The sequence below is a fragment of the Acinetobacter sp. SWBY1 genome (genome assembly GCF_002946595.1).
GTDB lineage: Bacteria > Pseudomonadota > Gammaproteobacteria > Pseudomonadales > Moraxellaceae > Acinetobacter > Acinetobacter towneri.
On the sequence record NZ_CP026616.1, the window covers coordinates 576,090 to 1,037,462 of the forward strand.

The 461,373-nt window shown below is 40.5% G+C and carries 433 protein-coding genes, 2 tRNA genes and 11 pseudogenes (2 of these 446 running past the window's edge); 191 read left to right on the top strand and 255 right to left on the bottom strand.

The features are described 5' to 3' along the window. The 36 genes and pseudogenes from C3Y93_RS02840 to C3Y93_RS03020 all read right to left on the bottom strand — a co-directional run. A protein-coding gene (locus C3Y93_RS02840) for a hypothetical protein (protein ID WP_104852008.1) crosses the window boundary here: on the bottom strand, positions 1-1,776 show its 5' portion. The gene continues 195 nt to the left of window position 1, outside the view; only the first 1,776 of its 1,971 coding nucleotides appear in the window; it begins with the start codon at positions 1,774-1,776; the stop codon falls past the left edge of the window. After that, positions 1,776-2,177, bottom strand: coding sequence for a hypothetical protein (locus C3Y93_RS02845; RefSeq protein ID WP_104852009.1), 402 nt, complete (start codon positions 2,175-2,177; stop codon positions 1,776-1,778). The genes C3Y93_RS02840 and C3Y93_RS02845 overlap by 1 nt, the downstream gene beginning before the upstream one ends. Next, positions 2,177-5,047, bottom strand: a complete 2,871-nt coding sequence (locus tag C3Y93_RS02850; RefSeq protein WP_104852010.1) for a tape measure protein — start codon at positions 5,045-5,047, stop codon at positions 2,177-2,179. Before C3Y93_RS02850 ends, C3Y93_RS02845 begins: the two co-directional genes overlap by 1 nt. Positions 5,048-5,130: 83 nt before the next feature. Beyond that, complete coding sequence (locus C3Y93_RS02855) at positions 5,131-5,739, bottom strand: hypothetical protein (RefSeq protein WP_228153778.1); 609 nt, start codon at positions 5,737-5,739, stop codon at positions 5,131-5,133. Between the two features lie 359 nt (positions 5,740-6,098). After that, the gene (locus C3Y93_RS02865; protein ID WP_104852012.1) at positions 6,099-6,668 is read right to left on the bottom strand and encodes a hypothetical protein; all 570 of its coding nucleotides are present in this window, start codon (positions 6,666-6,668) and stop codon (positions 6,099-6,101) included. Between the two features lie 75 nt (positions 6,669-6,743). Further along, the gene (locus C3Y93_RS02870; protein WP_104853230.1) at positions 6,744-7,274 is read right to left on the bottom strand and encodes an antA/AntB antirepressor family protein; all 531 of its coding nucleotides are present in this window, start codon (positions 7,272-7,274) and stop codon (positions 6,744-6,746) included. 269 nt (positions 7,275-7,543) lie between these two features. Continuing rightward, on the bottom strand, positions 7,544-8,302 hold the full coding sequence (locus tag C3Y93_RS02875) for a hypothetical protein (protein WP_104852013.1): 759 nt from the start codon (positions 8,300-8,302) through the stop codon (positions 7,544-7,546). Further along, a complete protein-coding gene (locus C3Y93_RS14335; protein ID WP_171287378.1) occupies positions 8,302-8,466 on the bottom strand; it encodes a hypothetical protein in 165 nt (54 codons plus the stop codon). Before C3Y93_RS14335 ends, C3Y93_RS02875 begins: the two co-directional genes overlap by 1 nt. Before the next feature lie 9 nt (positions 8,467-8,475). Next, entirely contained in the window at positions 8,476-8,898 is a 423-nt protein-coding gene (locus C3Y93_RS02880; RefSeq protein ID WP_104852014.1) for a hypothetical protein, read from the bottom strand. Further along, complete coding sequence (locus tag C3Y93_RS02885) at positions 8,873-9,367, bottom strand: phage virion morphogenesis protein (RefSeq protein ID WP_104852015.1); 495 nt, start codon at positions 9,365-9,367, stop codon at positions 8,873-8,875. The genes C3Y93_RS02880 and C3Y93_RS02885 overlap by 26 nt, the downstream gene beginning before the upstream one ends. Positions 9,368-9,374: 7 nt before the next feature. Continuing rightward, positions 9,375-9,818: a gp436 family protein gene (locus tag C3Y93_RS02890; protein WP_104852016.1), complete on the bottom strand. Its 444-nt coding sequence runs from the start codon at positions 9,816-9,818 to the stop codon at positions 9,375-9,377. A 7-nt stretch (positions 9,819-9,825) separates the two neighbouring features. After that, positions 9,826-10,185, bottom strand: coding sequence for a hypothetical protein (locus C3Y93_RS02895; protein WP_104852017.1), 360 nt, complete (start codon positions 10,183-10,185; stop codon positions 9,826-9,828). A gap of 10 nt (positions 10,186-10,195) precedes the next feature. Then, positions 10,196-11,269 (bottom strand): major capsid protein, encoded by a 1,074-nt coding sequence (locus C3Y93_RS02900; RefSeq protein ID WP_104852018.1) that lies wholly within the window; start codon positions 11,267-11,269, stop codon positions 10,196-10,198. A 3-nt stretch (positions 11,270-11,272) separates the two neighbouring features. Further along, positions 11,273-11,659, bottom strand: coding sequence for a hypothetical protein (locus tag C3Y93_RS02905; protein ID WP_104852019.1), 387 nt, complete (start codon positions 11,657-11,659; stop codon positions 11,273-11,275). After that, a complete protein-coding gene (locus C3Y93_RS02910; protein WP_104852020.1) occupies positions 11,656-12,624 on the bottom strand; it encodes a hypothetical protein in 969 nt (322 codons plus the stop codon). Before C3Y93_RS02910 ends, C3Y93_RS02905 begins: the two co-directional genes overlap by 4 nt. A gap of 55 nt (positions 12,625-12,679) precedes the next feature. Continuing rightward, a pseudogene (locus C3Y93_RS02915) lies at positions 12,680-13,429 on the bottom strand (phage head morphogenesis protein); the annotation flags it as partial. A gap of 951 nt (positions 13,430-14,380) precedes the next feature. Then, positions 14,381-14,839, bottom strand: a pseudogene (locus C3Y93_RS02920) (phage minor head protein); the annotation flags it as partial. Next, positions 14,817-15,098 carry a hypothetical protein gene (locus tag C3Y93_RS02925; RefSeq protein ID WP_104852021.1) on the bottom strand — a complete coding sequence of 94 codons (282 nt, stop codon included), beginning with the start codon at positions 15,096-15,098 and terminating at the stop codon, positions 14,817-14,819. The gene C3Y93_RS02925 and the pseudogene C3Y93_RS02920, both read right to left, overlap by 23 nt. Continuing rightward, positions 15,098-16,585, bottom strand: coding sequence for a phage portal protein family protein (locus C3Y93_RS02930; RefSeq protein WP_104852022.1), 1,488 nt, complete (start codon positions 16,583-16,585; stop codon positions 15,098-15,100). The genes C3Y93_RS02925 and C3Y93_RS02930 overlap by 1 nt, the downstream gene beginning before the upstream one ends. A 10-nt stretch (positions 16,586-16,595) precedes the next feature. Beyond that, positions 16,596-18,158, bottom strand: a complete 1,563-nt coding sequence (gene terL, locus C3Y93_RS02935) for a phage terminase large subunit (RefSeq protein WP_104852023.1) — start codon at positions 18,156-18,158, stop codon at positions 16,596-16,598. Then, positions 18,136-18,612, bottom strand: a complete 477-nt coding sequence (locus C3Y93_RS02940) for a DUF2280 domain-containing protein (protein ID WP_104852024.1) — start codon at positions 18,610-18,612, stop codon at positions 18,136-18,138. The genes terL (C3Y93_RS02935) and C3Y93_RS02940 overlap by 23 nt, the downstream gene beginning before the upstream one ends. A gap of 46 nt (positions 18,613-18,658) precedes the next feature. Next, on the bottom strand, positions 18,659-19,288 hold the full coding sequence (locus C3Y93_RS02945) for a putative metallopeptidase (protein WP_416224607.1): 630 nt from the start codon (positions 19,286-19,288) through the stop codon (positions 18,659-18,661). Between the two features lie 664 nt (positions 19,289-19,952). Next, complete coding sequence (locus C3Y93_RS02950; protein ID WP_104852026.1) at positions 19,953-20,468, bottom strand: hypothetical protein; 516 nt, start codon at positions 20,466-20,468, stop codon at positions 19,953-19,955. Continuing rightward, positions 20,468-20,869, bottom strand: a complete 402-nt coding sequence (locus C3Y93_RS02955) for a DUF559 domain-containing protein (RefSeq protein WP_104853231.1) — start codon at positions 20,867-20,869, stop codon at positions 20,468-20,470. The genes C3Y93_RS02950 and C3Y93_RS02955 overlap by 1 nt, the downstream gene beginning before the upstream one ends. A gap of 86 nt (positions 20,870-20,955) precedes the next feature. Further along, the gene (locus C3Y93_RS02960) at positions 20,956-21,222 is read right to left on the bottom strand and encodes a hypothetical protein (RefSeq protein ID WP_228153779.1); all 267 of its coding nucleotides are present in this window, start codon (positions 21,220-21,222) and stop codon (positions 20,956-20,958) included. Between the two features lie 2 nt (positions 21,223-21,224). Further along, the gene (locus C3Y93_RS02965) at positions 21,225-21,476 is read right to left on the bottom strand and encodes a hypothetical protein (RefSeq protein ID WP_104852027.1); all 252 of its coding nucleotides are present in this window, start codon (positions 21,474-21,476) and stop codon (positions 21,225-21,227) included. Beyond that, positions 21,473-21,709, bottom strand: coding sequence for a helix-turn-helix domain-containing protein (locus C3Y93_RS02970; RefSeq protein WP_104852028.1), 237 nt, complete (start codon positions 21,707-21,709; stop codon positions 21,473-21,475). The genes C3Y93_RS02965 and C3Y93_RS02970 overlap by 4 nt, the downstream gene beginning before the upstream one ends. Continuing rightward, a complete protein-coding gene (locus C3Y93_RS02975; protein WP_104852029.1) occupies positions 21,706-22,152 on the bottom strand; it encodes a hypothetical protein in 447 nt (148 codons plus the stop codon). Before C3Y93_RS02975 ends, C3Y93_RS02970 begins: the two co-directional genes overlap by 4 nt. Then, complete coding sequence (locus tag C3Y93_RS02980) at positions 22,149-22,334, bottom strand: hypothetical protein (RefSeq protein WP_104852030.1); 186 nt, start codon at positions 22,332-22,334, stop codon at positions 22,149-22,151. The genes C3Y93_RS02975 and C3Y93_RS02980 overlap by 4 nt, the downstream gene beginning before the upstream one ends. Next, complete coding sequence (locus tag C3Y93_RS02985) at positions 22,331-22,588, bottom strand: hypothetical protein (protein WP_104852031.1); 258 nt, start codon at positions 22,586-22,588, stop codon at positions 22,331-22,333. Before C3Y93_RS02985 ends, C3Y93_RS02980 begins: the two co-directional genes overlap by 4 nt. Further along, positions 22,585-22,809, bottom strand: a complete 225-nt coding sequence (locus C3Y93_RS02990; protein ID WP_104852032.1) for a hypothetical protein — start codon at positions 22,807-22,809, stop codon at positions 22,585-22,587. The genes C3Y93_RS02985 and C3Y93_RS02990 overlap by 4 nt, the downstream gene beginning before the upstream one ends. Then, positions 22,806-23,648 carry a hypothetical protein gene (locus C3Y93_RS02995; RefSeq protein ID WP_104852033.1) on the bottom strand — a complete coding sequence of 281 codons (843 nt, stop codon included), beginning with the start codon at positions 23,646-23,648 and terminating at the stop codon, positions 22,806-22,808. Before C3Y93_RS02995 ends, C3Y93_RS02990 begins: the two co-directional genes overlap by 4 nt. After that, a complete protein-coding gene (locus tag C3Y93_RS03000; protein WP_104852034.1) occupies positions 23,641-24,510 on the bottom strand; it encodes a YdaU family protein in 870 nt (289 codons plus the stop codon). Before C3Y93_RS03000 ends, C3Y93_RS02995 begins: the two co-directional genes overlap by 8 nt. A 2-nt stretch (positions 24,511-24,512) precedes the next feature. Next, complete coding sequence (locus C3Y93_RS03005; protein WP_104852035.1) at positions 24,513-24,803, bottom strand: hypothetical protein; 291 nt, start codon at positions 24,801-24,803, stop codon at positions 24,513-24,515. Between the two features lie 3 nt (positions 24,804-24,806). Next, positions 24,807-25,721 (bottom strand): ORF6N domain-containing protein, encoded by a 915-nt coding sequence (locus C3Y93_RS03010; protein ID WP_228153780.1) that lies wholly within the window; start codon positions 25,719-25,721, stop codon positions 24,807-24,809. A 201-nt stretch (positions 25,722-25,922) separates the two neighbouring features. Continuing rightward, entirely contained in the window at positions 25,923-26,123 is a 201-nt protein-coding gene (locus C3Y93_RS03020) for a helix-turn-helix domain-containing protein (protein ID WP_104852037.1), read from the bottom strand. 111 nt (positions 26,124-26,234) lie between these two features. Between C3Y93_RS03020 and C3Y93_RS03025 the strand changes: the two genes are divergently transcribed. Both C3Y93_RS03025 and C3Y93_RS03030 read left to right on the top strand, forming a co-directional pair. Further along, positions 26,235-26,894 carry a LexA family protein gene (locus C3Y93_RS03025; RefSeq protein WP_104852038.1) on the top strand — a complete coding sequence of 220 codons (660 nt, stop codon included), beginning with the start codon at positions 26,235-26,237 and terminating at the stop codon, positions 26,892-26,894. A gap of 49 nt (positions 26,895-26,943) precedes the next feature. After that, the gene (locus tag C3Y93_RS03030) at positions 26,944-27,192 is read left to right on the top strand and encodes a hypothetical protein (RefSeq protein WP_228153781.1); all 249 of its coding nucleotides are present in this window, start codon (positions 26,944-26,946) and stop codon (positions 27,190-27,192) included. Here the strand turns inward: C3Y93_RS03030 and C3Y93_RS03035 are convergent. Further along, positions 27,182-27,361 carry a hypothetical protein gene (locus tag C3Y93_RS03035; protein WP_104852040.1) on the bottom strand — a complete coding sequence of 60 codons (180 nt, stop codon included), beginning with the start codon at positions 27,359-27,361 and terminating at the stop codon, positions 27,182-27,184. The genes C3Y93_RS03030 and C3Y93_RS03035 overlap by 11 nt on opposite strands. A gap of 212 nt (positions 27,362-27,573) precedes the next feature. Here C3Y93_RS03035 and C3Y93_RS03040 point away from each other — a divergent pair, with 212 nt between their 5' ends. The 12 genes from C3Y93_RS03040 (at position 27,574) to C3Y93_RS03100 (ending at position 32,929) form a co-directional block, all read left to right on the top strand. Beyond that, the gene (locus C3Y93_RS03040) at positions 27,574-28,005 is read left to right on the top strand and encodes a hypothetical protein (RefSeq protein WP_104852041.1); all 432 of its coding nucleotides are present in this window, start codon (positions 27,574-27,576) and stop codon (positions 28,003-28,005) included. Continuing rightward, positions 27,995-28,225 carry a hypothetical protein gene (locus tag C3Y93_RS03045; protein ID WP_104852042.1) on the top strand — a complete coding sequence of 77 codons (231 nt, stop codon included), beginning with the start codon at positions 27,995-27,997 and terminating at the stop codon, positions 28,223-28,225. Before C3Y93_RS03040 ends, C3Y93_RS03045 begins: the two co-directional genes overlap by 11 nt. Before the next feature lie 172 nt (positions 28,226-28,397). Next, complete coding sequence (locus C3Y93_RS03055; RefSeq protein ID WP_104852044.1) at positions 28,398-28,718, top strand: hypothetical protein; 321 nt, start codon at positions 28,398-28,400, stop codon at positions 28,716-28,718. A 4-nt stretch (positions 28,719-28,722) separates the two neighbouring features. Further along, entirely contained in the window at positions 28,723-29,745 is a 1,023-nt protein-coding gene (locus tag C3Y93_RS03060; RefSeq protein ID WP_104852045.1) for a hypothetical protein, read from the top strand. A gap of 10 nt (positions 29,746-29,755) precedes the next feature. Continuing rightward, the gene (locus tag C3Y93_RS03065) at positions 29,756-30,622 is read left to right on the top strand and encodes an AAA family ATPase (RefSeq protein ID WP_104852046.1); all 867 of its coding nucleotides are present in this window, start codon (positions 29,756-29,758) and stop codon (positions 30,620-30,622) included. Continuing rightward, positions 30,619-31,047 carry a hypothetical protein gene (locus C3Y93_RS03070; RefSeq protein ID WP_104852047.1) on the top strand — a complete coding sequence of 143 codons (429 nt, stop codon included), beginning with the start codon at positions 30,619-30,621 and terminating at the stop codon, positions 31,045-31,047. The genes C3Y93_RS03065 and C3Y93_RS03070 overlap by 4 nt, the downstream gene beginning before the upstream one ends. Positions 31,048-31,063: 16 nt before the next feature. Next, complete coding sequence (locus C3Y93_RS03075) at positions 31,064-31,435, top strand: hypothetical protein (protein ID WP_104852048.1); 372 nt, start codon at positions 31,064-31,066, stop codon at positions 31,433-31,435. Between the two features lie 16 nt (positions 31,436-31,451). Then, positions 31,452-31,649, top strand: coding sequence for a hypothetical protein (locus C3Y93_RS03080; protein WP_104852049.1), 198 nt, complete (start codon positions 31,452-31,454; stop codon positions 31,647-31,649). Between the two features lie 78 nt (positions 31,650-31,727). Then, the gene (locus tag C3Y93_RS03085; RefSeq protein ID WP_104852050.1) at positions 31,728-32,057 is read left to right on the top strand and encodes a hypothetical protein; all 330 of its coding nucleotides are present in this window, start codon (positions 31,728-31,730) and stop codon (positions 32,055-32,057) included. After that, positions 32,054-32,353 carry a hypothetical protein gene (locus C3Y93_RS03090; RefSeq protein ID WP_104852051.1) on the top strand — a complete coding sequence of 100 codons (300 nt, stop codon included), beginning with the start codon at positions 32,054-32,056 and terminating at the stop codon, positions 32,351-32,353. Before C3Y93_RS03085 ends, C3Y93_RS03090 begins: the two co-directional genes overlap by 4 nt. After that, positions 32,346-32,663, top strand: coding sequence for a hypothetical protein (locus C3Y93_RS03095; RefSeq protein WP_104852052.1), 318 nt, complete (start codon positions 32,346-32,348; stop codon positions 32,661-32,663). The genes C3Y93_RS03090 and C3Y93_RS03095 overlap by 8 nt, the downstream gene beginning before the upstream one ends. Beyond that, positions 32,663-32,929 (top strand): helix-turn-helix domain-containing protein, encoded by a 267-nt coding sequence (locus C3Y93_RS03100; RefSeq protein ID WP_104852053.1) that lies wholly within the window; start codon positions 32,663-32,665, stop codon positions 32,927-32,929. The genes C3Y93_RS03095 and C3Y93_RS03100 overlap by 1 nt, the downstream gene beginning before the upstream one ends. 7 nt (positions 32,930-32,936) lie before the next feature. On the opposite strand, the gene C3Y93_RS03105 is transcribed toward C3Y93_RS03100, so the two are convergent. From C3Y93_RS03105 to C3Y93_RS03115, 3 genes and pseudogenes are all read right to left on the bottom strand, one after another. Continuing rightward, positions 32,937-34,199: an integrase family protein gene (locus tag C3Y93_RS03105; protein WP_104852054.1), complete on the bottom strand. Its 1,263-nt coding sequence runs from the start codon at positions 34,197-34,199 to the stop codon at positions 32,937-32,939. A 399-nt stretch (positions 34,200-34,598) separates the two neighbouring features. After that, positions 34,599-34,799, bottom strand: a pseudogene (locus C3Y93_RS03110) (I78 family peptidase inhibitor); the annotation flags it as partial. Between the two features lie 237 nt (positions 34,800-35,036). Next, entirely contained in the window at positions 35,037-35,342 is a 306-nt protein-coding gene (locus C3Y93_RS03115) for a DUF4298 domain-containing protein (RefSeq protein WP_104852056.1), read from the bottom strand. Positions 35,343-35,607: 265 nt separating this feature from the next. Here C3Y93_RS03115 and C3Y93_RS03120 point away from each other — a divergent pair, with 265 nt between their 5' ends. The 4 genes from C3Y93_RS03120 to C3Y93_RS14255 are packed head-to-tail and all read left to right on the top strand — an operon-like array spanning position 35,608 to position 37,013. Further along, a complete protein-coding gene (locus tag C3Y93_RS03120; RefSeq protein WP_004973479.1) occupies positions 35,608-35,961 on the top strand; it encodes a hypothetical protein in 354 nt (117 codons plus the stop codon). Positions 35,962-35,966: 5 nt separating this feature from the next. Beyond that, positions 35,967-36,386, top strand: a complete 420-nt coding sequence (locus tag C3Y93_RS03125) for a hypothetical protein (RefSeq protein WP_104852057.1) — start codon at positions 35,967-35,969, stop codon at positions 36,384-36,386. Further along, positions 36,383-36,832, top strand: a complete 450-nt coding sequence (locus tag C3Y93_RS03130) for a hypothetical protein (RefSeq protein ID WP_096901592.1) — start codon at positions 36,383-36,385, stop codon at positions 36,830-36,832. The genes C3Y93_RS03125 and C3Y93_RS03130 overlap by 4 nt, the downstream gene beginning before the upstream one ends. A gap of 43 nt (positions 36,833-36,875) precedes the next feature. Next, on the top strand, positions 36,876-37,013 hold the full coding sequence (locus C3Y93_RS14255; RefSeq protein ID WP_158660382.1) for a hypothetical protein: 138 nt from the start codon (positions 36,876-36,878) through the stop codon (positions 37,011-37,013). Positions 37,014-37,502: 489 nt separating this feature from the next. Here the strand turns inward: C3Y93_RS14255 and C3Y93_RS14260 are convergent, their stop codons facing one another. Both C3Y93_RS14260 and C3Y93_RS03135 read right to left on the bottom strand, forming a co-directional pair. After that, a complete protein-coding gene (locus C3Y93_RS14260; protein WP_004973471.1) occupies positions 37,503-37,664 on the bottom strand; it encodes a hypothetical protein in 162 nt (53 codons plus the stop codon). Positions 37,665-38,194: 530 nt separating this feature from the next. Beyond that, entirely contained in the window at positions 38,195-38,425 is a 231-nt protein-coding gene (locus C3Y93_RS03135) for a hypothetical protein (RefSeq protein WP_026438431.1), read from the bottom strand. A 212-nt stretch (positions 38,426-38,637) separates the two neighbouring features. Between C3Y93_RS03135 and C3Y93_RS03140 the strand changes: the two genes are divergently transcribed. After that, positions 38,638-39,132: a CinA family protein gene (locus tag C3Y93_RS03140; protein ID WP_096901591.1), complete on the top strand. Its 495-nt coding sequence runs from the start codon at positions 38,638-38,640 to the stop codon at positions 39,130-39,132. A 7-nt stretch (positions 39,133-39,139) separates the two neighbouring features. Here C3Y93_RS03140 and C3Y93_RS03145 read toward each other — a convergent pair whose 3' ends face one another. The 4 genes from C3Y93_RS03145 to prpB form a co-directional block, all read right to left on the bottom strand. Then, complete coding sequence (locus tag C3Y93_RS03145; protein ID WP_104852058.1) at positions 39,140-39,415, bottom strand: type II toxin-antitoxin system RelE/ParE family toxin; 276 nt, start codon at positions 39,413-39,415, stop codon at positions 39,140-39,142. Beyond that, positions 39,412-39,627 carry a TA system antitoxin ParD family protein gene (locus C3Y93_RS03150; RefSeq protein ID WP_104852059.1) on the bottom strand — a complete coding sequence of 72 codons (216 nt, stop codon included), beginning with the start codon at positions 39,625-39,627 and terminating at the stop codon, positions 39,412-39,414. Before C3Y93_RS03150 ends, C3Y93_RS03145 begins: the two co-directional genes overlap by 4 nt. 298 nt (positions 39,628-39,925) lie before the next feature. Next, the gene (gene prpC, locus C3Y93_RS03155; protein ID WP_004973461.1) at positions 39,926-41,062 is read right to left on the bottom strand and encodes a 2-methylcitrate synthase; all 1,137 of its coding nucleotides are present in this window, start codon (positions 41,060-41,062) and stop codon (positions 39,926-39,928) included. Between the two features lie 4 nt (positions 41,063-41,066). Then, positions 41,067-41,951, bottom strand: coding sequence for a methylisocitrate lyase (gene prpB, locus C3Y93_RS03160; protein WP_004973459.1), 885 nt, complete (start codon positions 41,949-41,951; stop codon positions 41,067-41,069). Positions 41,952-42,288: 337 nt separating this feature from the next. Between prpB and C3Y93_RS03165 the strand changes: the two genes are divergently transcribed. The 3 genes from C3Y93_RS03165 (at position 42,289) to C3Y93_RS03175 (ending at position 44,608) form a co-directional block, all read left to right on the top strand. Beyond that, positions 42,289-42,939 carry a TetR/AcrR family transcriptional regulator gene (locus C3Y93_RS03165; protein ID WP_096901590.1) on the top strand — a complete coding sequence of 217 codons (651 nt, stop codon included), beginning with the start codon at positions 42,289-42,291 and terminating at the stop codon, positions 42,937-42,939. Positions 42,940-43,050: 111 nt separating this feature from the next. Then, positions 43,051-43,971, top strand: a complete 921-nt coding sequence (argF, locus tag C3Y93_RS03170; protein WP_004973455.1) for an ornithine carbamoyltransferase — start codon at positions 43,051-43,053, stop codon at positions 43,969-43,971. A 139-nt stretch (positions 43,972-44,110) separates the two neighbouring features. Continuing rightward, positions 44,111-44,608, top strand: coding sequence for a hypothetical protein (locus C3Y93_RS03175; RefSeq protein WP_104852060.1), 498 nt, complete (start codon positions 44,111-44,113; stop codon positions 44,606-44,608). 75 nt (positions 44,609-44,683) lie between these two features. On the opposite strand, the gene C3Y93_RS03180 is transcribed toward C3Y93_RS03175, so the two are convergent. The 7 genes from C3Y93_RS03180 to rpiA all read right to left on the bottom strand — a co-directional run bounded on the left by C3Y93_RS03180 (position 44,684) and on the right by rpiA (position 51,413). Continuing rightward, positions 44,684-45,037 (bottom strand): YnfA family protein, encoded by a 354-nt coding sequence (locus C3Y93_RS03180; RefSeq protein ID WP_004973443.1) that lies wholly within the window; start codon positions 45,035-45,037, stop codon positions 44,684-44,686. A gap of 115 nt (positions 45,038-45,152) precedes the next feature. Then, a complete protein-coding gene (gene clpA, locus C3Y93_RS03185) occupies positions 45,153-47,429 on the bottom strand; it encodes an ATP-dependent Clp protease ATP-binding subunit ClpA (protein ID WP_004973441.1) in 2,277 nt (758 codons plus the stop codon). A 9-nt stretch (positions 47,430-47,438) separates the two neighbouring features. Beyond that, entirely contained in the window at positions 47,439-47,855 is a 417-nt protein-coding gene (gene clpS / locus C3Y93_RS03190; RefSeq protein ID WP_004973438.1) for an ATP-dependent Clp protease adapter ClpS, read from the bottom strand. Positions 47,856-47,874: 19 nt separating this feature from the next. Beyond that, entirely contained in the window at positions 47,875-48,648 is a 774-nt protein-coding gene (locus C3Y93_RS03195; RefSeq protein ID WP_096901621.1) for a DUF6776 family protein, read from the bottom strand. A gap of 79 nt (positions 48,649-48,727) precedes the next feature. Further along, the gene (gene argC / locus C3Y93_RS03200) at positions 48,728-49,783 is read right to left on the bottom strand and encodes an N-acetyl-gamma-glutamyl-phosphate reductase (protein WP_171287379.1); all 1,056 of its coding nucleotides are present in this window, start codon (positions 49,781-49,783) and stop codon (positions 48,728-48,730) included. A 187-nt stretch (positions 49,784-49,970) separates the two neighbouring features. Beyond that, positions 49,971-50,651, bottom strand: coding sequence for a M48 family metallopeptidase (locus C3Y93_RS03205; RefSeq protein WP_104852061.1), 681 nt, complete (start codon positions 50,649-50,651; stop codon positions 49,971-49,973). Positions 50,652-50,741: 90 nt separating this feature from the next. Then, positions 50,742-51,413, bottom strand: coding sequence for a ribose-5-phosphate isomerase RpiA (gene rpiA, locus C3Y93_RS03210; RefSeq protein ID WP_004973429.1), 672 nt, complete (start codon positions 51,411-51,413; stop codon positions 50,742-50,744). Positions 51,414-51,519: 106 nt separating this feature from the next. On the opposite strand from rpiA, the gene ilvA reads away from it, so the two are divergent. From ilvA to C3Y93_RS03225, 3 genes are all read left to right on the top strand, one after another. Further along, positions 51,520-53,058: a threonine ammonia-lyase, biosynthetic gene (ilvA, locus tag C3Y93_RS03215; protein WP_019837302.1), complete on the top strand. Its 1,539-nt coding sequence runs from the start codon at positions 51,520-51,522 to the stop codon at positions 53,056-53,058. A gap of 129 nt (positions 53,059-53,187) precedes the next feature. Next, the gene (locus C3Y93_RS03220) at positions 53,188-53,844 is read left to right on the top strand and encodes a potassium channel family protein (RefSeq protein ID WP_004973425.1); all 657 of its coding nucleotides are present in this window, start codon (positions 53,188-53,190) and stop codon (positions 53,842-53,844) included. Beyond that, positions 53,841-55,181 carry a TrkH family potassium uptake protein gene (locus C3Y93_RS03225; RefSeq protein ID WP_104852062.1) on the top strand — a complete coding sequence of 447 codons (1,341 nt, stop codon included), beginning with the start codon at positions 53,841-53,843 and terminating at the stop codon, positions 55,179-55,181. Before C3Y93_RS03220 ends, C3Y93_RS03225 begins: the two co-directional genes overlap by 4 nt. Positions 55,182-55,277: 96 nt before the next feature. Here C3Y93_RS03225 and C3Y93_RS03230 read toward each other — a convergent pair whose 3' ends face one another. From C3Y93_RS03230 to C3Y93_RS03240, 3 genes are all read right to left on the bottom strand, one after another. Then, entirely contained in the window at positions 55,278-56,426 is a 1,149-nt protein-coding gene (locus C3Y93_RS03230) for a phospholipase A (protein WP_104852063.1), read from the bottom strand. Positions 56,427-56,460: 34 nt separating this feature from the next. After that, a complete protein-coding gene (locus tag C3Y93_RS03235; protein ID WP_104852064.1) occupies positions 56,461-59,400 on the bottom strand; it encodes an insulinase family protein in 2,940 nt (979 codons plus the stop codon). 149 nt (positions 59,401-59,549) lie between these two features. Further along, complete coding sequence (locus C3Y93_RS03240) at positions 59,550-59,999, bottom strand: GNAT family N-acetyltransferase (protein WP_004973417.1); 450 nt, start codon at positions 59,997-59,999, stop codon at positions 59,550-59,552. 139 nt (positions 60,000-60,138) lie between these two features. Between C3Y93_RS03240 and C3Y93_RS03245 the strand changes: the two genes are divergently transcribed. From C3Y93_RS03245 to C3Y93_RS03280, 8 genes are all read left to right on the top strand, one after another. After that, complete coding sequence (locus C3Y93_RS03245; protein ID WP_004973415.1) at positions 60,139-61,143, top strand: adenosine kinase; 1,005 nt, start codon at positions 60,139-60,141, stop codon at positions 61,141-61,143. A gap of 14 nt (positions 61,144-61,157) precedes the next feature. After that, the gene (locus tag C3Y93_RS03250; RefSeq protein ID WP_171287411.1) at positions 61,158-61,469 is read left to right on the top strand and encodes a Rieske (2Fe-2S) protein; all 312 of its coding nucleotides are present in this window, start codon (positions 61,158-61,160) and stop codon (positions 61,467-61,469) included. A gap of 152 nt (positions 61,470-61,621) precedes the next feature. Further along, complete coding sequence (locus C3Y93_RS03255) at positions 61,622-62,230, top strand: OB-fold-containig protein (RefSeq protein ID WP_096900848.1); 609 nt, start codon at positions 61,622-61,624, stop codon at positions 62,228-62,230. Between the two features lie 553 nt (positions 62,231-62,783). Then, positions 62,784-62,975, top strand: coding sequence for a cytochrome oxidase putative small subunit CydP (gene cydP / locus C3Y93_RS03260; protein ID WP_070155611.1), 192 nt, complete (start codon positions 62,784-62,786; stop codon positions 62,973-62,975). Continuing rightward, positions 62,975-64,555 carry a cytochrome ubiquinol oxidase subunit I gene (locus tag C3Y93_RS03265; RefSeq protein ID WP_096900849.1) on the top strand — a complete coding sequence of 527 codons (1,581 nt, stop codon included), beginning with the start codon at positions 62,975-62,977 and terminating at the stop codon, positions 64,553-64,555. Before cydP ends, C3Y93_RS03265 begins: the two co-directional genes overlap by 1 nt. Before the next feature lie 2 nt (positions 64,556-64,557). Continuing rightward, positions 64,558-65,703 (top strand): cytochrome d ubiquinol oxidase subunit II, encoded by a 1,146-nt coding sequence (cydB, locus tag C3Y93_RS03270; RefSeq protein WP_104852065.1) that lies wholly within the window; start codon positions 64,558-64,560, stop codon positions 65,701-65,703. 24 nt (positions 65,704-65,727) lie between these two features. Further along, a complete protein-coding gene (gene cydX, locus C3Y93_RS03275; RefSeq protein ID WP_004860610.1) occupies positions 65,728-65,829 on the top strand; it encodes a cytochrome bd-I oxidase subunit CydX in 102 nt (33 codons plus the stop codon). A 4-nt stretch (positions 65,830-65,833) separates the two neighbouring features. Beyond that, positions 65,834-66,133 (top strand): cyd operon YbgE family protein, encoded by a 300-nt coding sequence (locus C3Y93_RS03280; RefSeq protein WP_004973403.1) that lies wholly within the window; start codon positions 65,834-65,836, stop codon positions 66,131-66,133. 252 nt (positions 66,134-66,385) lie between these two features. Here the strand turns inward: C3Y93_RS03280 and aroC are convergent, their stop codons facing one another. From aroC to C3Y93_RS03295, 3 genes are all read right to left on the bottom strand, one after another. Beyond that, positions 66,386-67,480 carry a chorismate synthase gene (aroC, locus tag C3Y93_RS03285; protein ID WP_104852066.1) on the bottom strand — a complete coding sequence of 365 codons (1,095 nt, stop codon included), beginning with the start codon at positions 67,478-67,480 and terminating at the stop codon, positions 66,386-66,388. Positions 67,481-67,493: 13 nt separating this feature from the next. Continuing rightward, complete coding sequence (prmB, locus tag C3Y93_RS03290; protein WP_104852067.1) at positions 67,494-68,504, bottom strand: 50S ribosomal protein L3 N(5)-glutamine methyltransferase; 1,011 nt, start codon at positions 68,502-68,504, stop codon at positions 67,494-67,496. Positions 68,505-68,610: 106 nt separating this feature from the next. Then, positions 68,611-68,991: a DUF1311 domain-containing protein gene (locus C3Y93_RS03295; protein ID WP_104852068.1), complete on the bottom strand. Its 381-nt coding sequence runs from the start codon at positions 68,989-68,991 to the stop codon at positions 68,611-68,613. Between the two features lie 230 nt (positions 68,992-69,221). Between C3Y93_RS03295 and C3Y93_RS03300 the strand changes: the two genes are divergently transcribed. From C3Y93_RS03300 to C3Y93_RS03315, 4 genes are all read left to right on the top strand, one after another. Beyond that, positions 69,222-69,527, top strand: coding sequence for a hypothetical protein (locus C3Y93_RS03300; RefSeq protein WP_104852069.1), 306 nt, complete (start codon positions 69,222-69,224; stop codon positions 69,525-69,527). 143 nt (positions 69,528-69,670) lie between these two features. After that, positions 69,671-71,044 (top strand): ABC1 kinase family protein, encoded by a 1,374-nt coding sequence (locus C3Y93_RS03305; protein WP_004973390.1) that lies wholly within the window; start codon positions 69,671-69,673, stop codon positions 71,042-71,044. A 269-nt stretch (positions 71,045-71,313) separates the two neighbouring features. Next, entirely contained in the window at positions 71,314-72,624 is a 1,311-nt protein-coding gene (locus tag C3Y93_RS03310; RefSeq protein WP_104852070.1) for an acyl-CoA dehydrogenase family protein, read from the top strand. Between the two features lie 51 nt (positions 72,625-72,675). Next, on the top strand, positions 72,676-73,875 hold the full coding sequence (locus tag C3Y93_RS03315) for an acyl-CoA dehydrogenase family protein (protein WP_104852071.1): 1,200 nt from the start codon (positions 72,676-72,678) through the stop codon (positions 73,873-73,875). Positions 73,876-73,964: 89 nt separating this feature from the next. Here C3Y93_RS03315 and C3Y93_RS03320 read toward each other — a convergent pair whose 3' ends face one another. From C3Y93_RS03320 to C3Y93_RS03330, 3 genes are all read right to left on the bottom strand, one after another. Then, positions 73,965-74,300 (bottom strand): type II toxin-antitoxin system PemK/MazF family toxin, encoded by a 336-nt coding sequence (locus C3Y93_RS03320; RefSeq protein WP_096900853.1) that lies wholly within the window; start codon positions 74,298-74,300, stop codon positions 73,965-73,967. Further along, positions 74,300-74,548, bottom strand: a complete 249-nt coding sequence (locus C3Y93_RS03325) for an AbrB/MazE/SpoVT family DNA-binding domain-containing protein (protein WP_004973383.1) — start codon at positions 74,546-74,548, stop codon at positions 74,300-74,302. The genes C3Y93_RS03320 and C3Y93_RS03325 overlap by 1 nt, the downstream gene beginning before the upstream one ends. Positions 74,549-74,724: 176 nt before the next feature. Further along, positions 74,725-75,930 carry an alkane 1-monooxygenase gene (locus tag C3Y93_RS03330; RefSeq protein WP_104852072.1) on the bottom strand — a complete coding sequence of 402 codons (1,206 nt, stop codon included), beginning with the start codon at positions 75,928-75,930 and terminating at the stop codon, positions 74,725-74,727. Positions 75,931-76,096: 166 nt separating this feature from the next. Between C3Y93_RS03330 and C3Y93_RS03335 the strand changes: the two genes are divergently transcribed. Continuing rightward, entirely contained in the window at positions 76,097-77,050 is a 954-nt protein-coding gene (locus C3Y93_RS03335; RefSeq protein ID WP_096900855.1) for an AraC family transcriptional regulator, read from the top strand. Positions 77,051-77,055: 5 nt separating this feature from the next. Here C3Y93_RS03335 and lpxB read toward each other — a convergent pair whose 3' ends face one another. Then, positions 77,056-78,231 carry a lipid-A-disaccharide synthase gene (gene lpxB, locus C3Y93_RS03340; protein WP_104852073.1) on the bottom strand — a complete coding sequence of 392 codons (1,176 nt, stop codon included), beginning with the start codon at positions 78,229-78,231 and terminating at the stop codon, positions 77,056-77,058. 226 nt (positions 78,232-78,457) lie between these two features. Here lpxB and C3Y93_RS03345 point away from each other — a divergent pair, with 226 nt between their 5' ends. The 3 genes from C3Y93_RS03345 to C3Y93_RS03355 all read left to right on the top strand — a co-directional run bounded on the left by C3Y93_RS03345 (position 78,458) and on the right by C3Y93_RS03355 (position 81,190). Further along, complete coding sequence (locus tag C3Y93_RS03345; protein WP_104852074.1) at positions 78,458-79,345, top strand: sulfite exporter TauE/SafE family protein; 888 nt, start codon at positions 78,458-78,460, stop codon at positions 79,343-79,345. 170 nt (positions 79,346-79,515) lie between these two features. Continuing rightward, positions 79,516-80,607 (top strand): 3-deoxy-7-phosphoheptulonate synthase, encoded by a 1,092-nt coding sequence (locus C3Y93_RS03350; protein WP_042068745.1) that lies wholly within the window; start codon positions 79,516-79,518, stop codon positions 80,605-80,607. Between the two features lie 61 nt (positions 80,608-80,668). Further along, positions 80,669-81,190, top strand: coding sequence for a protein tyrosine phosphatase family protein (locus C3Y93_RS03355; RefSeq protein ID WP_104852075.1), 522 nt, complete (start codon positions 80,669-80,671; stop codon positions 81,188-81,190). Between the two features lie 33 nt (positions 81,191-81,223). Here C3Y93_RS03355 and ispF read toward each other — a convergent pair whose 3' ends face one another. Beyond that, positions 81,224-81,712 (bottom strand): 2-C-methyl-D-erythritol 2,4-cyclodiphosphate synthase, encoded by a 489-nt coding sequence (gene ispF / locus C3Y93_RS03360; protein ID WP_104852076.1) that lies wholly within the window; start codon positions 81,710-81,712, stop codon positions 81,224-81,226. Between the two features lie 98 nt (positions 81,713-81,810). On the opposite strand from ispF, the gene C3Y93_RS03365 reads away from it, so the two are divergent. Further along, positions 81,811-82,461, top strand: coding sequence for a hypothetical protein (locus C3Y93_RS03365; RefSeq protein ID WP_004973366.1), 651 nt, complete (start codon positions 81,811-81,813; stop codon positions 82,459-82,461). A 28-nt stretch (positions 82,462-82,489) separates the two neighbouring features. Here the strand turns inward: C3Y93_RS03365 and C3Y93_RS03370 are convergent, their stop codons facing one another. The 7 genes from C3Y93_RS03370 to C3Y93_RS03400 all read right to left on the bottom strand — a co-directional run bounded on the left by C3Y93_RS03370 (position 82,490) and on the right by C3Y93_RS03400 (position 89,854). Further along, on the bottom strand, positions 82,490-83,398 hold the full coding sequence (locus tag C3Y93_RS03370) for an AEC family transporter (protein ID WP_104852077.1): 909 nt from the start codon (positions 83,396-83,398) through the stop codon (positions 82,490-82,492). A 193-nt stretch (positions 83,399-83,591) separates the two neighbouring features. Continuing rightward, positions 83,592-84,728 (bottom strand): rod shape-determining protein RodA, encoded by a 1,137-nt coding sequence (gene rodA, locus C3Y93_RS03375; RefSeq protein ID WP_096900860.1) that lies wholly within the window; start codon positions 84,726-84,728, stop codon positions 83,592-83,594. Positions 84,729-84,855: 127 nt separating this feature from the next. Further along, entirely contained in the window at positions 84,856-85,587 is a 732-nt protein-coding gene (gene ispD, locus C3Y93_RS03380) for a 2-C-methyl-D-erythritol 4-phosphate cytidylyltransferase (protein WP_104852078.1), read from the bottom strand. Then, complete coding sequence (locus C3Y93_RS03385; RefSeq protein WP_004973349.1) at positions 85,544-85,948, bottom strand: septum formation initiator family protein; 405 nt, start codon at positions 85,946-85,948, stop codon at positions 85,544-85,546. The genes ispD and C3Y93_RS03385 overlap by 44 nt, the downstream gene beginning before the upstream one ends. Before the next feature lie 13 nt (positions 85,949-85,961). Then, positions 85,962-87,251, bottom strand: coding sequence for a phosphopyruvate hydratase (gene eno, locus C3Y93_RS03390; protein WP_004973347.1), 1,290 nt, complete (start codon positions 87,249-87,251; stop codon positions 85,962-85,964). A gap of 73 nt (positions 87,252-87,324) precedes the next feature. Further along, positions 87,325-88,182, bottom strand: coding sequence for a 3-deoxy-8-phosphooctulonate synthase (kdsA, locus tag C3Y93_RS03395; RefSeq protein ID WP_004973345.1), 858 nt, complete (start codon positions 88,180-88,182; stop codon positions 87,325-87,327). 31 nt (positions 88,183-88,213) lie between these two features. After that, positions 88,214-89,854: a CTP synthase gene (locus C3Y93_RS03400; protein ID WP_104852079.1), complete on the bottom strand. Its 1,641-nt coding sequence runs from the start codon at positions 89,852-89,854 to the stop codon at positions 88,214-88,216. 226 nt (positions 89,855-90,080) lie between these two features. Between C3Y93_RS03400 and C3Y93_RS03405 the strand changes: the two genes are divergently transcribed. Next, positions 90,081-90,500 carry an internalin gene (locus tag C3Y93_RS03405; protein ID WP_104852080.1) on the top strand — a complete coding sequence of 140 codons (420 nt, stop codon included), beginning with the start codon at positions 90,081-90,083 and terminating at the stop codon, positions 90,498-90,500. Positions 90,501-90,697: 197 nt separating this feature from the next. On the opposite strand, the gene C3Y93_RS03410 is transcribed toward C3Y93_RS03405, so the two are convergent. From C3Y93_RS03410 to C3Y93_RS03420, 3 genes are all read right to left on the bottom strand, one after another. Beyond that, on the bottom strand, positions 90,698-91,804 hold the full coding sequence (locus tag C3Y93_RS03410; RefSeq protein ID WP_104852081.1) for a YheT family hydrolase: 1,107 nt from the start codon (positions 91,802-91,804) through the stop codon (positions 90,698-90,700). A gap of 90 nt (positions 91,805-91,894) precedes the next feature. Continuing rightward, entirely contained in the window at positions 91,895-92,308 is a 414-nt protein-coding gene (locus C3Y93_RS03415; protein WP_004973337.1) for a nuclear transport factor 2 family protein, read from the bottom strand. Positions 92,309-92,448: 140 nt separating this feature from the next. Beyond that, entirely contained in the window at positions 92,449-94,473 is a 2,025-nt protein-coding gene (locus C3Y93_RS03420; RefSeq protein ID WP_004973335.1) for an NADPH-dependent 2,4-dienoyl-CoA reductase, read from the bottom strand. 134 nt (positions 94,474-94,607) lie between these two features. Between C3Y93_RS03420 and C3Y93_RS03425 the strand changes: the two genes are divergently transcribed. Together C3Y93_RS03425 and C3Y93_RS03430 are read left to right on the top strand one after the other, a co-directional pair. Next, complete coding sequence (locus tag C3Y93_RS03425; RefSeq protein WP_004973333.1) at positions 94,608-95,159, top strand: PadR family transcriptional regulator; 552 nt, start codon at positions 94,608-94,610, stop codon at positions 95,157-95,159. A gap of 125 nt (positions 95,160-95,284) precedes the next feature. Next, a complete protein-coding gene (locus C3Y93_RS03430; protein WP_096900864.1) occupies positions 95,285-96,193 on the top strand; it encodes an alpha/beta fold hydrolase in 909 nt (302 codons plus the stop codon). 78 nt (positions 96,194-96,271) lie between these two features. On the opposite strand, the gene C3Y93_RS03435 is transcribed toward C3Y93_RS03430, so the two are convergent. Further along, positions 96,272-97,513: an acyl-CoA dehydrogenase gene (locus C3Y93_RS03435; protein ID WP_104852082.1), complete on the bottom strand. Its 1,242-nt coding sequence runs from the start codon at positions 97,511-97,513 to the stop codon at positions 96,272-96,274. A 264-nt stretch (positions 97,514-97,777) separates the two neighbouring features. Here C3Y93_RS03435 and C3Y93_RS03440 point away from each other — a divergent pair, with 264 nt between their 5' ends. From C3Y93_RS03440 to C3Y93_RS03455, 4 genes are all read left to right on the top strand, one after another. Beyond that, the gene (locus C3Y93_RS03440; protein ID WP_104852083.1) at positions 97,778-98,479 is read left to right on the top strand and encodes an SIR2 family NAD-dependent protein deacylase; all 702 of its coding nucleotides are present in this window, start codon (positions 97,778-97,780) and stop codon (positions 98,477-98,479) included. 162 nt (positions 98,480-98,641) lie between these two features. Beyond that, positions 98,642-99,724 (top strand): tRNA (uridine(54)-C5)-methyltransferase TrmA, encoded by a 1,083-nt coding sequence (gene trmA, locus C3Y93_RS03445; RefSeq protein WP_104852084.1) that lies wholly within the window; start codon positions 98,642-98,644, stop codon positions 99,722-99,724. Positions 99,725-99,965: 241 nt separating this feature from the next. Beyond that, positions 99,966-100,190 (top strand): hypothetical protein, encoded by a 225-nt coding sequence (locus C3Y93_RS03450; RefSeq protein WP_104852085.1) that lies wholly within the window; start codon positions 99,966-99,968, stop codon positions 100,188-100,190. Between the two features lie 231 nt (positions 100,191-100,421). Then, a complete protein-coding gene (locus tag C3Y93_RS03455) occupies positions 100,422-100,670 on the top strand; it encodes a hypothetical protein (protein WP_004973320.1) in 249 nt (82 codons plus the stop codon). A 30-nt stretch (positions 100,671-100,700) separates the two neighbouring features. Here C3Y93_RS03455 and C3Y93_RS03460 read toward each other — a convergent pair whose 3' ends face one another. Further along, positions 100,701-101,453 carry a phosphodiester glycosidase family protein gene (locus C3Y93_RS03460; protein WP_228153782.1) on the bottom strand — a complete coding sequence of 251 codons (753 nt, stop codon included), beginning with the start codon at positions 101,451-101,453 and terminating at the stop codon, positions 100,701-100,703. A 135-nt stretch (positions 101,454-101,588) separates the two neighbouring features. On the opposite strand from C3Y93_RS03460, the gene C3Y93_RS03465 reads away from it, so the two are divergent. Continuing rightward, positions 101,589-102,122 carry a lecithin retinol acyltransferase family protein gene (locus tag C3Y93_RS03465; RefSeq protein ID WP_096900868.1) on the top strand — a complete coding sequence of 178 codons (534 nt, stop codon included), beginning with the start codon at positions 101,589-101,591 and terminating at the stop codon, positions 102,120-102,122. A gap of 130 nt (positions 102,123-102,252) precedes the next feature. On the opposite strand, the gene C3Y93_RS03470 is transcribed toward C3Y93_RS03465, so the two are convergent. Then, positions 102,253-103,977 (bottom strand): glutamine--tRNA ligase/YqeY domain fusion protein, encoded by a 1,725-nt coding sequence (locus C3Y93_RS03470; RefSeq protein ID WP_104852086.1) that lies wholly within the window; start codon positions 103,975-103,977, stop codon positions 102,253-102,255. A gap of 206 nt (positions 103,978-104,183) precedes the next feature. On the opposite strand from C3Y93_RS03470, the gene C3Y93_RS03475 reads away from it, so the two are divergent. Continuing rightward, positions 104,184-104,693, top strand: coding sequence for a peptidylprolyl isomerase (locus C3Y93_RS03475; protein ID WP_004973310.1), 510 nt, complete (start codon positions 104,184-104,186; stop codon positions 104,691-104,693). A gap of 117 nt (positions 104,694-104,810) precedes the next feature. Continuing rightward, positions 104,811-105,530, top strand: a complete 720-nt coding sequence (locus C3Y93_RS03480) for a UDP-2,3-diacylglucosamine diphosphatase (RefSeq protein ID WP_104852087.1) — start codon at positions 104,811-104,813, stop codon at positions 105,528-105,530. A 102-nt stretch (positions 105,531-105,632) separates the two neighbouring features. Here the strand turns inward: C3Y93_RS03480 and hpaI are convergent, their stop codons facing one another. Then, complete coding sequence (hpaI, locus tag C3Y93_RS03485; protein WP_096900940.1) at positions 105,633-106,427, bottom strand: 4-hydroxy-2-oxoheptanedioate aldolase; 795 nt, start codon at positions 106,425-106,427, stop codon at positions 105,633-105,635. A 241-nt stretch (positions 106,428-106,668) separates the two neighbouring features. On the opposite strand from hpaI, the gene nfsB reads away from it, so the two are divergent. Then, a complete protein-coding gene (gene nfsB / locus C3Y93_RS03490) occupies positions 106,669-107,322 on the top strand; it encodes an oxygen-insensitive NAD(P)H nitroreductase (RefSeq protein ID WP_004973304.1) in 654 nt (217 codons plus the stop codon). Positions 107,323-107,438: 116 nt separating this feature from the next. Then, positions 107,439-107,660, top strand: a complete 222-nt coding sequence (locus C3Y93_RS03495) for a hypothetical protein (protein ID WP_081402487.1) — start codon at positions 107,439-107,441, stop codon at positions 107,658-107,660. On the opposite strand, the gene C3Y93_RS03500 is transcribed toward C3Y93_RS03495, so the two are convergent. From C3Y93_RS03500 to C3Y93_RS03515, 4 genes are all read right to left on the bottom strand, one after another. After that, complete coding sequence (locus C3Y93_RS03500) at positions 107,623-108,483, bottom strand: DMT family transporter (protein WP_104852088.1); 861 nt, start codon at positions 108,481-108,483, stop codon at positions 107,623-107,625. The two genes, C3Y93_RS03495 and C3Y93_RS03500, sit on opposite strands and share 38 nt — an antisense overlap. A 386-nt stretch (positions 108,484-108,869) precedes the next feature. Further along, a complete protein-coding gene (gene fba, locus C3Y93_RS03505) occupies positions 108,870-109,907 on the bottom strand; it encodes a class II fructose-bisphosphate aldolase (RefSeq protein ID WP_004973298.1) in 1,038 nt (345 codons plus the stop codon). 137 nt (positions 109,908-110,044) lie between these two features. Beyond that, complete coding sequence (locus C3Y93_RS03510) at positions 110,045-110,317, bottom strand: hypothetical protein (RefSeq protein WP_104852089.1); 273 nt, start codon at positions 110,315-110,317, stop codon at positions 110,045-110,047. Positions 110,318-110,457: 140 nt separating this feature from the next. After that, complete coding sequence (locus tag C3Y93_RS03515; RefSeq protein ID WP_104852090.1) at positions 110,458-111,645, bottom strand: phosphoglycerate kinase; 1,188 nt, start codon at positions 111,643-111,645, stop codon at positions 110,458-110,460. Positions 111,646-111,784: 139 nt separating this feature from the next. On the opposite strand from C3Y93_RS03515, the gene C3Y93_RS03520 reads away from it, so the two are divergent. The 3 genes from C3Y93_RS03520 (at position 111,785) to C3Y93_RS03530 (ending at position 114,056) form a co-directional block, all read left to right on the top strand. Then, positions 111,785-112,168: a DUF2237 family protein gene (locus tag C3Y93_RS03520; RefSeq protein WP_104852091.1), complete on the top strand. Its 384-nt coding sequence runs from the start codon at positions 111,785-111,787 to the stop codon at positions 112,166-112,168. Positions 112,169-112,175: 7 nt separating this feature from the next. After that, complete coding sequence (locus tag C3Y93_RS03525; protein WP_104853236.1) at positions 112,176-112,769, top strand: Maf family protein; 594 nt, start codon at positions 112,176-112,178, stop codon at positions 112,767-112,769. A gap of 120 nt (positions 112,770-112,889) precedes the next feature. Next, entirely contained in the window at positions 112,890-114,056 is a 1,167-nt protein-coding gene (locus C3Y93_RS03530) for a cupin domain-containing protein (RefSeq protein WP_104852092.1), read from the top strand. Between the two features lie 33 nt (positions 114,057-114,089). On the opposite strand, the gene C3Y93_RS03535 is transcribed toward C3Y93_RS03530, so the two are convergent. The 6 genes from C3Y93_RS03535 to C3Y93_RS03560 form a co-directional block, all read right to left on the bottom strand. Then, positions 114,090-116,000 (bottom strand): ATP-binding protein, encoded by a 1,911-nt coding sequence (locus tag C3Y93_RS03535; RefSeq protein WP_104852093.1) that lies wholly within the window; start codon positions 115,998-116,000, stop codon positions 114,090-114,092. Beyond that, positions 115,997-116,701, bottom strand: coding sequence for a LuxR C-terminal-related transcriptional regulator (locus C3Y93_RS03540; protein WP_104852094.1), 705 nt, complete (start codon positions 116,699-116,701; stop codon positions 115,997-115,999). The genes C3Y93_RS03535 and C3Y93_RS03540 overlap by 4 nt, the downstream gene beginning before the upstream one ends. 276 nt (positions 116,702-116,977) lie before the next feature. Continuing rightward, positions 116,978-118,021, bottom strand: coding sequence for an alpha/beta hydrolase (locus C3Y93_RS03545; protein WP_096900878.1), 1,044 nt, complete (start codon positions 118,019-118,021; stop codon positions 116,978-116,980). Next, on the bottom strand, positions 118,021-119,148 hold the full coding sequence (locus C3Y93_RS03550) for a YdcF family protein (RefSeq protein ID WP_104852095.1): 1,128 nt from the start codon (positions 119,146-119,148) through the stop codon (positions 118,021-118,023). Before C3Y93_RS03550 ends, C3Y93_RS03545 begins: the two co-directional genes overlap by 1 nt. A gap of 6 nt (positions 119,149-119,154) precedes the next feature. Beyond that, the gene (gene murB, locus C3Y93_RS03555; protein ID WP_104852096.1) at positions 119,155-120,195 is read right to left on the bottom strand and encodes a UDP-N-acetylmuramate dehydrogenase; all 1,041 of its coding nucleotides are present in this window, start codon (positions 120,193-120,195) and stop codon (positions 119,155-119,157) included. 3 nt (positions 120,196-120,198) lie between these two features. Continuing rightward, the gene (locus C3Y93_RS03560; RefSeq protein ID WP_004973278.1) at positions 120,199-120,708 is read right to left on the bottom strand and encodes a low molecular weight protein-tyrosine-phosphatase; all 510 of its coding nucleotides are present in this window, start codon (positions 120,706-120,708) and stop codon (positions 120,199-120,201) included. Between the two features lie 119 nt (positions 120,709-120,827). Between C3Y93_RS03560 and C3Y93_RS03565 the strand changes: the two genes are divergently transcribed. Together C3Y93_RS03565 and C3Y93_RS03570 are read left to right on the top strand one after the other, a co-directional pair. Then, positions 120,828-121,988 (top strand): iron-containing alcohol dehydrogenase, encoded by a 1,161-nt coding sequence (locus tag C3Y93_RS03565; RefSeq protein ID WP_104852097.1) that lies wholly within the window; start codon positions 120,828-120,830, stop codon positions 121,986-121,988. Positions 121,989-122,089: 101 nt separating this feature from the next. Further along, positions 122,090-122,539, top strand: coding sequence for an acyl-CoA thioesterase (locus tag C3Y93_RS03570; RefSeq protein ID WP_004973275.1), 450 nt, complete (start codon positions 122,090-122,092; stop codon positions 122,537-122,539). Positions 122,540-122,599: 60 nt separating this feature from the next. Here C3Y93_RS03570 and dnaX read toward each other — a convergent pair whose 3' ends face one another. The 4 genes from dnaX to C3Y93_RS03590 all read right to left on the bottom strand — a co-directional run bounded on the left by dnaX (position 122,600) and on the right by C3Y93_RS03590 (position 128,685). After that, positions 122,600-124,855: a DNA polymerase III subunit gamma/tau gene (gene dnaX / locus C3Y93_RS03575; protein ID WP_104852098.1), complete on the bottom strand. Its 2,256-nt coding sequence runs from the start codon at positions 124,853-124,855 to the stop codon at positions 122,600-122,602. A gap of 65 nt (positions 124,856-124,920) precedes the next feature. Further along, positions 124,921-126,207 carry a serine hydrolase domain-containing protein gene (locus C3Y93_RS03580; RefSeq protein ID WP_104852099.1) on the bottom strand — a complete coding sequence of 429 codons (1,287 nt, stop codon included), beginning with the start codon at positions 126,205-126,207 and terminating at the stop codon, positions 124,921-124,923. 89 nt (positions 126,208-126,296) lie between these two features. Then, positions 126,297-127,151: a MaoC family dehydratase gene (locus C3Y93_RS03585; RefSeq protein ID WP_104852100.1), complete on the bottom strand. Its 855-nt coding sequence runs from the start codon at positions 127,149-127,151 to the stop codon at positions 126,297-126,299. A gap of 142 nt (positions 127,152-127,293) precedes the next feature. Then, entirely contained in the window at positions 127,294-128,685 is a 1,392-nt protein-coding gene (locus C3Y93_RS03590; RefSeq protein ID WP_104852101.1) for a 3-oxoacyl-ACP reductase, read from the bottom strand. Positions 128,686-128,924: 239 nt separating this feature from the next. On the opposite strand from C3Y93_RS03590, the gene C3Y93_RS03595 reads away from it, so the two are divergent. Next, the gene (locus C3Y93_RS03595; RefSeq protein ID WP_104852102.1) at positions 128,925-130,436 is read left to right on the top strand and encodes an acetyl-CoA C-acetyltransferase; all 1,512 of its coding nucleotides are present in this window, start codon (positions 128,925-128,927) and stop codon (positions 130,434-130,436) included. A gap of 109 nt (positions 130,437-130,545) precedes the next feature. Here the strand turns inward: C3Y93_RS03595 and aceI are convergent, their stop codons facing one another. Further along, entirely contained in the window at positions 130,546-130,977 is a 432-nt protein-coding gene (gene aceI, locus C3Y93_RS03600) for a chlorhexidine efflux PACE transporter AceI (protein WP_104852103.1), read from the bottom strand. A gap of 107 nt (positions 130,978-131,084) precedes the next feature. On the opposite strand from aceI, the gene C3Y93_RS03605 reads away from it, so the two are divergent. The 4 genes from C3Y93_RS03605 (at position 131,085) to C3Y93_RS03620 (ending at position 135,069) form a co-directional block, all read left to right on the top strand. Next, positions 131,085-131,975, top strand: a complete 891-nt coding sequence (locus C3Y93_RS03605) for a LysR family transcriptional regulator (RefSeq protein WP_104852104.1) — start codon at positions 131,085-131,087, stop codon at positions 131,973-131,975. An 89-nt stretch (positions 131,976-132,064) separates the two neighbouring features. Beyond that, positions 132,065-133,051 carry a transaldolase gene (tal, locus tag C3Y93_RS03610; protein WP_104852105.1) on the top strand — a complete coding sequence of 329 codons (987 nt, stop codon included), beginning with the start codon at positions 132,065-132,067 and terminating at the stop codon, positions 133,049-133,051. A 96-nt stretch (positions 133,052-133,147) separates the two neighbouring features. After that, positions 133,148-133,810: a leucine efflux protein LeuE gene (leuE, locus tag C3Y93_RS03615; protein WP_104852106.1), complete on the top strand. Its 663-nt coding sequence runs from the start codon at positions 133,148-133,150 to the stop codon at positions 133,808-133,810. 83 nt (positions 133,811-133,893) lie between these two features. Then, the gene (locus C3Y93_RS03620; protein ID WP_104852107.1) at positions 133,894-135,069 is read left to right on the top strand and encodes a benzoate/H(+) symporter BenE family transporter; all 1,176 of its coding nucleotides are present in this window, start codon (positions 133,894-133,896) and stop codon (positions 135,067-135,069) included. Positions 135,070-135,116: 47 nt separating this feature from the next. Here C3Y93_RS03620 and C3Y93_RS03625 read toward each other — a convergent pair whose 3' ends face one another. Further along, on the bottom strand, positions 135,117-136,088 hold the full coding sequence (locus C3Y93_RS03625) for an alpha/beta hydrolase (RefSeq protein ID WP_104852108.1): 972 nt from the start codon (positions 136,086-136,088) through the stop codon (positions 135,117-135,119). 315 nt (positions 136,089-136,403) lie between these two features. Between C3Y93_RS03625 and C3Y93_RS03630 the strand changes: the two genes are divergently transcribed. Next, complete coding sequence (locus tag C3Y93_RS03630) at positions 136,404-136,853, top strand: universal stress protein (RefSeq protein WP_004973248.1); 450 nt, start codon at positions 136,404-136,406, stop codon at positions 136,851-136,853. A 50-nt stretch (positions 136,854-136,903) separates the two neighbouring features. Continuing rightward, positions 136,904-137,350 (top strand): universal stress protein, encoded by a 447-nt coding sequence (locus C3Y93_RS03635; protein ID WP_004973247.1) that lies wholly within the window; start codon positions 136,904-136,906, stop codon positions 137,348-137,350. Positions 137,351-137,509: 159 nt separating this feature from the next. Here the strand turns inward: C3Y93_RS03635 and C3Y93_RS03640 are convergent, their stop codons facing one another. From C3Y93_RS03640 to pepN, 3 genes are all read right to left on the bottom strand, one after another. Then, positions 137,510-137,728 (bottom strand): hypothetical protein, encoded by a 219-nt coding sequence (locus C3Y93_RS03640; protein ID WP_004973244.1) that lies wholly within the window; start codon positions 137,726-137,728, stop codon positions 137,510-137,512. A gap of 489 nt (positions 137,729-138,217) precedes the next feature. Continuing rightward, entirely contained in the window at positions 138,218-139,570 is a 1,353-nt protein-coding gene (gene gorA, locus C3Y93_RS03645) for a glutathione-disulfide reductase (RefSeq protein WP_104852109.1), read from the bottom strand. A 657-nt stretch (positions 139,571-140,227) separates the two neighbouring features. After that, on the bottom strand, positions 140,228-142,837 hold the full coding sequence (gene pepN, locus C3Y93_RS03650; RefSeq protein WP_104852110.1) for an aminopeptidase N: 2,610 nt from the start codon (positions 142,835-142,837) through the stop codon (positions 140,228-140,230). Positions 142,838-143,208: 371 nt separating this feature from the next. Between pepN and C3Y93_RS03655 the strand changes: the two genes are divergently transcribed. Beyond that, on the top strand, positions 143,209-144,366 hold the full coding sequence (locus C3Y93_RS03655) for a hypothetical protein (protein WP_004973232.1): 1,158 nt from the start codon (positions 143,209-143,211) through the stop codon (positions 144,364-144,366). Positions 144,367-144,480: 114 nt separating this feature from the next. On the opposite strand, the gene C3Y93_RS03660 is transcribed toward C3Y93_RS03655, so the two are convergent. From C3Y93_RS03660 to C3Y93_RS03685, 6 genes are all read right to left on the bottom strand, one after another. Then, the gene (locus C3Y93_RS03660) at positions 144,481-145,212 is read right to left on the bottom strand and encodes a hypothetical protein (protein ID WP_004973230.1); all 732 of its coding nucleotides are present in this window, start codon (positions 145,210-145,212) and stop codon (positions 144,481-144,483) included. 506 nt (positions 145,213-145,718) lie between these two features. Then, a complete protein-coding gene (locus C3Y93_RS03665; protein ID WP_096900892.1) occupies positions 145,719-148,358 on the bottom strand; it encodes a bifunctional aconitate hydratase 2/2-methylisocitrate dehydratase in 2,640 nt (879 codons plus the stop codon). A gap of 296 nt (positions 148,359-148,654) precedes the next feature. Further along, positions 148,655-148,924: a hypothetical protein gene (locus tag C3Y93_RS03670; protein ID WP_004973220.1), complete on the bottom strand. Its 270-nt coding sequence runs from the start codon at positions 148,922-148,924 to the stop codon at positions 148,655-148,657. 200 nt (positions 148,925-149,124) lie between these two features. Then, positions 149,125-149,484 (bottom strand): hypothetical protein, encoded by a 360-nt coding sequence (locus tag C3Y93_RS03675; protein WP_104852111.1) that lies wholly within the window; start codon positions 149,482-149,484, stop codon positions 149,125-149,127. Positions 149,485-149,598: 114 nt separating this feature from the next. Further along, positions 149,599-154,110, bottom strand: a complete 4,512-nt coding sequence (locus C3Y93_RS03680; protein ID WP_104852112.1) for a translocation/assembly module TamB domain-containing protein — start codon at positions 154,108-154,110, stop codon at positions 149,599-149,601. A gap of 21 nt (positions 154,111-154,131) precedes the next feature. Beyond that, positions 154,132-156,933 (bottom strand): autotransporter assembly complex protein TamA, encoded by a 2,802-nt coding sequence (locus tag C3Y93_RS03685; protein WP_104852113.1) that lies wholly within the window; start codon positions 156,931-156,933, stop codon positions 154,132-154,134. 175 nt (positions 156,934-157,108) lie between these two features. Between C3Y93_RS03685 and C3Y93_RS03690 the strand changes: the two genes are divergently transcribed. Both C3Y93_RS03690 and coq7 read left to right on the top strand, forming a co-directional pair. Continuing rightward, the gene (locus tag C3Y93_RS03690) at positions 157,109-158,428 is read left to right on the top strand and encodes an MFS transporter (RefSeq protein ID WP_104852114.1); all 1,320 of its coding nucleotides are present in this window, start codon (positions 157,109-157,111) and stop codon (positions 158,426-158,428) included. 4 nt (positions 158,429-158,432) lie between these two features. Then, on the top strand, positions 158,433-159,068 hold the full coding sequence (gene coq7 / locus C3Y93_RS03695; RefSeq protein WP_004973212.1) for a 2-polyprenyl-3-methyl-6-methoxy-1,4-benzoquinone monooxygenase: 636 nt from the start codon (positions 158,433-158,435) through the stop codon (positions 159,066-159,068). A gap of 313 nt (positions 159,069-159,381) precedes the next feature. Here the strand turns inward: coq7 and C3Y93_RS03700 are convergent, their stop codons facing one another. From C3Y93_RS03700 to C3Y93_RS03735, 8 genes are all read right to left on the bottom strand, one after another. Then, positions 159,382-159,819 carry a 2-amino-4-hydroxy-6-hydroxymethyldihydropteridine diphosphokinase gene (locus C3Y93_RS03700; RefSeq protein ID WP_004973211.1) on the bottom strand — a complete coding sequence of 146 codons (438 nt, stop codon included), beginning with the start codon at positions 159,817-159,819 and terminating at the stop codon, positions 159,382-159,384. Continuing rightward, complete coding sequence (gene folB, locus C3Y93_RS03705) at positions 159,776-160,156, bottom strand: dihydroneopterin aldolase (protein ID WP_004973210.1); 381 nt, start codon at positions 160,154-160,156, stop codon at positions 159,776-159,778. The genes C3Y93_RS03700 and folB overlap by 44 nt, the downstream gene beginning before the upstream one ends. A gap of 152 nt (positions 160,157-160,308) precedes the next feature. Continuing rightward, positions 160,309-161,607 (bottom strand): ABC1 kinase family protein, encoded by a 1,299-nt coding sequence (locus C3Y93_RS03710; RefSeq protein WP_026438367.1) that lies wholly within the window; start codon positions 161,605-161,607, stop codon positions 160,309-160,311. Between the two features lie 58 nt (positions 161,608-161,665). Beyond that, positions 161,666-162,394: a HesA/MoeB/ThiF family protein gene (locus C3Y93_RS03715; protein WP_104853237.1), complete on the bottom strand. Its 729-nt coding sequence runs from the start codon at positions 162,392-162,394 to the stop codon at positions 161,666-161,668. A gap of 164 nt (positions 162,395-162,558) precedes the next feature. After that, entirely contained in the window at positions 162,559-163,269 is a 711-nt protein-coding gene (locus C3Y93_RS03720) for a hypothetical protein (RefSeq protein WP_158660383.1), read from the bottom strand. Between the two features lie 253 nt (positions 163,270-163,522). Then, positions 163,523-165,169: an AMP-binding protein gene (locus C3Y93_RS03725; RefSeq protein ID WP_104852116.1), complete on the bottom strand. Its 1,647-nt coding sequence runs from the start codon at positions 165,167-165,169 to the stop codon at positions 163,523-163,525. A 276-nt stretch (positions 165,170-165,445) separates the two neighbouring features. Next, on the bottom strand, positions 165,446-166,582 hold the full coding sequence (locus tag C3Y93_RS03730; RefSeq protein WP_004973203.1) for an acyl-CoA dehydrogenase family protein: 1,137 nt from the start codon (positions 166,580-166,582) through the stop codon (positions 165,446-165,448). A gap of 148 nt (positions 166,583-166,730) precedes the next feature. Next, positions 166,731-167,501: a 3-hydroxyacyl-CoA dehydrogenase gene (locus C3Y93_RS03735; protein ID WP_104852117.1), complete on the bottom strand. Its 771-nt coding sequence runs from the start codon at positions 167,499-167,501 to the stop codon at positions 166,731-166,733. A 142-nt stretch (positions 167,502-167,643) separates the two neighbouring features. Here C3Y93_RS03735 and C3Y93_RS03740 point away from each other — a divergent pair, with 142 nt between their 5' ends. The 3 genes from C3Y93_RS03740 to C3Y93_RS03750 all read left to right on the top strand — a co-directional run bounded on the left by C3Y93_RS03740 (position 167,644) and on the right by C3Y93_RS03750 (position 170,395). Beyond that, a complete protein-coding gene (locus C3Y93_RS03740) occupies positions 167,644-168,669 on the top strand; it encodes an AraC family transcriptional regulator (protein WP_213064882.1) in 1,026 nt (341 codons plus the stop codon). Positions 168,670-168,929: 260 nt separating this feature from the next. Beyond that, positions 168,930-169,280 (top strand): hypothetical protein, encoded by a 351-nt coding sequence (locus C3Y93_RS03745; RefSeq protein ID WP_104852119.1) that lies wholly within the window; start codon positions 168,930-168,932, stop codon positions 169,278-169,280. Positions 169,281-169,483: 203 nt separating this feature from the next. After that, a complete protein-coding gene (locus C3Y93_RS03750; RefSeq protein ID WP_004973196.1) occupies positions 169,484-170,395 on the top strand; it encodes a bestrophin family protein in 912 nt (303 codons plus the stop codon). 114 nt (positions 170,396-170,509) lie between these two features. Here C3Y93_RS03750 and prmC read toward each other — a convergent pair whose 3' ends face one another. Both prmC and prfA read right to left on the bottom strand, forming a co-directional pair. Then, on the bottom strand, positions 170,510-171,340 hold the full coding sequence (gene prmC, locus C3Y93_RS03755) for a peptide chain release factor N(5)-glutamine methyltransferase (protein ID WP_104852120.1): 831 nt from the start codon (positions 171,338-171,340) through the stop codon (positions 170,510-170,512). Beyond that, positions 171,340-172,428, bottom strand: a complete 1,089-nt coding sequence (prfA, locus tag C3Y93_RS03760) for a peptide chain release factor 1 (protein ID WP_004973192.1) — start codon at positions 172,426-172,428, stop codon at positions 171,340-171,342. Before prfA ends, prmC begins: the two co-directional genes overlap by 1 nt. A 386-nt stretch (positions 172,429-172,814) precedes the next feature. On the opposite strand from prfA, the gene C3Y93_RS03765 reads away from it, so the two are divergent. From C3Y93_RS03765 to C3Y93_RS03780, 4 genes are all read left to right on the top strand, one after another. Then, on the top strand, positions 172,815-173,240 hold the full coding sequence (locus tag C3Y93_RS03765; protein ID WP_004973189.1) for a glycine zipper 2TM domain-containing protein: 426 nt from the start codon (positions 172,815-172,817) through the stop codon (positions 173,238-173,240). 245 nt (positions 173,241-173,485) lie between these two features. After that, positions 173,486-174,010 carry a hypothetical protein gene (locus C3Y93_RS03770; RefSeq protein ID WP_104852121.1) on the top strand — a complete coding sequence of 175 codons (525 nt, stop codon included), beginning with the start codon at positions 173,486-173,488 and terminating at the stop codon, positions 174,008-174,010. Positions 174,011-174,233: 223 nt separating this feature from the next. Further along, complete coding sequence (locus tag C3Y93_RS03775; protein WP_104852122.1) at positions 174,234-175,238, top strand: LLM class flavin-dependent oxidoreductase; 1,005 nt, start codon at positions 174,234-174,236, stop codon at positions 175,236-175,238. 244 nt (positions 175,239-175,482) lie between these two features. Further along, complete coding sequence (locus tag C3Y93_RS03780) at positions 175,483-176,037, top strand: hypothetical protein (protein WP_004973179.1); 555 nt, start codon at positions 175,483-175,485, stop codon at positions 176,035-176,037. Between the two features lie 114 nt (positions 176,038-176,151). Here C3Y93_RS03780 and C3Y93_RS03785 read toward each other — a convergent pair whose 3' ends face one another. Beyond that, positions 176,152-176,988: a pyruvate, water dikinase regulatory protein gene (locus tag C3Y93_RS03785; RefSeq protein WP_004973178.1), complete on the bottom strand. Its 837-nt coding sequence runs from the start codon at positions 176,986-176,988 to the stop codon at positions 176,152-176,154. A gap of 155 nt (positions 176,989-177,143) precedes the next feature. On the opposite strand from C3Y93_RS03785, the gene ppsA reads away from it, so the two are divergent. From ppsA to dnaB, 11 genes are all read left to right on the top strand, one after another. Then, on the top strand, positions 177,144-179,522 hold the full coding sequence (gene ppsA / locus C3Y93_RS03790; protein ID WP_004973175.1) for a phosphoenolpyruvate synthase: 2,379 nt from the start codon (positions 177,144-177,146) through the stop codon (positions 179,520-179,522). Between the two features lie 74 nt (positions 179,523-179,596). After that, a complete protein-coding gene (locus C3Y93_RS03795; protein ID WP_004973172.1) occupies positions 179,597-180,394 on the top strand; it encodes an RDD family protein in 798 nt (265 codons plus the stop codon). A 302-nt stretch (positions 180,395-180,696) separates the two neighbouring features. After that, the gene (gene cyoA, locus C3Y93_RS03800; protein WP_004973169.1) at positions 180,697-181,770 is read left to right on the top strand and encodes a ubiquinol oxidase subunit II; all 1,074 of its coding nucleotides are present in this window, start codon (positions 180,697-180,699) and stop codon (positions 181,768-181,770) included. A gap of 3 nt (positions 181,771-181,773) precedes the next feature. Continuing rightward, on the top strand, positions 181,774-183,762 hold the full coding sequence (cyoB, locus tag C3Y93_RS03805) for a cytochrome o ubiquinol oxidase subunit I (RefSeq protein WP_096900904.1): 1,989 nt from the start codon (positions 181,774-181,776) through the stop codon (positions 183,760-183,762). A gap of 3 nt (positions 183,763-183,765) precedes the next feature. Then, positions 183,766-184,383 carry a cytochrome o ubiquinol oxidase subunit III gene (cyoC, locus tag C3Y93_RS03810; RefSeq protein WP_004973159.1) on the top strand — a complete coding sequence of 206 codons (618 nt, stop codon included), beginning with the start codon at positions 183,766-183,768 and terminating at the stop codon, positions 184,381-184,383. Beyond that, complete coding sequence (locus C3Y93_RS03815; RefSeq protein WP_004973158.1) at positions 184,383-184,709, top strand: cytochrome o ubiquinol oxidase subunit IV; 327 nt, start codon at positions 184,383-184,385, stop codon at positions 184,707-184,709. The genes cyoC and C3Y93_RS03815 overlap by 1 nt, the downstream gene beginning before the upstream one ends. Before the next feature lie 10 nt (positions 184,710-184,719). Continuing rightward, positions 184,720-185,598, top strand: coding sequence for a heme o synthase (gene cyoE, locus C3Y93_RS03820; protein ID WP_104852123.1), 879 nt, complete (start codon positions 184,720-184,722; stop codon positions 185,596-185,598). Positions 185,599-185,952: 354 nt separating this feature from the next. Continuing rightward, positions 185,953-186,342, top strand: a complete 390-nt coding sequence (gene rpsF, locus C3Y93_RS03825; RefSeq protein ID WP_004973153.1) for a 30S ribosomal protein S6 — start codon at positions 185,953-185,955, stop codon at positions 186,340-186,342. Between the two features lie 11 nt (positions 186,343-186,353). Continuing rightward, a complete protein-coding gene (rpsR, locus tag C3Y93_RS03830) occupies positions 186,354-186,581 on the top strand; it encodes a 30S ribosomal protein S18 (protein ID WP_004719336.1) in 228 nt (75 codons plus the stop codon). Positions 186,582-186,590: 9 nt separating this feature from the next. Then, positions 186,591-187,037 carry a 50S ribosomal protein L9 gene (gene rplI, locus C3Y93_RS03835; RefSeq protein ID WP_004973150.1) on the top strand — a complete coding sequence of 149 codons (447 nt, stop codon included), beginning with the start codon at positions 186,591-186,593 and terminating at the stop codon, positions 187,035-187,037. Between the two features lie 232 nt (positions 187,038-187,269). Next, positions 187,270-188,715, top strand: a complete 1,446-nt coding sequence (gene dnaB / locus C3Y93_RS03840; RefSeq protein ID WP_004973149.1) for a replicative DNA helicase — start codon at positions 187,270-187,272, stop codon at positions 188,713-188,715. Between the two features lie 21 nt (positions 188,716-188,736). Here dnaB and C3Y93_RS03845 read toward each other — a convergent pair whose 3' ends face one another. Next, positions 188,737-189,303, bottom strand: a complete 567-nt coding sequence (locus C3Y93_RS03845) for a hypothetical protein (protein WP_026438364.1) — start codon at positions 189,301-189,303, stop codon at positions 188,737-188,739. Between the two features lie 466 nt (positions 189,304-189,769). Between C3Y93_RS03845 and alr the strand changes: the two genes are divergently transcribed. The 5 genes from alr (at position 189,770) to C3Y93_RS03870 (ending at position 195,678) form a co-directional block, all read left to right on the top strand. After that, on the top strand, positions 189,770-190,846 hold the full coding sequence (gene alr / locus C3Y93_RS03850; protein WP_104852124.1) for an alanine racemase: 1,077 nt from the start codon (positions 189,770-189,772) through the stop codon (positions 190,844-190,846). A gap of 530 nt (positions 190,847-191,376) precedes the next feature. Next, positions 191,377-192,123 (top strand): beta-ketoacyl-ACP reductase, encoded by a 747-nt coding sequence (locus C3Y93_RS03855; protein WP_104852125.1) that lies wholly within the window; start codon positions 191,377-191,379, stop codon positions 192,121-192,123. Positions 192,124-192,174: 51 nt separating this feature from the next. Further along, positions 192,175-192,519: a phasin family protein gene (locus C3Y93_RS03860; RefSeq protein WP_004973142.1), complete on the top strand. Its 345-nt coding sequence runs from the start codon at positions 192,175-192,177 to the stop codon at positions 192,517-192,519. Positions 192,520-192,644: 125 nt separating this feature from the next. After that, on the top strand, positions 192,645-194,417 hold the full coding sequence (locus tag C3Y93_RS03865) for a class I poly(R)-hydroxyalkanoic acid synthase (RefSeq protein WP_104852126.1): 1,773 nt from the start codon (positions 192,645-192,647) through the stop codon (positions 194,415-194,417). Positions 194,418-194,499: 82 nt separating this feature from the next. Beyond that, a complete protein-coding gene (locus C3Y93_RS03870) occupies positions 194,500-195,678 on the top strand; it encodes an acetyl-CoA C-acetyltransferase (RefSeq protein WP_104852127.1) in 1,179 nt (392 codons plus the stop codon). A 167-nt stretch (positions 195,679-195,845) separates the two neighbouring features. Here C3Y93_RS03870 and C3Y93_RS03875 read toward each other — a convergent pair whose 3' ends face one another. Further along, positions 195,846-196,445, bottom strand: coding sequence for a hypothetical protein (locus C3Y93_RS03875; protein WP_004973138.1), 600 nt, complete (start codon positions 196,443-196,445; stop codon positions 195,846-195,848). A gap of 398 nt (positions 196,446-196,843) precedes the next feature. Here C3Y93_RS03875 and C3Y93_RS14400 point away from each other — a divergent pair, with 398 nt between their 5' ends. Continuing rightward, a complete protein-coding gene (locus C3Y93_RS14400; protein ID WP_004973137.1) occupies positions 196,844-197,842 on the top strand; it encodes a helix-turn-helix transcriptional regulator in 999 nt (332 codons plus the stop codon). A gap of 347 nt (positions 197,843-198,189) precedes the next feature. Here the strand turns inward: C3Y93_RS14400 and mnmG are convergent, their stop codons facing one another. Next, positions 198,190-200,070: a tRNA uridine-5-carboxymethylaminomethyl(34) synthesis enzyme MnmG gene (gene mnmG / locus C3Y93_RS03885; protein WP_104852128.1), complete on the bottom strand. Its 1,881-nt coding sequence runs from the start codon at positions 200,068-200,070 to the stop codon at positions 198,190-198,192. Positions 200,071-200,312: 242 nt separating this feature from the next. Between mnmG and C3Y93_RS03890 the strand changes: the two genes are divergently transcribed. The 16 genes from C3Y93_RS03890 (at position 200,313) to C3Y93_RS03965 (ending at position 220,649) form a co-directional block, all read left to right on the top strand. Continuing rightward, the gene (locus C3Y93_RS03890; RefSeq protein WP_004973135.1) at positions 200,313-200,669 is read left to right on the top strand and encodes a hypothetical protein; all 357 of its coding nucleotides are present in this window, start codon (positions 200,313-200,315) and stop codon (positions 200,667-200,669) included. A 187-nt stretch (positions 200,670-200,856) separates the two neighbouring features. After that, complete coding sequence (locus C3Y93_RS03895) at positions 200,857-201,768, top strand: bile acid:sodium symporter family protein (protein WP_004973134.1); 912 nt, start codon at positions 200,857-200,859, stop codon at positions 201,766-201,768. Positions 201,769-201,851: 83 nt separating this feature from the next. Next, on the top strand, positions 201,852-202,733 hold the full coding sequence (locus C3Y93_RS03900) for a bile acid:sodium symporter family protein (RefSeq protein WP_096900912.1): 882 nt from the start codon (positions 201,852-201,854) through the stop codon (positions 202,731-202,733). Positions 202,734-202,988: 255 nt separating this feature from the next. Further along, positions 202,989-203,891 (top strand): 50S ribosomal protein L11 methyltransferase, encoded by a 903-nt coding sequence (gene prmA, locus C3Y93_RS03905; RefSeq protein ID WP_004973131.1) that lies wholly within the window; start codon positions 202,989-202,991, stop codon positions 203,889-203,891. 16 nt (positions 203,892-203,907) lie between these two features. Continuing rightward, entirely contained in the window at positions 203,908-204,762 is an 855-nt protein-coding gene (locus C3Y93_RS03910; protein ID WP_004973129.1) for a DUF3426 domain-containing protein, read from the top strand. 388 nt (positions 204,763-205,150) lie between these two features. Continuing rightward, positions 205,151-205,420, top strand: coding sequence for a DNA-binding transcriptional regulator Fis (gene fis, locus C3Y93_RS03915; protein ID WP_001086304.1), 270 nt, complete (start codon positions 205,151-205,153; stop codon positions 205,418-205,420). Between the two features lie 92 nt (positions 205,421-205,512). Further along, complete coding sequence (purH, locus tag C3Y93_RS03920) at positions 205,513-207,087, top strand: bifunctional phosphoribosylaminoimidazolecarboxamide formyltransferase/IMP cyclohydrolase (RefSeq protein ID WP_004973127.1); 1,575 nt, start codon at positions 205,513-205,515, stop codon at positions 207,085-207,087. A gap of 171 nt (positions 207,088-207,258) precedes the next feature. Further along, positions 207,259-208,542, top strand: a complete 1,284-nt coding sequence (purD, locus tag C3Y93_RS03925; RefSeq protein ID WP_004973125.1) for a phosphoribosylamine--glycine ligase — start codon at positions 207,259-207,261, stop codon at positions 208,540-208,542. Between the two features lie 786 nt (positions 208,543-209,328). Beyond that, a complete protein-coding gene (locus C3Y93_RS03930; RefSeq protein WP_104852129.1) occupies positions 209,329-210,201 on the top strand; it encodes a MetQ/NlpA family ABC transporter substrate-binding protein in 873 nt (290 codons plus the stop codon). A 74-nt stretch (positions 210,202-210,275) separates the two neighbouring features. Then, on the top strand, positions 210,276-211,301 hold the full coding sequence (locus C3Y93_RS03935; RefSeq protein ID WP_104852130.1) for a methionine ABC transporter ATP-binding protein: 1,026 nt from the start codon (positions 210,276-210,278) through the stop codon (positions 211,299-211,301). After that, positions 211,298-211,993 carry a methionine ABC transporter permease gene (locus C3Y93_RS03940; RefSeq protein WP_004973122.1) on the top strand — a complete coding sequence of 232 codons (696 nt, stop codon included), beginning with the start codon at positions 211,298-211,300 and terminating at the stop codon, positions 211,991-211,993. Before C3Y93_RS03935 ends, C3Y93_RS03940 begins: the two co-directional genes overlap by 4 nt. A gap of 244 nt (positions 211,994-212,237) precedes the next feature. Next, the gene (gene dnaE / locus C3Y93_RS03945; protein WP_104852131.1) at positions 212,238-215,801 is read left to right on the top strand and encodes a DNA polymerase III subunit alpha; all 3,564 of its coding nucleotides are present in this window, start codon (positions 212,238-212,240) and stop codon (positions 215,799-215,801) included. Between the two features lie 28 nt (positions 215,802-215,829). Beyond that, a complete protein-coding gene (locus C3Y93_RS03950) occupies positions 215,830-216,678 on the top strand; it encodes an RNA methyltransferase (protein WP_104852132.1) in 849 nt (282 codons plus the stop codon). Beyond that, the gene (gene cysE / locus C3Y93_RS03955; protein ID WP_019838001.1) at positions 216,671-217,480 is read left to right on the top strand and encodes a serine O-acetyltransferase; all 810 of its coding nucleotides are present in this window, start codon (positions 216,671-216,673) and stop codon (positions 217,478-217,480) included. Before C3Y93_RS03950 ends, cysE begins: the two co-directional genes overlap by 8 nt. Positions 217,481-217,623: 143 nt before the next feature. After that, complete coding sequence (locus C3Y93_RS03960) at positions 217,624-218,526, top strand: ABUW_2363 family tetratricopeptide repeat lipoprotein (protein ID WP_104852133.1); 903 nt, start codon at positions 217,624-217,626, stop codon at positions 218,524-218,526. Between the two features lie 128 nt (positions 218,527-218,654). Continuing rightward, positions 218,655-220,649 (top strand): esterase/lipase family protein, encoded by a 1,995-nt coding sequence (locus C3Y93_RS03965; RefSeq protein ID WP_104852134.1) that lies wholly within the window; start codon positions 218,655-218,657, stop codon positions 220,647-220,649. Between the two features lie 74 nt (positions 220,650-220,723). Here the strand turns inward: C3Y93_RS03965 and C3Y93_RS03970 are convergent. The 3 genes and pseudogenes from C3Y93_RS03970 to C3Y93_RS03980 form a co-directional block, all read right to left on the bottom strand. Then, a pseudogene (locus C3Y93_RS03970) lies at positions 220,724-221,789 on the bottom strand (maleylacetate reductase). A 237-nt stretch (positions 221,790-222,026) separates the two neighbouring features. Then, positions 222,027-222,206: a hypothetical protein gene (locus C3Y93_RS03975; RefSeq protein ID WP_096900920.1), complete on the bottom strand. Its 180-nt coding sequence runs from the start codon at positions 222,204-222,206 to the stop codon at positions 222,027-222,029. 161 nt (positions 222,207-222,367) lie between these two features. Next, positions 222,368-222,724 carry a rhodanese-like domain-containing protein gene (locus C3Y93_RS03980; protein WP_104852135.1) on the bottom strand — a complete coding sequence of 119 codons (357 nt, stop codon included), beginning with the start codon at positions 222,722-222,724 and terminating at the stop codon, positions 222,368-222,370. A gap of 187 nt (positions 222,725-222,911) precedes the next feature. On the opposite strand from C3Y93_RS03980, the gene C3Y93_RS03985 reads away from it, so the two are divergent. The 4 genes from C3Y93_RS03985 to C3Y93_RS04000 all read left to right on the top strand — a co-directional run bounded on the left by C3Y93_RS03985 (position 222,912) and on the right by C3Y93_RS04000 (position 225,876). After that, positions 222,912-223,319 carry a rhodanese-like domain-containing protein gene (locus tag C3Y93_RS03985; protein ID WP_004973106.1) on the top strand — a complete coding sequence of 136 codons (408 nt, stop codon included), beginning with the start codon at positions 222,912-222,914 and terminating at the stop codon, positions 223,317-223,319. Positions 223,320-223,483: 164 nt separating this feature from the next. Continuing rightward, positions 223,484-223,978: a DUF2946 domain-containing protein gene (locus C3Y93_RS03990; protein ID WP_171287380.1), complete on the top strand. Its 495-nt coding sequence runs from the start codon at positions 223,484-223,486 to the stop codon at positions 223,976-223,978. A 145-nt stretch (positions 223,979-224,123) separates the two neighbouring features. Next, positions 224,124-224,381 (top strand): helix-turn-helix domain-containing protein, encoded by a 258-nt coding sequence (locus C3Y93_RS03995; RefSeq protein WP_004973099.1) that lies wholly within the window; start codon positions 224,124-224,126, stop codon positions 224,379-224,381. Between the two features lie 235 nt (positions 224,382-224,616). Continuing rightward, on the top strand, positions 224,617-225,876 hold the full coding sequence (locus tag C3Y93_RS04000) for an OmpP1/FadL family transporter (protein WP_104852137.1): 1,260 nt from the start codon (positions 224,617-224,619) through the stop codon (positions 225,874-225,876). Positions 225,877-226,568: 692 nt separating this feature from the next. On the opposite strand, the gene C3Y93_RS04005 is transcribed toward C3Y93_RS04000, so the two are convergent. The 11 genes and pseudogenes from C3Y93_RS04005 to C3Y93_RS04050 form a co-directional block, all read right to left on the bottom strand. Continuing rightward, positions 226,569-228,569, bottom strand: a complete 2,001-nt coding sequence (locus C3Y93_RS04005) for a DUF262 domain-containing protein (RefSeq protein ID WP_104852138.1) — start codon at positions 228,567-228,569, stop codon at positions 226,569-226,571. A 2-nt stretch (positions 228,570-228,571) separates the two neighbouring features. Next, positions 228,572-230,005, bottom strand: coding sequence for a DUF262 domain-containing protein (locus C3Y93_RS04010; RefSeq protein ID WP_104852139.1), 1,434 nt, complete (start codon positions 230,003-230,005; stop codon positions 228,572-228,574). Then, positions 230,002-230,568 (bottom strand): macro domain-containing protein, encoded by a 567-nt coding sequence (locus C3Y93_RS04015; RefSeq protein ID WP_104852140.1) that lies wholly within the window; start codon positions 230,566-230,568, stop codon positions 230,002-230,004. Before C3Y93_RS04015 ends, C3Y93_RS04010 begins: the two co-directional genes overlap by 4 nt. A gap of 59 nt (positions 230,569-230,627) precedes the next feature. Next, positions 230,628-233,504 carry a type I restriction endonuclease subunit R gene (locus tag C3Y93_RS04020; RefSeq protein ID WP_104852141.1) on the bottom strand — a complete coding sequence of 959 codons (2,877 nt, stop codon included), beginning with the start codon at positions 233,502-233,504 and terminating at the stop codon, positions 230,628-230,630. A gap of 81 nt (positions 233,505-233,585) precedes the next feature. Beyond that, complete coding sequence (locus tag C3Y93_RS04025) at positions 233,586-235,238, bottom strand: RNA-binding domain-containing protein (RefSeq protein ID WP_104852142.1); 1,653 nt, start codon at positions 235,236-235,238, stop codon at positions 233,586-233,588. Positions 235,239-235,251: 13 nt separating this feature from the next. After that, positions 235,252-235,977 (bottom strand): annotated as a pseudogene (locus C3Y93_RS14565) (restriction endonuclease subunit S); the annotation flags it as partial. Beyond that, a pseudogene (locus C3Y93_RS14570) lies at positions 235,966-236,460 on the bottom strand (restriction endonuclease subunit S); the annotation flags it as partial. The pseudogenes C3Y93_RS14565 and C3Y93_RS14570, both read right to left, overlap by 12 nt. Then, positions 236,460-238,028 (bottom strand): type I restriction-modification system subunit M, encoded by a 1,569-nt coding sequence (locus tag C3Y93_RS04035; protein ID WP_104852144.1) that lies wholly within the window; start codon positions 238,026-238,028, stop codon positions 236,460-236,462. The gene C3Y93_RS04035 and the pseudogene C3Y93_RS14570, both read right to left, overlap by 1 nt. Positions 238,029-238,217: 189 nt before the next feature. Then, positions 238,218-239,222 carry a hypothetical protein gene (locus tag C3Y93_RS04040; protein WP_104852145.1) on the bottom strand — a complete coding sequence of 335 codons (1,005 nt, stop codon included), beginning with the start codon at positions 239,220-239,222 and terminating at the stop codon, positions 238,218-238,220. Positions 239,223-239,301: 79 nt separating this feature from the next. Beyond that, positions 239,302-240,339: a YagK/YfjJ domain-containing protein gene (locus C3Y93_RS04045; RefSeq protein WP_104852146.1), complete on the bottom strand. Its 1,038-nt coding sequence runs from the start codon at positions 240,337-240,339 to the stop codon at positions 239,302-239,304. A gap of 228 nt (positions 240,340-240,567) precedes the next feature. Further along, the gene (locus C3Y93_RS04050) at positions 240,568-240,774 is read right to left on the bottom strand and encodes a helix-turn-helix transcriptional regulator (protein WP_104852147.1); all 207 of its coding nucleotides are present in this window, start codon (positions 240,772-240,774) and stop codon (positions 240,568-240,570) included. A gap of 87 nt (positions 240,775-240,861) precedes the next feature. Between C3Y93_RS04050 and C3Y93_RS04055 the strand changes: the two genes are divergently transcribed. Then, complete coding sequence (locus tag C3Y93_RS04055; protein ID WP_158660384.1) at positions 240,862-241,521, top strand: hypothetical protein; 660 nt, start codon at positions 240,862-240,864, stop codon at positions 241,519-241,521. Here C3Y93_RS04055 and tnpC (C3Y93_RS04060) read toward each other — a convergent pair. The 3 genes from tnpC (C3Y93_RS04060) to C3Y93_RS04070 all read right to left on the bottom strand — a co-directional run bounded on the left by tnpC (C3Y93_RS04060) (position 241,518) and on the right by C3Y93_RS04070 (position 243,954). Beyond that, the gene (gene tnpC / locus C3Y93_RS04060) at positions 241,518-243,164 is read right to left on the bottom strand and encodes an IS66 family transposase (protein ID WP_104851838.1); all 1,647 of its coding nucleotides are present in this window, start codon (positions 243,162-243,164) and stop codon (positions 241,518-241,520) included. The genes C3Y93_RS04055 and tnpC (C3Y93_RS04060) overlap by 4 nt on opposite strands. 74 nt (positions 243,165-243,238) lie before the next feature. After that, positions 243,239-243,574: an IS66 family insertion sequence element accessory protein TnpB gene (gene tnpB, locus C3Y93_RS04065; RefSeq protein ID WP_000618091.1), complete on the bottom strand. Its 336-nt coding sequence runs from the start codon at positions 243,572-243,574 to the stop codon at positions 243,239-243,241. Then, on the bottom strand, positions 243,571-243,954 hold the full coding sequence (locus C3Y93_RS04070) for a transposase (RefSeq protein WP_001055589.1): 384 nt from the start codon (positions 243,952-243,954) through the stop codon (positions 243,571-243,573). The genes tnpB (C3Y93_RS04065) and C3Y93_RS04070 overlap by 4 nt, the downstream gene beginning before the upstream one ends. Before the next feature lie 120 nt (positions 243,955-244,074). Here C3Y93_RS04070 and C3Y93_RS04075 point away from each other — a divergent pair, with 120 nt between their 5' ends. The 5 genes from C3Y93_RS04075 (at position 244,075) to C3Y93_RS04090 (ending at position 248,408) form a co-directional block, all read left to right on the top strand. Next, positions 244,075-244,710 (top strand): hypothetical protein, encoded by a 636-nt coding sequence (locus C3Y93_RS04075; protein ID WP_158660385.1) that lies wholly within the window; start codon positions 244,075-244,077, stop codon positions 244,708-244,710. An 89-nt stretch (positions 244,711-244,799) separates the two neighbouring features. Beyond that, the gene (locus tag C3Y93_RS14265) at positions 244,800-245,087 is read left to right on the top strand and encodes a hypothetical protein (RefSeq protein ID WP_158660386.1); all 288 of its coding nucleotides are present in this window, start codon (positions 244,800-244,802) and stop codon (positions 245,085-245,087) included. A 17-nt stretch (positions 245,088-245,104) separates the two neighbouring features. Beyond that, positions 245,105-246,139, top strand: a complete 1,035-nt coding sequence (locus C3Y93_RS04080; RefSeq protein ID WP_104852150.1) for a DUF932 domain-containing protein — start codon at positions 245,105-245,107, stop codon at positions 246,137-246,139. A gap of 149 nt (positions 246,140-246,288) precedes the next feature. After that, the gene (locus tag C3Y93_RS04085; protein ID WP_104852151.1) at positions 246,289-247,353 is read left to right on the top strand and encodes a YqaJ viral recombinase family protein; all 1,065 of its coding nucleotides are present in this window, start codon (positions 246,289-246,291) and stop codon (positions 247,351-247,353) included. A 176-nt stretch (positions 247,354-247,529) separates the two neighbouring features. Then, positions 247,530-248,408 carry a hydrolase or metal-binding protein gene (locus tag C3Y93_RS04090; RefSeq protein WP_104852152.1) on the top strand — a complete coding sequence of 293 codons (879 nt, stop codon included), beginning with the start codon at positions 247,530-247,532 and terminating at the stop codon, positions 248,406-248,408. Between the two features lie 47 nt (positions 248,409-248,455). Here C3Y93_RS04090 and C3Y93_RS04095 read toward each other — a convergent pair whose 3' ends face one another. Next, positions 248,456-249,442, bottom strand: a complete 987-nt coding sequence (locus tag C3Y93_RS04095; protein WP_104852153.1) for a hypothetical protein — start codon at positions 249,440-249,442, stop codon at positions 248,456-248,458. Between the two features lie 53 nt (positions 249,443-249,495). Here C3Y93_RS04095 and C3Y93_RS04100 point away from each other — a divergent pair, with 53 nt between their 5' ends. After that, positions 249,496-249,909, top strand: a complete 414-nt coding sequence (locus C3Y93_RS04100) for a hypothetical protein (protein WP_104852154.1) — start codon at positions 249,496-249,498, stop codon at positions 249,907-249,909. A gap of 41 nt (positions 249,910-249,950) precedes the next feature. Here C3Y93_RS04100 and C3Y93_RS04105 read toward each other — a convergent pair whose 3' ends face one another. After that, on the bottom strand, positions 249,951-251,288 hold the full coding sequence (locus C3Y93_RS04105; protein ID WP_104852155.1) for a tyrosine-type recombinase/integrase: 1,338 nt from the start codon (positions 251,286-251,288) through the stop codon (positions 249,951-249,953). A 232-nt stretch (positions 251,289-251,520) separates the two neighbouring features. Between C3Y93_RS04105 and mutS the strand changes: the two genes are divergently transcribed. The 4 genes from mutS (at position 251,521) to C3Y93_RS04125 (ending at position 256,376) form a co-directional block, all read left to right on the top strand. Beyond that, positions 251,521-254,160: a DNA mismatch repair protein MutS gene (gene mutS / locus C3Y93_RS04110; protein ID WP_104852156.1), complete on the top strand. Its 2,640-nt coding sequence runs from the start codon at positions 251,521-251,523 to the stop codon at positions 254,158-254,160. Between the two features lie 213 nt (positions 254,161-254,373). Beyond that, positions 254,374-254,697, top strand: a complete 324-nt coding sequence (fdxA, locus tag C3Y93_RS04115; RefSeq protein WP_004973093.1) for a ferredoxin FdxA — start codon at positions 254,374-254,376, stop codon at positions 254,695-254,697. A 142-nt stretch (positions 254,698-254,839) separates the two neighbouring features. Further along, positions 254,840-255,559, top strand: a complete 720-nt coding sequence (locus tag C3Y93_RS04120) for a D-Ala-D-Ala carboxypeptidase family metallohydrolase (protein ID WP_004973092.1) — start codon at positions 254,840-254,842, stop codon at positions 255,557-255,559. Positions 255,560-255,710: 151 nt separating this feature from the next. Continuing rightward, entirely contained in the window at positions 255,711-256,376 is a 666-nt protein-coding gene (locus C3Y93_RS04125) for an O-methyltransferase (protein WP_004973089.1), read from the top strand. A 180-nt stretch (positions 256,377-256,556) separates the two neighbouring features. Here the strand turns inward: C3Y93_RS04125 and C3Y93_RS04130 are convergent, their stop codons facing one another. The 12 genes from C3Y93_RS04130 to C3Y93_RS04185 form a co-directional block, all read right to left on the bottom strand. After that, the gene (locus C3Y93_RS04130) at positions 256,557-257,399 is read right to left on the bottom strand and encodes a universal stress protein (RefSeq protein ID WP_096900923.1); all 843 of its coding nucleotides are present in this window, start codon (positions 257,397-257,399) and stop codon (positions 256,557-256,559) included. A gap of 126 nt (positions 257,400-257,525) precedes the next feature. Continuing rightward, positions 257,526-258,152, bottom strand: a complete 627-nt coding sequence (locus tag C3Y93_RS04135) for an acyltransferase (protein WP_096900924.1) — start codon at positions 258,150-258,152, stop codon at positions 257,526-257,528. After that, positions 258,145-258,744, bottom strand: a complete 600-nt coding sequence (locus C3Y93_RS04140; protein ID WP_104852157.1) for an IMPACT family protein — start codon at positions 258,742-258,744, stop codon at positions 258,145-258,147. Before C3Y93_RS04140 ends, C3Y93_RS04135 begins: the two co-directional genes overlap by 8 nt. Before the next feature lie 169 nt (positions 258,745-258,913). Further along, entirely contained in the window at positions 258,914-259,681 is a 768-nt protein-coding gene (gene lptB / locus C3Y93_RS04145; protein WP_104852158.1) for an LPS export ABC transporter ATP-binding protein, read from the bottom strand. Continuing rightward, positions 259,681-260,247, bottom strand: coding sequence for a lipopolysaccharide transport periplasmic protein LptA (lptA, locus tag C3Y93_RS04150; protein ID WP_104852159.1), 567 nt, complete (start codon positions 260,245-260,247; stop codon positions 259,681-259,683). Before lptA ends, lptB begins: the two co-directional genes overlap by 1 nt. Then, positions 260,237-260,779, bottom strand: a complete 543-nt coding sequence (gene lptC, locus C3Y93_RS04155) for an LPS export ABC transporter periplasmic protein LptC (RefSeq protein WP_104852160.1) — start codon at positions 260,777-260,779, stop codon at positions 260,237-260,239. The genes lptA and lptC overlap by 11 nt, the downstream gene beginning before the upstream one ends. A gap of 40 nt (positions 260,780-260,819) precedes the next feature. After that, positions 260,820-261,359 (bottom strand): KdsC family phosphatase, encoded by a 540-nt coding sequence (locus C3Y93_RS04160; RefSeq protein WP_104852161.1) that lies wholly within the window; start codon positions 261,357-261,359, stop codon positions 260,820-260,822. Positions 261,360-261,362: 3 nt separating this feature from the next. Beyond that, complete coding sequence (locus tag C3Y93_RS04165) at positions 261,363-262,340, bottom strand: KpsF/GutQ family sugar-phosphate isomerase (RefSeq protein WP_004973067.1); 978 nt, start codon at positions 262,338-262,340, stop codon at positions 261,363-261,365. A gap of 410 nt (positions 262,341-262,750) precedes the next feature. Further along, positions 262,751-262,826, bottom strand: a tRNA-Gly gene (locus C3Y93_RS04170). 65 nt (positions 262,827-262,891) lie between these two features. Continuing rightward, complete coding sequence (gene cysS / locus C3Y93_RS04175; protein ID WP_104852162.1) at positions 262,892-264,313, bottom strand: cysteine--tRNA ligase; 1,422 nt, start codon at positions 264,311-264,313, stop codon at positions 262,892-262,894. Positions 264,314-264,512: 199 nt separating this feature from the next. After that, the gene (locus C3Y93_RS04180; protein WP_104852163.1) at positions 264,513-265,625 is read right to left on the bottom strand and encodes a beta-ketoacyl-ACP synthase III; all 1,113 of its coding nucleotides are present in this window, start codon (positions 265,623-265,625) and stop codon (positions 264,513-264,515) included. Between the two features lie 30 nt (positions 265,626-265,655). Continuing rightward, complete coding sequence (locus C3Y93_RS04185) at positions 265,656-269,615, bottom strand: DUF3418 domain-containing protein (RefSeq protein WP_104852164.1); 3,960 nt, start codon at positions 269,613-269,615, stop codon at positions 265,656-265,658. Between the two features lie 375 nt (positions 269,616-269,990). Here C3Y93_RS04185 and ahpC point away from each other — a divergent pair, with 375 nt between their 5' ends. The 3 genes from ahpC (at position 269,991) to C3Y93_RS04200 (ending at position 271,635) form a co-directional block, all read left to right on the top strand. Next, entirely contained in the window at positions 269,991-270,554 is a 564-nt protein-coding gene (gene ahpC / locus C3Y93_RS04190) for an alkyl hydroperoxide reductase subunit C (RefSeq protein ID WP_104852165.1), read from the top strand. A gap of 239 nt (positions 270,555-270,793) precedes the next feature. Beyond that, positions 270,794-271,228: a right-handed parallel beta-helix repeat-containing protein gene (locus tag C3Y93_RS04195; protein WP_228153784.1), complete on the top strand. Its 435-nt coding sequence runs from the start codon at positions 270,794-270,796 to the stop codon at positions 271,226-271,228. A 200-nt stretch (positions 271,229-271,428) separates the two neighbouring features. Next, positions 271,429-271,635, top strand: coding sequence for a KTSC domain-containing protein (locus C3Y93_RS04200; protein ID WP_104852167.1), 207 nt, complete (start codon positions 271,429-271,431; stop codon positions 271,633-271,635). An 87-nt stretch (positions 271,636-271,722) separates the two neighbouring features. On the opposite strand, the gene C3Y93_RS04205 is transcribed toward C3Y93_RS04200, so the two are convergent. Next, entirely contained in the window at positions 271,723-271,941 is a 219-nt protein-coding gene (locus C3Y93_RS04205) for a DUF1653 domain-containing protein (RefSeq protein WP_004973051.1), read from the bottom strand. A 257-nt stretch (positions 271,942-272,198) separates the two neighbouring features. On the opposite strand from C3Y93_RS04205, the gene C3Y93_RS04210 reads away from it, so the two are divergent. After that, a complete protein-coding gene (locus C3Y93_RS04210) occupies positions 272,199-272,543 on the top strand; it encodes a hypothetical protein (RefSeq protein ID WP_104852168.1) in 345 nt (114 codons plus the stop codon). A 140-nt stretch (positions 272,544-272,683) separates the two neighbouring features. On the opposite strand, the gene C3Y93_RS04215 is transcribed toward C3Y93_RS04210, so the two are convergent. Beyond that, positions 272,684-273,196, bottom strand: a complete 513-nt coding sequence (locus C3Y93_RS04215) for a hypothetical protein (protein ID WP_104852169.1) — start codon at positions 273,194-273,196, stop codon at positions 272,684-272,686. 194 nt (positions 273,197-273,390) lie between these two features. Between C3Y93_RS04215 and C3Y93_RS04220 the strand changes: the two genes are divergently transcribed. Beyond that, entirely contained in the window at positions 273,391-274,437 is a 1,047-nt protein-coding gene (locus C3Y93_RS04220) for an NAD(P)H-dependent flavin oxidoreductase (protein WP_104852170.1), read from the top strand. Positions 274,438-274,486: 49 nt separating this feature from the next. On the opposite strand, the gene dusB is transcribed toward C3Y93_RS04220, so the two are convergent. After that, positions 274,487-275,512 carry a tRNA dihydrouridine synthase DusB gene (gene dusB, locus C3Y93_RS04225; RefSeq protein ID WP_104852171.1) on the bottom strand — a complete coding sequence of 342 codons (1,026 nt, stop codon included), beginning with the start codon at positions 275,510-275,512 and terminating at the stop codon, positions 274,487-274,489. Between the two features lie 83 nt (positions 275,513-275,595). Between dusB and C3Y93_RS04230 the strand changes: the two genes are divergently transcribed. Both C3Y93_RS04230 and C3Y93_RS04235 read left to right on the top strand, forming a co-directional pair. After that, positions 275,596-276,801 carry a DUF1615 family protein gene (locus C3Y93_RS04230; protein ID WP_104852172.1) on the top strand — a complete coding sequence of 402 codons (1,206 nt, stop codon included), beginning with the start codon at positions 275,596-275,598 and terminating at the stop codon, positions 276,799-276,801. Next, on the top strand, positions 276,768-277,415 hold the full coding sequence (locus C3Y93_RS04235; RefSeq protein WP_104852173.1) for an HAD-IB family phosphatase: 648 nt from the start codon (positions 276,768-276,770) through the stop codon (positions 277,413-277,415). The genes C3Y93_RS04230 and C3Y93_RS04235 overlap by 34 nt, the downstream gene beginning before the upstream one ends. A 292-nt stretch (positions 277,416-277,707) precedes the next feature. On the opposite strand, the gene C3Y93_RS04240 is transcribed toward C3Y93_RS04235, so the two are convergent. Beyond that, complete coding sequence (locus tag C3Y93_RS04240; protein WP_096900933.1) at positions 277,708-278,802, bottom strand: fatty acid desaturase family protein; 1,095 nt, start codon at positions 278,800-278,802, stop codon at positions 277,708-277,710. Positions 278,803-278,815: 13 nt separating this feature from the next. Then, positions 278,816-279,886: a ferredoxin reductase gene (locus C3Y93_RS04245; protein WP_104852174.1), complete on the bottom strand. Its 1,071-nt coding sequence runs from the start codon at positions 279,884-279,886 to the stop codon at positions 278,816-278,818. A gap of 154 nt (positions 279,887-280,040) precedes the next feature. Here C3Y93_RS04245 and fabR point away from each other — a divergent pair, with 154 nt between their 5' ends. Next, positions 280,041-280,721, top strand: a complete 681-nt coding sequence (fabR, locus tag C3Y93_RS04250) for an HTH-type transcriptional repressor FabR (RefSeq protein WP_171287383.1) — start codon at positions 280,041-280,043, stop codon at positions 280,719-280,721. A 77-nt stretch (positions 280,722-280,798) separates the two neighbouring features. On the opposite strand, the gene C3Y93_RS04255 is transcribed toward fabR, so the two are convergent. The 6 genes from C3Y93_RS04255 to C3Y93_RS04280 all read right to left on the bottom strand — a co-directional run bounded on the left by C3Y93_RS04255 (position 280,799) and on the right by C3Y93_RS04280 (position 289,137). Beyond that, positions 280,799-281,608 carry an alpha/beta fold hydrolase gene (locus tag C3Y93_RS04255; RefSeq protein WP_104852176.1) on the bottom strand — a complete coding sequence of 270 codons (810 nt, stop codon included), beginning with the start codon at positions 281,606-281,608 and terminating at the stop codon, positions 280,799-280,801. A gap of 411 nt (positions 281,609-282,019) precedes the next feature. After that, complete coding sequence (gene rapA / locus C3Y93_RS04260) at positions 282,020-284,857, bottom strand: RNA polymerase-associated protein RapA (RefSeq protein WP_104852177.1); 2,838 nt, start codon at positions 284,855-284,857, stop codon at positions 282,020-282,022. A gap of 147 nt (positions 284,858-285,004) precedes the next feature. Next, the gene (locus tag C3Y93_RS04265; RefSeq protein ID WP_004973024.1) at positions 285,005-285,649 is read right to left on the bottom strand and encodes an RluA family pseudouridine synthase; all 645 of its coding nucleotides are present in this window, start codon (positions 285,647-285,649) and stop codon (positions 285,005-285,007) included. Positions 285,650-286,135: 486 nt separating this feature from the next. After that, positions 286,136-287,437, bottom strand: a complete 1,302-nt coding sequence (hemL, locus tag C3Y93_RS04270; protein ID WP_104852178.1) for a glutamate-1-semialdehyde 2,1-aminomutase — start codon at positions 287,435-287,437, stop codon at positions 286,136-286,138. Between the two features lie 46 nt (positions 287,438-287,483). Beyond that, on the bottom strand, positions 287,484-288,104 hold the full coding sequence (gene thiE, locus C3Y93_RS04275) for a thiamine phosphate synthase (protein ID WP_096900945.1): 621 nt from the start codon (positions 288,102-288,104) through the stop codon (positions 287,484-287,486). A 643-nt stretch (positions 288,105-288,747) separates the two neighbouring features. Continuing rightward, positions 288,748-289,137, bottom strand: coding sequence for an Mpo1-like protein (locus C3Y93_RS04280; RefSeq protein ID WP_373682974.1), 390 nt, complete (start codon positions 289,135-289,137; stop codon positions 288,748-288,750). A 503-nt stretch (positions 289,138-289,640) separates the two neighbouring features. Between C3Y93_RS04280 and C3Y93_RS04290 the strand changes: the two genes are divergently transcribed. Together C3Y93_RS04290 and C3Y93_RS04295 are read left to right on the top strand one after the other, a co-directional pair. Then, positions 289,641-291,107 (top strand): CYTH domain-containing protein, encoded by a 1,467-nt coding sequence (locus C3Y93_RS04290; protein ID WP_104852181.1) that lies wholly within the window; start codon positions 289,641-289,643, stop codon positions 291,105-291,107. Between the two features lie 204 nt (positions 291,108-291,311). Next, positions 291,312-292,778: a CHAD domain-containing protein gene (locus C3Y93_RS04295; RefSeq protein ID WP_104852182.1), complete on the top strand. Its 1,467-nt coding sequence runs from the start codon at positions 291,312-291,314 to the stop codon at positions 292,776-292,778. Between the two features lie 105 nt (positions 292,779-292,883). Here the strand turns inward: C3Y93_RS04295 and C3Y93_RS04300 are convergent, their stop codons facing one another. Continuing rightward, the gene (locus C3Y93_RS04300) at positions 292,884-293,516 is read right to left on the bottom strand and encodes a hypothetical protein (RefSeq protein WP_104852183.1); all 633 of its coding nucleotides are present in this window, start codon (positions 293,514-293,516) and stop codon (positions 292,884-292,886) included. 108 nt (positions 293,517-293,624) lie between these two features. On the opposite strand from C3Y93_RS04300, the gene C3Y93_RS04305 reads away from it, so the two are divergent. Together C3Y93_RS04305 and C3Y93_RS04310 are read left to right on the top strand one after the other, a co-directional pair. Next, positions 293,625-294,026 carry a DUF3144 domain-containing protein gene (locus C3Y93_RS04305; protein ID WP_004973007.1) on the top strand — a complete coding sequence of 134 codons (402 nt, stop codon included), beginning with the start codon at positions 293,625-293,627 and terminating at the stop codon, positions 294,024-294,026. 141 nt (positions 294,027-294,167) lie between these two features. After that, entirely contained in the window at positions 294,168-295,229 is a 1,062-nt protein-coding gene (locus C3Y93_RS04310; protein ID WP_104852184.1) for an amidohydrolase family protein, read from the top strand. Between the two features lie 96 nt (positions 295,230-295,325). Here C3Y93_RS04310 and C3Y93_RS04315 read toward each other — a convergent pair whose 3' ends face one another. Beyond that, positions 295,326-298,142 (bottom strand): M16 family metallopeptidase, encoded by a 2,817-nt coding sequence (locus C3Y93_RS04315; protein ID WP_104853238.1) that lies wholly within the window; start codon positions 298,140-298,142, stop codon positions 295,326-295,328. 183 nt (positions 298,143-298,325) lie between these two features. After that, entirely contained in the window at positions 298,326-299,147 is an 822-nt protein-coding gene (locus C3Y93_RS04320) for a PhzF family phenazine biosynthesis protein (protein WP_096901874.1), read from the bottom strand. Between the two features lie 436 nt (positions 299,148-299,583). On the opposite strand from C3Y93_RS04320, the gene C3Y93_RS04325 reads away from it, so the two are divergent. Next, on the top strand, positions 299,584-300,369 hold the full coding sequence (locus C3Y93_RS04325; protein WP_096901872.1) for an rRNA large subunit pseudouridine synthase E: 786 nt from the start codon (positions 299,584-299,586) through the stop codon (positions 300,367-300,369). A gap of 95 nt (positions 300,370-300,464) precedes the next feature. Here the strand turns inward: C3Y93_RS04325 and C3Y93_RS04330 are convergent, their stop codons facing one another. After that, positions 300,465-302,168, bottom strand: a complete 1,704-nt coding sequence (locus tag C3Y93_RS04330) for a M61 family metallopeptidase (RefSeq protein WP_104852185.1) — start codon at positions 302,166-302,168, stop codon at positions 300,465-300,467. A 204-nt stretch (positions 302,169-302,372) separates the two neighbouring features. On the opposite strand from C3Y93_RS04330, the gene C3Y93_RS04335 reads away from it, so the two are divergent. From C3Y93_RS04335 to C3Y93_RS04345, 3 genes are all read left to right on the top strand, one after another. Then, positions 302,373-303,683, top strand: a complete 1,311-nt coding sequence (locus C3Y93_RS04335; protein WP_104852186.1) for a D-alanyl-D-alanine carboxypeptidase family protein — start codon at positions 302,373-302,375, stop codon at positions 303,681-303,683. Between the two features lie 283 nt (positions 303,684-303,966). Then, positions 303,967-304,449, top strand: a complete 483-nt coding sequence (gene slyD, locus C3Y93_RS04340; protein ID WP_096901865.1) for a peptidylprolyl isomerase — start codon at positions 303,967-303,969, stop codon at positions 304,447-304,449. 253 nt (positions 304,450-304,702) lie between these two features. Next, positions 304,703-306,151 carry a cryptochrome/photolyase family protein gene (locus C3Y93_RS04345; protein ID WP_104852187.1) on the top strand — a complete coding sequence of 483 codons (1,449 nt, stop codon included), beginning with the start codon at positions 304,703-304,705 and terminating at the stop codon, positions 306,149-306,151. Positions 306,152-306,236: 85 nt separating this feature from the next. Here C3Y93_RS04345 and yaaA read toward each other — a convergent pair whose 3' ends face one another. The 6 genes from yaaA to C3Y93_RS04380 form a co-directional block, all read right to left on the bottom strand. Beyond that, the gene (gene yaaA / locus C3Y93_RS04350; protein WP_104852188.1) at positions 306,237-307,016 is read right to left on the bottom strand and encodes a peroxide stress protein YaaA; all 780 of its coding nucleotides are present in this window, start codon (positions 307,014-307,016) and stop codon (positions 306,237-306,239) included. 424 nt (positions 307,017-307,440) lie between these two features. Continuing rightward, a complete protein-coding gene (locus C3Y93_RS04355) occupies positions 307,441-307,806 on the bottom strand; it encodes a hypothetical protein (protein WP_004972981.1) in 366 nt (121 codons plus the stop codon). A 135-nt stretch (positions 307,807-307,941) separates the two neighbouring features. Beyond that, the gene (locus C3Y93_RS04360; RefSeq protein ID WP_104852189.1) at positions 307,942-310,188 is read right to left on the bottom strand and encodes a bifunctional prephenate dehydrogenase/3-phosphoshikimate 1-carboxyvinyltransferase; all 2,247 of its coding nucleotides are present in this window, start codon (positions 310,186-310,188) and stop codon (positions 307,942-307,944) included. Positions 310,189-310,191: 3 nt separating this feature from the next. Beyond that, a complete protein-coding gene (gene hisC / locus C3Y93_RS04365; RefSeq protein WP_004972978.1) occupies positions 310,192-311,283 on the bottom strand; it encodes a histidinol-phosphate transaminase in 1,092 nt (363 codons plus the stop codon). 73 nt (positions 311,284-311,356) lie between these two features. Beyond that, positions 311,357-312,466 carry a prephenate dehydratase gene (gene pheA, locus C3Y93_RS04370; protein ID WP_004972976.1) on the bottom strand — a complete coding sequence of 370 codons (1,110 nt, stop codon included), beginning with the start codon at positions 312,464-312,466 and terminating at the stop codon, positions 311,357-311,359. A 351-nt stretch (positions 312,467-312,817) separates the two neighbouring features. Then, entirely contained in the window at positions 312,818-313,960 is a 1,143-nt protein-coding gene (locus tag C3Y93_RS04380; RefSeq protein WP_096901859.1) for an acyl-CoA dehydrogenase family protein, read from the bottom strand. Between the two features lie 240 nt (positions 313,961-314,200). On the opposite strand from C3Y93_RS04380, the gene C3Y93_RS04385 reads away from it, so the two are divergent. Beyond that, positions 314,201-315,211, top strand: a complete 1,011-nt coding sequence (locus tag C3Y93_RS04385) for a glycosyl transferase family protein (protein ID WP_104852191.1) — start codon at positions 314,201-314,203, stop codon at positions 315,209-315,211. A gap of 84 nt (positions 315,212-315,295) precedes the next feature. Here C3Y93_RS04385 and C3Y93_RS04390 read toward each other — a convergent pair whose 3' ends face one another. Together C3Y93_RS04390 and C3Y93_RS04395 are read right to left on the bottom strand one after the other, a co-directional pair. Further along, entirely contained in the window at positions 315,296-315,565 is a 270-nt protein-coding gene (locus C3Y93_RS04390; RefSeq protein ID WP_004972971.1) for a YeaC family protein, read from the bottom strand. Further along, positions 315,565-316,482, bottom strand: a complete 918-nt coding sequence (locus C3Y93_RS04395) for an NAD(+) kinase (RefSeq protein WP_207973958.1) — start codon at positions 316,480-316,482, stop codon at positions 315,565-315,567. The genes C3Y93_RS04390 and C3Y93_RS04395 overlap by 1 nt, the downstream gene beginning before the upstream one ends. Before the next feature lie 179 nt (positions 316,483-316,661). Here C3Y93_RS04395 and mrcB point away from each other — a divergent pair, with 179 nt between their 5' ends. Beyond that, a complete protein-coding gene (gene mrcB / locus C3Y93_RS04400; RefSeq protein ID WP_104852193.1) occupies positions 316,662-319,055 on the top strand; it encodes a penicillin-binding protein 1B in 2,394 nt (797 codons plus the stop codon). A gap of 72 nt (positions 319,056-319,127) precedes the next feature. Next, positions 319,128-319,646 (top strand): hypothetical protein, encoded by a 519-nt coding sequence (locus C3Y93_RS04405; RefSeq protein WP_096901888.1) that lies wholly within the window; start codon positions 319,128-319,130, stop codon positions 319,644-319,646. Between the two features lie 78 nt (positions 319,647-319,724). Here the strand turns inward: C3Y93_RS04405 and C3Y93_RS04410 are convergent, their stop codons facing one another. Then, positions 319,725-320,624 (bottom strand): NUDIX domain-containing protein, encoded by a 900-nt coding sequence (locus C3Y93_RS04410; RefSeq protein WP_096901851.1) that lies wholly within the window; start codon positions 320,622-320,624, stop codon positions 319,725-319,727. 138 nt (positions 320,625-320,762) lie between these two features. On the opposite strand from C3Y93_RS04410, the gene hemP reads away from it, so the two are divergent. Continuing rightward, the gene (gene hemP / locus C3Y93_RS04415) at positions 320,763-320,933 is read left to right on the top strand and encodes a hemin uptake protein HemP (protein ID WP_004972965.1); all 171 of its coding nucleotides are present in this window, start codon (positions 320,763-320,765) and stop codon (positions 320,931-320,933) included. A 111-nt stretch (positions 320,934-321,044) separates the two neighbouring features. Here the strand turns inward: hemP and C3Y93_RS04420 are convergent, their stop codons facing one another. From C3Y93_RS04420 to C3Y93_RS04435, 4 genes are all read right to left on the bottom strand, one after another. Beyond that, a complete protein-coding gene (locus C3Y93_RS04420; RefSeq protein WP_104852194.1) occupies positions 321,045-322,394 on the bottom strand; it encodes a sensor histidine kinase in 1,350 nt (449 codons plus the stop codon). Positions 322,395-322,411: 17 nt separating this feature from the next. Continuing rightward, on the bottom strand, positions 322,412-323,074 hold the full coding sequence (locus tag C3Y93_RS04425; RefSeq protein ID WP_104852195.1) for a response regulator transcription factor: 663 nt from the start codon (positions 323,072-323,074) through the stop codon (positions 322,412-322,414). Between the two features lie 131 nt (positions 323,075-323,205). Continuing rightward, complete coding sequence (locus C3Y93_RS04430; protein ID WP_104852196.1) at positions 323,206-323,562, bottom strand: NirD/YgiW/YdeI family stress tolerance protein; 357 nt, start codon at positions 323,560-323,562, stop codon at positions 323,206-323,208. Positions 323,563-323,673: 111 nt separating this feature from the next. Then, entirely contained in the window at positions 323,674-325,431 is a 1,758-nt protein-coding gene (locus C3Y93_RS04435; protein WP_004972956.1) for a GspE/PulE family protein, read from the bottom strand. A 191-nt stretch (positions 325,432-325,622) separates the two neighbouring features. On the opposite strand from C3Y93_RS04435, the gene C3Y93_RS04440 reads away from it, so the two are divergent. Further along, entirely contained in the window at positions 325,623-326,882 is a 1,260-nt protein-coding gene (locus tag C3Y93_RS04440) for an MgtC/SapB family protein (protein ID WP_416224608.1), read from the top strand. On the opposite strand, the gene tsaA is transcribed toward C3Y93_RS04440, so the two are convergent. Next, positions 326,879-327,616: a tRNA (N6-threonylcarbamoyladenosine(37)-N6)-methyltransferase TrmO gene (gene tsaA, locus C3Y93_RS04445; RefSeq protein WP_213064883.1), complete on the bottom strand. Its 738-nt coding sequence runs from the start codon at positions 327,614-327,616 to the stop codon at positions 326,879-326,881. The genes C3Y93_RS04440 and tsaA overlap by 4 nt on opposite strands. Before the next feature lie 120 nt (positions 327,617-327,736). Here tsaA and C3Y93_RS04450 point away from each other — a divergent pair, with 120 nt between their 5' ends. Further along, positions 327,737-328,516 carry a ferredoxin--NADP reductase gene (locus C3Y93_RS04450; protein ID WP_004972950.1) on the top strand — a complete coding sequence of 260 codons (780 nt, stop codon included), beginning with the start codon at positions 327,737-327,739 and terminating at the stop codon, positions 328,514-328,516. Between the two features lie 59 nt (positions 328,517-328,575). Here the strand turns inward: C3Y93_RS04450 and C3Y93_RS04455 are convergent, their stop codons facing one another. The 3 genes from C3Y93_RS04455 to C3Y93_RS04465 form a co-directional block, all read right to left on the bottom strand. Next, positions 328,576-328,761 carry a hypothetical protein gene (locus C3Y93_RS04455; protein WP_004972947.1) on the bottom strand — a complete coding sequence of 62 codons (186 nt, stop codon included), beginning with the start codon at positions 328,759-328,761 and terminating at the stop codon, positions 328,576-328,578. 20 nt (positions 328,762-328,781) lie between these two features. Further along, complete coding sequence (locus C3Y93_RS04460) at positions 328,782-329,036, bottom strand: hypothetical protein (protein WP_004972946.1); 255 nt, start codon at positions 329,034-329,036, stop codon at positions 328,782-328,784. 226 nt (positions 329,037-329,262) lie between these two features. Continuing rightward, positions 329,263-329,883: a cation transporter gene (locus C3Y93_RS04465; RefSeq protein WP_096901843.1), complete on the bottom strand. Its 621-nt coding sequence runs from the start codon at positions 329,881-329,883 to the stop codon at positions 329,263-329,265. 75 nt (positions 329,884-329,958) lie between these two features. On the opposite strand from C3Y93_RS04465, the gene cadR reads away from it, so the two are divergent. Further along, positions 329,959-330,360: a Cd(II)/Pb(II)-responsive transcriptional regulator gene (gene cadR / locus C3Y93_RS04470; RefSeq protein ID WP_004972941.1), complete on the top strand. Its 402-nt coding sequence runs from the start codon at positions 329,959-329,961 to the stop codon at positions 330,358-330,360. Between the two features lie 49 nt (positions 330,361-330,409). On the opposite strand, the gene arsH is transcribed toward cadR, so the two are convergent. The 3 genes from arsH to C3Y93_RS04485 all read right to left on the bottom strand — a co-directional run bounded on the left by arsH (position 330,410) and on the right by C3Y93_RS04485 (position 332,567). Next, positions 330,410-331,114, bottom strand: a complete 705-nt coding sequence (arsH, locus tag C3Y93_RS04475) for an arsenical resistance protein ArsH (RefSeq protein WP_104852198.1) — start codon at positions 331,112-331,114, stop codon at positions 330,410-330,412. Positions 331,115-331,186: 72 nt separating this feature from the next. Beyond that, positions 331,187-332,245, bottom strand: coding sequence for an ACR3 family arsenite efflux transporter (arsB, locus tag C3Y93_RS04480; RefSeq protein WP_104852199.1), 1,059 nt, complete (start codon positions 332,243-332,245; stop codon positions 331,187-331,189). 4 nt (positions 332,246-332,249) lie between these two features. Next, positions 332,250-332,567, bottom strand: a complete 318-nt coding sequence (locus C3Y93_RS04485) for an ArsR/SmtB family transcription factor (RefSeq protein ID WP_004972936.1) — start codon at positions 332,565-332,567, stop codon at positions 332,250-332,252. A 98-nt stretch (positions 332,568-332,665) separates the two neighbouring features. On the opposite strand from C3Y93_RS04485, the gene arsC reads away from it, so the two are divergent. The 3 genes from arsC (at position 332,666) to C3Y93_RS04500 (ending at position 334,998) form a co-directional block, all read left to right on the top strand. After that, entirely contained in the window at positions 332,666-333,094 is a 429-nt protein-coding gene (gene arsC / locus C3Y93_RS04490) for an arsenate reductase (glutaredoxin) (protein ID WP_104852200.1), read from the top strand. A 224-nt stretch (positions 333,095-333,318) separates the two neighbouring features. Further along, a complete protein-coding gene (gene yegQ / locus C3Y93_RS04495) occupies positions 333,319-334,701 on the top strand; it encodes a tRNA 5-hydroxyuridine modification protein YegQ (protein WP_104852201.1) in 1,383 nt (460 codons plus the stop codon). Between the two features lie 27 nt (positions 334,702-334,728). Further along, positions 334,729-334,998 (top strand): YfhL family 4Fe-4S dicluster ferredoxin, encoded by a 270-nt coding sequence (locus C3Y93_RS04500; RefSeq protein WP_004972931.1) that lies wholly within the window; start codon positions 334,729-334,731, stop codon positions 334,996-334,998. Between the two features lie 235 nt (positions 334,999-335,233). Here C3Y93_RS04500 and ahpF read toward each other — a convergent pair whose 3' ends face one another. The 7 genes from ahpF to C3Y93_RS04535 form a co-directional block, all read right to left on the bottom strand. Next, positions 335,234-336,799: an alkyl hydroperoxide reductase subunit F gene (gene ahpF / locus C3Y93_RS04505; protein ID WP_104852202.1), complete on the bottom strand. Its 1,566-nt coding sequence runs from the start codon at positions 336,797-336,799 to the stop codon at positions 335,234-335,236. Positions 336,800-337,015: 216 nt separating this feature from the next. Next, positions 337,016-337,933 (bottom strand): hypothetical protein, encoded by a 918-nt coding sequence (locus tag C3Y93_RS04510; protein WP_104852203.1) that lies wholly within the window; start codon positions 337,931-337,933, stop codon positions 337,016-337,018. 56 nt (positions 337,934-337,989) lie between these two features. Then, on the bottom strand, positions 337,990-339,117 hold the full coding sequence (locus C3Y93_RS04515; protein ID WP_104852204.1) for a toxic anion resistance protein: 1,128 nt from the start codon (positions 339,115-339,117) through the stop codon (positions 337,990-337,992). Between the two features lie 30 nt (positions 339,118-339,147). Beyond that, positions 339,148-339,939, bottom strand: coding sequence for a tellurium resistance protein (locus C3Y93_RS04520; protein ID WP_104852205.1), 792 nt, complete (start codon positions 339,937-339,939; stop codon positions 339,148-339,150). Positions 339,940-340,152: 213 nt separating this feature from the next. Beyond that, on the bottom strand, positions 340,153-340,557 hold the full coding sequence (rnk, locus tag C3Y93_RS04525; RefSeq protein WP_004972920.1) for a nucleoside diphosphate kinase regulator: 405 nt from the start codon (positions 340,555-340,557) through the stop codon (positions 340,153-340,155). A 163-nt stretch (positions 340,558-340,720) separates the two neighbouring features. Continuing rightward, positions 340,721-341,974, bottom strand: a complete 1,254-nt coding sequence (gene glyA, locus C3Y93_RS04530) for a serine hydroxymethyltransferase (RefSeq protein WP_019836649.1) — start codon at positions 341,972-341,974, stop codon at positions 340,721-340,723. A gap of 177 nt (positions 341,975-342,151) precedes the next feature. After that, positions 342,152-343,414: an alpha/beta hydrolase gene (locus C3Y93_RS04535; protein WP_104852206.1), complete on the bottom strand. Its 1,263-nt coding sequence runs from the start codon at positions 343,412-343,414 to the stop codon at positions 342,152-342,154. Positions 343,415-343,665: 251 nt separating this feature from the next. On the opposite strand from C3Y93_RS04535, the gene C3Y93_RS04540 reads away from it, so the two are divergent. The 3 genes from C3Y93_RS04540 to C3Y93_RS04550 all read left to right on the top strand — a co-directional run bounded on the left by C3Y93_RS04540 (position 343,666) and on the right by C3Y93_RS04550 (position 345,788). After that, positions 343,666-344,364 (top strand): exonuclease domain-containing protein, encoded by a 699-nt coding sequence (locus C3Y93_RS04540; protein WP_096902516.1) that lies wholly within the window; start codon positions 343,666-343,668, stop codon positions 344,362-344,364. 109 nt (positions 344,365-344,473) lie between these two features. Next, positions 344,474-345,190 (top strand): hypothetical protein, encoded by a 717-nt coding sequence (locus C3Y93_RS04545; protein WP_104852207.1) that lies wholly within the window; start codon positions 344,474-344,476, stop codon positions 345,188-345,190. Between the two features lie 229 nt (positions 345,191-345,419). Further along, entirely contained in the window at positions 345,420-345,788 is a 369-nt protein-coding gene (locus C3Y93_RS04550; protein WP_371971679.1) for a hypothetical protein, read from the top strand. Positions 345,789-345,902: 114 nt separating this feature from the next. Here the strand turns inward: C3Y93_RS04550 and C3Y93_RS04555 are convergent, their stop codons facing one another. Both C3Y93_RS04555 and C3Y93_RS04560 read right to left on the bottom strand, forming a co-directional pair. Next, a complete protein-coding gene (locus C3Y93_RS04555) occupies positions 345,903-346,121 on the bottom strand; it encodes a hypothetical protein (RefSeq protein WP_004972907.1) in 219 nt (72 codons plus the stop codon). A gap of 532 nt (positions 346,122-346,653) precedes the next feature. Further along, entirely contained in the window at positions 346,654-346,851 is a 198-nt protein-coding gene (locus C3Y93_RS04560; protein WP_004972905.1) for a hypothetical protein, read from the bottom strand. Positions 346,852-347,344: 493 nt separating this feature from the next. On the opposite strand from C3Y93_RS04560, the gene C3Y93_RS04565 reads away from it, so the two are divergent. The 4 genes and pseudogenes from C3Y93_RS04565 to C3Y93_RS04580 form a co-directional block, all read left to right on the top strand. Continuing rightward, positions 347,345-348,076 (top strand): Fic family protein, encoded by a 732-nt coding sequence (locus C3Y93_RS04565; protein WP_104852208.1) that lies wholly within the window; start codon positions 347,345-347,347, stop codon positions 348,074-348,076. Between the two features lie 402 nt (positions 348,077-348,478). Beyond that, the gene (tnpA, locus tag C3Y93_RS04570; RefSeq protein ID WP_104852209.1) at positions 348,479-348,907 is read left to right on the top strand and encodes an IS66-like element accessory protein TnpA; all 429 of its coding nucleotides are present in this window, start codon (positions 348,479-348,481) and stop codon (positions 348,905-348,907) included. Next, complete coding sequence (gene tnpB / locus C3Y93_RS04575; protein WP_158660387.1) at positions 348,904-349,239, top strand: IS66 family insertion sequence element accessory protein TnpB; 336 nt, start codon at positions 348,904-348,906, stop codon at positions 349,237-349,239. Before tnpA ends, tnpB (C3Y93_RS04575) begins: the two co-directional genes overlap by 4 nt. A gap of 73 nt (positions 349,240-349,312) precedes the next feature. Continuing rightward, positions 349,313-350,196 (top strand): annotated as a pseudogene (locus tag C3Y93_RS04580) (IS66 family transposase); the annotation flags it as partial. A gap of 60 nt (positions 350,197-350,256) precedes the next feature. On the opposite strand, the gene istB reads toward C3Y93_RS04580, so the two are convergent. Both istB and istA read right to left on the bottom strand, forming a co-directional pair. After that, positions 350,257-351,030: an IS21-like element ISEc57 family helper ATPase IstB gene (istB, locus tag C3Y93_RS04585; RefSeq protein WP_104852211.1), complete on the bottom strand. Its 774-nt coding sequence runs from the start codon at positions 351,028-351,030 to the stop codon at positions 350,257-350,259. Beyond that, positions 351,030-352,055, bottom strand: a complete 1,026-nt coding sequence (gene istA, locus C3Y93_RS04590) for an IS21-like element ISEc57 family transposase (RefSeq protein WP_104852212.1) — start codon at positions 352,053-352,055, stop codon at positions 351,030-351,032. The genes istB and istA overlap by 1 nt, the downstream gene beginning before the upstream one ends. Positions 352,056-352,136: 81 nt before the next feature. On the opposite strand from istA, the pseudogene tnpC (C3Y93_RS04595) reads away from it, so the two are divergent. Together tnpC (C3Y93_RS04595) and C3Y93_RS04600 are read left to right on the top strand one after the other, a co-directional pair. After that, positions 352,137-352,943, top strand: a pseudogene (gene tnpC, locus C3Y93_RS04595) (IS66 family transposase); the annotation flags it as partial. 32 nt (positions 352,944-352,975) lie between these two features. After that, positions 352,976-353,398 (top strand): annotated as a pseudogene (locus C3Y93_RS04600) (IS982 family transposase); the annotation flags it as partial. Positions 353,399-353,528: 130 nt separating this feature from the next. Here the strand turns inward: C3Y93_RS04600 and C3Y93_RS04605 are convergent. The 3 genes and pseudogenes from C3Y93_RS04605 to C3Y93_RS04615 form a co-directional block, all read right to left on the bottom strand. Further along, the gene (locus tag C3Y93_RS04605) at positions 353,529-365,315 is read right to left on the bottom strand and encodes a filamentous hemagglutinin N-terminal domain-containing protein (protein WP_104852213.1); all 11,787 of its coding nucleotides are present in this window, start codon (positions 365,313-365,315) and stop codon (positions 353,529-353,531) included. Between the two features lie 52 nt (positions 365,316-365,367). Continuing rightward, positions 365,368-366,969: a ShlB/FhaC/HecB family hemolysin secretion/activation protein gene (locus C3Y93_RS04610; RefSeq protein WP_104852214.1), complete on the bottom strand. Its 1,602-nt coding sequence runs from the start codon at positions 366,967-366,969 to the stop codon at positions 365,368-365,370. A 332-nt stretch (positions 366,970-367,301) separates the two neighbouring features. After that, positions 367,302-367,555 (bottom strand): annotated as a pseudogene (locus tag C3Y93_RS04615) (IS4 family transposase); the annotation flags it as partial. A gap of 71 nt (positions 367,556-367,626) precedes the next feature. Between C3Y93_RS04615 and C3Y93_RS04620 the strand changes: the two are divergent. After that, positions 367,627-368,702 (top strand): IS3 family transposase gene (locus C3Y93_RS04620; protein ID WP_104852215.1). Its coding sequence is split into 2 segments (ribosomal slippage): positions 367,627-367,879 and positions 367,879-368,702, totalling 1,077 coding nucleotides; the frame shifts between segments, so codons are not numbered across the junction. 161 nt (positions 368,703-368,863) lie between these two features. On the opposite strand, the gene pglZ is transcribed toward C3Y93_RS04620, so the two are convergent. From pglZ to C3Y93_RS04690, 14 genes and pseudogenes are all read right to left on the bottom strand, one after another. Further along, positions 368,864-371,593 carry a BREX-1 system phosphatase PglZ type A gene (gene pglZ / locus C3Y93_RS04625; RefSeq protein ID WP_104852216.1) on the bottom strand — a complete coding sequence of 910 codons (2,730 nt, stop codon included), beginning with the start codon at positions 371,591-371,593 and terminating at the stop codon, positions 368,864-368,866. Beyond that, a complete protein-coding gene (pglX, locus tag C3Y93_RS04630) occupies positions 371,590-375,354 on the bottom strand; it encodes a BREX-1 system adenine-specific DNA-methyltransferase PglX (protein WP_228153785.1) in 3,765 nt (1,254 codons plus the stop codon). Before pglX ends, pglZ begins: the two co-directional genes overlap by 4 nt. Positions 375,355-375,474: 120 nt before the next feature. Then, on the bottom strand, positions 375,475-379,218 hold the full coding sequence (gene brxC, locus C3Y93_RS04635; RefSeq protein ID WP_104852217.1) for a BREX system P-loop protein BrxC: 3,744 nt from the start codon (positions 379,216-379,218) through the stop codon (positions 375,475-375,477). 79 nt (positions 379,219-379,297) lie between these two features. After that, positions 379,298-379,909, bottom strand: a complete 612-nt coding sequence (locus C3Y93_RS04640; RefSeq protein WP_104852218.1) for a DUF1788 domain-containing protein — start codon at positions 379,907-379,909, stop codon at positions 379,298-379,300. Then, positions 379,906-380,502, bottom strand: coding sequence for a BrxA family protein (locus C3Y93_RS04645; RefSeq protein ID WP_104852219.1), 597 nt, complete (start codon positions 380,500-380,502; stop codon positions 379,906-379,908). The genes C3Y93_RS04640 and C3Y93_RS04645 overlap by 4 nt, the downstream gene beginning before the upstream one ends. Before the next feature lie 163 nt (positions 380,503-380,665). Beyond that, complete coding sequence (locus tag C3Y93_RS04650; RefSeq protein ID WP_104852220.1) at positions 380,666-381,673, bottom strand: HNH endonuclease domain-containing protein; 1,008 nt, start codon at positions 381,671-381,673, stop codon at positions 380,666-380,668. After that, on the bottom strand, positions 381,666-382,250 hold the full coding sequence (locus C3Y93_RS04655; RefSeq protein ID WP_104852221.1) for a class I SAM-dependent methyltransferase: 585 nt from the start codon (positions 382,248-382,250) through the stop codon (positions 381,666-381,668). Before C3Y93_RS04655 ends, C3Y93_RS04650 begins: the two co-directional genes overlap by 8 nt. 72 nt (positions 382,251-382,322) lie before the next feature. Further along, positions 382,323-382,553 carry a helix-turn-helix transcriptional regulator gene (locus C3Y93_RS04660; RefSeq protein WP_045796130.1) on the bottom strand — a complete coding sequence of 77 codons (231 nt, stop codon included), beginning with the start codon at positions 382,551-382,553 and terminating at the stop codon, positions 382,323-382,325. 95 nt (positions 382,554-382,648) lie between these two features. Then, entirely contained in the window at positions 382,649-383,548 is a 900-nt protein-coding gene (locus tag C3Y93_RS04665) for a hydrolase or metal-binding protein (RefSeq protein ID WP_104852222.1), read from the bottom strand. A 171-nt stretch (positions 383,549-383,719) separates the two neighbouring features. After that, entirely contained in the window at positions 383,720-384,724 is a 1,005-nt protein-coding gene (locus C3Y93_RS04670; RefSeq protein WP_416224610.1) for a YqaJ viral recombinase family protein, read from the bottom strand. Positions 384,725-384,932: 208 nt separating this feature from the next. Beyond that, positions 384,933-385,967, bottom strand: a complete 1,035-nt coding sequence (locus tag C3Y93_RS04675) for a DUF932 domain-containing protein (protein WP_104852224.1) — start codon at positions 385,965-385,967, stop codon at positions 384,933-384,935. Positions 385,968-386,416: 449 nt separating this feature from the next. Then, positions 386,417-387,304 carry a YagK/YfjJ domain-containing protein gene (locus C3Y93_RS04680; protein WP_158660388.1) on the bottom strand — a complete coding sequence of 296 codons (888 nt, stop codon included), beginning with the start codon at positions 387,302-387,304 and terminating at the stop codon, positions 386,417-386,419. Between the two features lie 358 nt (positions 387,305-387,662). Next, positions 387,663-387,797 (bottom strand): annotated as a pseudogene (locus C3Y93_RS04685) (transposase domain-containing protein); the annotation flags it as partial. 718 nt (positions 387,798-388,515) lie between these two features. Beyond that, positions 388,516-388,899 (bottom strand): transposase, encoded by a 384-nt coding sequence (locus tag C3Y93_RS04690; protein WP_104852227.1) that lies wholly within the window; start codon positions 388,897-388,899, stop codon positions 388,516-388,518. A gap of 293 nt (positions 388,900-389,192) precedes the next feature. On the opposite strand from C3Y93_RS04690, the gene C3Y93_RS04695 reads away from it, so the two are divergent. After that, positions 389,193-390,038, top strand: coding sequence for a hypothetical protein (locus C3Y93_RS04695; RefSeq protein WP_104852228.1), 846 nt, complete (start codon positions 389,193-389,195; stop codon positions 390,036-390,038). On the opposite strand, the gene C3Y93_RS04700 is transcribed toward C3Y93_RS04695, so the two are convergent. The 32 genes from C3Y93_RS04700 to C3Y93_RS04850 all read right to left on the bottom strand — a co-directional run bounded on the left by C3Y93_RS04700 (position 390,032) and on the right by C3Y93_RS04850 (position 421,869). Then, a complete protein-coding gene (locus tag C3Y93_RS04700) occupies positions 390,032-391,171 on the bottom strand; it encodes a tyrosine-type recombinase/integrase (protein ID WP_104853241.1) in 1,140 nt (379 codons plus the stop codon). The two genes, C3Y93_RS04695 and C3Y93_RS04700, sit on opposite strands and share 7 nt — an antisense overlap. Positions 391,172-391,412: 241 nt before the next feature. Further along, on the bottom strand, positions 391,413-392,639 hold the full coding sequence (locus tag C3Y93_RS04705) for a tyrosine-type recombinase/integrase (protein WP_104852229.1): 1,227 nt from the start codon (positions 392,637-392,639) through the stop codon (positions 391,413-391,415). A 419-nt stretch (positions 392,640-393,058) separates the two neighbouring features. Next, positions 393,059-393,574, bottom strand: coding sequence for a glycoside hydrolase family 108 protein (locus C3Y93_RS04710; protein WP_104853242.1), 516 nt, complete (start codon positions 393,572-393,574; stop codon positions 393,059-393,061). A gap of 248 nt (positions 393,575-393,822) precedes the next feature. Further along, positions 393,823-394,140: a hypothetical protein gene (locus tag C3Y93_RS04715; protein WP_104852230.1), complete on the bottom strand. Its 318-nt coding sequence runs from the start codon at positions 394,138-394,140 to the stop codon at positions 393,823-393,825. Between the two features lie 75 nt (positions 394,141-394,215). Next, entirely contained in the window at positions 394,216-396,006 is a 1,791-nt protein-coding gene (locus C3Y93_RS04720; protein ID WP_104853243.1) for an acyltransferase family protein, read from the bottom strand. A 102-nt stretch (positions 396,007-396,108) separates the two neighbouring features. Continuing rightward, entirely contained in the window at positions 396,109-398,547 is a 2,439-nt protein-coding gene (locus C3Y93_RS14405) for a hypothetical protein (protein WP_213064884.1), read from the bottom strand. Between the two features lie 8 nt (positions 398,548-398,555). Beyond that, the gene (terL, locus tag C3Y93_RS04730) at positions 398,556-400,208 is read right to left on the bottom strand and encodes a phage terminase large subunit (protein ID WP_104852231.1); all 1,653 of its coding nucleotides are present in this window, start codon (positions 400,206-400,208) and stop codon (positions 398,556-398,558) included. 3 nt (positions 400,209-400,211) lie between these two features. Beyond that, on the bottom strand, positions 400,212-400,547 hold the full coding sequence (locus C3Y93_RS04735) for a hypothetical protein (protein WP_104852232.1): 336 nt from the start codon (positions 400,545-400,547) through the stop codon (positions 400,212-400,214). A gap of 64 nt (positions 400,548-400,611) precedes the next feature. Continuing rightward, positions 400,612-404,139 (bottom strand): hypothetical protein, encoded by a 3,528-nt coding sequence (locus tag C3Y93_RS04740; protein ID WP_104852233.1) that lies wholly within the window; start codon positions 404,137-404,139, stop codon positions 400,612-400,614. A gap of 67 nt (positions 404,140-404,206) precedes the next feature. Next, entirely contained in the window at positions 404,207-404,431 is a 225-nt protein-coding gene (locus tag C3Y93_RS04745; protein ID WP_104852234.1) for a hypothetical protein, read from the bottom strand. Between the two features lie 41 nt (positions 404,432-404,472). Next, a complete protein-coding gene (locus tag C3Y93_RS04750; protein WP_104852235.1) occupies positions 404,473-407,316 on the bottom strand; it encodes a transglycosylase in 2,844 nt (947 codons plus the stop codon). Further along, positions 407,316-409,379: a methyl-coenzyme M reductase gene (locus C3Y93_RS04755; RefSeq protein ID WP_104852236.1), complete on the bottom strand. Its 2,064-nt coding sequence runs from the start codon at positions 409,377-409,379 to the stop codon at positions 407,316-407,318. The genes C3Y93_RS04750 and C3Y93_RS04755 overlap by 1 nt, the downstream gene beginning before the upstream one ends. Continuing rightward, entirely contained in the window at positions 409,379-409,813 is a 435-nt protein-coding gene (locus tag C3Y93_RS04760; protein WP_104852237.1) for a hypothetical protein, read from the bottom strand. Before C3Y93_RS04760 ends, C3Y93_RS04755 begins: the two co-directional genes overlap by 1 nt. Beyond that, positions 409,813-410,298, bottom strand: a complete 486-nt coding sequence (locus C3Y93_RS04765) for a hypothetical protein (protein WP_104852238.1) — start codon at positions 410,296-410,298, stop codon at positions 409,813-409,815. The genes C3Y93_RS04760 and C3Y93_RS04765 overlap by 1 nt, the downstream gene beginning before the upstream one ends. A gap of 2 nt (positions 410,299-410,300) precedes the next feature. After that, entirely contained in the window at positions 410,301-410,750 is a 450-nt protein-coding gene (locus tag C3Y93_RS04770) for a GNAT family N-acetyltransferase (RefSeq protein WP_104852239.1), read from the bottom strand. Position 410,751: 1 nt separating this feature from the next. After that, positions 410,752-412,827, bottom strand: coding sequence for a carbohydrate-binding protein (locus C3Y93_RS04775; RefSeq protein WP_104852240.1), 2,076 nt, complete (start codon positions 412,825-412,827; stop codon positions 410,752-410,754). Continuing rightward, on the bottom strand, positions 412,827-413,390 hold the full coding sequence (locus C3Y93_RS04780; RefSeq protein WP_104852241.1) for a hypothetical protein: 564 nt from the start codon (positions 413,388-413,390) through the stop codon (positions 412,827-412,829). The genes C3Y93_RS04775 and C3Y93_RS04780 overlap by 1 nt, the downstream gene beginning before the upstream one ends. Positions 413,391-413,463: 73 nt before the next feature. Next, positions 413,464-413,736, bottom strand: coding sequence for a hypothetical protein (locus C3Y93_RS04785; RefSeq protein ID WP_104852242.1), 273 nt, complete (start codon positions 413,734-413,736; stop codon positions 413,464-413,466). Between the two features lie 119 nt (positions 413,737-413,855). Next, on the bottom strand, positions 413,856-414,752 hold the full coding sequence (locus tag C3Y93_RS04790; RefSeq protein WP_104853244.1) for a phage capsid protein: 897 nt from the start codon (positions 414,750-414,752) through the stop codon (positions 413,856-413,858). Between the two features lie 16 nt (positions 414,753-414,768). After that, a complete protein-coding gene (locus C3Y93_RS04795) occupies positions 414,769-415,428 on the bottom strand; it encodes a hypothetical protein (RefSeq protein WP_104852243.1) in 660 nt (219 codons plus the stop codon). Then, entirely contained in the window at positions 415,421-415,852 is a 432-nt protein-coding gene (locus C3Y93_RS04800; RefSeq protein ID WP_104852244.1) for a hypothetical protein, read from the bottom strand. The genes C3Y93_RS04795 and C3Y93_RS04800 overlap by 8 nt, the downstream gene beginning before the upstream one ends. Further along, positions 415,849-417,492 (bottom strand): portal protein, encoded by a 1,644-nt coding sequence (locus C3Y93_RS04805; RefSeq protein ID WP_104852245.1) that lies wholly within the window; start codon positions 417,490-417,492, stop codon positions 415,849-415,851. Before C3Y93_RS04805 ends, C3Y93_RS04800 begins: the two co-directional genes overlap by 4 nt. Then, positions 417,492-417,725 carry a hypothetical protein gene (locus tag C3Y93_RS04810; protein WP_104852246.1) on the bottom strand — a complete coding sequence of 78 codons (234 nt, stop codon included), beginning with the start codon at positions 417,723-417,725 and terminating at the stop codon, positions 417,492-417,494. Before C3Y93_RS04810 ends, C3Y93_RS04805 begins: the two co-directional genes overlap by 1 nt. Before the next feature lie 2 nt (positions 417,726-417,727). Continuing rightward, positions 417,728-418,021, bottom strand: coding sequence for a hypothetical protein (locus C3Y93_RS04815; RefSeq protein ID WP_104852247.1), 294 nt, complete (start codon positions 418,019-418,021; stop codon positions 417,728-417,730). Between the two features lie 217 nt (positions 418,022-418,238). Further along, positions 418,239-418,664, bottom strand: coding sequence for a hypothetical protein (locus C3Y93_RS04820; RefSeq protein ID WP_104852248.1), 426 nt, complete (start codon positions 418,662-418,664; stop codon positions 418,239-418,241). 2 nt (positions 418,665-418,666) lie between these two features. After that, entirely contained in the window at positions 418,667-419,182 is a 516-nt protein-coding gene (locus tag C3Y93_RS04825; RefSeq protein ID WP_104852249.1) for a RusA family crossover junction endodeoxyribonuclease, read from the bottom strand. Next, on the bottom strand, positions 419,175-419,327 hold the full coding sequence (locus C3Y93_RS14270; RefSeq protein ID WP_158660389.1) for a hypothetical protein: 153 nt from the start codon (positions 419,325-419,327) through the stop codon (positions 419,175-419,177). Before C3Y93_RS14270 ends, C3Y93_RS04825 begins: the two co-directional genes overlap by 8 nt. Then, the gene (locus C3Y93_RS04830) at positions 419,324-419,698 is read right to left on the bottom strand and encodes a hypothetical protein (RefSeq protein WP_104852250.1); all 375 of its coding nucleotides are present in this window, start codon (positions 419,696-419,698) and stop codon (positions 419,324-419,326) included. Before C3Y93_RS04830 ends, C3Y93_RS14270 begins: the two co-directional genes overlap by 4 nt. Beyond that, positions 419,695-420,294, bottom strand: coding sequence for a restriction endonuclease (locus C3Y93_RS04835; protein WP_104852251.1), 600 nt, complete (start codon positions 420,292-420,294; stop codon positions 419,695-419,697). Before C3Y93_RS04835 ends, C3Y93_RS04830 begins: the two co-directional genes overlap by 4 nt. Further along, a complete protein-coding gene (locus tag C3Y93_RS04840; protein ID WP_104852252.1) occupies positions 420,287-421,237 on the bottom strand; it encodes a hypothetical protein in 951 nt (316 codons plus the stop codon). The genes C3Y93_RS04835 and C3Y93_RS04840 overlap by 8 nt, the downstream gene beginning before the upstream one ends. A 54-nt stretch (positions 421,238-421,291) precedes the next feature. Continuing rightward, positions 421,292-421,609 (bottom strand): hypothetical protein, encoded by a 318-nt coding sequence (locus C3Y93_RS04845; protein WP_104852253.1) that lies wholly within the window; start codon positions 421,607-421,609, stop codon positions 421,292-421,294. Positions 421,610-421,623: 14 nt separating this feature from the next. After that, entirely contained in the window at positions 421,624-421,869 is a 246-nt protein-coding gene (locus tag C3Y93_RS04850; protein WP_104852254.1) for a hypothetical protein, read from the bottom strand. A gap of 115 nt (positions 421,870-421,984) precedes the next feature. On the opposite strand from C3Y93_RS04850, the gene C3Y93_RS04855 reads away from it, so the two are divergent. The 10 genes from C3Y93_RS04855 (at position 421,985) to C3Y93_RS04900 (ending at position 427,312) form a co-directional block, all read left to right on the top strand. Further along, complete coding sequence (locus C3Y93_RS04855) at positions 421,985-422,683, top strand: LexA family protein (protein ID WP_171287384.1); 699 nt, start codon at positions 421,985-421,987, stop codon at positions 422,681-422,683. A gap of 2 nt (positions 422,684-422,685) precedes the next feature. Beyond that, positions 422,686-423,021 carry a hypothetical protein gene (locus C3Y93_RS04860; protein WP_104852255.1) on the top strand — a complete coding sequence of 112 codons (336 nt, stop codon included), beginning with the start codon at positions 422,686-422,688 and terminating at the stop codon, positions 423,019-423,021. 207 nt (positions 423,022-423,228) lie between these two features. Further along, a complete protein-coding gene (locus tag C3Y93_RS04865; RefSeq protein ID WP_104852256.1) occupies positions 423,229-423,480 on the top strand; it encodes a hypothetical protein in 252 nt (83 codons plus the stop codon). Beyond that, complete coding sequence (locus tag C3Y93_RS04870) at positions 423,477-424,358, top strand: PD-(D/E)XK nuclease-like domain-containing protein (RefSeq protein WP_104852257.1); 882 nt, start codon at positions 423,477-423,479, stop codon at positions 424,356-424,358. Before C3Y93_RS04865 ends, C3Y93_RS04870 begins: the two co-directional genes overlap by 4 nt. A gap of 19 nt (positions 424,359-424,377) precedes the next feature. Then, positions 424,378-425,850 carry a recombinase RecT gene (locus tag C3Y93_RS04875; RefSeq protein ID WP_104852258.1) on the top strand — a complete coding sequence of 491 codons (1,473 nt, stop codon included), beginning with the start codon at positions 424,378-424,380 and terminating at the stop codon, positions 425,848-425,850. A 50-nt stretch (positions 425,851-425,900) separates the two neighbouring features. Then, a complete protein-coding gene (locus C3Y93_RS04880; protein ID WP_104852259.1) occupies positions 425,901-426,137 on the top strand; it encodes a hypothetical protein in 237 nt (78 codons plus the stop codon). Further along, positions 426,137-426,364: a hypothetical protein gene (locus C3Y93_RS04885; protein ID WP_104852260.1), complete on the top strand. Its 228-nt coding sequence runs from the start codon at positions 426,137-426,139 to the stop codon at positions 426,362-426,364. The genes C3Y93_RS04880 and C3Y93_RS04885 overlap by 1 nt, the downstream gene beginning before the upstream one ends. A 9-nt stretch (positions 426,365-426,373) precedes the next feature. Beyond that, a complete protein-coding gene (locus tag C3Y93_RS04890) occupies positions 426,374-426,649 on the top strand; it encodes a hypothetical protein (RefSeq protein ID WP_104852261.1) in 276 nt (91 codons plus the stop codon). Next, a complete protein-coding gene (locus tag C3Y93_RS04895) occupies positions 426,642-427,016 on the top strand; it encodes a hypothetical protein (protein ID WP_104852262.1) in 375 nt (124 codons plus the stop codon). The genes C3Y93_RS04890 and C3Y93_RS04895 overlap by 8 nt, the downstream gene beginning before the upstream one ends. 86 nt (positions 427,017-427,102) lie before the next feature. Next, positions 427,103-427,312, top strand: coding sequence for an AlpA family phage regulatory protein (locus tag C3Y93_RS04900; RefSeq protein WP_104852263.1), 210 nt, complete (start codon positions 427,103-427,105; stop codon positions 427,310-427,312). Here C3Y93_RS04900 and C3Y93_RS04905 read toward each other — a convergent pair. Then, positions 427,307-428,587, bottom strand: a complete 1,281-nt coding sequence (locus C3Y93_RS04905) for a tyrosine-type recombinase/integrase (RefSeq protein WP_104852264.1) — start codon at positions 428,585-428,587, stop codon at positions 427,307-427,309. The genes C3Y93_RS04900 and C3Y93_RS04905 overlap by 6 nt on opposite strands. A 168-nt stretch (positions 428,588-428,755) precedes the next feature. After that, positions 428,756-428,831: transfer RNA gene (locus tag C3Y93_RS04910), tRNA-Arg, on the bottom strand. Between the two features lie 179 nt (positions 428,832-429,010). Between C3Y93_RS04910 and C3Y93_RS04915 the strand changes: the two genes are divergently transcribed. The 7 genes from C3Y93_RS04915 (at position 429,011) to C3Y93_RS04945 (ending at position 435,161) form a co-directional block, all read left to right on the top strand. After that, positions 429,011-429,946, top strand: coding sequence for an ABC transporter ATP-binding protein (locus C3Y93_RS04915; RefSeq protein WP_004972815.1), 936 nt, complete (start codon positions 429,011-429,013; stop codon positions 429,944-429,946). Further along, entirely contained in the window at positions 429,943-430,716 is a 774-nt protein-coding gene (locus tag C3Y93_RS04920; RefSeq protein ID WP_096902393.1) for an ABC transporter permease, read from the top strand. Before C3Y93_RS04915 ends, C3Y93_RS04920 begins: the two co-directional genes overlap by 4 nt. Continuing rightward, entirely contained in the window at positions 430,716-431,531 is an 816-nt protein-coding gene (gene queF / locus C3Y93_RS04925) for an NADPH-dependent 7-cyano-7-deazaguanine reductase QueF (RefSeq protein WP_004972810.1), read from the top strand. Before C3Y93_RS04920 ends, queF begins: the two co-directional genes overlap by 1 nt. Before the next feature lie 18 nt (positions 431,532-431,549). Further along, on the top strand, positions 431,550-432,200 hold the full coding sequence (locus tag C3Y93_RS04930) for a hypothetical protein (RefSeq protein ID WP_070152374.1): 651 nt from the start codon (positions 431,550-431,552) through the stop codon (positions 432,198-432,200). 369 nt (positions 432,201-432,569) lie between these two features. Further along, complete coding sequence (mltB, locus tag C3Y93_RS04935) at positions 432,570-433,571, top strand: lytic murein transglycosylase B (RefSeq protein WP_104852265.1); 1,002 nt, start codon at positions 432,570-432,572, stop codon at positions 433,569-433,571. Positions 433,572-433,865: 294 nt separating this feature from the next. Further along, the gene (locus tag C3Y93_RS04940; protein WP_004972798.1) at positions 433,866-434,474 is read left to right on the top strand and encodes a septal ring lytic transglycosylase RlpA family protein; all 609 of its coding nucleotides are present in this window, start codon (positions 433,866-433,868) and stop codon (positions 434,472-434,474) included. A 231-nt stretch (positions 434,475-434,705) separates the two neighbouring features. After that, positions 434,706-435,161 (top strand): DUF962 domain-containing protein, encoded by a 456-nt coding sequence (locus tag C3Y93_RS04945; RefSeq protein WP_004972797.1) that lies wholly within the window; start codon positions 434,706-434,708, stop codon positions 435,159-435,161. 34 nt (positions 435,162-435,195) lie between these two features. On the opposite strand, the gene C3Y93_RS04950 is transcribed toward C3Y93_RS04945, so the two are convergent. The 3 genes from C3Y93_RS04950 to rpsB form a co-directional block, all read right to left on the bottom strand. Continuing rightward, on the bottom strand, positions 435,196-435,717 hold the full coding sequence (locus tag C3Y93_RS04950; protein WP_104852266.1) for a DUF3465 domain-containing protein: 522 nt from the start codon (positions 435,715-435,717) through the stop codon (positions 435,196-435,198). Positions 435,718-435,910: 193 nt separating this feature from the next. Then, positions 435,911-436,786, bottom strand: a complete 876-nt coding sequence (tsf, locus tag C3Y93_RS04955) for a translation elongation factor Ts (protein WP_104852267.1) — start codon at positions 436,784-436,786, stop codon at positions 435,911-435,913. A 143-nt stretch (positions 436,787-436,929) separates the two neighbouring features. Beyond that, positions 436,930-437,676, bottom strand: a complete 747-nt coding sequence (gene rpsB, locus C3Y93_RS04960; RefSeq protein ID WP_004972791.1) for a 30S ribosomal protein S2 — start codon at positions 437,674-437,676, stop codon at positions 436,930-436,932. Between the two features lie 208 nt (positions 437,677-437,884). Here rpsB and map point away from each other — a divergent pair, with 208 nt between their 5' ends. From map to C3Y93_RS04980, 4 genes are all read left to right on the top strand, one after another. After that, positions 437,885-438,712, top strand: a complete 828-nt coding sequence (gene map / locus C3Y93_RS04965; protein ID WP_004972787.1) for a type I methionyl aminopeptidase — start codon at positions 437,885-437,887, stop codon at positions 438,710-438,712. Positions 438,713-439,053: 341 nt separating this feature from the next. Next, positions 439,054-440,106 carry an OmpW/AlkL family protein gene (locus tag C3Y93_RS04970; protein ID WP_104852268.1) on the top strand — a complete coding sequence of 351 codons (1,053 nt, stop codon included), beginning with the start codon at positions 439,054-439,056 and terminating at the stop codon, positions 440,104-440,106. A gap of 193 nt (positions 440,107-440,299) precedes the next feature. Beyond that, on the top strand, positions 440,300-441,511 hold the full coding sequence (locus tag C3Y93_RS04975; RefSeq protein WP_104852269.1) for an MFS transporter: 1,212 nt from the start codon (positions 440,300-440,302) through the stop codon (positions 441,509-441,511). A 194-nt stretch (positions 441,512-441,705) separates the two neighbouring features. Next, positions 441,706-442,131, top strand: a complete 426-nt coding sequence (locus tag C3Y93_RS04980) for a VOC family protein (RefSeq protein ID WP_104852270.1) — start codon at positions 441,706-441,708, stop codon at positions 442,129-442,131. A gap of 129 nt (positions 442,132-442,260) precedes the next feature. Here C3Y93_RS04980 and sthA read toward each other — a convergent pair whose 3' ends face one another. Then, the gene (sthA, locus tag C3Y93_RS04985) at positions 442,261-443,676 is read right to left on the bottom strand and encodes a Si-specific NAD(P)(+) transhydrogenase (RefSeq protein ID WP_042068765.1); all 1,416 of its coding nucleotides are present in this window, start codon (positions 443,674-443,676) and stop codon (positions 442,261-442,263) included. Between the two features lie 287 nt (positions 443,677-443,963). On the opposite strand from sthA, the gene lipA reads away from it, so the two are divergent. Beyond that, positions 443,964-444,977 (top strand): lipoyl synthase, encoded by a 1,014-nt coding sequence (lipA, locus tag C3Y93_RS04990; protein ID WP_096902386.1) that lies wholly within the window; start codon positions 443,964-443,966, stop codon positions 444,975-444,977. Positions 444,978-445,188: 211 nt separating this feature from the next. After that, positions 445,189-445,575, top strand: a complete 387-nt coding sequence (locus C3Y93_RS04995) for a carboxymuconolactone decarboxylase family protein (RefSeq protein WP_104852271.1) — start codon at positions 445,189-445,191, stop codon at positions 445,573-445,575. Positions 445,576-445,652: 77 nt separating this feature from the next. Here C3Y93_RS04995 and C3Y93_RS05000 read toward each other — a convergent pair whose 3' ends face one another. Further along, positions 445,653-445,913, bottom strand: a complete 261-nt coding sequence (locus C3Y93_RS05000) for a hypothetical protein (protein ID WP_104852272.1) — start codon at positions 445,911-445,913, stop codon at positions 445,653-445,655. Positions 445,914-446,120: 207 nt separating this feature from the next. Here C3Y93_RS05000 and C3Y93_RS05005 point away from each other — a divergent pair, with 207 nt between their 5' ends. Continuing rightward, positions 446,121-446,642 carry a tetratricopeptide repeat protein gene (locus C3Y93_RS05005; RefSeq protein ID WP_104852273.1) on the top strand — a complete coding sequence of 174 codons (522 nt, stop codon included), beginning with the start codon at positions 446,121-446,123 and terminating at the stop codon, positions 446,640-446,642. Positions 446,643-446,701: 59 nt separating this feature from the next. Here the strand turns inward: C3Y93_RS05005 and C3Y93_RS05010 are convergent, their stop codons facing one another. The 4 genes from C3Y93_RS05010 to C3Y93_RS05025 form a co-directional block, all read right to left on the bottom strand. Next, the gene (locus C3Y93_RS05010; protein WP_104852274.1) at positions 446,702-447,340 is read right to left on the bottom strand and encodes a DUF3592 domain-containing protein; all 639 of its coding nucleotides are present in this window, start codon (positions 447,338-447,340) and stop codon (positions 446,702-446,704) included. A gap of 102 nt (positions 447,341-447,442) precedes the next feature. Then, positions 447,443-448,024: a hypothetical protein gene (locus C3Y93_RS05015; RefSeq protein WP_104852275.1), complete on the bottom strand. Its 582-nt coding sequence runs from the start codon at positions 448,022-448,024 to the stop codon at positions 447,443-447,445. Positions 448,025-448,064: 40 nt separating this feature from the next. Further along, positions 448,065-448,664: a DUF3592 domain-containing protein gene (locus C3Y93_RS05020; RefSeq protein ID WP_104852276.1), complete on the bottom strand. Its 600-nt coding sequence runs from the start codon at positions 448,662-448,664 to the stop codon at positions 448,065-448,067. Positions 448,665-448,958: 294 nt separating this feature from the next. Then, positions 448,959-449,885 carry a DUF4424 family protein gene (locus tag C3Y93_RS05025; RefSeq protein ID WP_167846472.1) on the bottom strand — a complete coding sequence of 309 codons (927 nt, stop codon included), beginning with the start codon at positions 449,883-449,885 and terminating at the stop codon, positions 448,959-448,961. Between the two features lie 456 nt (positions 449,886-450,341). Here C3Y93_RS05025 and ahcY point away from each other — a divergent pair, with 456 nt between their 5' ends. The 6 genes from ahcY (at position 450,342) to C3Y93_RS05055 (ending at position 460,310) form a co-directional block, all read left to right on the top strand. After that, a complete protein-coding gene (gene ahcY, locus C3Y93_RS05030; protein ID WP_104852278.1) occupies positions 450,342-451,724 on the top strand; it encodes an adenosylhomocysteinase in 1,383 nt (460 codons plus the stop codon). 183 nt (positions 451,725-451,907) lie between these two features. Then, positions 451,908-452,744: a methylenetetrahydrofolate reductase [NAD(P)H] gene (gene metF / locus C3Y93_RS05035; protein WP_104852279.1), complete on the top strand. Its 837-nt coding sequence runs from the start codon at positions 451,908-451,910 to the stop codon at positions 452,742-452,744. A 41-nt stretch (positions 452,745-452,785) separates the two neighbouring features. Further along, positions 452,786-453,502 (top strand): 16S rRNA (uracil(1498)-N(3))-methyltransferase, encoded by a 717-nt coding sequence (locus C3Y93_RS05040; protein ID WP_004972758.1) that lies wholly within the window; start codon positions 452,786-452,788, stop codon positions 453,500-453,502. A 186-nt stretch (positions 453,503-453,688) separates the two neighbouring features. Continuing rightward, entirely contained in the window at positions 453,689-456,565 is a 2,877-nt protein-coding gene (locus C3Y93_RS05045; RefSeq protein WP_104852280.1) for a putative bifunctional diguanylate cyclase/phosphodiesterase, read from the top strand. Positions 456,566-456,704: 139 nt separating this feature from the next. Beyond that, entirely contained in the window at positions 456,705-458,984 is a 2,280-nt protein-coding gene (locus C3Y93_RS05050) for an NADP-dependent malic enzyme (protein WP_104852281.1), read from the top strand. Between the two features lie 90 nt (positions 458,985-459,074). Continuing rightward, on the top strand, positions 459,075-460,310 hold the full coding sequence (locus C3Y93_RS05055) for a multifunctional CCA addition/repair protein (protein ID WP_104852282.1): 1,236 nt from the start codon (positions 459,075-459,077) through the stop codon (positions 460,308-460,310). 170 nt (positions 460,311-460,480) lie between these two features. Here C3Y93_RS05055 and epmA read toward each other — a convergent pair whose 3' ends face one another. After that, positions 460,481-461,373: the 3' portion of an EF-P lysine aminoacylase EpmA gene (gene epmA / locus C3Y93_RS05060; protein ID WP_104852283.1), read on the bottom strand. 88 nt of this gene lie beyond the right edge of the window; only the last 893 of its 981 coding nucleotides appear in the window; the start codon falls outside the window, past its right edge; the stop codon is at positions 460,481-460,483.

Here is a 461,373-nt window from a genome sequence, read left to right on the forward strand (position 1 = left end):
ACCTGATTGATCTGTCACAGGAATATCTAAAGCAACACTACTCGGCTGAATACTTGAACCTGTACCAATGGTAAACGTCAGTTGTTGGTTGGCATCAGGTATCGCTGACTTTGATTGGCTGAGCTGTGGACCATAGTTATAAGTGATGTTGAATTGCGTATTTTTCTGCGGCAATTTGTTTGGGATAATCCGACCTGTGCCTGCAGCGTAATTGACGTATCCAGTGGCATCACCTGTAAACAAACCTTTTGCATTGCTAGATGCGGTTTTAGTTGCACCTTCTAGTACCCAAGTCACAGTAATGCCTGTGGCAATACCTGTTTGCCCAAGATCAAAATCAAAGCCCGCTTTATCTACAGGCAACCCTGCTCGCACAAAAGTTGCAATCGGTGTGCCCCAATTTGCCAAAATTGGCGTATCCACATCAGGCAAAGCGCCTGTGGTTAGCAAGAATGAGCCTGTTTCATAGTTAATCATGCCTGAGCCAAAGGAGCTGTGAACGCCTTTCAACTGCCCTGAGCCATCGTCTTTTAGCTCATAAAACTTGCCTTGCGACATATAAGACAGCGACAAACTACCAGGCGCAGGGATTGGAATTAATACGCCTGTCCAGTTGGTGCTTTGGTTGTTCTGTGTCACAGGGATAGCATAGCTTTGAAAATACTGTCTTGGTGCAGCAGCAGGTTTAAATGTAATGGCTAATGTGGTCGAGCCAGCACCTGCAGCAGAAGTCCATTGAATCAAGCCACGCTGATAATCAATCGTGCCGACTTGTGTGCCTTGACTGTTTTTAAGCAAGCCACCTTGATCGCTAACAGACTGACCAAACAACGTAAATGCAATGCTTGACGGCATGACGCTTGAGCCTAAATACAAGTTTTGACTGACGCCTACAGTAGTTGGGAAATTCGCAGTAATGGTACCGTCGTTACCAGGCACCAAAATAATGCTCTCACCCGCAGCATTCACATCAATAATCGGGGTTTCAGTCTGTGCAGATGGAATCAACTGCGTAAACATGCTAGATGCATTCACAGTGAACTCACCAACTTGCGCATCCGATGCGAGTTTTACCGATGCACAATATTCGCCTGTATCTGCTACCAATGATTCACGAATAATGGTTTTAGACTGTGTGCTGCCAGCGTACCACTGCCGCGCTGTCAATCCGACAAAATCACGCTCTAACGGATCGTTGATGGTGTACGTGGCAATCTTGTATTCCACGTTTTTATTATCAACCACCATGATTGCAATACGTGTCTCAACCTTGGTGATACGCACATATTGCTCAAACTCAAGCGCCTTGCCCTCATCGCTCACTAAAACAATGGTGTCACCCACACTTGACTCGGTTTCTTGTGGAAACATGGCGACTTGCAACTGCTTCATGCCCTGCCAATGTGTATCTAACGGCGTGCCTGCAATCTGCCCACCTTTGGCTAAGTAATTCTCTACTCGGTTTTGGGCACTACGGCGTTCATCTGTCCAGTTTTTTGTACTGAACAGTAAAGCCGATACATTTGGGTCTTGCGGATTTTCAGAGATGAATACCGTTGCCCCCATCAATGCGTCTGTATCTTCAGTGATGACCGCTGGAAAGATTTTACGCATGGATACATCACCCATCGTTCTATCCATCTCCGACACGTCATTGAACAAGTTATTACTTTGACCATCAACGATGACTTTACCTGAATATTTACCGCCACCATCGTCTGTATCAGTTAAGCGCTCCGATTTATAGAGCACCAAGTCTTTTGTTTCTATCGCCATTATTCGCTCCAAAATCTTAGCGTTAAACGCATCATTTCATCTGAACTGGTCGCAGGTGAACCCCACACGCTGACCGCTTCCAGTGCTGTATCTTGATGATTAAAAATCACATCAAATTGCCGTGTGTCATGTGGCCATTCAAATTGCAGTCTGAATTTCTCACTTAAAGCCGACCATTCCTGCAGCTTGCGCACGTCACTTAACTTTGCCCAACCTCGGTTGCTGTCGGGCGTTAAAGTGATGGGTCGAGCGCCAACTTTGATGCCTTCCTGAATAATGGCCGCACCACTAATGGCACGTTCCACTGTTTGCTCTTTAGGCTTCCATTCAAATTCATCAGACCATAAAAAACCGTCTTCTAATGAGACGGTTTCGGATGTTGTTAAGCGTATTAATTTCATTACATCGCCTTTTTCAGCATTTCAAATTCACGCAAGATGCTTTCCATTGTATCGCCATCTTCTTGTGAGCCGAGCATTTCAAAGCGTTTACCGCCTGAAACAAACTCAAAGCGCACGTTTTTGGTTGGTGCATCATTCTGCAGATCGCGGACTTTCGGCTCAGAAATAGAAGGCGCATAATCATTGACCTTTGTGCTGCCTGTACTTCTCACATCAAGATTACGCAGTAATTCATTAATCTTGTTTGTACCGTGCTGTGTCGTTAAGCCTTTCGCTGCAGCGTTATTAAATTCTTGTTCGATGAGTTTATTCATCGCCAAGTTGCCGCCTTTGCCGTATGCAGAAAATTTGGCATCACGATCAGTTTCCATTGCTTGTGACCAGATCGACCCTGCCAATTTCTTAGCCTGATCTTCACTGTATCCCATGCTTTTAATCTGAGAAATCACATCGTTCTTGCTCATGGATTGATAGCCTGAGATAGCCGCGCTCAAACCTTTGGACTGGCGCTTCATTTCAGCGTCCCATTTCTGAGCCGCTTCCTGAGATGCCTTATTCCATGCGATTTGTGCTGCATTGGCTTCTTCACGTGCAATCTGCCCCGCTTCACGATAACCATCGCCAATACTGCGTGCTGATTCACGTACACGGTGGTTGGCTTCGGTCAAGTCATCCATAGCTTTAACAGAGGCTTTGCCTGTTTCGTCTATTTCGACGCGTAGACCTAGTGATGCTGCTTTTGCTTGTGTTGCAGCGATAACAGCTTGATCACCCGATGCAGCTGCAGCCTGCATAGCTCGATCGTATGCTTGCTTAATTCCCTCGGCGGTTGCCTGACCAGAGGCTTGTATCGTATTGAAATCTGCTAAGGCTGATTGTGCAGCAAGTTTTAACTGCTCTTTGGTTTTAATGCCCAATCGCTCAAAAGCTTGCTCAACAGGATCTAAGTCTGCAGGTAATCCCTGTACGACGCTTCGCACAGCAAGCATACCCATTTCAACTTGCTTCGTTGAAAGTTGCCCTGTTCTACCAAACTCCTGAAGTTTCAACATTGCCATATCGACTTCATTTTGGCTTTTTGCAGTCTCCAACCACTTTAGCCAAGCTTGGTAAATTACTTCACCTGCTGCTTTACCCTTAAAGCCAAGTTCTTCAACACCAGCGGCAAAGTTATCTACATCTTTAGCACCTGTGTTAAAGGCCTCAGTTATTCCATTCTTCAGCTCATATAAATCAAGCTTTAAAGCTTCTGCTGCCTTTCTTGCTTTTACCGATGCATCTGCATTTCTTTCAGCACCTTCAGCAGCCGCATCCCATGCTTCGACACTGACCTTGCCAGCATCATTCATGGTGACGATATAGCCTTTCGTCATCAGATCGGCTTGCATGGTGCCGTCCATGACACCGCCATTGGCTTTAATGGCGGCTTCGGCGTAATCCTGAACGGCTTTTAGCTTTTCTTGCTCGGTTGCTTTCTTGCCATCAGCTTCGGCAGTCTGATCTGCTAAAATTTTCTCAAGCTTGGCTTTAGATGACGCAACCGACTCAGCATCTTTTTCTTTTTGAGTTTTGCTAATATCATTTACAGCTTCAATGCCTTTGGATTTAAATTCCATAGCACCGTTTGAAGCTTTTGTGTAGTACTCCTGAGCCTTAGCTGCAAGTTCTTTATATTCTTTTAATGCCTGATCTTTAGCATCACCAAGTAAAAGCTTAGATTTCCAGTATGTAAATGCAGATGCAACATCATAAATTGCGCCAGTAAGTAGGTTTACACCAATACCAATTGCCGAAAAGCCATCACTAATAAATCCAATAACAACATTCAGCGCTTGTAATAATTTGGTGAGGCCACTCGTTTTATCAGATGCGGTTTCAAGACCGCTATTGAAGTTGAATATTTGAGATAGGGTGGTATTTAAGATGTCAAATGTTGCTTCAAAAGCTACTCCAACTGTAGAGCCAAGCTCCTTGATTGTGTCATAAGCACTTACCAATGCTGTTTTTAAGGCTTCAATTGTTTGCGGATCAATCTTTTTAAGTTGATCACCAACCCAGACAAAACCTTCGCCAATATCATTCAAGACAACATCAAGATCTGCAATATTATCTGCAAGCACCACAAGCCAATCTGCAACGGTTGACGATGCACCATGCGCCTGATCCATTTCACCAATCAGTATTTGCCAAGATGTAGCAATTTTTTGTAAAGCATTGCCAATAGTGGTGGGGAATTGGTCATATTCCGCCTGAATAGCAGCCGATTGTCCCTGCAATGCTTTAATGACTTTCTCTGCAGACAGCTCGCCATTTTCAGCCATTTTTCGGAGTTCGCCAGTCGTAACACCTAGCGAAGCAGCCAATGCCTTAGAAATGCCAGGGGCTTGCTCCATAATTGAGTTAAATTCGTCACCGCGCAATACGCCTGACTGCAATGCTTGCGTAAACTGAGTGATTGCCGCTTCACTGGCTTGAGCAGACCCTCCGCCTGTCTGAATAGCCATATTGATGGTTTTAACTAAATCTAGGCTTTGCTGCTGGGTCATCCCCATCTGCTTACCTACATCATTCACTTTCGTGAATAAACCTGCTGTAGCTTCTAAATTTGAATTGGTAGCCAACGCAACTTGATGCACGCCAGCCATAGCTTGCTCAAAATTTCCATGCTCGGCTGTAGCGATCTTTATGCGTGCTGAGAGATTAGTATATGAGTCTGCGACTTCTGCCAACTCACGTACACCAAGCCCAACACCTAAAGCAGCCATAGCACCAACAAGCGCATTGACCGCAAACTTAGCGCCATCTAAGCCTTTAACAAAATCTTTGTTGTCAGCGCCCAAAATAAGTTTAAAAATTAAATCCCTTGCCATACCGACCTCAAATTTTAAGCATTAAAAAACCCACCGAAGTGGGTTTGTAAACAACAATGTGGCATTCTAGCTACTGCATTTAATCAGCAGTAATCAATTAAGGTGTTCGCATTCTGCTGATAACTCTTACTCAAAGACATAAACCCACTCGATAGAACTTCGTTTTTGTGCATGAAATTCAAAAATCCATCAATCGCAAAATCATAGGATTTCAATAACTCTTTTTTTAATCTATCTTCACAGTACGTCATGGTTTGTTTTTCAGAAAGCTTTCTGCGGATTTCCTGCAGGTCCTTAACTGGCTGAGATAAAGCTATACGGGATGTGGCTCCTGCTACATTTAAAGCATCCACCCATCTTGCAGCTAAGTCTGCGTAAAACTCCCTGTCTTTCTGTGACATTTTTTCTGATTCTACAATTTGTTTTGCATCCAAATAGTCCATTGAATACTTTTCTTGCAGCCCCTTAATCAATAAATCGGTTTCAGCTTTTTTTAATTTAGCCTGCTGCTCTTTAATAATCTCAGCTTTTTCAGCATCAACTTTCTGCTGATGCGCAATTTCAGCCTGTTTTAGACGCTCTGCATCTGCTTTATTACTTTGGTGCATAACATAAAAGGCAAGAGCTATAACAGCTATCGCGGCTAATATACCGTATTTCATTGCCCCACCATACTTCCACAATGCTTGCATTTACGCGCATCAAATCTAATTAATTCCATGCAATCAGGGCAATTTACTTGCTTCACATCAGTAATACTATGCGTAGGCTGTAGAGAGTTTTCTTGTACTAGCTTAGTGCGTTTACCACTAAACGGAACAACTGCTGAGCTAGAGCAATTTTTACAAACCCCTATACCACCACGTCGCCAAACCATATAAATAATGCCTGGTATCATTGCAAAGAACCAAAACAAGACAAAGGAAATTAAGGTGCTTCCCCTTAATTGTGATTGCCCAACACTTCCACAGCTTTTACATTCAACAATCTGCGTACCCATAAAACACCCTCTAAATTTATATATTTTTCAGGCATTTTAACAATTGGTTAATCAATCAACAACCTTTAAATCTTCCATAAGTTTTTTAAATTCACGGTTTTGAGCATGTTGTGCCGAGCGCATTAAATTGACCTGTGACCGCATTTTTCTTAGCTCATTGCGCTGTGCGGCTTTTAAATACTGCAAATATGCACCGTATGACATATTCAAAATATCATCGTGACGATGCCCTGATTCAATCAAATACTGAAACGAATCAAACCAAGTGACTTTTTCATTGCTTTGCTTAGCACCACGCTTCGGCTTTTCAGGCTTGAAATATGCTGTATTCACAGTTAAGACTGCTCGTAGCATATCTAAAAACAAAGCCTGATCTTTTGCTATCTCAAAAATACGATCTGCAGTTAAATTACTGGTCATCACACATGTGTGGATTACTTCAACCGTATGCGCTTTAAATAACTCAATCAAAATTGCATCTGAATAATCTTTGTCCTTTAAATATTCTTTGACCGTTTCAGCATGTTGGCAGAATAAATCAAGTGACTTTACTTGAATCTGCTTCACTTCAATTTCGCCAAGTTGCAATGTGCGGTTAGCTGCTAAGAAAAAATCATTCATGATGGAATCTCAAAAAAGCCACCCGAAGGTGGCGTTAGCTCTCCCTTTCAGATTTAAAATCCAGAAGGGTTTTATTTACTCATCATCTTTAAAATCTAGTGATGGTTGCGCTTCTTTAATTAGTTCATCTAGCTCTTTAAGCATGGCTGGTTTTGTCTGCTTGCCATTTACTGATAAAAACCGCCCCGCTTCCGATAAGCACTGTGTAATCAATTCAACTTGTGCTGAAAGCTTACCAATGCGCACCTGCAAACCATCTTTTAGATGACGTGCCAATTCTTCTTGCTCGATGTAGTATTTTCGGATTTCATGACCTTTCTTATTGCGCTCCATCATCCCAAGGTGTTTGGTCATATCTACTGAGATGATGTATTCGTTTAAGTATTTTGCACCTGACACCTGCTCCTCTTTTTTGAGGACAAGGGTGTAATCAAAATTTTCTTCAAAGCCACATTGCTTAATGCGTCGCTTAATCCAATCCGAAAAGTCCGTCTTAACCTCTAGCATCTTATGCAAATCTCGTGCATTCACACCAAGCTGAACTTTTCCATTTAATTCAACTTCGATAAATGGAGTTTGTTTTTCATGGTTTACCATCATGTTCATAAGATTTCCTCTTATATGCTCATGTTCAAAAAAAAGAAGCTGGCAGGCACGTTGAACATGGAAACGTGCTTTTCGAGCCGTCGCTCTAGCCAGCGGTTTGCCTGAAAACAGGCATAAAAAAACCGCCCTTTCGGACGGTTTAGTTAAGTGGTGGGAGTTAATCTCTTTCGTTTTCATTAATCACTTAATGCAAATGAAAGAAATTTAAAAAAACAGGCACAAAAAAAGACGCTTATGCGTCGTGGAGTTTTCTTGTGCCTGTGTTGGTTTTAAGGTTGAACCGCAGGAATTGTCACGATGTGACCGTACAAACCAAGCGTTGCATCATTTTGTTTTGTGACATCTGATAATGCCTGACCTGAAATAGAGTATTGCCCTAATTCTTCATGAATTAATGGAAATGTGGTTTCAGGCGACTTTTTAGTACGCCATAAGCGAACCGCCATGTGCTCATTGGTAGCCGTGTTAATACCTTTGAAAAACAGCTCGTATTCTGTTTCAAAGTCTGCTGCCAAAGTGGTATGTGTTACTGCGCCAGTGGTGTAACTCGCCAAAAGTGGCATTGTGAGGTCTGAAACATCCTTAAACGTCACTGTGCCAAACTTAGCATCGAGCGTGTAGTTATCAGCTAAAACGGTTTTAGCTGTGCCAGTGGTTGAGTCTTTAAACGTCACGGTAGACAAGTTATAACCATCGAGCTTGATCTCTTGACCCGCCACCACAGTGCCAAGATTTACATCGGTAACTGTTTTAGTAATCACTTCTGTGGTTTCACCTGAAACAATGTATTTCAGGTTTTCTTTATCCACTTTTTCAAGCTGACCTGAGAAGTTGACCGATGTAGTTTGAACCATCGTAAAGTCGGTTGTACGCTTACCTGTCATGGATTCAACATGCTCTAAAACTTCAGCGCCAATCTCCAATTCAAACTCTGGTACGTTGCCCAAATGACGCATTGCACCTGCTACACCATTGGTGATTTTAGATAAATAAAACTCACCTTGTAGCGAAATATATTGAGTGCTCATTATTTAGCATCCCCTGTAATTTTCTTTGTGACTGCTGCGGTTTTCACTTCTTGAATGACACCACCAGCAACTAATTTTTCGATCTGACCTTTATTCAGACCACCGACCAATTCGCCAACCTGAAAGCGACCTACAGGCTTTAAGGCTTTGTATTGCTTCGCCATGAAAGGCTCCTAAATAAACTTTTCAGATTCAAAGATGATCGTGATATACGCAAAGCTTGAGCTATACCCATCACGTACAGATAAAAACCGCAATGGAATACGTGAAGATGATGGCTTCCATCCCGCCAAAAGCTGAATGACTTTTTCAGCCAATGCGCCAGCTTCATCTGCTACAGCACCACCATCATTTAGTTGTGATTGAGCATTGCGACATGCAATAGATACCGCCCATTGCTGCCCGATCTGATTCAACTTGCTGTTGCCTTTGGAGTCTTTCAGGTCGATACGCACAAAATTGACGTGGGCAGATGGTGTGACCTGTGACATTTCTGTCACGCTGACCGAGTTAAGGGGTGTGTAAATTTTCCGAAAGTCTGAAATTTCTTTTAGCTTTTCGGCAATTTCGTCACGCACCGCGAAGAATGTCATCAATAAAACTCCCAACAATGTCCAAAACCATTTCCTCGTCATCTGCATTTATGCCAAGTTGTGTACGTGGTGGCAGAACAGATTGCTTTACCTTGCGATATTGACCTGCTACTGCAAACGTAATGTACTGCCCATTCTTTGGCAGGATTGTCGCGCCATAGTGAAGATACGGCGCATACTCAACATTGGTGCCAACTTCCAAACCATTAGACAAAACATTGTGTGTGTAGGAGTTCATTAAACGCCCTGTGTCGCGCAGCGTTTGACCGCCTTGCAACCTTGCACGCCATGACATATGCCACGGATTGCCATCCACATCACGCCCTGTAAAGAAACGATCTTGCACACTAGAAACAAGCCCTGCGCCGATTTCATCAAACATCTCTGACTTATCAGCATCGAACTGATTTAAGCGAGTCAAAATCGCTTCAATGGGTGAGCTGTCTGCCTTGATTGTTATTGCAAAAGCCATGCACACCTCACTTGATGGTAGGCATCAGGTCTAAAGTGGAATCACCAAACACGCCACCCGTGTAGCTGGTACCGATTGGCATGGTAGATGGCTTGTTCTTTGGTTGGTCTTCCACGATTTGGTTGCTTACCGCATCCTGAATCTGCAAATGTGCTTTGTTGTTGGCCACCATCTTTAAAAATGAAATAGCGTCTTCATAACGCTGTCGCACTTCCTCAGTCGGCTGCTGAAAATAGAGGCGATAACGTGCAATATCACACGCCATGCGCTCTAAATTACTTGGCACATTTGGCAACGGCAAAGCATAACGGCCACCGATATAGCCGTTAATTTCTTCCGTTGCATCCTGAATGGCATCTTGAACCGCAGTCGATGCACTTGCATGCATCAATTTCAGTTCTTCGATTTCCTGACCAAATCGTGCAACCAAATTTGCTTCAGTTGCATACATAGATCACCTACTTGGCATCGTCAGCTGGTTTTGAGTCTGCTTTAGGTTTTGCAGCAGACTTCACCTTTTCCAGTTCAGCCACCTTGGCTTTGAGCTCAGCAATTTCTTGCTCGGCTTTAGCCTTGTCCGCAACTGCTGTCTGATTGTCTTTAGTTAAGGCTTCATTGGCTGCTGTTAGCTCAACATTGGCTTTTTCAAGTTCAGTTAAACGTGCAGCGGTACCATCTGCCTTAGGTTCTTCCGGCTCTTGATATTCTTCAATAGCCCCAGATGCCAAAAGGGCTTGAAGTTGTTTAGCTTCAAGCCCTTCTATTTCCTGACTTGGACGAAAGTGTCCGATCGATTGTTTTGCAATGTACTTTGGCATTTTGATCTCCTTATACAAATCCACGTCCACCGACTAAACCGTTCTTGTTATTCGGAACAGCAAGTGGAGATGATTCAGCTAGTAGTTGAATGCTTGAAGGATTCTTTTCCTGCCATTGGCTTAAGTAGAACTCTATAGCTTGGCCAAATGCTTCAACGTTTTGTAATGCACAGTGAGCAATCCAACCATTAGCATCAGAAACCAGCCCAAAGAAATCTTCTGGAATGAAACGCTCAACACTACCATTCATGCTGTGTTTAGCATCATAGGTCCAGATTTCTATGTTATCGATGGTACCGCGGAATTGAGGTTTATCAGACTGATCAAAGGTTGGAGTAAGTGGAACACTTACACCTGCATAAGGAGCAATGAACTTTTCCTTAAACTCAGGATCTTTAATCAGCGTGTTATACACTTTTGACGTAGTTAAGGCCATGATTGGTGATGTACCAGCATGCTCAACAGAAAGATCAATCATCGCTTGAATATCTTTGACTGGAGTAGCACCCGCTTGGCCCCATTTGATCAACGGCGTAAAGTTACATGCTGCATTACGTTCATAATCCACTTCATACATCGGGAAATCTGCAGAAGCAAAAGTGGTTTTACCGTAGAGAAGCACATCACGAGCAATTAATAGCTTTCGGTTTTCGATTGACTGTCGCAGATACAATGCTTTTTGAGCCTGATCGATTAACAGCAGATCTGCATCAGACAAGCGATTAGAGCCAGTCGCAATCACACCAAACTGACGTAAGCGTGCGATCAGAGCAGTGTTTTGCACTTCACTTGGCATCACCGTCATCATTGGTTTCAGATAAGCTGGCTTAACGAATTTCACGTTACCAGATTCACCTACTTTAATCTGACGTCCAGCTGCAGTCGGAGTAACAAACGGTGCAAGTGGAGTCGCAGTATTCAGCTCACCTACTGGAACTTCTTTTTTAGTGTAGGAAACACGCTGAGGGAAAAAGCGGTCCATTAACCAAGTATCTACCTTTTGAGTGGTATCAGTCAGTAGTACCAGCTGTGGCACATCCAGTAATTCCACTGGTGCATTTTGAAATGTAAAAGTTTGACTCATGTCTTAGTTCCCCACAACTTTACGAAGTTCGATTTTGTTTTTTAATGCCTGTGCACGTACCGCATCATATTGAGCAGTAGTCAAAGGTGTTCCATTCACCGTAACCACTGCAAGATCAAATGGGCCTTGCACGTAGATTGGCATTTCAAGATTATTAGCCGCATGGTAAGTAGATTGAGCTGTGGTGAAATCCGAAACAGCTATTGCATTCCATTCACCTACTACACCTCCAGTGACAACAGGATGATCAGCAACGTTATCGGCACCCACGTTAAGTAAATCGCCACGCTTATATGCTGTAGCAGTTTTTACTTTGGCATTTTCTGTACGTACACCGTCACCGACCACTAGCTGTTTATTTTCAATAGTGCCTGTTAATACTTGGCTCATGATTTAGCTCCTTGTTGCTGCGCTGCCATAAACTGATTGAATGCCTGATCTAGGGTCGAACCTTGCTGTTGTTGATGACCACCCTGCCCACCGTTTGCTTGATGAGTGAATAAGTGCGCAAATGCTGGATTTGCTAACGGTGCTTGCTGCTGTTGTTGACCAGCTGGTGGTTGTTGCTGAGTCGATGCAGCAAATTGTTTAAGAGTTCCCGCCATCAAATCAAATGCATCATCAGGCATAGCCGCAAACTTGGTTTTTTCTTCAGCCGTAAATTCCTTGCCTAAATCTTTTCCTAAAGATTCAATGGCTGAATTACGCTTATCTGCAGCAAACTTATTAAGTTGATCCTGCAAACCCGAAATGGTTTTTTCCTGCTCTTGGATTTTCGCTTTCGCTTGTTCTAAGTCCACGTCTGTGTCCTCTTTGCTAGATTGTGTTGGGTTATGGCTCGCTGCCACGGCGTTTGTGTTGTCATCTGCACCCAAAGCACAGAAAGACACTTCACGAATACGACCACCACGAAATACCGTGATTGGTCCTTGGTGAACTTTTCCATTGACCGTGACAGATGCATCAGCCTGAATTTCTTCGACTGATGACGGCTCAATACGAACCGACATTTGCCACGGAAAACCATCGTCAGAGTCCTGAGCAACTTCGGTACCGAACTCGTTACTCATTAAGTCGCCAGAAACGACTAAACCTTGTTGATGATTAATGCTGTGTTCATTGATGACACCTGCACGCTGGCGTGGTGAGTGATCGAGTAATGCAGGAATACGCCCTTTAATTTGCATAGAATCCAAATCAAAAATAATGCGGTCCCAATACCAATGGTCTGTAATCACTTCACCGCTATATGCCACGCCTGTGAATGTGCGCTTTTTCTTGCCTTCTTCGGCTTGATTGACGTTCAGATCACCAAGCCGAAAGCAGTATTTATCCTGTGTTTCCTCTACTGGCATTTTCATGCTCCATAAAAAAACCGCCCCAAACGGAGCGGTCATATGCATATTTAATTCAGTTCAGCAAAGGCTTAAGCGTATAAATCAGTTTGCCTTTGATTGTTTCAATCGACACCACTTCAAACGACAAGCCAAACGGAATCAAAACCCCTTGCCCTGCATTCAGTTTTCCCAGATCAATACCCAAACCTTTGGCGTTTTGAATCTGAATTACGATGTCACCTGTAGAATCAACCATGAGCAACGGCGCATTAAATTGAACTGTCTGCCCAACTTGATACGCTGCCACTTGCTGAAGTGTTGCAGTACCCACCACAGTTGAAGCCGTATTGCTTGCCACAGCTTGAATTGCTGCCATGTCAGCACTTAACCACCGTTTCAGCACATCATCAGCCAGTGAAGCAGCAGACGCATTTAGATACGTGGTCAATGCAGTATCATTGCCCTGCACATAATCAAGAAAAGTCCGAATTGCTGTGGGTCTGATCTTTGGGTCAAGCGGGATGACTGTATCTGCAATCGTGTTGAACAAATCCCGACTCTTATCATCCATTGGTGCAAACAGGCTTGTCAGCTTTTTGGATGCAGTCCATTCCGCTTGAATGACTTGCTTTTGCTCAAGCAAAAACTCTTTATCCAGTGATGAATCAGCAATCTTTTTATCGACCAGTGATTCAAGCTCACCAAACTGCAAAGGATGCGAAGACCAGTCCAAAGCCTCAGCAACATCAGGCAACTTGTCATCTGGGGTAATGCCATATTTCAAGGCCTGTTTTTCGGTTAAGGCGATTACGGTGCAGCGGCAGTTATGTGTTATAATTCCATCCGCAGATAATAAACCACTATCACTTTGGAAATCATAAACATGGCCGCTGAAAAAGTCCTCGATAACATTGACCACTGGATCGACTGCTACATGGCTGGCATGAGCATCAGCCAAATATCCAAACAGACCGGAATCGTCAGACACTCCGTGACTAGACAATTCATCAAAAAGGGCGTTGTCTTGAGAACTCGAAGCCAAGCCGAAGCGCTCAAGTGGAAGATTATCAAACAGACTCCAGGCGGAATTGAGCGTCAATGCTCGGCTGCCTGGGATGCCAGCAGAAACTCCAATAGAGAGCTGGAGTTGGCTGCAATTCGCCTCTACAAGACTCAAAATCTTGGAAAAAGATTGATTGCCGAAGAGCTTGGAACATCCCTGAGTAATGTTGATAGGATTTTCAGAAAACACAATATTTTGAATAGTATGCCTGCCGCTAGACGAGCTGTTAGCTTCAGTAAACTCAAAACAGGTTCCATCATTTCTAATCATGAACATTCTTTGTTTGATATTTTGACCGCTTCCGGAGTTAATCTTGATCGACAAACCGTCATCAAGGACGTCAATGTGGATTTCACCATCAAGGGTGAAAAGATCGCCATCGAACTTGAAAGAAGAAGCTTCTCCGACAGCAAGAGCATGACCAACGAACGTCTTGAAAAGATCTTCAGCAGTGGGTACAAACTCATTGTTGTATACCTCCCGCATCAAACCGTTAGCATTAAGACTTTCGACTGGTCTATCGTAAGCAATCAAATTGTCACCTTGCTTAATGAGCTCAGCCACAACCCAACCACGACTCGTAAGTATTGGGTGATTAGCCGTGACCCTCAACTTGCGGCCAGACTTGGTGACAAGCTCTACGATCTTCCCGCTGTAAAATCTCTTAATGGCGCCATGTGAAGCACCATCAATTTTTGTATCTGGCAAGAAGCAGCGGAAACCCAATGGCGGGTAATGTGTCAGCCAAAATGGATGGTCAAACGGTAAAACGATCTTATCTAAAGCCAAATGGCTTGGACGCACCCGACTGTCATTGATAGCCGAGTACATCAAGTAAGGACGTTTAGCCTTATTTCGGTTTTGCTGGATCCATCGCCCATGACCGTAAGCATTTTGGATATTGGTACGAAATACGTTGTCCAGATAATGCTTAGGCAACTCGATACCTTCTTTTTCAACCAACTTTTGAAAGTCCCGAAAGGTTGAACCTTCAGCAATGGCTTTATTGACTGCCTTAATGACCGTTTCAATCTGCTCGAGGCTCGACAAAAAGCTAACCGTAGTTGCCATCTGCCGAGTTTTTAAGTCCAGTGAGTAAAAATCATCAGGCAATACAATCTTGCGCTGCCGTGCATATTGCAAGGCTTCAAGAAAGGTAACTGGCTGCATACAAGCACCCCACAATACCAACCATCAAACCAAGTACGAAATACAAGCAAGCTCGATATTTCCAAGAGTACACAATGAATAGTGAATGATCGGAAATAATTAACGGCGCTGGAGCGGGTACAAATTTAGGTTTTGCAGGTGTCATATCAATGTCTGGCCCGTCAATAATTGTTGGCTGTTTGCATGAACACGGCATATACCCATTACAATTCTGCCCATTAAAGCCTTTACGACATGATTCACATTTATGATTAGTCATCACTTACCCTCACTCGCAGCCATATACCCTAAAATATCCGCAGCATACAAAGCCTGATCTAACTTGGCTGTAAACTCGGTTTTAGTGGCTTTCGGAATAAGCTGTGCAAGATTGAATACCAAAGACTCTGGACTATCCGATTCACTTAACAATTGCTGAATTTCAGACATGCTCAACAGTGTTAAATCATCCTGCCCATCTGTCAGTTCTTCAACTTCCTGCTGAGCATCTGACAACTTGTTCGGCTTAGCTTTAAAGTTGAATACCTGCTTAGGTACGTGTGTGAATTGATTAAAGCCAGTTTGAGATTGCTCAATCACATCACCATCTTCCAGACCATATTCACGCTTAAAGTATTGTGGTGTTAATACTGCACCAGCATTTTTAAGCTTCACATCACGTTCCGCCTTTTCAGGTTCAAGTGACTTTTCCTCGCCAAGAATAATCTGTCTGCGCTTCCAACCGTTCAGATCGCACAATGCATTAATAATCGCCTGCACTGTTGGGGTAATCATCCGAATGTCTGCACGGTATTTCGCATTTTGAACTTCCAAATGCACATCACCCAATGCACGGCTGCCTGCGCCATCTGTACCACTGGTGAGCGTCTGACCTAAAACCACCTTTTGAATACGGCGTTCCAAATTCTTGTCAAATGTTTCATACGCTTGCGAGCCATTACCTACAGCCGATGCACTATGCAGTTCTACAGCGTCCATACTCGAAATCGCTAGAACAGAAGTTGCATGTGCCTTTAACAACGCATCCCGCATATCTTGATTGTGGCCAGTGGATGACTTGCCTACCAATAATGGCATACCGTACTTTTCCACAAATTTTGACCAGAACTTAAAGCCATTCGTTTTAAAGAACCAAACCCAGTACAAACGACTAAGCAATGCCTCTCCATAAGGATTTTCAAATGTAGATTTACAACGTGTTAAGAAATGCTTAAAACGCTGATCTACTTCCTGATCCTGATGTGTGTGGTTGTAGTTCTTTAAAAGAAGCAAACTTCCATTACTCTTTGGCTCATACCATTGCAGAGGCTTTTCACCAATCCATTCAAAGCCTATGAAAGGTGTAACAGTATCACCTTGAATATGAAGCTTTGGGTTTTCAGGTCTGGAGTAAATTCCCTCAAGCACAGAATATCCGTACCATCGCGCGTTTTGTGCACCTAAAATGATTTCACACCACCATTCACGAAGATGTGCGTACAGAATTTCAGTTTCTATACCTTCTGCTGGCTCTAGCCGCCATGGAGCACCTTCCAGTTTATCCTGTCGCTTCTCAATAGCCTGATATACTTCATCGTCATACATCATGACTTTTAAGCGATGTCGGGTAATACCTGCTTTACGCAGTACCTCATCCACATCAGGCATTTTAGTCAAATAATTGAGTAGCGCTTGTTCAGCCTCATGCACACTTAAGTTACCCGACACAGGCTTTTGACTTTCGGGATTGCGTTTTTTCTTAGCCATATTTAAAACCTTATGCCGCTGGTGGGCTGTAATTCAACATCACGACTGAATCTTCAATCGCATCAATTAAGGTATCGACTTGGTCGTCGTGATCATGGGTCATTTGGGCGTTAAATGCCTCACACTCATCTAGGAAGGATTGCTTCCAAGTTGCATTACGTGGAAGCATGACAAACCTATTTTGATTTTCTGGATAGACATCAAAGTTGTTTTCCAAGTGTGGTGCTACATCCATAAAGCGGGTCAATTTGTCCTTTTCACGTTGAACAGGAATAATTGGAATACCGCCATATTTTTGCCATGACTGCACCAGTTGGGTTCCATGCGCCTTATCCTCAACTTTCATGTATCGAACAGGCTTGGTTCTAAGGTCATACACCTTGTGTTTATCGATAAATGCTTTCGCTTTCTTATTCATCTCTGGCGCTTCCCATTTGCCGCGCAAAAGATCAATCAAATAAAGCTTGCCATCTACCCCCATACCAACCAAAAGAAAGACAGTGAAGTCATTTTCTTCTTTGACCTTTTGAGCGGTATCCACATATACAGCACGCCAAACCAGTTCAGGTAATTCGTGATATTCACCAAACCACTCGCCCTTGATTAGATCACCACCTAATTTCTTAGGTCGCTGCATGTATTGGCTGCTGAACGTGTAACGTGAAACTGTTGCGCCATCTTTGTCTTGGCCGCCTTTCTCCAACTGCAGCAAAGACTGCAATGATTCTTTCAATGGCCAATAGCTTTGACGCCCTTTTTCGTCTCGCTCAACGTCACGTGGTACCTTCTTTTGAATATGCTCAGGCAGTGACTGAATGTAATCATCATCAATCAAGGCAGGGATTGAAATTTGATGCCATTCGCCTGGTACGTTGCCAGTCATCACAAAGTTAGTCGGATCCTCAACGTGCAAACGCTGCATGATCAAAATAATCGGTGTAGATGACTTGGCTTTACGTGAGTTCACCGTGTTTAGAATTTTACGGTTTGCTTTGTTACGTGCTGTCTTACTGAATGCATCTTCTGGTTTAAGTGGGTCATCAAGAATGATAGCCCCTGTGAACCCAAGATCAGCTAAGGTACCAGCACGACGCCCCGTAACCTGACCACCCATCGAGGCGCTATACACATGCCCCGCTTCATAGCCATCTACAGTGGTTTTCCATGATGCTTTTGCATCGGTACTGGTTGAAATTTTGACTGGCCATAAGGCTTGAAAGTCTGGTGACTTCACGATATTTCGAGCTGTGGCCGAAACATCCTCAACCAAAGACTGTGAAAATGATAAATACAGAAAGCGTGAACGCTGGTTACGCCCAATCCCCCGTGCAATCAGGTTGGTAAGTAATTCAGTTTTACCACTGCCTGGTGGTACGTTAATCACAAGGTTGGGAATTTCACCACTGATAACTTTATCAATCGCGTCAGCAATATATTCATGGTGCCAATTCACCAAGAATTTAAACCCCATACGTGGCAGGAAAAATGCCCGAGTAAAAAACAAATGCTCATCTTCACATTTGATTCTTTTTGCTTTTAATTTGACTGGGTCAATATTCGCTCTCGAGTTCATTTATCGCCTGCCTTACCTGCTCATCAGTGGCAGTAACAACTACTGTATTTTCGTTCTGAATCGGTCCACCACCTGCGCCTGTGATTTCTTGTTTATTTGTAAACTGCCCACCGCAGTCTTTTGCCGCCTGCTCAAGAATCTTGAGTGACATCACTGTGTTCTTTGCATTGCGTTCTAGCTGCTTCTGATATTGCTTTAAGCGGTAATGTTTGTTGGCAATTGGAATGTCAATTAAGCCAGCATCAAAATCGGCGCGTGTCTTGTGGAATAAATCGACAAATTTCTTACTTAGATTTTTACCAGCCGCTTTGGTTGGATCGTAAAGTTGGCATTGCTTTCTATCAATCTTTACACCAAATTCTTGCAAGACCTGATCTGCCACCTCTTGAGGGGTATCACGGCATGCAAGAGCTTGAACTATAAATATTTTTACAGGCTCTTTTAATGCTGCCATAAACACCCCTTTGTCTAGCTACGTCTAGCAAAACAGGCAAAAAAATTTAAGCCAACTTCAATAAACACGTACCACATGCATGAGCAATTTTTGCCTTGCCGATTGTAGGACCATCATTTACAAGCTCCACCATTTTCTGGACATCTGGTGATGCACCGTAACGCTGAACAACCCCGTGGAATTCTTCAACATCATGTGGTCTTAGGTAATACTTGTACTCACCAGTGGATTGACTCACCAAATAATTGCCATCCTCATCGCGCTTGGCACCAATGTGATAAAGCTCATGTTCGATCAACGCACAAAAATCAGTATCACTGGCATTGTGTGCAAACCATGCATCAATCGTGATGATGAAATTCGGTACACAACCAAACCAGTCAATCATCTGTTTCTCTTGACGCAACTTTCGCCATCCGCCCGCCATCGGTGCAAACTTTTCAGTCTGACCTAAAACAATTTTTTCAGACTTTTTAAATCCACTTGATGCCCATAGCACCATGAATAAATCATCATCCCATGGCGATATGTGCATGTGATCAGAGTTGTGTAGCTCACCATCCTCATCAATGAATGTTTCTAAAATCCATTCCTTTAGCTCATGTGCAGGCTCAAACCCCACAGGTTCTTCAGGGTCAAGATCTAGCAGGCTTTGAGGCGGCATTGGTCGTTTCACAGCAATACATTCCGTAAGTTTCTAATACGATCTTTCAAGCGGCGCATGATGCCGTCTATCGCTAGCATCTCAACACGCGTCAATCCCGATCTACTGAGATTTTGATACTTAGACAGCTCAGCACTGCAAAATTCTAAGTCTTGTTTCGCCTGTACTTTGTCTGTCATGTAACCACCAATAAAAAGAAAACCCCACTCAGCTATTTAATTGAGTAGGGTTATGTGCCGTAATACGTTCGGCAAATGCCACTGGAGTTGTGGCGAGGGTTACTTTGTTTTACCGCACTTTCTACATTCAACTTGAATAAAAATATCCGACTCGTAGTCGTAATCGTGAATGCAGAACAATCGTTTTAAAAATTGGAGCATGTTTTCTCCACGCATAAAAAAACCCACATTTGGGGAAATGCGGGTATAAAACTAAGAACTACAGAGCGCTCTAAATAAAGTGTATGACACTGTTTAACCAAAATATATACCGTTCATCGAAATGACGGCAATTCAATTTAAACCACTACGAATAAAAGAAAGCCGTCACAAAAAAAGCCCACATTTCTATGAGCCTTTACTACCAGTCTTTCCTGATCGTCATTTGCTTTCGTGATTAAGTGCGTATACATGACTTTGACCACTTAACACAAATATAGCATCTGCCTTGCGCAAGGTCAATTTTTTTCATACCTAATAAAACCATAGCGAACATGCAGTGCGGCTAAACCACACTTAACATCCTGCTTGGCGTCATGCTCAGTACGATATGGAGTTCGCATTTCAGACCAGCTATTAAAATAAAAATATCTCTCTATGATTGCATTCAGCCAATCATCCAAAATATCCGATCTGCCTTGCATATCTAAAATTAGGCGCTGCACTGCACGCGCTTCATCATCACTGATCTGGCAAACAATGTCTTTTGGGGTTTGTTTTTTTGTTGGCAGAAAATCAAGGTCGCTACACATTGCATCCGCAATAATTTGACGTTTTTTCTTAACGCCCATTTTTAGCTTTTTCCGTTTGCTTACGGCTTGATCCATTGCAACAGCAATAGGGTTTAATGACTTCCCGCAGGTGCCTTTGACACTGTCTTTCCATGCTCCAAATTGATACAACCACCCCTCTAAATCAAAACGTGACCAATCAACCGCCTGCAAAATATGTTTCTGTTTAACTGCTGCATTCATCACTTCACCAACCCTTCAATCTGTTTAATCGCAAATCCGCTTGTCACTTGCTCTGTACCGAACCGTAAAACCTGATAACCCATCATTGTTGCTGCGTTGTATTTTTCCATGTCCCCTATGTACCCCTTGCCCCGTGTATGCCTGCCACCTGACCAGATACCCCCTTCAACTTCGATCAGCAGCTTCGTATTCTTGATATGAAAATCTGCCCGCCATTTTCTTGTTGTGTGAAATTGAAATTCCTGCACAAATTCAATTTTTAATGCTCTCAGCTGCTGGATTAATGCTGCCTCACCCACACTTTCCACCTTTGCGCCTTTAACCTTTTTCTTACGCTTAGTGGCAGTGTTACGACCACCACCATAAAGTTTTCTGTATTCAGCAAGCGAGATGCTAGTCACTGGCACCTCGCAATGCATACATCACACGACTTGGCACCCAGCCACAGTACCCACAAACCAAACCGCCTTTTAAGCGGCCACAGAATTTACACATGTTCACTTACCCGTTCTATGACTGTTTGAATGGCTTTCAATGTCATATCCTTATCAGTGGAATCACGTAAAAGATCAGCAATCATTAAAACTTTTCGCTTATATTTCTCAGCAACTTTTTCCGCAGCTTTCTGCTTACGATCCTGCACAGTGTTGAATGCGATTAGCTCATTGTGTTCTTGCTTGAGCTGGATATAGCACTGCTCCATGTTGTTAAGCTGGGCTTTTAGGTCGTCAGTGCTAAACTCATTCGCTTTCATACTCAATCCCCCTGCACAATCGTCATCGGCGATATGTGGTTGCGAATATCACTTACATAATCTGTGTTTGCATCAATGCGGTGGCCAGTTGCTATTTCTTCTGGTGTGGCGGGTCTAAACCAATCCATTGGATATGCATAGTGCTCACCATCGAAAATCAAGTGAATTCTCCCACCATTGAGATAGTCTCTAAAATTAAAAATCCTGCTGTCACCATTTTTGGCTACAACCTTGTCACCTACTTTAAAACTCATCCCTGTACTCCAAATAACTGTTTGGTTTTGTCTGTGGCTTTGTAGCCGCGCGGAACACATCCATCGCTTTCCAAATAACCCAATGCCTCAAGATCAACCAAATAACGCTGTGCTGATCTCTTGTGCAACCCTATGATGTCTGCGCAATCCTGTGTAGAAATGCGACCTGTGCGTGTGGCTGCTGCTTTAAGCAGTGTAATGTTGCTCTCAATGACTTGCAGTCTTGTTTTCATGCCACACCCCCAACTTCCCATTCCATTTCCGCATCTTCAATGTCTTTCAAAACTGCTCTAATTTGCGCGTATTCGCGTTTTGTGAGTTGATTGGTAGAGTTAGGCGTCAAACATGCAAAAACCCTGCTCTTGCTCAATCCTGTGCGCTCTGCAATAGCACTGCGTCTTGATCTGCGCGGATTTCCTTTTTTGCACCACTCAAAAAGCGAATTAAACTGGCTTCTAGTGATAAAATGGCTTTCCTCAGCAATTGAACGCGGCGGCAACGGTTTAATCTCAGTGCCTTTGAGCGTAGTAATCTGCCCACCATTTGCTAAAAACTTTTCAAGTTCACTTTCAATCTCATTGCGCAGATTTTCTTTTTCAACTAATACGGCAGTTGATTTACGTGCCGCACTTTCTGCTCTGACTAAGCCTAAAAATTCAGATTTTGAAATTGTCATTGCTTCTGCTCCACGTAATACGCCAAATCCTGCATGTGCTTTAAAAACGCAGGCGGCTTCTCATTCAGCACATCCCAATCCATAAATGCTTTTTTCATTGCAGCCAGTGCTGCCTGTGCAACTTCAATCGGCATGGTTACTTCTAACCAGTCTTGAGTTTTGTTGTCGTTTGGGTCTTTCATGATTCATCCCCTGCGCCCTGACAAGCATCAAGCAATTTGTTGTACTGGGCTTTCTTGATTCGTGAATTTTCAAGCCAAACATCCCATGCAAACTTAACCTTTGAAATGCGCACAAATTCAGGATGGTTTTTGTATTGCTTGGAGCTGGTTATATTGAAATCCTTATCAAAATTGATCTCATAAACCCCGTGATTGGAAAGCATCATTTTTTTAAATTCTGATACCTCATCAAGCATGATTAGATTTTTATTCACACCCCACCCCCTAACACCGCACCAAATTCACCGATCAATTCGATTTGCTCTTCACACCACTTTTTACGAAACGCAATATCGTCCGCCTTTAAGTCGCTGTTGTTGTGGTCAAAGATAGAAGCCCAACTTGAGCCATGTGTTGGTAGTGGAATCTCGCATGTGTTTAATTCAGGACTGAGCACTGCATTGCTGAACTGTGATAAATATTCGAGTCTGGTCATGCTGCACCGCCTTTTTCATTTAAAAAACGCACCGCTTGCGGCAATGGCTTTTGTTCAGCCTGCAAAGCCGCTTTGTATTCTTCAAAGTTGTCAAACGGGTCAATGTGCTGCATTTCCATAGATTCCCACGGCTGCGTTTCTTTCACTTCCTCGGTCATCTTGTTCACATTGCGCTTGATGTGTGGTGCAAGCTTCGCAAGCGCCTGACGTGCAATTTCTTGAAAGTTTTTAGCATCAGCCTCTTGTTGCTGCTCGGTTTGTTTGTGTTCAAGCAAGGCATGGGCTTCTGGTGCTTTTAAAAATCCATCGGCTTCGGCTTGTTTGATTGCAGCAACCGCTTGATCTTTGTTCGTTCCCAGCGAAGTCACATAAATCGGCTTCAAACCCTGATCTTTAGCTTGAGTCACAAGGCGGTCATAAGCATCACAAAATATTTTCTTAGCTTCTGCACGTTGGTATTTATCGCCAGTCTTAATCAGGTCTTCACAACGACTGAATGCTTGAGCCATTTGTTCAGTCCAAATCACTGTTAATTCTTGCCCATCAAAGCCAATCGACTTTTCGGCAATCGCCCATGCTTCGTGTGAGCCTAGCCAGTCGTCAGTCTTTGGTTCACACCATGCGCGAAATTCAGGAATTGTTGGCGGCCATTGTTCTTGCTTCATGCGATTCACACCGCGAGCAAAGTCTTCAACTGTTAAACCTTGGTATGCCTCGACCATGGCTTGCTGTAGTTCTTCAACATCAACGCCCGCCCACTGATCCGCGAACTTCTTGCCGTAGTTGATACGCATTTTTGAGATTAGACGCATAGCATCATCTTTGGTGAACTCACGCATGACCCACCTCTTCAATCAGTACCGACTTTTTTGGTGTGACATCTCGCTCACCAAAGGCCTGTTGCTCAGCCTGTCTCCAGCGATCCATTTCAGATGCAGTACGTTGTTGTGATGTTTGGTATGTTGCGACTGGCTGCTGCTTAGCCATGCGGTTTTGATACCAGTCGGCTCTAAATGACCCCCACTCTTGTTTTGCAGCAAACTCGATTGCTTGCACAAAATTCAGATTTACAGCCTCAGCCTGAAGTTTGATTTCCTCTATCGCTAATTCTGTGAACTCAGACCCTTTGCGTTTTTCAATTACAGCTTCTGCAAATTTTTCACCCACACCCATTTCAACAAGAGCGTTAATAGCTTTCTGTTTTTTAGTGATGCGTTTCGGCTTCGGATTTTTTGCAGATTCATCTGCCGTAATATTTATATTGGTTACTGGTTCTTGGTTATTGGTTAATGGTTTATGGTTAAGGTTTTTTTGGGTTTCTGAAATTAACCCATCGGAAACCGAACTAAAACCATGATGGTTTTTTAAGTCGTTGTTTTTCTTAGGTCTGCCACCTAATTTTCCGTTTTCTCTATTTGCTTCGGCTTTGCTTCGGAATTTTTCAATTTCTAATTCACATCTTGAGTGCACAAAACCCGAGGCTGTTTTTTTGAAGAAATCCGATAGCACAGTGCTGACAGCTTGCTTGTCAGTTTTTGTGTTTGCGCGTAGATATCGGTGCACTTGATTAAGCTCAAGTGGTAGCGGTTTTTCATTCACGTAGTACCAGTCGATTGCGCGACGATAGAAACATTCCTCAACTGGCGACAGGTGCGCAGTATCACGCATGAAATCACCGATGTGATGTTGGTAGTAATTCATGCTCAATCCTCCAAAATCGCTTCAAGGATTTCGTGAACCCATTGCTCAACAACTTCTAATGGCGCACCATTTTTAATTGCATCCAAAGCCATGATTGCGCTATCACCAACGGATGCAAGGCGGAAGCTTGAGTCCAATTCGGCACGCTCCAGTTTGTCGTGCGCTGTTGCAATTTCACCAACAAGAAGAAGCATGTCGTGCTTATCCATTGCTTCAAAATCATCAGCATTTGGATCAGTCAGGGCGCGAGATAAAGCAGATAATTGGCAAATTGTTTTAGATGGTAATTTCATGCTTTATGCTCCGCGAATTGAAGAAAGATTGATGTTGTAAACCGCTAACCATGCGTCCTTGTGATATGAGTTCACGCTGCCATAGTTGGCATCTTCGGCTTTTTGGATTTCTAGGCGATTGGTTTTGCTGTAGCGGCGGAGTTCGTATGTGTCATACGTGCCACCAGTAAGTGCTTGAACCTTTTTGATGGTTGCAAAGCTTTGCGATTCATCCACCAGTGCTTCTAGTTTTTCAGCCTTGCGCTTGTACTTGGATGCTGTAGCCATTGCAGATGCTTCACGACGACTACCGATTTCTGATTTTGTTGCGATAGCGTGATCACGCTCTTGAATGGCAAGTTGCTTTGCCTTGTACTCATTCGCCCATGCTATTGCTGCTTCGGCTGGATCGGCGAAGTTCGGTAATGCTGGAAGGTATGATTTTTCCTTTACTGAGAAATAAACTTCTTCCAATTGCTCGAAAATATCCCAAGCTTGATCCGTGTCGAGAATCTTGGCGTGACGTGCTGCACCTTTTTCAGTCCAGAGGGTTAAAGATCGAGTATTTGGACTGAGTACCTCAAAGTCACTCAGTGAGTTTTTTAAGGTGCGAAGCTCATCACCTTCAACTTTGAAGAAATGCTTGCCATCAATAAAGCGTTCTGCATTACGCATATGGTTTTTGCGAATGTTTACTGGATCGGTTCCATAAAAACCTGCCATTTGCTCAGTGGTCATCACTGGCAATGATTTGTACTGGATAACCGATGTTTGTTTATCGGCAACTTGGATTGTTTGTGTTAATATTGGCATGTTCATATTGGGTAGCTCCTTAATGAACGTTTGGCTCATCTGTTCCAGCAGATGGGCTTTCTTTTTGGTGTACCAAAGTGCCCGCAGTACACTTTGACCGATTACGCGCTCTTGCCATACGCTCATACTTAGCATCCTCAGCTAGTAGGGCTTTCGCTATGACTTCACGCATCCAGCTACACGTATCTTGCTCGTTGGTTTCACTGGCAACAGCGATTGCATCAAGCATTTCATGTGTAAGTTTGATAGTTTTTGGAACGGTGTATTTCCCGCCCAAGTACCCTTTTTCGATTGCTTCTTTCAAATCATCGACTCCCATGTTTCCACCTATGCCGCAGGACTGTGTGAGCAGTGTTTTTTCCACAGGCGCTCTAAGCTTTTGCCCAAGTCATACCCGATCCGTTTTCCACATAAGCCGTTTTCAAGGTTGCTTACATAGTTTTGCGAACATTTAATTTCACTGGCGATCTGGGTTTGAGTGAGACCCTTTTCTTTTAAATCCACAATCATGGATTGCCATTGATTCATATCAACCTCCGATATTTTTAACCAATATATAGTTTTTCCGATATTTATACAATAGCCAAACCGATTGGTTTTTGTATCACAATTCCGATAATGGTTATAAAGGAGAAGCACATGGCTACTCTTGGCGAAAATTTAAGAAAGATACGCAAAGCTAAAAAGATGACTCAGGCTGTCTTGGCGCAAAAATCAGGCGTAAAGCAGTCTGTAATTTCAGACCTTGAAACTGGTAATGCTAGAAATACAGGCTTTGTGGTTGAGCTTGCTACTGCGCTCGGTGTCACTGCGGAAGAATTAAAGAAAGGTGTGGATACAGCTGATCTTATTACAAGTAATGTCGCCGCAATTAAGCCAAACATGGCTCCTGTTCTTTCTTGGGTGCAGGCAGGCGTATTCACCAATGTTCAGGCTGTAGATATGTCGCAGGTCGAAGAATGGCTTCCGCTTCCAGATGACTGTGAGGATTGTTTTTATTTAAAGGTTCAAGGTTTAAGCAACTACCCTACTTTCCATGAGGGCGACTACATCCTTGTTGATCCGCATGTGCAATATTGTGATATGCAGTCTGGTGATCTGGTTGTTGTTAGAAAACACGATGATGCAACATTTAAAAGATTGGTAATCGAAACTGACGGCTCACGCTACTTACAAGCACTTAATCCTGACTTTAAACCAAACATTATTCCACTTGATGAGGAGTGTGTATTTGTTGGTGAAGTGGTGGATTGCATTCGCTTCGTTTACCGAGCCAAGAAAAAACCGCGCAAGAATTAAAAATAAAAGCCGCATACCCGAGCGGCTCTTGGATCGGGTGGAGAAAATAGTGAAGTTTAGAGATGATATGCCTGAAAAGTATAAGTCTAAGATTATTAATGTTGGGTATCTTGGTGAAAGCCCTGAGCATAAATGTCGCCTTGAGATAGACTTTGAAAATGGCATGAAATTGACAATTTATGATGTTTCAGAGCAAGTTTACCGAGAAATGAATTCTTGCAAGTATGGATGGGAGTATTATTTTGCCAAAAGCATTTACCCAAACTACAACAACCAAATAGAGATGATTAAGAACTAGAGTTAAGCCATGCTAGAGCATCTTTTAGTTGTTTAATTTCCTCATCTGGATTTATTCGACCCACCTTTTGGTGGTTTTCAGACCACTCTAAAATAAAAGATTTGAGTTTCATTGACTCAAGTTTTGATATTGCTGATTCAATAGCTGAAATAGCCTTGCCTTTATCCATAACAAACCCCAAACAACCCATCCCTGTGATGGGTTTTCTTTTGTCTATTAAAACATAAAGTATAACTCAAAAATAAAAATTATCGGTTTTTCTATAATTTTATCGGTTTGCCTATTGACTAATAATATCGGTAATGCGATATTTAGCCCCGTAAACAACAAAAAGCCCGCAGACGTTCAAATCAGGCGGGCTTGCATATAGCGAGGTCAATTATGAATACAAAAGTTAATGAAGGCAAGTTGATTAGCGGTTTAGATATTCCGCGGTTGGTAAGAGAGGAAGTTGGATTTCAATTTAGAACCCCTCCTAATGGTAGCTACCAAGGTGGTAGTTGGGTTGATTTTCGTCTTGATGAACATGAAGAGGAGTTCACGATTGGAGATCTTATTAATCCTCGTTATGAATTCCGCCTCAAGCCTCGCACCATCACCCTAAACGGAATTGAAGTGCCTGCATCAGCAGAAGATAAGGATTATCGCCATCAAGGTATTTGGATTCTTAATAGCTTGGAGCCTAAAGAATATGGCTATGTAGTTTTGGATATTACTGACGAGCTGCCTAGATACTGGTGGCGCACCGAAGAAGAAATAAAGCAAGTCGTTGCTGCCCTTCGCCAAGTATTCGGAGGCAGCCATGACAACTGAATCGAACACTTCTCAAAACAAGCTAGTCGAAACGCTAATTAAGCGCCAAGACAAAAAACGCTTCGTTTCTAAGCTTAAAAGCTTTGCTTCAAATGCTGCCGCATCTGCGCTGATTGCAGTAAGTACATTCATCTTTTTTGGTGTTGGTTTAAAGGCTTGTGAGGCTGAACAAGTTTCACAGGTGAAAGCAGCTAAGGCGCATCAGGAGGCTATGCGATGAGCATCCAGGCACCTACGTGCGGATGTGGTCGCACTGCAAGTAAACCACATCAATTTCACGGCAAGCCAAACGTGCTGATCTGGGTTTGCAGTGAAGGTCACTCAACACGCATTACCTACTGTTCTGAAAACACCTTGAAAGCAATCAAGGAAATGTTTAACGAGGTGGCAGCATGAACGCATCTGTTGAAACGCTGATCTTGCCGTTGCTTAACAGCTTCGGCACAGAGCTTGAGAAAGTCTGCATCACTGGCGACCTGCTCAAGCGTTTAAAGCATCAGCAGCAAGGTTTTTGCCGTGAATACAAGTCGGCAAGCTATGTAACAGACAACAAGACAAATCTTAATTTCGTAGTCACAGAAAATGAAATAAAGCTCACTTGTCAGTTTGTTGAGTTTCGCGGGCCATCACTGCCAAAAATTGAAAAACCAAAATACGTTGTACCAGTGCATCTGTCGGATATGTACCCATCGCATCGACGTGCGGGAGATTAAAAAAATGAAAAATGAATTACAAGTAATTGAGCAAAATGCAATTGCTCAAGCGTATGCAAAGCGTGGCGGCACAGATGAATTGTTTGATCGAATCGCGCAAGAAGCTCGCTCATTTGTACCAGATGTGACTACTAAGAAAGGTCGTGATGCGATTGGCTCACTTGCTATGAAGATCAGTAAATCAAAAACGCTGATTGAGAAATACGGCAAAGAGCTTGTTGCTGAGCAAAAAGCGCAAATCAAGTTAATTGATGATGACCGAATTTCAGTTGTTAAAAAATTTGATGAACTTCGCAATGAAATTCTTGCACCGCGTGATGCTTGGGAGCAAGCGGAAAAAGATCGCGTGGCGAAGCATGAGCATCACATTGCAACTATCCGCATGGTCTCTGCCTTAGCAACCGCGGCTGATAGCGAGTGGACTGCATCAACAATTAAAGAAGCTATTGAAACGCTTGAAAACAGAGTGATCGACTCATTATTTGAGGAATTCGAGCAAGAGGCAAAAATTGCGAAACTTGAAACACTGGAAGCATTACGCACTGCCCTTGCCAACCGTCAAAAATACGAAGCTGAACAAGCAGAATTGGAGCGCCTTCGCATCGCAGAACAGCAACGCATTCAGCAAGAACGTGAAGCACAAATTGCTCGTGAAGCTGCTGAAAAAGCTACTCGCGAAGCAGAAGAAAAAGCACGTTTTGAAGCTGAGCGTGTGGAGCGTGAAAAGCTTGAAGCAGAACAGCGCGAAGCTCTATTAAAAGCTGAAAAAGAAGCTGCGGAATTACGTGCACAGCAAGCTGCTGAAAATGAACGTAAGCGCATTGAAGCAGAGCAATTTGCTCAAGCTGAGGCAGCGCGAAAAGCAGAAGAAGCTCGATTAGCTGATGTTGAGCATCGTCGCCATATTAATCGTGAGGCGCTGGAAGCGATTAAAGGTATTTGCCCTGATCTAACTGAGTCCCAACTTAGAGAACTTGTTGGCGCAATTATTAGCGGCTTGATTCCGCATGTTTCAATCAAATATTGAGGTTAGAAAAATGAGCGAAATATTTGTATTTACAAAAGCAGAGCGAAAAAAAGCAAAGCTAAAACTCAACCTAAATGGGCCATCAGGCAGTGGAAAAACCTACAGCGCACTTCAAATGGCTGCTGGTCTTGGTGAAAAGATTGCTGTTATTGATACAGAAAATGAATCTGCATCTTTGTACGCATCGGAGTTTAAATTTGACACCTTGCCTTTGCGCCCGCCCTACTCTCCAGAGCGTTTTGTTGGTGCTATCCAAGCTGCATATAACATGGGTTATGAGGTGCTGATTATTGACAGTGCATCGCATGAGTGGATCGGTACTGGCGGGTGTTTGGAAATAAACGATAAGGCAGCTGTACGCTTTAAAGGTAATACTTGGTCAGCATGGTCTGAAACCACACCTAAGCACCGTAAGTTCATTGATGCAATGTTGCAGACTGATATGCACATCATCACAACAACACGTGCCAAAACAGAAACTGTGCAAGGTGAAGGTAAAAAGATTCTAAAACTTGGCATGAAAGCTGAGCAACGCGACGGATATGAGTATGAATTAACTGTGGCGCTAGATGTTCTGCATGAAAACCATGTAGCGGTACCTACAAAAGATCGTACGAAGCTATTTAATCCTGAGGGTGAAGTTATTACCCGCGAAACAGGTAAGCGAATTTTGGCTTGGCTGAATGATGGTCGCTCACAAGAAGAAGCTTTGCTTGAAGCATACCAAGAAGCTGTTGAGCGCATCGGCAATACTAAAGATATTGCAGAACTCGGGATTATCTACACGCAATTCAGGGGTACTGAATACGAGCAACAGGTTGCAGATCAATGCAGAGGTAAGAAAGCGGAATTGGTCGCAGTGGGTGGCACAGCATGACCGAGCATATCAATACAATTTCTCGCTTACCGAATGAGCTATGCCCTGCATTTATGGAGTGGTGTGTTCGTGGTGGGCATGAAATCAAAATTAAAAAAGACCGTGTTGTTATCCGAAAAGGTGCGAAAACTGGTGAGATATTTGCAAAGCGCGGTCAGATTCAACCGAGTTATGTAATGAGTGACTACATGATCGAGCGCTTTAAGTTGTTCAGCATGCAGTGGCTCAAATACGGCAAATCTTTTGTGAATGATCTGGACAATTCGATGATGTCTAAATTTGTGGAAGTGCATCGTCAGATTAACTTGGCGAAGGTGAAAGTACTTTTGAAGGCAAATGCGACTTGCATGGACTTACTGAGTTCAAAGCCTGTCAATCTGGCAAACATCACTGTGTTAAATACTGTCAACGTACTAGCCAATTAAGAAAGGAGGCTTAAAAATGTCTGCACATTTACCAGGACAATCCGTTTCTATTCACGATGATGAATGGGGAACATTTTGCTACACACACCACGATATTAAGGCTACTCACCGTATTTGTTCAGAAGCCGATAGCTTTGGTGCTGAATATTACAACATGTGTGATCAATGCTGGAATGAGCATCAAGCAGCGATTCAAGCCAAAAAAGAAGATCCTGAGCAATGGGAATGCTGTAGGAAATGCGGAAATCATGTTCCTTATTTGAGTTCATATCGTGATCCCGATGAGGGCATGTGTGGGCCAGTTTATGAAGCTTGCCCTGATTGTGTTTCAAAGTTTTATCAGAGCTATGAAGATGAATGTGAATGGCTTGATGACGAATATTATTAAAGGTTGAGGTGGCGTGATGGAAGTGCATGAAAAGCGAAAACTTTTAGAAGCGATTGATATTTTGATAAAGCGCCCTGCTCAAGCTGATGAAACAACATTAGGTAATGCAATAGGCTACTTCACAAAGCTTGTGGAAGATTTAACTCAAGGTCAAATAACCTTACTTCCAGTGCAAAAACAGCAATTAAAAAACGCTATTGAAGAAATAGCTTAATAAATATTTCGAGCAATTATTTGCGCAATTTCAACCATAAATCAGGGTTTTGCGCAGATGTTTGCTCAGGAGAGTTTGATGGAAATTCAAAACGAAAAAGAGGCGTTTGAAGCGTGGTTTGAATCACGCTATGACGCCCATTTTATGCAGTTTGCGCTCGATCTAGACTTTTATGTTGATAAGCACACTCAAACCTGTTGGGAAGCATGGCAAGCAGCCAAAGCCCAAGCCATTCCAGATGGGTTTGTTTTAGTGCCTAAAGAGCCGACGGATAAAACGATTGCCCGCATGATCAACACACCCATTGAGGTTAATTTGCTTTGCGATCATGCAGATATTTTTCTTTCTGAAGGTGAGGCTTATATAGCTTACCAAGCCATGATCGAAGCACAGGAGCCAGCCAAATGAAAATGAATGCACCAATTAAAATTGAAATGAAGGTTTATGCGATTGAAGAAGAGTCTGGGCAGCAAGCAGTTGTCACCATGTCACTTCCTTTGGGCCAATATCCTACTCGAACAACATTAGAGTCTATCTTTAAGCAAGCTCAAGATGCTTTACCTGAAGGCTTTCGCGTGATGGATAAATCTGAATTCTTTAATGCTTATCTTCAGGAAGAATATGGAGTAACCGAAAAGTTTGCAACTCCTGGATCTCGTGAATTCACAGATGAAGTTATTGAGATGGAGCCAACCAATGACTGAAATCCAACAAACAAATATTGCAGTAGCAAATTTCATCATCGGCGAACTACACAAAGAGAAGCCGTTTAATTTGGTGTTAGATGCAGGTGAAACAGGCGCTCTTTATGAAATAGCGGTTGATATGCGTCATTTAAATTCTGATTTTGTTGAATGGGTTATCAAGGTCACAAAGAGTAGAAAGGTTGATGGTACTGGAATCATTATCCGTGTGCAAAAACACTTTGTGCATCCACTCTACAACATGCTTGCTTTATATATTAACAAGCATGACCAGTATGGTGTGGTTAAAGCTTTGGGAGAGGTGTCGTGATGGCATTAAAAAACTTGGATTCAGTTGCTGAATGTAAAAAACAGCAATTACTTGAAAGTTTTATAGCTGCTCCAAATGATCAAAATTTTGGTCAAGAAGTGGTGGCGCTATATTTGGGTTGCTCCCCTTGGACACTGGCACGAATGCGCTGCGATGGTTCTGAGTTGCCCTATACGAAAATTGGACGACGCATCGCCTATAAAAAACGTGATGTGCTCGCCTACGAAAAAAGCCGCACAACAACGTGCACGGCTCAGTATGTATAAGGCAGGTCTATCCTGCCTTAATTTGTTTTAATCGCTCATCCCAGACACTTTCATAATTAAAACAGTCAATTTTGCCCTGATAAACAGCTTCAACCATGTTCATTGAAGCCCTGAGTTCTTCCATTGGAATTTGCACATATCCACCAGTCACATCAACACGTGGCCTAGCAGTATGATTCAATAATCGCTTGGTCACGTAAATATTGAATCGAAGTAAATTGCAAATCGTGGCAAAAGTACGTCTAAAATCGTGCATTGAAACATAGAAATCCACCTGATCACCTATGACTCTTAGAATCCGATCAACACAGGTGGCATGGATGTTTGCTGACGTTGGTATTTTTGTCGCAGGAAAAACCCAATCGTTCTCGCGTAATAAGTAACGGTCTTTCAGGATTGATAATAGATGGTCACCTATGGGAAACCAATGGTCAGCGCCATTTTTTGTATCCCTAAACACAACAGTTCCATCTTTAAAATTGATGTCAGTCCATTTCAGCTTACAAACTTCCTGACGACGGCAACCCGTATACATTGTGAATAAAAGTATATCTCGATGTGTGTTAGATCGAGCAGTATTTTCTAAATTCAGTTCATCCTGGTAATTCAGAACGGCATTGTAATATTTGTGAATAACCTCTTTATCTAAGTGCCTTTCACGACGCTCAATTTTATTCCAGCCCTTGGTTACAGCAATAACATCAACAGGATTTGTGCGCAGGATTGGATCCTCATCACTTGAGTACAGCACATGCATATATTTCCACAACGTACCCAGTAGCGATACAGCACCATTGGCAGATGAAGGGCTCAACTTAGTTACTTCAATAAATTTATCCAGGACTTCACTTTTGGTGATTTCAAATAATTTTCTATTCGACCAGCGCAAATACAAATTGAAGTACTTATTATATTGTTTGACTGTTTTTGGCTTGAAGTCATTTTTGCTTAGATAAATATCCAATGCTTCTTGCACTGTAATATCAAGTGGGTTATTAACAACTTGTTTTTTAGATGGCTTTACATACTCACCATTGGCAATTTTAGCCAAAATGGTTTGTGCTTTTGCACGAGCGGACAAGGTAGAAATCTCATTAGTTTTACCTAGTACTACCCTGTACAGTTCCCCTGCATTTCGTCTTTCAATGATATAGGATTTTGATTTGGTGGTAGCCCGAACAGCAAAGCCAATTAACTCACTATCCCGATAAATTTTTTGACCTGATGTCGTCAATGGAATAGCATCAACATTGGACTTGTTGAGTTTCATATTTAATACCAGATACCTTGAACAGTACTGATTTAAGCATGTTTCTCAACAGTCTACAAATAATCTACAAGTAAAAAAGTGACACTATAAAACCTGCAAAATACCAACATAACAATTTGTTTTTATTAGACTTATAAAAATAAACTCTCCACAATGGTTCTATAGAAAAAGTAGAATCCACCTAAGCGTGTCGATATATTCAAGGCTTGCATCAATGTATATTTCCTTGATTTTTCAAACACATAAATAAGTGCATTTCTAACCTGATCTAAAATTTTATGACAACCGATATATTAACACTGTAGTCCTTTAATTTTGAGTGATTGGCTGATTAAAACGCAAAACCCTGAAAATCAGAGCAAATTTTCAGGGTAATATTGAGAAAATTTCTTAAAATTTTTAGCCGCAAGAAGCTTGTATAATAATTTTAGTTTTCGGATCGACCACCACAGTGACTCGATTCATACGATAATCCATTGTTACAGGCTGACCTGGTGCAACCATTCTCACAATTTCAGCTCGGGTAAGCGCTTTAATTTGTGTTTCAGTCAAACCTGTTTTACCAACTAACTGCGCAGCAGATTCTAGGACACAATTTTGCATGGTCTGTGGCACCTGAGTTTGTTCATTGATAGGCTGATTACTACACGCAGCTAAAGTTGCCACACTTAAAACAGCCAAAACACTATATAACTTTTTCATGTTGATACTCGTTTTTAATTTCTTCAAACCAACTCAAAATAACATAACTGATTAAATATGCAGTAAATTTACTGAATAAAACTGTGATGATAGTTTTATTGATCAAAATAAATTAGATGTAAGTTTGGATTAAGTTTAATTCTCAATCACACTTAAACTCAGTTTCATCCAATCAATTGCCTGTTGGCGACGCTCTTCTAAAGCATTCCATAGCGTATCTTGCGATAATATAGAATATTCCCCTTCGCGGCAGCTAAGTTCAGGCGCATTTTCATAGTCCTCAAGCCATTGTTCACTTTGATAATAGGCCTGTAATTTTTGCCAGAGCTTTTCTGCAGCTTGCCATTTTTGCTGCGCTTCTCGCATCTGTCGATGTAAATCATGCCATTGCTCATATTGTTGCTGTAAAACCTGAGCATCGTACATTTTATTTTTACTCATAGCTGAAATTCAAAAATTAAGATGACATGAGCGTACAATAATTCAAGATCAAGGAATGTGAGTGTATGTAGGTTTTATTTAAAGAAACATATATTGCTATATTTTTTTGCATTAATTTTTAAAAAAGACAATTCCTGATTTATTTAGTCAACTTTAGCTTCATTACTTTCAGTAAAATTTAGTATAAAAGTGTAATTCCATCTTTTTATCAAAAGTTAAAGTCATTAGTATAAGTTTGCTTCAATTTTTTAGAAAAGGTACAAAAATGAAATATATTTTAGGGGCAACATTACTTGCATTCGGTTTAATGGGATGTAACTCAAATTTAAATAATGAAGTGAGCCAAGAAAAAGTACAAAGTAATGCACCTGCAGAAACACAAGTTATTTATTTTAATGGCCCACAAGATTTAACCATTGAATTAAAATCTTCAGATAATTTTGAAACTGCAGAAATGGTAGATAATTCAGACACAGTTTATCATTTAAAACGTGCTGTATCTGGTAGCGGTATTTTACTGAGCAATGATGATGGTGTATCTATTCACTTTAAAGGTGGTGAAGGAGTACTTGAGTTAGTCAAAGATCAGCCTATTAATATTACTGAATTTAAAAAATAGATTTTTTGCTGATTTTAGGCATACATAAGGACGAAAGTAATAATACTATTGGTAATTACATAGTCGAAGGCACCAAGCCATCAACTAAAGATAAAGTTATTAATGTTGAAACACAATATTATGAAAATCCAGGACATCATGACTTGAAAGATGGAAATATGCCTTATAACTCTACTAAAGCAATAATTCCTGACAATCATGTAAAATTATGGGAAAACAGTGTAAAAATTGATAGTGATCCAAAAAATAGATGGGCAATTGAAAATAAAGATGGGAAGGTCATTTATCATAGGTTTCAAAATGATGGTAATGGCAATTTCCATTGGAATGGTTCGACAAAAGGTATTACGTCCTCAGGAAAGGAACGAAATATCAAGATTTCTGATGTCCCTTCTGACTTGATAAAAATGGTAGATAGCAAATGAATAGAATTGGAAACGATCAAGTTTTTATAGAGTTTGATGGAAATTATCAGAATAGTAATTTCATCCCATTGCGTTTATGTATTGAGGGGGAGTATCTAGGAACTTTAGACTCTCCTACTTATGTGACTAGCTTTATAAATTCACTAAAAAACTTACTAAATGATAATTACTATTATAGCAATGTGATAAATGATGAAAATTGTAAAAAATTTTTCTATCCTAAAGGTTTATTATCTGAGAATTACAGAATCACTTTAGAAGAAACCTTTGATGATTTCAGTAAAAGGGCAGCAAGGAATAATAATACTATTTATTTTACTTGGTTTTTATATGAAGATCATTTTTTTGAATACAAAGATAACATTGTAAATAAGGTAATTTTTTCTAAATGTAAAAGTCTAGATTTACTCAATTTAATAGATGATTTTCTTGAAGTAATTAATTAAGGGGCTGTAGTCGATAAGGCTAAATACCCACCAAAATTAGGAGATGACAACAGCACTCAATGGTCTTTCAGCAGCGATTAGTACAGGGATGGTAACGGTTGCGAAGAAAGGTGGTGGTATTGTTATTGATACTGCTAAAAGTACTAAACGTATTTTAGAGCCTGTAAATTATTTTGTGTAAGTTCGATTTTTTAATCGATCATCGAACGTAATCGTAAATCAGTTCATCGCTAAATGATATAAGTAGCGCTGTTGTGCAATACTGGCATTTGAATACTTTTTATGAGGTTCATTCTTCTTGTAATTCTATTACTGAATAAACCCTAAGTGGCCGACTTGGAATAGGAATGAGTGGTAGGGAACGAATAGGAATAGGTGGTAGGTTTATGCAGGAATATGCACCTTATTTTGATCTTTATAATAAAGGTCACTTTTGTACATAAAAATAATGACTTATCTTAATAAATACTGCGCTAGTCTAAATTTTAGACAAAAAAAATCCCACATGGGAATGTGGGAAAACTAAGAAACTACAGCTATGTTTCGTTCATTTATTTTATCGTCATCTGACCGACAAACAGTGGCATAAAATTACTTTTTTAAGTCTATTTTTCACCTTTAACATATCCCATTGGATCCGCATCGAAGTATACGATTTACACCTAGATTATTATTTCCGATCTAACTCTACTAGACCCTGTCTTGCTTCTGTAATGATCAGCTGAATTTCTTCATTTTGCTTTCTCTTTTGTTCAAAATACACATAAATGCCTAGAGAAAATCCCACAGCTAAAATGATCAGCGTCATCATGATAATTGCATTATGATTCATTATATTTAGCCCCTTTAAACTTCCTCACTATTGTGAGATGCAAGGACTATACACAGCAATAACAAAAATGCTCAATTCTAATAAAGAAAATACACTGTTTTTTAATTTTATCTAAGAAAAACACTTTATTATTTAACAATATAATAAAAAATAAAATGTAAGACATATTCAAAAAATACGTTAAAATTCAATTATATTTTGTTCTATCTGTCATGATTATATTTTTAAGATATTTTAATTAATTTTCTCTCTATCTCAATTATCAGTCTGTTAAAATAAAAATTGATCTAAAAAACATAAGCTTATTTAAGCCATTACAGCCCGTTTGAAAAATGCTAATCTACAAAAATACCAACACAAATATGTGACGTAGTTAGCATTTTTAATCAATTCTTCAATTTTTTCTTGTAATGTGAAATACAATTTTTTGCATCCAGTGACTAAAAAAACACCAACTTCGATACGCTCCACTGATGCTCAATCATTCTGCTGTTATATTGAAGCTCTGACTAATCTAGATTGAAATGACTTTAAATCACCAAAACTCTGACAATGATGGTTTGATGTTCTTCATTTTCCTCAATCAACTGTAAACGCTTTTGTTCTTTACTCACCACTTTAAAGCGCAAGTTTTGATATTCAATAATGCTTGGAATTTGGTCAAAATATTGTGCATCAGCATCAATTTCATCCTCAAATAATGATGTACCAAGTTGATAGTCCAAACTTTTTAAAACGATATATTTCACCGTTGTTTTCATCACAGCATCCTTTTTATTACTTTTTGCTTTACTTTTATTTGTATCACCGTTCATGCCACGATTAAACCTATAATTGTAAATTTTGCTGTATTTATAGGCAGTTAAATCGTGAACATTCTTATTTTAGCATTTCACTTTTTGATGTTTTTTCGCACAAGTCGACAAAATTCAGTACACTTGAGCAACTTATTCTATTCACTTGCAGATTTATCATGCTCAAACAATGCTGTGCCATACTTGAACAACGCCAACAGACTGTGGCTTTTATTGAAAGTGCCAGCTCAGGTTACTTATGTAGTCAGTTTTCTATTTATAAAAATAGCGGTGCCAATATTTTACTTGGTGGATTAGTCAGTTACGACCCAAGCATTAAACGTGAGATTTTGCATGTGAATAGTGACTTAATTGCCACCTATACCGCTGAATCTGCAGAAGTCACACAAGCCATGGCAGTTCAAGGCAAAAAACTATTTCAACATGCAGATTTTATTGTGGCATGCACAGGGTTACTGAAACCAGGCGGCAGTGCCACACCAGAAAAACCTGTAGGGACATTTTTTATCGCCATTCATTATCAGCAGCAAACTTTTCAGTACAAATATTTTTTAGATGGCAATCCATTACAACGACTAGAACAGCTCACTCTGTTAGTCGCTCAAGACCTGATTGATCTAATGCAAGATACAAACACTTGTACTGCACCCTGAAGTAAACCTATCTTTTTAAGTCTCTATCAAAATTCTCATGACTGCCCAATTTTAAAAGATAGAGTGTCATGATTTCGTCATCACTCACAGAGTAAGCCAGTAGCACAAGCTGTTTGTCCATTTTAAATTTATAAACAAATACTCCTGCTAAATCCCCCACTTTAGCTTCTCCGATATCAGGATTATTCCAAACGGTTATTACGGCATTATCAACATCTTTTTTCTGCTGCTTGGTTAGTTTTTTCACTGTCCGTTCAAATAAGGGAGTTTGTTGTATATTCATTTATATGGTGTTGTATTCCCTGCTTTGACATGCGCCATACTAAGCAACAAATCTGCTATATCTTGAAAAGTTAAATCGGGATTGTCTTGTGCGATTTTTCCAATTTTAGCCCAGTACTCAATTTGTTTAGTTGCACTTCTACTTTCAGCCATCCCGTAAATCTTTGCTGATTCAACAATATCGCTGTCGATTTTAACTGCTACATGTGACATTGCTTTTTCCTCATATTAATTATGGAATAAATTTTAGCCAATCATGCAACCATTTACAACCTTAAGAAACAAAATACAACAACCTTCTTTTATGATCAAATATTTAAAAATGCGCTATCGTACGCCCGATCTTTTTTAATTCTCTAACGCTTCAATAATTACTCATTGTATTTTTGACTACCCTCATCCAAACCTCAAAAAAAATAAGGTTCCATTGCTTAACAATGAAACCTTATCTTCAGCCTAAACTGCTGCATCACATGATGTTCATGCACGGTACAGCTTTTTAGACAACCAATTAAGCAGCCGAACGCTCTGCAATTGGTACAACTTTACGCAATTCTGGGCCTGTATAATCTGCACTTGGGCGGATAATACGGTTATCAGCACGCTGTTCCATCACGTGTGCTGCCCAACCTGTTACACGGCTCATCACAAAGATTGGTGTAAATAGTTTGGTCGCAATACCCATAAAGTGATACGCAGACGCATGGAAGAAGTCAGCATTACAGAATAATTTCTTCTCACGCCACATCACTTCTTCACAACGCACCGATACAGGATAAAGTACTGTATCACCTACATCTTGCGCTAAACGCTCAGACCAGATTTTGATGATGCCGTTACGTGGATCATTGTCTTTATAAATCGCATGACCAAAGCCCATGATCTTTTCTTTACGTTCCAACTTGCCTAGCATTTCACGTTCAGCTTCTTCTGGCGATGTCCAATTTTCAATCATTTCCATCGCTGCTTCATTCGCGCCACCGTGTAATGGGCCACGTAATGAACCAATCGCGCCTGTAATACATGAATGCATGTCAGACAAAGTTGATGCGCAAACACGTGCTGTAAATGTTGATGCGTTGAACTCATGCTCTGCATACAAAATTAATGACACATTCATGACTTGTTCATGCAATTCATTTGGTTTTTCACCACGTAATAAATGCAGGAATTGTGCGCCAATTGAATCATCATCCGTATTTTCTTCAATACGCACGCCATCGTGGCTATAACGATACCAGTAGCAAATAATAGCTGGCAAAGTCGCCAAGATGCGGTCTGCTACATCTTGTTGCTGTTCAAATGACTGTTCGGTTTCTAAGTTACCTAGCATTGAAACACCTGTACGCATCACATCCATTGGGTGTGAATCTGCAGGAATACGCTCAAGCACTTCTTTGAGTGCTTGAGGCAATGCACGTAAAGATTTCAATTTTGCTTTATAGGCAGCCAATTGCTCTGAAGTCGGCAATTCACCAAAGAAAATCAAGTATGCAACTTCTTCAAACTGACAGTTTTCTGCCAAGTCTTGCACATCATAACCACGGTAAGTTAAGCCTGCGCCACTTTTACCAACAGTTGAGAGTGAGGTTTTACCTGCCACTTGTCCACGCAATCCTGCGCCTGTGAGTACTTTTCCTTCAGCCATTTTTTTAATTCTCCTGTTTGAACAGCTTGTCTAATGTATTTTCAAAAGTATGATAATCAAGGAATTCGTATAATTCTTTACGTTGTTGCATTTTGTCTAAGACATTCACTTGCGTGCCATCTTTACGAATGGATTGCATCACTTCAAGTGCTGCTTTTTGCATAGCACGAGTTGGTGAAAGTGGATACAACACCATGCGAATGCCCTGCTCAGCCAATTCTTCAGTGGTGTAATAAGGGGTATCACCAAACTCTGTAATGTTTGCTAATACAGGTACACCTACGGCATCACATACAGTTTTATACATGGTAATATCAGTCATAGCTTCTGCAAAAATTGCATCTGCACCCGCTTCCACACATGCGCAAGCACGGTCAATAACCGCCTGTAAACCTTCTTTTTGCAAGGCATCAGTACGTGCCATGACTACAAAGTTTGAATCGGTTTTCGCATCAACAGCAGCTTTAATACGATCAACCATTTCTTGCTGGGTTACAATTTCTTTGTTTGGACGATGTCCACAACGCTTTTGTGCAACCTGATCTTCAATATGAACTGCAGCAGCACCCGCAGCAATCATTTGTTTAATACTGCGGGCAATATTGAATGCACCGCCCCAACCTGTGTCAATATCCACCAATAATGGTGTATCAACACGCTCAGTAATACGACGTACATCTTCCAAGACGTTGTCTAAACTGGTCATGCCCAAGTCAGGTAAACCGTAAGAATAGTTGGCAACACCTGCACCAGATAAATAAATGGCTTTATAGCCCACTTGTTTTGCCATCATGGCAGCATAAGCATTTACCGTGCCGATAATTTGTAATGGCTTTTCGACTTCCAAGGCTTGTCTGAATCTTAAGCCCGCAGATGTTTGTTCTGTCATCTTCCTTTCCGCTTTTCTTACTATATTTTTCGAAATTCGAGTATATCGAGAATGCGAGATCACGCCATGGCTTTTTAGAATCTATACTCTAAAACTTTAGTCAAATAATTTTCAAATTTATTGCACAATAAATTTTCGTGATGTTGGTTATTCTTTATTTTTGATAAACACAGCTTTTTAGTACACTAAATAAGCAAAATTTAAACTATTTTCTAAAAATATGGCTTTTTCAGCTCAAATCATGCCATGTGCAAGTACACTTCGACACAGCACGCTGTACATATATTTGTTATAATGACAATCTCCCTTCTATTTAATTGATGATTTTTTACTCAATATGCACGAACTCGCCCATTTCGCTCCTTTAGGTAAAGATATACCACCAACCAAGCGTGGTCATGAGCGATGTGTAGCGTTATTAGTCAGTGCAACTGAGCTATTTTTAGAGCGTGGTTACGATGCCGTATCCTTAGATGATATTGTGCAACACGCAGGCGGTTCTAAAGCGTCGATCTATAAATACTTTGGCAATAAAGAAGGGTTATTCAAAGCTATTTGTGATTATCGCCGTGATAAATTTTTTCAGGATATTCACATTCCCTTTGAACAAATTGATTCAAATTTACGTGGTTATTTGATTCAAACCTTATTGAATTTTTATCATCATATTTTGGAACCAGAAAATGCAGCCTTTATGCGTCTGGTATTAGAGCAAAGTCAGCGCAATCCTGATATTGCCTTACACATACATGAGCGCGGCCCTTTGCATGTGCAACTTTGTATTGCCAAAGTATTGGAACATGCCAGTCAGCAAGGTTTAATTTGCTGTGAACAGCCTATTTATTCTGCACAACTGTATTTCGGTATTTTAAGAAATTTTGAATGGCGTATCATCATGGGTATTCCAAAACAAGAAACAGAACAAGAAACAACCAATTATGTAAGTTATTGTGTAGATCGCTTTCTAGACGCTCATCAAAAAGCTTAGTTTTTTGCAATTTCTGCATCCTATAGTATATTAGCCGATTCCCTTTTTCACTTAACCAACCAACAACTAATTGTTGTTTTTTCTCATTCAGCAATTATTGTGGAGTAACGAATGGCTCTACGTCACTTTCTAACATTACGCGATTTATCGACTTTAGAACTGAATCAAATTTTGCAACGCGCCATTGAGCTTAAGCGTAAACAGCATAACAATGAAGTTTTCCAGCCTTTTCCTGGCAAAGTCATGGGTATGATTTTTGAAAAATCCAGCACCCGAACCCGTGTATCGTTTGAAGCTGGCATGAGTCAGTTTGGTGGTAGCGCGATCTTCTTATCATCACGTGACACACAATTAGGTCGCGGTGAGCCAATTGAAGATTCTGCACGCGTCATTTCAAGTATGCTTGACATTGTGATGATTCGTACCTTTGGTCACGACATTGTAGAACGCTTTGCTTCTTACTCTAAAGTTCCTGTGATCAATGCCTTAACTGACGATCATCACCCATGCCAACTCCTTGCAGACATGCAAACCTATGTTGAACACCGTGGTTCAATTGAAGGTAAAACTGTGGCGTGGATTGGTGATGGCAACAATATGTGTAACTCATATATTGAAGCAGCACACATGTGGGGCTTTAATTTAAAAATTGCGACACCGAAAGGTTATGAGCCAGAACAGCGCTTCCTGTCTGAATTTGCACACTGCGTAGAATTGGTCGATTCTGCTGAGGATGCAGCAGTGAATGCTGATCTGATTGTGACCGATGTTTGGGCAAGCATGGGACAGGAAGAAGAACAAAAAATTCGTGAAAAAGCGTTTGCAGACTATCAAGTGAATGAACGCCTGATGGATTTAGCACATCCTGATTGTTTATTTATGCACTGCTTACCTGCGCACCGTGGTGAAGAAATTTCTGAAAATATGCTCGATCACAAAAATGCTGTAGTGTGGGATGAAGCAGAAAATCGCTTACATGCTCAAAAAGCATTGGTTGAGTTTTTATTGAATGAAAATCTTAAAAAAGACTAAGCTTTAAAACCCGTCTTAAATATTCGCAAAACTTTGATGAGTTTTGTTACAAACAGCACCAAAAGGTGCTGTTTTTTTATTTGGCTCGCTATAATCTTGAGTTATGGTCTATTTTTCTAAAATTTCTAAAAGAGCCTAGATGAACAATATGATTGATAAAACACTTGCCACAATTACGCTGTGCACTACTACACTGATCGCGAGTGCTTCACTCTATGCCAAAGCCAGTGAATTAGATCAATATTTAGTCCAACAAAAGATTCTAAGTGCAGATTATAAAATTCAAAATATCGTCGCTTTAAATGAAATTTTAGATGTCATTAGTGATGAAGATTCTCGTACTATGCCTTATCAGGTCGATCAAAATACAGTGATTGAACAAAGTACGGCGACAGACAAACAAATCAATATTCGTGGCATGATTATTTCACCTGACTTCACGCAGTTTGTAGAAAGTACGGGTTATAACAATGTCAAAAATATGCTTAAACAAAACTTAATTCATAATTGTGAATCTATTTTTGAGCATCAGTTCCAACGGGTAAATCCCTATGTATTGAACTTAAAACTCAGTGCAGAAAAAACCCAGTTTAATGTGCAATTGGCAAATAGCGAGTGCCAATTTAAAGCAGACTGAACTGTATTTAAAACTAAAACAACCTCAGCTTTAAGATTTAATGCCTAAGGTTTAATGCGTAAACCCAAATATAACCTAACGTATTAAACCTTGCGGTTGTAAAATAATGATCAATGCGCCTAAAACTACTATCATTCCACCGAACATATCCCAACGTGTTAAATTGACTTGATCTACATACTTTAACCAAATCAAGGCTGTACAAATATAAATACCACCATAAGCCGCATAAATTCGCCCCGATGCCGCAGGATGTAGAGTCAATAACCACACAAAAGCCGCTAAGGCTAAAATTGTTGGCAGCCATAACCACTGTGATTTCCCCTGATTTAAAATCAAATAAGGAAAATAACAGCCTAATATTTCCATAACTGCCGTAACAAAAAACAAGAACGTTGTGCTGGCAATTTTAGTGATCTGAAAATCCATAAATCCTGTGTGGTCTCTCTTTTAGCAGTAACGATTCAAGTTCACGCATCTGCGAATTCATAAAAAATAACCCATGTTCAACATGGGTTATTTTCAAAATTCAAATAAGGATTGATTAGGCTGGTTCAGCCGTTTGATCTTCAAAGACTTCAAGTTTCAAACCGACTGCCTTACCGTTCTCTTTCTTCACAGAAACAGCCACATTACCGCCCTGTTCTGCAAGTTCACCAAACAGAATCATTTCTGCCAATGGCTTTTTCAAGTGTTCCTGAATCAGACGTTGCATTGGACGTGCGCCCATTAAGCGATCATATCCATGCTCAGCCATCCATTCACGCGCATCTTGATCAACCTCAAGAATGACTTTTTTATCATCCAACTGCGCTTGTAATTCAGTCAAGAATTTATCAACTACATTTTCAATTACTGTAGTAGGTAAAGCTTTAAATTGAATGACCCCATCCAAACGGTTACGGAACTCAGGTGAGAAGGCTTTTTTCATCGCTTCTTGGTTGTCATTACTGTTGTCTTGATCCATGAAACCAATGCTCACGCGGGAAATACTTTCCGCACCAATATTAGTGGTCAGAACCAAAATCACATTACGGAAGTCTGATTTACGACCATTATTATCGGTCAATGAACCATGATCCATAATTTGCAGCAATAGGTTAAATACATCAGGATGCGCTTTTTCAATTTCATCCAACAACAACACACAATGCGGATTTTTATGAATCGCATCGGTGAGTAAGCCACCCTGATCAAAACCGACATAGCCTGGAGGTGCACCAATTAAACGTGAAACGGCATGGCGCTCCATGTACTCAGACATATCAAAGCGAACCAATTCCACACCCAACAGTTTTGCCAACTGCTTGGTAACTTCGGTTTTACCAACGCCTGTCGGGCCAGCAAATACAAAACTACCCACTGGTTTGTCTGGTGTTTTTAAACCAGCACGTGACAGTTTAATTGCTGATGCTAACGCTTCAATAGCTTCATCTTGACCAAAGACCACACGTTTTAAATCACGCTCAAGATGTTCAAGTACAGTCTTGTCATCTTTCGATACGGTTTTAGGTGGAATACGTGCAATTTTAGAGACGATATCTTCAATGTTTTCCACTGTGATTAAAGTATCATCTTGCTCGGCTCTTAAACGACGCTGCGCACCCGCTTCATCAATCACATCAATGGCTTTGTCTGGCAAGAAACGGTCATTGATAAATTTGGCCGATAACTCTACCGCAGACACCAATGCTTTATCATCATATTTAACATGGTGAAATTCTTCAAATTTCGATTTTAAACCACGTAAAATATCAATCGTTTCTGAAATTGAAGGCTCATTCACATCAATTTTTTGGAAACGGCGTGAAAGTGCATGGTCTTTTTCAAATACCTGACGATATTCTTGGAATGTCGTCGAGCCAATGCAACGCAAAGTACCATTTGCCAACGCAGGTTTAATTAAATTTGATGCATCCATAGTGCTACCCATGCTTGAGCCTGCACCAATAATCATGTGGATTTCGTCAATAAATAAAATGGCATCAGGTTTCTTTTTCAAGGCATTTAACAGTTGTTTTAAACGCTTTTCAAAGTCACCACGGTATTTTGTACCCGCTACCAACGCACCGATATCCAAACTATATACTTCGGCATTTTCGAGTGGTTTTGGCGCTTTACCATTCACAATCAGCCACGCCAGACCTTCGGCAATAGAGGTTTTACCCACGCCTGGATCACCCACCAACAATGGGTTGTTCTTACGACGACGGCATAGAATTTGTGCAGCACGCTCAATTTCTTTTTCACGCCCAATTAACGGATCGGTTTTACCCTTTTGCGCTTCAGTATTCAAATTTAGCGTGTAAAGCTCTAACGGGCCAGCATTGGCAGAGCTTGAACTTTCGCTATCTAATTCTTCAACCTCTTCTTCCGCTTGCGTTTCGTCTTTACGTGTACCGTGCGATAAGTATTGCGTTAAGGTCAAACGGTTAATTTGATGACGCTTGAGTAGATACACGGCAAATGAATCACGTTCAGAGTACATTGCCACTAAAATATCTGCGCCTTCAACCGTACGGTCACCACCGCTAGATTGCACATGGAAAATACCACGCTGCAAAATGCGGTCAAAACTTTCGGTCGGGTGCGGCGCCTGATCGTTATTTTCAGCAAGTTTAGGGGTATGTTGTTCCACATATTCTTCGAGTTCTTTACGCAGCACAATAACATCTGCACCACACGCCTTGAGTGCATTGACTGCCGAATCATTGTCTAATAAAGCCAATAATAAATGTTCAACCGTTAGAAACTCGTGTCTCTTTTGACGAGCCATGCTAACAGCCAAACGTAGTGATACTTCTAATTGACGACTGAGCATGTAACCCCCTTAATCTTTAGGCTCAATCTGACAAAGTAATGGATGACCTTGTGATCGAGCGTAATTATTGACTTGGTTCGCTTTCGTTTCCGCAATATCCCGCGGATAGACCCCTGCGACACCTTTTCCTTCATAGTGTACAGTTAGCATTACTTGAGTCGCTTGGTCAAGATTCATTGCAAAGTATTGTTGTAAAATTTCAATTACAAAGTCCATTGGGGTGTAATCATCGTTCATTAAAACGACAACATATAAAGGTGGGCGTTTTAATTGTGGCGGCGCAGTTTGTACCGCAATATCACCATCATCTTCATGTCCTGCATCATCCACACTTAAACGCGGGGTTAAATGCCAATCGACATAGCCAGATTGATGAAAAGTGGTTTTAATTTCATTTAAACAGATGGATCTTTTTTGGGTTCGCATAAGTTTTACATATCACACATTATTGAGCGCTAGCTTCTGCTTGTGGAATTTCAGAAATAAAGGCAGAATCTGCCTCCACGGCTTTGCCTTTGCTCCAACTGAAGCGTTTAATCACAGGAGTTGCGCCATTTAAACGGACTTCAATAAAGTCTGGATTAAAGCCTTTAGGCATGCTCCAGCGCCCTGTTAAACGCTCATAATTATCAAAATTAAAATTGCTGTCTTCCATCGGAACAACCAGCACTTCTGTGCCTTGAATTAAACGCAGTTCTACCGTACCACTTGCACGTCGCTTGTTTGGACTCACTTGTACCAAATCGACCTGATATTCATAAGCATTGTCTGGTAATGGTTTCACCCCAAGATTTTGCACGGTCAGGCTTAAACCACCACGTTGACGCAAAACTTCACGATAAATCGCACTCATGCCTTCAGTACGTTGCTTATCTTCAGTTGCTTGAGTGAAAGCTTGATACAAATCATTGGAGTTACTGACCGCAACATCGCGTTCTTGAACCGCAGCATTTAAGCTCTTATTCAGACTTTCCAAACGCGTTTTTTGTTCTTGCACCACTTCAACCAGTTGTTCTGCATCGGCATCGTAACCAACCACAGTTAAGCCCTGACGATGCCCGACTGAATAGCCCAAAAAGCCACTACCTAAAATTAAAATGGCAGCACCAATTGCCAAAGGCGCATTGCTTTCAAGAAATGGCTTTTTTTCTGGCGGTGTAGATGAGGGTGTCATGCTTGAATTCGACTGTGACGTGGTTTCTGTATCGGTGTTATGCATCGTCATCTCTTGTTTTGATTCATTCAAAACACACATTTAAATCGAAATCTAAATGTGTGTGAAGTTGAAAAACGTGTTCTTATGGTAATAAACCAATCACCTCAAGTCCTGCATGTTCTGCAAAACCAAACATGAGGTTCATATTTTGTACTGCTTGCCCTGCTGCACCTTTCACCAAGTTATCTTGTGCCACCAAAAGTACTAATTTTTTCGGTTGTGGCTTATACAATGCGATACGCAACTGGTTAGCGCCACGTACTGAGCGTGTTTCTGGTGAACTGTTGGCTGGCATGACATCTACAAACTGTTCATTGGCATAAAACTGCTCATACAGGCTTTGTAAATCTGCTGCATCACCTGCATCAGTTAAATCTACATAAATGGTGCTGAGCATACCGCGAATCATAGGTACTAAATGCGGTACAAACACAATGTGATTAAACACATCTTTTTGACCCGAAATATTTTCCAATGCTTCTACAATTTCTGGATGATGACGATGCCCCGCAACGCCATAAGCCTTAAAGTTGTCGGCATTTTCAGAGTAAATCATGCCCAAACTGGCTTTACGCCCTGCACCAGATACACCCGATTTTGCATCAATAATAATACTTTCAGGTTTCACTAAAGCTTCAGCTTGTTTAAATAATGGCGCTAAACCAAGTTGCACTGTGGTTGGATAACACCCTGGGTTACCAATCACCTGTGCTTGTTTAATTTGTTCCCGGTTGAGTTCAGACAAGCCATAAACTGAATCTTTTAAAATGTCTGGGCAAGCATGTTGCATGCCATACCATTTTTCAAACTGTGCTAAATCTTGCAAACGGAAGTCTGCTGCTAAATCGACCACTTTGGTGTTGGCTGCAACAAGCTCCGCAGCATGTTGCATTGCAACGCCGTGCGGTGTAGCAAAGAACACCACATCACACTGTTTTAATTCTTCGATGTTTAAATCTGAGTAGCACAGGTCTGTGTGTCCACGCAGGCTTGGGAACATATCATCTACACGGCGACCCGCTTCTGTACGTGAAGTCAGTACATTTACTTTCACATTTGGGTGTCGTAGCAAAAGACGCAATAATTCAACGCCTGTATAACCTGTACCACCGACAATACCAACTGAAATCACGTGCATTACCTCAATTCAAAAGCATGTTTAAGCTAACGCTATAGTATGACAGGAAGTTTTGGTTTTCTGAACTGTTTTACTAGGGTTTTGGGGCTTTTCTTTATTCTGTTGATTTTATAAAAGATGATTTGGATTGTAGTCAATACGTGCAACACCTTTGCATTGTAGTCTTATCATGTGGGTGTTGGCTTTTTTATTGATACCACCACCAAGGCAAAGACGTTGTTTTTAACTGCTTGCGATGCTGCAAATAGTGCGCATCATGCCGTTGTACTTCAACCCAAAATGCAGGACTATGATCAAAATGTCGTGTATGCGCCAACTCATGCACAGCAACATATCGCACAATTTGTTCAGGAAACAACACCAAGGCGCTATTGAGCATAATATGCTGTTGCGTACTGCAACTGCCCCAACGGGTTTTCGGTTGACGAATTGCGCACTGTTTAAATGGCAAAGCAATTTCATGACTGACTATTTGCAAATATATCGGCAACATTTGTTTGGCATAAGCAATAACAAAGGCTTTTAAATATGCCGCAGGTTGGCGGTCACTAACCCATAGGCAATGCTGTTTTAAATCTAAAATAAAACTGTGTTTTTGTGTTTGATAATGAATATTTAAAGGCTTAGCCAAATTAAAAAGTGATAACTGATTTGGCAATTCACGCCGAACAAGTCCTTGCTGCGCCTGCTGTTTATGCCAAGTTTCAATCATCCACTGTTCAGATTGCTGCAAAAAATCCTGAATTTGTCGCTGAGTACAATATTTCGGTACAGTTAAGCGAATTTGATGCGGCTCGACACGCAAACGTAAACGTGTTGCTTTTGCATGTGGTGTGATTTGAATTTCAGGTAAGTCGGATAATGTCATTGTTGTTCTTTTATTAAATCCTCCCCGACCCTCCTTTAATAAAGGAGGGAGAAAAGCCCCCTATTAAAAACAAGGGGCTTGGGAGACGAATTAAACCGCAGTACGTTCTTCAATGCCGTTATTGGTCGCTACAATTGCAATATCAGCTTTATTGATGGCAAAAATACCATTGGTCACAACACCCGGAATATCATTCAAGGTTTTTTCTAATTCCAACGCATTTAAAATATTTAAATTATAAATATCTAAAATCACGTTACCGTTATCAGTCACCACACCTTCACGGTAAGCAGGATCGCCACCTAAAGCCACAATTTTACGTGCTACCGCAGAACGAGCCATTGGAATCACCTCAATTGGCAATGGAAACTCACGTCCTAATTGCTCTACCCATTTTGAATCATCGACAATACAGATAAACTTACGTGCAATAGAAGCCACAATTTTTTCACGGGTCAACGCTGCGCCGCCGCCTTTAATCATGTGCATGTGACGGTCAATTTCATCTGCACCATCAACATAAGCATCTAAACTGCCCACAGAGTTCATATCGACCACTTCAATACCAAGTTTCTTTAAGCGCTCCGCAGTCGCTTCAGAACTTGCCACAGCTGCTTCTAATTGTAATTCAGGCAATAAATCAATCAGGAAATTCACTGTACTGCCTGTACCTACCCCCAAAATCCCGCCTTTAGGCAAATGTTTTAATGCTGCTTTGGCAGCCGCTTGCTTCTTTTCATCTTGGGTAGCATACAGACTCATGACTTCACTCAACTATTTTTGACATTTGTTGCCGATTTTACAGCGCAAATGTGCAGGGGTTTGTTACAATAACCCCCTATTTTAAACTGTTAGATGGAAGATTAACATGCTGTCTCGTTTGGTTCGACAAATTTTACAAGCAACGGTCTACGATGTTGCAATCGAAACCCCACTCGACGCAGCGCCACGAATTAGTGAAAAACTGAACAATAACATTCGCTTTAAACGTGAAGACTTACAACCTGTATTCTCTTTTAAATTGCGTGGTGCGTATAACCGTATTAGCCAATTACCCAAAGACCAACTTGAACGTGGTGTAATTACTGCCTCTGCAGGCAACCATGCGCAAGGTGTAGCATTGTCTGGGCAAAAACTGGGCATTCGCGCCATTATCGTTATGCCTAAAACCACGCCAGATATTAAAGTACAAGCGGTAAAACGCTTGGGTGGCGAAGTGGTATTACATGGTGACTCATTTGATGTTGCCAACAAATATGCAATTCAACGTGCCCAAGATGAAGGCATGACTTTTATTCCACCGTATGACGATGAATTGGTCATGGCAGGTCAAGGTACGATTGCCAATGAAATTTTGCGTCAATGGCGCGATGTCGAATATGTTTTCGTTGCTGTTGGTGGTGGCGGTTTAATTGCAGGTGTTGCAGCCTACTTGGGCGATGTCGCACCGCATGTCAAAGTCATTCCTGTAGAATATGATGAATCGGCTTGCTTAAAAGCGGCTTTTGAAGCCAATGAACGGGTTATTTTGCCGCAAGTGGGTTTATTTGCCGATGGTACTGCTGTCGCACAAATTGGTGAGAAACCGTTTGAAGTTTTACAACTACAAAAATCAGATCAATCAGGCCCAATTGTTGAGCGCGATGTAGTTTTGGTGAATACCGATGAAATCTGTGCGGCAATTAAAGACACCTTTGATGAAAACCGCAGCATTGTAGAACCTTCAGGTGCAATGGCTTTGGCAGGCATCAAAAAATATGTCGAGCAACACCAATTGCAAAATAAAAATATTGTGTCAATTGTCTGTGGCGCAAACATGAACTTTGACCGTTTACGCTATATTGCGGAACGTACTGAACTCGGTGAACATAAAGAAGCAATTTTTGCCGTGACCATTCCAGAAGAAAAAGGTGCGTTCCTTAACTTCTGCCGTGCGCTGCAAGGTCGTAATATCACCGAGTTTAACTACCGCGCCAGCGATGCTACTGCTGCACAAGTCTTTGTCGGCATCAGCTTAAAATCTGGTGAAAAAGAACGCCACGACATTTATGAGTTACTCAAAACCCAGTACGATGTTGATGATTTGTCGGATGATGAAGTAGCAAAACTACACATTCGTTATTTGGTCGGTGGTCATGCCGATATTGAAAATGAACGTCTATTCCGTGTGGAATTTCCAGAGCGTCCGGGTGCATTACTGACTTTCTTGGAGCGCTTAGGCCCAACCCATAACATCACCCTGTTCCATTACCGTAACCACGGTGCAGCGGAAGGTCGTGTATTGGTCGGTTTAGAAGCTTCGGATGCCAAACAGAACCCAGATGGTTTAATTGAAACTTTGGAAAAGATCACTTATCCATACCAAGAGATTACTAATAACTTGGGTTATCAGCGTTTCTTAAAATAACCGATCACACATCTCAATAAGTGCAAAAAACCGCTGATTTCAGCGGTTTTTTAGTCATATTGCTACAGTATAGAGCCCTAAAATATTTTAGAATATTGGAAGAATAATATAATTTTTCAGGATGATGCTATGGCACAATTTGCTGTCATTGGTTTAGGTAGCTTTGGTGCAACTGTGGCGACACAATTGGTCAAACTCAACCATGATGTCATTGGGATTGATAGCAATAAAAAGTTTGTAGAAAACATTGCCGATCAAATTACCCATGCGGTGATTGCCGATGCAACCGATGAACACGTTTTGGAAGAACTGAATATTCAAAATTGTGATGCAGTGGTGGTCGCCATTGGTGAAGATATTGAAGCCAGTATTTTGTGTGTCTTAAATTTAAAGAATTTGGGTATTTCTAAAATTTACGTTAAAGCCAAAAGTAAAGCGCATACCATGATTTTGACCCATTTGGGCGTAAGTAAAATTATTCACCCTGAAGAAGATATGGGCGTTCGCATCGCGCAATCGCTGAGTTATCCGATGGTGAGTCGTTATATGAGCCTAAACGACAACCACTATATTGTAAAAGTAAAAATTAAAGACAACTTGCATGGCACGCGCATTCATAGTCTGATGTCACATGCACCCGAAGTTAAACTTTTACTGTTTAAACGTGCCGAAACGATTTTCTATACGCTTGAATCCAATTTAATGCTACAAACAGATGATATTTTGGTGGTTGAAGGACAACTTGAACCATTAAAACGCTTATCTAAACAATTTAAGTCAGAATGAAAAAAACAGCGAAACAACCAATCAAAACTGTCAATTTAAGCCCACCCAGTCTTTTGGCACTGGGCTTTTTAAGCTTTATTAGCATTGGCACAATCTTGCTGAAACTGCCCATTTCCCATCATGGCGAGATGAGTTGGATTAATGCCTTATTTACTGCTACATCTGCAGTGACGATCACTGGATTGTCTGTAGTGAATATTGGCGATGCTTATACCGTATTTGGGCAAATGGTCATTATGTTGTTGTTACAATGTGGTGGCTTAGGTTTTATGACTTTTGCGATTTTAGCGGTTTTAAGTTTGTCATCCAAAATTGGTTTAAAACAACAAATCATGGCGCAAGACACCATTGGGCAAACCAACCTGTCTAAAGTGTCGATGACCATTAAAAGCGTGTTGCTCTACTCATTGTTTTTTGAAGGGATTGGCACGGTTATTTTAACCTTGGCATGGATGCAGGATTATCCATTTAGCGATGCATTTTTCTATGCGGCTTTCTATAGTGTTTCAGCCTTTAACAATGGTGGATTTTCATTATTTCCCAATAGCTTAATGAGTTTTGCAGATCAATACCTGATTACCTTAACTATTAGTATGCTGTATATCATTGGCGGTATTGGTTTTGTGGTACTCATGGATATTAAACGTGCCAGACGCTGGAAAAAACTCTCACCCAATAGCAAGCTGATTTTATCGACCATTGCTGGTTTAAACTTTGTGGCTTTTCTGCTGATTTGGGCGATTGAAGCCAATAATCCACATACCCTTGCAGCCATGAGTATTGGCGATCAAGCCCTCAATGCATGGTTTCACGCTACCGTTCCTCGCTCATCAGGCTTTAATAGTCTAGATGTCGCAAGTATGCAAAATAGCTCGACCTTGCTCACCATGCTTCTGATGTTTATTGGTGGTGGTTCGCTCAGTACCGCAGGCGGTATTAAAGTTGGCACATTTATTATTGTCATTTTAAGTGTGATCAGTTTTTTAAGACGTTCAGATGAGGTGCGTGTGTTTAATCATGCTGTACCTGAACGTACCACCTTTAAAGCTTTGGCGGTGATCAGCATCACAGGTATGTTAATTTGCCTCGGTTTGTTTAGCTTACTTGCCCTTGAACCGAAACTGAATTTTTTAGACCTGTTGTTTGAGGCTGTATCTGCAGCGTGCACGGTGGGTTTATCCCGTGGTGTTACAGGTGAATTACAACCTGCCAGCTTAATTATTTTAATGTTGTTGATGTTTGCAGGTCGTTTAGGGCCGCTGACTTTGGCTTATTTAATCGCCACACCACAAAAAAGCCGACTTAAACATCCAACCGCAGATATTCAAGTTGGATAAAAGCTGGATACGATCCGACTTCAAAAACAAACGCCAATCTTCAAGATTGGCGTTTTATATTCAGCGAGCAATAATGAGAAATCAATCTTAATCTACTTAAAACCAATTCATTAAAGACACACCCAAACCAACATAGGTGGCGCGGTGGTTATAATCAATCAGGCTTTCACCATAACCATCAAACAATTGGAAATGACCGCGTAATTTTCCACTGATTGGGAAAACCCAGTCAAACTGTGCTGCACCGTGCGCGTCATCACCGCCTTTTAAGCTATGACGAAGCATCAAAGAAAAGTCATGCTCTTTCCAGCGATAAAATGCCAACATATCGCCACGCCCGATATAATTTTTAATTTCAGGGTTATTGTCATCGCTGCAGTCTTCTTCAATGCGATACCACGGACGTAACGTCAAGGCAAAATTGTCTTTTTCAAAACCTAAATTAAAAATCACCCGATTCCAACTGCGTGATAATGGATCAGAACGACCATTGGATTGATGGTTCAACGTCACACCCAATAAACGACCATGCAGCCCCATAAGTGTATAGTTGGTGCGGAACATCAAACTGGCTTCAGGCTCATAATTGGTTTCACGAAATGGACGTGACTCATCACCATTATAAACCTGCCAACGTGATGACTGGGTATAACCTAGCCACACATCACCGTTATCACCCAACAGATTTTCTACCGCTTTGGTTTTTAAAGACAGCTGAAATTTGGTTTCCATTGAGGTCAGGTTTTGCTCCTTACCCACGGGAACGGTATTTTGCTCATTCAAGCTTTGTGGACGTTCATTTTTATCGGACGTCCAAAAAGTAGGCATCAAATACACAGGTTGATAAGCACGTAAATTCCATGTGCCTAATTTGCTATCGGGTGAAAGCTCCCAGCGCTTATCCAGTAAAGATACATTCGGATCAAGCTTTGGTACATCAAATGAAAATAAATTACTCACACCCACTGCAATTTTTTCTTTCACAGTTTCAGGTGCAGGAGCAAGTGCCTGAGCGGCTTGACGTTCGCTAATCAGCGCTGTTTTTTCTGCTTCAGGAATTTTAAACAGAGCATCGTAACACACCAAACGATCAGCATTTGACTCTAAAGCCACACAGGCTTCAGGTGTTGCAGGTGCAACTAAGCTAGCTGGGTCTTGTGCATAGGTTTTCGCCACAAACACAGTGCTGAGTGCGGCAACACTCAGCGACAGTCCTGTGCGTTCAAACAGTTTGAACGCGCTCATAAATCCCCCTAAGTTTTCGTTGTTATTTCACGTATCAGTTCACTTGTTTAATTTCAAAACCAAGTTCGAGCAATGCTTCACGTTTTGACACAGGTGCGACTACGGCTTTAGATGCTTGCTGCTGACGCAAATATTGCTCCGCAACACGTTTTAAATCGTCTAAAGTCACCGCCAATAAACGCTCACGTAATACTGTGCGGAATGAGGGTGTACGCGCGTGCAATAATGCATAACATGCAGTAATCGCTTCACCTGCAGGCGAACCTGGTTTATCCATACTAGCAATTAAACCTAAAATCGCTTCTTCTAGTTGATGCGGCAATTGCTCTGCATTAAATAACCAATCAATACTCGCTTCAAAGTCTGCGAAAGTTTCTGCCAAGCGTGGATCACGATAACTGTAAAAACGGAATGAACATGCATTGCCATCGTAGCTTGCACCGCCACCGTAAGCACCGCCTTTTTCACGGATTGCGCTGTGTAAGAAACCATTGCGCAAATATGCAGCCAATACCATCAAAGGTGCAGCATCAGGATGCGACACTTCCACCGCAGGATACGCAGCCGCACAGAATTGCACATTGGCTTGAATCAACCATGCCTGATCTTGCGTTGAATGATCTACAGGAACTTGAGTTAAAGCAGCAGGATTTTCTGCAACAATAAGTTTATCCCAAACTTCTTGAACTTCTTCGACCAAACGATCGGATTGATGTTCTTCACATACTAACAAAAATTGCTTAGGTGCTTGCAGTAATTTATGGTGAATCAATTGCAATTCAGCAATCAATTTCTCGTATTCCGCTGCATCTTTTTCAATTTTAGCAACCAAGTCTGCCAACCAATTTAATGCGCCCAAACCTGTGTTGTTGTAATCGCGCTGTGCCAAAGCACTGTGATGACGTCCTGCAATTTGCATGGCATAACTGTGCCCCGAACCCGACAAACGCGACTGCCAACGGGTTTTACGTTGTTGTAACAGCTCGATAATGCGGTCTTTTTCATCAAAACGTAATTGCTCAAATGCCAGTTTCAGCAAGCGGATGGCTTCAAGATTATTCACCAAAGACTTAGTGGTTAAAGTGAGCCATGCACTGATCTGATTTTTGTCATCGACTTTAGAGCGTAAAGATGCGCCCATGCCCAAACCACCGCTGACTGCGGTTTGTAGCTGTTGTAATTCTAAATAGTCGTATTCACCTGCACCCACTTCGCCCATCAAAATAGACAGCAAATTAAAATATGGCGATTGAATAATTTCATCAGGAATTTGAATCAATACTTGCTGATAGTAAATTCCATTGGTTCCTGCATGATATAAATTTAAAGGATAATCAATGCGGTTACTGATAATTTCACGCAACTCACCCTGCACAATATGCAAAGCTGCAGGCACATCTTCCAAACCAACTTTTGGCAATAAATTCAAATCATCTGGCGTATCTTGACGGACTTTTAAAGCTTCCGTTTGCGCGACGATTTCTGCTTTTTGCTCATCTGTGAGTTGTGCGCCTATCTCAGCCAGACGTGCTTTTTCAAGTGCAGCATCTTTGGCCGATTTTTCTGCATCTGGAACCAAAGTCATTTGAACACGGTGCGGGTTATCAATTAAATGCGTCTGAATTAGCCATGATAACCACATTGGATCTTTAAGTTCTTCTTTGACTTGCTCAATCGCAGTATCTACATCCCACACCTGAATTGGGTCATTGTGGTGAATTGCACTGCTTAAACCATTTAAAATCAAGCTCAACCCGTATGGCATACCATCGCCATTAATTTCACGCTGATGCAATTCAATTTGATGCAAAATTGCATCGACCAATGCCGTATCCACAGGCTGTGCAGCCACGTCTTGTAAAACTTTTAAAACGCCCGCCTGAAATTCTGCTGCATGTTCAGGGTTAGAACCTTGCACACCACAGAAGAAGGTCATTTCAAAGTTGGAATCATCCACGCCCATCAATGGCCCTGTAGATTGTGCATGCGCCCAAGTTTCCAAATAATGACGCAGTGGTGATGCAGAATTTTCAAGTAAAACACCTTCAACCAAACGCATACCTAAGCGTAATTTAATATCGCTTGCTTCAGGCAATAACCACGCCAAAACATGATAAGTTTTATCTTTCAGTTCTTCTGCATCGACTGCATAACTTTCAGTCACTGCCACTGGCGCAGCTAAACGACGCTCAGGCTTCGAATACAACGTTTCGCCCTGTTCAAATTTCGCCAAAGCCAACTGTTCAAACTGTTCTTGTAAATCGTATGCAGGCGTATTGCCAAAAGTCATAAATACCGCATTACTTGGGTGATAATGTGACTTATAAAAATCTACCAATTCTTGATAGGTTAAATCTGGAATATCTTTCGGGTCGCCACCTGAATTGTAGTGGTAAGTTGTTTCAGGGAATAAATGATAAGCCAATTGGTGATAAAGCTGATCGGATGGCGAACTCATCGCACCTTTCATTTCATTAAATACCACGCCTTTATAAACAGGCTCACCATTTTCCAACTCAATACGAATACCTTCCTGAGCAAAATCGAGAGGATTTAAATTGGCTGCAAAAGCCGCATCCATATATACCGCAAGCAGGTTTTGGAAATCTTTTTTGTTTTGTGTTGCAAATGGATAAGCCGTCCAATCTGCCGCGGTAAATGCGTTCATAAAAGTATTCAATGAACGACGAATCATTAAAAAGAACGGGTCACGGACAGGGAATTTTTCAGAACCACACAACGCAGTATGTTCTAAAATATGTGCCTCACCTTTGGAGTCCATCGGCTGAGTGCGAAATGCGACTAAAAATACATTTTCATCATGATCTGTCGCCAAATGATAATGCACCGCACCTGTAACTTTATGTTTATATTCAGACACTAAAATGTCTAAGGCTTCAACATGGTGTTGACGTACCAACTGAAACGCAGGATGTACAGTCTGGGAAATGGTTTCAGTGACATCTACAGTCATGTGATCTCCTAAAAATAAGCAAATAAAAAACTAAAGCCATTATAGCTTTAGTTCTTTAGATAATTCACGTTGAAAACCCGACTAAATTGATTGAAATTTGCAAAGTATCAACAAAATGCTGCGCTGCACTGGCTGTAGCATGAGCAAAACTAAATCAGGTATTTAAAATAACTATAGTTTGGATGATTTTCGACATACACATAATTCTGTTTTTGATAAAAATGCGCTGCCGATTTGGTATCAGTGTTTAAACACAACGCCGAAAAATTAGCACGTGCTTTTTTCTCTAAATGTTGCAAGAGCTGTTTACCTACGCCATGTTTACGATAATTTGGCAAAACATAAAAACGACGTACACGTCCAATACGACTTTCAATATCTTGCTCATTCCATTGCTGGTTTAAGCCACCACATGCAACCAATTGATCACCATCGTAAACAAACAATAAAAACTCACCAGGCTGATTAAAGCGGTTTTTACCACTTTCCCATTCTTCAATTAAACGATGGACAAAATCAAAGCCTTCTTGAGCAGCATGTTTGGCCAAAGTCTGAATTTGCGTTGGTAACTCTTGTGCTTCTTTAATTTCGATGTTCATCTAACCTTCCTGATAACTCTGCTAAACCCCTATTTTTCATCAATAACATTCATTCAGCTGAATTTTATTCATGAAACTACAGCAATCCTGAGCATTGGTGTAAACTTAGCGTTTTTAATTTTGACTGTGATTTAAAGACATGGCAACTGTTGACCTTTTTGCAATTGGTAATGCATTAATTGACCAAGAATTTCAAGTCTCGGATGACTTTCTCATTCAACATAGCTTGCAAAAAGGTACTATGCAATTAACCGATGGTGAAACACAAGCAAATTTATACAACAACTTAATTAAAACACAAAGACATAAAGGCCAAGCTTCGGGTGGTTCTGCCGCAAATACCACCGTTGCATTTAGTGCTTTAGGTGGTCAAGCCTTCTATGCCTGCCGTGTTGGTAACGATGAATTGGGTGATATTTACCTCAAAGGCTTAAATGAAGCAGGTATTCACACCACAACCAAATCGGTCAGTGAAGGCGTTACAGGGACTTGTATGGTACTTGTGAGTGATGACTCTGAACGTACCATGCACACTTACTTGGGCATTACCGCAGAACTTTCTGCTACACAAATTGATTTTGAGCCACTTAAAACAGCAAAATGGCTTTATATCGAAGGTTATTTATCTACTAGTGATACTGCACGTGCTGCGGTAAAACAAGCGCGTGAAATTGCCAAAGCCAATCAGGTTAAAATTGCACTGACTTTATCTGATCCTGCCATGGTGCAATATGCGCGTGAAGGTTTGGATGAGTTACTAGATGATGGTGTGGATTTGATCTTCTGTAACCAGCAAGAAGCCATGATGTACACAGGAACGGAAACGGCTGAAGCGGCATTAGAACAACTAAAACAAAAAAGCAAATACATTGTCATTACATTGAGCGCACAAGGTGCCCTAATTTATGATGGCAACAACGCTTTTTCTGTACCAGGTCGTCAAGTCACTGCTGTTGATGCCAACGGTGCGGGTGATGCCTTTGCAGGTTCATTCCTGTATGCACTCAATGCAGGCTTAGGTTTCCAAACTGCAGCTCAACTTGCCATTCTGATTTCAAGTGAAGTGGTTTCTCAATTCGGCCCTCGTCTTGCGGTAGAAGATTACGCTAAACTTTTGCATAGCATTCAAAAGGAATCTGCATAATGAATAAAATTTGTATGATGGAAGACATTCCTGAGCGTGAAGCACGTGCCTACGAAACGCCAAATGGTGACACAATTTTTATCACCCAACGTGATGGCATGTATTACGCTTACCAAAACGTCTGCCCACACCTACAAGTGGAATTAGAATTTTTAGAAAACCAATTCTTAGACCGTGACCAAGAATATATTGAATGCTCAACGCATGGTGCTTTATTTTTAGTTGAAACAGGTGAATGTATTTCTGGCCCATGTTTAGGTCAATCACTTGAGAAAGTTGAGATCAGCGTTCATTCAGATGGTGGGATTTACTTGATCAACGACTAACTTTTTTGCAACTTTCAGAAAGAAGCGAAAAGTTCCAAATCTTAGCTCTATACAAAACCAGATCATTTATCTATGCTCTCTAAGCAGAGTTAGATCAATGATCTGCATCTAATAACATCACCTATAAATATTTCAACACGTGAGTTTAGCGCATGCATGAGTTTTTATCTGATTTGAACTTAATGCCCTTTCATCTCAGCCTAGTTGTTTTATTGCTACTCAGCACTGTCGAAACGATTGGTTATTACTTTAATTTTCGCCCAAGTCAGTTGCTCAAACGTGCATTTTCACAACGAATTACAGAATCGCCACTTTTAGATGTTAAATTTTCTAAAGTACTGATTTTTGTTTTTTTACTGATGAATTTCAGTGTTGCAGGATATTTTTTACAGTTTTTGATTTACTCACAACAACAACATTTCGTTCCTGCTTATTACATTATTATTCCAGCGTTTATTATTGCCATCTTTTTTACAGTCTTCATGATTCACTGTTTAGACCAAGTGATTAAGCCCAAATATAGCGTGCGCCAAGTCGATTTACTCGGACGTTTAGCCACAATTTCCAGTGGTAATGCCCGTCCTGGTTTTTCTGCACAAGCACGAGTACGTGATGAGTTTGGGCAACTGCATTATGTGCAGGTTGAACCTGAATTTGGTGAACTTGAATTTCAAGCTCAAATTATTATTGTGCGCAAAAAAAGATCTCACTATCTTGCCAAAAAAATTTCGGCATCAAATAACCTATTTAGCAATCAATAAGTTATTTTTTAAGATTTAAAACCAATCTTGCTGACCTAAGAAAGTTAAAATTTTTCACTCAAACGCAACACAATCTGTTTGTTTATAAACGATACATTTCATGTGATCTGAACAATATTTACACAAAATCATTATGAAAAAATGCTGTTTACCCTAGACTAAGCCAAAGACAAAGCACCACTACATTGTAGGGAAATAAAAAAATATGCGGAATCGTCATTAAACTTTAACAAAAGAATGAGAATAATTATTAGCTGATAATATCTCTAATTTATTGCTATTTTTAGATTGATTTTTATTCATAGCAATTTAGTCAGATTTGCTTTTTTAAAATATAAGTATTTTAGTCAGATTTTGAATTATTAATTACAAGTGTTTCTGTCAAGTTTAAAAAATATTACTTTCCTCCATTTATTCTCTGCAACACCCAAAAACAAACTATTGATTTATAATAAGTTAACAATATATTTGCATTTTAACTGTGCCAGCTATTTTTTTTTGTATGTTTTTGTTTAATAATATAAAACACAGTTTAAAAAATAGGCTTATAAAAGTGAGCTTAGTTCCTAAAGATTTAAATAGAAAAGTTGTTCGTGAACTCACGATCATTTTAATAATTAAGGTCGTGCTGTTAATGGTCATCAAAAATATTTGGTTTGATGCCCCAACTATTCCTCAAAATTTTGATTCACAAGTTGCTGAGCGTATTGCTGGCAGTCCTTCCTCAATCAAGGAGACACGTTGATGATTTCTGAAAGCGTGGTCGATCTCTCGCGGTTCCAATTCGCAATGACCGCGATGTATCACTTTATTTTTGTTCCACTGACTTTAGGTCTGGCTTTTATTCTTGCCATTATGGAAACCACGTATGTGATTTCTGGTAAAGAAATTTATAAAGACATGACCAAATTCTGGGGAAAACTCTTCGGTATTAACTTTGCTTTAGGCGTAACCACAGGTTTAACCATGGAGTTCCAGTTTGGTACAAACTGGGCATATTACTCACACTACGTGGGTGATATCTTTGGTGCACCACTTGCAATTGAAGGTTTAATGGCCTTCTTCTTAGAATCGACCTTCATTGGTTTATTCTTCTTTGGATGGGATCGCCTCTCCAAAGTGCAGCACTTATGTGTAACGTGGCTGGTTGCGCTTGGCTCTAATATGTCCGCACTCTGGATTTTAGTGGCCAACGGCTGGATGCAAAACCCAGTGGGTTCTACCTTTAACTACGAAACCATGCGTATGGAATTGGTTGACTTCGGGGCTTTAATTTTTAACCCTGTTGCGCAAGTTAAGTTCGTACACACTGTTTCTGCAGGTTATGTAACCGGTGCTATTTTCGTTTTAGCAATTTCAAGTTATTACTTATTGAAAAAGCAAGACTTACCATTTGCGCGTCGTTCATTCGCAATTGCAGCAATTTTCGGTTTAGCTTCTACTTTATCTGTAATTCTACTTGGTGATGAATCAGGTTATGAATTAGGTGATGTTCAAAAAACCAAACTCGCAGCAATTGAAGCAGAATGGGATACTCACCCTGCTCCTGCAGCGTTCACTTTATTTGGTATTCCAAACGAAGAAACGCAAACGACAGATTACGCAGTTAAAATTCCTTATGTAATGGGGATTATTGCAACGCGTTCTATCACCGAAGAAGTGACTGGTATTAAAGACCTGATCGCAAACCACGAAGTTCGTATTCGTAACGGTATGGTTGCTTATCAACAACTTGAGCAATTACGTGCGGGCGACCAATCTCCTGAACTTAAAGCTGCATTTGAACAAACTCAAACCGATTTGGGTTATGGTTTATTGTTGAAAAAATACACGCCAAACGTAGTAGATGCGACTGACGAACAAATTAAAATGGCTGCTGCGGATACTATTCCACACGTACCAAGTTTGTTCTGGGCATTCCGTGCCATGGTAGCTTCTGGTTTCTTAATGCTGTTGTTATTCGCACTTGCAACTTTTGCAGTGGCTAAACGCAACGCAGAAAGTAAACCTTGGTTATTAAAATTTGCGTTATTCTCATTACCATTACCTTGGATTGCAGCGCAAACAGGTTGGTATGTAGCAGAAGTTGGTCGTCAACCATGGACAATTGGTGAAGTACTTCCAACACACTTGTCTGCATCTTCACTCAGCACTGGCGACGTATGGGGCTCAATCATTGCATTGGCAGCGTTCTATACCGTTTTGCTGATTATTGAAATGTACTTGATGATCAAATTCTCACGTCTAGGCCCAAGCTCGCTTCATACTGGTAAATACCACTTCGAGAAAATTGAAGCTGCGAAAAAAGCCAATGAGGAGGCTTAAGCATGATCGAATATGAATTACTCAAAATCATTTGGTGGGTGTTAGTGGGTGTATTACTCATTGGCTTTGCCCTCACCGATGGCTTCGACATGGGCTCAATGGCGATCATGCCATTTGTAGGTAAAAATGACGAAGAACGCCGTGCTGCAATCAACACGATTGCACCGCACTGGGATGGTAACCAGGTTTGGTTCATTACAGCGGGTGGCGCGTTATTTGCTGCTTGGCCAATGGTATATGCAACAGCATTCTCAGGCATGTATTGGGCACTACTCTTAGTTCTGTTTGCCCTATTCCTGCGCCCAGTTGGTTTTGACTACCGCTCAAAACTTGAAAACACCAAATGGCGTACATCTTGGGACTGGGGTTTGGCTGTAGGTGGTGCAGTTCCTGCATTAGTGTTCGGTGTTGCGTTTGGTAATATGTTCCTTGGCGTACCATTTACCCTAGACGAAACTGTACGTTCAACATATACAGGCAGCTTCTTTGCATTATTAAACCCATTTGCTTTAGTTTGTGGTTTAGTCAGCTTGTCTATGCTTTGTGCGCATGGTGGTGCATGGTTAATGCTGCGTACCGATGGTGACTTACGTGCACGCTCTGCAAAAGCAACGCAAATCATGGGTATTGTGTTCCTTGTGTGTTTCTTAGGTGCAGGCGCATGGTTATACTTCGGTGGTATCGAAGGTTATACCCTAGTAACTCCATACGACACGAATGGCGTAGCAAACCCATTGGCTAAAGAAGTTTTAACCAATGCAAACCCAGGCTGGATGAATAACTACTCAGCGTACCCTATTACCATGATTGCACCAATTATGGGCATCTTGGGCGGTATTTTGATTGTTCTTGCAGCAGGTAAAAATAAAGCGGGTTTAAGTTTCACAGGTTCATCTTTAGCGGTGATCGGTGCAATTTTAACTGCTGGTTTTGCATTGTTCCCATTCTTAATGCCATCAAGCCTCAACCCAGTTGCAAGCTTGACCATGTGGGATGCGGTATCAAGTAAAAACACATTAACTGTAATGACTGTTGCAGCATGTATCTTCGTACCAATTATTTTGCTATACACCACTTGGTGTTACTACAAAATGTGGGGCGTTATCACCAACAAGCACATTAAAGAGAATTCACACAGCCTTTACTAAGGCTGTGTCTAAGGAGAATAAATTATGTGGTACTTTGCATGGATTCTCGGTATTCTGATGGCATGCTTTGCAGGTGTCTTGAGTGCCCTGTATATTGAATCTCATCAAGACCTTGACGAGGAATAATTAGATGACAGACACTGCAGTGAACGCTGAAACAACAGTTCAAAAACCGAACAAGATTGCGATGGTTATTTCATGTTTATTGGCATTCCCACTCGCAGCTGTACTGCTTCTTCATCCAGCAGCAATGCTGGATGCCAACGGTGAATATAGCCACCGTGCCATGATGTTTATTATGATTGGTATTTCAGGTGGCTTTGTACACGGTGTTGGTTTTATTCCACGCTTTTGGTTTTGGAAATGGTTATTTAGCCCATTTGTGGCTTGGCCATTGATGATTTGGGGTTATTACACTTGGTTTCTTTAATGAGGTGTAAATAAATTCCTTGAAAAGAGCGCAATATGCGCTCTTTTTTATTGGCTTAATATTTAGGAGCCGCAGATCATTCCTCTGCATCTTCACCATATAAAACAGCGTATAAAATTTTGAAACTTACAATCTAAAAGAAGAACTAAGCTCAAAACTCAGGCAGAAAAAAGCCAAACACTACGGTTTGGCTTTTTTCACAACATATTTTCGCACTTGGCAATGATTATGCACCTTGCTTAAAGCATATTGTTATTTCGGCTCAATGGGTGCAAACGGTGCAACCACATCGGCATTCTGCGCACGATGACGCATGAAATGATCCATCAATACAATCGCAAGCATAGCTTCTGCAATTGGCGTTGCACGCACACCTACGCAAGGATCATGGCGTCCTTTGGTCAGTACATCCGTATCTTCACGGTTTAAATTAATGGTTTTACCAGGTGTAGTAATACTGGCTGTTGGTTTTAAAGCAATCGCAACACGAATATCTTGACCACTAGAAATACCGCCTAAAATACCGCCTGCATGGTTCGCCAAAAAGCCGTCAGTGGTCAGTTCGTCACGGGTTACATGCCCAAACTGCGCTGCCACTGCAAAACCATCTCCAATTTCAACGCCTTTCACAGCATTGATAGACATCATGGCATGGGCAATATCGGCATCTAAACGATCAAAAACAGGTTCCCCCCAACCCACAGGAACTTTTTCAGCCACAATTTCCAGTTTTGCACCACAGCTTGTACCCTGTTCACGCAAAGACGTTACCAAAGCTTCAAAACGTGGTACAGCATCGGAATCGCCACAGAAAAATGGATTGTTTGGTACTTCGTTCCAATCTAGCTTTTCAGCTTTTTCTGTACCAATTTGAGTGACGTGACCACGAATCACAATTCCAAATTTTTCGAACAGGTATTTTTTTGCAATTGCACCTGCTGCAACGCGCATTGCTGTTTCACGTGCGCTTGAACGTCCACCACCACGATAATCGCGGAAACCATACTTTTGCGTATAGGTATAATCTGCATGCCCAGGGCGGAAAGTCTGTGCAATATTACCGTAGTCTTTCGATTTTTGGTCAGTATTACGAATCAGTAAACCAATTGAAGTTCCAGTGGTTTTACCTTCAAAGACACCTGAAATAATTTCAACTTCATCGGGTTCTTTACGCTGTGTCGCGAACTTAGACGTACCCGGTTTACGGCGATCCAAATCTTTTTGTAAATCTTCTGCAGACAGTTCAATCCCCGGTGGCACGCCATCGACAATCGCCATCAGACCTACGCCATGAGATTCACCACAAGTCGTTACACGGAAAAGTTGCCCTATACTATTACCTGCCACGTCCAACGACTCCTTATGCTTGAACAGATTGAATAAATAAATCGCGATATTCACGGCATTGTGCTGCAGTCAATGCAAAAATACCTGAACCACCTTTTTGGAATTTTAACCAGTGCAAATCAACCGTGTTAAAGTTTTGCTTCATCGCCCATTCAGAATTACCTACTTCAATCACAATTAAGCCATCTTCAGTTAAGTAATCTGCCGCCTGCGCCAACATTTTACGGACTAAATCTAAGCCGTCTTGCCCTGCTGCCAATGCCAATTCTGGCTCATGATGGAATTCTTCAGGTAAATCTGCCATATCTTCCGCATCAACATACGGCGGGTTAGATACGATTAAATCATACTGATTTTCGGCTGGGATTTTGGCGAATAAATCAGACTCAAGCAACGCCACTTGGTATTGTTTGTTGTGATGTTCACAGTTAATTTGTGCGACTTCCAAAGCATCTTTTGAAATGTCAGTTGCATCGACTTCAGCATCTGGAAAAGCATAAGCCAAAGCAATCGCAATACAACCTGAACCCGTACACATATCTAAAATACGTTGTGGTGTTTTTGGTGCAGAATTAGCAGGTAAATTATTATCTGCTTCGCGCATTTGACCTTCTTCATCTAGACAATATGGCGCAAAACGATTTTCAATTAGTTCTGCAATAGGTGAACGTGGAATCAAAACACGCTCATCTACATAAAATGGTTTATTAAAGAAATAAGCCAAATTCAACAAATATGAAGTAGGTACTTTTTCGTTAATACGTCGTTCAAGCAGACTTAAAAACTCAGCCACTTCGCTTGGTAAAAGTTTGGCATCTAAAATTTCTGGGTCTGCATTCCAGTCTAAAGACATGGTTTGCAATACCAATGCAGAGCTTTCTGCAAAATAATCTTCTGTACCTTGACCTAAATGTGCATCGTATTGACGTAATGCTGTAACCCCAAAGCGAATAAAATCACGAATGGTTGATAGGTTTTCAGCAGCTTCCTGCAAATATTCAGGGCTAATTGTCGGTCGATCCACTTAAGGCGCTCCAAGGTCAAATTTTAAAACGCCTTATGATACCTTGTTTTGCTCGGTTTTATAATGTTTAAGCAGTTTCCAAGTAATTTATTTGCTATGGTTTTACTTATTTGATTCCCACAAACTGCCCTTGATAATAATCAGCGCGCTCTGCTGTTTGCAGCAAAACACATTGTGCACGTTGTAATGCGGCAAAATCGCTTTGAGTCGATAAATAACAGCGTTGTTTTACACGGTTTTCCCAAAGTTGATGCTGTTGTTGAATATTACTGGCATTGCCTGCGCTGCGTTTTACATAGGCTTTATAGTGTTTTTTGAGTCGTTTGGTTTGTGCTTTTTGCTCAGTTTTAATACATTTTTGCGATTGGGAAATTTTGCCATAACTATTGTTCATACATTGCGTATAGCCTTGTGAAACGCCATTCGCCCAAACTTGAGCTGTATCCAAAGTCAGCATCCCCAATAGTGTAAATATCCAAACTTTCATATTTTCCCCTGAGCGCAGTCTGTTTTTAAAGCGCGGTAAATTTTCAATATTTTATAATTTTACAAAACCCAAATTACTGCATTGATGCTACAAGATTCAGGTTAAAAAGCATATAGTCAATCGCCTGCTTTTTATAGCTGAGTCGATGATAAATGCACAATAATCATTGAAAAATGTGACAATATCCCAATAATTGAATTACTCATTTTATAGATGAAACTTTCAGCCTTATGAGCTACAAACACAATAATTTGATGGCCATGCGCCAAAGCTATTGGAACGACAACCACTCTGATGCAGTCTTGATTGAAAAACAATTTTTTCAGCAAATTTTGATTGAAAACGGCATTTTTGAAAATGCGTCATTAGATGATGCCAAATATCTATTTTTTAGTTTGCCCAGCGTGATTATTGTTAAGGGATATGCGCATGGTTTTTTACACGATTCTGTAAAATTGATGATTCTCAAATCTATCCAAGACAACAAAGCGCAATTGATGAAAAAAGCCGAAACCAAAGTGCAATATCGGATGTAAAAGTACTTTTAAGCCGTTTTTCATACTTTTTTCACGAGGAAACTCGTCGTTCAGCAAGTTGAACTTTTTTAATACGTTAAGACGCGCTAATATCCGTTACAATCTAATTTTCCTGCGTATTGCTGATTTAAGGATTGATTTTAATGTCAGATCAGAACGATAAGCTTAAACAACTCAAGACTTCCTCTATGGATCGACGCTTATCCATCGCAAAGGCATCTTTACTTGCAGGAACACGATGGGCAGCCTCGAATGCCACCTCTATGTTTTCAAGCGAAGAAGAAAAAGAACGTAAACGAAAAAAAGCCATGAAAGAACAAGCCGATTACTTGGTGGCTGAAATTGGCAAACTCAAAGGCTCTATCGTGAAGATTGGGCAAATGATGGCGCTGTACGGCGAACATTTTTTACCTGAAGAAATTACGCAAGCACTCAACACGCTGAATAACCAGACTGTCGCATTGGCATGGCCTGCAATTAAACAGCAATTACAGGCACAGTTAGGTGCCAAACTTGATGATCTCACCATTGATCATGAGCCATTAGGTACAGCCTCTTTGGCTCAAGTTCACCGCGCGACCCGCAAGTCGGATGGTTTGGAGTTGGTATTAAAAATCCAATATCCAGGCGTAGCAGATGCGATTGACTCAGACATGAGCCTATTTAGAAATATGCTCAAATTGACACGCATGGTGCCGCAAACCCGTGAATTTGATCAGTGGTTTGATGAAGTGCGTGAAATGATGCATCGTGAAGTCAACTATCAAATTGAAGCGGAAACGACACGTCGTTTTGCTGCCCGTTTAAAAGATGATCCGCGCTACATTGTGCCGCAAATTGTGGATGAATACTGTAGCGACCAAGTGCTGTGTATGACCTTTGAACGTGGCGTACCGATTAACAGCCCTGTCATGCTCTCATTACCTCAAGAACGCCGTAACCAATTAGGCGAAGCCTCTTTAGAAATTGCTGTGCGTGAAGTATTTGAATGGGGCGAAATGCAGACTGACCCGAACTTTGGCAACTACTTAGTTCGCTTAGGTAATGGTGAAGATATTCACGATAAAATTGTACTGCTCGACTTTGGTGCTATTCGTCAATTTGATCAACACTTGCTGACTGTGGCGCGTAATTTGATCAAGGCGGGTTATTACCACGACCCACAAATGATGGTGAATGCCATGACGGGTTATGAGTTTTTTGACAGCATCCCTGAAAGCATTAAACCAGATATGGCCAAAGTGTTTCTATTGGCAACCGAAGCCTTTAGTCACTTAGACAATAACCGCGATTTACCTGCAGGCGTGATGGATGAACAATCGCGCTATGACTGGAAAAAAAGTCAGCTGCATAGCCGTGTCATGCAACAAGCATCTAAATCGATGGCTTCGCGTTACTTTAGTGTGCCGCCTAAAGAATTTATGTTTATTAGCCGTAAATTTATTGGTGCCTACACCTTTATGACCGTGATTGATGCGAAAACCAATGTCCGCAAAATGATTCAAAAGTTTATTTAAGTCCCAACTTTTATTTCTTTGATCAAAGCTGTTATATAGACCTAAATGATTGTTGCCCACTCGATGCAATTGTCATTTAGGTCAATTTATTTTAAAAGCGTAGATTTCTATAAAATTAATAATCTATAAAAATCCACATATTAGTCCAGTTATAAGAAAATTTTTACCGTTTATCTTTGACAATTCTGCATGTCAGCAATGACATAGTTTTTTTATAGTCTGCATGTCAGCATAAAAAACAAGCATTCTCTGTGTAGGACAACACAATCATGAGTCAAATGATAAACAAAGCCCAAGGATTCGGCTTAGCGCTACTCACTAAAATGGCATCGAGTGATCTGCTCGATCAATTCAAATTACGCAAATGGGTTGAACAATCTCTATATCACTCAGCCAAAGCAGGTTTTAAAACCTTTGAAACCACTCAAAAAAATTTTAAAAGCACACAAAAATTACCGCAACAACGACTGACACGTCAATCCAAAGATTTATTTGATTTGTCATTGAGTGAAGAACAGCAAATGCTGGTCGATGCCATGCAGCAATTTGCTACAGAAGTGATCTATCCATTGGCACATCAGGCAGATCATGATGCGAAATTCCCACAAGTATTATGGCAATACAGCACAGATTTAGGTTTGAACACCTATGCTCTGCCCGAAGCTTTAGGCGGTGTTGCCACTGAACAAAATATTGTCAGCCATATTTTAATTGCCGAACAATTGGCACGTGGCGACTTTGGCTTAACCGCAGGATTACTTTCCACATTTGGCGTAATGAATGCCATAACTCGCTGGGGTTCAGAACAGGTTCAAAATCAGTATTTATCTGCGTTTTCCGAAACAGACGCGAACCATCCAACGCCACTTCAAGCCACTTTTGCGATTCAGGAAAATACTGCTGCGTTTAATCCGTATCAGCTAAAAACCAAAGCGACTTTGCAAAATGGACAGTACCTAATTACAGGTGAAAAAACGCTGGTGATTTTGGCCGAAACAGCAGATTTATTTTTGGTTAGTGCAGAGCTAAATGGTCAAGCCGATGTGTTCATTGTGCAACGTGATGCTTCTATTCAATTTAAAGCAGCGCCTGCAATGGGCTTAAAAGCCTGTGAAACGGCGACTTTAAAGTTTAATCAAACCCCTGCGGAGCGTTTAGGCACAGATGATTTCGATTACAGCGCATTTTTAAATTTAGGCAATCTCATGTGGTGCGCCATGACAGTTGGTTGCTGTGAAGCAGTGAAAAGTTATTGTATTCGCTATGCCAATGAGCGCACTGCATTTGGCGAACCAATTTCACATCGTCAAAGTGTGGCTTTTATGATTGCAGATATGGCCATTGAAATTGAAGCCATGCGCATGCTGTTGCTGAATGCAGCGAGTCTTGCCGAATCGGGTAAAAACTTTCATCGAGAAGCATATTTAGCACGTCTGCTCTGTGCAGAAAAATCTATGCAAATTGCCACCAATGGCGTGCAAATTTTAGGTGGTCATGGCTTTACCAAAGAACATCCTGTAGAGCGTTGGTATCGTGATTTACGTGCGACTGCAATTATGCATTCAGGCTTGCATGCTTAATCTCACACCATCAATAAACGATAGCCAACTAGAAAAATAAGGAATACATCCATGAATTTACAAAATCCAAAAAAATTCAAAATGTTGGTCGATCAGGCACATGAAGTTGCTTTAAATGTATTACGTCCCATTTCAAGGAAATATGATAAAGCCGAACACGCCTACCCGAAAGAATTAGACATGCTTGCCGCCTTAGTTGATGGTATGAACCAAGCGGGCGATGGCATGAATGCAGGTGCAGCAGTCAACAAACGTGGTGACACATCTACAGGTAACAAAAATGGCGTAAATATGTCTACCGCACTGAGTATTGTCGAAATGTGTTATGGCGATACAGGTTTATTACTCAGTATGCCACGCCAAAGTTTAGGTAATTCTGCGATTGCTGCGGTGGCCAATGAAGAACAATTACAACGCTTTAATGGTGTTTGGGCAGCCATGGCAATTACCGAACCCAACTGTGGTTCTGACTCTGCGGCTATTCGTACCACTGCCACCAAAGTAGACAATGAATATATTTTAAATGGTGAAAAGATTTTTGTGACCTCTGGTGACCGCGCCGATGCCGTTGTTGTGTGGGCAACCTTAGACAAAAAACTGGGACGTGCTGCGATCAAATCCTTTGTTGTGACTAAGGGCACACCTGGCATGACCGTGGAACGCTTAGAACATAAATTAGGGATTAAAGCCTCGGACACAGCAACAATTCGATTTGAAAATTGCCGTGTTCCTGCGAGCAACCTTTTAGGCAATACAGAAATTGATGTTGCCAAAGGGTTTGCAGGTGTGATGGAAACCTTTGATAACACTCGCCCTTTGGTGGCAGCTATGGCCGTTGGTTGTGCCAAAGCCGCTTTAGAGCGGATTAAGGAAATTTTTAAAGACCAATTAGATGCAAATTATGCCACGCCCTATTTACAGTGTTCACATATCGCAGCACAGACTTATCGGATGGAAGCAGAATGGGAAGCCGCACGTTTATTGATGCTCAAAGCAGCATGGATGGCAGACAATAAACAGCCTAACTCACGCGAAGCTTCTATTTCCAAAGCCAAAGCTGGTCGCGTGTGTAATGAAATCACGCTCAGGTGTGTCGAGTTAGCTGCATCGGTGGGTTATAACGAAGATGAGTTATTGGAAAAATGGGCACGTGATTCGAAAATTTTAGATATTTTTGAAGGTACGCAACAGATTCAGCTATTGATTATTGCCCGTCGTGAATTAGGTAAAAGTTCGAGTGAGCTCAAGTGATTTTATGATTTAAGGCATATAGTAAAGTAAGATAAAAGACAGATTTTCATAGAAATATTGCTATAAATTTCTGTCTTTTTCGATATAAATTAATCTTCAGGTGAAAAAATTGCGATATATCTTGCTAAAACCTCATCCAAAACATCTGCGTGCGAGGATTCTAAAAACCGCGCGTGTCTAGCTTCAAAATCTAAAGCTCTAGATTGATCACAACGCACAATACCTGTAGTTTTCCCACCAATAAGCTCTACAGCGAAACCCATATTTCGTGCAAAGTTTCCACCAGAAGTAATAGGCAAAACAATCGGCATTTTAGTAATAAGATTAAATGACTTAGGTGAAATAACAAATACAGGTCGCTTACCTTGTTGTTCATGTCCAAGTGTTGGATCTAATGAAATCAAATAAATATCGCCTTGATTCATTAGATTTCTTCTCGCCCAACTGCTTTTACATCATGCCACGCATCTTGCTCTAATGCTAAAGCTTGATGCTCTTGCAGCAAGTCAGCCAATTTATAAGATGGCTTCGCTTTAGGTTCGACCACTAACTTACCATTCACAATGCTCAGAGAAACTTCCTTTCCCGCATCTAAACCTAAACTTTTTAATAATGTAGGCGGTACGGCAAGCATGACCGAACCACCTACTTTTCTCAAGTTTGTATGAATCATACCCACCTCAATATTATATAAATATATAACTTTATTATGCGCCAAAATGAGATGAAGTCAATTCATAGTAAGATGAGTGAAAATAGACATCTGGTATACATCTCAATCTTTCCTTTGAAAGATATATACAAAAGAAATATCAAAATGAATATTAAAAAATAATCTTAATAATTCAATCAATTATCCACCACACCAAATTTCTTAAAAATTCCTGCACGGCGTTTAGGCTGAATATTGGCTTTGTTTAAATTGCCTTGATAATGTTCAAATACACGTTTATCCATAATTTTAAACCACAAAGGTGGAATCATGGCAGGCAGCAACATGCTGGCATAACCGCTTGGTAATTCAGGCGCTTCATCAAAATGTCGCAAAGCCTGAAATGGTCGGGTTGGATAAGCATGATGATCGGAATGACGTTGTAATTGATACAAAAACAAATTGGTCACAATATTGTTATTATTCCAGCTGTGTTCAGGCATAGTGCGCTCATATTTGCCATGCGCATCTTTTTGTCTAAGCAAGCCATAATGTTCTATATAATTAATTATTTCAAACAGGCTAATGCCATAAAAAGCCTGTGTCGCCAAATACGGAATGATCCCAGTACCAAAACGCGCCAACAATGCAGCATGAAATGCCGCACTCATGCCCCAGCCTTGTAATAATTCATTGTCTTTCGACCAAAAACTTTTGCCTTTACGTTTTAAACGCTGAGTTTCAATTTGCAGTGCAGACTTAAACGAACCTTTTACCGTGCGGAGCCAAAACTCATAAAATGTTTCTCCCATACGTGAAGATGCAGGGTCTTCAGGTGTCGCAGCACGTTTATGATGCCCATACGGATGCTCAACCCGAAAATGGTTATATCCTGTTGGTGCTAAAGCCAAATGTGACAGTAAGTGATCTATTTTTGAAGATTTATGGCTGAGTTCATGCGCAGTATTGACAGCAATACCATTCACCATCCCCATGGAAATACCCAGAAAAATTTTATCGACTAACGAGGTTTGTGGCCGTCCAACCAAATAAGCTGCATAAATATTGGCGGCATATTGCAAAGGAATAAAACTTTTCACCAAACGCGAATAATACCGATCTTCCTCAAGTCGTTTCACATCTTCATTGCTTGGGTTATTGGCATCTTGACCAATTAAAGTATCAATTGTTGGAATAATCACATGCAATAATAAAGGGCCACCTAGAGCAAAAACTTTTTTCGCAGGCTTCGGAGCGAATTGATAACCCGCCAAAATCCCCATCCCCAATACAGGTAAAAATGGGCTGATCAACCATAAATAACGCTTTTTATTGAGTTGAGCCGCGCTTTTATAAGGAACATCCTGTTCCATCTCTTTAAGCAAATGAAGTGGTGCGTTCATCTTATTTTCTTCCTTCTACGCTGTTCTACCTATATATTTGAGGAAAGACACGAGAATGAACAGTTGCAGACGTCCAAAAAAGCTATGCAAAAGTCTTTGGCGCAAAAATGCGCTATATTGTCCTGAAATCACAGGTTTATTTTTTATAATGATTTATGCTTAAAATATGGATGCTTTAAGTAAAATTTTTGATGATATACATCTGCACCAATCAGAATATATCTATTTAAATCCTCAAGGAGATTGGTCATTTCAATATCGTGACCAAGGGGCAATGCTGGCTTATGTAGTACTACAAGGCTCGCTGCATATCCATTTATCTGCACAGACACACCTTCACATTGATGCAGGTGATATTGTCCTGATTCCATCGGGTTGCAGTCATTACGCAAGTGCAACTGCAGACACTCACTGGACAGAACACTTTGATATTTCGGATTTATTTCAAATTCAGTCACAGCAGTCAATAAATTTTGGCACGATAAATCACACACAAGCTGAAGACGCATTTATTTTGGTGATTCAATGCCACATGGACACCACCATGGCAAAACCGCTTTTAAGTGCCCTACCCGAATATCTGCATATTCCGCATATCATGTGCAGCACAGCGCCCGAGTGGTTACAAATTGGCTTGCAATTTTTAGCGGTGGAAAGTCATCAAATCCGACCGGGACGGGATAAAATATTAGATCACTTGGTCAGTATTTTACTGATTGAATGTGTGCGTGATTATATTTTTCAGCTTGATGACTCAAATAACTGGCTCGGCGCTTTGGCACATCCTGAACTTTCCAATGCGCTCGCAGCTATTCATGGTCAACCCGAAAAAGCATGGACGGTAGAAAGTTTGGCAGAACAATGTTGCATGTCACGTTCTAAATTTGCCAATTTGTTTAATCAGGTGATTGGTGAGCCGCCTTTGGCATACTTACAACAACATCGGCTACGCTTGGCATCGCATTATTTACAGCAAGGACAATTGTCGATTCAACAAATTGCCCATCGTGTCGGTTATTCTTCCGAAACCGCCTTTAGCCAAACTTTTAAAAAGCAATTCGAGCTAACACCTAGCCAGTATCGGCAGCAGTTTCAAAACAACAATGCAATCACGAAATGAACAGTTTAACGATCTAAAATCGCCAAAATTGCTTGTGCAGGGTCTTCGCTGTTATCGGACAATAATTGCTTATGCATAGTGATATGCTGCATCACCTGAATTTGTGCTGTTTCGATATCAATTAACTTTTCAATTTCTACTGCTAAACGCTCAGGTGTTGCATCCTCCTGAATTAACTCCTGAATCACCTTTTTACCTGCAATAATATTTGGCAATGAATAATAAGGAATTTTCACCAACAGTTTCGCAATCCAATACGTGATCCGATTCAGCTTATAAAACGTAACCATTGGACGATGTAATAGCATTGCTTCTAGCGTCGCCGTGCCTGAAGCTAGTGCAATTATATCGGACGCATTCATTACCTGACGACCAATTTTGGATTCTGTGCCACGATTTTCCATCAATTGCACTTTGTCTTGTAATGCACTCGGATAAGACTGCAGTAACGCTTCAATTTGTTGTTTACGTGCATCATTAATTGCAGGAATTAAAAACTTAAACTGCGGATATTTTTGCGTCAAAATATAAGCCGCATCTAAAACTAACGGCCCTAAACGCTCAATTTCACCACGTCGGCTACCAGGCAATAACGCAATATGTTGTTGCTGTTGGTCTAAACCCAATTCTTGTTTTGCTGCAGCAATTGGATTTTCCAACGGCAACTGACTCGCCAAAGGATGTCCGACAAAGGCTGCAGGCACATCCCATTTTTTAAAAAAGGCTTTTTCAAACGGAAATAAACACAGTACCAAATCTATACTGGCTTTAATGCCATGTACCCGACCTTGTCGCCATGCCCATACCGAAGGACTGACATATTGCACGGTTTTAATCGGCAAGTTTTTCTGTTTTAAACTTTTGGCAAGACGTAAATTAAAATCAGGCGCATCAACTCCGACAAAGACATCGACGGGATGTTGAGTCCACTTTTCGACCAAACCATCCCGTACTGCAAAGAGTTTTTTCAAATCTTTCAGCACTTCAACAATGCCCATTACCGATAAAATATCCATCGGATAATAACTTTTAAACCCTTCCGCAATCATTTGCGGACCACCAATGCCTTCAAACTCAGCATCAATGCCTTGCTCACGAAAACGTCGCATGAGTTGTGCCCCCAAAGTATCACCCGATACTTCTCCCACAACGATACCTATTTTAAGTTTCCGATTTTGCAAGCGTTTTGTCCTCTAAATTTTAATGGATATGAATTTTCGCATTTTAGCATAGCCACTGTATTTTGTAAGAAACAGAAAGTAAGCCGTGGCTTGAATCTGCGATCTTTTGCACTGATTTACCACATTGACTATATCTGTTTTAAGAATAAGTAAATCATTAATCAAGACAACAGCTTATTGCCAAAAGGCATAATATATTCACGATTTTTGACTTCGGCATATCTTCATGGTTGGTCCTTTAGAGTTTATTTTGGCAGGTGTATTGGTCGGCTTCTGCGTGGGTGTGACTGGCGTAGGTGGCGGTTCACTGATGACTCCCATTCTGATCAGCTTGTTTAAAATTGAACCGCATATCGCAATTGGAACAGACCTACTTTATGCCGCCATTTCAAAATTCTGCGGCTCATTGGTTCATGCCAAAAAAATGAATATTGTATGGCCCATTGTAATTTGGCTTGCAGTGGGCAGTATCCCTGCTTCATTTGCGACCCATTGGGTTTTAGAGAATTATTTAAGCCAATCTACCCATTACAAAATGGTACTGACCGTGGTACTGGGCTTTATGTTGACCTTAACTGGCATCTCAATTGTGTTTCGCAGTCAAATTGAAACGTTTTTTAATAAATACCGTAAACAAGAATTGCCCGATATGACCCAAGACCTTGAAAAGGTCAAACTACAGGCTGCAGATAAGCGTGCCCTCATTGTAATTATGGGAGTTGTACTGGGTGTATTTGTCACACTTTCTTCAGTGGGTGCAGGTGCTTTTGGCATCATGGCATTGGTGCTGATGTTCCCGAATCTACCGATGATTCGTATTATCGGTTCAGATGTCGTGCATGCCGTCTTACTTACCCTAGTTGCAGGCTTAGGTCACATGAGTTCAGGCAATGTCGACTTTCACCTATTGGTTTGGTTGTTGGTTGGCTCGATTCCTGCAATTGTGGTGGGAACTTTAGTCAGTTCACGTTTACCTGAAAAAGTGATTCGTAAAGTTTTAGGTATTACCTTATTTATTATCGGGATTAACTTTATGGTCAATCCTGTGAAATCAAAACCTATCAGCACACCAGAAACTGCAACAGCAGTTTCTGAGGCACAAGCCAGCCAATAATGAATGCTTTATCTGACAGGATTTTGCTAAAACAGACCGTTTAATTTATCTACCCGATTCATCACTTATTTTTTAAAGAAGTATTCATCTTTTTATAACAAAATACAGTGAAATTCATGTTATATTCAGACTATTAAACAATCTTTTGTATGATCAAACCAGTGACGGCAATGAATACTTTACAGTCTAATCCTCTTACACAATCAGACATCGATGACGTGAATATTGAAAGTATTCAGCCACTCGTGACTCCTGCAGAATTAAAAACTGAGTTACCTTTGACTGAAAATGCTTATCAAACCGTTCTTCGTGGTCGTGAAACAATCCGCAATATTTTAGATGGTAAAGACAAGCGTCTATTTGTGGTGATTGGTCCATGTTCTATTCATGACCCTGCTGCTGCACATGAATATGCAGATCGTTTAAAAGTATTAAGCGAAAAAGTAAAAGATTCTCTTTATATTGTGATGCGTGTTTATTTTGAAAAACCACGTACTACAGTGGGCTGGAAAGGCTTAATTAACGATCCAGACATGAATGACTCTTTTAACATTGAAAAAGGCTTGCGTCTTGGTCGTAAACTTTTACTTGAGTTAAATGAAAAAGGTTTGCCATGTGCGACTGAAGCACTTGATCCAAACTCTCCGCAGTATTATCAAGATTTAATTTCTTGGTCTGCAATTGGTGCACGCACTACAGAAAGCCAAACGCACCGTGAAATGTCATCTGGTCTTTCTTCTCCAGTCGGCTTTAAAAATGGTACAGATGGCGGCTTAACAGTTGCTACCAATGCCATGCAGTCGGTAAAACACGGTCACAGCTTCTTGGGTCTTAATGATCAAGGTCAGGTTTCAGTAATTCGTACTAGCGGCAACCCGTATGCACACGTGGTTTTACGTGGTGGTAATGGCAAGCCTAACTACGATGCAGGCTCTGTTGCAGATGCTGAAAATGCATTAAACAAAGCCAAAGTCAGCACCAAAATCATGATTGACACCAGCCATGCTAACTCAAACAAAGACCCATTCTTACAGCCATTGGTATTAAAAAATATCACTGAGCAAATTTTAGATGGCAATAAGTCTATTGTTGGGATTATGGTCGAAAGTCACCTGAAAGGTGGTCGTCAAGATATTCCTGAAAACTTATGCGATTTAGAGTATGGTAAGTCTGTGACTGACGGTTGTATCGACTGGGATACCACTGAAAAAGCATTGCTTGAAATGCATGAAGCATTAAAAGACGTTTTAGTGAATCGTTAAGATTTAAAAACGCCATCTTCATGATGGCGTTTCTATTTGTAGCATAGGAAATTCTGCGCGCATGAATGACATTGAAACCCAACTTAGCCAAATTAAAAATTTCCAGTTCATTCATGAGCGTTTGTTTTCTTCAGGTCAGCCTACGGCTGAAGAATTAAAACAAATTAAAGAATATGGTATTGGCACTGTCATTAATTTGGCTGAAAGTGATGCGGAACACGCCCTTCCCCATGAAGACAAAATTTGTCTGGATGTTGGACTAAACTATATTCAACTGCCAATTTCATGGGAAACACCATCCTCTGATCAATGTTTATTATTGCTCGATTTGGTCAATCATTTATTAGAAAGCCAAATGGTGTGGGTACATTGCAGCAATAACAGCCACGTCAGTAGTTTGATGTATTTATATCGTCAATATTTTATGGATGTGGATATTGCAACTGCTCAAGACTTATTACATGATATTTGGAAACCAAATGAAACTTGGACAGGCTTAATTCACGCCGTTTCTTTGCAATTACAAGGTCGTAAAGCCACGCAAGATTTACAACAAGCTTTAGAATCTGCTGAACTTTCTTAATTCAGCAGATTACCTAGTTAAATTGCAATGCGATTATTTTGTATGAGAAATCAATACAGTCGCGGTTGCTAAAATACCTTCCTGACGTCCAGTAAAACCTAATTTTTCAGTAGTTGTCGCTTTAATACTAATTTGCGTGACCTCTACACCCAATACATCAGCAACACTTTGGCGCATTTCTAGCGTATGCGGTGCAAGTTTAGGACGTTCACAAGCTACAGTAATATCGGCGTTATTCAGTTTATAGCCACGGTCTAAAATAAGTTGATAGACCTGTTTAAGCAATACCCGACTATCTGCACCTTTATAATTTGGATCGGTATCTGGAAAATGCTGACCAATATCCCCTAGCGCCAAAGCACCTAATAATGCATCGCATAGTGCATGCAGCACTACATCGCCATCTGAGTGTGCTTTTAAACCTTGTGTATGAGGAATTTGAACACCTGCAAGCGTCACAAAATCTCCCGCTTCAAAGGCATGAACATCTAATCCTTGTCCAATACGAATCTGTGCAACCATGTTCAACTCCTGTAGAAATAAATCATTGAAATCTTGTATTCATACTTTCGATTTCGCTATATTAGACCTAGCGCAACATAGTGAAAGTATAAGCGATCATGCTGTTGAAATCTGAGATTCATCTTATCAAAAACTTAAGTACACTGCTGTTATTTGGCTGTTTATATTCATCTTTCTCTTATGCACAAGGGATTGATTGTAGATCTACACCCAATAAAAAGTTGGCGCAGGTGTGCACAGAAAATTTCTCAGAATTGCGTGAAAAATTAAGTGATCAACATTTAACAGCTTATTTGATGAGTGATGCGCCTATTCGCTTGTTAGAAGATACTCAGCAATTGTGGATCCAACGCTTACAGCAATGCAAAAGCTTAAATTGTTATACTCAGCAATTTGATTTTAGAATTGATCAACTGAATTTTTTCACTTCAATGAATCAAAGCATGACTCAACATTATTTAAAATATGAAAATGGTCAATTTGCTGCACAACCCGTACATTTACAAATTCATCAACTCAATAAAAACAGCATTAAAATTGAAGGTATTGCTTATCGCAATCCAAATAACCGCCTTGAAAGCCAAAGTATTGCCTTTTTAGCTTATACAACACCTGATCAAAAAAACAAAATCATCGACAATGAGCACGATTGCAGTTATGAGTTTAATTATTCTAAAGCAATCTTAAAAATTCAAACCAAACAAAAAGGTTGTGAACGCTTTGCGGGCATCTATCGTTTATACGATTAATGCTGAACAATAGATTGTATTAGACAGATTAAATGAGCAACCACAACACAATTGGCAAAGTTAATGCGGCGAATACGGTTTGCAAGCTAATAATTGAAGCCATTAAACGACTATCTCCCCCTAAAACTTGTGTAAGTACATAAGCTGCCGATGCAGTAGGTAAAGCAAAAAACAAGACTAAAATTTGCGACTCCAACACTGGAACATTTAAGCTCTGACAAATTAGCCAAGCCAAAGCAGGCATAAATAACAAACGCCCGAACACATTCAATGCCAATGCGAATACATCTCGTTGCAAGCCATTAAATTGTAATGCTGCGCCCACACACATTAATCCCAAAGGCAAACTGCATAACGCTATTTGACGAATAAAATGCGCTGCACCTTCCCACAAGCTCAAACCTGATAAATTAAATAGACCGCCAACAATACACCCTAAAATTAATGGATTTTTCATTAATGACCATAGGATTTGCTTTGCCTGTAAAGTCTTAGTATCGCTTAAAGCCAGCACAGATAAAACATTCACCAATGGAATGCAGAACACCAAAATAATCGCAAACAGCGCCATGCCCTGCACCTGAAACAATGCTGCGACCAAAGCCAAACCGATATACGTATTGAAACGTACCATGCTTTGCATATACACCCCAAAACGGACTGCGGGTGTTTTAAAGTAGCCGCGAAAGGCATATAACAGACAACCAACCAAAGCCACAACAATCCCTACGACCGACAAAATCTGTGCAATTGATTTCGCTTCAATATTTGCTGTGGCGAGGTTTAAAAACAACATGCTGGGGAACAAAATATAGTAATTTAACTTTTCTGCACCCTTCCAAAATGGCTCATCCAGCATACGTGATTGCTTAAGCAGATAACCCATTGCAATTAAGGCAATCAAAGGAAAAAGTGCAATAAAAATTAAATGGGTCATAGGGTGCTCTGTATGTGTTACTGCTACGCTGTTCTTTTTGAATTATTGCTTAATAAACAAAGTAAATTTATTGGATATTATAGAGATTTTTTTGTGCTTATCCTGTTTTGCTTAGGCTATTTTAGAGCCACAAAATGTGAAAAAGATGATGATAGCAACTTGCATCCACATCACCTTTCACATGGATTCTGAATTAACGATGGGTATGAATAGACATCACAATCCCCATGCTCGCCAACATGGAAATGACTGCCGTTCCACCATAACTCATAAGTGGCAATGGATCACCCGTTACAGGTAAAATACCACTCACCATCCCTGAGTTTAGAAATACAAAGAAAAAGAAAGTAAGACCAACCGTGCCTGCATACAAACGCCCGAAATTATGGAAACAATTCATCCCAATCATCAAACAACGTAAAATAATCGCGGCAAACAAACTGAACAGTAAAAACACGCCAATAAAACCAAACTCTTCGGCATAGGTCGACATAATAAAGTCAGTATGATGTTCAGGCAGATAACCCAAATGTGATTGCGTTCCTTCTAAATAACCTTTACCTGTAAAACCGCCTGACCCAATGGCAATTTTGGATTGAATAATATTCCAGCCTGCCCCCAAGGCGTCCGACTCTGGGTCAAATAAGGTGAGTACCCTTTTCTTTTGGTATTCCTGCAAAAAGAACATCCAAAGCAACGGTGCTGCAACAGCCAATGCGGTGATTGCCCCCAATATTAATCGCCATGACATGCCACTTAAAAATAGCGCAAAGACACCGGGAATAATCAAACCAATGTTTAAATCGGGTTGCAATGCCACCAAGACAAAAGGAATCATCATAATCACTAAAGCGACAATGATATGGATCAATTTAGGCGGGAAAGCACGACGCGAAAAATACCACGCCATCATCAATGGCATGGCAAATTTCATAAATTCACTGGGTTGCATACTGCCAATACCCGGCAAGCTGATCCAGCGTTTTGCCCCCATACGGGTTTCACCAATGACCAAAACCAAAGCCAGCATGATGACTGCAAAGATATAAAAATATGGACTGGCAGCTTGATATACCTTAGGCGGAATTTGCGCCAAAATAATCATGGCGATAAAACCAATGCCAAAACTGGTTGCTTGACGCAGCACCATCCCCATATCTTGCGCGGTGGCACTATATACCACCATTAAACCCAGAATCGCATTTAAAATCAGAAAACACAGCAACCATGGATCTAAATGTAATTTAGTCCAGCGTGAGGAATCATTTTTAATGCTTCTACCATCACGTAATGAGTGACGTAAAAAACGATACTGCTGCGATGGATTCATGCGACTCAAAGGTATTTAAAATAGACAGGATGGACAATTATAGAAGCAAAGCGGCACAGAGTGAATCATTAAAGCTTAATCGTTGAAGATTCAAGTTTAACGCGGTGTTAATTACACTAGATTTTTATCATCCATGTTGTTGTGAGGCTAAAATTAAACGTGCCAGCTCTAAATCATCGGGATAGGTGATTTTAATATTATCCGAACGACCGTGCACAACATTTACAATTTGCCCTGCTGCTTCTAAAGCACTGGCCTCATCGGTAATCGTCAATTGCTGTTTTAATGCAGATTCAATGGCTGTTTTAAGCACATCAAGTTTAGCAATTTGCGGAGTTTGCGCTTGCCAAAGTTGGTCACGGCTTACCGTGGTTTCAATTTTTGTGCCTTGGCTTACCTTTTTTAAAGTATCACGCACTGGAATAGCCAAAATTGCACTTTGATCTGTTGCCAGTGCAGTCTGATACAACTGTTCAAGGCAAGCAGCTGTCACACAAGGACGCGCTGCATCATGCACCAAAACCCAGTCATCTGCATGGGCGATTTCAGATAAATAATGCAGTGCTTTTAAGACTGAATCCACTCGCTCTGCACCACCTACGCAAAAATGTGCTTTTTCTTTTTGTGCCAAGTTTAGGTTTTGCGCTACATCATCTGCTTGACCAATCGCCAAAACATAACCCGCTAAAGGCAAGTGATTTAAACGTGCGATGCTGTGCGCTAAGACTGTTTGATCTTGAATATATTGATATTGTTTAAGTTCAGTTCTAGAAAAACGACTACCAGAACCCGCTGCGGGAATAACCGCCCAAAGTTTAGGGTGTCGGGGCGGTTGCTGCTGCAAGTTGTTGTGATTCATTGGTGCGTAAATCTACTGTGGAATTCGGTTGAATATAAATTGGTTTATATTGTGTGCTGATGGTGCTCATTTGCACAAAGGTTTCATGTGGCTTAATTAAGCCTAAATCTAAACGGGCATGCTCTTCAATGGCTTCTACCCCATTTTTTAAATCATAAACTTCTGCTGCAAGTACACGATTGCGCTCCTTCAGCTCTGTATTTAATTCTATTTGTTGTTGGATTTTTTCTGTCAGTGCAGCATGGTCACGATAACCACCTTCACCAAACCAGTGTAAATATTGAAACCCTGCGATCAAAAAGATCGCAAGGCCCAACAATGCTTTACTCGCTTTGGAGTCAAATACATTTAATAATGACATCTACTGATTTCGCTTAGTTCAAACCTTTGAACTCAGCTTTACCGCGATATGCAGCATTCGTCAATTCTTCAATACGAAGTAATTGGTTATATTTTGCTACACGGTCAGAACGGCACAGTGAACCAGTCTTGATTTGACCTGCTGCTGTACCTACTGCAAGATCCGCAATTGTAGAATCTTCAGTTTCACCTGAACGGTGTGAAATAACAGTTGTGTAACCATTGGCTTTCGCAAGGTAAATTGCATCAAGCGTTTCAGTCAAAGTACCAATTTGGTTGTACTTGATCAGGATTGAGTTACCTACTTTTTCATCGATACCGCGTTGTAAGATTTTCGGGTTAGTAACGAACAAGTCATCACCGACCAATTGAATCTTGTCACCTAAGATCGAAGTGAGGTAAGACCAACCTTCCCAATCAGACTCATCTAAACCATCTTCAATTGAGATAATTGGATATTGATTTACAAGACCAGCTAAATAGTCAGAGAATTGGTTGCTTGTGAATGCTTTGTTGCCTTCACCTGCAAGAATGTACTGACCATTTTTGTAGAATTCTGAAGATGCACAGTCAAGCGCCAACATGATGTCAGAACCCGCTTTGTAGCCAGTCTTCTCAATAGCTTCAAGAATAACTGTGATTGCTTCTTCGTTAGAACGTAAGTTTGGCGCAAAACCACCTTCATCACCCACTGCTGTGTTTAAACCTTTTTGATTCAATACAGATTTTAATGAGTGGAAAATTTCTGCACCAGCACGTAATGCTTCAGAGAATGAAGTGAAGCCCACTGGCTCAATCATGAACTCTTGAATATCAACGTTGTTGTCTGCGTGTGAACCACCATTTAAGATGTTCATCATTGGTACAGGCATGGTTAAAATGCTGTTGTTACGAAGGTCTGCGATGTATTGGAAAAGAGGAATTTTCTTTTCATCAGCAGCAGCGCGCGCAGCAGCCAAAGACACGGCTAAAGTTGCGTTAGCACCTAATTTTTCTTTGTTTTCAGTACCATCAAGCGCAATCATGGTGTTGTCGATGTCTTTTTGTTCAAACACAGACTTACCAAGTAAAGCATCACGAATTAAAGTATTGACGTTATTTACCGCAGTTTTAACGCCTTTACCCAAGTAACGTGCTTTATCGCCATCACGAAGTTCTAGAGCTTCACGAGAACCAGTTGAAGCACCTGATGGTGCACATGCACGGCCAACTACGCCAGATGCTAAGATTACGTCTGCTTCGATGGTTGGGTTACCACGAGAGTCCAAAATTTCACGTGCACGAATGTCAACGATTTGGCTCATGAACAATTCCTCAGTTGATTAATAACGTGATGCTTTAGGCATCAATGAGTCTATAATTTAATATGGATCTAATTTAGTGTGTATCTAGCTTTTGGAAACCTTTTACCAAGGTATCCAATTCTTTAAGCTGTGCCAAGAACGGCTCAAGTTGTGATAGACGCAATGCACATGGGCCATCACACTTTGCCTGCTCTGGTTCAGGATGTGCTTCTAGGAATAAACCTGCCAAGCCAGTTGCCATACCTGCACGTGCCAAGGTGGTAATTTGTGCACGACGACCACCTGCCGAATCTGCACGACCACCCGGAGTTTGCAAAGCATGGGTTACATCAAAGAACACAGGTACATTCATTTCTTTCATGATGTCAAAGCCCAGCATATCGACAACCAAGTTGTTGTAACCAAATGCTGAACCACGCTCACAAAGAATCAATTTGTCATTCCCTGCTTCTAAACACTTATGCAAAATATGACGCATTTCGTGCGGCGCAAGGAATTGTGCTTTTTTGATGTTGATAATGGCTTGAGTTTTTGCCATCGCTTCAACCAAATCGGTTTGGCGACTTAAAAACGCAGGAAGCTGAATAATATCTGCCACTTCTGCCACAGGCGCAGCCTGATACGGCTCATGCACATCGGTAATAATTGGCACATTAAAATGCTTTTTAATGTCAGCCAGCCATTCAATGCCTTTTTCTAAACCGGGACCACGAAATGAGTTCAGGCTAGAACGGTTGGCTTTGTCAAAACTGGCTTTGAATACATACGGGATATTTAAGCGTGTGCAAATATCCACATAAGTTTCAGCAATTTCAAATGCAAGGTCTTTAGACTCAAGTACATTCATGCCGCCAAACAATACAAATGGCAAATGATTCGCCATTTGTATATCACCCAAACGTACAATTTCTTGTGGTTTTAATTGTGACATTTCAACTTCCTAGTTTATCCCTAAAGCCATCTTATTTGGTTTTTTGATGCTGTTGTTTTGCCGCACCGATAAAGCCAGCAAACAATGGATGTCCATCACGTGGCGAGCTGGTAAATTCTGGGTGGAATTGTACCGCAATAAACCAAGGATGTTGCGGAATTTCAACAGTTTCAACCAAGTGCTGAATTGGTGAATAACCCGAAATTTTAAGACCTGTTTCTTCAAGCACAGGAATATAACGGTTATTCATTTCATAGCGATGGCGATGGCGCTCTACAATTTCTGCAGAACCATATACTTCACGAGTTTTGGTACCTTCAACCAATTCAGATTTTTGTGCACCTAAACGCATAGTGCCGCCCAAGTCAGAATCGACAGAACGCTGTTGAACTTCGCCGCGCTCATCTAACCATTCAGTAATCAAACCAATAAGTGGCGACTTAGTCGAACGGTTAAACTCTGTTGAACTTGCATCGGCAATACCTGCCACATTACGTGCATATTCAATCACAGCCAATTGCATACCCAAACAGATTCCCAAGAATGGGACACCGTTTTCACGTGCATATTTGATGGCTTGCATTTTACCTTCGGTACCGCGCTCACCAAAGCCGCCCGGAACTAAAATTGCATCGGCATCTTTAAGTACAGTATTAACGTCTTGGCTTTCAAGGTCTTCTGCATTGACATAGTCAATTTCAACTTTGACGCGGTTTTGAATACCCGCATGCAATAATGCTTCGTTTACAGATTTATAGGCATCTGGCAGTTCAACATATTTACCCACCATCGCCACACGAACGCTGTATTCAGGGTTCAATAATGCATCAACTACGTTATCCCAATCAGATAAATCTGCTTCTGGAAGATCATTGAAGCCAAAACGCTCACAAATTAAATCATCAACGTCTTGTTCATAGAATGTACGCGGAATTTGGTAGATGGTTTTGGCATCTTTACATACCACAACCGCACGTGCTTCTACGTTGGTAAATAACGCAATTTTACGGGTAGTGTCAGCATCAACATCATGTTCAGTACGGCAGATGAGAATATCTGGCTGAATACCGATAGATAACAATTCTTTAACTGAGTGTTGAGTTGGCTTGGTTTTTAACTCTGCCGCAGACTTGATATATGGCAATAAAGTTAAGTGCATGAGCATGGTACGCTTATGCCCTAATTCCACCATCAATTGACGTACAGATTCCATGAATGGGAGAGATTCAATGTCACCTACTGTACCGCCAATTTCTACGATTGCGACATCATAGCCTTCGCCTGCGCGAAGTACACGTTCTTTAATATTATCGGTAATGTGTGGAATCACCTGAACAGTACCGCCCAAGTAATCACCACGGCGCTCTTTGTTTAGAACGTCTTGATACACGCGACCAGATGTAAAGTTATTTAACTTGGTCATTTTCGCACGACGCAAGAAACGTTCGTAATAACCCAAATCTAAGTCAGTTTCGGCACCATCCTCTGTGACAAAAACTTCACCATGTTGGAAAGGACTCATTGTCCCTGGATCGACATTAATGTATGGATCCATTTTGACCATGGTTACTTTTAAACCACGGGCTTCTAAAAGTGCAGCAACTGAAGCAGCTGAAATACCTTTACCTAGTGATGAAACTACACCACCAGTCACGAAAATAAAATGGGTCATTGGGTTTCTCGTACAATCGAGCCTAAATCGGCCTGCAATGTTGCGCAATTTTACTTTACTCTGCACCAATAAAGCAAAGTCATTCCGCATCAATTCATAGAACAATAAACAATTGGTTATTCTATCAGCATTTCCTATAAAAAATTAGAACTTCTTGAGAGGATTTTCATCTGTCATTTTATTGCTATAATACGTCCGTCTATCCGATCTTTTATTTTGTGCAATTATGAATAAGAAACTTTTAATTTGTGGTGCAATTGCAACGGCGTTGTTATTAACTGCATGTGTAAAAAAAGAACAGCCAAAGCAAGATGAGCAAGAACAAGTAGAGGTTCAAACTGAACAAACTACTGAAGCTGCTCAATTTGAACCACTAGAACCTGTTGAAAACATTCAAGATGCTGAACCAGAAGCGCCTGCACAGGTAGAAGTGGAGCGCACTGAAACAGCGAACACCACAACTGAAATCCGTCGTGAAACACCTGCACAACCTGCTGCTGCACCTGCGCCTGCGCCGAAAGCGGCAGCTCCTGTAGCAGAAGATAAACCAACTCAAGCACGTCCAAGCAATAACACAGGTGCTCAATCTGAAGATGATGCTGTTGCCGCTGCGATTGCCGCTGCAACCCCAGCACTTGAGAACTAAGTGCTCACTTAAAACTAAGCTTTAAGTTAAAGTCAGTTTTAAGGTGTAAGTTCTTATCTTAGATTTGAATTGACGTTAAAAAACCCAGTCATTGTGTACTGGGTTTTTTATTCATTTGGATGAGTCTTCGCTGAGATAACTCGTGAATACATTTGCAATACAGCTACCTATTTCTATATAGGTTTGTGCGCTTCACTTTAACTTGCCTGCAGCAACTGCGATTGCACTTTAAAATAATTAGAAATTAAACGCGATGCCCAAGATTTAGTAAAACCGACACCTTCATAAAAACCACAATGACTGCCTTTACGGGTCGTCACTACCATAATATTTGGCATTTTCCGTATGGTTTCTTTATAAGGATCAAAGTTTTTGATGTGGCACACTGGGTCATCTTCTGCATTTAAAACCATAAGCGGAATTTTGACATTCTCAAACACATAAATTGGGTTAATGGCTTGTGTGTAGCTGTCATAATCTTCAAAACCCGCCAATTCAAAATACGCCTTTTCAAACTCTGCCAATGTAGTCGCACTTAACACTTGCGATAAAGATTTTACGTTTTGCCAAATGTCCTGATGGGGCTGAATAAAAAACTGGAATAATTTTTTGGTCATCACTTTACTGTAAAAAGGATGCACATGCTGAAAGCCTAGTTCAGTGTTATATCCTGGGCATAGTGCAAACGCGGCTTTAATTGGGGTTTGCTCGCCTTCTTCGCCCAAATAGCGCACCAATAATCCTGTCCCTGCGGAAGAACCAACAGCATATAATTCAGATTGTGGAAATTGTTGCTGAATAAACACTATTTGTTCACGCAAATCATGCGTCGAACCAAACAGATTCATTTGTGGTACAGGCATAGGTAAATTGCCATGCCCACGACGTAAACATAAGGCAATACGCCACTGTGTCTGCTGATGTAAATCGCGCACCAACTCACGCATACTTTCCAAAGAACCTGTAATGGTATGCATTAAAACAATTGTGGGAGTATCTGCAGGTAAGTCATAACCCACCCAAGCAACTGCGGTGATACCGCCATCTTGCATAGTGAGTTGATCAACCCGATCAGACTGCTGACGAATGGTTTTCTTTTTAATTAAATCAAAATATAAAAGATGCGCATGTGTATTGGACAGCCACGGTGTTGGACGGTATTTTTCTTTGAGCTGTGGTAAATAATCCAATACCCGACGGATTTCTCCATGTGGATGATAATACAACGTCGGTAAATCTGCGCCTGTGACCTGATCTAAAACCGCTTGTGTAATTTTCGCTATTTTTTGTAATGTAGACATCATTTTACTCCCAAGCAATACATGCACTTTCAAGCATGCCAACCCGAAACCGATTTCTATAAAACAACTTCATTGCCATACACACGCGGTATTTTATTTTTCGGTTGGCATAAAGGCAGCCATACGTTGTCCCATTTGCACAGCCAATGCCTCTAAACCACTTTTCGGGCGAATCATCACTTCAAAGTCCACAATTTGTCCTTGTGTATTGAATTGAATCATATCAATTCCTTTAAGTTTTTTATCTCCCACATTGGCGGAAAATTCAAGTACAACATTGCAACCATCTTCAGTATAAAACTCACGGTGATAAGTAAAGTTTTCAAAGACCTGAATTACATTGGTCAAAATAAAAAATACCACTTGTTTACCCGCATAAGGTTGATACGCTACAGGTGAACGAAACACCACATCATCTGCCAGCAATTCACTCAAAATAGACATATCATGGTTTTGCAGCATTGTATGCCAACGCTGTACCGCTAATTTTGTTGTTTCCAAAGTCATGTTAAGTTCCTTTTTTTTGTTTTGATATTTCATTTCTATGCAGAGTCCCTGAGTGAGACTGAAGCACTGCTGCACTGGGCAGAAGCGATTATTAACTCTCTCCCCAGCCCCCTCCCAAAGGAGAGGGAGAAGGAATTACATTAAATTTTCGCTGCCAATTCAGCACCCTGACGAATTGCACGTTTGGCATCTAACTCGCCTGCTTCTTTCGCCCCACCAATTAAATGCACATTTTTGCCTGCTGCCTGTAATTGCTCATACATGGCGGTGTAAGACTCTTGCCCTGCACAAATCACCACATGATCAACTTCGAGCACTGTACTTTGACCATTGACGGTGATGTGCAAGCCTTGATCATCAATCAGGTCATAACTTGCCCCTGCAATCATTTTAACGTCACGGTTTTTTAAACCTGTACGATGAATCCAGCCTGTTGTTTTACCCAAGCCAGCACCCACGGATGATGCTTTACGTTGCAATAAATAAATTTCACGTGGCGATTCTTCAACTTTTGCTGCTTTTAAACCACCGACATGCGCATAATTGGTATCAATTCCCCATTCATCGTAGAATTTTTCAGGATTTAGACTACCACTTTCACCTTCATGGCTTAAATATTCTGCAGTATCAAAACCAATACCACCAGCGCCAATAATCGCAACACGTTGACCTACAGGCTTACGCTCTTTTAATACCTCAATATAGCTCAGCACTTTAGGGTGATTAATACCTGCGATATCCAATTGACGCGGGGTTACACCTGTTGCCACAACCACATCATCGAAGTCAGCATTGAGCAATTGTTCAAAACTAGCCGTATGATTCAATACCAATTTAATATTCGGTTGCAGCTCAATTTGGCGTTTGAAATAGCGCAAAGTTTCGTAAAACTCTTCTTTACCAGGAATGGTTTTAGCAATATTAAACTGCCCACCAATTTGATTCGATGCTTCAAAAATCGTCACCTGATGCCCACGTTCTGCAGCATAGGTTGCAAAGCTCAAACCTGCAGGCCCTGCACCAATCACCGCAATTTTTTTAGTCTGTGTTGCTTCTTTAAAAATTAGTTCTGTTTCATGGCAAGCACGTGGATTGACCAAACATGAAGCAATCTTCATTGAGAAAATATGGTCTAAACAAGCTTGGTTACAACCAATACATGTGTTGATTTCATCACTGCGACCTTGCTCTGCTTTTTGCACAAAGAAAGCATCTGCCAACATTGGACGTGCCATCGATACCATATCGGCATGTCCTGCAGCCAAAACATGCTCAGCCATTTCAGGGGTGTTAATACGGTTTGAAGTGATCAGTGGCACTTTAACCAAACCTTTTAATTTCTCTGTCACCCATGTAAAAGCTGCGCGAGGGACTTTGGTAGCAATGGTTGGGATACGTGCTTCATGCCAGCCAATCCCTGTATTGATAATGGTTGCACCTGCTTTTTCAATCGCTTGTGCCAATTGCACCACTTCTTCAAAACTCGAACCGCCTTCGACTAAATCCAACATCGACAAGCGGTAAATAATAATAAAGTTTTCACCCACTTCTGCACGGGTACGTTTAACAATTTCAATTGGGAAACGAATACGGTTTTCATAACTGCCGCCCCATTCATCATCACGATGGTTGGTACGCGCAACAATAAACTCATTAATTAAATAGCCTTCCGAACCCATGATTTCGACACCATCATAGCCTGCGTATTGTGCCAATTTGGCACAATTCACAAAGTCGGCAATGGTTTGCTGTACTTCTGCCGATGTTAGTGCATGTGGTTTACTTGGGTTAATCGGTGCCTGAATTGCTGACGGTGCGACAATATCGGGCTGATAGGAATAACGTCCCGTATGTAAAATCTGTAAAGCAATTTTGCCGCCTGCATCATGCACAGCCTGAGTCACCACTTTATGTTTTTCTGCTTCTTGACGAGTATCAAGTTTATTGCCGCCCGCAAAGGTTAAGCCTGCATCATTCGGTGAAATACCACCTGTTACAATCAGCCCAACGCCACCTTTGGCACGCTCTGCATAAAAAGCCGCCATACGTTCGTATCCACCCGGTGCTTCTTCTAGTCCAACGTGCATTGAACCCATTAAGACCCGATTTTTTAAAGTGGTAAAGCCTAAATCTAAAGGCGCAAGTAAATGTGGATAGTCAGACATAGAATCTCCCTGCTGGCAAAAATGCTGGCTGTTTTATGCTTAATGCAACTTGTTGCATACTTTTATATTCTAGATTTAATTTTTATACAACATGTTGCATAATTAAAGCTGAAAAAAATAAAGTTGCTCTGTTTATGTCGCTCGCTCACGTTTTATTGACCAGTTTAATTGAAAAACCCAGTAACGGTATTGAATTGGCACGCCGTTTTGACCGCTCTATGGGGTTTTTCTGGAATGCGACCCATCAACAAATTTATCGCGAACTAAATACCATGCTGAAAAAAGGTTGGATTTCAACCTTAGAAGATGAAGATTCTAGCAGTCGTAGCAAAACCTATCAGGTAGAAGCTTTGGGGCGGCATGAACTGGCAAACTGGATGGTCGAGCAAAGCCCGCCTGCACAATTACGCGAAGAACTTATGGTACGTTTACGTGCCGAAGCCCAACTTGGCGGCAACAGCGTCTTACCCGAACTAGAACGACATTTGCTGCTTCACAAAGCCAAGTTGCACACCTATCAACAGATTTTTGCCAAAGACTTTAGCCAAGCACCTGCGAACAACCGTACCCTGTATATTCATAAAATGATTTTGCAGCTAGGGATAGATCAGGAAATTGGCTGGATTGAATGGCTAGAAAATGTGATTCCTGAACTGAAAAAGTTTGATGCCGAAGCCTCATCTTAAAAGTATATTTTTAAGTAATAGCAACCACATCAATGTGAAATCAGGGTTGCTCACCATACAGAAATGATCAGGCTATGCTATAAAGAATAACGCATCTTTAATTACAACCATGCAAGGAAATGCTGATGCCTTTTTACCGCATGCCCGATGGCGAAGCTCTATTTGTACGTGAATTTGGTCAAGGTGAGCCTGTGGTTGTGCTTTCAGGTTTAGGCATGCACAGTTGGCAATGGTTGCCATTTCTGTATCAACATAAAAAGCAGTATCGTTTTATTATTCCAGACTGGCGTGGTTTTGGGGGTTCAAACCTGTGTGCCGTTCCAGAACTGGATGCTATTTCGAGCCATTGGCAAGATTTAAACAGTCTGCTTCAACAACAGAACCTGCAACAATTTAAACTGATTGGCTATTCCATGGGGGCAACCACTGCCATGCATGGCATGCAATATGGACAATTGGCTGCGCATTTAAGCAGTTATTTACAAATTGACCAAGCACCAAAAATTGGGGTAGATGAAAACTGGCCTTATGGCTTATTTGGCAATCAACATCAACAATTTAAACAGTTATTGATTCATCTGTCCGAGTTTTTACATGATCACGCGCAATATACTGATATTCAACAAATGGATGTGTTGCAGCGTAAAAACTTAGTCGAACTTTGGCTAGAATTTATAGAATTACAAGCCAGCAATAAAATCAGTCCGTTTTTATTTAAACTGGCCGTCAAACGTCCTGTTTTACAACGCTATATTTTACCTACACAGCGTTTAGATTATTTACGCTGGTATATCGACAATTATTTACACCATCAGGAAGATTATCGTGAGGCTTTAACTCAACTGGGTTGTCCGACAGTCTTTTTTACAGGCGCACAATCGACCTTGTATGCGGCAGAAGGACAACGTCAAGTGGTAGAAGCTATGCCGAATGCGAAACAAGTCATATTTCACCAATCTGGGCATACCCCTTTACTGACCGAACCGTTGAAATTTAATCAGGAAATTAGCCAATTTTTAAAACTAAACAGCTAAAGTAAAACGGTGGAAAATGTGGTTTGCAATATTTTCCACCGTAGCATCATTAGACCTAGATTTAGTTTAGATCTAGATTTAATTGGCAAAAGCCGCGATACCCGTTTGCGCACGACCTAAAATTAGCGCATGCACATCGTGCGTCCCTTCATAGGTATTCACGACTTCCAAATTGACCAAATGCCGCGCCACGCCATATTCATCACTGATACCATTCCCACCAAGCATATCGCGCGCCATACGAGCAATCTCTAAGGCCTTGCCACAGTTGTTGCGTTTAATCAGCGAAGTACCTTCGAGTGAAGCAATACCCTCATCTTTCATACGACCAAAACGTAAAGCAATTTGTAAACCCAGCGCGATTTCGGTTTGCATATCGGCAAGTTTCTTTTGAATGAGCTGATTGGCCGCCAAAGGACGTCCGAACTGAATCCGATCCATCGTATATTGATGCGCAGTATGCCAACAAAACTCAGCCGCACCCATAGCACCCCAAGCAATGCCATAACGTGCACTATTTAAACAAGTGAACGGCCCTTTTAAACCACGCACTTCAGGTAACATATTTTCTTCAGGCACAAAAACATTGTCCATGACAATTTCACCTGTGATTGATGCGCGTAGACCAACCTTGCCCTGAATGATTGGCGCAGAAAGTCCATCCCAACCTTTTTCTAAAATAAAACCGCGAATATCACCCACCTGCCCATCTGCCGAAACTTCTTTTGCCCACACCACAAATACATCGGCAATTGGACTATTGGTAATCCACATTTTCGCACCGTGTAAACGATAACCGCCTGCAACTTTATGTGCTCTGCTGTTCATACTGCCAGGGTCGGAGCCAAAATCAGGTTCAGTCAGACCAAAACATCCGATCCATTCACCCGAAGCGAGTTTGGGTAAATATTTTTGTTTTTGTGCTTCACTGCCAAACTCATAAATTGGCACCATCACCAATGAACTTTGCACACTTGCCATTGAACGATAACCTGAATCGACCCGTTCAATTTCACGTGAAATTAGCCCATAACTCACATAATTTAAACCTGCACCGCCATATTGTTCAGGTATGGTTGGGCCTAACAAACCAAGCTCACCCATTTCACGGAAGATGCTGCGATCTACCGTTTCATGTCTAAACTGATCACGTACCCGCGGCAGTAATTTTTCCTGACAATAAGCATAGGCACTATCACGAATCATACGTTCGGTTTCAGTCAATTGCTGTTCAAGCAAAAAAGGATCTTTCCAATCAAATTTCACTTTTTCACTGTGAGTTGCAGGCGTGTGATTTGGCGATGGATTGTGTTGTGACATGGCTTCCTCTGCACATTATTATAGGTTCTGGTTCATCAATATTTGATTTTGTAGCGTCATACTACTTTACTTTATGTTCTATCATTAAAATGAAATAACAAGCAATAAAAAGTGAACTTTGATTCAATTATTCAGCAAAGTTATAGACAGCACTAAACTTTCACATATTTAGATACTTAAAATTCTGAAAAAATGAGCTGTAGATTTGTGTTTCTATTTTCGGCACTTATACTCAAATCTAACCATCCATCAAGAGAATAAAACATGCGTAAATTAGTGGTTTTTTCGGGTGCAGGTATGAGCGCAGAAAGTGGAATCAACACCTTTAGAGATGGTGATGGCTTATGGGAAAAACATCGCGTGGAGGATGTCGCAAGCCCTGAAGCATGGGCAAGGAATCCTGAATTAGTCCAACGCTTTTATAATGAACGTCGTAAAAACATTCTTAATGCGCAGCCTAACTTGGCGCATCGCTTAATTGCTGAACTTGAAGATGATTTTGATGTACAAGTGATCACCCAAAATATTGATGATTTGCATGAACGTGCAGGCAGTTCAGAAGTTTTGCATTTACACGGCAATATTCGTTTAGCCAAAAGCTCAGGGCCTCATGCACAATACACGACAGAATTTTTTCCAATTGAAGGTGACTCGCTGAACTTGCAACAGGATCTTTGCCCACAAGGCTATCCTTTACGTCCGCATGTGGTCTGGTTTGGCGAAGCAGTTCCTGCCTATGAAGAAGCACTGGATTTGATTCAAGATGCCGATATTTTTATTGTGATTGGTACAAGTTTGGTGGTGTACCCTGTTGCTGGATTAGTACACGAAATTCCTGCAAATTGTCAGGCTTATTATATTGACCCAAAAGCCATGCAAGCCCAACTTCCTGCTCAATTTCAACGGATTTCCAAAACTGCCACTGAGGGCATTCAGCAATTGTTCGATCAATTACATCAAGTTTAAAGTAATTACAGTATCTAAATTTTTCCACTTGTAAGATGTCATCAACATGCTTAGGCTATTTTGACATCTTGCAGGATTGCATCATTTTCATAATAGTTTTAGGTATCTCTTTAAAACTTTGTTACCATCGCTCTTTCTCTGTGTTTGTGATGTTTACTGCATATGACCTCATCTTATCAGCAACAACTTGATGCAAAAGTTGCCCGTATTTCTGCCCAATTTGCCGAATATAACCCGCCTGCCTTGCAAGTATTTGCCTCACCAGAACACAACTACCGTATGCGGGCAGAGTTCCGAATTTGGCATATTGAAGATGATCTGTTTTATGCCATGTTTGAACGCAGTGAAGATAAGCAGAAAAAAGTTATTCGTGTAGATGAGTTTCCGATTGCAGACCGCAGCATTAACTTATTAATGCCAAAGCTGTTAGCCGCCCTGAAAGCCGATCCCGTATTATCGGCTCGTTTATTTGAAGTGCATTTTTTAGCGACTTTAAGTGGCGAAATGTTGGTTTCACTGCTTTATCACCGCAAACTTGAATCTGATTGGGAGCCTGCAGCCCAAGCTTTGAGCAAAGCATTAAACATTAAACTGATTGGACGCAGCCGTGGGCAAAAATTCGTGCTATCCGATGAGTATGTAGTTGAACAATTACAGGTTTTTGAGCGCACTTATACCTATAAGCAAATTGAAAGCAGCTTTACCCAGCCAAACGCGCAAGTTTGCCAAAAAATGCTGGAATGGGCATGTACGGTTGCCGAACATTCTGAGCAAGATTTATTAGAACTTTATTGTGGTAATGGTAACTTTACCCTACCGCTATCGACTCGTTTCCGTCGTGTACTTGCCACAGAACTGGCTAAATCTTCGGTATATGCAGCGCAGTGGAATATTGAACAAAACCAGATTGAGAATATTCAAGTGGCACGCTTATCGGCTGAAGAGTTTACTCAAGCCTATAACGGTGAGCGTGAATTCCGCCGCTTGCAAGAAGCGAACATTGATCTTGCAAGTTATGATTTTGATACGGTCTTTGTCGATCCGCCACGCGCAGGAATTGACGATGACACCTTAAAACTCCTACAGCGTTTTAAACGTATTATTTATATTTCGTGCAACCCAGACACTTTGCATGACAATTTAAAAACCTTGTGTCAAAACCATAAAGTGACGCAATTTGCACTGTTTGATCAATTCCCATACACCCATCATGTTGAGTCGGGTGTTTTACTGGAAAAGATTTAAACAATTTGTTGCATTATTCTTCAATATTTACAAGTTCTCCTTTTTAGCACTTGTAAATATTATGATGTAAATGAATCAGTTAAAGCATTACAAGCCCTTTAGCTGTCATAATTTCGTTAAAAAAATGCAATATCATCGAAAATTCTGCAACTCGATTGCTGCTTTTATCACTTAGGTCGACTTGATTTATTTTTTATATTGGCTATATTTCGATCTATGTTAGGTTGTGAATGAAGGCTCTATGAGTTTTTGGCAAAAGTTGTTCTCTACAGAACAGCAAAACGAGCATAAAAATCAAATTGCTTGTGTTGAAAATGATTGCTCTTGCAAGACAAATGAACAACTTCTCGAAGCTTTAACCAAAGCCACAGATGAAGATGTCATTATCGGGATTAAGAAGGTTCTCGCTTCGCGAGGTTATAGCCGCAAAGAGTTAAATGAACTCCAGCATCTATCATTCCAGTAATGGAATATGATAAAAAAGGCATTTAGTTGAACTAAGTGCCTTTTTTAATTGCTTCAAATATATTGGCACTTAAAACAATAAATTTTATAAATCTTAATACGTGCTTGAGCTTGCACAAAAACGCTAATCTTTTCAAACGCAGTCAATCATATCTTCATAATCATGCGCTAATATTTCTACACATAATCATTACACCAATAAATTCGAATTATTCAAACAGAGAAAATGACAATGAAAAAAACTAGCCTTAGCTGTCTTGCCCTACTCAGCCTAAGTTTAACAGCCTGTAGCCCAATGCCGAAAGAATGTGCCGAAACTTGGGAGAAAATGGAAAGTTTTGCTAAAAACATGGGTATTTCAGATGAGCAACTTAAACAACAAAAAAAGCAATTTGAAAATGAAGTCAAACAAATGAAAAGCGAAGAAGCAGTCAAAATCTGCAGGATGCAAGGCACAGCCTTAGGTTTTATTGGACAATAAATTCAGCCAAGCCAAAACCAAATTCCAATGTTAGGGTTTACAGCCTTGATGATCTATATAAGCTAAAATTGGACCTAAATTGCGATGTGGATGAGTATGACGTTGTAATTGCGGAATATACGCTGTAGAAATCGAACCATCTAAATACAAGGCATTTGGCGTTTGCAGCTCATCTTTAAAAAAGGTGGCAAATTGATGAAAAGTTACGGGCGTCTTGCTAATCACAAAGTACAGGCTTTGGTCTTTTAACCCAACCCCATTTCTAATTTTATAAGAAGTACTGTCTGCCAAAAAACGTGAATTTAACTGGCGATTAATAACTAACATTGGGCCAGACTGTGTCGCATACTGCGCTTTGAACGCTTGATTGGCATATTGTTGGGTTGTTCCTAAAAACACCCGTTGATGATTCCACGCCAGTACACCATTGGGCTGAATTAAAAAATTCCCCCATCCCTGTTGCTGTCGGTTCAGCTTTTTAAGTTGTCGTCCTTGTTCCACATACAAACCCACAGGCGAATAATCTGGATGAAATATGCCTGCATTCATGGCAAATTGCATGTTTTCACAAGACTGTAGATTTTTTTGTAGTTGTGAAATTTGCAGATATGGTTTCCCTTGCCGATCTTTCAGATATAAGCCTAACTGTGACAACTGTGTCACTTCCACCACATCTGCATTGATTTTACTGTTGTTAACCGTCCATGCGCGAATTTCCGCTTGTGCAGTAGGCGTGCAGAATAAATAACAGAGCAATAAGCACTTCCACCGAGAACAAAACATTATCATCTCCATACCTGCTATGTTACAAATTGTGCATATAACTGAATGGGTTATCGCATATTTGCGTCAGACGCAGTACACTATAAAACCTGATTTCTTTTCTCTACTCATGTTACTTTATTGGTCAAGCGTACGATGCTCAAGCAGAAAACACGATTTCCTTTAGGGGCACATTTAATTGTGAAACACTTCGGCTATAGCCATCATGGTATCTATGCTGGGCGTGGTCGCGTGATTCACTATTCGGGTTTTGCACATCTTTTTAAAAAACACCCGATTGAAATGACCAGTATTGAAAAGTTTAGTCACGGCAAAAATATTATTGTTCAGTCGTATCATGCGCCCAAGTATAAAGGCCGCAAAGTGGTACGCCGTATGCGCTCCAGAATGCATGAAAACAATTATCATCTGATTATGAATAACTGTGAACATTTATGCACTTGGGCAATTACAGGTGTGGAAAGCAGCCCGCAAGTATTTAAGATGATGGATCGTTTAACCACCATTGGTTATGTCAGTTCATTGATGAGTTATATGAACAGTATGATGCTGACCCTGACCACCACTTGCTTTGCTTTAGTGCTCTATATTAAGAAGAAACTACGCGATAAAGCCAAAATGCAGTTACCGCAAATCCTGATGAAGCAGGAACAGCATAAAAACCGCTAATCGCAGTCATTTTAGCGACACTGTATATCTCACAAAATATTCTATAAATCTTAAATAGATAAAACCAAAAGCCCAACCTGAATTGATCAAGTTGGGCTTTCAAGTTGCAAGCTAAAACTTAAATAAGGTGTTACTTGCCAGGTTTGAAGCTGTCTTTTAAGTCTAAAATGCGGTTAAACACTGGTTTTTCCGCACTGTGATCATACTGATCTGCAACAAAATAACCTTCACGTTCAAATTGGAAACGATCTTCTGGTTGTGCTGTTGCCAATGCAGGTTCAACAATGGCTTGTACCACAGTCAACGATTCGGGGTTTAAATTCGCCAAGAAATCATCACCCACTTCTGGATCAGACTCAGTAAATAAGCGATCATATAAACGAACTTCTGCCGCAACGCCTTTACTTGCAGATACCCAGTGAATCACGCCTTTGACTTTACGACCTTCTGGGTTTTTGCCCAAAGTTTCAGGGTCAATTGAACATTTCAGCTCAATAATTTCGCCGTTGGCATCTTTAATCACTTCATCACACTTGATTACATAAGCATGGCGTAGACGCACCTCACCTTCTGGCACTAAACGCTTGAAACCTTTAGGCGGCACTTCTTCAAAGTCTTTACGGTCAATATAAATTTCAGAAGTCAGTGGAATGATACGTTCACCCATATCTACATTTGGATGACGTGCATGGACTAAATCCAGTGCTTCAGGCAAATTGGTCAAAGTCACTTTAAGTGGATTCAACACCGCCATGCCACGCGCTGCAGTATTTTCCAAAGATTGACGGATGCAATATTCAAGCATTGCCACATCCACAATACCATCCGACTTTGACACACCTACACGCTTACAGAAATCACGCAAACCTTCTGGTGTAAAGCCACGACGACGCATACCTACCACTGTTGGCATACGTGGGTCATCCCAACCATTCACAAAACCGCCTTCAACCAATTTACGCAATTTACGCTTAGATGTGATGGTGTAATCAATATTCAAACGGCTAGATTCATACTGACGCGGCACAGCCTCGGATTTCACCTTTTCCACCACCCAATCATAGAATGGACGATGGTCTTGGAATTCTAAAGTACATAGTGAATGAGTAATGCCTTCAATGGCATCTGATAATGGATGCGCATAATCATACATTGGGTACATTTTCCATTTATCGCCCGTTTGGTGATGCGATGAATGTAAAACACGATACAAAATCGGATCACGCATGTGTACGTTTGGTGAAGCCATATCAATTTTGGCACGGAGTACTGCCTGACCTTCGCCTAATTCACCATTGCGCATTTTTTCAAATAAAGCCAAGTTTTCTGCTACTGGCGTATCACGATATGGCGAATTTTTACCCGGCTCTACAAAAGAACCACGATTGAGCTTAATCTCATCAGGGGTTTGCAAATCGACATAAGCATCGCCTTGTTCGATCAGCTGAATTGCCCATGTATATAATTGATCGAAATAGCTTGATGCATAGCGTGGTTCGCCATTCCACTCAAAACCCAGCCATTTCACGTCATTGGCAATACCATCAACATATTCTTGTTCTTCTGCATCTGGGTTGGTGTCATCAAAACGTAAGTTACACACCCCTTGATATTCTTGTGCGATGCCAAAGTTCAAGCAAATTGCTTTCACGTGACCAATATGCAAATAACCATTCGGCTCAGGTGGAAAACGTGTCACCACCTGCTGAGTGCGACCCGCCGCAATATCATCGGTAATGACTTGACGTATAAAGTCTAAGCCCGGCTGTTGTTCTTGCTGCACAGCATCGACAGAGGCATTTGAACTTGGTGTCGGGGTGTTTGGCAGAGATGCAACAACATCATTTGGCTTCATAGCAATAAAATCACTTCTAAAATAAAATTGGATAAACTAGGTTACAGAAACTTCAGTAGTGAAGCATACATCACCCATTAGAACGCTTTTCCTTGTTTTTAACAAAGAAAATAACGTTTTTACTTGCCTTGTAGTTTACAGTTTGCTTATGCTTCTCTCAACCAAAAAACCCATGGCATTCGTGTCCATGTTTAGGAGATTACACAATGAGTTTTCCTCAAGTCGAATTAAACACCAATAAAGGTCGTATTGTTTTAGAATTGAACGCTGAAAAAGCACCAATTACAGTTGCTAACTTCTTAGAATACGTTCGTGATGGTTTTTATGACGGCGTAATTTTCCACCGTGTTATTGATGGTTTCATGATCCAAGGCGGTGGCATGGATGAAAACTTCAAAGAAAAAGCAACACGTGATGCGATTGAAAACGAAGCTGACAACGGCTTAAGCAACGATGTTGGTACAATTGCAATGGCTCGTACCCAAGCACCTCACTCTGCTTCTGCACAGTTCTTCATTAACGTAAAAAATAACTCTTTCTTGAACCACACAGGCAAAACTGCACAAGGTTGGGGTTATGCCGTGTTTGGTAAAGTTGTTGAAGGTATGGACGTTGTAGATGCTATTAAAGGCGTGCGTACTGGCAACCGTGGTTATCACGCAGATGTTCCACTAGAAAATGTGGTGATTGAATCTGCAAAAATCATTGCTGAATAAGAATCTTACCCGACCTCGCTTACGCACATCATTTTAAAGTACTGCTTTAAAATTCGTTTAGGGAGGAGAATTCCCTCTTTTAAAAGAGGGATTGAGGGAGATTCCAAGGAATAATTCGTGACCTATCTGTTTATCGCAGATTTACACTTGTCACCAAATCACCCTCGACTTGTTCGGGGGTTTTTAGATTTGCTAGACGCTTATCAAAATAAAAACACCCAACTGTATATTTTAGGCGACTGGTTTAATGCATGGATTGGTGATGATTACACCGCAGCGTGGCTCGATGAAGTTGTTACACGTCTAAAGCAATTTAGCCAAGCAGGTAATCAAATTTACTTTATTGTCGGCAATCGTGATTTCGCTTTAGGTCAGAAATTTCTAGATCAATTTTCAGGACAACTCCTGCCCGATGTGTACACGCTGCATATTGGTTCTCAACAGGTACGTTTAGAACATGGCGATGCACTGTGTACCGATGATGTGTCCTATCAAAAATTCCGTAAAATCATTCGCAATCCCATCATTTTAGGGATTTTAAAGAAAACACCTTTGGCTTTTCGGCAAAAACTTGCACAAGGTTTCCGCAAAAAAAGTCAGCAAGCCAATCAAGTCAAAAGTTATGACGTCATGGACGTAAATGCAGATGCTGTGTCACAAGCCTTGCAGCATGCAGATGTGTTAATTCATGGGCATACGCATCGTCCAAATATTCACAATGAACACGGCAAACCTAGAATTGTATTAGGCGATTGGCGCACAGATGCTGCACAAATTTTAGTAGTTGAACCAAATCAAGCCTTAGCAACTTGGCAACTGAGTCATTGGAACTATTAAGCGCAACATCTTTACATAAAAATAATAGATACAACACTAAAGGTACTTAGCTAAACATAGCTAACTAAAACCTCTTTAGCCAAAATCTCTTCAGCTAGCAGATTAATACCCACCTTCCGTTTTAATCACTTCGGCATCAGCTTTATATTTAGCCAACAACTCACGCAGCGAAGTCATCAACACACTGGTATCTACCCCAACTGCCACAAATTCTGTGCCTAAATCCAAATACTTTTGTGTCACTTCATGTTGGGTCGATAAAATCCCTGCTGCTTTGCCTGCTGCACGAATCCGTTGAATCGCATCGACCACAGCGGCTTGTACTTCTGGATGGTTCGGATTGCCTTCATAACCCATCGTGGCAGATAAATCCACCGCACCAATAAACACCCCATCAATCCCATCGACTTGTAAAATAGCATCCAGATTTTCTAAACCTGTGACCGATTCAATTTGAATGAGCAAACAAATATTTTCATGCGCTGTCGCGTAATAATTTGGAATACTGTTCCAGCGAGTTGCACGTGCTAAAGCTGCGCCTACGCCGCGAATACCTTCAGGTGGATAACGTACCGCTTTGACCATCAACTCAGCGTGTTCAACGCTTTCAACCATAGGAATCAGCAAAGTTTGTACGCCAATATCCAACAGTTGTTTAATGAGTTGCACACTGCCAATCGGCGGGCGCACCACCGCTTGAGAGGGATAAGCCGCAATACTTTGTAATTGTGACAAAGTGGTTCTTAAATCACTCGGTGCATGTTCCCCATCAATTAAAAGCCAGTCATAGCCTGCATTGGCGGCAATTTCAGTGCCATACGCATCTGCTAAACCTACCCATAAGCCAATTTGCTGCTGAGTTTTTAATTTACGCTTAAAATAATTGATATATTCCATCCATACACCTTTGGGATGCACCATGCTCAAGTTTATATTTAACGCCTATTTGCTATAAACAACCAATAGTGAAAACGTCTTGCATGATTGAATTTAACACTAAGTTTAAAGATGTTTATGTCGTGCTCATCTCATCTTAACCGCATAAATAGCACATGGATTCATTCCGTTAGCATAGCGAGGCATGTTAAGCTTTTGGCGCACACCTGCCCCAAATATAGTCTTTAAATGGAGATGATTCATGGATTTGCTCAACGTTGCACAAACTCGTTATACGACCAAAGCCTATGATGCGAGTCGCACTATTCCTGCAGAACAATTTGAGCGTTTATTAGAAATTCTGCGTTTAGCACCATCTTCCATTAATATTCAGCCGTGGCATTTTTTTATTGCAGATCGCCCTGAAGCCAAACAACGTATTGCTAAAGCTTTAGTTGGAAAGTACGCCTATAACGCCCCTAAAGTTTTAGATGCTTCGCATACCATTTTATTTTGCACCAAAGCTGACATTAGCGAATTACATTTAGAAAACCTGCTTAATCAGGATGCTGCTAGTGGACGCTTTAAAGATGAAGCCGCTAAACAAGGTCAGAAAGACAGCCGCACAGGTTATGTCGATTACTACCGCAATGAAAAAGGCGATATTCAGCGTTGGGCAGAAAATCAAACCTTTATTGCACTCGGACAAATGCTTTTGGCTGCAGGCATTGAAGGAATTGACGCAACGCCAATTGGTGGTTTTGATGAAGCAATTTTAACTCAAGAACTGCAACTAACTGAGCAAGGACTGATTCCTTCGGTTTTATTGTGTTTAGGCTATCGTAGTGAACAAGATTTTAATGCCAAACTGCCAAAATCACGCCTTGATAAACGTGAGATTTTCACGCAACTGTAAAACAAACATGCGATAACACTAGGGACAAAAATTTGTCCCTATTTTTTGGTCTGAATTTTGCTTTATCTATATTTGCAATCTGTACTCAATCTCTATCAAAAATAAAAATGAGGTGTATGATGCTCAATTTAATGCCACTAAAACTAGAATGCCGACGTTGTAAAAAACTGTATTTATATCAAGCCAAACCAAGCTATCCAACCCTGCGCTGCCCGATCTGCGATAGAACCACAATGCTGCATGGTCTTGCAGAAACTGCAGATTTATTGCGACATCCTTTTCGCTTTATGTTGAGTTATCTTAAACCGTCATGGCATAAGCGAGGCAAAGCACACTAAGCAATGCCAAGCCTAGCCCAATAGTGGTCGTGCTTTTCAGCTTTTCTTTAAAGAACAATACACCACTGATCACGCCAAATAGCACCACCAAAATATTCATCCCTGCAAATACCACTGCAGGGCTGTCTTTGAGCAGCATGTGAGCTTTGACATACAAGGCAATATTGGCAAAATTCAGTGCACCCAAAATTAAACCTGCACTGATATTTTGCATACTGCGCATGCTTTTATCGCGGATTAAGATATAAGCCATCGCCAAAACAAAAGCACATACAAACATCAAATTCAGTGCAACTGCAAATTGCAGTCCTAAACCTGTGCTGTATTTAAGCAAAACATCAATCAGTGCATAACCCAACCAAACACAGCTCAAATATAAGATGCCTTGTTGCGCTTTAGCAGACTGCCCTGCAGCACGATGCGAATACAAAATACATAAGACTGCGATAATCCCAAGCGCGATTCCCACAATTTTCAGTTGGCTAAAATTTTCCTGAAAAATAAAATAAGCGGCTGCCAAAGACAAAACCACTGACAAACGCTGTGCAATTTCAGTTTTTAAAATACCTGCGCTGTCTAACGATTTTGCTAATGCTAAAAAGACACTCGGCAACAACACACCCAAACTAATAATGAGCCACCACGGCGTATGTTGGATTGAGATCGTGCCCAAGTTGGGTTTAAACCAGTAAAAACACAACACACTGGCACTGACATAATTCCATGTGATCATCTGCATAGGGTTAAAACCCTGCATTTTGCAGACTTTTAATAAAATAGAGACCAGTACACTACAAAAGGCTGCGGCTACAATCAGTTCCATGACATGCTCGAAGATTGCTTTTCAATTATTAGGGTCTGTTGACAATTCGTCTATGTTTGCGACTGCGCATATTTTTTAGCTGATATAAGGCATGAGGCAGGAAGTTTAGTCATTCTAAATAGCTGACTCATAACGCAATAGCAGCAAAAAATATGCTTGTCCTGAAAGGCTGTGGCTAAAACTTTCTCAGATTGCGTTATGAAACTTGGCAATAGTCTCGCTATTCCCTGCGTTTCATGCCTGATCTGCTCAGTTTTAGCCTACAGCGCAAGCCATTTATGAAGTGCCAACAGACCCTCTTTTTTGTTCTTGATTGGAAGTTGTGGATTCATCAGTAAAAAGCCCACAAGGACTGTGGGCTTTCGAGTTCTTAATCAAATTAAGAATTACTTATAGCGTTCAACCATTTTCTCTAAAGAAATTGGGCGAATTTTGTCTGCATTACCTGCAGTACCAAATGCTTCATAACGGTCTATACAAATTTGTTTCATTGCATCTACAGTTTTTGCGAAGAATTTACGTGGGTCAAATTCGCTTGGTTGTTCTGCCATCATACGGCGCATTGCACCAGTAGAAGCTAAACGTAAATCTGTATCGATGTTGATTTTACGCACACCATGCTTAATTGCTTCAACCAATTGCTCAACAGGTACACCATAAGTTTCTTTGATGTCACCGCCGTATTGGTTAATCACCGCCAACCATTCTTGTGGTACAGAGCTAGAGCCGTGCATTACAAGGTGTGTATTTGGCAACGCAGCATGAATTTCTTTAATACGGTCAATTGCAAGAATATCGCCTGTAGGTGGACGAGTAAACTTGTATGCACCGTGCGAAGTACCAACAGCAATCGCTAAAGCATCCACATTAGTATCTGCAACGAAGCTACGTGCTTCTTCAACAGATGTTAACAATTGAGAGTGGTCAAGTACGCCTTCTGCGCCCACGCCATCTTCTTCACCTGCCATACCTGTTTCAAGACTACCTAAACAGCCAATCTCACCTTCAACCGATACACCACACGCATGCGCCATTTGCACAGTACGACGCGTCACTTCGACGTTGTATTCATACGACGTTGGTGTTTTACCATCTTCACCCAAAGAACCATCCATCATGACTGATGAAAAACCAAGTTGAATTGAACGTTGACATACGTCAGGGCTAGTACCATGATCTTGGTGCATAACCACTGGAATATGTGGCCATTCTTCAATTGCAGCCAAAATCAGGTGACGCAAGAAAGGTGCACCTGCATATTTACGCGCACCTGCAGAAGCTTGAACAATGACAGGTGAGTTTGTTGCATCTGCGGCTAACATAATTGCGCGCATTTGTTCTAAGTTGTTGACGTTAAACGCTGGAACGCCGTATGCATGTTCGCCGGCATGATCCAAGAGCTGGCGCAATGAAATAAGAGCCATAATATCCTCCCAAATAATGCTGGTTATTCTACCCTGTGATTTGTTTCAATTCAGCAACAAATCATCTTTTTCAAAAAAAAATCCCTGCATAGCAGGGACTTTTAAACAAATTACAACAATTCTTTATTTTTCAGCACTTATTGCGCTTCAGAAGCAGCAACTTCTGTGTCTGCAGTCGCAGCATCAGCAGGTGCATTTGCAACGTCTTCAGGAATATCAGTGTTGCCTTCATCCATAACAGGTTGGTCAATCGCATCAATTGCTGCTTGTTGTTCTGGGGTTACTTGTGCGTTATCTACAACTGCAGAAGATGCATCAGTTTCAGTCGCAGGTGCACTTTCTTTTTTTGCACAAGCAGTCAAGGCTAAAGATGCAGCGATTAAAGCAGCAAGTGTTAGTTTTTGAATCATCATTATTTCCTACAGTTAGGTCATTCATTAAGACTAATTTTATTGCATATTTATGACATTTTTATGACTGTGCTATGACCCACAATAAAAAAGGTTGACCGAAGTCAACCTTTTGTGCAGTTTTGTTGAATAATCAACAATTAAGCACGTTCTAATAAAACCGCAACTGCAGGTAAGGTTTTACCTTCTACAAATTCAAGGAAAGCACCACCACCTGTAGAGATATAACCAATTTTGTCTGCAACTTCGTACTTGTCAATCGCAGCGAGCGTGTCACCACCACCTGCAATCGAGAAACCTGCAGATTCAGCAATTGCCAATGAAAGTGCTTTGGTTCCTTCACCAAATTGATCTACTTCAAATACGCCCACTGGACCATTCCAAAGAATTGTTTTTGAAGTTTTTAAAATTTCTGCAAATGCTTTCGCTGTTTCAGGACCAACATCCAAAATCATGTCGTTGTCAGCAACATCTTCAACTTTTTTTACAGTGGCTTTCGCTTGAGCCAATGAGCCTAAGAAATCTTCAAAGTTGATTTCAGACGCATCAGCAACCACAACATCGGTTGGTAATGGTACTGAAACTTTTGCAGCAATTGCTTTTGCAGTGTCAATCAAATCATTTTCGCATAATGATTTGCCCACGTTATAGCCTGCTGCAGCTAAGAAGGTATTGGCAATACCGCCACCTACAATAAGTTGATCACAAATATCAGACAATGATGTCAATACATCTAACTTAGTCGATACTTTAGAACCTGCAACAATTGCCACCATTGGTTTTTCAGGTGTTTTTAAAGCACGACCTAGTGCATCCAATTCAGCGGCAAGCAATGGGCCTGCTGCTGCAACTGGTGCTAAACGTGCTACGCCTTCGGTTGATGCTTCTGCACGGTGTGCCGTACCAAAAGCATCCATCACAAATACGTCACACAATGCTGCATATTTTGCTGCAAGCTCAGGGTTGTTTTTCTTTTCACCGTGGTTAAAACGGCAGTTTTCTAATAAAACCACTTGACCCGGTGCAACTTCCACACCCTCTAAATAGTCAGTGATGAGTTGGACATCTTGACCCAAAGCTTGGGTTAAATACGCAGCCACAGGCGCTAAAGATTGTTCAGCTTTTGGCTCACCTTCAACGGGACGACCTAAGTGAGAATACACCATCACTGCCGCACCTTTGGCAACAGCAGCTTGAATCGTTGGCAATGCCGCACGTAAACGTGCATCGCTGGTGATCACACCATTTTTAACAGGGACGTTTAAATCTTCACGAATAAGGACACGCTTACCTGCTAAATCGAGGTCAGTCATACGCTGAAAGTTCATGTATAGCTCACTTTATTGATATCAAAACGCCACGATTTTAAATGATTATGCAGAAAAAGGTTAGCAACTTTTGTAGAATTGCTGTTTAAAGCAAAAGTTTTGATTATGATAGAGAAAAGCCACCATCTTTCTCGCACTTATGTCTATTCATCCTGATCCGAATATCAACCGTTTAAACGTTTTGGGCGAACCACTCGCCAGTTGTTGTTTTGACCCTATCACAGGGTATTTCCGTAACGGTTTTTGCCATACCGCCCCAACCGATTTAGGTCAGCATACTGTTTGCGCACAAATGACTTCGGAATTTCTAAACTTTTCGCAAAAAATTGGCAATGATTTGATCACACCGGTGCCTGAAGTTGGTTTTAATGGCTTACAACCAGGAGATTTCTGGTGCATTTGTGTCACCCGCTGGGTGGAAGCCTATCAGGCAGGTCATGCGCCACCGATTAAAATTCAAGCCTGTCATCAATCAGTATTGTCTTATGTGCCCTTAGATATCTTGATGGGCTATGCGGTGTGATGGCCTGATGCAACATCCTCAAATTATTTTGGCTTCTGGCAGTCAAACTCGGCAACAATTGCTGGATCGCTTGCATTTAGCGTATACATCTATCTCCCCAGATATTGATGAATCAGCATGCGGTGAAACTCATGCCGATGATTTAGCACGACGTTTGGCTTTTGAAAAAGCGCGCTGTATTGCGCTGCAACATCCTGATGCAATTGTGATTGGTTCAGATCAAGTGGCATGGCGTGAACAGCAGCCAGATATTTTTATAGGTAAACCGCTCACTTCAGAAAAAGCTATACAACAATTACAAGCCAATTCAGGTCAAACGGTTTATTTCAGCACTGCGCTGAGTGTGCAGCAGCAATCTACAGGCTTTGAACAAACGGTTGTAGAACACTACACAGTTAAATTCCGCAGCTTAACTGACAATGAAATTGCACGATATGTTGCAAAGGAACAACCGCTACATTGTGCAGGTAGTTTTATGTGCGAAGGTTTAGGTATTAGTCTGTTTGAAGCCATGCAAGGCAATGACCAAACTACTTTGATGGGTCTGCCGATGATTCAGTTATGCCGCATGTTAAGAATGCTGAATATTCAGGTTCCTTAAGTTTAAAACTGTGTAATTTAACAGCCGTGAATATTTATAAAGACTATAAATCACCTTGCCCTTTGCAGCGACAAATCAGACAATATTGAGATTATTGATAAAACTTGCTTAGGCTATTTTATGTCGCAACCTTTAGATGTTTTGGGCGGAATTACCGCAGAACAATTCCTAAGTGAATATTGGCAAAAAAAACCACTTTTGGTACGCAATGCACTCCCAGAAATTGCCAACCTACTTGAACCTAGTGATGTAATGGAACTGGCACTTGAAGAAGATGTGACTGCCCGTTTAATCAAACAAAAAGATCGCGATCCAAATCAATGGACTGTGAAATCATCACCGCTCATTAAGGCTGATTTTCAAAAAATGCCAAAGTTGTGGACGCTATTGGTACAAGCCGTTGATCATTACTCTTTTGATCTCGCTGAACTTTGGAAAAAATTTCCTTTTATTCCGCAATGGCGACGTGATGACATAATGGTGTCTTATGCCCCTAAAGGCGGCTCTGTAGGTCAGCATTTTGATTTCTACGATGTGTTTTTGCTACAAGGCTATGGACATCGTCGTTGGCAACTTGGGCAAATGTGTGATGCTGAAACTGAATTTGTCGCAGGACAACCGTTAAAATTATTGCCTGAAATGCAGGTCAATTTTGATGAAATTCTTGCACCTGGCGATTTACTCTATGTGCCACCGGGTTTGGCACATTATGGCGTGGCGGAAGATGATTGTCTGACGTTCTCGTTCGGTTTCCGCATGCCGAATATTAGTGAAATGATGGATCGAGTGAGCGATAAATTCTCTGCCGATGAAATGTTACGCACGCCACTACAAGACCTTGTTCGTAAAAAAAGTACCCAAATTGGCGAAATGACTGCGACAGAATTGGATTATCTGAAAGCAGAATTGTGGGCGCGTTTACAAAACTCATCGGTGTTGGATGATGCGATTTTAAGCTTAATGTCTGAACCGAAATATCCTGAAAATATTCCTGAAGTAGATGAAATAGGTGTAGGCGATTTAGAAGATGCGCTAGATCAGGGTTATCAAATCATGTTGGAACCCGCCTCTCGCCTACTTTATGCAAATCAGCTAGATGAAGTTTTATTTTGGGCGAATGGTGAAGCGATTTGTGTCGCAGAAGCATCTATCCCTACGCTGCAAAAAATTGCCAATGGTGAACGCGTGCTGCTCGATGAAAACCTTTACGACGCAAATATTTTGGAAGATTTGGTACAACTGCTCAATGAATCCATTTTAATGTTGTTACCTGCTGAAGACGCTTAAAATATTCGTTTCAGCCCCCTCAAGATGATCAATTCATCTTGGGGAATTTAGATAAGCGGGATCTAAAGTTAAAACTGCCTGAATTAACGTATAGCCAGGTGTCGAATTTAATTTTAATTGCCCTCCAACCCGTTCTAAACGCATTTTCATACTGCGCATCCCAATACTCATGCCATGTTCAAGCACGCTATTGGCTTCAAAACCTACACCATCATCCTGAATTTTAAGTACCAATTGCTTAGGCGGTACAAATTGCATACTGACGGATACATGCTTGGCTTGGCTGTGTTTAATCACATTGGTTAAACTTTCTTCTAATACCCGCATCAAAGTTAAGCACTGTAACGAATTCGGCTCAATCACCCATTCATTTGGAAAATCCCACTTGGAATGAATATCCATTTCATCCATCAATTGACTAAAACGATGACGTACTGGCGCAACCCAAATTTTAGGATTTTCAGGCACTTTAGAACCAATGGAAGAACCACTATCAATAATTTGACGTAAATCATCACGCAGTAATTTCAGCATAGATAAGAACTGCTGATTACTCATGTTCTGTTCGCTTTGGTCGACCATAATCATGGAACGTACCAAAGATGCACCCAAACCATCATGCAAATCATGCGATAGATGAATCCGCTCTTGCAAACGCACATTTTCCAATTCTAAATAATGCTTTTCTGACATACTGCGTTTTAAATCATCACTGACTTCAAAAACTTTAAGCTCTAAATCTTGATTAAATTTCTCAATTTTTTGAATATTTCTTTTTAGGCGCATGCCTAAAATAATCGCAATAAATAAAGTAATTACTGGCGAGGTATACGGTGATAATGGCTGATATAAACTTGCCGTTGCCGCATTACTTAAACGAAATACATCTACACCCGCAAAAAAGCCAATCAAGGTTAAACAAAATAGCAGCAGATATACTTCTGTTTTTGGGGATTTATACGCTAAATACGCCAAATAAAAATAAACCACGACTAGTAAGCTGGCATAACTTAAAAAGACAATCCCAAATACCAGTTTGACATAATCTAAGGATGTTAAAAACACACAAACAATTACCGCTAAACTCAGAATAAAAATACTTTCTTCCAATATTGGCAAGCGTTGATTGACAAACCTAATTAAATACAGACTAAAAGCTAAAACATAGAGGATAAAAAAGCTTAAATTGGCTTGAGATGCCACCAATACACTTGGGTATGGAAAGGTTTCTGTGGTTAAAAAATGAGAAATAAATAATAACCAGAACATGCAACTCAACGCGAACCAACCAAAACTCTGATCACGGCGTAAAAACAGCCAAATAACCAAACATAAAATGCCTAAAGTGGCAGATAAAATCGCATTAATTTCAAATAAAGTACGTTTATTCCATATACTTTGCTGGTGCTGTTCAATATTGTTATGCACATTATTAAAACTTATTTTTCCTATACCCGCATTTTGAAATGCATATCCATTTACATAGACCAATATTTGATTTTTACCTTGTTTTAAGCCTGAAATAGGTAAAATCCAGTAACGTGGCATATTCCAGTTTTTTGACAAAGGCTCTTCTAAATGTTGACTTGCCCAAAGTAAATCTTGATTCAGATAAACTGCCCCTGCACTATTTAAAAAATTCAGTGCAAAAACGATGGGTTGATTTAAACGATGATCACGCTCACAAAACCACTCCCACTCTATTTTGTACCACGCCCCACCATTATAATTTTTCCAGCGATCATCCCAAACGTCGGGCAGTTGAACATTTTCCCAACCCGTTTTAGGTTTTTTATTATGTGATGCTGTTTTGGCAGAGCTGATTGAAAGTACATGCACATTGCAGTACTGATTAATTGGGTACACCACTTGCTGCGCATAGCTTTGCCACGCACAGAACAATAACAACACGCCCAAACCACACTGCCAAAGCCTTTGAATCATAAAAGACCTAAAGTTCTAGCGGTACTGACAGCCTTAGTGCGTTTAGTGACCGACAACTTCCGATAGATATGTTTAATATGACTTTCAACGGTATAACGCGACACAAATAATTGCTCAGCAATTTCACGGTTACTTAAGCCCTGCGCCACCAGATTTAAAATTTCTAATTCACGATTGGTGAGCTGTTGATAATGTGAGTTGAATGCTTGAGCATCGGCGCGATCTGATAAATCTTCGGTCAGCACGGGTACTTTTTGATGTGAAATTTGCGATAAAATTTCACGGGCGATAAATGGGTCTATCGGTGCACCACCTCTTAAAATGCTGCGTATTGCGATAATAATTTCAGCATCATCACGTTCTTTAAGCACATAGCCTGTTGCACCTGCTTGAATTGCAGAAAATAAGCTGTCTTGGGTGCTCCATGCAGAAATCACCAAAATTAATGCGCTTGGATCTCTAAAATGTAATTGTTCGATTAGTTCTTTACCATTGCCATCGGGCAAGCCTAAATCGACTAAAGCTAAAGCAATCGGATGATCTTCTATACACGTCATTGCAGCTTTAAGATGACTCACGAAAAATAGCATGTCATCTTGATAGCCAATATCATGCAAAATTTTTCTAAGACGTGACTGAATAATAGGCTCATCTTCAACAATTAAAACCGGTACGGGTAATATCGCTTCAATTTCTGCCATCATTCATCCCCTTGATTATGTTTGTAAATATATCAATCGTTTTGATGTAAACACTATCCCTAGAATTAAGGAGTTTTTCAAATTTAGCTTATTTTATAAACATGAGCATAGCACTGAAACATGAAACTCGAGAATGAAATAAAAAATAAATGTGAAGTACTATTTTATTTTAGAAATCGCTTCACATTTTAATGAGCAGCGCAGCATAAATATGCTTTGATGCCGAGAACAGCATCAAAGCAAATGTAGAGCCGTATTTAAAAGATGGTTGATAAATTAATAATAAGTCTTAGAGCTATGTGCATGTAAAAATGCAGGAATCAGCCCTGTTAAAGCCGCACGAATATCCGCACGTTCATTGATTAATTGATGCGAGCCTTCTTCTAACATGAGTAAGGTTTGCAGGCGGAATTTACGCCGAATAAACTCAATGTTGTAGCGCCAATCTACGGTTTGATCTTGCGCCCCTTGTGCCAACCAAACAGGAATACGGCAAGCTGGACGTTCTTCCATCTCCAACATCCATTTAGACATGGCTAAAATCCAATCCATGCCCATCATTCTAGGTTGCAGCGGGTCTTTTAAACGCACAAAGCGTAAAAATTCAGGATTATGATTATTGCGTCGGAAATGTCGCGGCACTTCACGCTTAATCCGACGGATAATGCCCAAACCAACAGAGTTATGCCACCATGCCGATTTTGCAGGACGAATCAAAGGCGATAACAACAACACACGCTCTACAAATGGATTTTCACGGCGCTGAGCAAATTCCAACAAGTGATGCATCCAAATTGCACCACCTGTACTTTGCCCAATGCCCAACCACGGTTTTGGCAATTGATCGGCATTTTTTACATATTGATAAACCGCATGTAATACTTGCTGATAATGATCAAAATTTTTGATGTTGGCAGGATAACCATCACTCAATCCATGTCCGGGCAAATCATAAGTCAAAACACTAAAGCCCTGCTCTAATAATTCTTTGACGATAGGTTGATAAATCCCGCTATGTTCCAAATAGCCATGCAGTAGAAATACCGTGCCCTGCACCTGATCAAATTTGGTTTTGCTTAAATCGGGTTGAAAAATTTGCACATGCAATTTAAACAACGGCATTTGCACATAGCCTTGCCAATGTTCACAGTCCAACAAATGAAAACCATAAAGCTGTCGATAGGCTTGTAACTCAACACTCGGTTCAAAACCACGATTCAAATTTAAAGGTTGTAGAATTTGTGGTGTGGTTTCCCGACTCGGCACTGGCAAATCTAATTGCTTCAACACGCTTGGGTTTAAAAATGGAATATCAGGCATTATGGCACCTCGCGACATGCGCTAGAACCAATCAAGACATCCCGAATGGTGGCAAGCATTTCATAATTGGCACGGCGGCTATGATCATAGTTTTGTTCACTTGGACGCCATGCAGTCAGTTGAGTCGGCATGGGAGCCTCGACTGGAATCGTTTCAATTCCATTCAAAGCAAATAAACGGCGGGTGCGTGGCATGTGATAACGGTCTGTAATCAAAATCACTGTCGGCGCCCCCCCTTTTTTTTGTAATAATAAAGAACTAAAACGTGAATTTTCACAAGTATTCATGCTGCGATCTTCTAATAATTTTGCTTCGACATCATATTTTTTTAACCAACGCTGCATATAAGGTGCTTCTACACCACTCAGTACAATCGGCAATTGATATTGTTTTACCACCGCTAGGGTCGTTTCTAAACGTAAACGTGTGTAGTCATTGACCACAATATCTTTGCCATTATCATCTAAAGTTAAGCCACCACCTAAAACCACAATCGCATAAGGTTTAGAATTTGCAGGTATTTTGGGAATATTTTGTTGCTGAATTAAGGCAATATCTTTAAAGATTTCTTCATCTACAGGCTCACTTTCGGTTTCGGCAATTTTATGAGTGCTTAAAAACTCCAAGTATTGTTCCATGAGTGCCTGATTTTCATGACTATCCAAATTGAGCAAGGCTTTTACATTTTCGGATGGGTCTTCTACAACTGCTTCAGAAGCTGCATTAGACACCAACAATGGGACTTGCGGCAACTCTTGCTCAGATGCTAATTTTTTTTGCGTTTGTTCTTCTAAAATAAGCGCTTGTAAGGCTTTATAACGAGCCTGAATTAAAGTTAAATTTTTCGAATTTTCAGATTGAATCTCTTGCTCCATCAGCTTCAAATAAGCTTGTCGGGCAATCCATAAATCTGAACCGGGTTCCAAGCTGTCTTGATCACTAAACGCCGCCATTTGCTGACTTTTTGCTGCCACTTGATTCACTTCTACAGGTACCAAAGTGTTCAGCGTTTTGACCACCAAAGTAGAATAAAAAGGTGAATAGATAAAAATCATGAACGCTGCAAACAATACAAATAGCACGGCAGCAATTTGTACCAATCTGAGCATCCAATGATTCTGTTTCATCTTCACTTAACCTACCGGTTGATGTGCACGAATCAAACCTGTTTCATCAAATAACACAGGTTCAGGTTCTAGTGAAATACCAAAACGACTCAAAACATCTTGCTGCACAGCACGATAGGTGTGTTGCACATCTGCCAAAGTGGCATCGGCATAATTGACTAAAACCAACGCTTGTTTATGAAACATACCCACCACACCCAGTTGTTTTCCCTTCCAGCCAGCTTGATCAATCAACCAGCCTGCTGCAATTTTAACTTGCGCATTCGGCTGTGGGTAATGGGGTAAATTTGGAAATTGTGCTGCAATTTGGTCAAATTGCTGAGTCGAAATCACAGGATTTTTAAAGAAACTACCTACATTTGGATATTCTGCAGGATTAGGCAGCTTACTTTGGCGAATTTGAATGACTTGTTGCTGCAGATTTTCAGCAGTTTGCTCATCGCCTACAGCAGCTTTTAAGTCGCCATAATTTAATTTTAACGCAGCCTGTTTTAACAGTTTAAAAGTCACATGGGTAATGATGTAACGGTTGGGATGATCTTTAAAAATACTGTGTCGATAGGCAAACTGACAATCTGCTGCAACAATTGAGCTGAATTGTTGGCATTCACGATCATAGACCTGCACAGATTCAATAAACTCACCGACTTCAACGCCATAAGCACCAATATTTTGCACAGGTGAAGCGCCGACCAAACCTGGAATTAAAGCCAGATTTTGCAGACCATATAACTTTTGTTCCGTACTCCACAACACAAACTCATGCCAGACTTGTCCTGCCCCAACTTTTAGGGTGACACTTGCATCATCTTCAGCGCATTTTTCGATGCCCTGAATATCCATGTGCATGACCAAGGCATGAATATGTTCAGGCAATAACATATTGCTACCACCCGACAAAATCAGCACATTTAACTGTTCTGTCTGAGCAAATGCCAAAGCATCCTGCACATCTTGGATATTTTCAACTTTGACATAATGCGATGCAGTTGCATCTAAATTTAACGTATTGAACGGTTTGAGTTGCATGTTGTGTTGAATGTGCATGACTTAAACCTTCAATTCAAATTGTTGTTGTAAAACTTTCACCCATGCGCGACTACTCGACTCGCATTGATCGAGCACCCGCTCAAAACCATCGGCTTCGCCATAATATGGATCGGGTAATTCTTGCTGCGTATAATGCGGATCGTGTTCGCTCATTAAGGCTATTTCAGCGCGCAAACTGCCCAGTTCAGCTTCAGCACGGCGCATTAAAGATTGAATATTGCTTAAGTTTTCAAAATCCATCGCCAAAATCAAATCAAACTCGACAAAGTCTTGTATACGTAACTGACGCGCGCGCAATGTAGATAAGTCATAACCACGTTTGAACGCATGTTTTTGGCTGCGTAAATCTGGGGCTTTGCCTGGATGATAATTACTGGTTCCAGCAGAATCTACCAACACATTGAGTTGTTGTTCATCACAAAAATGTCGAAGTACAATTTCTGCCGTTGGAGAGCGGCAAATATTTCCCAAACAAACACATAACACCTTATATGGCGTTTTGGATGACATAAACAACCTCAAAGCTACTTTATTTTTAAGAGTCTTATGTTAAGTTATTTATGATATGAATCCTATATCGTGACCCTACAATAATGTTGAATTAAGTATAAAAATTAGGAATAAAGACGATGCAGCATTTTCAATTTCAAACAGTTGGCAACATTATTTCTGGATTGGGTTCAATTTCTGAACTAAAAACGGTTTTAACCGAAAAGAGTTATAAGCGTTTGTTATTGGTCACCGATGTTGGCATTTTACAACAACAATTACATCAACCTATTTTAGAAATTTTAAAGCAACTGCAACTGGACTATGCCATTTACTCGAATGTGCAAGCCGACCCCGCAGAACAGATTGTGTTAGAAGCAGTTGATTTTGCCAAACAGCAAAATATTGATGTTGTATTAGGTTTTGGTGGGGGTAGTGCGATGGATGTCGCCAAAATTATTGCCGTGCTGAGTCATTCCGAACAAACTCAACAACTGTCGGACTTGTACGGTGTTGGCAATGCGAAAGCACCACGTTTACCACTCATTTTAGTTCCCACAACAGCAGGTACAGGTTCAGAAGTCACACCTATTTCCATTGTCACCACAGGTGCAACCAGTAAAACAGGCATTGTTTCTCCTATTTTATATGCCGATGTTGCCATTTTAGATGCCAATTTTACCCGTCATCTACCTGCACAGATTACCGCAGCCACAGGTATAGATGCGATGGTACATGCCATTGAAGCCTATACTTCTAAAATCAAAAAAAATGCGTATTCAGATTTTCTGGCAAAACATGCGCTGCGTTTACTTGATCAAAACTTAAAATTAGTGCTTGAAGATGGCAGCAATATGCAAGCACGGCAAAATATGCTGTTTGGTTCAATGCTGGCAGGACAAGCCTTTGCCAATGCTCCTGTGGCTGCGGTGCATGCACTTGCCTATCCTTTAGGCGGGCATTTCCATATTTCACATGGTCATAGCAATGCATTGGTACTGACTGAAGTTTTAAAGTTTAATGCGCCTGCTGCAAAACAATACTATGCAGAACTAATGTGTTGGTTAGACCCTCGTAGCAAAGGCTGCACAGATGGATTATGTGATTTATTTATTGATCATTTACAAAATCATTTAGATCAAAGTGGTTTGTTGTTAAAACTCAATGCATTAGGCATTGCAGAAAACATACTGCCACAATTGGCAGAAGATGCGATGCTGCAAAGCCGTTTATTGCAAAACAACCCGAGAGCAATGCAAATGCAGGATGCGTTACAGATTTACCAAGCCATTTATGCCTAACATTTACGCTTAACGTTCTGTATTTAACTTTCTACATTTATTTGGGATGATTTCCACCCATTAAAGCATGACACCACGTCGATAAAAATATAGGTAAACTTGTGAAACCTGACACCAAAACCCGTGAGCAATACGCTTTTTTCTTTCCCATCCAAACTCGCTGGGCAGACAACGATATGTATGGACATGTCAATAATGTCACTTATTACAGCTATTTTGACAGCGCAGCCAATGCCCTACTGATGCAAAAAGCAGGCTTTGAACCCAAACGATCACCCTGTATTGGTTTAGTGGTCAATTCCACCTGTCATTTTTTGCAGGAATTGTCCTATCCTGAAATGATTGAAGTAGGTGTTGCTATTCAAAAAATTGGAAACTCATCCTTAATTTATGATTTGGCAATTTTTAAAAACAATCAAAATCTTGCCGCTGCACAAGGACAAGTGGTGCATGTATTTGTAGATCGAATTACACGCCAAAACTGCCCGATTCCTGACTCCATCCGCGAAGCATTACAGCCATATAAAAGCACAGATTCAGCTTGCGCTTAGCAAAAAATAAGGCTGGTTTGACCCAGCCTTAAAATTCTGCAAACAAAAGCTAACAACAGGTTATTTCAACTGAATGTTATGTAATTCGCCATCAAAGTTTTGCAAAATATCTTTCACAATCGGTTCTTGATGCAATAAATTTTCAGCCCGTTGATAAGCGCGTTGTTTGCGCTGTTGCTGCAAAATGTACGGTGTCGTGTCATCCACATTTTCATATTGCACTTTAAACAGAGTTTTACTCCACTGTTCTTTTAAAGCACTTTCTAAAGCATGTTGCAGTTGAGTCAATAACTGCTGATATTGCTCAGGAATATGAAAAACCGATTCAGCATTAATCTGCCCCGTCATTACGCCATGCTGCGCCAATTCTTGCACGGCAGGTGACAACTCGCTGTGTCTAAACCAATATTCCCACTTGTCTAAAGTCCACTCACCTTCTAAAACTTGCGGCTGTAAACGCAGAATATCCTGCGGCATTAATTGATCATCGGCATTAGATGCTATGGTTTGCTGCGGTTGTGCTGTCGCACTGGCAACATTCGGTTCGACTTCAGTCGCTGCTAAATCAAATAAAGCGGTTTCTGCATTACTTACATTTTGTGTAATTGACGGTGAAGCATTATTCGATTGTAGTGTAGATGAAACTAGCGATGTTTCGGCTGATGCAGCAAGATCACCTAACGGTGCAACGGCATCAAAACTTTCCAGTAAAAAATCATCATGACTTTGCACATCAGATGTAGTGCTTACCGATGAGGCATCTTCATCTAAACCAAACAATTGTGCATCTGCATTTGGATCAAACACGATAGATTCAGATTGCTTATCCTCAGCCTGTATTGCAGTTTCTTCATTCACTGCAGGTTCTGACATAGATTCTGGTGAAATCGCAGCTGTTGAGTGTAGCGCTTGCGGAGTCGGTTGTTGCGCTTGAATCGACTGTTGATCTTGATGTGTTAAAGCTTCAGGCTCATCCTCATCTAAAAAATCATCTGAAGAAGGTTCTGCAACACTGGTTTGTGTCGTGGTGTGATCTGAATAATCGTCATCCTCATAGTCAAATCCATCAAGATCAGGTGTTGCAACCGCATCTAATTCAGTTACATGCTGTTCCGCTTGTGCTGTATTTTGAGTTGCCACAGCTTGTGGAGTTTGCTCCATTTGAGCAACTGGCGGGGAAGCCGCTGTTTGTGCAGTATTTTGTGGCGCAGCAACCAACACTTCATTGGCTTGCAAAGGTCGAAATGCCAGTAAACGCAGTACACACATTTCAAAACCTTGTTCTTGGGTTACGGCAATTTGTAAATCGGCGCGTCCTTTACAAGCAATTTGATAATACAACTGTAAATCTTGTGCAGAGATCAGACCCGCAAGCTGCTGAATTTTTTGATTAATTTTAGCACTGTATTTTAGGTTTAAATCTGGCAGATATTGCATGATTGCCAATTCATGCAGTGTCGAAATTAACTGATCCAACACCAAAGACACATCTAAAGCTTGCTGTCTAAATTGTAATAACAACTGACTCACACGCTGCTGTTGGTTTTGATGAATCGCTAAAATCAAATCATAGATAATGGTGCGATCAATCAAGCCCAGCATGTCTTTGACATCTTGATGATGAATTTCACCCTGACCATAAGCAATGGCTTGGTCTGTCAAAGACATCGCATCACGCAAAGAACCTTGCGCAGATTCAGCAATCTGCCAAATTGCATCTTGCTCTGCAACAATCTGTTCTTTGGCTAAAATATCCGTTAAATGACTGGTAATTTCATCGACCTGCAATGGACGCAAAGTAAATTGCAAACAGCGCGAAATCACAGTAATAGGGAGTTTTTGTGGGTCTGTGGTCGCAAACAGAAACTTCACATGCTCAGGCGGTTCTTCCAAAGTTTTTAGCAAAGCATTGAACGAATGCGTAGACAGCATGTGCACTTCGTCAATCAGATAAACCTTAAAACGTCCCTGAGTTGGTGCATAAGGTACGTTATCAAGCAACTCGCGTGTATCTTCAACTTTGGTACGTGATGCCGCATCAATTTCGATTAAATCAATAAAACGACCTTCATTGACCGCAGTACAGGTCGGACACACTTCACACGGAGTAGACGTCACGCCTATTTCACAGTTCAGGCATTTGGCTAAAATACGCGCAATGGTAGTTTTACCTACACCACGTGTTCCCGTAAAAAGATAAGCATGGTGCAAACGACCACGTTCTAAAGCACTGCTCAATGCCCGTGATACATGGTTTTGTCCCACTAATTCATTAAAATTACGAGGACGATATTTACGCGCAAGTACCTGATACATGAATGCTCCTTTTTACAGGTCTAAGCATACTGTTTTTTTGGCAAAGAGTGAACGTACAATCACGCCTAAAACCAGCCTTTACGCCCTTGCAATTGCCGATCTGCACAGCGAATGGCTTCCTGACTCAGTCCCCAAAGTCGATAATCACCAATTAAAGAACCTGCAGCAAAATTATGGGTATAGGCAAAACTGAGTTGACGGTCAGGATCACACCACGCGCCTGAACCATTAAAACCCATGTGTCCAAAACCGTGAGAGCGCTTACCCAAACTTAATACACGGTGATAGCCTAATCGCCAATGCATCGGGATAGGCATAACTCGATCACGCTGCACATATTGCACTTGGCTTAATTGCTGAAAAACTTCAGGCTGAACCAATTGCTGACCCTGCCATGATCCACCCTGCGCCAACATGGCATAAATACGTGCCAAACTTTGGGCAGTAAATACACCATTGGCAGCAGGAATCACAGCTTGCAAACCAGTATCACTAAAAAAACTAAAATTTTTCATGCCTTTGGGAATCATGCCATCCTGAAAGTCTTGTGGGTTTTGACCACTCCATGCAATGACTTTATCGAATATTGATACAGGACGTTTGCTCGATTTAGCTTGGTTTTTAACTTTAGCTGTCTGTTTATTTGTAGATGATGCATCTGTTTGCGCTGATGTCACAGCAGTTTTAAATGGTCGTGCGACACGGGAAAGCTCAGACGCAGGCACACCAAAATACGCCCCATCCAAAGCCAAAGATTCAACCAAGTATTGCTGCATCAATTCAGCCAATGTTCGACCTGAAGCTTTTTCTAAAATCCCACCGACCAGCCAACCAAAAGTTAAAGGTTGATACGCTGCCTCACTTGCTACATCAAAACGTGGCTTGGCTTGAGCCAACACATCCAGCATGTGCGACCAATCTGCCATTTCAGTCGCATCGGCAATGATATTACGGATGTCATATAAACCACTTTGATGACTCAGTACGTGTCTTAAGGTCATCAATGCTTTGCCATTTTGGGCAAATTCGGGCCAGTATAAATAAATGGGAGTATCGTAATCGACCAGTCCTTGACTGACCAAAATATGTGCCAGTGTCGCCAATACACCTTTGCCTGTGGAATAACATACCGATAATGTATTGGCTTGCCAGTCTTCATCTGGCGACTTTTTACCTGTGTAAATATCAACGACTTTCTGACCTTGAAAGTACACCGCTAAAGCCGCTCCACCCTGTTGGCTACGTGCATTTTGCAAACGGCTAAATTGCATCGCTAAATCTCGAAATTCAGGTGCAATCCATCCACGATAATTTTCAGTTTCAGCAAAAATATAATCCTTTAAATGTTGCATCGTCCTGTCTATCTCGTTTTTATTTTTAATAAGAATTTAGCGCAAATAAAAAGCCTAAATCCAAAAGATTTAGGCTTTCAATCACTGAATTAAAGCGCGGTGACAACACCTGTCACGTGCGGTTTTTGGTTTTTACTGTTTCGAATTAAAAAGTCTGTATTTTTAGCTTCAGTTGCAGTTAAAAACTCAACTTTAGATGGCAAATACATAGGTAACTTAAACCAAACATTGGCTTCATAAGCATCTGGCAAAGTCAAACTCGATAAGGCTTTGGCTTTGCTCCACATGCCGTGCGCAATCGCTTGTTTAAAGCCAAATGCTTTTGCAGTAATCGCGTGGATATGAATTAAGTTAAAATCGCCAGACGTTAAGGCATAACGGCGACCTGTATTTTCAGAAATATCCCATTCAGCTTGAACGGCATAGTTTAGCGCTTTGCTTTCTGCAGGCTTTGCAGCAGCTTTAGTGGTGGTTTTTTGACGTGCTAAATACGTGGTCAAACCTTCCATCACCACCTCATTGCCTACTTTAACGGTGGTAATAAAATCAAACTGTACGCCTTTATCATGTGGTTGCAATTCACCAAATTTACACGACAAGGTCAGTTGTTCATTCAATCCAACTTTACGGCTTTGTTTGACTTGGTTGCGAATATGCACCAAGCCCAAAATTGCAAATGGAAATGCTTCTTGGGTCATCATGTGCATTTGCAGACTTTGTGACAATACAGCCAAATAAATTGCAGGAATATAGCCGTTATTTTTAAAACCTGTCACTGCATTATAGGCTTTTAAGTGCTTTTGATCGACCTTGAATGAATCCACCACATATTCAACTTGCGGCAGAACTTTTTCACCTTTTGGCTTTTTAAAAATTAAGCCCTGAATCACTTTTGGATAGGCTAAATAGGGTTTTGGAAGTTGACTAAAATGGCGAGTATTCATACTAAACCTTTGAGAAGTTTTTCTAATTTATTTAATGGAGTTCTTTCTCCCGCTGGGAGAAAGCTAGAGAGAAGGGTTAATAATCTATCCCCTTATCTCCCTCTTCTAAATCCTCTCCCCAAGGGAGAGAACTTTGAAGGTGTTAAGCCCCTAACAAGCTTTGACCACAAACACGTACCACGTTACCATTAATACCTGTCGATGCCGATGAAGCAAAGTAAGCAATGGTTTCTGCAACGTCTACAGGTAAACCACCTTGACTCATAGAGTTCATACGGCGACCTGCTTCACGAATGGCAAAAGGAATTGCAGCAGTCATTTGCGTTTCAATAAAGCCCGGTGCAACCGCATTAATGGTGATGCCGTTGTTTAAAACAGGTGCGGTGAATTTCACGACACCAATCACGCCAGCTTTAGATGCTGCATAGTTGGTTTGACCCAAGTTGCCTGCAATACCTGAAATTGAAGATACGCAAACAATTCGACCATTGGCATTCAAACCTTCATTTTCTAACAAGTAATCATTAACACGCTCAATTGCAGACAAGTTAATGTTAATTACCAAATCCCAAAGCTCTGGTTTCATATTCGCCAAAGTTTTGTCACGGGTAATGCCGGCATTATGCACAATAATATCCAAACCACCCTGCGCAGCAGCAGCTGATTTAATTTGCTCACCTGCATCTGCAGCAGTAATGTCAATTGCTAAAGTTGAACCACCAATTTCAGCAGCCACACGGTCTAAATCTGCTTGTTGTTGTGGAACGTCTAGGCAAATAACGTGTGCACCATCACGTGCCAATACATGCGCAATTGCTTCACCAATACCACGGCTTGCACCTGTCACTACAGCAGTTTTACCTGCCAATGGTTTTGCCCAATCTACCTCTACAGTTGCAGCATTCGAGACACGGATCACCTGACCTGACACATAAGCTGAACGTGGTGAAATGGCAAAACGTAACGTAGATTCTAAGTTTGCTGCAGCACCTTGATCGACATAAATTAAGTTAGCCGCAATGCCTTTTTTAAATTCTTTGCCTACCGATTTTACAAAACCTTCCAAAGCGCGTTGTGCAATGGCTTTTTTTACACTGCCTGCAGTTTCTGGTGTAGTACCAATCACCACCACGCGACCAGAAGCCTGAATTTGACGTGCGATTGGGTTAAAGAAATCATAAAGCGCTTTTAATTTTTCTGAGTTTTCAATACCTGAAGCATCAAACACCACCACTTTAAATTTAGATTCTTTATCGCCTGGATTGAATGCACCTAAATTTAAGCCCACTTTTGCCGCAGCTTGTTGCAATTCTGCATTGTTACCTGCATAACTGTTGGCATGTACATTAGCTAAAACTTGTGCAATTGATGCAGACAAATCACTTGCAGGGGCTGCACCTAAAAGTACTGCACCTTTTACCACTGGTGTTGCAGACTCAAAACGATCTAAAAAAGTTGGGGATGGTAAACCCAAATTTTTAATGACAAATTTACCAATAGGAGATTTTGCAAATGTTTGATATTGATCAGTCATGATTATTATCTCTCATAAATTCATTTTTTGATGGATTACACGATATCTTTTAACATCAATATGATGCCAAATGCCCACATTTCAATAGCGTTACCCGTTTGTGCTAAATCATACTTGAGTTAATTATGAGATGTCTTGACCTGAATGCATTCTGCAATGTCATTGTAGTCAATTCAGCTGTCATACTATTGTGCTAATGTACGCATCAAGTAGACCCTTAACATGCTTGGAAAAGCCTTATGAGCAAAACAACTCAAGAAAATCCAGCAGTGGAAAATTCTGCAACGGATTCTGTGTCAAATACATCAACTGCTAAACGTACAAGCAAAAGTAGCAACACTGCAACCCGTTCCAACACGAGTACGACAAAAACTACACGTACCCGCACGACTAGCCGTGCTAAAACAACTGCTTCAACGCAAACAAAAGCACCATCTAATACCAATACCTCTGTTCAACAGGATAAAATTATGAGCCAAAACACTGTTCGCCGCGTTGCTATTATCGGTGGTAACCGTATTCCATTCGCACGTTCTAATGGCGCTTACTTTACTGCATCTAATACAGATATGTTTACAGCAGCATTAAATGGTCTTGTTGAACGATTCAACTTACAAGGTCAGCGTTTGGGTGAAGTTGTTGCAGGTGCAGTGCTCAAACACAGCCGTGACTTTAACATGACTCGTGAGTGCGTACTCAATACTGCCCTTGCTCCTGAAACACCAGCTTACGATATACAACAAGCATGTGGTACTGGCTTGCAGGCTGCTTTTTTAGTTGCGAATAAAATTGCACTGGGTCAAATCGAGGTTGGTGTTGCAGGCGGTGTAGATACGACTTCTGACGCGCCAATCGCATTTGGCGATGGTTTGCGTAAAGCATTGCTTGAATTGAACATTGCAAAAACAGGTAAAGACCGCTTAAAAGCATTAACCAAAATCAACATTAAAGATTTAATGGATGCGCCACGTAACGGTGAACCACGCACAGGTTTATCAATGGGCGACCACCAAGCCATTACTACGTTGGAATGGGGCATCTCTCGTGAAGCGCAGGATGAGTTAGCAGCTTCATCTCACCAAAAAATGGCAGCTGCCTATGACGAAGGTTTCTTTGATGATCTCATCACGCCATTCTTAGGTTTAGAACGTGACAATAACTTACGTGCAGATTCTACTGTAGAAAAACTAGCGAAGTTAAAACCTGCTTTTGGTAAAGGCGACGCGCGCACTATGACGGCGGGTAACTCGACTCCACTAACCGATGGTGCATCTTGCGTATTACTTGCCTCTGAAGAATGGGCAAAAGCCAATGGTCATGAAGTCTTGGCATATTTGACTTTCCAAGAAACTGCCGCAGTTGATTTTGTAGGTAAAAAAGAAGGTTTGTTGATGGCGCCTGCATACGCTGTCCCACGTATGCTTGAACGTGCTGGTTTAACATTACAAGACTTCGACTATTACGAAATTCACGAAGCATTTGCTTCACAAGTCTTGTCGACCTTAAAAGCATGGGAAGATCCGAACTTCTGTAAAGAGCGTTTAGGTTTAGATGCACCTTTAGGATCAATTGATCGTAGCAAGCTGAACGTCAAAGGTTCATCTTTGGCAGCAGGTCACCCATTTGCAGCAACAGGCGGACGTATTATTGCCACTGCGGCGAAACTTCTGAATCAAAAAGGTTCAGGTCGCGTATTGGTGTCAATCTGTGCAGCAGGCGGTCAAGGTGTAACAGCCATTATTGAAAAATAATTCTGCCTAGTTCCAATTTAGATAGCAATAAAAGCCACTTGATTCATTCAGGTGGCTTTTTTATAACCCTAAATTTATAGCAGCCAACTTTTAATTAGCTACTAGCGCTTTATCTGACTGAATGTTGCGGGGCATAACCCAGTTTCGCTTCAATATGGTCATAACAATATTGAAAAATAAAGGTATAGAGCAAAATGCTGAGCGTCATCAGCAAATCAATCAAAATTGCCTGCAGCAGAGATATTTCTAAGGCATACGCCACCATGGGAATAGTGGCGAGCATTAAGCCACCTTCAAAACCGATTGCATGTAAAACGCGGATTTTAAAAGTTCTGCGTAATTGGTGTTGCGCTTCAAACTTTTCAAAATAGTGATTGAAAAACATATTCCACAGCACCGATGTCACCGCCATCGCAATGCCTAGACCACCTGTCACTTGCATTGGCATTTCAAACACATAACTTAATGCCAAAGCAATGATGACCAATAAAATCACTTCATAACTCAGGGCATGTACCCATCTTCTTTTGGAAATCAACATCTGCTTACTCAAATACTTATCCTTCCCCGCTTATTTTATTTTCACTTAATTGACTAATCGAGTTAGAATCCATCAATAATATTGAAAGATAAAAGCCAACCTCTGTCATGAATATCAATCAAGATCAGCTGATTATTTTTATCACCGTCATGGAAACGGGTTCTTTTTCTGCAGCTGCACGTCAATTGGGCAAAGTGCCTTCGGCAATTAGTATGTCAATTGCCAATTTAGAAATTGATTTAGACTTAAAACTGTTTGAACGGGTTGGGCGTGAACCTCTGCCTACCCCACAAGCACAGAGTCTTTACGAAAAAAGTAAACAACTGCTCATAGAAATGAAGCAGTGGAAACAGCATGCTTTTGCACTCAGTTCTGGGCTGGAAGCACACTTAAATATTGTGGTGGTATCTGAATTACTACACACTCGCTGGACAGATTATATTGTGCTGCTAGAACAGCAATTTCCTGAATTGCAGATCAATATTTTCTCTGCACCACAAGAAGATGCGTTACATTTACTGATGACTCAAGCAGCAGACCTAGCGTTTATGTTTGAACGCGAGCAATTGCAAAACAGTGAACAATTTGTGGAATTAAAACGTGAAGTTTTAGTGCCTGTCGCAGCCCGACATTCACCGCTGGCCGAATCAGAACAAGTTAGTTTTGAACAGATTTTACAAAATCGGCAAATTGTAGTAGCAAGCCGTGATCGGCAGATTAAACCCGAGTTGTTATTTTCTAAGCACTATTGGCGTACCGATAATCATCATTCTGCCTGCAGTATGATTAAGCAGGGTTTAGGCTGGGGTGTCTTGCCCTTGGAAATGCTGAATGAACATCCTGAACTACAACACGAATTAAAAATTTTACAGCTGCTAGATTTCACCCCAAAATTTGAATATTTTGTCGATTTGGTCTGGAGCCGAGAACATCAATTGGGCGCTGCTGCTCATTTTTTGATTAATCACGTCCGAAATCTGAGAAAAACTGGTAAATAATCCACAAACCCTCTTACTTGGTACTTGGGTTAAAAGCTGTTTGTGATATAACTGAATGTATAAGCAATAACCTAAGAACTAGATCTCGAATGACACAGACAGCTTTAAATCAACTAAAAAACTTAACCACTATTGTTGCAGATAGTAGTGACTTGGCTGCGATTGAAAAGTTTCGTCCTTTGGATGCGACCACCAACCCATCACTCATTACGGCGGCTGCAAATCAACCTGAAAATAAAGCGTTGATTGAAGCTGCATTTGAGCAAGCCAAAGCTGAAGGTTATACAAATGATCTATTGGTTGAGCGCAGCATTGATATTTTAACGGTCAAATTTGGGGTAGAAATTTTAAAGCTGATTGAAGGTCGTGTTTCGACTGAGGTGGATGCCTCTTTGTCTTATGACACTGATGCGACCATTGCCAAAGCCAAAGAACTTTTAGCGCTGTACCAAGCTTATGGTGTTCATTCAGACCGCATTTTGATTAAGATTGCATCGACATGGGAAGGCATTCAAGCGGCGAAAGTGTTGGAAGCTGAAGGCATTCACACCAATTTAACCTTGTTGTTTGGTTTACATCAGGCACATGCTTGTGCAGATGCCAAAGTGACGTTGATTTCGCCATTTGTGGGTCGAATTTTAGATTGGTATAAAAAAGCTGAAAATGTCATGTACTACCCTATTGAAAAAGATCCGGGTGTACTTTCGGTGAAGAAAATTTATCAATTCTATAAACAGCACCAAGTACAAACTGAAATTATGGGCGCGAGTTTCCGTAGTATTGATCAGGTTTTGGCTTTAGCAGGTTGTGATTTATTGACCGTTGCACCCAATTTATTGGCAGAACTTGAAGCTGATGAACGAGAAGTCGCTGCAGCACTATCAAGCAATGATATTCAAGTTCAGGCTGAACCTTTGGCAGCAATTGAAAAGGAACAATTCAAAGCGCAACTTGAGGCAGATTTGATGGCGTTCCAATTGTTGCAAGGCGGCATTGATGGCTTTATTAAAGCGCGTGAGCAACTTGCCACCCTATTACGCCAGTCTTTCGGCTTAGATGCAGAGATTAAAGCTTAAGCTTTAACCTATCCCAGTAAAATTCCAAAATTTTTACTAAGCCACAAAACCGATGTTGTTATACTGCAACATCGGTTTTTATTTAGGTGAGTTTGCGTGTTTGGTATTAGTGACCTCAGCACTTTTATAATTGGCACAACCTTAATTGTGCTCTTGCCTGGCCCAAACTCACTCTATGTCATGTCAGTGGCTTCACGCTTTGGGATACGCACAGGCTATGCAGCTGCTTTCGGTGTATTTACGGGTGATCTGATTTTAATTGTGTGCACCATTTTAGGGGCAGCCTCATTATTGCATGCTTTTCCATGGCTATTCACCTTATTAAAAGTAGTTGGTGCGCTCTACTTAGGCTATTTAGGTATTAAACTACTGATTGCAGCCTATAAAACATTGTTTCCACAAACCAGAACTTCGCACGCCAATCTTTCTACAACAGCAACGAGCAATACAACTGAACGGGTTCATCCCTACCGAACTGCTTTAATGATTAGCGTTATTAACCCAAAAGCAATTTTGTTTTATTTGTCTTTTTTTGTGCAATTCGTCAATCCTGATTACACCTACCCGATGCTGAGCTTTGCTGTTTTAGCCATCGTCCTACAAATCATTAGCATGGGTTATTTATCTATCTTGATTTTTTCAGGAGTCAAATTAGCCAGTTATTTCAATCAACGCTATAAAATTGCAGCCATTTGCGTTGCAAGCATTGGTATTTTGTTCTGCGGTTTTGGCTTTAGACTGGCAAGCTCAACGCTATAAAAAAAGTATAAAAAACACTTTTGACTATTTGTTCAAATGTGTATGATCTGTTCATAAATTATAGAAAATATGTCTAAGAAAGCATGCAAAAACTTTTAAATGACTTCTCTGTGCCTGCAGTATTTGCAGGTTTTATTACCTTCTTGGTCGGTATTAGTGTTTCCGCGGTTTTAGTCATTCAGGCAGCACAAATTTTAGGCGCAAGTGCTGAGCAAATCAGCTCTTGGTTTTGGGCGTTGGGTTTAGGTATTGGTCTAAGCGGGCTGATTTTATCTTGGAAATTTAAATATCCTGTGGCGACCTCATGGTCTACCGCAGGCTTGGCACTGATTATCGCCACGGGCAGCGGTTATAGCTTACACGAAGCAATTGGCGCATTTTTATTTTGTGGCGTACTCACAGCAGTGCTTGGCTTTTTAGGTATTTTTGAAAAGGTACTGACTTATATTCCACAGAGTTTAACCAGCGCCATGTTGGCAGGTGTGCTGCTTAAATTTGGAATTGCCCTATTTACCAGTCTGCAAGAAGCATGGGCATTTATTTTGTCTTTATTGGCGGCTTATGTATTGGCAAAACGATTTAGCCCACGTTATAGCATTGTTTTAACTGTATTGATTGGTGTCGCGTTATGCCCAATCTTCTTACAATTTCAAATGCCGAGTGTGCAATCGAGTATTGCACAACCAGTTTGGATGCAACCTGAATTAAGTTGGTCTGCTATTTTAGGTTTAGCCCTGCCTTTGTTTGTCATTAATATGGCGTCGCAATATTTGCCCGGTCTTGCCATGATCAAAAGCTATGGCTTTAACCCGAATGTACGTCACTTAATTGGTTGGACAGGCACAGCACAAGCGATTTTCGCGCCATTTGGATGTTTTAGTGTCAATATCGCATCCATCAGTGCTGCTATTAGCTTAGATGATCAATCGCATCCCGATGCCAGTAAACGCTATATTGCGGGAATTAGCTGCGGTTTGTTTTATATCTTGATGGGGATCTTTGCTGCAACGCTCACCAGTTTGTTGATGTCATTCCCAGCTGTTTTTATTACTGCTTTGGCAGGAATTGCACTGCTTGGCACTATTGGACACAACATCGCCCTCGCCTTTCAGCACGTTGCAGAGCGTGAAGCCGCTTTATTGACCTTTTTATTTAGTGCTTCTGGGGTGCAGTTTTTTGGTATTGGTTCTGCATTTTGGGGACTGATTTTTGGTTGTGTGGTTTTGGCAGTTTTAAAGTTTAAACAAAGCAAAAGCTAAATAACTTAAGCAGTTAAAAAACACTTTTTCTGAAGCATCGTATTGATTTATTGTATGCGCGATACATTAGGGTCTGCTGTGCTTCGGATAAATTCTACTGTTTTAGCAAAAGTTTGCTGGCTTTCTTTTTGGTGCATAAAAAATTGATATTCGTGAATTAACCATGCTTTTGTATCTGGATAAAATGCTGTCGTCACAGGAATCTGCTGTTGCTGTAAAGCATGCAGCATCGGCATAGATTGAGTTTCTGTTAAAAAGTCTTTCTTACCACCACTGATAAATACCGCAGGATAGTTTGCCGTTAAATGTTGAATAGGCGAAATATTCTTCAGAAATTCACTGTCCTGTTTCCGATCTCCCGTGTAAGCCTGCACCAAATTATAAACACCCCACTCTACGATATTCATTTCATCTGGCGCAGTTTCAACAAACGCTTTTAGATCATAAATCCCGCAGTGCAAAATCAGCCCTTTAAGTTGTTTGTGCTGAATAGTCGGTTGTAAATTAGACTGCTGTGCAAATGCAGGATTACTCAATAATGCGGCATAATGGCTAGCTAAATTCGCCCCTGCAGAATCACCTGCCAAATATAATTGTTGTGGATTAAGCTGATACTTTTCTGCATGTTGCGTGATGTAATTTAAAGCCTGATCAATTTGTTGCAACTGAGTAGGATAAGTTGCATGCGGGGCGAATTGATATTGTACTGCAATTACATTAAAGCCCTGCGCGGCTAATAATTTAAAATAGCCACGTGCATGTGCTTTTGAGCCCGCAATCCAGCCACCACCATGAATCCAGACAATTGTCGGGCGTGCGGCTAAATCTTGCAATTGACTGTTTTGATACAAGTCAAAACTCAAATTAGGCTGCGTTGCATACACAATATCATGTTGCACTTGTATATTTTTGGGTGCATAGCGATCCATGATTTTCTGCTGCAAGCCTGTGGTGAGATTAAATGCACTAGCAATGATTCGACTGTTCTGCTGCGTGGTTTGACAAGCACTTAACAACATAAAACACAGCAACATCCAAATTATTTTCAAACCACATTTCCCTCAAGATTCATACGCCCAATTCAAACCCAAGTAATTTAAAATTAAATTATGAAGGTCTATTTATTTTTGCAAATTTAGCATCTTATTTTATCGTATAGCTTTGCCGTTGAGTTGAGTAAATTCATCATCTTCAGCTTATCTTTTCTTTCAGCAAATTTGGCGGGTAATTAAATGAATTATCAATCTTTTTTCAGATTTTAAATTGAACCTATATAGACTATATGCTATCAATAAAGTGTAAGGCGAATAATCATAATTTCTGGAGTTACCCGCATGTCGTACCAAAATATTTTAGTCCCTGTAGATGGTTCACAAATTTCTTTTTCAGCGGTCAAACATGCAGCTGAAATTGCCAAAGTATTTAACAGTAAACTCACCTTAATTAGCCTTGTTGCGGAAGACCCATTTACTGATTCTGACTTTTACTATAATTATTCATCTGCCATTATGAAAGAATACTTTGTGCAAGCGACAGCCAATGCACAAAAGGCATTAAAAGAAGCAGATGAAATTGCGAAAGCAGTGGGTGTAAATGCAGAAACTCGCGTGGTTGAGGGTTTGGTATCTGCTGAAGGTGTAATCAAAACTGCGAAAGACTTAAATGCTGATGTGATTGTGATGGGTTCACATGGTCGTAAAGGTTTCCAAAAATTATTATTGGGTAGCTTTGCCACAGACGTATTACGTCATACAGAATTACCTGTGCTTGTAGTTAAAGCTTAATCACTATTTTAAGCCATATTTTCATCATAAATTTTTAATAAGGATTTGCCATGACAACTTATAAACACTTACTTGTTCCAGTAGATGAGTCACCTATGTCTTATGCTGCAGCCGAACAAGCACTTTCATTGGCAAAAGATCTAAATTGCCCTGTTACTATTATGAGTGTAATTGCAGTTGATCCTTTTGTAGGCGTGGACTTCTACAAAGTTGCACCAGCAATTACCGATTATTTCATGCAGGCTGAACAAAATGCACAAAATCGTTTGGCTGAAATTCAGCAATCCTTTAGCCGTGAAGGTATTTCGGTAGATACCAAAATTATCCGCGGTGTTGCAGCCTCTGAAGGGATTGTACAAATTGCCAATGAAATTGGTGCTGACCTGATTATTATGGGTTCGCATGGCCGTACTGGAGTGAAAAAGATGATGCTCGGTAGCGTTGCCCAAAACGTACTGACTCAGTCTCCTGTTCCTGTTTTGATTGTTAAGGTTTAATTCATTACCAACTGTGCTCTGCCACAGTAAAAGATAAAATAAAAAAATCCCGTTCGCCAATGAACGGGATTTTTCTGGATAAAACTTTTAAAAGCTTTTCTAAATTACATATTATGCAATCCAGTTTAGCTAGGTTGAATATTCATTTCAGACCAAAACTTAATTAACCCGATGCGGTAAACGGAACATTTCATGCGTATCGGTATAAAAACTGCGACCATCTAAATTCAGTTCAATTTCCTGACCACATTCCAACAACACATGTTTTCCGACTTCGACCCATTTAAAACCATCACGGGTATTTTGCTTTTTCTTTGATGCCACCAAAGACACCATAATTTCACGACCATTCACTGCTTTCGCAAGCATTGTTTGCATTTTTTTCAATATTTACACCAATTCATTTATAACTTACAAATTAAGCTCAATTTAAATTTTGAGCATAGTTTTTTAATACAACAACATTCATCACACTTAATTTGCAGTGCATAGAAAATAAATGCAGTACAGCATGATGATGAATAACTACGAGAGAATAGAGATATTTTTATTGTACAAGTTACATTATAACATAGATTTAAAGTCTTTGCAGCATCAGCTACAAATTTGTAAAGATAAACTTAATAAAACAAAAAATTCTTAATCAAACCTTAATCGTTCTCGTGAAATAATCTCCCCCCAAACACAATGGATGGTGTTTGATCGCACAAGCCCACTTCGGTGGGGTTTCTTATTAGGCTAAATAAATCACGAGAGCAACTACAATCTGTTTGACGCTTATCTTCTGATTTTTTTATCTACAAAATTCAAAAATAAAAAGAGTATGGTTTTTTTTCCCGTACTCTTTGTGAGCGACCACGCTATCTATTAGCGCATGGTCACAAATTCTTCTGCAGCAGTTGGATGAATTGCAACAGTATTATCAAAGTCTTGCTTAGTCGCGCCCATTTTGACTGCGACTGCGAAACCTTGCAAAATTTCATCCATGCCATAGCCAATACCATGCACGCCCACGACTTTCTGTTCATCACCAACGCAGACCAATTTCATTTTAGACACTTGACGATGCTGAGTTACAGCCGTGTACATTGAGGTAAAAGAGGATTGATAGACTTTAACCTGATCTTGCCCAAACTGTTCAATAGCTTGCGCTTCACTTAAACCCACCGTACCAATAGGCGGATGACTAAAGACCACCGTGGCAACATTTTGATAATCTAAATATTCATTTGGTTTGTTATTGAATAAGCGTTCCGACAATTTGCGTCCTGCGGCAACGGCAATTGGTGTCAGCTCAATTTTTCCAATAATATCGCCCACCGCATAAATACCCGCTTGGCTAGTATTTTGGAATTGATCTACAACAATATATCCCTTTTCATCAATCTGCACATTTGCAGCAGGCAAGTTCAATGCTTGTGTATTCGGTTTACGTCCAACCGCCCAAATTAAGCAATCGATCTCGTGCTGTGAACCATCTTCAAGATGTAATAACAAAGACTGATCTGCTTGGCGCGTAACTTTCTTTGGAATGGCTTGAGTATGCACTTGGATATGTTCATCTCGCATACATTCAAGTAATGTTTCACCTAAAAATTGATCTAAACTACGCAGCGGAAATTGCTTACGAATAAACAATCCGACTTGTGAGCCTAACGCATTTAAAACTCCAGCCAGCTCTACAGCAATATAACCAGAACCAACAATTGCCGTGCGTTTTGGTAATTGTTGCAATTCAAAAAAACCGTTTGAATCAATACCTAGTTCCGCCCCTTCAATGTCTGGAAGTGTTGGCTCGGTGCCTGTCGCTATTAAAATGTGATCTGCAGTGTATTGCTGCTGATTTACTTGAACTGTTTTTTCATCTACAAAATGAGCAAAACCCTGAATCACATCAACTTTGTTTTTAGCTAAACCAGATTGATACGATGCGTGGATACGCTGAATATAAGCTTGACGATTTTGAATTAAGGTATTCCAATCATGTGATTTTAATTCAGTGTTAAAACCATAATCTGGACCATATTTTTGAATGGCATCAGCGATTTGTGCTGAATACCACATCACTTTTTTAGGCACACACCCCACATTGACACAGGTCCCACCTAAATTTGCAGCTTCAATTAATGCACATTTTTTTCCATATTGCGCCGCTCGATTGACCGATGCAATACCACCACTTCCCGCCCCAATTACCAAATAGTCATAATGTTTAACCATTTTATGCCTCAAATTTCGTGATTTTTGATACGCATCTGCATAAATTCAGCGCAGAAAAACAGTCATTTTCATCTAAACTAACACATAAAAATGCATTTCCCAAGTCAGCCGAGCTGACAAACTCCACAAAATCGAGACACTGTCATTCAACTCATTTCACTGGTTATAAAAATGACTATACTCTTAAATTTTACGCTTGTAAGCGTTAAAAACAAAACTTTAATTTTTTAATCTTAGGGTCAATGTAAAGCAGCTTTTTTACGTTCTGATATGTAGCTAAATCACTTTCGGATGTTCTCCACCTCAACCGATACATCAAGCCCCAAGCATGTTTGATGAACTCGCATCCATCAATACTAATGCATGAATTCTTGCTTCAAGATTAAGAGAACTATTCTGCAAATGAAGGCAAACATATTATTTGTGAAGAATATGGAGCAGATTTACAAACTTGGATAAAACGCTGATTGGACTAAAAAATTGTAAACTCTAAAATCGACATTTAATGAAAAATTACTTGCTCAATTAAACAAAATTAATACCTACTATAGTAAGGTTTATCAACTTCGCTGTGACTAAGCAGAATTTGTTTTTAATATATACCTACCACAAAAAGCCATTTCAACGAATGGATGAAATGGCTTTTAGTTTTATAGTTTAAACCCCTAACATACTATTTAAGGTTTCAACCACGTTTCTAGATTTCACTTCAGACTGCAAACTTAGCAATGCAGCTTGTACTTGACTACGCTGTGGCTCTGCCAAGGTGTACCAACGTGACAATACTTGCAATAAACGCGAACCTACAATTGGGTTTTTGTCGTCCAAATATTTGGTTAAGTCAATAAAATGCTGAACACCGAAACTCCATGTATTCACAGGGTTGCTATTTAAACCTCCACTGACTGAACGAATACGGTTTGGTGTGCCCAAATCATAATCAGGATGCGCAGTTAATGCCTGAATGGTTTCAGCAGTCGCTTTTGGATGTGAAGCTTGAACCATAAACCACTGATCAAGTGCCAAAGCTTCATTTTTAAAACGTGAATAAAAATCTTCCAAAGTAGCTTTGGCCTGCGGCGCATCATTCCATACCAAGACACGCAATGCCCCTAAACGCTCAGACATATTTCGAGTGGCGTAGTATTGCTGCTGTGCCAGCTCAAACGCTTCGGCATCGCCCTGACGTGCCATGAATGCCAACATGATATTTTTTAACGCACGTACTCCCATCGCTTGAGAGAAATCTAGCTGCATGTCTGGATCAAGACTTAAATAGGTTTCTTTGCAGAGTGCACCAAGTTCCCGCGCTAATGTATCTAACAACGCATTGCGTTGTTGCTGAATTTTTTCAGGTTGATAATTTTGATCTATGCGGCTGCCCAAATAGCTTTCGGAAGGTACATCAAAAATACGCGATGCCAACAAAGGATCTTTTTCAATTAAAGCTGGTATTGTATTTTTCATGGCTTGCAAATAAGTATCTGCCGCATGTTCTTCCAATAAAATACGTTCCAATAGCGTCTGGGTCGCCTGCCACTGGTTAAAACCATTGGTTTCGTGCTGCATTAAAAATGCCAATTCATCATTTGAATAGTTAAATTCCAAATTCACAGGTGCAGAAAAATTACGCAATAAAGAAACAACGGGATGTGATGTTACACCACTAAATTCAATACTTGCTTGCGCCTGATCAAACAAATACACACCATCTTTTACTGAGTTTTCAACCAAAGCTTCAGACTGCAAAATATATTGCTCGCCTGTTTCTGCATTGAACAATGCCAATGCAACAGGAATAGGCAATGCTTTTAAGTTTGGATATTTGGCATTGCTTTTCAGACTTTGTTTTAAATTTAAGCGATAAACCTGTCTAGTCGCATCGTATTCGCCCTGCACTTCAAGCTTTGGTGTACCTGGTTGATTGTACCAAGTCAGGAAATTAGATAAATCGACACCTGAACCTGCGCTTAAAGCATTGACCCAATCTTCAACCGTGACTGCTTGTCCATCATGACGACGGAAATATTCATCACTACCTTTACGGAATTTTTCTTTACCGAGTAAAGTCGACATCATGCGGTTAATTTCCGCACCTTTTTCATAGACTGTTGCGGTATAGAAGTTATTAATTTCTACAAAATGATCTGGACGTGGCGGGTGCGATAACGGGCCAGAATCTTCGGGGAATTGGTGTGCTTTGAGTACCGCCACATCATCAATACGCTGTACTGCGGCAGACTGTAAATCTTCAGAGAAAGATTGGTCACGGAATACTGTTAAACCTTCTTTTAAACATAACTGGAACCAATCGCGGCAAGTAATACGATTACCTGTCCAATTATGAAAATATTCATGCGCAATCACGGACTGTACGCGCATAATTGCGGCATCGGTGGTGTATTCTTCATCGGCCAATACACATGACGTATTGAAAATATTCAGACCTTTATTTTCCATTGCGCCCATATTGAAGGCACTGGTCGCCACAATCATATAATTATCTAAATCATACGGCAGACCATAGTGTTCTTCATCCCAACGCATCGAATGTTTTAACGCTTGCATAGCAATTTTGCATTTTGGAATGTCTTTTTCTTCTGCATAAATTTCCAGTGCAACATTACGCCCTTCAGATGTCACATAATGGTCTTTCATGACTGCCAAATCGCCAATCACACAAGCAAATAAATAGCTTGGCTTTTTGGTCGGGTCTTGCCAAATCGCATAATGACGACCTTCGCCTGCTTCACCTGTTTCTAACAAGTTGCCGTTTGCCAATAACACAGGATATTTTTTATCGGCTTCAACACGTGTGGTAAATACCGACAATACGTCTGGGCGGTCAGGATAGAAGGTAATTTTACGGAAACCTTCAGGCTCGTTTTGGGTAACAAATAAATCAGAACTTGCCTGATATAAGCCTTCAAGTTGCGTATTGCTTTCAGGATGAATGATCACGATGGTTTCTAACGTGACTTGATCAGGTGCATTTGCAATGCGAAGCTGATCACTATCTAATTGATAGTCACTTTCCGATAATTCCGTGCCATTCAAAATAATAGATTTCAATTCTAAATCACGGCCCAATAACACCAAATCGCCTGCAATCTGACGCTGCATTTTCAATGTTGCACCCACTTGGGTGTAATCTGCATAGACTTGAATATCTAGCTCTACAGCATCTACCAAGAATGAAGGTTTTTGATAGTCTTTTAAATAGATAGTTTGGCTGGCTTCAACCATAGGATTTGCTGCAATATTCATCTTGTCCTCATTCTTTGTGGCGATGCGCTTGTTTTTGTAAAGTTGCAATGATCATACGACAACTTTCAACATCTGTCTGCGCACAATCTATTTCAGTCTTATTCAACAATGCTGATTTATATGGGCGCTCAACCCAAGCTTTTCAATCCTATCTGGATTAATCCTGTACAAGTAACATAAAAGCAGACTGTTTAAATCAATACCTGTATTGCTATTACGCGTAAATTTAATATTTTGATATGCAACTTCACTTCAAATACGACCAACACAGGCTAATTTTGATGATGATCAAAAGCACAGAAGCTTCCACCTTTCAGTACACAAGCCATGTATAATGACATATCACGATTTACTTGAGCTTCTATTTCACAATGCTACAAATTCTGCAAAAACAATTAGATGAAAGCACATTATGCCCTTTGTGTCAGGCATCTATGTATTGGGTAGAAGCAGAACAATATGAGCAGGAATTAAATTTTCACCAATGTAGTCATTGTGAACATCGCATCTTTCAAAATAGCCAACAACAAAACTGTCATTGCGCAAGCTGTACCCAACAACGCAAAAAAATCATGGCGGAAACCCGCTTGCAAGAACAACAAAAATTCAAAAAACAGGATGCACCTGAACGCGAATTAAATCAGCTGCGTTTTATAGATAAATTATTTTTATTGAGTATTTTAGATCAGCATGCACAGGAACATATTCCACATGAAGAATTTATAGATTGGGAAAAAATCAAGTATTTAAATATTACCCCCAACTATTTTTTCCAGCACGGCATGATCAAACATTTGCTAAAAGAGCAAATATTAATTGCCAAAGATTTTGCCGAAAATGCGCAGCAATATTATATCAATGTCCGTTTAGATGGTTATTCTGAACCAAGCTTATTCAGCATTGCACAACAATTACGTTATTGGTTTTATGAAAATCTGAGTATGGGCACACCGTTCAAAACAGCAGATGAAGTCAAAGATGCGCTGTATTTATTGCTGTATCAAGAGATTGTGCAGTTTATGCAATTTTATTGTCGGACTTGGGGAATACAAATTGCGGGCAACCATAGTTTTCAGAGCTTTTGCTACCGACTTTTAGATGTCTTGGCGGTTGGGCAAATTTATTACTTGGTGCAAACTGCTTTGGAATTTTTATACCAACAAAAAGCACTCAAACCGCGTAATGAAAACTTTATTAATACCAATTTACTGAAAAAGACTGTGCAGCAATACCGAGAACGGTCAGTGGCTGAAAAATGGGAGACCTCTACCCTGCCACGCCCGCCTAATTTGCCTTTCAGCTATATGAGCGAAATTTTATTCTTCCGCTTTTTGGGTTATGACGAAAGGATTTTCTTTCAACCTGTGTGGCGTTCTTGGCGAAAAATTGAAGCACGACTTAAATTTTATTCACTTAAACGCTGTATGCACTGCGGATCGGATGAACTGACTGTCGATTATGACGCAGAAAATTATGTGTCCTTATTTTGTCGCAACTGCAAACATCAAGATCATTATTTCACTCAATAAAACTTTGGTGAAGATGATGGTTACACCCCATCACTGCCCAAATTCATGATCTACTGCAGTATAGAGTCAACAGGATACGTACAGAGGATTACAGTTTTTCGATGTGATAAGCACCTAATCCACTTTTCTGTTTAGTGCTAAATTGAGTGCCGTTTCAGATAAAGTTTTACCGTCTAATTTACAAATACACATAATGCCCCAACCATCAAAATAATCAGGCGCGTGCTGCAAAAAGAAATTGGAATGTACATCTTGCGGAATTCTCAAATGCATCAGTTGCTCAAAACTTCGTGCTGGAGAATGAGTTTCATGCACATATACGCCTTCACCGCGCTTTTGAATTTCAGGATACCGTGCCGCCATAAGCTGCAAAACTTCATGATATTCCTTAGGCATAGTTTTCCCGACTCTTGGGAAAAAACTTTTAGAACGCGAAGCAAACAAAGAATAAATCTTCGGTTGATTAATGCTAATCACAAACCACAATGGAATAAATGGATTTTTTAAGCGTCGATTCAACATGGCTTTGACTGCACTTGGAATCGTCAAATTTTGTTTTTGATATTCAGACAAAAAACCCGCTCGTGAATTGACCACATGCATAGGCTGTTCATTATAATGAATCAAAATAAAAGGAATAACATTTTGCCCAACCACTTGATCTCGATCATGATATTGAATAACCGTGACTGCGATTGCATCGGGGTCATAAACAAAGGCTTTAAATTCTTCTAAACTCGAATTTGGAAAGATTTTTTGATCGAATTGATAAATTTTTTCAAAAAAATACGATTGCTGCTGCATTGAAAGCGCTTTAAAGTCAAAAACTGTTTCTATTAAATTCATAAAAACAACCCAGTTTCATATTTAAAGAGAGACGCAAAATTTTTTTAATTGGTCAATGCATTAATAATATGACACATTTTAATTACATAATTTTACAATCATTATAGTAAGTTATTAAAAAATATCCAATTTCATTAAAATTAAAACTAAGTAGTTCATTTCAATAAAGTTTTTACCAAAAATTATAATTAAAATTGAATACCAGCATTAATCCACCATATTTTGTGACGCAGTTTACATTATTTTATGACAAACGGTATTGATATGCAAATTTATATTGTTTTAATAAGTTAAATTCTAATTTATTTCATAGCTTGCGCCCCTATTTTTAAATCAGTTAGGCAAGCTGAAATATCACAATCTATGCTGTTTTAAATGTCATTCATTATTAGATTGAAATTTTACGCATAAAAATAAGGGCTGAATAATTAGCCCTTATTTGATCTTGCTTATCGCTCAACACTCGAACAAATCATAGATTTGCTCTTGCGTTTGCTTTTCCTAACTTAGGTCAACTGAGCAGCAGCAATTTTCTTGGTGTCTACATTCGCAGCAGCGTCTGTGTAGCTTTCCATCTGGTCAAAGTTCAAGTACTTGTAGATGTCAGCAGACATGCTGTCGATTTGAGAAGCGTACTGTTGGTATTCTTCTGGTGTTGGTAACTTACCAAGTACCGCTGCAACAGATGCAAGCTCAGCAGAAGCTAAGTAAACGTTTGCACCTTGACCTAAACGGTTCGGGAAGTTACGTGTAGAAGTAGATACTACAGTTGTGTTCGGTGCTACACGTGCTTGGTTACCCATACATAATGAACAACCTGGCATTTCTGTACGCGCACCCGCTTTACCGTAAGTGTTATAGAAGCCTTCTTCCATAAGTTGACGCTCGTCCATACGAGTTGGAGGCGCTAACCATAGACGAGTAGATAAAGAACCACCAGGAACTTTGTCTAATAACTTACCAGCAGCACGGAAGTGACCGATGTTTGTCATACAAGAACCGATGAATACTTCATCAATTTTGTCGCCTTGAACGTCAGAAAGAAGTTTTGCATCATCTGGGTCGTTCGGGCAGCAAAGGATTGGTTCTTTGATGTCTGCAAGGTCAATTTCATACACTTTAGTGTATTCAGCGTCAGCATCAGCTTTAAGAAGTGATGGGTTCGCTAACCATTTTTCCATGTTCTCAACACGGCGAGCCATAGTACGCGCATCGCCATAACCTTCAGAAATCATCCACTTAAGCATGGTGATGTTTGAACGAAGGTATTCAGCAACTTTCTCTTCAGAAAGTGTGATAGAACAACCTGCAGCTGAACGCTCAGCAGAAGCATCAGACAATTCAAATGCTTGTTCAACTGTTAAGTCAGTTTCCATTTCTGTTAAGTCGATTTCTAAGATACGACCAGAGAAGATGTTTTTCTTACCTTTCTTCTCTACAGTTAAGTCACCTTCTTTAATTGCGTAGTAAGGAATCGCATGTACAAGGTCACGTAAAGTGATACCAGGCTGCATTTTACCTTTGAACTTCACAAGTACAGACTCAGGCATGTCAAGTGGCATAACACCAGTTGCTGCAGCGAACGCTACAAGACCAGAACCCGCTGGGAAAGAAATACCAATTGGGAAACGAGTATGCGAGTCACCACCAGTACCTACTGTATCTGGAAGAAGCATACGGTTTAACCAAGAGTGGATAATACCGTCACCTGGACGTAAAGAAACACCACCACGGTTCATGATGAAGTCAGGAAGCGTGTGTTGCATTTGAACGTCAACTGGTTTTGGATACGCAGCTGTGTGACAGAAAGATTGCATTACTAAGTCTGCAGAGAAACCTAAACAAGCTAAATCTTTTAATTCGTCACGTGTCATTGGACCTGTTGTATCTTGAGAACCAACAGTAGTCATCTTAGGTTCGCAGTAAGTACCTGGACGAACACCTTGACCTTCTGGAAGACCACAAGCGCGACCTACCATTTTTTGAGCTTGAGTGAAGCCTTTGCCTGTGTTTTCAGGTTGTACTGGAGTACGGAACAAAGTAGATGGTGCAAGACCTAAAGCTTCACGCGCTTTAGCTGTCAAACCACGACCAACGATCAAGTTAATACGACCGCCTGCACGTACTTCGTCTAGAAGCACTGGAGTTTTAAGTTCAGATTCAGCGATTTGTGCGCCGTCTTTGAACGCTGTTACTTTAGCAGCAGCATGGTCGATTTTAAGAGTGATTTCATCACCCATGTTCATATTAGAAACGTCGATTTCTACTGGTAAAGCACCCGCATCTTCCATTGTGTTAAAGAAGATTGGCGCAATTTTACCACCTAAGCAGTAGCCGCCATCTTTTTTGTTTGGAATGTGCGCGATTTCATCACCGAAGAACCAAAGTACAGAGTTAGTTGCAGACTTACGAGAAGAACCTGTACCAACAACGTCACCCACGTAAGCAACTTGGTTGCCTTTCGCGATAAGGTCTTTGATTTGGTTTAATGGACCAACTTCACCAGGAACTTCTGGGTTGATGCCATCACGTACGTTTTTCAACATTGCATTTGCGTGCAATGGAATGTCTGGACGACTCCATGCGTCTTGTGCAGGTGACAAGTCGTCAGTGTTGGTTTCGCCAGTAACTTTAAACACTGTAAGTTTGATTTCTTCAGGTACATCTTTACGGCTAGTGAACCATTCAGCATCAGCCCAAGATTGTAAAACTGCTTTCGCGTTTTCGTTACCTGCTTTTGCTTTGTCTGCTACGTCATGGAACGCATCAAATACAAGCAAAGTGTTTTTCAATGCTTCAGCTGCTAAGCCAGCCAATTCAGCATTGTCTAAAAGCTCTACTAAAGGTGCTACGTTATAACCACCAAGCATTGTACCTAGTAAATAAACTGCGCGCTCTTTAGAAACGAGTGGAGAGGTTGCTTCACCTTTTGCTACAGCAGCTAAGAAAGCAGCTTTAACGTATGCCGCTTGGTCAACACCTGCAGGTACACGGTTTTCAATCAAATCAACCAAATAAGCTTCTTCGCCTGCTGGTGGATTTTTTAATAATTCAACTAATGCAGCTGTTTGCACATCATCAAGTGGCTTCGGTGGGACTCCGAGTGCGGCACGTTCTTCAACGTGTTGGCGGTAAGCTTCTAGCACGGTGTTATTCCTCTTTTTTAAAAAATTATTTGTGAATTCCTGCTTTTAAAGCATCACAAACAATATGGACTGCAAAATTTTACTAAACTTCCGGTTAAAAGTTAATGCAACTAGAGTGTTTCTTTGTGATGCCCATTATTTTATAACTAAATGATGCGCATATTGTTCAATTTACAGACAAAACACGACTTAATTTCAACTTTGTCTGTATGTACACTAACTTTTCGCCTAAAGTTTAACTCGTAAAAAAGGCAACACTCATGTTGCCTGTTCTAATGAGTGAATGATATTCCACCTTAGTGTACTGTCGTAGCTTGAAGATAGTGCTGTAATTGTTCGCGACTACCTTCAAACTTGAGTTGAATTTCATCTTCATGCAGCATACAGTGTTCTGCACTGGTAAATGAAATTTGAACTTGATATATCTTTGCAGGTGCATCAATTTGCTGACGTAAATACACCCGATCACCTAAACTTAAAACATAATGACTGCCGCCAATTACCGCGACACCTTGTTCATCTTCTAAGAGCAAATCTGCATTATGCAGGTAAGCAACCACTTCCATTATGCGCTCCTACTGTTTTTGTTATCTTTTTAATTATTCATGAAAAAGATAAGCTTTGCCAGTTTTAAGATTTAGAACTTGTCACAATTTATTTGTTATTTATTTTAGTTTTAGACGCTTGATTTACTTAGGCTATTTTTGATAAAAGATATAGAGGTACAAAACATATTTCAATTTTAATTCATAAAAAAACCGTTCTTTTAGAACGGTTTGTAATCAGGCATTTTATCATGCGGGGTCGCGATACATTTTTCAGTAAATTGCGTACGGACTTTTTCACGTGCCGCATCAACATCACCATTAATTTCTTCAAGTGGCAATGCATATACTTGCTCAATAATCTCTGAGATAAAATTACGGGTAATGTCATCTTCAATTTTATTGGCATGCTCAATGGCACGTTCTTTTTCAATCGCATTTTGACGATCTAGCATGATGGTACGCGCAGCATTGCCAACACTTCGGCAATAGCCTTGCCATTGTTCTTCAGGGGTTAAGGGTTTCTTTTCTGCACAACCCATTAATGCAAGCACTGCAGTCACCACCAAAATCTTTTTCATTGAAGCTCTCCTGTTGTGCTTATGATAATCAAAAGTTGACATAAATACGAAACTATCCATGCACAAGCTTAAAAAATGCGCTCTGATAGAACGCATTTTTAAGTGAGGTTGCCGTTAGAAGCGCCAGTTATAGAAAATATCCACTGCGCGTTCTAAAGCTTGGCTGGCTTCCAAATACAGTCGTTTATTCATTTGATAACGCAAAGTCAACTTATTGACAGGTGTGAAAACCCCCACGCCATAACGAATAAACAAGTCTGGGGTGATATAACCCGTCAAACTGACTTGGGTATCATCGCCTGTACCTTGGGCATCAAGTGCCAAACCACTTAAACCGAATGTACGTCCAATTTGATTGGTCAAGGCACGTGTACCACCCAATCCCATACTAATACCTGCCGCTGCAATAGTATTGTTGACGTCTGACTTAAAGCTTTCGGTCTGACTTAAACCACTGGCACCTTCATTGATACGACCTGTAATCAAAGCATTTAATGCTTCTTGTTCAGATAAGCCTGCATCGTTATACACTTGAATGTTCGGACTGCTGGCTGTGCCTGTAACTCTAAAGCCGACCATGCTGCCCTGTACATTTTTATTGGCATCCATATCTAAAGTTGGGTTAGAAATTGGGCCATTAAAACGCGCAATGGCACGGTTCAAATCCAGACTTTGTCCATAGGCTTCAATTTTCACACGCTGGCTGACCCCAATCGCACCATTGGCACGCATCGCAGTTTCTAAACCACGTTGAGATAAATACAAACGTCCAATCAGTGGAATACGGCTATTAAAACCTTGGAAAATGACCCGATCACCCAAATTCAATTCAAGATCGGCACGAATATCCCATGGACGAGCTGAACGTAATAATGCCAGTTGATCTTGTCCTTCATGTACCACACGCACATCCGAAGACACGTTAACCACAGGTGCAGACACTTCAGGCATAGAAATTAAAGCCCGAGGTACATCTACACGTCCTTTTAAACTCAGTTTTTTCTGGAAAGGTAAAACATCTAAGGATACATCTGGCGTAATCATTGCAGTAATTAGCGGTGCTTGACGAATTAATAAGTCTTTACCGTTTAAATTTAACTGAATACGCGGATCATTTTTCCAATCCACACTGCCCGTTAAACGCCCTACACCACCACCGCTGTTAAATGCGCCATTAATGCTGGCTTGATCTTGGCGGATAGAGGAATAGACCTGCACATTGGTCAGATTTACAGGTAACGAAATCATGCTGATCGCACCATCTTTCAGGCGAATTTCACCTGTGAGCAATGGTGAAGTTAAAGTCCCATTGATCTTGCCAGCAAAGGACAAAATGCCTGCCATTGAGCGCACATCGGCAATAAACGGTTTAAAAACTTTAAGTTGTACCTGATCAAAGGCAATTTCACCGCGCATTGGCATGTTTTTAGTGTAAGGATCAATCAGCACATTGGCATAACCTGTACCAATTTCAGGTGTTTTCACATCTATGCGTAATTTCAAGCCTTCGGTAATGCTTTTTGCGACCACAGCCACTTGTTCATAGCGCAAGGTTGAGCCTATATCTTGTGGATCGTCCGCAGCAAGTCCAATGACGCCATCACGTGTGACCAAATGTGCATCAATTTTTGGCTTCTGTCCTTTTGCCCACGCCGCTTTGGCATACCCATTAACCTTGCCTGTAATCGCCAAACCTTCAGGCATAAATGCAGAAAAGTCATTTAAGTCTAAGTTTTGAGTCACAAATGATGCATTGGCTTTGGTTTTACTCACACGAATAGGTTGATCAAAACACAATTGGCTTTGCTGACTCATCCAACAATGCGCACCAACATACAACTCACTGGTTCTATGTTGATATATCACGGCCGCGTTTTGGCGCTGTGCCAAGTGGGTTCTTAAGGCGTCAAAATCTCCTTTCTGAATTTGTCCCATCCAATCATTTTGTGCATTTAAACCACCCGCCAATTGTACATAAAACTTACTCAGCTTATTTTCGGCTTCTAGTTTTAAAATATGTGCCTGACGTGTACCTGCTAAAGAAATCTGCCCTTGCTCGATGCCACGGTTGCCACTGCGTAAATTTTCCATGGATGCCGTCATCAGCGTTGGCGTATTTTCAGAGGTTGGCAATTCACCTTGTAGGCGCAATTTACGCACGCTGAAAATATTATTTACACTGAACTGATCAACAGCGAAATTGGCAGTGGCTTGTAAGCGTGGCTGCGACTGCACATTGATATAGCCATACGCACGTCCACGTAAACCTGAATAGATTTCGTATAAAGCAGGCGCATTGACTTTAATACGCAGATTTTGTGCATTCCCCGTTGCTTGTAACTGATTTTTGGCATAAGACAAAAATAGATTATTGGCTTCAAACTGTTGTGGTAAAAAGCCTTTTTGATTAGCATCAATCAACATGGCTAAATTCCCCGTACCACGTACAGGTTTATTATTGAGCATGCCTGCCAAATTCAGACGTTCAATGTTGATCCGTTTTTGAGTGTCTGACCAAATACCTTGAGTGCGAATATTGCCCGATAATTCACCACGTACACTGGACACAAAATAGTGCGGCTTAAAGCGAATTAAAGAAGTGTTTAAATTCCAGCTCACCCCCTGATTCAAATGCAGCAAACCATCCGCCACAATTTGCCCTGCAACACCTTTATGGCGTAAGTCGCTAATTTTAATTAGTTCCTGCGTACCCGATAATTTTAGTTTTAAATGTCCTTCACTGCCTTGAATGGCACTGGCATTTAACCCACCATCATAATTCACGGCAAAACTTTTAAAGCCACCACCAGCTTTCACATCATGGAACAATAAAGCGATGGTGCTTTGCCCAGTTAAATGTACGTTTTCATTTTGATTGACCAAACGCCCTGTCAAATTAATGTCTTTCAAATGAATAATTTGCTGATTCGGCAATGCAAAACCATTGGCTTTAAACTGCCCATTTAACACATTAACAGGTGCTGCGGTGCTGATACTTTGCGGATTAAAGTTTTTCGCAGCCAATACCGCATTCCATTTCAACTGACGTTTATCAGTTGGTAAATCAATGACGGCGCTGCCTGCCAAATGACTATCTGCAGTATCAAATTTAAAATTAGGAATATTTAAACGATTATTCTTTAAATTCAATTTGGCTTGGTACATGCCCGCAGGTAACATGGTTTTTTCATGTGTGCTGACTTTACTCGCCACAAAAATATCTTGCTGACCTTCTACCAAGGCCAATTGCACATCACCCGATTCACTTTTCAACCAACCCACATACGGCACAGCACGGTCTATGTTGTTCCAGCGCACATCAAGCAACATCGGATTTGCCGCTTTGCCCTGCGCAGGTTTTTGATCGAGTTTTAAATTCCAAGTTTCATATTGGTCAAAATCGACTTGTGCAGTTAAGTGTGTGCCTTTTTCCAAATGACCTTTAGATGCTAAATTGGCATCTAAACTTGGCGGTAAAAAGTCTTTGACCACTTGAGGAATTAGTGGATCTTTAGGATTAATTTTATCCAGACGTCCTGTTAAATCCCAATTGACTTTTTTATCCCAACTGACAATGCCCGCTACATTGGCAGCACCTTGCATAAGTTGTGCATTTAAATTACTGATATTCAGTTGATGAACTAAATCGGTATACATCAGACCTGTATATTGACCTTTAGGGATGTGTTTACCGCTCAAATCCGTATTGACATCAATATCTAAACGGTTAATGTCGCCTTTAAATTTGGCTGCGCCCGCTTGAGTAAAAAGTTCCTGCTCGGTCAAAATCGGCCAACGGTAATCTTTAAATTGTAACTCACCAAACATTGGCACTTGTTTGCGCATAGGGTGCAACACCACCCAACCTGTGAGCAAGTCAGGCGTATTTGTTGCAACACCTGCCTGAATTGTATCGAGCGTGCCTTTGCCAACCACTTTAATATCGTGAATATTTAAGCTGTTATGTAAAGATGGAATATTTAAAACCCCCACCACATTAAGCGGATATTTACCCTCAAACTTCATATTGCCTGTGGCATTACGTACATTCAAATACTCCATATCAATCTTGGAGTCTTCAAATTTAAGCTCTGTGCCTGACCATAAGGCATTGTTTAAATGAATATCGTAAAAATCGACCTGAGTTCCAGAAGCGGTTTGAATCAATAAATGATCGACATCGGCAGTATCTAAACGCAAAACAAAGGGTAAACGGATTTCATTGAATTTGAATGGATCATCACTCGGTGGGCCTTTTGGATAAATCCGCAGATTACGCACATCGGCACGGTTAAGATGGATTTCTTTATCTAGTATGGCACGCCAACCAAGAATGACATCGGCACGGTCAATTTTGACATCAACAGGTTTTAAGCTGACGATGATATTGCGCAAAATAATCCCGCGCCATAAATTACCGCCTTCATATTCATATTGAATAATTTCTTGGCGCTGCAATACACTATCTAATAAGAACTTTGAGCCACGGTCTGTTGAGAACATCAACACCAAAGCGGACACCAATAACACCAGCATCAACAGCAGTGACAGTAAAACACTCCTGAATATTCGACGCTTTTTAGGTGGCGTTACTGGAATTTCTGGTTGCTGTTCAACTTCAGCCATAATGTTCTCTAAGTCTTAAATTTATAGTTGAGAGCCAATAAAGAAATGTAAACGGATTGGATGATTGTCATCTGAAATGCCAGAAGCCACATCTATCCGAATTGGACCAATCGGTGATGCCCAACGCACCCCTAGACCTACGCTATATTCGGTGTCGTTGCTAAAGTCTTTATCGTAAGCATTACCAAAATCACTAAATACGGCTGCGCGCCAACCCTCTTTAAATTGATAGTTATATTCTAATGAACCTACTGCCAAAGCCTGACCACCAATTTTAAAGCCTTCGATTTGTGGTGATAAAGACTTGTAGTCAAAGCCACGTAAAGACTGGTCGCCTCCGGTAAAATAACGCAAGTTATACGGCACTTTATTAAAATCTTCGGTGTAGATATAACCTAAGTCACTGCGCCCGACAAACTGATGGTCGTCGTTTTCACCCAAGGAGTATATAAAACGCCAACCTGCATTCAGAATGGCTAAATCTGCATCACTGAGCAGTGATTCACTTCCTAGTTCTACTTTATAAATTTGACGGAAACCTTTGCTTGGATTAACACGACGGTTGCTGTCGGTACGTGAAACTTCATAGCCAAGTAATAACGATTGTTGCTCGAAGTCTCCATTGGCAATAAACGCTTCACGTTCTTTTGTTAAAAACACAGGGCCATCTTCGGTCAAGCGATCTAGTCGATAACGTAAACCAAAAGCATGTTGCCAACTGCCCATTGGTTTTTTAATCACACGGTCAACACCTGCAACCGCAGACTCAATCATCAAGCCACCACCTTGTGCAACATCGTCACGTTCTTCACGCTCATAACCACCCACCAAAGCAACATAATCATTCAGTGGATGGTTATAAGGAATGTTATAGCGACCATCAATGGCTTGACGAATTTGCGAAAGCTCCAAGTTAGCATCGAATGAGTGACCACGTTTATTGACAATGGCACGGCGATATTGCCCACGCAAACGCACGCCTGTGTCAGTTCCAAAACCTGCACCGACTTCGGCACTATTTAAGCGGTCTGCATTTAAAGTCACAATCACAGGAATTTTTTTGTCGATACGTGCCTGTTGTTTTAAGCGTTCTTCTTCCGATTGTTTATCTTCTTGCTGTGTTTGTAGTATGCGCAATTTATCATTACTGGTGCCTTCTTCTGTGCCTGCAAACTCAGCTTCGTTCACCACAGATTGTGTCACTTCCTGAGATGATACCACCCGTTTTTGATCGGCTGCTGTGGCCTCGTAAACGGAGAGTTTTTGTTGATCGACCAAAGCCTGAATATCAGGCGGTAATTCCAAAGGATGCTCTACAGGATCAGGGCGAATTGTATCCACCAAGGTGTAGTTAAAATAACGCGAGTTGGTGAGATTATTGGCCAAACCATTCACACGCCAAAAAGTATAGTCGGCATTGTCCTGCCAAGTGACCAAACTTTGCAGAATATCCATATCCAAAGGAAATTCTTTGTTTGGATCGCTCATACGAAATTCGACGTTACCGAGTTTATAACGCTCACCTGTTTCGTAACGTAAATTGATATCGGCTGTATTTTGAGGTTGAGCGACTTTCACGTCATGCAGACGCCAGTAACTGTCAAAATAACCGTTATCTGAAGCTGCATCAGTAATGCGTTTTTTGGTTTGTTCATACAAACCATGGTTCAACACATCATCTACTTCTTGATCAGGCAAGACACCAATAACCTGAAATTGTGCCTCGTATTGTCCTTCGCCTGTAAATTCAATATTTTGCTGTTTAATCGCCACAGGTGGATTTGGCACAACATGCACTCGCACGCGGCTATCGCTGAGTTTTTCAAACTTAAACTCGGCATTATAGAAACCCACCGCTTGCGCAGCCTGATTTGACAACGTACGTAATTGTGGCAATGCAGATGGAAAATCTGCAAAAGATTCCTGGGTAAAACTGGACAATTTAGCCTTAATATTGGCACTTAACTGATCTACCGCTGCACGATAAGCATCGGGCGACACTTCTCCAATTGAGTCTTGTGTACCATTAGCGCCATTTGCGGTAATGACTACATCGGCACTAATACGCGGCACTTTGGCTGTGTTTAGCTCACGCGGTGGACGGACTCTATACAGTAAACGTCTGAAAAAACCGGGTTTATCGGCATTTTCGACCTGCGTCATCCAACCCAATTCAGTCAAAGTGTCTGAAGGATTGGCTTCCACTACGAAATTTCTGTCTGCCTGAATGCTTGTCATGAGTTGATCAACATTTACAGGCGCTTGATCAATTTGTAGCACCTCCTGCTGTGTCGCATTTTGCACCAATGTTTCAGGCTCTTGACCATTGCGGTCTAGCATCGCTTCTTGTTTAGCTTGTTGGGCTACTTGAAAAATTTCATTGGCAAGTTGCTGATCTACAGGTGCAATGGGTAAATCTTCTAAGTCTTCAAATTCGATAGGCTGAAATTCAGCAAAAGATGCCCCTGCCTGTTGTTGCTGTTGCAGCATTTCTAGACTATTAAATTCAGGTGTTTGCGCTTGCTCTAAAGCTTCTTCTATTTTTTGTAGATCTTGGGCACTGTCTTTACCTTGTGCTGCTGCCAGTTGTTTAATTTCTTCAGCTAAATTTTGTGCTTCTTCTGTAGTTGGAGTCTGCAGTGATGTAGGATTTTCAGCGAGTTGGGTGTTGGAGTTAGATACCTTAAGACTTTCTGCAAAACTTGAGGATGCAACTAAACCTAAAAACAGACTTAGTCCGAGCTTTTTCGGCATATTCCAGCATAAAATTGCATGCATACTGGAACACAGTACTGATTTTTTAAAGTTTGTATTTATAAGCATAAAAAACTCTAAACTGATTTAATTTTTATGGAAAAACCCCAATGAACCCGCGTACAAACACCAATTTATTTGATTTTTTCATCAGTGAAAAGACTTGAAACATCATACATGATTTTCTGTACTATTATATCAAGCGGTCACATTTCTTAATAAAACTAAACGAAGTTAATCACGCATGGAAAAAAATGAACATTTGTTGAGGAGTCGTCGCTTTTTGCCGACGTTTCTCACTCAATTTTTTGGCGCACTCAATGATAACGTGTATAAACAAGCGCTGCTTTTAGTCTTTACCTATGGTCTGATTAGCCAGCAATCTGCAAATGTCAGCACCTTGAATAATTTAGCAGCCTTGTTGTTTATTTTGCCGTATTTTATTTTTTCTGCCACCGCAGGACAATTAGCAGACAAGTATGAACGTGCCCAATTGGTGCGTGCCATCAAACTGCTTGAAATTGTCATCATGCTGATTGGTACCGTTGGTTTTATTTTAGGAAATTTGTGGCTATTGCTGATTGCCTTATTTTTAATGGGCGCACAATCGACCTTTTTTGGCCCAATCAAATATGCCATTTTGCCTGAAGTACTCAAACCGCATGAACTGATGTCGGGCAATGCAATTTTCCAGTCAGGTACATCCATTGCAATTTTATTGGGGATGATTTTAGGCGGTGCAGTGATTTCGGTATCTGCAGGCAATTTAGTCTGGATTAGCTTAACTGTGGTGATTATTGCACTAATTGGTTATGCCTCAAGTCGTTTTGTGCTGACGCAGCGCGTCACGGCACCCGACATTCAAATTGACTGGAATTTTTTCCGCACCAGTTTCCAGACTTTAAAATATGCCAAAAGCCTGCCGATGATTTTTTTGATCTTACTTGGAAACTCTTGGTATTGGTTTTATGGGGCAACGTATTTAACCCAAATTCCACAACTCACTCAACAAAACTTGCATGCTTCTGAAAACGTGGTGAGTTTATTACTGACGCTCTTTTCTGTCGGTATCGGTGTGGGTTCTTTGCTCTGCCGTAAAATAGGCGGTACAGACGTTAATATTAAAATGGTGCCTATTGGCGCAGTCGGTTTAACCGTCTTTGCTTTTTATTTGGCAGGCGCATTGGCTTTTGTACCAGAAAAAACAGGTGCGCTATTGGGCTTAGCCGAAGTCTTTCAGCAAGACTGGAGTTATTATCATGTCATGTGTGCAGTCACTTTACTGGGCATTAGTGGCGGTTTTTACATTGTGCCCTTGTATGCCATGATGCAAGCCTATTCCCCTCGCTCGCACCGCGCACGTGTGGTCGCAGCCAACAATATTTTAAATGCGGTATTTATGGTGTCATCTGCCATTTTTTCGATTTTAATTTTAAGCATTTTAAAAATTGATTTAAAAATTTTATTTAGTATTACGGCTGTTTTAAGTGCTGTTTTCACCTTTTGGCTCTTGTTAAAGCTCAAGCCAATGTTAGATACTGCACAGAACTCTTTGGAGGATTAATTTCATGCGTCATTACACAGGCATCGACAAGTTTATTCATTCATTTGACCAAGCCTTACGTAGTTTAGTACCTGGCACAACTTCGGCTCAACGTGAAAACCCGGGCAATACGGTTGAAACCAAATTGGCTGTGAGTGAAGCACGTCATGTTGCAGGCTTAATGCGAGTAAACCATAGTGGTGAAGTCTGTGCACAAGCCTTATATCACGGTCAGGCTTTAACTGCGAAATTGCCCAATGTACGTCGTGAAATGGAACAGGCTGCAATTGAAGAACAAGACCATTTGGCGTGGTGCGAAGACCGCTTAAAAGAGTTAGACAGTCACACCAGTTTGCTTAATCCTGTATGGTATGGCTTGTCTTTTGGGATGGGTGCAATTGCAGGTATTGCGGGCGATAAATACAGTTTGGGTTTTGTGGCAGAAACTGAACGTCAAGTCAGCTTGCATTTAGAACATCATATTAGCCAATTGCCTGAACAAGATGATCGTTCACGTAAAATTCTAGTCCAAATGAATGAAGATGAATTGCATCATCGCGATACGGCGCTCAAAGCAGGTGGTGTAGATTTGCCTGTACCTGTACGTTTGACCATGACTGCGATTTCCAAGCTCATGACCAAGACCAGTTATTATATTTAATGAATTGATAACACTTAAACGCTCACAATTGTGGGCGTTTTTTTATGTCATTGGAATAGAAAACATCTCGATTAAAACGATCAAAAAATAACAGAGAAAGAGCCGATCTTGAGTTATCCCAAGATTTATCCGCAGATTTTGTGGATAGTTTTTAAGTGCAAAGCCGTATAAATACAGAAAAATATTATTTTTGATGGTTTTTCATACAAACATATCAGCAAGATATGACACAATGATGTAAGCCGAAATCAGATCACGTATCACAGCCAAAATTTAAAAATGCATCACTGATCTGCCAATTTTACTGGCTGATTTACTCTTCACAACTCACAATGGGATAGTCATGCGCAGAATGCACAAAAGCCTCATCTTGCCAAATATCCCACATTGGAATTTTAACATCTAAAGCAAGTGGCATTTTTTTCGGATTGAATTGCATTTGAGCTAAATTTTCACCCCACGCAATAATATCAATATCCAGCGGAATGTCATGCGATGGGCGCACACGCCCTGCTGCAACTTCCAATTCCTTAAGGATGACGTTTAGATGCTCAAAGCTTAAACGGCTTTTTAGCAAACAAGCAGAATTCCAATAGTCTGCACCAATTCCATCACGGCATGGAATCAGATAAATGTGCGAAAAATGCACTTCACCCAATGCAGCAATTTGCTGATAGGCATTTTTAAACTGACGCGGTGCTTCGCAGTTACTCGCCAGAGCGAGGGCAAAAATCGTTTCGGTGGCGTTCAAGACGAATTCCTACAGAATTGGCTTCTGGAATAATGGCAGGTTTGCGAATGGTGATGGTAATGGATTCAATGGCGGCAAAAGTCGTAAAAAGTGCATCCAATACCAATTGTGCGGCATGCTCAATCAATTTGGGCGCAGCCTGCTGAATCACTTGCGCTGAAATGCTGCAAATTTCTGCATAATTGAGCGTGTCTTGCAACTCATCTGAAGCTGCAGCTTGGCTTAAATTGGTGGCAATAATCAAATCCAACATAAGCGGTTGTTGAATCTGACGCTCCCATGCAAAACAGCCAACGACTGTTTCTACCTTTAAGCCTTCAATGATAATTGCATCCATGACCACACTCTATATTTCATTTTAAATCCTTCTATCTCTGTCTATTGAAAGGGATATTTGCCGTATTTTAAAGCCACACTGAACTCATAAAACAAAAGATCGGTGGCTTTAAAACATGCAACCAGAAGGCTTGATTCGCCCAATATGGATAATTAATGCTTTAACAACAAATTCGGATCAATGCTTTGTACCATCTGCAATCGTTGATCGGCATAAATATCGGTATAAGGTGCTAAAACGCGCATGAAACGGTCAAAGTACAGCATTTGCTTGAACAGTAAAGCAAAGTCACGCGGGAAACGAATCCCATGACGCTCACCCACAGCAACCATATCGAGCATAATGTCATTTAAATCTGCAGGGTTAGAAGTCAGCAACTCTTGAGGATCGGCCAGCAATACGCCACTAAATAAACGCTCTAAATCTGCTGCCAAAACCTGAGTATCAATTTGCTTGTCGGTCATGCCCATTTTGAGCATATTTTCAGCCATAAGCGTGTAGTTGGTATTTTGTAGAGCATCCATAAAAGCCATACATGCAGTCCACACTTCAGGATTCAGCTGTCCAACAATACCAAAATCAATAAAGCCGACACGCCCATCTTCAAGCAACATCAGGTTGCCTGCGTGTAAATCGGCATGGAAACTGTTACACATCATCAAGCTACCAAACCATGTATTCATGGCAGTAATCAACACTTGCGATGGATCGTTAGATACTTGTTTCACCACGTCAAAATCGGTCAAAGGTACGCCATACAAACGCTGCATGGTCAATACGCGACGGGTGGAATATTGATGATAGACCTTAGGTGCAGTGGCTTTTGTATTTTGGGTTAAATTCAGATAATTAATAAAATCATCTAGGTTACGTGCTTCTTCAATAAAGTCGACTTCACGCACCATACGGGTTTTGATTTCTTCGACAATATCGGCCAATGACGCAAATTTGACTTTAGGTACAGCTTTTTCGAGCAGTTTAGTCGCCCAGTGCAAGACGTTTAAATCGGTATAGAGAATGGTTTCTACACCCGGTTTTTGCACTTTAATCACTACATCTTCGCCACTCACCAATTTTGCAGCATGTACTTGTGCGATAGATGCTGAAGCTAAAGGCTTTTCATCTATTGAGGCAAATATTTCATCTAAATTGCGCCCTGCAAATTCAGATGCCAATACTTGCTGTACATAGCTAAACGGTAAAGTTGGAGTTTGGTCTAAACAACCTTGAAATTCTTCGACATATTCACGTGGGAACAATGACGGTGTACTGGCAATAAACTGCCCAAGTTTAATGTAGGTTGAACCTAAAGATTCAAATGTTTCGCGCATGAGTTTGGCATTACTTGGCTTTTCAGTGGCATATTTAATGCCTGCTTTGGCTGCCACTACGGCAGTTTCACCCATGCGAGCAACTGAACGTAAACCATCTAACCAGATATTATTTTTCATCATGTCTGAGTCATATTAAAGTAGTGAGAGTTTAACAAAAAATTGCCAAGTAAAAAGGCTATCTTGCCTGACAAACTGGACAGTTGTGGTCTTGATCAAACGACAATAAGCGTTGTTTCATGCTTAAACCATCCCAAAGTAATAGCTTTTGTTTCAGCGCGGTGTTGCCTAAACCCAAGTACAATAAGGCATGATGCGCTTGTAAACTGGCCATGACGTTGGGAGTGGTTGCCAATACGCCACTGTCAGCGCAGCGCAAACTTTCATTGGCATGTTGTTCTTTCGGGAACAGACATTCATAGCAAGCAGAGTCACCTTCGACCATAAACATTTGCCCTTGAAAACCAATGGCAGAGGCACTGAGTAAAGGTACATTCAATTGTCGGCAATATTGATTGACCAAATATCGGGTACTGAAATTATCACAACCATCTAAAACCAAATCTTGCTGGGCAATTAAAGTGCCTGCATTTTTCGCATCTAACAGCGTGGTTAAACTGACAATTTCGATATAAGGGTTAATTTGCATTAATCTTTTTGCGAGAATTTCGGCTTTATAAAAGCCTAAATCTGCGGGGGTATAGGCGATTTGTCGTTGCAAATTACTGGTTTCAATCACATCAGCATCAATCAGGGTGATTTTACCTACGCCTGCACGCGCTAGTAATTCTGCGCTTAAACAACCAATCCCGCCACAACCTACAATGAGTACATTGGCAAGTTTTAATTTTTCTTGTGCTTCAATATCCCAGCCATCCAATAAAATTTGTCGGCTATATAGATGCATTTCTGCATCGCTCAATTCCAACTGAGTATCGAATATGCTTTCCAAGAAAATACCCTATTCTGCAAAACCAAAACGCCAAGTATAACGGTTATTCAAAGCAAACCTCCATGACGGCGGTTGAATTGTTGCGTATTTGCACAGATGGGAGATGTGCAACGACTTGCTTAAAAGTACATCCGCATGCCTACGTTATAAGTAACGCCATCGGCATCGCCTATATATTCGTTATAATAAGCAATTCCACCATTCCAATAACATGCCGTATTCCCGACTTTGTCTGAGGTTGTCCCATCTTTACAGGTGGTATTCGAGGTGCTGTCATATAACCATTTATAACCGGCAGTGGCGTAAATCGAGAAATCAGGAACAAAGTTCAAACCGACTTCTACGCCCACAGGTAAAGTGACAAAATTGACATCATTGGCAAGCAGCTTTGAACTTGCGCCGCTATAACCTAGACCTGCGTATGTATTGAAATAAAAACCATGATAGCTGATCAGGTTTAAATTCCCGCCCATATTGAATTCATAATAATCCAAATCGTATTCATTGTTTTTTAAGAATTCCAATCTGCCATAAAAACCTGAGCGATGTGGCGTGGTGGAAACACCCAAAGCAAAACCATCTAGTTCTACTGTATCGCCACTGTCAAAATCTGCTTCAAAATTGGCGTATTCGGCAAAGACTGCATAATTTTTTTGTGGCGTTTTTGCTGCTGGATAGCTGGAATAGGCTGTACTTTCAGCAGTTGGCGCTGGGTTCCAGTTTTGTGCATAACTGCCAGAGGCACACAACAGTAAAGCTGCGCCCATCCATATCGACTTCGTAAATATCCGCTTTGACGGCTGCGTGAAATTTAAATGAGCTGTTACCATGATGTTCTCCCCCAATATGTATTGCGCTGCCTACATGCTTTTATCGTAATCGAAGTACATGCAGCCTTGTTCATTGTGTCAGCATAAAGTTGAAAATATCACATCACCAATATGATGCACACATTTTCTATCGATTGAGTTCGTGCTTGCATAATCGGGTGGTTTAAATAAAGAATACAGATTTAAAAACGCCAATCTGTATGAATGGCGTTTTTCTTATGGCGCAATAATTAACAGGGCCTATTGGCTGAATTTAGCTCACTTTTTTAAAAGCATTTTGTTTTGCAATTTCTTGTTGCTTCAATAAATTACGCTGAATTTTTCCACTGGATGTTTTAGGCAAACTGCTGACAAATTCAATTTCTTTAGGATAGGCATGTTTCGATAAGCGTGAACGCACATACTGTTGCAGCTTTTCCTGCAATGCAGTGCTTGGTTGATATTGATTTTTTAACACCACAAAGGCTTTTACCACTTCTGTACGCTCTGGGTCTGGCTTACCAATTACTGCGGATTCAAGCACTTCCTCACATTCAAGCAAAGTACTTTCTACATCAAAAGGCCCGACACGATAACCCGAAGTTGTAATGACATCGTCTGCACGACCAATAAAATCAATCCCACCAAATTCATTTAAACGTACCGTATCACCCGTTAAATAATACTGTCCCACAAATGATTTACGGTCATCCCCATCGTAACCTTTGAACCACATTAAAGGCGATTGTGATTCATCCAGTGCAAGTGTGCCAATTTCGCCGTGAGCGACTTCCTGATGCTGTGCATTTAAAACCGCGAAACGATGTCCGGGAATAGCATAACCCGCAGAACCTACTTTTTTCTGATGTTCCAGTGCATGATGATTGGCAATCACCATCCCCAATTCGGTTTGTCCATATTGATCATAAATATTGACTTGTAAATCATGCTTAAACCAATGAATCACTTCTGGTGTGAGCGGCTCGCCTGCACTGCTAACCACACGCAGATGTCGTTGAATATCACCATCAAACTTTTCTTTAAAACCAAAGAACATTCTAAATGCGGTTGGTGAACCTGTTAAATTACTCACCTGATATTTACGGATAATTTCCAGTGCATGATCAACACTAAATGGACGTTCATCCATAATAATGCTATGCCCCAAACTCAGTGGCCCTGTAATACCGTAATACAAGCCATAAGCCCAACCAGGGTCGGCTAAATTCCAAAATGAATCTTCTGCTCTTAAATCGACTGCATGCTGCATATAACCTTTAAATGCCACAATGGCTTTTAAAGGCACAGGTACAGATTTAGCTAAACCCGTAGTGCCTGATGTAAACATCATCAGAAAATCATCTTCAAAACTGCGATACACGGTTTCAAAGTAAGTGTCTTGAGTGCTTAGAACTTGCCAAAAATCTGTATCATGGTTTTGAGCTTGATTTGCTGCGTCCACAGTTAAAATTTTCACATTAGACAAGGCATTTAGTTTTGGACGCTGCTCAGTATTGGTCACAATGAGCTGCGTCTTTGCAGTTTGAATACGGTGCTCAATCGCTTTAGATTCAAAGGCTGTAAATAAAGGCTGATACACTGCCCCAATGCGCCATGTGGCAAAAACCGTAATTAACAATTCAGGCGTACGCGGCAATAATCCTGCAATACAATCACCTGCTTTTAAGCCCAGTTGAGTAAAATAATTTGCCAATTTTCCAGATGCTTCTGCCAGTTGATCAAATGTCCACGATGCAGTTTGACCGTGTTTGCCTTCCCAAATTAAGGCAGTTTGGTGAGTACCCGTATAGCGTCCGCAACATTCTTCATAGGCATTAAGTGCCGTTGGCGTTCCTGCCAATTGGGTTTGAATCAGTTGCTCAATATCAAACTGTTGATATGCCTCTTGCAAAGTTTTCATTCTTTTAAGCTCCGTCTTAAACTGATGACACTGCAATTCATTTGCAGCAATATGCGTTATTGTTTTAACCGTTTTTACAAGTTAGGATTGAATCGCTCTTTAAAATTTAAATTAGGTTTGCTGTGTTGAAGTCGATCATGCAACGCAATCACGACATGATCTTCGCGTATTTTTCAATCAAGTTAGCTAAACATGATTTGAACATTTTCTCAATTTCCACATCCTGCAATAACCTTGCAAGCTTTGGACACCGACTAAAGTTTTAGATACTCAGCTTTAACGCTTAGTCACTTCACGTGCAATCACCAAACGCTGAATATCGGATGCACCTTCATAAATTTGGCTAACGCGCACATCGCGGTAAATACGTTCAACTGGGAAATCAGATACATAGCCATAGCCCCCATGTATTTGAATCGCATCTGAACACACACGCTCTGCCATGGTTGAAGCAAAAAGCTTGGCCATAGATGCTTCTTTTAAACACGGTAAGCCTGCATCTTTGAGGCTTGCGGCATGTAGAATAAGCTGTCGTGCAGCTTCAATCTGTGTTGCCATATCTGCCAAGCGAAACGCGACTGCCTGATGTTGCACAATTTCAACTCCAAAAGCTTTACGCTCATTGGCATAGTCCACGGCTGCATCTAAAGCTGCTCGCGCCATACCCACCGATTGCGCGGCAATACCAATACGCCCCGACTCTAAATTAGAGAGTGCAATTTTGTAGCCTTCACCTTCTTGCCCCAATAGGTTTTCTGCAGGAATACGGCAGTTTTCCAACACGATGGTGGCGGTATCGGAACAGTGCTGTCCCATTTTGTCTTCTAAACGTGCCACGATATAACCTGGTGTGTTCGTCGGGACTAAAAAGCAGGAAATGCCTTTTTTACCCGCAGTTTTGTCCGTTACAGCAAAAACTAAAGCAACATCTGCATATTTGCCTGTGGTGATAAACTGCTTGGTGCCATTTAAAACCCAATCCTCGCCATCTTTTTCAGCTTTACATTCAATCGCGCTGGCATCAGAGCCGACTTGTGGTTCAGTTAAACAAAAGCAGCCTAACCATTCGCCTGTTGCCAGTTTAGTTAAATATTTTTGTTTTTGCGCCTCTGTGCCGTAGCGTTGTGTAATTCCGCATGGCAATGAGTTTTGCACACTCACAATCGTTGAAATTGCACCATCACCCGCAGCAATTTCTTCTAAGGCTAAAACGAGAGATACATAATCTAAACCTGCACCGCCCCATTCTTCTGCAACGGTCATGCCCAAAGCACCTAGCTCACCTAGTTCCTTTAACTCCTTTGCAGGGAATTCAGCAGTTTTATCACGTGCTGCTGCAGTTGGTTTAAGCTTTTCCTGTGCATAACTGCGCAGCATATCCTGAATCATTTTTTGTTCATGGCTTAAAATCATGGTGACCCTCTGTGTATATGGTAGATGTTGTTTTTGTCAGGAATGCGCGCAACATCCTTGTGCTGTATTGCAACGGTTTTTTAGTATCCAGTTTTTCAATACTTGAATTTTTGCTTAGGCTATTTTATGGAGATAGCATCGTCATAACTTATTTCGGTTGCATACGAATTGCGCCATCCAAACGAATCACTTCACCGTTTAAATAACCATTTTCAAAAATATGACCCACCAATTGCGCAAATTCTTCAGGCTTTGCCAAACGTGGTGGAAATGGCACCATTTGCCCTAAAGCATCTTGCACATGCTGTGGAAATGCTTTCAGCATCGGGGTTTCCATAATACCAGGGGCAATCGTCATCACCCGAATGGCTTCACGTGCCAATTCACGTGCCAAAGGCAGCGTCATCCCCATAATTGCACCTTTCGATGCAGAATACGCACTTTGTCCAATCTGCCCATCAAATGCTGCAACCGAAGCAGTATTCACAATCACACCACGCTCTTCTTCATCGGCGGCTAAGTCATATTTCGCCATCAGTTGTGCCGCAAAACGGATCATATTAAAACTGCCCGTGACATTAATATTCAGCACTTTTTGGAACATTGCCAAATCATGCAAACCATCACGTCCCAAGACTTTGGCAGACGGTGCAATGCCTGCACAATTCACCAAGCCATTTAACTGTCCGTATTTTTGCTCAATATGGTTAAAAAGCTGCTGTACTTGGTTTTCATCGGTCACGTCTACAGCTACGAAGTCTGCATTTTCGCCCAATTGCTGTTGAAGCTGCTGCCCAAGTTCTTGATTCATATCAACCAAAATAACTTTTGCACCTTGCGCAACTAAATGTTGTGCAGTCGCAGCGCCTAAACCCGATGCACCACCCGTGACCACACAGACTTTTCCTTGAATTTTCATTTTATTTTCCTTATAAATTTTCAGGTTGATACAACTTAAGAAACAGATTAATCACACTCAAGCTAGAGTACAATTTCCAAACCCTGCATCGACTATGATGTATTTGAACACTCAACTTGTAAATGGAATACCACGCCATCCCATGAATGCAACTCAGCTCACTTACAGCAAAGGTACAATTTCAATTGCTTTAGTCCATGAAGCTTTGCATACTGCACAGCAACGCGGTATGGATACGCATGCGATTTTGCAGACGGCGGGTATTCCTGCAGAGCTGTTACATTCCAACAAAGCGAGGGTGTCAATTCTGCAATATGGTCAATTGTGGATTGCACTGGCAGATACCATGAATGATGAATTTTTTGGCATGGACAGCCATGCTATGCGTCGTGGCAGTTATCAACTCTTGTCTAAATGGGTGTACCAAGCAGAGCATTTAAAGGCCGCATTACAGGACATTTTAAATTTCTTTAATTTAATACTGGATGATTTTTCAGGTGAATTAAACGTAGATGGTGAATATGCAATCTTAACCATTCACGATAAATATCAAGTGAAACCGATGTTTAGTTATGCCACATATTTAATGCTGATTCATGGCTTGATGTGCTGGCTGACAGGACAACGTATTGCTATCTTAAACATGCAACTCAAATGTGCTGCTCCGCAGGATGATGCTGATTATCGTGTCCGTTTCTGTGACCAAATTGAATATGCGTGTACAACGCATAAGATTTATTTTGAGGCAAAACATCTTGATTTAAAAATCAAGCAGGATAAAAAAAGCTGGAAACGCTTTTTAAAACAAACGCCTTTTAATCTTTTAGTGCGTTATAAAAACCCACATGCGCTGAGTCATAAAATTCGTAAACAATTAATGCGATTGCCGCCGAGTGAATGGTTAGAGCTGAACGAATTAACCCAGCATTTCAATATGTCTGAAGCGACGTTCCAACGGCGTTTAAAGCAGGAAGGCACTAGCTATCAGCAATTAAAAAATGAAATCCGTCGAGATACGGCAATCGAATTGTTGAGCAAAACCCAACAACCACTTCAAGAGATTAGCGATCAATTAAATTTCCATGATCCTAGTGCTTTTCATCGTGCCTTTAAAAAATGGACTGGGGTCAATCCTGGTGCATATCGACAATATACCGAAAGCTCATAATTGAAAGCTCATAATTGCGTGACTTATCACCTACTACTCAGCCACTATTTTGTGTATTTTACAAACAACTTAATTATAAAAGAAAACTCATCGCTGTGATTTCAAGGTTGAGCAGTGAACTGGTCGTTCATCTGCACTGCATTGTCAAAGTATTAAATTTAGTTTACTTTTCAATCATTTTAAAGCATAAATTTTATGCAATTCGGCTGTCATACTCCCCCTGTAATATTAAATGTACGAGCATCTTTGGAGGTTTCCCCATGCTTAAGATGATGGATGTACTTGAACACAATCTAGTTCAAAATTTCTCTCACTCCCTCAACCAAGCTTCTGACCAATTAGATGAATTACTCAATCAAAGTATTCTAAATACCTCAGAAGAGCAGTTACGTAATGTCATGTCTGCGTTTTTCAAACGTGAAGATGCACTTGAAGCAGCGCAAGCCCTAGATATTTGCCAAGAAGATTTACAATCTTTGCAAGCGGGTTTGGCTCTCAAAGATGAACACCTGTGCGATACCGCTAAAATTGTTGCGCTATGTTTGGCTTTAGAAACAGACAGTTTGGCACAAGTTGAAATTCCTGACTGTTTGCAAGATTACCCGATGTAAACTAAAACTTCGGGTATTCATTTGCTGAAAGTATTTAAAAAGTGATGTCTTCATGGCATCACTTTTTTATTGGCTGTTGCAATAATAAATAAGAAAAATTGACTTTAAGCCGCTTGCTGCTTTTTGAATCAAAAGCTAGCTATCATCTTGCCAAGCGTTGTTTGTCTATGAAACACTAAGGACAGCTTCAAGGATGCATCAAGATGATAATTCGCAATAAAAACAACAGTTTTACCCTACTGTTTGCATGGTATGGGACAATTTTACCCACGGTCTTACCTGCACTTGCAATTGTGGTCTTCCTTTCTACGGTTTTGGTGTACTTATCTTCTCACCACTTTTTTCAAGTGCCGAGCGTACCAGCCATTGGCTTTACCATTTTCGGTATTATTTTGTCTATTTTCCTCAGTTTTAGAAATAACGCCAGTTATGAACGTTGGTGGGAAGGTCGAAAATTGTGGGGGACGTTAATTGCAACATCACGGCATATTTCACGTGACTCATACGTACTGCCAGATCAACAGCGTCGGGTCTTGATGTATCGGGTCATGTTGTTTAGTAATTTATTGCGTAACCGTTTACGCAATCAAAACCAACCTATCGATTTTTATCAAAACAAAGTCAACCTCACATCTGCAGATTATGAAGCATTATTTCCGCATATTAATGCCGCACAGTTTATTTTAGAAAGCATTCAAAAAGAGTTAGTCAGCGCACTGAAAACAGGTGAAATTTCCGATATTATTTATCAAGGCTTGAATCAACATATTGTTGAATTGGGTAATGTGCAAGCAGGTTGCGATCGAATTCTCAGCACACCCTTGCCTTTTTCTTATTCAGTCTTGTTGCACCGCACTGTGTATTGCTTCTGCTTTATTCTGCCTTTTAGTTTAGAAGCAAGTTTAGGAATCTGGACACCAATTTTGGTGGGTTTAATTGCCTATTTATTCTTAGGTTTAGATGCTCTCAGCGAACAACTTGAAGAACCTTTTGGCCTGCAAGACAATGATTTACCGCTCAACTCCATGGTGCGATTAATTGAACGGGAAATGCTGAGTTCACTTGGCGAAGAACTGCCACCTGCAATTTTGGCAGTGAAAGGCAACCTAAGCTGACATCAGTTGAGTTGAGGCTCATAAATTGGCCTTGCACTTAAACTTTGCTAATCATTCGTCTATGTTTGCAAGCTGATAAATAGATCTCACAAGATTTTTAACTGATATAACACATCAGCCAGCAAGCCATTGTGCTAAAGTCACCCGATCATTGCCTGCATAATCTTTGACTGTACGAATGTCAGAAAAACCGTGTTCTGCAAAAATCGCTTGCACTGCTAAAGCTTGGTCATAGCCATGCTCTAGTGCAATCCATCCATTTGCTTTCAGCCAGTGCTTACCCTGCGAAATAATCTGCAGAATATCTGCCAAACCCTGATCTGCTGCCACCAATGCACGTTCAGGCTCTGCTGCCAAAGCAGACATGTGTGCATCATTAGCATCTATATACGGCGGATTAGATACAATTAAATCAAAACGTGGCTCGGCTGCTGAACCCAATGCCTCAAACCATGCACCACAGGCAAATTGCACCTGATTTAAAGCATGCTTGCTTGCATTTTCTTGAGCAACTGCAAGTGTTGGCAGGTAAATATCGGTTGCGGTTACCTGCCAATCTGGACGTTCAGATGCTAAAGCCAAAGCAATCGCCCCTGTACCTGTGCCTAAATCGACAATTACAGCATCACGTTGTAATGACAAAGCCAACACAGTTTCGACCAAAACCTCGGTATCAGGACGTGGCACCAAAGTTTCGTGCGTGACTTTTAAATCCAGTGTCCAAAATGGCTGTGAACCTGTGATATACGCCAAAGGCTCGCCTGCTGCTATACGTGCCAAAGCCTGCACATACATCTGCTCTTGCGCGGCACTCAATTCCTGATCTGCACGATATTTTAATTCAAGCGCACTGAGTCCTAAAAAATGCTCTAACAACCAAATATTTTCTTGACGCTCATAGCTATCGACTTCACCACGTAGCGCCAAGGCTTGTGCAATATTCATTAACCACCGTTTTGCTGAGCAAGCATCGCCAACTGATCTGCCTGATATTCACGATGCAGACTATCTAGTAGTTCAGTTAAATCACCTTCCATCACCGCATCCAACTTATATAAAGTCAGGTTAATACGATGATCTGTCATACGTCCTTGCGGATAGTTATAGGTACGAATACGCTCAGAACGGTCACCCGAACCCACCAAATCACGACGCATTTCTGAAGTTGCTGCATCTGCTGCAGCACGTTTGGCATTTTCCAAACGTGATGCCAACAACGCCATCGCTTTCGCTTTGTTTTTATGCTGTGAACGCTCTTCCTGACATTCCACCACAGTACCCGTCGGAATGTGGGTTATACGCACTGCAGAGTCGGTTTTGTTAACGTGCTGACCACCCGCACCCGAAGCACGATAGGTATCGATACGCAAATCGGCAGGGTTAATATCTACCGTGGTGTCTACATCTACTTCAGGTAAAATTGCCACAGTACACGCTGATGTATGCACACGACCTTGCGATTCAGTCGCAGGAACACGTTGCACACGATGCGCACCACTTTCAAACTTCAAACGGCCATACACGCCTTCGCCATTCACCAAGCAAATGACTTCTTTATATCCGCCGTGTTCACCTTCATTTTCAGATAAAATTTCGATTCTCCAGCCCTGACTTTCGGCATATTTGCTATACATGCGGAATAAGTCACCCGAGAAAATCGCGGCTTCATCGCCACCTGTCCCTGCGCGAATCTCCAAATAAGCCGAGTTGGCATCATTCGGGTCTTTTGGAATCATTAAAATATTTAAGTCAGCTTCAAGTTGCTGAATCAGCGCTTTATTGTCTTTAATTTCTTCTTGCGCCATTTCCTTAAAGTCAGGATCAGACAACATTGCTTCGGCTGTTTCAATATCGGCTTCGGCTTGTGTGTATTGTGACCACACTGCCGTAATTTCGTCTAAATCACTGTGTTCACGTGATAATTGACGAAAACGCTTGTTATCTGAAATCACTTCAACATCTGCCAACAAAGCAGTCAATTCTTCATGGCGGTCAGAAAGCTGATCTAATCGTAAACGTAACGATTCTTTCATTGTTTAAAAAATCTCAATGCAAAGGCTGTTACATGCAACACGCAGCACAGCGAAATAAAAAATTGCGCATAGTTTACCGATTCTACCACTCAAATAACATCATTATTAAGTCTGTACGATGTTTGAAATGCCTATCTGCAGATGTTCTAGCAGTATTTCTGCTTGATGATGCTGTGCATTGCGGTGAATGTACAACTCACCAAGTACCGCAATTAGCATCCGCATTTGGACATTTTTTTAGCAGTTTTAATCAAACTCATACAAAGCCCACACCAAAGAACACCAATCTCGTCTGCACTCTCCACATTTTAAAAGCGGCGCTTTGTTAAATTGAGCCCATCAAAATTGATCATAAATAAGTCCTGTAAATGGACATGGAGTTCAACATGAAACTTAATGCAATGTTAATGACAGCAGCTTTAGCCACAGCTTCAATGCTCAGTGCCAACGTTTATGCAGACAATACTACGCGCGTTGCCGCAGCCAGTGCTTTAGGCAGTGTTGCAGGTACAGCTATTGGTAAAAATATGGGTGGTACTACGGGTGCAACACTAGGCGCTGCCTTAGGCGGTGCTGGTGGTGCAGCCGTGGCGAGTGATAAGCGTCATCGTACTGAATCTGCAATTGGTGGTGCTTTGGGTGGTGGTGCGGGTTATACCGTAGGTAAAAATATGGGCGGTACCAATGGTGGTTATATTGGTTCAGCTTTAGGTGCAGCAGGTGGTGCAGCACTCGGCAATAAAATCTCGAAAGATAAAGAATATGACCGCTATCAAGAACGTAAATGGAAGAAAAAACGCAACCGTCGTTAATCTTGAACGATAGGCATAGAGCAGCAAAAAAGCATCAACACAGGTTTGATGCTTTTTTATAGGATTAATTTTTCTTCATATATCAGTTCAAAAAAACGACCATAATCAATATGAAGAAATTTAGCAGTGCAATTACAAAGTCTTTACCAAACTTTGCAGATTTACCTCATTGCCCTTCACGATCTTTGCCATCTGTTTCTATATCTTCATTACAAAACATATTAATCAATATTTGGAGCATCCGCATGAAACTTAATCGTATTTTATTGGGTAGCGTTATCGCAAGTTCTGCCTTGCTTATGAGTACTGCGCATGCAAACGATACACGTGTTGCCGTAAGTTCTGCCTTGGGTGGTGCTGTCGGAGCAGCAATTGGTCAACAAATGGGTGGACAAACAGGCGCGATGATTGGTTCAGCCATTGGTGGTGCGGGCGGTGCTGCAGCTTCTGCCAATAAACGTGACCGTAACGGTGCCATGATTGGTGCTGCCTTGGGCGGTGCAGGTGGATATAGCGTTGGTCGCAATATGGCAGGCAACAATGGTGGCTATGTCGGTGCAGGACTCGGTTCTGCAGGTGGTGCAGTATTAGGTCAAAAAGTTAGCGAAGACCGTCGAGATGACCGCTATGACAACAAACGCTACGATGATCGTTATGACCGCCGCTATGATAGCCGTGGCTATCGCTACAATGACTACCGTTATAATGACCGTTACCGCAAAGACAATGGCTTACATTTAGGTCACTATAAAAATGGTAAACGTCGTTAATTTCTCACGATACTTCTAACTTCTTCAGCACCTTCGGGTGCTTTTTGTTTGCTGACTACTTGCTTGGATAAATGTTTTTTTATAAAGCGTGCTTTTTGGATGAATGTCGCGCGTTGTTAAATGGCAATATCTCATGACTCGCCCATATATCGAAAATTTTCGATATACAAAATCAGTGCAGCATCGTATGATAAAACTCTCTTTAATCAAGCTGGAATAAATGATGCGTTCCCTGCAAGACACAAAATTTGCCATTCTTGAACTCGCACCTGTACGTGATGATCAATCAGTACAGTTTTCACTGCATCATGCACTTGAATTAGCACGACACGCAGAACAACTCGGCTATGACCGTTTGTGGTTGGCGGAACATCATAATATGGATGGCATTGCCAGCTCAGCAACCGCAGTTCTTTTGGGTTATTTATTAGCAAATACGCAAAAAATTAAACTCGGTTCTGGCGGTATTATGCTCCCCAACCACGCACCGTTAGTGGTCGCTGAACAGTTTGGAACTTTAGCGACTTTATATCCTAACCGTATTGAACTCGGTTTAGGTCGCGCACCAGGCACAGATCAAGTGACCATGCGTGCGCTGCGTCGTGGGCGACAGGAAACTGAAGATCAATTTCCGCAAGATGTTTTAGAAATTTTGCATTACTTTAAAGATGCTGAACCACAACAACGTATTGTTGCTACGCCAGGACAAGGGACACACGTTCCTGTATGGTTGCTTGGTTCAAGTTTATTTAGCGCACAACTTGCTGCAAAATTAGGACTACCCTACTCATTTGCCTCACACTTCGCCCCGCGTATGCTTGCTCAAGCCATTCAGTTATATCGTGACAATTTTGAGCCTTCAGAATATTTAGAGCGGCCTTATGTGTCTATGGGTGTGCCAACAGTGGTTGCAGATACCGACCAAGAAGCAGAATTTTTGGCGACTAGTGCCTATCAGCGTGTTTTAGGTTTAATGCGTGGACAAAGCCTAAAACTCAAAGCTCCAGTCGAAAGTATGGATGGCTTATGGTCACCTGCAGAAAAAATGTCAGTTGATAGTTTTTATGCCATGGCGCGAATTGGCTCAAAGGCGACTGTCAAAGCAGGATTGGAAAACTTATTGGCGAAGTATGATGTCGATGAGTTTATTTTTACCTGTGACATCTATGACACAGAAAAACGCTTACATAACTTTGATTTGCTCATGCAAATGAAGTTAGATACTTAATTAGCTCCGACCTTGTAGTTCTATTGAGCTACAAGGTTTCATCAATTAAAAACATTTAAAATAAATAACTTAAATCCGTTTTCTTGTTCTCTTTCGCTTAAATCTCAGTAATCTCAGTTGAATTAATTTTCAATCTTTAGGAATGACTGGCTCGCCTGCACAAAAGACTTTACCAAACAGTACTGCCCCAACAAAATAGAGTAAATGTTCTAATTTATAAAATGAATATATCAAGAGATTCAGCATGGTCAGTCCTAAACACGACGTACATAGACACGCTTTTCAAAACTGCTTGGCAGATTTTCAAGAATTCCAAGGCGAATGCATTCCTGCAACTGAAATCAAACAGCATGACTTCACAGGTTTACGCGTTGCAGTTATTGGTGCAAATCAGGACAGCGTGGCACAACTCGATAGAATTTGTCAGCAAGCAACATCTGTTCAAGTCTTTCAAATTGCACCGCATTTTGTCCTACCAAGTACAGAACGTGGCATCCATCGCCTAATTAGCCATCCTTTGGTGTTTAAAAATCGACGTTTGTTTAATAACCGCGTCAAAAATATTTTGGCTTTACGCTTTTTAGATGCTCAAGTCAAAGACACGTGGCTTAAACGTCAACTCACACCAAACATTGCAGATACACATCAACGCTATTTTAAATCTGATCATTATTATTCAGCTTTACAACGCGAAAATTGCCATTTGATTACTTGGCCAATTGTCAAAGTCTGTGCACATAGCGTGCATAGTATTGATGGACAAGAACATCCAATTGATACCATTATCACTACATTTTAAGTCACACTAAAAGCATTATCATTTAAATAAATAGTAGCTTGATTTTTATTCTATTTAAATCCAATAAAAAAGAGCCAAAATAAAATTTTGGCTCTTTTAATACATATAGTTTCATTAACCAATACGACGTTTTAAACCTGTCATTTGTAAAACACGTGTTGAAATTTCTTCAATCGACATTTCTGAAACATTTAAATATTTAATCCCTTCTGAAATATAAATACCTTCAATCGCACGCAATTCCATTTGGCATTGATTAAAACTTGCATAACGGCTATTGGCTTTACGTTCAGTACGAATTGCCACAAGGCGTTCAGCATCAATCATCAAGCCAAATAACTTATGTTTATGCGGCTTTAATACGGCTGGCAAACGGTTGTCATCGAGGTCTTCTTCAGTCAATGGATAGTTCGCCACACGAATCCCGAACTGTAAAGAAAGGTAGATGGAAGTTGGCGTTTTACCCGAACGCGACACCCCAATCAGAATCAGATCGGCCTTGTCGTAATGGCGTGTACGTGCGCCATCATCGTTATCTAAGGCAAAATGCACCGCATCAATACGTGCCTTGTAAGATTCAGAATCTGTTACGGCATGCGTCTGCCCGACCAAAGTGGTTGGTGGTGTTCCTAACTCTTCAGAAAGCTTACTAATTAAGCCTTCAAATACATCTAAATTAATTGCTTTGGCAGTGTTGATAATGTCACGCACATATTGGTCAACCAAGGTATCAAACACCAAAGGTAATTGACCATCAATTTGTGCTCGGGCATTAATCTCTGCCACCACATTCATAGCCGCTTCTTCAGACGTAATATAAGGATGAATATGAATATCAAAGTCCACATTTGGAAATTGCGCTAAGAGTGAATGTCCAAGGGTTTCAGCCGTAATTGCAGTTCCATCGGAAATAAAAAAAACACTCCGCTTAATTTGTTTACCATCTGACATTAAAATTCTCCTTAAACATTTGTCTTAGTGCTATATAATCTTTATAGTAAACCGATCTTACATGACTGTCGCTTAGTAAAACCAAATTGCTAAGTAGATTTATTATAATTTCATGACAAGATAGTGATTAATACTGCAAAAGTGGAGTAACAACTTTGGAAGCGCGCGTAATTGGTCTGGAAAAATTAGGGAAACACGATGTTGAGCTCGTGGGTGGGAAAAACTCATCTTTGGGCGAAATGATCAGCCACTTATCTAATGCTGGTGTATCGGTACCAGGTGGCTTTGCAACAACAGCTGCTGCTTATCGTGAATTTCTCGAGCAAAGTGGCCTAAACGCTAAAATTCAAGCAGAGCTAAAAACACTCAATGTAGATGACGTGAATGCGCTTGCTGAAACTGGTGCAAAAATTCGTCAATGGATTGTCGACACTCCGCTTACTGCATCACTAGAACAAGAAATCCGAGTTGCTTTTGAAGCACTCTCTAACGGCAACCCAAACATCGCGGTTGCCGTTCGTTCATCTGCAACTGCAGAAGATCTACCAGACGCATCTTTCGCAGGTCAGCAAGAAACATTCCTAAACATCCGTGGCATTGACAACGTATTAATTGCCATTAAAGAAGTTTTTGCATCTTTGTACAACGACCGCGCGATTTCTTACCGTGTACACCAAAACTTTGACCACGATGTCGTTGCTTTGTCTGCAGGCGTACAACGTATGGTACGTTCAGAAACTGGCGCTGCTGGTGTAATGTTTACCCTAGATACAGAATCTGGTTTCCGTGATGCTGTATTCATTACTGCTTCTTATGGTTTGGGTGAAATGGTGGTTCAGGGTGCAGTTAACCCAGATGAATTCTATATTTCTAAGCCTTTATTAAAAGCAGGCAAACACTCAGTTTTACGTCGTAACCTTGGCTCTAAACACCAAAAAATGATTTATGGTGAAGAAGGCGCGGCTGGTAAATCTGTAGTTGTGGTCGATGTTGAAAAACAAGATCGCCAACAGTTCTCTTTAAATGATCACGAACTACAAGAATTAGCGAAACAAGCGTTAATTATTGAAGAACATTATCAAGCGCCTATGGATATTGAATGGGCAAAAGATGGTGATGACGGTCAAATCTACATCGTTCAAGCACGTCCTGAAACTGTAAAAAGCCGTGAAAACGTCGGTACTATGGAACGCTACCTATTGAAACAAAAAGGTACGGTCATTTGTGAAGGTCGTTCAATTGGTCAGCGTATCGGTTCTGGTAGAGTCCGCGTTGTAACGTCTATTAAAGAAATGGACAAAGTTCAGGAAGGTGACGTTCTTGTTTCAGACATGACTGATCCAGACTGGGAACCAGTGATGAAACGTGCTGCTGCAATTGTCACTAACCGCGGTGGTCGTACTTGTCACGCTGCAATTATTGCCCGTGAATTAGGCGTACCTGCAATTGTAGGTTGTGGTAATGCAACTGAAGTTTTGACTGATGGTCAGGAAGTTACAGTTTCTTGCGCCGAAGGCGACACAGGTTTCATTTATGAAGGTGCTTTAGATTTTGAAGTTCAAAAGAACTCAATCGAATCTATGCCTAAACTTCCGTTCAAAATCATGATGAACGTTGGTAACCCAGACCGCGCATTTGACTTTGCTCAAATTCCAAACGAAGGGATTGGTCTTGCACGTTTAGAATTCATCATCAACCGTATGATTGGTGTGCATCCTAAAGCATTGCTTAATATTGACAGCTTACCACGTGAAACACGTGCAGCAGTTATGGCGCGTACTGCGGGCTATTCATCGCCAATCGAATTCTATGTAGAAAAATTGGTTGAAGGTATTTCTACCCTTGCTGCTGCATTCGCTGACAAACCAGTGATTGTGCGTATGTCTGACTTCAAATCAAACGAATACGCAAACTTAATTGGTGGTAAGTTATATGAGCCAGAAGAAGAAAACCCAATGTTGGGCTTCCGTGGTGCAAGTCGTTATGTGTCTGACAATTTCCGTGACTGCTTCGAGCTTGAATGTCGTGCCTTGAAAAAAGTACGTGACGAAATGGGCTTAACCAACGTACAAATTATGATTCCATTTGTACGTACCGTTGCTGAAGCAAAACGTGTGATCGAATTGCTTGCGCTGAATGGTTTAAAACGTGGTGAAAATGGTCTGAAAGTGATCATGATGTGTGAATTACCAACCAACGCATTGTTGGCTGAACAATTCCTTGAGCATTTCGATGGTTTCTCTATCGGCTCAAATGACTTAACTCAGTTAACACTTGGTTTAGACCGTGACTCAGGCATTGTTTCTCACCTGTTCGATGAACGTGACCCTGCAGTGAAAGCATTACTTTCTATGGCAATTCACGCATGCCGTAAAGCAGGTAAATATGTCGGTATCTGTGGTCAAGGCCCTTCAGATCACCCTGACCTTGCACGTTGGTTAATGGAACAAGGTATTGAATCTGTATCTTTAAACCCAGACTCAGTTTTAGACACTTGGTTCTTCCTTTCTGAAGAAAAAGCTCAACAAGCATAGTAAAACGTGTTAAAAGAAAACCCATGCACCTGCGTGGGTTTTTTTTCAAATTCATTTTTTGAGATTTTATATTTATGCAAATTTACTTGGCACGAAATAATCAACAAGCTGGGCCATACACCTTAGAGCAGCTCAACCAAATGCTCGCCAGCCAACAAGTGTTGCTGACAGATTTGGCTTGGCACCAAGGCATGAGCGAATGGAAAGCTTTAGGTGAACTCACCCAAGGTAAACTTGTATATGAACCACAAGGCTACGTCAGCACACCACCTGCCCCTGAACATTCACCTTTTCAAAATACAGATTACACGGCTACAAACACATCACGACCAAGCTCAGCATCGTCAAACTCCAGAACACAGGCAACAAAAAATGAATTGGCGAGCATTAACCAACGTGCTTTAGCCAAAATTATAGACATGTTGTTATGGTTGCCTGCAGCAGCACTTCCCTCTTTTTTCTTAAATGCGGACCAGTTTGAACAATTGTCTGGTTTACAACAAAAAATGCAGGCAGCGACAACGTCTGATCAAGCCATGCAATTGCAAACTGAACTCTTTCAGCTTATTCCAATGCAAGCTTGGCAAGCGGTGGCAATTTATTTATTGATTATGCTGGGCATACAAGCCTTCCTGCTGGCTAAAACTGGACAAAGTATTGGCAAACGTCTGACCAAAATTAAGATTGTCGATGCTGAAACCGATGAAAAAGTCAGCCTAATGCGTGTGTTTACTATTCGCTCTATCATTTTCATTATTTTGAATATGATGTTTATGCCCTTCATCACAATTTTAGATTATGGCTTTGCATTTGGTGCAAAACGACAGGCTTTGCACGATAAACTCGCCAAAACCAAAGTCGTAAAGCAATAATTTGATTTTATTTATTCAGGGATGATTGATCATCCCTTTTTTCTTATAATATTGATAAATATAAATAAATTAAAATTAACACAAATAATTCCGAGTATAAAAATTGGTTTTTATTCCCTCCACTTAAAGCCGCTTTATGTGTAGCTTAGTTTGTCGATATCAGGCATAATGCCCTACAACGTAGCGGTGTCCGATGATTAAGAAGACTTTTTCATCTTTTTTGATGTCTTTTTAATCATGCGACACTTTAATCGCTATCCCATATTAAATTAGGGAATGGGACTCTTCACCGAGGTTGTAAAATGAGACAAACGATTTTAGCTGTATTGTCTTTATCTACGATGGCTGCACTCTTAACTGGGTGTGGCGGTGATTTAGTACTTCTGAACTCAAAAGGTCCAGTTGCAGCAGGTCAAAGTAACCTGATGATGACTGCGATTTACCTAATGCTATTGGTGGTTATTCCATCTGCAATTATGGCATTGTGGTTCGGTTGGAAATATCGCGCATCGAATAAAGACGCAGACTATCAACCAACATGGTCACACTCTACTGCAATTGAAATTGTAGTATGGGGTATACCTGTTATTATTATTTGTATTTTAGCTTGGTTAACTTGGTGGGGTTCCCACAAGTACGACCCTTACCGTCCGCTAGAATCCGAAAAAGCTCCTTTAACTGTTCAAGTTATTGCTGAACAATTTAAATGGATCTTCATCTACCCAGAACAGAACATTGCTACTGTTAACGAATTACGCTTCCCAGAGCAAACGCCTGTAAGCTTACGTTTAACATCTAACTTCACAATGAACTCGTTCTTTATCCCTGCATTATCTGGTCAGATTTATGCAATGGCGGGTATGCAAACTCACTTGAACGTTTTAGCAGACAACACGGGCGAATTCCGTGGTTTCTCATCTAACTACTCAGGTTATGGTTTCTCGCAAATGCGCTTTAAAGCTCACTCTGTAACTCAAGCTGATTTTGAGCAATGGGTAACAGCTGTTAAAGCAGGTCAAGGTACGACTATCAATCCTCAAGCTGTTCAAAAAACAGTTTTAGATCAAGCTGAATTTGCTTCTTTACGTGACGGTAACCGTTCACAGAAACAAATTGATGCAATGGTTCGTAACGCCAAAACTGAATTAGAGAAAAAACTTGCTGCAACGGCTTTAAAAGAAGGTCCATATAAGACTCAGCCACATCCTGTGACTTATTACTCTTCTGTTGAGCAAGGCTTGTTTGAATCAGTGATCAATAACTATATGAGTAACTACCATGGTGCTGACCATTCAGCTCCTGTAGTGGCTGGTGAAGCGCCTGCTTCTGAAACTCATGTAGCAGTTGAACATGCGACTGCTTCTCAAGGGGAATAAGACATGAGCTTATTAGGTAAGTTAGGTCCAGATGCAATTCCTTACGATCCAATCGTATTGGTAACTGTTGCAGCGATGATCTTAGGTGGTCTTGCAGCGATTGCTGGTATTACCTACTTCAAAAAATGGGGCTACTTGTGGAACGAATGGTTCACATCTGTAGACCATAAAAAAATTGGTATCATGTATATCTTTGTATCTGTAGTCATGTTACTTCGTGGCTTCGCAGATGCGATCATGATGCGTCTTCAACAGTTCCTTGCGAAAGGTGGTGGTGAAGGCTATTTACACCCAGAACACTATGACCAGATTTTCACCGCACACGGTGTGATCATGATCTTCTTCGTGGCAATGGGTCTTGTTGTTGGCTTAATGAACATCTCTGTACCATTACAGATTGGTGCTCGTGACGTAGCCTTCCCGTTATTAAACTCTTTAAGCTTCTGGTTATTCGCTGGTGCTGCAGGTTTAATGATGGTTTCACTTGCATTAGGTGAATTCGCTGCTACAGGTTGGATGGCTTATCCTCCTCTATCTGGTATCGAATATTCTCCAGGTGTTGGTGTTGACTACTATATTTGGGCACTTCAGGTTTCTGGTCTAGGTACGCTTCTTACTGGTGTTAACTTCTTCGTTACCATCATCAAAATGCGTGCGCCTGGCATGAAACTTATGGACATGCCTGTTTTCACTTGGACAACATTAGTTACTGCGGTACTTATCATTGCAACATTCCCAGTTTTAACTGCGACAATTGCAATGTTAACGCTTGACCGTTACTTCGGTTTCCACTTCTTTACGAACGACATGGGTGGTAGCCCAATGTTGTATGTAAACTTGATTTGGACATGGGGTCACCCAGAAGTTTATATCTTAGTATTACCAGCATTTGGTATTTACTCAGAAGTAACTGCGACTTTTGCTCGCAAAACGTTGTTCGGTTACAAATCAATGGTGTACGCAACTGTTGCAATTGGTGTGTTATCACTCGTTGTATGGGTTCACCACTTCTTTACCATGGGTGCAGGTGCCAACGTTAACGCGTTCTTCGGTATCATGACCATGATTATTGCGATTCCTACTGGTGTGAAAATCTTCTCTTGGTTATTCACCATGTACAAGGGTCGTATTACCTACACTACCCCAATGCTTTGGACACTTGGCTTCCTTGTGACTTTCGGTATCGGTGGTTTAACAGGTGTATTAATGGCAGTTCCACCAGCGGACTTCCTTGTACACAACTCTTTATTCCTAATTGCTCACTTCCATAACGTAATTATTGGTGGTGTAGTATTCGCGATGTTCGCAGGTATCATTTACTACTGGCCAAAAATGTTTGGTTGGAGACTCAATGAAACTTGGGGTAAAGCAGCATTCTGGTTCTGGTTCTTCGGTTTCTACTTTGCATTCATGCCACTTTATATCCTTGGTTTCATGGGTATGACTCGTCGTTTGAATACATATGACAACCCAGAATGGGATCCATACTTGGCAATTGCGTTCTTCGGTTCTGTGTTAATTGCTATTGGTCTATTCTGCTTCGTTATGCAGATTGTGGTTGGCTTCCTACAACGCAACCAACGCTTAGACCTTACTGGAGATCCATGGGATGGCCGTACGCTTGAGTGGGCTACTTCTTCTCCAGCACCGTTCTATAACTTTGCTCACCTTCCAAAGATCAATGGTATTGATACTTTCTGGACTGACAAAGAAAATGGTGTTGCATACGCTCGTCCAACGAAGTATGAAGATGTCCATATGCCAACTAACCGTGCAGCTGGCTTCATAATTGCAATGTTTATTACAACTATGGGCTTCGCATTAATCTGGCATATTTGGTGGCTAGCAATCGTTACGTTCATTGCGGCAATCATCAGCTTCATCGTGAGTTCTTTCACGAAGAAAGTGGACTACTATGTTCCTGCTGCTGAAGTTGAGCGTATTGAAAACGAACGCTATGCGATCCTTGAAAAACACTTGAAGAAGGACTAAGACATGGCTGAAGTACTTCATCACGACAACCACGGACATGATGATCATCACCACGATGATACAGACATCACCGTCTTTGGTTTCTGGACCTACTTGATGAGTGACCTTGTAATTTTTGGTACACTTTTCATCGCGTTCGCTGTATTAAGTAGCCACGTTCCAGTAGGCACTCCAACAGCTAAAGATTTGTTTGGCGAGTCATTAGGCTTCGTTTTAACAGAAACTTTTGCCCTGTTGATTTCTTCTGTAACTTTCGGTTTTGCCGTTTTAGCTGCTTACAAGAAAGATGTTGCTAAAGTTCTAACTTGGTTAGGCGTGACTTGGGTTTTCGGTGCGATCTTTATTGGTATGGAACTTTATGAGTTCAACCATTTAGTTCACGCTGGACATGGTCCAAGTGCGAGTGCGTTCTTATCTGCGTTCTTTACTTTGGTTGGTACGCACGGTATTCACGTAACTTCAGGTTTAGTTTGGATGATCGTGTTAATGGTTCAAATCAAGAAATATGGTTTGACTATTCCGAACATGCGTCGTTTAGCTTGCCTAAGCTTGTTCTGGCACTTCCTTGACATCGTTTGGATCTGTGTATTCAGCGTAGTTTACTTGATGGGAGTTCTCTAATGAGTCACGATCACAACTCTGCTGGTGCATCACACGGTAACACTAAGCAATATACGATTGGCTTTATCCTTTCTGTTATCCTTACCATTATTCCTTTTGGTATGGTTATGGCAGGTGGTTTTGGCCGTGGTATTTTGATTACTGTTATTTCGATTACAGCAGTTGCTCAGATTCTTATTCAATTAATTTATTTCTTGCATATGAATTCTTCTTCAGAGCAACGTTGGAACGTGATTGCATTCGTGTATACCATTCTGACCATTGCCATCCTTTTGGTTGGTTCTGTATGGATCATGAACTATCTACACTACAACATGATGATCTAAACTGGTTGTCATGCTGAAAAAGTATTTATTCCTGACAAAGCCAGGAATTCTCTTTGGTAATTTTATTACCACTTTGGGTGGCTACTTTGTAGCTGCCCAAGGTTCTGTAGATTTCCTTCTCCTACTGCTTACTCTGCTTGGTACAACGCTTGTTGTCGCCTCAGGATGTGTGGTCAACAATATTATTGACCAAGACATCGACCAAAAAATGCAACGCACACAAAACCGTGCTTTAGTGAAAAAAACTGTTTCTGTTCCTATTGCGCTGATTTATTCAGTGGTATTGGGCATAATTGGTTTTAGCATTTTATGGTTTGGAGTTAACGCATACGCTTTTCTTTTTGCACTGATTGGTTTCGTGGTTTATGTCGGCTTTTACAGTCTATGGACCAAACGCACAACAATTCATCAAACCATTATTGGCAGTATTTCAGGCGCAAGCCCACCTGTCATTGGTTATACCGCTGTTGCAAATCAATTTGACTTAGCTGCACTACTTATCTTTTTAGGTTATGCACTTTGGCAAATGCCCCACTCTTGGGCGATTGCAATTTACCGTTATGATGATTACAAAAATGCGGGGATTCCAATTTTGCCAGTTGCTCGTTCAATTTTTCGAACGAAAATTGAATCACTAATTTATGTGGTGTTATTTACCGTTGCCATGAATGGACTGTTTGTATTTGGTTATGCAAACTGGCTATATCTGGTTATTTTGAATGCACTTTGTATTTATTGGTTCTATATTGGCGTCATTGGCTTCAAAGCAGAAAATGATCAATTATGGGCAAAACGCTTTTTCCTATTTTCGGTTATTTTAATTACTGTTGTGAGTTTATGTTTTAGCTTTACAGCAACCGCACCAAGCACGCAAATCATACTTTTTTAAAAGATAGAGTTTAGCTCTATCTTTTAATGGAGTGCCTACCCTCTCCACACTTCAATATTTAAATAATAACAATTTATCTGTCTTTGATTTATTCGTCCTTAATAATTTTCGAATTAAACACTCTAAAAGTTAGTGACATACAAATACAAAGTATAAAATTTAAATTCCAATCATAGATGCAAAATATTACATTCCCTTTTTACCCAAGCCGATCTTTTCTTAGACCAAGCCTTGTATTTACTTGGTAAAAGCTCTAAAATTCACGCTTCGCAATTTTGCGACACAACTTCGGTTGTGACTCCTTGCTTCTGGCTCAATTTAGTCAGGGGCTGCATAAACCGTAAGGAGCTGACAATGCGTCACTACGAAATCGTACTTTTGGTACACCCAGACCAAAGCGATCAAGTTGTGGGTATGGTAGAACGTTACCTAACTCACATCAAAGAAGCTGAAGGTCAAATTCACCGTTTAGAAGATTGGGGCCGTCGTCAATTGGCTTACCCAATTAACAAAATTCACAAAGCGCACTACATTCTTATGAACGTTGAATGTGGTCAAACTACGCTTGACGAGTTAGAAGAATTGTTCCGTTATAACGACGCGATCCTTCGTAGCTTGATCATCCGTCGTGAAAACGCTATCACTGAAGAGTCATTATTGGCTAAGAGTGCTGAAGAAAAACGTGCGCGTAAAGCTCAACGTGAAGAAGCACAACACGCTAACCAAGACTCTGCTGAAGCTTAAGGAGAACATCAATGGCACGTTTTTACCGTCGTCGCAAGTTCTGCCGCTTTACAGCTGAGAACGTTACGTACATCGACTACAAAGATATCGATACACTAAAACAGTACATCACTGAAAATGGCAAGATTGTTCCTAGCCGTATTACAGGTACTAAAGCTCGTTACCAACGTCAATTAGCGCTTGCTATTAAACAAGCTCGCTACTTAGCGTTGATCCCTTACACTGACAATCATAAGTGAGGTTGAGCTGTGGATATTATCTTATTACAACGCATTAAGAACCTTGGTAAATTAGGCGATAAAGTTTCAGTTAAAGCTGGTTACGGCCGTAACTACTTGATCCCTCAAGGTAAAGCAGTTGCTGCAACTGAAGCAAACACTGCTGCATTTGAAGCTCGTCGTGCTGAACTTGAGAAGCAAGAAGCTGAAATTTTAGCTGCTGCTCAAGCACGTGCTGACCAATTGAACGAAGTTAACATCGTAATCACTGCTAAAGCTGGTGATGAAGGTAAACTTTTCGGTTCTATCGGTACTCGTGACATCGCTGACGCGTTAACGAATGCTGGTCTTGAAGTTGACCGTGCAGAAGTTCGTTTACCAAACGGTGCGCTTCGTCACACTGGTGAATTCAACATCGCAATCCAATTGCACCATGATGTTGTTGCTGAAGTTCTCGTTACTATCGTATCTGAGTAATTTGCTGCAAAAGAAAAGAGCATGCCTAATCGCATGCTCTTTTTTTGTCTTTAGAATATACGATTAGTACAATTTTCCTAAATCGTCCTGCACGCTTTGACTTATCCTTCGCCAAAATCTACTCGCTTTTTTTTCTAGAGGGCGTATCATCGGGAAGTGGAAAGAATATGAGTTTCAAATTCTATCCCCGTGCATTATTCAGCATTTACTGTTTTAAAAATCAGGGATTTATATGTCACAGGCGACTGCTAGCGCAAAGCAACATACTGCAAAGTCTGATCTAAAACCAAATGAGAACAGCCCGCTTAAAGAGTTTCGTACCCCACCGCATAACTTAGCCATCGAACAAGCTGTTTTGGCTGCGTTAATGACTGTGGCCGAATCTTTTGAACAAGTGGGTGATGTGCTACAAGAATCTGATTTTTACGCGACACGCCACAAATATATTTTCCGCGCCATTGATTCTTTGTCTAAAGAAAACTCACCTTATGATGCCGTATTGGTGAATGACTGGCTGATTAAACAAAATTTACTTGAAGCTGCAGGCGGGGAAGAATACTTAATGCAGCTCATGGCAGACTCGCCTTCTAGTTTTTATAACCTAGAAACCTATGCCACGAAAATTAAAGAATTCTCGACCCTCAGAAACATGATTAAAGTCAGTTCTGAAATTTTACAAAATGCCTATGACACCAAAGGTCGTAGCGTAAGTGAAATTTTAGACTTGGCCGAAACCAATATTTTCCAAATTGCCGAACAACATAATAACAATGCCAAAGCACAAGGCCCAAAAGCCATTTCGAGCGTGGTTGCCGATGTATTCGACAAACTTGATGAACTTTCTAAAATGGAAGGCAATATTACAGGCTTAACCACAGGCTTTGTGGAGTTAGATAATAAAACTTCGGGCATGCAAGCGGGTGACTTGATTATTGTCGCTGCGCGTCCATCTATGGGTAAAACCACCTTTGCCATGAACTTGGTCGAAAGTGTTTTGTTTAACAATGATTTGCCTGCCCTTGTCTACTCTATGGAAATGCCTGCAGACTCAATCGCAATGCGTTTAATTTCTGCATACGGCAAAGTGCATCAAGGGAATTTACGTTCAGGTAAACTCAGTGGCGATGAATGGTCAAAAGTCACAGGCACGATTTTACAACTGCAAGAAAAGCATTTGTATATTGATGACTCATCTGCCCTGCCGCCTACGGAAGTACGTGCACGTGCGCGACGCATTGCCAAACAACATGGCGGTAAAATTGGCTGTATCATGGTCGATTATTTGCAGTTAATGAAAGTCCCAGGCATGGGCGATAACCGTGTCGGCGAAATCTCAGAAATTTCACGTAGCTTAAAAGCCTTGGCCAAAGAGATGAACTGCCCTGTGATTGCTTTGTCACAGCTCAACCGCTCATTAGAGAACCGACCTAATAAACGCCCTGTGATGTCTGACTTGCGTGAATCTGGTGCAATTGAGCAGGATGCGGATTTAATCATGTTTATTTACCGCGACGAAGTTTACAATAAAGAATCTAAAGAAGCAGGTACTGCCGAAATTATTATTGGTAAACAGCGTAACGGCCCAATTGGTACGGTACGTCTTGCTTTTGAAGGGCAATATACGCGTTTTAGTAACTTATCTCCTGAGTATTATGCTCAGTATGATGATGAAGAGTAATGCTTGCATTGCTCTTTTTTATTAAAACCATGTTTTAATCTGACTTATTAACTTTGCCCACCATAGTTTCCAACTTGAGAGTAAATTATAATCTTGACTATTTTCTTCCATTTCAAGTGATGGAAATGCTTTATTTAATTGCTTGCATGTCGGATACTTTTGTTGCAGTTGCGCCAAATAATGTGTCTGATCATAGTCTATAAAACCATCTAAAATCCCAACCTCTGATCTATCGACTGTAGAACAATTTGAGGTCTGCTTATTCCAAGCTAAAAATGGGACAATCGGTTTAGATAAAACAAGCTGGTCATTCTTACAGTTTAATGTTGCAAATGAAACTACTTGATATTGCTGGGGTTTAGCACCATCTGGTGCATAAGCTAAACCAATAATTAATTGGTTTTTAGCTGTACTTTTACCTGAAAATCCACTGTACCATTGAGTAGGCTTTTTATATTTAACCTCATCTAGTATTGAGCGAAAAATAAATTGACCTGAACTGAGTTCAAAAATGAAGTCTGAACTCTCCTGTACTGCCAGTGAACCTTGGTAACGGGCAATAAAAACGTCATTGGGTGAATGTGGCATACAAGCCATAACTGACTGACAAAAAAATAAAGTAATCCATCCCAGATAACAAAATATTTTCATTATTTATTCAACATATCCAAGTTTAAAATGCATTGTTTAATCTCTCTTTGAGTTCATTTAAATTACGAACCCACTCTCCACAATCATCTGAATCTTGCCATAACTCGTACAGTTTAGAATTTCCTGAGTGAGAGCATCTAACACCATAATAGCTTTTAGAACGTATAGTTTTATATGAAAAATAAAGTCTGAAACTTTTACAAATTATTTGCAATCAATAACCTAATAGATTTTTCGATCTTAAATTAATTTATGATCAAAAACTTAAATGTTCATGTCTATTTGAGGTTGATAGGTCTACAATAGTGAATATTTTTAAATAGAACTATTTTTAGTATTTATTTATCACTCCACAGTGTATCTAACACAAATTACCAATTGTCATTCCCAAGGAGTATTTAGGGTGCGCCAAGCAACAGTTTATATTGACAGTCAGGCACTGCAATATAATTTAAACCGTGTCAAACAACTTGCCCCAACAGCAAAAATTGTTAGCATGGTCAAGGCCAATGCTTACGGACATGGTGTAAAAGACTGCTTAGCAGCTTTAAAAGACAGCGATGCCTTTGGTGTCGCTTGCGTTGAAGAAGCCTTAGAAATTCGTGAATTGGGATATACGCAGCCCATCACCCTGATTGAAGGTGTTTTTTCTGCCGATGAAATGCAAAGTGTGTTGGCACACAAATTGGAATGTGTAGTGCATCATCAAGCACAGCTCGATTGGCTACTACAACATAAAGCTGATTATATCGCACAAGGCTTAAAAGTCTGGGTCAAACTCAACAGCGGCATGAATCGTTTAGGTTTTAAAGTTCCTGAAATTATTGATGTGATTCACATGCTCAAAGCCGAAGGTTTTACCTGTGTGTTGACCATGCATTTTGCCAATGCCGATGGCGACCATGCTTTGAATGATCAACAAGTCGCGCAATTTTTGCATGTCAAAGACAATTGCAGCCCTATTCTTGCTTCTTGCTGCAACTCTGCTGCAATCTATCGTTATCCCGAATTGCATTTTGATTATGTACGCCCAGGCATTATGCTTTACGGTGCAACGCCTTTTGCCGCACATAATGTGCATACACTCGACTTAAAGCCTGTGATGACTTTAAGCGCAGAAGTGATCGCACTAAATGAAATTGATGCAGGCGAACACGTCGGCTACGGTTCAACCTTTACTGCAGAACAAGCCATGCAAATTGCGATTGTTTCAATTGGCTATGGCGATGGTTATCCACGTACATTTGTTCAGCCAAATTTTGTTGCGATTGGTGCAAAATTAACGCCTGTGCTTGGTCGTGTGTCTATGGATATGATTGCCATTGATGTCACAGGTTTAGACGTTGAATTAGGCACACAAGTTGAACTATGGGGCAAACACCGTTTAGTCGATGATGTTGCCACAGCCAATGGTACGATTGGCTATGAGTTGTTGTGTCGTTTAAGCCCTCGCCCACAGCGCAAGGCAACCAGCATTTAACTTTCTTTTTTCGATCTGTTGCATGTAGCAGTTTTGCTGCATGCAATCGTCTAAGCCATTCTCTTTTTCGTTCTTATATTTTTCTTTTCGCTTTTTATTTTCTTAAATTCACTTTATTTCCATTCATATTGATAAAAATTTGTGGTCATCCACATTTGCATTTAGCGCTTTACAGTCATCCAAATATTTAGCTGAAAATCACACTCAAAATCTCAAGAAAAAACAATATGCTCGCGCACTGTCTTTAAACTGCCACATCGCTTCAAATTCATGGATTAATCACATTTCACTAGTTCTCAGAAGTTTGTGCTGCGCGCTACGATGAATCAATGACTTCACGACTATTTAAGCCATTTATAAAAGCATCCACATGATAAGAAAATAATCTATTACCAATATTTGTTTACTTTTGACTTCAAAGCATCATCAAACTGCAGCCTCTTTGAAATATAAAACGCTTAATTTCTAAACAAGAATAAAGAGGAAAAACTCCTTAATTTTTATAACCTTATTCTGCTTAGGAAAAGAATATGTCTGAACAAAAAGTAGCTTTAGTGACGGGTGCATTAGGTGGTATTGGCAGTGAGATTTGCCATCAACTGGTTACAGCAGGCTATAAAATTATTGCAACGGTTGTACCAAGAGAAGAAGATCGCGAAAAACAATGGCTTGAAAGCAACGGCTTTACAGAAAGCGATGTGCGCTTTGTTTTAACCAACTTAAATGAGCATGAAGCGGCTACAGCAGCCATTCAAGAAGCGATTGATGCTGAAGGTCGTGTAGATGTGTTGGTCAACAATGCAGGTATTACCCGCGATGCGACTTTCAAAAAAATGAGCTATGCACAATGGTCTGAAGTGATTGATACCAATTTAAAAACACTTTTTACAGTGACTCAGCCTGTATTTAACAAAATGTTAGAACAAAAATCTGGTCGGATTGTGAACATTAGTTCGGTGAACGGTTTAAAAGGTCAATTTGGTCAAGCCAACTACTCTGCAACTAAGGCAGGCATCATCGGCTTTAGCAAAGCTTTGGCGCAAGAAGGCGCACGTTCAAATATCTGCGTGAACGTCGTTGCACCAGGTTATACCGCAACCCCGATGGTCACAGCCATGCGCGAAGAAGTAATTAAAAGCATTGAAGCACAAATTCCTCTGCAACGTCTTGCCGCCCCTACCGAAATTGCGGCAGCAGTTATGTATTTAGTGAGTGATCATGCTGCATACGTAACAGGCGAAACCTTATCAATCAACGGCGGCTTATACATGCACTAAGCGTGTAACACCTCATTTTAATCTACAAGTTTATTTACTGGAGTGACACCCATGCTATACGGCGACTTATTTTCAAACATGAATGCTCAATACAAAAACGTGTTTGAACCGTACACCAAATTCAACAGTATAGTTGCAAAAAATTTTGCTAACTTAACCAACCTACAATTAGAAGCAGCACGCAACTATGCCAACATTGGTTTAGCACAAATGTTTGCCAATAGCGAAGTGAAAGACATGCAAAGCATGGTGAACTGCACCACCAAGCAATTAGAAACTATGAACAAACTCAGTCAGCAAATGATTGAAGATGGCAAAAAATTAGCAACACTGACTTCAGAAGTCAAAGCAGAATTTGAAAAGTTAGTCAGCGATTCAATGCCAAATAATAAATAAACACTGCTCTGAAAACCATGCGTTATCAGGACGAATGTTACGGGGAAGTGTGAAAATTTCCCCGTTTTAGTTTCAGCCTTGCACTCAATTTGATTGCTAAAAGCCATGTGCTATGGAGCGATGAAATGAAACAGAACTCATTTCAATTCAAAGAAAATATATTACAATTTTTCTCTAGCCACGATGATATCTGGAAAAAACTACAAGAATTTTATTATGGGCAAAGCCCTATTAATGACGCTTTAACACAGCTCAACAAAGAAGATATGTCTATGTTCTTTGAAGCTTTGTCTAAAAATCCAGCACGCTTGATGGAAATGCAATGGAGCTGGTGGCAAGGTCAAATGCAAATCTACCAAAATGTGATGATGCGCAGTGTGGCAAAAGACATCGAACCATTCATTCAACCTGAAAGTGGTGATCGTCGTTTTAACAGCCCATTATGGCAAGAACAACCCAATTTTGACCTGTTATCGCAGTCTTATTTGCTGTTTAGCCAACTGGTACAAAATATGGTGGATGTCGTAGAAGGCATTCCAGACAAAGTGCGTTACCGCATTCACTTTTTTACCCGTCAAATGATTAATGCTTTATCACCAAGCAATTTTCTTTGGACTAACCCTGAAGTGATTCAGCAAACCATTACCGAACAAGGCGAAAACCTTGTCCGTGGTATGCAAATTTTCCATGATGATGTGGTCAATAGCGGAAAATATTTATCTATTCGCATAGTCAATAGTGACTCTTTTAGCTTGGGTAAAGATTTAGCCTATACACCAGGCGCAGTGGTCTTTGAAAATGAAATTTTCCAGTTGTTGCAATATGAAGCAACGACAGAAAATGTATATCAAACCCCGATTCTAATCGTGCCGCCATTTATTAATAAATATTATGTGCTGGATTTACGCGAACAAAACTCATTGGTGAACTGGTTACGTCAGCAAGGTCATACGGTCTTTTTAATGTCTTGGCGTAACCCAAATGCTGAACAAAAAGAACTCACTTTCGCTGATCTGATCACCGCAGGTGCGGTTGAAGCTTTGCGTGTTATTGAAGAAATTACAGGAGAAAAAGAAGCCAACTGTATCGGCTATTGTATTGGTGGTACTTTACTTGCTGCAACGCAGGCTTATTACGTGGCAAAACGCCTGAAAAGTCATGTGAAATCTGCCACGTATATGGCAACCATTATCGACTTTGAAAACCCAGGCAGCTTAGGCGTATTTATTAATGAACCTGTGATTAATGGTTTAGAAACCTTAAATAATCAATTCGGTTATTTTGATGGTCGCCAATTGGCAGTTACGTTCAGTTTGTTACGTGAAAATACCCTGTACTGGAACTACTACATCGAGAACTATTTAAAAGGCAAAGAGCCTTCAGATTTCGATATTTTGTATTGGAACAGCGACGGCACCAATATTCCTGCCAAAATTCATAATTTCTTATTGCGTAATTTGTATTTGAATAATGAATTGATTTCACCAAACGCAGTGAAAGTAAACGGTGTTGGACTCAACCTTTCTCGTGTCAAAACACCAAGCTTCTTTATTGCTACGCAGGAAGATCATATCGCGCTTTGGGATACCTGCTTCCGTGGTGCAGATTACTTAGGTAGTGAATCTACACTGGTACTTGGTGAATCTGGACACGTGGCAGGCATTGTGAATCCGCCAAGTCGTAATAAATACGGTTGCTATACCAATACTGCCAAGTTTGAAAATACCAAGCAATGGCTTGATGGTGCAGAGTATCATCCTGAGTCTTGGTGGCTACGCTGGCAGGCTTGGGTTACACCGTATGCAGGCCAACAATTCCCTGCCCGTGCCTTAGGTAATGCACAATATCCAACAATAGAAGCAGCACCAGGTCGCTATGTTTTGGTAAATTTATTTTAATCAGTCATATAACATCAGTAATGCACATGCTATATATCATGTGCATCCACAGAAACGTGAACATAAGATTTAAGGATATAAAATGAAAGATGTTGTCATTGTTGCTGCAAAACGTACTGCAATTGGTAGCTTTTTAGGTAGCCTCGCTTCTTTATCTGCACCACAATTGGGGCAAACAGCAATTCGTGCGGTATTAGACAGTGCCAAAGTACAGCCTGAACAAGTCGATCAGGTGATTATGGGCAACGTACTCACTACAGGTGTAGGACAAAACCCTGCACGCCAAGCCGCAATTGCTGCAGGTATTCCTGTGCAAGTACCTGCATCAACGCTTAACGTGGTGTGTGGTTCAGGTTTACGTGCCGTACATTTGGCTGCACAAGCGATTCAGTGTGATGAAGCAGAAATTGTGGTTGCTGGTGGTCAAGAATCAATGTCACAAAGCGCACACTATATGCAGTTGCGTAACGGTCAAAAAATGGGGAATGCCCAGTTGATCGACAGTATGGTGGCTGATGGTTTAACCGATGCTTATAACCAATATCACATGGGTATTACTGCAGAAAATATTGTAGAAAAGCTTGGTTTAAACCGTGAAGAACAAGACCAATTGGCACTGACTTCACAACAACGCGCGGCTGCAGCACAAGCGGCTGGTAAATTTAAAGATGAAATTGCGGCTGTAAGCATTCCACAGCGTAAAAGCGACCCAATTGTATTTGCTGAAGATGAATACATCAAAGCCAATACTACCCTTGAAAGCCTGAATAAATTACGCCCTGCGTTCAAAAAAGATGGCAGCGTAACCGCAGGCAATGCTTCTGGTATTAACGATGGTGCAGCAGCAGTGTTAATGATGAGCGCAGACAAAGCTGCAGCATTAGGCCTACAACCTTTAGCACGTATTAAAGCCTATGCAATGTCGGGTATTGAGCCTGAAATTATGGGTCTTGGCCCTGTTGAAGCGGTTAAGAAAACCTTAAATAAAGCAGGCTGGAGCTTAGATCAGGTCGATTTAATTGAAGCCAACGAAGCCTTTGCCGCACAAGCACTAGGTGTTGCCAAAGAATTAGGCTTAGACCTAGATAAAGTAAACGTGAATGGTGGCGCAATTGCCCTCGGTCACCCGATTGGTGCTTCAGGTTGCCGTATCCTCGTGACGTTACTACACGAAATGCAACGTCGTGATGCGAAAAAAGGCATCGCAACGCTTTGCGTAGGCGGTGGTATGGGTGTTGCACTTGCGGTTGAACGCGACTAAGTAACCGAGCCGAAAGTACTGCACGAGTCAAAGCTATTGAATTTGATAGCTGTTCAAAGCCAGTAATAAGTTAAGACATAATGGGAGCTTCGGCTTCCACTATTTTTTTAACTACACAGAGCTTAAAATAATATTGTTGTCGATTAATTTGACATGACAAGTTCTGCTTAATCCACCGAAAGTAAGTGCTGAATATGATCACTAAAGTGATAAAAATGCATGGTATCGGGTTGCTGTTTCAGCTGTTGCCATGCGTCTACAAACGACGTCCAACCTAAATCTTTTAGGCATTGCACAATCATTTCCAATTGCGACAAAGTCTTTTCAGTCGATTGTTTTAACCGAATTTGTCGGTCTAATTGTTCAATTTTTTGCCCCAATTGGAAAAATAAATATATCTGCTGTGGTTCTGCATCTAATAGTGCTTCGCAGTCTTGTACCACATCACAAATATAACTCGCGTTATCGCACGCATTTTGAATACATTGCTGTAATTCAACATAAGTAGCTTTAGAAAACACCTGTGCCAAGTTTTGAATTTTTGTCCGTGTTTGCTCAAACTGCATCGCAAATGAAGCAGGCTGTTCTTCGTTTAAAATCAATTCATTTAAAGAAGCTGCATCAAATGCAGGCAAACAAAAGGCATGTGCATAAGTCAAAGCAGCATCATTTTGTTTAAATGGAAATTGCTGACATACATATTGAATACGGGTTAAATATCGGGCTAACCAAAAAATTTCTCGCGCATCGCTGCTAGATAAATTCACGGTTGTTTCATCCTCCTAACTCTAAGGTCTGTTGATAATTCATCGCGATAAAGCACCTCAATCGCCTTGCCCAATTAACCTACAGCACTCATCCACTCAGACCGCTTTTATTTACATAAACCTGTATCTACCATACAAAACAATGACAGGTTTTCACTTAAACACAACTATTCAATCTTGCTTTTCTAATTGATCCAAGTATGGCTTGAGGTCATAGTTTCTGATTCACTTCTATTATTTGATCAACTTTGCCCGTCCAAATTTTGTGATATTTACTGCAAAATCTGCGGTTATATTTTGCCCTTTTTCAGTAAAAAACTTGCTAATCATTCCGAGTTTTCTTATTGTGTGGAAGAACAAGTTTTCATCCGTATGAATTGACCTAGTAAATATTGAATATGTCTATACAAGAAAAAGAAACATCGAATAGTTTATATCGCCAATGGCAAATTTTATCGCGCCTTTCTACAGGTAAATGGATGGGCACACGTGAATTACACGATGTCCTGCAACGTGAAGGTATCGACATTAGTTTGCGTACGATTCAACGTGACTTAAATCAAATTTCTCAGCGCTTTCCAATTGAAAGTAATGGTACCGTACCACAAGGTTGGCGCTGGCGTTCAGATGCACCGATTCAAAGTTTACCGCACATGACCAGCTCTCAAGCGGTAACGTTTATGATGGTCGAGGAACATTTAAAACATCTGCTGCCGCCAAGTTTGATTGAAGAAATGAACCCATGGTTTGATTTGGCACGACGCAGTCTATCGACCCAAAACAATGTCCGCCAATGGATTAATCGTGTGCGAATTGTGCCTGCAACACAACCTTTAATTCCACCAGTCGTAGACCGCAATGCACAACAGGCGATATATGAAGGCTTGCTCCAAGACAAACAACTAGAATGTATTTATCAATCACGCAGCAATTCAGGCGAAGAAAAAACTTATGTGCTGAATCCTTTGGCTTTGGTGCAAAAAGGTGCGGTGATTTATTTAATCTGTACTCGATTTGACAAAACCGACATTCAAACCTTTGCCCTGCATCGTTTTAAAGCAGCCAAAGTTTTAGATTCACGCGCCTTGCATCCTGTTAATTTTGATATTGATGCCTATATTGAATCTGGCGAATTAGGTTTTAGAGTCGATTTCAGTAAAGCTACTGAAAATATTCAGCTCAAACTTACCATGCAAAAAGCTGATGCCATATACTTCGATGAAAGCCAATTAAGCAAAGATCAAACTATGGAAACACTGGAAAATGGTAATGTGTTGGTGACTGCCACTGTGCCGTTTACCTCACAATTGGTTTGGTGGTTGCGTAGTTTTGGTAAAAAGCTAATTCAGATTGAACCTGTAGAAGTTGCCAATGCGGTGCATCAAACTCAGGAATAAAAAAGCCCCAAATATATTGGGGCGATAGCATTATCGTTCTCTTTTAAATCAAATTATTGTGATTGCTGATTGAAGTTAAAATTAAAATTGACTCGGCATCGTTCAGCGTGGGCATGCCAGTTCAGCTGTACTATAACGAATGCTTTTTAAAGTCATATTTTGCTCCTATCTATGTTGATAAGTGTCACTTTAAATGCTCCTGATCTAGCTGTGAAATCATAAGATATGCAGTCGAAATCAGATTTATTCTTATACGCAACTTCTTCTTTGCTTAGCATCTGATTTACTTTGGCGCATAAAAAAGCCCGCAATTTAAATTGTGGGCTTCTTCATCAATCCATCAAACCTTAAGCAGATTTACGTGACTGTGCATTTTTACGAATGGTGATCATCACCAATTGAACTGCGGCAGGTGTCACACCTGGAATACGACTGGCTTGTGCCAAAGTTTCAGGCAAAACATGCTTCAATTTTAGCGTGATTTCACGCGATAAACCTGACACTGCATCATAATCAAAATCGGCAGGGATTTTGGTTTCTTCCAAGCGTTTTAATTGTGCGACATCTTCATGCTGACGGTTGATATAACCTGCATATTTCACTGCAATTTCAATTTGATCGCCCACTTGTGCAGAAACGTCTGAACCCGTTAATTCTGCGATTTGCGCAAAACTGATATTTGGACGTTTTAACAGATCAATCGCAGAACATTCTTTGGATAAATCTGCACCTGTCATTTCAACAAATTTTTTACCCATTGGGTTGTTTGGTGCAGCCCACAAATGTTGTAAACGCCCTGTTTCACGTTCTACTGCTTCCATTTTTTCACAGTAAGCTGCCCAACGAGTGTCATCCACCAAACCAAGCTCACGACCAATTGGCGTCAAACGCTGATCGGCATTATCTTCACGCAACATCAAACGGTATTCCGCACGTGAGGTAAACATGCGGTACGGTTCTTTGGTACCTAGCGTGATCAAATCATCAACCAATACACCAATATAAGCTTCGTCACGTTTTGGTGTCCATTGTTCCTGATCCCAAGCGCGACGTGCCGCATTCAAACCAGCTAACACACCTTGCGCACCCGCTTCTTCATAGCCAGTCGTACCATTAATTTGACCTGCAAAATACAAGTTATTAATGGCTTTGGTTTCCAAAGTGAATTTCAAGGCTTGTGGATTGAAGTAATCATATTCAATCGCATAACCTGGACGCAAAATATGCGCATTTTCCATACCACGAATTGAACGAACTAACTCGAACTGCACATCAAACGGTAAAGAGGTTGAAATCCCGTTTGGATACAATTCATGTGTATCTAAACCTTCAGGCTCCAAAAATACCTGATGCGAGTCTTTATCAGAAAAACGGTGAATTTTATCTTCAATCGATGGGCAGTAACGTGGGCCAACACCTTCAATCACACCTGTATACATCGGTGAACGATCTAAACCACCACGAATAATTTCGTGAGTACGTTCATTGGTATGGGTGATATAGCAGTTCACTTGTTCAGGGTGCATCGACACATCACCCATGAATGACATGGTTGGTGATGGGAAATCACCTGGCTGCGGAATCATGACCGAAAAATCGACTGAGCGTGCATCAATACGTGGTGGCGTACCTGTTTTTAAACGCCCAACAGGCAAATTTAATTCACGTAAACGTGCCGCCAAAGCAATTGATGGAGGATCGCCTGCACGACCACCGCTCGATTTTTCTAAACCGATGTGAATCACACCACCCAAGAATGTACCTGTGGTCAATACCACGGTTTTCGCATCAAAACGAATCCCCATTTGAGTGACTACACCTTTTACAGTATCGCCTTCTACAATCAGGTCATCGGCTGCTTGTTGGAAAATATCTAAATTGGCTTGGTTTTCTAAAGTGGCGCGAATCGCAGCTTTAAAGCGAACTCGGTCTGCCTGCGCACGTGTTGCACGAACAGCAGCACCTTTACGCGAGTTTAAAATACGGAATTGAATCCCGCTTTTATCGGCAGCCAATGCCATTGTGCCGCCTAAGGCATCAATCTCACGTACCAAATGCGACTTACCAATCCCGCCAATTGCAGGGTTACAGCTCATCTGCCCTAAAGTCTCAATGTTATGAGTTAAGAGTAAGGTTTGACGACCCATACGTGCTGCTGCAAGCGCCGCTTCGGTGCCTGCGTGACCGCCACCAATAACAATGACATCGTAAACTTTAGGATAGTGCATAATGGTCAATGAGAGATAAAAAATAAAGACGGAATATTATAGCAAAACTTGTGGCATAAGTTGACAGATTCAGTCGATTTTATTGGCTTAACCGCGCTACAAAATTAATATTTTGTAATCCAAATTTGCATTTTTACTGTACATAAAAACATTTAGACCTAAAAATTAACCAGATCACCGTTGTTTTAATTTGTCTATTTTTTATCCTAATAGCACAGATATGAGAAACAAAGGGAAACATCATGAATAAGAAAATTTTGCTGTCCTCTATGCTTTGTGGCTTATTTTTCAGTCCATTTGCAGTGCAGGCAAATGATAAAGTAGAAACCGTCTATAACGCGCAAAAATTCCAGCAAGTCTGTAAAGGTAAAACTCAGGGCGCACCTGTAAGCTTTGCTTATCGTGGGATTATCTGGAATGGTACCTGTGAACCACAATTCTTTAGTTCATCTAAAGCAGTGCAATTACAAGGCAATGAGCCTGAATTATACCGTTCTTGTATGGCAGATGCGCAAAGCACCGTCATTACAGTCAATGGTACTGAGTTAAAAGGCAAATGTGCCTTAGGCTTTACGCCACCACGCCCTGCTGCAATGTGATCAATCAGTTAATCTATATTTTCATGAACAGATCGGCTTGTATTCATTCAAACTGAAAGCATGAAAATAACACCAAAGCAGTCATTTATAAGAAGTGACTGCTTTGTTTATTGCACAAGCTCAAAAAACAATTACACTGCAAAGAGAGGGAAAATTATACCCATAAGAAAAAAATAAAGGATGTGCTATGGATTCAGGCTTTTTTACCTTTTTTCTACCACTGACCTTGGCTGTGATGATGATGGGCTTAGGCTTACAACTCACGCCTAAAGACTTTATTCGGGTCAATCAATTTCCTAAAGTCATTTTTTTAACGCTTTTTTCACAATTGGTCATTTTGCCTGTTTTAGCATTTTCAATTTGTTTATTTTTAGAATTGCCACCGCTCTTGGCAATTGGCTTAATGCTGCTTGCTGCCTCACCAGGGGGGCCTACTGCTAACTTATTTAGCTATGTTTATAAAGGTGACGTTGCCCTAAATATTACCCTAACCGCAATGAACTCTGTGATGGCGACCTTTACGCTGCCTTTTATTGTTAATTTGTCTTTTCTGTATTTTATGACCGATCAACAACAAATTGGCATGCCAATTGAAAAAATGGCACAGGTTTTTTTACTGATTATTGTGCCTGTTTGTGTAGGAATGGCGGTGCGTAATGCAATGCCACAAATTGCATTACAGTTGGGCAAACCTATGCGTTTGATGTCCATTTATTTCATTTTCGCTTTATTCTTTTATGCGCTTTTCCGCGAACGCGCCAATGTCTTTGACTATTTCAGTGCGATTGGTATCGCCACAGCGCTTTTTTGCTTTTTAAGTTTACTTATTGGTTATCTTGTGCCGTATTTGGCGGGTGTGCCTGATCAACAAGCACGCTCTTGTTGTTTTGAAATTGGCATTCATAACACTGCTGTTTCTTTAACCGTTGCGCTATCGGTTTTGCAAAGCACTGAAATTGCCATTCCTTCTGCGATTTACACCATTTTTATGTATATGTTCAGCTTTATTTTAGGGAGTATGTTAGCTAGACAATCGGCCAAACTTGCCCATCAACACAAACAGGAGCAGAGTTTAAACCACAATAAAAATACAATTTAAAACGTGAGCAAAATTAACTACATATTAAACAAACAGTTAAATATCAAATAAATTATTGTAGATGTAAAAACAAAGGAGTGTTTATGGATTCAGGATTAATCACAATATTTTTGCCGCTGGCTTTGGCCGTGGTCATGGCTGGACTTGGCTTAGAACTCACTCCTAACGACTTTAAACGGGTGAGCAAACACCCCAAAGCAGTGTTTATTGCTTTATTTTGTCAATTGGTCGTCCTGACAGCAATTGCATTCTTTATTTGTAAACTGCTGAATTTACCACCACTGCTTGCAGTCGGACTCATGCTACTAGCAGCATCTCCAGGTGGGCCAACAGCCAACTTATTTAGCTACTTATATAAAGGTGATATTGCACTAAACATCACCCTCACTGCCGTGAATTCCGTGATTGCAGCATTTACCTTGCCCCTGATTGTCAACTTTGCCATTCAACATTTTATGCAGGATGGGCAACAAGTTGGCTTACAATTTGCCAAAGTATTGCAGGTGTTTTTAATTATTATTATCCCTGTCACTTTAGGGATGTTAGTACGCCATTTTAGCCCTCAAACGGCAGACCGCTTAAACAAACCTGTGCGTATTTTTGCTGTGGTTTTTCTAATTGTGATTATTATTGGCGCAATTGCCAAAGAGCGAAACAACATCATGCTTTATTTGGCAGATGTAGGACTTGCCACTGCCCTGTTCTGTGCCTGCAGTTTATTGATTGGTTATTTTGTCCCGCGTTTCTTTGGTGTGAACAGCCAACAAGCCCGTGCCTGCGCCTTTGAAATTGGCATTCACAACAGTACCCTTGCAATGACCATCGCCCTAACCGTTATGGCAAGCTCAACCATTGCCATGCCTGCTGCGGTTTATTCTATTTTCATGTATATTTTTGCCGCAATTTTAGGCACATTACTAAATAAATTTGTGCCGACTCCTGCATCGGAGCAATCTGCATCCTAAAACAAGTCTCTCAATCATCCCCAATCCAGCAATTTGACTGTTTTGGGGATGATTGAGCGATGATGGTTCAAACAAATTCTTAACTTATATTTTTTAGAGTTATATTTTTGTCACATTATTCGACTATAAGCATAAAGCGAATTTGAAACTTCCAATCGTATAGAGTTTTCCCTTTCGCAATCCGAATAAAAAATAACAGCGTCTGCAGCAGTTCAGTTACAATAGCGCTTTCGCATTAAATTTTAGGTTATCTCCGTGAAGTGGTTACAAATACATATTACTGTTGATCAAGCGCAAGTCGATTTTACTGAAACCCTGCTCAGTTCATTGGGTGCAGTCAGCGTAACCTTAGATGATGCGGAAAATCAGGACTTACTTGAGCCACTGCCAGGTGAAACACCACTTTGGAACAAAGTCATTGTGACAGGTATTTATGCACAAGACGAAGGTGAAGAAATTGATGTTGCAGCCCTAGAAACCTTTATTCGTGCGCAAATGCCAGATGCCCCTTTACGCAGTGAATTTTTGGAAGATCAGGTTTGGGAACGCTCATGGATGGATTACTACGAGCCAATCCAGATTGCAGAGAAATTCTGGATTGTACCTGAATGGTTAGAACCACCTGAGGCAGATGCAGTCAATATTAAACTTGACCCAGGTTTGGCTTTTGGTACAGGTAACCATGCCAGTACGTTCCTGTGCCTGCAATGGTTAGGTAAAACCAATGTAAAAGATAAAGTCGTGATCGACTACGGTTGTGGTTCAGGTATTTTAGGAGTAGCGGCTTTGTTGCTCGGTGCAAAAAAAGTCTATGCGACTGATATTGACCCGCAAGCAGTTTTAGCGACCAAACAAAATGCAGAACTCAACGGTGTACTTAAAAACTTATATGTGGGACTTCCAGAAGAGTTCAATGAAACCATCGGTAATGAAAAAGCAGACATTTTGGTTGCCAATATTTTGGCAGGCCCATTAATGATGCTTGCGCCAGAGTTTGCAACTTTAATTAAATCTGAGGGCGAGTTCGCACTTGCAGGTGTAATTGAAGAGCAAGTTGCTGAAGTTTCTAGTGTTTATTCTGAATTTTTTGATATAGTACAAGTCGAAAAACGTGAAGAAAACTGGTGTCGAATTTCTGGGAAACGCCATCCCCACTAACTGTAATTTTTGAGTTATGAGTGACAAGCAAACCAAGTGCCCTGAATGCCAAACTGTTTATAAAGTATCCGTTGCGCAGCTGACCGTTGCGCAAGGGATGGTTTGTTGTCCTAAATGCGACAATACCTTTAATGCTCTTTCGCATTTGGTATTTGCCTTTCCTCAAAATAAAAACTCAGTCACATCACAATTACATCACATTCAAAACCGCAGTTTTATGCAGGCAACTGCTGAACTTGCGCAACCGCAACATATTTTAGATATTTTTCAGCGTAAAGTTGAACATTCCAATATTGATCTGAAAACCTATCTGAATAACCTCAATTATTTCAGTACTGAACCGATTGGCAACATTCCTGCCATGAAGTTGTCTGCGCCTGATCTTGAAAGCGAAAAAAAGCATGGCAATGGTTACTACTTACTTTGGGGAATTATTAATCTTTTATTGATTGGCTTGTTGATCTTCCAAATTTTGTGGTTTAACCCAAAGTTTTTAAACAGCAGCCCTGCACTGAATTCTGTGTTTACCCAAGTCTGTCAATTTTTTAACTGTAGCAGTTTAGAAGAACGCTATAGCTTAATTTCAGCAAATCGCGTGAAGGTTAAACGTGTAGATCGTATGAATACACAATTTACGGGTGAGCTGATCAATTACTATGATAAAAGCTTGGCTTTGCCTAATATCAAAGTCACTTTAAAAGAAAAACAACAAACATTATCGACTTACATCTATTCCCCACAGGAGTATTTGGTCGAAAGTCTTTCGAGCATTCAACGTATTCCTAAAAACAGTCCATTTAAGTTTGACATTTTAGTTCCAATATCACGAAACGACTTCGATGCCTATACTTTAGAAATTATCAAGCCTTAATTCACAAAAAAATAGTGAAAAAATAGCGAAAAAAATAAAAAAATTGCAGTTTTCTTGCTCACTTTTTCTCATACAATGGTATCATACGCGCCACGAAAGCTTTGTGCTGCAAACTCCTCGCAAGATTCACAACAAATATAGATCTGTCTAATGCGCTTTATTTTTATATATCGCGTACAGAGTAGATTTTTTGTTTTGATTTTGGTCTGTAACAATTATTAATGTATTGTTACGCTTAAATTTCGACCAATGCCTAGAGTTGTGGCAAGCTAAATGTTCCAGTTTTAGAACTTCCCGTTTTAGGATCTAAAACGGAGTTCATTTAATTTATAGACCACATTGATATATCACTTTATCCCAGTGATATCTGATTTTCGGATTAATTCGCATGAATAGCAAATCTCCTATTTTTACTGCACAATCTGATGTTGCTTTACGTATTCACGTAGATCGCGCAGTTCGCCATTATTTTGCACAACTACAAGGTGAACAACCTTCACAAGTGTATGACATGGTGTTAGCAGAAATGGAGAAACCTCTTTTATCTGTTGTTCTTGAATACACTCGCGGTAACCAAACACGCGCTGCTGAAATTCTTGGACTAAACCGTGGTACTTTACGTAAAAAGTTAAAAGCTCACGGTTTAATGAGTGAATAAGTGATAAAATGCTTGCGACCTCCGCAGGCATTTTTTTTACCTGCATTTTGCTAGTTTGTTTTAATCTGTAATTGAAAACTGTGACGAAGATCATGACTATTAAACGCGCTTTAATCTCTGTTTCTGACAAAACAGGTATTGTTGAATTTGCACAAGACCTTGCTGCTCTTGGGGTAGAAATTTTATCTACTGGCGGTACTTATAAGTTGCTTAAAGACAACAATATTGCTGTCGTAGAAGTATCAGAGCATACTGGTTTCCCTGAAATGATGGATGGTCGTGTAAAAACGTTACACCCAAAAATTCATGGCGGTATCTTGGCTCGTCGTGGTCTAGACGAAGCAGTCATGGCAGAACACAATATTGATGCCATCGACTTGGTTGTTGTTAACCTTTATCCATTTGCTGCGACTGTTGCAAAACCAAATTGTTCACTTGCAGATGCGATTGAGAACATCGACATTGGTGGCCCTACTATGGTTCGCGCTGCAGCGAAAAACCATGCTTCTGTAGGTATTGTAGTAAATGCTTCTGACTATGCGACTGTTATTGCAGAAATGAAAAGCAACGGTGCATTGTCTTACGAAACTCGTTTTGATTTGGCAGTGAAAGCATTTGAACACACTGCACAATATGACGGCATGATCGCCTCTTACTTAGGTGCACGTGTAGGTAAAGAAGAAGGTACTGCTGACCAATTTGCACGTACATTCAATACACAATTGAACAAAGCGCAAGATTTACGTTACGGCGAAAACCCGCATCAATCTGCAGCGTTCTATGTAGACCCTGCTGCAACTGAAGCTTCTGTTTCTACAGCGAAACAGCTTCAAGGTAAAGAATTATCTTATAATAACATTGCAGATACTGATGCCGCACTTGAATGTGTGAAATCATTTGCAAAACCTGCTTGTGTGATCGTAAAACACGCGAACCCATGTGGTGTTGCTGTCTCTTTAGACGGTATTCAAGCAGCTTATGACCTTGCTTATGCAACTGACCCTGAATCTGCATTTGGTGGCATCATTGCGTTTAACCGTGAGTTAGACGTTGCGACTGCACAAGCGATTGTAGACCGTCAATTCGTTGAAGTGATCATTGCACCAAGCATTGCTGATGGCGTACTTGAAGTGACTGGCGCGAAGAAAAACGTACGTGTACTGGTATGTGGCGAACTTCCTGCGATTGATGCACGCGCTCCACAAATGGATTACAAACGTGTCAACGGCGGTTTATTGGTTCAAGATCAAGACTTGGGCATGATCACTAAAGATGACTTAAAAGTTGTGACCAAACGTGCACCAACTGAACAAGAAATTGACGACATGATCTTTGCTTGGAAAGTTGCGAAATACGTAAAATCGAACGCAATTGTTTATGCAAAAAACCGTCAGACCATTGGTGTTGGTGCAGGTCAAATGAGCCGTGTAAACTCTGCTCGTATTGCTGCCATTAAAGCAGAACATGCAGGTTTAGTGGTTGAAGGTGCAGTAATGGCATCTGACGCATTCTTCCCATTCCGTGATGGTATTGATAACGCAGCTAAAGCTGGTATCAAATGCATTATTCAACCGGGTGGTTCTATGCGTGATGAAGAAACGATTGCAGCAGCAGATGAAGCTGGTATTGCAATGGTCTTCACTGGCATGCGTCATTTCCGTCACTAATTAAACTCATTAATTAGAAGTCGTATTTAATAATCCTCCGAAATCCCCCTTTTTTATAAAAGGGGGACTTTTCACGTAAGGGAACTGTGTTTTTATGCACAATCTCCTTCCTTTTCAAGGGTGAAAAGCATAGCTTCGCTAGGGGGATTTTATTCTTTGAGGGATTTTTAGATGAATATTTTAGTTTTAGGTAGCGGCGGTCGTGAACATGCGTTGGCATGGAAAATCGCACAAGATGACAAAGTCGCTAAAGTCTTCGTTGCACCGGGTAATGCAGGTACGGCAACAGAAAACAAATGCGAGAATGTAGCGTTAGATATTCAAAATAACCCTGCAATCATCGACTTTGCCAAAAATAATGCTGTTGATTTAATCATTGTTGGCCCTGAAGCACCACTGGTCAATGGTGTAGTAGATGCCTGCCGTGAAGCGGGTTTAAAAATTTGGGGCCCAACCCAGTTTGCTGCACAGCTTGAAGGTTCTAAAGCCTTTGCCAAGCACTTTTTAAAACGTCACAACATTCCAACTGCATTCTATGACGTATTCACCGAAGTTGATGCGGCAAAAGCATTTGTTGAAAAAAATGGTGCTCCAATCGTGATCAAGGCGGACGGTCTTGCTGCAGGTAAAGGCGTGATCGTGGCGATGACCAATCAAGAAGCATTTGATGCAATTGATGACATGCTAGCAGGCAACAAATTTGGTGATGCAGGTTCACGTGTAGTCATTGAAGAATTCCTTGCAGGTGAAGAAGCTTCTTTCATTTGTATGATTGATGGCGACAACATCCTTCCTATGGCAACTTCACAAGACCACAAGCGTATTTTTGAAGGCGACCAAGGTCCAAATACTGGTGGTATGGGTGCATACTCTCCTGCCCCTGTCGTGACTGCAGACGTATTTGAAAAAACCATGAATGAAGTGATGCGTCCTACTGTTGAAGGTATGAAAAAAGACGGTCATGTTTATACAGGTTTCTTATACGCAGGCTTAATGATTGACGACAAAGGTCAACCAAAAGTGATCGAGTTTAACTGCCGTTTTGGTGACCCAGAAACACAACCTATTATGATGCGCTTAAAGTCATCTTTGGTAGATTTGGTTGAAGCAGGTATTGCTGGCAACTTACCTGCCGAAGCAGACTGGGATGAACGCAAAACTGTCGGGATTGTATTGGCGACTGCGGGTTACCCTGAAACTTCAGGCAAAGGTGATGTGATTTCTGGTTTAGAAACACAAATGGCAGATGCGAAAGTATTCCACGCAGGTACAGCAAGCAATGCCGATGGTGAGATTGTGACCAATGGTGGTCGTGTACTGTGTGTAACTGCGCTCGGTAATACCATTGGCGAAGCGCAAGCTAAAGCCCTTGAACTGTGCGAAAAAGTTACCTTTGATGGTGTGCAATATCGTAAAGATATTGGCTATCGTGCCATTGCTCGTGAAAATGCTTAAAATTTTTAGTTTAGTCTAAAAATTTAAGTCCATAAAAAAGCTCGTCACTGTACGAGCTTTTTGTTTATCAGGTTGTAACCCATGTACATTGTGATGATCTACGTTTATAAAATACTTTAGATCAATAAACATGCAAAAAATAAAAAGCTTCAAAGAATTTTTAATTTCAATATTCGTTGAGTTTACATTGCAAATACTTTTTATTTTTTGCAGGATTAATATATTTGGCTTATGTTTTTATAGGGATAGGTTCATTGTTACTCTGTTTGCCTTATATATGGGCGATATATTATCGTTGGAAAAATCATTCATAACTTCTTTTATGTATTTACAGCCATGTTCTGATTCTTGTAACTAAGCCGATTTCATACCGACAATTTCATATCTCGTTTTTTACTATCGATTGCAGAATAAATTTTAAAGCACCTAAATATTTAAACACTTGTTCAAATCCTTAATCTTTACAGAATATATTTATTTATAAGAACTTATTTTGACTTATTCGCTTTCTGTTGTAAAAACAGTGATATGCATAACATACACAGCACTATATAGAATTATTTTTTATTGTTATGATGGTGCATCTTTTGAAAAAGTGAATTGCCCATCCATCTCAAAATTATTGATTGAGCTGTGGGCTGACTTTTTCAGTACTCAAACAATACCTACAACATATTTGAGAAACATACAAAATCATCATCATGCGATTCCATCCATCGTGCTGATTTGATTCTTCTCAATCATTGGCAACTTTAGGCACTGCTTAAACTTGCTCGGGATATATTCATGAAAAAGCTCCTTGGTCTTGTACTTGGTCTTTCAGTTGGCTTGGCTGGCTGTGGCAAACAAGAAGCGCCTGCGACTGACGCGGCACAAAAAGATTCTTCTGCTCTACACACTGTCACTATGGCATCGACTGGTTCAGATGCAGATATTTGGCGTTTTATTGCCGACTTACCTGAAACCAAAGCAGCAGGTATTCAACTTGAAGTGAAAAACTTCACCGATTACGTGTCAATGAACACGGCGGTAGCAAATAAAGAAATTGATCTTAACGCATTCCAATCTTATGCCTATATGGTGGCATTTAATTCCAACAATAAAGATCAAATTGCACCGGTCGCAACAACTTACTTAGAGCCAATGGGTATTTACTCAAGCAAAGTGAAAAAGTTGGATGAGTTCAAAACAGGTGCAACCATTGCTATTCCAAATGATGGTGCCAATGAATCACGTGCACTGTTATTACTTCAATCGGCTGGTTTGGTTAAACTGAAAGATGGTTTTGACAATGTTCAAGGCACGCCTGCAGACATCGTAGAAAATGCGAAGCAAATTCAAATCAAACCGATTCAAATGGCAACGGCTGTACGTGTAAAAGATGAAGTCGATGCAATTGTTTTGGGCAACACTCTTGCAATGGAAGGTGGTTTGAACGTACTTAAAGATTCAATTTATTACGAGCCAATTGACCAGAGCACAAAAATGAATGTCAACATTCTCGCGACTGCTGCAGATCGTCAAAATGACCCAATCTTGCAAAAAGTAGGTGCGTTGTATCATACCGAAGCGGTGAAGAAATATATTGATCAGCACTTTGGCGGAACAAAAGTTGCGGTAAATAAACCTGTCAGCTATTTCACTGAAGCAGCAAAATAGTAATATAATGCGTTAAACAAAACAGGCAAAGCGAACTTTGCCTGTTTTTTCATTTATGGACATTTCTTGACGATATGATTGAATTTAAAAACATTTCAAAGCACTATCAGCTCAAAGGTCAAACACTGCGTGCGTTGGATCAAATTAACCTACAAATTCCAACAGGTAGTATTTTTGGCATTATTGGCTATAGTGGTGCAGGTAAAAGTACGTTAATCCGCTTGATCAATTTGTTGGAGCGTCCAAATGCTGGGCAAGTCATCATTCATCAAAAAGATTTTACTGCACTCAATGCTCGTGAATTACGTCAAGAACGTGCCCATATCGGAATGATTTTTCAGCACTTCAATTTATTGCAGACTAAAACTGTGGCTGCCAATATTGAAATGCCAATGAAACTGTTAGGCTGGAACAAAGCCGAACGCGAAAAGCGTTTAAATGAATTACTTGAGTTTATTGATTTAAAACATAAAAAAGGCGCCTATCCTGATGAACTTTCAGGCGGACAAAAACAACGTGTCGGTATTGCCCGCGCACTCGCCAATCATCCTAAAATTTTACTTTGCGATGAAGCGACTTCGGCACTTGACCCGCAAACCACCAAATCTGTACTGGAATTACTGAAAAAGATTAACCGTGAACAAGGCATTACCATTGTGATGGTCACACATGAAATGGATGTGATTGAATCGGTTTGTGATTATGTCGCGGTGATGGAACAAGGCAAAGTCATTGAAACAGGTTCAACCCTAGAAATATTTAGTCAACCGCAACATCCGACTACCAAAAGCTTTATTCAAACCGTGTTGCAGCAGCAATTGCCTATCAATATTTTGAATAATCTGGAAAATCAAAATCAGCACAGCATTTATTGTCTGAAGTTTTTAGGTAAATCAGCTCAGGAAACCGTAATTCAAGCCGTCATTAAACAGTTTGATATCAGCCTGAATATTTTATTTGCCAATATGACCGAAATTGATGGCGCTGTGATTGGGCAAATGTTTATACAATTGCTCGGTGATGCAAGCGTCATTCAACAAGCACTTGAATTTCTGCAAGCCAATGGTGTTGAAGTTGAACAGTCAGGAGTACAAGCATGAGAGATTTAATTGTACAGTGGCTGACCTCAGTAACTGCGCCTTTCTGGAAAAGCTCTTTATCTATTGACCAGTTTGTTACAGCCTTACAAGAGACCTTTCACATGGTGTTCTTTGCCATGTTGTTTGGTTGTATCTGGGGCTTTATTCAGGGCATTACCCTTGTAGTGACTCGTCCGACAGGTATTTTGCCAAACCGTGTGATTTATCACGGGCTTAACCCGATTGTAAACGCACTACGCTCCCTACCCTTTATTATTTTATTGATTGCGGTGATTCCGCTGACTAAATTGTTAGTGGGTACATCCATCGGAACTTGGGCAGCCATTGTTCCACTGACCATTTATGTCGGCCCGTATATTGGTCGTTTGGTAGAAACTTCACTGCTTGAAGTCAATGAAGGGATTGTCGAATCTGCACAGGCAATGGGTGCTACACCCTTACAGATTATCTTCAAATTTATTTTACCTGAAGCACGTAGCTCACTCATTTTGAACCTAACCACAGCCACCATTAGCTTAATTGGCGCAACTGCTATGGCAGGCGCAGTCGGTGCAGGCGGCATTGGTGACCTTGCTATTTCTTATGGTTATCAACGCTTTGATAGTAGTGTCGTGATGCTAACCGTGGTGGTCTTATTAATTTTAGTGCAATTGGTGCAAAGTTTAGGCGATTGGTTATCTAAACTCAGATAAATCTTTCATCTACACATCAGAAATAGATTCACCATTTAACTCCTTGCTACTCGTATGAGTGTGTAAGGGGTTAAAACCACACTCCTTCTCCATGCATACGTGATTCACGCCATATCAACATCCAAAAAACTGAAATTTTGATATACGGTCAAGATCATCGAAAACCGTAGGAAAAACTTTGCAGCATGTTTTGTCTTGAGCAGAGCATGCTAAACTAACCCGTGATTTTTTAAGGGACTGATTCATGCGCTTTGTTCATTTAGGTATACATACAGAATTTTCGATTACCGAGTCGATTGTACGCGTACCTGACTTGATTAAAGCTGCAGTCAATGAAGAAATGCCTGCTTTGGCATTGACCGATCTCTCTAACCTGCACGCTGCCGTAAAGTTTTATGGCAAATGTTTGGGGCAAGGCATCAAACCGATTTTAGGTTCAGTGCTGCGTTTAAATGATGCCGATCATCGTGTGACGCTATTGTCGATGAACAATCACGGCTGGCGCAATCTGACCGAACTGGTGTCGCGTGGCTATATTGAAGGTCAGCAACTCAATATCCCTTGCGTCAATAAAGCATGGATTTTAGAACAAGCCGATGATCTGATTCTGTTACTCGGCATTCAAAGTGATGTCGGCAAAATGCTGATCACGTCCAATCCACAAAAAGCCGAACCGTTGCTAGAAGAATGGATAGAAAAATTTGGTAATCGGGTCTATTTGGCGCTGACCCGTACAGACCGTCCCGATGAAGATGCTTTTATTGCCGAAGCGGTTAAATTAGCTAAAAAATATAATATTGGCGTGGTGGCACATAATGATGTGCACTTTGTCCGCCGTGAAGATTATGAAGCGCACGAAGCGCGAGTTTGTATTGCCGATGGTTATGTTTTAGGGGATAACCGTCGTCCTAAAACGTATAGTCCTGAGCAATATTTTAAAACTACTGCAGAAATGACGGAATTATTTTCCGACATTCCAAGTGCTATTGAAAACAGCTATCATATTGCCAAACGCTGTAACGTCACGCTGCAATTGGGTAAATATTTCCTTCCAGATTATCCAATTCCAGACGGACACACCATTGATACCTACTTCGCGCACCTATCCAAACAAGGTTTAGAAGAACGTCTAAATGTGCTCTATCCTGTCACACAGCGCGATGAAGACTGGGCAGAAATTCGCAAACCTTATGATGAACGAATTGAATACGAAATTAATATTATTAACTCGATGGGCTTCCCAGGTTACTTCCTCATCGTCATGGACTTTATTCAATGGTCTAAAAATAATGGCGTACCTGTTGGGCCGGGTCGTGGTTCAGGCGCAGGCTCATTGGTCGCTTATAGCTTAAAAATTACCGACTTAGACCCATTGCGTTATGAACTACTCTTTGAACGTTTCTTAAACCCAGAACGTGTATCCATGCCCGACTTTGACGTCGATTTCTGTATTGCAGGACGCGATAAAGTCATTGATTATGTGGCACGCACCTATGGACGTGATGCGGTATCACAAATTGCCACTTTCGGTACTATGGCCGCCAAAGGTGCGATTCGAGATGTCGCACGGGTTTTGGGCAAGTCTTATGGTTTGGCAGACCGTATTTCTAAACTGATTCCAACTAAACCTTTAGGGCTTAGTTTGGAAGAATCAATTGAAGCCGAACCACAGCTGAAAGATGTGGTGACCAATCCATCTAACCCAGACTATGACGATGCTTCAGAAATTTGGGAAATGGCTTTAAAACTTGAAGGCATTACCCGCAACACAGGCAAACACGCAGGTGGTGTGGTCATTGCACCAACCAAAATCACCGACTTTTCTGCGGTTATGTGCGATGCTGATGGAACCGCCCGTGTTGCACAATACGATAAAGACGATGTTGAATCGGCAGGTTTGGTCAAATTTGACTTCTTGGGTTTACGTAACCTGACGGTTATTGAAGATGCAGTACAAAATATCAATAAACGCATCCAAGCCGATACACCGCTAGATATTGCCCATATTCCATTGGACGATAAAGACGCCTATTTAGTCTTTGCCAATGCCAACACCACAGCGGTATTCCAGTTTGAATCCGTGGGCATGAAAAAGATGCTGAAAGAAGCACGCCCAAGCAAATTTGAGGAAATTATTGCCTTCGTGTCCTTGTATCGTCCTGGCCCGATGGATCTCATTCCAGACTTTATTCACCGTATGCACGGTGGCGAGTTTGAGTATCTGCATCCTTTGCTAGAAGGTGTGCTTGAACCAACCTACGGCATTATGGTTTATCAGGAACAGGTAATGCAGGCGGCACAGTATTGTGCAGGCTATACCCTCGGTGGTGCGGACTTACTACGTCGTGCTATGGGTAAGAAAAAACCTGAAGAAATGGTGAAACAGCGCCAAATCTTTATTGAAGGTGCTGCGAAAAAAGACATTGATGCCGCCACAGCCAACCATATTTTCGACTATATGGAAAAGTTCGCAGGCTACGGTTTTAACAAATCCCACGCGGCTGCTTATGCCCTCGTTGCCTATCAGACGGCATGGCTGAAAGCACATTACCCTGCCGAATTCTTGGCAGCGGTCATGTCGTCGGAAATGCAAAACACCGATAACGTGGTGTTCCTGATTGATGACTGTCGCCACAATGATCTGGAAGTTTTACCACCTTCGGTAAATATGTCTTTGTATCATTTCCACGCCAGCGATGAACGCACTATTGTCTACGGACTTGGCGCAATTAAAGGCGTGGGCGAACAAGCCATGCAATCGGTGATTGATTCTCGCCAAAAAGAAGGTCCATACCGCGATTTATTTGACTTCTGTCATCGTATTGATTTGAAAAAAATCAACAAACGAACCCTTGAAGCCTTAATTCGTGCGGGTGCATTAGACTGTTTAGGCATCGAACGCTCAAGTTTAATGGCACAATTGCCAGAAGCGGTACAAGCAGCGGAACAAGCACGTTCCAACCGTGAAACAGGCATCATGGATTTATTTGGTGAAGTTGAAGAAGTACAACGTAAGCCTGCCAAACCTGTAAAACCATGGTCAGATGAAGTCCGACTTAAAGGTGAAAAAGACACACTTGGACTTTACCTCACTGGTCACCCGATTGATGTCTATCGCAATGAATTAAAAGCCTTTATTCCAAGTAAAATTAATGAACTGACGCCAACCCGTCGTGGCGTGACCACCGTCTTTGCAGGCTTGGTGGTGGATGTCGCCAACTTCCCAAATCGGATGGTGGTCACTTTAGATGATGGTACGGCACGTATTGAAGTATCTGCCAACCATGAGCGCTTCCAACGCTTTAAAGATATTGTACAAACTGAAAAAGTGGTGGTGATTGAAGGCGAAATTTACGAACGTGAAGGTTTTGACCGCCCAATGGGACGCTTAACCAAAGCGTTTAGCTTGAATGAAATTCGTCAAAAACGCGCCAATAGTATTCAAATTCACTTGCATGCAGAACATTTAAGCAAGACCTTGAGTCAAGACTTACAAAATATGTTGCTGCCTTATTGTAATGTGGATTTATGCACGCATATTCCTGTTTTATTGCACCTTGACTATGCTTATGCCACTGCAGAATTACATTTGGGCATTCAGTGGAAAATCGCACCCTTAGATGAAGCCTTGGTCAAATTGCGTGACTATTTTGGTAAAGAAAGCCTGCATATCGAATATCAAGTGAAATCCAAAGCCGCGAAAGCTGTCGATGTGGCGAAACCTGCATCGATTGCTCCACCACCTGCTGATATGAGCATGGACGATGCTATGGATTTATACCATACCGAAGTTGATCAATACTCTTAATTAAAAACTTAACCCATCTGGATTTGTTATGAGTCAAACTGACAATGCAACTGTTGCCGCACACCTCTCCCACGTGCGTATTGTCATGGTGAATACCACCCTACCTGCCAACATTGGCAGTGCCTTACGCGCTATGAAAACCATGGGGCTATGCAAATTGGTTTTGGTTGCTCCAAAAACCTATCCGCACCCAGATATTGATGCTTTGGCAGCAGGTGCGACCGATTTAATTGAACAGATCGAAGTGGTTGAGCAGCTCGAAGATGCCATTGCCGACTGCCATTTGGTCTTTGGCACCAGTGCGCGTACTCGCACTATTCCTTGGCCACTCCTAGATGCACGTCCTGCAGCAAAAAAGTCGTTAAATGCTGTGGCACAACATGGGCAAAATATTGCAATTATTTTCGGACGTGAGGATCGTGGCTTAACCAATGAAGAACTGGCGTTGGCGAATTATCACGTGACGATTCCTGTCAATGAAGAATATGGTGTATTGAATGTTGCTCAAGCCATTCAAGTGATTTGCTATGAAATGCGTATGGCTGCCATCGATATTGTCGGAAAAGTTGCCGATCCTGCAGCGACGATGCAAGTGACAGATTCTGAAGCGATGCAATGGGATGAACCCTTAGTCAACCACGCGCAAATGCAACAGTTCTACCCACATTTAGAAAAAATGCTGGCAGAAATTGAATTTATGGACCCAAAAAATCCCCGATTATTGCCTTTGCGCTTGCGTCGGCTTTTTGGACGTATACAATTAGATCGTATGGAATACCATTTACTACGCGGTATTTTTAGCCGCGTACAAGCAATGAATAACGGTTCATGGAAAAAATCTACATCAACACTCGACGAGGATCAAACTAATGCTTAAACAGCTCAAAGAAGACATTCAAGCTGTCTTCGCGCGCGATCCTGCTGCTCGAAATACGCTCGAAGTCTTAACGACTTATCCAGGAATTCACGCATTACTGATGCATCGCGTGGCGCATGAATTATGGAACAAAGACTGTAAAGGATCGGCACGTCTACTCTCGTCATTTAGCCGTTTTGCGACAGGAATTGAAATTCATCCTGGTGCAAAAATTGGTCGTCGCTTTTTTATTGACCATGGTATGGGCGTAGTGATTGGTGAAACTGCTGAAATTGGCGATGATGTTACCTTATATCATGGCGTGACTTTAGGCGGTACCACGTGGAATAAAGGCAAACGTCACCCGACTTTGGAAGATGGCGTGGTGGTCGGTGCAGGCGCGAAAATTCTAGGCCCATTTACCGTACATAAAAATGCCAAAGTTGGCTCTAATGCGGTGGTGACCAAAGAAGTTCCGGAAGGTGCAACTGCTGTGGGCAACCCTGCGCGCTTTATCATGAAAAATAAACCTGCCGATGATCAGGAGACGCGTCGTCGTGACTATGCCGCGAGTATTGGTTTCCAACCTTATGCGGCTACACAAAATCAGTCCGACCCGATTTTGGATGGTATGCGTGTGTTATTAGATCGTTTAGAACAAAATGAAAAACGTATGAATTTGTTGTGTCAGCGTTTATCTTTACTTGACCCAAGCTTTAAAAACCAACAACAACACGCACATGCTTATAGTGCTGAAGAATTAAAAATAATTGAAGATGTTAGACGTGAATGTGAAATGCAATACAACTCAACGGACACTTAAAAAAAAGTTCGTATCACTGTGTAACTAAGCCCCATCCTTTGTATTGCATGTTCGGAACAGATTTCTTAGACTGACCGACATGCAATATTTTAATTCGACACAATCACCTCTCACTTTTAAAATAAATTGAACGGAAGAACACCATGACCCTTAAGCCTTTGGCACTCAGTATTTTAGCTGCAACGCTCGTTAGCGCCTGTGTTGCACCACCAAAACAAGAAGCAGTCAAACCTATCGTATTTACCGAACCAGAATTAAGCGCACCCTTCTATGCCTTAAATCCATTTAATTATGATGCCCCCCCACCATTTGAAATTAACCTACAGAAAGCAGCAGCACAGCCTGTGACTAAAATGGTGGTCACGAACCCAAATGATCCAAGCAAAAGTATTACCTTAGATCAAAACAAATTGATTGTACCTACGCTCAATAACAATTCCCGTAGCTTGAAATTTGCGGTTTTGGCTGGTGAAAACGAAATCGATATCACCGAAATTGATGACTTCTTACAACTGGTTGAAGGCAAAGCGCGTCACTATCCGCCACGTTTTAGCGAACGTCAAGAACGTCGAGGTTTTGAGGCGAAGCTCAAAGAAGTTACTCAACAACTAGACACTTTAGCAGCCAATGAAAATGCCTCTTTTGATATTTTGATGCGAGCATTTAAAGCCAGTGTTATGGCGCGTAACCTAGACTTAGGCTCTGTTTACACCACACGCTCACTTAACTATGCACAGCGTATTTTAAAAATAAATCAGGAAGATGCTGAAGCGAATTTCTGGTTTGGTTTTGGTCTGTCTGAAGGGGGCGGTCATCGTGAAGCGATTCCTTATTTAGACAAAGCCATGAAAGCAGGTGTGCAGGAAGCTTATTTGTCTGCGGCAAACAATTATATTGCCATGGAACAAAAGAAAAATGCAGTACAAACTTTGAAAAACTATAAAATCAAATACCCGCAAGAAGCCGAAGTGGCTGACCGTTTGATTGCTGAAATTGAAAAGCAAGGTCGCTGGAATGTGTGGCAAGTGATCGCACCACGCACTTAATAAAAAATCGATACAAAAATACCTAAAAATAGACCGTTTCGACGGTCTATTTTGCTTTCTACGCAATTGAAAAAGCTTTAAAAAAACGTATGATGGAAAAAAATCTTAAAAATTAAGCCAGACTTTCCATGAATAAAATTGTGATTGCTGCATTGCTCAGTACAACACTGCTGTCTGGTTGTCAGGTGGTCAGTGTTAAAAATCAGGCGTTAAAAGTTAGTATTGCCAATGAACGTGATAGTATTTTATCGCGCAAAAAACTGAGTGAAGCCAGTTTAAATGTCTTGTCGATGACAGGACGTGAAGCCAATATTTGTGCCGAAAAACCTGAAGAATGTGTGAGTGCACTCAAGCAAATCCCACAAATTCAGGATGAACAACTGCTCTCAACCGCCAGTGAATTATATTTAGCGAAAGCGATTGAACTGGAAAATTCATCATCCTGTAAAATCAGTATTCTGAACAGTAAAAGATCGGAAGAACAACAAAAAATTCATCAGGCCAATTATGAACAATGTTTAGATCAGCAATTGCACATGCTCGATCAAAGTATTCGTTATAGTTACGCCTACATGTTTAAAACCAAACGTGCGCCGCAAGACCGTCTTTTTGATAACAGACAAGTCCAAATTCGGGATTTTTATAATCAGGCGATTGCCAAATTGGTCAGCAGCTATGCGCTGCGCTATAAACACGATGAATTGCAACAACAAATTCGTGTTGGCAACAGCATTTACGATATTGATTTTGATTACTACCCACAGCTGAAACAACAAAAAATTCAGCAATTGATGTCAACCTATAACCTTAACTTTTCGGGTTTGCGCTCGGTCACCCGCCGTGATGGTTTTGGGTCTGAATTTTTGGTGGTATTGCCTGAAAATCCAAACGATGATTTGAGCAACAGCAAATACATTATTGATCCACTAAAATATGATTATCCTGCAGGAAAAAATCCAAACATTCATCAAGCACGTTATTTAGCCGCGACAATCACTGCAGAACCGCATAGTGCAAATTCTATTGAAGATATTTTAAATCGACCCCATTTTAAGCTCAAAGCTTATGATCCTTATAAATATGAGTCCGCTCAAATTGCGCACAAGCAATACCCACTTGCCGCAAACTTTTCTGCTCCTTATGGCTTGTGGTTAGCGCAAAATAATTTAGGTAAATCGGCTTATTTGTCCTTAATCGATCGTGAAGAACGACTCAGTATGCCGCATTTGTACTTACTTGAGCCCTACAATCCGAATAAGAAGGTCATTGTCCTCATTCATGGTCTGGCTAGTAGTCCTGAAGCGTGGATTCGCTTAACCAACGATATTATGGGCGACCCTGTTTTACGAGAAAACTTCCAAGTTTGGCAAGTCTTTTACTCAACTAATATGCCAATTCTAGAAAGCCGTTTCCAAATTTACGCGCTACTTCAACAAGGCTTTAACCAGGTTAGCCCTTCTGCTGCTGCCAAAAAAGATGCTGTAGTGATTGGACACAGTATGGGCGGTATTTTGGCGCGTTTGTTAGTCAGCGATAGCGACTTAACACAACCTGCCATGCAAATGCTTAAAAACCGAAGTCTTGAACGCTTTAAATCTGATCCTTTGTTGCAAGCACGTTTGCGCCTTAAACCCATCACCAATTTTAACCGTGCAATATTCTTGGCTGCGCCGCATAAAGGTACAGAGTTTGCAGACCGCTGGTTTACCCTAGCTGCACGTAAAATCATTCGCTTACCGACAGCATTTTTAAGTGCCTTTGCTGACACCTTAAAGCAACATGAGGTCGATTTAAAAAATCTGACTAAAGAAATTGGGCATAGTGTCATTCAAAATGGGCCAAGTGATTTAAGTAAAAATTCCAAATTTACGGAATTAACTGAAGATATTTTGCCTGTAAAAGGATTTAAATATCACAGTATTATTGGCAATAATACTGACAGCACAGACTATCAATTAATGAGTGACGATGTGGTGCATTACAACAGTGCGCACTTAGATGGTGCTGTTTCAGAAAAAATTATTAAAGGCGGACATTCAATTCAGGAAACGCCAGAAGCTGTATTGGAACTGCGACGTATTCTTAGATTACATTTGCAAGATTTAGGCTTGTATAAACCGTAATCCGTCACGGCAAATAAAAAACCGAAGTCTAAGTGGCTTCGGTTTTTTATCTATCATGCTATTTCTCAGCAGTATTAGATTGGTGCTTGTCCCCAATAAGCTTTGGTCAATAAGGCCTCAAATTCGGCATAGTCATATTCGCGTGGATTATAATATGGACTATCGCAAATAATACGTGCCACTTGGGCAGGTGCTGTTTCGGGTAATCCTAAATCTTTAAGTGCCATTGGAATATTCAATCTTTGGTTAAGCTGATAAATCGCCAAGCCCAACTGTTCCCGATCTGACACATTTAAAGCCGCTGCCAGTTGATTCATTGCAGCAATATCTGCATGTCGGTTGTAATACACTGAATACGCCAACACAATCGCGTGGGTTTGCGCATGTGGCAACTGATAACGTCCACCTAAGCTATGGCAAATTTTATGATGAATTGCCATCCCCACCGAACCCAAACACACCAGCCAACCATGCACCATATAAAGCGTGTTCACGTGCCTGCATATTATGAGGCGCTTGCACAATTTCAGGTAAAGCCTGTGCCAGTTGAGTAATCGCCTCTAGCGCCATTAAACTTACAATGGGATTTTTATCCTGTGCATATAATGCCTCAACTGCATGTGCCATCGCATTCATGCCCGAACATACCGAAATTTCAGTGGGTAAGTTGAGTGTCAATTCAGGATCATAAATCACTACTTTAGGCAAAACTTGAGCTGCTTTGCCTGTGGTTTTCAGCTGGTTTTCGGTGATGCCATACACCGCTGTCATTTCACTACCTGCATAAGTGGTCGGAATTGCAATAATCGGCAAATGAGTTTCTAAGGCAATCGCTTTGGCTAAACCAATCGCAGAGCCACCGCCTAATGCCAAACAGCAATCTACTCCTAAACGCTGCACATCTTGAATGGCCTGATCTGCAACCTCTTTTGGCACATGCATCACCGCATGAGGATAGTCCGCTACAGCCATGTCTTGGATTTGTGCCAATAAACGCTCGCCTGCGGCTTGTTGCCCTGCAGTAGTAATAATTAAAATACGCTGATAGGCATAAGGACGTAAAATCTCTTGGATTTTTTGCAGATGACCTACGCCAAAGTGAACATCGATTGGCAATGCCTGATAATGGAATGCTTGCATGTTATTGAGCTTAAATATTGTCGTTAGATTTTAATAGCATATAACTATGACTAGACTGCTGAACAGCCCAATTCTGCAACGCTGCTTTGCAAATATTCAAATAAAGATTCAAGACCAACTATTTTTGCTATAAAAAACAAAAACCCATGATCTCATGGGTTTTTGTATCATTAAAATCAAATGCGATGAATCAATCAGCTATCAATTTTAATGTAAAGAAAACTTGTACTTTTGTGCTTAATCAATTTCTTTTAGGCACACTGCAGATAAAATTGGCACACCGAAACATGGAAGCAACAATAAAATCCAGTATTCCACGACGGTAGCTTCACCACTGATCATATTGATGAATAATCCACCAATGATTAATACCGCTGCAATTAAACCCAGAAAAATTCCAAAAAATCTTGCAGGCATTTTACGTCCCCTGAACAATCGAACAAAAGTGTTAAATCTAGTATATACCTTATAATTAAATAAGATATTATTTTTTAAGCAAAGATTAACAAAGCTATACAATCAGCTGCATTAGAAATGTCAACATTGCGCATATTGAAGTATAGTCTCAATGCACTTGTTTATTTGACCTGAGAGCACACGCATGGCATTTGTTGTTTCCACCATGCTTTCATGCCACCTTGCAACTGCGATGCCTGATAACCCATTTTAGCCAATCTTCTGGTTGCAGGAATACTGCGATGTGCAGATAGACAAATAGTCACTACAGGCTTTGTAGGAGCTAAAGATAATGCTTTGACATTAGATTCATTCATTTGACTCAAAGGCAAATGCAACGCACCTTGAATATGGCTGTCACAAAATTCTTTTCGGGTACGTACATCTACAATTTGCACATCTTGCTGTTGTTGTAACAAATCCTGTGCGTTTATTTCAGGCACTTTACCCCACGGCAGATACATCATCAAATTAAACATTGCACACTCCAAAGCAAATAAAACTTGAAAATTCCAACAAATGATTTAAACCATAGCATGTCTAATTTTATCTAGCTGTGGCTATTTCCAAAGAGAAATCATATAGACACATTTGCTAACAATAATCAAAACTTAATTAATATATTAGTTTATATTATATAGGATCAAAAAAAATGTGAGTGATTTCATGAAAACACCAGATCAACTGATTACCGAAGCGAAAAGCCAAATTACCGAAATGAGTGTTCAAGATGTCTATGAGGTGTATAGCAAACATCCTGATATTATTTTGATTGATGTACGTGAACCAGAAGAACATCAAGCCTGTGCAATTGATCGTGCTGTGAACTTTCCGCGTGGCATGCTCGAAATGAAAATTGCACAACACCCTGTTGTCAATCATTACTGTGAAGTTGAACGCGCACTTGCCGATTTAGCTGAAAAAGATATTTATTTGATCTGTGGTACAGGTGCACGCTCAGCTTTGGCAACTCAATCTTTGCAGCGTATGGGCTTTGAAAAAATATTTTCTGTACAAGGCGGCATGCAGGCTTGGATTGAAGCTGGTTTACCCACAATCTCAATTACAGCTTAATTGACTAAATTACGAAACGATCCATTGCTTTAGCCCAAAACCACTTGAGTAAAGCAGTATTTTTACTACACAGTTCATGTGATAAACAAAGCTTTATCATTAAACAGTTAAATTTTTTGTTATAGTGTTACATGAAAATTCAATAAAAGACGTATGCAGTGTTGATGATGTGGGGAAGATTGCTCGGATTAACAGCAATCTTGTTACAAGTCGCTGTATTCCTACAGCCTTTATTGCCAGAGAAACAACATTTTTCCTCTGTCTGTAAAACTGTTGCCCAAGCATTATTTTTTGATCAGCCAAGCTCTGCAAATCAGCTGTCTGCAAATCTTCTACAACGCACAGCCAGCACATCTACGTCTGAATCTCATCTAAGTCATACGGCTCATTCACCGCATACAGACAAAGTTGACACACGGCATTCAGCTCAACATGCGCATGAATCATCCAAACAAGATGCACATGAAAACCATGAATGTGAATATTGTTTAGTCTATAGCTTTGCACTTCCCTTACTAGATACCAAGCTTAGATACGTGTTAATCCGAACACAAATTCGGATTTTGTCTTTTAAAACATCGTTTACACCAACACTATTTCAAACTGAGCCGCTTTTTATTCTACCACAAGGTCGTGCTCCGCCTCGTTTTGACTTTTGAATTTTCTTATCATTTCTTACAGTGTTGCCATCTTTGCTTCACTCTAAAGTGTAAATTTTGCAGTATCAAATTTATGCAGCTGTAGGACAATACTTATTTTAATAACTCATTGACTTGTTTATTCGACCCTAAGGAGGAGATAACTATGCATCTGCTTCAACACAGTCATAATCATGTGAATCATACTGTAGAGCAAACGGCTTGTTTGGATTTAGCACAACAGATCATTAAAGTTCGACAAAAAATGAATATTTCACAAACTGAACTTGCGGCAAAATTGTGTATCTCTGCCCGAACTTTAGAAAGTTGGGAACGTGGTGTCCGTCAACCGTCGAGTTCTGCTCAAGCATTGATTCGATTATTTATTAAATCGCCACAATTTGTGTTAGAAAACTTGGCATAAAGCACTTTATGATGATGAATTAAAGCAATGAAAAACAATAAAGAAGCTCCCAAGGGAGCTTCTTTGGTCAAAAGAGTTGAAGCATCATTTTGATATACATATAGAATGAATACCCTTGCTGTTTCATAGCTATATATTCAAAAATAGAATAAAGATATGAATTTATATTCAAATACAAGAATACAACTTTTCAATATACTGCCGCATATATTGTTTTTACTCGATCTATATTCTCATGAAATATCTATCTTCTTTTATCTCAATTGCTGTTATCGCACCTTTGTTTTCAACATCTGCTTTTGCAACAACAGGATATTTCATGCATGCATATAGTGTGAAATCTCAAGGAAACGCAGGCACAGCCATTGCCAATTTTCAGGACAGTCTGACTATTGCAAGCAACCCAGCGGGTTTGAGCTGGTTAGATAAGCGTGTTGATGCAGGTTTAACTATTTTCTCTCCAGATCGTGAGTCTGAAATTACAGGAAATGGTTATGGAGCAAATGGTCAGTATGATGGCAATAGCCGTAAATACTTTGTAATTCCAGATCTAGGTTATGTTCACCCAGTGAATGAACAAGTCACTGCGGGTATTGCGGTTTATGGCAATGGTGGCATGAATACCAATTATAAAAATAATCCTTATGCAGTTTATGATAATACAGGAAGCGCAGGTATTTCATTAACCCAAGCCTTTATTTCACCTGCTTTATCTTGGAAATATGCAGAAAATCAATCTATAGCCTTGGCTGCAAATATTTTATATCAACGTTTTAGTGCACAAGGTTTTGCTGGTGATGTCTTTGGTGGTGCTTCGTCAAACGGTGCGGCAATTAGCGATCGTGGCAATGACGATTCATACGGCGTAGGTGCACGTATTGGCTGGTCGGCAAAACCAAATGATAAACTGACCCTTGGTGCAAGCTATTCATCTAAAATTAATGCCAGCCGCTTTAAGAAATATGAAGGTTTATTTGCCAAACAAGGTGATTTTGACGTACCTGAAAGCTATGGTGTAGGTTTAAATTATCAACTTACCCCTGCTTTATCAGTCGCGACAGATTACTTACGCATTAATTATTCAGATGTAGATTCTGTTGGCAATAAACTGGATCAATTATTCGCAAACAATAAATTTGGCACAACACAAGGTCCTGGTTTTGGATGGGATGACATCAATGTCTATAAAATTTCAGCGACTTATCAAGCATCAGAAAAACTGACTTTACGTGCGGGTTATAGCTATAACGATCAGCCTGTTAAAAATGATCAAACCTTCCTAAATATTTTGGCACCAGGTGTGGTACAAGAGCATTTAAGTGTTGGTGCAACTTGGCAACTTGATGATCAACAAAATGTAAGTGTGGCTTATACACACGCACTCAAAGAAACAGTGCAAGGTAACAACTCTATCCCCGCTGATTTTGGTGGTGGCGAAGCCAATTTAAGCATGAGCCAAAATATTTTGGGCGTGTCATATAGTTTGAATTTTTAAATTCTACATAGCTTGAGTTTGAATAATAGCTTGCCATGATCTGAAAAGATGATGGCTTTTTTTACTTTGATTGTGATGAAGTTTTTCCAAAGTACGGCTTTTAGCTAGAAATAAGACCATGCAAAGCATAATGTTACAACATGCACTACTTTCTAAATGAATCCATAGAAAACAATCAAATTTCGATGCTTTTTATAACGATGAATTACACGAAAAACTCAGTAAAATTCAGCCAAATGACACAATAATTTTCACTTTTAACTTCGCAAATCATACATTTTCAACAGCTAAGCTCTTTGAGCTATGCGATATCATTTTTGAAACTGTGGGTTTAGATTTTATGGGCGATATTTTTTATGGCTGTGTGCTCACTAACACACCCGATCAATTGAATATTATCCATTTAAAAGCTTAAACCGCTCGATGTTCGACTCGTTAGAGAGCGAGCAACAATGACATGCAGGTTCACTAATTTGACTAAGATGGCGTAAAATAAGCTAGTCACATACTTACACTTAAATTACGCTTCAAATTAAAGGACTTCAACTGCATGAACATGACAGAAATCATGGCTGATCTATCTTCACACACTCCAATGATGCATTAGTATCTTATTATTGATTTTACTATATTTTTTATATCAAATTAGGATTTAGCACACCAAAAGGTATACATAATAAAAAAGCATGCTCCTAAGAGCATGCTTTTCGGTTTAAATCTTCTAAGAGCAACTCTATCATATCATGCTGATGTTTTTCTATACTATCTTCATTCCACTCAGATCCTTTCTTTTTAGCAACCTGCATCATCAACTCTAACTTCAAACTGATTGGTACTTTCTTATGCTCGTCTAGCCAATTGGCTTTTTGAATCGGCATGTCATTGGTGAGTGAAGAATTTTCACTTTGGTTCAATAACCCTAAATTACCTAGACTATCTAAAACTTGTTCAGGTAAAGGCTCACCCACCTTCGGATTCTGCGGATAAAAATGCTCAATCGAATCCTTATAGCTAAAGTAAAACTTAGTATGGCTTCCTTTTTCCTTTTTTAACAAAAGATAATCTAGATAGTTCAAACAAAAATTTGAGATTTTCTGATAAGTCAAATGGGTTTTTATATCTTCTGCAGTGACCACATTGTTACGATCAGCTTCGTCGCCATACATAAAATTTTCATAGTCTTCCTTGTCAGCACTTAAGTAACGCTTCTTAATCAAAGTACGCGCCAAATTTTCCACAAATTCAAAATATGCAATTAAGCTAATTTCTTTGTCACTATGAACTGTGAGCCAATATAAAACGCTTAACAACCAGTTCTTACGTGAATGTGTCGGATAGGAAACATGAAATGCAGATAGAAGCATCACGAGGTTTCTTTGACCACCTTCTAATGCTAATTCATTTTCTCCCTCCACTTCAGATTGTGAAAAGGTATTCACATAGCTCACATTACCAGAACTATAGTATTTAGGTTTCTTGAGTGACCAACCTTTGTGCTGAGGGCTATTCTCCCGTTTAATGATATATAGATCGAATAAATATCGTGTTTTCAAAAGAAGGTAGATAAAGGCTTTTGCATGACTTGCATCTATAATCGTTTTTTTAAAGCTTTCTAATAAAGTTTTGTCATCAAGTGCAATCTTGCTAGCATCGCTATCTTTCAACTGCGTTTTGACATAAATTTTCAAAACTTGCATCAGGAAGTTTGGATAATCAATGATGCTTGCAAAACGCTCACTCGATTCTTCATTGGGCTTCTGGCTCATAGGGACAGGATTAAGCTTTAGAATTCCTTCTAAAGTCAGCTTATCCCCATAAGAGCTATTACCTTCTGTACTTACATCTTTCGATTGCGTTTCGAGAGGTAGGCATGACTTCAATTTTTCGTAGTCTTCGACACACCATTCATGATATGAACTACCAAATATTTGCTTTCTATCAGTGGGGTTAAAACCATAGGCAACATATTTGTACATATCCTGACACGCTGACCAAACTTGATGAACAATATGACGGTCTTTATCTTCAGCACTTAACAAACTCAGGAAATGAGCCTTAATCACTTCATGCGCTTCTAACTGCTCCCCACGGTTATTCAGTGCATCAAAATAATGTGTCACATCAGCAAGCTCTGGAATGATCGTGCGTAAAATTACAACCTGATCCAATAGATAGTCTGTAAACTCTGCAAGTTTATCTTCTTGGACAATATTGAGGCATTCTTGCTGAATAATGCGATACCCTCTGAGAATAGCGTGATCCCCATGTTGTGCGTTTAATCTATCCAATTCTTGTTCAATAGATTGATCATTCGCAAACCTCCATAATGCGCTTAAAAGAATTGCAGACTTTTCACGACTTTCAAATTTTAAGCGTATACAATTGAATTGATCTAGCTTTGCATTTTTAAGTTTAGATTTTAAGAATAAAGCTAAAAGATTTAAGGTTGTAAAGCGTTGCTGTCCATCTAGCACTTCAAAATAATGCTCTTTTTTTGCGACCACCAAACTACCGATATAATAGTTTTCAGGACTAGTCAGTGACTTTAGATAATAGTCGTAGACATCCTGTATCATTGCTGAAATCTGTGGTCTTCCCCAAGCATAGTTCCGTTGATATACAGGAATTTGGTAGTCAACATCTTCGCTCAATAGTTGCAAGATGGTAAATGGCTTTGATTGCTCTATAGACATTATTATTGCTCCGCCATGTATTTCATTTCTCTAAACAGCTTTTTAATGCCTTCAACTTTACTTTTACGACTTTTCTCACTTGTCTCATTTAAACCGATATAAATATTCAAGGAAAAATTAAAGAAATCTTTTGGTCTTAGTGATTGATCCAAACGCTTAAAGAGATTGTGATCCATCACATAGTTCTCAATACTGGACTCGTAAATGCTTGATTGTGTCAATCTCAAATGATATGCCCAAATAAATCCTATTTCCAAAGCACTTGAAAACTCCGCTTCACCAAAGCGATCATAGTAAGCCAATAGAAAAGCATTGAGCACTTTCTGGACATAGCCATCACCTGTTCTGTTCCTACCCGTATACTCATAGCCTTTAGAAGGCTCGGTGCCATTGATGACTTGCCAAATTTTTTTCGATATTGCTGTGGTTAATAATGGCATGACCCAATCACCATAATCTGGTGGATTAAGCAATCCTAAAGCTTTACTCTCATAATGGCTAAACCACTCAAAAAAACGTCGCCCATTGATCATGGTTTGAGTGATTTGAAATGGATAAGCCAAATGTATATTATCTACCTTGCGGAAGCGATCATTGTTGTACTCATCAACCATACTGTGCAAGATACGATATGATTGGCTCAGTGGAAACTGATCTTCCTGATGCAGTGACAAACCTTTAAAACCTTCCACCTGCTCTTTACCAAAGTAGAATGCCTTTTCCCCTTTCGTCCATTGTCTGATGGGATATAGCAGATGAGAAAATATCCGATTAACTTCCTTCTCTTCCCTCTGCTCCCATTGCTGAACAGCTTTCGTTTTCAACTCAGATTCTGATGGATCAAATTCTCTCAGGTGGTATGCCTTCAACAAATCATGTGGATGAAGATCTAATCCTCTCGAATTCTGCGAGTCAAAAAATTGGAATGCTTCAGAAAGTTTGCTTAGTTCAACAACCACGAACTCACATTTACTTAGAAGAATATCAATATATTCTTCTAAGGACCTTGAGCGAGGCTTATCAATCAGCTTTTCAACAACTTCATAATTTCGCCGTAAGTTTTCTTGGGTGATACGGCATTTAGGAATCCCTAAACTGAACTCAGGTAAGCCCAACTTGTTAAGTTGAGCCTTCCTCGCCTGCAAAGCATGCCAAATCAAATAAAAAGTGAGTGTACGTTGCTGACCATCTACGATATCGCTTTTTGCTTCTACAGAGCCTTTATGTAAAACAATTGTCCCTAAACGATACTTATAACGCTCATCATCACGATTCTTTGCTGTGATTCCCGCAACAAAATAATCCAGGTCATCAAACAGCGTTCTGACATGCTTCTCTGTCCACTTATAAGGACGTTGATAATCAGGAATACTTAAAGCTTGTTGGTAAAGTTCTTTTAATGAGATAACTCTCGACTCTAAAGTTACTATGGTCATGTTTTTTCAATCTTAATTTCTAAATGTTCATCATGCAGATTGCTCAAAATATTCTGATAAATTTGATAATTGTCAGAATCCTTTATGACAAAAACCACCTCATCAATGAACGAATAATTTGGCAAAGTGGACAATACTGTTCCTATGGCTATTTCTGCTGCCAATTGCTTTGGGAAAGCATAAACACCTGTAGAGATGGAGGGGAATGAAACTTTTTTAGCTCGTACTTCATTTGCTTTGATCAAAGCATTTGAATATGCACTACACAGCAAATCTGCTTCATTATGATCACCATTCAACCATCTTGGTCCAACGGCATGAATAATATATTGTGCCGGCAAGTCACCTGCGATCGTTACCTCTGCCTGTCCCGTAGGACATCCACCTTTTAGCTTGTTTAACTCTATACAGGCTTGCTTCATCAGTAGTCCTGCTTTCTTATGGATTACGTAATCTAAACCACCTCCACCTAGTAGCGACTTATTCGCAGAGTTCACAATAGCATCCACAGCAAGCTTAGTGATATCCTCTCGTACTAACAGTATTTTTTTTCGTTTATTCATTTATATTGCTTTCAAGTATATTTTCATGAAAAGTAAATTCTTAATAAATAAAAACAAAATCATATGCCCACATAAAACTTTTCAATCAGCTTACGTGTCTTGACCAGCAAATTGCTAAACACGTTCTCCCGCTCAAACAGCTTAACCTTATAGTTTGGTAAGTCCTTCAACTCTTCTTTACGTGGTAGGCGTTTGGTGAACTCATAATGCTCCAGAACCTGCTTCATGGCTTCTGGTTTCAGGTTTTCTTCTTTACAAAGATGCTGATAGGCCTGTTCTTTTTCAGCATCCCAGAATTCAGCAAAAGCTGTTTGGACGCTTTGGCCGTTGATCATCTTCGGCATGTTTTCTTCAATGAATTTTTGAATGAGGTCTTGCTTATCGTGCAAGCTAATATCGCTACTGATTAAATCGTAAATTTGCGCTTGGTACTTCTTACGCTTGTCCTCTGAGTCTGTATCAACAACAAGCTGTAGCAGGTTGATGATATAACCAACATTAATGCGATCACTATGCAGTAAATCCAGTTGAAAATCGACATCATCCAGTACCGATACTTTGTCTCTCTTGGTGGTCTTTCTAACGGCACGACATAGGTCAGCATACTTAGAGGCGAAGTTTGCAAAGTGCTGCTTATCAAGTTGTGTTTGGTCTTGATCGTATTCAATAAAAGTTTGTAATTGCGCGTTATAGCGCATCACTTCACGGAAAGCTTTAATAAATTCCAGTTGCTGTTCTTCAGTGACAAGATCATCGACTGATTGGTAATTGGGCGTTAAGGCAAACAATTTGCTCACCGCTGCTTGGTAATCCTGTTCGATTTCCGCATAGCTGGGAACAAGGACGATCTTGGTCGTTTCTTTATTGGAAAATAGTGCCAGTGCTTCATCTGTGGCGCGTTTCAGGTTGCGGAAACAGATGATATTGCCAAATGGTTTTTTATCGTTATAGACACGGTTGGTGCGTGAGAATGCTTGAATCAAGCCATGATATTTTAGGTTTTTATCGACATACAAGGTATTTAACGGCTTAGAGTCAAATCCCGTGAGGAACATATTGACCACGATTAGAATATCAATCTGTCTGTTTTTTACGCGCTGTGCAATGTCGCGGTAGTACGCATAAAATTGATCACCAGAATTGTAGTTGGTTTTGAACTGTCGGTTGTAATTGGCAATGTAACGATCCAGCTTATCCCGACTGGATGAGTTGACCTGACTTGGAATATCTGCGGCTTCTTCATGAATCAAGCCAGTTAAATCATCAGTCGGTACAGCCTCATTTGCCGCATAGGAAAAGATGGTGGCAATAGTCAACGGTTTAAATATCCGACCTTGTGCTTCATCTTCAATTTGCTTTTCAGCCTGCACCTTTTCAAAGAGGTCGTAATATTGGGTCAGTGTTTCGACCGAACTGACACAGAACATTGCGGTAAATTCACGATTACGGGTTTTGGTATCGTGAATATTGACAATGTAGCGGGCAATCATTTCTAGGCGTTGCGGATTGTCATACAGTTCTTTGGTATCGATGCCTTCTACATCTTGCTCATAACTTTCATTCGTCGCCATGCCTTTGGCGGTGTATTTGCCACGATAATCAATTTGGAACTGTAAGACGTTACGGTCACGGATGGCATCGACAATCACGTATTTATGCAAACATTCATTAAACAGGTAGTCTGTGGTGAGTTTTAAACCTGCTTTGCTTTGGCTGTTCTTTTCAAAAATAGGCGTACCGGTAAAACCAAACATTTGTGCATTGCTGAAGAATTTTTTGATGTTCTGATGGGTCTCACCAAATTGACTGCGATGACATTCATCAAAAATAAAGACCACTTTTTTATTTTTAAGATAATCAATCGATTCTAAATAACGGTCGGTGCTGATAGCCCGATTGAGTTTTTGAATGGTGGTCACAATCAGTTTGTCATGACGTTGGTCAAGCTGTTTTACCAAGGTCGATGTGTTATCGGTGCTGTCCACGCTGTCGGCTTTAAAAGCATTAAATTCGCGTGAGGTTTGCGTATCGAGGTCGTTACGATCGACCACAAACAAGACCTTTTCAACATCGGGCATTTGCATGATGATCTGACTGGCTTTAAATGAGGTCAGGGTTTTGCCTGAACCTGTAGTGTGCCAAATATAGCCGTTCTGATCGGAGTTTTGCACATGCTCCACAATTTTCTGTACTGCATAAATCTGATAGGGACGCAGCACCATCAGGCTTTTGGTGGTTTCTAGCAGCACCATGTACTGGGTCAGCATTTGGGTTAGATGCTGCTGATTTAAAAAAGCTTCGGCAAAGTCGACAATTTCATTGATATGTTTGTTATGGACATCTGCCCAGGGAAAGGCAAACTCGATGCCTGTGGTGCCGTTGGAGTAATAACGGGTATTGGCACCGTTACTAATCACAAAGAGCTGAATAAAACCAAACAGCCCTTGCCCTGCCCAATAGGCTTCACGAATATAGCGTTGGGTTTGATTAAAGGCTTCGGCGATTTCCATGCCGCGTTTTTTCAGCTCGATCTGTACCAAAGGCAAACCATTGACCAGTAAGGTCACATCAAAACGGCTGGTACGGCCATTATAGTCGCGGTGATCGATGGTGATTTGATTGGTCACCTGATAGATGTTCTTGCTTGGGTCATCCGAGAGAAAAAAGATGTGTTTGCTGGTCCCATCATCAAATTTGACTGGGAACAGATCACGCAGATTCTTGGCTCGCTCAAACACTGTGCCTGTGTTTAAAAAACTGATGACTTGTTTCCATTCCGTTTCTGACAGTGGCGCAAGTCCATTGGCGCGTTCAATCTGGGTTTTCAGGTTAGACAGTAGTTGGCTTTCGTCCTTGAGCGTCACTGAGGCATAACCTAATTGTTGTAGCTGGCCAATCAGTTCGTTTTCAAGTTGATATTCACTTTGTACTGTCATTTCACTATCACTTTAAATCAATATTTAACAATAACTTAATTAACAAAATAACTAGAAATAACTAGAAATAACTAACGTTAGCTATTTTTTAGCTATTTTCCATGTCTTCCCTTCAGTTTCAATCAAACCATTTACACGCATTTTCTGCATTAAGTTCCTAATTCTATTTATCTTTTTATCCTGATCTAGAACCTGAGGTAATTTATCAACTAAAAGTTTTTCTAGTTCCGCACGTTTAGCTTGACCAAATTTTTTAAGATATTCCAAAATTAATCCTTGATAATGCTGATCATCTAATCCACGCATATCTAAATATTCAGCTTGTAAATCTGTTTGTTCTGCTACATTGGCTGAAATACAAAAGTTTGGCTTTCTACCCTCAATTAAGCCCTTTTTACGCAGTTCTGAAGCATCGGTATCTTGAATAGGTAGATTTTTTTGTACTTGATCTAAAGCAATAATATTACTTAAAGATAAATCAGGTAATTCAGCAAGTTTTCTTGCGTAATCCATGTTTAAAACTTTACCCGTAATCTTAACCTGCACTCTATTATTCTCAAGATCATAGTCAGGCATAGGAAAAAACTTTTCCCGTTGTTTTAAAAACATTCTTCGAATGCCACTACCAATGGTATCAATTAGATTCAACTGCATCATGGCATTGACCAAAAATGTATTACGGTACTTTTGTTCTGGTGAGTCCGATAAAATAACATGTTCAATTGATACTGGTAAAAAGCTTCCGTAATTTTGGAAAGTTAGTGTGGAATCTTCCTTTTCAACAATGGTAATACGCCCACCCAAACGGTAATCCTGATGAGCAATTGCATTGCTTAATGCTTCTCGAATGATATAAGGATCATATTGATCTACTTCTTCGGGAAATAATGTCCCACTCATTAAATAACGATACTTCAAGTTTCGAATTTTATGATAGACCTCATCTACAGCCAGCAAAAATGGTGTGTAGAAATGCTCATAGTCTTTTTCAATACCATCAGCACTTTTCAAAATCCACGTAATTTGAGCAACAGCAGGATTTATAAAATGAGCAGACTCAGGTAAGCCTAGCAACACAATTGCTGTATTTGTAATTTTCCCCTTAATAGTCAAACGTGCTTTATTTAAGAAGGTGACATCATCCCAATTTGGCACTTCTTCTGCTAACCTTGGATTTTTTCTTATAAATAATTGCCGTGCTTTAGCAATTGCAATTGGGTCTAGATCTTCAATGGTTGCATCTTGGCAAATTTCTGCACTCCAATCTGTAGACATGCTTTGCCAGATCTTTTTAGCTTTTTCTGGATAGTCTTTTAATTTTTTTGTAATACTACCTACACGAATATAGGCTTCATGCAAAAAGGTTACAGGCGTATGGCTTGTAGCAGGAATTTCGAACACAATAACTTTTTTACCATCTATCTCCACATCATAAATTTTGAAATCAAGGCGTGGATTCAAGCGTGATGATAACCAAAACTCTAGGTCTTCATTGCCTTTGGCTTTTTGTTTTTTTGGATCAAAATTCGTTCCTACTATACTTTGATCACTGTCTTTGACACCAAAAATGAGATAACCGTTCCGCTTATTACACAGGCATGCGCCATTCGCTAATGCAGAAATACGCTCACCTATTTCTTCTGCACTATGATAGTTTTCTTTAAATTCTAGCCATTCTTGTTCATTAGGCTCATTCACAAGTTGCTGAACAAGATTTTTAATATATTCAGTCATTTTAAATTCCTAATCAAACAAACATCTGCTGCAACAAGCCTTTTTTCCAAGTTTTCGCTTGTTCAATTTGCTGTGCCACCACTTCAATTTTTTGGTCGATGGTAGATAGGAACTGAGCGATTTTGGTTTGTTCTTCTAAGCAAGGAAAATAATGTTCATACTTTAAAAAATCTTTAAAATGATTACGACGCTTTTCGATCAAAGATCCCGTAGACATTTGATTATAAAAATCAATCATTAATTTAGATTTTGCAAAAGTTAAAAAATAATAGTCTTTGACAATATTTTGATCTAAATAGAATACATTGTAATATTTAGACAATTTAACTATTTTATTTTCAAAATTTTGCCCAATTGCTCCAAATCTTAAGTTCATAGGATTCATTACAAAATCTAAAGGATGCACTTCTTTATAGGCATTACCCGTATCTTTAACTAAAAACTCTCGTTCATATCTTTCTGACTTAGCTGTCACCCCGTTTTCAATAGTTAAACTATAAAGAGGAGTACTTTCATTTTTGCTGATAATGCTCCGTTCAATAATAAACTTATCAAATACTAATTTGTCCCACTCCCCAAACTCACTACCATCATCCGCTTTAAAACGAAGTTGCTGACTAAACAGCTTTTGCATCATGCCCTGTTTATATTGGCTGAGTAGCTCATGTTTTTGCGTGAGTTGGCTAATCTTTTCATCCACTGCGGAAAGAAAAGAGGCGATTTTGGTTTGTTCTTCTACATGTGGAACTCTTATTTTTACTTTTAATAAATCTTTGGTATAAATTGCTGCAACACTTGTAGTTCCTGAAGCTATAGCTTTCAGTTTTTCAAGGGATTTTTCTGTATTCAGCAAAAAATTCATGTAAAAATTATTTTCAAACTCTAATTTTAGTAGATTCGAGTTGTAATAAGCTATGGGCAACTCATTACGCCAAATCGCAACTTTACCAACTAAATCCAGTGTATTCCTTGTATTAAAAAACAAATCTCCAAATTGAATAATATCTTGACTATCAATTAATTCATCTTCAGGAATATATTCAATTTTTGATAAGTTGATACTTCCCCTATTCAAATTTCCCATTTTAATAAGTGGATAATTAGTCTTACTTTCTGAGTTGGAGTAATTTCCCCCTAGTCGATATGACTTTAATAAAGTTTTTAACTCATATTCATTATACTCAGGGGTAAACTCTTTAAACCGTAACTTAGGTACAGACATTACTTCACCTCCGCAAACGGTGAAACAATACCTAGCTCTTTGCAAAAATCTGCAATCACCGCATCGGTCTTTTGACTGTCGTGTTCCAAAGCTTGAAGCTGTTTTGCAATCGCATCTAAATCAATCTCGGCTTCCGCTTCAAAGGTATCCACATAACGTGGAATGTTCAGGTTGTAATCGTTGTCTTTGATTTGCTGCAAAGTCGCCACATGCGCATATTTTTCAATATTTTCACGCTTTTCAAATGCCGCAATAATCTTATCCAAATGCTCAGGCAATAACTTGTTTTGGTTCTTCTGCTTTTCAAAATCATTGCTGGCATCAATAAACAGAATATTGCCGCTATGCTCACGGTTTTTCTTCAACACCAAAATACAGGTCGGAATTGAAGTGCCATAGAAAATATTGGCTGGCAGTCCGATAATGGCATCCACCACGTTCATCTGCTCAATCAAATACTGACGAATCACGCCCTCACTCGAACCACGGAACAATACGCCATGCGGTAGCACCACCGCCATAGTGCCATTGTCATCCAGTTGATACAGCATGTGCTGCACAAAAGCCATATCGGCTTTGGAGCTTGGCGCCAGTTTGCCATAAGCGGCAAAGCGTTCATCTTGTAAAAATAACGGATCAGCAGACCATTTTGCAGAAAATGGCGGATTCGCCACCACCGCATCAAACTTTTTATCTAAATGCTGCGGACGGGTTAAAGTATTTTCCTGCTTGATGTCGAACTTGGCAAAATGCACGTCATGCAGAATCATGTTCATTCGCGCCAAGTTGTAGGTGGTACGGTTCATTTCCTGACCGTAAATCATATCGACATCTTTGACTTCACGTTTTACCCGTAGTAACAACGAACCCGAACCACAGGTCGGGTCATAGACTGAACGTAAACGGTCTTTGCCTTGGGTGACAATCTTCGCCAGTAAAGTCGATACCGTTTGCGGGGTATAGAATTCACCCGCTTTTTTGCCCGCACCTGAGGCAAACTCACCAATCAGGTATTCATAGGCATCACCCAGTACATCGGCTTCGGTATTGGAAATATCAAAATCAATATCATTTAAATGACTCAGGACTTTCGCCACCAGTGCATTACGGTCACTGGCATTATTGCCAAGCTTGGTCGAGTTTAGATCTAAATCTTCAAACAGGTTGGCAAAGTCATCGGCAGAGTCGGTGCCTAAAGTGCTTTGTTCAATCGATTTTAAGGTCGCAGTTAAATCATCCAGAATAAACTCGCCCTGACGACCACGCTCCGCTAAGGTATGGAATAGCTGTTTTGGTGTGAGCGCATAACCGACTTCGGCAATGGCATTCTTTTTAATTTCTTCGATGTAGGGCACATGCTCAGGATTATTTTCATCTAATTCTAAAAAGCTGAGGTCTTCGCCATCGAGCAATTCATTAGCAAAATTAACCGACTTTTCCGATAAATATTTAAAGAAAATAAAGCCGAGGATGTAATCACGGAATTCATCGGCGCCCATGGTGCCACGCAAAGTATTGGCAATATTCCAAAGTTGTTTTTGTAATTGTTGCAGTTGTACTTGGGTCATTGTTATAGAAGTCCAAATAAGTAAATCATTAATAAAATGATTTTACCTAAAATTCTAAAACATGCAGCAGTAAAAAGGTGGAAAAGGACATTATTTGTCGCTTTACTTCAACTTATGGACAGAAAGCCATAAAAAATAAAACTCCCATCTCTAGTATGGGAGTTTTATAGTAGTGCTTTTGCTGAAGAATTAAAAAATCATAAGCTTATAGTCAGGTCTAATTCCTTTCGAAGAGTAATGATGCATTTTCATAGGTTCAATAATAGACTTAAAATATTTGGACCAATCTTGATAGCTGCAAGAAGCGCCTACCACTTGATTTGGCTCAACCAAAAACGCTTGCTCACAGATAAGAGCTATTTTCAGATCCACCCATAGTTCTTGACTAAGAAGGTTAAACCTTAAAGGTTTATCTAAAGTAGGGTGCTTCAAAGGGTGTCCCACATCAGTAAATGCAAATACTCTACCGCAATACTGTCCATTGAGATCTTTAGATATTTGATAGGCAAATCCATGTAAATTATCTAAATTCTCCTTTTTCAGCATATTGATAAACTTCCGTACAACCACTGCAAACTGCTGCTCATCTTTAGGCTGTAGTGGAATACTCGTACGTCGGTAAATGGCATCAAACTTGAAATCTACCTGATGAATGCGGATCTGTTTATGCTCACGTAAAAGTCTGGCAACAAATCGATTAACCGTGTTTTGTTGATCTTTTACCTGTTGATAAGTTTTTAAAATTGCTTTAGTCATCGTTTTTTCGTCAACTAATGCCCTACCACGTAACTCATTCCAACACCGCTCAATCAGCATGATACTTCTGAAATGCAGATCATCTTTTTGACAGTGAACCGATAGGGGCAAACTTCTAATTAGCCCAAAGCATTCTCTGAAACATTGAAATACTTTTTGTACTTGTGGATCAAAAATATGCCCTTCACCTAACTGTGAATCAAAGCAGTCAAAGTAATGCCGACCTACGTACATAAAATGATTCAACAGGTCAGTGGAAAGATATCCTAAGCAATTGTTACTATTTGAATTTACCCTTAAAACTTGAGCAGCGGGTGAGGTAATTTTTTTAAATAACTTGAGTGCTTCTGTAAGCACCAAAGCTTGTTGTGGTAAAACATAATTTACAGGAACTGGAATTACTTTGGTCTGTGGTGATAATGCTGCGCATGTATTCATAGATAGGCTCTGATATGTATTTTTTTAGTGCCCTGCTCATGAGGTGAATGAGCAGGTATAACTTCGGTGATATGTAGATTTATGTCCCTCTACGAGGGCGGCCTGATTTACGTTTACTTGCTGGCATCTGACTTGTACCAAATGTTTTGAGCCTACTACCACTAGGAATAAACGCGTGTTGCTTATCTTTAGTCAAATATTTGATAACTAGTGACTCTAATGCGCTATGAGCTTTTTCATCATCATGATGTAACATTCCAATAGCTAAATGTTTATAGCGTTCTTTTGAACCATTACAGCTGTAGTAACTTCCCTTATACTCAGTAAGTTGTTCCCATTTCTTGCCGAACTGGTCAGCTATAATCTCGTCTTTTTGATGTTTATTACCATCTAAGAAAAAAATAGTATGATAGTGATAGCCTTTATTAACGCCGTATTCTAGTTTCCAAATATAACCAATAGGTCGCTGATGTATTGAAAATCTTGATTTCAAAAATTTCTTAAACATCTTTCTGATCAGATTCAAATCTTCAGAAAGATTTCTACATTTTTTCGCAATTGCAAAATCAAGACGCAAGACTAGTAACTTTGAATATTTAACTCTAAGCTTGTTTAGCAACTGAATAGCACGCGCTTCTTGATGTTTTAATCTTTCAAATCGATTGCTCTGTGCCTGAATAAATTCATCTTCCAGTGTGCCTGAAAAAATTTTAGAAACAAAAGCATTTGCTAGATCTGCAAAGATAATAGGTTCTCCCGCGATAGGGAGAACATCATTTGCTTGAAAATTTTTAAAATAGCGTGGTTCAAAATTTATAGGTTTTAATATTTCTTCATATGCTCGCATATACACTTGAGTATATTCATTATTAATCGCTAATTCAGTCAAATCATCGGGATTCGGACATTGAGATAACAGATTTCTAACCAAGGGATCCGCTTTTTTAAACCGCCCTGTCTGTAATTTAGGAAAAGCACTAGAAATCTTATTGTCAACAATAAGATCAATTAACGTCTCAAGTTTAGAGTAGTCCTTATCCGCTTGTTCTAAAAGATAGGAAGCAGTGTCTGATGTTTCAAATTGCGATATGATTTTGTCATTTTTACTCATAGTCATTACTTTTTCCAGACATGAGTTCTCCCTGAAGGTATAGCTTGTGGGCTATACCTATTTCTTAGAAGGCTCATGTGTATAATTAATAGAAGATATATAAACCCTTAATCCTTAATTACTTAATATTATTAAGTACCTAAAGTCTGCTCATTGGCTGAACAAGGCATAGGTGGACTTAACTGCTTGGACAGCTGGGTATTTATAAAATTAACTCGTTGGAAAGTTATCCTTTTAGTACTTAGCTACATTTCTTGTTTCTAACCAAGTACAGATGTCTTTTTCAAACCACCCTACAGCATTCAAACTTAGTTTGATTGGTCTAGGAAAGTCCTTATCATACCGAGGTGACTTTGGATTCATTTTGTCATAAATTGTTGACCGGCTTAAGCCAACTTTAGACGTAAGTCCTTCAATACGTAAAATATTATCACTTAACACCTTTTGTTCCGCTCCATTTTTAATCGGTATGAGAGAGTCTGAAGAAATCTGATTCAGATGTTAAGCACACCAATATCGGAATTTTTTATGCCATCTAATCACACGCATCATTTATATAAACAAGCACACCCTTTAATACGAAAAATTCTTGAATTGGAAATTGAAAAAAGGGTATTCGCTAAAAAATATCCATATCTTTTTAGTGAGTTATTAATTTTTAGAGATAAATTTTCCAATGAACTAAAGAATTGGCTATTTGATTATTACTCACATCTTGTAGTACCTATTGATAAGAATCAAAAAATCGATAAAAAAACTGTAGATACTGCGTTAAATACAATGATTAAAGAAACGTTAGTTTTTTTAAAATTAATAGAAGTATCAATAACTTATTTTCAAACTGGAATTTTACAAATCTCACAACTCAAACTAAAAACATATCATATCGATGAAAATGCATTCATGGATTTTTTGTCCCCATACGCAGACGAGTTTAAAAAAAAATTCTCTGGAACTGTAGAAAAAAGTGATTTGATTAAACTCTTCAACCAGTACAGCTTTACAGATTTGCTATCACAAAACTGCTTATTAAACTTATTACGAGATGTAATAGATATATCGTTAACTTATACTTATCTTACTGTTTTTAATAAAGATAGTAAAATTGAAATGGTTATTTCCCATCTCAAAATGTATTTACTTTATAAGTATCGTAAGCGTCCGCTGAACCCCATGCCTATTTTTTAATTCGGTTCAGGTTTCCAGCGGTGTGGTAGCAATTCTTCAATCTGAGTCACTTTATGTGTCGGCAACCTTTTCAGCACATCACTTAAATAGGCATAGGGATCCAGCCCATTCAGCTTTGCTGACTGGATTAATGTCATAATATTGGCTGCTCGCTGACCGCTGCGCAGCGAACCTGCAAATAACCAGTTCTTACGTCCCAACGCCCAGGGGCGCATCTGGTTTTCCACCCAGTTATTGCAAATCGGTAGATTGCCATCATCCAGATAGCGGCTTAAAGCTGGCCAACGCTTCAGAGTGTAATTGATCGCCTTGGCGGTAGGAGAACTCGATGGCACTGTCAGATGATGTTGGTTGAGCCATTCATATAGTTGTTGCATCACTGGTTGACTATGCTGTTGTCGGTATTCGCGGCGGTCTTCCGCTGTACCATCGGTCTTTTTCCTGAGTTCTGCTTCTATGGCATACAGTTTCTGAATCAGCACTAAGGCCTGTTCAGCGACCTGACTTTTCCCAGTTACATGCAGTTCATGGAATTTACGACGTGCATGCGCCATGCAGCCCACCTCAATGACCTGACCTGATTTAAAGCGTGCTTTATAACCGCTGTAATCATCACAGACCAGATGGCCCTGCCAGTCTTTCAGGAACGCTTCAGCATGCTGACCTGAACGACTATCCTGAAAGTCATAGATCACGGCTTGAACTGGATTGTACTGTGTAGTGGCATAGGCCCAGACATAACCTTTCTTCGGTTTTTTATCATTCTCACCCATCCGCATGATGGTGACTGGTGTTTCATCTGCATGCAGCACCTGCTGTTGTAGTACCACCTCTTTTAAGGCATTGGCCAGAGGTTCCAGTTCCACACCGCAGCGACCTATCCAGTCAGATAAAGTTGATCTAGAAAGTTCGATTCCCGCCCGCTGATAGATCAGACGTTGACGGTACAGCGGCAAATGATCGGCATACTTCGATACCAGCACATGGCTGAGCAGTTCAGGTGAAGCAATGCCTTTATCAATCACATAGGCGGGCATCGCTTGCTGAGTCAGGGTGTCGCACTGATCACAGACCCATTTGCCACGTACATGCTGTTCCTTATAGAACTGTGCCGGTCTGAAATGCAGTTTTTCACTGACATCTTCGCCGATACGACGGAGTTGGCAGCCACAAGCGCATTGGGTTGATGCAGGTTCATGCTCAATACGGATGGTGTGTAGATGATCTGGCAGTGGTCGACGTTTAGGTTTATTGGTTTTGGCTTTCTGTGTCGCTGCATCGGTTTTATCTGCATTTAGCCGTTCCAGTTCTAGATCAACCGCAGCAATATCTTCTTCAACCGCTTCATCCCACAGGTGGATTTGTTTTGCAGTGAGATGTTCGTTTTTACTGCCGAATTTGTGCTGTTTAAATAGTGCGAGTTCATGCTCGTATTTTTGATTGAGAATAGAAAGATGTTGAACTTTAGAATCTAATTGCTGATTGGTGACTTCAAGATGTTGAACTTTGGCATCCAATTGCTGGTTTGATTTTTCTAATTCTTGATTTGATTGTGCTAGAGACTGATGCTGCATCGCCAACTGTCTGGTGAATTCCAGCAGTTGTTCATGGGTCAGTTGGCTTAAGTCAGGCAGCGTATTCATGACCGCAGTATGCCTGAGGTCATGAGAAGAATGAAATAGAACGTTTGGAGAATAGCAGAATGGAACAGCCTGGTTTAAAGCATCGTCACCACCTGCTGTCGTCCAATGCGCTGCCAGGGCAAACCTTGGATCAGTGCCTGTAACTGTTCCGGGCTGAGGGCCACGGTTTCACCTTGGTGAACTTGAGCCCAGTGAAATTTGCCCTGTTCCAGCCGCCGGGCACACAGCCAGATGCCCAGTCCATCATGTACCAGTACTTTCATGCGATGGCCACGTTTATTACAGAACAGGTAAGCACAATGCGGTTTGATGTAGCCAAAGGCTCTCACCACCTGAGCCATGGTCGTATCCATACCTGCACGCATGTCCATGGGCTGAGTAGACAACCAGATTTCATCAATGCGGATCATGTTGCAAGTGCCTTGAGTAATTCTGCCAAGGCAGGTATTTCTGATGTCTGCCATTTTAGCTGAATATCATTATTCGTATGAGGCACGGTGATACACAACGTGATCCTCTCATCAATAGGTTGGCTGATTGCAGCAGTGTAAGGCAAAGCAATAAATGCTGGATTCACATGAGTAGGATCCTGCACGGCACCCTCATGATGGCTGAAGATCCTGATCCAACGACTGACAAGGTTGGCATTAATACTATGTTGCAGTGCGACCGAAGCGATCGAGGTATTAGGATTTTTACAGGCATTGACAATACTGAGTTTGAATTCTTTGCTGTATGTTCTGCGTTTTTTAGCAACAGGAGGTGTTGCTGAATATATATCCATGTTCATGGATTAAGTCCCCACTTGTTTTTAGGTGGGAACTAAATTAAGGCTTATAGGATCGCTTGGTAAGGCTGTGTTAGCCGGATGCTTACTAAGTATCACACACCATTAGGGATGAATAACCTTGTGTCATACATAGAAGAGATGTACTACTCAGAAGATGGTGAGAAATATCATTCTACTCTAGACATCTCGATCAATGTTGAGGATAAGGAAATTAACTGGAGTGAGCTTTTAACGCAAATAATGGTTAAATATTTAGATCAGAAAATTACGCTTAATCGATTAAACATTTCTGATGAAAAGTCTTCTTTTTTTGGAAGCAGAGAACATAAAGAACTTTTCAATATTCTTGATCAACTAGATGCTTTGAATAATGCAAAAGCTACCTCTGACCGTTATGATGCTCTGCTAAAAAATTTAATATGTTTGATCATCTATGACTTAGAAATCGAATGCTCAGAAAATTTAAATAATAGAGTTATGGAAAAACTGATGTCCTTAGGTGATCTTTGTCCAAATTATTCACGCTTTCAATGCAAGCCAAATATCGAAGATCATTTTGATGGACAAGAAGTATCATTAAAATATCAAGGCTATCTACAACCTCTCGTTTTAGAACCGAATTTTACGACAAAAAAGCTGCTAGATTCCATCACTTTACGACCACATTATAAAAATAATAAGGAGCTTGAATATATCTTAAAGAAGCACTACATAATGGATGAGTACAAAAAATTCAAACTAAGATATTTCAATTAAATCCAATATATTTCAAATATATATCACAAAAACGATAATTACCCATCAGGTCTGCTTAGCAGGCCTTTTTCATTTTTAAAGGTGTCCATATGACGACTTGCCCTGCTTGTCATAGTGAAGAAATAACTTTTCTTGGATTAGCTCCAAAAGGATCTAACCAAGCTCCAAGCCCACTCTGGTCACAATCAACACTTACCTTCATTGGCAAAGAATTAGCTAAAGCTTACAGAATTCCTCCTGTAATTGGAGAAATTACAGGAGCCAGCTTAGGCTATGTACTTAATTATTATTTACATAAGCATTCTGGATCTCCTTTCGTACAAAACGAGAAGTCTTACACCTGTAATGACTGCAATTTAACTTTTCAAATCAATTAACAATAATAGGTATAAATATGGCACATCAACTTGAACAAATGGCTTATGTCGGTGATACCCCTTGGCATGGCTTAGGTAATCAACTCACTCAGAATCAGCCGATTGAAATCTGGGCCCAGCAAGCAGGTATGGATTGGCGCATCGAATCCTCGAATGTCAGTTACATGGCACAGAATGAACGTGGGCAAAGCATCATCATGCCGTATGAAGAACAGCGAGTGCTGTATCGTTCCGATACTCATGCTCCCTTGTCTGTGGTCAGTCAGCGTTATCAGGAAGTGCAACCGATGGAGATTCTGGAGTTCTACCGGGATCTGACTGAGCAATCTGGCTTTGAGCTGGAAACCGCAGGTGTACTCAAAGGTGGTAAGAAGTTCTGGGCTTTAGCACGTACCGGACAATCTACGGCACTCAAGGGCAAGGATGTCAGCAATGGCTATATTCTGCTAGCAACTGCCTGTGACGGTACTTTGGCTACCACGGCACAATTCACCAATATCCGAGTGGTATGCAATAACACCTTAGCCATTGCCCTACGTGGACAAAGCAGCAGTGCAGGTGTGGTGAAAGTGCCACACAGTACCAAGTTTGATGCTGATAAGGTCAAACAGCAATTGGGTATTTCAGTTCGTGCCTGGGATGAACACATGTATGAAATGAAGCAGCTGACTCAACGTAAAGTCACTCAAGGAGAAGCAGCTGCTTATTTTGATGCAGTGTTTAACAATACCAGCATGAGTGTTGCAGATCAGGAAGAGAACATTATTCAGTTCTATCGCAATATGGCTACTCCAACTCCAGCCAAAGAAAAGCCTGAACCGAATGGACGTGCCATGGCCAAAGTCATGGATATGTTTAATGGGCAAGGACGTGGTGCAGAACTCAGCTCAGCCAAAGATACCGCCTACGGTTTACTGTGCAGTATTACAGAGTTTGCCGATCATGAACGTCGTGCCATGAGTACCGATCATCGTCTGGACTCTGCTTGGTTTGGTGCAGGTGCTGCGTTAAAGCAGCGTGGACTAGAACAGGCGCTTCGCTTAGTGGTTTAAGTTTCATTTAAGCCAGTGCTATTACAATAATGGTCAAGGGTCATGCAGATGATCCTTCTCCAGTGAAAACCCCCTTTTGCCACATCTCCAGATGTGGCTTTTTTTATGCCGAAAATTTTACAGAACTCAATATTTATAAGGATCAGAGCATGAATCAGATTGCACCGATAAATACCTCTCAACTCCCTCATTTCCCAATTCCGAATGAGATGAATGAATCAAATACCGCAGCTAAACGAACAGCGACAGCCAAACGTTTAGCCAACACTAAAAATATGGATTACCAAGAATGGCTAGAAGTGCGTAAGCAAGGCATTGGCAGTAGTGATGCCGCAACCGCATGTGGATTGAATCCCTATATGTCGATGCTGGAACTGTGGATGATTAAAACTGGTCGAACTCAGCAGAACGTTGATGATGACAGCTCAGGCGTTGCACCGTTGTATTGGGGTAAACAGCTAGAGCCACTGGTAGCGGAATACTACAGCCTGCATACCAATAATAAAGTGAGACGAGTCAATGCCGTGCTTCAGCATCCCGATCCCGATAAGTCGTTTATGTTGGCAAATCTGGACTATGCGGTCGTGGGTAGCGATGACGTGCAGATTCTGGAATGTAAAACAGCTGGGGAACATGGTGCCAGACTATGGCGAGATGGTGTGCCTTTATACGTGCTGTGTCAGGTGCAGCACCAACTTGCGGTAACAGGCAAACAGGCTGCACATGTCTGTGTTCTGATCTGTGGGCATGAAACCAAAATCTTCAAAGTGACACGGTCTGAATCAGTGATTCAACACATCATTCAGGCAGAGCGTTATTTCTGGGAGTGTGTAGAAACGGATACTCCGCCATCTGTAGATGCCAGTGAATCCGCAGCCAAAGCGATTCAGCAACTCTATCCAGCGCATATCCCACTAAGCGTTGAAGATCTCTCGCAAAATGAAAATGCCAATTTGATGTTCGATCAACTCATCAAAATGAAGCAAGAGATTCAGCATAAGCAGGAACGCTTTGACCAGCTGAAGCATCAAATCCAAATGCTGATGAAAGATGCTGAGCGAGCCACCTTTGCTCATGGTTCTGTGTTGTGGAAGAAAGCCAAGGACTCCATCAGTCTGAATACCAAGGCATTGCTTCAGCACCAGCCTGAACTCATTGAGCTTTACCCCCTTCAAAAGCCAGGCAGTCGTCGTTTCAATATCTATACCGACTAAGCCTATTTCAGCCCATTCAAATAGCGAGGCGCAAAAACCGCTCCCCGCCCTCCATTCGCTAGGAATAGAGGGCAAACGGTCGCGGCTTTTTGTAGCGAGCTATATACATATTTCTTGAATCAGGTGATCTACATAAAGCTGGATGATCTGTACAAAATCAAATTGAGGAAAATAAAATGATTAAAGGTTTAGCGATTACACCACCAGCTCTAGGGCGTATCAGTATTGGTCGGGTAGTAGAAAAGAATGGCAAACGCCTACCTGAAAAAGATGATCAATTCACCATTACGTCCCAAATTCAAAGCAAAGAAGGATGGGTGAAACACCCACTGGATGAACAGCTTCGAGCCAATACTCTCAATCAAAAGCTACGCTCAATCCCTGTCAGAATGATCTTTAATGATCCTGATCTGAACTTACGCGCGGAGTATAGCTTGTTTGACCGACAGACTGGACGGCCAGTCTGTGTCGGCAATGGTGAAACCTGCCAGCGTTTAACCAGTCAAGGGGTCGAGCAACATCCCTGTCCATCACCAGATTTATGTTCTCTGGCACAAGGCGGCAACTGTAAACCTTATGGACGTTTACATGTGAACCTGGATGACTCGGATGAGTTTGGCACCTTCATCTTTAGAACTACGGGCTTTAACAGTATTCGGACTTTGGCTGCACGGCTGAGTTATTACCACGCAGCTTCAGGAGGTTTACTCTCTTGCTTGCCTTTGCAACTGACTTTAAGAGGCAAAAGCACCACACAAAGCTATCGTCAGCCGGTGTATTACGTGGATCTAACTTTAAGGGATGGGATTAGTCTCAATGATGCCATTACTCAAGCCAAGCAAATTGATGAGCAGAGCAAGCAGGCAGGATTTTATCAGGAGGCTGTAGATTATATCGCCAGACGAGGTTTTGCCAATGCTGTATTTGAGATTAATTCTGAAGAAGATGCTGATGTCATCGATGAGTTTTACCCTCTAGATGAAAACTCGGAATATCCAGAAAATAGTTACGCCATATCAAACACTCTCAGGCAAACTGTAGAAAAAGTGGCATAAAAAAAGACCCATCAAAGATGGGTCTTATTAGGCAATATCAGCTATTATTAATGATAATCAATCTTAAGTAAAACTGTTGTTGCCTCAAATTTTTGTTGCGTCATTTTCGCATTAAATTCCTGTTTCAAAATATTAAGTAAAGATACAGCGACTTGTACACTACCATTCGTATCATTAAAATAATGTAATTTCATGGTATGTGTCTTTTGCCGTTTACCATCTTTTCTACCATCCCACATAGTTTGCAATTCCATATCTTGATCTACCCACTCCTGTAAATCACTTGGAATATACGGCTCATGATCAGTTGGATCAAATTCTCTTACTGTTGATCGATATTGATTTGTAGTGGTATCAAAAGACACATCAAAGCCACTTAGTAGCCCGTATTGAGGTAAGGGAATATTTGATTTTAGTTTTTTATTTGAATGATTAAGGGAATTAGTCACTAAACGAATTTCTTTAGCACCAAAAGCTATTGCTAATTGGATATATACATTTTCTTTTGCTTTTGCTAATTCGATTTGGAAGTTTTCTGGTCTAATGTAAAGGTCTTTAATATGAGGATGCTTGATAAAAAAGCTATTTTCAGTCACCTTATCTTCTTTGGGAATTTTTAATTTTTTTGCATCTTCTAAAGATACATAAATTACTTCAGTAGGAAGTTTCATCCCTTTCAAAATAATACTTGCTTTATCTTCAACGCTATAAACAAGAGCTGGCTTTGTATTTTTCACTTTCTTATTATTGTTACGTTTCATCAACTCTGCTGAAATTTCTTCAGCATGTGTTAAAACGTCTTTAGTGCTTTCTTTATTTGTAGCTTTATGAATACTTGCTCCTATCAACCCTATTGTCAGACTAGTACTTTCATCAAATTTCTGATTAAATCTAGAAAAGAATCCATCTATTTTCGGTTCAGACTCCTTTACCAATTTAGGATATTTTTTCTCAAATAACTCTTCCACCATTTCATTTGATGCGACAAAAATCACATCTGGGAACTTGTTAGATATCATTTTTTTAAAACTCATTTGTTATTTATCTTAGCATAACAAAATTTATCAATTTATTAGAGGGGTCAATCGTGTTAAAAGCTATTTTTTGGATTGCAGTATTCTTTTTCTTCATTAGCGTGCTTTTTTATGGTATTCGCTTTATCTTTATAACTTTAATGAACTTCGCCAATTCATCTAAACCAAATCAATCTACGAAATTAATAGGTAATAAAGGATCAACTCTCTCAAACTCGGAATCTCTCAAGCCTGATCATGAAATACAGTTTTTTGATCCTACCCTCAATAAAATCACAACCCTGTCCGGCCATCTTGAAAAATGCTATGAAGAACATCAACAGCTTTGGATTAAATTGATCACTTTAGGGCAAAACGCACCAAAAACTATTAAGGTAAATAATATTAGTATGGTCGAGAATTTACTCACTAAAGAAAGGTTTTCCAATGAAAACTCTATTGAACAATATTTCAAAAGATTTTTGTAACATATAAAGATAAGAGCCTCTTCCAGAGGCTCTCTTTTATCTTATAAAGCATCCAAATGATCGGCCCACTTCTGTAACCATTCCGCACATTCTTTTTCATACGCGTGCAAATTATAAGTACCTTGTATTCCTTTTTTTGAATGCCCTAATACAGCTTCTGCAATTTCTGCAGGACAACTTAACCTAGATAGACCAGTACGTACAGTCCGCCTTAAATCGTGCGGACTCCAATCCTCAATTTCGGACAACCACAATTGTTCAGGCTGTAATGCGTATGAAAGTTTTTCAGGATGTCGCATTTGCCATTTATACACTGTAAGAATTTTCTGGGTAATTGGCCTACCTTTAATACTTGATTCAAAAAGAAAGTCCGACTCACGAGATAATGCTTTTATATATTCAAGGCATTGTTTAGAAAGTTGGACATACCTATCCGTACCATTCTTGCTTCCTTTTAAATGCCACGTATTTTTTTCAAAATCAATGTCCGCCCATTTCAACTCACAAACTTCCCCAGTACGGCACCCAGTCCATAACGTAATTCTAAGAATATGCCTAACTTTTTCTGAGAAACCTGATGTTGGAAGCCATTCCAATACTTTTTTAATTTCTTTATCTGATAATACTCGGCTACCCTTTTTGTGTGTTAACTTCACCCTGCTTTGCTTTAAACTCGATTTAGCCAAAAGTGCCGGATTTGCAAAATCATCCTTAAATTTTTCCAATCCTATACTGTAGTCATAAGCCAACGTTAATTCTGCTAGTACACGCCCAGCTTGAACATTTGCCCCACGCTCAATAATTTTAGAAATCATATTTACGACATCTTTTCGCGTCACTTGATCAGCTGCTATATGTCCTAATACTCTAACCGCATCGCCGTATAGTGTTCTTCTAGCTTCATCTTGTCCTTTACGTTTTCTCGCTCCTGGAATCAACTTCTTACTGCCTGTTTTACTATCTAAAACATAACGGTCTTCAATTACATTAGTTAAATATAAATCAATCAATTCTTTGACTGTAAATTGGGCATTTGTTTCATCTCGTTTTTCTTGCTCAATCTTTTTTTGTTCCTTCTGATCTTTTAGCTCCTGACTTGGGCAAATACCTGCTCTGCGTTTGATCTTCATCTTTTGAAGCTCTAATCTAGCTTCAGCCAATGACATATCTGGGTAAATACCAATTTTTACTTTCTTTAACGAGTTATCAATAGGACTTCTGAAGCGATAAGAAAATGAAGTCAGACCTGTTTTCCCCTTATTAACTCTTAACCCTTCATTTTCACCAATATCTACTAAGAAAGTTTCAGGTTTCATTTTTTCAATAGCTCGAGCAGTTAACGCTACTTTTTTTGTATAAGTAGGATCTTTTACAGTCATATAGTTCTTCTAACCTTTTCGCACTCGGTAATTTTGCTAAAATCACCCTCAGATTTTTCAGCATGCATATGCTGATAGGATTTAAATAAGATACACCAATAAAAGGTATACTAAAAGGTATACTTATGCATTGGATTCCTTAAGACTTGCTCGTTACCCCTAAGCAGCAATAGGAATGTAAGCAGATGATTATGATTGAAGAACTCATTATTTTTAAAGGTATTTTTATTAGATGAACATAGAAAATTCAGGTATTGATCTATCATCACTTACACCTATGATGCAGCAATACTTACGGGTGAAGATGGAACATCCACATTCTTTAATGTTCTATCGCATGGGCGATTTCTACGAATTATTTTTTGATGATGCACACAAAGCTGCCAAACTTTTAGGCATTACCCTCACCCACCGTGGTAAAACTAGTGGCAAACCTATTCCAATGGCGGGCGTGCCATATCATGCTGCTGAAGGTTATCTCGCTCGCTTGGTCAAAAAAGGCGAAACCGTGGTAATTTGTGAGCAAATTGGCGAGGTGACAGGCAAAGGTCCTGTAGAGCGTGGAGTAGTACGGATTATCACCCCAGGCACGCTCACTGATGATGCCTTGCTCAACAGTTATCAATCTTCCAACTTGGTCTCTTTATGCTTACAGCAAAACCAAATTGGTATCGCATTGCTGGATTTAAGTGCAGGGATTTTTAAAGTTCAGCAAATGGATTATTTGCCTGAACAACTCGCGATTGAACTTTCTCGTTTAATGCCAAGCGAAATTGTGGTCGATGAAGATATTGTCGATCCGAATATTATTGAACAGGTTAAAAAGCAGCTTGACTGCCCTGTGACTAAACGCCCAAATGTCGATTTCAACCTGAACAATGCACAAAAAACGCTTTGTGATCAATTTGCTGTATCGTCACTTTCAGGTTTTGGTATTGATCATTTGCCCTTAGCCAAAGCAGCAGCGGCAGCGTTAATACACTACGCCAAAGAAACCCAAAAAACGGCTTTACCACATATTCGCAGTATTCAATTAGAACAAAGCAGCGATTTTATTGCGCTTGATCCTGTGACCCGACGTAATTTGGAATTGGTTGAACCATTATTTGAACACGGCACTTCTTTATTCCAACTGATTAACGATTGCCAAACTGCCATGGGTAGCCGTTTACTGAGTCGTACCTTGATGCAACCTTTGCGTGACACGGCATTGTTAGATGCAAGACTGGATGCAATTCAAGCCTTAATACAAGGTTACCATGAGTCGCCTGTGCGTTTGGTACTGAAAGAAATTAGTGATATTGAACGTGTGCTGAGTCGTGTCGCACTCGGTAGCGCACGCCCACGTGATTTGGTACAACTACGTCAGGCCTGTGCGCAAATTCCCTATTTGCGTCATGCCTTACAGCCCATTGTTTCTGCACAACAATCCGCACTCATTCAAAACCTGAATGAAGAACTGGGCGATTTTCATGGACTGCATCAACGGCTGATGCAGGCAATTGTAGAAAACCCACCTGTACTATTACGTGATGGCAATGTCATTGCAGAGGGTTTTGACAGTGAACTCGATGAACTACGCAAAATCCGTGATCATGCGGGGCAATTCCTGATTGATTTAGAAGTCAAAGAGCGCCAAGAAAGCGGTATCCCAACGTTAAAAATTGGCTACAACCGTGTCAGTGGTTACTACATTGAACTCACTCGCGCCCAAGCCGAGCAAGCACCTGAACACTATATCCGTCGTCAAACTTTAAAAAATGCAGAACGCTACATCACCCCAGAGCTAAAAAGTTTTGAAGATAAAGTCCTGTCTAGCGAGTCCCGTGCTTTAGCCCGTGAAAAGATGCTATTTGAAATGCTATTGGATGAATTACGCCAAGACATTGCTCAATTACAAATGATGAGCAGCGCGATTGCACAAATTGATCTATTGGCAAACTTTGCCCATCAAGCACGTTTACGCAATTGGGCACGCCCTGAATATAGCCCTGAAATTGGAATTAAAATTACTGCAGGACGTCATCCTGTTGTTGAGGCCTTGAGTAAAACCGCCTTTACACCGAATGATACTTTACTCGACTACAATCATCGTTTGGCAATTATTACTGGCCCGAATATGGGCGGTAAATCAACGTATATGCGTCAAACCGCACTCATTGCCCTACTTGGCTATTGTGGTAGTTATGTGCCTGCCCAAACAGCCGTATTAGGTCCTATTGATCGCGTGTTTACCCGTATTGGTTCTGCCGATGATTTATCGACAGGTAAATCGACCTTTATGGTCGAAATGACTGAGACTTCACAAATTTTACACCATGCAACCTCACAGTCTTTGGTGCTGATGGATGAAGTTGGTCGCGGAACCAGTACCTACGATGGCTTATCTTTGGCATGGGCATGTGTGTTGGATTTAAGCAAACGCATCAAATGTTTATGCCTATTTGCAACGCATTATTTTGAATTGACCGAATTAAGCAAAGAATCTGGGGTGGATAACTACCACGTAACCGCCAAAGAAATGAATGGCAACCTGATTCTCTTGCACAAAGTTCAACAAGGTCCTGCAAGCCAAAGTCACGGTTTGCAAGTGGCAAAATTGGCAGGCATTCCAGCCAATGTGATTAAAGAAGCGCAAAACCGTTTAAGAATTTTAGAAAAACAGCAGCACAAAAATGTCAATTTAGCCGTTCAAGATGACCTATTTGCACCAGCAACAAGCTCAGCTGAACCAGAAGTGATTGAACGTGTAATCGAGGTAGAAAAACCATCACCTGCTTTAGATTTATTATGCAGTATAGATGTCGATAATTTAACGCCACGACAAGCGCTGGAACAATTGTATGCTTTAAAGGAACAATTGAACGCTTAGCCGCTGTTATTTCTAAAATATTTGAGCTAAACAAAGACTCTCAATTGAGAGTCTTTGTCATTTATAAGTTTTTTTGATGGTTTTATCCCCCTTTTATCAAATTTAGCAGCACTGTCTATATCAAATATCAGTAAAAGCGATTGTTAGTTGTAGTGATTTTTGCCTAAAATAGACTATTCTGAATTAGAACCATATTTTTAGGTAGCTGTCGCCATGACATTTGTTGTCACTGAAAACTGTATTAAATGTAAATATCAAGACTGCGTTGAAGTTTGTCCTGTAGACTGCTTCTACGAGGGTCCGAACTTCCTTGTCATTAATCCAGACGAATGTATCGACTGTGCATTATGTGAACCAGAGTGTCCTGCCAACGCTATTTTCTCTGAAGATGAATTACCAGAAGGTCAGGAAGTGTTTATCGAGCTAAATGCTGAACTTTCACAGACTTGGCCAAACATTACACAAATTGGCGATCAACCTGCTGATCGTGAAGAATGGAATGGCAAACCAGACAAATTACAATACTTAGAAAAGTAAGTTCGTCTTGTTGTGAAAAAGATCAGTCCTGTGCTGATCTTTTTTTATACCTAAAACACACATTTGATTGCAATATTTTCAAATTTTAACCAGCATTTTCGATTAGAATACTGCCACTTTAAATAAATATCTGATTTGCCTAATGAAGAAATTTTTCAAGGCGCTGTTTTCGTTCAGCATTGTTCCCGTTATCTTGGTTGCTTGTAGTTCAACCCCAAACAGAACAACAACGATCACCACGCCCGATGGAAAACGAATTTTCATTCCTCAAGAAAAAATCACCTATGAGCGTCAGGTAGCACCTAAAATTGTGCCGTATTCGTATAATGCATGGGTGGCAGTGAGTGACAATTTACGCCAAGTTCGTGAATATGAACGCTTCTTGGAACACAACGGTGTTGGCAATATTATTCCAAGTTTTGAATTAATGCGTACCGCACGTGACTGGCAACGCTGTGGACGTTCGCAATTTATGATTCCAAGTCGTGAATTGTGGCAAAATCAGGTGCCTACCTTGCGTGTATTTAAATATTTGGTCGCCTCTAAAGTCTTAACTGATTTTGAAGTCACTTCTGTCTATCGAGATTTACCACTGAATCAATGTGCAGGTGGTGCGAACTCATCGCGTCACTTATTTAACTCAGCCATTGATTTTAGAATTGGGCCACAATTCCCGAATGCCGAAGACTATGCCTATATTGAAAGTACCAAATACAGACTGTGTCAGTTCTGGCAGCAATATGGTCAAAGTTTAAACATGGGCTTAGGCTTATACGCTTCAGGACAAATTCATATTGATACACAAGGTTATCGAACTTGGGGGCCAGATTTAAGCCGCCATTCATCAATGTGTAATTTCTAATTCAGTGTTGTTTAGAATTAAATCCTAAAGAGGTCAAATTGACCTCTTTTTTTATTGCGAAATAGATTATCACCTGCTCCATTCCGCGAATAAATTGCACTCTGAGCAGAAAAGTTTACAATGCACACATCGCAACAAAGGTGAGCACGCTATGCAACAAATGTGGACGGATATCGATCACTATATCGAATCACATTTAATTCCCGAAGACCCAATTTTGACGCAAACTTTAGAAAATACCGATGCCAAAGGTTTTCCAGATCACCTTGCAGTTGCGGCAAATCAGGGCATGTTGCTACAAATGCTCATTCAAATGAATCAATGCAAACGTGTGTTGGAATTGGGCACATTCGCAGCTTATAGCACAATGTGGCTAGCACGTGCGCTGCCTGAAGATGGTTATATACTCACGATTGAAGGACGTGATACCCATGCAGCTTTGGGACAGGAAAATATTGACCGCGCTCAATTAAAACAAAAGGTTGAATTAAAAGTTGGTCGTGCTGCAGAAATTCTAAAAGCTCTGCCAGAAGATACTGAAGCTTTTGATTTTATTTTTATTGATGCCGACAAACAAAGCTATCCTGAATATTTGGAACTGAGTCTTAAACTTTCACGCTCAGGTACAATTATCTTTTTAGACAATGTAATTCGTGCAGGGGAAATTTTAAATCCTGACAATCACAAACCAAGCATTGAAGGGATTCGTGACATGTTCAAAGCCATGCAAAATCATTCGCGAATTTTATCGTGCACAGCATTACAAACTGTAGGCAGCAAAGGACATGATGGCTTTGCTTTAGCGATTGTAAAGTAAAGTCCACACAAGGTTAAAAAACAACCTAAAGCAATTTTACATTATATATTATAATGTTACATATACTGTCCATACAGTTATCCACAAATTATGCGGATAACCATGGACAGTCAGCAAGCATTTACATCAGTTCAACTAAACAATCTTTTGAAATGATCTTTTTTGAATCATTTACGATTTTTACTTTGCCACCAACAAAGGAACAGTTGAGTTACGGAAAATATTGGTGGTAATGCTTCCCAAGAAAAATTGGTGAATTTTACTGTGACTAAATGCCCCCAGTACAATCAACTGAATACCATGTTCACGTTGATAATCTAAGATATTTTCAGCCACATCGCCATAACGATATTCAACCACCACATCTAAACCCGCTGAAGTTAAAAAATCTGCAGGTTCATTTAAAACTTCTGGGTGATCACCGACATAGAGCAAATGACATTGCAATAATTTAAGCAAATCACTTTGTGCAATTCGCTTCATCATTTTGATACAAGTTGGGGAATATTCATAAGCAAAAATAAAACGGTTTGGTGCTTTAAAATGCTCTCCGACAGTCATCACAGTACAATTTGCACCACGAATAAAGTTTTCGACATTACTGCCTAATGCCTTATTGCGTTCAGCAGATTTCTCGCCCACACGTCCAATCACCACAATATCTTCTTCGTTCAGCACACTAAAACTTTGTTCTAAAAAGTCGCCTTTTTCTTGAATGTGGGTAGGTACAATGCCGAACTTTTCCTGAATCATACTGGAAATGTGCTGCAATAAATTGTTGCTATAATCGAGTGCTAATTCACTTTGTTTTTGTTCTAATTCGGCTAATTCTTTGAGTAACATGGCATTACTTTCAAAACCAATCACGCCACTAATTTCCCCCAAATGATAACTGGCGGGGTAATAATCCAAAACTTGTAATAACACCAATTCACGTTGAGTTTGTGTTGCAATCCACGCAGCAGCTTCAGCAAGCGCATTAATACAAGGCGAAGAATCAATACAAGCAATTACACGTTTCATTATTGCCTCTCTTACTGCCTTTTGCAGGCTATTTTTTAGTTGTTATTTTTAACTTAACACAACTCGTGTTGCAGGGACATGAAAAAATGTAATGAAGTTTAAAGATTTAGCCTTGCTGCATCGTATTTACTCACGATAACGAATCAATTTGGCAGGGTTTCCTACCACAATTTCCCGCTCCTGAACATCTTTGGTGACCATGCTATTCATACCAACGACTGCATGTGCCGCAATCTTCACCCCATCTTTAACACCAACATGCGCACCTAACCAAACATCCTTACCAACTTCAATGCCCTGTGAACGCACCGCTTGCTGATAAATGGGCTGATCCAAAGCCATGCCATGATCAAATGCATATAAATGACAATATGCTGCGATACGCACCTGATCATGAAGCTTAATTCCAACTCTGCCACCATCTAAAATACAGTGGTGATTAATCGCGACTTCATTGCCAATTTCTAAAGGGCCATGCAAAGTACAATCGGCTGCAATAAAGGTATTATCGCCAATACTGATTTTACGCCCCGGCTCTGCAAAAATATGTGCCAAAGGGGAAATAAAACAGTTTTTGCCAATCTCCACCGTTTCCATTGCCATTAAATAAGCTTGATATTCCTGCTGCCAAGCTTCTGCCCATACACGATGTTTAGGTTTTAATGACCAATATAACCACGGCATGTAGTTTAAACGGTGTTTATGCTGCTCACGGTACTTCGATAATGGATCAGGTGAATTTGCTTCAGTCATCTTGATCATCCTCAAGGATTTTGAGTTGTTCACGCCCACGGCTAATATCTTGTAATTTTAGTTTTAAAGGGTCTATTTGATCGACTTGCATGAATGCCTTTACTAACACGCCTTCGGCGGTGTAGTCTTCGCTGTACTCAATCTGCTGACTGTTCAACTCATACTGTAAAATTGCCCATTCATTAAACTGACAGGCAAATTGCACCATTTTTTTCTCAATTAGTTCTATTTTTTCTGCTAAGGCCAAACATTGCCCAGCGCAGCCACCATAAGCACGCACTAAACCGCCTGTACCCAGTTTAATACCGCCATACCAACGATTAACCAATACCAAAACATTGGTCAGCTCATTTCCCTCAATCGTGGCTAAAATTGGGCGACCTGCTGTGCCCGAAGGCTCACCATCATCATTAAAGCGTAATTGATGCCCTATTTTCCATGCCCAGCATTGATGTGTGGTCGATGGATCACGTTGCTGTTCTAGGAAGGTTTTTACTGCTTGCTCATTGTCTACAGGCACTGCGATGGCTTGAAATCGACTTTTTTTAATTTCTTCTTCAAAAGTGATTGGCGCAGCAATGGTAAAAGGCATAACAATCCAGACAAATAACCAGATAAATAAAACCTGAAGATTATAACGTGTTTAGATCACAACCGACATGAAAAAACCTTCTATCGGATTTCGATAGAAGGTTGAGTAGATAGTGTATTCATCAGGATTAAAAAGTCATCTTTTAACGAAAAGAAAACCATTCTAATTTTTAGACAAAAAAGTCTTCACCCAAATACACTTCACGTACGGTTTCATTTTCCAGAATTTCTTGTGGAGTTCCTTCAGCAATCACTGAGCCTTCACTAACAATATAAGCACGTTCACAAATAGCTAAAGTGTCACGCACGTTATGGTCGGTGATTAATACACCAATGTCGCGATCTTTTAAGGTACGGATAATATCTTTAATATCACCGACTGAAATGGGATCAACCCCTGCAAACGGTTCATCTAACAACATAAACTTAGGGTCTGCGGCCAAAGCACGTGCAATTTCAGCACGACGACGTTCACCACCTGACACACTCATCCCCAATGAATCTTTGATGTGTGTGATTTTAAAATCTGCCAACAACTCAGCCAAACGCTGCTGACGTTGTTGTTTGTTTAAATCTTTGCGGGTTTCCAAAATTGCCATAATATTTTCAGCAATGGTCAATTTTCTGAAAATAGAAGCTTCCTGGGGTAAATAACCAATACCCTTACGTGCACGTTCATGCATCGCAAGATCAGACAAATCCAATTGATCTAAATGGATTTCGCCTTTATCCATACGCACCAAGCCCACAACCATATAGAAACTGGTGGTTTTCCCTGCACCATTCGGCCCTAGTAAACCTACAATTTCACCACTTTTCATTTCAAATGAAACGTCTTTTACTACCCAGCGCTTATTGTAGTTTTTTGCTAAATGCTTAATATATAGCATTTGCTGACCGCGCTGTGTGCTGTCCTGTGTTGCACTGCTTTGATCCATTAATCACGCGCTCCTGGGAATGATTTTGAGCTTGATGGTGGAATCACAATTTTGACACGACCCGCATCAGAACCTGTTTTATTTGGTGTGCCAATTGCTTCAACATCACCTTTGTTCATGCTATAACGCAAGGTATTACCACGAATACTGGCACCATCTTGTTCTAAAAGCGCACCACCCGATAAGGTAATAATGCCTGTTTCTGCATTGTAAACAATCTTCTGCGCTTGGCCTTTCGCTAGACCTTTGGCAGGATCGGTTTTTTGCTGAAATTGTGCAGGTCTACCTGTAGCCGTAATTACACTGATTTCTTTTTTACTGTTCAAATTGGCAACAATAGAGTCTGCCTGTAGCTTCATGGTGCCCTGTTCAATAATCACGTTGCCCGTATAGGTCGTCACACCTGAACGCTCACTAAAGGTTGCACGGTCTGCCACCAAGCTAATTGGCTGATTACGGTCAGAAGGAATTGCCCAACTACCTGCCGATGAAAGCACCGCCAAGCCTACAAGTACTGCTTGTTTTATCAACGTTTTAGACGCGGTAAGCTTAGTTTTATGGTTCATACTTTCCTCGAATATTAAAAAATTCGTATTGGCCGTCATTTAAATTGGCTTTTAAACCCTGACTGATAAAATCTGCTTGTGGTGACTGTACCACCACCTGCTTATCAGTATTAATTTCACGTGTTTTGGGAAACACGTTTAGTTCAGCAGTTTCAAGCGTAAGCTTGCCTTGCTTGAGTAACTTGGTTGCCAAAACCTGATCTGATAACACTACTTTTTCATTGTCATTAAAACCTTGTGCCTGCTTGGCATAGAACGTAGCATCGACCTCACCTGCTTTGTACATCGAAGCATTTAAATTTTCCAGCTTAGAGGTCTTTTGCTGCATATCTTGCTCTAAACGATCAATTTGTGCACGCACATATAAATTGCCCTGCTCATCTGTTTGGGTGAGATGAATTTGCTCTGCCGTATAAGTCATAGAGCGGGCAGCGTCAGTTTCCAGTTTCTTGCCTTTACCGCTGTAATAGTAATAACCACCACTTACAGCTGCAATTGCAATCGCAGTAACATATAAAACTTTAGTATCCATAAGTGGGGCTGTAACTCAAACCTTTGAATATATGACTTAATTAATGAGGGATGCTGAGATATTTTTCAAGTAAGCTTTGGTACACACCTTTTGCAGTTAAAATCATATCGCAGATTTCACGTACCGCACCGCGCCCACCCATGGCCTGAGTGACTAAATCGGCACGACGACGCACTTCAATATGTCCATTTGGCACTGTGACTTTCATACCTGCAATCGAAAATGCAGAAAGATCGGGCCAGTCATCACCCATATAGAGACAGTCTGCTGGTAATAAACCCAACTTTTCGCAGACTTCCTGCAATGCAGTGCCTTTATCTTCACGTCCTTGGTAGACCAAATCTACACCTAAATCAGACATGCGTTTTTCTACAATATGACTTTTACGCCCTGTGATGATAATGACTTTAACACCTGCTTGTTGCACCAGTTTCATGCCTAAACCATCCCGAATATCGAATGATTTAATTTCATCACCGCTGTTGGTTAAGGTCACAAAACCATCACTTAGAATTCCATCAACATCTAAAACCAAAGCTTCAATATGACGTGCTTGCTCTAATAAAATATAAGATGCCATTGTTTAGTTTACCCCTGCTTGAATCAAGTCATGCATACTGATCACACCAATGACTTTATTAGCATCATCCACCACTACAAACTGATTGATTTTACGGTCACGTAATTGTTCTAAAGCTTCAACTGCACGTGCTTCTTGTGAAATCGTTGCAGGATGTTGCGTCATCACTTGCCCAACTTGTAAATTCACATCAAAGCCCTGTTGTTTATCAATTAAACGACGTAAGTCACCATCGGTGAAAATGCCCAACAAGACATCATTTTCATCGACAATTGTAGTTAAACCTAGACGCTTGTTTGAAATTTCGTATAACACTTTATTCATGGGTGTATCTGGTGCAACTTTAGGTAATTCTGTACCTGTATGCATTAAATGTTTCACATGCAATAACAAACGCTTTCCTAAAGCTCCCGCAGGATGTGAGCGAGCAAAATCATCGGCAGTAAAACCGCGTGCATCGAGTAAAGCCACCGCGAGCGCATCGCCTAGTGCTAAGGTTGCTGTAGTGCTTGAGGTGGGTGCTAAGCCAAGTGGACAAGCTTCCTGAATATTACCCAATGTCAAAGCGACATCAGCATTTTGTGGCATTGGACCACGATCATCACCGCTAATGGTGATCAGTGGAACTTCTAGATGTTTGATGAGTGGCATCAACATCATAATTTCATCACTTTTGCCTGAATTGGAGATAGCAATTAAAACATCACCGCGTACCAACATCCCCAAGTCCCCATGCCCTGCTTCACCCGGATGCATAAAGAAAGATGGCGTACCTGTAGAGGCAAAAGTCGCAGCCATTTTACGACCAATATGACCTGATTTTCCCATACCTGTGACCACAACACGCCCTTTACAATGCAACATAATTTCGCAGGCACGGCTAAAACGCTGATCAATTTGCGTGGCCAAGACTTGTAATGCTTGTTCTTCTATTCTTAAAGTGTCTAAGGCAACAGATTGGAAATCAATGGTATTTGACATGTTTGGCATTCAACGTCCAACTTAAATTGAGTGTTTTCTATACCTCAATAAGGCGATTTATTGAAGTACATTTAATTTTCGCAATTTTAGCATATCTATGCAATTCTACACTTTGATTCTGCGTGTGTTTTTTGTTTTAGCTTATTCGGGATAATTCTTAAATTCTTGTTCAATTGTATGCTGTTTTATCTGAATGGCTTTTTGACGCTTGTTTCAAGCGAAAACCAACCAAGTTTTAAGCTTAGGTGATTTATTTTTATTCATTCAAAGGTGTAGATAGAGTCACTTCACAAGTATATTTCGATACGAACACTCAAAATTTATAGATCATCTATAAAGTTGACTGTAAGCGAGCATAACAAACAGCCATAAAAAAACGCTTATCTTTTGATAAGCGTTTTTAAAAATTTTGGAGCGGGAAACGAGACTCGAACTCGCGACCCCAACCTTGGCAAGGTTGTGCTCTACCAACTGAGCTATTCCCGCAATATGGAAGTGAATTATAGAGAATTTCATACAACTGTCAACTCTCTATGCCTCCAAACGCTCAATTAATCAGCACGACGCCACACCGTACCTTGACGAGTATCTTCCAAGACTACACCTTGATCGAGCAAAGATTGACGAATTTCATCGGCACGGGCGAAGTCTTTGGCTTTTTTCGCATCCTGACGTTGCTGAATGAGGTCTGCAATGGCTTGTTCAGATAGACCCAAAGCGTCCTGACCAATATCAGACTTCAAGAATTCATCGACATCATGCTGTACCAAACCTAAAATATTGGTCAAATGACGCAAGGTCGAGTAATACACTGCTGCCTGATCTGCATTCTGCTCTTTTACCGCACGGTTTAGTTCTTTATTGACTTCAAACAGCACTGCAATTGCTTCGGCGGTATTAAAGTCATCACGCATTGCAGTATTAAAACGCTCAACCAATGCCTCATCTAACTGCTCAACCGTTAGCGTACCATACGCTTGTTGATAAGCCTTAAATGAGTGATAGAAACGTGATAAAGCAGTTTTAGCTTCTTTGAGTGCCACATCTGAGAAGTTTACAGGGCTACGATAATGCGATGACACAATAAAGTAACGAATCACTTCAGGATGGAACTTTTCCATCACATCACGAATGGTGAAGAAGTTACCCAATGACTTTGACATTTTTTCGCCATCGACATTAATAAAGCCAACGTGCATCCAATAATTTATATATTGTTCACCTGTCGATGCTTCAGACTGAGCAATTTCATTTTCATGGTGTGGGAACATCAAGTCTGAACCACCACCATGAATATCAAAATGATTGCCCAAGCAGCAAGTAGACATGGCAGAGCATTCAATGTGCCAACCTGGACGTCCATTGCCCCACGGCGAAGCCCACGATGGTTCATTTTCTTTGGCATGTTTCCACAAAACAAAGTCAAATGGATGCTTTTTATCGACTTCAACATCAACCCGTTCAGACGCGCCTGCCTGCATATCTTCTAGCTTGCGACCTGAAAGACGGCCATATTTGTCAAATTTTTCAACCTGAAAATAAACATCGCCATTACTTGCAGGATAGGCCGTGCCTTTATTGACCAAATTACCAATCATATTTTGCATTTGATCAATATATTCAGTAGCACGTGGTGCAGCATCAGGTTCAACGCAACCTAAGCTTGCCGCATCTTCATTCATGGCTTGAATAAAACGATCTGTTAAAGCTTGAATACTCTCGCCATTTTCATTGGCGCGTTTAATAATTTTGTCGTCAATGTCAGTAATATTGCGTACATATTTCACATTCCAACCTTGACTGCGCAAAAAGCGAATGATGTAGTCAAATGCAACCATGACCCGCGCATGTCCAATATGACAGTAATCATAAACCGTCATACCACAGACATACATGTCGATATGTCCTTCTTTACGCGGAACAAATTCAACTTTTTTTCGTTGCTCTGAGTTATATAGAACAAATGGTTGCATAGGTTTTCAAAATAGGTCTATTAAAAGATGCTCCATCTTAACCTAAGCATTATTTTTCATAAAGTTTTTCGATGTTTTTATTCTGTATGTGTCTGTGTGAAGAGAATATCGCGGATGATCCAAGCCTTCTCCCGAAGGAGAAGGAACTTTTTAATACCTGTACTTAGGCGTTTGCTGATCTTATACGGTTTGGCAAAGCTTATGCAGCATCACGTTTTTGTACCAAAATCGCGCCAACTGAATAGCCTGCGCCAAATGAACACAAGACACCATATTCACCGTTTTCGACTTCGTGTGCAGTACGGTGTAAAGCGATAATTACCCCTGCCGAAGAAGTATTGGCAAACTCATCTAAAATAATAGGTACTAAACCTGGTTGTGCTGCTTCTTTACCAACCACCAATTTCAAAATGAGTTCGTTCATGCTGGCATTGGCTTGGTGCAACCAGAAACGCTTCACATCGGTTGGTGCAATCTGATTTTTTTCCAATTGCGCAGTAATCATTTTAGCCACTAACGGACAGACTTCTTTAAAGACTTTACGGCCATCCTGATGGAAGCGTTTATCATCAATATCTGCATTTTCACTTAGGTTTAAGAAACCGAAGTTATTGCGAATATTGTTAGAGAACTGGGTGAACAGGTTCATATCTAAAATTTCAAAACCTGCTTTTGTATCTGTCTCTTCTAAAATTGAAGCGGTTGCCACATCACCAAAAATAAAGTGACAGTCACGTGAGCGGTAATCGTTATGCCCTGATGTAATTTCGACATTCACCAACAGTACGCGACGCGCGCCTGCTTTAATCGCATCATGCGCTTGCTTAATACCGAAAGTTGCAGCAGAACATGCCACGTTCATGTCATAGGCATAACCTTGAATACCAAGCGCAGTTTGAATTTCAATCGCCACCGCAGGATAAGCACGCTGCAAGTTTGAGCAAGACAAAATCACCACATCAATATCTTCTGCGGTGACGCCTGCATTTTGCATGGCTTGTTTTGCAGCAATTACACCCCATTCTGCTTGTAACGAAATTTCATCATCACCACGTTCACGCAAATTAGGACGTAAACGGTTGATGTCTAAAATACCTGTCTTTTCTGCTACATAACGGCGTTTTACACCTGAGGCTTTTTCGATAAAGTCAGCACTTGAGCCACGACGTTCTTCAAGCTCACCTGCTGCAATTTTGTCAGCATTGAGCTGATTATACTGTTCCACATAAGCATTTAAACTTTCGACCAACTCTTCATTGGTAATAACATCTTCTGGGTGATAAAGACCAGTACCTGTAATGCGAATGCCCATGTAAAACTCCTTCTAGAAATTACTAATATCTTAACTGATTCCGAGCTTTTCGCATACTTTTTGCAGCCGAGTTGCAGAAATTGGCATTTTGGTTTTCATGGGTTGAGAGAACAGCGATATGCGTAATTCTTCCACCATAAAGTACAATTCCTTGAGTCGGGCATCTTGTTTGTGTTTAAACAATTTGTCCATCCAAGGGTCAATTTGGGCGATGGCAGCATCGTCTCTTTGCAAGTTGTTGGGTAAGCGGTCTAAACGTAATAACAACGCTTTCAAATAGCGCGGATATTCGCTCCACACCTCTACAGGCTTGCTATACACAAAGTCTGCCAGATGCATTAAGTCCAGCTGATCTTCAATATCATCCATATTTTTGGCAAACACGGCTTCATCTAGCATAAGGAGCTGACGGCGGATGTCTTGCCAAGCAATATAAATTTCATTAAAGATACGCAGCGTGGTTTGACCATGACTGAGAAAAGTCTTTTTTACCTCAAGCTGCAAGTTTTGAAACTCTTCCAAGTTGACTGGCACGTCACAAATAATGCTTTGCAAGGTCGCATAGATCAACATTTGCTCAAGTTGTGCTTTATCACCCAAAGGTGAGTAGGCCAAGGCCAATGGTTTGGCAATTTGCTTTTTCAATTGCCGTGATAAATCGCCTAATTGCACATGCAGCAAACGAATCACCCCTTCACGATGCTGATGAATCGCCTCGCGCTGATCATTAAAGGTTTGAATCACCACACCCGATTCATCTTTTTGTGAAAGTTCTGCAAAAGCTTTACTTGGTACCAACGCCTGATATTGCTTAACCACTACGCCCGTGACTTTTTGCGAGGCTTCAAATACAAATCGTTCAGGGAAGGTTTGGAATTCGCCGTGTAACTGTTTTACTGGACTGTGAGTTTCGGTACGGCAATGCGCTTTTAATTCAGATAAATCACGCCCTTGCTCAATCACCCGCCCTTTTTCATCTAACACTTTAATGAACGGCAATAAATACGCATCTACTCGCTCAAAGCTAAAGTCTTTTTCGGTGATGTGCTCTGCGCGTAACTGGAATGCCAAAAAGCTAAAAATGTGCTCGCGTAAATTTACCGCATCAACACGTTGTAGCAACTTTCGAGCTGTGTCTGGAATAGGCACCAAATGACGACGCTTATCTTTAGGCAAAGTCTTGAGCAAGGCTTCAATTAAATTTTCACGCCAACCCAGAACACCCCACGACCAGATATTTTCATCGACCTGTGCCAACGCTTGCACTGGAATTTTAACGGTTGCGCCATCTTCATCATGGCTGGGGTCAAAACGGTAACTGGCCGCCAAGCGCAGCTCACCATTACGCAAATAGTCAGGAAATTGCTGCGTGGTCGGACGATCATTCAGCCAAAGTGCATCATCTTCCACAAATAAATAACGTGGATTTTGCGGCTCTACTGTGGCACGCCAATCTTCAAAGGAACGACGGCTTGCAACTTCTACAGGTACTTTGGCGGCATAAAATAGATAAATAGTTTCTTCATCAACCACTAAATCACGACGACGTAATTTATCTTCAACCCGTTCCACTTCTTCCAGTTTAAGCAGGTTGTGTTTTAAAAATGGTGGGGTAATGCCCAAGTTGCCTGTGGTTAAAGCATCACGTAAGAATATTTCATGGGCGGCTTCCTGATCGACCTTTTCGTAATTGACAGGACGTTTCGGCTCGATAATTAGACCAAACAGCGAAATCTGATCATAGGCATTCACCACGCCTGCTTTTTTAGACCAATGTGGTTCAAAATAGTGATGCTTCAGCAAATCACGTGCAGCCAATAAAATCCATTCAGGTTCAATTTTTGCCAAGGTGCGTAGATACACTTGCGAAGTTTCTACCATCTCAAATGCCATGACCCACGGTGTATTGGTTTTATGCAAAGTCGATGCAGGGAAAATTCGTGCTTTTTGTTGGCGTACTGCCATAAACACATTGCGCTCATCGGTTTTATTGGCAATAAAAGAAAGCAACCCTGTTAATAACGCCCGATGCAGATTTTCATAACTGGCTTTTTTCTCATTAAACGACAGTTTTAAGCCACGCGCCAAATCCACCAATTGTTCATGAGTTTTCTTCCATTCACGTAAACGCAACCAACTTAAAAAATGCTGACGGGCAAAAGTACGACGTTTGTTTTCACTCATGCCATCACGGTTTTCGTGTAAAGTTTCCCACAATTTTAAATAGAATAAAAAGTCAGAATCTGCTTCACGGAACAAAGCATGTTTTTGATCGGCTTGCATTTGTTTGTCTGCAGGACGTTCACGCGGGTCTTGTACCGCCAATGCCGCTACAATAATCAGGACTTCATTTAACACCCCAAAATGCGCACCGCCTAAAATCATACGTGCCAGTCTTGGATCAATCGGCATTTTTGCCATTTGCTGACCAATTTTGGTTAAGCTGCTGCCTTGAAGCTCACCTTTATTAGAGCTGGATTTAGCGGAAGTATTGGGATTAGAGTCATCCCCGTGTGTAGCAGAGCTACTCACTCCATCTAAAAGAGGGGCTTTACCCTTCTCAATCATCGCACCGAGTTCAATCAACAGTTTACGACCATCATTGACTAAACGATGATCTGGCGGCTCAATAAAATCAAAATCTTCGAGCGTACCCAAGCCCAAACTTTGCATTTGTAAAATGACCGATGCCAAGTTGGTGCGTTTAATTTCAGGTTCAGTAAACTCTGGGCGACTTAAAAAATCTTCTTCTGAATACAGGCGAATACAAACGCCTGGTGCAATACGACCACAACGTCCTTTACGCTGATTTGCTGCTGCCTGAGATACTGCTTCAATCGGTAAACGCTGCACCCGTGAGCGATAGTTATAACGTGAAATACGTGCAAAACCGCTATCAATCACATAGCGGATATTGGGTACAGTGAGTGCGGTTTCAGCGACGTTGGTGGCAATAATAATGCGACGACCACCACCTGAAGGATTAAAGATTTTTTGTTGTTCCGCCAAAGCCAAACGCGCATACAACGGTAAAATTTCAGTATGACGCGGTCCATGCTTATGCAAGGTTTCTTGCAGCTCCCGAATTTCCTGTTCAGTACTGGCAAAAATTAGAATATCGGCATGTTCAGGATGACCTTTTTCCTGTGCATCGGCAAAGCATTCTTCTACCGCTTGCACCACTGCGCGTGGCAAGTTTTCTTCAAAGTCATCAAACTCATCATCATCACTACCACCAATGCTTAATTCAGAAATTGGACGATAACGTACTTCGACAGGATAGCTTCGACCTTCGACCTCAAAAATAGGTGCGCCGTTAAAATAGTTACTAAAACGCTGCACATCTAAAGTTGCAGAAGTGATGATGACTTTTAAATCAGGGCGACGTGGCAAAAGTTGCTTTAAATAGCCCATAATGAAGTCAATATTTAAAGAACGCTCATGCGCTTCATCTATAATAATGGTGTCGTATTTATTTAAATAACGATCATTGGCAAGCTCTGCTAACAAAATACCATCGGTCATTAAACGGACAATTGAATCTTGCGAACCCTGTTCATTAAAACGAACTTTAAAGCTGATGGACTCACCTAACTTTTCGCCAACTTCTTCGGCAATACGCTGCGATACACTACGCGCAGCAAGACGTCGTGGCTGAGTATGACCAATTAACCCCGTTAAACCACGACCTGCCAACATTGCAATTTGTGGTAACTGTGTAGTTTTCCCTGAACCTGTTTCACCCGCCACAATAATGACCTGATGTTGCTGAATTGCAGTAATCAACTGTTCGGCAGATTGAGTCACAGGTAAATCTTGATTCAACTTAATGTTGGGAATGCGCTGTGCACGCTCCAACACTTTTAAATTAGATTTTTCAAATAATTCCTGATATTGCTTTGGATTGGCATCTTTGCCTTTTCGTAGTCGATTTAAACGATGACGATCACGCGCCAAAACGAGGTGGTCTACATTTAAATGACTCTGCACAGAATACGCTTCCTAACCAAAACACAAACGCGTATTTTACGCTGTAATGCCTTTAAGCGAAAGAACAGTGATTTAGAATGCGTATTTAAAAAGTTTTAAATCCCCCCTTGAATTTCAAAATAGCATCCCCACATAGATGTATGTTCACCAATTGCTTGAAATGGGTTGTATTTGAACCTGAAAAATAGGTTGTCATGCAATCATCATCATTTTGAGGCCTAATAAAGACTCAATAATGCTGTGATGAAAGTGTACGCTTTTTACATACTCATTTGTTTTTCCGATGCTAGTAATGTAAAAATACCATTTCAGCAATAAAACAAAATTAGATACTCTATTGCCAACGAAATACAAACCTTAATCATGGAGACAATGATGAGCTTAATTAATACTGAAGTTAAACCATTTAAAGCAAATGCATACCACAACGGTCAATTCATTGAAGTAACTGAAGCTGATCTTAAAGGCAAATGGTCTGTAGTATTCTTCTACCCTGCTGACTTCACTTTCGTTTGCCCAACTGAGCTTGGTGACCTTGCAGACAACTACGCAGAATTCCAAAAATTAGGCATTGAAATCTATGCAGTTTCTACTGACACTCACTTCACGCACAAAGCTTGGCACGATTCTTCAGAAGAAATCAAAAAAATCCAATACGTAATGGTTGGCGACCCAACTTGGACGCTTTCTAAAAACTTCGAAGTATTAATCGAATCTGCTGGTCTTGCTGACCGTGGTACTTTCGTAATTGATCCAGAAGGTAAAATCCAAATCATCGAAATCAATGCTGGCGGTATTGGCCGTGATGCTCAAGAACTTCTTCGTAAAGTTAAAGCGGCTCAATACGTTCACGCTCACCCAGGTGAAGTATGCCCAGCTAAATGGAAAGAAGGTGATGCAACTTTAGCCCCATCTATCGACCTAGTAGGTAAAATCTAAGTTTTAGATTTTACTACTCACAAAAAACCACGCTTAGGCGTGGTTTTTTTGTTAAAGCTGTTTGTTTACAGTAATGCATAAAAACTCCACTTTTCTACCTAATTTATTCATCATTGAATCGTAAACTAGATTGAGTACAAAATAGCCAGCACATGGTACATTTGATTTTTAAGTTGTAATTTATGAGGGCGGTTCTATGAAAAAATTATTGGTACTTTCGACTTTTACTGGCACTTTCCGTGCCTGCATTGGCAGATGTAAACTGCAATGGCACCATTAAAAATCGTACCATTGATGATAATGTAAAAATTCAAAAGTTATGCACCCTAGATAATGTTACTGTTAAAGGCAATGTCATGCTGCATAGCAGTGCACAAGCCACAATCAAAAATAGCCGTATTGATGGCAACTTAGAATCTAAAGGACAATTTAGCCGAGTAAATGCTCAGGCCAACCGTATTGATGGCAACATTCAATTAGAAGATGGCCGAAATATTCAACTCAGCTCCAATCGTGTCGATGGCAATATTCAGCTAAAAGACAATACTGGCAGTATTATTGTTAAAAATAATCGTGTTTCTGGTAATTTAGAATGCGAAGATAATCGCCAAAAACCTACTGGCGGTTCTAATCGCGTTTCTGGCGATAAAGAAGACCAATGTCGTCATTTATAATGCTTTAAAAAGTAAGAAAGCAGATTTATAAAAACCACATCTTATGATGTGGTTTTATAACTTTGATCAACAACACAGCATAAAATAAGATCAAATCTATTTTTACAATTCTGTAATACTTTTTATTTCACACTTCACTTATGTTCAAAATAAGCAGATTAAATCTGTGAAAAATAATATAAAAAACAAAGGAGTTGCTTATGGATAAAACACTTGTCGTGACATCCTGGACATACAGTGCATCTTCACGTTATTTAAAAATATTTTACGAAAATGGCTCTGGGGATTTATTCCATCCTGTACCACAATTTATTTATGACAACTTATTAAGACGCAGTGATAAAGCAGCTTTTGTGAGTAAATATTTAGCATACGATTTAAGCTTTAACCGTATTTCCATTCAATAATTGATTTTATTAAACTTTGAGCATCCACATAACGATCCAATCTAAAAATAGATTGGATCGTTTTAAATAGGTAAATAACTTCAAATATTAATACACTTCTTGAATCAATTTAAAGCGTTCCTGTTCACGGTCATCATCCAAAGTAATACTCTCCGTGAACATATCAAGCGGTCTGGCCCAAATAGAATAATCGCCATATAAGCATTGATAAACCACCAATTTCTCTTGGGTTTCACTGTGTGTAGCCACATGCAGCACTTGATACAATTGCCCTTTATAATGTTGATAAATCCCTTTTTTAAGCATTGTGCTGTCCTTCTTCAACTAAACAGCAACAATGTACAATAAAAAATGAATTTCTGCTTATCAATACAATACAGCTTTATTCAACACACTCTCCCCCCAAGCAACCTGGGCATAACACATAAAGATCGACCCCATAGACACTATTTAGGCTAAAAACTATTACATTTATTGAACAATTATGCGTATCAGGCTGTATATTTTTTAGTTATATTCGCTTTATCCCATCTTAAGTGGATGTAAAAAAAGGAAACATGATAATGAATAAACTACTTCTTGCTTTAGGTCTTGCTGCAACTGTAGCGCTTGTTGGTTGTGCAAAAGAAAAAGCACCTGAAACTGGGGCAACCACAGGTGAGCACTTAGAAAATGCTGCAGCTCAAGCGGCACATGAGGCTGAAGATGCAACTCATGAGGCTGCTGCCGCTACAGCAACAGCTGTAGATAATGCTGCTGAAGCGACTGAAAATGCTGCCCACAATATTGCAACTGCAACTGAAAATGCTGCCGATGCAACTGTTCAAGCTGCAAAAGATGCGACTGCTGCAACAGCGGGTGCTGTTGAACAAGGTGCTGCAAACGTAAAAGAAAAAGCACAACAATAATTGATTGTGTCAATAAAAAAACTCCTGAGTCTCTGCTCAGGAGTTTTTTGATTTTAATGTCGGTGTTTTATGTGACACGTTTCATTTCAACATCTAAAGTACATCTTCTATTAGACTATGTAGAAAGCTCCCATTGCCTACTATAAAGCTGCCTTTAAATTGCAACCATAACCCATCGTCTGCTGGACTTGTCGGTAACTGGTATAGCGATTCAAAATAAAATCATAATATGCTTCAGGACTTGCAAAGTTAGCCGGCAAATTCTCTTTTTCAGCTTGCGGCAATTGCACATCTTTTAGCAACGCTAGATTGTAATGCCCCAACCGATACAACTCTGAAAAATAGCCATTCATCATGTCACAATATGCAATTTTAGTCGGCTTCAACGCAGTACTGCTCACGAGATGCTGATTTAAACTTCGCAGGTTATTTACATCTAATGGAAATTGATGTGAAAACGCAATGCTTTCCACTTGTTTGAACTGCTTAAAATCTTGAGCTAATTTAGTATTTAAAGCATCTATACGTTGCTGCAATGCTACTGCATCCTGCACCTGATATTTTTGAGGATCAACTTGCTGTACTTTTGGTTCTTCACGACAAGCCACTAAACCCAGCACAGTAAGTAAAGCACCGTAAACTAATGGTTTCATTTATTTACTCAATCATTTCACACTTGTTAGACATTATGCCTGAAAAAAAGTGAAAAGAATGACTAAAACGAACCTGTACTTTCCCCCTCCTACATAGTTAAAGTTTAGTGCTGATATTTCTAGAATAAATGATGAATATGATTTGCCAATTTTTATAGACTTGGGCAAAGTAGATAAAAACTGGAGTAAATAATATGGCTTTATTAAAACAACTGAATATAAAACATCCTATTTTTCTTGCTCCAATGGCGGGTGTTTCAACCCCTGAACTTGCTGCAGAAGTTTCTAATCAAGGTGGATTAGGCTCGCTTGGTTTAGGCGCACATACAGTCGAAGCTGCGCGTGAACAAATCATTCAAACTCAGGCCCTCACCGACAATTCATTTCAAGTGAATTTCTTTTGCCATGAAACCACACCGCTCAATGAACAGATTGCGCAGGCATGGATTGCACAGTTTGCGCCAGTTTTTGCCCAATATGATGTCACCCCACCTGCACAACTAAAATGTATTTATCCAAGCTTTAAAGACCATAATGATTATTTAAATCTGGTTTTGGAAACCCAACCACAAGCAGTAAGTTTTCATTTTGGAATTCCACATGAGCATCAAATTCAAGCATTAAAAGATGCAGGAATCATCACCATGGTTTCTGCTACAAATTTAGCCGAAGCTCAGGCAATTGAAGCAGCAGGAATTGATATTATTATTGCGCAAGGGATTGAAGCTGGTGGGCACAGAGGTGTTTTTAATCAGGCATTTGATAGTGCTGTGAAAACCAGTGACTTAGTGCAACTGATTCATCAGCATTGCGCAATACCTGTGGTCGCTGCAGGTGGAGTTATGAATGGTCAGCAGGCCAAACACATGCTTAGCCTTGGCGCTTCTGCCGTACAACTGGGTACCGCGTTTGTGCAATGTAAAAGTTCAAATGCCAATGCGGCTTATCGGCAAGCTTTGTTCCAACAAAACATCACCCAAATTACAGAAAGTATTTCTGGACGTCCTGCACGTGGTTTGATTAATCACTGGCACACAAAGATTGATACACCTAATCGTATCGCTGTGCCTAGCTATCCATACACTTACGATCTCGCCAAACAATTACATGCAGCAGCAGTCAAACATGGTGAGCAAGGTTATGCGCCATTCTGGGCAGGCAGTAATGTTAGCCAAATTCGTGAATTAGAGGCCGCAGATTTAATTAATCAGTTGGTTTTGGAAATGATTCACGCACGCTAAATATAGGTACAGAAAACTCAACCGTGTATCACGGTTGAGTTTTAATTTTTTACTTTGTATCTAATAAGTTCACCGCTTCAACCTGCACATCACTCATGATTTCACCATGCGCAAGTAGCTGATTAAAGTAATCTTCCACTACTTTATATTGCTCTGCCGTACTTTCTACTTGATACATACTTTGACGAAATTCATTACTTGAACGTAAACCTTTGGTGTACCAAGCAATATGTTTACGTGAAATGCGACAACCTGAATATTCACCATAAAACTCATACAGCTCGGCTAAATGTCCGAGTAATACTTTTTGAACTTCTGCAATGCTCGGTGCTGATAGATGCTCACCTGTTGCTAAATAATGTGCGATTTCTCGAAAAATCCACGGACGTCCTTGCGCAGCACGTCCAATCATAATCGCATCTACGCCTGTATAATCCAAGACATATTTGGCTTTTTCAGGACTATCAATATCACCATTGGCAATCACAGGAATATTGAGCATACTTTTCACTTCTTTAATCAGTGAATAACGTGCACGGTTTAAATACATATCTTCACGGGTACGACCATGCAAAGCTAAAGCGGCAATACCAGCTTGTTCCGCACGCTTTGCCACACGTAAGATATTTTCCTGACCATTTAAAAAACCCAAACGGGTTTTAAGGGTTACAGGTACATCAACCGCAGCAACGACAGTATCTAAAATGCGTGCCACCAAGTCTTCATCTTGTAATAAGGCAGACCCCGCCAATTTATTACAGACTTTTTTGGCAGGACAGCCCATATTAATATCAACAATTTGTGCCCCGTTGGCCACCTGATAGCGTGCTGCTTCCGCCAAATCATGCGGATCTGAACCAGCAATTTGTGCAGAAATTGGCGCAATCTCCCCATCAAAATTGGCACGATACAAACTCTTTTTACTCATGCGCAAAGTTTTGTCAGACGTCATCATTTCACTGACCGCATGCCCAGCACCAAAGTATTTGCACAGTGAGCGAAATGGCCGATCAGTAACACCTGCCATTGGGGCAACAATCAAATTATTTGACAGTTGATAGGGACCAATATACATATATATTCTTAACTTTAATGATTGGCATAGTATACTGCATCTGCCCTTTGGGCTCATCCATTTGGAAAGAGTTTTCCCTATCTATGAAAGACACTGTATTCACTTCTTTGATGAAACCCTTCAGCGTGCTCGCCTTATCCATAAGCTTAGCAGCCTGTGGAGACAGCGCATGGTGGTCTAAGGACAATGAGCCGACCTTGGAAGCAGAACACATTCGCAAACTGATTCCTAACCGTGTCAGTGAACGCAGTGCTTGGGCTAAAGATATTTATGATATTTCTGAGCAATTGGGTATTCCACAAACTAAAGAAAATATGTGCACCATTATTGCTGTGGTTGATCAGGAATCTAACTTTGTAGCAGACCCACAAGTTTATGGTTTGGGTGAAAAAGCTGTTAAAGAAGTGCAAGATCGTTTAGATGAAAAATTTAAAGACAAACTGGGCGAAGCAATTGGCGGCACGGTTGCAGGCTATTTTCAGGATGTGCTGAAAAACCACCCTAGCCCTGAAGATAACTATTTGAGTCAAATGCGTCGGGTAAAAACTGAACGTGAATTAGATGAACTATACCGTGAAATTTTTGACTACATGGCAAAGCATTATCATGTTTCCGCACTAACAGGTGCTGCCAAACTGTTTGGTCAAAATATTGGTGAAAAACTTAATCCAATTACCACTTTAGGTTCTATGCAAGTGCATATTAGCTATGCCAAAGAGCATAAACGTCAAAGTGGTAACATCGCAGAGTTACGCAGTGATCTATATACCCAGTATGGTGGCTTATATTATGGGATTCATCGTTTAATGATGTACCCTGCTGACTATGATCAACCGCTATACCGTTTTGCTGACTATAACTCGGGCATGTATTCGAGCCGCAATGCTGCATTCCAAAGTATGCTGAATGATTTAACCGAAGCTGAACTCGATTTAGATGGTGATTTACTTCTTTACGCTAAAGATGGCGGTGTGCGTAATGCAAAGAGTGAATCAGAACGTGAATTAATTGCTGTTTTTGCCAAACATAATATTTTGGTTACACCACGACAAATTCGTGCAGACTTAAAAAAAGAAAAAGAAAAGAAATTTGAAGACACTGCAACCTATTTAGCGGTTACAAAACTTTATAAAGCACAAACGGGCAAAGAGCCATTTTATGCCATGATGCCGCAAGTGGTCATTTCAGGGCCTAAACTGAGTCGAGATTACAACACCAATTGGTTTGCTACGCGAGTCAATGGACGTTATAAAACATGCATGCAAAAAGCCAAAAATATAAAAATTTAGCCTTATTTGATTTTGATGGAACCCTGTGCAGCAAAGACAGTTTTACGGGGTTCATTTTCTATGCGTTATCTAAACGACACATTATCAAACAAGGTTTAAAAACCTTACCGTGGATTCAGGCCTTTTATTTAAAAGTCTATCCTGCACATGCCATGCGCCCTAAATTGTTTAATGCCATGTTCAAAGACGCAAGTACAGCTGAAATATTAGCACTTGCACAGCGTTACGCAGTAGATTTAATGCATGACCTTAACCCACAACTGTTACAACAATTAAAACAGCATCAATTCAATGGTGATGATGTGGTGATTGTTTCTGCCAGTGTGGATATTTATTTGCAATATATTTGTCAGCAGTTAAATGTCGATTTGCTTTGTACTGAAACAGAAATTAAAAATCTACAATTCACAGGGCAATATTCAACACCTGATTGTAGTCGGGAACAAAAGAAAATACGGATTTTAGAACAATATGATTTAGAAAATTATGCAGCTATTTATGCGTATGGTAATAGTGATGAAGATGATGCCATGCTGAGTTTAGCGACTTATTCTTATATGGTGGGTAGTGATCATTCATTGCCAGAAATTGTAACTTATAAAAAACTGGCTTGATTTTGATGAATGATATAATAAAACCACAATTTGAATTGTGGGTTTTTTAAGTTACATGTAGCGGATGCCGCCTATGGTGATTACTTTTTTATACCCAGAATAGAAAATAAAAATAGAGTTTTCTCTTAATAAAATAGCTGATGATTCTGCATAAAAATAACGACTACAACACCTAAAGCAATAAAAAAGGTGACACTTTACAGCATCACCTCTAATTCAAAATAGAAGTATAGTTTTAAACCAAGATCAATCACTTAATCTATTCGTACTAAACAGCTCATTTGCAAGTCACTTATTTCTTAAATGGAAAAGCATATTTCACAATACGTTTAAGCACACTGCCGTACTGTTTAACTAAGCTCGCATTGTTGTAGTTCAAGCCATACTTTTCACACACAGCTTGTACTTTTGGTGCCATTTTACGATAGCGACGTGCAGGAATATCTGGATATAAATGGTGTTCAATTTGATGGCTTAAATGTCCTGTCAAAATGTGGAATGCTTCAGAACCTGTAAGATTCGATGAACCACGAATTTGACGCATATACCAGTGACCACGGCTTTCGTTTTGCATCACAGACTTTGGAAATACTTCTACATCCTTCGTAAAGTGACCGCAGAAAATAATGCTGAATGTCCAAATATTACGAATACCATTCGCAACCAAGTTCCCTGTAAACACTGGTAAAGCCGAAGGGCCTGCAATCAATGGAAAGAACACATAATCTTTAAACAATTGTTTTCCGATTTTCTTCTGCATAGGTTGCCATTCTTTTTTAGCTTGGGCTTTGCTTTTACGGCCATTCAAAATTTTACCAATTTCTAAATTCTGAATTGCAACACCCCATTGGAACAGTAAGCAGAAAGGAATGCTGTATAAAGGTTGCAATAAGTAGCCTGATCTCCAACGTTGTTCTGGGAACAAACGCACCAAACCATAACCAATATCATCATCCATACCTTTAATATTGGTATAAGTATGGTGTTTAAAGTTATGGGTTTGACGCCAGTTGTCTGAAGTACCTACCGTATCCCATTCATAACTTGCACCATTGAATTTAGGATCATTCATCCAGTCATACTGACCATGCATGACATTATGACCTAATTCCATGTTTTCCATAATTTTGGCAAAGCCCAATAAACCTGTACCCAAAACCCATGCTGGCGGGAACCATCCTGCGAACAATAAGGCACGACCTGCCATTGAGCTATAACGAATGGTTGAGTAAACACGGCGGATGTATTTGGCATCTTTTTCACCAATATCATCCAAAACTTCTTGTTTGATGGCGTCTAATTCACGTGCAAGCTCATCTAATTCAAATTGAGTGAGTTCACGGTTTTTAGGATTGCGGAAATATTCTATTTTTACTGGCATATTCATAATCGGAACTCGCTTATAAATCAATAATTAAATCGGTTTGTGCTGAATTGACGCAGATTTTCAATTGGGTATTCGGTTCGCTATTTTGAACACCATCGACCAAGTTTTTAGTTGAACCTTCAGCCTTGTTGCATACGCATTTATGGCAAATTCCCATACGACAGCCGTATTTAGGTTTAATATTTTGCTGTTCCAGACTTTCTAAAATGGACTTGCCTTTTGGAATGGTCACAATCTTTTTAGATTTAGTTAAGGTGACTTGTACCAAGCCCACATCATCCCCTAAAACAGGACTCATGCTAAAAGCTTCTGTTTTAACCACAGCAGCCTGAGTAAACAGTTGTTCAACCTGAGTAGTAAAACCAGATGGGCCACATGCAAATACGGTGCTCTGATCCATATTTGCCAAGTCTTGTAGATGTTCCGCATTTAAACGACTGTGTTTCAAACTCGGCTCTTGGGTATAAAACACTTGAAATTTAAAGTTTGGATATTGTTGTGCCCATGCTTCAAACTGTGCTTTAAATGCTGCGTCTGCAAAGGTTTTTACCCAATACATCAAAGTTACTGGAGTGCTACCAAGACGACCAGATTTTGCCATGTCTTGTAGCAAACTATACATTGGTGTGATACCACTACCCGCTGCCAATAGAATTAAAGGCTGGGCTTGTGCAGGCAGTTGCATATCACCATAAGGCACACCAAACTCTAAAGTATCGCCAACTTTGGCTTGCTCAACCAGCCATGTGCTGACTTTGCCCTGATCAACTTTTTTCACTGTCAACAAAACGTGTTGTGCATCAAGCTGAGTCAAACTATAGGTTCGCTCATAGCGTACGCCCTGAATTGTCACATAAACAGGATGATGCTGCCCTGCTGCACCAACTTGGAGTTTTTTATTGAATTGCAAAGTGAAACTCACCACACCTTGTGCGGCAATATCTTTTTTCACAATTTTGCCGAGTGACTGATTCACCGACCATAATGGATTAATTTTTTGCAACCAGAAATTTGCTGCATAAGGATCTAGTACTGCAGTTGCAATACTGGTTAAGGGAGATTTTCTTTTTTCAGTTAGCTGCATGATTCAGCACCACACGATGAAATTTTAATTATTATACACATGTATATATATTTGTATATACACCTGTATTGTTTCTAATCATTTCACAAGTACTGGCGCAACCGCTATAATGCCTCTAAGCTTATAAATTATTGAAAATATGACTCAGCCTGCCATGAAAACAAACCATGATGTGACTTTTCCAGAATCTGAAACGGTTCATGAGCCTCTTGTCGTGCGTACGGTTGGGCGTAAAGCTACCATTACCAAACAAGAATTATTTCAGGCAGCATTAAATTTAATTGGCCCACAAAAAAGTATCGCATCTTTAAGTTTACGTGAAGTTGCACGTGAAGCAGGCATCGCACCAAACAGTTTTTATCGTCATTTTAAAGATATTGATGAACTCGCGATTGAACTGATTGATCGTGCAGGTGTGGTGTTGCGTCAAATTCTGCATGAAGCACGTTTAAAAGCATCTAAACAAAACAGTATTATTCGCAGCTCGGTTGAAGTATTTATTGAACAATTAGATACCGATGAAGGCAATTTAAGTCTGCTATTACGTGAAGGTTATACGGGTTCAACCTCTTATAAGCTAGCTGTTGAGCGCCAATTGAATTATTTCCAGCAAGAATTGCAGGATGATTTAATTCGTTTGGAACGTTTGAATAATAGCAAATTGGCGCATCCTGACATTGCAGCCAAAGCCATTACACAACTGGTATTTAATATGGGTGCCAAAGTCATTGATATGCCTGCGACTGAACGTAAAGAAACCGCTGAACAAACCATGACCATGATTCGCATGATTTTAGAAGGTGCACGACATTTGGATGATGCCAAAATTCGTTAACATAACACAGGATAAATCGGGCGATTTTCCTGAATCAGGTCACGCCCGTTTGAGCATTTAATTGTTAGACTTCGCTGTTAAGCGTGTTGTTTTTGAATTAATTGCTGCACATGTGTTGCCGTGGTTTCAGGATTTTCCAAAGGAAACATGTGTCCTCCCTCGACCACACTAAACTCAATTCCATAAGTTTTTTGCATGCCTTGCGGTAAACCTTGCAAATAAAATGGGCTATGCCTTGCTGTAATTAAATGCACAGGTACATCTGGGGCTTTGCGTGGTGTGCGCCACCACCATGCAGGTACGGTTCTAAAAATTTCAGCTTCTACCCGTTTTGGAATTGTTAAAGTCACACCACCTCTTTGTGCATCGACTTGTATGCCGCTGGCAAAATAATCTTCAAAACATTGTGCATCAAATTTTTTAAATAAACGGTTATGCCGCAAAGCTTGATAGGCTTCTGCATGGCTAGCCCAATGATCTCGACGCTTCATGGTCACGGCGGCAGGTGTGAGTTGATCTACATATTTCAGTTTAAATTTTTGTAAAATTTCAAATAATGCCGACTTCGATCCAATCACAAAAGGTGGATCCATAATAATCAATTGAGAAAATAAATCTGGACGCTGATAGGCACACATCAGGGTTAATAATGAACCAAAAGAATGCCCTAAACCAATCACTTGTTGCTTTGGAAACTGCTGCTCAATGTCCTGAATCACTTGATGAATCAAATAGGTCCACTTATAGGTCACAGGAAATTCTGCTTGCATACCAATCAGTGGAATTGCCTTTAAATGATAATCTGCTTCAAAACATTGAAAAAACTTTTGATAACTGGCAGAAGGAATACCATTGGCATGGGTAAAATGAATTGCAGCTTTAGTCATTTAAAATACGCTTAAAAGAAGAATATCGGGTCTGTGACTTGATCTATGCGTACGCGCTTACAGATTCAACACTTGGCACATCAATCATAGATAAAAGATCAACAGCCTTTAAACTACGCATACCACTGGGTTTTGCAAATGACCGGAATGCTGAAAAAGATGAATTATGAGTCATTTTAATGACGCATAAGCACTGGTTGCTACTTTGTTTAAGTCTGTGATGTGAAAAATCTCGCACAAAATTTTTATTGCGATATTAAAAAAGCACCCGCTAAACTGCTCCGTAAAAATGAGGCGCAATGCCCAACTTAAAACGTGCAATTTAGAAGATGCCAAATATTTAAAAAAGTGATTGATTAAAACCGACTCAATACAAATACACCGTCTAGACACCTGTATTGAATGCACTCTTTATGGCTTTACCACCACCATCACCTGAATTGCTTCAGGCGTGACCGACAAACCATCTAATAATGCAACACCTTCTTTTTGCAATTTCTGTAAACGTGTAATTTCATCTTCACGAATACTTGGGTTAAATTGCTTCAAATAGCTTAAACGGTCAATTTCATATTGCCATTTTTTGCTATATACATCTTTAGCTTGTTGCTTAAATTCAGGCAATGCAGCTTTAGCCAACTCCAAAGCCTGTGTATAACGCGCTTCAATCGCGTCACGGCGTGCTTTCACCACTTGACGACAACTGTTGCCATCTAAATGATGTAAATAAGGTTTTAAAATTTCAGGGGCAATTTTTTGCGATAAATCCTGCCCTTTTTCGCTCAATAAGACACGAATGAGTTGCTGTGGCAAGCTTGATGGCAAATTCAGGGCTTTAGGTGCAATGACATCCACTTTGAACCAGACTTCGAGCAACACAGAACCTTGTGGCAAAGCGGCAGATTTTAATACCGCAACGTTGGTGCTACCAAAACCTTGTGTATTGATCATTTCCATCACACTTTCTGTGAATGGATGCTCTAGGGTCAAATACTGTGCATCTTCACGAATTTGCGCCTGATCCCGATAGAACGTCGCGGTCATGCCTTCTTCGTCTAAGGTCAAACCTTGCACTTGCATTTGATCAGTTGGTTTAATAATCACCGTGCCATTGCTTTGTTCATCGAAGTCAATATTGGTCGATGCCATAAAGCGCTTCATAAACATAGGCAACGTGGTATTGTCGTCGTAATCTTCTAAAGCTTGTACAATTTCCTGCGCCACCACAGGACGGCAAGAGTTGTATTCCAACAAACGATCTCGACCCGCTTGAAGTTCTGCTTCCAAAGCTTCACGCTGCACACTGACTGCTTCCAGTAAATCTTCAAACTGTTGTCCTAAATCTGCAAGTAAGCAGTGTTTTAAATCGACAATAAAGTTTTCCTGCAAGGTTTGTGCAGTGGGTGAAATATTGCTGAAAATATTGAGTGCTTCGTTATACCAACGGAACATACGCTCTTGCGCAGTCCCCACCAAATACGGCACATGAATTTGAATACGGTTTTCTTGACCAATACGGTCTAAACGACCAATACGTTGTTCTAACACGTCAGGATTAGCAGGCAAGTCAAACAAAATCAGGTCTGAAGCAAACTGGAAATTACGTCCTTCAGAACCAATTTCTGAACACAATAAAATTTGTGCGCCATAAGAATCTTCTGCGAAATATGCTGCCGCTTGGTCACGTTCCAACAAGCTCATGCCTTCATGGAACATTGCAGTACGAATACCTGCATGTAGGCGCAGCGCATTTTCAAGGGCTTCTACCACAGGGCCGCTACGCGCAATTAAAAGCACTTTTTTATGTTTTAAGTCGCTACGCAAACGCTCCATTAACCACATTACGCGCGGGTCAGTTTCCATCCAACCGCCATCAAGCTGCGCTTCTTCTGGCCACATTTGTTCACGCAGCTTACCATCTTTAGACCAGTTTTCTGGTGCAGGTAACGGCGCAGGCTGACAATCACGGCCTGGGAAACCTTGAATTGCTTCACGGGTATTACGGAACAAAATACGTCCTGTACCATGACGGTCTAATAATTCGTGGATAGCACGGAAACGCTGTTCAGGGTTATCTTCTATGCGGTGTCCCAACAAGCCTTCCAGTGCAGCCAAATGGCTTTCTTCCAATGCTGCATCTGACATTAGGACTTCGGCAATTTTTGCCGTATGTTGATATTGTGCTTCTTCATCCAAGAAACGGTCGAGCGAGCTAAAACGTTGCGGATCGAGTAAACGTAAACGCGCAAAATGGCTTTCTACACCCAGTTGCTCAGGCGTTGCAGTGAGCAATAACACCCCTGCGGTTTGTTCAGCTAATTCTTCGACCAGATCATAACGGTCATTACCACCTTCTTCTTCGCTCCACATTAAGTGATGCGCTTCATCGACCACCAGCAAATCAAAACCTGCTTCTAGGGCTTGTTCGCGTAAGTCATCGTGGTCAATCATTAAATCGACTGAAGCAATGATGCATTGTTCGGTCAAGAATGGATTCAGGTCAGGATCGTGTTCTTTAATAGATGCCGTACGGGTTAAATCAAACAAAGAGAATTGCAGATTGAAACGGCGACGCATTTCAATCATCCACTGATATTGCAGCGAATCAGGTACCAAAATCAGGATACGTTCCGCACGTCCTGTTTTGAGTTGCTGATGGATGATCAAACCTGCTTCAATGGTTTTACCTAAACCAACTTCATCTGCCAATAAGACACGTGGCGCAAAACGCTTACCGACTTCATGTGCAATATAAAGTTGATGTGGAATCAAACCTACACGCGAACCCACCAAGCCGCGCAGTGGGCTACTTTGCATATTGGCTTGCATCAACAAGGCTTCAATACGCAAGTCGTACCATTCTTTATAGTCAATTTGGCTAGCAAGCAAGCGGTCTAATGGTTTTGAAAGTTGGATACTTGCACCAATACGGGTTTCATTCAGTGATTTCTTTTCTTCACTCCCATCTTGCAAACGACGCACTACGTTATAACGCAATACGCCATGGCGGTCTTCGACCGATTCAACCGTCCACACATTGCCTTCTTGGTCTTGAACTTCATCATTTACATTAAAAATGATACGCGATAAAGGTGCGTTATTGCGTGCATAGACACGGGTTTCATCACTTTTAGGGAATAAAATGCTGACCGATCGCTCATCTACATCAATCAGAACACCAAGTCCTAATTCCGTTTCTGTGTCTGATAACCAACGTTGACCAATAGCAAACTGCTGCAATTTTTCCACCTTTATTTAGAAGTTAGGACGTATAAATTTTTGCGCAAAACCAGCTGAGTATTTGAGCAAAAAATTCAGGGCGTATAGCAATATATTTTGACATAAAGCGCACTAAAAAGAGAGCCTAAAGCACAGGCTTTGCGTAATCTTTTTCGCTTAAAATGGGACTGGGCAAGTAAACTGTACACGTTGCTCAGTTTGTGGATGCAGAAAACTTAATTCTGCTGCATGTAAACACAAACGAGGCATGAGTTGTTGCTGTTCGGGCGTGGCATACAAAGTATCACCAATAATTGGATGACCTAAATATTGCATGTGTACTCGCAGTTGATGCGAACGACCTGTAATCGGCGTCAGTTGCACACGAGTCACAATTTGCCCCTGCAATTCAAATTGCTCCAATGCACGCCAATGCGTTAACGCAGGTTTGTTATGGGTTGCATCGGCAATGTGTAATGGAGGATGTGCAGGATCATAGACCACAGGCACATCTACAGTGCCTTCACCTTGCAGTTGCCCTGCCACCAATGCCTGATAGGTTTTATCGGTTTGGCGTTCTTGAAACTGACGCGAAATTTGTTTTTGCGCCCATTTCGTGAGTGCAAATACCAAAATACCCGAAGTATCACGATCTAAGCGATGAATCAGCAAAGTGCGCGGCTCAATTTTAACTAGACGACTCATCACACAATCTTGCAAATCTGCTGTTTTACCTGGAACGGTGAGTATGCCAGCGGGTTTATGTATCACCATAAACTCATCGTCACGATGAATCAGGTGTTCGCTTAGAAAATTACTCAATTTCAATTCCGGGCCGATCGTGAAAACAAGGCGGCAATAATAAAAAGCCTGACACAGAATTACAATGCAAAATACATCAATTCCCGATGAATTTTCCGATTTACATTCCTGAATCAGACAATCTGCTGAATTTTAAATCAGCCTGCTTTTAGAAATGTGGGTTTTATAGCATGCAGGAGGCTTTGTTGCATAAATATTTTTTAAGATACTGTTTTAAAGGTTTTTAAAATTTGGATAGAAAAATACAATGAAATCATAGTGCAAGATAGTTGCACAACAAAGCCGTTCTGAAGCTATATCTTTGATGGCGGGAGCAAATGAAGTAATAGGATTCATATTTAGTTTGACCAGGCTATTTTAGTGTTTAACAAGACGCTGATCTAAGCCTTTGATATTAAATTGAAGAGTATGTCTTCAATTTAACCTAAAGCATAGATATTTTGGAGATATCTATGCCTTTTAGGACAGTGTTAAGCAGAGGTCAAATTACGCCTTCATTTCCGCAAATGTTTCTTTTGCAGCTTGAATGGTGTAGGCAATATCTTCATCACTATGCGCAGATGAAATAAAGCCTGCTTCAAAAGCAGATGGCGCCAAGTTCACACCACGTTGCAACATTCCGTGGAAGAATTTACGGAAAGCATCGACATCGCAATTCAGCATAGAATCAAAACTGGTGATGTCATCTTGGTCAGTAAAATACAAACCAAACATAGCACCGACTTGTTGCGTCTTGAACGGGATACCTGCTTCATCTGCCGCAGCTTGTAAGCCTGCCAACAATTTTTCCAGTTGCGCAGTTAAATTTTCATAAAAACCTTCGGCACGTAAATGTTTAAACATTTCAATGCCCGCACGCATCGCCAACGGGTTACCAGACAAAGTACCTGCTTGATACACCTTACCTAATGGCGCAATACATTCCATGATTTCGCGTTTACCACCAAATGCACCTACTGGTAAGCCAGCACCAATAATTTTACCGAGTGTGGTCAAGTCTGGTTTAACATTATAATGCGCCTGAGCACCGCCTAAGCCAACACGGAAACCTGTCATTACTTCATCAATAATAAAGACTGAGCCGCGTTCATCGCAGACATCACGAATTGCTTGCAGGAAACCATCAATTGGTTTAACCAAGTTCATGTTGCCCGCAACTGGCTCAACAATCACCCCTGCAATTTCAGCACCAAACTTTGTAAAACATTCTTTTAAGGTGGCGATATCGTTATACGGTAAAGTCAGCGTATGTTTAGCAAAATCGGCAGGAACACCCGCAGAAGTCGCTTCACCTTCACCACTGGTTAAAAGTCCAGAGCCTGCTTTGACCAACAGCGAATCTGAGTGTCCATGATAGCAACCTTCAAATTTGACGATTTTGTCACGACCTGTATAACCACGCGCCAAACGAATTGCGGTCATGGTGGCTTCTGTACCTGAGTTGGTCATGCGAACCAACTCAATTGAAGGCATAATTTCGCAAATAATATCGGCCAAAGTCGTTTCATGCACCGTTGGCGCACCAAAACTCAAACCATCTTCAGCTGCAGCTTGCACCGCCTGAATAATAGCAGGATGGGCATGACCTAAAATCATTGGTCCCCAAGAACCTACATAGTCGACATAGCGTTTGCCATCGACATCGTACAAATAAGCACCTTTGGCTTTTTCAATAAATACAGGGGTTCCGCCTACCCCGTTAAATGCGCGTACAGGTGAATTGACACCACCTGGAATATGCTTATTGGCTTGTTTAAACAATTGTTCTTGCTTTGGAGATAAGCTCATGGAGGCACTCAACTCAAAAAATAAAATAAAAAATTAGCTGTCTGCTTTAAGTGTCTGCTTTGAAAAGTGCAGACCAATCATAAACACGCTGTGCAACAGTATGCATCGGACGTCTTAATATATCACTAATCACTGCACATAAATCTGCACCTGCTTCAATGACAGGCTGACTGTTTTCAACAGTTAAACCACCAATCGCGCAAATTGGCACATTGAGTTGTTGCTTCGCCAGTGTGAGCGTGTCTAATGTAAGTGTACTTGCCTCAGGTTTAGTTTCAGTTGCATAGACTGCACCAAAAGCAACGTAGTTTGCACCATCGGCAATGGCTTGCTCTGCCAATTCAATCGAGTTATTACAACTGCGACCAATCAATACATCTTGTGGTAAACGTGCAACCGCTTCAACAATAGAGCCATCTTCTTGACCCAAATGTACGCCAACACCATATTTCACTGCAGTTTCAAGATCATCATTAATCACAAATGGCACTTTGTATTGATCACACATCGATTTCATATATTCAATTTCGTATGCCTGCTGAGCTTGAGGCACATTTTTACGGCGATATTGCAACACCGCGACTTCATAAGTTGCCATCGCCCCTTCTAATTTTGCCAAAAGCAGTTCGATAGGATCATCATTGGTAATCAAATATAAACCGCGCATAATCTCAGCCACAAATAATACAAGGTCTGTATTATTACACATTCAGGCGGCATGTGTCAGAACCTCAGGCTCAACAAGTTTTTTTATATAGGCTCTATAAGCTTCTATTTTGTTTGGGTTTTATTGAGTCAAAAACTTAAAAATACCAAATTCTAGTGATAGCGCTAAAAGATAGATTTAGCTTTAATTGAACTGCGCAAAACAAGAACTGCAACCAGTTCAATAAGATATGGATTTTAAAATCCATACGGGTGACTACAGCGAATAACGACATATTTAGGTCGCCCCATTTAGACACATGATCATTTGTGCCAGAGCGCATGTGGGGATGCGACAAATGATCATGTGTCTATATTTTTTCATGCCGCTCTATCAGTAACCTGCTTGCTCTATATCCTTGCTTAAAGATGAATGATTTCTGATTTAACACCATTCTGAATATAATTTTTCACATAAAAAAAGCCTAGAGAAAGGTCACTCTAGGCTTGGAAAGTCACAAACTTTTATCAATAAATTTGATGACACATTATTAGAATATTCACTCTATCATTTCAACAAAAAATTAATTTTATTTGTACATTTTTTATGAAAATAATCACATATCGTTTAGTTTTTGCCTAAACGGTATAACTAAGCGCTCAATTCAACTTGGAATTTTATCTTTAGCACGATCTTGCAAACTTAAATGACCACGCAAAACATCGGCAAACATCCGCCAGTCTGAAATAAAACTATACACAGGCTGTTTAAAACTGGCAGGTTTATTTTTTTCAAAAACAAAGTGCCCGACCCATGCACAAGCATAGCCTGCCAGCAAACCATAGAGTACATATTTGGCTTTTTTATGGCGTATGGCTTTACTCACACAATATAAACCGATACTACTGCCAACAACGTGCAAACGACGGCTCATAATGTTGCGGTGTTCAGTTAAATAAAAGCGATAAAATGTTGAATAATCCTGAATTGGCAATTCAAACTTGGGATCTGGTGTCGGCTCAAATTCGGGGTTTAATGCTGCGTTCATGTTCATCATCCTGATGTTTATAGGTTTGAATTATTTTTGCTACGCTCAACGACACTTTAAACTAAGCCAAAAAAAAACCAAACTCAAGGGTCTGTTGACACTTCATCTATGTTTGCGACAAAGCATATTTTTCAGCTGATATAAGGCATGAGACAGGAAATTTAGTCGTTCTAAATAACTGACTCATAACGCAATAGCAGCAAAAAATCTGCTTGTCCTGAAAGGCTGTGGCTAAAACTTTCTCAGATTGCGTTATGAAACTTGGCAATAGTCTCGCTATACCCTACGTTTCATGCCTGATCTGCTCAGTTTTAGCCTACAGCGCAAGCCATTTAGGAAATGCCAACAGACCCTAAAAAAGCCAAGGTCAAGCCTTACTTCTTGGCATATTTTAGTTACAATCAAACGCACTTTTGCAAAACCTTAGTTCTGCAATTTTCACAAATTTATAATACCAATTTGTTTGCCGCTGCTTTGGCGCAACATGCTTTAGGTTTAGGATATTTTTCATGGTCGAAGTTGAATTAAAATTTCAAATTCCAGTCGCACGTCGTACTGCACTACTCAAAACTTTAGACCCGAAAAAATCGACTCAAATTCCATTAAAAGCACGCTATTTTGATACATCTACGCACAGCTTGGCGCATCATGGCATGGCGTTAAGACTGCGTTTAGAAGGTGAGCAATGGGTACAAACTTTAAAAGCGGCAGGTCAAAGTCATTTTCATAGTTTTGAACATAACCATCCACTTGCGCCAACTGAAACTCCTGATACTCCACCACAACTTGATCTGCAAATTTATCAAAGCATTCCCGAAGCACAACAATTGCTAAATCAAGCTTTGGGGCAAAATTGGGATCAGTTGCAACTACAATTTGAAACCGATATTCAACGTACCTCACGACTAATGACCGTTGAAGATACAGACATTGAAATCAGTTTAGATGTTGGTCACATTCGTTGTGCAGATGCTGAAGTTGAAGTACATGAAGTTGAGTTTGAACTGAAACAAGGTTCAATTCAGCAATTGCTAGCATTTAGTTTTGAATGGGTGAAAAAATTTCATTTATGGTTAGATGTACGCAATAAAGCAGAAATTGGACATTTGCTTTCTGTGCAGCAAAAAGTCAGCCCTGCGGCTCAGAGCAAAGAATTTCAATTCAGTAAAAAAGACCATGCAGACCAAAATTTACGCCTGTTAATTGCACAACAATTACAGCATTTATTGCCTAATATTGCCGCAATTTCTGCACAAGTTGCCGAGCAAAACCATATTGATCAGGCGCAGCTTGCTTTGCAGCATTTACAACTAACGCTGTCCTTATTTAAAGATTGGTCTAAGCATTTAGGCGATAAATGGGCAATGCAAATTGCAGCATTTAAACAACATTTTGATCACTTACAGCACTTAGAACACATGCAAGCCACACTCGGCGCGTTTTTACACAACCCGACGACTGCAGAAAACCTAAAAAAAGATACCTTGTACGCCCAAGAAAAATTGGTCAATTTAGTCCGTTCAACGCAAAATGTGCATCACTATTTAGAATTATTGATGTTTAGTTTAGCCGCGAGCGATCACTCGGGTTTAGACTTAAAAACTGCCGCACAAAACACGTTGCAACAGCAATATAAGCAGTTGCATGAACAATTACAGCACAGTGATATTCACGATTTTGAAAGTTTAGATCAACTGGCTTTGCGTATTCAGGAACTAAAATTTAGCTTCCCCATTTTGACGCATATTTATGATGTCAAAAATTTGCAGAAATATAGTAAAGCTTTGAATGATGCACAGCTTGCAGCACAGGAATATCAAGTGTTGGCATCTTCTGCAGCATACATTCAACAAACTGAATTGGAAGCGAGCGACTGGTTTGTTTTAGGTTGGCTCACTGCAAAACAGGAAGTGTATGCACAGCGTTTATTGGAAGCGACAGAACAATTTATGGTGAGCCGTAAATTCTTAAAATAAGTATCCTTAACATCCTCAAAGCACACACTAAAAATACTGCAATACAACGGCAGCCTTGTGAATATTCATTCGGCTGCTTTGTGTTAAAAACTGAATACAAATTATTTTATTTTTCAAGCTTTTGTTCACAGTTCTCCCCTTGTTCATTTATAGATTTACACTATAGTAAAGAGAACTTATCTTGTTTCATCGAGGGCATTCCCGATGTGTGAAATAGAATTAAAATTTCAAATTCCACACAACTATCGTGCGGCATTTGAAAAAGCATTTAAAAAGAACAAACTGGTTCAACAACAACGCTTATGGGCTAAATATTATGATAGTCCTGAACAGCACTTAGCCAAGCAACGCATTGCCCTGCGTCAGCGTTTAGAGGGCGATATTTGGAAACAAACTTTAAAAGCGCCTAGTCCACAACATTATGAACGCTTTGAGCTTGAACATGAATTAGGACATGATGCGCCTGAATTGTGTGATTTGGCATGTTATGAAAATCATAAACAAGCACGAAAGATTTTAAAAAAAGCCTTAGACGGTTCAGAGGTAGATTTAACCCTGCAGTTTGAAACCGATGTTTTACGCTACAGCCAATTGGCACATTATAAAAACAGCCAAATTGAAGTTGCTTTTGATTTAGGTGAAATCCGCCAAAGCAAAAATTCGGTTGAAATTTACGAAGTTGAGTTTGAACTGAAACAAGGTGAAATTGCAGACTTAATTGCCTATATTCAGCCGTGGATTAAAAAATATCATTTATGGCTCGACACACGCAGTAAATCGCAGCGTGGCAATATGCTGTATAACAATGAAACCATGATTCCTGTACAGCAGCAAAGTGCTTTACAATTGCAACACCCCGAAAATATGCATGAGTTGTTGACACAAATTACTCAGAATTGTTTGGCACACTTGCTACCCAATGCAGCTGCGATTGCCAGTCAAGATTATGCCAGTGGGCATGTGCATCAAGCACGTGTTGCAATTCGACGTTTACGCAGCGCCTTAAAAATTTTTGCTGAATATGATGCGTTGGCAAATAACAATTGGGAAAGTCAATTGGCGACACTTTTTCAGCAGTTAGGTTCGACCCGCGATCAAGATGCTTTGCGTGAAAGTCTGATTCCACAACTTGAAAACGCAGGCTCACCTATTACTGAGCTACCCCCTGGAGCATCTAAAAATATTGCGATTGATGCAATTTTCCGTTCACCAAGCACAACCTTATTACTGTTACAACTTATGAGTTTTTCGCATTCGGCAGCGGTTACAGATGCAGAATCAAAACCATTGAAAAAAGTGTTACGTAAACGCTTGCAGAAATTGCATCAACAAATTTGTGATGATGCAGGTCATTTCCAAACCTTAGATGTGGACTCTAAACACCGCACACGTAAGCGTGTGAAACGCTTACGCTATACCGTGGAGTTTGTGAGCAGTTTATTTGCAGAAGATGATGTCAAAACATATTTAAAAATTCTAAAACCATTACAGGAAACTTTAGGACATTTTAATGATTTGATGGTGGCACAAGGTTTATTCGAAAGCCATGCTCAAACTGAACCGAAAACATGGTTTGTATTGGGATGGATTGCGTCTGAAGAGCGTCATATTTCCATACAGATCGAACAGGATTTACAGCAGTTTGCTGAAAGTCAGCCTTTTTGGTCGTAGTTAAAGTTTGATCATCAATCAATGATCACCTTTAAGCTCAACAGAGATGCATTTCATTTTGAGCTTTTTTATATTTAATCTTAATATTGCACACTTTCTAAAAGCTTAACGATATTTACCAAACACTTTCCATGTTTGGTTATCTGCCAAAGGGTCTTGATAACTGTCACTGCGCTGCTTACGTGGCTTATCTCGGGCATCGACCAGTTCAAAATGTGGTTCGACACTTAACACAATACCATTCACATAAAAACGGGTGCGCGTGTAGTCACTTTGCCCATGCTGAAACACATAAGTACGCAAATCAATAAACTCACGATGTGCCACCAGTGCTGCACTGTCATCGCTGTCTAACCAACGCTGCATAACCTGAATTTCCTGCGGTTCAAATTGCCCACATTTTTCAATCAGGCTGGCAATCCCTCGAAAAGTTTTCGATTCTTTGGCGCGGGTTTTATTCACTCGAATCCGATCGACATGAAAATAAAATAAGGGCAAGTTCAAATGACTGGGTAAATGCACCGCATCAATGACTGCATCTTGCATAAAAGGCTGAAATAAATCCTGTGCACGTTCAATCAACCCTGTCCATTGTTTATAGTATTCTGCTACTTCTGCGCGTGTTCCATAATAAATCGGCAAGCCTTCAACATGGGCAAGTTGCACGGGTGGCCAAATATTTTGACGTAATAAAGCAATGTCGCTTTTTAAACTTTGTACCGCAATCGCATCTTGCATCAACCACTCCAATTTTGCTTAGGCTATTTTTAGCTTAAGGCAAAGGTTTTGTTTCTGCAAGGCTTTGCCTATAATGAAACATTCAGATTTTTAGCTTAGGAAAAATTCATGGTTCAAAAGATTGAAGCAACCGATGTAACCGAAGAAGAAGCATTAAATGCGGCTTTTTTTGAACGTGCCGATGAATTTATTAAACAGGCCAATGGCTTCTGTCATTTTGAAAAAGGCTCCACAGTAAAACCTGCCGAAATTCGTGGTCAGGTGAGTGCTGCCATGTTATTTGCTACTGCACGTTTTAATACTTGGGTGGCAGCCAATAATTTTAAAGATGGCAATGAAATGCGCGATGCCAAAGACCAAGTTATGTCATATATCTTGCAGCAATTTCAAATGATGCTTGAAGATAACTATGATGAATATTGCGAACAGTTTGAAAACTATTTGCGCTTCCGTCATAACGAAGAATTTCATACCCATAAACATGATCACGACCACTCGCACGATCATTAATTTTGCATATAAACAAAGCCCTACGGGGCTTTTTTATTGCGGCTAATTTTCAAACTTGTAGATTTCGATAAATAACCCTTCCCTTTTGTAACATGATGGCTTTGAATAGTGAAATAATAGCGTCATAAAAACAGGATCATTATGCAGAATCTAGGATTTGCACTCATTGATGCACATATTCATCAGTGGGATCCGTATAACACGCCACACAGCGCACGACTTGCTGTTAAGCTTTTGGGCAAGCATCCCAATTTGCTAGATAAAACCATCCGCCTGATAAAACCGAAAACACTCATTGAAACTTTGGGACGCACCGAGCACGTCACATCGCCCTATTTACCTGAGCATTATGCCCGCGACTTAGGTTTTTATACGGCTGAAAAAGTTGTGCATATTGAAGCCAATTGGCACAACCATAAAGGCAAAGGTGTAGTTGGTGAAACCGAATTTATAGAAAGTCTGGATTTTAAAAATAATGGTTTGGCTTTGGGCGCGATTGTCGCCACTGCAGACCCGCGCGATTCTAATTTTAAGAAAATTCTAAAATTACATCACAAAGCCTCTCCAAACTTCCGTGGAATTCGTAAAATGGCAGCCGTGCATGAAGATCACGGGATTTTCTCTTGGGCAGACGAACCACATTTATATCGGAACAAAAAGTTTCTAAAAGGTTTTGAAGCTTTAGCGCAATATAATTTAAGTTTTGATGCATGGACGTATTCGACCCAATTGGGCGATGTCTTAGCGCTGGCTAAACAATTTCCAGAAACTTCTATTGTACTTGACCATTTAGGCACACCTGCAGGGCTGTTCGGGCAAGTTGGCACACATGGCGTGACCAAAACAGCACGGGAAAACATTCTGTTTCGTTGGCAAGAAGATATTGCCGAGTTGGCACACTGTCCAAATGTTTACAGCAAAATTTCAGGGTTATTTATGCCTGTTTTAGGACATCAATTTCACTTGCAAAAACGTGAAGCCTCAAAACAGGAAATTATAGATTTAACTGCACCACTGATTCAGCATGCCTTACAAAGCTTTGGAATATATCGGTTGATGTTTGCTTCCAATTTTCCAATGGATCGAGTGAGCACGTCTTTGGTCAATTTAATTGATGCGACTAGTGATATTGTTGCGGCTTATCATCCAAATGCTTTGCAGCAAGTGTTTCATCATAATGCCAAACAGTTTTATCGTTTATAAAGCTTTAGCCAATTGAGCATAGATAGCAAACTTGAAGACAAAAAACGCATCGAAATGGATGCGTTTTTTGTATCTGCTCAAAATTAAATTGAATCTTTATTTAGACTGCGGCTTTAACGGCAGCACCTCAACATTGGCTTGACCATATTGATCGGCGGCTACTTCAAGCAAATGTTCTAAGCGTAAATATTTCTGAATCACAGCATCTACATCGGCTTTGCTGAGTTTTGCTAACGCTTGATCACGTCGCTCACGGTAACGTAAATCACGACCTTGTTCTAATTGCGGTACCAACATACGGTGGATACTGCGTTCATCTTCTAAGGCAGTCACACGTTTTTTCAAAATATCGGCTTTTGCAGCTTCAACTTCTTGCAAGCTGACACCATCACGGCGCAAATCCTGCAACACTTTATGCACCGCCTGTGACACTTGAGCCGACTTGCCTGCACTGTATTGCGCAGAAATACTGAGCGCACCCGATTGTTCAAATTCACTTAAACTCAAACCACTACTAAAACCATAAACCAATGCATTTTTTTCACGTAGTTCTTGTGCCAAACGTGAAGACAATTGCGATTCACCCAAAATATAACTCAGCACCATCATGGCAGGTGTGTCAGGATGATTCACACCCAAAGGTAAGGTCAATAAACTTTGATAACTGCCAAATTCGCGCTGTTCTGCCAATACATGCAACTTTTTCGCAGGATATGCCGTATAGGCTGAATCTAAGCGTTGATATGCTTCCGTATTGCGTGATTGTCCTAAGCGCTGAACTAAAGTTTTTTTGAATTGTTTCGGATCAAACTCACCTGTAATGGCAATCTGTGCATGATTCATGGCAAAAAATTGACGATATAACTGCTGCACCTGCGCTTGGGTTGCAGCTTGCAGTTGTTGCTTCGCAAATTCAGGTTCGAAGTGATAGCGTAAATCGCCCTGCGGGTAAATTTCAATTAAACGCGCCATAGTCAAAGCTGCCACAGTTTCAGGCTCGGTATAAGGTCGTTCTAAACTGGATAAACTTTGAGAACGAATTAAATCAAACTGACTTTGCTCAAAGCTTGGATTTTGCATGACATCTAAAACAAAGTTAAAAAACGCATTAAACTTTTCTTTTTTTGCCACAATTTGAATATGAATCGCATTAGCATCGGCTTGGGCAAACGCTGAACCGCCTGCAGCAATTGACTGATCGGCAATGTCTTGCAAGCTATGCTCTTGAGATGCACGCAGCAACAAATATGCGGTTAAATCTAAAATTTCGCCCTGCTTAAATAAAGATTGTGCCGTACCAAAATTTACCGAAATAGTGGCATAGGTTTTATCATCACGAGTTGCAGTTGGAAATAATGCATACTTGGCACCATTTTTTAAGCTGCCACGCTGAATCTTTTTTTCATTTTGAATCAAAGCTTGTTTAGATTTTTGCACATAGTCTGTCACTTCTTGCTGATAACTTTTCACATCTTTCAAAGGTGTAACAGGTGTATCTTGCTGATCTAAAGTTTTTGCTGTATTTAGATTATTTTTTGCTGTGAGTGCCTGTTTTTGATCTTCAGGTGTGGGCTGAATATCGCCAATGACCCGATGCTGTGCAGTGAAGAACTGTTTTAAACGCTGATTTAGTTCATCTGCATTTAACTGTTGAATATTGTTTAAATCACGCCAATATTGTGTCCAATCACCCTGATAAGCCACAGCATAATCACTCAAGCGACCACCCAAAGCCACCGCATCATTCATCACACTGTCTGCCTGATTTTGAATCAGGTTTTTGACGCGTTGTAACTCAGCATCATCAAAGTTTTTTGCCTGTTCGATGCTTTGATTCAAGCCAGTTTGTACTTGCTTGGCATCGTGATTGGGTGCATACAAAGCCCCCATCAACACCAAATTAAAATCTTGATCTAACCATGTGCTGGACTGCACCATGGTACTTTTGCCTGTTTCTACCAGTGCTTGATACAAATGCCCACTCGGTTGCAATGTATGTAAATATGGTGACAGCACCAAAGCGGTTTTGATCTTTTCGTCATTGCCATTTAAATACAGATTAAACTTGGCCAGTTGACTGCCCTTTTGTACCACAAAATTTCGTTGCTGAATTTTGTTGCTGTCTAATCGTGGCACTTGTACTTGTTTGGGAATTTGTCGTGCTGCAATTGGACTAAAATGTTGATCAATTTGTTTTAACACCGCTGCCTGATCAAACTTGCCTGTCATCACTAAAATGGCATTATTCGGCGCGTACCATGTGCGATAAAATTGATTTAACTCCTGCATTTTAATGGATTGCAGTTCATTTAAATCGCCAATGGGTAAGCGTCCGAAATACTGATTGCCATAGGCCGATTTCCACACCTGATCTAACAAGACTGAAAACGGTTGATCCATACGCACTTCGCGTTCACGCTTTACAATCGCAATTTCGGCAGGCACATATTTTTCCTGCATGACCAATTTATCCATGCGTTCCGCTTCAAGATAAATCATCTCATTGACGGCGCGAGTTTCAGGACGAATGATGTTGGTGTATTTAGTGGAGTAATAGTCGGTGCTGGCATTGTGCATTAAACTATATTGATCTAAACGGCGCTGAAACTCCTCGGCAGGTACGTTTTCTGTACCTTTAAATGCCAAATGTTCCAACAAGTGTGCCAAACCACCTTTGCCTTGTGGATCATTCAATGAACCCGTTAAATACACCATATTCATAAAGACTTTATTTTCTTTCTGATTGGGTGCAAAAATGACTTTTAAGCCATTATCAAGTTGATATTCTTGTATTTCTTGCTTAGATTTTACTAAAACTGGCTGCGCGAAAATCACGCCATTAAATGCCAGTACACATAAAGATAAAGTGAGAGTTTTAAAACGTAGCAACTTCTTTTTCCCGATTGATTTCATTCTATTTTTTGATTTGCCATGAAATATGACAATTTTCAACTTGAGCGCAAACAGCATAACAAGCTGCAATTAAACCCACAGTAAATATTTGCAAATAATGTAAGTTAAAACCAAGAAAAAATCTAGCAGACTTCTCTCATCTCAGCTTCATCTCCAAGATACAAGGTCTAATGCTGTGCATGTTTAAATCATGATTTCGCCCTGCAAATATAACTGCGCATAACCTGAAATTTCGATGCGATCATTAGGCAAAATCTTGCAATACAGTACGCCACCTCGGGCAGAAGCCTGATATGCCACAAGTTCGGTTTGCTGTAATTTTTCTGCCCATAGCGGTGCAATTGCAGTATGAATTGAACCTGTAACAGGATCTTCTGCAATGCCCATGGCTGGTGCAAAATAACGCGATACGCAGTCATACTGTGTATTTGCAGAGGCAGTAATCGCAACATCAACACTCGACTGTGCCGTAATGGCTGTGCGCAACTGTCCCAATTGTTTTAATAATTCAAGGTTAGGCTGTTCATCTAACACATCTTGTACCGATTCATATTCCACAATATAGGCTTGCGCATTGATATAGACGTTTTTAAATGGTTTAGTCAAAGCTTGGCGTAAAATATCGGGATAATCTTCAACTTGTTGGGCAGCACGAATTGGGAAATTCATGCAAATTTTGCCATCTTGCTGTTGCTGAACTGTAAAAATCCCCAATTTTTTCACATGAAATTGAATTGTCTTTGTCTCGGTATAATCCTTAAATAAAACAAAGCCGCTGGCAAGTGTCGCATGTCCACAAAAGTCGACTTCTGTTGTGGGTGTAAACCAGCGAATTTCAAAGTTTTCCGCATCTATCATTTTGACAAAAGCGGTTTCAGACAGATTATTTTCCAATGCGATATTTTGCATTAAATCATCGGCTAACCATGTTTTACTAACAAGTACGGCAGCAGGATTGCCTTTAAATAATTCATGGCTAAAAGCATCGACTTGGTAGATTTTCATTAATGAACTCATGATCCTAAAAATATATACACTGATTTCATCTTAAGTTCTTTTCACTATAAGTGCCTAGCCAATTTCTGTACTTTCAATCTGCCAAGCGGGTTGATTTTGGACTAATTCGGCATAAAGCGAGCAGTAGTATCAGGGAAGTATGTTATTGGCTGTGATGCCAAGTTTGTAAAAGCTGTCTTCTTTAGCCCAACATTGGGCTTTTTTAGCGCTTAGCTTTCTAGTTTTTAATCGTTGTGATACTGCTGCTCATTTTGGCAAGCACACCAAAAAAATATTTATCAATAAGCAATACTTTCCCCCATTCTTATCGCATAATAGAGCCATCTCAAACGCACTGTATTTGCGATTTAATTGGAAATCGCCCGTTTTTCCTTTTAAATACTCTCAATTTTCCCAATTTATTGAATTTAAAGAAGCATTTCTTATGAAAATCGTCATCTTAAATAAACCATATGACGTTCTCTCTCAATTCCGTGAAGATGAAAAACATCTCACCATGTCGGCTTTTGTTGATGATCCAGACTTACGTTTAGCTGGTCGTTTAGATATGGATTCGGAAGGCTTGGTGTTCTTGACTGATCATGGCGGCTTGAATCAGTTTATTACCAATCCAGCCAATAAAAAATACAAAACCTATTTGGTTCAAGTCGATGGTGATGTCACTGAAGATGCCTTGGCACAATTGCGTAAAGGCGTGGAACTGAAAGATGGCATGACTTTGCCTGCGCAAGCGTATAAAGTCGATGAGCCTGAATGGTTGTGGGAGCGTGATCCTCCTGTACGTTTCCGTGCTTCTGTACCTACTTCGTGGATTGAAATTTCAATTTGTGAAGGTCGCAACCGCCAAGTGCGTCGTATGACGGCTGCGGTTGGTTTTCCAACTTTGCGTTTAATCCGCACCAAAATTGGTTCAATTGACTTGGTACAATTGGGTTTACAACCCGGTGAAACTAAAGAAATCGAACCGTTGTTGTATCCTGATTTTAAAGATGTGCCTGCTGCTGAACCGTATCGCTCGCGTTCGTATGTGAAAAAACCTGGTGGTACGGGTGGCAAGCCAATCCATCAAAAGAAAAATAAAGATGGCACTACCAAGAAAAAATCAGGTACGCCACGTATTTGGCAAATGGAAGAAAGTGAGAAACCTCGTCGTAAGACCAATGGTACTACACGCCCTAATACCAAAAGCCGTGGACGTCGGGCACGTTAATGAGTTGGTGAGTCAAAACTCAACTTGTTCAAGATACAAAAATGGATGCCGAAGCATCCATTTTTTTATAGCTGAACTTTAAATTAAACTTTAACTCAGCCTTTTAACCACTGTTCTACTTTTGCCTGATCTGTAACGCTTAATGCCACTTCTGGCAATTCAATCTGCGCAGCATTCAGTTCAAAAGTCATCAACTCATCACGGCGGAATGCATGAACAGTATAAGCTGCATCCTGTTTGGCATATTGCTCAAGTGATTTTACAGATGCCTTTAAACCATCAATCGCAACAATCACATCAAGCGCAGAAAGTCCTGCTTTTGCCGCAGCACCTTCACGATGGGCAGCTTGTACCAACACCCCTTCAGGTTTATCTGCCAATTTTAAACCAAACGGCAAAGACTTATCCTGTTTTAGCTGATAATCAACGCCAAATTCAGGCAATAACTGATCGAGCGGCAATTCATCAGTCGTGTTAATTAAATGATGGATTTGCTCCGACCAATCATCTCCTGTCAATTCTTTACATAACTCAAAGATAGTGCGCTCATGCACTTGAATGCCCTGTTGCGCATTAGCGTACAATTTCTGCATTAAGGCATCTAAGCTTGAACCACGTAAACGCAAGCCCAAATCTAAACATAAAGCCACCAAACAGCCTTTGTTATAGTAGCTGGTTCCTGCATTGTTCGAGTTTTCATCTTGACGATAGAACTTAACCCAAGCATCAAAACTAGATTCTGCTACCGTTTGAATCGCACGACCCGGATTTTGCAAATAACGATCAATTTGTGCTTTGAGCAACTCCAAATAAGCCGCCTGAACAATTACACCACTACGCAGCAATAACAAATCATCGTAATAAGACGTAAAGCCTTCAAAAATCCATAACAACGATGTATAACCTTCCTGATTCAGATCATAATTCACAAAGCTTTCAGGACGAATGAATTTCACCAACCAACTATGAAAATACTCATGGCTGCACAGACCTAAAAAGCGCTGATAATCTTTAGAAGGTTGTTCAGGTTCGTTAGCTTTCGGCAAATCATCACGAGGTGTAATTAAACTGGTACTGTTTGGATGCTCTAAACCGCCATAGCTATTGCCTGTTGCCATGGTCATAAAGGTATAGTTTTCAAATGGCGCAGAACCAAACATGGTAATTTGTGTAGCACAAATTTTTTCAATATCTTGCTGCATACGCGCAGCGTTCATTGCATGTTTGCCCGAAACCACAAATTCGTGTGGAATATCTGCTGCGGTAAAACTAAAACGGGTTTGTTCTGCCAATTCAAACGGTGCATCAATCAGTTCGGCATAGTTTTTGGCTTTTAAGGTATAACGCCCTTTCACCAAACTTTTTGCTGCCAAACCTGTCGCAAGCTGAAAATGCTTCAGCTCGTCTGGTAAAAATAATTCAACTTCAATAGCTTTATCTTCTTGTCCATCTAAGCCCAAACAAGCACAGGCAGGATTGACATATAAACGCGTCTGATCGACATAAGCGCCACGCACTGACAAATCATAAGCGTAGACATCATATTCCACCGTAATCAATTCATGATCGGTATTAAATAAGCGCCATTTATTCTTTTCAAATTTCTGAATTTTGAGGATACGCCCTGCTTCATCATAAGCACGTACCGACTCAAGATGTTTGGAAAATTCACGAATTAAATAGCTGCCTGGAATCCACGTAGGTAGAGATAAAACCTGAGTAGGATTAGCCAAAAAACGCACGGTGACATGCATAAGATGCTGACGATAATCGTCAAATTCGATTTGATAATGCAACATAATGGGCAATACAAAATGTATAAATAAGAACTTGGCCACAAGCTTAACATTTTTTTAGCATTTGATGCGTCAAGACGAGATTTGTCTGCATTTATGGCTAGCCAACTGCGCAAAAAAGGCATAGCATTCCCTAGTCTATTGACATTGTTTTTGCTGCTTAAAACCATTGTGACACCAATGGATTGGTGTAAATAAGGAACTTCTTTGAAACGTGTTATCTATCTGATTGCGCTGCTCTGTTGGCTATACAGCGCAATCACGCATGCCGCATTATTGAATATTCAAGCTGAAAGTGTCGAAGCCGAAGCATGGGCAATTTTAGACCCACAATCTGGGCAAGTGATTGCAGAGCACAATAGTCACGTACAACGTGCACCTGCTTCACTCACTAAAATGATGGTGGCTTATATTGTGCTCAAAGATATTCAGGCAGGTAAATTAGACCGAGATGAAATCTTGACCGCAACACCTGTGGTGCAGCAAGTGATGTGGGATGAATCACAAATGTATCTAAAAGCAGGTGAACAGATTTCGATAGATCAGCTATTGGCAGGCTTAATTATTATGTCTGCTAACGATGCTGCACTCACTTTAGGTGAACGTGTTGCAGGTGGTGTTCCGCAGTTTATCGCCCGAATGAATCAGGAAGCGCAAGCTTTGGGTATGCAAGATACACATTTTCAGAATCCATCTGGTGTGACTATGCCTAGTCATTATTCTTCTGCGGCAGATATGGCACGTTTAGCACAAGCGATAGTGACTGAAACACCCGATTATTTGGCTTATTCAAAACAAACTAGTTTTACCTACAATCAGCACTTTCACCGTGCGACCAATATATTATTAAAACAAGACCCAAGTGTAGATGGGTTAAAAACAGGCTTCACCAAAGCTGCAGGCTACAACCTTGCCTTAACTGCAAACCGCCCAACATTGGATAGTGCTGCACCTGAGCGTCGTTTAGTGGTGGTGGTGATGGGAACCAAGAGTGCGCAAAAACGTGCTGAAGTGGCACATCAATTATTAAATTTAGCCTATAGCTATACCCGTAATGAAGTCGCGATTAAACCCAAACAAATGATTGCAGAATTGCCTGTGGTGAAATCGACTTTACGCATGTTTAAGATTGAAAGCAGTCAGCCAAAGTTTGTAACGACATCACTGTATGAACAGCCACATGCAATTAACTTGGCGCAGTTTGATCAAAGCACTCAACGTCTACAACTTACGAATGCACAAGGTGGATTAGAAACACTTGAACCTGCACAGCGTACACAAACGCATGTCAATATTGAGTTGTCTGAAAAGTTACTGACTGCGCCATTGGCACAGGTCATGAAACTGGCAACCGTACACGTTTATCAAAATAATCAATTGATTAATAGCTTTGCGATTGAAGAACAAGTCAACATTGTTGAAGCCAATATTTTTGAAAGAATTATGATGTGGTTTGGCAGTTTGTTTAATTTCTTTAGCCATCAACCTGTAGAAGATGAGCAAACTTCACTCGGTTAGAAGCCGATGATCCTCAAGAATTAAATATCACCAAGATGGGCAATGTCCCATCTTTTTTATTGTCATCTACACATCATACAAAGGGCTTAAAATGAGCCTGCCATAAAATCTGCAAATTTATAGGTATGACGCATAAATTTGCATTGAAATTATAAAATTTGCCCCGATTAACTAAAAAATGTCATAAAAAACTCGGAAAAGTGAAGAATTTGCAGAAATGTCTATAACAAATTCCACGTTTCACTTTATGATGTACCCTTAAAAAATTGAATGGATCAATAACATGACTGCTATTGCAAATGACCTCGTGGTTTCTTTCCACTACACATTGACTAACGCAGAGGGTGAAACTCTCGACAAATCTCAAGGTGAACCACTTGCCTATTTGCATGGTGCAGGTAACATCATCCCTGGTTTAGAAAAAGCGTTAGAAGGTAAAACAGTAGGTGAAAAATTTACTGTAAACGTACCTGCAGCTGAAGGTTATGGCGAATACAACCCAGACTTAGTACAAGAAGTTCCTGCACAAATGTTCCAAGGTGTAGACAACATCCAAGCAGGCATGCAGTTCCAAGCGCAAACTGATGATGGCGTTCAAATCGTAACTGTAAAAGCAGTTGAAGGCGATAACGTAATTGTTGATGCAAACTTCCCACTTGCTGGTCAAGATTTAACGTTTGAAGTTGAAATCATTGAAATCCGTGAAGCTTCTCAAGAAGAATTAGATCACGGTCACGTACACGGTGCGGGTGGTCATCACCACTAAGATCAGTATTGATCAAAACAAAAGGCAAAGTATTTTTACTTTGCCTTTTTGTTTGTCATTCTAAAATTTAGGATAAGCACATGACTGAAAGATCCTTTCAGGCAGAATATTTCGGAAAGATCATTACAGAAAAAATCAACACAACACATTGTCGTTTTATTGGACAATTAAACCCTTCGCATTTAAGACAATTTTACCCAGTCATGCTTATAATGAAGTCACCTTTCTAGCGACCACATCAAGCATTCTTCCCATGCAAAACTATAATTTAGTTTGGTTCCGACAAGATTTAAGAATTTCAGATCACACCGCGCTTTGGCATGCTAGCCAAGCAGGAGCTTGTATTGGCGTGGTGGTTCTTTCGCCTCAGCAATATCGTTTGCATCACGATGCGCCGATTAAAATTGACTTTTACTTGCGTCAATTAAATGTACTAAAAGAAAAACTCGCACAACTCAATATCCCACTGATTGTTCAAATCACGCCATCTTGGGCTGACATTGCACAAACGCTGCTCCAACTATGCCATACATTGAAGGACTCTCATCCGATTCAAAATATTTATGCCAATATTGAATTGGGAGTGAATGAGCTAAAACGTGATCTTGAAGTTCAACAAACCTTGAACCAACACGGTCAGGACTTGGTGTTGTACCATGACCGCACGCTTTTTCCCGTGGGTACGGTGCGCAATCAGAGCATGAAACCGTATCAGGTATTCAGCGCATTTAAAAAATATGCCTATCAACAGTTGAATGTCAGTATTCCGCGTTGCTTTCCTCAGCCTCAGCCGCAACCACAACTCCCCATCCAACTTCCTGAACAATATCTCTCTACTGTACCAAGTTTAGAACACTTAGGTTTCGACCCACTTCCAACGGCACAACAAAATTTATGGGCAGTCACGGAACAACATGCACAGCAATTGTTGGATGATTTTACGCGTGAACAAATGCAGGATTATCAGCAACAGCGTGATTTTCCTGCATTGTCTGGTACTAGCCAATTATCTGCGTATTTAAACAGTGGCATTCTCTCCATTCGGCAATGTCTGGCTGCGGTTTTTGCGCATTCACAAGGGCATTTTCATCTCGAAAATGCAGGACAACAAACTTGGTTAGATGAATTACTTTGGCGTGAATTTTATCAACATATTTTGTTTGACTATCCCAAAGTTTCCAAGCACCGTCCTTTTAAAGATCAGACCGCACAGGTGGCGTGGCGCAATGATCCTGCAGGTTTAGCAGCATGGCAGCAAGGAAAAACAGGCATTCCCATTGTGGATGCAGGCATGCAACAACTTTTACAAACGGGCTGGATGCATAATCGAGTCAGAATGATTTGCGCGATGTTTCTGTGCAAAAACCTGTTAATTGACTGGCGCTTGGGCGAACAGTGGTTTATGCAACATTTAATTGATGGTGATTTGGCTGCCAATAACGGTGGCTGGCAATGGTGTGCCTCGACTGGTACAGATGCAGTGCCCTATTTTAGGATTTTCAACCCAGTAAGCCAATCACAAAAGTTTGACCCCAATGGTGATTATATTCGCACATGGCTACCTGAGCTGGCACATTTAGATGCCAAAAACATTCATGAACCGTATGTGAAAAATCCAAACCTAAAACTGGATTATCCTCATCCAATTGTAGATTTAAAGCTCAGCCGTTTACGTGCCATTGAAGCCTTTAAACAGCTTTAATTTAGATAGCACAAACATGAGATTTGTCAGCCCTCCCATCTGCCATTCCTTAGCATGATGGGAGATTCAACGATTAAAGCAACAGTTAGGCGGCTAGCTCGTCACGTTTAAAGACCAATTCGCCTTTTAAAGAACTGTCTGCATCGAAGTAATAACCTTCACTATTAAAGGCTTTTAAGTCTTCTGCGCGTTCTAATTTATTTTCGATGATAAAACGCGCCATCAAACCACGGGCTTTTTTGGCATAAAAACTGATGACTTTATATTTGCCATTTTTCTGATCTAAAAACACAGGTTTAATAATTTCAGCCTGAATTTTTGCTTCCTGCACTGACTTATAATATTCATCGGAAGCTAGATTAACTAATAATGCTGACTGATTGTGTTTTAAATCTTGGTTAATTAAATTGGTGATGATATCGCCCCAGAAACGATATAAATTTTCGCCACGCGCATTTTGCAATTTAGTGCCCATTTCCAAACGATACGGCATCATTAAATCCAATGGACGCAATAAGCCATATAAGCCAGAAAGCATGCGCAAGTGTTGTTGAGCAAACTCAATCTCTGCAGCAGATAAACTATAAGCATCTAAGCCTGTGTACACATCACCTTTAAAGGCAAACATGGCCTGACGTGCATTGGCAAGATCAAACTCTGCTTGCCAGTCACGAAAACGCTCGACATTCAAAGTGGCAATTTTTTCACTGACACTCATTAAACTGGCAATTTCTGTAGCAGAAAGTTTACGTGCTACATCAATTAACTCTTGTGAATGTTGAAGTAATCTAGGTTGAGTATATTCATCGCTTGGTAATGCAGTTTCATAATCTAAAGTCTTGGCTGGAGAAATTAAAGCGAGCATAAACCACCTAAATAAAAAATACTGCGCTCACTATAGCAGCAGCTTTCAACAAACTCCAATGCGCGTTTTTGTTTACCCTTATGGGAAAACACGTTCAGTACGTGTTTCCTTACGATGATCGATTAGATCAATCCAACGTGGAGGATGAGGTGCTTTTATTTTAGTGCATGCTTTTAAAAACATTGGTTCTCTCTAATCAGTTGAGGTTTTTTTCAGTACTTACAACTTTTCTCTAGGCAATAAAAAACCCACTTAACTCTCCCAAATTAAGCGGGTTAAATAAAAACTATTTTGTTGTATTGTTCTTGCTGCTTAATATACGGTTGTGATGTGTCATTTAGATGACACATCAATTAAAAAACGAATGATTTTGATTTAAAAATCAAGTATAAATTTTAAACATCCAACGTCTTTGCAGCTTGGTTTAACCTTTCCATTCAAACTCACTAAAAGATTGGTCTTCTTTCAGAGTATTTTCTACCGCTTGCGCCAATTGATTTAATAAACTTTGCTCGGTAATTCGTTCTAGCCAGTCTTGTTCCTCATTTGGGTATGAAGTAATTTCACAAACAAGATGCCCATCTTCACCACGGCTTTGACAGTTTACTGCCAAAGGCAGCGCATGTTGATCTACACTTACAGCGACTTGTGCACCACTCTGCGGCAACGTTTGAAAGCCATAATGAGATAAGTTTTGTGAAAGTAAATTCGCCACATAATTCTGTGCCAGAGTGCAATCTTGTAACTCTTGTTTATTTTCACAATTCGCCATAAATTTTAATTTGCGCATGCTCGAACCCAAAGGCTTTTTTCTTGTATGGGTTTAGCATAAGCAATAAAACGCAAACAGCCAAGCAAAAGCTTGGCTGTTTCAGCATAAAGTCTAGGCTTTGCGACTCTTCATCGCAGCCCCTATCGTTTTGGCTTATTCTGTCACTTGAATATTCAGACCTGCCACACCTGCAAGCTCAGTAAAGGTAGGGAAACTTGTTGCTACTGTTTCTGTACCTACAATTTTAATTTCACCAGAAGTACGCAAGCCTGCCATAGAGAAACTCATGGCGATACGATGGTCATGATGTGATTCAATCTCGCCGCCTGTAAATATCGCTGACCAGTCGCCTGCTTTGCCTTTACCCTGAATGATGATGCCATCGTCAGTTGGTGTGCAGTCAATGCCCATGGTTTTTAAACCATCTGCCATCACTTGAATACGGTCTGATTCTTTTACGCGCAATTCTGCAGCACCTGTCAGTACAGTTTGACCTTCAGCACAAGCTGCAGCAATGAACAATGCAGGAAATTCATCAATCGCCAATGGCACTTGATCTTCAGGAACATGAATCCCTTTTAAAGTACGTGAACCACGAATACGAATATCTGCAATTGGTTCACCGCCTGCAATACGTTCATTTTCCACGCTCAGGTCTGCACCCATTTGTTTCAGAATTTCAATCACACCTGTACGGGTTGGGTTAATGCCCACCGCTTCTAAGGTTACATCTGAATTTTCTGTAATGGCTGCACCCACCATGAAGAATGCCGCAGATGAAATATCAGAAGGTACTTGAATATCTGTACCCACCAATTTACCGCCGCCTTGCAATGAAATACGGTTACCTTCAGTTTTCACTTCATAACCAAATGCACGTAACATACGTTCGGTATGGTCACGCGTTGGTTCAGGCTCAGTCACTGAAGTTTCACCTTCTGCCCAAAGCCCTGCCAATAAAATACCAGATTTCACCTGTGCAGATGCCATTGGCAAATCATAGTGAATACCTTTCAGCGCTTGCGCACCTGTAATCGATACTGGCGGTGTGCCACGTTCACCCGTCGTTTGAATTTGTGCACCCATTTCACGCAATGGTTTAGCAATACGTTCCATTGGACGCTTGGTCAATGACGCATCACCTGTCATAACAGAATCAAACTGCTGTGCAGATAACATGCCTGCCAACAAACGCATAGATGTGCCTGAGTTGCCCATATAAATTGCGCTTGCAGGTGCTTTTAAACCTTGCATGCCTACGCCATGAATGGTGACTTCACCATTTTTAGGGCCTTCAATGCTCACACCCATATCACGAAATGCTTGCAAAGTCGCCAATGCATCTTCACCTTCAAGGAAACCTGTCACATGCGTAGTGCCTTCGGCAATTGCACCAAACATAATGGAACGATGTGACACAGATTTGTCACCCGGTACGGTAAATTTACCTTGGAAAGTCTTAGCACCTGGCAAAATCGTAAATTGTTGTGTCACGTTATTGTTCTCCATAAAAGGTTTCTTGGCGAGCATATGATTAAAATGCTGTCGTGCCGCTTGTGCATGTCCAAGCAAGCCCATTAAAGCATGCGAGTCTTCTTGTTCAATCAGTTGGCGAATAATCGCGAGTTGACTTTCAAAGCCATCCACCGCTTTTAACAATGCAGTTTTATTGGCGAAGAAAATGTCATGCCACATTTGTGGATCGCTGGCAGCAATACGTGAGAAGTCACGAAAGCCACCTGCAGCATAGCGGAAAATGTCTAAATTATCTTCCCGATTTGCCAATTGTTCGACCAAATTAAAGGCCATTAAATGTGGAAGATGACTGGTATACGCCAATACCTCATCATGTTTTTCCACATCCATGCAAATTACTTCGGCTTTGGCGCTTTCCCACATTTGAATCAGTTTATTGACTGCCCACGGCGCACTGCTTGGCAATGGTGTCAAAATGACTTTGTGATTGGCAAATAAATCAACCTTGCCTGCATGCACGCCTGTATGCTCTGCCCCAGCAATTGGATGCCCGGGTACAAAACCTGCAGGTAAATGTTCTCCAAAAACCGCTTTGGCTGCAGCCACGACACTGCCTTTGGTGCTGCCTACATCGGTCAGAATTACATTATCTGCCAAATGTGGCTGAATTAATCGCAAGACTTTTTCTGTGGCTTGCACAGGTAGCGCCAACACCACTAAATCTGCGCCTTGTACCGCATCTACAGGATTGTTAAAGCCTTGTTCAATTAATCCTAATTCCAAAGCATCTTGCAGCGTTTTTTCAGAACGGGTCGATGCCACAATATGCCGACTTAAGTTTTCTGCCAGCATTACACGTGCCAAACTCGAGCCTATTAGCCCGAGTCCGATAAATGCAACTTTTTCAAACAATGGTTGCGCCATGTTTTATGCCTTCGCTTCCTTGCCCAATACTTTGGCTAATGCACGCAGGAACTTGGCATTTTCTGCTTCTGTGCCAATTGAAACACGTAAATGGGTCGTAATACCCACAGGACGTACAATTACACCTTCTTTCAATAAGGCATTAAAAGTTTGACCCGGATCGGCTTCTACATCTACCAAAATAAAGTTAGCACGTGAAGGCACATAATTCAGACCCAATGCTTTAAAGCCTGCTTCCAATTGCGCCATGCCTGCTTTGTTGGCAATACGTGATTTTTCGATAAAATCTTCGTCTTTTAATGCCGCAACCGCAGCCACCATTGCCAAGTGATTGACGTTAAATGGTTGACGAATACGGTTTAAATAATCGGTCACTTCTGCAGAAGCTAAAGCAAAACCAACGCGCAGCGCCGCCAAACCATAGCACTTAGATAAAGTACGGCTCACGATTAAGTTTGGATATTGCTCAAGGAATTTAAGGCTGTTGAAGTTTTCTGGGAAATATTCCACATAGGCTTCATCTAATACCACAATCACCCGTGCAGGAACTTTTTGCATAAAGGCTTCAAATTCAGCCTCTTCAAACCATGTGCCTGTTGGGTTATTTGGGTTAGCAATAAAAATTAACTTGGTGTTGTCTTGAATTGCTGCTGCCATAGCATCCAAGTCATGTGAAAAACCTTTGGCAGGCACTTCAATCGCTTGAGCATTAATCGCTTGCGTTACCAAAGCATATACTGCAAAGGCATGTTGGCTGTACAACACTGAATCTTGATCTGAAACGAATGCGCGAGCAAACATTTCTAGCAAATCGTTTGAACCATTACCCAAAGTAATACGGTCATGCGCAAAGCCAAATTGTTTTTGAATTTGGTCTTTTAAAATAAAACCACCACCATCTGGATAGCGACCAATTTCAGCAATTTCTGCTGCAACGGCTTCTTTGACTTTGTCTGAACAGCCCAATGGGTTTTCATTTGAAGCAAGTTTGACGATATCTGTAATCCCCAACTCACGCTCAAGTTCACTGATTGGTTTACCTGGTTGATAAGGCTTTAACTTCGAGATGCCTTCATTGGCTGGGACAAACGACATTTTACACTTCCAGTTGACTAGGTGGTGAATGTGGCGCGCATGACAAACATGCACACCACTAAATTAAATACGGTTATAACACGGCAGCAGGATAAGAACCCAAGACACGAATTTCTTTCACCAATGGACGGATTTCTTCAATCGCTGCACGGACATTGTCTTGCTCGACATGCCCTTCTAGGTCAATGAAGAATACATAGGCCCATTTTTCAGGCAAGGCAGGACGTGTTTCAATACTGGTCAAGCTAATATTGTGCTTCGCAAATGGTGCAAGAATCTCAAGCAATGCCCCTGCGCGGTCATGTGCAGACACCAACAATGAAGTTTTATCATTGCCACTTGGTGGAACTTTCTCACGACCAATCACCAAGAAACGTGTGGTATTTTCTGGGTTATCTTCAATATTGCTATGTAAAATTTCGAGTTCGTAAATATTGGCCGCAATTTCAGAAGCAATTGCAGCAGAATGCCATTCATTACGAATACGGCGCGCTGCTTCTGCATTGGAGCTGAGTGCCACACGTTCTACACCCGGATAATGCACATCTAACCATTTACGGCATTGTGCCAAAGTTTGCTGATGCGCATAAATTTGTTTAATGCTGTCTTTACGAGTGTTTTCTGACACAAGGAATTGGTGATGAATACGCAATTCTACTTCACCAATCACATTTAATGGCGATGATTTAAAGCAATCTAAAGTATGGTTCACCACACCTTCAGATGAGTTTTCGACAGGTACTAAACCATAGTGTGCACTGCCTGCTTCTACTTCACGGAAAACTTCATCAATAGTAGGCAAAGGACGCACAATCGCATCTTGACCAAAATGTTTAAGTACTGCGGAATGCGTATAAGTACCAATTGGCCCTAAAAACGCAATACTTTGTGGCGCTTCAAGTGCCAAACATGCCGACATAATTTCACGGAATAAACGTGCCATGGTCACATCAGACAACGGCCCTTCGTTGCGTTCCATAACATTACGTAAAACTTGCGCCTCACGTTCAGGACGGTAAAACAACGGGCTCTCTTCTGCTGCAAATTTTGCTTTCGCCACCGCTTCAGCAAGTCGTGCTCGACGGTTAATCAGCTGCTGAATCTGTTGATCTACAGAGTCAATATCTTCACGGATTTTAGCGAGATCAAGAGAAGTCGTTGTGTTCTGATCGTCTTGGATCATTGTTATGTCGCCCTTCATAAACATTTTGCAAATAGTATAACAATAGTTAGCTTTCAAATGTTGCGCAATACAACTTTCAGTGTTTCAGATTTAAAAACATACAGTTGATCAAAGCATCACCAATCTATACATTTAAGCCGCAACTTTGCACAACGTACCGCTTAAAACTGGGCAACTATGCTTTTCTTTTTTGCATCTCTAATTCTAAGCGGTGTAATTTTATTTTTAAGTGTAATTATCAATCAGCTCATTGCTTTTAAGTCTGATCAAATTCATAAAAAAAGAGCCAGCACTGGGCTGACTCTGGAGATGATCCTTGATCTTTATTCAATTGGACTTTTAGGCATTGTTTTAACGCCCCAATAAACCACGCGCGACAATTTCTTTCATAATTTCATTGGTTCCACCGTAAATTCGCTGGATTCGCGCATCGACAAAGAAACGAGAAATCGGGTATTCCGTCATATAGCCATAACCGCCAAACAGTTGCAGCAATTGATCGGCAATTTTCATTTGCATATCTGTCGCAAAGCTTTTTAAAGCGGCTGCAGTTTCGACGTCCAGTTTGCCCTGCATATACAATTCGACGTTTTGATTATAAAAAGCAGCAGTTGCCAATTCATCAATCTTAGCCTGTGCCAATACAAAACGGGTATTCTGGAACTGACCAATGGCTTGTCCAAACGCCTGACGCTCTTGCACATATTGTGTGGTCACATCAATTGAACCACGAATAGCACCCAATGCTGTGGCTGCAATCGCGGTACGTTCACGTGGCAATTCTTGCATTAAATAGGCAAAACCATGCCCTGCCTGTCCTAACAATTGATTTTTCGGCACTTTGACATTGTCAAAGAATAGCTCTGACGTGTCTTGTGAATGCAAACCAATTTTTTCCAAATTGGTGCCTTTTTTAAAGCCTTCTAAATGAGTATCGACCAACATGAGCGACACGCCTTTGGCACGTGCTTGTGGATCTGTTTTTACTGCCAAAACCACTAAGTCTGCATGCTGACCGTTAGAAATAAAGGTTTTAGAACCATTCAGTACATAATGATCATCTTGCAAAATGGCGTTGGTACGCATGGCTTGTAAGTCTGAACCCGCACCTGGCTCGGTCATGCCAATTGCACCAACCACTTCACCCGACACCATTTTAGGCAGCCAGTATTGTTTTTGTTCTTCTGTACCAATATGCAAAATGTACGGCGCAGCGATTTCAGAGTGACAGGAAATACCTGTAGAAAGTGCGCTATAACCTGCACGTGCCGATTCTTCGACCAACATTAGGGAATAATGCGTTGGAACACCATAGCCGCCATATTCTTCAGGCACATCAATACATAAAAAGCCATTTTCACCTAACAGATTCCACACGCTGCGCGGCATGATGCCCTCACGTTCCCACGCAGCATAATGCGGTGCAATATGCTCCTGCATAAAACGTCGAAAGTTATCTCTAAATAATTCTAAATCAGCATCATAAGCCAGCATATCCAATCCTTTATTTTTCAATTGTTGTTTTCAATAGTATCCATGCTATGCATTTTTATACAGGCTGTCATGTGTTATCCCTACAGATTGTCTTACTTTACAGTCAAACTTTAGTCGTCATTTCAGATATGCAATGAAACTTGTGGCAGCTCGTACAAGCTGAAGCTGTGAATAGTGCTGCAAACTGTTGCCGAAGTTTATACACTAGTATACTAACTAAAGATGTGTGTGAACTCGCTTATGCCAAATACAAACCCCAATAAAAGAAATATTTATAAAGATGCAGAACATCCATTCGCACAATTTATTCGAATTATTGGCAAAGGCAAAACAGGCGCACGTTCACTGACCTATGACGAGGCCTATCAAGCTTTTTCTATGATTTTGCGCAATGAAGTGTTGGATGTGCAATTGGGTGCTTTTTTAATGTTGCTGCGTGTGAAGGAAGAATCTGTAGAGGAGTTGGCAGGTTTTGTACAAGCTACCCGTGATCAACTGCAATTTAAACCGCTTCAGGTCGATTTAGACTGGTCATCTTATGCAGGTAAACGCAGACATTATCCGTGGTTTTTATTGGCAGCGCTGACTTTAGCAAAACATGGCTATAAAGTGGTGATGCATGGTGCTTCTGGGCATACCATCAACCGTTTATATACCGAACAAGCACTGCAATATTTAGATTATCCAATTTGCCAAAATGACCTAGACGTTGAGCAACAATTAGCGCAGCGTAATTTTGCTTATTTACCTTTAGATGTTATTTCACCGATTTTGAGTGAGTTGATTAATTTACGCAATGTGATGGGTTTACGTTCTCCTATTCATACCCTTGCCCGTTTAATCAATCCATTTAATGCCAAAGCCACCATGCAGGCGATCTTCCACCCCGCTTATCGCAGCTCGCATCAACAAGCCGCATTTCAGTTGGGTTATCAAAACAGTGCAGTAATTAAAGGCGAAGGCGGTGAATTTGAGCGCAACCCTGATGCCAAGACATTAATTTGTGGCATCAAAAATGGCGCTTTATATGAACACGAACTGCCTAAACTGACCGATAACCGTAGCCCTTTAGAAGAAGAATTGGATTTGGCAGTATTTAAAGCGGTCTGGCTAGGTCAGCAAACTCATGAGTATGGTGAAGTCGCCATTACTGAAACCATGGGTATCGCTTTATATACCATGGGCGTTTGTGATGATTATGCGGCAGCAATGCAAAATGCACAGCAGCTTTGGCAAAATCGTCACAACTAAAACGTCATTGAAGATACAAAAAAAGACACCCATCTCAGGTGTCTTTTTCATCTTTCAATTTTCATGAAAGCAGTTTTGCATCATTTAAACAAAACGAATCGGTTTAAATTCTTCATGCTTGTGATGATCGTCATCACACTGCTCGCCTTCTTCTTTAGTGCCACGGTCAATATAGCCACTACGCTCAGTTTCAGGCAGGTTTTTCATTTCCCACGCATACACTGCTTGCATACAAATTTGACGTTGCTCTTGGGTCAGCGCAACACCATTAGGCCACTTGCCAATTTCAATTGCCGTTTTTAAACGTCCAACAATTTCAGGATCGAGTACGGCAAGCATTTGTTCAATATTCATCATTCATCCTGCTGTTGCATTGATTCAAAATCTTGATTCCACCCTAACTTAGTACGACAAGCCATATAGAAGTCATAACCTGGTGGATGTAATAAATTTAATTTATAAGGATGTTTGCGTATATGCAAACTATCTCCGACATTTAATGAAACACTATGTTGACCATCGGCACTGACCATTGGCAACACACGGTTTTCACGAATATTGATTTTAATTTCGCTGTGTCCACCCACCACAATTGGGCGTGAAGACAAGGTATGAGGATGCATAGGCACCAATGCAATTGCATCCATGCTCGGATGTACAATTGGGCCACCACCCGACAAAGCATAAGCCGTTGAACCTGTTGGGGTCGAAACGATTAAACCATCACTGTGCTGACGATAGACATATTGCCCATCAATATTCAGTTCAAAGTCAATCATGTGAACCGACTTACCCGAATGTAGCACCACATCATTTAAGGCAATCGCTTCATAAATGATTTCGCCTTTAGAGCGCACTTCCATTTCCAGTAAAAAACGACGGTCTGACTGAAAATGTCCTTGCAAAACCTGATCGAGTTTAAAGATTACTTCTGTCGGTTTAATATCGGTTAAAAAGCCTAAACGCCCACGGTTCACACCAATTACAGGGGTATTGTATTTAACCAAAGCGCGCGCTGCGTGCAGCAATGAACCATCCCCCCCCACCACAATCACCAAATCGACCACTTCGCCTAATAAAGCACGGCTGACTGTTTGGGTGTTGTTATAAGGTACAAGTTGAGCAGTGTCAGAATCAAAAACGGGATGCAAACCCAATCCTAAAATATGGTCGTGAATCAGACATAATGTTTCTACGACAGAATATTTGTCTGGACGGCCAATCAGTCCAATGTTCCGAAAGTTCTTATGTGAAATTTGCACCTGCGATATCGCTCCGCTACGATTCGACTCCTATCATAGCACTAACCTAGTTGATTTAAAAAAACTTTAAAACTACATTTCTGCTCAATTTTATGACGATATTTTCCCTTCAGTCACAGATTAATTATTGCAAATTCAGTAAAAGCTTCGCATGATTAGCAAAATTTATCAGGATCTTATCGCGATTTATGAAGTCTGAGCGTGGCATAGGCATAATTGCATTACTATTTTGCATCATCGTTATTGGTGGATTTATTGCATTTAGTATCTACTTGATTCGTCTGGATAATATTGTCAGAGACAAATTTGAAGGACAGCGTTGGGATATTCCAGCCAAGGTTTTTGCACGCCCGTTAGAAGTGTATAGCAATGCACCTGTCAGCCAGACCGACTTTACTCAAGAACTGAAACTGCTGGGCTATAAAAATACAGATAATTATGCTAAATCAGGCAGTTATGTCAGCGATGGTAATACTTTATTTGTGCATACCCGTGGTTTTGACTTTGGAGACAGTGTCGAACCTGAACAGGTTTTAAAAGTCAGTTTTGCCAACAATCAAATTAGTGAAGTGAGCGCCACCAAACCATCTAATACAGGTATTGCACGTTTAGAACCGATGTTGATTGGCGGAATTTATCCACAGCACAATGAAGATCGAGTGCTGATTAAACTGAATAAAGTACCAAAACCTTTAATTGAAGCGTTAATTGCCACTGAAGACCGTAATTTTTATCAACACCACGGGGTTTCAATTCGCGGTACGGCACGTGCCATTGTCAGCAACGTCACGGGTGGCAAACGTCAGGGTGGTTCTACCCTTACGCAGCAATTGGTGAAAAACTTTTATTTAAGCCCAGAGCGCACTTTAAAACGTAAAGCCAATGAAGCACTCATGGCTATGCTGATTGAGTTGCATTACAGCAAAGATGAAATTTTAGAAGCCTATTTAAATGAAGTGAATTTAGGTCAAAATGGTAACTATTCTATTAATGGTTATGGTCTAGCTTCACAGTTTTATTTTGGTATGCCGTTGCGTGAGCTAAACATTTCACAACAAGCCTTTTTGGTCGGTTTGGTACAAGGTCCATCATTATATAATCCTTGGCGCAACCCTGAAGCTGCCAAAAAACGTCGTGACATTGTACTAAACAATATGTTGGTAATGGGTTATTTAAACCAAGAACAATATGAAAAAGAAACTGTGCGTCCCTTAAATGTCATTACAAAACCGACCATTGGCCCTGCCCGTTTCCCTGACTTTTTAGATATTGTCCGCCGTCAATTACGTACTGAATATCAAGAAGGAGATTTGACCAATCAGGGTTTGCGTATCTTCACGACGCTTGATCCGATTGCACAAACCAACGTACAAAATGCTTTTAAAGCATCGGTTGAGCGTTTAAGCAAAGCCAATCCAAAGCGTTTAAAAGAATTACAAGGCGCGGTGCTAATTTCTCATCCTGAAAATGGCGAGTTAGTGGCAGCGGTAGGTTCTACGCAAGATTTTACGGGTTTTAACCGTGCTTTGGATGCCAAACGTCAAGTTGGCTCACTGCTCAAACCAATTATTTATTTAAGTGCGATTGAGTCTGGTCGATATAACTGGGCAAGTCCTGTAGAAGACAGCCAAATCAGCATCCCAATTGATGGTAAATCTTGGACACCACGTAATTATAGCGGCAGCGATCATGGGATTGTGTCTATGTCACAAGCCCTATCTCAGTCTTATAACCTATCTGCAGTTCGTTTGGGACAGGAGTTTGGATTATCTACCTTCCGTAATCACCTCATTAAATTTGGTGTACCAAGTGATGCGGTTCCGCAATATCCATCTATTTTCTTGGGTGCAGTAGATTTATCGCCTATGCAGGTGATGGATATTTATGGCAACTTTGCCACAGGTGGTTTTAAATATCCGACCAAAGCGATTCGCACCGTAGTCGATGCCAATGGACGTTTACTGGATCGTTATGGTTTAACCGTACAACAAACTATTGATCCTTCTGCCGCCTATATTTTGAATTATGGCTTACAGCAAGTGATGAGTTCTGGTACAGGTCGTGCGGCATATAATAGCTTATCGACAGATTTAAAATTGGCAGGCAAATCAGGTACAACCAATGATACTCGTGATTCATGGTTTGCGGGCTATTCAGGCAATTATTTAGCCGTTGTATGGCTTGGTTTGGATGATAACAAAGTCACAGGCTTAACAGGCTCGTCTGGTGCTTTGCCTGTCTGGAGTAATGTGATGCAGCAATTGCGTCAAAAGCCTGTCAACTTACGTCAGACCGAACAAATTCAATGGCATTGGATTGACCGCAGTTCTGGGCATTTATCTGCACAAGGCTGTGAAGGTGCGATGTATATTCCAGTGAATCGTAATAATGTACCGCGTCAGGCAACCGCATGTGGTTTTTCACACTATCAAGTTGAACCCGTTTACCAACCCGATACTGAAACTCAGCAAACAGCTCCTGAAACCAGTGACAGTATCGAAAATTATATCCGTGAAACTGAACCCGTAACAGATGACAATACCGATGGTCGTGTCATCTCAAGTGGCAGTTATATCAATTAAACTTGAGGATATCGGTCAGTTACGCTTATGAAATTATCACGTTTAAGACAAGTTTTTTTCACCACATTCGCTATGGGTGCGATGGCAACGATTGTAGCTTGCCAGAGTTTACCTGAACCGCCTGCTCCTCAGCCTGTGCCTGAAAAACCTAAAACTGTGACGACACCAGAAGGTGTGGTGATTCGTCCTTATGAACGTGAAGAAATTAAGCGTCAATCGTTGCAAGTGGTGGTGCCACAACAAACCGTGCAACAAAAATTAGAGGATGGTCGTAGTTTGCCTGCTTTTCAAAAGTTGATGCAGCAAACCCAGACCGCTTATAAACAAGGTCAATTCAATCAGGCCGAAACAGCAGCTTTGCAAGCGCAGCGACTTGCCCCGCAAGCGGCTGAAACCTATTTATATTTGGCTTTAATTGCCAACCAAAAGAAGCAACCCGCTAATGCAGAAGCCTTGGCACGTCGTGGTTTAAGCTATGCACAAAGCGATGCTATGAAACGTCAATTATGGCTAGTCATTCAAAAAGCAGCACAGCAACAAAATAATGCCAAAAGCCTTGCGCAAGCCCAACAAGCTTTGAAAGATTTGTAAGGACGATAATTTAATAAACTAAAAATCGCTGAGTGTGATTACATCAGCGATTTTTTTATTTGCGCAAACTAGAAAAAATCAAATAAAACGTACACCTGCAATGCCATAGGCATGATGCTGCTCTGCGGTAGTTAAATCATCTTGAGTTAAGCCACCCAAAGCAAAAACAGGAATATCGACAAATTCAGCGATCTGCTGGAATTTTTCCCATCCTAAAGGTGTGGCATCATGATGCGTGGTGGTTACTAAAACAGGACTGAGTAAAATTGCTTCACAACCAATTTGCTGTGCATGTTGTGCCGAAACAATATCATGACACGCTGCAATATAACGCTGCCCAACTTTTAAATCGCCCTTTTGTAATTGCATCAGTTGCGATTGTTTTAAATGAATTGCTGCAATGGCGTGTTGCTGAATCGTATTTAATTGCTTCCACAATTCCAAATTGACAATCACTTGCCCCAGTTGCTCAATGCAATATTCTGACAATTCGACCTTGCATGCAGCATTGGGTTCAACCCGCCAATACAGCAGTTTTTGCTTAGGCAAATTTGCTAAATGTTTTAAATCTTCACTGACTTTAATTGCCTGTTGCCACACTAGTCGTTGCACAATTGCACGATTGGCTTGTGGAAAATTCAGCTCTAAAAGTTGCGGACGGCTAAACCATGTCCAAGGCACTTGAATATCTTTTAATAAAGCTGCGGGTACAGCAGCCTGAAAAATATGCAGATTGACAATCACATCATCATATTCATGGCAAATAATATCAAAAGCATGCCAATGCTGTATGCCAACACCAACTTCTTCAAACACTTCACGGCGGCAAGCATCTACAGGAGTTTCGCCTGCTTCCACTTTCCCACCTGGAAATTCGTGTTTATTGCCCTGATGTTGTTTGGCTTCGCGCCAACCCACCAACACTTTGTTTTGATGAAATAACAGCGCAATTGCCACATGAATATTTGGCTTGGACATGAACCCGATTCCTTTTTTGCAATGTACGTTTTACTGCAAATTGTAGACTTTTATAAAATTAAAAATAATCCGTTGACAGGTTTACATGATAATGATTATCATTTAAAACAATTCTTACACACCACGGAGTAACTCAAAATGAACGCCCCATTTAACTTATTTTCACGTCATTCAGACACTCAGCATGCCCTACCTATGTTACATTCAAATAACTTGTTCGCGCTAGGACGCGAAATTCGTATTTTGCATGCAGGCGAAGAATATCGTTTACGCTTAACCCGTAACAATCGTCTTATTCTCACAAAATAATTAAAATAATCAACACAATAATAAACGTGGAAACAGCAGTATGAATCAGCGCATACTGCTTTTAAGTTCTGACTTGTTTAATTTTAACTTGCTTCCTAAAACCAATCATATTTACAACTGGGCTTTAGGCAACAAAATACGCACTTTTAAACCACCTTGTTCAGCACGTGAAAATTCAATTTTTCCTGCATGCAACTCTATAATTTTCTTACAAATCGACAGTCCTAAACCAGAACCTTGAGTTTTACTGCCTAAAGCACGGTAAAAGCGTTCTCCCAAACGTGCCAACACTTCATCAGTCACCGCTTGACCATTATCGGCGATACAAATTTCATGCATCAATTCATGCGGTTTTGCTTCAATCCAAATACATCCTTGAGGTGCTGCATAACGCACTGCATTGTCAATTAAGTTACGCAGGCAGCTAAATAGCAATTCAGGATTGCCCTGCACTTGTATTTCTTGTACATCCAACTGAATCTGAATGGCTTTTTCCTGAATAAATGGCGTCAGACTTTGTAAAACTTCCTGTACCAAGTCTGCTATAGATACCGTACTTTTATTTAACGATGCTGCATCGGTCGGGTCTAAACGTGCCAATAACAGCAAGTTTTCCAATACTTGTGTGCCACGGCTGACATCACGCTGAATTTGCTCTAAATCTTGTGCCAACTCAGGTTGTTGTTGGTATTTACGTTTTAGCACCTGCAAACGCAATTGAATAGCAGATAAAGGAGAACGTAATTCATGCGAAGCATCTGCAGTAAATCGCTGTTCTGCAATTAAAGACTGCTCTACTCGCCCCAACAATTTATTCAATTGCTGCAGCATGGGTTGCAGTTCTTTCAATTCAGGTTGTGTGGGGATAATTGGCGTCAAATCATGTTGATTTTTTTCTGCAATTTGTTGGGAGAGTTGCTGAATCCGCTTAAATTGACGACCAATCATAAAATGCACAATTGCCCATTGCAGGAACCACAACAGCAATAAAATAGCGGCATAGCCCAAACTGGTTGCAGCAATTTCCTTAAAGCGATATTTAAGCGGCTGCACGACAATCACATGCAAGCCATCTTCCTCTGCCACATAGCTGCGCCAAATTTGCCCATCTTGCCAGTGAAATGAAAAACCATGCTCAGATGCCACGGCAAGCTGAGACAAGTGAAGCTGAGAAATGTCATGTTCATCTTCAGAGGTGGTCAAAATCAGATCATCCAAACCCAATTGATAGGCAATATGAAATTGCTCGCTCAACTCATCGACCTGATTGCCTGCATGGTCACGCAAGTCTGCTCGCAGCAACATATCGGCTATTTCATCCATAATCTCGTCATGGACTTGCATGGTTTGGTAACTGGCAACCGCCAATAATAAAATCAGGGCGAGTCCACCCGCCAAGACCGAGCTTAAAACGGAGCTTTTAACCAGTTTGGATTGTAAAGAAATGACCTGTTTAGACATGCGGAGATCAAACTGAATTAGTTATCTTGCTGCATACGATAGCCTAAACCTCGTATGGTTTTAATGCGGCTACTGCCAATTTTTTTGCGTAATTGATAAATAAATACTTCAATCGCATTACTTTCAATTTCATCGCCCCATGCATATAAAGACTCTTCGAGCTGTTCACGAGTCACCACATGCTGCGGGTTTTGCATCAGTTTATGTAAAATCTGGAATTCCTTAGCCGTTAAATTGACCTGTTGATCACCCACTTTCACTTGTTTGCTTTGCGTATCTAAAACCAAGTTGGCAAATTCAAGCTGCTGTGTCGGATGACTTTGCGCACTGCGTAACTGACTGCGTACCCGCGCCGATAGTTCTTCAAGGCTAAACGGTTTAACCAAATAATCATTGGCGCCCAAATCAAGTCCCTGTACCCGATCTTGAATACTATCGCGCGCAGTAATGAAAATAACAGGAGTATCCTGTTGCTGCTGTCGTAAAGCGTGCAGAATTTCATCACCGCTATTTTTAGGCAACCCACGGTCTAACAACACACAATCATAATGATGCTGCTGAATGGCTAAAATGGCGTGATCGCCACGCTCGACCCAATCGACATTATAACCATCCATTTCCAGCCAGGTTTTAATACTTTCTGCTTGTGATACATCATCTTCAGCCAAGAGTAGTCGCATGCCATCCTCTGTTATTTTTGATGTACTTCAATTAAGAATCTAAGAATTATAAAACCACATCCCTCCTGTGAGGTATGTGGTTTTTCAGTGATGAATGCTGCTTGAAGTAAATCATGCGCACGCATTGAATGTTAGAAACGAACCTGATCGACATCTATTTCAATACGTTTTGCAGGCTTGTGATCAATATCCACTTCACCAACTAAGGTAACAGGCGTTTTGGCAGAAACGGCTTTGCCATTCCATAAGTCATCATCAATATCGACCGTAATAGTGCCTGTGTTATCACGGAACTGATATTTTTCATCACCAATAGATTTCACCACATAACCTTTTAACTGCACTTTGCTGTCATCTTTCAGGCTTAAAGCTTGTTTTACAGTTACATTTTGATGTAGTGCTTGGGTGTTAATGCTGTCGTTTGCCATGGTGATTGAAGCCATTGCCATTAAACCTGCCATCAACATTGCTTTCATTGTAAATTTCATTGCTTCACCTTTTTGTGTTGCTCATTTCGTTATGGTGATTAAAACAAAGCAAGATGAGCTGAATCTTAAGATTTCCATTTTTTAAAATTCATCGTAAAAAGTTTGAATCTGCTAATTTAATGGCACGACTCGCAACACTTCCTCTAAAGTGGTCATGCCTTCTAAAACTTTGCGTGCGCCTGCAATACGCAACGGTTCAATGCCCTCTTTTTTAGCTTGCTGACGTAATTCATTTAAATTGGCATTGGCACTGATGAGCTGTTTGGTGTCTAAACTTAAAGGCATAAACTCATAAATTCCGACCCGACCTTTATAGCCCGTTTGACGACATTCATCGCATCCGACAGGTTTAAACACTTGTGCAGGCATTTCCATAATGTAGTCAAAGGTCAAATGTTCCCAGTCTTTTTCATTTATTGAGCCTTCCTGCTTACAATGCGGACATAGCTTACGCACCAAACGCTGTGCCAAAACGCCTAAAATTGTGGCAGCAGTCAAAAATGGCTGCACGCCCAAATCATGCAAACGAGTCAAACTTGACGGCGCATCATTAGTATGCAGTGTCGATAAAACTAAATGCCCCGTCAGTGCCGCTTGAATCGCCATATTTGCGGTATCCTGATCTCGAATTTCTCCGACCATAATAATGTCAGGGTCTTGACGCATTAAGGCACGCACACCATCGGCAAAACCTAAATCAATTGCAGTATTCACCTGCATTTGGTTAAAACTCGGTTCTAACATTTCAATCGGGTCTTCAATGGTGCAGACATTGACTTCATCGGTAGCCAATTGCTTTAGCGATGAATACAGCGTGGTGGTTTTACCCGAACCTGTAGGGCCTGTAACCAAAATAATGCCGTGACTATGTGCAGTCAGGGCATGCCATTCATTCAACAAACGACTATCAAAACCCAATTGCTGAAAACTGCGTACCAATACTTCTGGGTCAAAAATACGCATCACCAGTTTTTCGCCAAACGCCGTTGGTAAGGTCGATAAACGCAGTTCAGTTTCTTGTCCTTTTGGAGTTCGGGTTTTTAAACGTCCATCTTGCGGTTTACGTTTTTCGGCTACATTCATACGCCCTAAAATTTTAATCCGTGAGATGACTGCGGTAAGCGTATTGGCAGGCATGTTATAGATGGTGTGCAACACGCCATCAATACGAAAACGTACTTTGCCTGTGTCTTTACGTGGTTCGAGGTGAATATCACTTGCGCCTTGTTCAAAGGCAAATTGCAGCACCCAATCCACCAACTTCACAATATGTTGATCATTGGCATCTGGGTTTTGGGTATCGCCCAATTGCAATAAAGCCTCGACCCCTTTATTTTCACGGTCATGTGCAGAAGATTTTTGTGATGAGTGTACTGCGCGACTCACTTGGTAATATTCGATCAAATAACGCTGTAATTGATCTGGGCTGAGTAAAACTCGCTGAATTTTTTTGGGCAATAAACTATGTTCTAAGTTGGCAACCCATTCTTTTTTATAAGGTTGATCTGTCGCAATTAACACCGCATCTGCAGTCACTTCCACCGCTAAAATACGGTTACGCAGTGCAAATTCCTGCGACATCACAGCTGTTAAAGCAGCAACATCGGCTTTTAACGGATCAATAATATAGAATGGCAAGCCTGATTTATCAGCCAGCCATTGGCATAAACGGTTTAAAGTTAAAGTGGTTTGGGGATGACTTTGATCGACCAAATTAAAGTTGGCAATCCATTGTAACGGATGCCATTTTAATTGATCACGTTGACGATGCGTGGTTTGTACCAAAGCCTGATCACGTTCGGTAATTTTACCATCTTTGACTAATTGTTCTAAGCACCAAGTACTGTCTATTTCAAAATTAAAATTCATTGTTATATGCCCCAAAATCTGGGTTTACTATAGCAGAGTTTGCTTTCAGGGCTGAATGACTTCTTTAATACAGTAATCTTGTATGGTTCGATTAAGCCATAATTTTAGAGTGAAAATAGATTCATAAATGGCGATAAACACAATTCAAATATATGATGTTTAAAATAACACCTTGTATTTGGAATGTTGCTGTGGATTTTCTGACTCCTCCATCTTTGGTTACAACCAATTTTCCCGAACTGCTCACCATGTTTGCAGCAGCACTCGGCTGTGGCTTACTGATTGGATTAGAGCGCGAACGCAGTAAAAAAAATGGACAACATCATCATTTTGCAGGCGTACGCACCTTTGGAATTTGCGCATTATTAGGTGCAATTTGCTTCTTATTGGGCATGAGCATTGCCATTGTAGGCGCACTGATTGTTGGCGGAATAGGCTTATATTCCCTCAAAAATCAAGCGGAAGATGACCCAGGTGCAACCACAGAACTGGCCTTCGTCATGACCTATTTTATTGGTGCCTTGTGTTTATGGAATATTCCATTGGCAGCAGGTTTATCGGTCATTTTGACAGGTTTACTCATGACCAAGCACACCATGCATGGCATTGTCAGTCAGTGGATTACCGAAGCTGAACTACGTGATGGCTTGTTCTTACTGGCTTTGGTGTTAATTGCCTTGCCGCTGACACCCAATACCGCACTATGGGGCAATGTACTTAATCCTTATGTGATTTTAAAATTATTGATTTTAATTTTAAGTGTGCAGGCTTTAGCGCATATCGCTAAGCGCTTACTCTCAAGCAGCAATGCCCTCATGTTGTCTGCGATTGCTTCAGGTTTTGTATCAAGCACAGCAACCATTGCCAGTTTAGGCATGGAAGTACGCGCAGGTCGTGGTGAAGCACGTGCCAACGCAGGTGCAGCGCTGATGTCTTGCGTGGCGACTTTAGCGCAAATGTTGATTATTGTGGCGGGTGTCAATCTGATTTGGTTTAAGTTATTAATTATTCCAAGTTTGGTCGGAATCGCGATTTTGGTTGTAGCGGGTGTCTGGTTGCTCAAAAAACATAAAAGTACGGCAACGGCAAAGCCAGAAACCGATACCCGTATGTTTAGCCTTAAAGAAGCCGCAATTATTGTGGCGACATTGACCGCAATTCAAGCGATGGTATACGGCTTGGAACAAACCCTTGGGGATGCAGGTTTAATCATTGGTACCCTGCTCGCCTCTTTATTTGAGGTGCATGCCGCCATTGCTACTGTGGTGATGCAAGGTCCACCCAGTCAGCAAATGTTGCTGTACGCCTTAATTTTAGGTCTTGTTGCTCATGCAATTTCTAAATGTATCAATGCCGCACTCATTGGCGGCTTACGTTTTGCACTTTATTTCGCACCTACCCAAATTTTGCACATGCTGGCGTTGGTGGCTATTTTATATATGATGGTTTAATCGACAGCGATTAAAACAATTTTTAGGATGTGTACTGCGTGCTGATCGACACGGAAACTGACATCAAAATCTGCAAAATTCATGGTGTAAATTCGTTCAGCATCATCCTGATATGCAGGTCGTGGATCTAAAGACAAGACCTGTTCCAATTCCTGCACAATTTGTGGCTGTAATACGCCAGATTCGACCAACTGATTTTTTTGCGCTTCGGCTGTGTCCATCCATAGCACTGTTTTTCTTATGGGTTCATCTTGCGCATAACCACTTTGTGCATCAGGCACAGCATCTGAATATTGAATATAAGGTTTAATATCCAAAATAGGCGTGCCATGCAACAAATCTGCTCCTGTCACATAAACTCGCAGTGACTTACCCACTTTTTTGACCTGTTTAAATTGCACTACAGATAAACCAATGGGTGCAGGTCGATACATGCTGCGCGTCGCAAACACACCTATTTTTTGATTACCACCCAAACGTGGCGGACGCACTTGTGCACGAAAACAGGGGTTTTGCTGTTTCTGTACGGTTGGATGAGCATCGGTTTGGTTTTTATTGTCGTGAAATTGCCAGATTAACCATAAGTGACTAAACGCTTCGATCCCTTGAAATGCCAACACATCGTTATAAGGCGCTTGCATTTCAATATACGATTCGACCTGTACCAGATTTGGTTGACGAGGAATACCAAATTTTTCTCGGTAGGGAGAGTGCATAAATCCGATTATTGGCATTTTTAGATCAGTCTTCATCACTTTTTCTGATAAGCTCAATTAAATATATTCAGTTTATAGAGAATGATTTTAGATTAGAATAGCAAGCTGTTCTAATTTGATAATTTATTGAGACCTTTAATGGCTGCTTTCAACGTCGAAAAGATTACTCACGTACACCACTGGAATGACACTTTATTCAGTTTTAAAACGACTCGCGATACCGCACTACGTTTTAAAAACGGTCAATTTGTGATGATTGGTCTGGAAGTAAATGGCAAGCCTTTAATGCGCGCTTACTCGATTGCCAGTGCTAACTATGAAGAAGAGCTAGAATTCTTCTCAATTAAAGTACCTGATGGCCCTTTAACGTCTATTTTACAAAAAGTAAAAGTGGGCGATGAATTGCTGGTTTCTAAAAAACCTACAGGCACTTTGGTACTGGATGATTTAAATCCTGGTAAAAACCTATACTTACTTTCTTCAGGTACAGGTCTAGCTCCATTTTTGGCAACCATCCGCGACCCTGAAACTTATGAACGCTTTGAAAAAGTGATTGTGGTTCACGGTACACGTTTCATTTCTGAATTGGCTTATCAAGATTTAATTCTAAATGAATTACCAAATCACGAGTTTTTCCAAGAACTTGGTATTCGTGAAAAACTGGTATATTACCCAACCGTTACACGTGAAGAATATCCAAACCAAGGACGTGTGACCACGGCAATTGAATCGGGTGAAATCTTTGAAAAAATTGGTTTACCACGTTTTAACCCTGAAACTGACCGTGCCATGTTATGTGGTAGCCCTGCATTCTTAAAAGATGTTGCAGCATTACTTGACCAACATGGTTTAAAAGAATCACCACGTATGGGTGAATTGGGCGATTACGTGATTGAACGTGCTTTCGTTGAAAAATAAAAGCTGTTGAATCTAAAAAAACCGAGCTAAATAGCTCGGTTTTTTGTCATTAGCATCAATTAACGTACACTGCGACCTTCTTGGTTAGCACGTCCTTCACAGTGTGCACCACCACCAATTACAAACCCACGCTCTGCCTGACATGAACCAATCATACGACCACTCGAATCATAAGTTGTCACTTTTGAAGCACAACCTGTCATCAAAATAGCCGCTGTTAATGCGATTAAACTAGAAATTTTCATTGTATTACCCCTCTAAAAAATTAGTCTTGTTGCAGTGAAATCTGCGAATTATTTGGTATGGTTGGCAATAAACCCGTGCGCTCATCTACTTTAGAATAGTTAATGCCTTGTATGTTGGCACCACCATAACACACAGCTTTAGCCCCCAAAATAAAGCCCTGTGTAGCGACACATGAACCAATCACTTGCCCTGCAGTATCATAAGTCACTACTTTAGAACTACAGCCAGCCAAAGCAATCAGGCTTGCTATAGAAAATAATTTAATTAGTTTCATTTAACCCTCAATTTAAAAAAAATTAAATATCATTCATCGTGTAAATTATTTTTAAATACATCAATTTATTTTTAATTTTAGTTATATATTATTTTTTGTAAATAGCAATTTGGAATAACTTATCGTTATTTTTACTTCAAATTTTAAAATTATTGCGACTACAAAAAATTAAAAGCACTCCATCTAAATCACTCAAATCAGATGGAGTGCTTTTTACGTTTATTCTTTATTCTGGTACATTCATTCTTCGTTCAGCCAAAGCTTGCTGAATCACATGATACCCCGCTGTTAAGCCCAAACTCGCCATAATCACGGCTACCACAAGATCTGGAATCAAACTACCCGTACCAAATACACCCACTGCCGCCAAAATAACTGCGAAATTACCAATCGCATCATTACGGCTACATAACCACACCGATTTCATATTCGAATCACCATCTCGAAATGCATATAAAATCAATGCAGTAACCACATTGGCTAATAAGGCGATGATCCCAATAATACCCATGGTTATGGCTTCAGGTGGAATACCCTGTATATAGGCATAGATAACCTTGCCCATCACCACCACACCAAACAAGGCCATCGTGATGCCTTTGACCAAAGCCACAGTAGCACGCCAATACAAACTTGCACTTAACACCGCAAGTGAAATCCCGTAATTGACAGCATCTCCAAAGAAATCCAGTGAATCTGCCCATAGGGATGATGAATGGGCATAGGCACCACCTATCAACTCGATAAAAAACATGCTGAGATTGATCACCAATGCAATCCATAACGCGGTTCTAAATTTACTATTCGGTTTGATTGGCGCAGGTTCATGACTACACGTACATGCCATAGACACACCTTCTTTCAAAATGAAACTGTTTCGATTATGCTCATTTAAAACTATAGACTTAGTCCAAGGTCAAGTATGGCACAATATTTAATTCATGAATTAGCTAAAAAAGTTGGAGTCAGCACAGATACAATTCGTTTTTATGAAAAGAAACACTTACTCACCCCAAGCTTTCGTGCCGAAAATAATTATCGCTATTACAACGATGAGGCACTCAAGCGTTTGATTTTTATTAAGCGTTGCCGTGCTTTAGATATGAACTTAAAAGAAATTGAAGCCTTAATTGAATTAGAAAAACAGCCGAAACAAAACTGCTGCGCTGTGAATGAATTGATTGATGAACATTTAAGGCATGTAGAAGATAAAATTGCCGAGTTGCAGCATTTTCAGCTACAACTTCAGCAACTTAGACAAGCCTGCACCACGCAAACAACCATTGATGATTGTCAGATTTTAAAGCGACTTGAAGCCGAATAATCGCTCTCTAAGCCTTTTGTAATGCAGTATTTACGTATCTAAAATTGGATTATAAACACTTCTGATTAACACGCTTCGATAGCTGCTCGGCAGTTTCCACACGTTCAGAATAACGATCTACCAAATATGCAGATTGCCCGCGAGTCAGCAAAGTAAATTTATATAACTCTTCCATCACATCGACAATACGGTCGTAATAGCTAGACGCTTTCATGCGGCCATCTTCCTCAAACTCTAAAAAGGCTTTAGGAATAGAAGACTGATTGGGAATGGTGATCATCCGCATCCAACGTCCTAAAATACGCAATTGATTGACGCTGTTAAATGACTGCGACCCGCCACACACTTGCATTAAAGCAAGCGTTTTACCTTGTGTGGCACGAATTGCGCCCGCGGCAAGCGGAATCCAGTCAATTTGTGCTTTGAAAATCGAACTCATTGAACCATGACGTTCTGGGCTACACCAAACCATACCTTCTGCCCACGCCAACAATTCATGCAGCTCTTGAACTTTGGGATGTGAAGCATCGCCATCTTCAGGTAAAGGCAAACCTTTGGGATGGAAAATTTTTACCTCAGCGCCAAAGTGCTCCAAAATTCTGCCCGCTTCCTGTACCGCCAAACGACTATAAGAACGCTCACGGTTTGAACCGTACATCAATAAAATACGTGGCGGATGGTTCAACGGCTTTGCCTGCACCTGTTCAAAACTTGGTGTAGGCAATAAATCTAAATCAATATTGGGTAATACCATGCTGCATACTCTTAAAACTAAAATGGGCAACGCATGCCCATGTTTTTATCTTAAACCTCAAAATGAAGAAAATTACTTTGAACTGACAATCGACTCATTTTGATAAAACTTTTTACGCAGCCATAAAGACACACTCACCAAAGCAATCAACACAGGCACTTCAACCAAAGGGCCAATAATCGTGGTAAATGCAACGGGAGAAGCCAAGCCAAACGTTGCAATGGCAACAGCAAGTGCTAATTCAAAATTATTCCCTGCTGCGGTAAAGGAAATGGCGGTCGTCCGTGGATAATCATTGCCCATCCATTTGCTCATAAAGAAGCTAATAAAGAACATGGCAACGAAGTAAATAATCAATGGAATGGAAATGCGTAAAACATCCATCGGCAAGATCAGTACTTCTGCGCCTTTTAGTGCGAACATCGCCACAATGGTAAATAGCAATGCCAACAGACTAAATGGGCTAATTTTGGGTAAAAAAGACGTTTGATACCAATCTAAGCCTTTGCTTTTCACTAAAATCAAGCGTGTTAAAAAGCCCATCAAAAAAGGAATACCCAAATAGATTAAAACAGCTTGGGTGATTGTCCAAAAACCAACATCAATCACTTGTCCTGCCACGCCAAAATACGGCGGCAAGAAACTCAGAAACAGCCATGCATAAGTACTAAAGAATACAATCTGAAAAATACTGTTAAACGCAACTAATGCAGCCACGTATTGGTTATCACCACAAGCCAAGTTGTTCCAGACCAAGACCATCGCGATACAGCGTGCCAGACCAATTAAAATCAAACCTGTCATATATTCAGGATAGTTTTGCAAGAAAATAATCGCCAAAGCGAACATCAAACACGGAGCAATCAACCAGTTTTGTACCAAAGACAACAACAAGGTTCGGCGGTCTTTAAACACTTCTGGCAAAGCTGCGTAATCGACTTTTGCCAATGGTGGATACATCATCAAAATCAAACCAATCGCAATGGGAAGATTGACTGTTCCCACACTCATTTGATCTAAGCTTGCCGATACTGCAGGAAATACCACGCCAATCGCAACACCTAGCCCCATGGCAATAAAAATCCATAAGGTCAGATTACGATCTAAAAAAGAAAGTTTGGACTGTGCCATGTGCTTACTCGCAATGTGTTGCAATTGTAGGGTTGATGTGCGTCATCGGGCTGACATCTTGCTGCGCGATAATATTTAAAACAGCAAACGCCCATTCGGGTAAATCTGGGTTCAAACGGTAATACACCCACTGCCCCTGACGTTGATCTAGCAAAATAGATAAATTCCGTAACAACGCCAAATGACGTGATATTTTCGGTTGATTTAACTGCAATTGTTCTGTCAATTCGCATACACAAATATTGTGTTGAGCCATCACCAATTTCAGAATGTCCAGTCGGGTTGGGTCTGACAAACATTTAAAAAAATCAGTTTGATTCATTTTTTATCTGCACTTCAATATTAACTATTGCGAATATACGCATATCCATATATAAATGCAATATTGAAATTTTATCGACCTAAAACGAGTCACTACGCATGAGCAACACCATCAAAATTTTTCATAACCCTGCCTGTGGAACGTCACGCAATACTTTAGAATTAATTCGTAATACAGGACAAGAACCTGAAATTATTGAATATTTAAAAACCCCACCTACACAAGCTGAACTTACTAGCATGATTCAACAAGCAGGTTTAAGCATGCGCGATGCAATCCGCAAAAATGTAGAACCATACGAACAGTTGCAACTTGAAGGTAGCTCACACAGCGATGCGGAATTAATTGCATTGATGGTCGAGCATCCGATTTTAATTAATCGTCCATTTGTCGTGACCGAGTTAGGTGTGAAACTGTGCCGCCCTTCTGAACTGGTCTTAGACTTGCTCACTCAACCACAATTAAAAAGCTTCAGCAAAGAAGATGGTGAAGTGGTGATTGATAAACATGGGCAACGTGTACGTTAACACGCTTTCATCCATCAGAAATTGATTATAAGCAATCTGTCAAATTGGTATTGAAAGTCCCTTCTCGTGCGTTTTGTATAGCTCAGGATGAGGAACTTTCTATATCAAGATTAGCCCCAGCGTTTCAGCACAAGTTTTCTTCTGAATCCCGAGCTATTTACTAGGTTGAATCCTAAATTTAGATTCATACAATAAAGCCATATTTCTGCTATTGCTTTTTGATCATGACCATTTCCCACGTCACCGAACTTCTCTCTCCTGCTGGTTCTTTAAAAAACATGCGCTATGCCTTTGCTTATGGTGCAGATGCAGTCTATGCAGGTCAGCCGCGTTACAGTTTGCGCGTGCGTAATAACGAATTTGATCATGAAAACTTAGCAATTGGTATTCAAGAAGCACATGAATTAGGCAAAAAGTTTTATGTGGTGGTGAACATCCAACCGCATAACAGCAAACTCAAAAACTTTATTCGTGACCTAGAACCTGTGGTTGCCATGCAACCCGATGCGCTGATCATGTCTGACCCAGGTCTGATTATGATGGTGCGTGAAAATTTCCCCGACATGCCTGTACATTTATCGGTACAAGCCAATGCGGTGAACTGGGCAACGGTGAAATTCTGGCAAAATATGGGTTTAACCCGTGTCATTCTTTCGCGTGAATTGTCGATTGATGAAATTGAAGAAATTAAAAACAACGTGCCTGGCATGGAAATTGAAGTATTTGTGCATGGTGCGCTGTGCATGGCCTATTCAGGTCGTTGCATGCTTTCAGGCTATATGAATAAACGTGATGCCAACCAAGGCGCATGTACCAATGCCTGCCGTTGGGAATATAAAATTCACGATGCAAAAGAAGATGAAACAGGTGACGTAATTCCTGTCAAAAATCTTTCTGAAACTGCCGATGCAGATGAACAACACATGCAGGCACAGCATCAATTTAACGAGCCTGTGTTATTACAACGTAATGACGAAGATATGTTTGCTGCCGAAGAAGATGAACACGGCACTTATTTTATGAATTCTAAAGATTTACGCGCAGTGCAGCACGTTGACCGTTTAACTAAAATGGGCATCCATTCACTAAAAATTGAAGGTCGCACCAAATCTTATTTCTACTGCGCACGTACTGCACAAATTTACCGTAAAGCCATTGATGATGCGCTTGCAGGCAAACCATTTGACCCTGCATTAATGACTCAATTAGAAGGCTTAGCTAACCGTGGTTATACCGAAGGTTTCTTGCGCCGTCATGTGCACAGCGAATACCAAAACTACGAAACAGGTTCATCAAGTTTTGATCATCAGCAATTTTGCGGTGAAGTCTTAGAACGTAATGGTGACTACATTAAAATTGATGTAAAAAACCGTTTTGTAGTGGGCGATTCTTTAGAATTGATGACGCCACAAGGCAATATCTATTTCACTTTAACTGAAATTAAAGATAAAAAAGGCAATCTGATTGAAGATGCTAAAGGTTCAGGGCATATTGTAGAAATCCCTGTACCTGCAGATGTCGATATGCGTTATGCCCTGCTGATTCGCAACTTACCAAATTCGACTGCAGATATTTCTGCCTCATCGTTGGCTTATCAAGCCAACTAAGTGGCAATAAACTAAGCGAGTTTTGCGATGGCACTCCTGATTACCGACCAATGCATCAATTGCGATATGTGCTTACCCGAATGCCCGAATGAAGCAATTTATGAGGGCGAGAAGGTATATGAAATTGATGTGGCGCGTTGCACAGAATGTGTGGGGTTTTATGACTATCAAACCTGCGTTTCAGTCTGCCCAATTGAATGTATTATTCCGCATCCTGAGCATGTCGAAACCAAAGAGCAGCTACAGGAAAAGTTTAATCAGTTGAATTTATTTGGACAAAATAATAAGGCTAATTAGACTGAAATGAATCTAACTGCTGTAAATCAAACTGGATGTTAAAAATAAAAAAAAACTGAGTTGTTAGCCGACTCAGTTCTTAAAACCAAAAATAGAATAAATAAACTTTTAATACTGTGCGATAACGCACTTTACTGAACATAGCGCCTGAGTATTGGGGAACTCAGGCGCTATCTTTTTAGCGAATACAATTTAAGGATGGTTAATCCGCGTATTCAGATGTATTCGTTCAGACTTATTGACCTGAACGGATGATGTAATCAAATGCTGAAAGTGATGCTTTCGCGCCTTCACCTGTTGCAATGATGATTTGCTTGTACGGTACAGTTGTACAGTCACCTGCCGCAAATACACCTTTTACATTGGTTTCATTGCGCTCATTTATCACAATCTCACCACGATTCGTCAGCTCTACTTTTGACTCTTTTAAGAAGTCCGTATTTGGTAATAAACCAATTTGTACGAAAATTCCTGCAAGTTCAACAGTATGCTCAACATCTGTCGCACGGTCTTTATATTTCAATGCAGTCACTTGTGCGCCATCACCAATCACCTCAGTCGATAATGCATTGGTAATTACAGTAGTATTTGGCAAGCTGTTCAATTTGTTTTGCAAGACTTGGTCTGCACGTAATTTAGTATCAAACTCTACCAAAGTCACATGCTCTACAATCCCTGCAAGGTCAATCGCTGCTTCTACACCTGAGTTACCACCACCAATCACTGCAACACGTTTGCCTTTAAACAACGGGCCATCACAGTGTGGGCAGTACGCCACGCCACGGGTACGGTATTCTGCTTCACCAGGTACATTCATTTCTCTCCAACGTGCACCTGTAGACAAGATCACCGTTTTCGATTCAAGTGTTGCGCCATTTTCCAAAGTCACTTCGACCAAACCATTGGCAGTTTCATCAGCACCTTTAATGGCAGATACTTTTTGTAGATTCATAATATCGACATCGTATTCACGCACATGCGCTTCCATTTCTGCCGCAAACTTTGGACCTTGTGTTTTTTGGATAGAAGTGAAGTTTTCAATATCCATGGTATCCATCACCTGACCGCCCATCCGCTCAGCCACAATACCTGTACGAATACCTTTACGTGCTGCATAGATTGCAGATGTATTCCCTGCAGGGCCGCCACCAATTACCAAGACATCAAACGCCTCTTTGGCATTCAGTTTCGCTGCATCTTTGCTCGCAGAATCTGTATCTAATTTAGCTACAATTTCTTCCAAAGTCATACGACCTTGACCAATGTGGTTGCCATCTTGGAATACCATCGGCACAGCCATAATTTTGCGCTGCTCAACTTCTTCTTGGAAGAATGCACCATCAATCATGGTTGCTGTTGTGCCAGGGTTGTAAATCGCAATGAGGTTCAAAGCTTGTACTACATCTGGACAGTTGTGGCAGCTCAACGATACAAACACATCAAACTGAGATGAAAGATTCAATGCTTTGATTTGCGTTAATACTTCATCCGATACTTTTGGTGCATAACCAGAAGTTTGCAATAAAGCCAAAATTAATGAAGTGAACTCGTGCCCCATTGGTAAACCTGCGAAGAATACGCGCGGTTGCTCACCTACTTTTGCAATCCCAAAACTTGGTGCACGTGCGTTGTTACCGTCAAAACGTGCAGTAACTTGTGGCGAAAGTGCTGCAATTTCTTCAACCAATTCTTTAATTTTGGCAGATTTATCAGAACCATCTAAAGTCGCGACAAGCTCGATTGGGCTTTCAAGACGTTCTAATAAAGTTTTAAGTTGTGTAGAAGTATTTTGGTCTAACATGGCTAACGTCTCCAAGGGAGTAAATTTATTTGTTGATGTCATCTTACGAAAAATAGTTACATAGGGGAAACGGTTTATTTTTATATTTATGATCGTTTTTTTAAATGATAGTGAGTTTCAAGCTTACTATTTCATTTAAAATACCTAAAGCTATTCAATTTAGACATTAACATAAAAACTGAATGTCTGCCTTAAGCAATTGAGCCTAATCATTTTTTATTCAAGTTGTTGTTGAATCCGCAGAATACGTTGCTGTAAATGGCGTGATAAAAACCACAGTACCGCAGACAGTATCAACATAAGCGCCATAACTGCAAGATTCATATAATAAGCAAGCGTATTTAATTGCTGTGCTTGCTGCACTTGCTTATGTACGCTTTGCGCCATAGGCGTTAAGGCTTTGCCATAAACTTGCTGCTGCATGGTCCATAATTGTTCAGGTTTAAATCCATAATGTAAAAATTGCGGATCTTGCTGCTCTGCTTTGACCAAGGTCAACACTTGCGGAATGGCTGCATCTTTATCTGCGGGATGATGCATCAATGCCGTTTGCGCCAACAAATAGGCTTTAACAGGCGCTGCCATTTCTGCATTTTGTAAATAACGCGCCAATTCACTTTCTTGAATGTGCTTTTCATAATGCACAATTTTGGCATATACCTGCTGCGTATCATCTTGTCGGTCATGCTGAACATAACTCAATGCCGACCAAAGTAAAATAAAACTCAGCAACCAAGCTACAAATTTCAAGACAAAGGACTGAAAGCGAATATAAAAAAAACGAATTTTCTTGAGTAGATGAACTAGAACGAATGCACCAATAAATGACACCGACAGTTTTAAAATCAACCAACCCAACCAGTTCAACAAACTGAAAAAATAATCAGGTTGCTGCCCTAAATTTGCCAAAGTCGCATCGACACTTGCAGGCATGTGTAATTGCTGAACTTCAGTGCTTAAACCAAAGAAGCTATAAATCACATCTTGCTGAATAAAAAAGCCAATTGCCGATATAAGCACCACCGTCATAGACAGCACAGCCAAAAAACTGAGCTTTTTTTGACGCTGCTGTAATGCCACAACACCTGTTTTTAGCTGCTGTGGCTGAATGGCATATTCATCAAGTGGGGGCAAATTCGACTCCTTATCAGGTAAATTTCAGATTAAATGAAGTCATTGTCAAAATGCATTTATTGACCAGACTGTTGACTTGAACCAATCACCAATTGATTCAGATTCTCCTGTAAGGCTCGCAAACGCGTAGTCGCTTCTGCACGTTTTTGCATGCCTTCTTTTTGTACCTGGATCACATCGTTCACTGTTTTAATGAGGGTATTTTGTACGTGTTCAAGGGTTTCAATATCAATCACCGAACGCTGATTGGCTTTGGCAGTATCCACCGAGTTTTGATGCAATAAATCTGCATTACGGCGCAGCAATTCATTGGTGGCATCATCAATACTGTTGGCCAGTTGCACACTGTTTTTCTGCTCATTTAAAGAAATCGCCAAACTAATCTGGTTTTTCCACGCAGGTAAGGTAATGTTTTTAATCGCATAAAATTTATCGACCAACATTAAATTATTGGACTGGATAATCCGAATCATCGGCAAAGTTTGCATGGCAGATTGTTGCAACACCTGCAAATCACTCACCCGCTTTTCTAAATTATTAGCAAGATGATTGAGATCATAAATTTTTTGAGTCGTGGTCTGATCCTGCGGCTGCGCGGAAAATTCAGAAATTTGCTGCTGAATTTCCTGCTGTTTTAACTTACCTGCTGCAATATAAATCCCCAATTGTTTATATTCATCTTGCACACCATGAAACATTTTATCCAGTGTATCTACACGGTTTTTTAAACCATTTTGTGAGCTTTCAATTTCTGTGACCAGACTATCAATTTGCGCTTTGGTGCTGTTAAAGTTTTGATCAAAACTTTGTTTAGCGCCTTTTAACTTATTGAATAAACCACCCAAAAAGCCACTGCTTTTGTTTGGATTTAAAATACTGTTGGTATTTAACTGCTGTGCAACCTGCACCACCTGATTCAGCTTTTGCCCTGTGACATCCAAATCCTTATTTTGCACCAAACCTAAAAGCTCATCGGTATAACTTGACGTTTTAGTGGCGATATTTTTGCCATATTCTGCAACCGAATGATGGCTAAGATCGCTTAATTCTTTACGCGCAGCCAGCACCTCCTGAAAGTCATCAGGCTGTAAGCCAATTTCCTGCAAATTGAGTTGCTGAAATTGTTGCTGAGTCTGTTCATCACTCACTTGCACAGCGACGTTGCGTTGTTCAGAAGTTGTCATATTTCGCCTCTATCTAATCAAAACCATGCCTTATGATTGCGCAGGTTTTTCTAAGGATTTTCTTAATGTCTTAATTAAATGCTCACGACTTTGATCCAGCTTTTTTAGCTGACTGTGTGAGCCACTTTGCTGACTTTGTTTGACATGATATTGCCATGCAGGAATGAGTACCTGCTGCGCTTCTTTAAAGCGATCTAACAAACTAAAAGAGAGTTGCTGTGAAAGTTGCATTTGAGTAATCGCAATATCATTACTACTTTGCAAAGTCTTTAAACTATAAATTTTCTTGGCCAGTCGTTCGCTAAAATTATCCAAAGGATGCTGATTGCGCACAAATCGTGGATATTCCACTAAAAACTCATCGGCAGCTTGAATGTATTTCGCCATTTGCTCACGCAAACCAACCAACTGCTGAAAACGTGATTGTGATTTCTGAATTTCGATTTGCAGCTTTTGGCTTAAACGATCTGCTTGTCCTAATAAATGATCTAGGTTTTTATAATATTGCACTTGCCCCGCGCCATATTCCAAATCTATGCCTAGCCACTTTTGTAGTGCATTAAACTTACGTTGCTTTAACACTTTTTTAGATTTGCCAAGCGCCTGAATCAACTGCTCAATGGTCACACTCAATTGCTGAGTTAAATGTGGATCCACCCCATCCAATAAAACTGACTGCGCTTGAATCACCTGATCTGCATAATGATTTAGACGATATTGATCATTCAACAACGGAACTAAATCATTGCGTTGAATCGCCAAAAGCTCTGCACGATCCACCGTAATCTCTTGCAAAGGCAGTAACACTTCAAACTGAGCCATAGACCATAACAACCCTCTTTACATGATTTTATAGTACGTGTTTTTCGGCTAAGGTCATGTAATATTTTGCAATTTTTTATTTCGATCTGCTTAAATGCTTTTTTATAGATTCGCATAACATCAGTCACAAGATGCCTGATTCAAAACACCAGTGCATAAAAAAGCCATGATCAACATGGCTTTCAATGTTCCTAACGCAGGATGATAAACAGATTATAAATAATCGCCTTCACGCTCTGGCTGATACAAAATCTTCTCAATTTTGACTTTCATCATATGACCATCGGGCTGTGGCCATTCAATTTCCTGACCTTCAGCTAAACCTAAAATGGCAGTCCCGACAGGTGCAACCACATTCACCTGCCCTTTCTCACCTTTAAAGTCATGCGGATAAACCAAGGTAATTTCAGTCGGTTCTTTTGCAGGTGCAATGGTAATCAATGCGCGGGCATTCATGCTCACCACATTATTCGGTACATCTTGTGGCGCAACCACTTCAGCACGTGCCAATTCATCTTCTAGATGTTGCATCGTTGGCGTCAATTTCGGTTGATGCTCAAGCATCGTTTCCAAACGGTGCAAATCTTGTTCTGAAATAATAATCTTTGGTCTAATCATTTACTTTTATTCCTGTCATTCCGACAATACTGTCATCATCAGCTTGCCTACAATCATATTCAATACGCTTAAGTTATAACAGAAATTCAGCTTCTTGAACGAAAAATCAATTTTTTACATCCATAAAAAAAGCCCCCTTGAGGGGCTTTTCTCAAGGCTATGCTTATTTTGCGTAAACTGGGAATTTCGCGCAAACAGCTTCAACTTTTGCTTTTACAGTATTAATTACAGCTTCGTCACCTTTGCTGTCAAGAATGTCTGCAATCCAACCTGCAAGATCACGTACTTCTGCTTCACCAAAACCACGTGTAGTTACCGCTGGAGTACCGATACGGATACCAGAAGTTACAAATGGAGAACGTGGATCGTTCGGTACAGAGTTTTTGTTTACAGTAATGTGCGCAGCACCTAACCATGCATCTGCATCTTTACCTGTAATATCTTGCTTGATTAAAGAAAGCAAGAACAAGTGGTTTTTCGTACCACCAGATACTACATCATAACCACGTTCAATAAGAACTTCAGCCATCGCTTGCGCATTTTTAACAACTTGTTGTTGATACGCTTTGTATTCAGGCGCCATTGCTTCTTTAAAACAAATTGCTTTTGCTGCAACTGCGTGTACCAATGGACCACCTTGGTTACCAGGGAACACAGCAGATTGTAATTTTTTCTCGATCTCTTCATTTGCTTTCGCAAGAATTAGACCAGAACGTGGACCACGCAATGTTTTGTGTGTAGTAGTAGTCGTTACGTCAGCAATTTGCACAGGGTTCGGATATACACCAGCAGCCACTAGACCTGCTACGTGTGCCATATCTACAAATAAATAAGCACCAACTTTGTCTGCGATGTCGCGGAAACGCTGCCAATCTACAATTTGGCTATACGCAGAGAAACCCGCAACAATCATGCGTGGTTTGTGTTCAAGCGCTAAACGCTCAACTTCTTCGTAATCAATTTCGCCAGTTTCTGGGTTTAAACCATATTGAATAGCATTATATGTTTTACCAGAGAAACTTACTTTTGCACCGTGAGTCAAGTGACCGCCATGTGCCAAGCTCATACCTAACACAGTATCGCCTGGGTTAAGTAAAGCTAAGTAAACTGCAGAGTTTGCTTGTGAACCAGCGTGTGGTTGAACGTTAGCATAATCTGCACCAAAGAGTTCTTTAGCACGGTCAATCGCCAGTTGTTCAATAATATCTACGTATTCGCAACCGCCGTAGTAGCGTTTGCCTGGGTAGCCTTCTGCATATTTATTGGTAAGTTTTGAACCTTGAGCTTCCATTACTGCAGGTGAGCAGTAGTTTTCAGAAGCAATTAACTCAATATGAGCTTCTTGGCGCGCATCTTCATTGGTGATCGCTTGAGCTAATTCTGGATCAAATTCGGCAATAGAAATATTGGCAAACATTAGCGAGGTCCTATTAATTTAGGGCTTTTAAGCCGTGCTAAGATTGGCGCGTATTGTAGCATAAAGTTTGCGAACTGAGAGAATGAACTTTGCTCAGTTTTACATAAAAATAGCTCATGTTTCAGATAAAACACGAGCTATTTCAGATCAATTCAATTTATATCGGTATTCAAAGACTTATTGAATAGGCATTAACGATTGCACATCTTTAACAAACTCATCCAGATTATTCACATACACAGAACCATGATCCCATTTTTGCTCTATAGGTAAATCCTGATCAGTGACGTAATGAATTTTTGTTCCTAAGTTATTTGCAGTCTGAACCAAGAGATCGGTTGCTTGTTTCGGTACAGTTGGATCAGCTGTTCCCTGATAAATAAAGATAGGTGTAGTAATTTTAACTTTTAATGGCTGTGAGCCATTTGCTAAAAAATCTTTGACCTCAGGGATGGTCGTCATGAAGTTCGGTTGGGTACGCTGATAACCATCCAATGTTCCATAAGTCTGGGCATACCCTATCATTGGTTGAGCCAACTTTTGACCTAAAGTTTCATAGCAGTCTGTCTCTGCCAAAGCTGCGAGTTGATCTGTTGGTGTTGCAAATATTTCTGAATATTGCAAGGTTGGCGCAGTATTCCTTAGCCCAGCAGTAATTAAAGCAGTAAATGTATCTAAGGGCGCAAGTGTCTGTACTTTCTTTATTAAATCAAGCTCTTGAGCTGCTTTTTGCTCCCCACCCATCAATACCAAACCTAAATTTGATGCAGGTGCGATAGCTATGGCACCCTTATAATTTAACTGCGCACGCGATGCATACTGTGCTGCACCTAAAGCCGCATGTCCACCCTGTGAATGTCCAACTACACTCCATCGCGTTTCTGCAGTATTACCCAAAAGCTTGCTTGCAGCGACAACAGCATCTGTAATCGAATAAGCTGCACTTTTTAAATTCAAGAATGGATGTAATTCTTTACCACTCGGTTCGCCTAAACCTTCGTAGTCGGGTGCAACAACGGCATAACCTGCTGCCAATAGTTTAGCAATGAAGTACTCATTTCCATTTAAACCTTGACGACTTGGTGCACACGCATCTGCCACTCCTGTTGTGCCATGCGCCCAAACTACAAGTGGCCATCCGCCCGCAGGCTTAACTGTTTGAGGGGTAAAAACAAGTGCAGTTGCCTGAGTTTCCTGTCCATTTACCCCTAACATTTTATAAGTCATCAATGTTTTAGAGGCACTTACTGTATCTAAAACATTATTCGCATTGGCACCCTGATCTAAATAAGGCTCTGTTTTCACGACTGGGGCACTAAAATTATATTTCGGAATACCATCCTCAACAACCACAACACTCGTATCGTCATGATCATCATTACAGGCGGTTAAAAACAAACTGCTGCTGGCCAAAGCCACGCTTAACCATATTTTTTTCATTTGCTTACCCTTGTCTTCATATTCTTATTAATTGCATCCTTCGCAATCTTTATTTGTACGCTTTTTTATCGTATCAGGCAAGATTTCAACAATTAATATGCAAGTGTATTTTATTTAAAATTAAACACTTACGGTAAAAATCAGTAAATTGATCACATATACAGCTGTCTATTAAATTTCAATTCAATTTGTCATACGCAGCGGCTAATGTTAGATTGCATTTTTATTGAATGACGCAAGCGAATCAGGACATGCAGGCTATTATTCTCGACACAGAAACCCATACTTTAAATGGACAACCCATTGAGATTGCCTACGCCCCCATTCAAATTCAAGATGGCAAAATCAGTCTAGATAAAAGTAAAATTTTCGATCAGTTGTATCAAGTTGATGAGCCTATTTCATTCGCAGCGATGGCGGTGCATCATATTTTAGAATCGGATTTAATTGATCAACCGCATTACAGTAGTTTTGAATTACCTGCCGAAACCACCTATATCATTGGGCATAATATTGATTACGATATTCGCGCTTTAGAAAAATGTGGTGTGGATACTTCTAAAATTAAAGCCATTTGCACTTTGGCACTTGCACGTCGCGTATGGCCAAACGCCGAAGCACACAATATTTCAGCTTTAATTTATATGATTACCAAAGGCAGCGAAAAAGCGCGTGACATGATTAAAAAAGCGCATCGTGCCGATATGGATATTATTTTAACAGCCAATATTTTGATGCATGAAGTTCATCAACTACAAATTCAAAGTATTGAAGAACTCTACACTGCCTCAGAAGAAGCACGTATTCCACAAATTATCAATTTTGGTAAACATCGTGGTACGGCAATTGCTGACCTTCCTGCCGATTATGTGCAATGGTTATTAAGACAAGAAGATTTAGATCCTTACTTACGCAAGGCGCTCGAAAATACCAGTATTTTGACTTTATAAATGTTTCAAGTGAATCTTATTGCATTTACCTGTCATAAATTATTCATATTATTGTAATTTTCAAAGTCTATGCTTTGCCTTAATTTATTGGGGAAATAAATTAAGGCTCATGTTTAATTATCAAAAAACTCAACTCGGTCTAGATGCATTACAACAGCGCACACGTGATTTAAATGCACGTCAACGTCGTTTATTGGTACTGATTGGTACTGAAGATTTTGATTTACTCGGAGATCAGTTCAAGCAACGTCTTGCACCACCTGAATTGATTGAACAGCTATTAGATATGCACCTGATTGCCCCTGCTGCGCTTGAGCAAGATACATTGCAACAACAAGAGCAAACGACAGACATTTTGCTGCAACAAGCGCCAGTGCCATCATCTACCACTTTGCGCACAGAAATTCATAGCCAACTTGCAAGCAGCACCCCGCAAGCCCATGCTGAGAGTTTGGCAGAACCAATCCGCACCCAACATCTTCAAGTAAATTCAGTTCCTGCATATTTAGAAGCACGTGTTGCAGCTGCCATTAATACAGAACAGCCCGCTGAACAACCTGAACCACAAGCAGAAATACAGCCTGAAATTACTGCCTTGAGTTTTGAAGATGTAAAATTTCTCATGATGGATACTTTACAGCGTCATTGTGGATTAATGGCAAAACAACTGATTCAGCGAATTTTACAAGCGCAGGATATTCGCAGCTTAAAACTCTGCCAAATGCAATGGATTACCTCTTTACAAGAAACTCGTTTGCCGCCAAAAGCACTCAATCAGATTTTGCAGCAAATCAATCACTCCCTACAAAAGCTTAATCCGACTTAAAGCTTAGATTTTTTTACTTAGTTTTAAGTCTTTTTAACAATTAAAACCATGCTCAGGGATATATGGATTAATTTATTTTTATTACTTTTCAACACTTTAAAAACACATATAAATCCACATCTAAACCTTAGATTCATTATCCCTATAAAAGCTAAGACTTTAGCGGCATAGCCCCGACTCATAAAAATCAGCGATATAGTATTTTCCAGAATTGTTGAGGCACAGGGTCATGATGAATCATGCATTTTTTTTAGCGTTTGATGCTTATGACAATCCAATGCAACTCAGTAAAGTTGGCAATTGGGTGATTACCTTTTTAAGCCCAAAAGATCAGGAAAGCCAAATACAGTTAGCGATTACCAATGTGTTGCCGCGTCAAATTTCAGCACATTTACAACCGCGACGCATAGTGATTCAACAAAGTACAGATGCCCAGCTCTGGCAAATCTTGCAAATTGAATGTTTTGATAGTCAAACCAATCAAGAGTTGAGTTTTCAACCCGATGATGACATTGGGCAAGCGGTCATTCAAAAAATTATTCAAGAGTTTGATAAATACGATGTAAATATCCAACTTGTAGAAGATCAGACGGTTTAAAGCGATATGTTTTACACTTAATGAGCACTTTATTTACGTGTGCTTTAAAAATCCTGCGCACAAAAAAGCTCATCGAAATGAGCTTTTCTAAAAATAAAGTAGTCTCACAAATATTTACTCCAACACACGGAAAATACTATCAGACTCGCGGCTTTCAAACAAAAGTTCGATGCTTGGTAAAATCACTTCACCTTCCACAATAATGTGTTCAATTTTGTGAAATAGTGCCAAACCCGCTGCCAATGAAGTTTCTGGGATATTACGTAGCAATGCTTTTGCTTCGTAAATATGGCTAAACTGGTCTTTAACTTTAATATCGATGATTTGCGTCATTGTTGTTCCCTTTTTCTTGACGGAAATTTTTTATACCATAGCTTATAAATTTTTTAAAAAAGTGAGTTGTTAGATTGTTTGACAATGTAGTATTTTTTTAAACTAAATTTAAATTATCTAACAAATTCAAACACATATTTTTTAAAATTTTATTTACAACTTACAAAACCACAGTAAATTTGCTTGTTTTTCATTCTAGCACAGAAAAAACTCGCATTGCTGCGAGTTTTTTTATGTTGGAAGGCTAGTGCTGATTTTATTGTTTGAACAAGAGTTACAAACTCAACGAGCTGTCATTGATCCGTCCAACTGCATCGTAGCGTCTATTACATTGAATGACCTACTGTAGTTTTAATATAGTGAAACTTATTTTTTGCTGCAATAGCCCACTACATTTCAACACATTCACACAGCAAAATTTCAATTGATTTAATTTTCAGTTACGGCATAATTTTATGCGGTTAAAAGCTCCAGCTTTGCGATTAGCTTCTGCATAACTTGGCGATACTTTCAAATAATAAGAAGTCGACGATTATTCAATTAACTCAATTTCATAATCAACATCTTGCAGCATATCTTTATTGTATAGCTTTACCATTGCTGTTGCTTCAGCATAATCGTAGAACAAACCTTCTGCGACGGCTTTACTGCGAAATTCCGTGGTACCAATTTCATTATCATGCGGAACAAAATATAAGTTTTCTGGAATGAGTTTAACGATATAGCCCACGAAGCTGCCCTCAGATTTTTCAGTTTTAAAATATGTGAGTTTTATATGCTGAAAAACGTGATCAGGCTATGGCAAATAAGATCGAATGTTTATCTTAATTTTTTATATACTTTTCAACTATTTTTTATATTACAGTTCAATGCTTATATACTAATTTGGTGCGCTCAGCGCGCACCATAAACAAAAAATATAATATTGATTTTTATAAATAAAAAATTAAACCCAACCAGCTTTTACCGTAAAAAATACCGTAAAAATACTATTCACTTTTCAAATTGATAATTTGAAATTTAGTGATGTAATGTTTGACCTATATCAAATTCAGTATATTGAATCAGTTTGAGATGTTATTCAAATCCTCAATTAGCATTTTAAATGGTATAAGGGTTCTAACATCGTTACAACCCAATCAAAGCTTTATGTTATAACATCATCTTTTTTGTATTTGTTTTTTTCATGTATGATTCAAGAGTACAACTTCAGGGGTTAGGTTATGTTTGAAAATATTGATGCTTTAAAGAAAAAATTAGATGAGCATCGTCCTCTTTCTCCTGCGATTGTAAAAAACCTTCAAGAAGATCTTATTGTCCGTTGGACATATCATTCGAATGCAATTGAAGGCAATACGCTTACATTGCTAGAAACAAAAGTAGTTTTGGAAGGCATAACTGTTGGTGGGAAAGCTTTACGAGAACATTTCGAGGCAATCAATCATAGAAACGCTATCTACTATGTTGAAGATATTATTCGCAAAGAAGAGCCATTTTCTGAATGGCAGATTCGCAATATCCACCAACTTATTCTAAAAAATATTGATGATGATAATGCAGGACGTTATCGCCAACAAAATGTGTTGATTTCAGGTGCTACCACTACTCCACCCGACTATACATTATTAAATGACAAAATGGCTCAGCTAGTCGATTGGTACAATTTGGAGGCATATAAACTTCATCCGATTGAACGGGCTGCTAAAGTGCATGCAGATTTTGTAGGTATTCATCCATTTATTGATGGCAATGGACGTACATCACGTCTTTTGATGAACCTTGAGTTACTCAAAGCTGGATACCCTCCCTGCGTTATTACAGTCGAAAATCGCCTAGCCTACTATGAAGCATTAGATCAATGGATGGCTTATGGAAAAACTGAGCCATTTATTCAGTTGGTTGCCGAAGCTGTACTAGAGGGATTTAAACCATATCATGTTGTTTTAAATTTTTAAACTTCGGTTGTGCTCTACACTACTACTAATATTCACCCATCAATTTTCAGTTTTATTTTTAAAACTATTCACCCTGTGATCCTATATAATAAAAGAGACCGTGGCAAATGCCACGGTCTCTTTTAGTTAACTCAAAAGATTGCCAGCTCTTTCTGCTACATTTCCTCCAGCAATTAAATGCTGATAAAGATGAGCATTATCGTCTGCCCCTTTGATCATTCTATTTTTAGGGGGCATTACCCTAAACAATTTACCATTTTATATACAGAATTAGCCGTGCGATGATCATTAATTCAATATGGTTTAAATCTTAGAATTAGATTAAGCGTCCGCTGAATCCCACTTTTTCTAACTCATTAATACCGCGATAGTGTCCACTAAATTTTAAGTGGACACCTATTTATGGATTTAAAGACAGTTATAGACAGCACACCAACGCTAAAAAAGCCTCGTCGAACCTTCACGGCTGAATTTAAACATCAACTTATTCAGCAATGCCAGCACCCAGATACATCAGTGGCCAAGGTCGCAATGGAACATCAGATCAATGCCAATCTGTTGCATAAATGGATTCATCAATCCAGATCAATACCCCCTGCATTAACAACCCCATCTAGTCCACAGACTGACTTTCTTCCAGTCATGCTTCACCCGACTCCAGCCAAACAAGACGCACCTCCGCTATCTGTGCCGGAGAAGAATACTGTCGCTCATATCAGAATTCCACTGCATCAGAAACAATGTTCTGCAAGAGATCAGGTGATCGAAATCGAATGGCCAGTGGAATCGGCCAAGGAGTTGCTGCTTTTACTTCAGGTCTTGATCAAATGATCCGTATCGATGAAATCTGGCTCTCTACCCAGCCGATGGACATGCGTGCGGGTATGGATACGGCTATGGCGCAGCTCATGAAAGCCTTTGGCTCGATCAAACCGCATTGCGCCTACCTGTTCTGTAATAAACGTGGCCATCGTATGAAAGTACTGGTGCATGATGGACTGGGCATCTGGCTGTGTGCCCGGCGGCTGGAACAGGGAAAATTCCACTGGGCTCAAGTTCACCAGGGTGAAAGCGTAGCTCTCAACCCGGAACAGTTACAGGCATTAATTCAGGGTTTGCCTTGGCAGCGCATTGGACGACAGCAGGTGGTCACGATGCTCTAAACCAAGTCGGCTATTCTGCCATCCTCCAAACGTTCTATTTCATTCTTCTCATGACCTCAGGCATACTGCGGTCATGAATACGTTGCCTGACTTAAGCCAACTGACCCATGAACAACTGCTGGAATTCACCCGACAGTTGGCGATGCAGCATCAACAACTCGCAGAAGATAAACAACAATTAGATGCTCAAGTTCAACATCTGGAAGTATCAAATCAACAATTAGATGCCAAAGTTCAACATCTTGAAGTCACCAATCAGCAATTAGATTCTAAAGTTCAGCATCTTTCTATTCTCAATCAAAAATACGAGCATGAACTGGCGCTGTTTAAAAATCATAAATTCGGCAGTAAAAACGAACATCTTACCGCAAAACAAATCCATCTATGGGACGAAGCGGTCGAAGAAGATATCGCAGCCGTTGATCTAGAATTAGAACGATTAAATGTAGATAAAACCGATGCAGCGACACACAAAGCCACAGTCAACAAACCTAAACGTCGACTGCTGCCAGATCATCTACACACCATCCGTATTGAGCATGAACCTGCATCAACCCAATGCAGTTGTGGCTGCCAGTTACGTCGTATCGGCGAAGATATCAGTGAAAAACTGCATTTCAGACCGGCACAGTTCTACAAGGAACAGCATGTCCGTGGCAAATGGGTCTGTGATCAGTGCGACACTCTGACTCAGCAAGCGATGCCTGCCTATGTGATTGATAAAGGCATTGCTTCACCGAATTGCTCAGCCATGTGCTGGTATCGAAGTATGCCGATCATTTGCCGCTGTACCGTCAGCGCCTGATCTATCAGCGGGCGGGCATTGATCTGTCCAGATCTACTTTATCTGACTGGATTGGTCGCTGCGGTGTGGAACTGGAACTTCTGGCCAATGCCTTAAAACAGGTGGTGCTGCAACAGCGGGTGATCCATGCCGATGAAATGTCAACGGCAATTTAAAACTGACCCCTTTTACCTTAAAAACAGCAAAGTAAAATTGACCCCTTTGATGATTTATTAAGACTCAATTTGTGGTTGAATTCCTACTCTCTTTTTATCTTTTAGACGATAACTTTCCCCAGATATTTGTACAACATGACAATGATGTAATAAACGATCCAACATTGCTGCTGTCAAAGTAACATCATCTGCGAATGATTTAGACCACTGGCTAAATGGTAAATTACTGGTCAAAATCGTACTGCCTTTTTCATAGCGCTTGGCAATAACATTAAAAAATAAATTTGCTTCTTCACGACCAAATGGTAAATATCCTATTTCATCGATAATCAATAACTTTGGAGCAAGTACAACACGTTGCATGTAGTTTTTTAATTTACCTTGTTGATAAGCTAGGCTAAGTTGCAACATTAAATCAGCTGCAGTAATAAACTTAGTCTTAATATTATTCATAATTGCCTTATAGCCTAAAGCCATTGATAGATGTGTTTTCCCAACACCACTTGCACCAATAAATACAACATTTTCAGCTCTTGGAATAAAGCTTAAATTAAATAGTTCAAGCAACTGCGACTTTGGAGCACCTAAAGCATAATTAAAATCATAAGCCTCCAACGTTTTGATTTGAGTAAGACCTGAAAGTTGTAAAAGAATCTGTTGACTACGTTGCTGCTTGGCTGTGTATTCATGTAATAGCATAGCTTCAACGAAATCTGCATAACTGCTATCCTTTGCTAAGGTTTGTTGTGCATGATGTGACCATTGTGATGCCACTGTTTGTAGACCAAGCTGACGGCAAAGCTGTTCAATACGCTCATACTGTAAATTCATTAAGAAACCTCCAGTAATTCATCATAGATTGATAAGGGGTGTTGAACACTCTCATGAGGTATGAGTGATGATGGGCTAACATCATCAATTACAGATTTTTTAGAACCATCATTAAATAAAGGTAATGAAGAAAAATATTGTTGTTCTTCAAGCAAACGAGTACTTGGTTTTTCTTTAGTTGTTGCATGAATGCGTTGATTTGCTGTTTCACTAAGCCATCGACCAATATAGGCATTTGCCATATCAACATCTAAGCTAAGGTCAACCACCTTTAAACTTGCTTTTAATGGCACGATAAAACTTGATTTCAAATAACTATTAAAGCGTTCTACTTTACCTTTTGTTTGCGCACGATATGGCTTACAAACACGTGGTCGGAAGTTATATTTCTTAGCACAATCAAGTAATTTAGCATTCCAGCGATGTTGACCATCTTGATAAGCATCACGTTCAATGATAATGGCCTTAGCATTATCAAATAATACATCTTTAGGAACACCACCAAAGAACTGAAAAGCACTTTCTAAGCCATCAATCCATGCATCAGAACGTTCATGATCATAAAACTTAACAAAGGTTGCTCTAGAGTATCCCAAAGTTGCAACAAATGCTTTTAATGTGGTGTGATGACGTCGAATTGTTGTGAAATCAACCTGCATTTGTTGACCTGGTTGAGTCTCAAATCGCTTAATCGGCTCTGGTTGTTTAGTTGGCTTTAATGTATTGAGATAATTTTGTAGAGTTCTAATTTTCCCCGTGTAGCCTTTTTGCAAGATTTCTTGATACAACACTACAGCCGGTATCCATTCTGGATCGGCGGCATTTACACGTTTGATTAAATACGGTTTATAAGGCTCAAGAATACTCACTTTAGATTGTGTTCGTTGATATTTAGGTGTTACTTGAGATCGTAAATATTTACGCACAGTATTTCTAGAAATACCGAGTTCGCTGCTAATTGCCTTAATAGATTGACCTTGTTGATGAAGTATTTGGATTGTCACTGCTTGCTCCAAAGTTAACATGTTGAGCAGTCCAAAAAGACCACTATATTAACCAAGGGGGTCAATTTTCAAATGCTGTTGGGGGGTCATTTTTACATTGCCGCTAACAAAACGCCGGTCACCATCATGCGGATGGGTGATGATGAGAAAAAACCGAAGAAAGGTTATGTCTGGGCCTATGCCACCACACAGTACAATCCAGTTCAAGCGGTGATCTATGACTTTCAGGATAGCCGTTCAGGTCAGCATGCTGAAGAGTTCCTGAATGGCTGGCAGGGCCATCTGGTCTGTGATGATTACAGTGGTTATAAAGCACGCTTTAAATCAGGCCAGGTCATTGAGGTGGGCTGCATGGCCCATGCACGTCGTAAATTCCATGAACTGCATGTAACTGGGAAAAGTCAGGTCGCTGAACAGGCATTAGTGCTGATTCAGAAACTGTATGCGATAGAAGCAGAACTCAGGAAAAAGACCGATGGTACAGCAGAACAGCGCCGCGAATATCGGCAAAAGCATAGTCAACCGGTGATGCAACAACTGTATGAATGGCTCAACCAACATTATCTGACGGTGCCATCGAGTTCTCCAACTGCCAAGGCGATCAATTACAGCCTAAAACGTTGGCAGGCACTCTGCCGCTATCTGGATGATGGTAATTTGCCTATAGATAATAACTGGATTGAAAATCAGATGCGCCCCTGGGCGTTGGGACGTAAGAACTGGCTGTTTGCTGGCTCGCTGCGCAGCGGCCAACGAGCTGCCAATATCATGACTTTAATCCAGTCAGCAAAGCTGAATGGACTGGATCCGTATGCCTATTTAAGTGATGTGCTGAAAAGGCTGCCGACGCATAAAGTGACCCAAATAGAAGAATTACTGCCACACCGCTGGAAATCCGACCAAAATTAAAAAATAGGCATGGGGTTCAGCGGACGCTTACTTTTAAATTACATCTCGTTATCAATAATTTAGGTGAAATTATTAATCTCAAACTGACATCGGGAAATGTTCATGATGTTGCTATATTAGAATCTTTAACTCAAGAATTAAAAGGAATCCTACTCGGAGACGAAGGCTATTTGAGCAAAGCAAAAGCCGAAGCTTTAGCTGCAAGAGGACTGAAAATATTGACCCCATCACGTCGGAATATGAAAAATAAACCCATCCAAACTGAAGAAGAAAAACAATTGCTTTGCAGAAGAGGATTGATCGAAACCGTGAATGATCAATTAAAAAATTTACATCAACTTGAACATTCACGTCATCGTTCGGTAAATAACTTCATGGTGAATATCATGGCTGCTGTAGTAGCTTATTGTTTGAATCCCAATAAGCCAACTTTCCAAAATATGCTAAAAGGCTAAGCAGATTTCGTCGAACTCAGGTTAATTAGATCTATCAAAAAAGCAAAAATCGAGCTAATGACTTAACTCGATTTTTAATCATAAAAAATCAACTTATCGTTAATATAGTACAAAAACTTTATAATTTAAATTATTTAATCAAATCAGTGTTAACCAATTTCACTAAGTCATTCAAATCTACATCCACATTCGGTGCGTTAAAAATAGAACTATATTGTTGCTGCATAAATAAATCTGACATAAATTTACGGCTATTAGATAGACTTCCTCCAATAACTTGATAATTTAGTCGAATCAATACAGATTCAAGAAGTTTCTCTGCAATCAATTGTTCGGTTAAATTACGATCAAGTTCTGGTGATTTAATATCGATCAACGACCCTTCCAGATTGGTCGCATTCGCTATTTTATCCTCAATCTTTTGAGCAGAAACCTTAACTGATCCTCCGAATTCAGTCGCCTGTAAATAACTTAGACCTAAATTATTACCAGCACTATAATTGATCGTGCCTGAGCCAGTAGTAGCTCTAACACCATCTGTATGGTCTGCATTTGTCAACATGTTAATGTTGGCATCACTTTGAACATTAATGTTGCCTTGCGCATGTGTCGTGATATTTGCATTTTGATTAATATCACCTTGTGCAGACACATTAATATTGCCATTATTCACGTGCTCAATCGCGTTTTGAATGTTTAGTCGACCAGCAGTTCGAACAGAAATATCACCTGTTTGTGCACTTAATGCCGGTTGTCCAGCAGCAGAAATCAGGTTTAAGTCACTCGAATTTAATTTGTTGAAATAAATTCCACCAGTTTGAGTTTGCGCTGTAAGGTTATTGACATCAATCTCGATATTGTTACTTGCAAGACCTATACCTGTATTCGCTGTCGCAGTCAGAGATTGCCCAATAATATTGATAACAGGAAGGTTATCATCAGAGTATGCATCTCTGATTGCTCCCTGCGTCGCTTTCACATTGACTTGTCCTAAATGCGTCGCTGTTGTGGTATTCGATGTATCAGCTGCCTGAATGACCCCCAGACCGATATCACCAGCGTCACTGCTTAATTGAATATTACCCTTAAGTGTCTTCGCATCTACGCGGCTCAAACCATCTACTTCACGTACTGTAATATCACCTTGAGTAGTTGCAACATTCAAACGATCTACAAGGGTATTTAAATTGCTAATCGAACCTTGTGCATTTACTGTCGCCTGATTGGCTTTTAATAATGCAGCGTTGGCTCCAACAAGACCGCCATTAGTAATATTTAATTTAATCTCAGCTGGCGTAATCACATCTTTTAATGTGAGATTACCGTGCTGATTCAAATAAATACCCTTCGAAGATGAAGATGCTGCTAAGTCATTAATTTGAGTCGATATAGCTTGATTAGATGAGCCTATTCCAGTTGCAGCATTTAAAGTGAGATATTTAGCTACAATATTGTGATCAGCCTGACTGCTGCCTGAACGCTGAATATCTGCTTTCTCTGAATTTAACTGAACTTGTCCAGCCAGTGCACCTGCTACACTGATCTGATCAACAGTAATCACATCCTGAGCTTTAACATTGATATTACCGTTTGAAGTCACCAAGCGAGTTAGGTTAATACCATCCTGTTCATTCAGTGTAATGTTTCCAGCATTTTTCAAACCGATGTTAGCATCATTCACTTGGGTTTTCAGAGCTACTAACTGATCTGCCGAAACAATTAAGTGATCAGCTTTGATTAGACCTGCTGCTTCCGTTACTGTTGACGGTACGGTAGTCGTAAATTGACCATTTGTATTAACAGTCAAATCACCTTGCAGATTAAGGTCTCTCGCCGAAACATTTCCACCAGAATTTAGGTTGAAGTGACCACGTTGAGTATTAATCTGAGCCAGTTCCAGACCATCTTGCTCATCAATATATATGTTCGACAAATCTGCTGGGTTAGTGCTAGTAGTTTTGGCAAACAAACGATTAATCTTAGTTTTTAATGGCGAGATTAAGCTACCTACGTTGTTTTTCGCTGATAAAATTAAATCACCAGTACTGACATTTGTCTGCACTGGTGCAGCACTTGTCTGTACTGTAATACTACCATTCTCTGAATTCAAACTAGCTTGGTGATTATTTAGCGTACTTAACTCATTGATAATAATATCTTGATTCGCCTGGTACTTGATATCTCCTGCTTTTGCTACAGAGGTTGATGTATTTGCAGCCATCGTTATACCGCCAGCTTTGGCTGTATAGCTGATGTTGCCCACTTCAGTCGTGGTATTGGCATTCTGTACAAGATCACCTGCTGTGGTGCTATAGGTAATCTCGCCCTGGCCTGTGCTACTTACTGCCGCATTCTGCTCAATCCCCGTAGCTGCAGTCAGGGTGATATCACCTCTGACCTCTGTATTGCCCACTGCGCTGATCGGTGCATCAGATTCAGTCGTGATACTGCCAGTTCTTGCAGTCAACTGGACCTGACCCAGATTGGTGCCAATGGCATTACCCGCATTGATGCTGTTTTCAGCAGTAAAGTTTACATTGCCTTTTGAGGTTTGAACGATCTGGCTCTCAATGTCCTGACCCGCTGTATAAAGGATATCACCCTGACCGGTAGAGGTCTTTTGGGTTTCCGTCATGCGGATATTACCAGCAGTCGCGGTATAGCCGATGTTGCCCACTTCAGTCGTGGTATTGGCATTCTGTACAAGATCACCTGCTGTGGTGCTATAGGTAATCTCACCCTGGCCTGTGCTACTTACTGCCGCATTCTGCTCAATCCCCGTAGCTGCAGTCAGGGTGATATCACCTCTGACCTCTGTATTGCCCACTGCGCTGATCGGTGCATCAGATTCAGTCGTGATACTGCCAGTTCTTGCAGTCAACTGGACCTGACCCAGATTGGTGCCAATGGCATTACCCGCATTGATGCTGTTTTCAGCAGTAAAGTTTACATTGCCTTTTGAGGTTTGAACGATCTGGCTCTCAATGTCCTGACCCGCTGTATAAAGGATATCACCCTGACCGGTAGAGGTCTTTTGGGTTTCCGTCATGCGGATATTACCAGCAGTCGCGGTATAGCCGATGTTGCCCACTTCAGTCGTGGTATTGGCATTCTGTACAAGATCACCTGCTGTGGTGCTATAGGTAATCTCGCCCTGGCCTGTGCTACTTACTGCCGCATTCTGCTCAATCCCTGTAGCTGCAGTCAGGGTGATATCACCTCTGACCTCTGTATTGCCCACTGCGCTGATCGGTGCATCAGATTCAGTCGTGATACTGCCAGTTCTTGCAGTCAACTGGACCTGACCCAGATTGGTGCCAATGGCATTACCCGCATTGATGCTGTTTTCAGCAGTAAAGTTTACATTGCCTTTTGAGGTTTGAACGATCTGGCTCTCAATGTCCTGACCCGCTGTATAAAGGATATCACCCTGACCGGTAGAGGTCTTTTGGGTTTCCGTCATGCGGATATTACCAGCAGTCGCGGTATAGCCGATGTTGCCCACTTCAGTCGTGGTATTGGCATTCTGTACAAGATCACCTGCTGTGGTGCTATAGGTAATCTCGCCCTGGCCTGTGCTACTTACTGCCGCATTCTGCTCAATCCCCGTAGCTGCAGTCAGGGTGATATCACCTCTGACCTCTGTATTGCCCACTGCGCTGATCGGTGCATCAGATTCAGTCGTGATACTGCCAGTTCTTGCAGTCAACTGGACCTGACCCAGATTGGTGCCAATGGCATTACCCGCATTGATGCTGTTTTCAGCAGTAAAGTTTACATTGCCTTTTGAGGTTTGAACGATCTGGCTCTCAATGTCCTGACCCGCTGTATAAAGGATATCACCCTGACCGGTAGAGGTCTTTTGGGTTTCCGTCATGCGGATATTACCAGCAGTCGCGGTATAGCCGATGTTGCCCACTTCAGTCGTGGTATTGGCATTCTGTACAAGATCACCTGCTGTGGTGCTATAGGTAATCTCGCCCTGGCCTGTGCTACTTACTGCCGCATTCTGCTCAATCCCCGTAGCTGCAGTCAGGGTGATATCACCTCTGACCTCTGTATTGCCCACTGCGCTGATCGGTGCATCAGATTCAGTCGTGATACTGCCAGTTCTTGCAGTCAACTGGACCTGACCCAGATTGGTGCCAATGGCATTACCCGCATTGATGCTGTTTTCAGCAGTAAAGTTTACATTGCCTTTTGAGGTTTGAACGATCTGGCTCTCAATGTCCTGACCCGCTGTATAAAGGATATCACCCTGACCGGTAGAGGTCTTTTGGGTTTCCGTCATGCGGATATTACCAGCAGTCGCGGTATAGCCGATGTTGCCCACTTCAGTCGTGGTATTGGCATTCTGTACAAGATCACCTGCTGTGGTGCTATAGGTAATCTCGCCCTGGCCTGTGCTACTTACTGCCGCATTCTGCTCAATCCCCGTAGCTGCAGTCAGGGTGATATCACCTCTGACCTCTGTATTGCCCACTGCGCTGATCGGTGCATCAGATTCAGTCGTGATACTGCCAGTTCTTGCAGTCAACTGGACCTGACCCAGATTGGTGCCAATGGCATTACCCGCATTGATGCTGTTTTCAGCAGTAAAGTTTACATTGCCTTTTGAGGTTTGAACGATCTGGCTCTCAATGTCCTGACCCGCTGTATAAAGGATATCACCCTGACCGGTAGAGGTCTTTTGGGTTTCCGTCATGCGGATATTACCAGCAGTCGCGGTATAGCCGATGTTGCCCACTTCAGTCGTGGTATTGGCATTCTGTACAAGATCACCTGCTGTGGTGCTATAGGTAATCTCACCCTGGCCTGTGCTACTTACTGCCGCATTCTGCTCAATCCCTGTAGCTGCAGTCAGGGTGATATCACCTCTGACCTCTGTATTGCCCACTGCGCTGATCGGTGCATCAGATTCAGTCGTGATACTGCCAGTTCTTGCAGTCAACTGGACCTGACCCAGATTGGTGCCAATGGCATTACCCGCATTGATGCTGTTTTCAGCAGTAAAGTTTACATTGCCTTTTGAGGTTTGAACGATCTGGCTCTCAATGTCCTGACCCGCTGTATAAAGGATATCACCCTGACCGGTAGAGGTCTTTTGGGTTTCCGTCATGCGGATATTACCAGCAGTCGCGGTATAGCCGATGTTGCCCACTTCAGTCGTGGTATTGGCATTCTGTACAAGATCACCTGCTGTGGTGCTATAGGTAATCTCACCCTGGCCTGTGCTACTTACTGCCGCATTCTGCTCAATCCCCGTAGCTGCAGTCAGGGTGATATCACCTCTGACCTCTGTATTGCCCACTGCGCTGATCGGTGCATCAGATTCAGTCGTGATACTGCCAGTTCTTGCAGTCAACTGGACCTGACCCAGATTGGTGCCAATGGCATTACCCGCATTGATGCTGTTTTCAGCAGTAAAGTTTACATTGCCTTTTGAGGTTTGAACGATCTGGCTCTCAATGTCCTGACCCGCTGTATAAAGGATATCACCCTGACCGGTAGAGGTCTTTTGGGTTTCCGTCATGCGGATATTACCAGCAGTCGCGGTATAGCCGATGTTGCCCACTTCAGTCGTGGTATTGGCATTCTGTACAAGATCACCTGCTGTGGTGCTATAGGTAATCTCACCCTGGCCTGTGCTACTTACTGCCGCATTCTGCTCAATCCCTGTAGCTGCAGTCAGGGTGATATCACCTCTGACCTCTGTATTGCCCACTGCGCTGATCGGTGCATCAGATTCAGTCGTGATACTGCCAGTTACAGCTTGGACGTCAATAGAACCCGCAGATGTTTTAAGCTCTTGTCCAATGTTTACATTATTTTGAGCAAGAAAGCGAACATTACCGTTAAAGGTAGAAACCTGATTCACTTGTTGTAATGAACCGTTTGCAACAGTTATTTCAATATTTCCTGAATCAGAAACTCTGAGGCCATTTAAATCATCTAAACCTAACCCTGGAGTAACATTATCAATCTGAAGATCACCAGTATGATCGGTGAGATAAATTCCACCTGTCTGAGTTTCAGCTTCTAATTGATCCACTTCAACATGAAGGTTATTATCTCTTGTTCCTACACCACTTTCAGCTTTAAGAGCTAAATTATTCGCTACGATATTTGATTGAATTGGCGCGACATAAGGCGTATTTATATTATTAAGACTTAAATTTAATGGCTGTAGTAATGTTAAATTATTACGAATTGCACCTTGTTTAGCAAATAACGTCACTGTCGTTGGCTGGCTGGCATCAGTCTTAGTCACAATACGACCAATATTCAGATCGCCTGTTAAACTTTGTAAAGTAACATCAGCCGTTGTTTGAATTTTTTCAACATTTAAATCATCAGTATCTGTAACATTGACTACACCTTGTGCAGTGATGTCTAACGTATCTACTTTTGTATCCAATGGACGATTTGATGTGGACTGATTTGGATCACCACCAACATCTGCACCTGCTTGAATCGTTAATTTTTTACCTTCAATAAAGGTTAAATCATTACCATCATCACGAACGTAGCTGTCATTACGTGCCTTTAAGAAAATATTTCCTGTTTCATTATCATTTAAAGCACCATCTGCTTTAATCTTTTCGACAACTAAATTTGACCCCAGAATATCAATGTTACCATTACCAGCATTTACATCATGAATATTCAAATCATCTAGTTCACGAACTTTAATATCGCCTTGACCTGTTGCATCAGTTTTCGCTATCAGACCATCAACTTGTGTATCAACATTAATAGCGTTATGTGCATTAGCAATTAATTGACTGCTTTGGACATTAAGACTCGATAAATTATCATCAACAATTGAACCTTTAGCACTGGTCAATTGTATAGTATTGGCACTACTTAAATTGGTATCTTTGATTAACTGCTTAAGAACTAGATCACCTTCAGTTTTGAGGTTAATATCGCCCTCACCCGATACACCAACGATTGTTCCTATAGTCGTGATATTGAGAGAATTGTCACTGCTATTATAGATATTGACACCTTTGCCACCATCTACACTTAAATTTTGTACTTCAGTGTTAATAACACTGTTTAATCCAACACCATTTTGAGCCTTGATCGACAGATCATCAGCTACAAATATTCCAGTTGTATTGACTGGTGAGCCTTCCAAAGCCCCTTTGGTTTCAATTGAAATCAAGCCACGGTTAATATTTGATGGATTACTTATGTCAGAACTGACTTCTACACGACCGACCTGAGCAACATCCCCCTCTGTTTTGACAATCAGATCTTCACCTGCTTTAAGTTTGATATTTCCTAAACCGATATTGCCAGTTGAATCCAAATAAACACTGGTATTAACTGTACCACCATCATTAATATCCAAGCGGTTTGCAGTAATACCTAATGGTTTGGTTGTACTACTGTCAATATCTTTGTTTAGCTCATATGCTGTAATCGCTTGTCGGCGAATCTGCAAACTTGCATCTCTGGCATGAGTCGATTTGGTTAAATCATCTGTAGTGATTGCAAGATTAGCTTCAGATGATTCACGGTATATTTGCGCAAGACTAAGATCTGACTGTGCGGATTGGACATTGGCATTATATTCAGCCAATTGATTTCTGAGTTCTTCAACATCAGCTTCTTTTGGACCTAAATAACGTTTATCAAACTCATCTGCTGCCAATTCAGCAGTAGCAGCTGCAATTTCTAAAGCTTTTGCTGTCGCTTCTGAACCACCATCACCAGTAAACGGAATGGCTTGTGCAATAGCAGCAGGTAATCCAACAGCATCTGCGACAATCTTGGCAACGTTATATGCTGTCATCAAGTTATCATAAATCGTACGAATAGCATCCGCTTCAGCACTTTGCGTATCATAGTCATTCTGTGTACTTTGTTGGACAGCCTCTGCCAATTTTAATATGGTTTGAGCGAGTTGCTCTGCACGTTTGTCACTGTTTAAGCTTTGTTCATTATTTTTCTTTAATGTGGTTAATGAACTGACCAACGCTTCTTTGGCAGCAAGCTCACTGATAGCTGTTTCACGGTTAATTAATGCTGTGTTCTGATCAGGTGTTTTTGCTGATAAACTCACCACATTACCGCGAATATTTTGTGCTATGCCATTACCATCAACGATAATACCATTATGAGAGATGACCGTGACATTACCCTGAGTTCCAGCATCTAACATACCAATAGTAATGTTACTTGCAGCCTCAAGTTTGATGTTCCCGCCATTATTAGTGGTCAGGTTACCTGCTACGATGGCACCATTGTAACCTTTATCAGAACTTACATAATTAGCAACAAAAGTAATGTTTCCTCCGCCACCCAATGACAGCGTATCGTTTTGATTAAGGAATACAATATTACCACCTGTTGCATTTAAGCTAAGTGTTCCACCATTTTGCAGATTAATGACACGACCGCCATTATCTAAAATGATAATATCAGAGGCTGAAATTGAGACAGATTTATTACTGAGTGTACTTTCATCTAGCGCAATTGCACTTGCGTTGCTCGCCTTAACTGAACCAGTTCCACCTGCTGCCGCGACATAGCTGACATCGAGTGCCAAATCACCCTGTGTACCAATACCAGAAGCTGCATTCAACTCTAGTGACTTGGCTTTGACATTTGGTGATGTTTCACCAGGTGTGCGGGCATCCTCGATTTTTCCGCCACTCTTTAAACTAACTGAATTACCACGTGACTCAACTACACCGAGATTAAGGTCTTTATCAGTTTCAATATTAATGTTACTACCAGAACCTGAAGCAACAGCGCGAACTAGACTAAAACCGGTACCGTTACTATTTACTGCGTAGATACCACCTGAATTGGTATCGATTAATAGTTTTTGGACTTTGAGTTCCAGCTTGTTACTTTCTGTACCCATGGATTTTGCAGCATAGCGCAGCCCCTCAGCACTATTTACCACAAAGTTGACGATATCACCGTTGGCATCTGTACCTTCTCCACTAAGACTAATCACCATTTTGCCTGTAGAAGATAAGGTGCCAAATGCCACATTGCCCGTATTGCTAATGTTCATATCACCGGCAGCGGTTGCATTCAAACCTGTACCGGTAATATTGCCAGTATTGCTGTAGTTAATTGAACCTGATGTTGCATTCAACTGAACGTTATCCCCTTGAATTTTGGTATCAAAGGCATTTTCTTCCGAACCGATTGATATCCCTTTTGCATCAAGCGCATTACCTTGAATAATGGCATTAGCGCTATCATTCAACGTACCGTTATTGGCATGCAGGATAACTTTTCCACTACCTTGTGCTGCATTTACCAGTAGATTACCACTTTGCTCAACACTGATCTGAGCATTATTTCCTAGGGCTTTGGCATTTACCTGCAAGTCTGAAGAATCATTGCTGATCTGGATATTGCCTTTAGTAGTTTTTAAAGTTGTCTTGCTGGTTTTGGTTTGTAAAGGTTGATCAACACCGATACCAGTGCCTGCGGTAATGTTGATTTCTTTTGCAATGGCTGGGTTGGTTCCTGTCTGGTTAACGTAACCAGTTGCGGAGAGTGTAAGCGTTTGATCTGTACCTAGACTTAGGCCATCAAGTAGAATATTTTGAGTGGCAGCGATGCTGCTATCATTGGTAAAGTTAAGAGATTCACTCAAACCACCTACCAAATTGAGTTTTCCAGTTACAGCATCAAAAGTTAACTGTCCATTATTTATAAATTTAAATGTTGCATTGGTACCGCGCACATTTGCTTTAAGGCTTTTTAAAGCTAAAGCATTGTCAATGTGCGATCCTGTTGCACTATTGGTACTAGTATTTGTTAAGTCAATCCGTTCTACAGACGTTTTCAGATTTTTATTATTGGTTCCAATTGAACCTGCCGCAGATAAAGTTAATTCACCTGCCTGTAAATTAACCAATGGCGAATTGTTGATTGCAGCAAGAATCGATCCTTTTTTGCTTGTCACATTAATATTAGTAGAACTCGTAACCGAGTTTACTGTTTTTTGATTTTGTGTCTCAAGTTTTCCTAAAACCAGATCACCACTTTCAGCACTCAAACCAATATCTTTCGTCGCAACAATATCAGCTCGTTTTAAGCCATTTTGCTCAGATAAGAATACACCACCATCTGTAGTCGTTACATTTACCGTTTCAGCATTGGTCTGTAATGCCTGACTCATTAAACCAATATCCCCCACAGCTGTTGCGCTAAATTTTACTGCGGTAAGTGTTGGGAATATAGTTGCTCCATTGATTGAACGACCGACTGTCTGGATTCCCCCTCCTGCAAGAAGCGTTAAATCACGTGTTGCATTGATCGAATCTGTGACTGCTAGTGTTCCAGTAGTTGCAATTGAAATATCTTTTGTACCCGCAGACCCATCGCTAAAACGGATATTGCCATTTCCATCATCAATTGCCTGAACCAGAATATTATTAACTGTTTGTTCAGTCTTGATATTACCAAGAATTAGAGCCAAAGGTGTAGTAGGCGAACTAAAGCTCGCATTTGAAATATTAATTCCACCATTTTTTGCATAGGCACTTAAAACACTGGTTTCAAGTCTCAATGGATTTGAACTTAGACCAATATTCCCTTCTTCTGTTAACGAGTTGCTTCCTGCTGTTAAGTTAAAGGAAAAAGCACGGCGTACATCAGTGGCGTTATTACTTGCTTCAATCGCTCCACCGACTGCATTGGCAATTACGGATGTTTTAAAGTTGGCATTTGGATCTGGAAGGTTTGCACCAGTATCAATGGTTCCGAGCTTGACACCACCTGAGGTGTCTTTTAGATAAATATTACCTTTATTGGTTTGAGCATTTACCAGATCTGCATCAAAACTGACAGGAGTTGTGTCTGTACCATCATTAACACCAAATACTCCACCAATTCCCGCTTCTGCTTTAGTGGTTTTCAGGTTGAGTGTGTTAGCAGCTGTCTTACTGCTATCATTGGTTGAAATTGATTCAGCAGCTGTCAGATTAATCACAGAGGTCTTAAAGTCAGAAGTGCTGTTTGCATCTTTAAGTAATTGACCACTTTGCTGGATTTTAGCCCCTGAAAGATCAATCAGGCTGGTAGCTTCTACTACACCACTATTATTCACTACTGTACTTTCAAGCGCTGCAGATTGAGACGCTGTCATGAATACGCTTTCTGCCTGAATAGTTCCCGTCTGGCTATTTTTGACAGAATTGACTGTGGTGGTTGAGTTCGATTGCGTGATGTTATTAATTTGAAAGCCAACCAAATTGGTTGAGTCAAATTTGACATCAAACTTGTCGCCAGCCCCCAATACCACCTTACCAACACGACTGGCGACAGCCGTTCCAGTGATTGTTCCTTGGTTGTCAACTTCAGGAGCAATCAGGTAAACTGCACCACCCGCCTTGATTTCACCCATATTTTTAATGCTGCTTGCTGAATTGCTTGCACCTGCAAACCCTACAGTATTGTTATTCATAAAGGTGGCATCATCAACATTCAATGTGGTTGCAAGCAAGCCGTTGACATTGACCTGAGCTCCATTATTAAAAACAATTCCTGCTGGGTTGATCAGGAACAGATTTCCATTCGCATTTAGAGCACCAGAAATTTGAGTAGCAGCATTCCCTCCAATTCGATTCAATGTAACTGAATTATTGCCAGCAGTTTGAATGAATTTCACTAGTTCGCTTTGATTAATATCAAAATTGTTCCAGTTAATGATGGCACGGCCCGCAGATTGTGTAATTTGTAATGTATTTGCAGTATTTCGATCAAAACTTAATGTGCCACCACCATTACTAATCACTTGCTCGCCTGTTGGTAATGCAAGTGCCAATGATGAATAACATGCACTGACCAAACTTGTCAGCGCAGCACCTTTGAGTTTTTTACTGCGTGAACGCATGGTTTTTTTTGCCATTTCGGCTGATTGATCTGTATTTGACATCGTATAGTCCCTCAATTTTTTTAAATTTTTCCTACTTCTTTAGATAGTTGTGTTAGTACGTATATCGTGCTTGTAAGTAGGCATAATCATCTTTATCCGTACGGTCACCTAATGGTCTGCCGTAATCAAGGCGCAAGCTGATATTTTTAGTAGGATTAAGCAGGAAGCCTAAAGAGATTCCTGTCAGTGAGTTACTTTTATCCTGATTGATCAGTCTATCTTTAACAGAGACCCAACCATAATCTATGCGAGTCGATAACTGATATTTGTCATTTTGAGGAAGTAATGCGTAGCGACCTTCCAAATTTAAGTTAAAGCCACTATCACCTGAATATTCCGATGGACTTTGACCTACCACTGAGTTGTACCCACCAATAGAAATTTGCTCTCCAGATACGACTGAATCAAAAGCATATTGTGCGGTCAATCGTGGCAATAAACTTAAGCGAGGAGTGATTTTCTGAATTCTGGTCCAATCAAAATTGATCTTGGTGAAATTGTTATCACCTCCCGCAACACTGCGTGTAGACATGATAGAGTTGTTTGGCATTGCACCCAGTATTTCACCCAACCCCTGATGCAAGCTTAAAGTATAAATAGAACGACTATTTTCATTCAAATGTTCATAATTACCAACTAATCTAATTTTTCTAATTTTATCGTTTGCATATTCTTCATCTAGTATCGTCTGTTTTAAATCATAGGATTCAAACCACGATTCAATTTGAAAAAAATTGAAAGGATCCTTAACAAAATCATGCTGTAAACCAAGTCCATAGCCGCTATTATCCCCCTTAATATCAAGGACGGCCAACTGTTCACCTACACGAACATTACCTTTATAAGCATAAACTGCAGCTTTGGTACCCAGAGAATTAATCGGTGTGTTATAGGCTAACCTTGCAAAGTAACTCCCTTCACCATCAATCGAATGCATTCCCATCAATGACAAGTTATCTCCACGGCCTGTCAGATTAAAAACATCTATATAAGGTTGTGCACGGTATTCACCAGTACTTTTTGAACCATAGTTATTTAATTCTAAAGCAGCAATGACACGAGGATTTTCATTGACGTGAATACTAATATCAGTTGTACCTTGTTCTGTACCTGGTTTTAATACAGATACTACCTTGACTCCTGACTGACGATTAATACGGGCTAAAGTATTTTCAAGTTGTCCAAGTGTAAAAGCACGGCCAGATACAATATCCGAAGCTGATAACGATTGAGTTATAAACTTAGTGTTATAGTGATTATTACCACTATATTCAATTTTACCTAATTTACCCTCAAGCACTAAAATTTGGACAGGCTGATTGTCCTTAAAATTTTGTTCAGGTATTACAACTCTGGTAAGACTATATCCTTCTTTATGATAGGAATTTTGAATTTTTTTAGCTAATTGCTTTATTTGAGCCAAAGTCATCGCCTGACCAAGATCTTTATCGAGGAGACCTTTTAGTTGTTGATTCGTAAAAATAGTATTTCCAGAAAATACAACATCTTTAACTTGCAATACTGGCTCATTTGTTTGTAAAGTTTCGTCGACTGAGTTTTGTTTATTTTCATTGATATTTACATCTGCATCTGCGAAAACAGTATGGGTTATCATTGTAATACTCAGAAATATTACAGATTTTGAAAAAGTCATTTTATGCCCCTATCTTGAACCGAATAGTTCACGGTTACATGCTGTTCTGACAATAAATTTGTTTTCCAAATCAATTATCAATTTTTAATAAAATCCTAAAAGCTAATTTTTCATTCTTACTACCTATATCAAAAGTCAGAATTTATTCGATATAGATTCAGTTAGTTCGTCTTTGCTTAAAACCTAACTAGACATAGTCAGAGATATGGTTCTTAAACTTCAAACCAATTCACGTAAAATTTAAAAAATTAGTTAATTTTCACAAATTGTATAAGAAACTACCAAAAAAATATGTTGAAATCCATAATATTTTAGTCTGTACACGACAAATTTCATAAGGCCCTTGTCCTATCAGGCTTTTTCTTTCTTAAAATTGCTAGCACTTTCTTAAATTCTTCTTTTTTTCCAAAACCAATCAAACGTAGAATAGCCATTTGAACATAGTCCAAACCGTAGCGAAATAAACTTACTGAAAGTCGTCCATGCTTCTTTATTTTATCGCTTTTTTTCGATCATGTTGCCATTCACCTGTTAAATAACACCAACAGAAACCGATAGCTAGCACTGCTATCAATTTCTTGACTCGGGTAATCCCCCCTAAAAATAAAAGGATCTAAAAGTAGAATTTTCTCTTAAGATACAAGCAGGAGATTCTGCATGAAAACATCGAAATTTACTGACAGTCAGATCATGTCCATCTTGAAGCAGGCGGAATCTGGCACACCTGTAGCCGCCCTTTGTCGTGAACACGGCATGAGTAATGCCACGTTTTATAAATGGCGTGCCAAATATGGCGGTATGGATACCTCATTGATGGCTCGACTCAAAGAACTGGAAGCAGAAAATACCAGACTTAAAAAGATGTATGCGGAAGAACGATTAAAGGCAGAGATCATCCAGGAAGCGATGGCAAAAAAGTGGTGAGGCCATCTTGCCGACGTAAGATGGCACAACAGGCAGTTGCCCACTATGCCATTAGCATTCGTTTGGCTTGCAGCGCATTTAGTATCAGTGAAACCTGCTACCGTTATCAGGCTAAACTCAGTGATGACAATGCACTCATTGCAGAACAGCTCATTGAACTCACTGAAGAAAATACAGATTGGGGCTTTGGTTTGTGCTTCTCGTATTTACGGCATGTTGAGAGTTGCTGCTGGAATCACAAGCGGGTTTACCGCATTTACTGTGAGTTGGCACTGAATCTGCGTATTAAACCGAGAAGAAGACTAAAACGGCATGCGCCTGAACCATTGAAAGAACCAATCCGAGAAAATCAGGTTTGGTCATTAGATTTTATGCATGATCAGCTTTCCGATGGTCGCAAGTTTCGATTATTGAATGTGATTGATGATTACCGCCGCGAAGGCCTAGCCATTGAAGCAGGGTTCTCATTGCCCACAATCAGGGTTATTCGTACGTTGAATCAATTGCTGGAGTGGAGAGAAAAACCGTTAGTGATCCGATGCGATAATGGTCCCGAATTTATCAGTCACGAATTTGTGCGCTGGGCTACTGAGCATGGTATTCGTGTTGAATATATTCAACCGGGTAAGCCACAGCAGAATGCGTATATTGAACGCTATAATCGGACCATACGTTATAGTTGGCTGAACAAGCATTTATTTGATACTTTGGATGAAGTACAAGATTATGCAACAAACTGGTTGTGGCATTACAACCATGAAAGACCACATCAAGCTAACAAAGGAAAGCCACCTCTAATGGCTGCTTAACCTCTACTTTTAACTTCGGTTATTTATGGGAGGATTACCTACTGAGATGGTGGCAATTGAACTCACCCAAAATGTCTAATAAATTCTAATTGTTAAAAAAATTATAGCTCTAAATTTTTACCCTAATTTACCCCCATCATCTGTTTAAATCTTATATTTAATCAATAAATATCTTCATCAAAAATAATATCAATTTGTAAAGGATATTCAGTCACTTGATTGGTTTCGAGATTTTTTGCTATTAAGAAATACGTCTGACTTGAATCAAAGTCACGTCCAATCAGATTAATGCGTACAAGTTTCTCAAAATCTTTAGCTTCTGTCGCATCATAGTCTTGAGTGACTACACTTGAAAGAACCTGATTATTTATATCTTTAATATAAAACTCTATCTGTGTTGACTTAGTATGTTCACCTACGATACTAGTTTGCATTGTTCGTACAAATGAAACAGTATTTGTAAAACGTAGATTGCGATCCAATATTTGGAAATCTACTGGTTTTACTTCAGTACGCTGTTGTGTTCTTAAAGACCTAAACTCCAAGACAGGTACACAGATTTCTTGCAATGAAGCTCCACCATGTACAAACTTCTCACCACCGACAAAATGGAAACGTTGATTCAATTTAGGCAATAAGAAGGATGTATCGTCGCCATTGGCTGTATCTTTGACTGAACCAAACCAACAATCATCAAAGGGATGTAAATGCTTTCCAACTGTAAAACGTTTGCTATATTCAATCAAATTATCAGGCTTATAGGGCAAAGGCTTTTTAATTTCATCATCTAAATCACTTTGTTGGTAAAGGAAGCCATGATCAGCTGTCACAAGAATACGACTGGCATTGGCATCCCCCATCAAACGACTAATCAATTGATTTAATTCATTAATTGCGCGTGCACAGACATCGATCGTATCATGCTGTGTTTTACGCGAGTCACCATGATCATCAATTGTATTATGGTAGATGTAGACAATTTTATACGGTTTAGTAAATTCACGAAGTTGAGATTTATTGAATGACTTTAAATCTACATAATCAATTGCCACACCATCTACAGCCTGTAGAATTGCACTTCGCCCATCAACTCCAGCACTACTTTTCCCATCTATAAATACAGTTTTCTGACCATCTTTATATGTTATCAATGGTGGATGTTTTGGTACAGGAAGAAGGACAGCTTTACCTAATTGTGTATAGCTCGGCAACACTCCCAAAATAGAATCCGTCTCAACATTAAAGCGCCCAGTCTCTTGAATCTCTTGCGCTAGCTGTTCAGCAACTTCATAGCGTAAGGCATCAGACACAACAACAAATATTCGCTGTACCTGCCCACTATTCAATATTGGATCTACATATTTTTGATAAAATTGGAATTGATTATGTACACCCTGAATCTGCCAATTTGTCATGAGATTATCTTGGGCAATATGCTGATCCCAAGCTAAGGACATATTACGCATATACCACTGCACATAAGTTGTTTCAATCAACTGAGCAATTTCATCAAAAAAACTATGTCCTTTGTTTTGTGTGACATTCGCATATTGATTAAATCGTCTGTACGATTGGTCAAAACGGAATAAATCATGTTGATAAGCTTTATACATTTCAGAAGCATTTCTGAAAGTAAAACCTTCAATATGTTCATTCTTTAGCTGAATGAAATCAAAAGCATGAACAAATGCCTGGTACATCAAACCAAAGTCATTACGTTGATCAAAAGTACTATGAGTAGCGTAATTTGTTAAATTAGCATTTACCCAATGCAGGTTTTCTCGCTTACTAATAAACTGTTTAATTTCACTTATTGGTAATTTCTGCTGCTGAGTATATAAACTGAAGTTCTGTAACTGCTCTCGTAGTTGTAGCAAGATAAAACGATCTACAGCCAAGAAGGTTTCACACCCAGAGAACTCACTCAGTAAAGCAACCTGATCTAATCGACTACGCTTTAAAGCCTCTTGCCATGACAAATCCAATTGGCTACTAATACCCAATTCACTTTCGAGTCGTCTAGCTAAGAGGTTATAAAATTTAGAGTCTCGTCGATCATCACGCCATTGGCGCATTAGTGCATCTACACTTGTTTTATGTTGTTGCTGAATATAATGCTGTTCGAGTGCTCTTAGCTGTATATTTTTACCCAGATTTAAACTTAAATCGGTACAAAATAATTTTAAGGCAAAATCATAACAACTTGCCTTACACAAGGTTTCAGCTTGGTACCCACAATAGTCTGTAACCAACTGCCAAAAACTTTCAACAAGATTGTAGTCTGTTAGCTTTTTCCATACTTTAGGCAGTGAGTTCAGCTCTCCCGTTTGGTCGACGATATTGGCATAGTCATTTAATACAGTACGGACAATATCAGCAATTTGCGGATTTTGAGCTTTAACAGTGACTGCTATCAGTTTTAAATCTATGCTTTGCTCATCATCAAGAGGCTCTATCCAACGTTTTAAAGACTCAAGACGCTCTTTACTATTAAAGAATACACTACGAGCCCCAATGTGATCTTTTAATACCATCCTTGTCAGCCCTAGCTGACTCAGTATGATTGCTGAGCGATCAGCATAAAATTGTTTACTGTACTTTTGAATATCTAATAAAGGATTCTTCAAATATGTAGGTTCAGCGTAAGGTGCATAAATAAGAAAATTTTGCTCAGGCTGATCACGCTCTAGCATTTTTTTAACTTGAAAGGTCGAACGACCTGACAAGTTTATCAACTCAATTTTTTGACGTGACTCAAATAATTGAGTGGCCAGCGACTCTAAAGCCTGCTCAAATTGCTTACCTGCATCGTACCAAAACAAAATACGACTTTCTTGACTAAGCGCCAATATATTGTTGAGTAATTGGTCTATATCTAGCTGTTCAGTCACTCTTTATTTCCTGTTACTTTCTTCACTTCAGCAAGTAATTTTGAAAATTTTCCATAGTTGACTTTCACGCCATCGTCCAAATCAATACTAATTTTCTGTTCAATATAGTGTTTAAGTTCTGCATCAAAGTCTTTTAACTCATTGAGTTTTTTGTGCAAATTATCTGCCTCTTTAGCATATTTAGTTTTTTCCGCAGGGCTTAGGCTTATATCTTTATCAGCATCTGATAGGAATTGGGCACGCGCTGTCAGTTGTCCCATCAGTGGCAATACATATTGGGTTCTCATTTTAGCTAAAGTCGTATCATTGAAGCGGTGCATATAGACCAAGCATTCAAAAGCTTTTTGCTTGCCAGAGCTAAACAACCAGTAAATTGGACGGTTTTTATAACCTTTAGTATTACTTAGATGATGATCTTTATAAAAATGGTTAGATAAATAACGACGAATGGTTTCTGCACTGCTCTCACCATTTTTCGGTTTAATGTTGTATAATCGTAAACTTTCCGCAATAAAATCTAAATTCTGTTGAAGTGTTTCTTTGTCCCAAGCTGTTTCAATAAATTGTTCAAAACGGCTATAAACATCATCAGGGAAACGTTCTTCATCTAGCAGTGGTAAGATACCATCATCATCCGCAGGGAAAGTTTTATAAGCTCCTTCTACCACGAGTTCATCAAAGCCAACATTGCCTTCATGTGAATAAACCAAACCTTCACGGTCAAGTGAATAGCGTCCCATCATACAACCAATCGCATAACTGATCAGTTCTGCAATAGTGTCTGATTGCAAGCGTTGTTCGAGTAGCTCTTCTGTTGCTTCGCCACTATAACGATAGTAAGGATTAGACGTAAGTGTAATTTCTTTTAAAGTTACCTCTGATGTCATCTCATCATTCAAGTTATAAGCATCCAACAGAAAACTATTGTTCTCTTGCTCCAAAATTTGTACTTCATCCGTCATTTTTTTCCAAGAAAGCCTAGCTTCATTATAAGTTTTACTTAGAGAACTTTTTTTATTTTCAGCCAATAAAAGTGATGATCGTTTAAAGTCCCAAGACTGCTCAAAATAATCCCAATCACTTTTTGATAATTGTATTAACCTACTCACCGCATCAATTTTTTCTTTATCTAATCTTTTTGGAGGCAAGGGAATATTTATGATATTTCCGACTAAAAAATGTAGTGTAGGATTCATTAACTGCATAAAATAAAAAGATATTTTTGAGTTTAATAGTCCTAAAATTTCATTTGTATTTTCTTCGTTAGAAAAATAGGTTGGTCCTTCAACATTAAATGTAAAAAAATTCTCTAAAATTCTTGCACTAAAACTACTTGAGCTAGTATGAGACCAAGTAACACCTTCTTTGAACCAATGTTGAATATTTTGGGGTCTAGCAGATTTACTACTTTTAATTAATGAACCATTATCTTCCCAATTCAAAATATACTCGGAATTACCATACCATTTTCTAAAATCTCCACCTTTTTTATGTGGGATCCATGATTTTCCTGAAAGATTAAACGACTCTAGATCTCTACCTTTATAATAAATATTTGAGTAATTAACTTCATACCAAAACTTTAAAAAAACATCATTATTACCTGTTTGCAAACCTGAATATGCTTGACCAATATCATTTAGTTTTTTTTGCTTAAATGAATTAATTACATTATCTGAAATCCAATACGCAATTGGGCTACTAGGTATATTTTCAAAATCTGATTGTTTTTTTTCAAAACAGGATTCACCTGTTGCTTTATAAGATAAAAATAAGTTTTCCTTATTAAATGTAGCGGGGACATTGCTTAGATTAATATATTTACCATTACTCAAAGTTTTACATTTTTGAAATGTGACAGCAACTCCTCTCAAATACGTATGTACATCAGGGAAACAATTCCAACCTATATGCACTAGGCTATCAATTTTAACTTTTTCAAGCAGGAAAAATCTTAATTTTTCATATGAGCTAAGATACATCCAACTATCTAAAGTAATAGAAGAACTTAAACCATTTTCAGATAATAAAAATAATAGTTTTTCTATAAACATTGTCATTAGATCTGATGGAGCTTTATATTTTTCCTTTTTTGCGTAATGCTTAATCTTTTCAGGTAGTGCGATTCCAAGATAAGGAGGGTTTGCTACAGCTATCTCATAACGCTGACTTAAAATCCAAGCTTGCTCTACTATTGGCAGTAACTTTTCAGCACTACCTTTTTGCAAACTATCCCCATTTACAACTAAATCACTCAGTGTGTTTTTTAAATCAAATAAAGTCGCTTCATGTTTGTTGTCTACTGAAAGCAAAGAACCAAATGCTTTCGCATCTTTAAATTTCACAATGATCTCTTGAATCAACGTATAACGAGGGTCAGTTTCTCCCGCACCCAAATCCGCCTGAGCTTGACCAAACATATCAACATGACTACCTGCCTGCCACGCCTTATTCAAATTAAGGGCTTGCCACAATTGGTCAGCATCTAACTCATCACTATTTTGGAAGGCACAAATATTCAAATGAATGCCACGCCCAAAAATACCACGGTCATCCTGACGAGCTTTCATCATCAAAGCAAAACCAGTCAATTGCTCCGCACGGTCATCAATATCCAAACCAAAAATATTATTTTCCAAAATCAGTTTTGGAATATCACGCGCACGGTGTCCTTGCGACTGATAAATCAGCTTCAGCAAATCATAAGCTTCCACTAGAATATGTCCCGATCCACTGGCTGGATCAATCACTTTGATACTTTCAGGTTCAATGCTTTTAGGCGTAATCTCAGCAAGTTGTGCATTTACACTATCTTCTTGCTCAGCAGGTTCAATGTAATATTCCAATACCTCTTTTAATAATTTCTCTTCACCATCAATCGTTACTACGGTATCAGGATACGTCTGTAACCAGTAACGCCCCAAGGAGTTTTGCACCATGTACTTAACAATCCAATTTGGTGTAAACAGCTGAGTTTTTGCTGGCAATTCATCAACCGATACAACTTTGCTTCCTCCTTTTCCTTTAAGTCTTTTATCAATTTCACCTTTAATTTCACTGATATAAAATTGATATAACCAACCAATAATTTCAACCTGTTGCCAACTATCTTCCTCCACTTGTTGCACAAGATCCATAATTATTGAATCACTACGAGTCAAGTCATCAGGAAGTAAAAGTGAAGTCACGCTATCAATTGGATCAAATAAAAATGGCATAGCCTCATACAACTGATTACATTGAGCCAACAGCAATTGACGATACAGTTGTTCATCTTTATGTTCTAATTTTAGATCAATGATTTCTTTAGTATCTAGTCCAAAATACTCAGCTACCTCTACAGCTGAATCTAAAAACTCTAAACCTTGATCTCTTTGGCTATGTGACAAAACGCGATAACCGTGTTCTAGATAACCATCATGCAATTCCATAAAACGAATGGCACAAAGACGGTTAAACCATGTATAAGCGTATTGTTCTAGAACTTGCTCAAAATCAAGTTTTTCTATCTTTTGAATGATCTGTTGACGGGCTGATTCAATACTTTTTGGAAAAGGCTGTTTTTGAATAAAGATAAAATCGCCTGAACTCTCAACTTCGGCAATCTTACCGTCCTCAATCCCTAAAGTTCGAAGTTTTGTTTTTATCGCCTCAATAAATTTAAGACGTGCTTTAGGCGCATAAGTTTTAAGTTGATTGGTGTTCATGAGATAACAGATATCAATGACATTTAAAATTGTTCCGATTGTAACGTTTGCCATGTGGAGTGACTAGTCACCATTCTCAAATACAATTCACATCATTTGTTTATTTTATCTCTTCAACAAAAAAAGGACTCATACCAACTAGCACGAGTCCTTATCCTATTTAGTCAATCTTATTTAATCCAATCGAACAATATCACCATCTTGAATAATAGTAAGGAGGTCTTTTCGTAGTGCAGCTAGGAAATCTTCCACTTCTTTCTCTGTAGTCAATGTACCATCTTGCTTTAGTTGCTTTAAAACATCTGAACAATTTACAGATTCAGTCTTCTTAAACTTAGGTGTAACGACAGTCTTTGGTATCACAGGTGGTTGAATTGGCTCTGGTGAAATGATTTGTTCACCCTTAGCTTTAGCCTTCTCAGCTAGTGCCGTTAATCGTGCTACTTCAGCAAGATGTTCTTGCTCAGCTTTACGTGCTAAACGTTCGACTTCTTTACGTTGATCATCAATGTAAGCATTCAGGATATCTATACCACCTACACATGCTTTTTCAAACTCTGCTTGTAATGCGATCAAACTATCTATTACACGTATAGTCCCCATACGCTTTTCTAAATCACGTAATGAGTAATACGCTTTATTTTTAACTTCAGAAGGAACATCGTTACCGAGGAATGCTTGGTCTAAACGCTCTATACGAGTTTTAAAGCTTTTTTGTGTTTTCTCTAAAACTTTCACATAAAGCTCTTCTTGTACAGCCAGCAATTGCTCAACAAGCTTATTGATTTTTGATATTTCGTTATACGGCTGATCATTTTGGTGAATGGCTTCAAGTTGCTTGAACCAATTCGCTACTTCTGCATGATGTTCAACTAATCGAGACCTATTAGCATGGAATTGAACCGTCACAGCATCTTCTAACTGTCTCCAACTATTGATTTGTGATTTAAAGAAATCACGGATTTCAATAAAGTCTTCACCGGCATCTTCCCAGTCATTCTTATCGTTCAGCAAACTCTCGATGAAATTATAATCGTTACTGATACTAACCAACTCAGTTGCCATATGGCGTAGTTGTTTAATGCGTTGTAAATTTGGACAGCGCTTAAGTTGATTGCCTTGGTCAATAAATTCACTTAATTGGTGAATCCAACTTTTCTGAATAAATTCACGAAGCTCACTAACAACCTCATGCTCACTTTTGTTCGACAAATGGCGCTCAAAAACAAATTTTGCAAGATCAATAACTTGTTTTAGATTCTTTTCATTATGTCGACGTATAGGACTCAGCATAAAATCTTGCTGTTTTTTGACACTGATCAAGTCATCATAAATACGTGACAACTCAACCTGTCCTGTCGACTTGATTATTTCTAAGCGACGGTGGGCCACAAGCTGTATAACAAGTAATAATACCTGCTGTTCATTCCAACCATAAGGACGCTTTTTAAAGAATTCTAAAACTTCACTTACTTTCGGATTACCACTGCGTTTGCTTTCTAAATCAATATACTCAAAAATTTTATTCAAAGCATAATCATTGCCTTGGTGAGCGTCTCCGAAATCTAATTGATCAGTCTGAATCCCTTGATTCAATAGCTTTTTCAGCTGATTCAAAGGCTGTGCATCATTGATTAGCTCATTAATGTATTGGAAGGAGTTTTCAATCGTGTAGTTAAAAGCTGCGTCTAGATTATTCAAGAAATCATTACTTTGAGTCGGACGCAATGAACCAATCGCAAAGATAGAAGACTTATTAAGCAACTTACTTAATTGCTCAATAATACGACGTTCACGAAGCGCATTCTCCTGCGCTTTATCACGTAATAACGCTGTGACATTAGCTTTATTACTAGTCTTTTGATTAAGGTAGCGGTTTGTTTTAATCGTCTTACGAATATCATCCCATAATGTCTGATTTTCGTCTGGCAAACGAACTAAGATTGATCCGTTTGGGAATTGCAAGCTTTTACGTGATTCTTGCTCGCAAGTATAATCATCTAGATATTTTGTATATTCTGGATCAATAGGTGTAATGATATTAACCTGCAAGTCAGAAAGTAAATTACCGTCTTTAGCCAAACCTTGACAAAAGCGTGTAATCACAAAATCTTGACTATTTTTTTGATATCGGTATTGCTTCTTACCTTTCAAAATATCATCAAATACGACATCAAGCACATATGTTACAGATTCATTCGTTTGGTATGCTGCTTCTTGAATTTCGTTTTCAATTTCCTTTTCTTCGTTAGTCAAAAAAACAAATTCATCATTTTGACGTGCTATCAGCATCTCTTTTTCGAGTCGAGCAAGACTTAACTGTATTTTTTCTTTGAGTGCGATTACGTCTGTATCAATCTCATCTATAGATAACACGACTAGATTGTCTAAAGTCCCTGGAAATAATTCCACATATCTAGTTAAGAATAATGTCTTAAGTATCTGAATATCATATTCAGTTAAATTTGGATTAACTGATGCTCGATTAATTGTTTGAGTGACAGACGGTTCAAGGAAGCTTTCAATCGATGCATAGAAACTATAGAAAGGAATCAAAATATTAAGACCATTGTCTTTATATTGCTTAGCCGCTGTCTGATATGCATCTAAAAGAGAACGTTCCCCCATTGCAAGAGATTTACCCGAAGCTCCCTTTGTACGAATTGATTCGAACACTTTTTGTAAAATCACACATTGATATGGAACAAACGGATAGTTATCAATAAATGATTTCTCATCTTGATAACTTATTAAATCCCCAGTTGCATTTTCAAAAATAAGCTGACTTCTAAGAATATCACCTTGATTTTTATAAACTTTCTGTAATTCAAGTTGTGCAGCATCAGTCTTCACTAGCAAACGCTTTTGAATAACCTCAAGTGTATTGGAGCTTGAGAGTGCTAATTTAGTATGGAAACGCCCTTGAATTTTTGAAAAATCTTGCTTGTCTCCCGCATCCATACTACCGATTGCAGCATTCATATCAGCTTGAGAGGTTACAATCACCCATGCTCGACCACCACAAATCACCCCTAGTTCTTCGGTAATCGTTTGTAGCTTTAACATCATTTGGGTATTTTTACCAATAAACTGACCAATTTCATCAACTAAAAATAATAGGTTGTGATCTTTTTGATCCGCTTTTGTTTTTTGATCTAAATATTCTTTAACCCATTCACAAAAACTTTTGATATTAACTGAAAAGTTTTGCTCAATCCCCTCGATCGTTCTAAGTGACGATTCTAGTGATTGCCCAGTTGCAAAACTAAAAGCCTCCGCAATTTCATCATAGTAGAAGTTATAAGCATCACGCTCAATCTCCCAAGAACTACCATGAATTTCTTTAAATTTTTCTTTGAATTTTTCATAACTACCAGTCTCCACCAAGTGTCGTTCAAAGTGAGCTACATGTGGCAACTCTGCACAATAGCCAGCGAGATCATTGAAAACTTTTAAAAAGACTTTAAGAATGGCATCTTCACGATCATCGGTATTTGCACGGGCATCAATATTAAATAAAATGACGTCTGTAGGACGAGTAACAGCAGTTTGCATATTAACTAAAGTGTCTTTGTTTTTAACTTTATCAACAAAAAAGTCAATAGGTCTGCGTTTCTCCGGATCACCCTCTACAGTTGTATTCGCTAGAACATAAGAAAGAATTTTTAGAAAATGTGATTTACCTGAACCAAAGAATCCCGAAATCCAAACTCCCATTTTATTGGTATAGGTACCAATAGGCTGTTTTACTGCATCGGCATAATTTTCAAAAAAAGTGCTGAAATGTGTTTCTAATTCATTGGTAACGACATATTCATCTAACTCACTAAAGACATTCAAAGTATCTACTTGTTCAGCTTTAATTACACCATTGATATTACGCATTAAATCTTTAGCGAATAGCTGTTGGATATTCATTCGTCACCCTAATTTTTAAATGTTTAAATTCGCTTATGTAAGCACAATTTTGATTCTTAACCTAAGTTCTTTACCTTAGTCAAATCTCAATATTCAATGTTTTTAATTCTGAACTTGTCTTTTCTGGAACCAATCTAAATGCCCGATAATATGGATCAGGCTCAATTATATTTAAGGTCTCAAACTTATTCCCATCATAACTACCTGGGAAAAAAAGTAAGACTGGTGTAAAACCAGTAACACCATGTAAAGCATTAAGTAAAGCTGGAGCTTTAATGTAAGGAAAGCAACTACCAACACCATGCAGAATTATAAAAGAAGGTGTGTCATGTAGAAAGTGATCTACAATATAACTAGCGACCTTCTTTTGCTCAAGTACGCTATCCATCGTTTTCTTTAGAAGATCAAAACCTTTTGATAGTTCTAAGCTATATGTCCTTTCAAGTAGATTTCTTGATTCCAACATGCTTAACATCACATCATAAAGATCGATGACATGAAAATTTAAACTTTCTTTTGAAAAACGTGGAACTAATTTTTTAAGGAGAAAATCCCTTACGATCAGCTCATCTTCTGGATTATAATCAAACACCCAATATGGCATATCATTACTTAAGCTTTTATTTTTCAAAAACTTTTCATTATTAAGTCGCTCAAAAATCAGCGACAAGCGATCATCAATAACACTCATACTCTTCCGCTCATTAATGTCAAAATATCTGATCTACCCAATTCATCACCCAATTGATGAACAATAGGTTCCACAAAAACATTTAGATACTTTAAAGATTTTGTGTTTTCCACATATCCAGCTTCTACAAATGAGGCTATCAAATTTTTTCTAATTTTAATAAGAGTACTGTCTGCTAATTGACTAATATTTTCATTGTATTGCTGATTCAGAAAGCTATCCCAAATATGTTTTGGCATTTCAGTCTTAAATACGGACTGTGGCTGGACAACCGCATAATTGAAAAAATCAAATGCTAATGTCGAATGATGTAACAAAGCAAACAATAAAAGCTGTTTTGTTTCCTTCGCTGTTCCATTTTCAATTACTTCTAAATAATTTTTGGGAAGATCTTTCAAACGATATCGGATACATCTAGCTTGACGACGTGCTGTCTGTATAGAACCTTTCTGAATTAGATTCTGCTCTTCTATTGCTTCAGTCCATTGATGATCAGATAATTTTTTCGATAAAAGCCTAGCTATTGTCCGACTTTCATCTACCATTAAGCTAGAAATTCCAGTGACATCACCTAAGTAAGGGTCCAATCTCATGACATTTTTTTCAATAAAACGACCTAATATTTTAACATACGTTATTTAAGTTCGCTTTAAAATATAAGATGGATCCGTTCCAACTATTCTGAGTTGCCTTAACTAACTACTGGTACACACCTTTCAATTATTTTAAAAAAATGCCCTCCAATTCCACTTCCATTTAACCCATCCACATTAAATAATTATTTTCTTTCCCCTGCGCATACGCCCACTCTGCTACCTTATGCGAACGATCTTTAACAGTCAGAAATCCCAATACAGAAATTCGATCCACAATAATCAAATCTTGATCTTCATTTCGATCTTTCCACTTATGCAAAAACTCATCAGATGCAAGTAGATTACTTTTCTTAGAATTACAGCTTGAATCTGCCAATACAAAATTATGCCCTGTGTCCGATGGATACATAGACCAAGGGATAAAATGATCAACAGCATAATTGCCTTTTCTCATCGGCTTGTTGCAGTAGAAGCATTTACAGTCCTGTAGCTCGACCAACACATTAGCCACAGCATTTAATTGGTTCCGACTCGGCTCAAACATGAATTGTTCAAGATTCGGCAACTGATTCAAAATAGGTGCATTGCTGCTGTTCTTACGGATATAGTCAATCCAACGTTTCTGACAAAGTTCTTCAATGATCTCACTGAATTGCCTTAAGCAAAACATGACTTGCGGTAGAAGAATAAGTTGCTTTCCACACCGATCAAGTTGATATAAAAACTCAAAATTTTGACCATTGATGTTTTGCAAGTAGCGGACTGGCATGTCTTTTACAGTGCGAGCGACATCTTTAACTAGCTTCAACCACACCAATGAATCTCGTCTTAACAATCCAAGGGATGAGTAACTCTGACGAAGCCCAATGATTCGATTTACAATCGCTGCTTGCTTACCATTATTCTGATTTAAGATGAGTTGGCCTTCATCATTAAAGGTATATGGCACTGCTTGCTTCCAATATAGCTCGATAAACTTCTCAGCAATATCCGTATATTCGAGTGATAGACTTTCACCTGAATCTTCACCTTTTTCAATAGCTAATCGGCTTAGGCTAATCAGCAATGCAAATTTATAGGTGCTACTAAAACTACCCGACTGCAAAATCAGCTGAATATTTTTAAGAAACTTGAGCTGTTCCTGCGCCGTAGGAATAAAATCAGCCATATTTTTTCCAAATCAGATTGAGCCATTTTTCTTGTCTATCAGGTCGCTGATCTACCGTGATCCATTGCTGTATCTGTTGAACATTATCAAACTGCTCAAGTAAATCATTTGCTTGAGCTTCATCTAAATCAGTAAATTGCCGCCCATCCTTCTGTCTATCGCCGTTGCCATATTTGAAAGACATATAAAGCACACCATTTGGCTTTAGTGCACTCACCAGTTTTCCTATCACTTCTTTTAAACGAGTACGCTCACAATGCAACAACGATGCGCACGCCCAAATTCCATCATAAGCTTCATAGTCATCAACCTCATAAAAGCTCTTCAACTTAATAGGAATACCTGTAAGTCGAGATGCTTTTTTAACGAGTTCTTCTGAATAGTCTATTGCATCGACCTGATAGCCTTTGTTTTTAAAAGCAAGAGTATCTCGTCCTGAGCCACAACCAACGTCAAGAATCCGAGCACCTTCGAGCAACTCAGCTAAAAATGGCTGATATAGGCTTTCCATATCAACTTCAAACGTTGAAGCTGTAAATTCTTCTGCATGCTTATTATAGTAGTCTATTGTTTTCATTACGGACACTTAGGCTAAAAGACATTTTCAGTCTACAAGAAAACAAAAAAATAAGGGAGCTAAGAGCATCCCTTATTCTCGACTCGCCAACTTACTTTCAATCCATTGATGGATCTCATAAGCTGACCAGCCGATACGATTTTGAGTAATTTTAACTTTCTTTGGAAAAGTTGGATCGTAATAAGGTGAGTTTTCATCCATCATCTCGTAGATGGTAGAACGCCCCACACCGACAAATTCTACGACCTGCTTAATACTGATGAGTTGATTCATTTGAAATGTTTGACCGATAAACGCATTCATGAGGCTAGCTCCTAATCATTGATGCGAGCGGCTATTCGCTCAAATAATAGAGCTGGTCTGTAAAATTTAACGTTAGATATCTTCTCTCCTCTAGCTTAATTCACAGCTCTTACACTCTGCTGCAGCCCCTGCTGAATATCCTGAACAAACCCTTCAGGCGAAGCTTGTTGCTCCACCGCCCGGTTCTGTTCTTGTTCAGGGTAGTATTCCTCCAGTACATCTAACCCTTCCTCTATATCCGTTTCAAACCTTGCATTGGCAAAACCTCGTCTGGCGATATGATCTACAGCCTCCTGATAAAACCCTGCCTGCTTGCTCTGTTCATCAATTTGCTTGGCTTGAGTAATGGCATCATTGAGACTAATCCCATCCCTTAAAATTAGATCCACGTAATACACCGGCTGACGATAGCTTTGTGTGGTGCTTTTGCCTCTTAAAGTCAGTTGCAAAGGCAGGCAAGAGAGTAAACCTCCTGAAGCTGCGTGGTAATAACTCAGCCGTGCAGCCAAAGTCCGAATACTGTTAAATCCTGTGGTTCTAAAGATGAAGGTGCCAAACTCATCCGAGTCATCTAAATTCACATGCAAGCGTCCATAAGGCTTGCAGTTACCTCCTTGAGCCAACGGACATAAATCTGGTGATGGACAGGGATGTTGTTCTACGCCTTGATTGGTTAAACGCTGGCATGTTTCACCGTTGCCGACACATACTGGACGGCCAGTCTGTCGATCAAACAAGCTATATTCTGCACGTAGGTTTAAATCTGGATCATTAAAGATCATTCTGACGGGGATTGAGCGTAGCTTTTGATTCGGCGTACTGGCTCGAAGCTGTTCATCTAATGGATGTTTGACCCATCCCTCTTTGCTTTGGATCTGGGAAGTAATGGTGAACTGATCATCCTTTTCAGGTAGGCGCTTGCCATTCTTTTCTACTACCCGACCAATACTGATACGCCCTAGAGCTGGTGGTGTAATCGCTAAACCTTTAATCATTTTATTTTCCTCAATTTGATTTTGTAAAGATCATCCAGATTTATGTAGATCACCTGATTAAATAAATATGTATATAGCTCGCTACAAAAGCCGCTCCCCGCCCTCTATTCCTAGCGAATGGAGGGCGGGGAGGGGTTTTTGCGAATCGCTATTTAAATGGGCTGAAACAGGCTAGTCGGTATAGATGTTGAATCTACGACCGCCTTGCTTCTGAAGTGGATAAAGCTCAATGAGTTCAGGCTGGTGCTGAAGCAATGCCTTGGTATTCAGACTGATGGAGTCCTTGGCTTTCTTCCACACCACAGAACCATGAGCAAAGGTGGCTCGTTCAGCATCTTTCATCAGCATTTGGATTTGATGCTTCAGTTGGTCAAAGCGTTCCTGCTTATGCTGAATCTCTTCTTTCATTTTGATGAGCTGGTCGAACATCAAATTGGCATTTTCATTTTGCGAGAGATCCTCTACGGTTAAAGGTACATGCGCTGGATAAAGTTGTTGAATCGCTTTAGCTGCGGATTCACTTGCATCCACGGATGGTGGTGTATCCTTTTCCACGCATTCCCAGAAATATCGTTCTGCTTGAACAATATGTTCAATCACGGATTCTGATCGTGTCACTTTGAAGATCTTGGTTTCATGCCCACAGATCAAGACACAAACATGCGCTGCCTGTTTGCCTGTTACCGCAAGTTGGTGTTGCACCTGACACAACACGTATAAAGGCACACCATCTCGCCACAATTTTGCTCCATGCTCACCTGCGGTTTTGCATTCCAGGATCTGAACGTCCTCACTACCGACCACCGTGTAATCCAGATTGGCTAACATAAAGTGTTTATCAGGATCAGGATGCTGAAGCACGGCATTGACTCGTCTCACTTTATTATTGGTATGCAAGCTGTAGTACTCCGCTACCAGTGGCTCTAACTGTTTGCCCCAGTACAACGGTGCAACGCCTGAGCTGTCATCATCAACATTCTGCTGAGTTCGACCAGTTTTAATCATCCACAGTTCCAGCATCGACATGTAGGGATTCAATCCACATGCGGTTGCGGCATCACTACTGCCAATCCCTTGCTTACGCACTTCTAGCCATTCTTGGTAATCCATATTTTTAGTATTGGCTAAACGTTTGGCTGTCGCTGTTCGTTTAGCTACGGTATTTGATTCATTCATCTCATTCGGAATTGGGAAATGAGGGAGTTGAGAGGTATTTATCGGTGCAATCTGATTCATGCTTTGATCCTTATAAATAGTGAGGTCTGTAAAATTTTCGGCATAAAAAAAGCCACATCTGGAGATGTGGCAAAAGGGGGTTTCACTGGAGAAGGATCATCTGCATGACCCTTGACCATTATTGTAATAGCACTGGCTTAAATGAAACTTAAACCACTAAGCGAAGCGCCTGTTCTAGTCCACGCTGCTTTAACGCAGCACCTGCACCAAACCAGGCTGAATCGAGGCGGTGATCGGTACTCATGGCACGACGTTCATGGTCAGCAAACTCGGTGATTGAACACAGCAAACCATAGGCAGTATCTTTGGCTGAGCTGAGTTCTGCACCACGGCCTTGTCCATTAAACATGTCCATGACTTTAGCCATGGCACGTCCATTCGGTTCAGGCTTTTCTTTGACTGGAGTTGGAGTAGCCATATTCCGATAGAACTGAATGATGTTCTCCTCCTGATCGGCAACACTCATGCTGGTATTGTTGAACACTGCATCAAAGAAAGCTGCTGCCTCACCTTGAGTGACTTTACGTTGACTCAGCTGCTTCATCTCATACATGTGTTCATCCCATGCACGAACTGAGATGCCCAATTGTTGTTTGACCTTATCCGCATCAAACTTAGTGCTGTGTGGCACTTTGACTACACCTGCACTGCTGCTTTGTCCACGTAGGGCAATGGCTAAGGTGTTATTGCATACAACCCTAATATTGGTGAACTGTGCTGTAGTGGCAAGTGTACCGTCACAGGCAGTCGCCAGCAGAATATAGCCATTGCTGACATCCTTACCCTTGAGTGCTGTGCTTTGTCCGGTACGGGCCAATGCCCAGAACTTCTTCCCGCCTTTCAGTACACCCGCTGTTTCCAACTCAAAGCCGGATTGCTCAGTCAAATCCCGGTAGAACTCCAGAATCTCCATCGGCTGGACTTCCTGATAACGCTGACTGACCACAGACAAGGGTGCATGAGTATCGGAACGATACAGTACTCGCTGTTCTTCATAGGGCATAATGATGCTCTGCCCACGTTCATTCTGTGCCATGTAGCTGACATCGGAAGATTCAATTCGCCAGTCCATGCCTGCCTGTTTTGCCCAGACTTCAATCGGCTGATTTTGAGTGAGTTGATTCCCTAGACCATGCCAAGGAGTTTGACCGACATACGCCATTTGTTCAAGTTGATGTGCCATAGTTAGTCTCCTTTTAATATCTGTTATAGACTTGAAGGGATTGACGTAAATTGGCATCAAAATGGTTTTTACATGAATGGCAATAGTACATAGGCTGATTAGTTTCATCATTCGTTAACGCCATAAACACCCCGCTAATAACGATCCCTGCAATTGCCCCAATAACTGGGGGTAGATTGGTTGAACGAATTAGGTTTACCCCTAATGCTGACATTGTGGTAGGAGAAGTCAGTAAAGTTGAAACATCGGATACTGCTGGCACTCGTGACTTGATCCCAATCAAGCTGATCTGACTAGAATTACAAGATGGGCATTGTTTCATAATATATAGCTCCAAATAACGAAAAAGCCTGCTTTTGAAAACAGGCTTAAAATTCATTGATTTAATAGCTCAAAGTAAAAGAGCCATGACATTCATAGTGATGTTATATATTTGAAATAATTTAGCTTTAGATTCCTCTTCTCCAGCTAACATTAAATTGACCTGTCCCAAATGTTTTCATTTTAGGTAATTTGACTTTTAAAAATTGATTGGTTTTCTCAGGATTCACGAGATACATTGCCGCATTGATTGCATTAGCTACTTCCCTGGCATTATTACGATGAATCATTCCCACTCCCAAAGAACCAACATCTCTAAATTTGGCTTTATAATCCGGATGGTTGGATGTAAAAAAAGTCCCTTTTCCATTGAGAAGCTTCTGCCAACACTCACCCACTTCTAAACCTAAGTAGCAGTCATTTTGATGCTTGTGACCATCGTAGATAAGAAGTAAATGGCTGTGGTATCCTCGCTGCTCGCCTTGCTCTACTGCCCAGGCATATCCCTGTAAATCAGAAAAACAACCATCCTTATTGGATATTCTATTTCTCAAGGTTTTCATATATTGAGCATATTCAACCATTGATACGTCTATTGCTCCCTCCTCATCAAAATAAAGATCCACTCTCACAAAAAGTAATTTTGCATAATGCTGTGTGAGTTGATTTACATATTCTTTTAAAGACTCACGGTTCAAGACTTCCTGTCTTTTTAACTTTTCTGTATCTGCCTTCAGCGCAGATCCTTGGTCCTTTATAATCCCAATAAGAGCTTTAGTTAAATTATCATCTAAGTATATAATTATATTATAATTTATACCAAACCCATCTGCTTCTAACCTCCTATCAATTAAAGCAACTATATCAGAAAATATTCGAATAGATAGGCAATAAGATAGTCCTGGCTTATCATGAAATTTAAAGGGTACAATTAATTCAGACAGAGTTTTCCTGAACTCTTTTAACAAAATCCCTTGGTAAGGGATTTTTCTTATAAAAAGATCAATTTGAGTCATCACATAGGACTCATTGTAAAATAATGAAGTATCAAACATGCTCATCACGCTTAGGTTATTAATCATACCTAAGCATGCTATGTATTTTTTTATGAGCTTCTTATCTATCACTGCTAGCCATAAGCAGTGAGACCAGTTCAATGGTAAAGCTCTATGTAAGAAAATGAATAGATTAGATATTTTTAAATTCTTATTAAATTAAATATATAATTATAAAAACCCATTAAGAGAATAGCTTAAGAACACGGGGTGGCCAACGATCAAAAGAAAGGCAACCCAGCTCATCCTTGTCATTCATAATTTTTTTGAAGCTAAAGTTAACTTTTTAAGACAAGCGTTTGGTTAACCTCATGTGGTGTCAAAATAGTTGCCAATTATGTGTACGCAACCTTTTCAACGCATCACTTAAATAGGCATAGGGACTTAGCCCATTCAGTTTTACTGACTGAATCAAGGTCATGATATTCGCCACTAGCTGACCACTTTGTAGTGAGCAACAAACAACTAGTTCTATGCCCCATGAGCTGCAGTTAATGCAGAGCAACAGGGACGTATCTGATCGTTAGATCATCAGACGTAATTACCTACGCGAACCTAGGAACCATGCATATGAGCTTTCCAGCACACAGCCTAATCTCTACGAAGGCGCAATTCAGCACCCGGTTATACCCTCCTTAATATTCAAAAATTACGTACTCCTTTGCGTAGTACAAGTAGTAGATCTAAATATTAGCGGACGCTTCCATACCCGATGACTTAGCTTCAGAATATAGCGGCTGTGCCATTTCTTTGATGACCGATTTAAGGCAGACCCAGTAGTGACCGCATTGTTTGGCAGATAGAAGGTTTGGAGGACGGCTGAATAGACTGATTTAGAGCATATTCACCCTCCGCTGTAATGCGATTCTCTGCCAGAGCAACCCCTGGATCAAGGGCTGTAACTGCTCCGAGCTAATCGCCACTATTTCAATCTGGTGAACTTTAGCCCAGTGAAATTTACTTTATTCTAGTAACTAGCAGCCAGGCACACAGCCAGCCCCCTGTCCATCATGCACCACGACTTTCATATGATAGTCATGCTTATTACAAAACAAGGTAGGCACATTATGGTTTGATGTAGCCAAAGGCTCTCACCACCTGAGCCATGGTCGTATCCATACCTGCACGCATGTCCATGGGCTGAGTAGACAACCAGATTTCATCAATGCGGATCATGTTGCCAGTGCCTTGAGTAATTCTGCCAAGACAGGTATTTCTGATGTCTGCCATTTTAGCTGAATATCATTATTCGTATGAGGCACGGTGATACACAACGTGATCCTCTCATCAATAGGTTGGCTGATTGCAGCAGTGTAAGGCAAAGCAATAAATGCTGGATTCACATGAGTAGGATCCTGCACGGCACCATCATGATGGCTGAAGATCCTGATCCAACGACTGACAAGGTTGGCATTAATACTAGGTTGCAGTGCGACCGAAGCGATCGAGGTATTAGGATTTTTGCAGGCATTGACAATACTGAGTTTGAATTCTTTGCTGTATGTTCTGCGTTTTTTAGCAACAGGAGGTGTTGCTGAATATATATCCGTGTTCATGGATTAAGTCCCCACTTGTTTTTAGGTGGGGACTAAATTAAGGCTTATAGGATCGCTTGGTAAGGCTGTGTTAGCCGGATGCTTACCCAAAAAAATAAAAAAATAACATAAGTATTTGATTTAATATTAAATAGATAATTAAAATATCACTAAAATATCACTAAAATATCACTAAAATATCACTAAAATATCACTAAAATATCACCAAAATAATATTTAAATATTCCTTAAATATCTTTATTTTTTTTAAAAAAAAGGATAAAAGTATCATTATCAACAAGGAATTTTGTATCATGGCAGTGCACTTTAAGTATTCAGACCTATTGGAAAAAAAGTTATATGAATGCTCAAATAGGCAACTTAACTTTTTATGCTATAACTTGAAAATCTGTAACAAAGATCAATTTATATTTATCAACAACTTAAATAAACACGTAAAAATATCTCAATTAAGAAATCAAATTGATTTTTTTGAAATTGATCTGAATAAATTAAATTCAATACTAATGGAAAATTTGATTGATGAAGAATGCTTTAACCATCTTCAGTCTAATGATTTAAGACAAATAGTCTTTTTATTACATAAGCATTTACCTGAGGGAACTAAAGGATTACCAAACACGAATCTATACGAGTATTTGCAATTTACGATAGATACCATTAACAAATCGATTAGAGAGAAAATAAATTTTTTATTCATGTACATGCACAACTACCAACACAACGCCACCCCTGAAAATGATCTTAAATGGATAGATTTTAAAAATTCACACCAGACAAGTTGGATCATTAAATATCTCGAATCTAAAAACTTGCTACTAAGTTTATTTTTGGGAAATTTTAGCTTAAGGGATCAACCATCTATTATTATTACCTCCTCTTTAGACTCCCTATCCCTTGATACAAAAGAAAAAAAACTATTACTTCAAAGAATGTCAAAATCGTGGAGCCAACAAAAATTTAGAGATGCGGGAAAAACCAAGACAAAACACCACTTACCTCTCACAAAACAAGCGAAAAGAAATCTAAAAAAACTTGCGCTCTTTAAAAACAAGAGTGAGAGCGAAATACTTGAAGAATTAATTAATGAATCGTATTTACTTGAAATGTGTGATGATGAAGGGAGGGCTCTTTACTGAGCCATCCATTCCCTCACCTGCTCCCCGTACCACTCCATCAACCTTACCCTTTCATCCCAATATTGCGCTCGGTTATAGGCCGAGCGAATTCTATTTTGCGGCACATGAGCAAGCTGGCGCTCAATGGCATCTGGATTAAACAGATTCGATTCATTTACGACAGTACTGAATAGAGATCTAAAACCATGTGTGGTCATTCGTCCCGTATAGCCTGAACGTTTGATCACAGCCAAAATAGACTCACTACGCATTGATTCTTTGTTATTTAAACGATGTGGAAATAACAGTTCCTGATTATGAGTAAGCCTCAAAGCCTTTAGCTCAGCAATAATCATGTCCGTCAACGGTACACGATGCGGAAGACGGTTCTTCATACGCTCTTCAGGGATATCCCACTTACGTCCTTCCAGATCAAATTCTTCCCAGCGTGCTTGCAGCAACTCACTAACCCGAACGCCTGTCAGCATAATCAGAATAATCGCATGATGTGTCTGAGCATCACTTGGGTATGCTCTTACCTTTCTTAAAAATTCAGGCATTTCAGAGGCCGAAAGCGAAGCTAAGTTTTTGACCCGTTTATTCTTGAGGGCATAAACTAAATCACCTGCCGGGTTGTCATAGCGGTATCCATGGGCAATAGCGTATTTCATGACCATGCCGCAACGAGATAAGGTACGTTTTGCAATTTCAAGCGAGCCTCTTGCCTCAATTTTCTTAATGATCTGCAGAATCTCAGGTGCCTGAATCTGATTAATACGCTTATTAGCAAGAGCAATATAAAGCTCATCCAAGGAAGCTCGAACATTACTAATATGTTTGGATGACCAGGTTTCTTTTTGATTATTGAACCAATCCTCTGCGACTTCCTTAAAATAAGGCTGCTCCTGCTCGACCTCAGTTGTATTTTTGAGTTTATATCTCAGATCAAGCGCGATCTCCCTTGCACGCTTTAAACTTAGCTCAGGATAGATACCTAATGCTTTGGACTTCCTTTGTCCATTTTCCGTGTATCTGATAGACCAATATTTTTTGCCATTCGGATCGACTCGTAAAGACAGACCATTAATATCAGAAAGGCGGTACTGTTTTTCCTGCGGTAATGCTTTTTTACACAGCACATCAGTAAGCGACATATCTTTGTCCCACATAATTAAACTTATTTAGTGGGTCAAATTGTCCCAATTTTGACCCTAATAAAGCAAAAATAGGGTCAAACAGCTTAGGACAGAGTCGGACAATACAGCCAATAAAAAAGCCTTTAAACATTGAGTTTAAAGGCTTTTTTAGATTCCGATGGATTACTTCGGAAAGAATTTTGGTGGAGGTGGCGTCAACTTAACTGAAACTATAACTTACTAATATTTATTAAATTAATTACTCTACATTTTTATGCGTTAATTGATCCAAATAATCAGACCATGCTTGCATCATCACTGAACGCTCCTCCAAATACTTAGTACGGTTGTACGCTCGACCATGCATATCGCGAACCTGATGTGCAAGTTGTTGCTCTATACGTTCAATAGGAAATTTTAGAACTTCATCTAATAAAGTTCTTGCCGTAGCTCTAAAGCCATGCCCTGTTGTCTCACCATTTTCAAAACCATATTGTTTCAATCGTTTATTAATAGTTGATTCACTGATGGTTTTCGTTTTATCTCGCATAGACACAAAACAATATTCGGTATATCCAGTAATGCAATACAATTCTTGGAACAGCTTCAAGACTTGATCAGACAAAGGAACAATATGTTGTAGGGCTGTCTGATTTTTGGTCTTAGGCGGTGTATAACTCCATGTTCTATTTTTAAAATCGATATCTGCCCATTTTGCTGCACGTAATTCTCCAGGACGCACAAATACATGGGGTAAGATTTTGACTGCATAATCAATAGCAATATCCCCACGACCTGCATGTGTATTAATATTCTTTAATAGTTGTCCTAGCTTTTGCTCATCAGTAATAGCCGCTCGATGCTTAGTTTTACCCACCTTCAAAATACCGCTAATTTGGTCAGCAACGTTAAATTGACATAAACCCAAAGCAATCGCATAACGAAACACCTGAGATGCTTTACTTCTCATTCGCTTTGCTGAGTCAGTCTTACCTTGTCTTTCATAAAGACGGCATACTTCCAAAATTTGAGTGGCTGTTATCGAATCAATGGGGAACTCACCAATAGCAACATAAAGCTTATCCCAGATAAACTGATTCCGACGTTGTGTACTTGGTTCCAGCTCTTCAGTCTTACGGAATTCATCTGCTACTGATCTAAAACTATTATTTCGACATTGGGACTGTTTATCTTGCTTTTGAATTGCTGGGTCAATATTCTGCGCAAGCAGTTCTCTAAACTCACTTCGTTTTGCGCGAGCTCTGGCCAATGTACAACTTGGATAAATACCGATAGCTATAGTGGCTCTTTTCTTAGAGATTGGGCGAATATAATCAAAACGCCAATATGCCCCACCTTTTCTATCTAACAATAGATAAAGGCCACCACCATCTGAAAGCTTAATATTCTTTTCAAATGATTTCTTTTGCATTGATATTGCAGACTTAATTTTTGAGTCAGTCAGACTGATAACTAATTTAGGCATTTTTACGGTATATTTTTGTCAGAAATGGAATGTACCGTAAAAAATACCGTAAAAAATTACGGTATCCTAAAACGCCCTCGGACATTATCGGACAATAAGTAGATATAAGTTATTAATTTTTAATAATATTAGGATTAATTCGGATGTGATCAAACAAGGAAATGGTGCGCTCAGCGTGCATATAATATAATTCTTATATTGTTGATTTATATTAAATAATAAACTAATAAAAGTATGTGTAACGCAAACTGTAACGCATAAATAAAAATCAATCCCCATTTCCGTTTCTTTGTGCGTGATTCGTATGCTCATAAAAAGGTAGGTTATCCACACAATTAATTTAATGTATTCTAAAACAGCAAACCCCAACACGCCGCGCTGCGTAGGGTTTGCGCCAAAGCCCTCAAATGAGAGCTTTTTTAATTATCCTGAGCCGCGTACTTCAAGTTGTCTGCTACCCGATTAGTCCAGCCTTTGCCGTATGTTTTGAATGTGCTCAGGCTGGTGTAAAACTTCAAACGCTCTGCGGTTAAACTTAAAATTACATCGTTCAAGTCATGCGCATTCACAGCTGCTAAAGTTTGTGGCCCAATGATGCCGTCCGCAGGCACACCAACTGCCTGCTGTAATTCTTTAATCGCTCGACTTTTCCCTGCATTAATCGCAAAGTCCCAAAGCTGGAATACGATTGCCGAGTGCATACCATCTGCCCCAAGCTTGTCCCACCAATCTTTTTTATAAATCGATTTAGCCTGCGCCAGTGTGAGATTTTTAATATCAAGATTAGGGTATGTATTTGCAGCTAAGCCAAACTTAGTGCCTTTTAAGGTGCCTACACCAACACGCCCGCCAGTCCAGTTGCCTGGATCACGACGATCTGTACTGTAACCACCTTCATGCCCGATTAATCGCTTAAACGCTTCATCAAAAGTAATCGAATCAACTGGAAGATTTGCGAAGCCTAAAACGGTTGGTTCAGGATGTAATTCAGGCTGATATTTTTTTTTGCCGAACAATGCTAGTGCAGGCAAAACTACAGTTAAAAGCATGGCGTGATACTGCGGTGCTATCAACTGAGTGTTCACACCTTCTTGAATTAGCACAGGCAACACACCAAAAATAAATGCCCCCCAAGCTGGAAGTTTTACAGACAAATATTGCCACGCGCTTTCTTGAATAAATTTCATTGTTTTTTATCCTCTCGCTGACTTTGAACAATGGCTACATCTTGTTTAAGTTGATTAATAGAAGTTACAGCCCAGCTGCCGCCTGAAATTGCGATGCTAATAAGAACCCCTAAGCCCCATTTGAGCATTCCAATTGCACCCTGCGCTTTGTGATTGTCTTGCTCTAGCACTTCAACTTTAATGCGCTGTTGCTCTAGTGCTTGGTGATAACTTTTGTTAATCGCATTTGCTTCAATCAATTGTTCGGATACGCGTTGCAGCCGATCCGACACCTCATTTAATTTTTTCCAAAGTGATGCACTCGGCTCATTCACTTGCGCCCCCTAAATTTTGGTAATAAAAAACCCTGATCTAATTAAAGATCAGGGTTGGATGTGGTTTGTTGGGTGTTAATACTTAAACATGCTTTCGAATGTTGGCCTTAGTATTTCAGCCCCTGTAATAGTCAAATGATCATCATCAAAATAATATGGTTTTTTGTCAACCGTACTAATAGCACATATCGGATTACAGAATGTTGGAGCAGTTTCTAAATAATTAAAGTTCGAAAATTTTAACTGTAACTTTTTAACACTACCAATCACATCTTTATTTCTTGATACATATTGAGCATGGGTAAGAGTTGAAACTTTATTCTTAAACAATGCCTTAGGGATTGATGATTCATAATACTTGCTATATTCATACATAGGCACAGGAAGTATCACGGTTACCTTAATATTTTCCTGGTTGCTTCGTTGAACCAAATCCTCTAATTTATTTAAATCTAAACCACCAGATTTATAATGAAGAAATATCCAAGAGATTTTCTTTTCAAGGGCCTCATTAATAATTTCTTTAGGTGGTAAAACACCACCCATCATTGGAGTATTGTTCACAAAAAAGTACGTGTTGTACTTATGCAAATCCATTACTGATGTAAACACTGTTTTAATGGAATCAGCATGGCTATTTCCTATTAATAATACTGAATTTTCATGCTTGCTAGAGTTTAGTTTGCAGCTAATTTCCCCAGGATTAGTGATACGCATAATTTTCCCGCATCTATAAGTTGCACGATCACGCAATCCATTAAAAATATTTCGCTGCTCCTCACTATAAAACTTAGACGTAATCTTTGTCATTCCTGTTAAGCACAATATCGCAATAAATGATATTAAATAGACTCTCCCTATTTTATTGAATCTACGTACCTCTACAAATTTGTGCATCAATATTGATGCGAGAGCTATAAGTATTAATAAAATAATTTTATCGGTATAGCTTTCTGGGTATAGTTTTGTTCCTGAAAATGGCTCATATAAATACAAAACAATAATTGGGAAATGAACTAAATATATTGAGTATGAATAATTACCAACATTAGCTAAACACTTACCAAGAAAAGAATTAATAATTCTCTTTGGAAGCCCAAAAACAATAATAAAAGCGGTTGCCAAACATACCAATAATGCATAAAAACTAGGGTGGCCGTACATTCTGTTCAATGACTGACCATCAACATTGATGAATGGGATGGCTGTTAGGACCAATAAGCCAAGTAGCCCCCACACCTCAAGGTTCTTGTATTTTAAATTACCATTAATTGTGAAAAATGTAGCAACCGCGAAACCAATTAAAAACTCCCATATTCTTAAAGGCATCATAAAAAATGATGTTTTAGGTGAAATACCAACAATAAAAATACACGCAGCTAATGACGCAAGAAGAAACAGCGGTAATAAAATTTTAGATTTTCTAAAAAACCATACTAATAATGGAACAATCAAGTAAAATTGGATTTCTACCCCAAGCGACCATAAATGAAGTAGTGGGTTGAAATCGGTCTTTGTAAAATATGAGTTTTGCATCCAAAACCCAATATTATTTGCAAAAAACAAACTATATATTGATTGGCTCACGACCTGCCCTAACTCAGAGGGCAAAACCAAAAATAAAGATGCAAAGAGAGTTAAGCCAACTGTAGCGAAGTATGCAGGTAATAGTCTTTTTGCTCTACGCTCAAAGAATTTTCTAATATCTCCTTGTTTGTAAAGGATGGCCATCAAGAAGCCGCTTACCACAAAAAAGACATCTACACCCAAAAAACCACTGGACAATCCGGCTATTTCTAAGTGAAACAGGACAACAAATAAAACTGCCATCCCTCTTAATATTTGTATATCTTGTCTAAATTCCATTGTTTGAATTTTACGAAAAAAAAGTGCATACATTATACAAATAAAAACGTTATATCTAATGACAAAAAAACCCCGATCTTAAATAAGGTCGGGGTTACACATTTAAACAATTTTAGCTTTCACTGTACCACTTACCAAATCAACGGTATCATCAGTCCTGTTTTCAAAATAGTAAGACACAGTATTTGCTGCGCTCACATAACCAATAAGACTCACGCCTTGCAGATCCTTATCGAATGACATATTTACATTGTCACCAAGATTCGCACCTGTCACAGTCATAGTTTGAATTACATCACGAGTACCAGCTGCTAGACTTGGCGGGTCGTATGTCACAGTCGCTTGTTTAATCACATTTCCTACTAAGGCAACTAAAAAGTCAGTAGTTCCCCTATAGAGCGCAACATCAAACTCCGCAACACAAGAGAAGTTTGTGAAAGTGACTGATGCTTGACCGTTCACCGTATAACCTGATGGGGCATTAAATGTAACTGTGGTTGGCGTGAAGTTATTTGCTGATGATGTTCCAAAAACTACAAGTTTTCTAAAATCGTAAGCAAATAATCGAATCAAGTCCAATCTCGGGGTTGCTATATTTACATTTAAATTGTTGGTGAAATACCTAACAGGCGATCTATCCTGATTAACAATATCTATAGAGCCGTTTGTTGTCGCATATATCGCTTGTTCTGAAGAAAGAACACTACCATAGTACCCCATACTTAGAGATTTGAAAGCAGCAGTAGTAATTCCACTAGTATTACTACTGAGCCTACCATTGTTTGCACGTGTGCTGCGTGACAAGTTGGATGGCCCAGTCGATAGGATTGAGAAGCTTAAATCTGCACGAGTTAATCTTGCGACCTCAAACTCACTAGCCTCACAGTACAAGTTTCCTATAGCTCCACCAAGACTTGCACTTGCTGGACTTTGACCAATTCCGAACACAACTCCGCAATATTGACCAACTAAGTTATCAACAAAAGGCGGGTACAATGACTGACATAAATATCCGTAGCTACACCGTGTTGCATCAATTTTGGCAAACTTATTTACAGATGAATCTCCACCACTACTAAGAACGCCAGCTCCAAATAAATAGCGTAGGCTTCCAGTTTGCAAAGTTAAATCAAACCATGTGTTGAGGTTAAGCGTTTTATTCTCTCTATCAACTGAATCAACAAAAAATAACTCACCTCCAATAATGACGTGTAAATGCGTTTCTAAAACTTCTGGTGGCAGCACATCAACAGTAATTTTAGATTTTGCACTTGTTGACCCAGACGATCCAGAATCTATACGATTTGAAAAGTTTGCCGATAAAGAACCGCTAACCCAACCACTACCACAATCGCTTGCTTTTACATCTCCAAAATTAGTAAGTGTTGTCAGGTTATTACATGAAAGTCCAACCTGACTAAATCTTGACACGACTATGTTTGTAATAGCATTCCGAGAACTTGTGTAGACACCACCCCACTTGATACCAACGCGACAAGTTCGGCTTGCGTAAGATACTGATCCTGTGCCGTGAGCATTAATAGACCCACTCCACACAAAAGACTGACCCGTGTATGCGGTAAACATTGTATCAATAGCATTTAAAGCAGTTATGGTGAAGTAGCCGATAACCATTTTTGTTTTTGAGCCAGCAGAACCACCAAAAACAATGCCTTGCGACGTTCTAAAACTGCCATTGCAGTACGCAGTACCGACATCGTTCGCTGCAATGTAATCAAAGAACTCTTGTATAGGTCGATAGGCATCAAAAGTAGTTGGCGCTGCTTTATATGATGTTAATTCTACATCTGTAAAAAAATCCCAGACTGACATGTTTTCGCGTTGCAGCTTAGGGTAAACAAACTCATTAATTTCATATTGGTTAGTATCTTTATGGACGACAAAAGATGAATCCCATCCACCATCTACTGCAATTTGTGCCAATCGCTGCATCAAGTAGTTGTAGTACTCATCTAACTGATCTAGTGCCACACCTTGGGCTTGAATTTCAGCGAGTAAATAAGCCCTAAGCTCATCATCTTTATCGTCAACATAGTCTTTTAGGTTATCAATATTGCCCTGAAGCTCAACATCTTTTTGACCTACATAAGAAGCAAGATTGCTGATGTTCTCCTGAAGCTGTGTATCTTTTTGGTCGATATAGGTTTTTTGCTCTCCATGTAATCGATCTACATAAAGACGAAGTAAATAGTCAGCAACACCAAGCTCTTGCAGCTTCAACCAAATCCAGTCAAAATCCTTATTCACAGCTGGTGGGCGGAATGAGTTGTTGTAGGATTGGTAATCTGTAGTGCGACTGAATGGTGTATTGCGCTGTAAGGTAATCTTCTTACCATTCTCAGGCGCAGTATTAAAAACCACAGCGCCATTGCTTAATGACCACGCACCCACAACTGGCTCTATATCATCAACCAGTACAATTAAATGGTCTCGATTATCACAATCAAATTCCAATTCAAAGCTGGTAGCGGTGCCATTCGCAGTATATTCAATATATGGCGTTTGTTCTGATACAGCCATAAAACCCCCTAATTCTCAAAGTCTAAGGCGGCCTCAATCACGCCACCGTTTGTTCTCCAATTAGGTCTTTCATTCGATTCATTTTGTCTGTGTATTTTGCCTACGCGTTCAGGTGAATCAGTAATTGCACCTGCTAAAGAATCAAGATCATCGTCTGGTTGTTCTGTGATTGCAGGGTTGAACATGCGCATATTTTTATATTGTCTTGAGCTATTTTCGCCTTCTTCTGGTGTATCAATGACAGACGTATGCACCCACAGTAAACCTGACATTAACGGCCCTTCCAATGCTTCTAGAATGCGTTTATTTTTAGCACCTGTACTGTGCTGTTCTTTTACACCACAACGCATGCGACGTGCTTTCAATGCGCCCTTTAAGGCTGCTGGTGCAAAGTTACCAATGCCATTGGTCTCTATCGTTAGGCTCGGCACATTAAACTGATCAATCAGGTCGCACAGCTGCCATACCTGACCACCAACAATATTGCCATGCTGATCATGTGTGACCACATCACCAGTCAATGCTACCGATCTATGCCAATACTTATTACCAAAGTCATCATGCAGCACCAATGCCACCGATGAAATATCAGATTTAAGTTTTCCGCTTGATGGGTCCCAGCGCATCGTAATACCAACAATTTGACGCTCACCCAGCATCATAATGTATTGGCCATTAGCGCGTTTTAATTCAGGCTCACAGTCATAAGGAATCATCTTGTCGGGATCAAGGCGCACTTCGCCAATAGGCTTGGCATGCATCTGGTACTGTGAATCCCATTCGTTTAATGTTCGGCACTCTCTGCGGCGTTCTCCCATGACTTGCGGTGTAAAACGTTCAGGCCATAGTGATTCACTATAGACATCAATCAGGTAATGGCTTTCAGTGAAAATGATCGTCCAAGTATTACCATTCGATCTAACCAGATAATCTTCTTTTTCTTTTAATAGTCTAGCTGTGCTACTAATGCCGCTGAATATGTACACAGGCTTGAAATCAACGATACATTCCACTGTATTTTCAAAACGTTTTTCTTTTTCAAACATTTTAAGAATCATGCATTTTGCACCCTGCTTTTGCACTTGTGTATAAAGTGAATCATGGGTATGCGGTGTGCCGACAAATAGCTTTTGTCCACCTGGTATAAGAATGTGCGTCTGCTCAGATAGACGATAGCGCAGCTTTTCACGTGCTTCAGGTGTGCCGATGTTGGCTGGCATTTCCACATCATCGTTTTGAATCTCATGCGCACGCGCACCAGTCACGTTGGATAATACTCCACGCGCATGCAGTGAGCCGTGCCTCACATCTTCCGATCCAGTTACCCACCATTTTTGCAACTCACCACGTTCTTTAAATATGCCAAACAATTGACACAATGGATGTTTTTCAATGACTTGTTGAGTACCGCGGCTACACTTTGAAGCATCCCCATCGGTTGCGCCTTGGTGCAGAATCAATCGATTGCGATCAGTGAATAACTTCCATGCATTATAGATATCTAGAATCGTAGATTTACCGTGACCACGTGGCATCATTAAAAGCCCAAGTGTGCCGTAGTCCTCTAAAAAATCGCAGACGTCTAAATGAAAATCAGGCACATCCCAGCCCATTGCCTCGGCATAGACTAGAAAGAAAGCAGCAAAGCTGACCTTGATCATGTATTAGCTCGGACGCTGTTTGCGTTCTTCCAGTTTCTTAGTCACACTTTCCAGAATGGCCTCTGCCTGTGCCTCTGGTGATACCTTCCGATCACTTCCGTCACCAGCTGACAATTCATCATCAAGCAAGACTCGGTTTAGTTTCTCCATGCAGGTTAGTGCTTCTTTTGCTCCTTTGTATAACCAGACCTTATCGCCACGACCAGCCTTGTCGAAAACATCCTGACCATAAGCTTCAGTCATTAGATCAACTGCGTCTGACCCTGCCATTTCCATACAGAGTTTTAATTTCTCTACTGTTTCAGGCTTTAAAAAACGCAATTTCTTTACATCCGACATAAAAAATCCCCCGCATATAAGCCATATATACGGGGGATAAAATTGTGGTTTGTTGGGTAAAGTATTACTGAATCATCTTTTCAAAATCTGGCATTTGAATATCACCCCAATCATCACCAAGCCAACGTGTACGATCATGCTCACGTTCAGCTTTGCGTAATAATTTTTCACGATACCCTGGTGCAATAATATCCTGCATTTCATCAAAAATCATGCGATTAGTTGCAGCCTTGGTGTACCAAAGGTTTTGCGCTGGAATCTTACCTTTTACCAAGCGAAATGCTTCATTGGCTGCATTGGTGTCTTTATCTTCGTAATATTGAGTAAAGTTACCAACAGTTAAGCCGAGCACAGCTTTAGCATCCGAACCGAATGGGCCAACCATAAAGTCTGTAGCACTACGCCCCGATGTGTCTGTACCAGCAACAAGAATATCACCAAGGATAGATAAACCCCCGCCTTGAATGGCTGAGCGTGTAAGAAAATTCATTGTCTTTTGTGGGTCGTCACTATCCCACATGGTTTGCGGATCGTTACCGTTAGCAAGCTCTTTAAGCTGAACCACCAAAGCACCAAGTAGCGTCGTCATAGCAAATAGTGAAATGCCATAAGCTGCTTTACCCTTTACACCGTCCTGTGCCATTGCACGTGAACCATGACGCATTAAAAACGCTGCAGGGAAAGACTTAAATTGCAGCATGGATTTCATAATCTCACCCATGCCTGTGCCTTTTTTCTGTCCTGCGCTCATCCATGTACGCTCACGCAAGCCAGCTTCAACCACCGCCATGCCTTGTTCATCCAGTAAATGCGCTTGGAATTGACTTGCAACTTCGTCACGGATTTTTTGTGCTAATAATTTTTTCTCCCCATCAATGCTGTTTGCAAGCTTATCCATAACGTGCTGCCGCTTAGTTTGACGCTCTGCCACTTTCGCCTGATATTCAATAAACTCATCATCTAAGGCATTTACGCGTTTATCTAAATCCTTGAACTTCTGATTAATAGACTTATTTGCACTACTATCAGCTGCGCGCATTTTTGCGCGCATCTCTGCCATTCTTCTTTCAGCATTACCCAAACGACGGCCTAGATCCTCACCGCTTTTATAGTTTATGCGAGTGTTCCGAGCGACAGATGAATTAATTTTTTTATCAGTCTTGCCTTTAATTCTCGTCTGTTCAACTGCTTTTTTGATTTCAAAATCAGTCTCAAGCTGTTGTTGTTTCAAGCTCACTAATTCTTTTAATTCGTTTAGTGCTTCAAATTCACGCTGTGCTTTTACATCGCGGCGCGTTGCATACCGATTCAAACGCTCTGATAAATTATTTTCATACGCTGCCAATTTTTCTTTAGAAAACTTCTGGCGCTTACCTAAAAGGTCATTGAAGTCTGAAAACTTACCTTGAATCTCTTTTTCAAAACCTTTGATCTTTTCATTCAATTTAGTGGTTTTTAGCTCAACTCTATTGTTTAGGCTCTCTAGTGTGCGTCCTAGTTTTTTTGCCTTGTCTGTCAGGTTATCAATGGTCTTGCCTTGCGTAATGCCATCAATAAAACCTTTCAGATCTTCCTGATTTTCAATTGTACGGATATAAGCATTCATATCAGCTTGAGCTGCTGCAGCCTCTTTCTGTGCATCAAGCAGATCCATTCGATCCTGCAATGCCTGCTTTTCAGCTTGAGCTTGGGCATCTTTCCTGTTTGCATAATCAAGCAGGCGCTGTGAAAGACTACGCTTAACATCATCTAGCTTTTGCTCACGATTCAAAATACGCTGATCATCTAACGCATTTCGATCATTCAGTTCTTTGATCTGGTCATTAATACCATTTACCAGTTGATTAACATCCTTATCCATTGCAGTTAAAAGCTTGTCGTCTGGAATTTGGTAGATAGAACGTGCCGACATCAACTGATTACCCTTACGGTCCACAACTGGATCAGCTAAACGCATGACTTCCCAAGCACGTTCAGACAGCCCTGTTTTCTCCATCAACTCTCGATCTGTAGCATCTAAATCAGCCCATGCCTTGCTACGGCTTAAACGTCCGTACTTTTCCATGAGCATTTTAGAGAAGCCAACTTTTGAGGCTGCAGTGAGCGCATTCAGCCCTGAAACTCGCATGACTTGGGATGCAATACCACTGGATACACGCGCCAACTTCTGTGACTTGCCATGCACGGAAGTCAATCCATCATCTGACCAACGCGCAATACTGCCTAACATTTCCTCGGTGGCTAAACCTAAGCTGTGCGCCAACTCCCGATCTTCTTTATTTTTTGGATTTAACTGCGTGAGCAATTCACCAAAGGTTTTGCGGAAAGCAATACCATGCACTGATGCAGTTTTGGCAATCATGGCCTGATCGGTAACGGATGATAATGTGGTGCCACCCAACATAGATGCCACGTTCATAGATCGGTATGCAAGACCAAGATTAGCTAACACTTCGGATTGCGGTGTATTCTGACCAGTGAACTCATCAAACATGGTTTGTGCGCGTTTGCGTGATTTGGCTGTGGTGTCTGCATCCAATCCCTTTTGCCAGTCCTTTTGCTCTGCTGCATCCATCAAAATGCGCATGGAATTTCTAGGACTGCTGCCAAGATTTTCAACCAATGCAATATCTTTAGACAAGCCGTTAATATGCGCTTCCACCAAGTCTACAAACGGCATACCGCCAAATTCAGACTGATATTCCATCCATGATTCAGCATCCTTGAAATGAAGCACGCGGCTTTCACTGTGGCGCGATGTGACTTTTGAATTACCGCCAAAAGATTGACGGCCAATTTCGGTTTTATTGGCACCGTTGCTGCTCAATGTGTCGTATGAGTATTCTAGTAATTCACGGATTTCTTGCTGTGAATAAAATGTGCCATCCTCATGCACATACTTTGAAGTATCAATTAAGCCTTCTGCTTTCTGTACCCATGCTTGTTTGCCAGCTAATACAATCTTTTCTAGGCTATGCGTCTGCGGCAATCCCCAATCATCCAACTTGCCAATATCACCACCTGAGCGATTAAAGCGTTCGCGCATGTTTTCAAAGACTTCTCCCATTTTGTCACTGATCTGCTTAGCCAACGGGTCGCCTGTACTATCATTGAATCGCTCACGGACAATTTTTTGAACCAAATCAGCATCGGTAAATACACCTAAACCACCTTTTATGTTGGTGTAAAAGTCCACCATTTCACCGCGGTAAATAGACGCAATCGCGCGTGCTTTAGAATCAATAGACTGGATGCCTGACATATCGCCATGCGGTGCCACCATACGGTCTACAACTTCACTAGCCGATAATGTTGGATGATCTAGTAAGGCAAGGTTTTTGTTTTGGGTGAGAATATCTTGCGCAGCAATCTTATGCTTTCGTTTTAACTGCGCCTGAATATCTTGCGCCACAAACTCGCCTGCTTTGGTGAGCTTGTCGGCATCGGATAAATTACGCCAGTTCTGAATATCCTGCTTTGCTAATGCTTTCATTGCATCTTTGATGCGCTGTTCAATTTGCTGTGCTTCTTGTTGATTTAATGATGCTTTGCCGAGTGCTTTGGCTACGGCAGCCTTGCATTGGTCTTTCATAATAAAAATGCTCAGATAATTTTCATCATCTGAGCATTCATTAGGGTTTGGTTTGTTGGGTAATGGATTAATTAATATGTTTATTCTGTTCTTTTTCCAGGTCATGTATGCGCTCAAGAAGATGATCATATTGCTCTTTCTCAAAACGAAAAGCATCTTCAATATCAGCAAACTTTTTTTGATAAACTTCAAAATTATACTGATTGATACTCCTTAGTTCTTTTACTTCTGCATTCAGCTTAGTAACCCAAAAAACAAGTATTAAGGACACAACAAAAATAACAGTCAACATAATCACAACCTATTATTATAAAATCACATCATATAAGCAGATTACTCTCCAAACTGTAAAGCACAACTAATGGCTGCTTGAGTCGCCAAAGTATCTTCTTGTGCCTGACGTGCTTCGGCTTCCAGTTCATCCAATCGTTCACGCAAGGTCATAGTGATTTCTTCCATTTCCCCATCTGGTCGCATGCGGCTAACCGAAATCTCCTGATCAGGGTTTTGCAAAATAACATCTAATGCCGCCTGTTCTTCTGGGCTATCCCCAAATAACGAACCTTGTCGTGGGTCGCCCATCCCCTCGATGCGATCAATTTCAGACTGAATATTGTCTGAAATAGCTTTAGCACTACGTTTATTGCTATCAAATACGTTTAAAAACTGCTTTGCACCATCACTTAAACCATCCTCGATCAGCTGACCTTGGTTGAGATAATCAGGCACAGTTTGACCATTGGCTTTTAAGTCACTGAGCTTTTGCGCTGCCTGTGCTAAATCATCGGCTAAGGTGTTGCTGTGCCGTCCACCTTGCTTCACTAAGTCATTCAGCTGTGCTAATTGCGGTGCAGCACGCAACAATGCACTCAGTACCGTTTTGCTGTCATCGTCCAAGTTTTCAGATAATCGGGCAATTAAGCCTGAATCATTGTAGGCACGTTGGGCAATGGCTGATTCAATACGGCGTTTACCATCTTGTGATAAGCGCCCATCACCAGTAATGACAGAAGCCTGTTCAGACTTCGGTAGTTGGCTAACAAAGCTACGCACAAAATCCATGCTTTGCTCAAGATTGATATTGCCATCTACATTAAGTCTTATTAGTGATGTATCGGGCAAACGGTCTGCATCGGTTTTGGCACGCTCAGTTGCGCTGAATTGCGCCACATCGGTTTGATTGGCTAATTGTGTGAATTGTACACGGTCAGTATCAGTCAAGCGTGTACGCACTAAAACTGGACGATCTATGCCTGAAATATCCATGCCGCGTGATGCTGCAAAGTCAGCCACAAATTGTTGATAGGCATCTGCTCTGCCGCTTTCGTATGCTTTGCCTATAGCTAGAGTACGTCCGTTGCCTGATTCCACTACGTTGTCCATGCCCACAATAGGCGCACCATCGGAAAGCTTGGGCGACTCACCTAGCCATTCAGGACGTAAATCATTGGCCATGTTTTCAATCTGCTGGCGTGATGCTTCACGAGTACGATCACGTGGCTGCAGTTCTGCTGGATAAAGCGGATTCACACCATACGCAAGGTCGTTGGATGCAATCAGCTCGCCAAGTGATTTGACTTCAAAAGCAACATCATACGATGAGCCATCTAAACCCATTACCGTACTTGTACCACCGCCACCATAACGCGCGCTTAAAGTGTTCCATTTTTGCTGCCACTTTTGAATCGCTTGCCCTGCGGTTAGACCAGACATGCCGTTATTTTTCACAATATCGTTGGCATTTTTAGGGTCATACTTGCGCACAATATCAATGAGCGGTGTATTTGGGTCAGCTTTTAAAACATTGACTGCGCCAGCTGGCCCAAGCAAATGCCCTAAATAATGCTCATGTGGTTGCAGATCACGTCCAATCTGTTTCTTGATGTACTTCTCTGCATTCTGCATGTGCTTAAAACCCATGCGAATTTGTTCATCAATATTATTTCGATCACCACCGCCTTGCTGCTTCCAAGTCTTATCTAAAACTTGGAATAAACCGTGTGCTGTAGATGTTGGATTCTTGGCTGTATGGTCAAAAGTACCCGCTGTTTCAATGTGTGCAATGGTTAATGCCACCGATGGATTAATGCCTGCCTGCTGTGCCTTATGTGCAATGGTTTTGGCATTGGTCGGAATCGCCATAGTGCTGTAGTTGACTGGCTTCTGCTTTTCTTCACCCTCAACGGCACGGTTAATTTTAACAGGCCGACCTGCTTTTATTGACTCGGTTGCTTCGCGCATATTCACCAAATGGTTATTATGCTGAATTGGATTAGATGGTGTGACTGGAATTGTAGCATCGTCAAATTCTGCTTCATTTAGCACCAATGCGGCTTGCTGCTGAGTAGTACGTGCTTCAATCTGTTCAGGTGTGGCATCTGCATTTAAATAACGGCTTGCCCCACGTGCTGCCCCAAAAAACAAAGTATTCAGTAAAACATCGGTTGTGACTGATTCGGCTGTGACTTCGTATTTTTTGGCCTGCTTTTCATATCCTGCAGAATCTAAAATTGCACCACTTACAGCCTGCCCACCTTGCGACAATGCTGTTGCACCGCCAACCGATAGCAAACCGTCCTTAATGATGCCACCTGTACCTTTGAAGCCGTATGACATAGGCAATGCTGTCGATACCGCAGCAATAGCGCCATCTGTTACAGCAACTTTGGCGGCTGTGGCTTCATCCACGCCTTGTCGCGTCAAATCACCATAAACATAATCAGTTTCAGATAATCCTGTTGCAGCAATTGCACCTGGTACACCACCAACCGCGCTACCTGTTACCGCACGTGTCGCATAGTCACCAAGACTAAAACCAATATTCCCGACTAAGCCTGTGTTTTCCTTATCTTCTAAGGCTTCAATACCACCATAAACCAAGTCATCACGCTTTTTATTTTGGCGTTCCTTGTATGCAGAATATGGCTCTAAAAATTCATCGGTATGCACATCTTGAAAGGTGTAGGCAAGGCGGTCAGACAATGCATCAATTGGCGTGGCAATCGTATCAGCAACCTTAGCAAAGCCTGCACCTGCACCGCGAAATGGTGAAGATGCAGCACCATCAAATAAACCTACTTCTTTTTTCTGTGTCGGCTTGCCTGTGATGCCTTGTTTGTTTAGCTCATCAACTTGGCGCTGTTCTTCGCCTGAAAACTCAGATAACCAGTTACTCATTACTTGGTCGCCCCCTCAATATTGATTCGCCACACAACGCCACCAACTTGTAGCGGATTACCACGCTCATTGATTAGGTCGTATTGAATTTCACCTTTAGGTGAGCGACGATCTGAACGGCGCAAGCGCAAAGATTCAAGATCAGATACAGATAAACCTGTTTGTTTGGCAATTTGTGCATAGCCTTTGGCTAAATGCCCTTCAAACAAAGTGTCATCCATGCCATACGGCTTAGATACTTTCCAATCTTTAATCTTCCCGCCCACCGTGTTTTTAAAATTGCCTTGGTCGTACACGCCACCAGTAGCCATACTTAATGCTGTATTTATCATCCCTTCATCAAAATCATCTTTGTCTTTATGCCGATAGCTGTTACGCTCAGTTAAGTGTGCATAGATAGACTTAAACGCTGCAAAACTCATATTTGCTGTGTTGCCCGAGGCAGAATTTCCAACATATTCACTAAACTTTTGTTTTAGGATGTCATCCTTTGGCATAATCAATTGCTTGTTTTTAAGCGCCTGTGTGCCGCTAATAATTGCAGTCGCAACATCCTCACCTTGGGTAGACTTAAAATTATTCATACGCGCCACACCTGCCATGATGTACGACAAGTCACCACCGCCAAGCTGCCCTAAAGTTGCACCCCAAATTGCATTGCCACTTTGAACACCTTTAGATTCTGAAATTAAGCCACCAATAAAATTCAGCTTGTCATTCACCGACATGGCATCAAAAGCCTTTTTCGCGTTTGGTAAATCTTCCTGTGAAATAGGTGCAAGCTTGATATTGTTATCTTTTAGCGCCAATTGACTTGTAGCGTTATCTACAATCTTTTGTGCTGCGCCTTTAGGGTTGGTTTTCAATTCTGCAGGTTCAATTGTATTGACCTGAATCCCCGCCTCAGCCACCAACTGATTTGGGTTGTTTTGTCCCGTTTTAAGCTTTTCAGCATAGATAGATTCATACACGCCTAAAATCTTTTCTTCCGACGCTGGGTCTGCTGACTTGCTGTTTTTGGCTTTGGCTTTTTGTTCGTTAATTAACTTTAATTGCTCACTTGTGCTGAGTTTACTAAAACGCCCAAAGTTCAAAGACTGCTGCTTATAAAACTGATATTCACCTTCATGTTCTGTGCCTTTGACAGACTCACCCACGTTATTTACATAGTCATCATCTAATGCACGACCAGTCATGACTTGAGTTTTAAAATCGTTAAATAGTTTGCCTGCGACCTGTACCCGCTTGTTTTCCTGCACTTCGGCTTGTTTATTCAGCGCATCAATGCGGCTTAATGCCATGTTCTTTTTTTGCTGTGCTGTTGGGCCGTCAATGTAGCCATACTTGCCGTTGTCTAAATCAGATACCAGTGTCTGTAGATCGGCTATATTATTACCCTCAACCGCTGCAGATATACGCCCATCAATATCCAAAACATCACGTGTGGTTTCATAGTTGTATAAACGCGCCTGCTTATCTGCTTCGGGCAAGTTTAAACTTGCAAGGCTTGTTTCAAGATATTCACGGCCTTGTTTACGCTCATAACGTGTCGCAATATCGGTTATACGATCAGCTAGCACCACGCCCTTCTGAACGTCTGCACGAAGCTGCAATGGTAAAAAGCCTGGTGTCTGTTTGGTTGAATTGGCATCCCAATAGTTTTTAAGGTTTTGCCGTGCATGCATCGGCATATCGTTTTCAAGCTGCTTATAGCGCTCGTCTGACCATTTTTTAAAAGTCTGACTGGCTGCATCTGCAGTCATGGCACCGTTAGACACATCGTTTTTAAGCAAGGTGACTTGTTCTGACATCTCAGTAGTCATTACATCATCAAGCTTAACTTTAGCCTCTTGCTCATCTAAAGCATTGTGATACAGCTCAAGGCGTTTAGCGGATACCTCTTGTTCCTGCAGTTGCTTGTCTTTTTGTTCAGCTCTTGCGTAAAGAGAATCACCAAGATTTTTTACAGCCTGCGCCAATTGTCCTGTGTTGCGCTGTGGCATTTGGATTCGATCTACTTCTGGCATCGCATTACCAAAATTGCCCATCGGGATTCTAGCCATTATTTCCACCCCTTAGTTGCGCCATAGGAATTCATACCAGAACTGGCTGTATTTAGCGCACCAGATACGATTGCAGTTTGTGCATTTTTTGCATGTACGCTTGCCTCAGCCTTGAGTCGCTGAGAGCTGTTGTATCCTGTAATTTCAGCCATATTTGCATCATAATTGGCGTCTTGTTCAATCTGATCATTAATCACAATTGAAGTGCCTTCATTCACATCAAGGCCATTTTCCGCAGCTGCTGCACGTGCTCTTGACTGCGCTTTCTCCTTTTCTTTTCGGATGCGTTCTGCTTCTAAGCGACCACGTGCCAATTGAGCCGCTGCATCTGCTTCGGCTTGTTTCTCCATGTGCTTATTGCTTTGGTAATTGGTGTATCCTGCATACGCTGCTGACGCTACTGTTGTGACAACCGCCACTGCTGCCCATGACATTATTCGATCTCCTTTAATCGGTTTGGAAGTGACGCAAGGAACTGATCAATCTCATCGTCAGGCACAATCACCTGCTGCTCAATCTTCTCAAGGTCGGTATCGGATGTTGGGTGTATCGTGATCCAGCTGCTATCCTCGTGGAAATAACCAATGCGTTTTGTACCAGGCATAGATTTAAGTACGCATGGCGCTTTCAGTAATTCAATTCCGTTTTCAGTAGCCACTGTAAGCGAACCTTTCAATAAAATATTCATGTGCTCGGTTCGGTGCATCTTGCTCACCACCAATGTGCCTGCTGCCGCATCCATCTGCCGCATATAAACACCTGGTGCAAAATGGTGTTGAATGGGTACTTCAATTTGATCTGGGCTGCTAGATAGTTGCTGCTGCACATCACGTACCACATCAATGTATGAGCGATTTTTCACATCCATTAGAATGCAAGACAGTAATTCCGTGTTATCTGGTGAAATAATCTCACTCATGTTCACAGCTCCAAATCCATGAGAATTCCATATTCTGTAAAACCAAAATGGCGATAAAGCCGAACACACCCATCGGTGCTAATACCTGTTGTGGTACCACACTGCACCCGCTTGGCATTCATGTGTTTTGACCAACCCACAAAGCTATCAATCAATAAAAGTGCTGACTGTGTGGAACGATATTCAGGGACCACATAAAAGACCTGCTCAAAAGCAATAATCTGATTATTGAACCAATCTTTTGTTGTCAGACAGACGATCCCACCTGTTAAAGCGTCCTTATGCTCAGTCACAAAAATAGCGCCCTGCCCCTGAATTACTGCTGTAAGGTTTTCTTTTAGAGCATTTTCATCAAGCTCGCGACCTGAATAGTTAGGAGCCTCAAGAATAAATTGCCGCGCCATGGCAAGCAGACTAGGCATGTCTTTTAGTGTTGCTGGTCGAACTTGCATATCATTTCTCATTGATAGATAGCTGCATGGTTACAGCTTGCATGTGAAAAGGCAGCGGTTTGTTGTGTGTAATGATTAATGGAACTTTGTGTAGATCAGCCCAGTGCCCGCCTTCTTCTAAGTGAAAACCTGTGTACGGTGGTTTTGGGCCAAGCAAGTTATCTTCAAAAGTAAAGGTTTCTATAAGCTGCCCATTAATTTCCGCACCTAGCGTTTTATTGAAAAAGAATGCAATGCGGTCCACCTTCGCCTTGTGCATCATGCTAGACAATGGGTTTTGATTTAATTCAGGTGGAAATAACTCTGTGACACACTCAAACAATTGACCAATACAAATGCTTTTACCTTGCATATAAGAGTCAAATTCAAGCGCAGACCCCGTATCAGTAAATGCAATTTCAGTGACTGTTCCATCTTCCAGTATGTATGCGCTGATATTGTTTAGGTGGCTAAACTGTGCCTTGCTAACCGTTGTATTTGAAAGTGTTATGTTGCTTTGGCTATCGAGATAAGCAGCAAAAGTGATTTCTTCTAAATAAACTTCCCCTGCGCGCTGAATAAGCATAAAAGCAGAATCAGAACCCAATTGAGTTGGTAGTGAGCAAATACTTTTTACCGCCCCACCAAAGTCATGCTGCGCCCAAGACAATACTTCCTGATCACGATTGAATGTAATTGATGTAACTTTCCCATCACCCAGCACGCACCAGACTAGGCTTTCTGGCTCCTGTTGATATGAGATTTCATTAATTCCTAAATGTTCCTCACCAATATGTGATGAAAGCGCACTAATTTCAGGTGACACAAGTCCATCCACCTCATAGCGATAGGTCAAAGCACGCATACGCTCACCACCACGCTGAACAAATAAAAGCTCATTGCCGACACGTTCAGGTCTTGTTTCAGAATATGCACCATAAGCACTATGTTCATTGATATTCACAGTTGTTGGAGATAATGCGCCATCGGAATCAACCATGAACTCACCACCTGAAGTTAAGCAAATCACGCCACGCTGCGCTTCAAGAAACAAAATACTGTTTGATAGTCCTGAAGCCGATACGACGCTGAATGCATCCCCATCTTCTGTGGTTTCAAGATAATTGCCGTTGGCACCTACCGCACTAAACCAAATTTTATTAGGCGCTTTTTTTGTATTCGCCAAAACAAGTCGCTGCTTGTAGTAAGTACAGCAACGTGGATAGCCATCTGTAGCGTTAAAAGCCTGCGGTAAAATCACCCAAGAGCGCTCAATAGCCTTAATTACTGCATCTAATTTTTTTACCACTTCACCGCTGACGCTATTTGCGTTATTAAACTTCGTAATTTTGATCAATCCGCCATTTACATCGATATAGCGCCCCACATCATCAGCAGTAAAGCCAGCACCATTAGCATTCGGCACAACAACCCAATCATCTGGTGATGTGTTCGGCTGCTTAGCAGAGTTGTCACGTGCCGCTTGGTAATACCGGCTTGAATAAATCACCACATCACCTAGAAGATATGTGGTTGAGTTTGACCAAGCTGATACCGCATCAAGTGTGAAAGTAATGAATGCACCCAAATCCTTACCAGAAGGTGTGCCCTTACGAAATGGATAGCGCGCATTATCAGAGTCAATTGGCGGGTGTGTAAAAACAAAAGCCGATAGATTCCAGTTGCTAAAATCTTCATCACAACGTAAACGCTGCACAGGTACTTCGCCATGCGTAATAAACAACTCAAATCGGTATTGCACGTATTGAATATTTGGGATTTGCGCTGCCGTGTAAGGTGAAGCTAGTGTCGCCACTACTACTTTTGTGCGCGGGTTATATACGGCAATGCTGCCATTTTTAAGAATCAGCAAAAATGCATTACTAGAATTCACAATAAACGGAATTAATCGAATAGCGCCTGATTGCTCACCATAACTTAACGTGCCTGGTCGTTTGCGCACACCACCTTCAACCAGTGGAATTACATTTTTAAGGCGCTTGGCGCCATTGGAGTACTGCTGAATATCAGTGCGGGTATAAAGTGTTGGTGATAGCTCACCCGCACTAAAGTTGTTTTTAATAAGTACGGTTTTCATTAGTAACGTACTCCCATCAGTGCTGGCTCATAATCTGCTGCAAAGTCTTGTGCAGGGCGTTCCTGCCCATTAATCGCACGTGCTTGCTTAAGCATGTTTTGCAGCTTGGTCCATGCGCTATCAGACTCTGCTTGACTGCCTGTAATTGGCTTGGCTAACTTATGCACCAAATAAAAAACCATGCATTCACAAAACAATGAATCCCACATTTCTTCGTTATCTTGATCAGAAACATACAGCAGACTAATCAGATCGGTATTAGCAAGGATGTGTCGACCTTCTGCTTCATAATCTTCAACATTGGCATTAATGATGCGTAGAAAATCTTTTGGTAACGGGAATGAATGTCGATACCCAAAGGTTGGATGTGTGGTTACTGGCGCCAACTGAACTCGCTTCTTTGCAAACGACCATGGATGCATGCGCAATAAAGCCTTGCGCGTTGAGTCATAAATTGAAGCGCAACGGCGTGCATTCTCTGTATTTTCATCAAAGGATAAAATTGACTTGGCACCAATTAAATTTAGCGCCTCATTGCAGATGGATACTTTTGTTGTGGTCATAAAAAAGCCCTCAAGTTTTTATGATCTTGTGGGCTTTTAAGGTTTGGTTTGTTGGGTGATCAGCAGTTATTACCTATGGTTTCCCATTGTTAAGAATGAAGTTTTTTAATTCAATATTAAGATTGGTAATTTTCCGCCCAGATAAATTGATCTCTGAAATCAATCGATTAAATTCCAGATTGTATTTTTCCACTACGGATTCATTTTTTAGAAGCATCTCACGTAGAGCGCCTTCGCTCACGAAGTGTATGGGACCACGCTCTATTAAGGCATCTAAATTCTCTTGATGCATTGCTAAAATTTGACGTTCTTCTTGTAAACGCTGTTGAATTTCCGCATAACTCATTTTGCTTTTACTCTTTTGTTTAATTTGAAATTTAATATTGGACTACACAATAAAATTTCAACCTCAAAGTGTAAAAAAACCTAGCACCTCATGCCCAAGATGCTAGGTCAAGACGTTGTTTAGACCACAAAGTCAATCGCAACAACTTTCTTCTCATTTGCACGACCAGCTGCAAGAGAATGCACACCACCAACCTGCTTGATGTTTTTCTTGTCCGCACGTGTCGTGATGTCAAAGCCAGTAATATCTGCTTCACCGAAATGAATTGCAGAACCACAGTAAGCAACGGTACGAAGCTCACCCACCGCAGCACCTTGGCTTAGTTTTTCGTATGGAATCCAGTTGAAGCCCATCCATTTACCACCCACACCACCATCCTGCAGCATTTTTCCAGCCATAAAGTCGGCAGATGTAAGTGTGGTATCACCTAAAATGCTTGACAGCATGTCCGATGTGTAAAGGATGTAGAGCTGCTCACCGTTATGCTCATCGGCTTCGTTTTTACGGAAGATAGATTTTGCTTTAACAATCTTTTGCTTCAGCGTACCAAAACCTGAAAGGATGATCTGGCTTGCTGGCAATGCGGTTGCCGTGGTTGTTGCCGTACCATTATCCGCAACACTTTTGCGATTAATTGTACTGATTGCAGCCTGATAGATAATATCGTCCACTTTGCGGTTTTTCGCGTTATACAGCAACTTGATGTACTTATCGTTTGGATGTGCTTTCAGCTTTGGAATGTCGCGCGATTCGATTGGAATGAACAGATCAAAGTCATTCATCAAGACGCTACGAGTACCAGCATCAGGAATCGTCCAAGCTGTATCACCAAAACGCGCACCAGAAGCCGCCATTTCAACTTGACCCATATCGTTAATGGTGAATGATTCACCCACGATTTTTCCACGATTGACCACTGTTTTTAACAAGCGCGATTCATTCTGCTGTGATGCCAACTCATAGTTGTCATGGAACTGCTGAACAAAGGCTGCCGTGATTTTATTTTCATTCACAATAGGCATACATTACCCCTTATTTAAATTGCTTTAGGTAGAAGTTCTGAACTTGACCATAAACACGCTTGTGATCAGGGTGGCTTTCGTTCAAATACGCTTCTGATTGCATTAATGATTGAATATCTGTTGCACCATTTTGTTGAGTGTTAGACGGGGGTGTATCTTCATTAAGCTGCTGACCAAAATAGGCCGCCATCTTCAAAACTAACGGATTGTTGCCAAACGACGGATCGTTCACTTCCTCCGCAGTCAGTACACCGTTCGCAATCAGATTGCCTGCCACCGCTTGCGCATAACCGAAGTTCTGTTCTGCTTCAGCTCCCCATGCTTCAGTCATGGTTTTGACTGTGGTTTCGTTATCCATTACGGCGTTATTTTCCATGAGTGCTGGAATCAACTCGTTATATTCCTTGAGCAAGAAATTCAGACTACTATTATCCAGCCCAGCTTCACGCGCACGCTCTAAAAACTCCTGATTTTCAGGAATGGCTTTGAACTCATCAAAATTAAAGTTTTCCACTTCGACCTGATAACCGTCAATTGATTCAGGCGCACCAGTTGGCGCAGGCTGCTCGTTTGGTTCGGTAGGATTTGGCTCTACTGGCGGCGTATTAAGTACGCTTGGCGTTGGCTCAGTTGGTTGTTGGCTTTGCTCATTGCTTGTTTGATCAGTCATTGTCTTGTTCCTTGTAAAGTGGGCTGTTTGCTTGATTAATATTCAGAATGATGAAATTGATTACACTTTGCTGACCAAGGCGATAGCATGTTTCACGCTCTCCGCCTTTGTCGTTTGACACGAAAGCATCTTTGCAAAATACGTTTGTTAAGTGCTCCAGGATGCGCTGTCCGTTTAGGTCCATATCAAACATATTTCGATAGGTTTCTGGTGTGGCACGCTGTAGTTTTCGTGTTCGCACAAAATTGCCTTGCTCGGTTACTGCATCTTTTTGTTCGGCAGAATTCGAAAGTTTTAACTTGAAAATTTCCTGTCTTAATGCGTTATTGCATACCTCAAGCTCTTTGTTTTTCTTAAGCTCAAACCACCAACTGACGGCAAGAACAAGCCCAAAAACAAGCATCATCGCTATAGCAATTATCACTGCATCACTCCTGTTGCTGTTTCGGCACCAATCTGTTTCTCAATGCCTTTAGCTACTGCACCGCCTGCCATTTCCATCATGGCTTGCTCTTGTTGTGCCTGAGCCTGTTCTTCCTGTGCCTTTTGTCGCAATTCACGTAGTTGCTGAACTTCTTCTGCTGTACGCATAATTGACTGCGGCACACCACGGCCAGTACCTGTTACGGCTGCAACTGCATCAAAATCAATATTGTCTAAAATGGTTTGATCCACTTGCGCCATGCTAGATAAGCTCAAAATGTATTGCTCTGTCGCAAAAACTTCTTCCATGCGCTGACTGCGCGCCAATGGTGAAATAAACTTGAATGAAAGATTGCGACCCCATAGTTCTTCTGGTGGCTGACCTAAAGCACCATCACGCAACGCTAGGCCAAAGCAGCGATCAAGAATTGCTTTTAAATACTCGGTTTGTAGGCGTCCATACATCGGGCCAAGCAACTGACGAATCATCTCAACTCTTGTATTAATTTCTGTCGCTGTCATTTGCGTGGTGCCGATTGGTGGCAACTGGTCTGCTTTAAGCTTTCTGCGAATACCACCCTGCAAATCACGCATCAAATATTCTGAAATTTGAAAGTTCACACCATCATCTAGGCGCTTAATTGAATCCACATCATTTGCGACAATAATTTTTCGTGGACCAATACGCACGGTATGCGGATTTAAAACCCCGTCATCCTTAGCAATCCACATGCCACCAATTTGTAGATCGGCAGAACGAACCGTATTTTTCATAAGCTCGTTAGCCATTTTTGCATCTGGCAGAGCAAGCGTCATTTCACCATTGCCATAGACCGAATTTGGCAGTTTTCGCAGACGTGGAATAGAACAAGGGAATTCGTGATAACCCGACTCTTTAAGCATGTGCTGATTGCTCTGATCAATATGATATGAAGCAAACGGCATGGCTTTATTGATCTGCCCTGCACCGACCTGCTTACGTGGTTGAATCACATGCAATAACTTGATTTTTGTATCTGGTGAACTCTTAGCGGTATCAACAACTGTGTAATGGCAGTTCTTTTCGCCATACGTGTTAATCATCGCCTCGGCTGTCATTTCATGTTCACGATAAATCGTATCAATTAAGCCGTCTGCGCGTGTCGATCCGATAAAACAACTACCAATAGGCCATGATTCAAAGACATATCCACCACCTGCCACACGGTCAATATCAACATACATCACACCCCACCCAGCAGTCACAACGTCCGTGATCGTGTCAAAGTTTTCACTGTCAAAGTTTGCGCCGTGAATATTGCGCCACATGAATTGACACACATCTTCTAGCCAGCGTTCACCTTCTGTAACTTCCGACAAGTCATCTATACCATCAGGCTGTGCTTTAAACCAAACAGCGTTTGCAGGTGTTACCCCATTCATAATCATTGAAACGAGAATCTGAATAGAATCTGCAGCTGTTGAATCGTAAAGTTCAGCACGTTCATTTTCACGCTGACCCTTTACGTCTGATCCTGAAAAAGATTGCTGACGCTCTGGTGCACCGTATTTGTAGCACTCAGACCAATGCGACTCATACTGTGAGCGTGCAGCCTTTAAGTGCCCAAGACGAGCACAGAATTTTCGAGCGTCGTTTTGCATTAGCCACCGCCTAGTTTTGATTTTTGGTCATTTAAAAATGTAGAAAATGCACCAGAAAAACCTGTCAGCTTTTTACCACCATCTTGGCTGCCCAATACACTCATTGCGCTACCTGTTGAGCTTCCAGTACGACGCATTGCTTTTTTAGTATTCGCTTCTGCTGTTGCTTTCTCAGCTGCACGACGTGCATCACCTTCAGGGTCTTGCTGCACAACTTTTGGTTTTGAACCCATGATTATTCCTCCACTGAATCCCAACCGTGTTCAGTCAATACGTTTTGAGTGCGTTTAACTTCGGTAGCTTGTGATTGAAATGGTTGTGCTGTTGCTTTTGATTGAGCCTCAAGCGCTTTGATTTTTGCTTCTGCTTCAGCAAGCTTTTGCGCTACAGCATCAAATTGTTCAGCGGGTACTAATGCACCTTCAGATGCATCATTTAGAATTTCTTCCAATGCCTGATCTGCTTGTTCTTGTGTTGTTGGCTCAAGTTCTTTTGCACCTGGTGTTCGAGTTGCGCGACGTGTAGACATAAAAAAGCCCTATTCAATGGTTGTCGAATAGGGTCAATTTGGATGGTAATGTGTGGCGGTTTGTTGGGTGTTTTTTACCTGAACTTATTAAAAAAACTCGCAGGCTTGGGACCAATATATGCAATCCATCCCCAGCCATCACGCCAAAAATACCAATCGTTATTGATGTTCTTCCATGGTGTGCCGTCTTTTTCGATGTGGGTGTAGTCAGGTGGCATTACCCTTTAATCTCCCGATCCAACTCACTAATCACTTGGTCACACAAACCGCCATCTTCAAAAATATCTAACTGCCCTACGGTGTATCTATACGTTTGCCACTCACCTTCACGTGGTTCACGCTCAATACCTGTTTCAGTTTTCCATAGCATCACAAATGCCTCTCCATTTTCGTAATTAGGTTTGCCGCCACGTGCCCATTCAGACACGGTACTGGCGTTTGCAACTGGCAAAACAAAAGCAATCTTTTCGTGTGTCCAGCCGAGTTTGCAAAGGTCTAAAATCATGCGGTTGAAGTCTGGTCGTTTATATCCACGTATCGCCACACGAAATTCTTTAACCTTCTTTTTTAATTGAAGGTTTTGAAAACGCGCGCGCGCGCGAGGGTCAGTGCTTGAACTTACTAAATCCACCAGACTTTCCATTACTAAATCTCCAGCACTTTAATTTTTATTAATCCACCTTTGACCACATCACCACGTCTAACAATCAGCTCATCAAACTGCTCATCATCCACACACAGCCCACACTTCACCAAGCTGTCGATGGTCGCTTTTAGGTAATTGTCGATGTCACGACGCAGGCGGTTTGGAAAATGGAACGTCACATCAAGTTTTAAGCGTGCTGCTGTGTTGATTCGTGGTACCAACATGCTGACCACATCATGAAAATCACGTGCTTTGTCGCTCAAATAACGGCGCTTTCCTGAAGCTACCCAGTAATGATTTACACTCGGTGGAATCGTCGCTATTTCACAATCCAAAATTGTTTTTTCTTGATGTGTTTTATTTTGCGCTGTAATCGCTTGTGTTGCGTTTTGCTGTGCGTCCTGTACCTTTGCATCATTTTCAGTTTTAAATTGCGCTGTGGCGAAATCCTTGCGTAATTTATGCCTATTCAAATGAACTTCTAGCTGATTTTCAGACCAACGTAGATTACTCATTAAAACTCCGTTCAAATTCTTCAGCCGCCTGTTCATCTTCCATGGCTTGATGCAATGCGTCCCATTGGGCCTGTAGTTCAGCCTCATCCTCGTTGTGGCGAATTGAGCCGTTTAACTTGTCGCGTAGTGTTTTTAAATCATTCATGCCTTTAACTCCCTTTTGCACTTGTTGCAGACATAACCTGCCTTGCGATAAACCGTAAATTTCACAAAACCGTGATGCTTGCACTCACCGATAAATGTGTTTTCTCCAAGCTCTATGGTTTCAGCTGCCGCAATGCGGTTCCGTGCAAGTCGTTCAGCATCATCACTAAACAAAATTGTCTTTTTTAATTCCGAAACTTGCGCCGTGATTGACTTTGGACTAACTGAAACAAGGCTTTTCAACGGATGATCTAAACCGTTTGCAATAGCAAAATGCACAGCTTTCACGGCGTAATGCGTGTATTCAGGACGCCCCTTGCTACGTGCATAAGCCTGCAATGAATTTTTTACTTCTGTGAGCGTGATATTCATGCCACTCTCCCTGCGCGTCTAAAAATCTGATCTCGCATGCCTGCCAGTTCTGATGGCAACGGCGTACCCTTTTCGTTCAATTCCTGCGGTGCTGCGATGGCTTTGGGTTTTACCCACATGACTTGCACACGTCCTAATTTTTTTGCTCGGCTCTGGTAATCGTTGTAAATATCCACAAACGCACGGTGAGCAGCTTTTTGCCCTTCGGTTTTCAAAACGTGCTGCACTTCGTCCAGTGAGCGTTTTGCCAGTGTCGTGATTGCTTGCGAATCATCAGCAATAAAATTCAATGCTTTAGCCCAAGCCTGTTCGGCTGTCCACCAATCTGAATCGTGGATACACCAGCTGCGTAACTCAGGCAGTGTCGGACACCATTTTTCAGTGCTCATACGCTGAATACCGCGCTGTAAATCGGCTGGACTTAATCCATTTAGGACTTGGCAAACCGTGATTTTCAGGTGTTCTGAATCAATTTCGCCGTATTTTTTATCGAACAGATCGCCGTACAGTGCTTGCATGTGTCCCAAAATTTGATCTGCAATTTCAACTGGAAAATCGACTGCAAAGGCTTGTTGGTACTGCTGGATGTTACTCATGATTACCCCCTACATCGCGCATAGCAGGCTGCTGATACTGCGCTTGGCCGTATCGGTGATATTTCTTTTGCGGTTTGGTTTTTGGTGTTGCCTTGGCTTTGCGTGCTTGCTGTGCTGCAAGTTCTGCGTCGCTCGGCATGTTTTTCATGAACGTGTCTAACCAGATGGTCATCCACTTTTGCGGTGTGTGATTTGATTTATCCAGCGACCACTGCGCCATTTTTTTGAGATTTTCAAAAATGCGTTCTGGTGCGTGATTTGGAAAATTGATTTTGGCTTGATCTTGAAAATCAATTTGCGCTGAATATTTTTTGCAAAGGTCTTTGAACGAAATTGCTGTTCGGTCTTTCGGATGATACTCAACAAAATTCAACGGACGGTTTTGCTGAGGCTGAAAATCTTCGCGCGCATTATCATCATCTTCTAATATATTCTTATTATCTATTGTGTCTTTACTAGGTAAAGTGGTTTCACTTTCCTTAGTAAAGTGGTTTGCTTTACTAGGTAAAGTGCTTTCCTCAACTACTTTACTTTGTAAAGTGCTTTCCTTAGTAAAGTGGTCTATCAAGGAAATATCATTGATTCGATACTTTTTAACTCCCTGTTTACCTGTAGCGATAACAGTAATAACGCCTAATTTAAGAAGCTCTTTAACAGCAATAGTTACTGTTCTAGAGCTTAATTTACGCGAACCTGTTAATTCCCCACCCTGCAACTGTGAGTAGCTAACAAAATCCGACTCTTTGTTATGCCCATTAATGCGGTTTTCCAGCTCTGCATAGACGTTACGTGCAGCATCGCTCAGAAATGGAAATACTTCTGTACGATACAAGCGACTAGACATTACATAGCCTTGGGTAAACTTATCGCTATACATTGATCCAGCCTCTTGTTGTGGCTGCGGAGTCTGCTTTGGAAAGTTAATAACTTGTGCTGTACTCATATCTTCACAGCCTCCGCAATTCGTGCTAAATTTGGCATGTTTGAATTACCTCGTTTACTTTTCTGAGTGAACGGCAAAGAAGCTCATCTGGTCGCAACAGTTGAGCTTTTTTTGTGCCTGCGGTTTTGGGGTGACATCAATAATTCGTGGCTGCGCTGTCAGCATAAAATCTGTGTCTATCGTTTCTGTGGTAAGACGTGCAAAGGCTTTGAGAGAATTTAGGTATTCCCTCACTTCCGAGATTTTTTGATTCATGCAAACACGACTTAATTTAGAAACATCGGTTTTTTCGGCTTTGGCTATCGCTTCAAATTCACGCTTTTCTTCATACGTGCATTTGAAAGTGATGCTCTCCGTAAGTTTTTCAGACATAGCAAATTCCATTTTTAAGAAAAAATATCTGGACGTAATTCGACCAAAAGAACTTTTGATTCGCTTTTTTCATGGATTGTTTTTGAAAGTTTTGCAGACACACTGCCGCCATAGGCGATCTGCATTAAATTGCCAGTGGTTGTTCCGCAGTCTTTAGCAAACTTAGAAAGGTCTTTTTCAGTTGGAATAGCTTTCAAGAAATTAAGCAAACCAACACGTTTTTTTGAAACCTTGGTATGTGTTGATGTTTTTGCAGTCATAGTGAGTACCTAAATTACCAATATATGTAATTTAGTATTTTACTAAACTTAATGCAAGATCATCTTTAGTTTTTTACACATTCCTTTTTTTAGTTTTTTACTAGATTATTTAATTATGGATATTTCAGAAATTAGAAAAGCGAATCTGTTAGAGCTTATTGAGTTGAAAGCTAACGGCTCTCAAAAAGATTTTGCTAATGCTGTGCCGACTGCGCCTGCATACATCAGCCAAATTATTAATGGAACAATCGGGAGAAATGGAAAGCCTGCAGTTGTAGGAACTGCTATGGCTAGAAAGATTGAGAAAGCATTTGGCTTAAGTCATGGTTATATGGATGTTTCACACGGCAAAAATAAAGACACTGTAAAACTAGACAACAATATTAACCTGTCAGAAAAAATCAGCTTAGAGGGTCGTCAAATTCCTGTTATTTCGTGGGTTGCAGCTGGGTCTTTCAGTCCAATTGAAACCGTTATTAAAGATACAGAGGTGGCAGAATGGTTGCCGCCAAACAAAGATTGTGGAAAAAACGGCTATGGTTTAGTCGTAGTTGGCAATTCAATGAGTCCAGACTTTAAGCCAGGTGACCGAATTTACATCAACCCTGACATACAAACATTTGACTTACAGACCGATGACTTAGTAATTGTGGCCTGTCATGGCGAAAGCGAGGCTACTTTTAAAAAGTTAATTATTGAGGGGGCTAATAAATATTTGCAGCCGCTCAACCCTAATTGGCCTGAGCAGATCATTAAACTAACCGAAGATTGCCGCTTAGTTGGAAAGGTAGTTGGTTTGTATAGGAAAATTTAAAAATGAAAGCACCAAAGTCAATAAAAAGGATTTATTACCGCATAAATTGGCAATTTGTTTTTATTTTTTCACTTATTTCTCTATTTATTTTATTTGAATTTACAAATATTGAGTATGTATTTGAAAATTCTTTTTCATTATTTTTTAAATATATAGTTATGCCTATACTGTTTATTGGTTCTTTGATGGTTTTCCGAGATTCCACCAAAGGTATTTTTAAAAAGGATGCTTTAAGTTCAGGGGTTTTTATATATTTTCTATGGTGGGTATGGGTTGTGGTTGTTGTTGTATTCGCTTTTGCTATAGGTGCGACCATTTGGAAAACATATTTCAACTAGACACATACTCTTAATTTGCCTGCACTAGCAGGTTTTTTTATATCTAATAAAAACAGAAGTTTAGTATGAAACTATACTAATTTAAAAAAAATACTCATATTTAGTATTGTACTAAATTTAGTATTTTGCTAAATTCTATCTCGTAAACAACAAAAAGCCCTGACTACTTTCGACGGCATCAGGGCTTGCTATAAAGCGAGATCAATTATGAGTCAATACCCATCACATAGCAATACGCCACAGTTTGACGCTAACAAAAGTCAAACGTCTGAGCGCCTTTATCAATACCCGACACATGAAGAAATGTGGGGTAAAAAACCACGCTTCGGCAGCAACTTCTTTGCTGGCTTGTTCCTATTCCTTCTGTTTTCTGGTCTTGCGTATATGTGCATTGTCACTGCTGACCGTGAACAAGCGCGTGAAGTTGAGCGCATGGTCAAAATTGGGGGTGTTAAATGACAACACTTATCGCACCAGGCTTAAATGCCTTAATGGTTGAGCAAATGAGCAATGATGAATATCACGCTCGACCAGAACACAGTTCAAGCCAACTGAAAGATATGTTGCGTTCAGGCGCTCATTTCTACTCAAACCACATTTTGAAAGAAGTTGAACGTGAATCTAAGGCATCTATGGATTTTGGCACCTTAGCACACACCCTATTCCTTGAACCCGAACAGTTTGATGATGAATTTGTAATTGCGCCTAAGTTTGACCGACGCACCAAAGCTGGCAAAGAAGAAGCTTTAGCATGGGAGCAAGCGCACGCAGGCAAGATTCTAGTGACAGATGAACAAGTGGAAGGCGCTAAACGCATTGTGGCTAACCTAAAAATGCTGAGTTCGTATGCAGATATGCAAAACAACTACGGCATGGCAGAAGCAAGCATCTTCTATACGGATCCAGTGTTTGATTTACAGCTGCGCGTCCGTCCAGACTTTCACATTGTACCGTGTGATGTATTTCCAAACGGCATGATTTTGGATTTAAAAACCACAACTGATGCACGTCCAAATGAGTTTTCACGCAAATGCGCCAATTTTGGTTATGACTTATCTGCTGCAATGTACCGTGAAGGCTTCCAGCAATATTACAAAACTGAAGAAAAGCCACCTTTTATTTTTCTTGTGGCTGAAAGTGCTATCCCTTTCAACGTCAAGCAATACAAAGCATCCGACCTGTTTTTAAGCGTTGGTGAGGCGCGATACAACAAAGCCAAATCTCTACTGGCTGAATCGTTACTCATTAATGAATGGGGTGGGTACTCGCTAGAAATGGAAGAAATATTTCTGCCGTCATACATGACAAAACAAGCTTTAGAAAACGACTTTAATTGATTTTTATAGGAATTTTATTATGAACGCTCAAACTCAAATTGCACAACAGCAAGCTCATTCAGTTGGCCTTTTAAACTTAGAAGCTTTTGAACTTTCACAGCGCATTGCCAAAATGCTTGCAAGCTCTACCCTTGTGCCTGAACAGTATCGTTCTGTTGTAAAAGTCAAAGCTGGGAAAGATAGCTTTGGCAACATGCAGTACCGTGACGAAGAAAACCCGAACGGCTTATCGAACTGCATTATCGCTTTAAATATGGCTAACCGCATGGGTGCTGATCCGCTCATGGTGATGCAAAACCTTTACTTAATTGAAGGCCGTCCAGCGTGGTCATCTCAATTCATCATGGCAGCAATCAATAGCTGTGGTCGCTTCTCCGCCCTGCGTTTTGACCTAGAGGATTTAGGCGAAACCGAAGTTGAGTATCAGGAAACTGTTTGGGAAAACCGCCAAAAGAAAACAGTTGCAAAGAAAGTCACGGTTAAAAACCTAACTTGTGTAGCTTGGGCGATTGAACGTGAAACTGGTGAACGTATCGAATCTTCAAAAATTACTATGGAAATGGCGGTTAAAGAAGGTTGGTACGGTAAAAACGGCAGTAAGTGGCAGACCATGCCTGAGCAGATGCTTCGCTATCGTGCTGCATCATTCTTTGGCCGTGTTTATGCACCTGAGTTGTTAATGGGTTTACGTTCTGCAGAAGAAGAACATGATCGCATCATTGATGTGACACCAGACACTGCAACTGTTTCAGTTCAACATGATCTTGGCGCAGTCAAAAAGCAAATCCTGCAAGCGAAAACTTTAGATGAATTGGATACGATTGCTGCTGACATTGAAAAATATTCGGATAAAGAAAAAACCGAATTAGACAAACTTTTGAATGCTCAATATAAGAAGTATTCAGAAGCAGCGACGACCAAAAAAACAAAGGCGCAGCCGAAAGCCACCGAAGAAACTGTAATTGAGGACGCACCAACCGAAACATCGGGTGAAGTTGTTAATGCTGAACTAAATGTTGATGAATTAAAGCGATTACAAGCAGAAGCCGAAGCTGTAGTACAGCAAAAGAAACAGCCAAGCTCAGCAGAAATGAAAAAGGAATATGCCAAAGCTTTAAATACAGCAAAGTCACTGGCAGACGTGCTGGATATTGAAGAACAAATCGAAAATGATGCGGCTTTAACTCAACCAGATGCACAGTATTTGCAAGCCAATATTGAACAAGTACGTGCCAAGTTTGAGAAGCCGCAGACTCAACCTGAACAGCAACAAACGGCAGCTGCAGCGCCAGACCCTATCAAAAGTAAATCTGTGATGGGTGGTTTGATGACTTCAATCGCTAATTCAAAAACTGTGGATGAGCTTAAAAACGTTGCAGAGTTGATGAATCAAAACAAAGACAAGTTACTAGCAGAGCATAAAACCGAGCTACTGACAGAGTACAAACAGCGGAAAGAGTTCATCGAAAACCAACAGGATATGTTCGAGTAATTGAAGTTGGCCACATTCAAAAATGAGTGTGGCCATACAAGGAAAGCAACATGAGAAAAAAGCAAACGATACCGCTTTCACTGCTTCCATATTTCAGAAAATGGCTGGTTAAAAATGGTTGGAATGGCAGAAAGCACGGTAATGATTATTTAATCGTTTGGAAAGCAAAGCATAAGCAAATTGAAATTGTAAATTTAAAGATGAACAAGCCTTGTTTGCCAGTGTTTAAGATTTTTCTGAATGAGTATTTAGATTGTGGTAAGCGATTTTTAGAGGAGTTGGCGTGATGGAAGTTGGTGAAAAGTTTTTAGAATTTCTTGATGCAAATCCAAAGGCAAGCGTCAATGTTTTTGAGGGTGATAAAACCAAATCTATGGTTTTTGATGGTGGTGCGATTATCGTGCAGGTTGGTGATTTAACTTTTGTGCGTATTGGGAATGAAGTGTTTGAAACTCACGTGTCTTTTTACGACAAGATTTTCAATCTTTTGCAACAAAACCCTTTAGCAAGTTGAGGTGGCGTGATGGATTTGCTGAAAGAAAGTGATCTTTTTGAACAGTGGTGGGGTGATGAAGGTCAATACCACCGTGCGGGCGGTGATGATTATTGTAAAACCTTTGCTTGGGAAGCATGGATTTTTTCCAAAGCCCAATCCGAAAAAGCCCTGCTAGAACAATTTGAAATCAACAATAAACTTGTTGAGCAAATGGAAAACATGGTCACTTATGAGCGCTTGCAAGAGCTTATTGCAATTGGTGTTAAAGCGGCACTTGATGAGCGGGAGCAAAACCATGACTAATCTAATTAGTGGTAAAGAGGCGTTAATTGCGCTGGCGAATGGTGAGGAAGTTGAGAATTTTAATGGCAGCGCATGGTGGGGTGTTGATAAGTCTTGGGAGGTGGGTGCATTTCTTTCTGATAGAAAATTCCGCCTAAAACCACGCACCATCACCATTAATGGTGTTGAAGTTCCTGCATGTGGGGAAAATTATAAGGAGGGCGAGGAGGTGTATGTGCTTGATGATTGTTGCGATGAGCGTGGCTATATTGAGTATTCTGCAAGTGGATACCAATACCAAAAATCAATTCCTAAATTATGGTGGCGCACTGAAGATGAAATCAAGCAAGTAGTCGCAGCATTGCGTCAAATATTCGGTGGTGTGTGATGACTGAATACTGCTTCATGTGTAAAAAGTTCACGGTTCGCTGTGGTGTGTTTTGTAGTAAATGTGGGTTTAAGTGAGGTGTGAGGATGGAAAACGCCTTATATGGTGAAGAAGATCGCCTTTTAAAGACAAGTGAAGTCACCAAAATGGTCGGTATGACGCGTGCATCTATCATCAAGATGATTGAATCTCAGCAATTTCCAGAGCCTGACTGGGTAAGTGAAAGCGGATATAAACACTGGTGGAAGTCGACTATTTATGCTCACTTCAATAAAAAACAAGCCCTCGTATCATGAGGGCTTTTTTTCGTCATATCTAATATTTTTCGATGATTCAAATTGCAGTTTTAATTCATCACAATAATCTGACCATCGCTGCATCATCACTTTTCTTTTGTCTAAATGCTTTGTTCGGTTGTATGCCCTGCCGTGCATATCACGGACTTGGTGCGCAAGCTGCTGCTCAATCAGCTCCAATGGAAATTCCAAGACTTCATCAAGCAATGTGCGTGCAATCGCTCGGAAGCCATGACCTGTCATTTCCTCTTTTCCGTATCCCATGCGACGTAATGCCATATTAATTGACATATTGGAAATAGGGCGGTTTTTATCAGAACGTGATGGGAATACATAAATTGAATTGTTCGTGAAGTTATATGCTTCTTTTAAAATCGCTACAGCTTGAGTTGATAGCGGCACAATATGGCTCAAACCTGTTTTTGCAGAAGTCTTGGATGGCGTGTAAGACCATGTAGCATTATCAAAATCTATATCAGCCCACTTAGCAGCTCTTAATTCTCCAATGCGTACAAAAACCAAAGGTGCCAGCTGTAACGCAAACTTTACGTGTACAAGTTGCGATTCATAGTTATCAATATCAAAAAGCAATCGTGCGAAGTCAAACGGATCAGTTAATGCTGAATAGTGTTGTTTTTCTCTTTGTGTAATGGTGCCAGACAGGTCTTGAGCAATATCTCGCTGACACAAACCCATTTTTACGGCAAAACGAAATACCTGCGATGCTTTTGATCTAATTCTCATGGCGGATTCAATGAATCCCTTGTTTTCATCTTTTTCGATAACTTTAGCCAAGTCACGTGGCGTTATATCTGCAATAGGCAAATTACCAATGTCTCGATAAAGTTTTTCAAAGATGCGCTCATTGCGTATCACAGTAGCCTCAGCCAATCGCTGTTTGCTTTTATATAACTCAGCTACCGCTTTAAAAGTATTTTGCTGTTTAAGTCTTTCTTTTTCTTCTACGCCCTGTCTCTCTACTTGTGGGTCCTTACCTTCTGCCAATAATGCCCTAAATTGTTCACGATAATCGCGTGCTTTTGCCAAAGTAATCTCAGGGTAATAACCAATGGACATGGTATTTCTTTTTTTTGTGACTGGCCGTGTGTAGTCGAATCGCCACATTACCGACCCATTTTTGCGAATTAGAAGATTTAATCCCGCACCATCTGACAGCCTTACATCAGTATTTAAGCCGTTGGGATTGTTAAGTTTTAATTCACGTAAAAAGGATTTGATCTTACTGTCTGTAAGCGAAATTACTTGCTTTGGCATGTTTTTGCGTTACACCGATGAGTACAAAGTTGGTGTGTAACGCATCCTGTAATGCATCAATGCGTTACAACTTTAAAAAGGTTTATACAACTTTATACAGGTTTTATTTGTTATGTCTATCATATTCAATAGGTTTATACGAGTTTATACAAGTTTAAACAAAGTATCTGGTGCGCTCAGCGGGACTCGAACCCACGCCACAGGCTTCGGAGACCTGTACTCTATCCAGTTGAGCTATGAGCGCGCGCTGCACATCATAACAAAAAATTGCTGAAGGTAAAGCAACTATATATAAGTTACGTATTTTTATGCTTATGCTTTAAACAATGTTCCAAACTTGCAACATAGAATTCCATGTAACTTACTTGGTTTATTGACGCGGATCGCTCACAATAGTAGCTCTATTCCTCAAGTGAGAATTTCATGACTGATGCATTGACGTTAAGGGACGTGTCAAAGACCTATCGAAATGGTTTCCAAGCACTGAAAGGAATTAATTTGACCGTTCCTGAAGGCGAGTTTTATGCCCTACTTGGACCTAATGGTGCAGGTAAATCTACAACCATTAGCATCATCAGTTCTCTTACCAAAAAAACGGCAGGTACTGTCGAAATTTTTGGGCATAATCTAGATACCCAACCATCCCAAGCCAAGCAATGTTTAGGGGTAGTACCGCAAGAATTTAACTTTGGTCAGTTTGAAAAGACCTTTGATATTTTGGTCACACAAGCAGGCTATTACGGCATCCCTAACAAAGTTGCCGAACAACGTGCCGAAGAATATTTAGAAAAACTGGGTTTATGGGATAAACGTGCCACTCAAGCGCGAATGCTGTCTGGCGGTATGAAACGTCGTTTAATGATTGCACGTGCCATGATGCACGAGCCGAAACTGCTTATTTTGGATGAACCCACTGCAGGTGTAGATATTGAGCTGCGTCGTTCAATGTGGGATTTTTTAACAGAGATGAATGATAAAGGCACCTCAATCATTCTCACTACCCACTATTTAGAAGAAGCCGAAATGTTGTGTCGTCGTATCGCGATTATTGATCGTGGTGTGATTAAAGAAGACACTTCCATGAAAAACTTCTTAAACCAGTTAAGTGAAGAATCTTTTATTTTCGATTTAGCTGAACCGATTCAACCCATTCATTTAGATATTATTGGTGTACGTTTCAACTTAATTGATGCAGTGACCCTAGAAGTCACTATGGATAAAGCTCACACCTTAAATGATTTATTCCAACTTTTAGAAGCACAAGGCATTCGCGTGCGCAGTATGCGTAATAAGTCCAACCGTCTAGAAGAGTTATTTGTCAAAATGGTCGAAAAGAATTTAGATGGAGCTGCGCAATGAATTTTACCCAACTACGGATTGCACTCTATACCTTAGTGCATAAAGAAGTTCGTCGTTTTATGCGCATATGGCCTCAAACCTTGCTCCCGCCAGCCATCACCATGAGTTTGTACTTTGTGATTTTTGGTAATTTGGTCGGTTCGCGTATTGGTGAAATGGGCGGCTTTAGCTATATGCAATTTATTGTGCCCGGCTTAATTATGATGGCAGTCATTACCAACAGCTATGCCAACGTATCTTCAAGTTTTTTTAGTGCAAAATTCCAGAAAAGCATTGAAGAACTAATCATGAGCCCTGTACCTTTGCATGCCATTTTATGGGGCTATGTTTTGGGTGGTGTTAGTCGTGGCGTATTGGTCGGTATTATTGTCACCACCATGAGTCTATTCTTTACCGACCTTTATATTACCAATTGGTTTGTTACCATTTATACCGTATTAATTACGTCCTTTTTATTTTCATTAGGCGGTTTTATTAATGCTGTTTATGCCAAATCATTTGATGATATTTCTATTATTCCAACTTTTGTACTGACTCCACTGACTTATTTAGGTGGTGTATTCTATGCCATTAGTGCCTTAAGCCCTTTTTGGCAAAATCTCTCTTTAATTAACCCTGTGGTGTATATGGTTAATGCTTTCCGTTACGGCATTTTAGGACATAGTGATGTCAACGTGACGATTTCATTATCTGTGATTACACTATGCTGTGCAGTGCTTTATGGTATTGCCTATCATTTACTTTCTCGTGGTTCAGGAATGCGTGAATAATGAGTGTTGAACAATCTCTTCTTGGTAAAGACACCAATTATCCTACAGAATATCAACCCGATATTTTGTTCCCTATTTCACGTGCTGCTGCACGTGAAAAATATGCAGATGTTGAGGGAATTCAACTCGGGCAAGACTGGTGGCACGTTTTTGAAATTTCGTGGTTGAATGCCGCAGGTGTTCCACAGGTTGCGATTGGTCGGATTACGCTACCTGCTTCATCACCTAACCTGATCGAATCAAAATCATTAAAGCTCTACTTTAATAGTATGAACTTTACTCGCTTTCAGTCTGAAGCCAATTTCATTGAAACTGTTGAGCATGATTTAACGGCTGCAGCACAAGCACCTGTTACGCTAACTTTATTTAAGGTTGATGATTTGGCAATTAGCCAACCTGAAGGTATTTGTATTGATCAGCTCACGCCTGAGCGTTTAGAGCAGCATCCTGACCCAAGTTTATTGCAATTCGATTTAGAACAAGCGGAAGATATAGAGGTACAACTTTTCTCACATTTATTACGCAGCAATTGTCCTGTCACAGGACAACCTGACTGGGGCACGGTTTTTATCCGTTATCAAGGCAAAAAACCTTGTTATCGCAGTATTTTGGCTTATATTATTTCTTATCGTCAGCATAATGGTTTCCATGAACAATGTGTGGAACAGATGTTTGCAGACATCTGGCAAAAATTCGCACCAGAAAAACTGATGGTATATGCAACCTATACACGTCGTGGTGGTTTAGACATTAACCCTTGCCGTGTATCGGACTTAACATGGATGCCTCGCCCTATTCGTTTAGCGCGACAATAACAACATTGAGGTTGAACAATGCCATTTTTTGGATTCATTCCATCTGCAGAATTATTAAATACGATTGAAACTGCACAACAGAAAAAAAATTCAAGTGAGCCGCTGTACCCACTGCGCGACAAAACCGCATTAATGATTAATGAAGAAATCATTGATGCCATTTTAACCGAGTTGGTACGTCGTTTTCCTGCCAGCGATAAACGCGACACTGCCGAAAAACTTGCGGGCTATGTCAAATCTACCGTTGCAGTACTCCTAAAACAATTATTAAGCAAAGCGCCAAATGATGTCGTGAAACAATCGATTGAATTTTCTGAGCGCAGTAGCTTTAAAGATGCAGCAGGCAATGCACGTGTAGGTGAAACGCTCGATGCAAGTTTAGTGACCAACCTGAAACACAACTATGCCGAAATTCAAGCAGGCAATGAAGTGAACAAAGCTGCTTTAACCGAACTATATAAACAGTTTGCAGAAGCGACGGTACGCCACTTTATGAGCGACTTTAACAAAACCCTCGATTTGGGCATGATTAAGCGTAAAGCAGCAGATATTGGCGCAGCAGCGGTAATTAAAGCTGTCCATATTGCGGTGGATAAAATCATCCCAAATTTAACCAAAGAGGAACTCTTGGTTTTAGCAGAATATCACGACACCTTATTCCATCATTAATATCAGTGGGTTTAACTTATAATGCGTTTTAAGCCCTTTTGTTGCATGTTAAGTGCAAAATGCCTGATTTTGATCAGGCATTTTTATATGCAATGCAATATCAGGATATGTCTGCAACTTTTGCACAATCAAGAATAACTTTTTGCACCTAGATTGAATTTTGTTACAAATCCTGCGCGCTTTTTACACATTCTTTGTCTATTTTTGTATAAGTTTTTGCAAACCAATCACGCATGAATGCTATCTTAGCCGCTTACTTCGCTTTCGCAGTTTGGCCCCAATAGCGGCTTATTCTTCATATATAAGTAGCAACTTATTTACTGCATATAAATAAGTTGTGTAAATCATCAATTTGGAATTTTCCTCAATATGTTCAAACTTGATTTTTATAACAAACTAAAACGTCTTTCTTTACTCATTGGTGCATTTTCTATCACCAGTTTTTGTCAGGCCAATGATTTCCAAAATCATCCGTCTTATGCCAGTTTTAAACAAAAAACCATGCAGACCTATGGCTTGAGTGCAGCACAAGTCGATTGGGCGATGGAAGGCTCTAAAAACTTACCCAATATCATCAACATCATGAACCGCCCAGGCGAAAGTAAGCCTTGGTACGACTATAAAACCAATTTCCTTGCAGAAAGCACTATTCAGCGCGGTGTGCGCTTTAAACAACAATATGCAGACACGCTCAATCGTGCTGAACAGCAATTTGGTGTACCGCAATCCATTATTTTAGGGATTCTGGGTGTAGAAACAGGTTTTGGAAGCAATAAGGGCTCTTTTGTAACCCGTGATGCCCTTGCCACCTTAGGCTTTGGTTATGAACGTCGCGCGGAATACTTTAAAGATGAACTCGCAGCACTGATCGCATGGTCATATAAAGATGGTGTGCCAACTTCTTCAATTGTTGGTTCTTATGCAGGTGCTGTTGGTTATCCGCAGTTTATGCCTAGCAATATTCCAAAATTTGGGGTCGATTATGACGGCAACGGACATATTGATCTACGCAACTCGGCAGTCGATGCCATTGGCTCCATTGCAAACTACTTGGCACAACATGGCTGGCAGCGCAATCAACCCATTGCATTTGCTGCACGATATACAGGCAACAATCCTGACAGTGTCATTGCCAAAGATTTGACCCTGCCAACACCTTATGGGGTTTTAAAATCGCAAGGCGTGATGCCAATGAATCCAATTGTGCAAATAGATAACCTCGACTTGGTCAATGTCATTCAATTACAAGAAAATTATGGTCATATCTACTATATAACCTACCCAAATTTTCAGGTGATTACGACTTATAACCGTAGCCGTATGTATGCGACTGCACTGTGGTTATTGGGCACTGAAATTGCGAGTCGCTAAGTACAAATTTAAATATAAAACCAAAAAGTCAAGAAATATTTTTGACAATTTGATCACAAAACAAACTTTTTACATATAATGTTACAATATTGATTATTTTTTAATCAAATAGAGTTGGTTTTTGGTACTTTTTGTCATTATTTTCGTATAAAGACTAGACACCTTTAGTGAGGGATGAATATTATCCATGTCGTCAAATGTAGTCGAAAAAGTGAAATTACAGACAGGATTACCACTATTTCAATCAGTTAAGAGCGAAATAAGTTAAAAATTCTGTCTTCAGGAGTTCAAACCATGCATAGTTCACTTAAATACTTACTTGCACTTTCTGCAGCTGTTGCCCTAAGTCAGTCGCAAGCTGAAATGGTGCAATCATCATTCAACAATGATAATGAGTCATCTAGCCTAGCTGCGCGTGTACTCAACAAAGAAGCACAAAGTTTTAATTCACATTTCTCAAATTTGAATAGCCTTTCAATCACCGAACGTTCAGGCGACCAAATCCGTCGTCAAACGATTGCAGCGAAAATTGAAATTCCTGCTGAAGAGCCTTCAGTGATTGAAAAGTTAAATACAGTGGCATCGAACACTGTACGTAAATTTAGCCAAACAGGTATGGCATCTTGGTACGGTCGTCAATTCCACGGTCGTAAAACTGCAAGCGGTGAAACGTTCGACATGAACGCAATGACTGCTGCACACCGTAGCCTGCCGCTAAACTGCTATATTCGCGTAACCAATAAAAACAATGGTAAAAGCGTTGTAGTTAAAGTAAATGACCGTGGTCCATTCCATGGCAACCGTGTACTCGATCTTTCTTATGGCGCTGCAAAACAATTGGGCATCACCAATGCAGGTACTGCCAAAGTAAGCATTGAGCGTATTGACGGTCCAAACTCTTAAGATTCGCTTACACGACTTCACATTTGACTTGAAAGCCACAGCAATGTGGCTTTTTTAATGCCTGTAAGATTTACAGTCATCCCATGCATGTCTGCACAAAGATGATCCACACAAATTTTGTTGCCACTTCATTTTGAAAATATGAATACTGTTTTGACCGCCTCACTGTTCTCAGTTATATTTTAGACAGTCAAACAATAACAACGGATGATCGGTCTACAGGAGTAGCACATGAAGACAGTAAGCGAGTGGCTAGATGAATACAGCGAGAGCCATCAAAATAAAACCAATAAATTAATTCACTGGGTGTGTGTACCTACGATCTTTTTTTCGATTGTCGGCATCTTGGCGCATTTCAGCGCTTTACTAACAACATTACTTCTGGTGCTCAGTTTTATTTTTTATGCACGTTTAGACTTGGTTCTTGCAGTTGCAATGGCAGCATTAATGCTGGTAATGGCATGGCTGATTTATGTTTTGCCTGTTGGAATGGGTTTTTATATCGCAATTTTTGTTTTGGCGTGGATTGGGCAGTTTTATGGTCACAAAGTTGAAGGGAAAAAGCCTTCATTCTTCAAAGACCTCCAATTCCTTCTCATTGGTCCAATTTGGTGCATGGATGCCTATTTAGGTAAAATCCTACCCTCTTGGAAAACACGTCGTAAAAACAGCATTATGAGCATTTAAACGCTATATCCTATTTTCGTTATCGGAAGAACCGTTATTGATAGGTTCTTCCTTGATGTTTTAACCATCCGCCCACGTGTTTGTTTGCTGGATCATGATGCGTCCAGTGAATCACCCCACCCTTATCTGAGTATTCATATTCACCAAAAAACTCAACAGTATCACCTTTTGCAATATTGGTAATTCGTGGTGCAAGATCAATATTATGTGCAACCAATACAGTTTGCCCATTATTCAGTTTTAAAATAAATTTTTGATGACGTGAGCCTTCGTTGTCATCCGCTAACACTGCAATGACCTGCCCACTCGCACGGACTTGTAAATCGCTCTGTTTGCGCTCAAACGCACGTTCAATCAGCTGAACACCCTGAGCATCATCTTGCAGCGTATCTCGCTGTACGTCTAACTGCTCTTTTTCATCTTGTGATGTGCGAGCAGTGCTTGTAGTTGGCGCGCTTGATGTTTCAGACTGAAACTGTTGTAAATCTATGCCAAAAAATGCAGCAATTAACACCACAATAATTGCGCCAATGCTTAAATTCTTTTTATTTGCCATATAACCTCCTTGTTCTGATTCCACCCTATACGATTAAGTCAATTATTCGTAACATACTGATTTAAAATTAATATCTTTAATCTTCATCTCAATATTTATGCCACGATTGCATATTGCCAAAATCTATATTCACAAAAAAGCCCCAAAAATAAATTGGGGCTTTCCTTACAAAATATTTTACCTTAAGTAAAAATTATTTTGCAGCAGCTTGAGCAGCAGCAACTTCTTCAGCGAAGCTCATTTCTGTTTTTTTCTCAATACCTTCGCCTACTTCGAAACGAACGAATTGAGCAACAGTTGTACCAGTTGCTTTTAATACTTCAGCAACTTTCTTCTCGTTGTCAATTACGTACATTTGACGATCAAGCGCAACTTCGTTCAAGTATTTTTCAACTGAACCAGTTACCATCTTCTCTACGATGTTTGCAGGCTTACCAGATTCAACTGCTTTCGCTTCTGCAATTTCTTTCTCTTTAGCGATAAGATCAGCAGGAACTTGTTCAGCAGTAACAGCAACTGGGTTGAATGCAGCAACGTGCATTGCAATACCTTTACCAGTCGCAGCATCACCTGTGTAAGAAACAACAACACCGATTTTTAAACCGTGCTTGTACACAGCAAGGTTTTCACCTTCAACGATTTGTGCACGACGAACTTGGATGTTTTCACCAATTTTTTGAACAAGTGCAACACGTGTTTCTTCAACAGTTGCGCCATCTTCAAGTTTAAGTTCAGCAATTTTAGCAGCATCAGTTTCGTTTGCAGCAAGAGCAGCAGCAGCAACTTTCGCAGAGAAACCAGCAAAGTTTTCGTCTTTTGCAACGAAGTCAGTTTGACAGTTTACTTCTAAAAGAATCGCTTTGTTGCCTTCTTGAACGATTGTGATTGCACCGTCAGCAGCAATGTTACCTGCTTTTTTAGCAGCTTTTGCTTGACCAGATTTACGAAGGTTGTCAATCGCTAATTCGATGTCACCGCCCGCTTCTGTTAATGCTTTTTTACATTCCATCATTGCTAGACCAGTACGATCACGCAATTCTTTAACCATGCTTGCTGTAACTGCAGTCATGTTTATCTCCTAAAATCGGTAGAAAATGAATTCTTTTTTTAACAGAAACGGCCCAGAGGGTGTCTCTTGGGCCGTCTGCATACATGACGCTTACTTTGCCACCATCACATGTCGCAAAAATGACAAGCTTACGTCAAAACGCATTAAGCCTCAGAAGCAGGAGCTTCTTCGCCTTTTGCTTGAGCATTGGCTTGAGTTTGAGCGTATTCTTTACCAGCAATGATCGCATCAGCCATTGAAGAAGCGTAAAGTGTTACTGCACGGATCGCATCGTCGTTACCCGGAATAACGTAGTCTACGTTGTCTGGGTTAGAGTTTGTATCAACGATACCGATTACAGGAATACCTAAGTTTTTCGCTTCTTTAATTGCAATTGCTTCGTGATCAACGTCAATTACGAATAATGCGTCAGGTAAACCACCCATGTTTTTCACACCGCCTAAAGCGCGCTCAAGTTTTTCCATTTCACGGCTACGCTCTAAAGCTTCACGTTTAGTAAGCTTAGCAAAAGTACCGTCAGTAGACTGAACTTGAAGATCTTTTAAACGGCTGATAGATTGGCGAAGTGTTTTCCAGTTCGTCAACATACCACCTAACCAACGGTGATCTACATACGGTTGACCAGCGCGTTGAGCTTGTTCACGGATGATTGCAGAAGCAGCACGTTTTGTACCAACGAACAAAACTTTGTTCTTTTTGCTAGCCAATTGGTTTGCAAAGTTCAAAGCATCATTTAACGCAGGAACAGTGTGTTCAAGGTTGATGATGTGAATTTTGTTACGCGCACCAAAGATGTATTGACGCATCTTTGGGTTCCAGAAACGTGTTTGGTGACCAAAGTGTGCGCCAGCTTGAAGAAGGTCGCGCATGCTTACGTTGTAATCTGCCATTTTCTTTACCTTAAATGTTTGGGTTAGGCCTCCATATATCCGCATTCTCCACCCCAAAGGGCACCCAGAGTAATGTGACGATATATGTGCGGATTTTTAATTTCCCTTTTACCAAGCTTTATGAAACATATTCATAAAAAGCATTTGATAAAATGGGCGGCTATTTATACCATAGTCACACACAAATTTCCAAAAGTTTTTAAAGATCATGAACACAACTTATCAAGCACCTCGTCGACTCATCAAAACCGCAGAAGATATTGAAAAAATGCGCGTGGCAGGACGACTGGCGGCAGAAGTTTTGGAGATGATCAAAGCACACGTTAAACCAGGCGTTACCACACTCGAACTGGATACGATTTGCCATGACTATATTGTCAATCAACAACAAGCTATTCCTGCCTGCTTAGGTTATGGTGCTGCTCCAGGTCGTCCAGCATTCCAACACACCATTTGCACATCGGTTAACCATGTGGTTTGTCACGGTATTCCGTCAGAAAGTAAAGTGCTGAAGAAAGGCGATATTTTAAATATTGATGTCACAGTCATTAAAGATGGTTTCCACGGCGATACCAATATGATGTATATCGTGGGTGGTGAAACTTCCATTTTAGCCAATCGTTTATGCAAAGTTGCCCAAGAAGCGATGTATCGCGGTATGGCAACCGTTAAACCCGGTTCAACCATTGGTGATATTGGTCATGCGATTCAAAAATATGTTGAATCTGAACGCTTTAGTGTCGTGCGTGAATATTGCGGTCATGGTATTGGGACGACCTTCCACGATGAGCCACAAGTATTGCACTATGGTCAAGCCAACACAGGCATGATTTTAGAAGAAGGTATGACTTTTACCATTGAACCAATGGTCAATGCAGGCGTATGGCAAACCAAATTACTTGGCGATAAATGGACAGTGGTGACCAAAGACCACAAATTATCGGCACAGTTTGAACACACCATTTTGGTCACCAAAGATGGCTTGGAAGTGCTGACTGCCCGCCCTGATGAAGATTTATCACGCTTTACTGCATAACGTGTTTGCAGCCAAAATCTGTCATTGGCTAAAAATTTAACCCGTATGTCAAAAAGATCAGTTCCGACTGGTCTTTTTTATTAATTTCAACGCATACAATTTCTATAAAATCTTTTTATTTCAAACCAATAGAACTTTAAAGCCATCCAATAAAACAAGCATTTTCACGTATTCAACAGTTTTGGATTTAACAAAACACCTGCACACTTTTCCAGTTATTCACAAAAGTTTAAAAAAATATCTTGTAAAAACAACAGTTTTATTTTTCCAGTCCATTTCATAATGCCTTGCATAACAATGCCGTAAATAACAACAAGCAAAATTGGACATGGAGTTCCACAATGAAAAAAACACTATGCTGTTTGGCACTGAGTAGTTTGCCAGTCATTAGTTATGCCAACTCACCTTATTTTAGTTTAAAAGATGGTGATGGTTTTAAACGCTTTTCTGTTTCGGTAGGTGCGCTGCACGTTATGCCACAAGGTAAAGCACAACCTTTTCGGGTCAATACAGCCATCCACAATGGCTACACAGCGGATGTCGGTGAGGTTCAATCGCAAACTGTAAAAGATAATTTACGTGACGGTTTTGAGCCACCCGTATTATTAAGTGGGGCATTAAATTTGCTGCCTACCGTTCCTGCCAACATGAGTGGACAAGCCACAATTTCAGGTTTGGAACAATGGGATAATCCTGGTACAGGTTTAGAAGCAGATGATGTCACCACGCTGGGGATCATCAGCAACTATTTCTTTACCGATAATCTCTCTTTTGAAGTCAAAGGTGGTATTCCCCCTAAAGTTGATTTACAAGGCAAAGGTAAAATCTATGCACCCTTCTCAGCAATTGCACGTCCATTAGGCGGTGCGTTGGGTGAGCTAGAATTACAAAACGATATTTTCATTACCGATTTAGCAGCACATGGCCCTGCTGCTTCTGCCCGTGCATGGACTCCAGCGTTTGAGTTTCAATACCATTTTGGTAAAACAGGTGTGAATAAATTCCGTCCTTATGTCGGTGTCGGATTAATGTACGCTTATTTTAATGAATTAGAAATTAACCCACGCACTGAACAAGATCTGATTGCCGCAGGTCACATGATTGCCAATATTAAAGAAGGAAAAGCGGGTGCTTCTTTAGAAGGTACACCAAGTGCAGCCAATCCTAAAGTTGAATTAGACGCCACCGATGCCTTTGCGCCCGTTGCCACTGTCGGTTTTACCTACGACTTTAATGAAAAATGGTTTGCAGTCGGTTCCGTATCTTATGCACATCTTAAAAACGAAACCACCATTACTGTGACCGATGCTAAACACGGCGAACTCATTCACTCCAAAGCTGATATTGAAGTGAATCCGATCATTGCATACGCTGGCTTTGGGATGCGCTTTTAAGCTCTAATTTTACTTTTCCACTTTCAACTAAATTTAAGACGGCTACGGTCGTCTTATTTTTCTTGTACTTTTTAATTAAAGTAATCGCTTCAATCTCAATAAATCAATTTTATCATTTGATGAATTTTATTTTATCGCGATCCTGCGCTGAATCGACTACCATAGCAGTCTGTTTGCTGTTGTTGGATGCCTTATGTCGAATGCTCAATTTTCCAAACCTCTGATTTACATGTTAATTGGAAGTGCCATTATTTTGGCATTGTCACTTGGTGTTCGACATGCATTTGGTTTGTATTTGGTGCCTATGAGCCATGAATTTGGCTGGGGACATAATGTCTTTAGTTTAGCCATTGCCATGCAAAACCTAATTTGGGGTGCAGTCCAACCCATCACAGGTGCTTTTGCAGACAAATACGGCAGTAAAATTGTAGTTGCAGTTGGTGGCGCACTGTATGCACTCGGCTTATTGCTCATGGCCGTCAGCTCGACTGGGTTATTGCTAAATTTAAGTGTGGGTTTAATTTTAGGATTGGCTCTTTCTGCGACATCATTCCCAGTATTACTTTCTGCAGTGGGTCGTGCAGCTCCACCAGAAAAGCGTAGCCTTGCAATGGGTATTGCCAGTGCTGCAGGCTCGTTTGGGCAATTTATCATGTTGCCATCGACCTTATTGTTATTACAAAGTGTAGGTTGGTCGGGCGCATTAATTGTCAGTGCGATTTTAATTGTCTTGATTGTTCCTTTGGCATGGATGCTCAAAGCACCCATGTATCAAAACCCTAATGCAAGTTCAGTCAGCCAACCCGCTTTAGGCTTTAAACAAGTTTTGGTGATTGCCAAAAACCATAAACCCTTTTGGTTTTTAGCTTTGGGCTTTTTTGTCTGTGGTTTTCAAGTGGTGTTTATCGGGATTCACTTACCTAGCTACTTAATCGATCATGGCTTTAATGCAACCACAGGCACAGTTTTTCTAGCACTCGTGGGTTTATTTAATATTGTAGGCACCTATACGGCGGGTTGGTTAGGCGGTCGCTATTCGAAACCGCATTTGCTGATGTGGCTTTACGGACTACGCGGCATTGCCATTATCGCCTTTTTAATCCTGCCTTTAAGCATCTGGACAATTTATGCATTCGGGATCATTATGGGTTTATTGTGGTTATCTACAGTGCCTTTGACCAATGGTATTGTGGCAAATATGTTTGGGATTAAGTACCTGACCATGCTCAGCGGCATTGTGTTTTTCACACACCAAGTCGGCTCATTTTTTGGTGGATGGCTTGGCGGTTTAAATCACGATCTGACAGGTAACTATAATGCAATCTGGATTGTTTCTATTGCTTTAAGTGCGTTTGCGGTCTTGGTCCATTTTTGGGTAGATGAGGAGCACGTCATTCATGATTAATTCTTTATTGAATTTTAAAGTATTGCTCACACTTGCCATCACTGCCCTTTTTGGCTTATCGATCTTTTTATGGATGCAAACGCCACAACTATTCGAATATTTTAATCAGGCGTTTTGTGCGCATTAAAACCCAATCTCTAAAATATTAAGTCGATTTTGCTACTCAAAATTCCGCTTTAGACATGGAGCGTCTTATGCAGATTCAATTGCATCGTGGAAGACTGATTGACCATATTCATCTTGTGGTGAATGACCTTGAGGCAAGTCGAGCATTTTATACCGCCATCTTGGCAGTGTTGGATATTCCAGTTATGGGAACAGCCAATGATCACTTTTGGGCAGATGAACTCTTTATCTCGTCAGTAGAAAGCCCTGCCGCACAAGGTACACTCACTGGGCGTCATCATCTCGCCTTTCAAGCTAAAAATCGTCAAATGGTCAATGCTTTCTATCTTGCAGCATTGGCGCATGGTGGTAAATGCAATGGCAAGCCTGATGAACGTGCTTATCATCCTGGTTATTATGCAGCTTATGTGCTTGATCCTGATGGTAACAATATTGAAGCTGTTTTTCATGGCGAAGCACAACGCAGTGCAGCATCGGTCATGATTGATATTTAATACTCTATGTTCCACAAATCAACTTTCCCTCAATGCATAAATTTTCCTACAGCAAGGCAAAAAAAACACCCCACAAGAATGATCTTATGGGGTGTTTTAAATTTTCTATTTTACAGTCAGCAGAATCACTTAAAACAAACGATTCATCCCATTCAAGGTCGCCACACGATACGCTTCCGCCATGGTTGGATAGTTGAATGTGGTTTCCACAAAATACTTAATGGTATTGTTCGGGCTGTTCATCACCGCCTGACCAATATGGATAATTTCTGCCGCATTATTACCAAAGCAATGCACGCCCAATACTTCTAAAGTGTCACGGTGGAATAAAATCTTCAATTCACCCACTGTATCACCCGTAATTTGCGCACGTGCCAAATGACGGAAAGATGCCTGACCAACTTCATAAGGAATTTTTTCTTCCGTCAATTCCTGTTCAGTTTTACCAATCGAAGAAATTTCTGGAATGGTATAAATACCTGTTGGAATATCGGTCACAGGCGCAACATTTTCTTCGCCACTCATATTTGCACCCGCGCAACGACCTTGGTCATAGGCAGCTGATGCTAACGAAGGCCAACCAATTACATCGCCCGCAGCATAAATATTCTCTACTTCGGTTTGATATTGATCATTGACTGTTAACTGACCACGGCTGTTTGGCTTAAGTTCGACATTTTCAAGACCTAAACCATCGGTATTACCCGAACGACCGTTACACCACAAAATCGCATCGGCTTTGATTTTCTTGCCACTTTGCAAATATAAAACCACGTGATCATCAAAAGTTTCTAAATGATCAATTTGCTCATTGTGGCGAATCAGCACCCCTTGCGCACGCAAGTGATATGACAAGGCATCTGAAATTTCATCATCCAAATAGCTGAGCAATTTGTGCTGAGTATTAATCAAATCAACTTTATGATCTAAACCAATGAAGATGGATGCATATTCACAACCAATCACACCCGCGCCATAAATAATAATTTTTTGAATCGAGAAATCCAAATCCAAAATTTTGTCTGAATCAAATACACGTGGATGGTTGAAATCCAACATTTCTGGACGATATGGACGGCTACCTGTCGCAATCACAATTTGCTGACACATAATGGTTTCTTTAATGCCATCTGCACCAAATACCAAGACCGTATTTTTATCTTGGATATAAGCACGACCATGATAAATCGCAATTTCATTACGGTCATAAAAGCGAGAGTGCGTTTCAACTTGCTGCTGAATAACTTTATGCGCACTTTGCAACACTTGCTTCATGGTGAACTGACGCCAATCGCCCATTTTTTTAAACATTGGGTCACGGCGATAACGGATAATATTCGACACTGTCTGACGCAATGCTTTACTTGGAATGGTACCCACATGGGTACAGTTACCGCCAAGCTGCTCACGAACATCTACAATCGCAACACGCTTACCAGATTTGGCAAGTTTCATTGCCGCGCCTTCACCCGCAGGGCCTGAACCGAGAACAACCGCATCGTACTTCACGAAAGTTCCACTAACGACCTCTTTTTTACGTGGCATTCAACGCTCCTTTTCTTTAAATCTGTCTTTTCAATGGGCTATATTATGACGTAAATCTTTTGAATTTTCTGTATTTACTGTGCATATATTACGTGATAACCACATTTTTTATATGAATATCGTTTTTACCCAATTTAAGCACAATTTCGTTATAATAACCGTCTTATGATGAAGTTAAGGTGACATTTTACTTTTGCACTTAGATTCGGTTTAATCAGACTCTATTTCACGTAAAATCTAGCCTACACTAAATCTCTCCCCTTTCAAAAACAGTGGAAAAGTTGAATATGTCTGCAAACCGTAAACCAGAACAGGGTGTCAAACTTCGTGGTGCTGAAAAAGTCGCACGTATTCCTGTAAAAGTTGTTCCTACGGTTGAAACGCCTCGTAAACCTGACTGGATTCGGGTCAAAATGACGGCACCAGAAGAAGTTCAACGTATTAAAACCACTTTGCGTCAGCAAAAATTGCACACCGTTTGTGAAGAAGCCGCTTGTCCAAACCTTCCAGAATGCTTTGGTGGTGGTACAGCAACCTTTATGATCATGGGTGATATTTGTACCCGTCGCTGCCCGTTCTGTGATGTTGCGCATGGTCGTCCAAATGCACTAGATCCTGAAGAACCTCGTCACATGGCAGAAACCATTGCCAACTTAGGCTTAAAATATGCCGTGATCACCTCTGTAGACCGTGATGACTTGTTAGATGGTGGTGCACAACATTTTGTCGATTGTATTAAAGAAGCCCGCTCTTTAAGCCCAAATACGTTGTTAGAAATTTTGGTGCCAGACTTCCGTGGTCGTATGGATATTGCACTACGCATTATGACCGAATGTCCGCCAGATGTTTTTAACCACAACATTGAAACTGTGCCACGCTTATATAAAGCCATGCGTCCGGGTTCAGACTATCAGCACTCTTTGAACTTGCTGAAAATGTTTAAAGAATATTGCCCAGATATTCCAACCAAATGCGGTTTGATGGTAGGTATTGGAGAATCTGAAGAAGAAGTTATTGCACTGTTAGATGATCTTAAAGCGCACGATGTAGATTATGTGACCATTGGTCAATATTTACAGCCATCTAAAGAACATGCGCCAATTGACCGCTTTGTAACACCTGAAGAATTTGAGCGTTATACAGCGCATGGTCAAAAGTTAGGTTTTAAAAATATTTGGGCTGCGCCAATGGTACGTTCAAGTTATTTTGCAGACCGTCAATATTATGGTGAACCTGTACCAACAGTACGTCGTAAAGCCGACCCTGCTAAAAAAATTAGCGTGCAAACCATTGAAGCTTAACACTCGCTTATTTCAAAATTTGCGATAAAGCTAAAACAGCCCCGACTTTATGTTCGGGGTTTTTTATACCTTGTGGATATATTAAAAATAGATAGATGTGAATATTTTTTGATGGTCTACGACCAAGTGCGCATGGTGTCATCGCCATAAATTGTTAATCTATGCACTTAATCTATACACCGAGCTCAAACAATAAAACAGGGATAGTAAAATGTCACAACAAGACTATGACAATGGCTTAAAAGTTCGCACTGAAGTCATGGGCGAAAGCTTTGTAAAACGCGCACAGGACAACACTGTACCATTTACCCAACCTTTGCAAGACTGGATTAATGAACATGCATGGGGTTCAACTTGGCAACGTGAAGGTGTGCTACCACGCAAATACCGTTCCTTAATTACTATCGCCTTTTTAACTGCTTTAAAAAGCCCGACAGAGCTTAAAGGACATATTCGTGGTGCGCTAAATAACGGGGCAAGTGTCGAAGAAATTCAGGAAGTCTTGTTACACAGCTTGCCTTATTGTGGCGCACCTGCAACTCAGGAAGCTTTTCGTGCGGCGTTGGAAGTTTTGGCAGAACACACTCCAAATACTTAAACGCAATCTAAATCAAAAAATATAAATACTCGACATTTCACTGAAACTATTCCGTGAAATGTCGATGTGATTGAGTTTTAAATCCAATACACATTAAAGCTATAAAAGAACTCATTTAACTCAAAGCGCACCTGATAACCTAAATCGGTTAATTGTGCCGATAAATTACGAACATCTTCTAAAGGTAAATGTTTTGGCAGCACGGTAAAAACTGCGGTATTGCCCTGCTTGGCATTCTCTTCGATTAAAGACGCCAAACGCTGCTTATATAATTCAATATCTAGCTTGGCATGATCTGAATAAACTTTTGCTTGTTCAGCAGTTAAAAAATTTGCCATCTTATTGTTCTCATTATGACCATGTTTAACATTCAGCATATTGAAACTTGACGATATGGCTCAAGTGATTTTTTGTTATTGTCTGCATAAGTGAAAGATCAACAGACCCTCATTTTAGAAAATAAAATCACACCGAAGATGGCTTTTTCCCGATAGACCTTTTAGGCTATCGCACATTCTTATGTTGTAATTTTGCTGGATAGCATTATGTCAGAATCTGTTTCAATCTCCCCTGCGCTAATGAACCGCGCCATTGCAGGACAAGCCGATGCCCAATTTGAAGTGGCAGTGCTATATATGCAAAGCGATTTTAATGAAGATATTGAACTTGCCGAACAATGGGCACTCAAAGCAGCCGCAAATGGACATATCGAAGCCATGTACTGGCTGGGTGAAGGCTACACTGTTTATGCCAAAGAGCTACGTGAAAGTGATCCTGAAGAATCGAAAACCTACTTTGAACATGCACACCATTGGCTCAAACAAGCTGCCGAGCAAGAGCATGCTGCCGCAATTTTAGAATTGGCTGGTTTTTACCGTCGTGGCGATGTGGTTGAGCAAGATACAGCTCGCTCTATTGAATTGGTGGAGCAAGCAGCAACACTGGGCGATGTCCAAGCCATGCGTGATATTTCGTTTATTTATGCCAATGGTTTAGGTATAGATGCCAATGAAGAAAAAGCCGATTACTGGACTGAAAAAGCAGAAGCTGCTGAGAAAACTGAATAAGAAATAAGCCGAGTATTTACTACTCGGCTTTTTTAAATCTATCTTATAAATGCACATATTTAACCTGAATGAGCTTTGTATGCTTGCTGCTCATGCATGGTATTTTTTGGGCTAACCGCTTTGACATTATAGGGTAACCCCATAAAAGCCTGATCCTGTTTCTCTTTCCAACGCTTCCAAATAGGATACATTTTGACAAGAAATGTGAGCAGTGCTGCGCCCCCCATAAAATCATAAAAATGTCCAACGGTGATACCGTACCCTTTAAACATCATCATTTGTGCAGCATCACCGCTGAGTAATGAATGAAATCCCAAAATAAGACCAATGGGGACAATCAATAGACCAGTCAGCACCAGCAATAAAATATTACGCTGCTCAAGTTCTTTTTCTGTCATTGCTATAGGCAGCTCTGGATGCACCACCAAATTGACAATTTCACCTTCTTTGTATTGCTGCGGTGCGGATGCATCTCCTTGTAGCTGCCACGTCTGTCCTTTATGTGGATATTCAATCACAGGAAGCTGTACTGTATAGCTACCCCCACCTTTAGGTCGCTGCATGGTTTTTTCTTCAAGAGCCACCACACGTCCAATTACCTTGAGCCCATGTTGCTTAAAAAATTGATTTTGCTTTTTTACCCAAATCACCAAAGTAAGTAAGCCGCAAAAAATAAGCGCAAATAAAATATAAGTCATTGTTCATTCTTCTTTTGTTGAGTTGATCTAGATTCTTTTTTATATATTGTCAATTTCTCCGTCTTAATCAGGCTGCTCTCGTCATTTCTCTTGACTCCTGTGCTATTGATCGACCAAATCCGTGTTTTTCTCCAATGGTATGCCAGTTAAAGCAATTTTAAAGATTTCAGAAAATGCGGATGCTGCTTTAATAACAGCGATAAAAAACATGATAGAAAAAAACAGCTCTGCATAAAACATTGGATGAGCCACTGAAATTTTGGCAAGCTCAATACCATCTTTAAAATACACATTTGCCACCACTAAACCAACAATACAGGTCACAAGACCAATCGCAGTGAAGATATAGCCCACTGCTTTTATTTCCTCAATAAAATGTACGGTCATTGCCGTGTCTAAATGAGATTGAAAAACATAAATTTCAATATTTTGGTTCATTTTTACAGGTGTCATTTGCCCCGAAAATTGATCAACAAAACGACGTTTCTGTGCTTGAAATTGATATTCAATGATCGGAAGTCGGCGACTCGAATCCTTTGTTTCAGATGAAAAATCGACAATACGTCCGTAAATTTTTATCCCGTGTTGCTGAAAAAATGTATTACGCCATAAAATCATAGCGCCAACAAAGGTAAAACAAGCACCGACAAAAAAGACTCCAATAAATGTGATTATTTCAAGCATTGACCTCCCTCCACTCGTTCATTTTCGAAGCACTACATTTTTATATCGAATGGTCTGATCCCTGTTCTAGGCAAATTGCATTATCAGTTAAGCCCCATTTTTTTGTCGCATTGGGCAAGTTGAACATCCATAAAAGGTTTTCACGCTGCCAAAACAAAGTAAAAAACATCACGATAGCAATCACGCCCATCCCGATAAAAAACTTTTCGTCCAATAAACTGATTTTAATGTCGTTAAAATTATCGATGATTAAATGCAGACCTAAACCATTAAAAAGCAGACCTAAACCTAAACAAATAAAAATTAAAATATGACCATCTCTCAGATCTGGCTCACTTCGAACCAAACTCGGATGCTCAGGCTTGAAATGTAATCTGACAAAAGCATCTGTATTTTGATTGTATTGGCGGACGTCATATTCTGCTTCGTATTGCCAAGTTTTACCCTGAAAAACATAGTGAATAATGGGTCGATGTACAATACGCTGGGTTTTACTTGAACTGAATTTTCGAATCTGAATATCGACTATACGTCCCTGCACTTCAATCACATTACTTTTAAAATACTGTGACTGTTGATACAGCACCCATGCTAAAAATAGTGTGCCCATCCCAACCAAGAAAAAAACCAAGCTAATCATGGCTGACGTCCTTATTTTTTAATTTTTAGAAGGGCTATAAAAATAGATTAGATTTTGTCATAGCACTTTAATGGTGCAAGTATCGCCAATAATGCGTGTATTTACAAAACTGCTAGATTTTTCATTAAAATTTTTTTGATATAAATCAAAAAATATGTTGTTGATCCTGTTCAAAGTCTTACAGATGAATGCATGGAATATTTACTTTTTCATCTAGGGATGAATGATGCAACAGAAGGAAAATTCCAGTATTTTCAAGTGAAAGAATGATCTGAAATTTTCCTGATTTTTGAATTAATAACGACGTGTGGTATCTAAAAACAAAATATTTAAATCTTGCTGAGGTGTAAATTTTTTCTCTTGAATTTGGAATCTCGTTGGACTGATCTTCTTAATTTTACCATCCCAACATAACGAAATCAGTTCGCTTGCATCACGCTCAATTGTCAATTTAAAATTTTGTATTGGCTTTGCCCAATTGGCACCTGTAGTCAAGATATAACCTAAAGTTGCTATGGGTGCATGTTCCGCATTCTTCTTTTTTAGACCATTTAAAAAAGCACGATCCATACAAAAGTCTTTCGCATCTTGTTCTAAATACATAGCAACTGAACCACCCACTAAAGGACGATACTCATGTTGTACCCGTGTCATTGCTCCTGCTTTAAAGGTCTGCGGCCAGCTATAAATCACTTCTGATGACCACTCTAGTGAACCTTGATTATCAGTAAAATATTTCTTTAATTTTGGATGCTTACATTGTTGTACTTTTTCCCAGTAATAGTCAGAATCACGGACTTTACGTGTCCAAGGATTCAGTAAATCCTGCTGTGTGAAGCCACATTGTTTAAATTCAGTGGTGACATCAACATATTGTGGATTCTGCCAATCACCCAATTGTAGATAAGCACGCACATGCATGCTGGGCTGAATCTTTTTCCCATCGACTTTCACCTGAAAACTTTTCAACAAGCCCTCAGTATCTGCAAAGTCCGAGTCAAAGAAATTTTCCACCTTCGGCAAAGGAAATAAAATATTTTCCTTGATGTCTTTGTTGCTTAAATTTTTAAATTGATAATCAACTTTGATGATTTTTTTACTGATATAGAGATCTTCGCTATACATCTGAATATCTTTATTTTTCAGGTACTGTACGCCACTGGTTGCCACATAACCTGTGCTATCGTTGGCTTGAACCATATTCAACATCAAGCTACCCATTACAATCCCGATGAGGTTGAAAATTATTTTTGTTTTCATCTGATTTTCCCCATTTTTATTATGTTTAACTCTGTTAAACACAATTTCAAACCACTGCTCTGCTGAGAAATAGTGAGAACTTTCAATTTTTTGTGAATCATTTCACCTCAAATCATAACCGATTAAACGCCAAAATCAGGCTCAATAAGAACGACAAATTTCGATTTCTTAATACGATAACCAATTTTCATGTACATGCAGGGCATTTATTGCTTGTTTTTTATATAAACAATTTAAGATTGGAACTAAAACTAAATCCAAGTACAATACCCCGCTAGTCGAGGGATGCTGCGACGTTTTTACAGGCACATAAATGTAAAATCGCTAGGCTCGACCATCGGTTTAAATGTTCATTTAGACCAACAACGGCATCCGCGAACATAATGATCATTTATTTTTTTCTATAAGGAGATCGTGATGAACGCGGTTAATGCTTCATTTACAGATTATAAAGTTGCCGATATCACACTAGCTGATTTTGGTCGTAAAGAAATCAAACTTGCAGAAGCAGAAATGCCAGCCCTTATGGGTTTGCGTAAGCGTTATGCTGCTGCTAAACCACTTGCTGGTGCTAAAATCTTGGGTTGTATCCACATGACCATTCAAACTGCTGTTTTAATTGAAACGCTAGTTGAATTGGGCGCAGAAGTTCGTTGGACTTCTTGTAACATCTTCTCTACTCAAGACCACGCTGCTGCAGCAATTGCTGCTTCAGGTGTGCCTGTTTTTGCTTGGAAAGGCGAAACTGAAGAAGAATATGTATGGTGTCTTGAACAACAAATTAATGTAAATGGCACACCATGGGATGCCAACATGATTTTGGACGATGGCGGTGACTTAACTGCACTTGTTCACGAAAAATATCCTGCATTATTAGAGCGCATTCACGGCATTACTGAAGAAACCACTACGGGCGTACAACGTCTAATTGAAATGTGGAAAGATGGTTCTTTAAAAGTGCCTGCAATTAACGTCAACGACTCTGTGACTAAATCTAAAAACGACAATAAATACGGTTGCCGTCACTCTCTCAACGATGCGATTAAACGTGGTACAGACATGTTATTGTCTGGTCGTCGTGCATTGGTTATTGGTTATGGTGATGTAGGTAAAGGTTCTGCACAATCTTTACGTCAAGAAGGCATGATTGTTCGTGTTTCTGAAATTGACCCAATTTGTGCAATGCAAGCATGTATGGATGGTTACGAAGTTGTATCTCCGTACAAGAATGGCGTACAAACAGGCAATAAAGCAGACGTGAACCTAGAGCTTTTAGAAAATACTGACTTGATTGTGACTACAACAGGTAACTATCACGTGTGTGACGCAGCAATGCTAGATACACTTAAAGCAGGCGCTGTTGTATGCAACATTGGTCACTTCGATACTGAAATCGACACCAACTACTTACGTGGTTATAAGTGGGTTGAAGTGAAGCCACAAGTACACCAAGTGTATCGTTCAGAAAACGAAAACGATTATTTAATCTTGCTTTCTGAAGGTCGTTTAGTGAACTTGGGTAACGCAACAGGTCACCCATCACGTATTATGGATGGTTCATTTGCTAACCAAGTATTGGCACAAATGCACTTATTTGCAGAGAAATTTGCCGATCTTCCTGCCGATCAAAAACAAGCGGCAATTCGTGTTGAAATCTTACCGAAAAAACTAGACGAAGAAGTTGCTGCTGCAATGGTTGCTGGTTTTGGTGGTGTATTAACACAATTGACTCAAGTACAAGCGGACTACTTAGGTGTAGCTGTTGATGGTCCGTTTAAATCGGATGCTTATAAATACTAAGTATTTAATCCCTCTGCCTAACCCTCTCTCATAGGGAGAGGGAATGATTCATTGTTTAATGAATGTATTCGAGGGTAAGTCCTCTCCTGAGCAAGTTTAAAGCACTGCTTTTAAACCCAGCGCAAGAGAGGATTTAGGAGAGGTGAAAAAATATAAATAAGTATTTATAACAAGGATTTAATCATGACCAAACAAGTTCCTATTTCATTTGAATTTTTCCCATCTAAAACCGATGTAGGTGCAGAAAAACTCAAAGTTGTGCATCAAGAATTACAACTTTTAAATCCAGAGTTTTTTTCTATCACTTATGGTGCAGGTGGTTCTACTCGTGAACGTACTTTATCGACCATTAGCGACTTCAATGGCAAAGGCACACCTGTAGCGCCGCACCTGTCTTGTATTGGTGATGACAAAGCGCGTATTGCTGAATTGCTTGATATTTATAAAGCACAAGGCATTGACCGCATTGTGGCTTTGCGTGGTGATTTACCTTCAGGTCAAGTTGGTTTAGGCGAATTGCCGTATGCCTCTGACTTGGTACATTTTATTCGTGAACATTCAGGTGATCATTTTCACATTGAAGTTGCGGCTTATCCTGAAATGCATCCACAAGCCGATCACTTTGATCAAGACATTAAAAACTTTGTCACCAAAGTAAATGCAGGTGCTAATGCTGCCATCACCCAGTTCTTTTTTAATCCAGATGCGTACTTCTACTTTGTAGAACGTATTCAAAAACAAGGTGTGAATATCCCTGTTGCACCCGGCATTATGCCAATTACTAATGCCAGCAATTTAATTCGCTTTGCAGATGGTACAGGTGCAGAAATTCCACGCTGGATTCGTAAGCAATTAGCAACCTATGGTGATGACACAGCTTCAATCAAAGCCTTTGGTCATGAAGTGATTATTAAACTGTGCGAACGCCTGATTGCAGGTGGTGCACCAAGTTTGCATTTTTACACCATGAACAACACCGAACCGACTCGTCAATTAGTGACAGATCTTGGTTTGGCTTAAGCTGTATTTTTCATATTTATTGACTTGAACGAGTAATCCCTATGCCCCGTTTTTATATTGAGGCTGAATTAGCAGTAGATACGCAAGTTGAACTGACTGAAACAGTATTTCATCACTGGGTGAAAGTACTACGCGCACAAGTCGGTGAAACCGCCACCTTGTTCAATGGGCAAGGTGGTGAATATGAAGTGGAACTGGTTGAAGTTACCAAAAAAACAGCGCAAGTGCAGATTAAAAGTTTTAATCCAGACAATCGCATCCCAAGCTTTAGCGCCTTATTAGGACAAGTAATGAGCAAAGGCGATCGTATGGATTATGCGATTCAAAAAGCGGTAGAGCTTGGCGTAACTAACATTCAGTTGCTCACCTCTGAACGCTGTGAAATGCGCTTAAAATATGACCGCGATCAAAAAAAATTAGATCATTGGCAAGGCATTGCCATTGCAGCCTGTGAACAATGTGGCATGAATATCGTACCGAAAATTTTAGCCCCACTACGTTTAGAGGACTGGCTGAATAGTGACCTTCCTACCACCAAATTAGTGTTAGCACCGAATAAAGATCAAGTCGATGTGCTAAACAATGTCAGTAAAGATTTGGCTTTATTAATTGGGCCTGAAGGTGGTTTAAGCGAAACAGAAATTAGCGCTGCCAATGCGGTTGGCTTTCAAAACTGGTGTATTGGTACTCGGGTATTACGCACTGAAACCGCACCTGTGGTTGCTTTAGCTCTCTTAAATTATCGCTTGGCCGAGTAATTTATCCGTTTTTACAGAAATCGATTGCCAATAACATTGCAATTTATAAAGTACAGGATTAATCTCGAACAATATATTAAAAAATTTGCATAAAATTTAAACACAAAACAGCAATATTTTATGCATGAAAGTGATGTTATTTAAAAATATAAATGATGGAATCATTTAACTAGATTTTGGGGAAGTATGTCAGACGCTCAAGATGAATTGTTGCAGCAATACTTAGATGCTGCGCAAATCACCAATACCATTCGGCTTATTCGATTCTTTTTGGTCAGCATCCTGATTGTTTGCCTGTATGTGTTTTTTATTTATCAAATTTCTTTCTCACATTCATCACCTTACTTCAATATCTGGTTTATTCTCACTGAACTGACCATTGGTTCGTGTTTACTGCTCACAGCAATTCACTTTAAAGCGGGACAATATCAACTCCAACAAGCACATCGTTGGTTAAAATTGGTGTGTTTCTTGATCGGAACAGCAATCGCGGTTGGGGTAAGTTTACTGTATTACTTTTTACCTCAGCAAAACCCTGAACTGAGCAACTATGAAGCGATTATTTTAGCGGCCTTATTAATTATTGTGAGTCAAACCTTTGCCCTCACCTTTTTAACGCAGCGCTTGAGTTATTTTTGCTGGGTATTCATTCCAGTGATTACACCCTATATTGCCGCACAGTTTTTAGTTCACTCCGAAACTTCCGCCTTCTTTTTTCTCGCGACAAATTTTGCCTTAATTACCTTACTGATTTGTGCCAATACTTCAATGCATATGCATCGTCGGTTATCGAGCGTCAATTTTAAAAACGACCAACTCAAAAAAGCCGCAGAGCAACAAGTTGACTGGACAGATCAACTCCGCCAACAATTGCAAGTGGAAATGAACAAATCTAAAGATATTGAATTGCAACTGCAATTTAACAATCAAATGCTGGAACAAAAAATTAGAGAACGTACCTTTGACTTAGAACAAACCCATCTAGACTTAATTAAACAACAACATAGTTTAATTTTGGCACATGAAGCCGCAGGTATTAAAGCGTGGGACTGGAATATCCGAGAAAGAAGGATTGTCTTTGGCACTGGCTCACAGCAAACTCGTTTAAAAAATTCCAAAAAGCATCGGAATAAATTACAGCAATTAATTCACCGTGATGATATTGCACACCTTCATCAAACCATGAAAGAGCATTTACGTGGTCAGACAGAACGCTATCAAGCCACATATCGCATACAACATAATTCAGGTCAATGGTATTGGGTGCATGATATTGGGCGAGTAATTGAGCGTGATCCTGTCACCAATAAACCTTTACGCATGGTCGGGGTTCGCCGTGACATTCACCAAGAACGGATTGCACAAGAACGCTTAAAACTCACTGCTAGCGTACTTGAACAAGCGGCTGAAGGTATTTTTATTTTAGATGAAAACCTGCGCTATATTGAAAGCAATCCATTCTATGCACAAATGAGTGGATTTCAACGTGACCATATTATAGGTAAATATCTGTTTGATTTAGTCAAATCCAACAAAGCAAATCCACGCATGACACAAGAGGAAATTGTTCAACAATTACTCAGCAAGGGTGAATATCATACTGAAAGGAATATAAAATTCCGCTCAGGAAAAGAATTAGAAGTTCGTATGCATATCAATGCAGTCAAAGATGAGCAAAACCGTATTATTAATTATATTGGAATTGTGTCTGATTTAACCGAACATAAACTACAAGAACAGCGTTTATCCTATTTAGAAAATTATGATGCGCTGACCGATCTCCCCAATCGTTTTTATTATAATTATCAACTACATCAATATCTTATTTCACAGCAAGATTCATTGCAGCAATTGGCGGTCATTCGACTCAATATTGACCGTTTCAGACCTTTAAACGAATATTTAAGCAATAATGGTGGCGATGAATTACTCCGCCAAGTGGCGCAGCGTTTACGTATCACCAATGCCGAAGCGCTGTTTGTTGCACACTTAAATGGCGATGATTTTGCAATTGTTTATGAAATTTCTCATATTCGCCCTTCAATCGAAGAGCACTGTGAACGTATCACCAAAGCCTTTAATTTGCCGTTTAATGTACAGGGACAAGAACATATTATTACCCTATCGATGGGGGTTTCCCTCTATCCTGAACATGGACGCCAGTTGGATTATCTAAATAATTGTGCTGAACAAGCCTTGTCTGAGGCTAAGCGTTTAGGTGGCAATACCATTAAATATTACACTTTAGACAACACCAAACTGCTAGAGCAGGATGTACATTTAGAGCGTGACTTACGCCAAGCCATTAAAAATGATGAATTAATTGTATATTATCAACCTAAAATTGATTTCCATAATTATCAGGTGATCGGGTTTGAAGCATTGGTGCGCTGGCAGCATCCAACCAAAGGCATTATTCCACCCAACCTATTTATTCCTATTGCAGAACAAACCAGTTTAATTTCCGATATTGGTCGGGTTGTAATTCAACAAACTGCCAAGCAAATTCGTGAATGGAATCTGTTAGGTTTTGATCATATCCAAGTATCGGTTAATGTAGTTGCACAACAACTGCAACGTGGTCAATTGCTGCAAGATTTAGATGATGCGATTAATACCTATCAAATTTCAGGTGTAAGCTTAGAATTAGAAATTACCGAATCCTCTTTAGTGGAAAACTCCACAACCGTGAAGTCTTTATTAGATGAAATTAAACAACGTGATATTCATATCGCCTTAGATGATTTTGGTACAGGCTATTCTTCACTTTCTTACTTAACAGACTTCCCAATTGACAGTTTAAAAATAGACCGTAGCTTTGTTTCTAAAATTGGGAATACCAAACAAGAAGCCATTGTTAGTGCCATGATTGCTATGGGCAAAGCCATGGGCATGAGTGTGGTGGCTGAAGGGATTGAAACTGAGCAACAACTGCAATATTTGCAGAATTTAAATTGTGATATTGCGCAGGGGTATTTATTCTCTAGGCCTTTGCCTGAAAGTGAAGCGACCCAATTTCTAAAAGCCAATTTAGTATCGCGCGCTTATCGCTCCTTAATCTGAAACTAGACCCAAAAGCTCTAAGTTTGTTCTAAAAATAAACAGTGACGTCTGTGCTAAGGGGGCAAGTAATGGTATATTCGATAAGATTCATAAAAAAACCACCAGCATCGCTGGCCAACTTGTCACACACGAGATTCAGATGGACGATCAATCATTAAAACAGCAGGCACTTTACTATCACGAATTTCCAACACCAGGAAAAATCAGCGTTACTCCAAGTAAGCAGCTGGTCAACCAACGTGACTTAGCGCTCGCTTACTCACCAGGTGTCGCAGCACCATGTTTAGAGATTGAACGTGATCCTTCAACAGCTGCACTTTATACCGCTCGCGGTAACTTGGTTGCTGTCGTTAGTAACGGTACAGCAGTATTAGGTTTAGGTAATATCGGTCCTTTGGCGTCTAAACCTGTGATGGAAGGTAAAGGCGTACTCTTTAAAAAGTTTGCTGGTGTCGATGTATTTGACATCGAAATTGCTGAAAATGATCCAGACAAAATTGTAGATATTGTTGCAGCACTAGAACCAACTTTTGGTGGTATTAACCTTGAAGACATCAAGGCACCAGAATGTTTCTACATTGAGCAAAAACTTCGTGAACGCATGAATATTCCTGTGTTCCACGATGACCAACACGGTACGTCAATCATTGTAGGTTCTGCCCTACTCAATGCCTTGTTACTTAACGGCAAGAAGATTGAAGAAATCAAAATCGTTGCTTCAGGTGCAGGTGCAGCCGCACTGTCTTGTTTAGACCTGTTGTGTGCATTGGGCGCGAAAAAAGAAAATATCATTGTTGCAGATTCGCGCGGTCTAATCACCACCAAACGTGAAGGTTTGGATGACTCGAAAAAACGCTATATGCAAGACATTGAAGGAACGCAACTTGCTGATGTAATTAGCGGTGCGGATATGTTCCTTGGTCTTTCTGCAGCGGGTATCTTGACCAAAGCTATGGTCAAAGAAATGGCTGAAAATCCAATTATCTTTGCTTTGGCTAACCCAGACCCAGAAATCTTACCTGAACATGCGCATGAAGTACGTCCAGATGTGATTATGGCGACTGGTCGTTCGGACTACCCGAACCAAGTTAACAACGCACTTTGCTTCCCGTATATTTTCCGTGGTGCATTAGACGTTGGCGCAACTACCATCAACGAAGAAATGAAAATTGCTTGTGTACACGCAATTGCACGCATGGCACACATTGAAGCAGATGCTGCGACTTATGGTGAAAAATCTGCATCATTCGGTCGTGACTATTTAATTCCACGTCCACTTGATCAGCGTTTAATTCTTGAAATTGCACCTGCAGTTGCTCAAGCGGCAATGGATTCAGGTGTAGCAAGTCGTCCAATTCAAGACTTCTCTGCATACCGTCAGCGTTTGTCTGAGTTTGTATATAACTCGGCATTTATGATGAAGCCTATTTTTGCTCAAGCAAAAACTGACCCTAAGCGTATTGCTTATGCAGAAGGTGAAGACTTACGCGTACTTCGTGCAGTACAAATTGCAGTGGATGAAGGCTTGGCTAAACCAATCCTTGTAGGTCGTACCTCAGTGATTGAAGCGAACATTAAAAAGCTAGGTTTACGTCTGGAACATGGCGTGAATATGGAAATTGTAGATCAGGAAAACAACCCGAACTACGAAAAATTTGCAGATGATTACTACACCATCATGCAGCGTAAAGGCGTTACACCTGAATACGCGCAGCGTGAAGCACGTCGTCGCTCTACCCTCATTGCAGCAATGTTAGTGAAACATGGTTTAGCCGATGGTATGTTATGTGGTACTTATTCTAGCTACGATATTCACCTTGATTTCGTGAAAAATGTGATTGGTCTAAAAGAAGGTCGCACTAACTTCTTTACCCTTAACGCATTGATGCTTGAAGATCGCAACTTGTTCATTGCCGACACTTATGTCAACACTAACCCAACTGCTGAACAGTTGGCTGAAATGACACTTTTAGCGGCTGAAGAAGTACGCCGTTTTGGTATGACACCACGCGTTGCTCTACTTTCTCACTCAAGTTTTGGTTCTGACCAACAAGACTCTAGCGCACAAAAAATGCGTAAAGTCTTTGAAATCTTGAGTGAGATTGCACCTGAGCTTGAAGTTGAAGGTGAAATGCACGGTGATGCAGCATTAGACGAAAATATTCGTCAATTTGCTTTCCCGGACTCACGCTTCAAAGGTTCTGCAAACTTGTTGATTATGCCGAACTTAGATGCTGCCAATATTTCATTTAACTTGTTGAAATCGACTTCAGGTAACAATGTTACGATTGGCCCTATCTTGTTAGGTGCAGCAAAACCTGTACATATTTTGACTCCGACTGCAACGACACGTCGTGTTGTGAATATGACTGCCCTCACTGTTGCTGAAATTCAACAAACAGCACAAGTTAAAGCATAAACCTATATTTCTGAGTGACTGACTCAGAATTATAGACTTGAGAAAACCTCTATTCTGTAGCATGATTGCTTGAAGAATAGAGGTTTTTTCATGCAAGTTTATTTAGTAGGCGGTGCAGTTCGAGATCACTTACTCGGGCATCCCTATCACGAAAAAGATTATGTTGTCGTTGGCGCAACGCCCGAACAACTTTTGGCTCAAGGCTTTCAACCTGTGGGCAAAGACTTCCCTGTTTTTCTTCATCCTGAAACCAAAGATGAATATGCACTTGCTCGCACTGAGCGCAAATCTGGACACGGTTATCACGGTTTTGAATTTCATACCGCCCCAAGCGTGACCTTAGAAGAAGATTTAATCCGTCGTGATTTAACCATTAACGCCATGGCAATGGATAGTGATGGCAATGTCTACGACCCTTACGGTGGACAGCAAGATCTGTGCAATAAAGTGCTGCGCCATGTTTCCAATGCTTTTGTAGAAGACCCGTTACGGGTGCTGCGTATTGCTCGTTTTGCAGCACGTTATCATGCTTTAGGCTTTGTTGTTGCACCTGAAACCTTGTTATTAATGCAAGAATTGGCAGAATCTGGTGAGTTACATGCGCTGACACCTGAACGCGTATGGAAAGAAACTTCACGTGCCTTAATGGAAGCACGTGCCGATGTTTATTTTGAAACATTGCGTGCCTGTGGTGCTTTAAAAGTTTTATTTCCTGAATTAGATGCTTTATTCGGTATTCCACAGCGTCCTGAATATCACCCTGAAATTGACAGTGGTGTGCACACCATGATGTCACTACAACAAGCCTGTCGTGCCAATTACTCACTCGATGTACGCTTTGCAGTATTATTGCATGATTTAGGCAAGGCCTTGACCCCTGCCGATGAATTACCACGGCACATTATGCATGAAGAACGTGGGATTCGACCTGTAACGGAAGTGTGTGAACGCCTGCGCGTACCGACCAATACCAAACAACTTGCACTTGCTGTATGTAAAGAGCATTTAAAATGCCACCAAGCATTGAGCTTAAAGCCTGGCACGTTATGGCGCTTATTACAGCGTTTGGATGTCTTGCGTCGTCCTGAGCGTGTAGAAGCCTTTGTACAAGCCTGTGAATGTGACTCTCGTGGGCGTTTAGGTTTGGAAGATCGTGACTATCCGCAAGCGAGCTATATTTTGGAAGCGATTCAAGTGGTACGCAGCATTAAGGCGCAAGACTTACCTGCCGATGTCCAAGGCCCCGATATTGGTGAAATGCTGATTGAACGACGCATTAAAGCGATTGAGCAATTAAAGGCACGTCACTTGGCTGCTACTGCTTAGGCTATTTAAGTCTATAGAACGTCATTACATGCGTTCTTTGATCTATCATTCTTAACCTATTTAAGTCAGCCTAAATTTCTGATCGAAAAGCCGTAATCTTCTAAAATATAGAAGCTACGGCTTTTTAGCTCAAATAAATCCTTCTTGAAATAAGAAACTGTCTTTTGCTTTTAGGCAAGCTGCGCAGGAAAGCTAATCACTTGCTCTAAACGCATCTGCTCAGTTGCAATCATCAATAAGCGATCTATGCCCAAGGCGATACCTGAACATTCAGGCATGTTCGGCAACGCAGCCAATAAATATTCATCAATTGGCATCACATGTAAACCAAGTTGTGCGCGTTCTGCATTATCGGCTTCAAAACGAGAACGCAGCACAGTAGCATCAATCAATTCATCATAGGCATTGGCAAGCTCTAAACCTTCGATATATAGCTCAAAACGGGCTGCGACCAATTCCCCATCATCATCTGTTCTGGTTTTAGCCAAAGATGCTAATTCAGGTGGAAAATCGGTTAAAAATACAGGAGCATCAAAGCCCAAACTTGGTTCTACAAAATGTGAAAACAATAGGTCGATGTAGCCTAGACGGTCATCACCAAAATCCAGATGCAAACCCACACGATGACAGCAGTCTTTCAATTGTTGCAGACTTGCCTGTAAAGGATTTAAATCCAAACGATCCATAAATGCGTGTTTATAACTCAACACTGTTGGACGTACTTCGCCAAAGCGTTGTTTTAACGTCAGATTAAGTAAATCTGTCACCTCAAACATAAGCTCTTTCAGGCTAAATTCGGGACGATACCATTCCAACATGGTAAATTCGCTGTTGTGTTTACGTCCATGCTCATCATCACGAAAGACTTTACAAATTTGATAAATAGCACCACTACCACTGGCCAATAAACGCTTCATGGCAAATTCAGGTGAGGTCTGTAAATAGTGCGTATGCAATTTGCCCTGCACATGGCGCTGTGCTTGCACTGAAGCCAAATGCACATCTGTCACTCCTGCCTGTGACAAAATTGGCGTTTCAACTTCAAGTACTTCACGTTCCGCAA

What these genes read in the sequence shown, in the direction of transcription:
- C3Y93_RS02845 (WP_104852009.1), bottom strand. Translation starts at nt 2,177, where the DNA reads ATGAAATTAATACGCTTAACAACATCCGAAACCGTCTCATTAGAAGAC.
- C3Y93_RS02850 (WP_104852010.1), bottom strand. Translation starts at nt 5,047, where the DNA reads ATGGCAAGGGATTTAATTTTTAAACTTATTTTGGGCGCTGACAACAAA.
- C3Y93_RS02855 (WP_228153778.1), bottom strand. Translation starts at nt 5,739, where the DNA reads ATGCAAGCATTGTGGAAGTATGGTGGGGCAATGAAATACGGTATATTA.
- C3Y93_RS02865 (WP_104852012.1), bottom strand. Translation starts at nt 6,668, where the DNA reads ATGAATGATTTTTTCTTAGCAGCTAACCGCACATTGCAACTTGGCGAA.
- C3Y93_RS02870 (WP_104853230.1), bottom strand. Translation starts at nt 7,274, where the DNA reads ATGAACATGATGGTAAACCATGAAAAACAAACTCCATTTATCGAAGTT.
- C3Y93_RS02875 (WP_104852013.1), bottom strand. Translation starts at nt 8,302, where the DNA reads ATGAGCACTCAATATATTTCGCTACAAGGTGAGTTTTATTTATCTAAA.
- C3Y93_RS14335 (WP_171287378.1), bottom strand. Translation starts at nt 8,466, where the DNA reads ATGGCGAAGCAATACAAAGCCTTAAAGCCTGTAGGTCGCTTTCAGGTT.
- C3Y93_RS02885 (WP_104852015.1), bottom strand. Translation starts at nt 9,367, where the DNA reads ATGGCTTTTGCAATAACAATCAAGGCAGACAGCTCACCCATTGAAGCG.
- C3Y93_RS02890 (WP_104852016.1), bottom strand. Translation starts at nt 9,818, where the DNA reads ATGTATGCAACTGAAGCAAATTTGGTTGCACGATTTGGTCAGGAAATC.
- C3Y93_RS02895 (WP_104852017.1), bottom strand. Translation starts at nt 10,185, where the DNA reads ATGCCAAAGTACATTGCAAAACAATCGATCGGACACTTTCGTCCAAGT.
- C3Y93_RS02900 (WP_104852018.1), bottom strand. Translation starts at nt 11,269, where the DNA reads ATGAGTCAAACTTTTACATTTCAAAATGCACCAGTGGAATTACTGGAT.
- C3Y93_RS02905 (WP_104852019.1), bottom strand. Translation starts at nt 11,659, where the DNA reads ATGAGCCAAGTATTAACAGGCACTATTGAAAATAAACAGCTAGTGGTC.
- C3Y93_RS02910 (WP_104852020.1), bottom strand. Translation starts at nt 12,624, where the DNA reads ATGCCAGTAGAGGAAACACAGGATAAATACTGCTTTCGGCTTGGTGAT.
- C3Y93_RS02925 (WP_104852021.1), bottom strand. Translation starts at nt 15,098, where the DNA reads ATGACTAATCATAAATGTGAATCATGTCGTAAAGGCTTTAATGGGCAG.
- C3Y93_RS02930 (WP_104852022.1), bottom strand. Translation starts at nt 16,585, where the DNA reads ATGGCTAAGAAAAAACGCAATCCCGAAAGTCAAAAGCCTGTGTCGGGT.
- terL (WP_104852023.1), bottom strand. Translation starts at nt 18,158, where the DNA reads ATGAACTCGAGAGCGAATATTGACCCAGTCAAATTAAAAGCAAAAAGA.
- C3Y93_RS02940 (WP_104852024.1), bottom strand. Translation starts at nt 18,612, where the DNA reads ATGGCAGCATTAAAAGAGCCTGTAAAAATATTTATAGTTCAAGCTCTT.
- C3Y93_RS02950 (WP_104852026.1), bottom strand. Translation starts at nt 20,468, where the DNA reads ATGAATGCAGCAGTTAAACAGAAACATATTTTGCAGGCGGTTGATTGG.
- C3Y93_RS02960 (WP_228153779.1), bottom strand. Translation starts at nt 21,222, where the DNA reads ATGAAAGCGAATGAGTTTAGCACTGACGACCTAAAAGCCCAGCTTAAC.
- C3Y93_RS02965 (WP_104852027.1), bottom strand. Translation starts at nt 21,476, where the DNA reads ATGAGTTTTAAAGTAGGTGACAAGGTTGTAGCCAAAAATGGTGACAGC.
- C3Y93_RS02970 (WP_104852028.1), bottom strand. Translation starts at nt 21,709, where the DNA reads ATGAAAACAAGACTGCAAGTCATTGAGAGCAACATTACACTGCTTAAA.
- C3Y93_RS02975 (WP_104852029.1), bottom strand. Translation starts at nt 22,152, where the DNA reads ATGACAATTTCAAAATCTGAATTTTTAGGCTTAGTCAGAGCAGAAAGT.
- C3Y93_RS02980 (WP_104852030.1), bottom strand. Translation starts at nt 22,334, where the DNA reads ATGAAAGACCCAAACGACAACAAAACTCAAGACTGGTTAGAAGTAACC.
- C3Y93_RS02990 (WP_104852032.1), bottom strand. Translation starts at nt 22,809, where the DNA reads ATGACCAGACTCGAATATTTATCACAGTTCAGCAATGCAGTGCTCAGT.
- C3Y93_RS02995 (WP_104852033.1), bottom strand. Translation starts at nt 23,648, where the DNA reads ATGCGTGAGTTCACCAAAGATGATGCTATGCGTCTAATCTCAAAAATG.
- C3Y93_RS03000 (WP_104852034.1), bottom strand. Translation starts at nt 24,510, where the DNA reads ATGAATTACTACCAACATCACATCGGTGATTTCATGCGTGATACTGCG.
- C3Y93_RS03005 (WP_104852035.1), bottom strand. Translation starts at nt 24,803, where the DNA reads ATGAAATTACCATCTAAAACAATTTGCCAATTATCTGCTTTATCTCGC.
- C3Y93_RS03010 (WP_228153780.1), bottom strand. Translation starts at nt 25,721, where the DNA reads ATGAGCGTATGGCAAGAGCGCGTAATCGGTCAAAGTGTACTGCGGGCA.
- C3Y93_RS03020 (WP_104852037.1), bottom strand. Translation starts at nt 26,123, where the DNA reads ATGAATCAATGGCAATCCATGATTGTGGATTTAAAAGAAAAGGGTCTC.
- C3Y93_RS03025 (WP_104852038.1), top strand. Translation starts at nt 26,235, where the DNA reads ATGGCTACTCTTGGCGAAAATTTAAGAAAGATACGCAAAGCTAAAAAG.
- C3Y93_RS03035 (WP_104852040.1), bottom strand. Translation starts at nt 27,361, where the DNA reads ATGGATAAAGGCAAGGCTATTTCAGCTATTGAATCAGCAATATCAAAA.
- C3Y93_RS03040 (WP_104852041.1), top strand. Translation starts at nt 27,574, where the DNA reads ATGAATACAAAAGTTAATGAAGGCAAGTTGATTAGCGGTTTAGATATT.
- C3Y93_RS03045 (WP_104852042.1), top strand. Translation starts at nt 27,995, where the DNA reads ATGACAACTGAATCGAACACTTCTCAAAACAAGCTAGTCGAAACGCTA.
- C3Y93_RS03055 (WP_104852044.1), top strand. Translation starts at nt 28,398, where the DNA reads ATGAACGCATCTGTTGAAACGCTGATCTTGCCGTTGCTTAACAGCTTC.
- C3Y93_RS03060 (WP_104852045.1), top strand. Translation starts at nt 28,723, where the DNA reads ATGAAAAATGAATTACAAGTAATTGAGCAAAATGCAATTGCTCAAGCG.
- C3Y93_RS03065 (WP_104852046.1), top strand. Translation starts at nt 29,756, where the DNA reads ATGAGCGAAATATTTGTATTTACAAAAGCAGAGCGAAAAAAAGCAAAG.
- C3Y93_RS03070 (WP_104852047.1), top strand. Translation starts at nt 30,619, where the DNA reads ATGACCGAGCATATCAATACAATTTCTCGCTTACCGAATGAGCTATGC.
- C3Y93_RS03075 (WP_104852048.1), top strand. Translation starts at nt 31,064, where the DNA reads ATGTCTGCACATTTACCAGGACAATCCGTTTCTATTCACGATGATGAA.
- C3Y93_RS03080 (WP_104852049.1), top strand. Translation starts at nt 31,452, where the DNA reads ATGGAAGTGCATGAAAAGCGAAAACTTTTAGAAGCGATTGATATTTTG.
- C3Y93_RS03085 (WP_104852050.1), top strand. Translation starts at nt 31,728, where the DNA reads ATGGAAATTCAAAACGAAAAAGAGGCGTTTGAAGCGTGGTTTGAATCA.
- C3Y93_RS03090 (WP_104852051.1), top strand. Translation starts at nt 32,054, where the DNA reads ATGAAAATGAATGCACCAATTAAAATTGAAATGAAGGTTTATGCGATT.
- C3Y93_RS03095 (WP_104852052.1), top strand. Translation starts at nt 32,346, where the DNA reads ATGACTGAAATCCAACAAACAAATATTGCAGTAGCAAATTTCATCATC.
- C3Y93_RS03100 (WP_104852053.1), top strand. Translation starts at nt 32,663, where the DNA reads ATGGCATTAAAAAACTTGGATTCAGTTGCTGAATGTAAAAAACAGCAA.
- C3Y93_RS03105 (WP_104852054.1), bottom strand. Translation starts at nt 34,199, where the DNA reads ATGAAACTCAACAAGTCCAATGTTGATGCTATTCCATTGACGACATCA.
- C3Y93_RS03115 (WP_104852056.1), bottom strand. Translation starts at nt 35,342, where the DNA reads ATGAGTAAAAATAAAATGTACGATGCTCAGGTTTTACAGCAACAATAT.
- C3Y93_RS03120 (WP_004973479.1), top strand. Translation starts at nt 35,608, where the DNA reads ATGAAATATATTTTAGGGGCAACATTACTTGCATTCGGTTTAATGGGA.
- C3Y93_RS03130 (WP_096901592.1), top strand. Translation starts at nt 36,383, where the DNA reads ATGAATAGAATTGGAAACGATCAAGTTTTTATAGAGTTTGATGGAAAT.
- C3Y93_RS14255 (WP_158660382.1), top strand. Translation starts at nt 36,876, where the DNA reads ATGACAACAGCACTCAATGGTCTTTCAGCAGCGATTAGTACAGGGATG.
- C3Y93_RS14260 (WP_004973471.1), bottom strand. Translation starts at nt 37,664, where the DNA reads ATGAATCATAATGCAATTATCATGATGACGCTGATCATTTTAGCTGTG.
- C3Y93_RS03135 (WP_026438431.1), bottom strand. Translation starts at nt 38,425, where the DNA reads ATGAAAACAACGGTGAAATATATCGTTTTAAAAAGTTTGGACTATCAA.
- C3Y93_RS03140 (WP_096901591.1), top strand. Translation starts at nt 38,638, where the DNA reads ATGCTCAAACAATGCTGTGCCATACTTGAACAACGCCAACAGACTGTG.
- C3Y93_RS03145 (WP_104852058.1), bottom strand. Translation starts at nt 39,415, where the DNA reads ATGAATATACAACAAACTCCCTTATTTGAACGGACAGTGAAAAAACTA.
- C3Y93_RS03150 (WP_104852059.1), bottom strand. Translation starts at nt 39,627, where the DNA reads ATGTCACATGTAGCAGTTAAAATCGACAGCGATATTGTTGAATCAGCA.
- prpC (WP_004973461.1), bottom strand. Translation starts at nt 41,062, where the DNA reads ATGGCTGAAGGAAAAGTACTCACAGGCGCAGGATTGCGTGGACAAGTG.
- prpB (WP_004973459.1), bottom strand. Translation starts at nt 41,951, where the DNA reads ATGACAGAACAAACATCTGCGGGCTTAAGATTCAGACAAGCCTTGGAA.
- C3Y93_RS03165 (WP_096901590.1), top strand. Translation starts at nt 42,289, where the DNA reads ATGCACGAACTCGCCCATTTCGCTCCTTTAGGTAAAGATATACCACCA.
- argF (WP_004973455.1), top strand. Translation starts at nt 43,051, where the DNA reads ATGGCTCTACGTCACTTTCTAACATTACGCGATTTATCGACTTTAGAA.
- C3Y93_RS03175 (WP_104852060.1), top strand. Translation starts at nt 44,111, where the DNA reads ATGAACAATATGATTGATAAAACACTTGCCACAATTACGCTGTGCACT.
- C3Y93_RS03180 (WP_004973443.1), bottom strand. Translation starts at nt 45,037, where the DNA reads ATGGATTTTCAGATCACTAAAATTGCCAGCACAACGTTCTTGTTTTTT.
- clpA (WP_004973441.1), bottom strand. Translation starts at nt 47,429, where the DNA reads ATGCTCAGTCGTCAATTAGAAGTATCACTACGTTTGGCTGTTAGCATG.
- clpS (WP_004973438.1), bottom strand. Translation starts at nt 47,855, where the DNA reads ATGCGAACCCAAAAAAGATCCATCTGTTTAAATGAAATTAAAACCACT.
- C3Y93_RS03195 (WP_096901621.1), bottom strand. Translation starts at nt 48,648, where the DNA reads ATGCATAACACCGATACAGAAACCACGTCACAGTCGAATTCAAGCATG.
- argC (WP_171287379.1), bottom strand. Translation starts at nt 49,783, where the DNA reads ATGCACGTGATTTCAGTTGGTATTGTCGGTGGTACAGGTTATACAGGC.
- C3Y93_RS03205 (WP_104852061.1), bottom strand. Translation starts at nt 50,651, where the DNA reads ATGACATTATCCGACTTACCTGAAATTCAAATCACACCACATGCAAAA.
- rpiA (WP_004973429.1), bottom strand. Translation starts at nt 51,413, where the DNA reads ATGAGTCTGTATGCTACCCAAGATGAAAAGAAGCAAGCGGCTGCCAAA.
- ilvA (WP_019837302.1), top strand. Translation starts at nt 51,520, where the DNA reads ATGCTGTCTCGTTTGGTTCGACAAATTTTACAAGCAACGGTCTACGAT.
- C3Y93_RS03220 (WP_004973425.1), top strand. Translation starts at nt 53,188, where the DNA reads ATGGCACAATTTGCTGTCATTGGTTTAGGTAGCTTTGGTGCAACTGTG.
- C3Y93_RS03225 (WP_104852062.1), top strand. Translation starts at nt 53,841, where the DNA reads ATGAAAAAAACAGCGAAACAACCAATCAAAACTGTCAATTTAAGCCCA.
- C3Y93_RS03230 (WP_104852063.1), bottom strand. Translation starts at nt 56,426, where the DNA reads ATGAGCGCGTTCAAACTGTTTGAACGCACAGGACTGTCGCTGAGTGTT.
- C3Y93_RS03235 (WP_104852064.1), bottom strand. Translation starts at nt 59,400, where the DNA reads ATGACTGTAGATGTCACTGAAACCATTTCCCAGACTGTACATCCTGCG.
- C3Y93_RS03240 (WP_004973417.1), bottom strand. Translation starts at nt 59,999, where the DNA reads ATGAACATCGAAATTAAAGAAGCACAAGAGTTACCAACGCAAATTCAG.
- C3Y93_RS03245 (WP_004973415.1), top strand. Translation starts at nt 60,139, where the DNA reads ATGGCAACTGTTGACCTTTTTGCAATTGGTAATGCATTAATTGACCAA.
- C3Y93_RS03250 (WP_171287411.1), top strand. Translation starts at nt 61,158, where the DNA reads ATGATGGAAGACATTCCTGAGCGTGAAGCACGTGCCTACGAAACGCCA.
- C3Y93_RS03255 (WP_096900848.1), top strand. Translation starts at nt 61,622, where the DNA reads ATGCATGAGTTTTTATCTGATTTGAACTTAATGCCCTTTCATCTCAGC.
- C3Y93_RS03265 (WP_096900849.1), top strand. Translation starts at nt 62,975, where the DNA reads ATGATTTCTGAAAGCGTGGTCGATCTCTCGCGGTTCCAATTCGCAATG.
- cydB (WP_104852065.1), top strand. Translation starts at nt 64,558, where the DNA reads ATGATCGAATATGAATTACTCAAAATCATTTGGTGGGTGTTAGTGGGT.
- cydX (WP_004860610.1), top strand. Translation starts at nt 65,728, where the DNA reads ATGTGGTACTTTGCATGGATTCTCGGTATTCTGATGGCATGCTTTGCA.
- C3Y93_RS03280 (WP_004973403.1), top strand. Translation starts at nt 65,834, where the DNA reads ATGACAGACACTGCAGTGAACGCTGAAACAACAGTTCAAAAACCGAAC.
- C3Y93_RS03295 (WP_104852068.1), bottom strand. Translation starts at nt 68,991, where the DNA reads ATGAAAGTTTGGATATTTACACTATTGGGGATGCTGACTTTGGATACA.
- C3Y93_RS03300 (WP_104852069.1), top strand. Translation starts at nt 69,222, where the DNA reads ATGAGCTACAAACACAATAATTTGATGGCCATGCGCCAAAGCTATTGG.
- C3Y93_RS03305 (WP_004973390.1), top strand. Translation starts at nt 69,671, where the DNA reads ATGTCAGATCAGAACGATAAGCTTAAACAACTCAAGACTTCCTCTATG.
- C3Y93_RS03310 (WP_104852070.1), top strand. Translation starts at nt 71,314, where the DNA reads ATGAGTCAAATGATAAACAAAGCCCAAGGATTCGGCTTAGCGCTACTC.
- C3Y93_RS03315 (WP_104852071.1), top strand. Translation starts at nt 72,676, where the DNA reads ATGAATTTACAAAATCCAAAAAAATTCAAAATGTTGGTCGATCAGGCA.
- C3Y93_RS03320 (WP_096900853.1), bottom strand. Translation starts at nt 74,300, where the DNA reads ATGAATCAAGGCGATATTTATTTGATTTCATTAGATCCAACACTTGGA.
- C3Y93_RS03325 (WP_004973383.1), bottom strand. Translation starts at nt 74,548, where the DNA reads ATGATTCATACAAACTTGAGAAAAGTAGGTGGTTCGGTCATGCTTGCC.
- C3Y93_RS03330 (WP_104852072.1), bottom strand. Translation starts at nt 75,930, where the DNA reads ATGAACGCACCACTTCATTTGCTTAAAGAGATGGAACAGGATGTTCCT.
- C3Y93_RS03335 (WP_096900855.1), top strand. Translation starts at nt 76,097, where the DNA reads ATGGATGCTTTAAGTAAAATTTTTGATGATATACATCTGCACCAATCA.
- C3Y93_RS03345 (WP_104852074.1), top strand. Translation starts at nt 78,458, where the DNA reads ATGGTTGGTCCTTTAGAGTTTATTTTGGCAGGTGTATTGGTCGGCTTC.
- C3Y93_RS03350 (WP_042068745.1), top strand. Translation starts at nt 79,516, where the DNA reads ATGAATACTTTACAGTCTAATCCTCTTACACAATCAGACATCGATGAC.
- C3Y93_RS03355 (WP_104852075.1), top strand. Translation starts at nt 80,669, where the DNA reads ATGAATGACATTGAAACCCAACTTAGCCAAATTAAAAATTTCCAGTTC.
- ispF (WP_104852076.1), bottom strand. Translation starts at nt 81,712, where the DNA reads ATGGTTGCACAGATTCGTATTGGACAAGGATTAGATGTTCATGCCTTT.
- C3Y93_RS03365 (WP_004973366.1), top strand. Translation starts at nt 81,811, where the DNA reads ATGCTGTTGAAATCTGAGATTCATCTTATCAAAAACTTAAGTACACTG.
- C3Y93_RS03370 (WP_104852077.1), bottom strand. Translation starts at nt 83,398, where the DNA reads ATGACCCATTTAATTTTTATTGCACTTTTTCCTTTGATTGCCTTAATT.
- rodA (WP_096900860.1), bottom strand. Translation starts at nt 84,728, where the DNA reads ATGAATCCATCGCAGCAGTATCGTTTTTTACGTCACTCATTACGTGAT.
- ispD (WP_104852078.1), bottom strand. Translation starts at nt 85,587, where the DNA reads ATGAATCACAACAACTTGCAGCAGCAACCGCCCCGACACCCTAAACTT.
- C3Y93_RS03385 (WP_004973349.1), bottom strand. Translation starts at nt 85,948, where the DNA reads ATGTCATTATTAAATGTATTTGACTCCAAAGCGAGTAAAGCATTGTTG.
- eno (WP_004973347.1), bottom strand. Translation starts at nt 87,251, where the DNA reads ATGAGCCAAATCGTTGACATTCGTGCACGTGAAATTTTGGACTCTCGT.
- kdsA (WP_004973345.1), bottom strand. Translation starts at nt 88,182, where the DNA reads ATGTCACAATTAAAACCACAAGAAATTGTACGTTTGGGTGATATACAA.
- C3Y93_RS03400 (WP_104852079.1), bottom strand. Translation starts at nt 89,854, where the DNA reads ATGACCCATTTTATTTTCGTGACTGGTGGTGTAGTTTCATCACTAGGT.
- C3Y93_RS03405 (WP_104852080.1), top strand. Translation starts at nt 90,081, where the DNA reads ATGAATAAGAAACTTTTAATTTGTGGTGCAATTGCAACGGCGTTGTTA.
- C3Y93_RS03410 (WP_104852081.1), bottom strand. Translation starts at nt 91,804, where the DNA reads ATGATGTCTACATTACAAAAAATAGCGAAAATTACACAAGCGGTTTTA.
- C3Y93_RS03415 (WP_004973337.1), bottom strand. Translation starts at nt 92,308, where the DNA reads ATGACTTTGGAAACAACAAAATTAGCGGTACAGCGTTGGCATACAATG.
- C3Y93_RS03420 (WP_004973335.1), bottom strand. Translation starts at nt 94,473, where the DNA reads ATGTCTGACTATCCACATTTACTTGCGCCTTTAGATTTAGGCTTTACC.
- C3Y93_RS03425 (WP_004973333.1), top strand. Translation starts at nt 94,608, where the DNA reads ATGTCGCTCGCTCACGTTTTATTGACCAGTTTAATTGAAAAACCCAGT.
- C3Y93_RS03430 (WP_096900864.1), top strand. Translation starts at nt 95,285, where the DNA reads ATGCCTTTTTACCGCATGCCCGATGGCGAAGCTCTATTTGTACGTGAA.
- C3Y93_RS03435 (WP_104852082.1), bottom strand. Translation starts at nt 97,513, where the DNA reads ATGTCACAACACAATCCATCGCCAAATCACACGCCTGCAACTCACAGT.
- C3Y93_RS03440 (WP_104852083.1), top strand. Translation starts at nt 97,778, where the DNA reads ATGCGTAAATTAGTGGTTTTTTCGGGTGCAGGTATGAGCGCAGAAAGT.
- trmA (WP_104852084.1), top strand. Translation starts at nt 98,642, where the DNA reads ATGACCTCATCTTATCAGCAACAACTTGATGCAAAAGTTGCCCGTATT.
- C3Y93_RS03450 (WP_104852085.1), top strand. Translation starts at nt 99,966, where the DNA reads ATGAGTTTTTGGCAAAAGTTGTTCTCTACAGAACAGCAAAACGAGCAT.
- C3Y93_RS03455 (WP_004973320.1), top strand. Translation starts at nt 100,422, where the DNA reads ATGAAAAAAACTAGCCTTAGCTGTCTTGCCCTACTCAGCCTAAGTTTA.
- C3Y93_RS03460 (WP_228153782.1), bottom strand. Translation starts at nt 101,453, where the DNA reads ATGTTTTGTTCTCGGTGGAAGTGCTTATTGCTCTGTTATTTATTCTGC.
- C3Y93_RS03465 (WP_096900868.1), top strand. Translation starts at nt 101,589, where the DNA reads ATGCTCAAGCAGAAAACACGATTTCCTTTAGGGGCACATTTAATTGTG.
- C3Y93_RS03470 (WP_104852086.1), bottom strand. Translation starts at nt 103,977, where the DNA reads ATGAAGCCAAATGATGTTGTTGCATCTCTGCCAAACACCCCGACACCA.
- C3Y93_RS03475 (WP_004973310.1), top strand. Translation starts at nt 104,184, where the DNA reads ATGAGTTTTCCTCAAGTCGAATTAAACACCAATAAAGGTCGTATTGTT.
- hpaI (WP_096900940.1), bottom strand. Translation starts at nt 106,427, where the DNA reads ATGGAATATATCAATTATTTTAAGCGTAAATTAAAAACTCAGCAGCAA.
- nfsB (WP_004973304.1), top strand. Translation starts at nt 106,669, where the DNA reads ATGGATTTGCTCAACGTTGCACAAACTCGTTATACGACCAAAGCCTAT.
- C3Y93_RS03495 (WP_081402487.1), top strand. Translation starts at nt 107,439, where the DNA reads ATGATGCTCAATTTAATGCCACTAAAACTAGAATGCCGACGTTGTAAA.
- C3Y93_RS03500 (WP_104852088.1), bottom strand. Translation starts at nt 108,483, where the DNA reads ATGGAACTGATTGTAGCCGCAGCCTTTTGTAGTGTACTGGTCTCTATT.
- fba (WP_004973298.1), bottom strand. Translation starts at nt 109,907, where the DNA reads ATGGCTCTTATTTCATTGCGCCAGCTCTTGGATCATGCCGGCGAACAT.
- C3Y93_RS03510 (WP_104852089.1), bottom strand. Translation starts at nt 110,317, where the DNA reads ATGATTCAAAAACTAACACTTGCTGCTTTAATCGCTGCATCTTTAGCC.
- C3Y93_RS03515 (WP_104852090.1), bottom strand. Translation starts at nt 111,645, where the DNA reads ATGAACTTTCAGCGTATGACTGACCTCGATTTAGCAGGTAAGCGTGTC.
- C3Y93_RS03520 (WP_104852091.1), top strand. Translation starts at nt 111,785, where the DNA reads ATGTCTATTCATCCTGATCCGAATATCAACCGTTTAAACGTTTTGGGC.
- C3Y93_RS03525 (WP_104853236.1), top strand. Translation starts at nt 112,176, where the DNA reads ATGCAACATCCTCAAATTATTTTGGCTTCTGGCAGTCAAACTCGGCAA.
- C3Y93_RS03530 (WP_104852092.1), top strand. Translation starts at nt 112,890, where the DNA reads ATGTCGCAACCTTTAGATGTTTTGGGCGGAATTACCGCAGAACAATTC.
- C3Y93_RS03535 (WP_104852093.1), bottom strand. Translation starts at nt 116,000, where the DNA reads ATGATTCAAAGGCTTTGGCAGTGTGGTTTGGGCGTGTTGTTATTGTTC.
- C3Y93_RS03540 (WP_104852094.1), bottom strand. Translation starts at nt 116,701, where the DNA reads ATGGCAGAAATTGAAGCGATATTACCCGTACCGGTTTTAATTGTTGAA.
- C3Y93_RS03545 (WP_096900878.1), bottom strand. Translation starts at nt 118,021, where the DNA reads ATGCCTGATATTCCATTTTTAAACCCAAGCGTGTTGAAGCAATTAGAT.
- C3Y93_RS03550 (WP_104852095.1), bottom strand. Translation starts at nt 119,148, where the DNA reads ATGAAACAGAATCATTGGATGCTCAGATTGGTACAAATTGCTGCCGTG.
- murB (WP_104852096.1), bottom strand. Translation starts at nt 120,195, where the DNA reads ATGCACATTCAACACAACATGCAACTCAAACCGTTCAATACGTTAAAT.
- C3Y93_RS03560 (WP_004973278.1), bottom strand. Translation starts at nt 120,708, where the DNA reads ATGTCATCCAAAACGCCATATAAGGTGTTATGTGTTTGTTTGGGAAAT.
- C3Y93_RS03565 (WP_104852097.1), top strand. Translation starts at nt 120,828, where the DNA reads ATGCAGCATTTTCAATTTCAAACAGTTGGCAACATTATTTCTGGATTG.
- dnaX (WP_104852098.1), bottom strand. Translation starts at nt 124,855, where the DNA reads ATGTATCAGGTACTTGCGCGTAAATATCGTCCTCGTAATTTTAATGAA.
- C3Y93_RS03580 (WP_104852099.1), bottom strand. Translation starts at nt 126,207, where the DNA reads ATGCAACATTTAAAGGATTATATTTTTGCTGAAACTGAAAATTATCGT.
- C3Y93_RS03585 (WP_104852100.1), bottom strand. Translation starts at nt 127,151, where the DNA reads ATGAATACTCGCCATTTTAGTCAACTTCCAAAACCCTATTTAGCCTAT.
- C3Y93_RS03590 (WP_104852101.1), bottom strand. Translation starts at nt 128,685, where the DNA reads ATGACTGATCAATATCAAACATTTGCAAAATCTCCTATTGGTAAATTT.
- C3Y93_RS03595 (WP_104852102.1), top strand. Translation starts at nt 128,925, where the DNA reads ATGAGCAAAACAACTCAAGAAAATCCAGCAGTGGAAAATTCTGCAACG.
- aceI (WP_104852103.1), bottom strand. Translation starts at nt 130,977, where the DNA reads ATGTTGATTTCCAAAAGAAGATGGGTACATGCCCTGAGTTATGAAGTG.
- C3Y93_RS03605 (WP_104852104.1), top strand. Translation starts at nt 131,085, where the DNA reads ATGAATATCAATCAAGATCAGCTGATTATTTTTATCACCGTCATGGAA.
- tal (WP_104852105.1), top strand. Translation starts at nt 132,065, where the DNA reads ATGACACAGACAGCTTTAAATCAACTAAAAAACTTAACCACTATTGTT.
- C3Y93_RS03620 (WP_104852107.1), top strand. Translation starts at nt 133,894, where the DNA reads ATGCAAAAACTTTTAAATGACTTCTCTGTGCCTGCAGTATTTGCAGGT.
- C3Y93_RS03625 (WP_104852108.1), bottom strand. Translation starts at nt 136,088, where the DNA reads ATGTTGTTAAGTGCTTGTCAAACCACGCAGCAGAACAGTCGAATCATT.
- C3Y93_RS03630 (WP_004973248.1), top strand. Translation starts at nt 136,404, where the DNA reads ATGTCGTACCAAAATATTTTAGTCCCTGTAGATGGTTCACAAATTTCT.
- C3Y93_RS03635 (WP_004973247.1), top strand. Translation starts at nt 136,904, where the DNA reads ATGACAACTTATAAACACTTACTTGTTCCAGTAGATGAGTCACCTATG.
- C3Y93_RS03640 (WP_004973244.1), bottom strand. Translation starts at nt 137,728, where the DNA reads ATGCAAACAATGCTTGCGAAAGCAGTGAATGGTCGTGAAATTATGGTG.
- gorA (WP_104852109.1), bottom strand. Translation starts at nt 139,570, where the DNA reads ATGGTTAAACATTATGACTATTTGGTAATTGGGGCGGGAAGTGGTGGT.
- pepN (WP_104852110.1), bottom strand. Translation starts at nt 142,837, where the DNA reads ATGAATATTGCAGCAAATCCTATGGTTGAAGCCAGCCAAACTATCTAT.
- C3Y93_RS03655 (WP_004973232.1), top strand. Translation starts at nt 143,209, where the DNA reads ATGCTACAAATTCTGCAAAAACAATTAGATGAAAGCACATTATGCCCT.
- C3Y93_RS03660 (WP_004973230.1), bottom strand. Translation starts at nt 145,212, where the DNA reads ATGAATTTAATAGAAACAGTTTTTGACTTTAAAGCGCTTTCAATGCAG.
- C3Y93_RS03670 (WP_004973220.1), bottom strand. Translation starts at nt 148,924, where the DNA reads ATGGAAGTGGTTGCTTACCTGCATAATGCAGATTTGCTCTTAGAAGAT.
- C3Y93_RS03675 (WP_104852111.1), bottom strand. Translation starts at nt 149,484, where the DNA reads ATGAAAAAGATTTTGGTGGTGACTGCAGTGCTTGCATTAATGGGTTGT.
- C3Y93_RS03680 (WP_104852112.1), bottom strand. Translation starts at nt 154,110, where the DNA reads ATGGCTGAAGTTGAACAGCAACCAGAAATTCCAGTAACGCCACCTAAA.
- C3Y93_RS03685 (WP_104852113.1), bottom strand. Translation starts at nt 156,933, where the DNA reads ATGCTTATAAATACAAACTTTAAAAAATCAGTACTGTGTTCCAGTATG.
- C3Y93_RS03690 (WP_104852114.1), top strand. Translation starts at nt 157,109, where the DNA reads ATGGAAAAAAATGAACATTTGTTGAGGAGTCGTCGCTTTTTGCCGACG.
- coq7 (WP_004973212.1), top strand. Translation starts at nt 158,433, where the DNA reads ATGCGTCATTACACAGGCATCGACAAGTTTATTCATTCATTTGACCAA.
- folB (WP_004973210.1), bottom strand. Translation starts at nt 160,156, where the DNA reads ATGGATGCAATTATCATTGAAGGCTTAAAGGTAGAAACAGTCGTTGGC.
- C3Y93_RS03710 (WP_026438367.1), bottom strand. Translation starts at nt 161,607, where the DNA reads ATGAAAAATAATATCTGGTTAGATGGTTTACGTTCAGTTGCTCGCATG.
- C3Y93_RS03715 (WP_104853237.1), bottom strand. Translation starts at nt 162,394, where the DNA reads ATGCATCTATATAGCCGACAAATTTTATTGGATGGCTGGGATATTGAA.
- C3Y93_RS03720 (WP_158660383.1), bottom strand. Translation starts at nt 163,269, where the DNA reads ATGGTAACAGCTCATTTAAATTTCACGCAGCCGTCAAAGCGGATATTT.
- C3Y93_RS03725 (WP_104852116.1), bottom strand. Translation starts at nt 165,169, where the DNA reads ATGAAAACTTTGCAAGAGGCATATCAACAGTTTGATATTGAGCAACTG.
- C3Y93_RS03730 (WP_004973203.1), bottom strand. Translation starts at nt 166,582, where the DNA reads ATGATTTTAAGCCATGAACAAAAAATGATTCAGGATATGCTGCGCAGT.
- C3Y93_RS03735 (WP_104852117.1), bottom strand. Translation starts at nt 167,501, where the DNA reads ATGAAAATTCAAGGAAAAGTCTGTGTGGTCACGGGTGGTGCATCGGGT.
- C3Y93_RS03740 (WP_213064882.1), top strand. Translation starts at nt 167,644, where the DNA reads ATGAATGCAACTCAGCTCACTTACAGCAAAGGTACAATTTCAATTGCT.
- C3Y93_RS03745 (WP_104852119.1), top strand. Translation starts at nt 168,930, where the DNA reads ATGCTTAAGATGATGGATGTACTTGAACACAATCTAGTTCAAAATTTC.
- C3Y93_RS03750 (WP_004973196.1), top strand. Translation starts at nt 169,484, where the DNA reads ATGATAATTCGCAATAAAAACAACAGTTTTACCCTACTGTTTGCATGG.
- prmC (WP_104852120.1), bottom strand. Translation starts at nt 171,340, where the DNA reads ATGAATATTGCACAAGCCTTGGCGCTACGTGGTGAAGTCGATAGCTAT.
- prfA (WP_004973192.1), bottom strand. Translation starts at nt 172,428, where the DNA reads ATGAAAGAATCGTTACGTTTACGATTAGATCAGCTTTCTGACCGCCAT.
- C3Y93_RS03765 (WP_004973189.1), top strand. Translation starts at nt 172,815, where the DNA reads ATGAAACTTAATGCAATGTTAATGACAGCAGCTTTAGCCACAGCTTCA.
- C3Y93_RS03770 (WP_104852121.1), top strand. Translation starts at nt 173,486, where the DNA reads ATGAAACTTAATCGTATTTTATTGGGTAGCGTTATCGCAAGTTCTGCC.
- C3Y93_RS03775 (WP_104852122.1), top strand. Translation starts at nt 174,234, where the DNA reads ATGCGTTCCCTGCAAGACACAAAATTTGCCATTCTTGAACTCGCACCT.
- C3Y93_RS03780 (WP_004973179.1), top strand. Translation starts at nt 175,483, where the DNA reads ATGGTCAGTCCTAAACACGACGTACATAGACACGCTTTTCAAAACTGC.
- C3Y93_RS03785 (WP_004973178.1), bottom strand. Translation starts at nt 176,988, where the DNA reads ATGTCAGATGGTAAACAAATTAAGCGGAGTGTTTTTTTTATTTCCGAT.
- C3Y93_RS03795 (WP_004973172.1), top strand. Translation starts at nt 179,597, where the DNA reads ATGCAAATTTACTTGGCACGAAATAATCAACAAGCTGGGCCATACACC.
- cyoA (WP_004973169.1), top strand. Translation starts at nt 180,697, where the DNA reads ATGAGACAAACGATTTTAGCTGTATTGTCTTTATCTACGATGGCTGCA.
- cyoB (WP_096900904.1), top strand. Translation starts at nt 181,774, where the DNA reads ATGAGCTTATTAGGTAAGTTAGGTCCAGATGCAATTCCTTACGATCCA.
- cyoC (WP_004973159.1), top strand. Translation starts at nt 183,766, where the DNA reads ATGGCTGAAGTACTTCATCACGACAACCACGGACATGATGATCATCAC.
- C3Y93_RS03815 (WP_004973158.1), top strand. Translation starts at nt 184,383, where the DNA reads ATGAGTCACGATCACAACTCTGCTGGTGCATCACACGGTAACACTAAG.
- cyoE (WP_104852123.1), top strand. Translation starts at nt 184,720, where the DNA reads ATGCTGAAAAAGTATTTATTCCTGACAAAGCCAGGAATTCTCTTTGGT.
- rpsF (WP_004973153.1), top strand. Translation starts at nt 185,953, where the DNA reads ATGCGTCACTACGAAATCGTACTTTTGGTACACCCAGACCAAAGCGAT.
- rpsR (WP_004719336.1), top strand. Translation starts at nt 186,354, where the DNA reads ATGGCACGTTTTTACCGTCGTCGCAAGTTCTGCCGCTTTACAGCTGAG.
- dnaB (WP_004973149.1), top strand. Translation starts at nt 187,270, where the DNA reads ATGTCACAGGCGACTGCTAGCGCAAAGCAACATACTGCAAAGTCTGAT.
- C3Y93_RS03845 (WP_026438364.1), bottom strand. Translation starts at nt 189,303, where the DNA reads ATGCCACATTCACCCAATGACGTTTTTATTGCCCGTTACCAAGGTTCA.
- C3Y93_RS03855 (WP_104852125.1), top strand. Translation starts at nt 191,377, where the DNA reads ATGTCTGAACAAAAAGTAGCTTTAGTGACGGGTGCATTAGGTGGTATT.
- C3Y93_RS03860 (WP_004973142.1), top strand. Translation starts at nt 192,175, where the DNA reads ATGCTATACGGCGACTTATTTTCAAACATGAATGCTCAATACAAAAAC.
- C3Y93_RS03865 (WP_104852126.1), top strand. Translation starts at nt 192,645, where the DNA reads ATGAAACAGAACTCATTTCAATTCAAAGAAAATATATTACAATTTTTC.
- C3Y93_RS03870 (WP_104852127.1), top strand. Translation starts at nt 194,500, where the DNA reads ATGAAAGATGTTGTCATTGTTGCTGCAAAACGTACTGCAATTGGTAGC.
- C3Y93_RS14400 (WP_004973137.1), top strand. Translation starts at nt 196,844, where the DNA reads ATGTCTATACAAGAAAAAGAAACATCGAATAGTTTATATCGCCAATGG.
- mnmG (WP_104852128.1), bottom strand. Translation starts at nt 200,070, where the DNA reads ATGCACTATCCTAAAGTTTACGATGTCATTGTTATTGGTGGCGGTCAC.
- C3Y93_RS03890 (WP_004973135.1), top strand. Translation starts at nt 200,313, where the DNA reads ATGAATAAGAAAATTTTGCTGTCCTCTATGCTTTGTGGCTTATTTTTC.
- C3Y93_RS03895 (WP_004973134.1), top strand. Translation starts at nt 200,857, where the DNA reads ATGGATTCAGGCTTTTTTACCTTTTTTCTACCACTGACCTTGGCTGTG.
- C3Y93_RS03900 (WP_096900912.1), top strand. Translation starts at nt 201,852, where the DNA reads ATGGATTCAGGATTAATCACAATATTTTTGCCGCTGGCTTTGGCCGTG.
- C3Y93_RS03910 (WP_004973129.1), top strand. Translation starts at nt 203,908, where the DNA reads ATGAGTGACAAGCAAACCAAGTGCCCTGAATGCCAAACTGTTTATAAA.
- fis (WP_001086304.1), top strand. Translation starts at nt 205,151, where the DNA reads ATGAATAGCAAATCTCCTATTTTTACTGCACAATCTGATGTTGCTTTA.
- purH (WP_004973127.1), top strand. Translation starts at nt 205,513, where the DNA reads ATGACTATTAAACGCGCTTTAATCTCTGTTTCTGACAAAACAGGTATT.
- purD (WP_004973125.1), top strand. Translation starts at nt 207,259, where the DNA reads ATGAATATTTTAGTTTTAGGTAGCGGCGGTCGTGAACATGCGTTGGCA.
- C3Y93_RS03930 (WP_104852129.1), top strand. Translation starts at nt 209,329, where the DNA reads ATGAAAAAGCTCCTTGGTCTTGTACTTGGTCTTTCAGTTGGCTTGGCT.
- C3Y93_RS03935 (WP_104852130.1), top strand. Translation starts at nt 210,276, where the DNA reads ATGATTGAATTTAAAAACATTTCAAAGCACTATCAGCTCAAAGGTCAA.
- C3Y93_RS03940 (WP_004973122.1), top strand. Translation starts at nt 211,298, where the DNA reads ATGAGAGATTTAATTGTACAGTGGCTGACCTCAGTAACTGCGCCTTTC.
- dnaE (WP_104852131.1), top strand. Translation starts at nt 212,238, where the DNA reads ATGCGCTTTGTTCATTTAGGTATACATACAGAATTTTCGATTACCGAG.
- C3Y93_RS03950 (WP_104852132.1), top strand. Translation starts at nt 215,830, where the DNA reads ATGAGTCAAACTGACAATGCAACTGTTGCCGCACACCTCTCCCACGTG.
- cysE (WP_019838001.1), top strand. Translation starts at nt 216,671, where the DNA reads ATGCTTAAACAGCTCAAAGAAGACATTCAAGCTGTCTTCGCGCGCGAT.
- C3Y93_RS03960 (WP_104852133.1), top strand. Translation starts at nt 217,624, where the DNA reads ATGACCCTTAAGCCTTTGGCACTCAGTATTTTAGCTGCAACGCTCGTT.
- C3Y93_RS03965 (WP_104852134.1), top strand. Translation starts at nt 218,655, where the DNA reads ATGAATAAAATTGTGATTGCTGCATTGCTCAGTACAACACTGCTGTCT.
- C3Y93_RS03975 (WP_096900920.1), bottom strand. Translation starts at nt 222,206, where the DNA reads ATGCCTGCAAGATTTTTTGGAATTTTTCTGGGTTTAATTGCAGCGGTA.
- C3Y93_RS03980 (WP_104852135.1), bottom strand. Translation starts at nt 222,724, where the DNA reads ATGTTTAATTTGATGATGTATCTGCCGTGGGGTAAAGTGCCTGAAATA.
- C3Y93_RS03985 (WP_004973106.1), top strand. Translation starts at nt 222,912, where the DNA reads ATGAAAACACCAGATCAACTGATTACCGAAGCGAAAAGCCAAATTACC.
- C3Y93_RS03990 (WP_171287380.1), top strand. Translation starts at nt 223,484, where the DNA reads ATGATGTGGGGAAGATTGCTCGGATTAACAGCAATCTTGTTACAAGTC.
- C3Y93_RS03995 (WP_004973099.1), top strand. Translation starts at nt 224,124, where the DNA reads ATGCATCTGCTTCAACACAGTCATAATCATGTGAATCATACTGTAGAG.
- C3Y93_RS04000 (WP_104852137.1), top strand. Translation starts at nt 224,617, where the DNA reads ATGAAATATCTATCTTCTTTTATCTCAATTGCTGTTATCGCACCTTTG.
- C3Y93_RS04005 (WP_104852138.1), bottom strand. Translation starts at nt 228,569, where the DNA reads ATGTCTATAGAGCAATCAAAGCCATTTACCATCTTGCAACTATTGAGC.
- C3Y93_RS04010 (WP_104852139.1), bottom strand. Translation starts at nt 230,005, where the DNA reads ATGACCATAGTAACTTTAGAGTCGAGAGTTATCTCATTAAAAGAACTT.
- C3Y93_RS04015 (WP_104852140.1), bottom strand. Translation starts at nt 230,568, where the DNA reads ATGAATAAACGAAAAAAAATACTGTTAGTACGAGAGGATATCACTAAG.
- C3Y93_RS04020 (WP_104852141.1), bottom strand. Translation starts at nt 233,504, where the DNA reads ATGACAGTACAAAGTGAATATCAACTTGAAAACGAACTGATTGGCCAG.
- C3Y93_RS04025 (WP_104852142.1), bottom strand. Translation starts at nt 235,238, where the DNA reads ATGACTGAATATATTAAAAATCTTGTTCAGCAACTTGTGAATGAGCCT.
- C3Y93_RS04035 (WP_104852144.1), bottom strand. Translation starts at nt 238,028, where the DNA reads ATGACCCAAGTACAACTGCAACAATTACAAAAACAACTTTGGAATATT.
- C3Y93_RS04040 (WP_104852145.1), bottom strand. Translation starts at nt 239,222, where the DNA reads ATGAATACATGCGCAGCATTATCACCACAGACCAAAGTAATTCCAGTT.
- C3Y93_RS04045 (WP_104852146.1), bottom strand. Translation starts at nt 240,339, where the DNA reads ATGACTATGAGTAAAAATGACAAAATCATATCGCAATTTGAAACATCA.
- C3Y93_RS04055 (WP_158660384.1), top strand. Translation starts at nt 240,862, where the DNA reads ATGCCATCTAATCACACGCATCATTTATATAAACAAGCACACCCTTTA.
- tnpC (WP_104851838.1), bottom strand. Translation starts at nt 243,164, where the DNA reads ATGAATACGCTGCCTGACTTAAGCCAACTGACCCATGAACAACTGCTG.
- tnpB (WP_000618091.1), bottom strand. Translation starts at nt 243,574, where the DNA reads ATGATCCGCATTGATGAAATCTGGTTGTCTACTCAGCCCATGGACATG.
- C3Y93_RS04070 (WP_001055589.1), bottom strand. Translation starts at nt 243,954, where the DNA reads ATGAACATGGATATATATTCAGCAACACCTCCTGTTGCTAAAAAACGC.
- C3Y93_RS14265 (WP_158660386.1), top strand. Translation starts at nt 244,800, where the DNA reads ATGACGACTTGCCCTGCTTGTCATAGTGAAGAAATAACTTTTCTTGGA.
- C3Y93_RS04080 (WP_104852150.1), top strand. Translation starts at nt 245,105, where the DNA reads ATGGCACATCAACTTGAACAAATGGCTTATGTCGGTGATACCCCTTGG.
- C3Y93_RS04085 (WP_104852151.1), top strand. Translation starts at nt 246,289, where the DNA reads ATGAATCAGATTGCACCGATAAATACCTCTCAACTCCCTCATTTCCCA.
- C3Y93_RS04090 (WP_104852152.1), top strand. Translation starts at nt 247,530, where the DNA reads ATGATTAAAGGTTTAGCGATTACACCACCAGCTCTAGGGCGTATCAGT.
- C3Y93_RS04095 (WP_104852153.1), bottom strand. Translation starts at nt 249,442, where the DNA reads ATGAGTTTTAAAAAAATGATATCTAACAAGTTCCCAGATGTGATTTTT.
- C3Y93_RS04105 (WP_104852155.1), bottom strand. Translation starts at nt 251,288, where the DNA reads ATGACTGTAAAAGATCCTACTTATACAAAAAAAGTAGCGTTAACTGCT.
- mutS (WP_104852156.1), top strand. Translation starts at nt 251,521, where the DNA reads ATGAACATAGAAAATTCAGGTATTGATCTATCATCACTTACACCTATG.
- fdxA (WP_004973093.1), top strand. Translation starts at nt 254,374, where the DNA reads ATGACATTTGTTGTCACTGAAAACTGTATTAAATGTAAATATCAAGAC.
- C3Y93_RS04120 (WP_004973092.1), top strand. Translation starts at nt 254,840, where the DNA reads ATGAAGAAATTTTTCAAGGCGCTGTTTTCGTTCAGCATTGTTCCCGTT.
- C3Y93_RS04125 (WP_004973089.1), top strand. Translation starts at nt 255,711, where the DNA reads ATGCAACAAATGTGGACGGATATCGATCACTATATCGAATCACATTTA.
- C3Y93_RS04130 (WP_096900923.1), bottom strand. Translation starts at nt 257,399, where the DNA reads ATGAAACGTGTAATTGCTTGTATTGATTCTTCGCCTTGTATTAATGCG.
- C3Y93_RS04135 (WP_096900924.1), bottom strand. Translation starts at nt 258,152, where the DNA reads ATGACTGAAGCAAATTCACCTGATCCATTATCGAAGTACCGTGAGCAG.
- C3Y93_RS04140 (WP_104852157.1), bottom strand. Translation starts at nt 258,744, where the DNA reads ATGCCTTTTACCATTGCTGCGCCAATCACTTTTGAAGAAGAAATTAAA.
- lptB (WP_104852158.1), bottom strand. Translation starts at nt 259,681, where the DNA reads ATGGATCAAAGCAGTGCAACACAGGACAGCACACAGCGCGGTCAGCAA.
- lptA (WP_104852159.1), bottom strand. Translation starts at nt 260,247, where the DNA reads ATGAACCATAAAACTAAGCTTACCGCGTCTAAAACGTTGATAAAACAA.
- lptC (WP_104852160.1), bottom strand. Translation starts at nt 260,779, where the DNA reads ATGGATACTAAAGTTTTATATGTTACTGCGATTGCAATTGCAGCTGTA.
- C3Y93_RS04160 (WP_104852161.1), bottom strand. Translation starts at nt 261,359, where the DNA reads ATGGCATCTTATATTTTATTAGAGCAAGCACGTCATATTGAAGCTTTG.
- C3Y93_RS04165 (WP_004973067.1), bottom strand. Translation starts at nt 262,340, where the DNA reads ATGTCAAATACCATTGATTTCCAATCTGTTGCCTTAGACACTTTAAGA.
- cysS (WP_104852162.1), bottom strand. Translation starts at nt 264,313, where the DNA reads ATGCAACCATTTGTTCTATATAACTCAGAGCAACGAAAAAAAGTTGAA.
- C3Y93_RS04180 (WP_104852163.1), bottom strand. Translation starts at nt 265,625, where the DNA reads ATGGGCATTCGCATTACAGGTACTGGTCTTTATCACCCAGAAGATGTT.
- ahpC (WP_104852165.1), top strand. Translation starts at nt 269,991, where the DNA reads ATGAGCTTAATTAATACTGAAGTTAAACCATTTAAAGCAAATGCATAC.
- C3Y93_RS04200 (WP_104852167.1), top strand. Translation starts at nt 271,429, where the DNA reads ATGGATAAAACACTTGTCGTGACATCCTGGACATACAGTGCATCTTCA.
- C3Y93_RS04205 (WP_004973051.1), bottom strand. Translation starts at nt 271,941, where the DNA reads ATGCTTAAAAAAGGGATTTATCAACATTATAAAGGGCAATTGTATCAA.
- C3Y93_RS04210 (WP_104852168.1), top strand. Translation starts at nt 272,199, where the DNA reads ATGAATAAACTACTTCTTGCTTTAGGTCTTGCTGCAACTGTAGCGCTT.
- C3Y93_RS04215 (WP_104852169.1), bottom strand. Translation starts at nt 273,196, where the DNA reads ATGAAACCATTAGTTTACGGTGCTTTACTTACTGTGCTGGGTTTAGTG.
- C3Y93_RS04220 (WP_104852170.1), top strand. Translation starts at nt 273,391, where the DNA reads ATGGCTTTATTAAAACAACTGAATATAAAACATCCTATTTTTCTTGCT.
- dusB (WP_104852171.1), bottom strand. Translation starts at nt 275,512, where the DNA reads ATGTATATTGGTCCCTATCAACTGTCAAATAATTTGATTGTTGCCCCA.
- C3Y93_RS04230 (WP_104852172.1), top strand. Translation starts at nt 275,596, where the DNA reads ATGAAAGACACTGTATTCACTTCTTTGATGAAACCCTTCAGCGTGCTC.
- C3Y93_RS04235 (WP_104852173.1), top strand. Translation starts at nt 276,768, where the DNA reads ATGCATGCAAAAAGCCAAAAATATAAAAATTTAGCCTTATTTGATTTT.
- C3Y93_RS04240 (WP_096900933.1), bottom strand. Translation starts at nt 278,802, where the DNA reads ATGAATATGCCAGTAAAAATAGAATATTTCCGCAATCCTAAAAACCGT.
- C3Y93_RS04245 (WP_104852174.1), bottom strand. Translation starts at nt 279,886, where the DNA reads ATGCAGCTAACTGAAAAAAGAAAATCTCCCTTAACCAGTATTGCAACT.
- fabR (WP_171287383.1), top strand. Translation starts at nt 280,041, where the DNA reads ATGAAAACAAACCATGATGTGACTTTTCCAGAATCTGAAACGGTTCAT.
- C3Y93_RS04255 (WP_104852176.1), bottom strand. Translation starts at nt 281,608, where the DNA reads ATGACTAAAGCTGCAATTCATTTTACCCATGCCAATGGTATTCCTTCT.
- hemL (WP_104852178.1), bottom strand. Translation starts at nt 287,437, where the DNA reads ATGAGCTTATCTCCAAAGCAAGAACAATTGTTTAAACAAGCCAATAAG.
- thiE (WP_096900945.1), bottom strand. Translation starts at nt 288,104, where the DNA reads ATGCGCGGTTTATATTTGATTACCAATGATGATCCTATCGAACTGCTT.
- C3Y93_RS04280 (WP_373682974.1), bottom strand. Translation starts at nt 289,137, where the DNA reads ATGAACATGAACGCAGCATTAAACCCCGAATTTGAGCCGACACCAGAT.
- C3Y93_RS04290 (WP_104852181.1), top strand. Translation starts at nt 289,641, where the DNA reads ATGGTCGAAGTTGAATTAAAATTTCAAATTCCAGTCGCACGTCGTACT.
- C3Y93_RS04295 (WP_104852182.1), top strand. Translation starts at nt 291,312, where the DNA reads ATGTGTGAAATAGAATTAAAATTTCAAATTCCACACAACTATCGTGCG.
- C3Y93_RS04300 (WP_104852183.1), bottom strand. Translation starts at nt 293,516, where the DNA reads ATGCAAGATGCGATTGCGGTACAAAGTTTAAAAAGCGACATTGCTTTA.
- C3Y93_RS04305 (WP_004973007.1), top strand. Translation starts at nt 293,625, where the DNA reads ATGGTTCAAAAGATTGAAGCAACCGATGTAACCGAAGAAGAAGCATTA.
- C3Y93_RS04310 (WP_104852184.1), top strand. Translation starts at nt 294,168, where the DNA reads ATGCAGAATCTAGGATTTGCACTCATTGATGCACATATTCATCAGTGG.
- C3Y93_RS04315 (WP_104853238.1), bottom strand. Translation starts at nt 298,142, where the DNA reads ATGAAATCAATCGGGAAAAAGAAGTTGCTACGTTTTAAAACTCTCACT.
- C3Y93_RS04320 (WP_096901874.1), bottom strand. Translation starts at nt 299,147, where the DNA reads ATGAAAATCTACCAAGTCGATGCTTTTAGCCATGAATTATTTAAAGGC.
- C3Y93_RS04325 (WP_096901872.1), top strand. Translation starts at nt 299,584, where the DNA reads ATGAAAATCGTCATCTTAAATAAACCATATGACGTTCTCTCTCAATTC.
- C3Y93_RS04330 (WP_104852185.1), bottom strand. Translation starts at nt 302,168, where the DNA reads ATGTTGCATTATCAAATCGAATTTGACGATTATCGTCAGCATCTTATG.
- slyD (WP_096901865.1), top strand. Translation starts at nt 303,967, where the DNA reads ATGACTGCTATTGCAAATGACCTCGTGGTTTCTTTCCACTACACATTG.
- C3Y93_RS04345 (WP_104852187.1), top strand. Translation starts at nt 304,703, where the DNA reads ATGCAAAACTATAATTTAGTTTGGTTCCGACAAGATTTAAGAATTTCA.
- yaaA (WP_104852188.1), bottom strand. Translation starts at nt 307,016, where the DNA reads ATGCTCGCTTTAATTTCTCCAGCCAAGACTTTAGATTATGAAACTGCA.
- C3Y93_RS04355 (WP_004972981.1), bottom strand. Translation starts at nt 307,806, where the DNA reads ATGCGCAAATTAAAATTTATGGCGAATTGTGAAAATAAACAAGAGTTA.
- C3Y93_RS04360 (WP_104852189.1), bottom strand. Translation starts at nt 310,188, where the DNA reads ATGGCGCAACCATTGTTTGAAAAAGTTGCATTTATCGGACTCGGGCTA.
- hisC (WP_004972978.1), bottom strand. Translation starts at nt 311,283, where the DNA reads ATGTCGTTTGTCCCAGCCAATGAAGGCATCTCGAAGTTAAAGCCTTAT.
- pheA (WP_004972976.1), bottom strand. Translation starts at nt 312,466, where the DNA reads ATGATCCAAGACGATCAGAACACAACGACTTCTCTTGATCTCGCTAAA.
- C3Y93_RS04380 (WP_096901859.1), bottom strand. Translation starts at nt 313,960, where the DNA reads ATGCTGGCTTATGATGCTGATTTAGAATTATTTAGAGATAACTTTCGA.
- C3Y93_RS04385 (WP_104852191.1), top strand. Translation starts at nt 314,201, where the DNA reads ATGCCAAATACAAACCCCAATAAAAGAAATATTTATAAAGATGCAGAA.
- C3Y93_RS04390 (WP_004972971.1), bottom strand. Translation starts at nt 315,565, where the DNA reads ATGAATATTGAACAAATGCTTGCCGTACTCGATCCTGAAATTGTTGGA.
- mrcB (WP_104852193.1), top strand. Translation starts at nt 316,662, where the DNA reads ATGAAGTCTGAGCGTGGCATAGGCATAATTGCATTACTATTTTGCATC.
- C3Y93_RS04405 (WP_096901888.1), top strand. Translation starts at nt 319,128, where the DNA reads ATGGGTGCGATGGCAACGATTGTAGCTTGCCAGAGTTTACCTGAACCG.
- C3Y93_RS04410 (WP_096901851.1), bottom strand. Translation starts at nt 320,624, where the DNA reads ATGTCCAAGCCAAATATTCATGTGGCAATTGCGCTGTTATTTCATCAA.
- hemP (WP_004972965.1), top strand. Translation starts at nt 320,763, where the DNA reads ATGAACGCCCCATTTAACTTATTTTCACGTCATTCAGACACTCAGCAT.
- C3Y93_RS04420 (WP_104852194.1), bottom strand. Translation starts at nt 322,394, where the DNA reads ATGTCTAAACAGGTCATTTCTTTACAATCCAAACTGGTTAAAAGCTCC.
- C3Y93_RS04425 (WP_104852195.1), bottom strand. Translation starts at nt 323,074, where the DNA reads ATGCGACTACTCTTGGCTGAAGATGATGTATCACAAGCAGAAAGTATT.
- C3Y93_RS04430 (WP_104852196.1), bottom strand. Translation starts at nt 323,562, where the DNA reads ATGAAATTTACAATGAAAGCAATGTTGATGGCAGGTTTAATGGCAATG.
- C3Y93_RS04435 (WP_004972956.1), bottom strand. Translation starts at nt 325,431, where the DNA reads ATGAATTTTAATTTTGAAATAGACAGTACTTGGTGCTTAGAACAATTA.
- tsaA (WP_213064883.1), bottom strand. Translation starts at nt 327,616, where the DNA reads ATGCCAATAATCGGATTTATGCACTCTCCCTACCGAGAAAAATTTGGT.
- C3Y93_RS04450 (WP_004972950.1), top strand. Translation starts at nt 327,737, where the DNA reads ATGGCTGCTTTCAACGTCGAAAAGATTACTCACGTACACCACTGGAAT.
- C3Y93_RS04455 (WP_004972947.1), bottom strand. Translation starts at nt 328,761, where the DNA reads ATGAAAATTTCTAGTTTAATCGCATTAACAGCGGCTATTTTGATGACA.
- C3Y93_RS04460 (WP_004972946.1), bottom strand. Translation starts at nt 329,036, where the DNA reads ATGAAACTAATTAAATTATTTTCTATAGCAAGCCTGATTGCTTTGGCT.
- C3Y93_RS04465 (WP_096901843.1), bottom strand. Translation starts at nt 329,883, where the DNA reads ATGGCATGTACGTGTAGTCATGAACCTGCGCCAATCAAACCGAATAGT.
- cadR (WP_004972941.1), top strand. Translation starts at nt 329,959, where the DNA reads ATGGCACAATATTTAATTCATGAATTAGCTAAAAAAGTTGGAGTCAGC.
- arsH (WP_104852198.1), bottom strand. Translation starts at nt 331,114, where the DNA reads ATGGTATTACCCAATATTGATTTAGATTTATTGCCTACACCAAGTTTT.
- arsB (WP_104852199.1), bottom strand. Translation starts at nt 332,245, where the DNA reads ATGGCACAGTCCAAACTTTCTTTTTTAGATCGTAATCTGACCTTATGG.
- C3Y93_RS04485 (WP_004972936.1), bottom strand. Translation starts at nt 332,567, where the DNA reads ATGAATCAAACTGATTTTTTTAAATGTTTGTCAGACCCAACCCGACTG.
- arsC (WP_104852200.1), top strand. Translation starts at nt 332,666, where the DNA reads ATGAGCAACACCATCAAAATTTTTCATAACCCTGCCTGTGGAACGTCA.
- yegQ (WP_104852201.1), top strand. Translation starts at nt 333,319, where the DNA reads ATGACCATTTCCCACGTCACCGAACTTCTCTCTCCTGCTGGTTCTTTA.
- C3Y93_RS04500 (WP_004972931.1), top strand. Translation starts at nt 334,729, where the DNA reads ATGGCACTCCTGATTACCGACCAATGCATCAATTGCGATATGTGCTTA.
- ahpF (WP_104852202.1), bottom strand. Translation starts at nt 336,799, where the DNA reads ATGTTAGACCAAAATACTTCTACACAACTTAAAACTTTATTAGAACGT.
- C3Y93_RS04515 (WP_104852204.1), bottom strand. Translation starts at nt 339,117, where the DNA reads ATGACAACTTCTGAACAACGCAACGTCGCTGTGCAAGTGAGTGATGAA.
- C3Y93_RS04520 (WP_104852205.1), bottom strand. Translation starts at nt 339,939, where the DNA reads ATGGCTCAGTTTGAAGTGTTACTGCCTTTGCAAGAGATTACGGTGGAT.
- rnk (WP_004972920.1), bottom strand. Translation starts at nt 340,557, where the DNA reads ATGATTAGACCAAAGATTATTATTTCAGAACAAGATTTGCACCGTTTG.
- glyA (WP_019836649.1), bottom strand. Translation starts at nt 341,974, where the DNA reads ATGTTTGCCAATATTTCTATTGCCGAATTTGATCCAGAATTAGCTCAA.
- C3Y93_RS04535 (WP_104852206.1), bottom strand. Translation starts at nt 343,414, where the DNA reads ATGAAAAAAATATGGTTAAGCGTGGCTTTGGCCAGCAGCAGTTTGTTT.
- C3Y93_RS04540 (WP_096902516.1), top strand. Translation starts at nt 343,666, where the DNA reads ATGCAGGCTATTATTCTCGACACAGAAACCCATACTTTAAATGGACAA.
- C3Y93_RS04545 (WP_104852207.1), top strand. Translation starts at nt 344,474, where the DNA reads ATGTTTAATTATCAAAAAACTCAACTCGGTCTAGATGCATTACAACAG.
- C3Y93_RS04550 (WP_371971679.1), top strand. Translation starts at nt 345,420, where the DNA reads ATGATGAATCATGCATTTTTTTTAGCGTTTGATGCTTATGACAATCCA.
- C3Y93_RS04555 (WP_004972907.1), bottom strand. Translation starts at nt 346,121, where the DNA reads ATGACGCAAATCATCGATATTAAAGTTAAAGACCAGTTTAGCCATATT.
- C3Y93_RS04565 (WP_104852208.1), top strand. Translation starts at nt 347,345, where the DNA reads ATGTTTGAAAATATTGATGCTTTAAAGAAAAAATTAGATGAGCATCGT.
- tnpA (WP_104852209.1), top strand. Translation starts at nt 348,479, where the DNA reads ATGGATTTAAAGACAGTTATAGACAGCACACCAACGCTAAAAAAGCCT.
- tnpB (WP_158660387.1), top strand. Translation starts at nt 348,904, where the DNA reads ATGATCCGTATCGATGAAATCTGGCTCTCTACCCAGCCGATGGACATG.
- istB (WP_104852211.1), bottom strand. Translation starts at nt 351,030, where the DNA reads ATGAATTTACAGTATGAGCGTATTGAACAGCTTTGCCGTCAGCTTGGT.
- istA (WP_104852212.1), bottom strand. Translation starts at nt 352,055, where the DNA reads ATGTTAACTTTGGAGCAAGCAGTGACAATCCAAATACTTCATCAACAA.
- C3Y93_RS04605 (WP_104852213.1), bottom strand. Translation starts at nt 365,315, where the DNA reads ATGTCAAATACAGATCAATCAGCCGAAATGGCAAAAAAAACCATGCGT.
- C3Y93_RS04610 (WP_104852214.1), bottom strand. Translation starts at nt 366,969, where the DNA reads ATGACTTTTTCAAAATCTGTAATATTTCTGAGTATTACAATGATAACC.
- pglX (WP_228153785.1), bottom strand. Translation starts at nt 375,354, where the DNA reads ATGGCAAACGTTACAATCGGAACAATTTTAAATGTCATTGATATCTGT.
- brxC (WP_104852217.1), bottom strand. Translation starts at nt 379,218, where the DNA reads ATGAATATCCAACAGCTATTCGCTAAAGATTTAATGCGTAATATCAAT.
- C3Y93_RS04640 (WP_104852218.1), bottom strand. Translation starts at nt 379,909, where the DNA reads ATGAGTGTTATTGATGATCGCTTGTCGCTGATTTTTGAGCGACTTAAT.
- C3Y93_RS04645 (WP_104852219.1), bottom strand. Translation starts at nt 380,502, where the DNA reads ATGAGATTGGACCCTTACTTAGGTGATGTCACTGGAATTTCTAGCTTA.
- C3Y93_RS04650 (WP_104852220.1), bottom strand. Translation starts at nt 381,673, where the DNA reads ATGGCTGATTTTATTCCTACGGCGCAGGAACAGCTCAAGTTTCTTAAA.
- C3Y93_RS04655 (WP_104852221.1), bottom strand. Translation starts at nt 382,250, where the DNA reads ATGAAAACAATAGACTACTATAATAAGCATGCAGAAGAATTTACAGCT.
- C3Y93_RS04660 (WP_045796130.1), bottom strand. Translation starts at nt 382,553, where the DNA reads ATGAATGCGTTTATCGGTCAAACATTTCAAATGAATCAACTCATCAGT.
- C3Y93_RS04665 (WP_104852222.1), bottom strand. Translation starts at nt 383,548, where the DNA reads ATGATTAAAGGTTTAGCGATTACACCACCAGCTCTAGGGCGTATCAGT.
- C3Y93_RS04670 (WP_416224610.1), bottom strand. Translation starts at nt 384,724, where the DNA reads ATGAATGAATCAAATACCGTAGCTAAACGAACAGCGACAGCCAAACGT.
- C3Y93_RS04675 (WP_104852224.1), bottom strand. Translation starts at nt 385,967, where the DNA reads ATGGCACATCAACTTGAACAAATGGCGTATGTCGGTCAAACTCCTTGG.
- C3Y93_RS04680 (WP_158660388.1), bottom strand. Translation starts at nt 387,304, where the DNA reads ATGACTCAAATTGATCTTTTTATAAGAAAAATCCCTTACCAAGGGATT.
- C3Y93_RS04690 (WP_104852227.1), bottom strand. Translation starts at nt 388,899, where the DNA reads ATGAACACGGATATATATTCAGCAACACCTCCTGTTGCTAAAAAACGC.
- C3Y93_RS04695 (WP_104852228.1), top strand. Translation starts at nt 389,193, where the DNA reads ATGGCAGTGCACTTTAAGTATTCAGACCTATTGGAAAAAAAGTTATAT.
- C3Y93_RS04700 (WP_104853241.1), bottom strand. Translation starts at nt 391,171, where the DNA reads ATGTCGCTTACTGATGTGCTGTGTAAAAAAGCATTACCGCAGGAAAAA.
- C3Y93_RS04705 (WP_104852229.1), bottom strand. Translation starts at nt 392,639, where the DNA reads ATGCCTAAATTAGTTATCAGTCTGACTGACTCAAAAATTAAGTCTGCA.
- C3Y93_RS04720 (WP_104853243.1), bottom strand. Translation starts at nt 396,006, where the DNA reads ATGGAATTTAGACAAGATATACAAATATTAAGAGGGATGGCAGTTTTA.
- C3Y93_RS14405 (WP_213064884.1), bottom strand. Translation starts at nt 398,547, where the DNA reads ATGGCTGTATCAGAACAAACGCCATATATTGAATATACTGCGAATGGC.
- terL (WP_104852231.1), bottom strand. Translation starts at nt 400,208, where the DNA reads ATGATCAAGGTCAGCTTTGCTGCTTTCTTTCTAGTCTATGCCGAGGCA.
- C3Y93_RS04735 (WP_104852232.1), bottom strand. Translation starts at nt 400,547, where the DNA reads ATGTCGGATGTAAAGAAATTGCGTTTTTTAAAGCCTGAAACAGTAGAG.
- C3Y93_RS04740 (WP_104852233.1), bottom strand. Translation starts at nt 404,139, where the DNA reads ATGAAAGACCAATGCAAGGCTGCCGTAGCCAAAGCACTCGGCAAAGCA.
- C3Y93_RS04745 (WP_104852234.1), bottom strand. Translation starts at nt 404,431, where the DNA reads ATGTTGACTGTTATTTTTGTTGTGTCCTTAATACTTGTTTTTTGGGTT.
- C3Y93_RS04750 (WP_104852235.1), bottom strand. Translation starts at nt 407,316, where the DNA reads ATGAGTAACTGGTTATCTGAGTTTTCAGGCGAAGAACAGCGCCAAGTT.
- C3Y93_RS04755 (WP_104852236.1), bottom strand. Translation starts at nt 409,379, where the DNA reads ATGGCTAGAATCCCGATGGGCAATTTTGGTAATGCGATGCCAGAAGTA.
- C3Y93_RS04760 (WP_104852237.1), bottom strand. Translation starts at nt 409,813, where the DNA reads ATGTCATGGGCAGCAGTGGCGGTTGTCACAACAGTAGCGTCAGCAGCG.
- C3Y93_RS04765 (WP_104852238.1), bottom strand. Translation starts at nt 410,298, where the DNA reads ATGAGTGAGATTATTTCACCAGATAACACGGAATTACTGTCTTGCATT.
- C3Y93_RS04770 (WP_104852239.1), bottom strand. Translation starts at nt 410,750, where the DNA reads ATGCAAGTTCGACCAGCAACACTAAAAGACATGCCTAGTCTGCTTGCC.
- C3Y93_RS04775 (WP_104852240.1), bottom strand. Translation starts at nt 412,827, where the DNA reads ATGAAAACCGTACTTATTAAAAACAACTTTAGTGCGGGTGAGCTATCA.
- C3Y93_RS04780 (WP_104852241.1), bottom strand. Translation starts at nt 413,390, where the DNA reads ATGACCACAACAAAAGTATCCATCTGCAATGAGGCGCTAAATTTAATT.
- C3Y93_RS04785 (WP_104852242.1), bottom strand. Translation starts at nt 413,736, where the DNA reads ATGAGTTATGCGGAAATTCAACAGCGTTTACAAGAAGAACGTCAAATT.
- C3Y93_RS04795 (WP_104852243.1), bottom strand. Translation starts at nt 415,428, where the DNA reads ATGACTGATCAAACAAGCAATGAGCAAAGCCAACAACCAACTGAGCCA.
- C3Y93_RS04805 (WP_104852245.1), bottom strand. Translation starts at nt 417,492, where the DNA reads ATGCAAAACGACGCTCGAAAATTCTGTGCTCGTCTTGGGCACTTAAAG.
- C3Y93_RS04810 (WP_104852246.1), bottom strand. Translation starts at nt 417,725, where the DNA reads ATGGGTTCAAAACCAAAAGTTGTGCAGCAAGACCCTGAAGGTGATGCA.
- C3Y93_RS04815 (WP_104852247.1), bottom strand. Translation starts at nt 418,021, where the DNA reads ATGTCTACACGTCGCGCAACTCGAACACCAGGTGCAAAAGAACTTGAG.
- C3Y93_RS04820 (WP_104852248.1), bottom strand. Translation starts at nt 418,664, where the DNA reads ATGGAAAGTCTGGTGGATTTAGTAAGTTCAAGCACTGACCCTCGCGCG.
- C3Y93_RS04825 (WP_104852249.1), bottom strand. Translation starts at nt 419,182, where the DNA reads ATGAGTAATCTACGTTGGTCTGAAAATCAGCTAGAAGTTCATTTGAAT.
- C3Y93_RS14270 (WP_158660389.1), bottom strand. Translation starts at nt 419,327, where the DNA reads ATGAATGATTTAAAAACACTACGCGACAAGTTAAACGGCTCAATTCGC.
- C3Y93_RS04830 (WP_104852250.1), bottom strand. Translation starts at nt 419,698, where the DNA reads ATGAATATCACGCTCACAGAAGTAAAAAATTCATTGCAGGCTTATGCA.
- C3Y93_RS04835 (WP_104852251.1), bottom strand. Translation starts at nt 420,294, where the DNA reads ATGAGTAACATCCAGCAGTACCAACAAGCCTTTGCAGTCGATTTTCCA.
- C3Y93_RS04840 (WP_104852252.1), bottom strand. Translation starts at nt 421,237, where the DNA reads ATGAGTACAGCACAAGTTATTAACTTTCCAAAGCAGACTCCGCAGCCA.
- C3Y93_RS04845 (WP_104852253.1), bottom strand. Translation starts at nt 421,609, where the DNA reads ATGTCTGAAAAACTTACGGAGAGCATCACTTTCAAATGCACGTATGAA.
- C3Y93_RS04850 (WP_104852254.1), bottom strand. Translation starts at nt 421,869, where the DNA reads ATGACTGCAAAAACATCAACACATACCAAGGTTTCAAAAAAACGTGTT.
- C3Y93_RS04855 (WP_171287384.1), top strand. Translation starts at nt 421,985, where the DNA reads ATGGATATTTCAGAAATTAGAAAAGCGAATCTGTTAGAGCTTATTGAG.
- C3Y93_RS04860 (WP_104852255.1), top strand. Translation starts at nt 422,686, where the DNA reads ATGAAAGCACCAAAGTCAATAAAAAGGATTTATTACCGCATAAATTGG.
- C3Y93_RS04865 (WP_104852256.1), top strand. Translation starts at nt 423,229, where the DNA reads ATGAGTCAATACCCATCACATAGCAATACGCCACAGTTTGACGCTAAC.
- C3Y93_RS04870 (WP_104852257.1), top strand. Translation starts at nt 423,477, where the DNA reads ATGACAACACTTATCGCACCAGGCTTAAATGCCTTAATGGTTGAGCAA.
- C3Y93_RS04875 (WP_104852258.1), top strand. Translation starts at nt 424,378, where the DNA reads ATGAACGCTCAAACTCAAATTGCACAACAGCAAGCTCATTCAGTTGGC.
- C3Y93_RS04880 (WP_104852259.1), top strand. Translation starts at nt 425,901, where the DNA reads ATGAGAAAAAAGCAAACGATACCGCTTTCACTGCTTCCATATTTCAGA.
- C3Y93_RS04885 (WP_104852260.1), top strand. Translation starts at nt 426,137, where the DNA reads ATGGAAGTTGGTGAAAAGTTTTTAGAATTTCTTGATGCAAATCCAAAG.
- C3Y93_RS04890 (WP_104852261.1), top strand. Translation starts at nt 426,374, where the DNA reads ATGGATTTGCTGAAAGAAAGTGATCTTTTTGAACAGTGGTGGGGTGAT.
- C3Y93_RS04895 (WP_104852262.1), top strand. Translation starts at nt 426,642, where the DNA reads ATGACTAATCTAATTAGTGGTAAAGAGGCGTTAATTGCGCTGGCGAAT.
- C3Y93_RS04900 (WP_104852263.1), top strand. Translation starts at nt 427,103, where the DNA reads ATGGAAAACGCCTTATATGGTGAAGAAGATCGCCTTTTAAAGACAAGT.
- C3Y93_RS04905 (WP_104852264.1), bottom strand. Translation starts at nt 428,587, where the DNA reads ATGCCAAAGCAAGTAATTTCGCTTACAGACAGTAAGATCAAATCCTTT.
- C3Y93_RS04915 (WP_004972815.1), top strand. Translation starts at nt 429,011, where the DNA reads ATGACTGATGCATTGACGTTAAGGGACGTGTCAAAGACCTATCGAAAT.
- C3Y93_RS04920 (WP_096902393.1), top strand. Translation starts at nt 429,943, where the DNA reads ATGAATTTTACCCAACTACGGATTGCACTCTATACCTTAGTGCATAAA.
- queF (WP_004972810.1), top strand. Translation starts at nt 430,716, where the DNA reads ATGAGTGTTGAACAATCTCTTCTTGGTAAAGACACCAATTATCCTACA.
- C3Y93_RS04930 (WP_070152374.1), top strand. Translation starts at nt 431,550, where the DNA reads ATGCCATTTTTTGGATTCATTCCATCTGCAGAATTATTAAATACGATT.
- mltB (WP_104852265.1), top strand. Translation starts at nt 432,570, where the DNA reads ATGTTCAAACTTGATTTTTATAACAAACTAAAACGTCTTTCTTTACTC.
- C3Y93_RS04940 (WP_004972798.1), top strand. Translation starts at nt 433,866, where the DNA reads ATGCATAGTTCACTTAAATACTTACTTGCACTTTCTGCAGCTGTTGCC.
- C3Y93_RS04945 (WP_004972797.1), top strand. Translation starts at nt 434,706, where the DNA reads ATGAAGACAGTAAGCGAGTGGCTAGATGAATACAGCGAGAGCCATCAA.
- C3Y93_RS04950 (WP_104852266.1), bottom strand. Translation starts at nt 435,717, where the DNA reads ATGGCAAATAAAAAGAATTTAAGCATTGGCGCAATTATTGTGGTGTTA.
- tsf (WP_104852267.1), bottom strand. Translation starts at nt 436,786, where the DNA reads ATGACTGCAGTTACAGCAAGCATGGTTAAAGAATTGCGTGATCGTACT.
- rpsB (WP_004972791.1), bottom strand. Translation starts at nt 437,676, where the DNA reads ATGGCAGATTACAACGTAAGCATGCGCGACCTTCTTCAAGCTGGCGCA.
- map (WP_004972787.1), top strand. Translation starts at nt 437,885, where the DNA reads ATGAACACAACTTATCAAGCACCTCGTCGACTCATCAAAACCGCAGAA.
- C3Y93_RS04970 (WP_104852268.1), top strand. Translation starts at nt 439,054, where the DNA reads ATGAAAAAAACACTATGCTGTTTGGCACTGAGTAGTTTGCCAGTCATT.
- C3Y93_RS04975 (WP_104852269.1), top strand. Translation starts at nt 440,300, where the DNA reads ATGTCGAATGCTCAATTTTCCAAACCTCTGATTTACATGTTAATTGGA.
- C3Y93_RS04980 (WP_104852270.1), top strand. Translation starts at nt 441,706, where the DNA reads ATGCAGATTCAATTGCATCGTGGAAGACTGATTGACCATATTCATCTT.
- sthA (WP_042068765.1), bottom strand. Translation starts at nt 443,676, where the DNA reads ATGCCACGTAAAAAAGAGGTCGTTAGTGGAACTTTCGTGAAGTACGAT.
- lipA (WP_096902386.1), top strand. Translation starts at nt 443,964, where the DNA reads ATGTCTGCAAACCGTAAACCAGAACAGGGTGTCAAACTTCGTGGTGCT.
- C3Y93_RS04995 (WP_104852271.1), top strand. Translation starts at nt 445,189, where the DNA reads ATGTCACAACAAGACTATGACAATGGCTTAAAAGTTCGCACTGAAGTC.
- C3Y93_RS05000 (WP_104852272.1), bottom strand. Translation starts at nt 445,913, where the DNA reads ATGGCAAATTTTTTAACTGCTGAACAAGCAAAAGTTTATTCAGATCAT.
- C3Y93_RS05005 (WP_104852273.1), top strand. Translation starts at nt 446,121, where the DNA reads ATGTCAGAATCTGTTTCAATCTCCCCTGCGCTAATGAACCGCGCCATT.
- C3Y93_RS05010 (WP_104852274.1), bottom strand. Translation starts at nt 447,340, where the DNA reads ATGACTTATATTTTATTTGCGCTTATTTTTTGCGGCTTACTTACTTTG.
- C3Y93_RS05015 (WP_104852275.1), bottom strand. Translation starts at nt 448,024, where the DNA reads ATGCTTGAAATAATCACATTTATTGGAGTCTTTTTTGTCGGTGCTTGT.
- C3Y93_RS05020 (WP_104852276.1), bottom strand. Translation starts at nt 448,664, where the DNA reads ATGATTAGCTTGGTTTTTTTCTTGGTTGGGATGGGCACACTATTTTTA.
- C3Y93_RS05025 (WP_167846472.1), bottom strand. Translation starts at nt 449,885, where the DNA reads ATGGGTAGCTTGATGTTGAATATGGTTCAAGCCAACGATAGCACAGGT.
- ahcY (WP_104852278.1), top strand. Translation starts at nt 450,342, where the DNA reads ATGAACGCGGTTAATGCTTCATTTACAGATTATAAAGTTGCCGATATC.
- metF (WP_104852279.1), top strand. Translation starts at nt 451,908, where the DNA reads ATGACCAAACAAGTTCCTATTTCATTTGAATTTTTCCCATCTAAAACC.
- C3Y93_RS05040 (WP_004972758.1), top strand. Translation starts at nt 452,786, where the DNA reads ATGCCCCGTTTTTATATTGAGGCTGAATTAGCAGTAGATACGCAAGTT.
- C3Y93_RS05045 (WP_104852280.1), top strand. Translation starts at nt 453,689, where the DNA reads ATGTCAGACGCTCAAGATGAATTGTTGCAGCAATACTTAGATGCTGCG.
- C3Y93_RS05050 (WP_104852281.1), top strand. Translation starts at nt 456,705, where the DNA reads ATGGACGATCAATCATTAAAACAGCAGGCACTTTACTATCACGAATTT.
- C3Y93_RS05055 (WP_104852282.1), top strand. Translation starts at nt 459,075, where the DNA reads ATGCAAGTTTATTTAGTAGGCGGTGCAGTTCGAGATCACTTACTCGGG.